The sequence below is a fragment of the Pseudoduganella flava genome (genome assembly GCF_007830495.1).
GTDB classification, from domain to species: domain Bacteria; phylum Pseudomonadota; class Gammaproteobacteria; order Burkholderiales; family Burkholderiaceae_D; genus Rugamonas; species Rugamonas flava.
In genome coordinates this window covers 1-461373 of sequence record NZ_VLKW01000003.1, presented here as the reverse complement: position 1 = coordinate 461373, position 461373 = coordinate 1, and the positions used below count along the sequence as shown (strand labels likewise).

386 protein-coding genes, 4 tRNA genes, 1 other RNA gene and 1 pseudogene (1 of these 392 only partly in view) are annotated in these 461373 nt (G+C 66.5%); 227 read left to right on the top strand and 165 right to left on the bottom strand.

Going from position 1 to position 461373, the window contains the following annotated elements; genetic code table 11:
- The 7 genes in view from paaG to paaZ are tightly spaced (at most 32 nt apart) and all read left to right on the top strand, a layout consistent with a single transcriptional unit that may run on beyond the window.
- Positions 1–735: the 3' portion of a 2-(1,2-epoxy-1,2-dihydrophenyl)acetyl-CoA isomerase PaaG gene (gene paaG / locus IP92_RS10210; RefSeq protein WP_145874436.1), read on the top strand. It extends 72 nt beyond the left edge of the window; 735 of the gene's 807 nt are visible here — the last part of the coding sequence; its start codon lies off the left edge, out of view; it ends in the stop codon at positions 733–735.
- Positions 735–2291, top strand: a complete 1557-nt coding sequence (paaH, locus tag IP92_RS10205; RefSeq protein ID WP_145874853.1) for a 3-hydroxyacyl-CoA dehydrogenase PaaH — start codon at positions 735–737, stop codon at positions 2289–2291. Before paaG ends, paaH begins: the two co-directional genes overlap by 1 nt.
- Positions 2281–2721: a hydroxyphenylacetyl-CoA thioesterase PaaI gene (paaI, locus tag IP92_RS10200; RefSeq protein WP_145874435.1), complete on the top strand. Its 441-nt coding sequence runs from the start codon at positions 2281–2283 to the stop codon at positions 2719–2721. The genes paaH and paaI overlap by 11 nt, the downstream gene beginning before the upstream one ends.
- Positions 2722–2753: 32 nt before the next feature.
- A complete protein-coding gene (gene paaK, locus IP92_RS10195; RefSeq protein ID WP_145874434.1) occupies positions 2754–4076 on the top strand; it encodes a phenylacetate--CoA ligase PaaK in 1323 nt (440 codons plus the stop codon).
- 1 nt (position 4077) lies between these two features.
- Positions 4078–5283, top strand: a complete 1206-nt coding sequence (gene pcaF, locus IP92_RS10190; RefSeq protein ID WP_145874433.1) for a 3-oxoadipyl-CoA thiolase — start codon at positions 4078–4080, stop codon at positions 5281–5283.
- A 6-nt stretch (positions 5284–5289) separates the two neighbouring features.
- Positions 5290–5904, top strand: coding sequence for a phenylacetic acid degradation protein PaaY (gene paaY, locus IP92_RS10185; RefSeq protein ID WP_145874432.1), 615 nt, complete (start codon positions 5290–5292; stop codon positions 5902–5904).
- Positions 5905–5925: 21 nt separating this feature from the next.
- A complete protein-coding gene (paaZ, locus tag IP92_RS10180) occupies positions 5926–7977 on the top strand; it encodes a phenylacetic acid degradation bifunctional protein PaaZ (RefSeq protein ID WP_145874431.1) in 2052 nt (683 codons plus the stop codon).
- On the opposite strand, the gene IP92_RS10175 is transcribed toward paaZ, so the two are convergent.
- Together IP92_RS10175 and IP92_RS10170 are read right to left on the bottom strand one after the other, a co-directional pair.
- Positions 7978–9186, bottom strand: a complete 1209-nt coding sequence (locus tag IP92_RS10175) for a M24 family metallopeptidase (protein WP_145874430.1) — start codon at positions 9184–9186, stop codon at positions 7978–7980.
- A gap of 264 nt (positions 9187–9450) precedes the next feature.
- Positions 9451–11994: a M4 family metallopeptidase gene (locus IP92_RS10170; protein WP_145874429.1), complete on the bottom strand. Its 2544-nt coding sequence runs from the start codon at positions 11992–11994 to the stop codon at positions 9451–9453.
- A gap of 598 nt (positions 11995–12592) precedes the next feature.
- Between IP92_RS10170 and IP92_RS10165 the strand changes: the two genes are divergently transcribed.
- Positions 12593–13249 carry a hypothetical protein gene (locus IP92_RS10165; protein WP_145874428.1) on the top strand — a complete coding sequence of 219 codons (657 nt, stop codon included), beginning with the start codon at positions 12593–12595 and terminating at the stop codon, positions 13247–13249.
- Between the two features lie 139 nt (positions 13250–13388).
- On the opposite strand, the gene IP92_RS10160 is transcribed toward IP92_RS10165, so the two are convergent.
- The 3 genes from IP92_RS10160 to argH all read right to left on the bottom strand — a co-directional run bounded on the left by IP92_RS10160 (position 13389) and on the right by argH (position 17116).
- The gene (locus tag IP92_RS10160; RefSeq protein WP_145874427.1) at positions 13389–15059 is read right to left on the bottom strand and encodes a TRAP transporter large permease; all 1671 of its coding nucleotides are present in this window, start codon (positions 15057–15059) and stop codon (positions 13389–13391) included.
- A gap of 10 nt (positions 15060–15069) precedes the next feature.
- Positions 15070–15642 (bottom strand): TRAP transporter small permease subunit, encoded by a 573-nt coding sequence (locus IP92_RS10155; RefSeq protein ID WP_145874426.1) that lies wholly within the window; start codon positions 15640–15642, stop codon positions 15070–15072.
- 76 nt (positions 15643–15718) lie between these two features.
- Positions 15719–17116: an argininosuccinate lyase gene (argH, locus tag IP92_RS10150; RefSeq protein ID WP_145874425.1), complete on the bottom strand. Its 1398-nt coding sequence runs from the start codon at positions 17114–17116 to the stop codon at positions 15719–15721.
- 115 nt (positions 17117–17231) lie between these two features.
- Between argH and IP92_RS10145 the strand changes: the two genes are divergently transcribed.
- The 4 genes from IP92_RS10145 to IP92_RS10130 all read left to right on the top strand — a co-directional run bounded on the left by IP92_RS10145 (position 17232) and on the right by IP92_RS10130 (position 22341).
- Positions 17232–17762, top strand: a complete 531-nt coding sequence (locus tag IP92_RS10145) for a hypothetical protein (RefSeq protein ID WP_145874424.1) — start codon at positions 17232–17234, stop codon at positions 17760–17762.
- Positions 17759–18187 (top strand): GNAT family N-acetyltransferase, encoded by a 429-nt coding sequence (locus IP92_RS10140; RefSeq protein WP_145874423.1) that lies wholly within the window; start codon positions 17759–17761, stop codon positions 18185–18187. The genes IP92_RS10145 and IP92_RS10140 overlap by 4 nt, the downstream gene beginning before the upstream one ends.
- Positions 18188–18357: 170 nt before the next feature.
- On the top strand, positions 18358–21072 hold the full coding sequence (locus IP92_RS10135) for a TonB-dependent receptor (RefSeq protein WP_145874422.1): 2715 nt from the start codon (positions 18358–18360) through the stop codon (positions 21070–21072).
- Positions 21073–21081: 9 nt separating this feature from the next.
- Positions 21082–22341 (top strand): cyanophycinase, encoded by a 1260-nt coding sequence (locus tag IP92_RS10130; RefSeq protein ID WP_145874421.1) that lies wholly within the window; start codon positions 21082–21084, stop codon positions 22339–22341.
- 28 nt (positions 22342–22369) lie between these two features.
- On the opposite strand, the gene IP92_RS10125 is transcribed toward IP92_RS10130, so the two are convergent.
- Both IP92_RS10125 and IP92_RS10120 read right to left on the bottom strand, forming a co-directional pair.
- Complete coding sequence (locus IP92_RS10125) at positions 22370–23077, bottom strand: anti-sigma factor (RefSeq protein WP_145874420.1); 708 nt, start codon at positions 23075–23077, stop codon at positions 22370–22372.
- Entirely contained in the window at positions 23074–23682 is a 609-nt protein-coding gene (locus IP92_RS10120) for a sigma factor (protein WP_145874419.1), read from the bottom strand. The genes IP92_RS10125 and IP92_RS10120 overlap by 4 nt, the downstream gene beginning before the upstream one ends.
- A gap of 107 nt (positions 23683–23789) precedes the next feature.
- On the opposite strand from IP92_RS10120, the gene IP92_RS10115 reads away from it, so the two are divergent.
- Both IP92_RS10115 and IP92_RS10110 read left to right on the top strand, forming a co-directional pair.
- Positions 23790–25199 (top strand): IgA Peptidase M64, encoded by a 1410-nt coding sequence (locus IP92_RS10115; RefSeq protein ID WP_145874418.1) that lies wholly within the window; start codon positions 23790–23792, stop codon positions 25197–25199.
- A 118-nt stretch (positions 25200–25317) separates the two neighbouring features.
- Complete coding sequence (locus tag IP92_RS10110) at positions 25318–25803, top strand: hypothetical protein (protein WP_145874417.1); 486 nt, start codon at positions 25318–25320, stop codon at positions 25801–25803.
- A 267-nt stretch (positions 25804–26070) separates the two neighbouring features.
- On the opposite strand, the gene parC is transcribed toward IP92_RS10110, so the two are convergent.
- Complete coding sequence (gene parC, locus IP92_RS10105) at positions 26071–28410, bottom strand: DNA topoisomerase IV subunit A (RefSeq protein ID WP_145874416.1); 2340 nt, start codon at positions 28408–28410, stop codon at positions 26071–26073.
- Between the two features lie 12 nt (positions 28411–28422).
- Complete coding sequence (locus IP92_RS10100) at positions 28423–30420, bottom strand: DNA topoisomerase IV subunit B (protein WP_145874415.1); 1998 nt, start codon at positions 30418–30420, stop codon at positions 28423–28425.
- A gap of 304 nt (positions 30421–30724) precedes the next feature.
- On the opposite strand from IP92_RS10100, the gene IP92_RS10095 reads away from it, so the two are divergent.
- From IP92_RS10095 to IP92_RS10065, 7 genes are all read left to right on the top strand, one after another.
- A complete protein-coding gene (locus IP92_RS10095) occupies positions 30725–30814 on the top strand; it encodes a potassium-transporting ATPase subunit F (RefSeq protein ID WP_145874414.1) in 90 nt (29 codons plus the stop codon).
- Entirely contained in the window at positions 30811–32616 is a 1806-nt protein-coding gene (kdpA, locus tag IP92_RS10090; RefSeq protein WP_145874413.1) for a potassium-transporting ATPase subunit KdpA, read from the top strand. Before IP92_RS10095 ends, kdpA begins: the two co-directional genes overlap by 4 nt.
- Before the next feature lie 9 nt (positions 32617–32625).
- On the top strand, positions 32626–34698 hold the full coding sequence (gene kdpB / locus IP92_RS10085; protein ID WP_145874412.1) for a potassium-transporting ATPase subunit KdpB: 2073 nt from the start codon (positions 32626–32628) through the stop codon (positions 34696–34698).
- Positions 34699–34710: 12 nt separating this feature from the next.
- On the top strand, positions 34711–35280 hold the full coding sequence (kdpC, locus tag IP92_RS10080) for a potassium-transporting ATPase subunit KdpC (protein ID WP_145874411.1): 570 nt from the start codon (positions 34711–34713) through the stop codon (positions 35278–35280).
- 18 nt (positions 35281–35298) lie between these two features.
- Positions 35299–37980, top strand: a complete 2682-nt coding sequence (locus IP92_RS10075) for a DUF4118 domain-containing protein (RefSeq protein ID WP_145874410.1) — start codon at positions 35299–35301, stop codon at positions 37978–37980.
- Positions 37973–38674: a two-component system response regulator KdpE gene (gene kdpE / locus IP92_RS10070; RefSeq protein ID WP_145874409.1), complete on the top strand. Its 702-nt coding sequence runs from the start codon at positions 37973–37975 to the stop codon at positions 38672–38674. Before IP92_RS10075 ends, kdpE begins: the two co-directional genes overlap by 8 nt.
- 87 nt (positions 38675–38761) lie before the next feature.
- The gene (locus IP92_RS10065) at positions 38762–39493 is read left to right on the top strand and encodes a TorF family putative porin (RefSeq protein ID WP_145874408.1); all 732 of its coding nucleotides are present in this window, start codon (positions 38762–38764) and stop codon (positions 39491–39493) included.
- A gap of 18 nt (positions 39494–39511) precedes the next feature.
- On the opposite strand, the gene IP92_RS10060 is transcribed toward IP92_RS10065, so the two are convergent.
- The 4 genes from IP92_RS10060 to IP92_RS10045 form a co-directional block, all read right to left on the bottom strand.
- Positions 39512–40567 (bottom strand): acyltransferase family protein, encoded by a 1056-nt coding sequence (locus tag IP92_RS10060; RefSeq protein WP_145874407.1) that lies wholly within the window; start codon positions 40565–40567, stop codon positions 39512–39514.
- A 78-nt stretch (positions 40568–40645) separates the two neighbouring features.
- Positions 40646–41815: a vWA domain-containing protein gene (locus tag IP92_RS10055; RefSeq protein WP_145874406.1), complete on the bottom strand. Its 1170-nt coding sequence runs from the start codon at positions 41813–41815 to the stop codon at positions 40646–40648.
- The gene (locus IP92_RS10050) at positions 41809–42399 is read right to left on the bottom strand and encodes a GNAT family N-acetyltransferase (RefSeq protein ID WP_145874405.1); all 591 of its coding nucleotides are present in this window, start codon (positions 42397–42399) and stop codon (positions 41809–41811) included. The genes IP92_RS10055 and IP92_RS10050 overlap by 7 nt, the downstream gene beginning before the upstream one ends.
- Complete coding sequence (locus tag IP92_RS10045) at positions 42396–43259, bottom strand: AAA family ATPase (protein ID WP_145874404.1); 864 nt, start codon at positions 43257–43259, stop codon at positions 42396–42398. Before IP92_RS10045 ends, IP92_RS10050 begins: the two co-directional genes overlap by 4 nt.
- 225 nt (positions 43260–43484) lie before the next feature.
- On the opposite strand from IP92_RS10045, the gene IP92_RS10040 reads away from it, so the two are divergent.
- Positions 43485–43817: a c-type cytochrome gene (locus tag IP92_RS10040; protein WP_145874403.1), complete on the top strand. Its 333-nt coding sequence runs from the start codon at positions 43485–43487 to the stop codon at positions 43815–43817.
- 11 nt (positions 43818–43828) lie between these two features.
- Positions 43829–44170 (top strand): c-type cytochrome, encoded by a 342-nt coding sequence (locus IP92_RS10035; RefSeq protein ID WP_145874402.1) that lies wholly within the window; start codon positions 43829–43831, stop codon positions 44168–44170.
- 175 nt (positions 44171–44345) lie between these two features.
- On the opposite strand, the gene IP92_RS10025 is transcribed toward IP92_RS10035, so the two are convergent.
- Both IP92_RS10025 and IP92_RS10020 read right to left on the bottom strand, forming a co-directional pair.
- Complete coding sequence (locus IP92_RS10025) at positions 44346–44777, bottom strand: DUF1841 family protein (RefSeq protein ID WP_145874400.1); 432 nt, start codon at positions 44775–44777, stop codon at positions 44346–44348.
- A 107-nt stretch (positions 44778–44884) separates the two neighbouring features.
- Positions 44885–45514 (bottom strand): RNA pyrophosphohydrolase, encoded by a 630-nt coding sequence (locus IP92_RS10020; RefSeq protein ID WP_229418712.1) that lies wholly within the window; start codon positions 45512–45514, stop codon positions 44885–44887.
- 268 nt (positions 45515–45782) lie between these two features.
- On the opposite strand from IP92_RS10020, the gene IP92_RS10015 reads away from it, so the two are divergent.
- Positions 45783–47519 (top strand): proline--tRNA ligase, encoded by a 1737-nt coding sequence (locus IP92_RS10015; protein ID WP_145874399.1) that lies wholly within the window; start codon positions 45783–45785, stop codon positions 47517–47519.
- Positions 47520–47521: 2 nt separating this feature from the next.
- Entirely contained in the window at positions 47522–48169 is a 648-nt protein-coding gene (locus IP92_RS10010) for a lytic transglycosylase domain-containing protein (RefSeq protein WP_145874398.1), read from the top strand.
- Positions 48170–48353: 184 nt separating this feature from the next.
- Here IP92_RS10010 and IP92_RS10005 read toward each other — a convergent pair whose 3' ends face one another.
- From IP92_RS10005 to IP92_RS09995, 3 genes are all read right to left on the bottom strand, one after another.
- Entirely contained in the window at positions 48354–48737 is a 384-nt protein-coding gene (locus tag IP92_RS10005) for an SWIB/MDM2 domain-containing protein (protein WP_145874397.1), read from the bottom strand.
- 352 nt (positions 48738–49089) lie between these two features.
- On the bottom strand, positions 49090–50457 hold the full coding sequence (gene ffh / locus IP92_RS10000; RefSeq protein WP_145874396.1) for a signal recognition particle protein: 1368 nt from the start codon (positions 50455–50457) through the stop codon (positions 49090–49092).
- 123 nt (positions 50458–50580) lie between these two features.
- The gene (locus tag IP92_RS09995; protein ID WP_145874395.1) at positions 50581–52671 is read right to left on the bottom strand and encodes an NHL repeat-containing protein; all 2091 of its coding nucleotides are present in this window, start codon (positions 52669–52671) and stop codon (positions 50581–50583) included.
- 352 nt (positions 52672–53023) lie between these two features.
- On the opposite strand from IP92_RS09995, the gene IP92_RS09990 reads away from it, so the two are divergent.
- The 10 genes from IP92_RS09990 (at position 53024) to IP92_RS09945 (ending at position 66207) form a co-directional block, all read left to right on the top strand.
- Entirely contained in the window at positions 53024–53989 is a 966-nt protein-coding gene (locus tag IP92_RS09990; protein ID WP_145874394.1) for an ABC transporter substrate-binding protein, read from the top strand.
- Positions 53990–53998: 9 nt separating this feature from the next.
- Positions 53999–54820: an ABC transporter permease gene (locus IP92_RS09985; RefSeq protein WP_145874393.1), complete on the top strand. Its 822-nt coding sequence runs from the start codon at positions 53999–54001 to the stop codon at positions 54818–54820.
- Position 54821: 1 nt separating this feature from the next.
- Entirely contained in the window at positions 54822–55619 is a 798-nt protein-coding gene (locus IP92_RS09980) for an ABC transporter ATP-binding protein (protein ID WP_145874392.1), read from the top strand.
- A 41-nt stretch (positions 55620–55660) separates the two neighbouring features.
- Positions 55661–56464 carry a cytochrome C assembly family protein gene (locus IP92_RS09975; RefSeq protein WP_145874391.1) on the top strand — a complete coding sequence of 268 codons (804 nt, stop codon included), beginning with the start codon at positions 55661–55663 and terminating at the stop codon, positions 56462–56464.
- Positions 56461–56721 carry a PP0621 family protein gene (locus tag IP92_RS09970; RefSeq protein ID WP_145874390.1) on the top strand — a complete coding sequence of 87 codons (261 nt, stop codon included), beginning with the start codon at positions 56461–56463 and terminating at the stop codon, positions 56719–56721. Before IP92_RS09975 ends, IP92_RS09970 begins: the two co-directional genes overlap by 4 nt.
- 17 nt (positions 56722–56738) lie before the next feature.
- Entirely contained in the window at positions 56739–58406 is a 1668-nt protein-coding gene (locus IP92_RS09965; protein WP_145874389.1) for a two-component system sensor histidine kinase NtrB, read from the top strand.
- 7 nt (positions 58407–58413) lie between these two features.
- On the top strand, positions 58414–59886 hold the full coding sequence (locus tag IP92_RS09960) for a sigma-54-dependent transcriptional regulator (RefSeq protein WP_145874388.1): 1473 nt from the start codon (positions 58414–58416) through the stop codon (positions 59884–59886).
- Between the two features lie 598 nt (positions 59887–60484).
- A complete protein-coding gene (locus IP92_RS09955; protein WP_145874387.1) occupies positions 60485–63430 on the top strand; it encodes a ribonucleoside-diphosphate reductase subunit alpha in 2946 nt (981 codons plus the stop codon).
- Positions 63431–63560: 130 nt separating this feature from the next.
- The gene (locus IP92_RS09950) at positions 63561–64664 is read left to right on the top strand and encodes a ribonucleotide-diphosphate reductase subunit beta (RefSeq protein WP_145874386.1); all 1104 of its coding nucleotides are present in this window, start codon (positions 63561–63563) and stop codon (positions 64662–64664) included.
- A gap of 235 nt (positions 64665–64899) precedes the next feature.
- Positions 64900–66207 (top strand): S41 family peptidase, encoded by a 1308-nt coding sequence (locus tag IP92_RS09945; RefSeq protein ID WP_158206730.1) that lies wholly within the window; start codon positions 64900–64902, stop codon positions 66205–66207.
- A gap of 9 nt (positions 66208–66216) precedes the next feature.
- Here IP92_RS09945 and IP92_RS09940 read toward each other — a convergent pair whose 3' ends face one another.
- Together IP92_RS09940 and IP92_RS09935 are read right to left on the bottom strand one after the other, a co-directional pair.
- Positions 66217–68283, bottom strand: a complete 2067-nt coding sequence (locus IP92_RS09940) for a glycoside hydrolase family 43 protein (protein ID WP_145874384.1) — start codon at positions 68281–68283, stop codon at positions 66217–66219.
- A gap of 67 nt (positions 68284–68350) precedes the next feature.
- Entirely contained in the window at positions 68351–69157 is an 807-nt protein-coding gene (locus IP92_RS09935) for a nucleotidyltransferase domain-containing protein (protein ID WP_145874383.1), read from the bottom strand.
- Between the two features lie 1074 nt (positions 69158–70231).
- Between IP92_RS09935 and IP92_RS09930 the strand changes: the two genes are divergently transcribed.
- Positions 70232–71323 (top strand): hypothetical protein, encoded by a 1092-nt coding sequence (locus IP92_RS09930; RefSeq protein WP_145874382.1) that lies wholly within the window; start codon positions 70232–70234, stop codon positions 71321–71323.
- Positions 71324–71491: 168 nt separating this feature from the next.
- Positions 71492–72001, top strand: a complete 510-nt coding sequence (locus IP92_RS09925) for a YggT family protein (RefSeq protein WP_371860924.1) — start codon at positions 71492–71494, stop codon at positions 71999–72001.
- A 74-nt stretch (positions 72002–72075) separates the two neighbouring features.
- On the opposite strand, the gene IP92_RS09920 is transcribed toward IP92_RS09925, so the two are convergent.
- The 8 genes from IP92_RS09920 to IP92_RS09885 all read right to left on the bottom strand — a co-directional run bounded on the left by IP92_RS09920 (position 72076) and on the right by IP92_RS09885 (position 78870).
- On the bottom strand, positions 72076–73014 hold the full coding sequence (locus tag IP92_RS09920) for a carbohydrate kinase family protein (RefSeq protein ID WP_145874380.1): 939 nt from the start codon (positions 73012–73014) through the stop codon (positions 72076–72078).
- Positions 73015–73021: 7 nt separating this feature from the next.
- A complete protein-coding gene (locus tag IP92_RS09915) occupies positions 73022–74218 on the bottom strand; it encodes a DUF3426 domain-containing protein (protein ID WP_145874379.1) in 1197 nt (398 codons plus the stop codon).
- 23 nt (positions 74219–74241) lie between these two features.
- Entirely contained in the window at positions 74242–75156 is a 915-nt protein-coding gene (prmA, locus tag IP92_RS09910) for a 50S ribosomal protein L11 methyltransferase (RefSeq protein ID WP_145874378.1), read from the bottom strand.
- Positions 75153–76511: an acetyl-CoA carboxylase biotin carboxylase subunit gene (gene accC, locus IP92_RS09905; RefSeq protein ID WP_145874377.1), complete on the bottom strand. Its 1359-nt coding sequence runs from the start codon at positions 76509–76511 to the stop codon at positions 75153–75155. Before accC ends, prmA begins: the two co-directional genes overlap by 4 nt.
- A gap of 98 nt (positions 76512–76609) precedes the next feature.
- Positions 76610–77080, bottom strand: coding sequence for an acetyl-CoA carboxylase biotin carboxyl carrier protein (gene accB, locus IP92_RS09900; RefSeq protein ID WP_145874376.1), 471 nt, complete (start codon positions 77078–77080; stop codon positions 76610–76612).
- An 86-nt stretch (positions 77081–77166) separates the two neighbouring features.
- Positions 77167–77604, bottom strand: coding sequence for a type II 3-dehydroquinate dehydratase (aroQ, locus tag IP92_RS09895; protein ID WP_145874375.1), 438 nt, complete (start codon positions 77602–77604; stop codon positions 77167–77169).
- An 82-nt stretch (positions 77605–77686) separates the two neighbouring features.
- Complete coding sequence (locus tag IP92_RS09890) at positions 77687–78244, bottom strand: TlpA family protein disulfide reductase (protein ID WP_145874374.1); 558 nt, start codon at positions 78242–78244, stop codon at positions 77687–77689.
- On the bottom strand, positions 78241–78870 hold the full coding sequence (locus tag IP92_RS09885) for a hypothetical protein (RefSeq protein WP_145874373.1): 630 nt from the start codon (positions 78868–78870) through the stop codon (positions 78241–78243). Before IP92_RS09885 ends, IP92_RS09890 begins: the two co-directional genes overlap by 4 nt.
- 73 nt (positions 78871–78943) lie before the next feature.
- Here IP92_RS09885 and mpl point away from each other — a divergent pair, with 73 nt between their 5' ends.
- From mpl to corA, 8 genes are all read left to right on the top strand, one after another.
- Complete coding sequence (mpl, locus tag IP92_RS09880) at positions 78944–80335, top strand: UDP-N-acetylmuramate:L-alanyl-gamma-D-glutamyl-meso-diaminopimelate ligase (RefSeq protein ID WP_145874372.1); 1392 nt, start codon at positions 78944–78946, stop codon at positions 80333–80335.
- A gap of 7 nt (positions 80336–80342) precedes the next feature.
- The gene (locus tag IP92_RS09875) at positions 80343–80933 is read left to right on the top strand and encodes a YqiA/YcfP family alpha/beta fold hydrolase (protein WP_260070834.1); all 591 of its coding nucleotides are present in this window, start codon (positions 80343–80345) and stop codon (positions 80931–80933) included.
- Positions 80930–81520, top strand: a complete 591-nt coding sequence (locus tag IP92_RS09870) for a chorismate--pyruvate lyase family protein (RefSeq protein WP_145874371.1) — start codon at positions 80930–80932, stop codon at positions 81518–81520. Before IP92_RS09875 ends, IP92_RS09870 begins: the two co-directional genes overlap by 4 nt.
- Before the next feature lie 2 nt (positions 81521–81522).
- The gene (locus IP92_RS09865; protein WP_145874370.1) at positions 81523–83577 is read left to right on the top strand and encodes an RNB domain-containing ribonuclease; all 2055 of its coding nucleotides are present in this window, start codon (positions 81523–81525) and stop codon (positions 83575–83577) included.
- 174 nt (positions 83578–83751) lie between these two features.
- Positions 83752–84633 (top strand): TonB family protein, encoded by an 882-nt coding sequence (locus IP92_RS09860; protein ID WP_145874369.1) that lies wholly within the window; start codon positions 83752–83754, stop codon positions 84631–84633.
- Between the two features lie 2 nt (positions 84634–84635).
- On the top strand, positions 84636–85445 hold the full coding sequence (aroE, locus tag IP92_RS09855; RefSeq protein ID WP_145874368.1) for a shikimate dehydrogenase: 810 nt from the start codon (positions 84636–84638) through the stop codon (positions 85443–85445).
- A gap of 12 nt (positions 85446–85457) precedes the next feature.
- A complete protein-coding gene (gene mtgA / locus IP92_RS09850; protein WP_145874367.1) occupies positions 85458–86171 on the top strand; it encodes a monofunctional biosynthetic peptidoglycan transglycosylase in 714 nt (237 codons plus the stop codon).
- 157 nt (positions 86172–86328) lie between these two features.
- A complete protein-coding gene (gene corA / locus IP92_RS09845) occupies positions 86329–87294 on the top strand; it encodes a magnesium/cobalt transporter CorA (RefSeq protein WP_145874366.1) in 966 nt (321 codons plus the stop codon).
- Between the two features lie 23 nt (positions 87295–87317).
- On the opposite strand, the gene IP92_RS09840 is transcribed toward corA, so the two are convergent.
- The 4 genes from IP92_RS09840 to thiD form a co-directional block, all read right to left on the bottom strand.
- Positions 87318–87800 (bottom strand): cbb3-type cytochrome c oxidase subunit I, encoded by a 483-nt coding sequence (locus IP92_RS09840; RefSeq protein WP_145874365.1) that lies wholly within the window; start codon positions 87798–87800, stop codon positions 87318–87320.
- Between the two features lie 84 nt (positions 87801–87884).
- Complete coding sequence (locus IP92_RS09835) at positions 87885–89153, bottom strand: Nramp family divalent metal transporter (RefSeq protein WP_145874364.1); 1269 nt, start codon at positions 89151–89153, stop codon at positions 87885–87887.
- Between the two features lie 224 nt (positions 89154–89377).
- Entirely contained in the window at positions 89378–90664 is a 1287-nt protein-coding gene (gene hemL / locus IP92_RS09830) for a glutamate-1-semialdehyde 2,1-aminomutase (RefSeq protein ID WP_145874363.1), read from the bottom strand.
- Between the two features lie 2 nt (positions 90665–90666).
- On the bottom strand, positions 90667–91530 hold the full coding sequence (gene thiD, locus IP92_RS09825; protein WP_145874362.1) for a bifunctional hydroxymethylpyrimidine kinase/phosphomethylpyrimidine kinase: 864 nt from the start codon (positions 91528–91530) through the stop codon (positions 90667–90669).
- Between the two features lie 91 nt (positions 91531–91621).
- Here thiD and IP92_RS09820 point away from each other — a divergent pair, with 91 nt between their 5' ends.
- The 6 genes from IP92_RS09820 to IP92_RS09795 all read left to right on the top strand — a co-directional run bounded on the left by IP92_RS09820 (position 91622) and on the right by IP92_RS09795 (position 101032).
- Positions 91622–91774: a rubredoxin gene (locus tag IP92_RS09820; protein WP_145874848.1), complete on the top strand. Its 153-nt coding sequence runs from the start codon at positions 91622–91624 to the stop codon at positions 91772–91774.
- A 190-nt stretch (positions 91775–91964) separates the two neighbouring features.
- On the top strand, positions 91965–92360 hold the full coding sequence (locus IP92_RS09815) for a response regulator (RefSeq protein ID WP_145874361.1): 396 nt from the start codon (positions 91965–91967) through the stop codon (positions 92358–92360).
- 4 nt (positions 92361–92364) lie between these two features.
- On the top strand, positions 92365–92730 hold the full coding sequence (locus IP92_RS09810) for a response regulator (RefSeq protein WP_145874360.1): 366 nt from the start codon (positions 92365–92367) through the stop codon (positions 92728–92730).
- Positions 92730–93278 carry a chemotaxis protein CheW gene (locus IP92_RS09805; RefSeq protein ID WP_145874359.1) on the top strand — a complete coding sequence of 183 codons (549 nt, stop codon included), beginning with the start codon at positions 92730–92732 and terminating at the stop codon, positions 93276–93278. The genes IP92_RS09810 and IP92_RS09805 overlap by 1 nt, the downstream gene beginning before the upstream one ends.
- 25 nt (positions 93279–93303) lie before the next feature.
- The gene (locus tag IP92_RS09800) at positions 93304–95583 is read left to right on the top strand and encodes a methyl-accepting chemotaxis protein (protein ID WP_145874358.1); all 2280 of its coding nucleotides are present in this window, start codon (positions 93304–93306) and stop codon (positions 95581–95583) included.
- Between the two features lie 40 nt (positions 95584–95623).
- On the top strand, positions 95624–101032 hold the full coding sequence (locus IP92_RS09795; RefSeq protein ID WP_229418710.1) for a hybrid sensor histidine kinase/response regulator: 5409 nt from the start codon (positions 95624–95626) through the stop codon (positions 101030–101032).
- 4 nt (positions 101033–101036) lie between these two features.
- On the opposite strand, the gene IP92_RS09790 is transcribed toward IP92_RS09795, so the two are convergent.
- Complete coding sequence (locus IP92_RS09790; protein ID WP_145874357.1) at positions 101037–102479, bottom strand: cryptochrome/photolyase family protein; 1443 nt, start codon at positions 102477–102479, stop codon at positions 101037–101039.
- Between the two features lie 211 nt (positions 102480–102690).
- On the opposite strand from IP92_RS09790, the gene IP92_RS09785 reads away from it, so the two are divergent.
- The 6 genes from IP92_RS09785 to IP92_RS09760 are packed head-to-tail and all read left to right on the top strand — an operon-like array spanning position 102691 to position 107398.
- Positions 102691–103356, top strand: a complete 666-nt coding sequence (locus IP92_RS09785) for a YqgE/AlgH family protein (protein WP_145874356.1) — start codon at positions 102691–102693, stop codon at positions 103354–103356.
- Positions 103349–103759: a Holliday junction resolvase RuvX gene (gene ruvX / locus IP92_RS09780; RefSeq protein ID WP_145874355.1), complete on the top strand. Its 411-nt coding sequence runs from the start codon at positions 103349–103351 to the stop codon at positions 103757–103759. The genes IP92_RS09785 and ruvX overlap by 8 nt, the downstream gene beginning before the upstream one ends.
- A gap of 7 nt (positions 103760–103766) precedes the next feature.
- A complete protein-coding gene (gene pyrR / locus IP92_RS09775; protein ID WP_145874354.1) occupies positions 103767–104288 on the top strand; it encodes a bifunctional pyr operon transcriptional regulator/uracil phosphoribosyltransferase PyrR in 522 nt (173 codons plus the stop codon).
- Positions 104289–104296: 8 nt separating this feature from the next.
- Positions 104297–105262, top strand: a complete 966-nt coding sequence (locus IP92_RS09770) for an aspartate carbamoyltransferase catalytic subunit (RefSeq protein WP_145874353.1) — start codon at positions 104297–104299, stop codon at positions 105260–105262.
- Between the two features lie 8 nt (positions 105263–105270).
- Positions 105271–106587: a dihydroorotase gene (locus IP92_RS09765; RefSeq protein ID WP_145874352.1), complete on the top strand. Its 1317-nt coding sequence runs from the start codon at positions 105271–105273 to the stop codon at positions 106585–106587.
- A 4-nt stretch (positions 106588–106591) separates the two neighbouring features.
- Positions 106592–107398, top strand: coding sequence for a lysophospholipid acyltransferase family protein (locus IP92_RS09760; protein ID WP_371860923.1), 807 nt, complete (start codon positions 106592–106594; stop codon positions 107396–107398).
- On the opposite strand, the gene IP92_RS09755 is transcribed toward IP92_RS09760, so the two are convergent.
- Entirely contained in the window at positions 107395–108249 is an 855-nt protein-coding gene (locus IP92_RS09755; protein ID WP_145874350.1) for a symmetrical bis(5'-nucleosyl)-tetraphosphatase, read from the bottom strand. The genes IP92_RS09760 and IP92_RS09755 overlap by 4 nt on opposite strands.
- A gap of 103 nt (positions 108250–108352) precedes the next feature.
- Between IP92_RS09755 and rfbB the strand changes: the two genes are divergently transcribed.
- The 10 genes from rfbB to IP92_RS09705 all read left to right on the top strand — a co-directional run bounded on the left by rfbB (position 108353) and on the right by IP92_RS09705 (position 118286).
- Positions 108353–109423 carry a dTDP-glucose 4,6-dehydratase gene (gene rfbB, locus IP92_RS09750; protein WP_145874349.1) on the top strand — a complete coding sequence of 357 codons (1071 nt, stop codon included), beginning with the start codon at positions 108353–108355 and terminating at the stop codon, positions 109421–109423.
- Entirely contained in the window at positions 109420–110328 is a 909-nt protein-coding gene (rfbA, locus tag IP92_RS09745; RefSeq protein WP_145874348.1) for a glucose-1-phosphate thymidylyltransferase RfbA, read from the top strand. The genes rfbB and rfbA overlap by 4 nt, the downstream gene beginning before the upstream one ends.
- Positions 110325–110870 (top strand): dTDP-4-dehydrorhamnose 3,5-epimerase, encoded by a 546-nt coding sequence (rfbC, locus tag IP92_RS09740; RefSeq protein ID WP_145874347.1) that lies wholly within the window; start codon positions 110325–110327, stop codon positions 110868–110870. The genes rfbA and rfbC overlap by 4 nt, the downstream gene beginning before the upstream one ends.
- Entirely contained in the window at positions 110867–111736 is an 870-nt protein-coding gene (gene rfbD, locus IP92_RS09735) for a dTDP-4-dehydrorhamnose reductase (RefSeq protein ID WP_145874346.1), read from the top strand. The genes rfbC and rfbD overlap by 4 nt, the downstream gene beginning before the upstream one ends.
- A 213-nt stretch (positions 111737–111949) precedes the next feature.
- Positions 111950–113044: an MraY family glycosyltransferase gene (locus IP92_RS09730; RefSeq protein ID WP_145874345.1), complete on the top strand. Its 1095-nt coding sequence runs from the start codon at positions 111950–111952 to the stop codon at positions 113042–113044.
- Between the two features lie 72 nt (positions 113045–113116).
- Positions 113117–113425 carry an H-NS histone family protein gene (locus IP92_RS09725; RefSeq protein WP_145874344.1) on the top strand — a complete coding sequence of 103 codons (309 nt, stop codon included), beginning with the start codon at positions 113117–113119 and terminating at the stop codon, positions 113423–113425.
- Positions 113426–113634: 209 nt separating this feature from the next.
- Positions 113635–115017 (top strand): phosphomannomutase/phosphoglucomutase, encoded by a 1383-nt coding sequence (locus IP92_RS09720; RefSeq protein ID WP_145874343.1) that lies wholly within the window; start codon positions 113635–113637, stop codon positions 115015–115017.
- A 10-nt stretch (positions 115018–115027) separates the two neighbouring features.
- Complete coding sequence (gene waaC, locus IP92_RS09715) at positions 115028–116002, top strand: lipopolysaccharide heptosyltransferase I (protein WP_145874342.1); 975 nt, start codon at positions 115028–115030, stop codon at positions 116000–116002.
- A 55-nt stretch (positions 116003–116057) separates the two neighbouring features.
- Positions 116058–117353 carry a lipid IV(A) 3-deoxy-D-manno-octulosonic acid transferase gene (gene waaA, locus IP92_RS09710; RefSeq protein WP_371860904.1) on the top strand — a complete coding sequence of 432 codons (1296 nt, stop codon included), beginning with the start codon at positions 116058–116060 and terminating at the stop codon, positions 117351–117353.
- A gap of 501 nt (positions 117354–117854) precedes the next feature.
- Positions 117855–118286, top strand: a complete 432-nt coding sequence (locus IP92_RS09705; RefSeq protein WP_145874341.1) for a PIN domain-containing protein — start codon at positions 117855–117857, stop codon at positions 118284–118286.
- Between the two features lie 4 nt (positions 118287–118290).
- Here IP92_RS09705 and IP92_RS09700 read toward each other — a convergent pair whose 3' ends face one another.
- The 7 genes from IP92_RS09700 to IP92_RS09670 all read right to left on the bottom strand — a co-directional run bounded on the left by IP92_RS09700 (position 118291) and on the right by IP92_RS09670 (position 126166).
- Complete coding sequence (locus tag IP92_RS09700) at positions 118291–119226, bottom strand: M48 family metallopeptidase (protein WP_371860922.1); 936 nt, start codon at positions 119224–119226, stop codon at positions 118291–118293.
- Positions 119227–119297: 71 nt separating this feature from the next.
- Positions 119298–120038: a lysophospholipid acyltransferase family protein gene (locus IP92_RS09695; protein WP_145874340.1), complete on the bottom strand. Its 741-nt coding sequence runs from the start codon at positions 120036–120038 to the stop codon at positions 119298–119300.
- 16 nt (positions 120039–120054) lie between these two features.
- On the bottom strand, positions 120055–120624 hold the full coding sequence (gene gmhB, locus IP92_RS09690) for a D-glycero-beta-D-manno-heptose 1,7-bisphosphate 7-phosphatase (protein ID WP_229418709.1): 570 nt from the start codon (positions 120622–120624) through the stop codon (positions 120055–120057).
- A 3-nt stretch (positions 120625–120627) separates the two neighbouring features.
- Positions 120628–122724 (bottom strand): glycine--tRNA ligase subunit beta, encoded by a 2097-nt coding sequence (gene glyS, locus IP92_RS09685; protein WP_145874339.1) that lies wholly within the window; start codon positions 122722–122724, stop codon positions 120628–120630.
- Between the two features lie 8 nt (positions 122725–122732).
- Positions 122733–123632 (bottom strand): glycine--tRNA ligase subunit alpha, encoded by a 900-nt coding sequence (gene glyQ, locus IP92_RS09680; RefSeq protein ID WP_145874338.1) that lies wholly within the window; start codon positions 123630–123632, stop codon positions 122733–122735.
- Between the two features lie 90 nt (positions 123633–123722).
- A complete protein-coding gene (lnt, locus tag IP92_RS09675; protein ID WP_145874337.1) occupies positions 123723–125282 on the bottom strand; it encodes an apolipoprotein N-acyltransferase in 1560 nt (519 codons plus the stop codon).
- Complete coding sequence (locus tag IP92_RS09670) at positions 125282–126166, bottom strand: CorC family transporter (protein ID WP_145874837.1); 885 nt, start codon at positions 126164–126166, stop codon at positions 125282–125284. The genes lnt and IP92_RS09670 overlap by 1 nt, the downstream gene beginning before the upstream one ends.
- Before the next feature lie 139 nt (positions 126167–126305).
- Between IP92_RS09670 and IP92_RS09665 the strand changes: the two genes are divergently transcribed.
- Positions 126306–127325, top strand: coding sequence for a transporter (locus tag IP92_RS09665; protein ID WP_145874336.1), 1020 nt, complete (start codon positions 126306–126308; stop codon positions 127323–127325).
- Positions 127326–127484: 159 nt separating this feature from the next.
- Here IP92_RS09665 and ybeY read toward each other — a convergent pair whose 3' ends face one another.
- Genes ybeY through miaB form a run of 3 tightly spaced genes read right to left on the bottom strand, consistent with a single transcriptional unit; the run spans position 127485 to position 130349 of the window.
- On the bottom strand, positions 127485–127955 hold the full coding sequence (gene ybeY / locus IP92_RS09660) for an rRNA maturation RNase YbeY (RefSeq protein ID WP_145874335.1): 471 nt from the start codon (positions 127953–127955) through the stop codon (positions 127485–127487).
- Positions 127939–128991: a PhoH family protein gene (locus IP92_RS09655; protein ID WP_145874334.1), complete on the bottom strand. Its 1053-nt coding sequence runs from the start codon at positions 128989–128991 to the stop codon at positions 127939–127941. The genes ybeY and IP92_RS09655 overlap by 17 nt, the downstream gene beginning before the upstream one ends.
- Positions 128988–130349: a tRNA (N6-isopentenyl adenosine(37)-C2)-methylthiotransferase MiaB gene (gene miaB / locus IP92_RS09650; RefSeq protein ID WP_145874333.1), complete on the bottom strand. Its 1362-nt coding sequence runs from the start codon at positions 130347–130349 to the stop codon at positions 128988–128990. Before miaB ends, IP92_RS09655 begins: the two co-directional genes overlap by 4 nt.
- 400 nt (positions 130350–130749) lie before the next feature.
- Between miaB and IP92_RS09645 the strand changes: the two genes are divergently transcribed.
- Entirely contained in the window at positions 130750–131118 is a 369-nt protein-coding gene (locus IP92_RS09645) for a hypothetical protein (RefSeq protein ID WP_145874332.1), read from the top strand.
- Between the two features lie 82 nt (positions 131119–131200).
- On the opposite strand, the gene IP92_RS09640 is transcribed toward IP92_RS09645, so the two are convergent.
- A complete protein-coding gene (locus IP92_RS09640; RefSeq protein ID WP_145874331.1) occupies positions 131201–132043 on the bottom strand; it encodes an HDOD domain-containing protein in 843 nt (280 codons plus the stop codon).
- Complete coding sequence (locus IP92_RS09635; protein WP_229418708.1) at positions 132040–132333, bottom strand: hypothetical protein; 294 nt, start codon at positions 132331–132333, stop codon at positions 132040–132042. The genes IP92_RS09640 and IP92_RS09635 overlap by 4 nt, the downstream gene beginning before the upstream one ends.
- A 116-nt stretch (positions 132334–132449) precedes the next feature.
- Between IP92_RS09635 and IP92_RS09630 the strand changes: the two genes are divergently transcribed.
- From IP92_RS09630 to IP92_RS09620, 3 genes and pseudogenes are all read left to right on the top strand, one after another.
- The gene (locus IP92_RS09630) at positions 132450–133988 is read left to right on the top strand and encodes a sensor histidine kinase (RefSeq protein WP_145874330.1); all 1539 of its coding nucleotides are present in this window, start codon (positions 132450–132452) and stop codon (positions 133986–133988) included.
- Positions 133989–134050: 62 nt separating this feature from the next.
- Positions 134051–134596 (top strand): DUF1697 domain-containing protein, encoded by a 546-nt coding sequence (locus tag IP92_RS09625; RefSeq protein ID WP_145874329.1) that lies wholly within the window; start codon positions 134051–134053, stop codon positions 134594–134596.
- Positions 134532–134977 (top strand): annotated as a pseudogene (locus IP92_RS09620) (DUF3224 domain-containing protein). Before IP92_RS09625 ends, IP92_RS09620 begins: the two are co-directional and overlap by 65 nt.
- Before the next feature lie 27 nt (positions 134978–135004).
- Here the strand turns inward: IP92_RS09620 and IP92_RS09615 are convergent.
- Both IP92_RS09615 and IP92_RS09610 read right to left on the bottom strand, forming a co-directional pair.
- On the bottom strand, positions 135005–135220 hold the full coding sequence (locus tag IP92_RS09615) for a 2-hydroxymuconate tautomerase family protein (protein WP_145874328.1): 216 nt from the start codon (positions 135218–135220) through the stop codon (positions 135005–135007).
- A 10-nt stretch (positions 135221–135230) separates the two neighbouring features.
- Positions 135231–135974, bottom strand: a complete 744-nt coding sequence (locus tag IP92_RS09610; protein ID WP_145874327.1) for an SDR family NAD(P)-dependent oxidoreductase — start codon at positions 135972–135974, stop codon at positions 135231–135233.
- A gap of 103 nt (positions 135975–136077) precedes the next feature.
- Between IP92_RS09610 and IP92_RS09605 the strand changes: the two genes are divergently transcribed.
- Together IP92_RS09605 and IP92_RS09600 are read left to right on the top strand one after the other, a co-directional pair.
- Positions 136078–136998, top strand: a complete 921-nt coding sequence (locus IP92_RS09605) for a LysR family transcriptional regulator (RefSeq protein WP_145874326.1) — start codon at positions 136078–136080, stop codon at positions 136996–136998.
- A 61-nt stretch (positions 136999–137059) separates the two neighbouring features.
- Positions 137060–137896 carry a ChaN family lipoprotein gene (locus IP92_RS09600; RefSeq protein ID WP_145874325.1) on the top strand — a complete coding sequence of 279 codons (837 nt, stop codon included), beginning with the start codon at positions 137060–137062 and terminating at the stop codon, positions 137894–137896.
- Positions 137897–138020: 124 nt separating this feature from the next.
- Here the strand turns inward: IP92_RS09600 and IP92_RS09595 are convergent, their stop codons facing one another.
- The gene (locus IP92_RS09595) at positions 138021–138836 is read right to left on the bottom strand and encodes an NAD-dependent epimerase/dehydratase family protein (RefSeq protein ID WP_145874324.1); all 816 of its coding nucleotides are present in this window, start codon (positions 138834–138836) and stop codon (positions 138021–138023) included.
- Positions 138837–138861: 25 nt separating this feature from the next.
- Positions 138862–140421, bottom strand: a complete 1560-nt coding sequence (gene garD / locus IP92_RS09590) for a galactarate dehydratase (RefSeq protein WP_145874323.1) — start codon at positions 140419–140421, stop codon at positions 138862–138864.
- A gap of 205 nt (positions 140422–140626) precedes the next feature.
- Between garD and IP92_RS09585 the strand changes: the two genes are divergently transcribed.
- From IP92_RS09585 to IP92_RS09535, 11 genes are all read left to right on the top strand, one after another.
- Positions 140627–141328 carry a FadR/GntR family transcriptional regulator gene (locus IP92_RS09585; protein WP_145874322.1) on the top strand — a complete coding sequence of 234 codons (702 nt, stop codon included), beginning with the start codon at positions 140627–140629 and terminating at the stop codon, positions 141326–141328.
- 325 nt (positions 141329–141653) lie between these two features.
- Positions 141654–144359, top strand: coding sequence for a TonB-dependent receptor (locus IP92_RS09580; protein ID WP_145874321.1), 2706 nt, complete (start codon positions 141654–141656; stop codon positions 144357–144359).
- A 142-nt stretch (positions 144360–144501) separates the two neighbouring features.
- Complete coding sequence (locus IP92_RS09575) at positions 144502–145275, top strand: rhamnogalacturonan acetylesterase (RefSeq protein ID WP_145874320.1); 774 nt, start codon at positions 144502–144504, stop codon at positions 145273–145275.
- A complete protein-coding gene (locus tag IP92_RS09570) occupies positions 145272–146696 on the top strand; it encodes a pectinesterase family protein (RefSeq protein ID WP_145874319.1) in 1425 nt (474 codons plus the stop codon). Before IP92_RS09575 ends, IP92_RS09570 begins: the two co-directional genes overlap by 4 nt.
- Positions 146697–146713: 17 nt before the next feature.
- Positions 146714–148570 (top strand): glycoside hydrolase family 28 protein, encoded by a 1857-nt coding sequence (locus IP92_RS09565; protein WP_371860921.1) that lies wholly within the window; start codon positions 146714–146716, stop codon positions 148568–148570.
- Between the two features lie 152 nt (positions 148571–148722).
- Positions 148723–149052, top strand: coding sequence for a thioredoxin family protein (locus IP92_RS09560; protein WP_145874317.1), 330 nt, complete (start codon positions 148723–148725; stop codon positions 149050–149052).
- A 142-nt stretch (positions 149053–149194) separates the two neighbouring features.
- Positions 149195–150466: an MFS transporter gene (locus IP92_RS09555; RefSeq protein ID WP_145874316.1), complete on the top strand. Its 1272-nt coding sequence runs from the start codon at positions 149195–149197 to the stop codon at positions 150464–150466.
- A gap of 101 nt (positions 150467–150567) precedes the next feature.
- Positions 150568–152409 (top strand): amidohydrolase, encoded by a 1842-nt coding sequence (locus IP92_RS09550; protein WP_145874315.1) that lies wholly within the window; start codon positions 150568–150570, stop codon positions 152407–152409.
- Positions 152409–152666: a DUF1427 family protein gene (locus IP92_RS09545; protein WP_229418707.1), complete on the top strand. Its 258-nt coding sequence runs from the start codon at positions 152409–152411 to the stop codon at positions 152664–152666. The genes IP92_RS09550 and IP92_RS09545 overlap by 1 nt, the downstream gene beginning before the upstream one ends.
- Positions 152663–152809 (top strand): XapX domain-containing protein, encoded by a 147-nt coding sequence (locus IP92_RS09540; RefSeq protein WP_145874314.1) that lies wholly within the window; start codon positions 152663–152665, stop codon positions 152807–152809. Before IP92_RS09545 ends, IP92_RS09540 begins: the two co-directional genes overlap by 4 nt.
- A 96-nt stretch (positions 152810–152905) precedes the next feature.
- On the top strand, positions 152906–154786 hold the full coding sequence (locus IP92_RS09535; protein WP_145874313.1) for a S8 family serine peptidase: 1881 nt from the start codon (positions 152906–152908) through the stop codon (positions 154784–154786).
- A 9-nt stretch (positions 154787–154795) separates the two neighbouring features.
- On the opposite strand, the gene IP92_RS09530 is transcribed toward IP92_RS09535, so the two are convergent.
- Complete coding sequence (locus IP92_RS09530) at positions 154796–155065, bottom strand: hypothetical protein (protein ID WP_145874312.1); 270 nt, start codon at positions 155063–155065, stop codon at positions 154796–154798.
- 151 nt (positions 155066–155216) lie between these two features.
- Between IP92_RS09530 and IP92_RS09525 the strand changes: the two genes are divergently transcribed.
- Positions 155217–155999 (top strand): hypothetical protein, encoded by a 783-nt coding sequence (locus IP92_RS09525; protein WP_145874311.1) that lies wholly within the window; start codon positions 155217–155219, stop codon positions 155997–155999.
- A 52-nt stretch (positions 156000–156051) separates the two neighbouring features.
- A complete protein-coding gene (locus tag IP92_RS09520; RefSeq protein ID WP_145874310.1) occupies positions 156052–156789 on the top strand; it encodes a hypothetical protein in 738 nt (245 codons plus the stop codon).
- A gap of 5 nt (positions 156790–156794) precedes the next feature.
- Here the strand turns inward: IP92_RS09520 and IP92_RS09515 are convergent, their stop codons facing one another.
- Positions 156795–157406, bottom strand: a complete 612-nt coding sequence (locus IP92_RS09515) for a hypothetical protein (protein WP_145874309.1) — start codon at positions 157404–157406, stop codon at positions 156795–156797.
- Positions 157407–157560: 154 nt separating this feature from the next.
- Between IP92_RS09515 and IP92_RS09510 the strand changes: the two genes are divergently transcribed.
- Positions 157561–158337, top strand: coding sequence for a hypothetical protein (locus tag IP92_RS09510; RefSeq protein WP_145874308.1), 777 nt, complete (start codon positions 157561–157563; stop codon positions 158335–158337).
- Here IP92_RS09510 and IP92_RS09505 read toward each other — a convergent pair.
- The 5 genes from IP92_RS09505 to IP92_RS09485 form a co-directional block, all read right to left on the bottom strand.
- Positions 158316–158392, bottom strand: a tRNA-Met gene (locus IP92_RS09505). The genes IP92_RS09510 and IP92_RS09505 overlap by 22 nt on opposite strands.
- A gap of 83 nt (positions 158393–158475) precedes the next feature.
- A tRNA-Met gene (locus IP92_RS09500) sits at positions 158476–158552 on the bottom strand.
- An 87-nt stretch (positions 158553–158639) separates the two neighbouring features.
- Positions 158640–159578, bottom strand: coding sequence for a tRNA (adenosine(37)-N6)-dimethylallyltransferase MiaA (gene miaA, locus IP92_RS09495; RefSeq protein WP_145874307.1), 939 nt, complete (start codon positions 159576–159578; stop codon positions 158640–158642).
- A gap of 5 nt (positions 159579–159583) precedes the next feature.
- Positions 159584–161488: a DNA mismatch repair endonuclease MutL gene (gene mutL / locus IP92_RS09490; RefSeq protein WP_145874306.1), complete on the bottom strand. Its 1905-nt coding sequence runs from the start codon at positions 161486–161488 to the stop codon at positions 159584–159586.
- A gap of 129 nt (positions 161489–161617) precedes the next feature.
- A complete protein-coding gene (locus IP92_RS09485; protein ID WP_145874305.1) occupies positions 161618–162547 on the bottom strand; it encodes a peptidylprolyl isomerase in 930 nt (309 codons plus the stop codon).
- 138 nt (positions 162548–162685) lie between these two features.
- Between IP92_RS09485 and IP92_RS09480 the strand changes: the two genes are divergently transcribed.
- Both IP92_RS09480 and IP92_RS09475 read left to right on the top strand, forming a co-directional pair.
- On the top strand, positions 162686–163330 hold the full coding sequence (locus tag IP92_RS09480; protein ID WP_145874304.1) for a VTT domain-containing protein: 645 nt from the start codon (positions 162686–162688) through the stop codon (positions 163328–163330).
- Between the two features lie 96 nt (positions 163331–163426).
- On the top strand, positions 163427–164449 hold the full coding sequence (locus IP92_RS09475; RefSeq protein ID WP_145874303.1) for a carbonic anhydrase: 1023 nt from the start codon (positions 163427–163429) through the stop codon (positions 164447–164449).
- A 199-nt stretch (positions 164450–164648) separates the two neighbouring features.
- Here IP92_RS09475 and IP92_RS09470 read toward each other — a convergent pair whose 3' ends face one another.
- From IP92_RS09470 to tsaE, 4 genes are all read right to left on the bottom strand, one after another.
- The gene (locus IP92_RS09470; protein WP_145874302.1) at positions 164649–165098 is read right to left on the bottom strand and encodes a CopD family copper resistance protein; all 450 of its coding nucleotides are present in this window, start codon (positions 165096–165098) and stop codon (positions 164649–164651) included.
- A gap of 92 nt (positions 165099–165190) precedes the next feature.
- Positions 165191–165985, bottom strand: coding sequence for a D-hexose-6-phosphate mutarotase (locus tag IP92_RS09465; RefSeq protein WP_145874301.1), 795 nt, complete (start codon positions 165983–165985; stop codon positions 165191–165193).
- Between the two features lie 13 nt (positions 165986–165998).
- Positions 165999–167441, bottom strand: coding sequence for an N-acetylmuramoyl-L-alanine amidase (locus IP92_RS09460; protein WP_145874300.1), 1443 nt, complete (start codon positions 167439–167441; stop codon positions 165999–166001).
- Positions 167405–167881, bottom strand: coding sequence for a tRNA (adenosine(37)-N6)-threonylcarbamoyltransferase complex ATPase subunit type 1 TsaE (tsaE, locus tag IP92_RS09455; protein ID WP_371860897.1), 477 nt, complete (start codon positions 167879–167881; stop codon positions 167405–167407). Before tsaE ends, IP92_RS09460 begins: the two co-directional genes overlap by 37 nt.
- Positions 167882–167930: 49 nt before the next feature.
- Between tsaE and queG the strand changes: the two genes are divergently transcribed.
- A complete protein-coding gene (queG, locus tag IP92_RS09450) occupies positions 167931–169019 on the top strand; it encodes a tRNA epoxyqueuosine(34) reductase QueG (RefSeq protein WP_145874299.1) in 1089 nt (362 codons plus the stop codon).
- 96 nt (positions 169020–169115) lie between these two features.
- Here the strand turns inward: queG and IP92_RS09445 are convergent, their stop codons facing one another.
- A complete protein-coding gene (locus IP92_RS09445) occupies positions 169116–169493 on the bottom strand; it encodes a DUF3052 family protein (RefSeq protein ID WP_145874298.1) in 378 nt (125 codons plus the stop codon).
- A gap of 219 nt (positions 169494–169712) precedes the next feature.
- On the opposite strand from IP92_RS09445, the gene IP92_RS09440 reads away from it, so the two are divergent.
- Positions 169713–171035: a phenylacetate--CoA ligase family protein gene (locus IP92_RS09440; RefSeq protein WP_145874297.1), complete on the top strand. Its 1323-nt coding sequence runs from the start codon at positions 169713–169715 to the stop codon at positions 171033–171035.
- An 11-nt stretch (positions 171036–171046) separates the two neighbouring features.
- Here the strand turns inward: IP92_RS09440 and IP92_RS09435 are convergent, their stop codons facing one another.
- The 3 genes from IP92_RS09435 to IP92_RS09425 all read right to left on the bottom strand — a co-directional run bounded on the left by IP92_RS09435 (position 171047) and on the right by IP92_RS09425 (position 174471).
- Positions 171047–171757: an AAA family ATPase gene (locus tag IP92_RS09435; protein WP_145874829.1), complete on the bottom strand. Its 711-nt coding sequence runs from the start codon at positions 171755–171757 to the stop codon at positions 171047–171049.
- 32 nt (positions 171758–171789) lie between these two features.
- Positions 171790–172377, bottom strand: coding sequence for a response regulator transcription factor (locus IP92_RS09430; RefSeq protein WP_145874296.1), 588 nt, complete (start codon positions 172375–172377; stop codon positions 171790–171792).
- Positions 172378–172491: 114 nt separating this feature from the next.
- Positions 172492–174471 carry a sensor histidine kinase gene (locus tag IP92_RS09425; protein ID WP_145874295.1) on the bottom strand — a complete coding sequence of 660 codons (1980 nt, stop codon included), beginning with the start codon at positions 174469–174471 and terminating at the stop codon, positions 172492–172494.
- A gap of 127 nt (positions 174472–174598) precedes the next feature.
- On the opposite strand from IP92_RS09425, the gene IP92_RS09420 reads away from it, so the two are divergent.
- The 6 genes from IP92_RS09420 to IP92_RS09395 all read left to right on the top strand — a co-directional run bounded on the left by IP92_RS09420 (position 174599) and on the right by IP92_RS09395 (position 179747).
- Entirely contained in the window at positions 174599–175591 is a 993-nt protein-coding gene (locus IP92_RS09420; protein WP_145874294.1) for a TRAP transporter substrate-binding protein, read from the top strand.
- Positions 175592–175694: 103 nt separating this feature from the next.
- The gene (locus tag IP92_RS09415) at positions 175695–176255 is read left to right on the top strand and encodes a TRAP transporter small permease (RefSeq protein WP_145874293.1); all 561 of its coding nucleotides are present in this window, start codon (positions 175695–175697) and stop codon (positions 176253–176255) included.
- Positions 176252–177544 carry a TRAP transporter large permease gene (locus IP92_RS09410; protein WP_145874292.1) on the top strand — a complete coding sequence of 431 codons (1293 nt, stop codon included), beginning with the start codon at positions 176252–176254 and terminating at the stop codon, positions 177542–177544. The genes IP92_RS09415 and IP92_RS09410 overlap by 4 nt, the downstream gene beginning before the upstream one ends.
- A gap of 504 nt (positions 177545–178048) precedes the next feature.
- Positions 178049–178573, top strand: a complete 525-nt coding sequence (locus IP92_RS09405; protein ID WP_229418706.1) for a methylated-DNA--[protein]-cysteine S-methyltransferase — start codon at positions 178049–178051, stop codon at positions 178571–178573.
- A complete protein-coding gene (xerD, locus tag IP92_RS09400) occupies positions 178549–179493 on the top strand; it encodes a site-specific tyrosine recombinase XerD (protein WP_145874291.1) in 945 nt (314 codons plus the stop codon). The genes IP92_RS09405 and xerD overlap by 25 nt, the downstream gene beginning before the upstream one ends.
- Positions 179494–179543: 50 nt before the next feature.
- Positions 179544–179747: a hypothetical protein gene (locus IP92_RS09395; RefSeq protein WP_145874290.1), complete on the top strand. Its 204-nt coding sequence runs from the start codon at positions 179544–179546 to the stop codon at positions 179745–179747.
- 118 nt (positions 179748–179865) lie between these two features.
- On the opposite strand, the gene IP92_RS09390 is transcribed toward IP92_RS09395, so the two are convergent.
- The gene (locus IP92_RS09390) at positions 179866–182958 is read right to left on the bottom strand and encodes an efflux RND transporter permease subunit (protein ID WP_145874289.1); all 3093 of its coding nucleotides are present in this window, start codon (positions 182956–182958) and stop codon (positions 179866–179868) included.
- 1 nt (position 182959) lies between these two features.
- Positions 182960–184144 (bottom strand): efflux RND transporter periplasmic adaptor subunit, encoded by a 1185-nt coding sequence (locus IP92_RS09385; protein ID WP_145874288.1) that lies wholly within the window; start codon positions 184142–184144, stop codon positions 182960–182962.
- A gap of 228 nt (positions 184145–184372) precedes the next feature.
- Between IP92_RS09385 and IP92_RS09380 the strand changes: the two genes are divergently transcribed.
- Entirely contained in the window at positions 184373–186841 is a 2469-nt protein-coding gene (locus IP92_RS09380) for a sensor domain-containing protein (RefSeq protein WP_145874287.1), read from the top strand.
- 54 nt (positions 186842–186895) lie between these two features.
- Here IP92_RS09380 and IP92_RS09375 read toward each other — a convergent pair whose 3' ends face one another.
- On the bottom strand, positions 186896–187882 hold the full coding sequence (locus tag IP92_RS09375) for an endonuclease/exonuclease/phosphatase family protein (protein ID WP_145874286.1): 987 nt from the start codon (positions 187880–187882) through the stop codon (positions 186896–186898).
- Between the two features lie 37 nt (positions 187883–187919).
- Between IP92_RS09375 and ybaK the strand changes: the two genes are divergently transcribed.
- From ybaK to IP92_RS09330, 9 genes are all read left to right on the top strand, one after another.
- On the top strand, positions 187920–188411 hold the full coding sequence (ybaK, locus tag IP92_RS09370; RefSeq protein ID WP_145874285.1) for a Cys-tRNA(Pro) deacylase: 492 nt from the start codon (positions 187920–187922) through the stop codon (positions 188409–188411).
- 175 nt (positions 188412–188586) lie between these two features.
- A complete protein-coding gene (gene plsY, locus IP92_RS09365) occupies positions 188587–189213 on the top strand; it encodes a glycerol-3-phosphate 1-O-acyltransferase PlsY (protein ID WP_145874284.1) in 627 nt (208 codons plus the stop codon).
- A 71-nt stretch (positions 189214–189284) separates the two neighbouring features.
- Positions 189285–189929: a DsbA family oxidoreductase gene (locus IP92_RS09360; RefSeq protein WP_145874283.1), complete on the top strand. Its 645-nt coding sequence runs from the start codon at positions 189285–189287 to the stop codon at positions 189927–189929.
- Between the two features lie 65 nt (positions 189930–189994).
- Positions 189995–191011, top strand: a complete 1017-nt coding sequence (locus IP92_RS09355) for a sensor domain-containing diguanylate cyclase (RefSeq protein ID WP_145874282.1) — start codon at positions 189995–189997, stop codon at positions 191009–191011.
- Positions 191012–191022: 11 nt separating this feature from the next.
- The gene (locus tag IP92_RS09350; protein ID WP_145874825.1) at positions 191023–191313 is read left to right on the top strand and encodes a DUF427 domain-containing protein; all 291 of its coding nucleotides are present in this window, start codon (positions 191023–191025) and stop codon (positions 191311–191313) included.
- Positions 191314–191331: 18 nt separating this feature from the next.
- The gene (locus IP92_RS09345) at positions 191332–192558 is read left to right on the top strand and encodes a metal-dependent hydrolase (RefSeq protein WP_145874281.1); all 1227 of its coding nucleotides are present in this window, start codon (positions 191332–191334) and stop codon (positions 192556–192558) included.
- Between the two features lie 6 nt (positions 192559–192564).
- Complete coding sequence (locus IP92_RS09340; RefSeq protein ID WP_145874280.1) at positions 192565–193455, top strand: ion transporter; 891 nt, start codon at positions 192565–192567, stop codon at positions 193453–193455.
- Positions 193456–193460: 5 nt separating this feature from the next.
- Positions 193461–194360 (top strand): LysR family transcriptional regulator, encoded by a 900-nt coding sequence (locus IP92_RS09335; protein WP_145874279.1) that lies wholly within the window; start codon positions 193461–193463, stop codon positions 194358–194360.
- A gap of 87 nt (positions 194361–194447) precedes the next feature.
- Positions 194448–194627: a hypothetical protein gene (locus IP92_RS09330; RefSeq protein WP_145874278.1), complete on the top strand. Its 180-nt coding sequence runs from the start codon at positions 194448–194450 to the stop codon at positions 194625–194627.
- On the opposite strand, the gene tsaD is transcribed toward IP92_RS09330, so the two are convergent.
- Positions 194628–195659, bottom strand: a complete 1032-nt coding sequence (gene tsaD / locus IP92_RS09325) for a tRNA (adenosine(37)-N6)-threonylcarbamoyltransferase complex transferase subunit TsaD (RefSeq protein WP_145874277.1) — start codon at positions 195657–195659, stop codon at positions 194628–194630. It abuts the gene before it with no gap.
- Between the two features lie 295 nt (positions 195660–195954).
- Between tsaD and IP92_RS09320 the strand changes: the two genes are divergently transcribed.
- Positions 195955–196365, top strand: a complete 411-nt coding sequence (locus IP92_RS09320) for a nitrite reductase (NAD(P)H) small subunit (protein WP_145874276.1) — start codon at positions 195955–195957, stop codon at positions 196363–196365.
- A 12-nt stretch (positions 196366–196377) separates the two neighbouring features.
- On the opposite strand, the gene IP92_RS09315 is transcribed toward IP92_RS09320, so the two are convergent.
- On the bottom strand, positions 196378–197436 hold the full coding sequence (locus IP92_RS09315) for a 3-deoxy-7-phosphoheptulonate synthase (RefSeq protein ID WP_145874275.1): 1059 nt from the start codon (positions 197434–197436) through the stop codon (positions 196378–196380).
- Between the two features lie 83 nt (positions 197437–197519).
- On the opposite strand from IP92_RS09315, the gene ybiB reads away from it, so the two are divergent.
- The 10 genes from ybiB to IP92_RS09265 all read left to right on the top strand — a co-directional run bounded on the left by ybiB (position 197520) and on the right by IP92_RS09265 (position 208555).
- Positions 197520–198488, top strand: a complete 969-nt coding sequence (gene ybiB / locus IP92_RS09310; RefSeq protein ID WP_145874274.1) for a DNA-binding protein YbiB — start codon at positions 197520–197522, stop codon at positions 198486–198488.
- Between the two features lie 178 nt (positions 198489–198666).
- On the top strand, positions 198667–199875 hold the full coding sequence (locus tag IP92_RS09305) for a BaiN/RdsA family NAD(P)/FAD-dependent oxidoreductase (protein ID WP_145874273.1): 1209 nt from the start codon (positions 198667–198669) through the stop codon (positions 199873–199875).
- A gap of 137 nt (positions 199876–200012) precedes the next feature.
- Positions 200013–200225, top strand: coding sequence for a 30S ribosomal protein S21 (gene rpsU / locus IP92_RS09300; RefSeq protein WP_005665410.1), 213 nt, complete (start codon positions 200013–200015; stop codon positions 200223–200225).
- Positions 200226–200407: 182 nt separating this feature from the next.
- Entirely contained in the window at positions 200408–200857 is a 450-nt protein-coding gene (locus IP92_RS09295) for a GatB/YqeY domain-containing protein (protein WP_145874272.1), read from the top strand.
- 90 nt (positions 200858–200947) lie between these two features.
- Positions 200948–202744, top strand: a complete 1797-nt coding sequence (gene dnaG / locus IP92_RS09290; protein WP_145874271.1) for a DNA primase — start codon at positions 200948–200950, stop codon at positions 202742–202744.
- 455 nt (positions 202745–203199) lie between these two features.
- Entirely contained in the window at positions 203200–205458 is a 2259-nt protein-coding gene (rpoD, locus tag IP92_RS09285; protein WP_145874270.1) for an RNA polymerase sigma factor RpoD, read from the top strand.
- Between the two features lie 185 nt (positions 205459–205643).
- A tRNA-Ile gene (locus IP92_RS09280) sits at positions 205644–205722 on the top strand.
- Between the two features lie 303 nt (positions 205723–206025).
- Positions 206026–206622: an SLATT domain-containing protein gene (locus tag IP92_RS09275; RefSeq protein ID WP_158206729.1), complete on the top strand. Its 597-nt coding sequence runs from the start codon at positions 206026–206028 to the stop codon at positions 206620–206622.
- On the top strand, positions 206619–208013 hold the full coding sequence (locus tag IP92_RS09270; protein WP_145874268.1) for an RNA-directed DNA polymerase: 1395 nt from the start codon (positions 206619–206621) through the stop codon (positions 208011–208013). The genes IP92_RS09275 and IP92_RS09270 overlap by 4 nt, the downstream gene beginning before the upstream one ends.
- 38 nt (positions 208014–208051) lie before the next feature.
- Complete coding sequence (locus IP92_RS09265) at positions 208052–208555, top strand: alpha/beta hydrolase family protein (protein WP_145874267.1); 504 nt, start codon at positions 208052–208054, stop codon at positions 208553–208555.
- A gap of 8 nt (positions 208556–208563) precedes the next feature.
- On the opposite strand, the gene IP92_RS09260 is transcribed toward IP92_RS09265, so the two are convergent.
- Entirely contained in the window at positions 208564–209121 is a 558-nt protein-coding gene (locus tag IP92_RS09260) for a hypothetical protein (protein ID WP_145874266.1), read from the bottom strand.
- Positions 209122–209290: 169 nt separating this feature from the next.
- Between IP92_RS09260 and IP92_RS09255 the strand changes: the two genes are divergently transcribed.
- The 3 genes from IP92_RS09255 (at position 209291) to IP92_RS09245 (ending at position 213673) form a co-directional block, all read left to right on the top strand.
- On the top strand, positions 209291–211681 hold the full coding sequence (locus IP92_RS09255) for a TonB-dependent receptor plug domain-containing protein (RefSeq protein WP_145874265.1): 2391 nt from the start codon (positions 209291–209293) through the stop codon (positions 211679–211681).
- Positions 211678–212967 (top strand): aminotransferase class V-fold PLP-dependent enzyme, encoded by a 1290-nt coding sequence (locus IP92_RS09250; RefSeq protein WP_145874264.1) that lies wholly within the window; start codon positions 211678–211680, stop codon positions 212965–212967. Before IP92_RS09255 ends, IP92_RS09250 begins: the two co-directional genes overlap by 4 nt.
- A gap of 88 nt (positions 212968–213055) precedes the next feature.
- Positions 213056–213673: a hypothetical protein gene (locus IP92_RS09245; protein WP_145874263.1), complete on the top strand. Its 618-nt coding sequence runs from the start codon at positions 213056–213058 to the stop codon at positions 213671–213673.
- Positions 213674–213679: 6 nt separating this feature from the next.
- On the opposite strand, the gene IP92_RS09240 is transcribed toward IP92_RS09245, so the two are convergent.
- The gene (locus IP92_RS09240; RefSeq protein WP_158206728.1) at positions 213680–214162 is read right to left on the bottom strand and encodes a DUF3016 domain-containing protein; all 483 of its coding nucleotides are present in this window, start codon (positions 214160–214162) and stop codon (positions 213680–213682) included.
- A 201-nt stretch (positions 214163–214363) separates the two neighbouring features.
- Between IP92_RS09240 and IP92_RS09235 the strand changes: the two genes are divergently transcribed.
- Positions 214364–215281: a LysR family transcriptional regulator gene (locus tag IP92_RS09235; RefSeq protein ID WP_145874261.1), complete on the top strand. Its 918-nt coding sequence runs from the start codon at positions 214364–214366 to the stop codon at positions 215279–215281.
- Between the two features lie 14 nt (positions 215282–215295).
- Here the strand turns inward: IP92_RS09235 and IP92_RS09230 are convergent, their stop codons facing one another.
- The 3 genes from IP92_RS09230 to IP92_RS09220 all read right to left on the bottom strand — a co-directional run bounded on the left by IP92_RS09230 (position 215296) and on the right by IP92_RS09220 (position 218322).
- The gene (locus IP92_RS09230; RefSeq protein WP_145874260.1) at positions 215296–215682 is read right to left on the bottom strand and encodes a c-type cytochrome; all 387 of its coding nucleotides are present in this window, start codon (positions 215680–215682) and stop codon (positions 215296–215298) included.
- Positions 215679–217316 (bottom strand): NAD(P)/FAD-dependent oxidoreductase, encoded by a 1638-nt coding sequence (locus IP92_RS09225; protein ID WP_145874259.1) that lies wholly within the window; start codon positions 217314–217316, stop codon positions 215679–215681. Before IP92_RS09225 ends, IP92_RS09230 begins: the two co-directional genes overlap by 4 nt.
- A gap of 94 nt (positions 217317–217410) precedes the next feature.
- Positions 217411–218322 carry an NAD(P)-dependent oxidoreductase gene (locus tag IP92_RS09220; RefSeq protein WP_260070947.1) on the bottom strand — a complete coding sequence of 304 codons (912 nt, stop codon included), beginning with the start codon at positions 218320–218322 and terminating at the stop codon, positions 217411–217413.
- Between the two features lie 80 nt (positions 218323–218402).
- On the opposite strand from IP92_RS09220, the gene IP92_RS09215 reads away from it, so the two are divergent.
- From IP92_RS09215 to IP92_RS09205, 3 genes are all read left to right on the top strand, one after another.
- On the top strand, positions 218403–218732 hold the full coding sequence (locus IP92_RS09215) for a winged helix-turn-helix transcriptional regulator (protein ID WP_145874257.1): 330 nt from the start codon (positions 218403–218405) through the stop codon (positions 218730–218732).
- Positions 218733–218799: 67 nt separating this feature from the next.
- Complete coding sequence (locus IP92_RS09210; protein ID WP_158206727.1) at positions 218800–219531, top strand: class I SAM-dependent methyltransferase; 732 nt, start codon at positions 218800–218802, stop codon at positions 219529–219531.
- Positions 219528–220097: a GNAT family N-acetyltransferase gene (locus tag IP92_RS09205; protein WP_199271935.1), complete on the top strand. Its 570-nt coding sequence runs from the start codon at positions 219528–219530 to the stop codon at positions 220095–220097. The genes IP92_RS09210 and IP92_RS09205 overlap by 4 nt, the downstream gene beginning before the upstream one ends.
- On the opposite strand, the gene IP92_RS09200 is transcribed toward IP92_RS09205, so the two are convergent.
- The gene (locus tag IP92_RS09200) at positions 220094–220462 is read right to left on the bottom strand and encodes a YbaN family protein (RefSeq protein WP_145874255.1); all 369 of its coding nucleotides are present in this window, start codon (positions 220460–220462) and stop codon (positions 220094–220096) included. The two genes, IP92_RS09205 and IP92_RS09200, sit on opposite strands and share 4 nt — an antisense overlap.
- Positions 220463–220695: 233 nt before the next feature.
- Here IP92_RS09200 and IP92_RS09195 point away from each other — a divergent pair, with 233 nt between their 5' ends.
- From IP92_RS09195 to IP92_RS09095, 21 genes are all read left to right on the top strand, one after another.
- On the top strand, positions 220696–221190 hold the full coding sequence (locus tag IP92_RS09195; RefSeq protein WP_145874254.1) for a porin family protein: 495 nt from the start codon (positions 220696–220698) through the stop codon (positions 221188–221190).
- 293 nt (positions 221191–221483) lie between these two features.
- Complete coding sequence (gene paoA / locus IP92_RS09190; protein WP_145874253.1) at positions 221484–222125, top strand: aldehyde dehydrogenase iron-sulfur subunit PaoA; 642 nt, start codon at positions 221484–221486, stop codon at positions 222123–222125.
- Positions 222122–223075 (top strand): FAD binding domain-containing protein, encoded by a 954-nt coding sequence (locus IP92_RS09185; protein ID WP_145874252.1) that lies wholly within the window; start codon positions 222122–222124, stop codon positions 223073–223075. The genes paoA and IP92_RS09185 overlap by 4 nt, the downstream gene beginning before the upstream one ends.
- A 4-nt stretch (positions 223076–223079) precedes the next feature.
- Positions 223080–225278 carry an aldehyde oxidoreductase molybdenum-binding subunit PaoC gene (gene paoC / locus IP92_RS09180; protein WP_145874251.1) on the top strand — a complete coding sequence of 733 codons (2199 nt, stop codon included), beginning with the start codon at positions 223080–223082 and terminating at the stop codon, positions 225276–225278.
- A gap of 60 nt (positions 225279–225338) precedes the next feature.
- Positions 225339–225779, top strand: a complete 441-nt coding sequence (locus IP92_RS09175) for a DUF4019 domain-containing protein (RefSeq protein ID WP_145874250.1) — start codon at positions 225339–225341, stop codon at positions 225777–225779.
- Positions 225780–225896: 117 nt separating this feature from the next.
- Positions 225897–227864, top strand: a complete 1968-nt coding sequence (locus IP92_RS09170; protein ID WP_145874249.1) for an alpha/beta hydrolase family protein — start codon at positions 225897–225899, stop codon at positions 227862–227864.
- A gap of 317 nt (positions 227865–228181) precedes the next feature.
- Positions 228182–229825, top strand: coding sequence for a ShlB/FhaC/HecB family hemolysin secretion/activation protein (locus IP92_RS09165; protein ID WP_229418730.1), 1644 nt, complete (start codon positions 228182–228184; stop codon positions 229823–229825).
- Between the two features lie 5 nt (positions 229826–229830).
- A complete protein-coding gene (locus IP92_RS09160) occupies positions 229831–244566 on the top strand; it encodes a hemagglutinin repeat-containing protein (protein ID WP_145874248.1) in 14736 nt (4911 codons plus the stop codon).
- A gap of 9 nt (positions 244567–244575) precedes the next feature.
- Positions 244576–244992, top strand: a complete 417-nt coding sequence (locus IP92_RS09155) for a hypothetical protein (RefSeq protein ID WP_145874247.1) — start codon at positions 244576–244578, stop codon at positions 244990–244992.
- Between the two features lie 198 nt (positions 244993–245190).
- The gene (locus tag IP92_RS30840; RefSeq protein ID WP_503826281.1) at positions 245191–245532 is read left to right on the top strand and encodes an immunity protein CdiI family protein; all 342 of its coding nucleotides are present in this window, start codon (positions 245191–245193) and stop codon (positions 245530–245532) included.
- Positions 245504–246049: a hypothetical protein gene (locus IP92_RS09150; RefSeq protein ID WP_145874246.1), complete on the top strand. Its 546-nt coding sequence runs from the start codon at positions 245504–245506 to the stop codon at positions 246047–246049. The genes IP92_RS30840 and IP92_RS09150 overlap by 29 nt, the downstream gene beginning before the upstream one ends.
- A 118-nt stretch (positions 246050–246167) precedes the next feature.
- Positions 246168–247910: a methanol/ethanol family PQQ-dependent dehydrogenase gene (locus IP92_RS09145; protein ID WP_145874245.1), complete on the top strand. Its 1743-nt coding sequence runs from the start codon at positions 246168–246170 to the stop codon at positions 247908–247910.
- The gene (locus IP92_RS09140; protein ID WP_145874244.1) at positions 247891–248667 is read left to right on the top strand and encodes a substrate-binding domain-containing protein; all 777 of its coding nucleotides are present in this window, start codon (positions 247891–247893) and stop codon (positions 248665–248667) included. Before IP92_RS09145 ends, IP92_RS09140 begins: the two co-directional genes overlap by 20 nt.
- The gene (locus tag IP92_RS09135) at positions 248664–249221 is read left to right on the top strand and encodes a c-type cytochrome (protein WP_145874243.1); all 558 of its coding nucleotides are present in this window, start codon (positions 248664–248666) and stop codon (positions 249219–249221) included. The genes IP92_RS09140 and IP92_RS09135 overlap by 4 nt, the downstream gene beginning before the upstream one ends.
- Complete coding sequence (gene coxB / locus IP92_RS09130; RefSeq protein WP_229418705.1) at positions 249221–250210, top strand: cytochrome c oxidase subunit II; 990 nt, start codon at positions 249221–249223, stop codon at positions 250208–250210. The genes IP92_RS09135 and coxB overlap by 1 nt, the downstream gene beginning before the upstream one ends.
- Positions 250207–252111: a cytochrome c oxidase subunit I gene (gene ctaD / locus IP92_RS09125; protein ID WP_145874242.1), complete on the top strand. Its 1905-nt coding sequence runs from the start codon at positions 250207–250209 to the stop codon at positions 252109–252111. The genes coxB and ctaD overlap by 4 nt, the downstream gene beginning before the upstream one ends.
- Positions 252108–252740 carry a cytochrome c oxidase subunit 3 gene (locus IP92_RS09120; RefSeq protein ID WP_145874241.1) on the top strand — a complete coding sequence of 211 codons (633 nt, stop codon included), beginning with the start codon at positions 252108–252110 and terminating at the stop codon, positions 252738–252740. The genes ctaD and IP92_RS09120 overlap by 4 nt, the downstream gene beginning before the upstream one ends.
- A 1-nt stretch (position 252741) precedes the next feature.
- Complete coding sequence (locus IP92_RS09115) at positions 252742–253074, top strand: hypothetical protein (RefSeq protein ID WP_145874240.1); 333 nt, start codon at positions 252742–252744, stop codon at positions 253072–253074.
- Positions 253075–253121: 47 nt separating this feature from the next.
- A complete protein-coding gene (locus IP92_RS09110; protein ID WP_229418704.1) occupies positions 253122–254042 on the top strand; it encodes a cytochrome c oxidase assembly protein in 921 nt (306 codons plus the stop codon).
- A 273-nt stretch (positions 254043–254315) separates the two neighbouring features.
- A complete protein-coding gene (locus IP92_RS09100) occupies positions 254316–254630 on the top strand; it encodes a hypothetical protein (RefSeq protein ID WP_145874238.1) in 315 nt (104 codons plus the stop codon).
- Positions 254627–254980 carry an immunity protein CdiI family protein gene (locus IP92_RS09095; protein WP_503826280.1) on the top strand — a complete coding sequence of 118 codons (354 nt, stop codon included), beginning with the start codon at positions 254627–254629 and terminating at the stop codon, positions 254978–254980. Before IP92_RS09100 ends, IP92_RS09095 begins: the two co-directional genes overlap by 4 nt.
- 46 nt (positions 254981–255026) lie before the next feature.
- Here the strand turns inward: IP92_RS09095 and IP92_RS09090 are convergent, their stop codons facing one another.
- Positions 255027–255956: a PLP-dependent cysteine synthase family protein gene (locus tag IP92_RS09090; protein ID WP_229418703.1), complete on the bottom strand. Its 930-nt coding sequence runs from the start codon at positions 255954–255956 to the stop codon at positions 255027–255029.
- A gap of 181 nt (positions 255957–256137) precedes the next feature.
- Here IP92_RS09090 and lpxO point away from each other — a divergent pair, with 181 nt between their 5' ends.
- Positions 256138–257037: a lipid A hydroxylase LpxO gene (lpxO, locus tag IP92_RS09085; protein ID WP_145874236.1), complete on the top strand. Its 900-nt coding sequence runs from the start codon at positions 256138–256140 to the stop codon at positions 257035–257037.
- A 202-nt stretch (positions 257038–257239) separates the two neighbouring features.
- Here lpxO and IP92_RS09080 read toward each other — a convergent pair whose 3' ends face one another.
- From IP92_RS09080 to IP92_RS09070, 3 genes are read right to left on the bottom strand one after another with little or no spacing between them, the layout of a single operon-like run.
- Positions 257240–259528: a xanthine dehydrogenase family protein molybdopterin-binding subunit gene (locus IP92_RS09080; RefSeq protein ID WP_145874235.1), complete on the bottom strand. Its 2289-nt coding sequence runs from the start codon at positions 259526–259528 to the stop codon at positions 257240–257242.
- Positions 259525–260577 (bottom strand): FAD binding domain-containing protein, encoded by a 1053-nt coding sequence (locus IP92_RS09075; RefSeq protein WP_145874234.1) that lies wholly within the window; start codon positions 260575–260577, stop codon positions 259525–259527. The genes IP92_RS09080 and IP92_RS09075 overlap by 4 nt, the downstream gene beginning before the upstream one ends.
- A complete protein-coding gene (locus IP92_RS09070) occupies positions 260574–261101 on the bottom strand; it encodes a (2Fe-2S)-binding protein (protein WP_145874233.1) in 528 nt (175 codons plus the stop codon). The genes IP92_RS09075 and IP92_RS09070 overlap by 4 nt, the downstream gene beginning before the upstream one ends.
- Before the next feature lie 192 nt (positions 261102–261293).
- Here IP92_RS09070 and IP92_RS09065 point away from each other — a divergent pair, with 192 nt between their 5' ends.
- On the top strand, positions 261294–262262 hold the full coding sequence (locus IP92_RS09065; protein WP_229418702.1) for an IS1595 family transposase: 969 nt from the start codon (positions 261294–261296) through the stop codon (positions 262260–262262).
- Positions 262263–262369: 107 nt separating this feature from the next.
- Here the strand turns inward: IP92_RS09065 and IP92_RS09060 are convergent, their stop codons facing one another.
- The 4 genes from IP92_RS09060 to IP92_RS09045 all read right to left on the bottom strand — a co-directional run bounded on the left by IP92_RS09060 (position 262370) and on the right by IP92_RS09045 (position 266864).
- Positions 262370–263023: a PEP-CTERM sorting domain-containing protein gene (locus IP92_RS09060; protein ID WP_145874232.1), complete on the bottom strand. Its 654-nt coding sequence runs from the start codon at positions 263021–263023 to the stop codon at positions 262370–262372.
- Positions 263024–263220: 197 nt separating this feature from the next.
- The gene (locus tag IP92_RS09055; protein ID WP_145874231.1) at positions 263221–263550 is read right to left on the bottom strand and encodes a hypothetical protein; all 330 of its coding nucleotides are present in this window, start codon (positions 263548–263550) and stop codon (positions 263221–263223) included.
- 24 nt (positions 263551–263574) lie between these two features.
- Positions 263575–263742, bottom strand: a complete 168-nt coding sequence (locus tag IP92_RS09050) for an oxidoreductase-like domain-containing protein (RefSeq protein WP_145874230.1) — start codon at positions 263740–263742, stop codon at positions 263575–263577.
- Positions 263743–263768: 26 nt separating this feature from the next.
- Positions 263769–266864: a two-component regulator propeller domain-containing protein gene (locus IP92_RS09045; RefSeq protein ID WP_145874229.1), complete on the bottom strand. Its 3096-nt coding sequence runs from the start codon at positions 266862–266864 to the stop codon at positions 263769–263771.
- A 170-nt stretch (positions 266865–267034) separates the two neighbouring features.
- Between IP92_RS09045 and IP92_RS09040 the strand changes: the two genes are divergently transcribed.
- The gene (locus tag IP92_RS09040; RefSeq protein WP_145874228.1) at positions 267035–268504 is read left to right on the top strand and encodes a DEAD/DEAH box helicase; all 1470 of its coding nucleotides are present in this window, start codon (positions 267035–267037) and stop codon (positions 268502–268504) included.
- 63 nt (positions 268505–268567) lie between these two features.
- On the opposite strand, the gene IP92_RS29870 is transcribed toward IP92_RS09040, so the two are convergent.
- From IP92_RS29870 to IP92_RS09010, 6 genes are all read right to left on the bottom strand, one after another.
- Positions 268568–270220 carry a hypothetical protein gene (locus IP92_RS29870; protein WP_158206726.1) on the bottom strand — a complete coding sequence of 551 codons (1653 nt, stop codon included), beginning with the start codon at positions 270218–270220 and terminating at the stop codon, positions 268568–268570.
- 120 nt (positions 270221–270340) lie between these two features.
- A complete protein-coding gene (gene rffA / locus IP92_RS09030; RefSeq protein ID WP_145874227.1) occupies positions 270341–271477 on the bottom strand; it encodes a dTDP-4-amino-4,6-dideoxygalactose transaminase in 1137 nt (378 codons plus the stop codon).
- Complete coding sequence (locus tag IP92_RS09025) at positions 271474–272166, bottom strand: GNAT family N-acetyltransferase (RefSeq protein ID WP_199271934.1); 693 nt, start codon at positions 272164–272166, stop codon at positions 271474–271476. The genes rffA and IP92_RS09025 overlap by 4 nt, the downstream gene beginning before the upstream one ends.
- The gene (locus IP92_RS09020; protein ID WP_145874225.1) at positions 272159–273106 is read right to left on the bottom strand and encodes a glycosyltransferase family 2 protein; all 948 of its coding nucleotides are present in this window, start codon (positions 273104–273106) and stop codon (positions 272159–272161) included. Before IP92_RS09020 ends, IP92_RS09025 begins: the two co-directional genes overlap by 8 nt.
- Before the next feature lie 23 nt (positions 273107–273129).
- Positions 273130–275142, bottom strand: a complete 2013-nt coding sequence (locus IP92_RS09015; protein ID WP_145874224.1) for a hypothetical protein — start codon at positions 275140–275142, stop codon at positions 273130–273132.
- Positions 275143–275332: 190 nt separating this feature from the next.
- Complete coding sequence (locus tag IP92_RS09010) at positions 275333–277354, bottom strand: hypothetical protein (protein WP_145874223.1); 2022 nt, start codon at positions 277352–277354, stop codon at positions 275333–275335.
- Positions 277355–277496: 142 nt separating this feature from the next.
- On the opposite strand from IP92_RS09010, the gene IP92_RS09005 reads away from it, so the two are divergent.
- On the top strand, positions 277497–278726 hold the full coding sequence (locus IP92_RS09005; RefSeq protein ID WP_158206725.1) for an acyltransferase family protein: 1230 nt from the start codon (positions 277497–277499) through the stop codon (positions 278724–278726).
- Here IP92_RS09005 and IP92_RS09000 read toward each other — a convergent pair.
- The 9 genes from IP92_RS09000 to IP92_RS08960 form a co-directional block, all read right to left on the bottom strand.
- Positions 278677–279858 carry a glycosyltransferase family 4 protein gene (locus IP92_RS09000; RefSeq protein WP_145874221.1) on the bottom strand — a complete coding sequence of 394 codons (1182 nt, stop codon included), beginning with the start codon at positions 279856–279858 and terminating at the stop codon, positions 278677–278679. The genes IP92_RS09005 and IP92_RS09000 overlap by 50 nt on opposite strands.
- A complete protein-coding gene (locus IP92_RS08995; RefSeq protein WP_145874220.1) occupies positions 279848–282793 on the bottom strand; it encodes a glycosyltransferase in 2946 nt (981 codons plus the stop codon). The genes IP92_RS09000 and IP92_RS08995 overlap by 11 nt, the downstream gene beginning before the upstream one ends.
- Positions 282794–282804: 11 nt before the next feature.
- On the bottom strand, positions 282805–284100 hold the full coding sequence (locus tag IP92_RS08990; RefSeq protein ID WP_145874219.1) for an FkbM family methyltransferase: 1296 nt from the start codon (positions 284098–284100) through the stop codon (positions 282805–282807).
- A complete protein-coding gene (locus IP92_RS08985; protein WP_229418701.1) occupies positions 284097–285335 on the bottom strand; it encodes an ABC transporter ATP-binding protein in 1239 nt (412 codons plus the stop codon). Before IP92_RS08985 ends, IP92_RS08990 begins: the two co-directional genes overlap by 4 nt.
- Complete coding sequence (locus tag IP92_RS08980) at positions 285332–286132, bottom strand: ABC transporter permease (protein ID WP_145874217.1); 801 nt, start codon at positions 286130–286132, stop codon at positions 285332–285334. The genes IP92_RS08985 and IP92_RS08980 overlap by 4 nt, the downstream gene beginning before the upstream one ends.
- Before the next feature lie 126 nt (positions 286133–286258).
- Positions 286259–287008 carry a Crp/Fnr family transcriptional regulator gene (locus tag IP92_RS08975; RefSeq protein ID WP_145874216.1) on the bottom strand — a complete coding sequence of 250 codons (750 nt, stop codon included), beginning with the start codon at positions 287006–287008 and terminating at the stop codon, positions 286259–286261.
- 4 nt (positions 287009–287012) lie between these two features.
- A complete protein-coding gene (locus IP92_RS08970) occupies positions 287013–287333 on the bottom strand; it encodes a VanZ family protein (RefSeq protein ID WP_229418729.1) in 321 nt (106 codons plus the stop codon).
- A gap of 67 nt (positions 287334–287400) precedes the next feature.
- Positions 287401–288627, bottom strand: a complete 1227-nt coding sequence (locus IP92_RS08965; RefSeq protein WP_145874215.1) for a tetratricopeptide repeat protein — start codon at positions 288625–288627, stop codon at positions 287401–287403.
- 3 nt (positions 288628–288630) lie between these two features.
- Entirely contained in the window at positions 288631–290490 is a 1860-nt protein-coding gene (locus IP92_RS08960) for a CHASE2 domain-containing protein (RefSeq protein ID WP_145874214.1), read from the bottom strand.
- A 260-nt stretch (positions 290491–290750) separates the two neighbouring features.
- On the opposite strand from IP92_RS08960, the gene IP92_RS08955 reads away from it, so the two are divergent.
- The 5 genes from IP92_RS08955 to IP92_RS08935 all read left to right on the top strand — a co-directional run bounded on the left by IP92_RS08955 (position 290751) and on the right by IP92_RS08935 (position 299856).
- Positions 290751–292085: a FecR family protein gene (locus IP92_RS08955; protein WP_158206724.1), complete on the top strand. Its 1335-nt coding sequence runs from the start codon at positions 290751–290753 to the stop codon at positions 292083–292085.
- Positions 292086–292444: 359 nt separating this feature from the next.
- Positions 292445–295144, top strand: a complete 2700-nt coding sequence (locus IP92_RS08950) for a DUF4214 domain-containing protein (RefSeq protein ID WP_145874212.1) — start codon at positions 292445–292447, stop codon at positions 295142–295144.
- A 240-nt stretch (positions 295145–295384) separates the two neighbouring features.
- Entirely contained in the window at positions 295385–297139 is a 1755-nt protein-coding gene (locus IP92_RS08945; RefSeq protein WP_145874211.1) for a type I secretion system permease/ATPase, read from the top strand.
- 2 nt (positions 297140–297141) lie between these two features.
- On the top strand, positions 297142–298503 hold the full coding sequence (locus IP92_RS08940) for an HlyD family type I secretion periplasmic adaptor subunit (RefSeq protein ID WP_145874210.1): 1362 nt from the start codon (positions 297142–297144) through the stop codon (positions 298501–298503).
- Complete coding sequence (locus tag IP92_RS08935) at positions 298504–299856, top strand: TolC family outer membrane protein (protein WP_229418700.1); 1353 nt, start codon at positions 298504–298506, stop codon at positions 299854–299856. It abuts the gene before it with no gap.
- A 31-nt stretch (positions 299857–299887) separates the two neighbouring features.
- On the opposite strand, the gene IP92_RS08930 is transcribed toward IP92_RS08935, so the two are convergent.
- Both IP92_RS08930 and IP92_RS08925 read right to left on the bottom strand, forming a co-directional pair.
- A complete protein-coding gene (locus IP92_RS08930; RefSeq protein WP_229418699.1) occupies positions 299888–300298 on the bottom strand; it encodes a GtrA family protein in 411 nt (136 codons plus the stop codon).
- A complete protein-coding gene (locus IP92_RS08925; protein WP_145874209.1) occupies positions 300295–301182 on the bottom strand; it encodes a sulfurtransferase in 888 nt (295 codons plus the stop codon). The genes IP92_RS08930 and IP92_RS08925 overlap by 4 nt, the downstream gene beginning before the upstream one ends.
- Positions 301183–301308: 126 nt before the next feature.
- On the opposite strand from IP92_RS08925, the gene dnaE reads away from it, so the two are divergent.
- Positions 301309–304869: a DNA polymerase III subunit alpha gene (gene dnaE, locus IP92_RS08920; RefSeq protein ID WP_145874208.1), complete on the top strand. Its 3561-nt coding sequence runs from the start codon at positions 301309–301311 to the stop codon at positions 304867–304869.
- A gap of 134 nt (positions 304870–305003) precedes the next feature.
- Here the strand turns inward: dnaE and IP92_RS08915 are convergent, their stop codons facing one another.
- From IP92_RS08915 to IP92_RS08905, 3 genes are all read right to left on the bottom strand, one after another.
- Complete coding sequence (locus IP92_RS08915; protein WP_145874207.1) at positions 305004–306065, bottom strand: glycosyltransferase family 4 protein; 1062 nt, start codon at positions 306063–306065, stop codon at positions 305004–305006.
- Between the two features lie 102 nt (positions 306066–306167).
- The gene (locus IP92_RS08910) at positions 306168–306398 is read right to left on the bottom strand and encodes a DUF6139 family protein (RefSeq protein WP_145874206.1); all 231 of its coding nucleotides are present in this window, start codon (positions 306396–306398) and stop codon (positions 306168–306170) included.
- 58 nt (positions 306399–306456) lie between these two features.
- The gene (locus IP92_RS08905) at positions 306457–307425 is read right to left on the bottom strand and encodes a DUF535 family protein (protein ID WP_145874205.1); all 969 of its coding nucleotides are present in this window, start codon (positions 307423–307425) and stop codon (positions 306457–306459) included.
- 214 nt (positions 307426–307639) lie between these two features.
- Between IP92_RS08905 and IP92_RS08900 the strand changes: the two genes are divergently transcribed.
- On the top strand, positions 307640–309247 hold the full coding sequence (locus IP92_RS08900) for a sensor histidine kinase (RefSeq protein WP_229418698.1): 1608 nt from the start codon (positions 307640–307642) through the stop codon (positions 309245–309247).
- Positions 309244–309846, top strand: a complete 603-nt coding sequence (locus IP92_RS08895) for a response regulator transcription factor (protein ID WP_145874204.1) — start codon at positions 309244–309246, stop codon at positions 309844–309846. Before IP92_RS08900 ends, IP92_RS08895 begins: the two co-directional genes overlap by 4 nt.
- A gap of 13 nt (positions 309847–309859) precedes the next feature.
- Here the strand turns inward: IP92_RS08895 and IP92_RS08890 are convergent, their stop codons facing one another.
- Together IP92_RS08890 and IP92_RS29865 are read right to left on the bottom strand one after the other, a co-directional pair.
- Positions 309860–310690 (bottom strand): glycosyltransferase family 2 protein, encoded by an 831-nt coding sequence (locus IP92_RS08890; protein ID WP_145874203.1) that lies wholly within the window; start codon positions 310688–310690, stop codon positions 309860–309862.
- A gap of 77 nt (positions 310691–310767) precedes the next feature.
- Complete coding sequence (locus IP92_RS29865; RefSeq protein ID WP_158206723.1) at positions 310768–310932, bottom strand: hypothetical protein; 165 nt, start codon at positions 310930–310932, stop codon at positions 310768–310770.
- Between the two features lie 66 nt (positions 310933–310998).
- Between IP92_RS29865 and IP92_RS08885 the strand changes: the two genes are divergently transcribed.
- The 5 genes from IP92_RS08885 (at position 310999) to IP92_RS08865 (ending at position 316389) form a co-directional block, all read left to right on the top strand.
- Entirely contained in the window at positions 310999–311997 is a 999-nt protein-coding gene (locus tag IP92_RS08885; protein WP_145874202.1) for an O-antigen ligase family protein, read from the top strand.
- Between the two features lie 50 nt (positions 311998–312047).
- Positions 312048–313088, top strand: a complete 1041-nt coding sequence (gene waaF, locus IP92_RS08880; RefSeq protein WP_145874201.1) for a lipopolysaccharide heptosyltransferase II — start codon at positions 312048–312050, stop codon at positions 313086–313088.
- A 16-nt stretch (positions 313089–313104) separates the two neighbouring features.
- Positions 313105–314634 carry a GGDEF domain-containing protein gene (locus IP92_RS08875; RefSeq protein WP_145874200.1) on the top strand — a complete coding sequence of 510 codons (1530 nt, stop codon included), beginning with the start codon at positions 313105–313107 and terminating at the stop codon, positions 314632–314634.
- Positions 314635–314916: 282 nt separating this feature from the next.
- Positions 314917–315450 carry an FxDxF family PEP-CTERM protein gene (locus tag IP92_RS08870; protein WP_158206722.1) on the top strand — a complete coding sequence of 178 codons (534 nt, stop codon included), beginning with the start codon at positions 314917–314919 and terminating at the stop codon, positions 315448–315450.
- A gap of 405 nt (positions 315451–315855) precedes the next feature.
- Entirely contained in the window at positions 315856–316389 is a 534-nt protein-coding gene (locus tag IP92_RS08865; protein ID WP_145874198.1) for an FxDxF family PEP-CTERM protein, read from the top strand.
- 105 nt (positions 316390–316494) lie between these two features.
- Here the strand turns inward: IP92_RS08865 and rng are convergent, their stop codons facing one another.
- From rng to IP92_RS08820, 9 genes are all read right to left on the bottom strand, one after another.
- Entirely contained in the window at positions 316495–317958 is a 1464-nt protein-coding gene (rng, locus tag IP92_RS08860) for a ribonuclease G (RefSeq protein ID WP_145874197.1), read from the bottom strand.
- Entirely contained in the window at positions 317955–318575 is a 621-nt protein-coding gene (locus IP92_RS08855) for a Maf family protein (RefSeq protein WP_145874196.1), read from the bottom strand. The genes rng and IP92_RS08855 overlap by 4 nt, the downstream gene beginning before the upstream one ends.
- A 112-nt stretch (positions 318576–318687) precedes the next feature.
- Entirely contained in the window at positions 318688–319158 is a 471-nt protein-coding gene (gene rlmH, locus IP92_RS08850; protein ID WP_145874195.1) for a 23S rRNA (pseudouridine(1915)-N(3))-methyltransferase RlmH, read from the bottom strand.
- Positions 319159–319164: 6 nt separating this feature from the next.
- Positions 319165–319872: a ribosome silencing factor gene (gene rsfS, locus IP92_RS08845; protein WP_145874194.1), complete on the bottom strand. Its 708-nt coding sequence runs from the start codon at positions 319870–319872 to the stop codon at positions 319165–319167.
- Positions 319873–320526, bottom strand: coding sequence for a nicotinate-nucleotide adenylyltransferase (gene nadD / locus IP92_RS08840; protein ID WP_229418697.1), 654 nt, complete (start codon positions 320524–320526; stop codon positions 319873–319875). It abuts the gene before it with no gap.
- Complete coding sequence (hemF, locus tag IP92_RS08835) at positions 320523–321431, bottom strand: oxygen-dependent coproporphyrinogen oxidase (RefSeq protein WP_145874192.1); 909 nt, start codon at positions 321429–321431, stop codon at positions 320523–320525. Before hemF ends, nadD begins: the two co-directional genes overlap by 4 nt.
- A gap of 132 nt (positions 321432–321563) precedes the next feature.
- Positions 321564–322832 (bottom strand): phosphoribosylamine--glycine ligase, encoded by a 1269-nt coding sequence (gene purD, locus IP92_RS08830; protein ID WP_145874191.1) that lies wholly within the window; start codon positions 322830–322832, stop codon positions 321564–321566.
- 231 nt (positions 322833–323063) lie between these two features.
- The gene (locus tag IP92_RS08825; protein ID WP_145874190.1) at positions 323064–323789 is read right to left on the bottom strand and encodes a YebC/PmpR family DNA-binding transcriptional regulator; all 726 of its coding nucleotides are present in this window, start codon (positions 323787–323789) and stop codon (positions 323064–323066) included.
- 84 nt (positions 323790–323873) lie between these two features.
- Entirely contained in the window at positions 323874–324695 is an 822-nt protein-coding gene (locus tag IP92_RS08820) for a DUF4214 domain-containing protein (RefSeq protein ID WP_145874189.1), read from the bottom strand.
- Positions 324696–324881: 186 nt separating this feature from the next.
- Between IP92_RS08820 and IP92_RS08815 the strand changes: the two genes are divergently transcribed.
- Genes IP92_RS08815 through IP92_RS30635 form a run of 4 tightly spaced genes read left to right on the top strand, consistent with a single transcriptional unit; the run spans position 324882 to position 327322 of the window.
- Complete coding sequence (locus IP92_RS08815) at positions 324882–325808, top strand: DMT family transporter (protein WP_145874188.1); 927 nt, start codon at positions 324882–324884, stop codon at positions 325806–325808.
- 1 nt (position 325809) lies between these two features.
- Positions 325810–326199 (top strand): methylglyoxal synthase, encoded by a 390-nt coding sequence (locus IP92_RS08810; RefSeq protein ID WP_145874187.1) that lies wholly within the window; start codon positions 325810–325812, stop codon positions 326197–326199.
- Between the two features lie 12 nt (positions 326200–326211).
- Positions 326212–327189: a quinone oxidoreductase family protein gene (locus IP92_RS08805; RefSeq protein ID WP_145874186.1), complete on the top strand. Its 978-nt coding sequence runs from the start codon at positions 326212–326214 to the stop codon at positions 327187–327189.
- Between the two features lies 1 nt (position 327190).
- Positions 327191–327322: a hypothetical protein gene (locus IP92_RS30635; RefSeq protein WP_260070782.1), complete on the top strand. Its 132-nt coding sequence runs from the start codon at positions 327191–327193 to the stop codon at positions 327320–327322.
- Positions 327323–327457: 135 nt separating this feature from the next.
- Here IP92_RS30635 and IP92_RS08800 read toward each other — a convergent pair whose 3' ends face one another.
- Positions 327458–328105 carry a DUF4136 domain-containing protein gene (locus tag IP92_RS08800; protein WP_145874185.1) on the bottom strand — a complete coding sequence of 216 codons (648 nt, stop codon included), beginning with the start codon at positions 328103–328105 and terminating at the stop codon, positions 327458–327460.
- Positions 328106–328276: 171 nt separating this feature from the next.
- On the opposite strand from IP92_RS08800, the gene pepN reads away from it, so the two are divergent.
- The 15 genes from pepN to IP92_RS08730 all read left to right on the top strand — a co-directional run bounded on the left by pepN (position 328277) and on the right by IP92_RS08730 (position 344023).
- Complete coding sequence (pepN, locus tag IP92_RS08795) at positions 328277–330925, top strand: aminopeptidase N (RefSeq protein WP_145874184.1); 2649 nt, start codon at positions 328277–328279, stop codon at positions 330923–330925.
- A gap of 162 nt (positions 330926–331087) precedes the next feature.
- Positions 331088–332092, top strand: a complete 1005-nt coding sequence (locus tag IP92_RS08790) for a class 1 fructose-bisphosphatase (RefSeq protein ID WP_145874183.1) — start codon at positions 331088–331090, stop codon at positions 332090–332092.
- A 127-nt stretch (positions 332093–332219) separates the two neighbouring features.
- Positions 332220–332295 (top strand) — tRNA-Thr (locus tag IP92_RS08785).
- Positions 332296–332681: 386 nt separating this feature from the next.
- Positions 332682–333956, top strand: a complete 1275-nt coding sequence (locus tag IP92_RS08780) for an oligogalacturonate lyase family protein (protein WP_145874182.1) — start codon at positions 332682–332684, stop codon at positions 333954–333956.
- Positions 333957–334078: 122 nt separating this feature from the next.
- Positions 334079–334738: a hypothetical protein gene (locus IP92_RS08775; RefSeq protein WP_145874181.1), complete on the top strand. Its 660-nt coding sequence runs from the start codon at positions 334079–334081 to the stop codon at positions 334736–334738.
- A 56-nt stretch (positions 334739–334794) separates the two neighbouring features.
- A complete protein-coding gene (locus IP92_RS08770) occupies positions 334795–335478 on the top strand; it encodes a hypothetical protein (protein ID WP_145874180.1) in 684 nt (227 codons plus the stop codon).
- Entirely contained in the window at positions 335475–336134 is a 660-nt protein-coding gene (locus IP92_RS08765) for a zinc metalloprotease (RefSeq protein WP_145874179.1), read from the top strand. Before IP92_RS08770 ends, IP92_RS08765 begins: the two co-directional genes overlap by 4 nt.
- 418 nt (positions 336135–336552) lie before the next feature.
- Positions 336553–337026: a type II secretion system protein gene (locus tag IP92_RS30700; RefSeq protein ID WP_145874178.1), complete on the top strand. Its 474-nt coding sequence runs from the start codon at positions 336553–336555 to the stop codon at positions 337024–337026.
- A 453-nt stretch (positions 337027–337479) separates the two neighbouring features.
- Entirely contained in the window at positions 337480–338685 is a 1206-nt protein-coding gene (locus IP92_RS08755; RefSeq protein WP_229418696.1) for a GGDEF domain-containing protein, read from the top strand.
- A 102-nt stretch (positions 338686–338787) separates the two neighbouring features.
- Positions 338788–339546, top strand: coding sequence for a c-type cytochrome (locus IP92_RS08750; protein WP_503826279.1), 759 nt, complete (start codon positions 338788–338790; stop codon positions 339544–339546).
- A gap of 2 nt (positions 339547–339548) precedes the next feature.
- Complete coding sequence (locus IP92_RS08745) at positions 339549–340829, top strand: c-type cytochrome (RefSeq protein ID WP_145874177.1); 1281 nt, start codon at positions 339549–339551, stop codon at positions 340827–340829.
- Between the two features lie 8 nt (positions 340830–340837).
- On the top strand, positions 340838–341005 hold the full coding sequence (locus IP92_RS30145) for a hypothetical protein (protein ID WP_199271932.1): 168 nt from the start codon (positions 340838–340840) through the stop codon (positions 341003–341005).
- A gap of 3 nt (positions 341006–341008) precedes the next feature.
- On the top strand, positions 341009–341578 hold the full coding sequence (locus tag IP92_RS08740; protein ID WP_145874176.1) for a cupredoxin domain-containing protein: 570 nt from the start codon (positions 341009–341011) through the stop codon (positions 341576–341578).
- 25 nt (positions 341579–341603) lie between these two features.
- On the top strand, positions 341604–343241 hold the full coding sequence (locus IP92_RS08735; RefSeq protein WP_229418695.1) for a cbb3-type cytochrome c oxidase subunit I: 1638 nt from the start codon (positions 341604–341606) through the stop codon (positions 343239–343241).
- Positions 343238–344023 (top strand): c-type cytochrome, encoded by a 786-nt coding sequence (locus IP92_RS08730; RefSeq protein ID WP_145874175.1) that lies wholly within the window; start codon positions 343238–343240, stop codon positions 344021–344023. The genes IP92_RS08735 and IP92_RS08730 overlap by 4 nt, the downstream gene beginning before the upstream one ends.
- 242 nt (positions 344024–344265) lie before the next feature.
- Here the strand turns inward: IP92_RS08730 and IP92_RS08725 are convergent, their stop codons facing one another.
- Entirely contained in the window at positions 344266–345405 is a 1140-nt protein-coding gene (locus IP92_RS08725) for a branched-chain amino acid ABC transporter substrate-binding protein (RefSeq protein WP_229418694.1), read from the bottom strand.
- A gap of 70 nt (positions 345406–345475) precedes the next feature.
- Positions 345476–347644: a coiled-coil domain-containing protein gene (locus tag IP92_RS08720; protein WP_145874174.1), complete on the bottom strand. Its 2169-nt coding sequence runs from the start codon at positions 347642–347644 to the stop codon at positions 345476–345478.
- Positions 347645–347796: 152 nt separating this feature from the next.
- On the opposite strand from IP92_RS08720, the gene IP92_RS08715 reads away from it, so the two are divergent.
- From IP92_RS08715 to IP92_RS08690, 6 genes are all read left to right on the top strand, one after another.
- Entirely contained in the window at positions 347797–348282 is a 486-nt protein-coding gene (locus tag IP92_RS08715; protein ID WP_145874173.1) for a hypothetical protein, read from the top strand.
- Positions 348283–348546: 264 nt separating this feature from the next.
- Positions 348547–350223 (top strand): MFS transporter, encoded by a 1677-nt coding sequence (locus IP92_RS08710; protein WP_145874172.1) that lies wholly within the window; start codon positions 348547–348549, stop codon positions 350221–350223.
- Positions 350220–351368 carry an HlyD family secretion protein gene (locus IP92_RS08705; protein ID WP_145874171.1) on the top strand — a complete coding sequence of 383 codons (1149 nt, stop codon included), beginning with the start codon at positions 350220–350222 and terminating at the stop codon, positions 351366–351368. The genes IP92_RS08710 and IP92_RS08705 overlap by 4 nt, the downstream gene beginning before the upstream one ends.
- A complete protein-coding gene (locus IP92_RS08700; protein WP_145874170.1) occupies positions 351365–352795 on the top strand; it encodes an efflux transporter outer membrane subunit in 1431 nt (476 codons plus the stop codon). Before IP92_RS08705 ends, IP92_RS08700 begins: the two co-directional genes overlap by 4 nt.
- 157 nt (positions 352796–352952) lie before the next feature.
- Positions 352953–353381 (top strand): hypothetical protein, encoded by a 429-nt coding sequence (locus IP92_RS08695; RefSeq protein ID WP_145874169.1) that lies wholly within the window; start codon positions 352953–352955, stop codon positions 353379–353381.
- A 38-nt stretch (positions 353382–353419) separates the two neighbouring features.
- Positions 353420–353980, top strand: coding sequence for a GNAT family N-acetyltransferase (locus IP92_RS08690; RefSeq protein WP_145874168.1), 561 nt, complete (start codon positions 353420–353422; stop codon positions 353978–353980).
- 39 nt (positions 353981–354019) lie between these two features.
- Here IP92_RS08690 and IP92_RS08685 read toward each other — a convergent pair whose 3' ends face one another.
- Positions 354020–355603 carry a methyl-accepting chemotaxis protein gene (locus IP92_RS08685; RefSeq protein ID WP_158206720.1) on the bottom strand — a complete coding sequence of 528 codons (1584 nt, stop codon included), beginning with the start codon at positions 355601–355603 and terminating at the stop codon, positions 354020–354022.
- A gap of 161 nt (positions 355604–355764) precedes the next feature.
- On the opposite strand from IP92_RS08685, the gene IP92_RS08680 reads away from it, so the two are divergent.
- Positions 355765–356517: a GAF domain-containing protein gene (locus tag IP92_RS08680; RefSeq protein WP_145874167.1), complete on the top strand. Its 753-nt coding sequence runs from the start codon at positions 355765–355767 to the stop codon at positions 356515–356517.
- A gap of 12 nt (positions 356518–356529) precedes the next feature.
- On the opposite strand, the gene IP92_RS08675 is transcribed toward IP92_RS08680, so the two are convergent.
- Together IP92_RS08675 and IP92_RS08670 are read right to left on the bottom strand one after the other, a co-directional pair.
- Positions 356530–356988: a GNAT family N-acetyltransferase gene (locus tag IP92_RS08675; RefSeq protein WP_145874166.1), complete on the bottom strand. Its 459-nt coding sequence runs from the start codon at positions 356986–356988 to the stop codon at positions 356530–356532.
- A gap of 121 nt (positions 356989–357109) precedes the next feature.
- On the bottom strand, positions 357110–357541 hold the full coding sequence (locus tag IP92_RS08670) for a DoxX family protein (protein WP_145874165.1): 432 nt from the start codon (positions 357539–357541) through the stop codon (positions 357110–357112).
- A 123-nt stretch (positions 357542–357664) separates the two neighbouring features.
- Between IP92_RS08670 and IP92_RS08665 the strand changes: the two genes are divergently transcribed.
- Positions 357665–358555, top strand: a complete 891-nt coding sequence (locus tag IP92_RS08665; RefSeq protein ID WP_145874164.1) for a LysR family transcriptional regulator — start codon at positions 357665–357667, stop codon at positions 358553–358555.
- A gap of 31 nt (positions 358556–358586) precedes the next feature.
- Here the strand turns inward: IP92_RS08665 and IP92_RS08660 are convergent, their stop codons facing one another.
- From IP92_RS08660 to IP92_RS08645, 4 genes are read right to left on the bottom strand one after another with little or no spacing between them, the layout of a single operon-like run.
- Positions 358587–361748, bottom strand: coding sequence for an efflux RND transporter permease subunit (locus IP92_RS08660; protein ID WP_145874163.1), 3162 nt, complete (start codon positions 361746–361748; stop codon positions 358587–358589).
- Between the two features lie 9 nt (positions 361749–361757).
- Positions 361758–362954 carry an efflux RND transporter periplasmic adaptor subunit gene (locus IP92_RS08655; RefSeq protein ID WP_145874162.1) on the bottom strand — a complete coding sequence of 399 codons (1197 nt, stop codon included), beginning with the start codon at positions 362952–362954 and terminating at the stop codon, positions 361758–361760.
- 8 nt (positions 362955–362962) lie between these two features.
- Positions 362963–364402, bottom strand: a complete 1440-nt coding sequence (locus IP92_RS08650; protein WP_371860892.1) for an efflux transporter outer membrane subunit — start codon at positions 364400–364402, stop codon at positions 362963–362965.
- Entirely contained in the window at positions 364399–365061 is a 663-nt protein-coding gene (locus IP92_RS08645) for a CerR family C-terminal domain-containing protein (RefSeq protein ID WP_145874161.1), read from the bottom strand. Before IP92_RS08645 ends, IP92_RS08650 begins: the two co-directional genes overlap by 4 nt.
- Before the next feature lie 135 nt (positions 365062–365196).
- Between IP92_RS08645 and IP92_RS08640 the strand changes: the two genes are divergently transcribed.
- Together IP92_RS08640 and IP92_RS08635 are read left to right on the top strand one after the other, a co-directional pair.
- A complete protein-coding gene (locus IP92_RS08640) occupies positions 365197–366579 on the top strand; it encodes a DUF1800 domain-containing protein (RefSeq protein ID WP_145874160.1) in 1383 nt (460 codons plus the stop codon).
- Between the two features lie 10 nt (positions 366580–366589).
- Positions 366590–367822, top strand: coding sequence for a DUF1501 domain-containing protein (locus IP92_RS08635; protein WP_145874159.1), 1233 nt, complete (start codon positions 366590–366592; stop codon positions 367820–367822).
- Positions 367823–368441: 619 nt separating this feature from the next.
- On the opposite strand, the gene IP92_RS08630 is transcribed toward IP92_RS08635, so the two are convergent.
- The 5 genes from IP92_RS08630 to IP92_RS08610 all read right to left on the bottom strand — a co-directional run bounded on the left by IP92_RS08630 (position 368442) and on the right by IP92_RS08610 (position 375794).
- Entirely contained in the window at positions 368442–369791 is a 1350-nt protein-coding gene (locus IP92_RS08630) for a hybrid sensor histidine kinase/response regulator (RefSeq protein WP_145874158.1), read from the bottom strand.
- 83 nt (positions 369792–369874) lie between these two features.
- Positions 369875–370615: a 2OG-Fe dioxygenase family protein gene (locus tag IP92_RS08625; protein WP_145874157.1), complete on the bottom strand. Its 741-nt coding sequence runs from the start codon at positions 370613–370615 to the stop codon at positions 369875–369877.
- 46 nt (positions 370616–370661) lie between these two features.
- Positions 370662–372692: a TonB-dependent receptor gene (locus tag IP92_RS08620; protein WP_145874156.1), complete on the bottom strand. Its 2031-nt coding sequence runs from the start codon at positions 372690–372692 to the stop codon at positions 370662–370664.
- Between the two features lie 109 nt (positions 372693–372801).
- A complete protein-coding gene (locus IP92_RS08615; protein ID WP_145874155.1) occupies positions 372802–373305 on the bottom strand; it encodes a DUF6702 family protein in 504 nt (167 codons plus the stop codon).
- The gene (locus IP92_RS08610; RefSeq protein WP_145874154.1) at positions 373305–375794 is read right to left on the bottom strand and encodes a M1 family metallopeptidase; all 2490 of its coding nucleotides are present in this window, start codon (positions 375792–375794) and stop codon (positions 373305–373307) included. Before IP92_RS08610 ends, IP92_RS08615 begins: the two co-directional genes overlap by 1 nt.
- A gap of 275 nt (positions 375795–376069) precedes the next feature.
- On the opposite strand from IP92_RS08610, the gene IP92_RS08605 reads away from it, so the two are divergent.
- Positions 376070–376360, top strand: a complete 291-nt coding sequence (locus IP92_RS08605) for a DUF6968 family protein (RefSeq protein WP_158206719.1) — start codon at positions 376070–376072, stop codon at positions 376358–376360.
- 45 nt (positions 376361–376405) lie between these two features.
- Here IP92_RS08605 and IP92_RS08600 read toward each other — a convergent pair whose 3' ends face one another.
- Positions 376406–376864 (bottom strand): MarR family winged helix-turn-helix transcriptional regulator, encoded by a 459-nt coding sequence (locus IP92_RS08600; protein ID WP_145874152.1) that lies wholly within the window; start codon positions 376862–376864, stop codon positions 376406–376408.
- Positions 376865–376996: 132 nt separating this feature from the next.
- Here IP92_RS08600 and IP92_RS08595 point away from each other — a divergent pair, with 132 nt between their 5' ends.
- The 5 genes from IP92_RS08595 to IP92_RS08575 all read left to right on the top strand — a co-directional run bounded on the left by IP92_RS08595 (position 376997) and on the right by IP92_RS08575 (position 383464).
- Positions 376997–377311, top strand: coding sequence for a hypothetical protein (locus IP92_RS08595; RefSeq protein ID WP_145874151.1), 315 nt, complete (start codon positions 376997–376999; stop codon positions 377309–377311).
- A gap of 119 nt (positions 377312–377430) precedes the next feature.
- Positions 377431–378540 (top strand): HD-GYP domain-containing protein, encoded by a 1110-nt coding sequence (locus tag IP92_RS08590; RefSeq protein ID WP_145874150.1) that lies wholly within the window; start codon positions 377431–377433, stop codon positions 378538–378540.
- Between the two features lie 69 nt (positions 378541–378609).
- On the top strand, positions 378610–380529 hold the full coding sequence (locus IP92_RS30695) for a CHASE domain-containing sensor histidine kinase (RefSeq protein WP_145874149.1): 1920 nt from the start codon (positions 378610–378612) through the stop codon (positions 380527–380529).
- A 372-nt stretch (positions 380530–380901) separates the two neighbouring features.
- Positions 380902–381714, top strand: coding sequence for a formate/nitrite transporter family protein (locus IP92_RS08580; RefSeq protein WP_145874148.1), 813 nt, complete (start codon positions 380902–380904; stop codon positions 381712–381714).
- 7 nt (positions 381715–381721) lie between these two features.
- Positions 381722–383464, top strand: a complete 1743-nt coding sequence (locus tag IP92_RS08575; RefSeq protein WP_145874147.1) for a bifunctional protein-serine/threonine kinase/phosphatase — start codon at positions 381722–381724, stop codon at positions 383462–383464.
- Between the two features lie 3 nt (positions 383465–383467).
- Here IP92_RS08575 and IP92_RS08570 read toward each other — a convergent pair whose 3' ends face one another.
- The 4 genes from IP92_RS08570 to IP92_RS08555 form a co-directional block, all read right to left on the bottom strand.
- Positions 383468–383686 carry a DUF7661 family protein gene (locus IP92_RS08570; protein WP_145874146.1) on the bottom strand — a complete coding sequence of 73 codons (219 nt, stop codon included), beginning with the start codon at positions 383684–383686 and terminating at the stop codon, positions 383468–383470.
- A 148-nt stretch (positions 383687–383834) separates the two neighbouring features.
- Positions 383835–384602: an REP-associated tyrosine transposase gene (locus IP92_RS08565; protein ID WP_145874145.1), complete on the bottom strand. Its 768-nt coding sequence runs from the start codon at positions 384600–384602 to the stop codon at positions 383835–383837.
- Between the two features lie 240 nt (positions 384603–384842).
- Entirely contained in the window at positions 384843–385673 is an 831-nt protein-coding gene (locus IP92_RS08560) for a sugar phosphate isomerase/epimerase family protein (RefSeq protein ID WP_229418693.1), read from the bottom strand.
- 2 nt (positions 385674–385675) lie between these two features.
- Positions 385676–386515, bottom strand: a complete 840-nt coding sequence (locus IP92_RS08555) for a phytanoyl-CoA dioxygenase family protein (protein WP_145874144.1) — start codon at positions 386513–386515, stop codon at positions 385676–385678.
- A 103-nt stretch (positions 386516–386618) separates the two neighbouring features.
- On the opposite strand from IP92_RS08555, the gene IP92_RS08550 reads away from it, so the two are divergent.
- A complete protein-coding gene (locus IP92_RS08550) occupies positions 386619–387554 on the top strand; it encodes a LysR family transcriptional regulator (RefSeq protein ID WP_229418692.1) in 936 nt (311 codons plus the stop codon).
- Here IP92_RS08550 and IP92_RS08545 read toward each other — a convergent pair.
- Positions 387527–388552: a M29 family metallopeptidase gene (locus IP92_RS08545; RefSeq protein WP_145874143.1), complete on the bottom strand. Its 1026-nt coding sequence runs from the start codon at positions 388550–388552 to the stop codon at positions 387527–387529. The two genes, IP92_RS08550 and IP92_RS08545, sit on opposite strands and share 28 nt — an antisense overlap.
- Before the next feature lie 165 nt (positions 388553–388717).
- Here IP92_RS08545 and IP92_RS08540 point away from each other — a divergent pair, with 165 nt between their 5' ends.
- The 7 genes from IP92_RS08540 to IP92_RS08510 all read left to right on the top strand — a co-directional run bounded on the left by IP92_RS08540 (position 388718) and on the right by IP92_RS08510 (position 398101).
- Positions 388718–389176, top strand: a complete 459-nt coding sequence (locus tag IP92_RS08540; RefSeq protein ID WP_145874142.1) for a hypothetical protein — start codon at positions 388718–388720, stop codon at positions 389174–389176.
- Between the two features lie 157 nt (positions 389177–389333).
- The gene (locus IP92_RS08535) at positions 389334–390857 is read left to right on the top strand and encodes a hypothetical protein (RefSeq protein ID WP_145874141.1); all 1524 of its coding nucleotides are present in this window, start codon (positions 389334–389336) and stop codon (positions 390855–390857) included.
- Positions 390854–392341, top strand: coding sequence for a hypothetical protein (locus tag IP92_RS08530; protein ID WP_229418691.1), 1488 nt, complete (start codon positions 390854–390856; stop codon positions 392339–392341). The genes IP92_RS08535 and IP92_RS08530 overlap by 4 nt, the downstream gene beginning before the upstream one ends.
- A 21-nt stretch (positions 392342–392362) precedes the next feature.
- Positions 392363–392842 (top strand): hypothetical protein, encoded by a 480-nt coding sequence (locus IP92_RS08525; protein ID WP_145874140.1) that lies wholly within the window; start codon positions 392363–392365, stop codon positions 392840–392842.
- 2 nt (positions 392843–392844) lie between these two features.
- Positions 392845–396471 carry a tubulin-like doman-containing protein gene (locus tag IP92_RS08520; RefSeq protein WP_145874139.1) on the top strand — a complete coding sequence of 1209 codons (3627 nt, stop codon included), beginning with the start codon at positions 392845–392847 and terminating at the stop codon, positions 396469–396471.
- Between the two features lie 3 nt (positions 396472–396474).
- Complete coding sequence (locus tag IP92_RS08515; protein WP_145874138.1) at positions 396475–397683, top strand: hypothetical protein; 1209 nt, start codon at positions 396475–396477, stop codon at positions 397681–397683.
- 73 nt (positions 397684–397756) lie between these two features.
- Positions 397757–398101, top strand: a complete 345-nt coding sequence (locus IP92_RS08510; RefSeq protein WP_145874137.1) for an apolipophorin — start codon at positions 397757–397759, stop codon at positions 398099–398101.
- Between the two features lie 22 nt (positions 398102–398123).
- Here the strand turns inward: IP92_RS08510 and IP92_RS08505 are convergent, their stop codons facing one another.
- The 6 genes from IP92_RS08505 to IP92_RS08485 all read right to left on the bottom strand — a co-directional run bounded on the left by IP92_RS08505 (position 398124) and on the right by IP92_RS08485 (position 406302).
- Positions 398124–398735 carry an RES family NAD+ phosphorylase gene (locus IP92_RS08505; RefSeq protein ID WP_158206718.1) on the bottom strand — a complete coding sequence of 204 codons (612 nt, stop codon included), beginning with the start codon at positions 398733–398735 and terminating at the stop codon, positions 398124–398126.
- Positions 398725–399402, bottom strand: a complete 678-nt coding sequence (locus IP92_RS29860; protein ID WP_158206717.1) for a hypothetical protein — start codon at positions 399400–399402, stop codon at positions 398725–398727. Before IP92_RS29860 ends, IP92_RS08505 begins: the two co-directional genes overlap by 11 nt.
- Positions 399403–399493: 91 nt before the next feature.
- Positions 399494–401608 (bottom strand): tetratricopeptide repeat-containing diguanylate cyclase, encoded by a 2115-nt coding sequence (locus IP92_RS08500; protein ID WP_229418690.1) that lies wholly within the window; start codon positions 401606–401608, stop codon positions 399494–399496.
- Positions 401609–401784: 176 nt separating this feature from the next.
- Complete coding sequence (locus IP92_RS08495; RefSeq protein WP_145874135.1) at positions 401785–403584, bottom strand: ABC transporter ATP-binding protein; 1800 nt, start codon at positions 403582–403584, stop codon at positions 401785–401787.
- Complete coding sequence (locus tag IP92_RS08490; protein ID WP_145874134.1) at positions 403574–405325, bottom strand: ABC transporter transmembrane domain-containing protein; 1752 nt, start codon at positions 405323–405325, stop codon at positions 403574–403576. The genes IP92_RS08495 and IP92_RS08490 overlap by 11 nt, the downstream gene beginning before the upstream one ends.
- 137 nt (positions 405326–405462) lie before the next feature.
- Positions 405463–406302, bottom strand: a complete 840-nt coding sequence (locus IP92_RS08485; protein WP_145874133.1) for a phasin family protein — start codon at positions 406300–406302, stop codon at positions 405463–405465.
- Between the two features lie 231 nt (positions 406303–406533).
- On the opposite strand from IP92_RS08485, the gene IP92_RS08480 reads away from it, so the two are divergent.
- Positions 406534–407817, top strand: coding sequence for an amidohydrolase family protein (locus IP92_RS08480; protein ID WP_145874132.1), 1284 nt, complete (start codon positions 406534–406536; stop codon positions 407815–407817).
- A complete protein-coding gene (locus IP92_RS08475) occupies positions 407814–408341 on the top strand; it encodes a GNAT family N-acetyltransferase (protein ID WP_145874131.1) in 528 nt (175 codons plus the stop codon). Before IP92_RS08480 ends, IP92_RS08475 begins: the two co-directional genes overlap by 4 nt.
- 211 nt (positions 408342–408552) lie before the next feature.
- Here IP92_RS08475 and IP92_RS08470 read toward each other — a convergent pair whose 3' ends face one another.
- Both IP92_RS08470 and IP92_RS08465 read right to left on the bottom strand, forming a co-directional pair.
- Positions 408553–411813, bottom strand: coding sequence for an alpha/beta hydrolase-fold protein (locus IP92_RS08470; RefSeq protein WP_145874130.1), 3261 nt, complete (start codon positions 411811–411813; stop codon positions 408553–408555).
- Complete coding sequence (locus tag IP92_RS08465) at positions 411810–413726, bottom strand: glycoside hydrolase family 13 protein (protein WP_145874129.1); 1917 nt, start codon at positions 413724–413726, stop codon at positions 411810–411812. Before IP92_RS08465 ends, IP92_RS08470 begins: the two co-directional genes overlap by 4 nt.
- 425 nt (positions 413727–414151) lie before the next feature.
- Here IP92_RS08465 and IP92_RS08460 point away from each other — a divergent pair, with 425 nt between their 5' ends.
- Entirely contained in the window at positions 414152–416884 is a 2733-nt protein-coding gene (locus IP92_RS08460; protein WP_145874128.1) for a TonB-dependent receptor, read from the top strand.
- Between the two features lie 221 nt (positions 416885–417105).
- On the opposite strand, the gene IP92_RS08455 is transcribed toward IP92_RS08460, so the two are convergent.
- Complete coding sequence (locus IP92_RS08455) at positions 417106–418977, bottom strand: M2 family metallopeptidase (RefSeq protein WP_145874127.1); 1872 nt, start codon at positions 418975–418977, stop codon at positions 417106–417108.
- Positions 418978–419088: 111 nt separating this feature from the next.
- On the opposite strand from IP92_RS08455, the gene IP92_RS08450 reads away from it, so the two are divergent.
- The 4 genes from IP92_RS08450 (at position 419089) to IP92_RS08435 (ending at position 426361) form a co-directional block, all read left to right on the top strand.
- Positions 419089–421473, top strand: a complete 2385-nt coding sequence (locus IP92_RS08450; protein ID WP_145874126.1) for a TIM-barrel domain-containing protein — start codon at positions 419089–419091, stop codon at positions 421471–421473.
- 146 nt (positions 421474–421619) lie between these two features.
- On the top strand, positions 421620–422939 hold the full coding sequence (locus tag IP92_RS08445; RefSeq protein ID WP_145874125.1) for an MFS transporter: 1320 nt from the start codon (positions 421620–421622) through the stop codon (positions 422937–422939).
- Positions 422940–423048: 109 nt separating this feature from the next.
- Complete coding sequence (locus tag IP92_RS08440) at positions 423049–424680, top strand: alpha-D-glucose phosphate-specific phosphoglucomutase (protein ID WP_145874124.1); 1632 nt, start codon at positions 423049–423051, stop codon at positions 424678–424680.
- Positions 424681–424699: 19 nt separating this feature from the next.
- Positions 424700–426361 (top strand): alpha-amylase family glycosyl hydrolase, encoded by a 1662-nt coding sequence (locus tag IP92_RS08435; protein WP_145874123.1) that lies wholly within the window; start codon positions 424700–424702, stop codon positions 426359–426361.
- Between the two features lie 62 nt (positions 426362–426423).
- Here the strand turns inward: IP92_RS08435 and IP92_RS08430 are convergent, their stop codons facing one another.
- From IP92_RS08430 to IP92_RS08395, 8 genes are all read right to left on the bottom strand, one after another.
- Entirely contained in the window at positions 426424–429168 is a 2745-nt protein-coding gene (locus IP92_RS08430) for an alpha-1,6-glucosidase domain-containing protein (protein ID WP_145874122.1), read from the bottom strand.
- 71 nt (positions 429169–429239) lie between these two features.
- Positions 429240–430985 carry a methyl-accepting chemotaxis protein gene (locus IP92_RS30690; protein WP_307724844.1) on the bottom strand — a complete coding sequence of 582 codons (1746 nt, stop codon included), beginning with the start codon at positions 430983–430985 and terminating at the stop codon, positions 429240–429242.
- Positions 430986–431224: 239 nt separating this feature from the next.
- A complete protein-coding gene (locus tag IP92_RS08420) occupies positions 431225–432541 on the bottom strand; it encodes a sigma-54-dependent transcriptional regulator (protein ID WP_145874121.1) in 1317 nt (438 codons plus the stop codon).
- Complete coding sequence (locus tag IP92_RS08415; RefSeq protein ID WP_145874120.1) at positions 432538–434325, bottom strand: sensor histidine kinase; 1788 nt, start codon at positions 434323–434325, stop codon at positions 432538–432540. Before IP92_RS08415 ends, IP92_RS08420 begins: the two co-directional genes overlap by 4 nt.
- Before the next feature lie 87 nt (positions 434326–434412).
- Entirely contained in the window at positions 434413–435225 is an 813-nt protein-coding gene (locus tag IP92_RS08410; RefSeq protein WP_199271931.1) for an ABC transporter ATP-binding protein, read from the bottom strand.
- 1 nt (position 435226) lies between these two features.
- Complete coding sequence (locus tag IP92_RS08405; protein WP_145874119.1) at positions 435227–436048, bottom strand: ABC transporter permease; 822 nt, start codon at positions 436046–436048, stop codon at positions 435227–435229.
- 21 nt (positions 436049–436069) lie between these two features.
- Positions 436070–437041, bottom strand: a complete 972-nt coding sequence (locus IP92_RS08400; protein WP_145874118.1) for an ABC transporter substrate-binding protein — start codon at positions 437039–437041, stop codon at positions 436070–436072.
- Positions 437042–437271: 230 nt separating this feature from the next.
- Entirely contained in the window at positions 437272–438900 is a 1629-nt protein-coding gene (locus IP92_RS08395; protein ID WP_145874117.1) for a POT-type proton-dependent oligopeptide transporter, read from the bottom strand.
- 267 nt (positions 438901–439167) lie between these two features.
- Between IP92_RS08395 and IP92_RS08390 the strand changes: the two genes are divergently transcribed.
- The 4 genes from IP92_RS08390 to IP92_RS08375 all read left to right on the top strand — a co-directional run bounded on the left by IP92_RS08390 (position 439168) and on the right by IP92_RS08375 (position 445013).
- Complete coding sequence (locus IP92_RS08390) at positions 439168–440784, top strand: alpha-glucosidase family protein (RefSeq protein WP_145874116.1); 1617 nt, start codon at positions 439168–439170, stop codon at positions 440782–440784.
- A gap of 108 nt (positions 440785–440892) precedes the next feature.
- Positions 440893–442761, top strand: coding sequence for a glucokinase (locus tag IP92_RS08385; RefSeq protein ID WP_145874115.1), 1869 nt, complete (start codon positions 440893–440895; stop codon positions 442759–442761).
- A 461-nt stretch (positions 442762–443222) separates the two neighbouring features.
- Positions 443223–443759, top strand: a complete 537-nt coding sequence (locus tag IP92_RS08380) for a PadR family transcriptional regulator (RefSeq protein WP_307724843.1) — start codon at positions 443223–443225, stop codon at positions 443757–443759.
- A 24-nt stretch (positions 443760–443783) separates the two neighbouring features.
- On the top strand, positions 443784–445013 hold the full coding sequence (locus IP92_RS08375) for an MFS transporter (RefSeq protein ID WP_145874114.1): 1230 nt from the start codon (positions 443784–443786) through the stop codon (positions 445011–445013).
- Here the strand turns inward: IP92_RS08375 and IP92_RS08370 are convergent.
- The 4 genes from IP92_RS08370 to IP92_RS08355 form a co-directional block, all read right to left on the bottom strand.
- A complete protein-coding gene (locus IP92_RS08370) occupies positions 444997–445638 on the bottom strand; it encodes a hypothetical protein (RefSeq protein ID WP_145874113.1) in 642 nt (213 codons plus the stop codon). The genes IP92_RS08375 and IP92_RS08370 overlap by 17 nt on opposite strands.
- Positions 445639–445713: 75 nt before the next feature.
- Positions 445714–446229: a hypothetical protein gene (locus tag IP92_RS30390; RefSeq protein ID WP_229418689.1), complete on the bottom strand. Its 516-nt coding sequence runs from the start codon at positions 446227–446229 to the stop codon at positions 445714–445716.
- 67 nt (positions 446230–446296) lie between these two features.
- Positions 446297–448087: a thiamine pyrophosphate-requiring protein gene (locus IP92_RS08360; RefSeq protein WP_145874112.1), complete on the bottom strand. Its 1791-nt coding sequence runs from the start codon at positions 448085–448087 to the stop codon at positions 446297–446299.
- A 96-nt stretch (positions 448088–448183) separates the two neighbouring features.
- Positions 448184–448606, bottom strand: a complete 423-nt coding sequence (locus tag IP92_RS08355; protein WP_145874111.1) for a hypothetical protein — start codon at positions 448604–448606, stop codon at positions 448184–448186.
- 193 nt (positions 448607–448799) lie between these two features.
- Here IP92_RS08355 and IP92_RS30140 point away from each other — a divergent pair, with 193 nt between their 5' ends.
- On the top strand, positions 448800–448973 hold the full coding sequence (locus IP92_RS30140; protein ID WP_199272035.1) for a glycine zipper domain-containing protein: 174 nt from the start codon (positions 448800–448802) through the stop codon (positions 448971–448973).
- 89 nt (positions 448974–449062) lie between these two features.
- Here IP92_RS30140 and IP92_RS08350 read toward each other — a convergent pair whose 3' ends face one another.
- The 4 genes from IP92_RS08350 to groES all read right to left on the bottom strand — a co-directional run bounded on the left by IP92_RS08350 (position 449063) and on the right by groES (position 453495).
- Complete coding sequence (locus tag IP92_RS08350) at positions 449063–450043, bottom strand: IS1595 family transposase (RefSeq protein WP_145874110.1); 981 nt, start codon at positions 450041–450043, stop codon at positions 449063–449065.
- Positions 450044–450153: 110 nt separating this feature from the next.
- Positions 450154–451320 carry a tetratricopeptide repeat protein gene (locus IP92_RS08345; protein ID WP_158206715.1) on the bottom strand — a complete coding sequence of 389 codons (1167 nt, stop codon included), beginning with the start codon at positions 451318–451320 and terminating at the stop codon, positions 450154–450156.
- A 200-nt stretch (positions 451321–451520) separates the two neighbouring features.
- Positions 451521–453167, bottom strand: coding sequence for a chaperonin GroEL (groL, locus tag IP92_RS08340; RefSeq protein WP_145874108.1), 1647 nt, complete (start codon positions 453165–453167; stop codon positions 451521–451523).
- Positions 453168–453204: 37 nt separating this feature from the next.
- Positions 453205–453495 (bottom strand): co-chaperone GroES, encoded by a 291-nt coding sequence (groES, locus tag IP92_RS08335; RefSeq protein ID WP_145874107.1) that lies wholly within the window; start codon positions 453493–453495, stop codon positions 453205–453207.
- A 268-nt stretch (positions 453496–453763) separates the two neighbouring features.
- Between groES and IP92_RS30630 the strand changes: the two genes are divergently transcribed.
- The 5 genes from IP92_RS30630 (at position 453764) to IP92_RS08315 (ending at position 455393) form a co-directional block, all read left to right on the top strand.
- Positions 453764–453898 carry a hypothetical protein gene (locus IP92_RS30630; protein WP_260070753.1) on the top strand — a complete coding sequence of 45 codons (135 nt, stop codon included), beginning with the start codon at positions 453764–453766 and terminating at the stop codon, positions 453896–453898.
- A gap of 128 nt (positions 453899–454026) precedes the next feature.
- On the top strand, positions 454027–454287 hold the full coding sequence (locus IP92_RS08330) for a hypothetical protein (protein ID WP_229418688.1): 261 nt from the start codon (positions 454027–454029) through the stop codon (positions 454285–454287).
- A complete protein-coding gene (locus IP92_RS08325; RefSeq protein WP_145874106.1) occupies positions 454284–454592 on the top strand; it encodes a cell division protein ZapA in 309 nt (102 codons plus the stop codon). The genes IP92_RS08330 and IP92_RS08325 overlap by 4 nt, the downstream gene beginning before the upstream one ends.
- A 46-nt stretch (positions 454593–454638) precedes the next feature.
- Positions 454639–454819: non-coding RNA, 6S RNA (gene ssrS, locus IP92_RS08320), on the top strand.
- Positions 454820–454928: 109 nt separating this feature from the next.
- On the top strand, positions 454929–455393 hold the full coding sequence (locus tag IP92_RS08315) for an EVE domain-containing protein (protein ID WP_145874105.1): 465 nt from the start codon (positions 454929–454931) through the stop codon (positions 455391–455393).
- Positions 455394–455412: 19 nt separating this feature from the next.
- On the opposite strand, the gene IP92_RS08310 is transcribed toward IP92_RS08315, so the two are convergent.
- From IP92_RS08310 to IP92_RS08300, 3 genes are all read right to left on the bottom strand, one after another.
- The gene (locus tag IP92_RS08310; protein WP_158206714.1) at positions 455413–456084 is read right to left on the bottom strand and encodes a PEP-CTERM sorting domain-containing protein; all 672 of its coding nucleotides are present in this window, start codon (positions 456082–456084) and stop codon (positions 455413–455415) included.
- A gap of 131 nt (positions 456085–456215) precedes the next feature.
- Positions 456216–457040 carry a prolipoprotein diacylglyceryl transferase gene (gene lgt, locus IP92_RS08305; RefSeq protein ID WP_145874103.1) on the bottom strand — a complete coding sequence of 275 codons (825 nt, stop codon included), beginning with the start codon at positions 457038–457040 and terminating at the stop codon, positions 456216–456218.
- Positions 457040–457936: a LysR family transcriptional regulator gene (locus IP92_RS08300; RefSeq protein WP_145874102.1), complete on the bottom strand. Its 897-nt coding sequence runs from the start codon at positions 457934–457936 to the stop codon at positions 457040–457042. Before IP92_RS08300 ends, lgt begins: the two co-directional genes overlap by 1 nt.
- Positions 457937–458057: 121 nt before the next feature.
- Between IP92_RS08300 and ilvD the strand changes: the two genes are divergently transcribed.
- Positions 458058–459920, top strand: coding sequence for a dihydroxy-acid dehydratase (gene ilvD / locus IP92_RS08295; protein WP_145874101.1), 1863 nt, complete (start codon positions 458058–458060; stop codon positions 459918–459920).
- A gap of 192 nt (positions 459921–460112) precedes the next feature.
- On the opposite strand, the gene IP92_RS08290 is transcribed toward ilvD, so the two are convergent.
- Positions 460113–460343 carry a TIGR04438 family Trp-rich protein gene (locus IP92_RS08290; protein WP_145874100.1) on the bottom strand — a complete coding sequence of 77 codons (231 nt, stop codon included), beginning with the start codon at positions 460341–460343 and terminating at the stop codon, positions 460113–460115.
- A gap of 160 nt (positions 460344–460503) precedes the next feature.
- Between IP92_RS08290 and IP92_RS08285 the strand changes: the two genes are divergently transcribed.
- Positions 460504–460815, top strand: a complete 312-nt coding sequence (locus IP92_RS08285; RefSeq protein ID WP_145874099.1) for a c-type cytochrome — start codon at positions 460504–460506, stop codon at positions 460813–460815.
- A 73-nt stretch (positions 460816–460888) separates the two neighbouring features.
- The coding region (locus IP92_RS08280; protein ID WP_145874098.1) for a helix-turn-helix domain-containing protein at positions 460889–461373 on the top strand (485 nt) is incomplete at its 3' end.

Below are 461373 nucleotides of genomic sequence, written 5' to 3'. Positions count from 1 at the left end.
AACCGCCCCGACAAGCTGAACAGCTTCACCCAGGCGATGCACCTTGAAGTGCGCGACGCATTCGAAAAGATCCGCGCCGACAAATCCGTACGCGTGCTCGTGCTGACGGGCGCCGGCCGCGGTTTCTGCGCGGGCCAGGACTTGTCCGACCGCGCCGTCGCGCCGGGCGGCCAGCCGGTGGACCTGGGCGACTCCGTCGAGAAGTTCTATGCACCGCTGGTCCTGGCGATCAAGGAGCTGCCGATGCCGGTGATCTGCGCCGTCAACGGCGTGGCCGCCGGCGCCGGTGCCAACCTGGCGCTCGCGTGCGACATCGTGCTGGCCGCGAAGTCGGCGACGTTCATCGAAGCGTTCTGCAAGCTGGGCCTGATCCCGGACACGGGCGGCACGTGGCACCTGCCGCGGCTCGTCGGCCCGGCGCGCGCGATGGGGCTGGCGCTGCTCGGCGAGAAGCTGACGGCCGATCGTGCCGAGCAATGGGGCCTGATCTGGAAGGCGCTGCCGGACGATGCGCTGATGACGGAAACGCTGGCGCTGGCCGAGCACTTCGCATGCGCGCCGACGAAAGGGCTGGCCTACACGAAGCACGCGCTGCAGGTCTCGTGGGCGAATACGCTGCCGGACCAGCTGAAGCTCGAGGCGCAGATGATGCGCGAGCTGGGCAACAGCCACGATTACCGCGAAGGCGTCGATGCCTTCATCGGCAAACGCACGCCGCACTTCAAGGGGGAATGATGGCCGCTCTGGGACAAACCAGCATCGTTGCCGTCATCGGCAGTGGCGCAATGGGTGCAGGCATCGCGCAGGTCGCGGCTGCCGCGGGACACACCGTGAAACTGTACGACGCCCGGCCCGACGCCGTGGACAAGGCGCTCGACGGTATCTGTTCGGCCTGGGGCAAGCTGGCCGCCAAGGGCAAGATGAGCGCGGCCGAAGCGGAAGCCGCCGTTGGGCGCCTCGTGCGCGCCCCATCGCTGGCGCAGCTGGCCGACGCCGACCTCGTGATCGAAGCGATCGTCGAGAACCTCGATGCGAAGCGCGCGCTGTTCGCCGAGCTGGAAAGCATCGTCGCGGACGACGCGATCCTGGCCACCAATACATCGTCGCTGTCCGTCACGGCCATCGGGGCGGCGCTGCGCCGGCCGGAGCGCCTGGTCGGCATGCACTTCTTCAATCCGGTGCCGCTGATGGCGCTGGTGGAAGTGGTCAGCGGCCTCGCCACGGATGCCGCCGTCGCGCAAGCCGTGCAAGATACCGCGGCCGCGTGGGGCAAGTCCCCGGTGCACGCGAAGTCGACGCCGGGCTTCATCGTCAACCGCGTGGCACGGCCGTATTACGCGGAAGGCTGGCGGCTGCTGAGCGAACAGGCGGCGGACCCGGCGTCGATCGATGCGGTGATGCGCGAGGCGGGCGGGTTCCGGATGGGGCCCTTCGAGCTGATGGACCTGATCGGCCACGACGTCAACTACGCCGTCACGAAATCCGTGTTCGACGCCTATTACGGCGACCAGCGCTTCACGCCTTCCGTGCTGCAGCTGGAGATGGTCGATGCCGGCTTCCTCGGCCGCAAGGCCGGCCGCGGCTTCTACCGCTATGCGGAGAACGCCGTGCCGCCGCAGCCGAAGAGCGAGCCGGCCTACCCGCGTCCGGAGTACGTAGGCTACAGCCTCGAGGCGGGCGCGAACGGCGGGCTGACGGAGCCGATGCTGGCGCGGCTGGAGGCGCACGGCATCCACGTCACGCGGCGCACCTCGGCCGAAGGCCACCAGCATGCGGAAGCGCCTGCGTTCCACTGCAATGGCGCGGCGATCTACCTGACGGACGGCCGCACGGCCACCGCACGGGCCCGCACCAACCGGCATGACGACACGGTGGTGTTCGACCTCGTGCTCGATGCGGCCAAGGCGACGCGCATCGCGCTGGCCCGTGCCGACCAGTGCGGTGAAGGAGCGTGGCGGGCGGCCGTCGGCCTGTTCCAGTCGGCCGGCTTCACCGTGACGCGGCTGGACGACGTGGCTGGCCTGGCGGTGATGCGCACCGTCGCGATGCTGGCCAACGAGGCGGCCGACGCCGTGCACCAGGGCGTGTGCAGCGCGCGCGCCGTCGACACCGCCATGCAGAAGGGCGTCAACTATCCGAAAGGCCCGCTGGCGTGGGCGGACGCGATCGGCGTCGGCCATGTCGTCCGGGTGCTGGACAACCTGGCGGCCACGTATGGCGAAGACCGCTACCGTGTCTCGCCGCTGCTGCGCCGCCGTCACGCGGCGGGAAAGCGTCTCCATGCCGAATGACACGCATGTGATGGACCCGCAGGCGCTGGCCGAAGCGGCCGGCGCGGCGATGTACGAACGCGACCCGGCCAGCCGCACGTTGGGCATGCGCCTGGACGAGATCCGCCCCGGTTATGCGCGCATGTCGATGCGCGTGCGGCCGGACATGCTGAACGGCCACGCCACGTGCCACGGCGGCTTCATCTTCGCGCTGGCCGACAGCGCCTTTGCCTTTGCGTGCAACAGCCATAACCACGTGACGGTGGGCGCCGGCTGCACGATCGATTATCTGGCGCCAGGACGCCAGGACGACCTGCTCACCGCCACGGCGACAGAGCGGGCGCTTGCCGGCAAGACCGGCATCTACGACGTCGACGTCGTGAACCAGGACGGCCGCCTGATCGCCACGTTCCGGGGCAAGTCGCACCGGATCGGCGGCACGGTCGCCTGACCAGGCTTGCAGTAAACGATAGAGGAGACACCATGGTTGCCCGTATTCCAGGGGCTAGTGAGCTCGAGCCCATCGAGCGCGCCAGCCGCGACGAGCTGCAGGCGCTGCAATTGCAGCGGCTGCGCCACACGCTGAAACACGCTTACGAGAACGTGCCGCACTACCGCGCCGCGTTCGACGCGAAGGGCGTGCATCCGGACGATCTGCACACCCTTGCCGACCTGGCGAAGTTCCCGTTCACGGACAAGAAGGCGCTGCGCGATAACTACCCGTTCGGCATGTTCGCCGTGCCGCGCGAGCAGGTGGTGCGCGTGCATGCATCCAGCGGCACGACGGGCAAGCCCACCGTGGTCGGCTACACGAAGAACGACATCGACGTGTGGGCCGGCGTCGTCGCCCGCTCGATCCGCGCGGCCGGTGGCCGGGCCGGCGACATCGTCCACATCGCCTACGGCTACGGCCTGTTCACGGGCGGCCTGGGCGCCCACTACGGCGCCGAGCGGCTCGGCTGCACGGTGGTGCCGATGTCCGGCGGGCAGACGGAAAAGCAGGTGCAGCTGATCCGCGACTTCGAGCCGTCGATCATCATGGTCACGCCGTCGTACATGCTCAACATCGTCGAGGAATTCCAGCGCCAGGGCGTGGACCCGGCCACGTCGTCGCTGAAGGTGGGCATCTTCGGCGCCGAGCCGTGGACGGATGCGATGCGGCGCGAGATCGAACAGCGCGCCGGCATCGATGCCGTCGATATCTATGGGCTGTCGGAAGTGATGGGCCCAGGTGTCGCTTCCGAGTGCATCGAGAGCAAGGACGGTCCGGTGATCTGGGAAGACCATTTCTACCCCGAGATCATCGACCCGGAAACGGGCGAGGTGCTGCCGGACGGCGCCGAGGGCGAACTGGTGTTCACATCCCTGACGAAAGAGGCGATGCCGGTGATCCGCTACCGCACGCGCGACCTGACGAAGCTGCTGCCGCCGACGTCGCGCGCGATGCGCCGCATCGGTAAGATCACGGGGCGTTCGGACGACATGCTGATCATCCGCGGCGTCAACGTGTTCCCCACGCAAATCGAGGAGCTGATCTTCAAGATGCCGAAACTGGCGCCGCAGTACCAGCTCGTCGTGTCGCGCGACGGGCACCTGGACAAGCTGGACGTCGTGGCGGAGCTGCGCCAGGAAGTGGCTGCGCTGCTGTCGGACAGCGAAGTGGCCGCGCTGGGGCGCGAGCTGGAACACCACATCAAGACGTACGTCGGCGTCACCACCCGCGTCAGCGTGGTGGGACCGGACGGCATCGAACGCACGCTGACGGGCAAGGCCCGCCGCGTGATCGACAAACGACCAAGGAATTGACATGACAGATGCATTCATCATCGACGCGATCCGCACCCCGTTCGGCCGCTACGGCGGCGCGCTCGCCGCGGTGCGCACGGACGACCTGGCCGCGCTGCCAATCCGTGCGCTGATCGAGCGTCACCCATCCATCGACTGGGCGAAGGTGGACGACGTGCTGCTGGGCTGCGCCAACCAGGCGGGCGAGGACAACCGCAACGTGGGCCGCATGGCCGCGCTGCTGGCCGGCCTGCCGGCGGACGTGCCGGGCAATACGATCAACCGCTTGTGCGGCTCGAGCCTGGATGCCGTCGGTACCGCTGCGCGGGCGATCCGCGCCGGCGAGGCGCACCTGATGATCGCCGGCGGCGTCGAGAGCATGACGCGCGCGCCGTTTGTGATGGGCAAGGCGGACAGCGCATTCTCGCGCGCCGCGAAGATCGAGGATACGACGATCGGCTGGCGCTTCGTCAATCCGAAGATGAAGGAGCAGTACGGCATCGACAGCATGCCCGAGACGGCGGAAAACGTGGCCGAGGAATTCGGCGTGAACCGCGCCGACCAGGATGCGTTCGCACTGCGCAGCCAGCAGCGCTGGGCCGCCGCGCAGGCCGCCGGCCTGTTCAAGGACGAGATCGTGCCCGTCACGCTGCATTCGAAGAAGGGCGAGTCGACGGTGTTCGACACGGACGAGCATCCGCGCCCGGACACGACGATCGAGAAACTGGCGCAGCTGAAGGGTGTCGTGAAGCCGGGCGGAACTGTCACAGCCGGTAACGCATCCGGCGTCAACGACGGCGCGTGCGCGCTGCTGCTGGCTTCCCGCCAGGCCGTCGAGCAATACGGCCTGAAGCCCCGTGCGAAAGTGCTGGGCATGGCCGTGGCGGGTCTGCCGCCGCGGATCATGGGCTTCGGCCCGGCCCCGGCGTCGAAGAAGCTGCTGGCGCAGCTGGGCATGACGATCGACCAGATAGACGTGATCGAGTTGAACGAAGCATTCGCCGCGCAGGGCCTTGCCGTGCTGCGCGACCTGGGCGTGCCGGACGATGCGGCGCACGTGAACCCGAACGGCGGTGCGATCGCGCTGGGCCACCCGCTGGGCGCATCCGGCGCGCGGCTCGTCACGGCGGCCGTCAACCAGCTCGAGCGCACGGGCGGGCGCTATGCGCTGTGCACGATGTGCATTGGCGTCGGCCAGGGCATCGCGCTCGTCATCGAACGGGTGTGAGGGACGATGGTCAAAGTCTACGAGATCAACGGCATCAAGCCGGTCGTGCATCCGACCGCCTACGTGCACCCGACGGCCGTGCTGATCGGCGACGTGATCGTCGGCCCGCGTTGTTACGTGGGGCCGTGCGCGTCGCTGCGGGGCGACTTCGGCCGGCTGATCCTGGAAGAGGGCGCGAACGTGCAGGACGGCTGCGTGATGCATGGCTTCCCCGGTTCTGATACGGTCGTCGAGGTCGATGGCCACATCGGCCATGGCGCCGTGCTGCACGGCTGCCGGATCGGCCGCAATGCGCTCGTCGGCATGAATGCCGTGGTGATGGACAACGCCGTCGTCGGCTGCGAGTCGATCGTCGCGGCGATGAGCTTCGTGAAGGCGAACATGGCGATCCCGCCGCGCAGCATGGTGATGGGCACGCCCGCCCGCATCGTGCGGGACGTGACGGATGCGGAGATCGCATGGAAGAACGTCGGCACCGCGCAATACCACGAGCTGGCGGAACGCTCGCTGGCGACGATGCGCGAAGTGGAAGCACTGACGGAAGTGGAACCGGACCGGCAGCGCATGCAATGGGAAAGCTCGGTGCCGCTGCACGTGCACAAGAACGCGAACCAGAACTGATTGGAGACGAAGATGGGACACATGTCCACGCCAGCTACGTTACAGAGCTTCATCGCCGGCCGCTGGCACGGCGGCACGGCGCACCAGCCGCTGCACAGCGCGCTGAACAACAGCCTGATCTACCACACGCATGCGGAGACGATCGATTTCGCCGAAGTGCTGGACTACGGCCGCAAGACTGGCATCCGGAGCCTGATGGCGCTCGACTTCCAGCAGCGTGCCGCGCGCCTGAAAGCGCTGGCGGCCTACCTGATGGAGCGCAAGGAAGAGCTGTACGAGATCTCGCGCTACACGGGCGCGACGCGGCCGGACAGCTGGATCGATGTCGAGGGCGGCATCGGCACGCTGTACGCGTATGCCAGCATCGGCAGCCGCGAGCTGCCGTCGTCGAACGTGCTGCATGAAGGCCCCGCGATGCCGCTCGGGAAGCGCGGCGGGTTCTCCGGCACGCACATTCTCGTGCCGCGCGGCGGCGTGGCCGTGCACATCAACGCGTTCAACTTCCCGATCTGGGGCTTGCTGGAGAAATTCGCACCCAGCTTCCTGGCGGCGATGCCATGCATCGGCAAGCCGGCCACCGCGACGAGCTATGTCACCGAGGCGCTGGTGCGGATGATTCACGCTTCCGGCCTGGTGCCGGACGGCGCGCTGCAACTGGTGATCGGCAGCACGGGCGACCTGCTCGACCGCTTGAGCGGGTTCGACGCCGTCACGTTCACCGGTTCGGCCGACACGGCCGCGAAGCTGCGCGCGAACCGCAACCTGATCGCCAACTCGGTGCCGTTCACGGCGGAAGCTGATTCGCTGAACTGCGCGATCCTGGCACCCGACGTCACGCCGGATGATCCCGAGTTTGACCTGTTCGTCAAGGAAGTGGCGCGTGAGATGACGGCGAAGGCGGGCCAGAAGTGCACGGCGATCCGCCGCATCATCGTGCCGCGCACGCAGGCCGAAGCGGTGGCCGAGCGGCTGCGCGAGCGGCTGGTGAAGGTGACGGTGGGCGACCCGTCGATCGAAGGCGTGCGCATGGGCGCGCTGGCGTCAAAGGACCAGCAGCGCGACGTGGCCGCGCAGGTCGACCGCCTGCTGGCGGGGAACGAACTGATTTACGGCCGGCCGGAAGAATTGAAGCTGGTCGGCGACGGCGTGCACGACGGCGCGTTCTTCGCGCCGACGCTCGTCATGTGCCGCAACGCGATGGAGAACGACGCGGTGCACGACGTCGAAGCATTTGGCCCCGTCAGCACGCTGATGACGTATGACGGCATCGACGAAGCCTTGGCACTGGCCGCGCGCGGCAAGGGCAGCCTCGTGTCGACCCTGGTGACGAAGGATCCGCGGACGGCGGCCTATGCGGTGCCGATCGCCGCCGCGCATCACGGCCGCGTGCTGGTGCTGGAACGCGAAGCCTCGGTCGATTCGACCGGTCACGGCTCGCCGCTGCCGCAGCTGAAGCACGGCGGGCCCGGACGTGCGGGGGGCGGCGAGGAGCTGGGCGGCATCCGCGCCGTCAAGCACTTCCTGCAGCGCACCGCCGTGCAGGGCTCGCCGACGATGCTGTCCGCGATCACGGGCGAGTACGTGCGTGGCGGTGCCGTCGTCGAGTCGGAAGTGCACCCGTTCCGCAAGCACTTCGAGGACCTGCGCGTGGGCGACTCGCTGCTGACGCACCGCCGCACGGTGAGCGAGGCGGACATTGTCAACTTCGGGGGCGTGTCGGGCGACTACTTCTACATGCACTTCGACGACATCGCCGCGAAGGACACGCAGTTCGGCCAGCGCATCGCGCACGGCTACTTCGTGCTGTCGGCGGCGGCAGGGCTGTTCGTGTCGCCGGCACCGGGCCCCGTGCTGGCGAACTACGGCCTCGACAACCTGCGTTTCGTGGCCCCGGTGGCGATCGGCGACACGATCCGCGCGCGCCTCACGTGCAAACGCAAGGTCGACCGCAACCGCACCGACCACCGCGGCGTGGGCCAGGGCGTCGTCGCGTGGGACGTGCAGGTGACGAACCAGCGCGACGAGCTGGTGGCCAGTTACGACATCCTGACCCTGGTGGCGAAGCGGGCCTGATCAGGCCTGGCCGAAGGGATCTTCGATCGAGCGGGCCGGCTGGGTAAACCAGCGCGGCCCGTTTTCCGTCATGTAGAAGTGATCCTCGTGGCGGATGCCGAACTCGCCCGGCACGCAGATCATCGGCTCATTTGAGAAGCACATGCCGACGTCGAGCGGGGTCTTGTCGCCGCCGACGAGGTAGGGCCATTCGTGGATGTCAAGGCCGATGCCGTGGCCCGTGCGGTGCGGCAGGCCGGGCAGCTTGTAGCCGGGGCCGAAGCCGGCGGCCTCCAGCGAACGGCGCGCGGCCGCGTCGACTTCCTCGCATGGCACGCCCAGCTGCGCCGCATCGAACGCGGCCTGCTGCGCCGCCTTCTCCGCATTCCATACTTCACGCTGGCGCGCGGTCGGCGTGCCGAACACGTAGGTGCGGGTGATGTCCGAGATGTAGTCGTGCAGCTTGCAGCCGGTGTCGATCAGCACGACGTCGCCGTCCTTCAGCGTCCGGACGTACGACACGCCGTGCGGGAACGCCGTCGCGGCGCCGAACAGCACGATCTTGAAGTACGACCCGGCGGCGCCGACCTTGCGGTGCGCGCGGTCGATGAACTCCTCCACTTCCTTCGTCGTGATGCCGGCGCGGAGCATGCTTGCGGTGGCGACGTGGACGGCCAGCGTCATGTCCTTGGCGCGCTGCATCAGCGCGATCTCGGCCGGCGACTTGCGCGTGCGGCAGTGCGCCGTCACGCTCTTCGCGTTCTCCAGCGTGTAGCCCTGCGCGAGCTGGCGGATGCCGTCGGCCGTGAAGAACGGCGTGCTCTCGTCGATGCCGATGCGCGCACCGGCATGGATGCCGAGCCGCGCCAGCACGTCAACGAACAGCGCGCACGGGTTTTGGTGCTCGTGCCACGTGTGGACGGGGCCTTGCACGAGCATGAAGTCCTTCAGGGTGTCTTCCTCGAAGGCGGGGGCGAGATAGGCGAGTGGCCCGTCGGCCGGCAGCACGGCGCCGACCATACGCTCGCTGGGGTGCCATTTCGTGCCGGTGAAGTAGAGGAGGTTGGTGCCGGCGTTGAGCCACACGGCCGCGATGCCCTGCGCCCGCATGAAGGCCTGCGCCTTCGCGATGCGGGCAAGATGCTCATCCCGCCCGATCGGCTGCGCGCCGGCCGTCATATCGGCCAGCGCGGCCAGTGCTTCGTCGATCGTCTTCCCACCAATAGCCATGCCCGCTCCTTCCACAAAACGGGCATCTTAGCAATGTTTCCAAAATCTGGGGACTGTCCCTCGTTTTTGGAAATATTTCCCAAATCGAGGGACAGTCCCCATCGGTCGATGTTGCGGGCTTACGACGTTCTGCCTGATGCAGCACGTATCAGCCCTTGTAAATGCCGGATAAACCGTTGCTTTGCCGGGGAGGGACTGTCCCCGAATTTTGGAAATATTTCCAGAATCGAGGGACAGTCCCCAGCGGGTTTGCAACGAAAGGTGTTACTGCGTGACGACACTCACCTTGTCGACGACGAACGAGGTCTGCAGCGAGCTGTCTTCCGTCATTGCGAACGACAGCCGGACCGTCTGGCCTTTGTACGCGGTCAGGTTGAACGTGCGCACCTGGTAGCCGGAGGCGGCGTTGGCGTTCGAGTACGTTGCCAGCGTGCCCAAGGTCGTGCCGGACGTGTTCTTCACTGCCACGACGAGCTTGTCGTATGCGGTGGAGCCCGATTCGGCCGTGTCGATGTGCAGCGCGAACGTCATCGTGGCGGAGGTCGCGGTCGACGGGATCGTGATGTCCTGCGTCAGCGTTTCCGTTGCCGTGCTGCCGTTGCCGCCCAGGTAGGCGTAGCGGGTGCCTTCGTACGCGGTCTGGCCCGTGAACATGCCGATGACGCCCGTCGTGCCGGCCCAGCCGGTCGTGCCGGATTCGAAGCCGCCGTTCGTCACGCGCTCCGTGCTGCCGCCGCCCGTCGTGCTGACGGTCAGCGTCGCGTTACCCGACGTGACGGTCACCGGCGACGATGCCGAGTCGGTCACGGTGGCCTTGAACACGGCGCCGTTGTCGGTCGATTGCGCGGCGAACGAGTAGGTGGCCGACGTGGCGCCGCTGATCAGCGAGCCGTTCTTATACCACTTGTAGCTGTACGGCGAGGTACCGCCGCTTGCACCGACCGTGAACGTCGCGGTGCCGCCCGGCGCGACGGTGATGCTGGCCGGCTGCGTCGTGATCGACAGCGCCGTGCCGCCCGCGGTCTCGGGGACGTCGGTGCCGACGTTGATCGCGGCATAGGCGCGCTTGACGGCGGTTGCTTCCTTGCTGCCGACGCCATACAGTTCCTCGGCCGCGGTGACCATCTTGTTACGCGCGTCGGCGTAGTTGGTCGACGACGTGAACTTCTGCGTGTTGGCGCGGAACCAGATGCGGAACGCCTTGTCGTTGCCGATGCCCGTCATCGCCAGCGGCTGCTGGTTCAGGTACTGGCTGTAGTAGTCGCTGGAGGACGACGAGTTCGAGCCTTGCGACAGGAAGTAGAACATGCGGTTGTTCGGGCCGGAGCTGTAGTGCACGTTCAGGTTCTTCAGCGACGTGCTCCACGCGTTCGGGCTCTGGCCGTCCTTGCTCGGCTTGTACATATAGCGCAGTGGCGAACCGCTGCGGCTGATCTCGCGGCCCATCACCCAGTCGTTGCCGGTGGCCGGGATCACGCTGCCGGTGCCGCCGGCGCGCGCATACGCTTCCGTCATCTCGCCGCCGATGTCCGACGACGATTCGTTCAAGCCGCCCGATTCGCCCGAGTACGTGAGGTTGGACGTCGCATCCGTCACGCCGTGGTGCATCTCGTGGCCGATCACGTCGATCGAGCCCAGGTTGTAGAACGAAGTGCCGCCGTCGCCGATGTACATGCACTTGCAGCCCGGCTCGAAGAACGCGTTGTCGTACTGGTTGTCGACGTGGACGGCGATGTAGGTCGACGTGTTGTTGCCGTCCAGGCTTTGCCAGCCCAGCACGTTCTTCATCGCGTCGTAGGTGTTCATCAGGCCCCACAGCGCGTTGACCGCCGCCGTCTGGCCGTTCGCGTTGGTCGTGCTGCCGCCATTGATGTACTGCTGGCCATCGCCCCAGGTGTTGGTGCTGTTCGTGTAGATCGTGCCGGGGTTCGGGTTCGATTCCGGGCTGTGATTCGCGTTGGTGATCGCCATGCCGCCGTACTTGCCGCCGACGCCGCGGGTGCTGTCCAGCATCTGGTAGGTGCTGCCGACCAGCGTCGTGTTGATCGGCACGGTGCCGTTGTACTGGCTCTTGCCGGAGCCGACGACCGATTGCAGCGCATCCCATTCGGCGATCACGGCGCCCGTGTGGGCATTGACGATCGTGTCGCGGTAGATCAGCCGCTTGCCGCTCGCCATGCGCGTCTTGACGAGGTAGGCCAGCTCGTAATGGTCGACGACTTCCTCGACGTCCAGCGCGTTCAGCGCGCTCTCGGCCTTCTTCTCGGCGCCCGCCACGCGCACCGTCTTCATCACCGGGTAGATCAGCAGTTCCGCTTCCGGCTTCCAGCGATGCACGCCCACCGGTGCGACGCGCTTGACGACGCTGGCGATCGCATCTTCCTTCGCCACGGTCGGCGTCACGTCCGGTGCCGTCTTGCCCGTCGCGGCCGCGGCGCGCGACGCGTCCAGGCCATTGCGGCGCTCCGATGCGGACTCGCTGATGATCTCGCCGTTGTCGTCGGTGACGACGACGGATTCGGAGCCGAACACGCGCAGGCCTTTCCACGTGTGCTGGGCGCGCGTGATGCGGGTGCCGCGTTCGCCCGGCTGCTGCTTGCTGACGATGAAGCCGTGGTCCTCGTCCAGGCCGGCGGCGGCGCGCCGCGCGGCGAGACGGTTCTCCAGGTTCGCCTTGACGGTGGCGCTCATTTCCTGGGCGGGTGCAGCCATCAGGCTTTCAGGAAGCATGGCGCCGGTCTGGGCGCTTGCGCCGGCATACGGCAGTGCCGCGACGACGGCGGCGAGTAAGGTCATGCGAAGGTTCATCTCTTCTCCAATGGTGGAAAGTGAAGTGGCGGGTCCGCTGTTTTCGCGGGTGATCGCGACGTTATGCGTTTCACATTTCCGCTGTCAAAAATCTTCGCAAATGAGTCTGGCTGCGGCGTTTTGTTAAAAATGAGACAGCGCCCCGCGTAAACGGCCCGCGCGCATAGCGTGATCGGCGCGAAAGTGGCGCACGATTGCGCCCTCATGTCGGCTGCCGGCAACGGGCCGGGCTTTTCAGCGCACATGCAACATTTCGGCCGTGCGCAGGTTGCACCAGATGAATCTTGGGCCGTACACTACAGTGGCACCGGACGGCCACGCATGCCCGACGGGCTCATATAAAACAGCGCAGCCGGGTAGGTACAACACGCCAGAAAATCAAGCGCTGAGGCAAACTTCAGGGACGAATCATGATCAAGGAACCAGGCCTGCACGTTCGCTTTTCTCAAGCCCCGCATCACGCGCCACCCATATAGGCAGCGTCTCATCGCACGGCCTTGCCGTGTGCATCCTGACCATCCCAACAGCGCCTGCGCCCGCTGCCCGCGGTGGAGCGGCGTATGACCTATTCATGGAGTGCCCTTGCGGGCAATGAGCTATGCTGTCGATCGCTACCAAAGTGGAACGCATCGTCATGGACTCGCCCTTCCTCAGCGAAGGGCTGCGCCGTGGCCTCATCAACCTTTCCGAACTCGCGCGCCAGTTGCAGCCGCAGCTCGAGAACGACCTGTGGAAGCCGGTCGGCCAGGCCGCCGTCGTGATGGCGCTGCGGCGCGTGTCGGAGCGCCTGCCCGAGCAGGGCACACAGGAGATCGTGCTGGCGCAGAAGACGGGCCAGCTGACGGCGCGCACGGATCTCGTCGAGCTGACCTACCGCGAGTCGGAGCACACCGACGAATGCCACCGCCGCCTGCTGGCGCAGCACGGCCGGCAGCGCAATATGTTCCTCACCGTGACGCGCGGCGTCAACGAGGCAATGGTGATCTGCAGCCGCCCGCTGATCCCGCTGGTGGAAGAGGTGTTCGAAGGCGAGACGTTGTCGGCGCGGCTGGAAAACCTGAACGCGGTCACGCTGCAACTGACGCACGACTCCGTGCGCACGCCCGGCATCTACCACGCGATCCTGAAGAAGCTGGCGTGGGACAAGGTCAATCTCGTCAACCTGATCTCCACGCATTCGGAACTGACGTTGATCCTCGACCGCGACCAGACGGCGGCCGCGTTTTCGGTGCTGGCGACGCTGGTCACGCATTGACCTCCGTTCGCGCGCCGATAGCCCAAGCTAAACCCAACGGCAGATGCCGGGGTCAGACCCGCCGGGTCTGACCCCAGGGGTTGCTTCTGGGTTGAAGTTCGACACGCCTAGCCCGCACGCAGGAACCTGTCACTTTCCGTTATTTCTTCTCCGTCGGCGTCTTCTCGTCCTCGTCGGTCGAGAAGTTCAACTCCGGCGCCTCGTCCTTCGACTCCTGCGCCGGTGCGCCATAGTCGGCCGGGGCCTCGATCTTCAGCTCCACGTCTTCCTTCATGTCGGTGCGCGTCTCGACGGAGACGAGGCGGGGGAAGCCGATGATCAATGCGACCATGACGACCTGGATGCAGACGAACGGGATCGCGCCCCAGTAGATGTCCGACGTCTTCACTTCCTTCGGCGCCACCGAACGCAGGTAGAACAGCGCGAAGCCGAACGGCGGGTGCATGAACGACGTCTGCATGTTCACGCCCAGCAGCACGCCGAACCAGATCAGGTCGATGCCCAGCTTCTCGGCCACGGGGCCCACCAGCGGCACAAGGATGAACGCCAGTTCGAAGAAGTCGAGGAAGAATGCCAGCACGAAGAACAGGATGTTCACGGCGATCAGGAAGCCCGTCTCGCCGCCCGGCAGGCTGGTCAGCAGGTGCTCGACCCACAGGTCGCCGTTCACGCCGCGGAACACGAGCGCGAATACCGTCGAGCCGATCAGGATGAACAGCACGAAGCACGACAGCCGCGTCGTCGACATCAGCGCCTGCGTCAGCAGGTCGCGGTTCAGGCGGCGGTTCAGCACCGCCAGGATCACGGCCCCCAGAGCGCCCATGCCGCCGCCTTCCGTCGGCGTGGCCAGGCCGATGAAGATCGTGCCCAGCACGAGGAAGATCAGCGCCAGCGGCGGAATCAGCACGAACACGACCTTTTCCGCCATGCGCGACAGCAGGCCCAGTTTCGCATAGCGGTTGACCAGCGCGAACGCGAACGCGCCGATGATGGCCAGGCCGGCCGAGAAGATCCCTACCTCGTCCGCATGCGCATCCGGGTGGCCCGCTTCGTACCAGTGCGCGAAGGCGAACGCGGCGCCGGCCGCGGCGACCAGCAGCACGAGCAGCGAGCGCACGCCCGAGTCGCCGTTCGGCTCGCGCAGGTTGCGCGCCTCCGGCGGCAGCGCCGGCACGTGATGGGGCTTGAAGATGGAGACGGACAGCACGTAGCCCGCGTACATGGCGGTCAGCAGCAGGCCCGGGATGAACGCGGCCTTGTACATATCGCCGACGGAGCGGCCCAGCTGGTCGGCCATCACGATCAGCACGAGCGATGGCGGAATGATCTGCGCCAGCGTGCCCGATGCGGCGATGACGCCGGCCGCGAGCCGCTTGTCGTAGCCGTAGCGCAGCATCACGGGCAGCGAGATCAGGCCCATCGAGATCACCGACGCGGCCACCACACCCGTCGTCGCGGCCAGCAGCGCGCCGACGAAGATCACGGCATACGCCACACCGCCCCGAATCGGGCCGAACAGCTGGCCAATCGTGTCGAGCAGGTCCTCGGCCATGCCGGAGCGCTCCAGGATCAGGCCCATGAACGTGAAGAACGGGATGGCCAGCAACGTGTCGTTGGCCATGATACCGAAGATCCGGTTGGGCAGGGCTTGCAGCAGTTCCGGTTTCAGCAAACCCAGTTCGACGCCGACCAAGCCGAAGAACAGCCCGTTGGCGGCCAGCGCGAACGCGACGGGGAACCCGGACAGCAGGAACAGTACGAGCACGCCGAACATGATCGGCGCGATATTGGCAATGATGAAGGCTTCCATGCGTCTCCCGTCAGTCGATGCGGTTCGCCTGCTTGATCGCGGCGATTTCTTCCTGCGGCGAGGCGGCGTGCTTCGCGAAAGCGCTGGCGTCCAGGCGGCCGCGCAGGTATTCGATGCGCTTGATCGCCTCCGACAGGCCCTGCAGGATCATCAGCGCAAAGCCGACGGGCACGAGGAGCTTGGCGGGCCAGACGATCAGGCCGCCAGCGTTGCTGGACATCTCGGCGCTCCGGATCGACACGAGTGCGAACGGAATGCCGTAATACAGGATCACGCCGCAGATCGGCAGCAGGAACACGAAGTAGCCGAACAGGTCGATGATGACCTGCGTGCGGCGGGAGAAGCGGCCGGTGATCACGTCGATGCGCACGTGCTCGTCGCGCCGCAACGTGTGGGGGGAAGCGAGCAGGAACACGGCGGCAAAGAGGTACCACTGCACCTCCAGCCACGCGTTCGAGCTCATATTGAGCGAATAGCGAACGAGCGCGTTGATCGCGCAGATCAGTACCGCGGCGAGCAGGGCCCATGCCACCGTCGCCGCGATCCTGTCGTTCAGTTTGTCGATTGCCCGGGATACTGCCATGAACATCGTTGTCTCCTTACCTTGATAGGTGGCGCTGCGTTGGCGCCGGGGGATGCACGTGACGAAGGGCCCGGGCTTACATCTTCAGCTGCTCCCGTACCAGTTGGATCGCCGCGCGCACCTGGTTCGGCGCCGTGCCGCCCACGTGGTCGCGCGCCGCGACGGAACCTTCGAGTGTCAGCACCGCGAACACGTCTTCCCCAACCAGCGGCGAGAAGGCGCGCAACTGCTCCAGCGACAGGTCGGCCAGGTCGCAATTGGCGTCGACGCAGGTGCGCACCGCATGCGCGACGGCTTCGTGCGCGTCGCGGAACGGCAGGCCCTTCTTGACGAGGTAGTCGGCCAGGTCGGTGGCCGTCGCGTAACCCTGCAGCGCGGCGGCGCGCATCGCTTCCGGCTTCACGGTGATGCCGCCGGCCATGTCGGCGAAGATGCGCAGCGTGTCGACGACGGTATCGACCGTGTCGAACAGCGGTTCCTTGTCTTCCTGGTTGTCCTTGTTGTAGGCGAGCGGCTGGCCCTTCATCAGCGTGAGAAGGCCCATCAGGTGGCCGTACACGCGGCCCGTCTTGCCGCGTGCCAGTTCCGGCACGTCCGGATTTTTCTTCTGCGGCATGATCGACGAGCCCGTGCAGAACCGGTCGGCGATGTCGATGAAGCCCACGCGGGGGCTCATCCAGATCACCAGCTCTTCGGACATGCGCGACACGTGCGTCATGATCAGCGACGCGGCCGCCGTGAATTCGATCGCGAAGTCGCGGTCGGACACGGCGTCCAGCGAGTTGTGGCACACGTCGTCAAAGCCCAGCGTCTTCGCCACGCGCAGGCGGTCGATCGGGAACGTCGTGCCGGCCAGCGCGGCGGCACCCAGCGGCAAGCGGTTGACGCGCTTGCGGCAGTCGGCCATCCGCTCTGCATCGCGGCCGAACATCTCCACATAGGCCAGCATGTGATGGCCGAACGTGATCGGCTGCGCCACCTGCATGTGCGTGAAGCCGGGCAGGATGGTGTCCGCATGCTGCTCGGCCAGGTCGACCAGCGCGCTGCGCAGCTGGTGCAGCAGGCCCGTGATGTCGTCGATCGCCGAGCGCACGTACAGGCGGATGTCGGTGGCCACCTGGTCGTTGCGCGAGCGGCCCGTGTGCAAGCGCTTGCCGGCGTCGCCCACCAGCTCCGTCAGGCGCTTCTCGATATTGAGGTGCACGTCTTCCAGATCCAGCAGCCATTCGAACTTGCCGGATTCGATCTCTTGAGAGATCTGGGCCATGCCGCGGCGGATCGCGTCCAGGTCGGCCGCCGGAATGATGTTCTGCGCCGCCAGCATTTCAGCGTGCGCCAGCGAGCCTTCGATGTCGGCCTTGGCCATGCGGTTGTCGAAGAAGACGGAGGCGGTGTAGCGCTTGACGAGATCGGAGACGGGTTCGGAGAAGCGGGCCGACCAGGCCTCGCCTTTTTTGGAGAGTTGTTCAGTCATGATGAAGGGGTCCCAGTAATTTACCGATTATAAACAACGTTTGCCGCGCGGCGGCCTTTTGCTCGCCCCGTGCAAGCCACGGTGCTATCGTTGTGTTTTATTCATGGGAGGAGCGATGAGGAAGTCCTTGATGCTGTTCGCGCTGCTGGGCGCCTGGGCCGCCGTGTGTCCGAGCGCTGCGCTGGCCCAGGTGAAGCCGGCCGACGTCGCCACCGTCGACGGCGTCATCGCCGCGCTGTACGACACGATCTCCGGCCCGGCCGGCAAGCCGCGCGACTGGGAGCGGCTGCGCGGCCTGTTCCGGTCCGATGGGCGGATGATCGTGCACGGCCAGAACAAGGAAGGCGTGTTCAACACGCGCGTGCTGACGGTGGACGACTACATCGCGCGCGTGACGCCGCTGTTCGAGAAGGAAGGCTTCTTCGAATCGGAGCTGACGAGAAAGAGCGAGCAGTTCGGCCAGATCGCGCACGTGTTCTCCACTTACGAGTCGCGCCACGCACAGGCCGAAGCCAGGCCGTTCCAGCGCGGGATCAACAGCATCCAGCTGATCAAGGACGGCCAGCGCTGGTGGGTGCAATCGCTCGTGTGGCAGGCGGAGACGGACCGCAACCCGCTGCCGCAACGCTATCTGAAGGAGCAATGATGTTTGTCGTCGATACCGATAAAACGCGGCTGGACGTCGCGCGCATCCACCGTTTCCTGGCTGAGGAGTCCACCTGGGCCCTCGGCATTCCGCTGGCCACCGTCGAGCGCTCGATCGCGCATTCGCTGTGCTACGGCGGCTATGTGGACGGCGAACAGGTGGCGTTCGCCCGCGTCATCACGGACCAGGCCACGTTTGCCTACCTGCTCGACGTGTTCGTGCTGCCGGCCCACCAGGGCAAGGGTTACAGCAAGCTGCTGATGGACGTGATCATGGCCGACCAGCGGCTGCAGGGCCTGCGCCGCTTCATGCTCGCGACCAGCACGGCGGCCTGGCTGTATGAGCGCTATGGCTTCGCGGCGCCCGCGAAGCCGGAGGCGCTGATGGAACGGAACTTCCCGGACATCTACAGGAAGGGCGCGTAAGCACATTATTCAGTGAACGATGCCGTGACCGTTGTTCGATTTCGCCGCACCGCGGCGAAATCGTATCCCTGCCGCTACGGTTCTGCCCTCGTTCGATTGAGCTTTGCCGCTGACCTGCGTAGAGTTGCAGGCAGGCCAACTTGGCAATAACTATCAGAACGGGAGCAGGGATGAACAAGCGTCGTAAAATTAACCTGTCGTTGTCCGCCGCCGGCTTGCTGGCGCTCGCGGTGCACGGCGCCTACGCACAGGACACCGCGATCGCGCCGGTCGTGCCGCGCGTGACGATCACGGGTTCCGCGATCAAGCAGATCGAATCGGAAACGCCGCTGCCGGTGCAGGTGATCACGCGGGCGGAAATCGACAAGGCCGGCGTCACGACGGCGGCCGAGCTGATGACCCGCATCGCCGCCAACGTGGGCGGGCTGACCGACGGCGTGTCGATCAACGTGGGCGGTGTCGACCAGCGCGGTCTGAACAGCGCGAACCTGCGCGGCATCGGCACGTCGTCGACGCTGGTGCTGCTGAACGGCCGCCGCATGGCGAACTTCGCGTCGCCGGGCGACGACACGGGCGTCGACCTGAACAACATCCCGGCCGCCGCGATCGCCCGCGTCGAAGTGCTGCTCGATGGCGCGTCGGCGCTGTACGGCACCGACGCGATCGGCGGCGTGATCAACTTCATCACCCGCAAGGACTTCCAGGGCATCGAACTGAATGCCTATGGCGGCGGCACGGACGAAGGCGGCGCGGCCAAGCGGCAGGCCACGCTCAGCGGCGGCATCGGCGACCTGCAGAAGGACGGCTACAACGTGTTCGCCGTATTCGATGCGCAGGAGACGCAGGCGCTGCGCTCGTCGCAACGCAAGTTCATCGGCGAACTGCGCATCCCGGAGCGGCTGGGTCACCTGCTGTCCGGCTATACCAGCCCGGCCAACATCCGCCTGTCCGGCGACCAGCGCGATTACCTCAATTCGATCGGCTTCACGTTGAACGGCCGCGAGCTGACGAACCGCACGATCAACCTGTCGATCCCGCAATGTAATCCGCCGGCCAACCTGTACCTGCCGGCCGGCACGGGCGGGGTCGATGCCTGTACCTACGATTACATGCGCGACACGGAGCTGTACCCGAAGTCGAACAAGCAAAGCTTCCTGTCGCGCGGCGTGCTGGAGCTGGGCGGCGGCCACCAGCTGTACGGCGAAGTGGTGCTGAGCCGGGCGCGCACGAACTACGTGGGTTCGTCGGCCCGCGTCACCGGGGATATCGACTACAGCCTGGTGCCTGCATTGGCCGGCACGGGCCTCGAGAATTCGGAAGACGGCGACCGCATGCTGCAGCTGCGCATGCGCCTGCTGGAAGCGGGCAACCGTACCAGCGAGCTGACGAGCGTCGGCCAGCGCTACGTGGTCGGCGTGACGGGCACGTTCGGCGCGTGGGATTACGACGTGGCCTACAACCACAGCGTGAACACCGTGAAGGACAAGGACACGCATGGCTACATCCTCTACAACGAACTGTTGGAAGGCATCTCGGCCGGCTTGATCAACCCGTTCGGTCCGTCCAGCGCGGAAGGGCGCGCGCTGCTCGAGCGTATCCAGGTCAACGACGTGGTGCGCTACGCGAAGGGCGTGATGGATTCGGTCGACTTCAAGGGTTCGCGCACGTTGATGGCGCTGCCGGGTGGCGACCTGGCCGTGGCGCTGGGCGGCGAATGGCGGCGCGAGAAGACGGACTTCACGCCGTCCGAACTGCTCATGTCCGACAACATCAACGACGACTTCGCACCGGAAGGTGGCCGCGCCACGCACGACAGCCGCAAGGTGGCCGCCGTGTTCGGCGAGGTGCAGGCGCCGTTCGCCAAGGGCTGGCAGGCGCAGCTCTCGGCACGCTACGACCATTACGAAGCGGTGGGCGGGGCGTTCAGCCCGAAGGCGGGCCTGTCGTTCACGCCAGTGAAGTGGGCGATGCTGCGCGCATCGGCGGGACGCGGCTTCCGCGCGCCGTCGATGACTGACCTGTACCGCCCGACCGTGTACAGCTCGACGGCGACGTTGCCCGACCCGGTCTACTGCGCGACCGTCGACTTCAATTACGCAGACTGCGCGAACAACTGGGATACGCGCCGCTACAGCAACCCGAACCTGCGGCCCGAGCGCAGCCGCCAGTATTCGTTCGGTGCCGTGCTGGAGCCGACGCAGCACATCACGACCAGCATCGACTACTGGAAGATCAAGCGTACGAACCTGATCAGCGAGATCGGCGACGACATCATTCTCGCCAACCTGGACAAGTACGGCGACCTCGTGCACCGCAACGAAGACAACGAGATCGACTACATCGAGCTGCACAAGGAAAACCGCGGCGCCCAGGTGGCCAGCGGCATCGACCTGGTGCTCGACGTGCACGGCGTCGACACGCCGGTGGGCCGCTTCGGCGGCCGCCTGACGGGTACCTACGTGCTCGATTCGAAGATCCAGACGGCGCCCGGCGACCCGTTCGTCAGCAACCTCGGGCGCTTCGTCACGGACGGCGTCGTGCAGCGCTGGCGCCACACGATCACGTTCGACTGGGAGAAGGGCCCATTCTCGGCCAGCCTGTCGAACACGTTCTCGTCGTCGTACGAAGACCAGAATTCGGCGATCAACACCGACACCGGCACGGTGGTCGAACCGAATCACGTGTCGTCGTACGCGTTGTGGGACATGTCGGCCGCATGGCAGGCCACCCGTGCGCTGCGCGTGCGCGCCGGCATCCAGAACATGTTCGACCGCAGCCCGCCGTATTCGAACCAGGCGTACCACTTCCTGTCCGGCTACGACCCGACCTACACCGACCCGCGCGGGCGCCGCTACTACGCCAGCGTCAATTACGCATTCAAGTAAGGAGGATCCATGTTGAAGCTTGCCCCGTCCCTGGCCCTGTCGCTGGCGCTGGCCGTGCTGACCGGCGCCGTCCAGGCGCAGACGCCTGATCCGGTCCGCAGCGAGCAGGTGAAGCCGCCGGCGTCCGCGCCGAAAGGTTCGCTGGTCATCATCGGCGGCGGCCTGCGCGGCGACAATGCTGACGTATGGGGCAAGATCGTCAACCTCGCCGGCGGCAAGGGCGCGCGCATCGCCGTGTTCCCGTCCGCCTCCGGCAGCCCGGAGCGGGCCGCGCAAAGCATCATCGGCTACCTGAAGAAGTACGGCGCCGACGCATTCGCCGTGCCGGTGGCGATCCGCCTTGCCGACAGCGACTACCGCAAGGCGGCCGACGACGTGGCGCTGGCGAAGAAAATCCGCGACTCCGACGGCGTGTACTTCGCCGGCGGCGACCAGAGCCGCATCACGCAGGCGCTGGTGCGCGAGGACGGCACCCGCACCGCCGTGCTGGAAGCGGTGTGGGACGTGTACCGCCGCGGCGGTGTCGTGGCCGGGTCAAGCGCCGGCGCCGCCATCATGAGCAGCACGATGTTCTACAACCCGAAGGCGATCCTGGCGATGCTGCGCACCGGCGTCACGGACGGCCAGGAGATCGCGCCGGGCCTGGGCTTCGTCGGCGACGACGTGTTCATCGACCAGCACCTGCTGGTGCGGGGCCGCTTCGCGCGGATGATCCCGGCCATGCTGGCAAAGAACTACAAGCTGGGCCTGGGCGTGGACGAGGACAGCGCGATGGTCATCAACGGCAAGCGCGAGGTCGAAGTGATCGGCTACACGGGCGCGCTGCTGATCGACCTGTCGCACGTGGTGGTGGACAAGACGAAGCCGGACTTCAACGTGTCCAACGTGCGCCTCAGCTACCTGGACCGGGGCGACAAGTTCAACATCATCACGCAGAGCTTCACGCCGTCGCCGGACAAGGCGGGCGGCCGGCTCGACCCGCAACGCCCGGCGCTGCGCGGTCCCGTGTACACCAACGACATCCTCGGCAACAGCGCCGTCGTCAACATCATGGAACGGCTGATCGACAGCGACCAGGAGGAGGCGATCGGCATCGCCGCCGGCAATCCCCGCTCGACCGCGCCGGAAGTCGGCTTCGAGTTCCGCTTCACGAAAACGCCGGAAAGCGTGGGCTACATCTCCAGCGTGGCCGAGGCCTACTCGGTGCTCAACATCCGGCTCGACGTGCGGCCGATCGATATCCCGCGGCCGCTGTACAAGTATCGCTGATCAGTACCGCTGGACAGCACCGCTGACGTCAGAACGGCCGTACCCAGCCGCCCCGGTACAGCACGGGCCCCGCGGGGGCGGCGGGATTCGGCGAACCGCCTTTCGGTTCGAGGCTGACGGCCAGCAGCGCCACGTCGCTGCCGAACGCGCGCTCGTTCAGGGCGAACGTGGCGGTGCCCCGTTCGTCCAGCAGCGCGAGCGAGCGGGGCGTGCCTTGCTGCGTGATCGCCCACAGCTGCAACGTGAGTTCGTCGGGCACCGGGATCTGGTGCAGGCTCCGCACGGTGGCCTGGTGGTTGCCGCGGTCGGCCGTCACCAGCAGCGCGGGCCGGCCCCGCTCGTCCGCCAGCGCGGCAAACGTATCGGCGGGCGGCGTGCGCGCTTGCAGCGCCAATGCGAGAACGAGGGCCAGCACGGCCGCGGCCCCCGCCGCCGTCACCGCCAGCATCTTCCACCACTGCAGCGGGTCGCGCCGCCAGAACTGCCAGCGGCGCCCCGGCGCCTGCAGGCGCAGGCGGCTTTCGATGCCGCGCCAGACGCGCTCGCGCGGCATGCGCGCCGGCGCGAATTCGGCCAGCGGCAGCAGCCGCGCGCGCCATTGGCTGACGCAGGCGCGCAGTGCCGCGTCGCCATGCAGCCAGCCCTCGAAGCGCCGGCGGGCATGGCCGTGCAGCGTGCCGAGCACATAGGCGGCAGCGAGCTGGTCGCGCAGCTGCGGGTCGGTGCGCCGCATCATCGCTCCTGCGCGCGCCCGAGGCAGTGCTTCAGCTGGTCCAGGCCGCGGCGGATCCACGGTTTCACGCTGGCCGTGGGCAGTGCGAGCCGTGTGGCGATGGGGCCGGGCGGCAGTGCATGGAAGAACGCGTGGCCGATCGCCCGGCGCTGGCCGCCTTCCAGCTGCGCCATGCAGAAGGCCAGTTCGCGCGCCGGCGGCGAGTAGCGCGTATCGGACGATGGGATCGGGTCTTCCAGCGCATCAAGGAGGGTATTGAGCCGCGCATCGAGCGGCGCATTGAGACCCGTAGCCATGGCGGGGTCGGGCTGCGCCGGGCCGGCGCGCTGCAGGATGGCCATGGCCCGGTCGCGCACGATGCCGGCCATCCATGCGAACGGCGCGTCCGCTGCGGCCGCACGCAGGTCGGGCGCGTGCCAGATCGTCACGAAGGCATCCTCCAGCGCTTCCTCCGCGAGTGCGTGACGGCCCAGCATGCCGAGTGCGAAGCCGAACAGGCGCGGCGCGGTGGCGTCGTACAGGGCGTGGAAGGCGCGGGTATCGCGGTTGGCCGTGGCGAGCAGCCAGTCGCGCAGCTGTTCGGCATCGGGGCGGTTATCGTCGGGCACGGCGGCGTTCGTTGCAGATTTTGTAATGTACAGATTAACCCGGTTCAGGCGGTGCGGCAAGGCTGCCCTTCGCTACAATAGGCGCTCTTCGTCAGCCTGGAGCGTTCATGCGCCTGTCTTCCACTATCCTCTCCGCCGCGGCGTTGGCCTGGGCCACCGGCGTGCTGGCCGCGCAGCCCGCTACGATGCGCCTCGACTACATCCACAGCGGCAATGCGCTGTCCGAGCAGTATGCGATCGACCGCGTCGTCGTCGAACCGCTGCCGTGGCCGGGCGACATGACCCGCACCCTGGACGATACGAACCGCGGCGTCAACATGGTGGAGGTGGTCGACGCGAAGACGGGCAAGCTGTTGTATTCGCGCGGCTTCTCGACCGTGTTCGGCGAATGGAAGAGCACCGAGGAAGCGGGCAAGCTGACGCGTGCGTTCGGCGAATCCGTGCGCTTCCCGCAACCGGCCGCACCGGTGAAGGTGCGCATCCTCAAGCGCGACGAGCGCAACCAGTTTTCGGTCGTATGGAGCGTGGAGGTGGACCCGGACGCGCTGGACGTCGTGCGCAAGCAGCCGCCGGCGCCGGCGAAGCCGATCCCGCTGCGCGTCTCCGGGCCGTCGCCGCGGAAGGTGGACCTGCTGATCATCGGCGACGGCTACACGCGCGCTGAACTGGGCAAGTTCGAGAAGACGGCGAAGCGCCTGGCCGAGCATCTGTTTGCCGTGTCGCCGTTCAAGGAGCGGGCGCAGGACTTCAACGTGTGGGGCCTGGCGGTGCCAACGGAGGAATCGGGCATCAGCCGGCCGTCGACGCACACGCACCACGCGTCGCCGCTGAACACGCGCTACGACATCTTCGGCAGCGAGCGCTATGTGCTGACGACGGACAATCGCGCGCTGCGCGACATCGCCCAGTACGCGCCGTATGAATTCATCGAGATCCTCGTCAACAACGATACGTATGGCGGGGGCGGCATCTACGGCCAGTTCAGCACCGCGGCGGCCGACAACGACTGGGCCAACTACCTGTTCGTGCATGAATTCGGTCACCACTTCGCCGGGTTGGCGGACGAGTACTACACGTCGCCGGTCGCCTACCAGGCCGCCAGCGGCCGGCCCGAACCGTGGGAACCGAATGCGACGGCGGACCCCGTCCATCCGAAATGGCTGCGCCACGTCACGTCGGGCACGCCGCTGCCCACGCCATGGCCGAAGGCGGAGTACGAGGCGCATTCGCGCGAGTACCAGAAGATCCGTGCGCAGCTGCGCAAGGAAAACCGGCCGGAAGGGGAGATGAGCAAGCTGTTCAAGGAAGACCTGGCGTGGACCAGCGCGCTGTTCGCGCGCGCGCCGCACGCGCATGCGGTCGGCGCGTTCGAAGGCGCGAACTACGAGGCGACGGGCTATTACCGGCCTGCTCAGCAATGCCTGATGTTCGACCGCAGCGATGCGTTCTGCGCCGTGTGCGCGGAAGCGATCGGGCAGACGATCGACCTGTATTCCCGGACGAAGGAACAAAAGTAACGGAGGTAACGGGATGTTTCAAGGTGCGGTAGCGCACGGTGGGTGGCGTTTGGAAACTTTATTCTGGTCACGTGACAAGAACGAAACAGAAACCAAAACCACTTGAAAGGTACCCATCATGAACAAACTGCTCGCAACCCTGATCGCCGCCGCTTTCGCCACCACCGCTTACGCCCAGACCGCCACGACGGCCAACAACAACGACGTCGCGAAGGCCCAGGCCGAAGCCCAGCAGGACATCGCCAAGGCACAGCGCAAGGAAGCGAAGGAAGTCGCCAAGGCTGACGAGGACGTCGCGAAAGCCCAGGCCAAGGCCGACAAGAAGATGACGAAGGCCCACGCCAAGGCCGACAAGGAGCACGCGAAAGCCAACGAGAAAGTGGCCGACGCCGATGCCGAAGACAAGCTGAAGGCTGAAGCCAAGGCCGACAAGAAAATCGCCAAGGCCGACGCAAAAGCCGCCAAGGCCGATGCGAAAGCCAACGAGAAAGTAGCGAAGGAAATGGCGGAAGCCGACAAGGAAAAAGCGCTGGCCTCCGCGAAAACCCAGGAAGCCGTCGCCAAGGCCAATGCCGACGTGAAGAAAGAAGCCGCGAAGCACTAATCCCGCGCACGTGAAAAAGCCGCCGTCCCGGCATGCCGGGCGGCGGCTTTTATACGGCTGAAGCTAGCGAGCCAACGGCGTCAATTCAAACCAGAGGCAGAAGCCGGGGTCAGGAAGGAGTGACGGCTTGCAAGCCGTCACCGCTGCGCAGGCGGGGAGCAGCGCTCCCCGAAACCCCTGCTACGCCCCGGCGGGTCTGACCCCAGGGTTTGCATTGGGGTTAGCTTTGACGATGACGGCCCGCGAACGTCATTCAAACCCAAGTGCTTAGTTCGGCACCAACCCCGTCGGCTTGATGCGCGTTGGCATCGGCTTGCCTTTGCGGGCGCGTTTGCCGAAGTGCTCGCCTTCGGCCAGCGCGTGCGGCGTCATCCGCTCTTCCTTCGCCTTGCCGGCGTTGCCGGTGCCCAGCACGGTGACGCCTTTTTGCGTGATCGCGCACGCCGCCACCAGCTTTTCCTTCGGCTCCAGTTCCATCAGCGTCACGCCGCGGCCGCCGTTCGACAGTACCTTCATCTCGTCCATGCCGAACACCAGCAGGCGCGCCTTTTCGGAGACGACGGCGATTGCCGAAGCATCCGGCACGACGATCGTCGGTGCCAGCGGTTTCGCGTCGCCGTCCAGTGTGATGAACGACTTGCCGCTCTTCTGCCGGCTCACCATGTCCCCGGCCTTGGCGATGAAGCCGAAGCCCGCGTCGGATGCCAGCAGCAATTGCGTCGCCGCCGGCCCCGCGTAGTAGTGCAGCAGGCGCGCGCCGCCGGACAGGTCGACCAAGGTCGTGATGGGCACGCCGTCGCCGCGCGCGTTCGGCAGCGCGGCCACCGGCACCGAGTACACCCGGCCGTTGTCGCCGAAGCCCAGCAAGGTGTCGACGGTGCGGCATTCGATCGCGTCGTGCAGCGCGTCGCCGGCCTTGAACGTGAACTGGCCGCGGTCGTGGCCGATGCCGGTGCGGGCGCGCACCCAGCCCTTCTGCGAAATGATCACGGTGACCGGTTCGTCGACGATCTTCTGTTCGATGTAGGCCTTCTGCGCTTCCTCGATCACCGTGCGGCGCGCATCGCCGTATTGCTTCGCATCCGCTTCGATTTCGCGGATGATCAGGCGCTTCATCGAAGACGGGTTGTCCAGCACGTCCTGCAACGTCTGCTTTTCCTTGCGCAGCTCGGCCAGTTCCTGCTCGATCTTGATCGCTTCCAGCCGGGCCAATTGGCGCAGGCGGATCTCGAGGATGTCCTCGGCCTGGCGGTCGGACAGGTTGAAGCGGGCGATCAGCGCCTGCTTCGGCTCATCCGAATTGCGGATGATGTGAATGACTTCGTCGATGTTCAGCAGGACGGTCTGGCGGCCCTCTAGGATGTGGATGCGGTCGTCCACCTTCGCCAGCCGGTGCTGCGTGCGCCGCGTGACGGTCGCGAAGCGGAACGCGATCCACTCGGACAGCACGTCGAGCACGCCTTTCTGGCGCGGCCGGCCGTCGCCGCCGATCATCACGAGGTTCATCGGTGCCGACGTTTCCAGCGACGTATTCGCCAGCAGCATCAGCATGAACTCGTTCTGGTCCTGGTTCTTCGACTTCGGTTCGAACACGAGGCGCACCGGCGCATTGCGGCCGGATTCGTCGCGGATCGTGTCCAGCGCGCCCAGCACCATCGCCTTCAACGCCAGCTGTTCCGGCGACAGCGTCTTCTTGCCCAGCTTGACCTTCGGATTGGTCAGCTCCTCGATTTCCTCGAGCACCTTCTGCGCCGACGTACCCGGCGGCAGTTCGTAGACGACGGCCTGCCACTGGCCGCGCGCCAGTTCCTCGATCTTCCAGCGCGCCCGCACCTTCATCGAGCCGCGGCCCGATGCGTACATGTCGGCGATCTGCGCGGCCGGCGTGATCAGCTGGCCGCCGCCCGGGAAGTCCGGGCCGGGGATCAACGTCATCAGCTCGGCGTGCGTCAGCTTCGGATTGCGGATCAGCGCGACCGTCGCATCGGCCACTTCGCGCAGGTTGTGCGACGGGATCTCGGTGGCGAGACCCACGGCGATGCCCGATGCGCCGTTCAGCAGCACCATCGGCAGGCGCGCCGGCAGCAGCGCCGGTTCTTCCGTCGAACCGTCGTAGTTCGGGATGAAGTCGACGGTGCCCTGGTCGATCTCGTCCATCAGCAGCCTGGCGATCGGTGTCAGGCGCGCTTCCGTGTACCGCATCGCGGCGGCGCCGTCGCCGTCGCGCGAACCGAAGTTGCCCTGGCCGTCGATCAGCGGGTAGCGCAGCGAGAAGTCCTGTGCCATGCGCACCAGCGCGTCGTACACGGACTGGTCGCCGTGCGGGTGCAATTTACCCAGCACGTCGCCGACCACGGCGGCCGACTTGCGCGGCTTTGCGCTGGAGTTCAGCCCCAACTCGTTCATCGTGTACAGGATGCGGCGCTGCACCGGCTTCTGGCCGTCGCACACGTCCGGCAGCGCGCGGCCCTTCACCACGGAGATCGCGTAGTCGAGATAGGCCCGTTCCGCGAAGGTGGAGAGGGTCAGCGTTTCGCCGCCGTCGCCGCCGTTGCCGTTGCCCGAGTTGTCGGGCTGCGGTTCGTCAAAGAGGTTTGCTTGCGTCATAACGTATTCCGATTAAATGTCTGCTTCGACTTCGTTGCCGTGTTCTTCGATCCATGCGCGGCGGGCGGCGGCTTCGCCTTTCCCCATCAGCATGTTGAAGCGGGCGGCCGCCTCCGTGTGCGCGAAGTCGCCCAGCGACACCGGCAGCAGGCGCCGCGTGTCCGGGTTCATCGTCGTTTCCCACAGCTGCTCGGCATTCATCTCGCCCAGGCCCTTGAAGCGGGAGATCGACCAACTGCCTTCCTTCAGGCCATCCTTGCGCAGCTTGTCCTCGATCGCCGTCAGCTCGCCGTCGTCCAGCGCATACAGCTTCTGGATCGGCTTCTTGCCGCGTGCCGGCGCATCGACGCGGAACAAAGGCGGGCGCGCCACGCAGATATGGCCGTTCTCGATCAGTTTCGGGAAGTGGCGGAAGAACAGCGTCAGCAGCAGCACCTGGATGTGCGAGCCGTCCACGTCCGCGTCCGACAGGATGCAGATCTTGCCGTAGCGGAGATTCGACAGGTCCGGGTTGTCGCCGACGCCGTGCGGGTCGACGCCGATCGCCACGGCGATGTCGTGGATCTCGTTGTTCGCGAACAGGCGGTCGCGGTCCGTCTCCCACGAGTTCAGCACCTTGCCGCGCAGCGGCAGGATCGCCTGGAATTCCTTGTCGCGGCCCATCTTCGCCGAGCCGCCCGCCGAATCGCCCTCGACAAGGAACAGCTCCGTGCGCGATACGTCCGTCGATTCGCAATCGGTCAGCTTGCCCGGCAGGACGGCCACGCCTGACGATTTCTTCTTCTCGACCTTCTGGGCCGAGCGCAGGCGCGACTGGGCCTGCTTGATCACCAGTTCGGCGAGCTTCTTGCCCCAGTCGATGTGCTGGTTCAGCCACAGCTCCAGCGCCGGCTTGGCGAACGTGGCCACCAGGCGCACCGCGTCGCGCGAGTTCAGGCGCTCCTTGATCTGGCCCTGGAACTGCGGGTCTAGCACCTTCGCCGACAGCACGAACGAGGCGCGCGCGAACACGTCCTCCGGCAGCAGCTTGACGCCCTTCGGCAGCAGCGAGTGCAGCTCGACGAAATTCTTCATCGCGCCGAACAAGCCTTCACGCAGGCCCGATTCATGGGTACCGCCGTTCGGCGTGGGAATCAGGTTGACGTAGGACTCGCGCATGATGCCGCCTTCCTCCGTCCACGCGACGACCCACGACGCGCCTTCGCCCTCGGCGAAGCCTTCCGCGTCCGGGCCGGCGAACTGCTCACCCTCGAACAGCGGCACGACGGTCTCGCCGTTGCCGCTCTGCGCCAGCGCCTCGGTGAGGTAGCCGCGCAGGCCGTCGTTGTACTGCCACGTCTGCACGTCGCCCGTCTTCGCGTTCTTCAGCGTGACGGATACGCCCGGCAGCAGCACGGCCTTCGAGCGCAGCAGGCGTTGCAGCTCGACCTGCGAGATCAGCGGCGAGTCGAAATACTTCGGATCGGGCCACGCGGTGACGCGGGTACCGGATTTCTTGCCGTCCTTCGGTGCCGCTTCGGATGTCAGGGGCTGCACCAGGTCGCCGTTCTCGAACGCGATCGTGTGGTAGCCGTTGCCCTTGTCGTCCTTGCGCCACACATTGATTTCGAGGCGCTTCGACAGCGCATTGGTAACGGAGACGCCGACGCCGTGCAGGCCGCCCGAGAACGCATACGCGCCGCCCGAGCCCTTGTCGAATTTGCCGCCCGCGTGGAGGCGGGTGAAGACGATTTCCACCGTCGGCACGTTTTCCTCGGGGTGCAGGCCGACCGGGATGCCGCGGCCGTCGTCCTCGACGGTGATGCTGCCGTCCGCATTCTGCGTGACGACGATGTTCCGGCAATGGCCGCCCAGCGCTTCGTCCGACGCGTTGTCGATCACCTCCTGGATGATGTGCAGCGGGTTCTCGGTGCGGGTGTACATGCCCGGGCGCTGCTTGACGGGTTCCAGCCCTTTCAGGACGCGGATCGATGATTCGCTGTAGTCGGGAACAGGTTTTTTCGTGGCCATACTGTAAATATTGCTGGTGTGGGTTAGTCCGGATGCCTGCGCATTCTATCCGAGCCGACCGGCCCGAAAGCAAGCCTTCAGCGGAACATCTGTATGAATATACAGTGGAAAGGCCGTTTTTATACCTTGTTTACACCCTGCCCACAAGTCTTTACCCCGTTTTTAGGTGCCCATCGATAACCTCATCCCCGTCACAACACACTGAAAGGGAAGCGATGGATATCGTTTTTGTCGCCCTGATCGGCGCCTGCGCGGCACTGGTCTGGGGCATGGCGGCCGCATGCGGGCGGCTGGGGGAGCGGCCATGAGCATCGTCTACCTCGTGAGCGCGTTGACGGCGGCCGGCCTGCTCGTCTACCTGCTCGTCGCCCTGCTGAAAGCGGAGGACCTGTGACCGCCCAATCGCTTTTGCTGCTGGCCGCGTTCCTGCTAACCCTGCTTGCGCTGGCCTGGCCGCTCGGCATGTTCCTCGCCCGCGTCGGCGGCGATGACGCACCCCTGCCGGGCCTGTCCTGGCTGCACCGGCTCGAACAGGGCCTGTACCGCGCGGCCGGCCTGCCCGCGCAGCGCGCCCAGGGCTGGAAAGCCTATGCGTTCGCGCTGATCGCCTTCAACGCGCTCGGCACGCTGTTCGTCTACGGCGTGCAGCGCCTGCAGGCCTGGCTGCCGCTCAATCCCCAGGCACTGCCCAACGTGGGCCCCGATTCGTCGTTCAACACGGCCGTCAGCTTCGTCGCCAACACCAACTGGCAGGGCTATGCGGGCGAGCAGACGATGAGCTACCTGACCCAGATGGTGGCGCTGGCCGGCCAGAACTTCCTGTCCGCCGCCACCGGCATCGCCGTCGCGTTCGCGCTGATCCGCGCGTTCGCGGCCCGCTCCAGTGCCGCGATCGGCAATTTCTGGGTCGACGTCACGCGCGCCACGCTGTACGTGCTGCTGCCGCTGTCGCTGCTGCTGGCCGTGTTCCTGATGGGGCAGGGCGTGATCCAGAACTTCGACGGCTACCGCGAGGTCGCGCTGCGCGAACCCGTCACGTACCAGGTGCCGCGCGTGGATGCCGACGGCCAGCCGGTCAAGGATGGGCAGGGCCAGGGCGTCATGGAGACGCTGACGGCCACCACGCAGACGCTGGCGATGGGCCCGGTCGCTTCCCAGGAGGCGATCAAGATGCTGGGCACGAACGGCGGCGGCTTCTTCAACGCGAACTCCGCGCACCCGTACGAGAACCCGACGGCGCTGACGAACTTCGCGCAGATGATCGCGATCTTCCTGATTCCCGCCGCGCTGTGCTTCGCGTTCGGCCGCATCGTCGGCGACCGGCGCCAGGGCTGGGCCGTGCTGGGCGCGATGACGGTGATCTTCGTGCTGATGACGCTCGTGGTGTTCGCCGCCGAGCAGCAGGCGCATCCCGCACTGCAAGCGCTCGGCGTCGACCAGGCGGCGAGCAGCCTGCAGGCGGGCGGCAATATGGAAGGCAACGAAACGCGCTTCGGCATCGCCGCATCGAGCCTGTTCGCTGCCGTGACGACGGCCGCCTCCTGCGGCGCCGTCAACGCGATGCACGATTCGCTGATGCCGCTGGGCGGCGCCGTGCCGCTGCTGTTGATGCAGTTCGGCGAAGTGATCTTCGGCGGCGTCGGCTCCGGCCTGTACGGCATGCTGGTCTTCGCGATCCTTGCCGTGTTCATCGCCGGCCTGATGATCGGCCGTACTCCCGAATACCTGGGCAAGAAGGTCCAGGCATACGAAATGAAGATGACGTCGATCGCGATCCTCGTCACCCCCGTGCTCGTGTTGACCGGCACCGCCATCGCGGTGGTCAGCGCGGCCGGTACGGCGGGTGTCGCGAACCCCGGCGCGCACGGCTTCTCGGAGATCCTGTACGCATTCAGCTCCGCCGCGAACAACAACGGCAGCGCGTTCGCCGGCCTGTCCGCCAACACGTCGTTCTACAACACGATGCTGGCGATCGCCATGTGGTTCGGCCGTTTTGCCGTGATCGTGCCGGTGCTGGCGATCGCCGGCTCGCTGGCCGCCAAGCAGCGGCTGCCCGTGACCGGCGGCACGCTGCCCACCCACGGCCCGCTGTTCGTCGCGCTGCTGATCGGCGTCGTGCTGCTTGTCGGCGTGCTCAATTACGTCCCCGCGCTGGCACTCGGCCCCGTCATCGAACACCTGCAACTTTTCCAATAAGAGGTTCCCATGTCACGCAACAGCCTGACACTATTCGACCGCCAGCTGCTCGTTCCGGCGCTGCTGGATGCGCTGCGCAAGCTGCACCCGCGCGTGCAGCTGCGAAGCCCGGTCATGTTCGTCGTCTACGTCGGCAGCATCCTGACGACTTTGCTGGCGCTGCAGGCCGTCGGCGGCAACGGCGAGGCCGGCGCCGGCTTCATCGCCGCGATCGCCGTCTGGCTGTGGTTCACGGTGCTGTTCGCGAATTTCGCGGAAGCGCTGGCCGAGGGCCGCAGCAAGGCGCAGGCCGCGTCACTGCGCGCCCTGAAGGCGACCGTCACGGCGAAAAAGCTGGCGACGCCCCGCTACGGCACCACCTGGCTGCCCGTGCCGGCCACCGACCTGCGCAAGGGCATGACGGTGCTGGTCGAGGCGGGCGACGTGATCCCGGCGGACGGCGACGTGATCGAAGGTGTCGCGTCCGTCGACGAATCCGCGATCACCGGCGAATCGGCCCCGGTGATCCGCGAGTCGGGCGGCGACTTCTCCGCCGTGACCGGCGGCACCCGCGTGCTGTCGGACTGGCTCGTGGTGCGCGTGGCCGCCAACCCGGGCGAGGCCTTCATCGACCGCATGATCGCGATGGTGGAGGGCGCGCAGCGGCGCAAGACGCCGAACGAGATCGCGCTGACGATCCTGCTGGTGGCGCTGACGATCGTGTTCCTCGTCGTCACCGTGACCTTGCTGCCGTTCTCGCTGTTCTCCGTGCAGGCGGCCGGCAGCGGCGCGCCGGTGACGGTCACCGTGCTGATCGCGCTGCTCGTGTGCCTGATCCCGACGACGATCGGCGGCCTGCTGTCGGCGATCGGCGTGGCCGGTATGAGCCGCATGATGGGCGCGAACGTGATCGCCACGTCCGGCCGCGCCGTCGAGGCGGCCGGTGACGTCGACGTGCTGTTGCTCGACAAGACGGGCACGATCACGCACGGCAACCGGCAGGCTTCCGCCTTCCTGCCGGCACCGGGCGTGACGGAAGAACAGTTGGCCAATGCCGCCCACCTGGCATCGCGGGCCGACGAAACGCCGGAAGGCCGCAGCATCGTCGCGCTGGCGCGGCAGCGCTGCCGCATCGAGGAGGCCGTACCGGCCGGCGTGGACGAGGAGATCACCTTCGTCGAGTTCACGGCGCAGACGCGGATGAGCGGCGCGGACATCGGCGGGCGCGCCGTGCGCAAGGGCGCCGCGGACACGATCCGCCGCTACGTCGAGACGGCCGGCGGCCGCTATCCCGCCGAGGTGGCGCGGCTGGTGGACGACGTGGCGCGCCGCGGCAGCACGCCGCTCGTCGTCGTCGACGATGGCCGCGTGATGGGCGTGGTCGAGCTGAAGGACATCGTCAAGACGGGCATCCGCGAACGCTTCGCCGAGCTGCGCCGGATGGGCATCCGCACCGTGATGATCACCGGCGACAACCGCCTGACGGCGGCTGCCATCGCCGCCGAGGCAGGCGTCGACGACTTCCTCGCCGAGGCGACGCCGGAGGACAAGCTGAAGCTGATCCGCAGCCAGCAGGCCGAAGGCCGGCTGGTGGCGATGACGGGCGACGGCACCAACGACGCGCCGGCACTGGCGCAGGCCGACGTGGCGGTGGCGATGAACAGCGGCACTCAGGCGGCCAAGGAAGCCGGCAACATGGTCGACCTGGATTCGAACCCCACCAAGCTGCTCGAGATCGTGGAGATCGGCAAGCAGATGCTGATGACGCGGGGCGCGCTGACGACGTTCTCGATCGCCAACGACGTGGCCAAGTACTTCGCGATCATCCCGGCCGCGTTCGTCGGCACGTATCCGCAGCTGAAAAGCCTCGACGTGATGCAGCTGGGCAGCGCGAACTCCGCGATCATGTCGGCGGTGATCTTCAACGCGCTGATCATCGTGTTCCTGATTCCGCTGGCGCTGCAAGGGGTGCGCTACCGCGCGCTGGGCGCGGCCGTGCTGCTGCGCCGGAACCTGCTGGTCTATGGCCTCGGCGGCCTGGTGCTGCCGTTCATCGGCATCAAGCTGATCGACCTGGCGCTCGTCGCGCTCAACCTGGCATAACGGAGCAATCCCATGACCACTCTCATTCGCCCCGCCCTCGTCATCTTCGCCGCGCTGACGCTCGTCTGCGGCATCGTCTACCCGCTGGCCGTGACCGGCATCGGCAAGGCGGCCTTCCCCGCGCAGGTTGCCGGCAGCCTCGTCACCGCCGGCGGCAACGTGGTGGGCTCCCGCCTGATCGGCCAGCCGTTCGCCGCCCCGGGCCATTTCTGGGGCCGGCCATCGGCCACCGCGCCGATGCCGTACAACGGCGCCGGTTCGGGCGGCTCGAACCAGGGCCCCCTCAATCCCGCCCTCGCCGACGCAGTGAAGAGCCGCATCGAGGCGCTGCGCGCCGCCGATCCGGGCAACACGGCGCCCGTGCCGGTCGACCTGGTCACCGCCTCGGCCAGTGGCCTCGATCCGGACATCAGCCTGGCCGCCGCCCAGTACCAGGTCGCCCGCGTGGCGCGCGCGCGCGGCATCGACGCCGCCCGCGTGCGCGAACTGGTAGAGCGCCATGCCGAGCGGCCCCTGTTCGGGTTCCTGGGCGAGCCGCGCGTCAACGTGCTGGCTCTGAATATGGCTCTCGATACACTGTAATCGTCTACACTGCCGCCCATGATCCCCAACGACAGCCAACGTCCCGACCCGGATGCGCTGCTGGCGCAGATGCAGGCCAGCGCCGCGCGTGCCACGCGCGGCCGGCTGCGCATCTACTTCGGCGCGTCCGCCGGCGTCGGCAAGACGTACGCGATGCTGAATGCGGCGCGCCAGCTGCAGGGCGAAGGCGTGCGGCCGCTGGTGGGCATCGTTGAAACGCACGGCCGCGCCGAGACGGCCGCGCTGCTCGACTCGCTCGACGTGCTGCCGCCCCGGCAGATGCCGTGGCGCGGCAAGGCGCTGGCCGAATTCGACCTCGATGCGGCGCTGGCGCGGCGTCCCAACCTGATCCTGGTGGACGAGTTGGCCCACTCGAACGCGCCCGGTTCGCGCCACCCGAAGCGCTGGCAGGATGTCGAGGAACTGCTGGAAGCGGGCATCGACGTGTTCACGACCGTCAACGTGCAGCACCTGGAAAGCCTGAACGACGTCGTCGGCGGCATCACCGGCGTGCGCGTGGCCGAGACGCTGCCGGACACGGTGTTCGACCGCGCCGACGAGGTGGTGCTGGTGGACGTGCCGGCCGACGAGCTGCTGGCGCGGCTGAAGGACGGCAAGGTGTACCAGGCGGCGCAGGCCGAACGGGCGGCGCGCAACTTCTTCCGCAAGGGGAACCTGATCGCGTTGCGCGAGCTGGCGCTGCGCCGCACGGCGGACCGGGTCGGTGGCGACGTGCGCAGCTACCGCATCGAGAAGGTCATCGGCGCGCCGTGGAAGACGGGCGCCGCGCTGCTGGCATGCGTGGGCGACCGCCCCGGCGGCGTGCACGTGGTGCGCAGCGCGGCCCGGCTGGCCGGCCAGCTGAACGCCAGCTGGCATGCGGTGTACATCGAAACGCCCGCCCTGCAACGGCTGCCGGCGGCGCGGCGCGAGCGCATCCTGGAAACGCTGAAGCTGGCCCAGGACCTGGGTGCGACGACGGCGGTGCTGGCCGGCGACGACCTCGGCACTGCGGTCGCCCGCTATGCGGAGCAGCAGAACATCGGCAAGGTCGTGCTGGGCCGGGCAACGTCACGCTGGCGCTGGCACCTGCCGACGCTGCGCCGCATCGCCCGCGCGGCCCCAGCGCTGGATGTGATCGAGGTAGGCAGCGAGAACGTGCAGCGCGACCGCGACGCGAACATGCGTGCCGAGCCGGCGATGCCGTGGCGCTGGCGGCCGCACGCGCTCGGGCTGGCGGCGCCGGTGCTGGTCGCCGCGTTCGGCGCAACGCTGGCGGACCGCCTGGAGACGACCAATATCGCGATGCTGTTCCTGCTGGCCGTGCTGGTCGTCGCGTTCCGGCTGGGCCGCGGACCGGCGCTGACGGCCAGCGTGGCCGGCGTCGCGCTGTTCGACTACCTGTTCGTGCAACCGCGCTTTTCGTTCGCCGTCAGCGACATCCAGTACCTGATCACGTTCGCGGTGATGCTGGCCGTCGGCCTGATCACGAGCCACCTCGCGGCGGGCCTGCGCTTCCAGGCCCGCGTGGCCACGCACCGCGAGGGCAGGGCGCGCGCGCTGTACGAATATGCGCGCGAGCTGACCGGCGTGCTGCAGGCCGAGCAGGTGCTGGAGATCACGCGTCGCACGCTGGCCCAGGCATTCCGCGCCCAGGTGACGCTGCTGCTGCCGGACGAGCAGGGCCGGCTCGTCGAGCCGGAGGCACAGGCGGGCATGAGCGTGCTGGACATGGCGATCGCGCAATGGGCGTTCGACCGTGCCGCGCCGGCAGGGATGGGCACGGGCACGTTGCCGTCGGCGGCGCTGTTTTACCTGCCGCTGGTCGCGCCGATGCGCACCCGCGGCGTGCTGGTGCTGGAGCCGGCCGACCGGCGCTGGCTGCTGGTGCCGGAGCAGCGCCGCCAGCTCGACACGTTCGCCGCGCTGGCCGCGATCGCGCTGGAACGGGTGCACTACATCGACGTGGCGCAGAAGGCGCTGGTGCAGATGGAATCGGAACGGCTGCGCAACTCGCTGCTGGCGGCGCTGTCGCACGACCTGCGCACGCCGCTGACATCGCTCGTCGGCCTGGCCGAATCGCTGGCGCGCTCGCCCCTGTCGCCGGTGCAGAGCGAGCTGGCGGGCGCGCTGCGCGAAGAGGCCGTGCGCATGAGCACCCTGGTGGGCAACCTGCTGGACATGGCGCGCATCGAGAGCGGCGCCGTGCACCTGAACCTGCAATGGCAGGCGCTGGAAGAGACGGTGGGCAGCGCGCTGCGCGCCGCGCGCACCTTGCTCGCCGGGCACCGGGTGGCGACGCGGCTGCCGGCCGACCTGCCGCTGGTGCGCTACGATGCGGTGCTGATCGAGCGGGTGCTGGCGAACCTGCTCGAGAACGCGGCCAAGTACACGCCGGCCGGCAGCACGATCACGCTGTCGGCAAGCGCCGCCGGCGGCAAGCTGGAAGTGACCGTCGCGGACGACGGCCCGGGCCTGCCGACCGGCCAGGAGGAAGCGATCTTCGAAAAATTCACGCGCGGCGAACGCGAGTCGGCCAAGCCGGGTGTCGGCCTGGGGCTGGCGATCTGCCGCGCCATCGTGCAGGCGCATGGCGGCACGATCGCCGCGCGGCGCGCCGCCGAGGGCGGTGCCGCGCTCGTGTTCACGCTGCCGCTGGAAACGCCGCCAGCGCTGCCGGAGGAATCCATTCATGCATGACAAATTGATGCCGACCGCGTTGTTAGTCGAGGACGAACCGCAGATCCGCCGCTTCGTGCGCCTCGCGCTCGAAGAAGAAGGCTGGAACGTGCAGGAATCGGCTACATTGCAGCGCGGCCTGATCGACGCCGGCACGCGCAAGCCCGACCTGGTGATCGTCGACCTGGGCCTGCCCGATGGCGACGGCGTGGACCTGATCGCCGATCTGCGCCAGTGGTCGCCCGTGCCGGTGATCGTGCTGTCGGCCCGCGTGTCGGAAGAGGAGAAGATCCGCGCGCTGGACGCCGGCGCGGACGACTATCTCACCAAGCCGTTCGGCGTGGGCGAGCTGCTGGCCCGCGTGCGCGCGCTGCAGCGCCGCCGCCGCGCGCCCGACCAGGATGCCGGCGGCGTCGTGCGGTTCGGCGACGTCGAAGTGGACCTGCATGCCCGCATGGTCACGCGCGCCGGCCAGATGGTACACCTGACGCCGACCGAATACCGGCTGCTGGCCGTGCTCGTCAACCATGCGAACCGCGTCGTCACGAACCGGCAGCTGCTGCGCGAAGTCTGGGGCCCGGCGCACGCCGACAGCGGCCATTACCTGCGCATCTACATGGGCCACCTGCGCCAGAAGCTGGAGCGCGATCCCGCCCAGCCGGTGCACCTGCTGACGGAAACGGCGGTCGGCTACCGCCTGCTGCTGGCCGGCTAACTTCTTACCAACCCGCGGTTGACCGTTCCGCCACGCACCCGCGTGCGCGGCGTGGCACCGCACATCCCTACCACTTGAAAGCTCGATATGAAACGACTGATTTCAGGCCTTGCCCTGGCCATCGCATTTGCCGCAAGCGCCCAGGCCCAGGACGCCGTGCCCGGCAGCGAGGTGACGTTCAACGCCGCCGCCGTCTCCGACTACCGCTACCGCGGCATCTCGCAGACGCGCCTGCGCCCGGCGCTGCAGGGCGGTGTCGACTGGGTCGACCACGACGGCGGCTGGTATGCGGGCGCCTGGGCGTCGACGATCCGCTGGACGAAGGATGCGGGCGGCGACGGCAGCGTCGAGATCGACCTGTATGCCGGCAAGCGCGGCGCGCTCGGCGGCGGCGTCACCTACGACGTGGGCGTGCTGGGCTACGTCTACCCGTCCAATGGGCTGCATCCGGATGCGGACACGCTGGAACTCTACGGCCAGTTGGCATACGGGCCCGCCACGCTGAAGTACTCGGATGCGACAACGAACCTGTTCGGCTTTGCCGACAGCCGCCACAGTGGCTACCTGGATGCATCGCTCAATCATGAGATCGCCGCCGGCTGGACCGTGAACCTGCACGCCGGCCGCCAGCAGGTGCGCCATCATGCCGCAGCCGATTACACGGACTGGAAGGCGGGCGTGACGAAGGACCTGGGTGCCGCGACCGTGTCGCTCGCGTACGTGGGCACGAATGCGGACAAGGCGGCCTATGCATCGCCCGCGAACGGCAAGTTCACGGGGCGCGATGCGCTGGTGGTGACGGTGTCGAAGGTGTTCTGACTTGCCGGGCTGCGGGGTTCAGGCGCGGGCGCGCGCGGCCGTGGCGCCGGCGAGCCACTTGCGCAGCTGGCTGCGCAGCGGGATGTCGACATGGCGTTCGATGTACACGCACGCCAGCACCAGCAGCAGCGCGGCGAGGAACGCCAGCGGCCGTTCCCACCCGGGGACCAGCGCCACGCCGTTCCTGACGACGCGCGCGATCGGCACGTGCAGCAGATACAGCGGGTAGCTGGCCGCGCCGAGTGCGCACATCAGGCGCAGGCGCCAGCCGGACGGCTCGGCCGTTGCCGCGATCGCCACGGCCATCGGCAGCACGACGAAGACGGCGACCAGCTCTTCGACATGCCCGTAGCCCGGCACGTGCGGCATCGCGAGCACCGCCACGACCAGGCCGATGCCGACGGGTGCCGGCACTTGCCGCGCAAGCGCCAGCCAGCGGGCGCGCTCGCGGTACAGTAGCACGCCCAGCGCGATGCCGAACACGGCCCGCACGAAGCCCACGCCGACGGAGAACAGCGAATAGGAAAAGCCGAAACCGATCGTTCCCTCGGCCGTGCCGAGCGCCACGAGGACCAGTGCGCAGGTGCCGACGATGGCCGCCAGCACGCGGGTGCGCAACATCGGATGGAAGGCGGCGTAGCCGGCATTGACGATCAGTTCGAGCAGCAGCGACCAGTAGCAGACGTTCAGCGGGAACAGCGAAGGCGAATCGGGCAACGGCACGGGGATCAGGAACAGGCTGGCGGCACCCGCCACGAGCACGTCGGGAACGTGCCCGACGTTCCCTTTGCTGAGGGCGCCGGCCAGCCGGGACGCGACGCTGACGATGACCGACAGCGTGAAGACGGGGTAGATCCGCACCAGGCGGAGCAGCATGAACGAGTGGGGCGGCAGGCTGGCGTCGCGTAACCGCGCGTCGTAGCCGTGCGCGATCACGAAGCCGCTCAGGATGAAGAACAGGTCGACGGCCAGGTGGGAAAAATAGAAGTCCAGTCCAAGCAGCCCATGCCAGTGGCGGACGAGGATGAACATCGCCGCGATACCGCGCATTCCATCAAGGTAGGCAAAGCGCATGACAGGACTCTTGTTTAAAAGATCACATGGCGTCCATTGTAGCGCTTTACGTTGACTTTTTGTCAGTATCGGCAGCCGCTATTTCGACAGCACGCGCATCGCCCGCTCCAGCCCGTCCAGCGTGATGGGGTACATGCGCCCGTTCATCAGCTGGCGGATGACGGCGATCGATTGCCGGTACTGCCACAGGCCTTCCGGTTCCGGGTTCAGCCACGCGAACTTCGGGAACGCGTGCGTGAAGCGGGCCAGCCATTCCGCGCCGGCTTCCTCGTTGTTGTACTCGACGGAGCCGCCCGGCTGCAGCACCTCGTAGGGGCTCATCGTCGCATCGCCCACGAAGATCAGCTTCGTATCCGGCGTGTACTTGCGCAGCACGTCCCAGGTGGGGAAGCGTTCCGCGTGGCGGCGCCGGTTGTTTTTCCACAGGTAGTCGTAGACGCAGTTGTGGAAGTAGAAGAACTCCATGTTCTTGAACTCGGACTTGGCGGCCGAGAACAGCTCCTCGGTGCGCTCGATGTGGTCGTCCATCGTGCCGCCCACGTCGAACAGCATCAGCACCTTGACGTTGTTGCGGCGCTCCGGCTGCATCCGGATGTCGAGCCAGCCGGCGTTGTTGGCGGTGGCGCGGATCGTCTGGTCCAGCGCCAGCTCCTCGGCCGCGCCATCGCGCGCGAAGCGGCGCAGGCGGCGCAGCGCGATCTTGATGTTGCGCGTGCCCAGTTCGCGGTCCGAGTCGTAGTCCTTGTAGCTGCGCCGGTCCCACACCTTGACCGCGGTGCGGTTGCGGCCCTGGCCGCCGATCCGCACGCCTTCCGGATTGGTGCCGCCATGGCCGAACGGCGACGTGCCGCCCGTGCCGATCCACTTGCTGCCGCCCTCGTGGCGCTCCTTCTGTTCCTGCAGCAGTTCGCGCAGCCGGTCCATCAGCTTGTCGTAGCCGAATTTTTCCAGCGCGGCCTTCTGTTCGTCCGTCAGCTCGCGTTCCATCCGCTTCACGAGCCAGTCGAGCGGGATCGCGCCCTTGTCGTCGAAGGTCGCGGCGATGCCCTTGAAGTACTGGGCGAAGGCGCGGTCGAAGCGGTCGAAGTGGGCCTCGTCCTTCACGAGCGTCAGGCGCGCCAGCCAGTAGAAATCGTCGAGCGACTGCGTGACGACGTTCTTCTCCATCGCCTCCAGCAAGGTGAGGAATTCCTTGATGGTGACGGGGATCTTCGCGTCCTTCAGCGTGAAGAAGAAGTCGATCAGCATGGCTCGTGGCGCCGCAGCAGGTAGTCCAGGTGGGCCCTGACCTCGGGCCATTCGCCGCGCACGATGCTGTACATGACGGTGTCGCGCACGGTGCCGTCGCGCCGCAGCGCGTGGTGGCGTATGACGCCGTCCTTCTTCGCGCCCAGGCGTTCGATTGCGCGCTGCGACGCGTGGTTGAAGTTATCGGTGCGCAGCCCCACGACGGCGCAGCCCAGCGTGTCGAACGCGTGCGCCAGCAGCATGCGCTTGCAGCTCGTGTTCACGTGGCTGCGCTGGCGGCTCCGCGCATACCACGTGTAGCCGATCTCGACGCGGTCGAGCGCCGGCACGATGTCGTGGTAGCTGGTGGTGCCGATGATTTCCCCGCTGGCGGCGTCGCGCACGGCCCAGGCGCAGCGCCCCGGCGTCTCGAGCGCCGTCGTGATGTAGGCGCCCACGTTCTCCGGCTCCGGCACGGACGTCACGCGCAGCTGCCACAGCGCGCCGTCGCAGGCGGCCGCGCGCAGCCCGTCCGCATGCTCGTGGCCCAGCGGCTCGAGCCGCACGCCGTTGAACTCCAGCGCGACCGGCTGCACGGCGATCATCGGTTCGTCCTCGACATGAACACGAGGCGCTCGAACAGGTGCACGTCCTGCTCGTTTTTCAAGAGCGCGCCGTGCAGCGGCGGCACGATGGCCTTGGCGTCCTTGCTGCGCAGCGCCTCGGGCGGGATGTCCTCGGCCAGCAGCAGTTTCAGCCAGTCGAGGAATTCGGACGTCGACGGCTTCTTCTTCAGGCCTGACACGTCGCGCACCTCGTAGAACGTCTGCAGCGCCTGGGCCAGCAGCTCCTGCTTCAGGTGCGGGAAGTGGACCTTGACGATGGCTTCCATCGTGTCCTTGTCGGGGAACGCGATGTAGTGGAAGAAGCAGCGGCGCAGGAACGCGTCCGGCAGTTCCTTCTCGTTGTTGGACGTGATGATGACCAGCGGGCGGTGCTTCGCGACCACCATCTCGCGCGTCTCGTACACGTAGAACTCCATGCGGTCCAGTTCGCGCAGCAGGTCGTTCGGGAATTCGATGTCGGCCTTGTCGATCTCGTCGATCAGCAGCACGACCGGTTCCGGCGCCGTGAAGGCCTGCCACAGCACGCCCTTGACGATGTAGTTGTGGATGTCGCGCACGCGCTCGTCGCCCAGCTGCGAGTCGCGCAGGCGCGACACGGCGTCGTACTCGTACAGGCCCTGCTGGGCCTTGGTGGTCGACTTCACGTGCCATTGCAGCAGCGGGCGGTCCAGCGCGGCCGCCACTTCCTCGGCCAGCATCGTCTTGCCGGTGCCGGGCTCGCCCTTGACGAGCAGGGGGCGCTGCAACGTCAGCGCGGCGTTGACGGCGAGCTTCAGGTCGGCGGTCGCGACGTAGTGCGCGGAACCTTCGAAACGTGCGTGTTGGTGGTCGGCGTGCATCGGTGAACTTCCCGTTGGTATGGTCGAAAAACGGAGTATATGACAGTTGACGGCCCGTGTTTTCAGGCGCGCCGGCAACTTTGTGGACGACGGTAAATAGCTAGGTTAGAATCGGCGATTGGTAGTATGAAAGTCAAGTATTTGTGTAAGCTGCAAAGGGGGCCGTGGAGACGGCGGTAGCGCAGGACCCCCTCCGATTACCTTTTTTGATTTGACTAGCCACCCATGACAAAACTCCTTGCGGAACTCTCGCTCGCCTTTGCGTTCGCCGGCGTCGCGACCGCCGCTGCCGCGGCGGACATCGTCGGCAATCCCGCCAACGCCCCAGCCAAGATCGAAATGTGCATCGGCTGCCACGGCATCCCCGGTTACAAGGCGACCTTCCCCGAAGTGTTTCCCGTGCCGAAAATCGGCGGCCAGAGCGCGAAGTACATCGAAGCCGCGCTGAAGGCTTACCAGAAGGGGGACCGCAAGCACCCTTCGATGAAGGGGATCGCCGTCAGCCTGTCCGACCAGGACATCGCCGACATCGCTGCCTACTACGCCAAGCAGAAATGAGGGGAGCCACGATGAAGAACACACTGCTCGCCCTGGCGCTCTGCGCCGCCGCCACTGCCGCCGTCGCCTCGGGCAACGTCAACAACGGCAAGGCGCTGGCCGAGAAATACAACTGCGCCAGCTGCCACGGCAAGGATTTCAACTCGCCGATCGCTCCCGACTACCCGAAGCTGGCCGGCCAGCACAAGGACTACCTGGCGCACGCGCTGACGGCCTACAAGCGCGGCGACGGCCCAAACGGCCGCAACAACGCGATCATGACGGGCCAGGTGAAGCCGCTGTCGAACCAGGACATCGCCGACCTGGCAGCCTATCTGCACAGCCTGCCGGGGACGCTCGTCATCCAGCACTAAGGCGCCCGGACACGTTCTTCAAACCCAAGGCAGAAGCCGGGGTCAGACCCGCCGGGGCGAAGCAGGGGTTTCAAGGAGCATCGCTCCTTGCCTGCGCAGCGGTGCTGGCCCGCAGGCCAGCACTCCTTTCTGACCCCAGGTTTTGCATTTTGGTTGAAAGGATGCCGCCGGCCCTTCAGCTACCCACGCGGCGCCTGATCGCCTCGATGTACGCCTCGCCATCCGGCGGGGTGCCGGTGCGCTGCGACTTCCAGATCATCTCGCCCAGGCACTCCATGATTTCATGGTGCGCTTCGTGCGGCGAGTCCAGCTTTTGCGCCAGCGTTTCAAAGGCGGCGCGGATGCCGCGCGGCGAGTCGATCGAGATCTGCTCGGAAATCGACAGGTGCATCGCCAGGTGCAGGAACGGATTGGCCTGGCCTCCCTCGACGGAGTAATCGCGGGCGATCGCGGCCTCGGCGTCGGCCAGCGCGTCGTCGTATTCCGGGTGTTGGCGCACCCAGTCCAGCGCCATCGCTTCGAGCGGCGTCAGGATTTCATGCGCGCGGTCCTTGCGGAACACTTCGCAGAAGAAGCGGCGGACATCGTGGGAAGAGGGCGTGAACATGGGACGACAGCGTAACTGGCCAGGGGGCGGCCATTGTACAAAGAAATGCCCGCCGGCGCAGGACGGGCCCGCGCCGGTTGCATGAAGGACAAGCCGAGGACCTGCGCTCAGCGCTTGTCGCTGGTGGCCAGCGCGGCCCCGTCGCAGCCGACGATTTCCTTGGCCGGCGCGGCGGCGCCCTGTTGCGGCGGGCGCTGCCCCTGCTGGCCGCGGCCGTGCGGCTGGCGCAGGTAGCGCGACGAGTGACGTCGCTCGCCTTGCGGCGGCCAGGTCAGGAAGCGCGACAATTCCTGCAGCGCGCGCTGGTATACCTCGCGCTTGAATTCGATCACCACGTCCAGCGGCACCCAGTACTCGTGCCAGCGCCATGCGTCGAACTCGGGATGATCCGTCAGGCGCAGGTTCACTTCATTGTCGCGCGCACACATGCGCAGCAGGAACCAGATCTGCTTCTGGCCGCGATAGTGCCCGCGGATCTCGCGCTTGATGAAATGGTCCGGTACCTCGTAGCGCAGCCAGTCGCGGGTGCGGCCCACGATCTTCACGTGTTCCGGGCGCAGCCCGATCTCTTCCTGCAGCTCGCGATACATCGCCTGTTCAGGTGTCTCGCCGTACTTGATGCCTCCTTGCGGAAATTGCCATGAGTGCTCGCGCACCCGTTTGCCCCACCAGACCTCGTTGTGCGAGTTCAGCAGGATGATGCCGACGTTGGGGCGGAACCCTTCCCGATCGAGCATAGTGCACCTCAAAACTTTCTGCCGCCGATGCAGTCCCTCTTACATCTATCCTCTTACATTTTTGCCCACAAGTTCGCCTGACGGCCGCGCCCCCGGGATACGGGAGCGGCCGGCAAGCCCGCCGCGGCACCATCAGGCGAGCGCCGCAGTTGAACGCGCAGTCGAACACGAAGTTCAGCACATTGTATAAATGATGGATGCATCAGCCAGCTAATCCTTTAAAATTAGGTTGATTATAACCCTCTCTTTTTGAAAAGAATTCACTGATATGCGTGCGTCACGGTTTTTTATTTCCACACTCAAAGAAGCGCCTTCCGACGCTGAAATCGTCAGCCACAAGCTGATGATGCGGGCAGGCATGATCAAGCGGCTGGGTTCGGGCATCTACACCTACATGCCGATGGGCTTGAAGGTGATCCGCAAGGTCGAGGCGATCGTGCGCGAAGAGATGAACCGCGCCGGCGCGATCGAGCTCTTGATGCCGCTGGTACAGCCGGCCGAGCTGTGGCAGGAAACGGGGCGCTGGGACAAGATGGGGCCGGAACTGATGCGCGTAAAGGACCGGCATGGCCGCGAGTTCGCGATCCAGCCGACCTCCGAGGAAGTGATCACGGACGTGGTGCGCAGCGAGATCAAATCGTACCGCCAGCTGCCGTTGAATTTTTACCACATTCAGACGAAATTCCGCGACGAACGCCGCCCCCGCTTCGGCCTGATGCGCGGCCGCGAGTTCACGATGAAGGATGCGTACTCGTTCGACCGCGACCTGGAAGGCATGCAAAAGTCCTACCAGACGATGTTCGACGCGTACACGAAGATCTTCACGCGCTTCGGCCTGAAGTTCCGCGCCGTGGCCGCAGACAACGGCGCGATCGGCGGCACCGGTTCGCATGAATTCCACGTGATCGCCAGCACGGGCGAAGATGCGCTGGTGTACTGCCCCACGTCCGACTACGCCGCCAACATCGAGGCGGCCGAGGCGCTGGCGACGGGCACGCGCCCGGCACCGTCCGCCGAGCTCGTGAAAACGTCGACGCCGAAGGCCGCCAAGTGCGAGGACGTGGCCAAGCTGCTGGGCATCGACCTGGCGAAGACGGTCAAGACGATCGCGCTGACGGTCGAGAAGGAAACCGACGGCAAACTGGATAAACAGTATTTCATGTTGCTGCTGCGCGGCGACCATGAGCTGAACGAGATCAAGGCGGCGAAGGTGCCGGGCCTGACGGGCGCCTACCGCTTCTCGACCGAGGCGGAGATCGAGGAAGTCTACGGCTGCAAGCCGGGCTACCTGGGCCCGATCGGCACCAAGGCCCCCGTGACCATCGTGGCCGACCGCACGGTCGCGAACATGGCAGATTTCGTCACCGGTGCCAACGAGGTGGATTACCACTACACGGGCGCGAACTGGGGCCGCGACGTGGCCGAGCCGCACATCACGGCCGACCTGCGCAACGTCGTCGAAGGCGATCCTTCGCCGGACGGCAAGGGCGTGCTGGCGATCGAGCGCGGCATCGAAGTGGGCCACGTGTTCCAGCTGGGTACCGCGTACTCGACCGCGATGAACGCCACCTACCTCGACGAGAACGGCAAGCCGGCACCGCTGCAGATGGGCTGCTACGGCATCGGCGTCACGCGCATCCTGGGCGCGGCGATCGAGCAGAACTTCGACGACAAGGGCATCATCTGGCCGACGTCGATCGCGCCGTTCGAACTGGTGCTGTGCCCGATGGGGATGGACCGCAGCGAACTGGTGAAAGAAGAGACGGAGAAGCTGTACGCCGCGGCGCTGGCCGCCGGCATCGACGTGATCGTCGACGACCGTGGCCTGCGCCCGGGCGCGATGTTCGCCGACTGGGAGCTGATCGGTGTGCCGCACCGCGTCGTCATCGGTGAGCGTGGCCTGAAGGAAGGCAACCTGGAATACCAAGGCCGTCGCGACACCGAGGCGACCAGCGTGCCGTTGGCCGACATCCTTGCCTTCATCAAGGGCAAAGTGCAGCAATAACCATGGGGCGCACACACCGCGAAGGCCGGGAACGGCGCCGTTGGTGGGCCCGCCCCTTGCGCTGGTGGCACACGGCGGCATTCGCCACCGGCGTGCTGTGCGCGCCGTTCGGCTTCGCCGGCAACCAGAAGGAAGAGGCGCTGGCGGACTCGGTCCGCCTCGCGTTGTCGAACGCGATCCTCGACGCGCGCCCGCCCAAGCCGGCGTTCACCAACCCCGCCGACCAGCAGCGCTACGACGCCTGGGTGGCGCAGATGTCCGACCGCCTGAAGCGCAAGCTGCCGGACGAACTGCACCGCCGCGAGTTTCTGGAAACCGTGTGGTACGAGTCGCGCCGCGCGGGGCTGGAGCCCTCACTGGTGCTCGGGCTGATCCAGGTGGAGTCGGCGTACCGCAAGTACGCCGTGTCGATGGTGGGCGCGCGCGGCTACATGCAGGTGATGCCGTTCTGGACCAACGTGATCGGCGACAGCGACCGCCGCAAGCTGTTCAACATGCAGACCAACCTGCGCTACGGCTGCGCGATCCTGCGCATGTACGTCGATATGGAAGGGGGCAACCTGTTCCTGGCGCTGGGCCGCTACAACGGCAGCCGCGGGCGGCCGGAGTATCCGAATGCGGTGCTGAAGGCGTGGAATAACTGGCGGTAGGGTCAGACCCGTTGGGTCTGACCCAAGACTTTGGGTTTTGGGTTCGGCCTGTTCCGTCGAGCCACGGACCACATAATCAAACCCCAATCAGATGCTTGGGTCAGACCCGCCGGGTCTGACCCTAAAAAAACGCCCCGGTCGCTTTCACGCCGGGGCTTGTGACGGCAGGTCTTGCCGGCGCGTCTTATTTGAGGTGATCGGAGATCAGTTTCGTCATCTCGAACATGGACACCTGGGCCTTGCCACCGAAGACAGCCTTCAGCTTGTCGTCCGCGTTGATCATGCGGCGGTTGGCGGCATCCTGCAGGTTGTGCTTCTTGATGTAATCCCAGACTTTCTTCGTCACTTCCGTGCGTGGCAGCGGGGAGGCACCAACTACCGGGGACAGGGCGGCGGACGGAGTCATCTCTTTCATGAATGCTGCGTTGGGCTTGCGTGCTGCGGGTGCTGCTTTTTTCGCTGCGGGCTTGGCTGCAGCTTTCGCTGGAGCCGCGGCCTTCTTTGCCGGAGCCGCTTTGGTAGCGGCTTTCTTGGCTGGTGCTGCCGTGGATTTCTTGGCTGTTGCCATATTCGAGCCTCCTTAACAAACACATGGAAAATTGCGCAATACAATCGCACGGCTAATATTGGTGGGCTTTTTACAAGGATGCAAGCGTTTTTCGCGTTTTTTGTGGGAAACGACACGTAAAGAACAGCCAACAATGCAAAAAACCGCCGTTGCGCACGCTGCGCAGGGCGGTTTTTTTATCCTTCGAAGGCCAGAAAGCCTTTAGGTGTAGGCCGTATGGGTAGGTGCAGTCAGCGCTGGCTTTTTGCTGAACCCAGTTGTTCGGGTTGCGTTCAAACGAGTCAGGGCAAGGCGTAGCGACGCAGGCAGTGCTTTAGCACGCCAAGGCGCTACAACGCAGCCATGGCTCGTTTTAACGCAATCCCGGCATCATGCCTTTCATGGAGCGCATCATTTTCATCAATCCGCCGCCCTGCAGCTTCTTCATCATCGACTGCATCTGCTCGAACTGGTTCAGCATGCGGTTCACTTCCTGCACCTGCACGCCGGCGCCTGCCGCGATGCGGCGCTTGCGCGAGGCCTTGATCAACTCCGGCTTGGCGCGTTCGAAAGGCGTCATCGAATCGATGATGCCGACCATGCGGCGCACCTGCTTGTCCGCCTGGTCCATGTTGGCATTGCCGGCCGCCTGCTGGAACTGGGCCGGCAGCTTGTCGATCAGGCTCGACATGCCGCCCATCTTCTTCATCTGGCCCAGCTGCGCCTTGAAGTCGTTCATGTCGAACTTGCCGCCGGCCTTGACCTTCGCGGCCAGGTCCGCGGCCGCCTTCGCGTCGACGCCCTTGCGCGCCTCCTCGACCAGCGCAAGGATGTCGCCCATGCCCAGGATCCGGTTCGCCATCCGCGCCGGATCGAACGCTTCCAGGCCATCGAGCTTTTCGGATACGCCGGCGAACTTGATCGGCTTGCCCGTGATGTGACGCACGGACAGCGCGGCACCGCCACGTGAATCGCCATCGAGTTTCGTCAGCACGATACCGGTCAGCGGCAGCGCGTCGTTGAACGCCTTGGCCGTGTTGATCGCATCCTGGCCCAGCATCGCGTCGACGACGAACAGCGTCTCGATCGGCTTCACGGCGCCATGCACGGCGGTGATCTCGCGCATCATCTCCTCGTCGATGCCGAGGCGGCCCGCCGTGTCGATGATCAGCACGTCGTGATAGTGCTTCCTGGCCCAGTCAAGCGCGGCCAGCGCGATGTCGACCGGCTTGTCCTGCGCGGTGGACGGGAAGAAGTCGGCGCCCACCTGGCTCGTCACCGATTGCAGCTGGGCGATCGCGGCGGGGCGGTACACGTCGGCCGACACGGTCAGCACTTTTTTCTTCTTCTCTTCGCGCAGGTACTTCGCCAGCTTGCCGACGGTGGTCGTCTTGCCGACACCCTGCAGGCCGGCCATCAGGATGATCGCGGGCGGCTGTTGGGCGAACGAGAGTTGCGCGGCTTCCGGGCCCAGATCGGCGCCCATCAGCGCGGCCAGCTCGCGCTGCACGACGCCGACCAGGGCCTGGCCCGGCGTCAGCGACGAGATCACTTCCTCGCCGAGCGCCTTTTCCTTCACCTTCGCGATGAACTCGCGCACGGCGGGCAGCGCCACGTCGGCTTCCAGCAGCGCCAGGCGCACCTCGCGCAGCATCTCGGCGGTGTTGGCTTCGGTGAGGCGGGCCTCGCCGCGCATGGTCTTGACGACCTTGGCGAGGCGTTGAGTCAGATTGTCTAGCATGATGGATCTGTACTGTGGGATAGATGCCCCGGCCAGGACGGCCGGGTGTTGCACGCATTTTACCCGAAGCAGCACGGGCGCCGCGCGAACCGCGGCGCCCGGTGGTGAGTGCTTCGTGTGCGCTCAGTGCGGAACGACGAGCCGCACGACCGTCGACCCCGACAGCAGTGCGAAGCTGAACGGCCCGGTGGCCACCAGCGCCTGCGGATGGTTCAGGTAGCCCGGCAGGCCCGCATACGTGATCGGCTTGCCCGCCACGCCGGCGATCACGCTCTGTACACCGGCCGGTGTGGTGCGGTAGACCACCGACTGTGCTACGTCGGCGGAGTACAGGTTGCCGGCCGCGTCGGCCACGTCACGCAGCCCCGGCGGCAATGCCGCGACCGTCGTCACGACGCCCTGTGGCGTGATCTTGCGCACTGGGATCGGAATACCGACACCGGTGCCGCCCGCGGTCTTGCGGTCCGTCGCGTACAGGTTGCCATCGGCATCGATGCCGACCAGCGTCGGCACGACAAAGCGCGCCGCGCTGCCCGTGCCATCCACCTGGACGTCGGCCTTGTCGCCGGAACCGGCCAGCACGGCCACGGTTCCCCGCGGCGTGATCTTGTAGATCGCGCCACCGCCGGCCGGTGGGTTCGCCGGGCCGGTCACCTGGCGGTCCGACACGTACAGGTTGCCGGTCTTGTCAGCCACGATGCCCGTCGGGACGTGCACGGCGGCGGAGGTGGCGAACGTGGTCGTCACCCCGTCCGGCGTTACCTTGCGCAGCGTGAGGCCGGGAACGTCGGTGCCGCTGCTGTCCTTCGGCTGCGAATCGACGACATACAGGTTGCCCGACGGGTCCGCCGCCATCAGGTAGATGTTCGCATTGAACCGCGCCGCCGTGCCGGTGCCGTTCACCGTGCCAGGCGTGGCGGGCTCCTTGCCGGCAAAGGCGGTGGTGGTGCCGTCGGCATTGAGCACGTCGATCTGGGCCGTTCGCGCCGCTTTCACGCTGACGCCGCCGTTGCCGACGATCTGGCGCAGCCCCGCATCGGCCACGCGGACACTGATGACGACGCCCTCGGGTGTCACCTTGCGCAGCAGCAGGTCGGTGCTGCCGCTCAGGCGGTCGAGCACGAGGACATTGCCCTGCACGTCCACCGCCAGGCTGAACGGCGCAAGGAAGCGCGCTGCGTTGCCCTGGCCATCCTGTGGCAGCGCGGAACTGCCCAGCGCGCCGGCGAGCGTCGTCACGGTGCCGTCCGGTGTCACCTTGCGGATCAGCGTGTCGTCGATCACGTACAGGTTGCCCTGGATGTCGCCGGCGATTGCGGAGATGGCGCGGAAGCGCGCCACGCCGGCCGGCCCGTCCACGGGCAGCGCATTGCTGTCGCCCGTCACCACGCCAGCCAGCGTGGCCGTGCCGCCCGCCGGTTCGAAGATCTGGACGATGCGTTCGTGTTGTGCGCCGTACAACTTGCCGGTCGGGGTGCCATACAGATGGAACGTGTCCGCCTGGGCCAGGGACAGCGTTGCCAGTGTCGGCGGCGTCACGTCGGCATTGAGCTGGCGGACCTTGACGGTGCCCAGCGCGACGTCGCGTTGGGCGTACACGGCATAACCTGCCTGCGAAGGCGCGACGCTGATGGCCCCGGCATCGGGCGTCAACGTCGTCACGGCACCATCGGATGTGACGCGACGCAGCGCTGCATCCTCGGCCACCAGCAAGCCGCCGCTCGAATCCATCGCAATCTCGCGGATGAGGCCGAAGCGCGCCGCGGTGCGGCGGCCGTCGATCAGGCCGATGCCGCCATCGTCGCCGGCGATGATCTGCAGCCGTGCCGGGCCCGGGTCCGGGTACAACGTCAGGTTGACCGATTTGCTGGCGGCGCCGGCGGTCGCAGTGACCGTCACCGGCATGGCGGCGGCGACGCCATCGGCCGGCGGCAGATAGGTGACGCTGGTTCCGGTCGCCCCGGACAAGGTGCCGGGGCTGCCGGCCGCCAGCTGCCAGCTGACGCTTGTGCCGTCCGACACGGCCGCTGTCAGCGTCACGGCGCCACCGCCGGCCAGCGCATATGGGACGCTGGCGCTGGCTGTCAATGCTGTCGAGCCGCCACCGGACGGCGGGGGTCCGCTGCTGTCGCCACCACCACCCCCGCCGCAGGCGGAGAGCGCAAGTGTGATCGCGGCGGACGCGAGCAATCTCTTGAGAGTAAGGCCGTGCATGGGTACCTCTTGTCGTGGTGAGTGATGTGACGTGCATTATTGATTACTTACCGCGCTTTAAATCTCGCGGAAACTCACACCTTGCATGATGTTACAAACTCTTACTTTTGGACGAGAAGAGGGGCTATCAAGCCGAGGCGTCCGCTGTCATGTCGTGCGACCCGCGTCATGCCGGCGCGGCTGGCGCGCCACAGCCCCTGCGGGCTGCGCCGGCAATGGGCATCGATTTGTTATTTCTCATATTCAATATTTAGCGCCTGTTGCATCGTGTGAAGTTCTGGACCTGGCTTCAGGCCGGCACGGTATGATTCCCTAGTCATCCGGGTCGTTTCTTTTTCGTGGAGGAGCTCCAATGAAGTTGAAGTCGATGGCAATGGCGGCGCTGCTGGCGCTGGGCACGGCGGCGCAGGCGCAGGACGTGGTCAGGCTCGGCAACCTGAAGTTCGCCCACTACGGCGCGGTGTCTTATATAAAAGAGATCGCGCCGAAGTGCGGCATCAAGGTCGAGGAGCACATCTTCGCGAAGGGGCTCGACGTGATGCAGGCCATCATCGCCGGCGAACTCGATGTCGGCACCACCGCATCGGAGGCGGCGATCTCGGGCCGGGCCGGCGGCGCGCCGATCTATGTCGTGGCCGGCTTCGCGAAAGGCGGCGCGCGCCTCGTCGGCCGGACGGACCTGAACCTGAAGTCGCTGAAGGACCTGAAGGGCAAGCGGGTCGGCGTGACGCGCGGCGGCATCCAGGAAGTGCTGCTGCTCGCCGAGCTGCACCAGGTCGGCATGACCGCTTCCGACCAGCCGGGCAAGGACGTGCGCCTCGTGTTCCTCGCCTACGCGGACTTGAATCAGGCGCTCCTCGGCAAGAACATCGATGCGATGATGCAGTCCGAACCGCAGTCGTCGCAAGCGATCAACAAGGGTTACGGCAACGAGATCATGAAGCCGTACAACACGCCGATCGGCGAGCCGGTCCGGACGATGGTGATGACGGAGAAGTTCTACAAGGAGCGCCGGCCGGTGGCCGAGAAATTCATGCGCTGCTTCGTCCAGGCGACCCAGTCCTTCATCGACAACCCGGCGCTGGCCGAGAAATACGTGCGCGAAGTCGTGTTCAAGGGCCAGATCACGAAGGACGATTTCGACGACGCGATCGGCAATTCACCCTACACCTACGACATCACGCCGGAACACATCCAGACGACGACGGACGTGATGTTCAAGACGGGCGTCGGCCGCATGAGCCGGCCGCCGCAGGCGAAGGACTGGGTCAAGACGGACCTCCTCAACCAGGCCAAGCAAAGCCTGGGCGTGAAGTAGGAGGGCGCGATGGCAAGGATCGCATGGCGGGAAATCGCGGTGGGCATGGTGGTGCCGGCCGCCGTCATCGTCGCGTGGCAGCTGGCGTCGAGCTATGGCCTGGTCAATCCGGCCGTGCTGCCGTCGCCGCTGGCCGTCGTTACGAAGTGGATCGAATACCTGCTGCCGCTGCAGCCGTATGACCCGGCCACGCAATCGCGGCTGGCGTGGGCGCTGTCCGGCGAGCTGATTCACGATTCGCTCGGCAGCCTGTATCGCGTGGTGGTCGGCTTCGCCATCGGCGCCGGGCTGGCGCTGCCGATCGGGCTGGCGATGGGCGCGAGCCCGCGCGTGTATGCGTGGCTCAATCCCCTGGTGCAGCTGCTGCGGCCGATCCCGCCGATCGCCTACATTCCGCTGTCGATCCTGTGGTTCGGGCTGGGCAATCCGCCTGCCGTGTTCCTGATCGCGCTGGGCGCGTTCTTCCCCGTGCTGATGAACACGATCGCCGGCGTGCGGCAGGTGGACGGCATCTACCTGCGCGCCGCGCGCAACCTGGGCGCCTCCGGCACGACGATGTTCGTGCGCGTGATCCTGCCGGCGGCCGTGCCGTACATCCTGTCCGGCGTGCGGATCGGCATCGGCACGGCGTTCATCGTCGTCATCGTGTCCGAGATGATCGCCGTGAACAACGGGCTGGGTTTCCGCATCCTCGAGGCGCGCGAGTACTTCTGGTCGGACAAGATCATCGCCGGCATGATCACGATCGGCCTGATCGGCCTGGCGATCGACGTGGGCATGAATAGCCTGAACAACCATCTGCTGCGCTGGCACCGCGGCCTGGAGAACTGAGATGAGCGAAGCGCATATCGTCGCGGCCGGCGTCAACAAGGTCTTTGCCACGGGCGGGCGGGAAGTCGTCGCCCTGAAGGAGATCAACCTGAAGGTGCCGCGCGGCCAGTTCGTCTGCCTGCTGGGGCCATCGGGCTGCGGCAAGTCGACGCTGCTGAACGCGATCGCCGGGTTCGCGCTGCCGTCGTCCGGCATCATCACGGCGGACGGCAAGCTGGTCACGGGGCCGGGGCCGGAGCGGGGCATGGTGTTCCAGGAGTATGCGCTGTTCCCGTGGATGACCGTCGAGGACAACATCGCGTTCGGCTTGCAGATCAAGGGCCAGCCGCGCGACACCGTCCGCGCCACCGTCGACAAGCTGCTGGCGATGCTGTCGCTGGCGGACTTCCGGCACCGCTACCCGAAGGACCTGTCCGGCGGCATGCGCCAGCGCGTGGCGATCGCCCGCGTGCTGGCGCTCGATTCGCCGATCATGCTGATGGACGAACCGTTCGGCGCGCTGGACGCGCTGACGCGCCGCAACCTGCAGGACGAGCTGCTGCGTCTGTGGGCCGAGCTGAAAAAGACGATCATCTTCGTGACCCACTCGATCGAGGAAGCGATCTACCTGGCCGACCGGATCGTCGTGATGACGTACCGGCCGGGCACGATCAAGCGCGACCTGATCGTCGAGCTGCCGCGCCTGCGCGACCCGGCCTCGCCCGTCTTCAACGCATTGAAGCGCGAGCTGGGCCAGCTGGTGATGGAAGAACAACAACGGCACCACAACGACGAGCTGCGGCTGGCTGCCGTCGATTAGTTGCTCCGGTTGGCTCGGCTGCCATGGTGTAAACTTAGCCGATGCAGACCATTCTCCTGATCGCAGCCGCGTTGCTGTATACCGTGTGTGCCTTCCTGCCCGCCACCCGGGCGAAACCCATTGCCCTGGTGACCGCACTGGCGTGGCTCGCGCATGGCGCCGGCCTGTGGATGGACGTCGTCGTGCCCGGCTCGCTGCGGCTCGGCTTCGCGGCGATGCTGTCGTCCGCGCTGTGGATCTCCGTGGGCGCCTACTGGATCGAAAACCGCAACTTCGCGCTGGACGGCCTGCGCCGGATGGTGATGCCGAGCGCCGTGCTTGCGTGCGCATTGCAGGCGCTGTTCCCCGGCGCGCTGATCGGGCTGGAAGGGCGCTCGCCGATGTTCGGCTGGCATATTGCCATCGCGACGCTGGCCTACAGCACGCTGACGATCGCCGCGTTCCACGCCGTGCTGATGGCGCTGCAGGAGTCGCGCCTGCACACGCGCAGCGAGCGCGCCACCTTCCTGTCCACCGCGCTGGACCAGCTGCCCGCCTTGCTGACGATGGAAAAACTGCTGTTCCGCCTGATCGGCTTCGGCTTCATGCTGCTGAGCCTTACCGTGTTGTCCGGCATCGTGTTCTCGGAACAGCTGTTCGGCCAGGCGCTGAAATGGGACCACAAGTCCGTCTTCACCTTGCTGTCCTGGCTGCTGTTCGCGGCCTTGCTGGCGGGCCGGCACTTCCGCGGCTGGCGCGGCAAGACGGCGCTGTCGTTCACGCTGGCGGGCTTCGCCACCTTGCTGCTCGCTTACGTCGGCAGCCGTTTTGTTCTCGAAGTAGTGTTACACCGGGGTTTCGCATGACACGTGTCTTATTCTGGCTGGCGCTTGCGCTGCTGATTTATTTCGCCTTCCGTTCCAAGCAAAAGCAGGCGCAGCGCCGCGCCGAGCAAGCCATGCAGCAGCAGCGCCAGCGCGCCGCGCAGCAACAGCAGCAGCAACAAGTCGCGGCTGAAGCGATGCTGTGCTGCGCCCACTGCGGCGTGTATTTCCCCGCCTCCGAAAACGTGCCGGCCGGCGGGCGCGATTACTGCAGCCCGGCGCACGCGCCGGCACACTGATCGCGGCCGGCGGCACGGTGATCCGTCTTCCCGCCCTGTCCGCGGCCGCGCGCGACACCTTCTGGCGGTCGTTGCAGACGCTGAACGGCACCCGGGTCGTCATCGCGCTCGTGCTGCTGGTGTACCTGAGCTTCGACAGCCGCGGCCTGCGTTCCACGGGCGACTTCCTGTACGCGCAAACCTGCGCGTCCTACCTGTTCCTGGCGGTCGTGTTCGCGCTGACGGCGGCATGGTGGCGCCACCGCTTCCTGCTGCAGCTGCTGTCGCAGGTCAGCTGCGACCTCGTCGTGATCTCGCTCTTGTACATGGCGGCCGGCGGCGTGAGGAGCGGCCTGGCGATCCTGTACCTGTTCCCCCTGGCGGGCTGCGCGATCCTGGCGCCGTTGGTGCTGGCATTGCTGTTTGCTTCGCTGGCATCGTTGTTCATGCTGGGCGAAAGCCTGTGGCGCGCGCTGGGCGGCGAGGGCGACATGGCCGTGCTGCAGGCCGGCCTGTATGGCGCCGCGTTCTTTGCCGCCGTGCTGGTGGTGAACCGGATGGCCGCGCGCCTGATCGGCCAGGAGGAACTGGCCGTGCAGCGCGGCATCGAGATCGGCGTGCAGCAAGCCGTCAACCGGCTGGTGATGTCGCAGGCGGGCGACGGCATCGTCGTCGTCGGCCCCGATGGCGAACTCCTGGCCGGCAACCCGGCGGCGCGCCAGATGCTCGGCCTGTCCGGCGCGCTCGGGCTGCGGCTGGGCGCGATGCCGTCGCTGCATCCGATCGCCCAGGCGTATGAGGACTGGCGCGCCGAGCCGGCCCGGCACACGGCCTTCGTCACGATCAAGCCCTATACCGACCCGCTGCTGCGCGAGATGACGGCCGCGTGGAGCGCCCGCGCCGACCTGGCGGCCCACCTGAAGGTGCGCTTCGCGGCGGCCGAGACGGCGGAGGTGGGCGTCGAGCGCAACGTGATCTTCCTGCAGGACGTGACGGCCATCGAGAACCAGGCGCAGCAACTGAAGCTGGCGTCGATGGGCCGCCTGACGGCCAGCATCGCGCACGAAGTGAGGAACCCGCTGTCGGCGATCGGCCACGCGACGTCGCTGCTGGCCGAGGACCTGCACGGCCCTGTGCACGTGCGGCTGCTGAAGATCGTGGCCGACAACGTGGCGCGCGTGAACCGCATGGTCGAGGACATCCTGCAGCTGTCGCGCAAGGCGCAGGGCCATGCCGAGCCGCTGGCGCTGGCGCACTTCGCGGCCGAGCTGAAGGCGGAGTTCGACGAAACCCAGCGGCTCGACCCGCGGGTGCTCGACATCGCCAAGGTGGCCGACGTGACGGTGCATTTCGATCCCGTGCACCTGCGTGCCGTGCTCCTGAACCTGCTCGGCAATGCGATCCGCTACGCCAGCCGCAAGGGCGCGTCGATCCGCCTGTTCGTCGTGCAGGTGGAGGGCCGGCCGCCCGAGCTGCACGTGCAGGACGACGGCCCCGGCATCACGCCCGAGGTGCGCGCCCACCTGTTCGAGCCGTTCTACACGACGTCGTCGAAGGGAACCGGATTGGGCCTGTATCTCGCGCGCGAACTGTGCTTGAATAACGACGCGATGCTGGACTACGAATACCGCTTCGACGCCGGCCCGGTCGCGGGGGCAGAGTCCAGCGGCCGTTTTGTCATCACGTTCGCCCGGCCGTATCAATAAGGTAACCATGAACGCTTCCTCCCGCGGTTCCCCCCGAGTGCTCGTGGTGGACGACGAAGACGACCTGCGCGAGCTGCTCGAGATCACGCTGCTCAAGATGGGCCTGGACGTCGACAGCGCCGCCGACCTGCGCCACGCCAGGGCGCTGCTGGCGGGCGCCGACTACGACCTGGTGCTGACGGACATGCGCCTGCCGGACGGCCTGGGGCTGGAGCTCGTGCGCGAGATCGCGAGCAGCGGCCGCAATACGCCGGTGGCCGTCGTCACCGCGTTCGGCAGCGCGGAAAACGCCGTCGTCGCGCTGAAGGCGGGCGCGTTCGACTACGTGACGAAGCCGCTGCAGCTGGACCAGTTGCGCATGATGGTGCAGTCGGCGCTGAAACTGAACACGGCGCACAGCCCGGCCGCGGCGCCCGAACCGGCCGACAGCCGGCTCAAAGGCAGCTCGACCGCCATGCAGGCGCTGCGCGCGCAGATCGCCCGTCTGGCACGGTCGATGGCGCCGATCGCCATCACCGGCGAATCCGGTTCGGGCAAGGAACTGGCCGCGCGCGAGATCCACGCGCAAAGTTCGCGGGCCGACAAGCCGTTCATCGCCGTCAACTGCGGCGCGATTCCCGAGGCGCTGATGGAGGCCGAGTTCTTCGGCTACCGCAAGGGCGCGTTCACCGGTGCGGCGGACGAGCGGGACGGCTTCTTCCAGGCCGCCAACGGCGGCACGCTGATGCTCGACGAAGTGGCCGACCTGCCGCTGCCGATGCAGGTCAAGCTGCTGCGGGCGATCCAGGAACGCCGGGTGCGCAAGATCGGCGCCACGGCCGAGGAGCCGGTGGACGTGCGCATCGTCAGCGCCACCCACCAGAACCTGGCGCGCTGCGTGGAAGAGGGCAAGTTCCGGCAAGACCTGTTCTACCGGCTGAACGTGATCGAGCTGTCGCTGCCGCCGTTGCGCGACCGGCTCGACGATCTGCCCGTGCTGATCGAAGCGATCCTCGCCCGGCTGTCCGCCGCGGGCGGCCAGAAGGCGGTATTGGGGCCCGGCGTGCTGGATGCGCTGCGCAGCTACAGCTTCCCCGGCAATGTGCGCGAGCTGGAAAACGTGCTGGAACGGGCGCTGGCGTTTTCCAACGATGGCGTGATCGACGTGAACGACCTGTCGCTGAAAGGCGCGAAGCTGGCCGATGCGCCGGCCGGGGCACCCGTCGCGCCCGCGCTGACCGAGGTGCCGGGGTTGTCCACTGCGGCGGTACCCGGTGCCATGCCCGCGCCGCCGGGCGAGCGCATGCCGCCGCTGCCGGACCTCGCGGTGCTGCCGTCGAACCTGCCGGCCTACCTGGAGCGGGTCGAGCGCGAGATCATCGTCCGGGCGCTGCAGGAGACCCAGTACAACCGCACCCAGGCCGCGCAACTGCTCGGCATCAGCTTCCGGCAGCTGCGCTACCAGATGCAGAAGCTGGGCATCCAGGAGCCGGAAGGCTGAGGGTTCCGACCCCGTGTCCAATAAGGAAATGATAAGTCGGCAAATATTTCCTGTTGTCAATTAGTTGATCCTGGCGTCAATGATTGGACAAGGTTAGCGCTCGCTTACGCCAGAACGCCCGCCCTTATCGATACCTTGAAAAGTCAACAGAAATATTGGCGTTTCTAGCAAAAAAAATCGTCCTGTCCCGCTTGTACTAGGGCATCACGCTCACTACAATTAGTGAGATAGATTGTATGGCGCACTAAATCTAGTGCTCCTGTGGGTAACTCGGTGAATAAGCGGGTGTATAAGTCAGGGATAACCGCGTTGATAACCCGTTGATAAACGGGATTGATAAGCGGGATTGATCAGCGGGATTGATAATCGGGTTGATCAGCGGGTTGCCAAGCGGCTTGCTACGTTGGCTTGATCACTTCCTCCGGCACGCTCGTTCCCCCGGCACCCACCGCAGGCACTACCGCGACCATGCAATGCCACGGGCGTCTCCGGCGGCCGGCGTCATCCTTGTCCCAAGGAGGCCGGCGCAGCCATTGCACTTATGTTTTACGGGGCGGACGAATCTTCTCCGCACCACTCAATCGGGAGCTTACATCCAATGCAATCGAACCAAGACATCACCACACTAACGGCACAGCAGCCGCACCATGCAGAGACGGCGCCCGCCACGGGCCTGACCAATGCAGCCGCCCTGGGCGACTACCGCATCATCCGCCGCAACGGTGCCGTCGTCGCGTTCGAACCGTCCAAGATCGCCGTCGCGATGACGAAGGCCTTCATCGCCGTGCAGACGGCGCAGGGCGGCCCGGCCGCCGCATCCGCCCGGATCCGCGACCTGGTCGAACAGCTGACGAATAGTGTGGTCAATGCCTTGGTGCGCCGCCAGCCTTCCGGCGGCACGTTCCATATCGAAGACGTGCAGGACCAGGTCGAACTGGCCCTGATGCGCTCGGGCGAGCACGACGTGGCCAAGGCCTACGTGCTGTACCGTGCCAAGCAGATGGAAGAGCGCCGCGCCAAGAAGGCGGCCTCCGGTTCCGCCGAAGTGGCCGAGCCCGAGCTGCACGTGCTGGACAACGGCGTGCGCCGCCCGCTGGTGGTGCAGGAAGTGCGCGAGCTGATCGACGCCGCCTGCTCCGGCCTGGAAAAGCACGTCGATGCGGACGCGATCCTGTCCGAAACCTTCCGCAACCTGTATGACGGCGTGCCCGTCGAGGAACTGTACAAGTCCGCCATCCTGGCCGCCCGTGCGCTGATGGAAAAGGACCCGGCCTACTCGCAAGTGACGGCCCGCATCCTGCTGCACACGATCCGCAAGGAAGTGTTCGGCAAGGAGACGCCGCAAGCGCGCGCCGCCGCCGAATACGTCGAGTACTTCCCGAAATACATCGCCAAGGGCATCGAAGCGGACCTGCTGGATCCGAAGCTGGCCGAGTTCGACCTGGACAAGCTGTCCAAGGCCCTCGTTGCCGACCGCGACCTGCAGTTCGGCTACATCGGCCTGCAAACCCTGTACGACCGCTACTTCCTGCACGTGCGCGACGTGCGCATCGAGATGCCGCAGGCGTTCTACATGCGCGTCGCAATGGGCCTGGCGCTGAACGAAGCCGACCGTGAAGCCCGCGCGATCGAGTTCTACCACTTGCTGTCGTCGTTCGACTTCATGTCGTCCACGCCGACCTTGTTCAACTCGGGCACGCAGCGCTCGCAGCTCTCTTCCTGCTACCTGACGACCGTGTCGGACGACCTGGAAGGCATCTACGACGCGATCAAGGAAAACGCGCTGCTGGCGAAATTCGCCGGTGGCCTGGGCAACGACTGGACGCCGGTGCGCGCGCTGGGCGCCCACATCAAGGGCACCAACGGCAAATCGCAAGGCGTGGTGCCGTTCCTGAAAGTGGTCAACGACACGGCCGTGGCCGTGAACCAGGGCGGCAAGCGCAAGGGCGCCGTCTGCGCCTACCTGGAAACCTGGCACATGGACATCGAGGAATTCCTCGACCTGCGCAAGAACACGGGCGACGACCGCCGCCGTACCCACGACATGAACACGGCGAACTGGATTCCCGACCTGTTCATGAAGCGGGTGATGGAAAAGGGCGACTGGACGCTGTTCTCGCCGTCCGACGTGCCTGACCTGCACGACAAGGTCGGCAAGGCATTCGAAGAAGCCTACCTGGGCTATGAAGCGAAGGCCGCTTCGGGCGAGCTGCGCCTGTTCAAGAAGATCGCCGCGCTGGACCTGTGGCGCAAGATGCTGTCGATGCTGTTTGAAACGGGCCACCCGTGGATCACGTTCAAGGATCCGTGCAACATCCGTTCGCCGCAGCAGCACGTGGGCGTCGTCCACAGCTCGAACCTGTGCACCGAGATCACGCTGAACACGGGCCCGGACGAGATCGCCGTCTGCAACCTGGGTTCCGTCAACCTGCCGGCCCACATGAAAGAGGGCAAGCTCGATCACGTGAAGCTGCAGAAGACGATCCGCACCGCGATGCGCATGCTGGACAACGTCATCGACATCAACTACTACGCCGTGGACAAGGCCAAGAACGCCAATATGCGTCACCGTCCGGTGGGCATGGGCATCATGGGCTTCCAGGACTGCCTGCACATGATGCGCGTGCCGTTCGCTTCCCAGGAAGCCGTGAGCTTCGCCGATACGTCGATGGAAGCCGTCTGCTACTACGCCTACTACGCGTCGACCGAGCTGGCCGAAGAGCGCGGCCACTACGAGTCGTACAAGGGTTCGCTGTGGGACCGCGGCATCCTGCCGCAGGACTCCGTCAAGCTGCTGGCGGAAGAGCGCGGCGGCTACCTGGAAGTGGACATGTCGTCGTCGATGGACTGGACCCCGCTGCGCGAACGCATCAAGAAGTTCGGCATGCGTAACTCGAACTGCGTGGCGATCGCCCCGACCGCGACGATCTCGAACATCATCGGCGTCTCGGCCTGCATCGAGCCGACGTTCCAGAACCTGTACGTGAAGTCGAACCTGTCCGGCGAATTCACCGAAATCAACTCCTACCTGGTGCGCGACCTGAAGGCACGCGACCTGTGGGACGAGGTGATGATCGCCGACCTGAAGTACTTCGACGGTTCGCTGACGAAGATCGACCGCGTGCCGCAAGACCTGCGCGACATCTACGCGACGGCCTTTGAAGTGTCGCCGAGCTGGCTGGTGGAAGCCGCCTCGCGCCGCCAGAAGTGGATCGACCAGGCGCAGTCGCTGAACATCTACATGGCCGGCGCATCGGGCAAGAAGCTGGACGAGACCTACAAGCTGGCCTGGCTGCGCGGCCTGAAGACGACGTACTACCTGCGCACGATCGCCGCTTCCCACATGGAGAAGTCGACGACGAAGACGGGCGCGCTGAACGCCGTGTCGCCCGCAGCGATGCCGAGCGCCGCCGCAGCTGCCTCCTCGTCCACCGCCGTGCCGACGCACACCGCGCCGACCACGGTCCAGGAAGTGCAGGAAGGCGCCGCATGCTACCTCCGTCCGGGCGACCCGGGCTTCGAGGAATGCGAAGCGTGTCAATAACCAATCCGGCCGACCCGGCGAAGCGTGTTCGCTTGACTGCGCACCGCCGAGTCGCCATCTAATATAAATAGATAAAAAAGGACGAGCCCCTGACGGGGCCGTTCCCATTACCGAACAAAGGAAAAACAATATGCTGAACTGGGAAGATGACGTGGCCAAGCCGGCCGTCCCGCCTACGATGAGTGCCGAACCGGAAGCCACCGCCGAGCAGATCTCGCACCGCGTCAACGCCGACGACAAGCGCATCATCAACGGCAAGACGGACGTAAACCAGCTGGTGCCGTTCAAGTACAAGTGGGCGTGGGACAAATACCTGGCCGGCTGCGCGAACCACTGGATGCCACAGGAAGTGAACATGCAGCGTGACATCGAGCTGTGGAAGAACCCGAACGGCCTGACCGAAGACGAGCGCCGCATCGTCAAGCGCAACCTGGGCTTCTTCGTCACCGCCGACTCGCTGGCAGCCAACAACATCGTGCTGGGCACCTACCGCCACATCACGGCGCCGGAATGCCGCCAGTACCTGCTGCGCCAGGCGTTCGAGGAAGCGATCCACACCCACGCCTACCAGTACATCGTCGAGTCGCTGGGCCTGGACGAGCGCGAGATCTTCAATGCCTACAACGAGATCAAGTCGATCCGCGACAAGGATGAGTTCCTGATCCCGTTCATCGAAACGCTGACCGACCCGGCCTTCACGACCGGCACGATCGAGAACGACCAGAAACTGCTGAAGTCCCTGATCGTGTTCGCCTGCCTGATGGAAGGCCTGTTCTTCTACGTGGGCTTCACGCAGATCCTGGCGCTGGGCCGCCAGAACAAGATGACGGGTGCCGCCGAGCAGTACCAGTACATCCTGCGCGACGAATCGATGCATTGCAACTTCGGCATCGACCTGATCAACACGATCAAGCTGGAAAACCCGCAGCTGTGGACGCCGGAATTCCGCGCCGAGCTGAAGGAACTGTTCATGAAGGCAGTGGAACTGGAATACGCGTATGCGGAAGACACGATGCCGCGCGGCGTGCTGGGCCTGAACGCAGCCATGTTCAAGGGCTACCTGCGCTTCATCGCGAACCGCCGCGCCACGCAGATCGGCCTGGACCAGATGTTCGACCAGGACGAGAACCCGTTCCCATGGATGAGCGAGATGATCGACCTGAAGAAGGAACGCAACTTCTTCGAAACGCGCGTGACCGAGTACCAGACCGGTGGTGCGCTGAGCTGGGATTGATCCCGCGCTCATCGAGCAGACCAGGAAGCCCCGCCAGCGCGGGGCTTTTTTTATGTGTGCAGTGCCGCGCTGCACAGCAGTTACAGTCCTTTACGTCAACTTACCTCCCTTGACCCCATCTCGCATCGCCGCACCGCACAATCGGCTTCACAAAGGAGTCATGATGAAGCGATGGATGATCGGTATTGCAATGGGCTGTTGCGCGGCAAGCATGTCGTGCCGGGCGGATGAAACGGTGAGCCTGCCGAAGGAGGAGTTCGAGCAGATGCTCGAGAGTTACCAGCTCGTGCTGCAGGATTACGTGGGGTCGGCCGACCGCAAGAAGCTGATGACGGCGGCGATCCGCGGCATGATGTCGTCGCTGGACCCGCATTCGCGCTACCTCGACAAGGACGATCTCGAGGACGTGGAGCGGATCAATACGGGCCGCTACGTCGGCATCGGCGTCGGCGTGGAGCTGATGAACGGCCAGATCCTGATCGGCGACGTCGCTGAAAACGGGCCGGCCGACAAGGCCGGCATCCGCGCCGGCGACTCGATCGTGGCGATCGACGGCGCGCCGCTGTTCGGCCTGCGCGACAGCCAGGTGGCCCACCGCATGCACGGCGAGCCGGGAACGACGGTGGAGCTGACCCTGGCCAAGCGGGGCAAGACGCCGCTGCGCACCGTCACGGTCACGCGCGCCACGTTGCAGGAGCACTCCGTCAGCGTGCAGCGCCTGGACGGCAATCTCGCGCGCATCCGCATCAGCGAATTCGCCAGCGGCACGCCGGCCGAATTGTTCGCCGCGCTGCGCCAGCTGGACGGGCCGCGCCGCGTCGACGGCATCGTGCTGGACCTGCGCAACAACCCGGGCGGGCTGGTGCCGGCGGCGGTGGCGGCGGCCGGCGCCTTCCTGCCGCAGGGCGCCGTCGTCTTCTCGGCGACGGGCCGGCTGCCGGCAAGCACCAGCAAGGTGACGGTGTCGCCGCGCTTCTTCGGCAAGGCCGGGGCGCCTGACGCCGCCGATCAGCTGCCCGCGTTTGCCCAGACCGTGCCGCTGGTCGTGCTGGTGAACGGCGCCTCGGCTTCGGCGGCCGAGCTGCTGGCCGGCGCGATCCAGGACAACGGGCGGGGCAAGGTCGTCGGCAGCCGCACGTATGGCAAGGGCTCGATCCAGGCCGTGTTCCCGCTGTCCGACGAGTCGGCGATCAAGCTGACGGTCGCCCGCTACTTCACGCCGAACGGTCGCGAGGTGCAGGAGCACGGCATCCTGCCGGACGTGCCGGTCGACCCGCCGGTGGCGCACGCGGGCGACGACAACCTGCTGTTCCGCGAAGCCGACATGGCGAACCACCTGCCGGCCAGCACGAAGGCGCCGGCGCCCGTTGCGGCGCAGCGGCCCCTCGCCGAGGACAGCAAGAGCTTTGGCTCGTCCAGCGACCGCGTGCTGCAGACGGCGCTGGCGCAACTGCACGCGGTGCCGGCGTCCGGCCAGGCGCTCGGCTCCCTATTGCGTGGCATGCGTGGCATCGCCACGATGTTCAAGGCGCCCGGCGGCTGACCCGCTCCTTCATTGCGACCAGATGAACCGGGTGCCGTCGCCGCTCTCGGTCGTCGGGCCCGCGCTGTCCGCCGCCAGCGTTCCCGCCGCCGCGTCTCGGCGCAGGAAGCGGTTGTTCGCCAGTGCCATCAGCACCAGCTCCCCGGTCGGCGTCTCGATCCACTGGAAGCTCTGGGCGGCTCCCGGCGCGCCATCTTGCAGCGTGACGGCACCATCCGGCGCGACGCTCAGGTAGCGCTTGCCGGCCTGCAGCGCGACCCGGCCCAATCCCATGTCCCGTACCGCGAACGTGGCCGGCACGCCCGCCGCCAGCGCAGCGGCGGCCGCCGGCTGGCCGAAGGGCTTGAGCCGGATCGTCCGGCCGGCCGGGATCGGCCGCAGCAGGCCCCGTGGGTGGGGCTGGTGGACGTCGATGCTGTCGAAGTCCGCCACGCCGCCTTCCCGGCCTTGCTGGTTGTAATTGAACAGCGCGTAGCGTACGCCCTGGAACGTGACGAGCTGGAACACCATCGTGAACGCGTCGCCCAGCGGCACGAAGCGCTTGCCGTCGACGGAGTAACTGAAGCGCGCCTGTTCCGTCAGGAAGTCGCAATCGGCGCGCAGCCAGACGCGTGTCGCCTTGATCGGCACGCGGCGGGTCGTGTTGCGTGCCTGGTCGAACACGGCGATCGACAGGCCCGCGCCGCTCTTCTCGACCGCCAACGTCGCATACGGCAGGTTCAGCAGGCCCAGGCCGGCCACGTCGCCATCCCGCAGGCCCGCCGCGTCCAGCACGACGGTCGGCGTCGACCGCGGCCCGATCGCGCGCTGGGTCAGCGTGTTGCGCGCCAGCCAGAACGACGGCGCCGGCAGCGCGTGCAGGCGCAGGTAGCCGGGCCGCTCGGCCAGCGACCACTTGCCGTCGACCGGCACGTGGTTCCACTGCCAGACGGGTTGCAGCGCGCTGCCCGCGAAGTCGTCGCTGCGCTGGAACGGCACTGTGACCGGTTGTGGCGCCGCCGTCTTCGGCTTGACCCACGTGCGCGGATTGCGGCCCAGGTTGCCGGGCAGGCCGAAGTACGGCCAGCCGTCCTGCCACGTCACCGGTGCAAGCGTCAGCAGCCGGCCCACCGAGTTGGCATCCATCATCGAGAAGCCCCACCATTCGCCGGCCGGCGTCAGCACGATGCCGCCCTGGTGGATCGCGGTGGCCTCGTGCCGCTTCGGATCGCCCGGCACGATGTCGTCAGGTGCGAACGGCGGCGCGTTCTTCCGCAGCCGGTTGCCCTGTGTCAGCCCGAAGCCTTCGTCGGTGCTGATCGAACGGTTCACTTCCCACGGGCCGTCGATGCGGTCGGCGCGCGCGGCCGGCATGCGGAAGCCGCCCGCGTAGTTCGCGCTGAGGATGTAGTACTTGCCGTCGATCTTGTAGAGGTGGGCCCCTTCGCCCATGCCCTGGTCCTTCGTGAACAGCACCTTCTCGCTGCCGGGCACGATATCCGTCAGGTCGTCCGTCAGGCGCGCCAGCTTCATTTCCTGGTGGTCCCATACGACGTAGACCTTGCCGTCGTCGTCGAACAGCACGGACAAGTCGTGCAGGCTGCGCTTCATCTCGCGGTGCGTCCACGGCCCCTTCGGGTCGGTGGCCGAGTAGATCTGCGTGCCGCGGCCGTTGACGTTGGTGAAGATGTAGAACGTGCCGTCGTGATAACGCAGGCTCGGTGCCCAGATGCCGCGGCCGTAGATCGACTTGCCGTCCTCGAGCCGGTAGGCGGGGCCGAAGTCCAGCTTCGGCGCCGCGTAGCTGACGAACTCCCAGTTGACGAGGTCCTGCGAGCGCAGCACCGGCAGGCCGGGCATCGCATGCATCGTCGTGCCGGTCAGGTAGAACCAGTCGCCGACGCGGATGATGTCCGGGTCCGAGAACTCATCGTGGAAGATGGGATTGGTGAAGGTGCCGTTGCCGTTGTCGGGCGTCCAGGTGGCAGTGGACAGGCCTTGCGCGGCGGCCGGTTGGAGGAGCAGGGCGGCCGCTGTGGCCAGCGCGGCCGCGAGCCGATGGGGACGAAAGGATGGATGGAAGGAGGTCTTGTGCATGGGCGGGTGATCGGTGGATGACGGACATCTAACATAACCGTCGCCGCCGCCGATATCCAATCAATTTTTATGACTCATCCATATGGAGTTCAGTATGGGGTGCCGGCGGCGGGAAGGCGATGCCGGCGCTGCGCCATCCGGGCGGCGCATCGAGCCGGTGGCCGGCCAGCAGCGCACCGCCATGCGGCGCCAGCGCGGCCGCGGCGGCGGCCTCGAACAACACCTTGCCGCGCGCAGGATCGGTGCCGATGGCGGCGAGCGCTGCCGCCAGCGTCGCGGCCAGCTCGGGTGCGCGGGCCCGCAGCCGGCGTGCCAGGTGCTTGCCGGTGCCGGTCCATGCACCGCCGGCGCGCAGCGCGAAGTGCGCCAGCGCGTCGTACAGCTTCGCGGCAATGGCCAACGTTTCGTCGGTGGCGGTGCAGTCGACGAGGTCTTCCAGCAAGGTCGTGATCTCGTAGCGCCCGCTGGCCAGCGCGGCGGCCGACAGCGGCGCCGGTCCTTGCGCGAGCAGCGTGCGCGCATGGTCGCGCAGCCACGCGGCGGCGGCGCTGTCCGGCAGCACGTTCACGCCATCGAGCACCATGCACGCCAGCGGCATGCGGCCGTTCGGCCGGTCGGATTCGCGGCAGAACCAGTCGAACGTGGCGGGGTCGTGGACGAACAGCTCGACCGTGCGCGCGGCCTGCGGTGTCGCGATGCGCAGCGTCTCGCGCCACGCGTACTCGACGTGGTCGAACAGGACCAGCAGGTCGATGTCCGAGCTCGCGGTCGCCTCGCCGCGCGCGATCGACCCGCCGATGATGGCCACCCTGGCGTGCGGCCAGCGTGGCATCAGGGTCTGGAGTACCAGCTGCCGTGCAGCGTCGATATGCATGGTTTGCCTTTCGATATGTGAAGGGCGAAGTGTAGCGTGTGCCTTCGATCAAATGGGTGATCATGCTGCCGAGCGAGCCTCGCGATGGCGACTACATGGCTGGCTGCATGAGTGGCCGCATGAGGTCGATGAGTTCGCGGCGCGGCTTCAGCGCAGGCGCGCGCGCCGATCACGGCCGCCGTCGCCTGGTGGTCGTCGACGCGTCGCGCATCGTCGCGGCACATGCATGCGTATCGCACTTTCGGGGGACTTGTGGCCATCGCAGGTGCCATGGCGATCGCTTTCGACGATGTGACGACGCATTCGTGTCACGCCGCTGTCGTTTAATGACGACGACGTGTCGGGCATGCCGAGCGATGCCGGCTCAAGCATGTGACATGGCCGGGTCGCTTCGCATACATCCCTTACCTAAAGGCTGTATGCGAAGCGACGTGTTCGCGCGATGGCACGTGGAGCATGCGTCGCGCATGCCGGATCGGTGCGAAGGGCCCGTTTCTATGTGCGCTACCTCGCTGATCGCGATAAAAAAAGAATGCGAAATTCATTCGTGCCGGTTGCGCATCAACAAGGTTTTCGTGTACTTTACGAACTTGAAAACGCGGGACTTTGCAAGCACTCTTTAATGAGTGTGTTGTTCCCGCCAAAAGCAAAGAACAACAGGACACAAAGTTCGCACAGATATGTATTACGACCGCACGGTTATCTGGTAAGCCGCCTCGCCTGAACGATGTCAGGTCGGGCGGTTTTTTCTTTGAACCGTGACGAGTGCGGCGTGGTCCAAGCCGCGGTCCTGTTGAAGTGTGATGTCGGATCTGAGCTGAACATGCGCCAGGTCCAGGAGACATGAAGAACAGATTTTTGTGGTCGCCGCCAAGCGCATGATGCGCAGCGACGACCCGAATGGCTGAAGTGCTGCAGTCGTGAGGAGCTGCAGCAGTTCAGCCGGGTGCCGAATTCATTAGCGCAAACACCTTGTGCTTGTGCCGATGAATAATTCGCCCGGTCCGCCGACGGGTTGGCCGGACGGGTTTCAACTATGTGAGTATTTTCATCCCGGATGAAGGAGAAATAAAAATGGCTACCGCCGCTAAGAAAACCGAAGTGAAGAAGCCAGCCGCCACCAAGGCCGCTGCAGCACCTGCCAAGAAGGCAGCTCCGAAGGCCGCCGCTAAGCCGGCAGCGAAGAAGACCACCGCAGCCGCCAAGCCGGCAGCGAAGAAGACCGCGGCTGCAAAGCCGGCGGCGAAGAAGACGACGGCAGCTGCGAAGCCGGCCGCGAAGAAGACGACGGCAGCCGCGAAGCCGGCAGCGAAGAAGACGACGGCAGCAGCGAAGCCGGCGGCGAAGAAGACGACGGCAGCGGCAAAGCCGGCAGCGAAGAAGACGACGGCAGCAGCAAAGCCGGCAGCGAAGAAGACGGCAGCGAAATCCGCCGCCAAGCCAGCAGCAAAGAAAGCCGCCGCCAAGCCGGCAGCCAAGTCGGCAGCTAAGCCGGCAGCGAAGAAAGTCGCTGCAAAGTCGGCAGCCAAGCCGGCCGCCAAGAAAGCCGCAGCGAAGCCTGCAGCCAAGCCTGCAGCGAAGAAGGCAGCCGCCAAGCCGGCCGCCAAGAAAGCCGCTGCTAAGCCGGCCGCCAAGCCCGCAGCAAAGAAGGCAGCCGCCAAGCCGGCAGCCAAGGCCGCCGCCAAGCCGGCCGCTAAGAAAGCTGCTGCGAAGCCGGCCGCCAAGCCTGCTGCGAAGAAAGCCGCTGCGAAGCCGGCCGCCAAGTCGGCTGCGAAGCCTGCTGCAAAGTCGGCTGCCAAGCCGGCAGCCAAGCCGGCCGCGAAGAAAGCTGCTGCTGCCAAGGCTCCTGCCAAGACCGCCGCCGCCAAGGTTCCGGCTGCCAAGAAGGCAGCCGCGAAACCGACCGGCCAAAAAAAAGTAGTCGCTAAGGCAGCGCCGGCAGCGGCGCCTGCAGCCGCACCGGCGGCAGCACCGGCAGCCAAGCCGGCGGCAAAGAAAGCCGCCGCGCCGAAGAAGGCTGCTGCCAAGAAGGAAGCGCCGAAGAAGGAAGCCGCTCCGGCAGCCGCTCCGGCTCCGGCACCGGCCGCCGCCGCCGCGCCGGCAGCGAAGACCACGCTGGCACCGGCAGCCGCATGGCCGTTCCCGACCAGCACCCGTCCTTCGTGATGTGATGCGCGCCCGGGCCCGCGCAGCCGCTGCGCAGCCTGCCGCCGGGCAGGCGGCTCCGGGGCGCGCGGATCGCGCGTATTAATGAAGGGCCCGCTGGGCGCGACCGCTGTGTGAGACAATCGCACAGCGGTTTTTTTATGGAGAATGCTCGTGCTTAGTATTGTGATGCTGATCGTCGATACCGCCGCCGTCCTGCTGGGAAGCGTGCTGCTGCTGCGCTTCTGGATGCAGGCGATCCGCGTGCGGCCGCCATCGTCGGTGGCGCAGTTTACGTTTCAGCTGTCCGACTGGCTGGTGCGTCCCATGCGCCGCATCGTGCCTGGCGTCGGCGGTTACGATTGGGCGAGCCTGCTGGGCGCGTTCCTGATCGTGGTGCTGGCCACGTCGGTGCGCTGGTTCGCCGGCTATCCGTTCGAGGCGATCATGCTGATCGCGCTGCATCGCTTCCTGCAGTGGATCCTGTATGGCTTCATGATCCTGCTCATCATCGAGGCCGTGTTCAGCTGGATCAATCCGCACGCGCCGCTGGCGCCGTTCATCCGCGCGCTCAACGAGCCGATCCTGCGCCCCGTGCGCCGTGTCGTGCCGCTGGTGGGCAATCTCGACCTGTCGCTGCTGGTGACCCTGGTGCTGCTGCAGATCGCGCAGATCGTGCTGGAGATGATCTTCCGCTGACCGCCATGCCGGCAACGGCACGGTCATGAAAAAAGGCGCCGCGAGGCGCCTTTGTTGTTTGCGGAGGCCTGCCGTCAGTAGCGGTAGCCGAACGCCTTCTCGAAGCGGTCCGCGATCTCTTCCTGCGTCACGACGTGGTTCTGCGCGCCCTTGTGGGCGATCTTGATGGCGCCCATCAGGCTGGCCAGCCGACCCGTCGTTTCCCAGCCCAGGTCGTGCGTCAGGCCGTACAGCAGGCCGGCGCGGTACGCGTCGCCGCAGCCGGTCGGGTCCAGCACGGCGTCCGCGTGCACGGCCGGGATGTCGATGCTGCTACCCTTCGTGTAGATCTCGGAACCCTTCTCGCCGCGCGTGACGATCAGCGCTTCCAGGCGATGCGCGATGTCGGCCAAGGTCAGGCCCGTGCGGTCGATCAGCAGTTCGATCTCGTAGTCGTTGCAGGTGACGTAGGTGGCCTTGTCGATAAAGCTGATCAGCTGCTCGGGCGTGAACATCGGCATCTGCTGGCCCGGGTCGAAGACGAACGGGATGCCCAGGCGCGCCAGATCATCGGCGTGCTTGAGCATGCCCAGGTGGCCGTCCGGCGAGATGATCGCGAGCCGCGCCGGGCCGGCATCCTCGATATTGTTCTCGTGCGCGAACGACATCGCGCCCGGGTGGAAGGCGTTGATCTGGTTGTTGTCCGAGTCGGCCGTGACGAAGCACTGGGCGTTGTACGCATCCTTCTTGATCAGGATGTTCTGCGTCGAAATGCCGAGCTTTTGCAGGTGCTCCAGGTAGGGCGCGCAATCCTGGCCCATCACGCCGACGATGCGGGGATCGCCGCCGAGCAGCTTCAGGTTGTAGGCGATGTTGCCGGAGCAGCCGCCGAATTCGGTGCGCATCGTCGGCACGAGGAACGACACGTTCACCTTGTGCAGCTGGTCGGCCAGCAGCGTGTCGCCGAAGCGGCCCTCGTATTGCATGATGATGTCGATGGCGAGCGAGCCGCAGATCAGGGAGGTCTGGTTCATGATGTGGTCAGGGATAGAAGATGGCGATGTGATAGCCGGAGGCCTTGATGCGGTCCAGCTCAAAGTATAGTTTGACTGCCTGCTCGCTGCGCGGCCCGAAGCCTTGCGCCGCCGCGGCCGGGTTGGCGAGGTAGTCGCGCGGCGCGAACACGCGGCGCAGCACGGGCTTGTCGGCCGCATCGTTGAGCACCAGTTCGATGTGCGGCCATGCCTGCACGGAGCGCGACTGGTTGCGCAGCACGGTGGCGAAGCTGTACGTGTTCGGCGCCAGCGTCTGCAGCTCGCCCTGTTCGATCGCCAGCGCATCGATCTGGCGCGGCAGCTCGACGGCGCAGCCCAGCGGCGCGCACAGCGCCTGCAGCGCCGGCTTCAGGTCCGGGTGGTCGGCCGCGAGCCGGTTGCGCAGCGCCACGACGCCCTGGGCCAGCAGCACGAACGACAGCAGCGGCACGCCGGCGATCATCGTCAGCCGGGCCACCTGCCCGAAGTGCTCGCGGCTGCGTGCGCGCTTGACGAAGTCTGGTTCGTCCTCACCGATCTCCGCGCTGTCCTCGCCTGCCGCTTCATCCTTGACCTCGGCCGCGGTGCCGCTGCCGGCGGCCAGCAGCGCGCTTTCCGGCGCCGCCATCAACAAATCGGCGGCGGATGCTTCGTCCGCCGCGCGATCGGCCGCCTGGCCGGCGCCGTCGTCCTCGGCTTCGGCGCGCGGTGTCGCCTGCGTGGTGGGAGCGTCGTCGAAGTGGTGCAGGTCATCCAGCGCCACCGCCACGATGTGCTCGGACGGCATGTCGAGTTCGGGTCCGCGGCGCTCGTCTTCCAGCACGGGCGCAGCGTGTTCCATGATCTGCTGCTCCGGCTCCGGCTCGGCTTCCGGCTCAGGTTCAGGTTCCGGCTCAGGTTCAGGTTCAGGTTCAGACGCGGTTTGCGGCACCGGCTCGGTGTTTGCCGCCGTGTCGATTGGCGAAGCTGGGGCGGTGGCCGGTTCGTCGAGATCGAGTTCGAGGTCGAGCGTGGGGCTGGCTTGGGTGTCCGGCACCGGCGCCGGCATCACGGCAGGGGGAAGGGGAGGTTCGACGAGGGCGGCGTTGCCATCGAAGATTTCATTGCAGGCGCCGCAGCGCACGATGCCCCCACGCAGCTTCAACTGGTCCAGGGCGACCCTGAAAACCGTGTGGCAGTGGGGGCATTTGGTGGCGAGCGCCATGCGTTAAGGTTGGAACCCTGGCGTCAGGCGCCGTGGCGGCCGTACAGGGCCACCCAGCCATCGTGTTCCGCCCAGACGGACAGCTTGATGAACGGCGCGTACGCGGCAGCCACTTCGTCGGCCTGGCGTGCCAGCACGCCGGACAGCACCAGCGCGCCGCCGTCGGCCACGCGGCCGGACAGCATCGGCGCCATCAATTTGAGCGGCGAGGACAGGATGTTCGCGACGACGATGTCGAAGCGAGCGTTCGCATGGGCCGACTTGGCGAAGTCTTCCGGCACGTAGTACTCGATGTCGGTGACCTGGTTGCGCACCGCGTTGTCGCGCGCCGATTCGATCGCCTGCGGATCGATGTCGACGCCGGCCACCTTGGCGGCGCCCAGCTTACGCGCGACCATCGCCAGAATGCCGGAGCCGCAGCCGTAGTCGAGCACGGATTTGCCGGGCGCCGGATGGGCTTCCAGCCATTCCATGCACAGCCGCGTGGTCGGGTGGCTGCCGGTGCCGAACGCCAGGCCCGGGTCCAGCTCGAGGATCAGCGCATCGGGATCGGGGGCCTCGTGCCAGCTCGGCACGACCCAGATGTTCTTGCCGATGTGGATCGGCTCGAATTGCGACTGCGTCAGGCGCACCCAGTCCTCGTCCGCGACCTTGCGGGTCGTGTACTTCGGCATCGCCTTCAGGCCGACGGCCTGCGTGGCCGCGGCGACGATGAACGCGTGGTCGACATCGTCGTCGGCCAGCGCGACGACGCGGCTGTGTTCCCAGGCCGCTTCCTTCGGCTCCATGCCCGGCTCGCCGAACAGCGGCTGTTCCTGGTCGGTGCCTTCGTCGGCGTCCTCGACGGAGACGGACAGGGCGCCCGCCTCCATCAGCGCGTCGGACAGCGCCTCGGCGTGGTCGCGGGCGACCTCGATGACGATTTCAGTCCAGCTCATGAACCAGCCTTCGGCATTTCCGCCAGTCGTTGTTCCAGGTAGTGGATGTTGGTGCCGCCTTCGATGAAGCGGGCGTCGACCATCAGCTCGCGGTGCAGCGGGATGTTGGTCTGGATACCCTCGACCACCATCTCGGACAGCGCGATCTGCATGCGGCGGATGGCCTGCTCGCGCGTGGCGCCGTAGGCGATCAGCTTGCCGATCATCGAGTCGTAGTGCGGCGGTACATAATACCCCGCATAGGAATGGGAGTCGACACGAATGCCCGGGCCGCCCGGCGTATGCCATGCGGTGATCCGGCCCGGGGACGGCGTGAACTTGAACGGGTCCTCCGCGTTGATGCGGCACTCGATCGCGTGGCCGGACAGCATCACGTCGCGCTGGCGGAAGCGCAGCTTCTCGCCGCAGGCGATGCGGATCTGTTCCTGCACGATGTCGATGCCGGTGATCATCTCGGTGACGGGGTGCTCGACCTGCACGCGGGTGTTCATTTCGATGAAGTAGAACTCGCCGTTCTCGTACAAGAACTCGAACGTGCCGGCGCCGCGGTAGCCGATCTTGCGGCAGGCTTCGGCGCAGCGGTCGCCGATCTTCTCGATCAGCTTGCGTGGAATGCCCGGTGCGGGCGCTTCCTCGATGACCTTCTGGTGGCGGCGCTGCATCGAGCAGTCGCGCTCACCGAGCCAGACGGCGTTCTTGTGCTCGTCGGCCAGGATCTGGATCTCCACGTGGCGCGGATTCTCCAGGTACTTCTCCATATACACTTCCGGATTGCCGAATGCGGCACCCGCTTCGCTCTTCGTCATCGTAACGGCGTTCAGCAGCGCCGCTTCCGTGTGCACGACGCGCATGCCGCGGCCGCCGCCACCACCGGCCGCCTTGATGATGACCGGGTAGCCGACCTTGCGGGCGATCTGCACGATGGCCTTCGGGTCGTCCGGCAGTGCGCCGTCCGAACCGGGCACGCAGGGCACGCCTGCCTTAATCATCGCCTGCTTGGCCGACACCTTGTCGCCCATCATGCGGATCGAGTCCGAACGGGGGCCGATGAACACGAAGCCGGATTTCTCGACGCGCTCGCAGAAGTCGGCGTTCTCGGACAGGAAGCCGTAGCCGGGGTGGATCGCTTCCGCGTCCGTGACTTCGGCCGCGCTGATAATCGCCGGCATGTTCAGGTAGGACAGCGTGGACGACGCCGGGCCGATGCAGACCGATTCGTCGGCCAGCTTGACGTATTTCGCGTCCTTGTCGGCCTCGGAGTGCACGACGACCGTCTTGATGCCCATCTCGCGGCAGGCGCGCTGGATACGCAGCGCGATTTCACCACGGTTGGCAATGAGGATTTTTTCAAACATGGCTAGTTCTATGTTTGCGAACACCCGGACTTGCCGGGTGTTCTTGTAGGAGAGGAGACTTGCAGGCGCGCGGCGCACGCCGGCGATCAGCGGATCGCTCAGCCGATCACGAACAGCGGCTGGCCGAATTCGACCGGTTGGCCGTTCTCGACCAGGACCTGGGTGATCGTACCGGTCTTGTCGGCATCGATTTCATTGAGCAGCTTCATCGCTTCGATGATGCACAGCGTATCGCCTTCCTTCACGGACTGGCCCACTTCGACGAACGGCGGATTGCCCGGTGCGGACGAGCGGTAGAACGTGCCGACCATCGGCGACTTGACGACGTGGCCCGTCGGCTCGGCAGCGGCCGGCACGGCCGGGGCAGCGGCGGGTGCCGGCGCGGCAGCGGCATGGCTCGGCACATACTGCGCCGGTGCGCCCTGCGGCGGCATCATCACCACCTGGTTTTGCGGCATGGCGGAGGATTTGACGATGCGCACCTTGCTCTCGCCCTCGGTCACTTCGAGTTCTGCAATATCCGATTCGGCAACCAAGTCAATCAACGTCTTGAGCTTGCGTAGATCCATCTGAGACTCCGTTTAATCTTGTTTTGTGAATGTTGCGCCGCGGCTTAGGAGCGACAACGCTGAAAATAGCGCGCAGATCGCGTAGGTTATCCGCATTTTAGCGCAAAGTCGACAGCGAAACGGTACCCCTCGGTGCCGAGTCCGCAAATCGTGCCCTTGGCGATCGCGCTGAGATAAGAGTGGTGGCGAAAGCTTTCGCGCTGATAAATATTCGATATGTGCACTTCGACGAACGGGATCGCCACGCCAGCCAGCGCATCGCGCAGCGCCACGCTCGTGTGGGTATAGCCGCCGGGATTGATGACGATGAAATCCACGCCTTCGCCGCGCGCGGCATGGATCCGGTCGATCAACGCACCTTCGTGATTGCTCTGGAACGCAGTCAGTCGTGCCCCTGCGGCGGCTGCCTGTTCTTCAGCGGCCTGTTCCACCTGCGCCAGCGTCGTGGACCCGTACACAGCGGGCTCGCGCGTGCCCAGCAGGTTCAGATTGGGGCCGTTCAGCAGCAGCAGGTGTTTTGCCATGTTCTGACCTTAGTCCGCGAAAGTTCCGCATTTTGCCGCCAAGCGCGACCATTTGGCAAGAAAAAAGAACTTGCCAAAATGGCTATAAGGATGCCAGATCCTTGTGCAGCAGGTCGAACTTCAGGCGGCCCAGATAGGTCTTTTTCACCTGGCCGTCGGCACCGATCAGCACCGTGAACGGCAGCCCGCCCTGGGCATTGCCGAACTGGCGCGACAGCTCCGTGCCACCCACGCCGTCCACGTAGACGGGGTAGGCGATCTTGAACTTTTGCGTGAATTCGGCGATGTTCGACGGCGAGTCGATGCCGATGCCGATCACCTGCAGGTTCTTGTACTGGCCGCCGGTCTGCAGCGCGGACAGCTCGGGCATCTCCTGCACGCATGGCGCGCACCAGGTGGCCCAGAAGTTGACCAGCAACGGCTTGCCCTTCCATTGCGCGAGGCTCTGCTGGGTGCCTTGTGCGTCCGCCATCGTCTTGCCCAGCAGGGCGGCGACGGCCGCGCCGGCGGCGGGGGCCTGCTCCTGGGGTATCGTGGAAGTGATCGGGGGCGCGGGCTCCTTCTTGTTCAGGCCCACCCAGGCGCCGATGGCGCCAAACAGGACGGCGATGGCGCCGTATGCGAGATATGTTTTTTTCATTCGGTTCCGTGTTCGGTGACCAGCAGCGCGCGCAGGTCGGCGATGTCGGCCCGCACGGGGCGTTCACCGCTCTTCTGTTTTTTGGCGCCACGCAGGTCGTTCGTCTCATACAGTTCCACGTGCACGCCTTCCTGGCGCCACATGAAGCTCACCGTCTCGACCGGGGCGTGGCGCGGCCCCTTGAAGTGGTCGGTTTCGGAGATCTCTATATTGAGGTTCTGGTTCAACAGGTGGATCTGCACTTCCTTCGCGCTGTCGGCGAACAGCTGCAGCCGGATGTCGTCATGCTCGCCGGCCGTGCCGTTCAGGACGGGCCCCGTCAGGTAGGGATGGTAGTCGGCCAGCCGCTCCATCACTTCCAGCGCGACGGTGCGCAGCCGGAACAGCCGGGCCGGCTGGGTATCCGCATTGAACAGCGCGTGATACTGGCGCACCTCTTCCTCGACCTGGGCATCGTCCGGCAGCAGGTCGCGGGTGGCGTTGGCCTGCGCCTCGCCGAGGACCTGCCGCGCGGCCTTGCGCTTCGCGGTGCCGTAGTCGGCGCCGTCCTGCGCGATCATCCGGGCCGCCGCCGCCGCAATCTCGGCACGCAGCAGCATCATGTCGTCATGGTGGTTCGGCATCATGGCGTGATCATACTCTGAACCGGCAAATGCGGCGCGTCGGGTAAAATCGCGTCCTCGACCACGGAGCGGAACCATGCATATTCACATACTCGGCATTTGCGGCACCTTCATGGGCGGCCTCGCGGTGCTCGCGAAAGAAGCGGGCCACAAGGTGACGGGCTGCGACGCCAACGTCTACCCGCCGATGAGCACCCAGCTGGAAAGCCAGGGCATTGAACTGATCCAGGGCTTCGACGCGGACCAGGTGAAGCTGAACCCCGACCTCTATGTGATCGGCAACGTGGTGTCACGGGGGAATCCGCTGGTCGAGGAAATCCTGAACCGCAGCCTGCCCTACGTCTCCGGCCCGCAGTGGATCGGCGAGCATATCCTGCGCAATAAATGGGTGCTGGCCGTCGCCGGCACGCACGGCAAGACGACGACGTCGTCGATGCTGGCGTGGATCCTGGAAGACGCCGGCTATGCGCCGGGCTTCCTGATCGGCGGCGTGCCGATGAACTTCGGCATTTCGGCGCGGCTGCATGGTCAAGGTACTGCGCCGGGCAACGAGTCCGACTTCTTCGTGATCGAGGCGGACGAATACGATACGGCGTTCTTCGACAAGCGCAGCAAGTTCGTGCACTACCACGCGAAGACGGCGATCCTGAACAACCTGGAATACGACCACGCCGACATCTTCCCGGACATCGCCGCCATCGAGACCCAGTTCCACCACCTGGTGCGCACGGTGCCGGGCATCGGCCGCGTGATCGTCAACGGCGACGAGGAGTCGCTGCAGCGCGTGATCCGGCGCGGCATCTGGAGCGAGAAGGAGACGTTCGGCGCCGGCGACACGGTGAACTGGGCGCTGAAGGAACATCCGGACGGCAGCTTCGACGTACTCTTCAACGGCAAGTTCGAGGCGCTGATCAACTGGAAGCTGACGGGCCGGCACAACCGCTACAACGCGCTGGCCGCGATCGCCGCGGCGCGCAACGTGGGCGTGCCGATCGCCCAGGCGGCCAGGGCGCTGGAATCGTTTGAAAGCGTCAAGCGGCGCATGGAAGTGCGCGGCGTCGTCAGCGGCGTTACCGTGTACGACGACTTCGCCCACCACCCGACGGCCATCGCGACGACCGTCGGCGGCCTGCGCCAGAAGCTGGGCGCGCATTCGCGCATCCTCGCCGTGCTGGAGCCCCGCTCGAACACGATGAAGCTGGGCGCGATGAAGGATGCGCTGCCGGCGAGCCTGAAGGACGCCGACCTCGTGTTCGGCTTCGGCAGCGAGAAGGCGCTGGGCTGGAGCCTGGCCGCCACGCTGGCGCCGATGGGCGCGCAGGCCTCCGCTTACGAGGACATCGACCTGATGGTCAAGGCCATCGTCGGCGCGGCGCGCCCGGGCGACCACGTCGTCGTGATGAGCAATGGCGGCTTCGGCGGCGTGCACGGCAAGCTGCTCGACGCGTTGAAGACGCTGCCCGCGTGATCCGGCCGTGAAGATTCTTTACCTTCACGGGTTCCGTTCGTCGCCGCTGTCGATGAAGGGGCGCCTGCTGGGCGAACGGATGGCGCAGCTGGGCCGCGCCGCCGAATACCTGGCACCGCAGCTGCCGGCGTCGCCGCGGCTGGCCATCGAACAGGCGCAGGCCTTGGTGGCGGACGTGCCGGCCAGCGAGATAGCCAATGAGCTGGCGATCGTCGGCTCGTCGCTGGGCGGTTATTACGCCACGTGGCTGGCCGAGCGGCTGGGCTGCCGCGCCGTGCTGCTGAACCCGGCCGTGACGCCGCTTGTCGACCTGGAAAAATACGTCGGCATGACGACGATGTACCACAGCGGCGAGCCGTTCGAGTTCAAGCGCGACTACATCGACGAACTGCAGGACCTGGCCGTGCCGGCGATCAGCCGGCCGGACCGCTACTTCCTCGTCGCGGCCACGGGCGACGAAGTGCTCGACTGGCGCGACATGGTCGCCCACTACCCCGGCGCGCGGCACCGCGTCATCAACGGCTCGGACCACGGCATCAGCGAATTCGCGCAGTACGTGGACGAGGTGCTGGCGTTCTGCGGGGTGCGGGCCGGATGAGGGAACAGTCGCTGCGCCGGGCCAACTGGTACCGGCACGTGCTGGCCGTGAACGCGCCGGCGGCGCTGGCGCGCTGGCTCACGTCCGGCGGCTCGCTGACGGCGCGCCTGAAAGGCCATAGCGACGCGTTCCGCGTGCAGGTGCTGCACCAGCATGCGGCGCCTTGCCTGGCGGACGAGGCGCAGGTGCTGGGCTTTGCCCGCGCCACCCGCTGCTGGGAACGGGAAGTGCTGCTGCGGTGTGATAATACGCCCGTGGTGTTCGCGCACACGGTGGTGCCGATGAGTGCGGACGCGTCGGACTGGCCGCTGTTTTCCGCGCTGGGCGAGCGCTCGCTGGGCACCACGCTGTTCGGCGACCCGATGGTGCTGCGCGGCGCGCTGGAATATGCCCGGCTGCGTGCCAGCCATCCGCTGGCGCGCCGGGCCAGGGCGGCGTGGACGGCCGAGGGCCGGGCCGTGCCTGAAGAACAATTGCTGTATGCGCGGCGCTGCCTGTACCGGCGGCGCCAGGGCACGCTGCTGGTGACCGAGGTGTTCCTGCCGACGGTCCTGAAGCTGGTGCCAAGAACCTCCAACACGAGATGAACATGAATGTCTTTTTTGAAGAATCCGGCGATTTCAAGGTCGGAACCGTGCTGTCCCAGGCTGGCGAGGCCTACCAGGTCGAGATGGCCACCGGCAAGCGCACGAAGGTGAAGGCCAAGGACGTGCTGCTGCAGTACGAGAAGCCGGCACCGGAGGCGTTGATGGAACAGGCGCGGGCCGTCGTGGCCGATGTCGATCTCGACTTCCTGTGGGAGGTGGCCGGCGAAGAGGAATTCGGCTTCGCGGAGCTGGGCGCCGAATACTTCGGCCATGCACCGCTGCCGCACGAGGCGGCGGGCCTGATCCTGGCGCTGCACTCGGCACCGATCTATTTCTACAAGAAGGGCCGCGGGCGCTACAAGGCGGCGCCGGAGCAGGCCCTGAAGGCCGCGCTGGCCGGCATCGAGAAGAAGAAGCAGCAGGCGCTGGTGCAGCAGCAGTACGTGGACGAGCTGAAGACCAACCGCCTGCCGGAGTCGATGGCGCACATCGTCCAGCAGCTGCTGTTCAAGCCGGACAAGAACACCATTGAATACAAGGCGCTGGAAGCGGCATGCAACGAGCTGCATACGACGCCGGCGCGGCTGATGCTGGCCGTCGGCGGCGTGGGCTCGGCGAAGGACCTGCACATGGCGCGCTTCCTGTTCGAGCACTTCCCGCGCGGCCAAGGCTTCCCGGACGTGCCGGTGCCGAAGGCTCCGAATAATCTGCCGGTGGCGGACGTCGAGGCGTTCTCGATCGACGACGTGACGACGACGGAGATCGACGACGCGTTCTCGATCACCCGCCTGGACGACGGCAAGGTGCGCATCGGCATCCACATCGCCGCGCCGGGCCTGGGCATCAAGCCCGAGGATTCGGTCGACAAGATCGCGCGCACGCGCCTGTCGACCGTGTATATGCCGGGCGACAAGATCACGATGCTGCCGGATTCCATCGTCGAGGCGTTCACGCTGGCCGAAGGCAAGACCTGCCCGGCGCTGTCGCTGTATGCGACGCTCGACACGGCCGACTGGAGCGTCGTGTCGACCGAGACGCGCGCCGAGATGGTGCCGATCGCGAACAACCTGCGGCACAACGACCTGGACGACGTCGTCAACGAAGAGACGCTGGCCAGCGGCGCGGGCGATTACCCCCGCAAGGCCGAGCTGACCTTGCTGTGGGCGTGGGCCCAGCACCTGGAGGCGGGGCGGATGGCCAAGCGCGAAGCGTTCGGCCTGAAGCCGGAGCAGAACAACCGCGTCGACTTCAACTTCTACGTCGATGACGATGTCGTGACGATCACGCGCCGCAAGCGCGGTGCGCCGCTGGACAAGATCGTCGCCGAACTGATGATCTTCGCGAACAGCACCTGGGGCAAGCTGATGCACGACCATGGCGTGCCGGGCATCTACCGCAGCCAGGGCCGCGGCGTGGGCGGCTGGAACGCCAAGATGCAGGTGCGCATGCTGACGCACGCGGCGCCGCACGAAGGCCTGGGCGTCGACCAGTACGCCTGGAGCACGTCGCCGCTGCGCCGCTATACGGACCTCGTCAATCAATGGCAGATCCTGGCCGTGGCCGAGAAGGGCGTGATGGCGCCGCTGGTCGCGCCGTTCAAGCACAAGGATGCGAACCTGTTCGCGATCGTCTCCGCGTTCGATGCCGCCTACGCCGCCTATGCCGACTTCCAGTCGAACATGGAGCGCTACTGGTGCCTGCGCTGGCTGGGCCAGGAAAACAAGCAGCAGGTCGACGCCGTCGTGCTGAAGGATGAAGTGCTGCGCCTGACCGAGATCCCGCTGGTGATCCGCTTGCCGGGCATGCCATCGGCACCGCGTGGCGCGGCCGTGAAGCTGGACGTGATCCGCTGGGACGAAGTGGACCTGTCGATCGAAACCCGCCTGCTGGAAATCGAAGCGGCCGCCCCGGCCGCCGAGATCGACTTCGAGGAAGAAGAGGAAGTCGTCGCCGAGACGTTGCCCGAACTGGTACCGGACCCGGACCAGCCGGCCGACGAGAAGGCCGAAGTGGCCGAGCTGGCGGACGAAGCGGCGCAGCAGCAGAACGCCGGCTAGCCGATGTTTACCCGGATGCGGGCCGGCTGCGCTTTTTAAACCCCAAGGCAGAAGCCGGGGTCAGACCCGCCGGGTCTGACCCCAGGGTTTGAATTTGGGGTGGGAATTTCTATCGCGACCCGCATGCAGTGACGGTAGAATGGCAAAATTCTGCCTAGCCTTTTCGTCGCCCGCGTGAAGTATTTACAAGAAAACAGGTTCCTCGCGATCGCCCTGGCCCTCTCGGTGCTCGCTCACGCGGTCTTGCTGGCGGTGCGCTTCGTGGTGCCCGTGGAGCCGAAGATGGCGCCCACCGATCCCGCGCTGGAAGTCATCCTCGTCAATGCCAAGCATGCCAACAAGCCGTTGAAGGCCGAGGCGCTGGCGCAGGCGAACCTGGAGGGCGGCGGCAATGCCGACAAGGGCCGCTCCAAGTCGCCGCTGCCGGACCTGCGCAAGATGGCGTCCGGCGACAGCATCGAGGCATCGCGCCGCCGCATCGCCGAGCTGGAAGAGCAGCAGAAGAAGCTCTTGACGCAGATGAAGACGACGCCGTACCGCGCCGCACCCGTCACCGAAAACAGCAAACCCGATCCGACCCCCACCGGCGCCGACCTGATCGAGAGCAGCCGCGCGATCGCGCGCATGGCGGCCGAGATCACGCAGACGATCGAAGACCAGAACAAGCGCCCGCGCCGCACCTACATCACGCCCAGCACCCAGCAGGTCGGCTATGCGATGTATTACAAGGCATTCCAGCGCAAGGTGGAGGAAGTGGGCACGTTGAACTTCCCGCAAAAGAACGGCCGCAAGCTGTACGGCGAGCTGGTGCTGTCCATTCCGATCTTCCAGGACGGCACGCTGTACATGAAGGAGGGCGGCATCACGGTGCAGAAAAGCTCCGGCAATCCCGCGCTGGACGACGCCGCGATCGCGATCGTCCGCCGCGCCGCGCCGTTCGGCAAGTTCCCGCCGAACATGCTGTCGAACGATCGCGACGACCTGTGGGTCATCATCACCCGCTTCAAATTCACGCGCGAAGAAAAACTCGAAACGAAACTGAGCGGAGGAAACTGAAATTGGATCACTACTGCGTGTTCGGCAACCCGATCGCCCACAGCAAATCGCCCGACATCCACGCCGCGTTCGCGGCCCAGACGGGGCAGCAGCTGACCTATGAAAAACGCCTCGCGCCGCTGGACGGCTTTGCCGCCGCCGTGCACGCGTTCATCGCCGAAGGGGGCAAGGGCGCCAATGTGACGGTGCCGTTCAAGCTGGAGGCCTACCGGCTGGCGAACGCGCTGACGGTGCGGGCGCAGGCCGCCGGCGCCGTCAACACGCTGCTGTTCGACGCGCACGGTATCACCGGCGACAACACGGACGGCGCCGGCCTGGTGGCGGACATCACGGCCAACGCCGGCGTCCCGATCGTCGGCAAGCGCGTGCTGCTGCTGGGGGCGGGCGGTGCCGCGCGCGGCGCCGTGCTGCCGATCCTCGAGCACCGGCCGGCCGCCCTGGTGATCGCGAACCGCACCGTGGCCGCCGCGCAGCAGCTGGTGCAGCAGTTCGCCGCGCTGGGCGGCGCCGGCATCGTGTCGGCCTGCGGCTTCGCGGAGATTACCGGCAGCTTCGATATCGTCATCAACGCCACGTCGGCCAGCCTGCAGGCGGACCTGCCGCCCGTGCCGCCGACGGTTTTCCAGCCAGGCACGCTCGCGTTGGATATGATGTATGGGAAGGAGCCGACCGTCTTCATGCGCTTCGCGCTGGAGCATGGCGCCACCGCGCGCGACGGCCTGGGCATGCTGGTGGAGCAGGCCGCCGAAGCGTTCCACGGCTGGCGCGGCGTGCGCCCGGATACGGCTCCGGTACTGGCGAACCTGCGTTGATCCGATCCTGACATGGCAAAAACTCGCAATGCGCCCGGCCGTTGGCGCTGGGTGAAATGGCTGTTCATCGTTCCCATCGTGCTGTTCCTGGCCGTGCAGGCCTATTTCCTCGTGCAGATCTGGTGGTGGCGCGACCACAACCCGGAGATGACGGCATTCATGCGCCAGCAGCTCTCGGCAATGCGCGAGACGGATCCGAACGCGAAGATCGTGCAGCAGTGGGTGCCGTACGAGCGCATCTCGGTGAAGCTGAAGCGGGCCATCATCGCCTCCGAGGACGCCAATTTCTCGGAGCACGACGGCGTCGACTGGGACGCGCTGGAACAGGCTTACGAGCGCAACGAAAAGCGCAAGAAGGTCACGCACGGCGGCTCGACGATCACGCAGCAGCTGGCCAAGAACCTGTTCCTGTCCGGCTCGCGCAGCTACCTGCGCAAGGGCCAGGAGCTGATCATCGCCTACATGCTCGAAGGGGTGCTGGACAAGCGGCGCATCTTCGAGATCTACCTGAACGTCGTCGAGTTCGGCCGCGGCATCTATGGGGCCGAGGCGGCGGCGCGCCATTATTACAAGATCCCGGCGTCGAAACTGGGGCCGGCGCAGGCGGCCAGGCTGGCCGTGATGCTGCCGAACCCCCGTTATTACGACGCGCACCGCAGCACGCGCTACCTGAACCGGCGCACCGACATCATCCTGCGCCGGATGGGCGCGTCGGACGTGCCGTAAAAATGCCGCACCGGACGATGCCTTGGATAAAAAGTGCTTGTCCGGGGTGGTCTGGCCCATGGCTTTGCCTGTACACTTGCGCTGTTTTATTTTTTGCGCCTGGGGAACCCGTCTCCCCCTTCAAAGTGTCCAGAATCCCTGTCGGCTGAGAGTGCCCATGATTAATGTCTTCGTTCTACAAAATGGCCGGCTGAACCAGGTCCCCATCGAAACGCGCGAAGACCTTGAACAAGTGGCACCCGTGTGGGTGGACCTGACCGACCCGACGGACGACGAGCGGGCGTGGGTCAAGGCCATGTATGGCGTCATCCTGCCGGGTGAGGACGAAGTCAAGGACATCGAAGCGTCGGCCCGCTACTACGAAGCGGAAAATGGCGACCTGCACCTGCGCACCGACTTCCTGCTGGAAGAAGACGACGGCCCGTCGCGCGTCGTCACGGTGGCGTTCATCCTGGCCCGCAAGATGCTGTTCTCCGTCCATACGGACGACCTGCCCGTGTTCCGCCTCGTGCGCATGCGCGCGCGCTCGCGGCCCGGCTCGATCGCCGACTACATGGATGTGCTGCTGGACCTGTACGCGACCGACGCCGAATACTCGGCTGACGCGCTGGAAGGCATCTACCAGAACCTGGAAGAAGTGTCGTTCCGCGTGCTGCAGGAGGAATTCACCGACAAGGACGCCGCCGACGCGCTGTCCGCCATCGCTCACGAGGAAGACTTGAACGGCCGGATCCGCCGCAACATGATGGATACCCGGCGCGCCGTCAGCTTCCTGATGCGCGGCCGCCTGTTGAACTCCGAGCAGTTCGAGGAGGCGCGCCAGATCCTGCGCGACATCGAATCGCTGGACGGCCACACCTCGTTCCTGTTCGACAAGATCAACTTCCTGATGGACGCCACGGTCGGCTTCATCAACATCAACCAGAACAAGATCATCAAGATCTTCTCCGTGGCCAGCGTGGCGTTCCTGCCGCCGACCCTGATCGCCAGCGTGTACGGCATGAACTTCGACTTCATGCCGGAGCTGCACTGGGCGGCCGGTTATCCGTGGGCCTGGGGCCTGATGATCACCAGCGCGATCGCGCCGTTCCTGTACTTCCGGCACCGGGGCTGGCTCAAGTGAAAAAAGCGGCATCGCCGCTTTTTTTATGCCACCCGCGCCGGATCGGCCACTTCCCCCTGGCCGCGCACGTCGCGCTCCGCACCGCCCAGGTTCAGGAACAGGTTCGCGGCAAACGCGACGATCGCCGCCGCCGCGGCCAGTTCCGACACCACCAGCGCCGGCAGCACCTTGACGTCGCCCGTCGTCAGCACATAGGCCAGCGCGCCCATCATCACGGGCAGCGCGAGGTTCATCAGCCAGAAGTGCACGCGCGCCAGCACGCTGTTGCCGGCCTGCGGGAAGATCGAGTAAATGATGCCGGCCAGCGCCAGCGTCGTCCAGCCCAGCAGGTTCACGTGCGCATGCACGGGCCGCAGCGTGAAGTCCTGGCGCATGCCCATCGCCATGCCGAGCGCGACACCGGCGGCCAGGTACAGCACGGCCAGCTTGATCCAGACGACGCCCGCCGACGAGACTGCCGGCTGAGCGGCCGGCTGAGCGGCGGATTGAACTGATTCCAAACGCATGATGACACCCCTGTTGTGATCGTTGAAGCAGGCGATTGTAAAGATCGGGTGTCATCGATTTGTGGGAACATTGTCGTCGCTGCTTCACGCGGATGCGAACATCGCCGTCACCGCGACCACCATCACGGCGACGCCGAGCCAGCCGAACAGCGCATGGCGCCGCGTCAGCGTGAACTTGCCCATCACGTTCTCGTTGCTGGCCAGGAGCATCATCACGATCATGATCGGCACGGCGATCACGCCGTTCAGCTGGGCGGACCAGATCAGCGCCTGCACCGGATCGACCGGCGCGAAGTTCAGCGCCACGCCGCCGATCGTCGCCAGCGAGATGATCGCGTAGAACTCGCGCGCTTCCAGCACGGTGCGATCCAGGCCGCTGCGCCAGCGGAAGCTCTCCGTCACCGCATAGGCGGCCGAACCGGCCAGCACGGGAATGGCCAGCATGCCGGTGCCGATGATGCCCAGCGCGAAGATGATGAAGGCCGCTTCGCCGGCGATCGGGCGCAGCGCCTCGGCCGCTTGCGCGGAACTTTGAATGTCGGTGATGCCGTGGACGGCCAGCGTGCCAGCCGCCGTCAGCATGATGAAGAACGCGACGATGTTCGAGAACGCCATGCCGATGAACGTATCGAGCTTGATGCGGCGCAGGTGCCGCGCCGCGTACGTGGGGGCGCGGCGCAGCGAGCTGGCGGAACTATCGCGCAGTTCCTCCACCTCCTGCGATGCCTGCCAGAAGAACAGGTAGGGCGAGATCGTCGTGCCGAACACGGCGACGATCAGTGCCACCGATTCGCGGTTCCACGCGAAGTGCGGCCCGATGGTGGCGCGCGCGACGTCGGCCCAGTCCAGATGGATCGCGAAGACGGTGGCGACATACGCCAGCAATGCGAGTGTGAGCCACTTCAGGAAGCGCACGTAGGTGCGGTACGGCAGGTACAGCTGCAGGGTCAGGCACAGGAAGCCGAAGCCGAGCGAATACAGGTGGGCCGAGCCGAAGCCGGCGACCAGGTGCAGCGCCTCGCCCATCGCCGCGACGTCCGCCGCGATGTTGATGATGTTCGCCACGAGCAGCAGCAGCACGATCGCATACAGCAGCACGGGCGGATAGGCGCGGCGGATGTTGGCCGCCAGGCCGCGCCCCGTGACGAGGCCGATGCGGGCGGACACGAGCTGGATGCCGACCATCAGCGGATAGGTCAGCACCAGCGTCCACAACATGTTGAAGCCGAACTGCGCGCCGGCCTGGGAGTAGGTGGCGATGCCGGATGGGTCGTCGTCGGCGGCCCCGGTGATCAGGCCGGGGCCCAGTGCCTTGACGGCATCGTTGTCGGTAACTTTGCGCAGGAATTTCATGTTCGGCTCGTACGTGTGCGCACGCCGCCGGACAAGTGCGGCGGCGTTACGGCAAGGTTGCAGGAAGGGGTTTCATAAGGGAACGGAGTGTAACCTGTTTTCCATTAAGAAAATGTTCAGTTGACGCGGCGTTAAGGGCACTCTAAGGGTCTGCGCTGCTGGCTGGCGCGCCGGCCCATGAAAAAAGGACGGTCGCCCGTCCTTTGCTTGTCGCTGCCGCCGGCTTACTTCAGCCGCTTGAACACCCGCCGCGCCGCCTCGATCGTTGCGTCGATCACCGCGTCGTCGTGGGCGGCCGAGACGAAGCCCGCCTCGAACGCGGCCGGGGCGAAGTACACGCCTTCTTCCAGCATCGCGTGGAAGAATTCGTTGAACCTGGCGCGGTCGCCAGCCATCATTTCAGCGTAGTTGCGCGGCGCTTCGGCGGCGAAGTACAGGCCGAACATGCCGCCTTCGTAGTCGGCGCAGAACGTCACGCCTTCCTGGAACGCGGCATCCGTCAGGCCTTCGGCGAGGCGCTTCGCGGTGGCCGTCAGCTTGTCGTAGAAGCCCGGTTGCTGGATCAGCTTCAAGGTCGTCATGCCGGCCGCCACGGCGATCGGGTTGCCGGACAGCGTGCCGGCCTGGTACACGGCGCCGACGGGAGACATCTTGCTCATCAGCTCCACGCTGCCGCCGAACGCGGCGACCGGCAGGCCGCCGCCGATGACCTTGCCCAGCGCCGTCAGGTCCGGCTTGATGCCGTACAGTTCCTGCGCGCCGCCCAGGCCGACGCGGAAGCCGCACATCACTTCGTCGAAGATCAAGAGGGCGCCGTGCTTCGTGCACTGGTCGCGCAGCGCGCGCAGGAACTCGGGAGCGGCCTTGATCAGGTTCATGTTGCCGGCCACGGGTTCGACGATCACGCAGGCGATCTCGCTGCCGAATTCCGCGAACGCTTCTTCCAGTTGTGGCACGTCGTTATAGTCCAGCACCAGCGTGTGCTTGACGAAGTCCTCCGGCACGCCGGCCGACGTGGGGTTGCCGAACGTGAGCAGGCCGCTGCCCGCCTTGACCAGCAGCGAATCGGCATGGCCGTGGTAGCAGCCTTCGAACTTGACGATCTTGTCGCGGCCCGTGGCGCCGCGCGCGAGGCGCAATGCGCTCATCGTGGCTTCGGTGCCGGACGACACGAGGCGCACCTGTTCGATCGAGGGCACCAGCTTGCAGATCTCCTCGGCCATCACGATCTCGGCCTCGGTGGGCGCGCCGAACGACAGGCCGCGGGTGGCAGCTTCCTGTACCGCCTGGACCACTTCCGGGTGGGCGTGGCCGACGATGGCCGGGCCCCAGGAACCGATGTAGTCGATGTAGCGCTTGCCGTCCGCGTCCCAGAAGTACGGGCCTTCGGCGCGCGTGATGAAGCGGGGCGTGCCGCCGACCGAGCGGAAGGCGCGCACCGGCGAGTTGACGCCACCGGGCGTGGTCTTCTGGGCGCGTTCGAACAGCTGGTCGTTCTTGGAAATCGTCATTGCTAATCCTTGGTCTTGCGGCGGCTCTCGGTGGCGGGAGCGGCCATCTGGTAGAAACGGTTCGGCACCAGCTTGCCCATGCCGTAGCGCTGGGCATGCAGCAGCGTGCCGTAGGTGTATTGCTGGGCGAGGTCGACGGCGCGCGGCAGGTCCTCGCCCCGCGCCATGTACGCGGTGATGGCGGCCGACAGCACGCAGCCGCCGCCGATGAACGGCCCGGCCAGGTGTTGCCAGCGGTCGTGCCGGACGATGCCGCCGTCGCCATACAGCGTGTTGGCGCGCAGGCCCGTCTCGGCGCGCGACGTGCCGGCCGGCGTACCCGTCACGAGCACGTATTCGCAGCCCAGGTCGATCAGGTGCTGGGCGTCGTCGGCCATCGTCTCGCCGTTGGCCAGGTCGCGCCACGTCTCGGCCATGCGCCCCAGCTCGACCTGCGACAGCATCAGCAGCGTGGCTTGCGGCACCAGCAGCTGGCGCAGCACCGTCAGCAGCTCTTCCGGGTCGGTCTGTTCGGACAGCGGCGGCAGCTGCGAGCCGAACGGGTCGAGGATCAGCGGGGCGTCGGGATAATCGGAGACCACTTCGGCGATCGACGACACGTGCTCCATGTGATCGACGGCGCCGATCTTGAAGGCGGCCACCTGGGCGTCTTCGAGCACGACGCGGGCCTGGTCGGACACCCAGTCAGGTTCCACGTACTGCTGGTCTTCCACGCGGGCGCTGTCGGCGATCAGGAGAGCGGTTGTGACCGACAGGGCCTGGCACCCGAGGGCGGCAAACACGCCGATGTCGGAATGCACGCCCACCGCGCCGATCGGATCGGCCACACCGAAAGTCAGGATGAGAGGAGTTGTTTGGTTTTGCACGGCCACTAGATTAAGATACCCGATTCAGCATTTTACTTGAGGGTGACGAAACGTGAGCAGCAAAGAGACTACACAGGAATTCAAGAGCTGGATGTGCCTGATTTGCGGCTGGATCTACGACGAAGCGGCCGGCTTGCCTGAAGAAGGCATCGCCCCCGGAACCCGTTGGGAAGACGTGCCGATGAACTGGACGTGCCCTGAATGCGGCGCCCGTAAAGACGACTTCGAGATGGTCGCCATCTGACGTTCGTCTTGTGAGCTGCTGCGTCCAGCCCAGCCAGGCCTGCGCTGCGCAGCGGCGTCGGAACGGCGTCCAACCGGCCGCCGTCCACCCCATCTCTCCTGTGTCTCATCGTCCGCCCCGATAGTTCCCCCTGTGATATCGTAGCGCGATGGGCAACATTGCCCGGTACAGAGCGGGGCAAGCAATTGATATGACGACAACGCCGCAAGCGACCGGCCCGACGATCATGGTGATCGACGACAGCAGCACGATACGCCGGTCGGCCGAGATCTTCCTGTCCCAGGCGGGCTACCGGGTGGTGCTGGCCGAAGACGGCTTCGACGCGCTGGCCAAGATCATCGAACATCACCCGGCGCTGATCTTCTGCGACATCCTGATGCCCCGTCTGGACGGTTACCAGACCTGCGCGCTGATCAAGAAGAGCGCCAGGTTCCACACCACGCCCGTGCTGATGCTGTCGTCCAAGGACGGCCTGTTCGACCGCGCGCGCGGCGCGATGGTCGGCTCGTCCGCTTACCTCACGAAACCCTTCAGTAAAGACAGCCTGCTGGCCGCCGTGCGCGAGCACACCGGCGCGGGCGCATAACGTCATGCCCATACGCAGAATCCTGATCGTCGACGATTCCCCCACCGAGCGCTACTATCTGTCCGACATCCTGACCCGGAACGGCTATGTCGTCTCGACCGCCGAGAACGGCGAAGAGGCGCTGGCCCGGATCCGCGCCGAGAAGCCCGAGCTGATCCTGATGGACGTCGTGATGCCGGGGGCGAACGGCTTCCAGGTCACCCGTTCGATCGCCCGCGACCCCGAGCTGCAGGACGTGCCGGTCATCATCTGCTCGTCGAAGAACCAGGAGACGGACCGCATCTGGGGCTTGCGCCAGGGCGCCAAGGAATACCTCGTGAAGCCGGTCGACGCGGCGCTGCTGCTGTCGAAGATCGAAGCGCTCGGCTGATGGCGGCCCCGGACCAGCACACGACCCAGGAAGGCGAACGCCGCAGCCGCCTGCGCCAGTACCAGGTGCAGCTGCTGGAACGGATGCAGGCGGCCCAGGGCGGCGCCGTCGAGTCCGGGCGCGAGCTGGCCGTGCTGCTGGGCGCCCGCCACTGCCTGCTGGACCTGACGCAGGTCGGCGAGATCGTGCCGCACCAGGCCATCACGCCGGTGCCGCTGACACTGCCGTGGTACCTGGGCCTGGCCAATGTGCGCGGTGGCCTGACGGGCGTCGTCGACCTGGCCGGCTACCTGGGCGACGCGCCGCCGCCGGCCGGGCCGGAAGCGCGGCTGGTGACGTTCGCACCCGGCCTCGGCCTGCCGTGCGCGCTGCTGGCGCAGCGTGTGCTGGGCCTGCGCCGGCTGGCCGAGCTGCGCGACGATGGCGTGGACCTGGCGGCGCCCCCATGGTGCGCACACCACTACGTGGACGATGCGGGGCAGCCGTGGGTACGCCTGGACCTGGCGCAACTGGCGCGCGAACCCCGTTTCCTGCACGTGGGCCGCTAGCGTCACAACGATGCGAAGGGATGCGATGCGATTCAAGTTCTTCACACGCGGCAGCCGGCAGGAGGCACCGGATTCCCAGTTCGCCTATGGCGATTCGCAGTTCGCCTATGGCAGCGAAGCACCGCTGCGCCTGCGCGATGCGCTGCGCCGGCGTGAAGGCGGACCCGGCACCGACCACGCCGCGGTGCAGGCCGAACCGATGCCGATGCGGCTGCCGCTGATCGGCCACCTGCCGCCGCAGCGCCAGCTCAGTTACCTCGTCACCGCGCTGGCTGCGAGCCTGGCGCTGGCCGCCGGCCTCGTCGCATTGAACGTGCACCACAGCGCCGCCGGCGCCGCGGCCACCCAGCTGGCCGGCGACGCGTTGATGCACTCGCAGCGCATCGGCAAGGCGGCGCCGAACGCCGTGCAGGGCAATGCCGAAGCGTTCCGCCAGCTGGACGACAGCCGGCGTGAGCTCGACAGCGACCTGACGTTGCTGGCCGGCGGCGGCAGCTACCGCGGCCGCACCGTCGGCGCCACGCCGGCCGGGCTGCAAGGCGCCGTGGACCAGGCCCGCATGCGCTGGGCGCCGACGGCGCAGGCGGCCGACACGATCCTGCGCCATCGCGCCGACCTGGCCGGCATCGACAAGGCGCTGGGCACGCTGAACGAGCTGGCGCCGCGCTTGCTGGCGCAGGCCGAGGAGATCGCGGCACTGCGCCTGCAGCGCGGTGCCGCCGCCCGCGAAATCGCCGCGCTGGGCCGGCTGACGATGCTGACGCAGCGGATGAGCGCCGGCGTCGCCGAGTTCCTCGCGCCGGGCGGCATCCGCTCCGAGACGGCGTTCCAGCTGGGCCGCGACATCACGACGTTCCGCGCCACCGTCGCGGCGCTGCAGGCGGGCGGCGACGGGATTGCCGCGGTGCGCGATCCCGACGTGCGCGAACGCCTCGATGCGTTGCAGGCCAGCTTCGAGCGTTACCAGGGCGAGGCCACCGCGATCCTCGCGCGGCTGGACCGCTTCGTGGCGGCGAAGAACGCCGAGCGGCTGATCTTCGCGCAGAACGAGGCGCTGCGCGAAAGCCTGGCGGGGCTGCAGGGCGGCTACCGCGCGGCCCAGCAGTCGCTCGACTGGACGTTCTGGCTGATGGTCGGCGGCGGCATGCTGACGTTGCTGACGGGCGCCGCGATCGGCCGCGTGCTGCTGCAGGATTCGTATGCGCGCACGCGCGGCGCCGAACGCCGCCGCCAGCAGGCCGAGGAAATGCGGCTGCTGGCGCAGAAGAAGGAAGAGGAGGCGAAGGCCGCCAACGCGCAGAACCAGGCCGCGATCCTGCGCCTGATGAACGAGCTGCAGGAAGTGGCCGATGGCGACCTGACGGTGCAGGCCACGGTGTCCGAGGACATCACCGGCGCGATCGCCGACTCCGTCAACTACACGGTCGAGGAGCTGCGCGGCCTGGTCGGGCGGGTGACGGCGACGGCCGAGCAGGTGATGGCCGCATCCACCCACGCGCAGGGTATTTCCGGCGACCTGCTGAACGCATCGCAGCAGCAGGCCCGCGAGATCCGCGAAGCCAGTGCGACGGTGCTGCGCATGGCGGCCGAGATCACCGACGTGTCGAAGTCCGCCGCCGAGTCGGCCGACGTGGCGCGCCAGTCCGTGGCGGCCGCGCGGCAGGGCACGACCGCCGTGCAGAACGCGATCACCGGCATGCACGAGATCCGCGAGCAGATCCAGGAAACCTCGAAGCGCATCAAGCGGCTGGGCGAGTCGTCGCAGGAAATCGGCGAGATCACCGAGCTCATTTCCGACATCACCGAACAGACCAATGTGCTGGCGCTGAACGCGGCGATCCAGGCCGCATCGGCCGGCGAGGCGGGGCGCGGCTTTTCCGTCGTCGCCGAGGAAGTGCAGCGGCTGGCGGAACGGTCGGCCGGCGCGGCGAAGCAGATCGGCGCGCTGGTCCGCACGATCCAGGCGGATACGCACGATACCGTGGCCGCGATGGAAAAATCCACCCAGGGCGTCGTCGAAGGCGCCCGCCTGTCCGATGCCGCCGGTGCGGCGCTCGAGGAAATCGAGCGCGTGTCGCAGCGGCTGGCCGAACTGATCGAAGGCATGTCGCGCGCGACCGGCAAGGAAGCCGCGTCGGCCGGCGGCGTGGCCCGCACGATCAGCCACATACTGCAAGTGACGGAACAGACCCGGCAAGGCACGCAGCAGACGGCGCAATCGGTGCGGCAGCTGTCCGCGCTGGCCCAGCAGCTGAAGGATTCCGTGTCGCGCTTCCGCATCGGCGCCGGCGCGGAGCACAAGTGAGCGAGAAGCGAGAGAGACCCACAGCATGATGGAAACCGATATGTCGACCTTTTCTTTCGATCCCGGCCCGCTGTCGTGGGTGATGGGCGAGATCCGCGAGGCCCTGGGCCGCTCGCGCACCGCGCTGTTCGAGGCGGGCGGGCAGGAACCCGAAGACCAGGCCACCGCGCTGCGGCTGGCCAAGTCGCACCTGCACCAGGCCCACGGCGCGCTGCAGATGGTGGACATCGAAGGCGTGGCCGCGATCACCCGTCTGGCCGAGGAAGCGCTGGACCGCTTCCAGGACGGCACCGTCAAGTGCAGCGCGGACCACGTGCAGGCGATCGGCGAGCTGTATGGCGCGCTGGTCGAATACCTGGAGGAGCTGCTGGACGGCGCGCCGCACCAGAGCGTGCGGCTGTTCCCGTACTACGCGGCGGTGCAGAAGATACTGGGCGCGCCGCGCATCCATCCGGCCGACCTGTTCTTCCCCGACCTGACCCGCACGCCGCCGCTGCCGGAGGCTCCGGCCACGGAAAACGTCGACTTCGGCGCGCTGCGGCTGCGCTTCGAGCGCGCGCTGCTGCCTTACCTGAAGTCCGGTGACCCGGCCCAGGCGCAGCCGCTGGCCGATGTGATCGCCGAGGTGGCGGCCGCCCAGGACACGCCGCGCGGCCAGGTGTTCTGGCGCGCGCTGCAGGCCGGCGCGGAACTGGTGGCGCAGGGCCGCGTGGCCGGCGGCGTCTACGTGAAGCAGTTGCTTGGCGCGGCCAACCTGCAGATGCGGCGGCTGGCGCAAGGCGCGCCGGAGTGGCCGGACGCGGTGCTGCGCGATGCGCTGTTCTGCATCGCCGCGGCCGATGCCACCGACCTGCCGCCGCTCGCGCAGGCACTGCGCACCGGCTTCGGCCTGGACGGCATGGTGCCGGCCGACTACGAGGCGAAGCGCTACGGCCAGGTCGATCCGGAGGCGCTGGCGCGCGCCAAGGAAGGCCTGGCGCAGGCCCGCACCGCGTGGCAGCGGCTGGAGCAGGGCGAGGATGGGCAGTCCGAAATCGTGCAGGCGCTGGCGCTGGTCGCGGCGGCCAGCGACAAGCTGGGCGTCACGGCGCTGGCCGTGCTGATGCGCCAGCTCGCTGTCGTGGCGAACACGGCCGCCGCGGCCGGGCGCAGCGAGGCGCTGGGCCTGGAGATGGCGACGGCGCTGCTGTTCGCGGGCCATGGCCTGGACCAGATCCGTCACCTGCCGGACGACTTCGCGGCCAGTGCCGACACGATCGCCGCGCGGCTGCAGGCGCTGGTCGCGGGCGAGGAGCCGCCGGAGCCGGCGCAGTGGCAGCAGGGCCTGGCCCAGCGGCTGCGGCAGGACGATACGGTGGTCGCGCTGGCGCAGGAAATGAAGACGGCGCTGCGCGAGGTCGAGCGCGTGCTGGACGAATTCGATGCCGACCCGAGCCAGCGCGCGCAACTGGCGCCGCTGGCCGGCGTGCTGCACCAGCTGGAAGGCGCGCTGGCGATCGCCGACCAGCCGCACGCCCAGCAGGCGGCCGCGCACGTACGCGGCCAGGTCGCTACGCTTGCCTCCGGCGACACGGGGGCTGACCGCCAGCTGCTCGAACAGATCGCCCAGAACGTGGGCGCGCTGGGCTTCTTCGTCGACATGCTGGCGCAGAACGCCGCCGGTGCGCGCGAGCGCTTCGCGTTCGACGCCGCGCAGGGGACGTTCCGTGCCGTGCCGCTGAAGAAGCTGGCCGCGGCCGAATCGATCCCCGTGCTGGAGGAGCAGGTGCCTCCGCCGGCCGAACCGGCGCCGGCCGACGTGCCGGCAGGCGTGCCGTTCGCCACCGACTCGGCGATCGAGGAAGAGCTGCTGGAGATCTTCATCGGCGAGGCGCAGGAGGTGCTGGCATTCATCGACGCCACGCTGGCCAAGCCCCGCCTCGATGCCGGCACGCCGGAAAGCCTGGCGATGCTGCGCCGCTCGTTCCACACGTTGAAGGGCAGCGGGCGGATGGTGGGGCTGAACCAGTTCGCCGACGCCGCCGGCGCGATCGAAAAGGTGATGAACGCGTGGCTGGCCGAAGCGCGGCCCGTCAGCGAAGCGCTGTTCGGCCTCCTTGAATGGGTGGCTGCGGAACTGAACGCATGGGTCGGCGAGCTGGTGGCGAAGGCCATCTCGCCGCGCGGTGCCGCGCCCGTCGTGCAGGCGGCCGCACGCGTGCAGGAGGGCGGCCCGTTCGTGCTGCCCGAGGCGCCGCGCCCGGTTGCTCCGCCGCCGGCCGAGCCGTACGTGACGGACGAGAACGCGACCGAGGAAAGCGCGGCCGCCGCGCCGGAGATGCAGGCGGAGGTGCAATCCGAGGCGCAGCCCGAGCCGCCGCAGGCACCGGCGGACGACATGCGCTTCGTCGGCAGGCTCGCCGTGCCGGCGCCGCTGTTCGACATCTACGTGAACGAAGCAACCACGCTGACGCAGGCGCTGGCACGCGACTTCGGCGCGTGGCGCGCCCAGGGCGAGCTGGCGGCCGAGACGCAGCACGCTGCCCACACGCTCACGGGCATTTCCGGCACGGTCGGCTTCAAGGCGCTGCGCGAACTGGCCTATGCGCTTGAGACGACGCTGCAGGCGGCACCGCCGGCATTGCCCGACCCGGCCCACCACGACCTGTTCGATTTCGCCGCCGCGCGGGCCGGGCAGATGGTGGCGAGCTTCGCAGCCGGCGACATGCCGCCCGAGCAGCCGGAATTGATCGGCGCACTGGAACAACTGGGCGACGAGCTGGCGCGCACGCAGGCCGGCGGCGCGGAACTGGAAGCGCGGCTCGACAGCCTGCTGGAGCCAACGCCCGCCGCCGTGCCGGCCACGCCGCCGGCGCCGGTCGACGAACTGGCTGCCAAACTGGATGCGCTGTTCACCGATACCTATCACGCGCTGATCGCCGACCCGCCGCCGGTACCGCCGCGCGGCGCACCGCTGCCGCTGCGGCCGAAGCTGGCCGACCAGGACGAGTCGATCGACGACCTGTTTGCCGCCGCGTTCGACGATGCGTTTGCCGAACCGCCGCTGACGCAAGCCGTCCCCACGGCGCTGACGCTGGTGCCGCCGCTGCCGCCGGCCGACGAGGAGCCGCTGGTGGCGGGCACGCCCGCCGAGGCGGGTGAGGAGATGGAAGAAGCCGAGCCGCCCGCGGCCGCGGAAGCCCCCGTGCAGCCGGAAGAATCGCCACCGGCCGAGCCGCCGTTGCCGGTGCTGCCGCTGCCCGAACCGGAACCGGACATCCCCGCCGTCGCGGACGAACTGGACCCGGACCTGCTGCCCGTCTTCCTGGAAGAGGGCGCGGACCTGTTGCCGCAGGTGGGCGCCGCGCTGCGCGCGTGGCAGCATGCGCCGCTGGAGGCCGAGCACGCCGCCACGGTGCAGCGCGTGCTGCATACCTTGAAGGGCAGCGCGCGGATGGCCGGCGCGATGCGGCTGGGCCAGCACGCGCACGAGATGGAAACGCACATCGAGGCGATGGACAACCCGACGCCGCAGGCGTTCGAGGAACTGCTCGCCCATTACGACCACGCGCTGCTGCTGTTCGAGCAGTTGCAGCATCCGCCCCTGCCCGTACCGGCTACCGCGCCGGCGGAAGCGCAAGTGACAGGGGAAGCGGAGCCGCCCGCCCATGCGCCGCTGGTGCGCGTGCGCGCGGACATCCTCGACCGCCTCGTCAATCAGGCCGGCGAGGTGTCGATCAGCCGCTCCCGGCTGGAGAACGAGGTGGGCACCTTGCGCACGGCGCTGGCGGACTTCCAGGAAAACCTGGGACGCTTGCGGCGCCAGTTGCGCGAAGTGGAGATGCAGGCCGAGTCGCAGATCGCGTCGCGGCTGTCGATCGCCGGCGAGCGCGAGTTCGATCCGCTGGAGTTCGACCGCTTCACGCGGCTGCAGGAACTGACGCGGATGATGGCCGAAAGCGTCGACGACGTGGGCTCGTTCCATGAAGGCCTGGTGCGCTCCGTCGACAGCGCCAGCGACGACCTGGTGCAGCAGGCACGCATGACGCGCGAGCTGCAGCGCGACCTGATGCGGGTGCGGATGGTGCCGTTCGCCAGCATCGCCGAGCGGCTGTACCGTGTGGCGCGGCAAAGCGCGAAGGAACTGGACAAGCGCGTCAACCTCGACATCCGCGGCGGCACGGTCGAGATGGACCGGGGCGTGCTGGAACGCATGGCCGGGCCGTTCGAACACCTGCTGCGCAACGCGATCGTGCACGGCATCGAGCCGCGCGACGCACGCGCCGCGGCCGGCAAGGACGAGACGGGCGAAGTGCTGGTGCAGGCCAGCCAGCAGGGCAACGAAGTGGTGCTGGAATTCGCCGACGACGGCGCCGGTCTCGATCTCGAGCGCATCCGCGCGAAGGCGCGCGCGCTGGGGCTGTTGGGTGAAGATGACGAGACCACCGACGCGGAGGTCGCCAACCTGATCTTCGAGCCGGGCTTCTCGACGGCCGACGCGGTGACGGAGCTGGCCGGCCGCGGTGTCGGCATGGACGTCGTGCGCTCCGAGGCGCAGGCACTGGGCGGGCGCATCGCCACCGACACGGCGCCCGGCCAGGGCACGCGCTTCACGATCCACCTGCCGCTGACGCTGGCGGTGACGCAGGTCGTGCTGCTGGCGGCGGGCGGCAAGACGCATGCGGTGCCGGCCGCGCTGGTCGAGCAGGTACTGCAGGTGAAGGAGGCGGCGCTGGACGGCACGTTCGACGTGGCCAGCCAGCCGCTGGCGCTGCACTACCTGCCGGCACTGCTGGGCGACGCGCAGGCCCGGCCGCTGGCGCAGCGCTCGGTGCCCGTGCTGGTGCTGCGCGCCGGCACCGACCGGCTGGCGCTGCGGGTCGACGAGGTGCTGGGCAACCGCGAGGTCGTCGTCAAGAACACGGGGCCGCAGCTGGCCCGGGTGCCCGGCATCGCCGGCGCCACGGTGCTCGGCTCCGGCGAGATCGTGCTGATCCTGAACCCCGTCGTGCTGGCCCAGCACATGGACCAGCACCCGGAACTGCGCGCGCCCGCGCCTGTGCTGCATGCGGCGGCCGGCACCATCATGGTCGTCGACGATTCGCTGACGGTGCGCAAGGTCACGCAGCGGCTGCTGGAGCGGGAAGGCTACACGGTACTGCTGGCGAAGGACGGCGTCGATGCGCTCGAACAGCTCGGCGAACGCAAGCCGGACCTGATGCTGGTCGATATCGAGATGCCGCGCATGGACGGCTTCGACCTGACGCGCCACGTGCGCGCCGATCCGGCCACGCAGGCGATCCCGATCATCATGATCACATCGCGCAGCGCCGACAAGCACCGCAACGTGGCGCTGCAACTGGGCGTGAACGCGTACTTCGGCAAGCCGTTCCAGGAAACGATCCTGCTGGGTGCGATCGCCGGCCTGCTGCCGGTGCAGGGAGGATTGGGCGAATCCGGCGAGCGGTGACGGATCACGCCTTCACGACGGCATAGCGCTCCAGCGTGCGTCCGCGGGCCTCGGCATGGTCGACGATCGGCGCCGGGTAGCCGGGAGCGCCGCCGTGCAGCCACGGCGCATGGATCGCCCGCGCGTCAAGTGCGCCCAGCGCCGGCACCCAGGCGCGGATGAAGGCCCCGTCCGGGTCGAATTTTTCCGACTGCGTCACCGGGTTGAAGATGCGGAAGAACGGCTGCGCATCGCAGCCCGTCGAAGCGGCCCATTGCCAGCCGCCGTTGTTCGATGCCAGCTCGTAATCGACCAGCTTGTCCGCGAAATACGCTTCGCCGCGGCGCCAGTCGATGCCGAGGTCCTTGCACAGGAAGCTGGCCGTCACCATCCGCAGCCGGTTGTGCATGAAGCCCGTGCCGTTCAGTTGCGCCATCGCGGCGTCGACGAGCGGGTAGCCGGTGCGGCCGGCGCACCAGGCCGCGAACAGCGCGTCCGCTTCAGCGCCCGTTTCCCACTGCACCTTGTCGAACGCCGGCTTGAATGACGCGTGCACGACGTGCGGGTTGAAGTACAGGATCATCTGGTAGAACTCGCGCCAGATCAGTTCGGACAGCCACGTGGCGCCGCCGCTGCCGGCCTGGCCGCGGGCGGCCAGCGCGGTCACCGTGCGCACCAGGTGGCGGATCGACACGGTGCCGAAGCGCAGGTGCAGCGACAGGCGCGACGTGCCGTCCTGCGCCGGGAAGTCGCGCGCGGTGTCGTAGGCGGCCATGCGGTCGACGAAGCCGTCGAACTGCGCCGCGCCGCCGCGCATGCCGGCCTCGATGCCCACGGCCGCCAGGTCGACGGATGCGAAGCCGATGTCGGCCAGCGTGGGCAGTTGCGAGCGCCCGGGTGCGAAGGCGGCCCGGTGCGGTTCGACCTGCCACGGCGCCAGCGCGGCCGGTTCCGCGTCCAGCCGGCGCAGCCAGGCCTTCTTGTAGGGCGTGAACACCGTCAGCGGCTTGCCGGCCTGCGACAGCACCTCGTCCCTGGCGAAGATGACCTGATCCTTGTACAGGTGCAGTGCGCGCCCTTCGGCCTGCAATGCCGCGGCCACGGCCCCGTCGCGGGCGATCGCGGCCGGATCGTAGTCCTCGTTCGCGTGGACGGCCGCCACTTGCAGGCGGGCAGCCAGCCGGGGGACCTCGTCGCGCGCATCGCCGTGCAGCACGAGCAGGTGGCCGCCCAGCGCCTCCAGCTCGGCAGCCAGTTCCGCCAGCGACGCATGGATGAAAGCGACGCGGCGGTCGTCGTGCGGCAGGGGCGCCAGGATCGGGGTGTCGAAGACGAATGCGCAATGGACGGGCCCGCCCGCGCGCAGCGCGTGGTGCAGCGCCGCGTGATCGAACACGCGCAGGTCGCGGCGGAACCAGACGAGCGCACCGGTGTTGCCATTGTGGGTGCCGGAATTGCTTTTGGGCATTTGTGTGTCCGAGGTCAAAAGAAAGCCCGATATTATTGCGTACCATCGGCTTGGCTGCCCCCGCCAGCCGTACAAAGCGGGCCTGCGGCCCCGTTTGGGTGGCCGTTCCGGCAATTCATAGTAAACTGTCGATGTGGCGCGTGAATTGCCTTTGGTTACGAACGTGCGCGACCACCGGAATACAACAACAGTCCAGCAAAGAGAGCAGCTTATGAAGAAGAGCAAAGTGAGCAAACCGCTACCTGTGCCCGGGCTGTTACAGGAAAGCGAACCCCCGTTGCACAAGATGGAATCGAAGGAGACCGCGGCCGCGGCCGCGCTGAATCTGGCGAACCACTTCCTGATCGCGATGCCGTCGATGCAGGATCCCGTGTTCGGCGGCACCGTCGTCTATGTGTGCGAGCACAACGAGAACGGCGTGCTGGGTGTCGTCATCAACAAGCCCACCGACATGACGATGGAAGTGCTGTTCGAGCGCATCGACCTGGAAGTGACGGCCGGCAGTGAACAGCTGACCTCCAAGCCGATCATGTTCGGCGGCCCCGTGCAGGACGACCGCGGCTTCGTGCTGCATACGCCCGGCGCGCGCTATTCGTCGTCGCTGAAGGTGACGGACGAGGTGGCGTTCACCACGTCGATCGACGTGCTGGAAGCCGTCGCCAAGGGCGCCGGCCCGCAGCGCATGCTCGTGTCGATCGGCTATTCGGGCTGGAGCCCGGGCCAGCTCGAGGACGAGATCAGCCGCAACGGCTGGCTGACCGTGCATGCCGACCCGGGCATCCTGTTCGACCTGCCGATCGAGGAACGCTACGTGGCGGCCATGAAACTGCTGGGCATCGACCCGCTGATGCTCACGTCCGAAGCAGGTCATGCTTAGTGCGGGCAAGGCGCCGGAAACCGTCTTCGGCTTCGACTTCGGCATCAAACGTATCGGCGTAGCGATGGGCAACACGATGATCGGCCAGGCAAGCCCGCTGGCCGTCATCGCCGCCGTCGACAACCAGACCCGCTTTGCCGAGATCGCCGCGCTGATCGCCAAATGGGGCCCGACCCGCTTCATCGTCGGGCTGCCACTGCATCCCGACGGTAACGAACACGAGATGACGGCGCGCTGCCGCCGCTTCGCCAACCAGCTGCACGGCCGCTTCAATATCCCCGTCGAACTGGTCGACGAACGCTATTCGTCCGCCGTGCTGTCCGCCAAGCGCGGCGAGGTCATCGACGACCGCGCCGCCTCCGTCATCCTGCAACAGTATTTCGACCAGAACCTTACTTACTGACCCATCCATGTCCCATATCGACCCTGACCGCCTGGACGCCGAAGCGCTGTACGCAGCGCTGCTGGACCAGGTGAAGGCCGGCCTGGCCGGCGCGCACGAGCCGGCGATCGTCGGCATCCATTCCGGCGGCGCCTGGATCGCCGAGCGCCTGGCGCGCGACCTCGGCATGACCGAACGCTGCGGCGTGCTCGACGTGTCGTTCTACCGCGACGATTACGCCAAGAAGGGCCTGCCCGCCGAAGTGAAGCCGACCAGCATCAACTTCAACGTCGACGGCGCCACGATCCTGCTCATCGACGACGTGCTGTACACGGGCCGCACGACGCGCGCCGCGATTAACGAGCTGTTCGACTACGGCCGCCCGGCGAAGATCCTGCTGGCCGCGCTGGTCGACCGGGGCGAGCGCCAGCTGCCCGTGGCCGCGAATTTCGTGGCCGCGCACACGGGCGTGCAGCCGGGCCAGGCGCTGCGCCTGCGCCAGAACGGGGACGGCCGCTTCAGCCTGACCATCGAACACGACAATGCTTGATCACGACAATGCTTAATCCGCAACTGAACAAACACGGCGAGCTGCAGCATTTGCTGACTACCGAAGGCCTGCCGAAAGCCATCATCAACCAGATCCTCGATACCGCCGGGTCCTTCGTCAGCGTGTCCGACCGCGAAGTGAAGAAGGTGCCGCTGATGCGCGGCAAGAGCGTGTTCAACCTGTTCTTCGAGAATTCCACGCGTACCCGCACGACGTTCGAGATCGCCAGCAAGCGCCTGTCGGCGGACGTGATCAACCTGAACATCTCGGCCTCGTCGGCCAGCAAGGGCGAGTCGCTGCTGGACACGATCGACAACCTGTCGGCGATGCATGCCGACATGTTCGTCGTGCGTCACGCGCAGTCCGGCGCGCCGTACCTGATCGCCAAGCACCTGTACGACACGAAGCAGAACCACGTCCACGTCGTGAACGCGGGCGACGGGCGCCACGCGCACCCGACCCAGGGCCTGCTGGACATGTACACGATCCGCCATTACAAGAAGGACTTCACGAACCTGACGGTGGCGATCGTCGGCGACATCCTGCACAGCCGCGTCGCGCGCTCGGACATCCACGCGCTGTCGACGCTGGGCGTGCCGGAGATCCGCGCGATCGGCCCGCACACGCTGCTGCCGGGCGGCCTGGAACAGCTGGGCGTGCGCACGTTCACGAACATGGACGAAGGCCTGAAGGACGTCGACGTCATCATCATGCTGCGCCTGCAGAACGAACGGATGAGCGGCGCGCTGCTGCCGTCCGCGCAGGAATACTTCAAGAGCTACGGCCTGACGCCGGAGCGCCTCGCGCTGGCCAAGCCGGATGCGATCGTGATGCACCCGGGGCCGATGAACCGCGGTGTCGAGATCGATTCGGCCGTCGCCGACGGCCCGCAGGCCGTGATCCTGTCGCAGGTCACGTTCGGCATCGCGGTGCGGATGGCCGTGATGAGCATTTTGGCTGGCAATCAAGGGTAATCGCAGCAATGAGCAATCTTCACATCAAGAACGGCCGCGTGATCGATCCGGCCAACGGCGTGGACGCCGTCCAGGACCTGTACATCGTCGACGGCAAGGTGGCCGCGCTGGGCACCGCCCCGGCCGGCTTCACGGCGGCGCGCACGATCGACGCCACCGGCCTCGTCGTCGCGCCCGGCCTCGTCGACCTGTCGGCCCGCCTGCGCGAGCCGGGCTACGAATACAAGGCCACGCTGGAATCGGAAATGCAGGCCGCGATGCAGGGCGGCGTGACGAGCCTTGTCTGCCCGCCGGACACGGACCCCGTGCTGGACGAGCCGGGCCTCGTGGAAATGCTGAAGCACCGCGCGCGCGGCCTGAACCAGGCGCACGTGCATCCGCTGGGTGCGCTGACCGTCGGCCTGAAAGGCGAGGCGCTGACCGAGATGGCCGAGCTGACGGAAGCGGGCTGCATCGGCTTCTCGCAGGCCGAGGTGCCGATGCAGGACACCACCGTGCTGCTGCGCGCGCTGCAGTACGCGAAGACGTTCGGCTACACCGTCTGGCTGCGCCCGCAGGATGCGTGGATCGGCAAGGGCGGCGTCGCCCACAGCGGCCCGCTGGCTTCGCGCCTGGGCCTGTCCGGCGTGCCGGTGATGGCCGAGACGATCGCGCTGCACACCATCTTCGAACTGGTGCGCGCCACCGGCGCGCGGGTGCACCTGTGCCGCCTGTCCTCAAGCGCCGGCCTGGAGCTGGTGCGCGCGGCGAAGGCGGAAGGCCTGCCCGTCACGTGCGACGTCGGCGCCCACCACGTGCACCTGACGGATGCGGACATCAATTTCTTCGACCCGAACGCGCGCCTGACGCCGCCGCTGCGCTCGCAGCGCGACCGCGAAGCGATCCGCGCCGCGCTGGCGGACGGCACGATCGACGCGATCTGCTCGGACCACACGCCGGTCGACGACGATGAAAAGACGCTGCCGTTCGGCGAAGCGTCGCCCGGCGCGACGGGGCTGGAATTGCTGCTGTCGCTGGCGCTGAAGTGGGGCGAAGAGCAGGGCCATGGCCACGACGCGCACCTGTTCAAGGCGCTGCAGCGCGTGACGTCCGACCCGGCCCGCGTGGCGGGGCTCGATGCCGGCCACCTGCGCGTGGGCGGCAAGGCCGACGTCGTGCTGTTCGACCCGGCCGCGCGCTGGCTCGTCGAAGCGCCGGCGCTGGCCAGCCAGGGCAAGCACACGCCTTTCCTCGGCTACGAGATGCTGGGGCAGGTGAAGGCGACGATCGTCGCCGGCCACGTCGCCTATGAGCGCAACGGCGGCAACGACCACACCGGCCGCTGACATGATCCTCGCGTTGCGCATCGCGCGGCTCGTCGTCCACCTGCTGTCCGGGATGCTGATCTGCGCGTTGTTCTTCCCGTGGATCGACCGTGAATCGCGCGAGATCCACATCCGGCGCTGGTCGCGCCACCTGCTGGCCATCTGCAACGTGCACGTGCAGATCACTTCCGGCAGCGCGGTGCCGCGCGCGCAGGCGCTCGTTGTGGCCAACCACGTGTCGTGGCTGGACATCTTCGTGCTGAACGCGCTGTACCCATGCCGTTTCGTCGCGAAGGCCGAGATCCGCGCCTGGCCGCTGGCCGGCTGGCTGGTCGAGCAGGCCGGCACCGTGTTCATCGCACGCGGCAGCCGGCGCGACCTGCGCCGCGCGTTCGAAGGCCTCGTCGGTGCGCTGAAGTCGGGCGAGCGCGTGGCGTTCTTCCCGGAAGGAACGACGGCGCCGCAAGGCACGCTGCTGCCGTTCCATGCGAACCTGTTCGAAGCGGCCGTCGATGCGAAATCGCGCGTGCAGCCATACGCGATCCGCTACATCGACCATCAGCGCAAGCCGCATCCGGCCGTCGACTTCGTCGGCGACATGACGTTCGTGCAGAGCGTGCTGGCGATCCTGTCCGGCAAGGCGATCCATGCGCGCGTGACGATCCTGCGTTCGATGAAGGCGGAAGGGGCGAACCGCCGCGACCTGGCCGAGCGCTCGTACCAGGCGATCCGCGAGGCGCTGGGGATTCCGGCGCCGGCCGCCGAGCCGCAGGCGGACGGCCAGCCGGAAGGGGACGAGGATCCCGACAACGCCCAGGCCCAGCAGGCCTAGCCGGCCTTGCCCTTTGCTTTCCTGAATTCCGGGCACTCGATCTGCAGCAATTGCCGGTCGTCCAGGCAGACGGCCGACAGCTGCCCGCCCCACACGCAGCCGCTGTCGAGTGCGATATAGCCTGGCGTGATGCGCAAGCCCAGCGCGGACCAGTGGCCGAACACGACGGTCACATCCGACGTCGCGCGGCCCGGCACGTCGAACCACGGCATCAGGCCGGAACCCTCCTCGGCCGACGCGCTTTCCTTCAACTTGAAATCCATCGTGCCGTCGGCGCTGCAGAAGCGCATCCGCGTCAGCGCGTTGACGATGCAGCGCAGCCTCGCACTGCCGCGCAGGTCGTCGTCCCAGCGGTCCGGCTGGTTGCCGTACATCTCGGCCAGGAAGCCTTGCCAGTCGGGCCCGCGCAGCGCGGCCGCCACCTCGCCGGCCAGCGCGACCGTCTGCGTGGCCGTCCATTGCGGCAGCACGCCGCCGTGCACCAGCAGGTGGCCTTTCGTCAGCAATGCCAGCGGACGGTGCCGCAGCCAGTGCAGCAGTGCGTCGCGGTCCGGAGCGGCCAGGATCGTGTCGAGCGTGTCGGACCCGGATTCCGGGCGGATGCCGTTCGCCACCGCCAGCAGGTGCAGGTCGTGATTGCCCAGCACCGCGTCGATGCGCCCGCCGCTGCCCTGGGCGAGCGCCTGCACGTAGCGCAGCGTCGCCAGCGAATCGGGGCCGCGATTGATCAGATCGCCGCAAAACAGGATCGCCGGCGGCTCGTTGCCGCGCTCGCGGTCGAGAATGCGCTCGACCAGTGCTATAGTTTCTGAGTGGCAACCTTGCAGGTCGCCGATCGCATAAGTCCGCATGGAATTCCTACAGGCACGATTGCAATTTTTTCATCATCGGCGGGCCGCTTTGGCATTACAATCGAGCTTATTACTAAATCAATTTGCTGGACAGGGATACTAAATGATTTTCGTAACAGGCGGGGCCGGGTTCATCGGCTCGAACTTCGTACTGGACTGGCTGGCCCAATCGGACGAGCCGGTGCTCAATTTCGACAAGCTGACCTATGCCGGCAACCTGAACAACCTGGCCACGCTGAAGGACGATGCGCGCCACCTGTTCGTGCGCGGCGACATCTGCGACGGCGAGCACGTGCTCGAACTGCTGCGCGAACACCAGCCGCGCGCGATCGTGCACTTCGCCGCGGAGAGCCACGTGGACCGCTCGATCCACGGTCCGGCGGAATTCATCAACACGAACATCAACGGCACCTTTGCACTGCTGGAAGCGGCGCGCGCGTACTGGAACGCGCTGCCGGACGGCGAGAAGGCCGCGTTCCGCTTCCTGCACGTCTCCACCGACGAGGTGTACGGCACGCTCGGCCCGAACGATCCACCGTTTTCCGAGACGACGGCCTACGCGCCCAACAGCCCGTACTCCGCGTCGAAGGCGGCATCCGACCACCTGGTGCGTTCCTACCACCACACGTACGGCCTGCCGACGCTGACGACGAACTGCTCGAACAACTACGGCCCGTACCACTTCCCGGAAAAGCTGATCCCGCTGATGATCGCCAACGCGCAGGCGGGCAAGCCGCTGCCGATCTACGGCGACGGCCAGCAGATCCGCGACTGGCTGTACGTGTCGGACCATTGCGCGGCGATCCGCCGCGTGCTCGAAGCGGGCCAGCTGGGTGAGGTGTACAACGTCGGCGGCTGGAACGAGATGGCCAACCTGGACGTCGTGCACACGCTGTGCGACATGCTCGACAGCCTGAAGCCGAAGGCGGACGGCACCAGCTACCGCACCCAAATCACGTATGTGAAGGACCGCCCCGGCCACGACCGCCGCTACGCGATCGACGCGCGCAAGCTCGAACGGGAGCTGGGCTGGAAGCCCGCCGAGACGTTCGAGACGGGCATCCGCAAGACGGTGCAGTGGTACCTCGACCATCCGGACTGGGTGGCCGACGTGCAGTCGGGCGCGTACGCGAAATGGGTGGAAACCAATTACTTCAACAGGGAAGCGCCATGACGCAACTTGACCCCATCAAGGAACGCAAGGGCATCATCCTGGCGGGCGGCTCCGGCACCCGGTTGTACCCGGTCACGACGAGCGTCTCGAAGCAGCTGCTGCCGATCTACGACAAGCCGATGATCTACCATCCGCTGACCACGCTGATGCTGGCGGGGATGCGCGAGATCCTGATCATCTCGACGCCGCAGGACACGCCGCGCTTTCGCGAGCTGCTGGGCGACGGCAGCCAGTGGGGCCTGCAACTGTCGTACGCGGTGCAGCCGTCGCCGGACGGCTTGGCGCAAGCCTTCATCATCGGCCGCGAGTTCGTCGGCGATGCGCCGTCCGCGCTGATCCTCGGCGATAACATCTATTACGGCAACGACCTGGATGCACTGCTGCGCAGCGCCGCCAGCCAGGAGCACGGCGCCACCGTGTTCGCCTACCACGTGCACGATCCGGAGCGCTATGGCGTCGTTGAATTCGATGCCGATCGGCGCGCCGTCAGCATCGAGGAAAAACCGCCGGTACCGAAGTCGAACTACGCGGTGACGGGCCTGTACTTCTACGACAACCAGGTGTGCGACATCGCGGCTGCGATCAAGCCTTCCGCCCGCGGCGAGCTGGAAATCACGGACGTCAACAAGGCCTACCTGGAGAAGGGCGAGCTGCGGGTCGAGCTGATGGGCCGCGGCATGGCCTGGCTCGACACCGGCACGCACGAATCGCTGCTCGACGCATCGCAGTTCATCGCCACCATCGAGAAGCGCCAGGGCCTGAAGGTGGCGTGCCCCGAGGAGATCGCCTACCGCAAGGGCTATATCGATGCCGAGCAGCTGCGCCGCCTCGCGGAACCGCTGAAGAAGAACAACTACGGCCAATACCTGATGCAAATCCTGCAGGACAAAGTGATCCCACGATGAAAGTGATACCGACCCCGATCGAGGGCCTGCTGGTCATCGAGCCGACCGTGTTCGGCGATGACCGCGGCTTCTTCTACGAAAGCTTCAACGCCCAGCGTTTCGCCGACCTGACGGGCGTGCGCCTGCCGTTCGTGCAGGACAACCACTCCCGTTCCGCGCGCGGCGTGCTGCGCGGGATGCATTACCAGGTGCGGCAGGCCCAGGGCAAGCTGGTGCGCGTGACGTCCGGCAGCGTGTTCGACGTGGCCATCGACCTGCGCAAGAGCTCCGCCACGTTCGGCAAATGGTATGGCCTCGAGCTGTCGGCCGAGAACAAGCGCCAGCTGTGGATTCCACCGGGTTTCGGCCATGGTTTCGCCGTGACCAGCGAGTTCGCCGAATTCCTGTACAAGACCACCGATTACTACGCGCCGGAACACGAGCGGTCGATCCTGTGGAACGACCCCGCGGTCGGCATCGAATGGCCGCTCGACGGCGCGCCGCTGCTGTCCGCGAAGGACCAGAAGGGCGTGCTGCTGGCGGACGCGGAAGTGTTCGAATGAAGATCCTGCTTACCGGCAGCTCCGGCCAGGTCGGCTATGAACTGGAGCGCAGCCTGCAGGGGCTGGGGCAGGTCGTCGCCGTCGACCGGTCGCGCATGGACCTGGCGAACCTTGACCAGGTGCGCGAGGTGATCCGCGCCGAGCGGCCGCAACTGATCGTCAACCCGGCCGCCTACACGGCCGTCGACAAGGCCGAGAGCGAGCCGGAGCTGGCGCACCGCGTCAATGCCGAGGCCCCGGCCGTGATGGCCGAGGAAGCGCTGGCGCTGGGCGCCGCGCTGGTGCACTACTCGACCGACTACGTGTTCCCCGGCCAGGACCCGGACCCGCGCGCCGAACACGACGCGACGGGCCCGCTGAACGTCTACGGCGCCAGCAAGCTGGCCGGCGAACAGGCCATTGCCGCATCCGGCGTGCCGCACCTGATCCTGCGCACCAGCTGGGTGTACGGCACGCGCGGCAAGAATTTCCTGCTGACGATGCTGCGGCTGGCGAAGGAGCGCGACGAGCTGCGCATCGTCGACGACCAGCACGGCGCACCAACGTGGAGCCGCACGATCGCCGACACGACGGCGCTGATCCTGGCCCAGGCCGGCAAGCACGGGCAGGACGGCTGGCGCGACTGGTGGCAGGAGAACGGCGGCATCTATCACCTGTCCAGCCAGGGCCGCACCACATGGTTCGGCTTCACCCAGGCCATCCTGGAGGAGGCCGGCATCGACTGCCGGCTGGTGCCGATCACGACGGATCAATACCCGCTGCCGGCGCGCCGGCCGCAGTATTCGGTGCTGTCGTCCGAGCTACTGCAGCAGCGCTTCGTCCGCCTGCCGGACTGGCGCGAGGCCCTGCGCCTGTGCCTTGCCTGACCTGGCACGATTGTTTCGAATCGTAAGCACGCCCCGGCCGCCCGGCCGGGCGCGTTAGAATCCGCCGCCCGGCGTAGTTTCTCTGCGGATAATCGTCCTGCGACCGCGGCACCGGCTTTTTCCATTTTCCTATTATTGATCCGGTACAATCGCGCATTGGCATGCGAATAATGCCCACTGCGACCGTGCGTCGCACGACCTTCTTACACATACATGTTTTCATTCCTGGTTAGCTTCGTCGCTTCAGCCCTGCTGACCCTGCTGGTCATCAAGGAGGCGCGCCTGCATGGCCCGGCGCTCGACGCCGATTTCAACGGGGTCCAGAAAGTGCACGCGCATACTGTGGCCCGGATCGGCGGCCTGTCGATCTTCCTCGCCGTCGCGCTGTCGGCATGTATCTCCGTGTGGCGCGTACCCGCGCTGACGACATGGATGCTGTCGCTGATGGCGTGCAGCGCCTGCGCATTCGTCGGCGGCATCGTCGAGGATTACACGGGCCGGGTGTCGGCCGCGCGACGCCTGCTGCTGACGATGTTTGCCGCGCTGCTCGGTTATTACCTGCTCGATGCACGCATCGATCGGATCGATTGGATCGGTGCCGTCTGGCCATTGCCCTATATCTGGCTGACATTGCCGCTGACTGTTTTATCGGTGGCGGGTATCGCCAATGCCGTCAATATCATCGATGGATTTAACGGGCTGGCCAGCGTGGTTACCATTTGCATGCTGCTGTCGCTCGGTTATGTCGCACTGCAGGTCAACGACATGTTCGTGCTGGTGGCGGCGCTGATGGTCGCGGGGGCCACGGCGGGCTTCCTGATCTGGAATTATCCGGTCGGGCTCATATTCCTTGGCGATGGCGGCGCCTACTTTATCGGTTTTATGCTGGGCGAACTGGCGCTGCTGCTGGTGATGCGCAATCCGCAAGTGTCGACCTGGTATGCCGCGTTGCTCCTGATCTACCCGGCATTTGAAACGCTATTTTCCGTATATCGTCGAATGTTTATCCGTGGCAAATCCCCGGCGATGCCGGACGGGATTCATTTGCACAGCCTGATCTTCCGCCGCGTCGTGCAATGGGCGGTGGGCCACAAGGATGCGCGCGCACTGATGCGGCGTAATTCGTTGACGTCACCATACCTGTGGATGTTTTCGTTGATGGCGGTAATTCCAGCCACCGTATTCTGGCGCTACACATGGGTTCTGATGCTATTCTGCGCCTTGTTCATAATCAGTTATGTCTGGCTATATGTCAGGATAGTCCGATTTAAAGCGCCCCGCTGGATGATCAGGCACAAAAGAAACTAGAAAAATTCTGAAGTTGGTGTATATTTCGCACAGAAACACGTACCCGTAATTTTTTTTACAAAGGAATAGACGATGGATCTGTCGAATATGTCGGCTGCGGATTTGCGCAATCTGCTGGAGCAGGCCAAGCGCGAGCTGAAAAAACGCGAGACGCAGGATCTGCAAAAGGCAAAGGAAGAGATCTTCGCCATCGCCCAGCGCGTGGGTCTGCCGCTGAAGGAATTGATCACCACAAATCCGCGCGGCAAAGGCGGCACGGTGGCGGCGCGTTACCGCAATCCGAGCGACGCCAGCCAGCAATGGACCGGCCGCGGCCGCCAGCCGAAATGGGTCAAGGATTGGCTCGACGCCGGCAAGTCGATCGACGAACTGCGGATCTGATCCGCGCGGCCGGAAGCGCCGGGGCAGGCCGCGCGCTTCCCGCTCAGCCGCAGCCCACCGGCTGCCGGGTTGACTCCTGGTTGGCGCCCGGCCGCTTCACCCGCCGCGCGCTCTCAAGCGCACTTGCCTGCCGCCTGTATCGCCACTACTATACCGTTTGTTTCCAACTAATAAAGCCGGCTGCCCACTCAGCCCGGGCTCCCGAATTCATGGTCTCGCTCTCCAAATCGATCTTCAAAGCTTACGATATCCGCGGCATCATCGGTAACACCCTCGACGCAGGCATCGCCCGTCAGATCGGCCACGCCTTCGGGGCGGCCGCATTGGCGAAGGGCGAGCGCAGCGTCGTGATCGGCCGTGACGGCCGCCTGTCCGGCCCGGAACTGGCCGCCGCCCTGGCGCAAGGCCTGCAAGCGGCCGGTGTCGACGTGATCGATCTGGGCATGGTGGCCACGCCGATGGTGTATTTCGGCACGAATGCGCTGGAAACGAAGTCCGGCATCATGGTCACGGGCAGTCACAATCCGCCCGACTACAACGGCTTCAAGATGGTGCTGGCCGGCGAAGCGATCTATGGCGACGCGATCACCGGCCTGTACGACAGCATCGCCGCGGGCACGCTCCAGTCGGCGGCGCAGCCGGGCGGCTACCGCACGCACGACATCCGCGCCGCCTACCTGGAGCGCATCATCGGCGACGTGAAGATCGCCCGCCCGATCAAGATCGCCGTCGACTGCGGCAACGGCGTGGCCGGCGCATTCGCGGGCGACCTGTACCGCGGCATGGGCTGCGAAGTGATCGAACTGTTCTGCGACGTGGACGGCACGTTCCCGAACCACCACCCGGACCCGGCGCACCCGGAAAACCTGCAGGACCTGATCCGCTGCCTGGAGGAGACGGATGCCGAGATCGGCCTGGCGTTCGACGGCGACGGCGACCGTCTCGGCATCGTCACGAAGGATGGCCAGATCATCTACCCGGACCGCCAGATGATGCTGTTCGCGGCCGACGTGCTCTCGCGTAATCCGGGCGCGCAGATCCTGTACGACGTGAAGTGCACGCGCCACCTGGCGCCGTACATCGAGAAGGCCGGCGGCACGCCGCTGATGTACAAGACCGGTCACTCGCTGGTGAAGGCGAAGCTGAAGGAAACGGGCGCGCCGCTGGGCGGCGAGATGAGCGGCCACATCTTCTTCAAGGACCGCTGGTACGGCTTCGACGACGGCCTGTACGCCGGCGCGCGCATGCTGGAGATCCTCACGAAGCAGCAGGACCCGTCCGCGCTGCTGAACGCGCTGCCGCAATCGGACAGCACGCCGGAACTGCACCTGCACCTGAAGGAAGGCGAGAACTTCGCGCTGATGGACAAGCTGCGCAGCGACGCGAAATTCCCCGGCAACGAACGCATCATCACGATCGACGGCTTGCGCGTCGAGTACGCGGACGGCTTCGGCCTTGCGCGCTCGTCGAACACGACGCCGGTGATCGTGCTGCGCTTCGAAGCGGAGACGCCGGCCGCGCTGGCGCGTATCCAGGGCCAGTTCCGCGACGTGATCCTGACCGCCAAGCCGGACGCGCAGCTGCCTTTCTGATTCCCTGTCGATGAACATCCTGCTGGTGCGCGTCTCCTCGCTGGGAGACGTGCTGCACAACATGCCCATCGTGGCGGACATCCGCCGCCACTTCCCGCAAGCGAACATCGACTGGGTCGTCGAGGAGGGGTATGTCAGCCTCGTCCAGCTGAACCAGGAAGTCCGCCACGTCATCCCGTTCGCGCTGCGGCGCTGGCGCAAGCACCTGGGCGACAAGGCCGTGCGGGCCGAGATCGGCACGTTCTTCCGCCGCCTGCGCGAAGTCGAATACGACTACGTGTTCGACACACAGGGCTTGCTGAAGACGGGCATCATCATGGGCGCGGCGCGTATCCGGCGCGGCGGCCAGAAGGTGGGCCTGGCGAACGGCAGCGAAGGCTCCGGCTACGAAGGCATCTCGCGCATCTTCCATACGAAATCGATTCCGCTCGACCCGCGCACGCACGCGGTGGCGCGTGGGCGGCTCGTGGTCGGCGCGGCGCTGGGCTACGCCGTCGACACCCCGGCCGACTTCGGCCTGCCCGAAGTGGCGCCGAACACGCCGCGCCCCGAGTGGATGCCGGCCGAACCGTATGCCGTGTTCTTCCACGGGACGGCGCGCGACGCGAAGAAGTGGGCCCCCGCCAACTGGATCGCGCTGGGCAAGGAACTGGCGCCGATGGCCGTGCTGCTGCCATGGGGTTCGCCGAAAGAGCAGGCCGAGGCCCAGGCGCTGGCGGCCGGCATGCCGAACGCGCGCGTGCTGCCGAAGCTGTCGATGGCCGACGCCGTGATGCTGGCGCGCCGCGCCGGGCTGGCCGTCGGCGTGGACACGGGCCTGACGCACATCGCCGCCGCATTCAGCCGGCCCGTCGTCGAGATCTATTGCGACTCGCCGCGCTGGAAGACGGAAGGCAACTGGTCGCCAAAGATCATCAACCTGGGCGATGCCGGCGCTCCGCCATCGGTGGCCGAGGTGGTTGCCGCCGCGAAGAGTTTGCTGTGAGGCGGCTTGCTGTGAGGCGGCTTGCCGTGAAGCGGATCGCTGTGAAGGCGTGCGCATGATACGCCGGCTGTACACGCTGCTGTGGTGGCTCGCGCTGCCGCTCGTGCTGGGGCGCCTGTGGTGGCGCGGCCGCAAGGAACCGGGCTACCGCCGCTTCTGGAACGAGCGCCTCGGCATCTATGGACGCCGCGCCGCGAACGACGAGCCGCTGACGATCTGGGTGCATGCCGTGTCCGTCGGCGAGACCCGTGCCGCCGAACCCCTCGTCGAAGCGCTGCTGAAGGAATACCCGCGTGGCCGCATCGTGCTGACGCACATGACGCCGACGGGCCGCGCGACCGGCAAGAGCCTGTTCGGCAAGCACGGCGCGCGCGTCGTGCAATCCTATCTGCCCTACGATACCCCGGGCCTGGTGGGCCGCTTCATCGCGTATTTCCAGCCGCGCGTTTGCCTGCTGATGGAAACGGAAGTGTGGCCCAACCTGATCGAGAGCTGCAACCGGCATGGCGTGCCCGTCGTGCTGGCGAATGCGCGGCTGTCCGAACGCTCGCTGCGCAAGGCGAAGCGGCTCGGCAAGCTGATCACGGACGCCGCCGCCGGCATCTCGCTGGTTGCGGCGCAGACGCAGGACGACGCTGCCCGCGTGCGCCAGCTGGGCGCCGCGAACGTGGCGGTCACCGGCAGCATCAAATTCGACGTCGTCGTGCCGCCGGCCGCGCTGGCGCTCGGTGCGCAACTGCGCACGCAGTTCGATGCCGGCACCCACCGGCCGGTGCTGCTGTGTGCCAGCACGCGCGAAGGCGAGGAGGAGCTGATCCTGGACGCGTTCCAGGCCGCCGCGCTGCCCGCCAATGCCTTGCTGCTGGTGGTGCCGCGTCACCCGCAGCGGTTCGACGCGGTCGAAGCGATGGCGCGTGAGCGGGGACTCACTGTGCAGCGGCGCAGCGGATTGGCGCAGCCGGGTGCACAGGTGGATGCGGCCACGCGCGTCGTGCTGGGCGATTCGATGGGCGAGATGTTCGCCTATTACGCCAGTTGCGACGTCGCGTTCATCGGCGGCAGCCTGCTGCCGCTGGGGGGCCAGAACCTGATCGAGGCCGCCGCACTGGGCAAGCCCGTGCTGATCGGCCAGCATACGTTCAACTTCGCGCAGGTGACCGATGACGCGGTGGCCGCCGGCGGTGCCCAGCGCATTGCGGACGCCGCCGACCTGATGGCGCAGGCGGCGCGGCTGCTGTCCGACGACATCGCGCGCGCCGCGATGGGCCAGGCCGGGCTTGCATTCGCGAACCAGCATCGGGGCGCGACGGCCCGCACGCTGGCGCTGCTGCCGCCGCTGGAAGAGGCGTGAGGTTAGCGCTTACTGTCGAGCTTGGGCCTGATCAGGCGCGCCAAGCCAGCGACAAAGCCCCTGTTTTGGAGTAGACTTTTCTGTAACAGCGCCATGCGGTGCAAGCAGAGGAGAGTCGCCATGAAACCAGGTCGGAAATGGAAAGCGGAGCGACAATCGCCGCGCTCTGCCGTCGCATCCGCTCTCAGGAGCCGGCGGCTTGGCGAGCTCGGCATTGGGGGAGCGCACCGCACGGTGACCGGATCGGACAAGGATACCGTCGTCCCGTCTGCCGGTACCTGCCAAGTGGACCGTGCAACGGAATTACTGGCTGCGCAAAGGCGGGCCGAATATACTTCCCGGTCGCTCTCGCCCCCTGGATCGCCCGCCAGGTACGATGCCGAACGCGAGCAGCGGCGGCAGGTCCTCAGGCGGGTGCGCGGCATGTGGAAGGAACGGGTCGACGCGCCGAGGGACGGCCTGCAGTATCAGCTGGAATCGCGTGCCGAATGGGATCGATGAATGAGCTTGATCCTGTTGGACAGTAACATCCTGATCGACCTGTTCAACGACCTGCCTGCCGCCGAGGATGAGATTTCCTATCACGACAACATCGCGATCAGCGCCATCACCTGGACGGAGGTCGCCGTCAAGTTCACCCCTTCCGAGATGATGCGGTTCGACAGCATCGTCCGGGACTTGCCGATCTACGTGCTGCACACGGACGATGCGATCATCCGCGAGGCGACGCACCTGCGAGCGCGCAGCCTTGTGCCGATGTACGGCCGAAGGAAGCTGAAGACGCCGGACGCGATTATCCTGGCGACAGCGAACGTCACTGGCCGGATCATCGTCACGCGCAACGGCAACGACTTCGCAGAAGCACGCTTACCCGTGCGCGTGCCGTATCAATACTCCGATGGCGTGGTCAGCAGGATCGCGCCAGCGCCGTAACCCGTCACGGGAACAACACCGGCAGCTCCTGCGAGCGTCGCCTGAGCAACTGCTTGGCTTCCTCATACTGCGGATACACGCGCTCCACGTGCGCCCAGAAGCGCGGGCTGTGGTTCATCTCGTGGATGTGCGCCAGCTCGTGCGCGACGACGTAGTCGATCAGCGGCAGCGAGAAGTACATCAGCTTCCAGTTCAGCCGGATCACGCGCTGCACCGTGCAGGAGCCCCAGCGCGAGTCGGCCGACGACAGCGAGAACGATGCGTACTGCACGCCCACGCGGGGCGCATACAGGTCCAGGCGCTGCGCGAACAGGCCCTCGGCCTGCTGCTTGTACCAGTTCTTCACGCGCTCCTTCAACAGCAGTTCCGTGGCGCCCTGCACGAGGCCCATCGCCAGTTCGTTCGTCGCGGGATTGAAGTCGGTGCGATTGCGCGGCGCATGGTACAGCCGCAGCGTGATCTCGCTGCCCAGGTAGGGCAGCTTCGCGCCATCCTTCCATTCGAGCGGCGGTTTGTCGAGACGGGCCGCGCGGCGTTCGCGCCGCTCGTCCAGTTTCGTCAGGATCCAGTTCTGCTTCGCGCGGATCGCGTTCTCGATGTCCGCCAGCGAACAGCGCTTCGGCGCCGTCACGCGCAGGCCGTTGTCGTCGACCATGAAGCCGATCGAACGGCGCGGCGAACGGCGCAACACGTATTCGAGGATGAAGCTGCCGACCAGCACCTGGCGGCGATCCTCGCCATCCTGCGGCGGGGTGACCGGGCTCGGGTCGGGGCGTTTCAGGGGTACCGTAGGGCGCAGCAGGTTGACGGTGGCAGGTGCCGGAATGGGGAAAGCGGATGCGGTGGAAGGGGAGGGAGAGGACGGCGCGGCACTCCGTTCATCAGGGGTGCGGAGAGCACCGCCCTCCGCCTGCAAAGCGGCGTGGGCTTGCAAGCCCACGCTCCTTTCGGCGAACAGGTCGAGCTGGGACTTGCCCTCGTTCGTCCTGTCGCTGGCCTGCGCGCGCTTTTCTAGCCAGCGCTGTAGGCGTGGGGCGAAATGACGCGCATTTCTGATTCTATCCACTGTTCCACCTGTTCCATCATGCTGTCGGGCGTCTGCCCTTCGGACGGTATCGGTTTGCCCACCGAGACCGTGATCTTGCCCGGATACTTGATAAAGGAATTCTTCGGCCAGCATTCGCCGGAGTTGACGGCGATCGGCACGACCGGCACACCCGTCTCGATCGCAAGGCGCGTGCCGCCGCTCTTGTACTTGCCCGCCTGGCCAACCGGAATGCGTGTCCCTTCCGGGAACATGATAATCCATTGGCCGTCTTTCAGGCGGCGTTTGCCGTGCGCGACGACCATCCTGAACGCATTCTTGCCTTGCTTGCGGTCGATGGGGATCATCCGCAACAACGCGATGCCCCAACCGAAGAAGGGAATGTACAGAATCTCCTTCTTGAACACGAAGACGAGGGGCCGCGGCAGGTATGCCAGCAGGAAGATCGTCTCCCATGCCGACTGGTGCTTCGACAGGATCACCGCCGGGCTGTCCGGGAAGTTCTCGTAGCCCTTGAATTCGTAATGGATGCCGCAGATTACCTTGGCCAGCCAGATGACGAACACGTTCCAGCGCGACGTGACCCAATAGCGCTTGTTGTACGGCAGCGGCGCCACCAGCATGCAGACGAACGACCAGATGACGGTGAAGATCGCCATGATCACCGTGAAGAGAAGGGAACGCAGGAACAATACGGCTTTACGCAACGGGGATTCTCCGGTTTTACGATTGGGGCGCGGGGTGCTTCAGGATGTGCTGCACGGTCGCCGCGAGGTCGGGGAACACCAGCGTGCCGGGCGGCAGGCCGCCCGTGACGTGGGTTTTTTCTCCCTTTCCCGTGAGGACAAGATAGGGCACGCAGCCGCTGATGAAGCCCGCCTGCAGGTCGCGCAGCGAGTCGCCCACCGTCGGCACGCCTTTCAGGCTGACCTGGTAGCGCTTCGAAATCTCGGCGAACATGCCCGGCTTGGGCTTGCGGCAGTCGCAGTTGTCGGCTGCCGCGTGCGGACAGAAGAACACGGCGTCGATGTCCGCGCCCACCTGCAGCGCGAGGCGGTGCATCTTCGCGTGGATCGCGTTCAGCGTCGTGATGTCGAAGAACTGGCGGGCGATGCCCGACTGGTTCGACGCGATCACGACCCGGTAGCCCGCCTGGTTCAGGCGCGCGATCGCCTCGAGCGAGCCGGGGATCGGCATCCACTCGTCGGGCGACTTGATGAAGTCCGGCGAGTCGTGGTTGATCACGCCGTCCCGGTCGAGGATGATCAGCTTCAATGGCGGCGTTTGCGGCATGGCTTACGCGGCCAGCTTCGAGATGTCCGCCACGCGGTTCATCATGCCGTGCAGCGACGACAGCAGCGCGAGGCGGTTGTTGCGCAGCGCGATGTCGTCGGCCATCACCATCACGTCGTTGAAGAACGCGTCGACGTCGTCGCGCAGCTGCGCCAGCGTCTTCAACGTGCCGGTGAAGTCGCCGGCGGCGAATGCCGCGTCGACGTCCGGCTGCACGCGCGTGACGGCGGCGGCCAGGTTCTTCTCCGCCGTGTCCTGCAGCAGCGCGGGGTTCACGGAACCTGCCTGCGCCAGCGCTTCCTCGTTCTTCTTCAGGATGTTCGTGATGCGCTTGTTGGCGGCGGCCAGCGAGCTCGATTCCGGCAGGGCGGCGAATGCCTGCACTGCTTCCAGGCGCTGGACGATGTCGTCCAGGCGGTCCGGGTTCTGTGCCACGACCGCCTCGATCTCGTTCGGCGTGAAGCCGCGTTCGCGCAGGATGCCGCGCAGGCGGTCCATCATGAAGGCGGTGACTTCCACGCTCGGGTCCTTGAAGTTCGGTACCGCGACGAATTGCGCGACGGCGTCCTTCAACAGGTCGGAAATGGCCAGCGGCAGGCGCTTCTCGACCAGCATGCGCAGCACGCCCAGCGCATGGCGGCGCAGCGCGAACGGATCCTTGTCGCCGGTCGGCTGCAGGCCGATGGCCCAGATGCCGATCAGCGTTTCGAGCTTGTCGGCCAGCGCGACGGCGGTGCCGGTCGGCGTGGACGGCAGCGCGTCGCCGGCAAAGCGCGGCTGGTAGTGTTCGGAGGCGGCCAGCGCCACTTCCTCGTGCTCGCCGTCGTGGCGGGCGTAGTACGTGCCCATGATGCCTTGCAGCTCGGGGAACTCGCCCACCATGTCCGTCAGCAGGTCGGCCTTCGACAGGCGCGCACCGCGCTCGGCCAGTGCCACGTCGGCACCCATGCGGCGCGCGATGGCGGCGGCCAGCGACGTGACGCGTTCGCTGCGCTCGGCCTGCGTGCCGAGCTTGTTGTGATACACGACGTTCGTCAGCAGCGGCAGGCGCGATTCCAGCGACTTCTTCTTGTCCTGCTCGAAGAAGAACTTGGCGTCGGACAGGCGCGGGCGCACGACGCGCTCGTTGCCGCCGATGATCGCGGCGGGCGTGTCGGTGGCGATGTTCGACACGATCAGGAAGCGCGAACGCAGCTTGCCGTTCGCATCCGTCAGCGCGAAGTATTTCTGGTTCGTCTGCATCGTCAGGATCAGGCATTCCTGCGGCACCGCGAGGAACTCTTCCTCGAAGCGGCATTCGTATACGACCGGCCATTCGACCAGCGACGCCACTTCCTCCAGCAGCGCCTCGGGCATCAGCACCTTGTCGTCGCCGGCCTTGGCCAGCAGCTCGCGGCGAATCTGTTCCTTGCGTGCGTCGAAGCCGGGGATGACTTTCGCCTGCTGCACCAGCGTGTCCGCATAGCTTTCCGCGTGCGGCACGGCGACGTCGCGCTGCGGTGCCAGGAAGCGGTGGCCTTCGGTCTGGTTCGATGCGGTGAGGCCCAGCAGCGACAACGGCAGCACCTTGTCGCCGTACAGCGCGATCAGGCTGTGCGCCGGGCGCACGAACTGCACCGTGTCGCCATCCGGACGCTGGTAGCTCATCACCTTCGGAATCGGCAGCTTCGCGACCGATTCTTCCAGCGCGGCCTGCAGGCCCGTTTCCAGCTGCGAGCCGGCGGCGGTGTACGTGTAGAAGAACGATTCGGCCTTGCCGTCCTGCGCGCGTTCCAGGTCCGCCACTTGCAGGTCGGGGAAGCCGAGGGCCGCAAGCTTCTTCGCCAGCGGCGCGGTCGGGTTGCCGTCCTTGTCCAGCGCCACCGTCACGGGCAGCACCTTTTCGCGGATCGATTTGTCGGGCGATACGGCACGCACTTTCGTGATGGCGACGGCGAGGCGGCGGGGCGTTGCGTACGGGGTGGCCACGCTGTCTTCCTCGAGGAAGTCGCGCGCCTTCAGGCCGGCCACGATGCCGTTCGCAAAAGCGGCGCCCAGCTTGGACAGCGCCTTCGGCGGCAGTTCTTCGGTCAGCAGTTCAATCAGGAGAGTCTGGGTCATAATCATTATCAAGCTTGGTCCAGCATCGGGAAGCCGAGGCGTTCGCGGGAGTCGTAGTAGGCCTGCGCGACCATGCGCGACAGGTTGCGCACGCGGCCGATGTAGGCGGCACGCTCCGTCACCGAGATCGCGCCGCGCGCGTCCAGCATGTTGAAGCTGTGCGAAGCCTTCATGATCTGTTCGTAGGCGGGCAGCGTCAGCTGCAGCTCGATCAGGCGCTTCGCTTCCGATTCGTGGTTCGCGAACTGCGCGAACAGCAGTTCCGTGTTGGCGTGCTCGAAGTTGTAGGTGGACTGCTCCACTTCATTCTGGTGGAACACGTCGCCGTATTTCAGCGTCTTCTTGACCCCGTTCTCTTCCCACTCGGTCCACACCAGGTCATACACGTTTTCGACGCCCTGCAGGTACATCGCCAGGCGCTCGACGCCATAGGTGATCTCGCCCAGCACGGGCTTGCAATCGAGGCCGCCCACTTGCTGGAAGTACGTGAACTGCGTCACTTCCATGCCGTTCAGCCAGACTTCCCAGCCCAGGCCCCAGGCGCCAAGGGTCGGGCTTTCCCAGTCGTCCTCGACGAAGCGCACGTCGTTCTGCTTCAGGTCCAGTCCCAGCGCCGCGAGGGAGCCGAGGTACAGGTCGAGGATGTTTTCCGGTGCCGGCTTCAGTACCACCTGGTACTGGTAGTAGTGCTGCAGGCGGTTCGGGTTCTCGCCGTAGCGGCCATCCTTCGGGCGGCGCGACGGCTGCACGTAGGCGGCACGCCACGGCTCGGGGCCGATCGCCCGCAGGAAGGTACCGGTATGGAAGGTGCCCGCGCCCACTTCCATGTCGTAGGGTTGCAGCAGGGCGCATCCCTGCTTGTCCCAGTAGGTCTGCAGGGTGAGGATGATTTGTTGGAATGTCAGCATCGTGGTCGTTCGGTGGGGCGCGCACGCGCACCTGTTATCGGTTCGCTAAAACGATTCATTTTAGCGGTTTTTGCACGGAACCAGTAGAGATCAAGCAGGGGAGCCCCGGCGGCTGGCGTGGCGGCGCGCGCCCACCCAGGCGCCGAGCAGCGCCGCCGCGGCAATCGCCAGCACCAGGCCATTGCGCAGCAGGATGTACGGCGTGTCGCCCGTCATGCCCTGCACGGTGGCTTTCAGCACGCCTTCGCGGTACCAGGGCAGGCTGGCCGTGACGTTGCCGCGCCCGTCGATGACGACGGTGGCACCCGTGTTGGTGGCCATCAGCATCGGCCGGCCCGTCTCCAGCGTGCGCATGCGCGAGATCTGCAGGTGCTGCGGGATCGCGACGGATTCGCCGTACCACGCCAGCTCGGAGACGTTCAGCAGCACCGTCGCGCGCGAGCCGTTGTCGAGCTGCGCGGCGATCTCCTCGCCGAACACGTTCTCGTAGCAGATGTTCGGCAGCACGCGCTGGTCCTTGACGGCGAACGACGGCTGCAGCGCGGCGCCGCCCGTCTGGTCGCCGAGCGGGATGTGCATCATGTCCGTGAACCAGCGGAAGCCCAGCGGAATGAATTCGCCGAACGGCACCAAGTGGTGCTTGTCGTAGCGATACGGCTTGCCCAGCGTGGGGCCGAGCCCCAGCACGCTGTTGCCGTAGCGGGTCGGGCTGTCCGCCAGCGGAATGCCCAGCACGACGGCGCTGCCGGTCTTGCGGGCGAAGCTGCCGTAGCTGTCCAGGTAGCCGGTCGGCAGCTGCTGCGGGAACAGCGGAATGCCCGTTTCGGGGATCGCGATCAGGTCCGCCGGCTCGGCCATCACGGCCTCCCGATAGCGGCGCAGCGTGTCGCCGACGTGGTTCGGATCGAATTTAAGCGCCAGCGCGACATTGCCCTGCACGAGGCGCACGGACAGCGGCTTGCCGGTCGCCGTCGTCCACGTCACGTACTGCAGTGCGAAGCCGGCCAGCCAGACCAGCGCGATCAGGGCCAGCGCATACTTGCGGGTGCGGTGCATCAGCAACAGCAGGGCGCCGGCCGTCAGCGCCACCAGCCAGCCGATGCCGTACACGCCGAGGATCGGCGCATAGCCCGCCAGCGGCGACACATTGTGCGCATAGCCTGACGAGGCCCACGGGAAGCCCGTGAACAGCCAGCCGCGGGTCCATTCGGAGACGGCCCACAATGCCGGCAGGACGAGCAGGTTGGCGGCCGGCAGCGACAGCGCCCAGCGCCGGCGCAGCCAGGCGCCGAGGCCCATCGCGGCGCCGCAGTGCAGGCCCATGTACAGCGCCAGCAGCGCGATCGCGATCCACGCGAGCGGCAGCGGCAGGCCGCCGAAGCGCGAGATCGCGATCGTCAGCCAGTGCACGCCGGCCAGGCACCAGCCGAAGCCGAAGGCCCAGCCGATGAAGAACGACGCCTTCGGGGTTTGCGCACGCAGCACCTGGTAGAACAGCAGCGCGAGCGTGACGAGCTGCAGCGGCCACCAGCCGAACGGCGCGAACGAGAAGACACTCGCGCCGCCGGCGATGGCGGCGATGATCAGGCGGCTCTGGAGGGTACGGGGCGGGGCGGGCGGTTCGCCGGGAGCGGTACGGCGAAAGCGCATCAGTCCTGCTCGTCGACGGCGGGCGGCAGTTTCTCGACCGTCAGCACGTGGATCTGGCGGGCATCGGCGCGCAGCACTTCGAAGCGCAGGTTGTCGATGTCGAACACATCGCCCTTATGGGGCATGCGCGCCAGGTGCTTGGCGACGAAGCCGCCGATCGTGTCCACCTCGTCGTCTGGCAGGTTGGTATCGAGTTCCTCGTTGAACTGGGCGATCTCGGTCAGCGCCTTGACGCGCCAGCGCGGGCCCAGCTGGCCTTCCTTGATCGACAGGATGTTGTCTTCCTCTTCGTCGAAGTCGTATTCGTCCTCGATGTCGCCGACGATCTGCTCGAGCACGTCCTCGATCGTGATCAGGCCGGCCACGCCGCTGTATTCGTCGACGACGATCGCCATGTGGTTGTGGTTCGCGCGGAAGTCGCGCAGCAGCACGTTCAGGCGCTTCGATTCGGGGATGAAGATCGCCGGACGCAGCATGTCGCGCACGTCGAACGATTCCTCGGCGTAGTAGCGCAGCAGGTCCTTCGCGAGCAGGATGCCGACGACCTTATCGCGTTCGCCCTCGATGGCCGGGAAGCGCGAGTGCGCCGTTTCCAGCACGAGCGGCATCCATTCGTCGATGGGCTTGGTGAGGTCGATGACGTCCATCTGTGAACGCGGGATCATGATGTCGCGCGCGGACAGGTCCGATACCTGGAACACGCCTTCGATCATCGACAGCGCGTCGGCATCGATCAGGTTGCGTTCGTGGGCTTCGTGCAGGACTTCGAGGAGCTCGGAGCGATTTTCCGGCTCCGGAGAGATCAGGGCGGTGAGGCGCTCGAGAAGAGTGCGGTGGGGTTTGGGGTGAGCGTCATTCCTGACGCTACTAGAGTGCTCTTGCATAGCAGGCATGAAAGCCATTTTGTTTCGAAGGGATATAGGATACACCAACGGGACATGACAGGGCGTTTTTATCAAAAAGTCATGCCATGACATCGTCCCGTCACAAACGCTTGCTAAGCTCGCCCCGGGGAGGATGAGCATGCAGGCAAATACGCTGGAATATGGATCGGATCAATGCGGGCTGGTGTGCGGCTACCTGTTCGGGCGCGGGCCACAACCGTTGCCCATTGCCGCCGACGAGGCGGCCCGGTGGCTGCGCCAGCAGGCCGCCCATCCGGACGAATTCCTGTGGCTGCACTTCAATCTTGCCAACACGGCCAGCGAGAAATGGCTGCGCGAGCACGCCCGGCTGGCCGACGAGTTCTACGATTGCCTGCACGAGGGCTCGCGCTCGACCCGCATCGAACAGGCCGACGACACGCTGGTGGCGGTCGTCAACGACGTGCTGCGCGATTTCTCGTTCGAACCGTCCGATATCTCGAGCCTGTACCTGTCCGTCGAAAGCGGGCTGGTCATCAGCGCCCGGCGCAGCCCCCTGCAGGCCGTCGAGCGCTTGCGGCAGGCGGTGCGGCGGGGCGAGCCGATCGCATCGTCCGTCGTGCTGCTGACGCACCTGCTGCGCGACCAGGCGGATGTGCTGACGCGCATCGTGCGCGTCGCGACCGGCAAGGTGGACAACATCGAGGACAACCTGCTGTCCGGCCAGCTGAAGTACAAACGGGCCGACCTGGGCGCACTGCGCCGGGTGCTGGTGCGGCTGCAGCGGCTGCTGGCGCCGGAGCCGGCCGCGATGTTCCGGCTGTTGCAGCGGCCGCCGTCGTGGGTGTCGGTGCAGGACCGGCAGGAATTGCGTGAGGCCAGCGAGGAATTCGCCGTCACGCTGAACGACATCGCGTCGCTGCAGGAACGGATCAAGCTGCTGCAGGAAGAAATCGCCGCGCTCGTCAGCGAAGCCAACAACCGCAGCCTGTACGTGCTGACGATTGTCACGGTGCTGGCGCTGCCGATCAACATCATCGCCGGCCTGCTGGGCATGAACGTGGGCGGCGTGCCGCTGGCCAACGACGCGGCCGGCTTCTGGATCATCGCCGGCATCGTCGCGGCGTTCACGTTCGTCGCGGGATGGGTGGTGCTGCGCAAGCAGCGCGAGCTGGAGTGACCGCCGCGTCACTAAGGCCGAGCCCGTGTCCTTCTGGGGTCAGACCCCGACATCGGACACGGCCTCGGCAGTTTGACCGAGTGCTTGCGGTCGAGCTCGTGTCCTGTCCGGGTCTGACCCCAGAAGTGGAAAAGTGGACACGAGCTGGGCACTAGGTGCTTATTTTTCCGCCGCGTATGGATCGGCGTAGCCGAGCCCGGCGAGGAGCTCCGTCTCGATGCCTTCCATCTCTTCGGCCTCGTCGTCCTCTTCGTGGTCGTAGCCCTGCGCGTGCAGCACGCCGTGGACGATCAGGTGGGCGGTGTGCTCCTCGACCGTTTTCTTTTGCTCGGCCGCTTCGCGCTGCAGCACGTCCGTGCACAGGATGATGTCGGCGCGGGTCGGCTCGTCTTCGGCGATCTCTTCGCCTTCGTTGTAGGCGAACGTCAGCACGTTGGTCGCGTAGTCCTTGCCACGGTAAGCGAGGTTCAGCTGCTGGCCTTCCTCGGCGTCGACGAAGCGGATCGTCAGCTCGGCCGGCGCGAACAGCGCCGCCTTGACCCATTTGCGGATCAGCGGGCGGGTGATGCTGTCCTGCAGGCGGGGATCGGCGTATTGAACGGAGAGCGTCAGTTTATTTTTTTCGGGCATTACGGATCTTGGCGGGTTGCAGCAATGGGGCGATGTCGGCGGTGCTGTGATGCGACGCGTCGTACGCATCGACGATGCGCGCCACCAGCGGATGGCGCACGACGTCCTCGCTGGCGAAGTGGGAGAACGCGATGCCGCGCACATCGCGCAGCACCTGCACGGCGTCCACCAGGCCGCTCTTCTGGTGCTTCTGCAGGTCGACCTGCGTGACGTCCCCCGTCACGACGGCCTTGCTGCCGAAGCCGATACGCGTCAGGAACATCTTCATCTGTTCGACGGTCGTGTTCTGCGCTTCGTCGAGGATCACGAACGCATGGTTCAGCGTGCGGCCGCGCATGTACGCGAGCGGCGCGATCTCGATCACCTGTTTCTCGAACATCTTCTGCGTGCGGTCGAAGCCCAGCAGGTCGTACAGCGCGTCGTACAGCGGGCGCAGGTAAGGGTCGACCTTCTGCGCCATGTCGCCCGGCAGGAAGCCGAGCCGTTCGCCCGCCTCGACGGCGGGGCGGCACAGGATGATGCGCTTGACGGCATCGCGCTCGAGCGCATCGACGGCGCAGGCGACGGCCAGGTACGTCTTGCCGGTACCAGCCGGGCCGATGCCGAAGCTGATGTCGTGCTCGAGGATGTTGCGCATGTAGCGGATCTGGTGCGGCGTGCGGCCGCGCAGGTCGCTGCGGCGCGTCTTCAGCTGCGGGCTCGCGATCTCGGGATCGTTGAACGGCGGCTCTTCGTCGTCCTCGTCGCCATCGGGTACCGCGGCACTGGTGCGCTGCTCGACGAGGCCCAGCTGCACCTCCTCGACGGGCACGGCGCGATCGGCCACGGCATAGAATTTTTGCAGGATCTGCACGGCGCGCTCGGCATTGGTGCCGCTGACGATGAATTTCTCGCCGCGCCGGAAGATCGTCACATCGAGCGCCGCCGAGATCTGGCGCAGGTTCTCATCGAGGGGACCGCACAGGTTGGCCAGCCGCGTGTTGTCCAGCGGTTCCGGCGTGAAGTAGTGCGGTTGTACGGGTGTCTTTGTTTTCAATGGCGTTCCGGGGTAGGCGCGGGAGTGGAGACCAGCTCGCCGCGCAACGAGTAAGACAGGCTTTCGGTAATGGTCACGGTGACCATCTTGCCATGAAGTGCGGCCGCCGCGGCGCCACCGTCGAACAGCACGGTGCGGGTATTGTCGGCCCGGCCCGTCAGTTCCGTGCCGCCTTTCTTCGACGGTCCTTCGACCAGCACGCGCATCGTCTTGCCCACCATCGCGGCGCTGTGCCGTTTCGTGTTCGCGTCGATCAGCGCCTGCAGGCGTTGCAGCCGTGCCAGCTTGACGTCGTGCGGCGTGTCGTCCGCCAGGTTGGCCGCCGGCGTGCCGGGGCGCTTGCTGAAGATGAAGCTGAACGAGTTGTCGAAGTCCACGCTGTCGACGAACTTCATCATTGCCTCGAAATCCTCATCCGTCTCGCCGGGGAAGCCGACGATGAAATCGGATGCCACCGTGATGTCCGGCCGCACCGCGCGCACCTTGCGGATGATCGACTTGTATTCGAGCGCCGTGTAGCCCCGCTTCATCGCGCCGAGGATGCGGTCGGCGCCGTGCTGGGCGGGCAGGTACAGGTGGTCCGCCAGCTGCGGGATGTTGGCGTAGCAGTCGATCAGCCGCTGCGTGAATTCCTTCGGGTGGCTGGTGACGAAGCGGATCCGCTCGATGCCGGGAATGGCCGCCACGTATTCGATCAGCAGCGCGAAGTCGGCCTGGCCGCCGTCGGCCATCTCGCCGCGGAACGCGTTCACGTTCTGGCCCAGCAGCATGACTTCCTTCACGCCCTGCGCCGCCAGGCCCGCCACTTCCGTCAGCACGTCCTCGAAGCGGCGCGACACTTCCTCGCCGCGCGTGTACGGTACCACGCAGTAACTGCAGTACTTGCTGCAGCCTTCCATGATCGATACATACGCAAACGCACCGTCCACGCGCGCAGGCGGCAGGTGGTCAAACTTCTCGATCTCGGGGAAGGCGATGTCGACCTGCGGCTTGCCGCTGTGGCGGCGCAGCTCCATCATCTTCGGCAGCCGGTGCAAGGTCTGCGGGCCGAACACCATGTCGACCTGCGGCGCGCGCTTGACGATCGCCTCGCCTTCCTGCGACGCGACGCAGCCGCCCACGCCGATCAGCAGGTCGGGCTTGGCCTCCTTCAGCTTGCGGAACACGCCCAGGTCGGAAAACACCTTTTCCTGCGCCTTTTCACGCACGGAACAGGTGTTCAGGAGAATCACGTCGGCATCTTCCGGCGTCTCGGTGCGCACCAGGCCGTCCGTGGCACCGAGCAGGTCCGCCATCTTGTCCGAGTCGTACTCGTTCATCTGGCAGCCGAAGGTCTTGATGAATACTTTTTTCTGCATGGCCGGCAGTTTACCGTAATTCCGGCGATGCCAGTGGGCATGCGGGGTTCCGGCTCATCAATATCGTTCTGATAACACTGTAAGTGCTGAGCAAAGTGTTGTAACAATTTCCCACAGGTTCTTTCGTGCGCCGCATGCCGTACGCGTGTGTTGAAATAGCATTGTTGTAAGTTATTTCAGCGAATGATTGATATTTATTAAATGTTCGCTTGGCATCGCTAGGCTGGAGCGTGCTTGTTTGGGACTAGAATTTGCTGAAAGTGCAAGTTTCACCCAATGGTCGCCGGCCCTTGCGCCGTTCTTTTTGGCGTACTCGTTCCGGAACTAATTTGGAAAAAACAAGTCTTTCCTTTTGTTCGGAGCAGCATCTTCTAACCAACTATATAGACGAGGATCAATCATGGCACACCACGCACTGTCATCCCAGGAAAGCTATAACCCGAACCACCTGCTCGATATTCTGTTGGGCAAAATGCAGCTGAAAAACGATGCCGCTTTGTCCCGTCTGCTGGAAGTCGCACCGCCCGTCATCAGCAAGATCCGCCACCACCGCCTGCCGGTCGGCGCCTCGCTGCTGATCCGCATGCACGAAGTGACCGGCATGAGCATCCGTGACTTGCGCGACCTGATGGGCGACCGCCGGACGAAATACCGCCTGTCCGATGCCCAGGGCCGCCCGAAGCCCGAGGAAAAGGCCGCGCAGCAGGCACAAGCTGCCCAGGCTCAGCAAGCGCAGCCAAAGCCGGAAGGCGGCAACTACGCCCACTGAACCAGCGCGCCGGCCGGGGCCATCCGCTCCGGCCGCCGCGTCTTTGCTGTCTCCCTGCCTTTTCCTTCGCTTCCTTCCCCCGTCACGGCAGCAGCACCGCCGCCATTTCCCCGTACTGCCGTTCCGTTTCGTCGAATAAGCGGGCACACGTCGCCTCGTCCAGGTGCAGCGCGTGCCACGCCACGGCCGACAGCGGCGGCACCAGCTCATCATCCACGCCGGCCAGGTCGAGCGCGTGCGCGATCGCGTCCGCCACGTGGATGACCGTGGCCAGGAAGCCCGCGCCCGGCACTTCCGGGCTATGGTGGTGGCCGATCGCCAGCCGCATCGTGTCCGAGAAATGCCAGTGCTCGGCCAGCGCCACGCCCGCGTCGACATGGTCGATGCCGAGCATGGCGCGTTCCGCATCCAGCCACACGGTGTCGTGCGCCGCACGCCAGGCGGCCACGCGGGCATAGCGGTCCGGGAAGCTCGACACGAGCACGAGGCGGCCGATATCGTGCAGCAGCCCCGCCGTGAAGGCGTAATCCTCGTTGAAGCGCAGGTGGCGCGCCAGTGCCTTCGCGCACGCGGCCGTGGCGATCGAATGGCGCCAGAACGCCTGGTGCGAGAAGCCGGGGCAGCGGCCTTCGGGGAAGCACCCCGTCAGCGCGGCGGCCGTGATCAGGTTGCGGGTGGTCTGGAAGCCGAGAAAGGTGATGGCCTGCTGGATCGTCGTCACCTTCACGCGCAGGCCGTACAGCGGCGAGTTCGCCAGCCGCAGTGTCTTCGCCGTCAGCGCCTGGTCGAGCGATACTTTCCTGGCCAGCACGGCGATGTCGACTTCTTCCGCATCGATGCTGTTCAACAGTTCCATCACGACAGCGGGCAGCGACGGCAGGTCGTCCAGGCTGTGCACGACGTCGTCGTAGCGCAACTGCGTCATCGGGCACCGCCATGCCGCCAGGCCGCCAGGTATTGCCGCAGCTCCCGCGTGGCCCAGGCATCCGCACTGTCCGGATCGAGCTTGCGGAACAGGCGGTCGAGCCGGTCGCCAACGGCATCGTGCACGGCCAGCGCGGCGATACCGTGGCGCGCCAGCGACGCCAACTGGTCATCCGTCAGCACGGTGCCGCGCGGCAGCAACACGTTGCCTTGTGCGTCCAGCACCTCGTCGGCCAGGACCATGCCCGGGCGCGCGTCGCCCGCCGGCAGGTGTCGACAGCTGTTTTCCATGACGGCCTCCTCGTTTGCGGAAACGATCTTACCATCGCCGTCCGCAAGACGGCGCTCACGCTTCTTGCCATATGGAATCTATTGGCTTACATTGCTTGCATGATCGGGAGGAAAAGATGTTCGGAATCCAGGGGCGATTGACGTGCCTGTTCGTGGTCATCGTTACCGTCGTGCTGGGCATCTCGGGCAGCTACGCGCAGTATCACCTTGCCCGCGAACTCGAAGCGACCAACGAAACGCTGCGCAACGGCGTGCTGACGCGTTTGCAGACCAGCCTGCCATCGGCGCTGTGGGACCTGGACAAGGCCAAGGTCGACAACATCGTGGCGGCCGAGATGCTGCCGCCGGAGCTGGTGGCGATCCGCGTCTACGACACCTCCATCGGCCTGTTCTCGGGCAAGCGCCGCACGCCGGACGGCCACGTCGCCGACCTCGATGCCGACAGCCCCGTGGGCGGCACGCCCGTCGTTGCCGACCTTGCCTATCGCGAGCCGCGCGCGGAAGGCGTCGCCAAGCCGGCCATCGTGGGCCGTGTCGTCGTCAATTTCAGCCGCGAGCAGATGGAGGCGCGCCTCGATGCGGAAATCCGCCGCAAGGTCAGCGAGGTGCTGCTGCTGGACCTGATCCTCGTCGTCGCGCTGGCGCTGTCCTTGCGCATCGTGTTCGACCCGCTCCGCAAGCTGCGTGACGGCCTGTTCGAACTGGCCACGCGCGACAGCGACGACGTCGTCGAACTGCCGGAAAAACGCCGCGACGAACTGGGCGACGTGATCCGCGGCTTCAACGCGATCCAGCGCCGCGTGCGCACGATCATCCACCGTACCCGCGAGGCCGAGGAGGAGGCCCGCCAGGCGCTCGTCGAACTGCGCGCGACCCAGGAATCGCTGCTGCAGGCCGAACGCCTGGCCTCGCTGGGCGGCCTGGTGGCGGGCGTGGCCCACGAGATCAACACGCCGGTCGGCATCGCGCTGACCAGTGCTTCGGTGCTGAAGGACGCCACGGACGACATCCGCGCGGCCGTCGCCACGGGCGCCGTGAAGAAGTCCGAGATCGTGAAGTACATCGACACGGCGGACGAAAGCGCGCGGCTCATCATGAACAATGCCTACCGGGCCGCGCACCTGATCCACAGCTTCAAGCAGATCGCCGTCGACCAGGTCAGCGAGGCGCGCCGCCGCTTCGAGCTGCATGAGTACATCGGCGAAGTGGTGGCGAGCCTGCAGCCGCGCCTGAAGAAGACGCGGCTGGCGCTGGCGATCGACTGCGCCCCCGGCATCATGCTCGACAGCTACCCGGGCGCGCTGGCGCAGGTGCTGACGAACCTGACGCTCAATTGCGTCGACCATGCGTTCGGGCCGGACGAGCCGGGCGAGATCGCGATCCGCGCGCGCATCGACGGCGACTGGGTCGAAATGGAAGTGGCCGACAACGGCCGCGGCATTCCCGCCACGCTGATCGACAAGGTATTCGACCCGTTCGTGACGACCCGCCGCGGCCAGGGCGGCACGGGCCTGGGCCTCAACATCGTGTACAACCTGATCGTCAAGCAGTTCGCCGGGTCGATCGCCGTCGCCAGCACGGAAGGCGCGGGCGCCTCGTTCGTGTTCCGCATGCCGCGCGTGACGCCGGGCGAGGCCGCACCCGCCGATGCATGAGCTGCGAGCCGGGCGCCCGCTTTGACGCCGCTGACGCATACTGCGGGCTCAAGGAGGATACGATGAGTACACAGCGGCAGATCGCGCTGCTTCGGGGAGTCAACGTGGGCCGCGCCAAGCGCATCGCGATGGCGGACCTGCGCAAGGTGCTGGGCGACCTGGGGTTTGCCGGCGTGCGCACCTTGCTCAACAGCGGCAATGCCGTCTTCGACTGTCCCGCGCACGATGCCGCGCTGTCGGCCGTGCGTATCGAGGAAGCGCTGGTGCTCAAGCTGGGCGTGGCTTCGCGCGTCACGGTGCTGGGTGCCGACCAGCTGGCCGACGTCGTCGCCGAGAATCCGTTGCAGGACGTGGCCGCCGACCCCGCCAAGCTAATGGTCGCGGTACTCAACAATCCCGCCGACCGGGCCCGGCTCGAGCCGCTGGTCCACCAGCCATGGCAGCCGGAAGCCTTTGCCTTGGGCCGCTGGTGCGCCTACATCTGGTGCGCGGACGGCGTGCTGGCCAGCCGCGCCGCCGCGGCGATGGGCAACCTGCTGGGCGATGCCGTCACCACGCGCAACTGGAGTACGATCACCAAATTGCATGCGCTGGCGCAGGAAGCGTAAGGAGCGGGGAATGGCGAAGGCAAGCGGCGAGTTCGACGTGAAGATGGTGCCCGAGGTCCTGGCCGCCGGCAGCGAGGGCACCGGCATCGGCCGGATGACGCTGGACAAGCGCTACCACGGCCCGCTGACGGCCACGGGGCGTGGCGAATTCCTGTCCTACCGCACGGCGGTACCGACGTCCGCCGCCTACGTGGCACGCTGGACGGGCGGCAGGGCAGCTTCGTGCTGCAGCACGCCGGCGTGATGGGCGGCGAGCACGATGGCCTGCGCATCCTCATCGTGCCCGACTCCGGCACCGGCGCGCTGCAAGGCATCGCCGGCACGCTCGCCATCCGGGTCGAGAACGGCAAGCACTACTACGATCTCGACTACCGGCTGTAGTTTCCCGCTGCACGTCACCCGCCGCACTCACTTGCGGCCAGCCGTCTCGCGCCGCCGCCGCGCCGTCACGCTCTCGCGGTCGACGCCCCAGTTGTCCGTCGCCACCTCGTCGATGATGACGAACGTCGTTGCCGGGTCCTTGTCCAGCACGCGGACCAGCAGGTCCGTCGCGCCTTCGATCAATGCCTGCTTCTGCTCGGCCGTCACGCCTTCGTCGGTGACGCGGATGTTCACATAGGGCATGGCGGCCTCCTTACCAGTTGCCGGCGGTGGCGCCGCCGTCGACGGTCAGCACGGTGCCCGTGGTGAAGCGCGCGTCCGTCAGGTAGAGCACCGCGTCGGCCACGTCCTGCGCGGTGCCGACGGTGCCGGTCGGCGACAGCGTCCTCAGGAAGTCCAGCGCCTGCTCGTCGCCGCCGTGCAGCGGCGTGTCGATGATGCCGGGGGCCACCGCGTTCACCTTCACGTTCGAGCCGGCCAGTTCCAGCGCCAGCGCGCGCGTCGCCTGGTTCAGGCCACCCTTGATCAGCACCGGCAGCAGGGCCGGCACTTTCGCCGTGGGCACCATGCCGATGCTGGCCGTGACCGTGACGATGTGGCCGCCGCCGTTGGCCGTCATGTGCCGCGCCGCCTCGCGCGCCGGGTAGAAGAAGCCCTTCAGGTTGGTCGTCACCATCGCTTCCACGTCGTCCTCCGTGTAATCGCTGATCGGCTTGGCGAGGAAGATGCCGGCGTTGTTGACGAGGATGTCCACCTTGCCGAAGCGCTCGATCGCCTGTGCGAACAGGGCGCGGGCCGTGGCCGGCTGGCCGATGTCGCCCGCCACGCCGACGAAGTTGCGCGGATTGCCGAGCCGTTCGGCGGCCGCCTGCAAGCGGCTGGCCGTGCGGGCGTTGCCGACGACGTTGTCGCCGCGCTTCAGGTAGGCCTCGGCGATTGCGAAGCCGAGGCCGGACGAGGCGCCGGTGACGATGACGGTGTTGGGTTTGCGGTTCATGCTGCACTCCTTTCAATGTCTGGTTGGGTGAATCCACTATACTTTTGCGCTGGAGACCTATAAAGCAGGCTGCGAGCAATTGACTTGATACATGGTGTAATCAATGAAGCGGCAATTCGACGACATTCAACTGGGCAGCATTGAGCTGTTCGTCTTGGCGGCGGAGCAGGAAGGCTTCACGCCAGCGGCGCAGATCGCCGGGGTGACGCCGGCCGCGGTCAGCCGTTCGGTGGCGCGGCTGGAGGAAAGGTTGGGTGTGCGCCTGTTCGTGCGCACGACGCGGCGCATCCGGCTGACGGACAGCGGACGCGCCTACTTCGAGCAGTGCCGGCAGGCGCTGGCCCAGCTGGTCGATGCGGAGCGCGAAGTGACGGGCCGGCAGGTGGCACCGGCGGGGCTCTTGCGCATCAGCGCGCCGACGCCGTATGCGCACCACCGGCTGTTGCCGGCGCTGCCGCGCTTTCATGCGCGCTATCCGGACGTGTCCGTCGAGGTCCACATCAGCAACCGCAACATCGACTTCGCCGACGAAGGCTACGACCTGGCGATCCGCGGCCGCGAGCCGGGCGACTCGAACCTCATCGCCCGCAAGCTGGAGGATGCGGAGCTGGTGCTCGTCGCCGCGCCGGACTACCTGCGCCGTGCGGGGCGCCCGCGCACGCTGGACGACCTGGCGCGCCACCCGTGCATCCAGTTCGACCTGCCCAGTACGGGCCGCAGGATTCCATGGCTGTTCCATGTTGACGGCACGCCGCTCGACGTGGCCACCAACGGCCCGTACACCTGTTCGGACGACGTGCTGGGCATCGTCACGTTGGCGCGCCATGGGGCGGGCCTCGTGCAGACGTACCGCTTCATCGTCGAGCAGGACCTGGCGCGCGGCGACCTTGTCGAACTGCTGCCCGCGCACGGCGGCAGGTCGCGGCCGTTCTACCTGCTCTATCCGCACGCGCGCCACCTGTCGCTGCGCGTGCGCACGTTCGTCGATTTCCTGATGGAGCAGGTGCGGCCGGCCGCGGCGTAAAGCCGGCCAGCCCGGACCGGTTGCGGTAGACTGGGCATTTCGCAATGCACACGAAGTCTTCATGAAACACATACCACTTGCCGCCACGCTGGCCGCCACCCTGTTCCTTGCGGGCTGCGGCTTGATCAAGAAAGACACGGCCGCCGGCCGCCTCACCGGCATGCAGGAAGCGGCCAATCCGCAGGTGCTGCTGCTGGGCGAGGTCCACGACAATGCCCAGGGCCACAAACTGCGCTACGAGGAACTGAAGAAGCGCGTCGACGCCGGCTGGCGCCCGGCGATCGCGATGGAGCAGTTCGACCACGAAGACCAGGAAATGCTCGACGCGGCGCTGAAGGGCTGCCTGGATGCCGGCTGCGTGATTCGCGCGATGAACAAGAAGGGCTGGGACTGGCAGCAGTACTACCCCGTCATCCAGCTGGCGTTGGACCGGCAACTGCCGATCGTGGCCGTCAACCTGTCGCGCGCGAACGCGTCGAAGGTTGTGCGCGACGGGATCGCGTCGAGCTTCGATCCGAAGACGGTCACCGAGTACCGGCTGAACGAACCGGTGTCGGCGGACTGGCGCAAGGCGCAGGAGCGCGAGATCCGCGCGGGCCATTGCGACATGCTGCCGGACATGATGGTGCCCGGCATGGTCAACGCCCAGCTGGCGCGCGACATCTGGATGGCCAAGCTGATCCGCGACCAGCAGCCGCGCGACGTGGTCCTGATCGCCGGCAACGGCCACGTGAGGAAGGACATCGGCGTGCCGCGCTGGCTGAACACGGTGGGCACGAAGCTGACGGTGAAGACGATCGGCTACGTCGAGGGCGGGGGCATGAAGGAGCAGTTCGACGAGGTGCGGTCGATCGCTGCCGTGAAGCGGCCGGATCCTTGCGCGAAGTTCAGGAAGTAGTGGGTCAGACCCGTCCCGGGTCTGACCCAAGCCTTTGCCTTTTGGGTTCAGCGCTCGGGGGCATGCAAGAGCAACCCCAAAACCCAACTTCTTGGGTCAGACCCGTCCAGGGTCTGACCCTGCCTTACTTGTACATCGGCCCATCAAAGATGAACTTGCCGCCGTGGTAGTTCGATGCGGCGTCGTCTTCCGGCGGGTATTCGCCCGTTTCCGGCACGTCGGCGCGGAATTGTTCGGACGAGTCCTTCGGGTGGAAGCCCAGGTGGGCCGCCTTGCGGTTGTCCCACCACTGGCGCTTGTTGTTCGATGCGCCGAACAGGATCGTGTGGCCCACACGCGGCGTCAGCAGCGATACGCGCAGCGCCTCGACCAGATCGTCATACGACAGCCACGTGCACATCATGCGGGGGTTGTTCACGGTGGGGAACGACGAGCCGATGCGCAGGCACACGGTCTCGATGCCGGCCCGGTCGAAGTAGTAGCGCGACAGCTGTTCGCCGAACACCTTCGAGATGCCGTACATGCTGTCCGGGCGCGGCGGGTCGTCCGCGTCGATCACCTGCGTTTGCGGGTAGAAGCCGATCGCGTGGTTCGACGACGCGAACACGATGCGCTTCACGCCGTGGCGATGCGCCGCCTCGTAGATGTTGTACGTGCCCTGGATGTTCGCGTGCATGATGTTCTCGAACGTGTTCTCCGTCGAGATGCCGCCGAAGTGCAGGATCGCGTCCACGCCCTCGACCATTTTCAGCACGGCAGCCTTGTCCGCCAGGTCGGCCTGGAAGATTTCCTCGCCTTCGCCGGCAGGGCCCATATCGCCGATGTCGGACAGGCGCACCACGTCCGCCCACGGCTTGATGCGTTCGCGCAGTATTTTACCGAGGCCGCCGGCGGCACCGGTCAGCAGCAGGCGCTTGAAGGGTTTTTTCGTCGTCGTCATAGTCGTCTCGCTTTTCTTGTGGATGTCACGTCACTGGGGCCGGGTTGAACAGCACGAGCGCATTATGCAGCTTCCAGTGCTCGGCCCAGGTCTTCTTGCCGCTGGCGACGTCGAGCAGCAGGTGGAACAGTTCCCAGCCCACGTCTTCGATCGTCGCCTCGCCGGTGGCGATGCGGCCCGCGTTCACGTCCATCAGGTCGTGCCAGCGGCGCGCCAGGTCGTCGCGCGTGGCGACCTTCACCACCGGGCACTCGGCCAGGCCGTACGGCGTGCCGCGGCCCGTCGTGAACACGTGCACGTTCATGCCGGCGGCCAGCTGCAAGGTGCCGCAGATGAAGTCCGAGGCCGGCGTCGCGGTGTAGTTCAAGCCTTTCGTCGTGACGCGGTCGCCCGGCGACACGACGCCGGCGATCGGTACGCTGCCCGACTTGACGATCGAGCCCATCGCCTTCTCGACGATGTTCGACAGGCCGCCCTTCTTGTTGCCCGGCGTGGTGTTCGCGCTGCGGTCCACGCCGCCCCGCTTCAGGTAGTTGTCGTACCAGTCCATCTCGCGGATCATCGCCTGCGCGACTTCCGCGTTGACGGCGCGCGACGTCAGCTGGTCGATGCCGTCACGCACCTCCGTCACTTCGGAGAACATGACGGTGGCGCCGGCGCGCACCAGCAGGTCGGTGGCAAAGCCGACGGCCGGGTTGGCGGTCACGCCGGAGAACGCATCGCTGCCGCCGCACTGCACGCCGACGACGAGGTCCGATGCCGGGCACGTCACGCGCTGGCGCTTGTTCAGTACTTCGAGCTGCTGCTCGGCCGTCTGCATGATCGATTCGATCATCGACATGAAGCCCACGTGGCCCGCATCCTGCAGGCACACCACCGGCGGCTCGGTGGCCACCGTGTCGTCCTTGCGGCGGATCTGGATCGAGTTGGCCGGGAACAGGCGGGTCGGCTGCAGCTTCTCGCAGCCGAGCGACACGACCATCGCCTGGCCGCCGAAGTTCGGGTTCTTGCTGATGTTGTGGATCGTGCGGATCGGGATGTTCGCGCCGGGTGCGTCGATCGCCACGCCGCAGCCATAGGTGTGCTCCAGGCCCACCACGTCGTCGACGTTCGGGTACTTCGGCAGCAGCTCGGCCTTGATGCGCTTGACCGCGAATTCAACGACGCCGGACACGCACTGCACCGTCGTCGTGATCGCCAGGATGTTGCGCGTGCCGACGGAACCGTCCTCGTTGCGGTAACCCTGGAACGTGTAGCCTTCCAGCGGGTCGAATGCCGGCGGTTTCACCGTCGCGATCGGCAGGTTGTCCAGCTCGCGTGCCGGCGGCATTTCCAGCAGCTGTTCGGAGACCCAGCTGCCTTTCGGAATGTCGCGCACGGCGCGGCCGATGGTGACGTTATAACGCAACACCGGTTGGCCTTGCGCGATGTCCGTCAGCGCGACCTTGTGCCCTTGCGGCACGCCTTCGACCAGCGTGAGGCCATCGGGGAATACGGTGCCCGCCGGCAGGCCGCCATCGTTGACGACGATCGCGACGTTGTCGTTGGCGTGCATGAGGATACGGCGCGGAGTGCTCGCTGTCATGTTCAATCCTGGAGGGAGCCGGCGACGTCCATGTTGTTGTTCTGCGACGCTGGGGAACGGCCGGCGAGTTGTCTGATGACTTCAGTATGACAGATGCCAAAAATTTTGGCTAGTCCACATTGCGCATTTGGTCTGACCGCTTTAGAATGGCCTGACCAGATGTAATAACGTAAAGCAATAAACAAAAAAGCACGCGAGCACGATCATGCTGAGACAACGCGCCGTCCAACCGCCCGAAAGTACCGCCGCCGAACCGCGGCTGTACCGCGTGGTGGCTGACCGGATCGCGCAGCTGATCCGCGACGAAGGCATCGCGCCCGGTGCGCGCCTGCCGTCCGAGCGCGACCTGGCCACCAAGCTGGCCGTCAGCCGCGCATCGCTGCGCGAAGCGCTGATCGCGCTGGAGCTGGGCGGCGTCATCGAAGTGCGCGGCGGTTCCGGCGTCTACGTGTGCGAACCGGACGTCGGCGCGGACTTACCGGAAGCGGGGCCCGGACCATTCGAAGTGTTGTCGGCACGCCGCCTGATCGAGGCGGAAGTCGCCGCGATCGCGGCCCGCGTGGCCAGCGACAGCGCGCTCGATGCGATCCTCACCGCCATCGAGGCGATGGAAGCGCATCACGCGAACAAGACAACCAACGAGCAGGCCGACCGCAATTTTCACCTCGCGATCGCCCGCTCCACCGGCAACGGGGCGCTCGTCGGCGTGATGGATTATCTGTGGAACCAGCGCGGCCGGCTGTGGCACAAGCTGAAGGAGCACTTCCAGACGGAAGAGCTGCGGCAGGAAACGCTGAAGGACCACCGGCGCATCTTCGAGGCGATCGCCGCGCACGACCCGGCCGGGGCACGGCGGGCGATGCGCGCGCACCTTGAACGCGTCACCCGCACGTTCTCGCGCGGCTGAAGCGGCAAGCAGTAAAGCGGTAAAGACAATACAAGAGCAGTACGAGTTAAAACAGTACGCAAGCAGCAGATATAGCAGCAGGCCCCCATGACACGGGGCCACAGGAGACAGGATGTACAAGCAAATACCCGCCACGCATGCCGGCAGAGCGCAATCTTGCGCCGCCTTGCCGCGCTCCTGATCTTAGCTGACACCGATTACGACCGCCTGCGACCTCGGCCTGACGGCCCTCGTCCGCAGCGGCACGAAGCACGCGAGGTGCTTCACCTGCGATCGTGCCCGAGGCACGGCGCAACGACCATTGGAAAACACTAGGAGACGAAGTATGAACAAGCACCCGACCGTGCAACCCCGCTTCCAGCCTAAGCTGGCCATGACGTCGATCGCTCTGGCGGTGCTGGCCGTGGCGAACGGGGCGGCCGCACAGGACGCGGCGATGCAGCGCGTGGAAGTGACGGGTTCCTCGATCAAGCGGCTGGCCAATGAAGAAGCGCTGCCCGTTACCAGTATCAAGGCGGAAGAATTCACCCAGCGCGGCATGACCACGCTGGCGGACGTGATGATGGCGCTGCCGCAATCGGCATCGCTGGCACCGTCCAATGCCGGTTCCGGCACCAACATCAACCTGCGCGGCCTGGGCGTGAACCGCACGCTGGTGCTGCTGAACGGCCGCCGCCTGGCCAACGAGGCGATCTCCGCCGGCTATGCGAATCTGGACGTGATTCCGTTCTCCGCGCTGCAGCGCGTCGAGATCCTGCGCGACGGCGCATCGTCGCTGTACGGTTCCGACGCGATCGGCGGCGTCGTCAACTTCATCACGAAGAAGGAATTCGAAGGCGTGCAGGTGACCGGCCAGTACGTCACGCCGGAAAAGAGCGGTGGCGGCGACGAGCGCCGCGCCACGCTGACGTTCGGTAAGGGCAGCCTGAATCGCGACGGCTGGTCCGCCTATGCGACCGTGGACTTCCACGACCGTTCGCGCCTGGCCGCGAAGGACCGCGCCGACCTGTCGTCCGAGGAGGTGCTCAATTCGCTGGGCCGTTCCCGCGTGGTGGGCAGCGGCGGCTACGCGATGCCGGCGAACTTCACCACCGCCACCAACAAGACCGCGCAGAACCCGTACGCAGGCAAGTGCACGCCGCCGTACTCGATGGTCGGCGCCAAGAACACCTGCATCATCGACAGCAACGAATACGGCACCGCGCTGTACGAGAACGAACAGATCAGCTTCTACGCCCGCGCCGCGAAGCAGATCAGCGAAGACCACACGTTCACCGTCGAATACACGCGCGGCCAGTCGCAAATCATCTCGGTGCGCAATCCCACGCAATCGGTGGCCGTGAACGGCGTGTCGGCCTCGTTGCCGTCGTCGTCGAAGTGGTACCCGGGTAACAGCGGCGGCGTGCCGGCGATGGCGGGCATCACCGGCCAGCCTTTGACCGTCACGTGGTCCGTGGCCGACTATGGCCTGGCCGCGCAGAAGGACAAGCAGGTCAACCAGCGCCTGGCGTTCGTCGACGAAGGCAAGTTCGGCGAGTGGGATTACCGCGGCGGCCTCGTGATCGGCCTGTCCGATCGCGAGAACTACTACCAGAACGGTTTCTTCAGGGGCCAGGGCATCCTGGACGGCCTGAAGAGCGGCGCGCTGAACCCGTTCGGGCTGCAGGACCAGGCGGGCCTCGATTACCTGAAGTCGATCTCGGTGGACGGCGAGAAAAACCGCGACTCGCGCACCACGTACAAGGGCCTGGACTTCTCGGCCAGCCGCATGCTGTTCGCGATGGCCGGAGGTGACGCCGCGATCGCCGTGGGTGCCGACATGCACCGCGAAACGACGCGCGACGACAAGCTGGCGATCCAGAACGAAGTGCAGTACCTGAACAGCACCGCATCGCACGGCGAAGGCGGCCGCAATGTGTACGCGCTGTACACGGAGCTGGACCTGCCGGTGACGAAGACGTTGAACGTCAACCTGGCGGTGCGCGACGACTACTTCAGCGACGTCGGCAACACGATCAACCCGAAGGCGAGCTTCCGCTGGCAGCCGACCAAGACCGTGATGTTCCGCGGTTCGGCCAACACCGGCTTCCGCGCGCCGACGCTGTTCGACGCGTACGGCTACCGCCTGCCGGGTGCCACCGGCAAGACGTCGTCGCGCTGGGATGACCCGCTGCAGTGCCCGAGCGCCACGCCGGCCATCGCCGGCACGGGCAAGCCGCTGCCGGGCCTCGTCGAGTCGGAAGTCTGCAACGTCCAGCTGAACAAGCAGGTTGGTTCGAATCCGAACCTGAAGCCGGAAAAATCGCGCGGCTTCACGCTGGGCGTCGTGCTGGAACCGACGAAGTCGCTGACGATGTCGTTCGACTACTGGAACATCCGCATGAAGGACATGCTGGCGAACCTGCCGGAGCAGGTCTACTTCCAGGACCCGGTCAAGTACGCCTACCTGTTCGCGCGCAATGCGGACGGCTCGCTGGCCTACATCAACAACACGACGATGAACCTGGGTGGTCAGAAGGCTGCCGGTATCGACGTATCGGCCACGTACCGCCTGCCGCGTAACGACTACGGCGACTTCAAGGTGGAACTGGACGGCACCTACCTGACGCAGTTCGACAACCAGCTGTTCCCGGGCGAGGAATGGGTCTCGAACGTGGGCCGCTTCGGCAACGCGTCGAACGGCACCACGTCGAGCTTCCCGATCATCACGTACCGCTGGAAGCACGTGCTGAAGCTGGGCTGGGCGAAGGGCGACTGGACCGCGCAGGCGACCCAGAACTACAACTCGAAGTACGAGGACCAGAACCTGGTGGCGCAGCAGTACTGGCGCGACATCAACTCGTACAAGCCATGGAACCTGACGGTGGGCTACAAGGGCTTCAAGAACACGGTGCTGACGTTCGGCGTCACCAACGTGTTCGACTCGAACCCGCCGCGCACGAACCACAGCGGCTACTCGTACGGCTACCTGTCGAGCGCGGCCAGCCCGATCGGCCGCGCGTACAACCTGCGCGCGCAGTACACGTTCTAAGCGATACCCCGGCCGCCCGCCAGCGCAGCTCCGCTGCGCGGCCGGCGGCCGTTTTTGCAGGAGTATTTCCACAAAGCGGGGCAGCCGCGGCGCCGCCCCGTTTTCTGGAAGTGTTTTCTGTCCAACGTCATCGGAGGTTCACATGAAACAGCGACTGTTTGCCGCCGCCGCCCTGCTGGCCGCCGGCATGGCCTGCGCGGCCGACAAGCCCGTGCGCTTCATCCTCGTCGGCGATTCGACGATGGCGTCGAACAGCGGCTATGGCGACGCGTTCTGCGCGCGCGTCAACCGCGCCAACACGTGCATCAACCTGGCCAAGGGCGGCCGCAGCTCGGGCAGCTTCCGGGCCGAGGGCCGCTGGGACGAAGTGCAGGGCCTGTTGAAAGGCAGCGCCGCCTACCGCGCCACGTATGTGCTGATCCAGTTCGGCCATAACGACCAGCCGGGCAAGCCTGGCCGCTCGACGGACCTGAAGACGGAATTCCCCGTCAACATGGCCCGCTACGTGGACGAGGTGAAGGCGCTTGGCGGCGTGCCCGTGCTGGTGACGCCGCTGACCCGGCGCAGCTTCAAGAACGGCGTGCTGGAAAACACGCTGGTGCCGTGGGCGGATGTGATCCGCGCCACCGCGAAGGACAAGCACGTGCCCCTGCTGGACCTGAACGCGGACAGCTATGCCGCCGTGCAGGCGATGGGCGAAGCGGAGGCCGATACGCTGGCCGTGGCGCCCAAGCCGCCGGCCGCGCCGGCGCCCGTTGCCGGCGCCGCCGTCGAGCCGCAGGGCGCCGCCAAGAGCGCGTTCGACTACACCCACGTCGGCACCAAGGGCGCGAAGTATTTCGCGACGATGGTCGAGCGCGAACTGAAGGCCGCCGTCCCGCAGGTTGCCGGCGAATTCAAGCCGGAGGGCGAATGATGCGGGCGGCGCTGGGCGCGGCATTGCTGCTGCTGATGGGTGTCGCGCACGCCCAGCGCCCCCAGCTGACGCCTGAACAGGCCAAGCGCTACACGATCGCCGAAGTGCTCGCGACCACCGGCCAGGCCGGCGCGGAAAGGCGGGAACCGTGGGACCCGCTGGCCGATCCGCTGGCACGCGGCGTGGCGTTCAAGGCCGACTACGTCGTCGATGCGGCGGGGCGCGCCGACGGCGTGAAGAGTTTCGTCAGCGTGCAGCAGGCCGTCAACCGCGCCGTCGTCGATGCGGCCGCCCAGCCGCGCGGCGGGCGCCAGTACATCCTCGTCAAGCCGGGCACTTACCGCGAGCTGGTGTACGTGCCCGCGTCGAACCGCCCGATCACGCTGTACGGCGAAGGCGCCAGCGCGGCGGACACGGTGATCTCCGCCGGGCTGGACGCCGCCGTGCCGGTAGCCGAATACCTCAAGCAGTACGGCGCCCAGTTCGCCCGTGTGGCGCCGGCGATCATGGAGATGCACGCGCAGATCGCGGCGCGTGCGCCGACGATCTCGACGAGCGGTTCGATGACGCTGTGGACCCGCAACAACGGCTTCCAGGCACGCAACCTGACGATCGAGAACGCCTACAACAAGGCCACCGGCAATGCCCGTGACGAATGTAGTGAACGCGGTGGCGAACGCGATTGCGCGAACGTGCCGAAGGTGTCGCACCAGGCCGTCGCGCTGCTCGTCGAAGGGGCCGACAAGGCGCAGTTCGAGAACGTGCGGCTGATCGGCTTCCAGGACACGCTGTACCTGAAGTCCGCCGCGACGCGGGTCACGGCGCGCAGCTTCTTCCACAAGTCGTACATCGAGGGCGACGTCGACTTCATCTTCGGCGATACGACGGCGTACTTCTACCGCAGCGAAGTGAAGTCGCTGGGCGACCGCACGATGTCGTACGTGGGCGCGCCGAACACGAACTGGCGCACGAAATACGGCTTCGTGTTCAACGACGTCGACTTCAAGCATGACGGCTCGGCCAACGCCCGCGCCGGCAAGTTCAACCTGGCGCGCCAGTGGTTCCACAACTCGCGCTGCAGCCCGTATGCGCCGGTGGCCGTGGACGGCTATGCCTGCGTGCTCGGCACCGAGAGCGTCTACCACGCGCCGAAAGGCACGATCACGCCGACGGTGCTGGAGACGGTCGGCAAGATGGTCGTGCTCAATTCGCGCATCGGCGCGCACATCGACAAGGAGCGGCCGTGGTCGGACTGGAACCGGCCCGGCACGCTGGCTTACCGGCCGGCGCAGTTCACGTCGAACGATTACCTGGACAACCTGAAGAAGGCGGGCATCGACCCCGCCCGCGACCTGGGCTACGGGAAGCGGCCCACGCCAGCGGACATCTACCTGGCGGAATTCAACAACGAACAGCAGTAGGAGACAGTATGAACGTCATGAAGGTCAACGAGAAGCGCCGCGCGCTGATGAAGGCACTGCCGGCGTCCAGCCTGGTGTTGGCCGGCGGCGCCCACGCGGCGATCGCCGAGGACCCGTGGGGCCGCGCCAAGGAAATCGCCGACCGCCTCGCGAAACCGCTGAAGTTCCGCGCCCAGGATTACCCGATCACCAAGTTCGGCGCAGCCACTTGCAAGCTGGTGCAGGTGAAGGCATGGGTGTCGCATGACGACCAGGAGATAGTCGGCACGCAGGCACCGGGCGCGCACGATTGCTATCCCGCGATCAAGGCCGCGATCGAAGCGGCGCACAAGGCCGGCGGCGGAAGGGTCGTGATCCCGGCCGGGAACTGGTACGTGGCCGGGCCGATCGTGCTGCTGTCGAATGTGCACGTCCACCTGAAGAAGGGCGCCAACGTGCTGTTCTCGAACAACCCGGCCGACTATGCGAAGTACGGCGAGTTCGATTGCGGGGCCAACGGCAAGCTGGTGATTTCGCGCTGGCAGAGCAACGACTGCCTGAACTTCGCATCGATGGTGTATGCGTACGGCGCCGACAATATCGCGCTGACGGGCGAGGACTGGACCAGCGTGCTCAATGGTCAGGGCGGTGTGCCGTTCGATGGGAAAGGCGGCGATTGCTGGTGGACGTGGAAGGGCCGGAACCGCACGATCAATCCGGCGTCGCAAGCCAACACGCCTGGCTACAAGGAAGGCAAGGTCACGCAGCGCGACCCGAACCCCGTCAACCCGAAGTCGCTCAAGGACGTGGCGCCGCAGCTGACGGAAGAAGAGCGCCTGCTGATCCAGGGCGACGGCGAACGGTGGCGCGCCGATGAACAATACTTGCCGGCGCTGTCCGAGGCCGGCGTGCCGCTGGCCAGGCGCGTGTTCGGCCTGGGCCACTACCTGCGTCCGCCGATGATCCAGCTGATCGGCTGCACCAATGTGCTGCTGGAGGGCTATCACGTGCAGCACACGCCATTCTGGCAGCACCACCCGGTCCATTGCCGCAACCTGGCGATCCGCAACGTACACTGCAACAGCAAGGGCCCGAACAGCGACGGTTTCGACCCGGAAGCGTGCGACATGGTGCTGGTCGAAGGCTGCACGTTCGATACCGGTGACGACTGCATCGCGATCAAGGCGGGCAAGGACCTCGACACGCAATACGGCCCGTCGCAGAACATCGTGATCCAGAAGTGCATCATGCAGAGCGGCCACGGCGCCGTCACGCTGGGCAGCGAGATGGCCGGCGGCATCCAGAACGTGTACGCGCAGGACCTCGTGTTCGAGAACATCCACTGGGCCACCGATCCGCTGAACACGGCGATCCGACTGAAGACGAACATGAACCGCGGCGGCTACCTGCGCAACTTCTACGTGCGCAACGTGAAGATCCCGAACGGCGTGCAGACCAGCCCCTCGTTCTATGCCTCGCTGCCCGGCTCGCCGATCGCGTCGCGCACGGTGGCCACGGCGGCCGGCGCCGTCGTCACGTTCGACTGCGACTACACGCCGACGGCCGACACGGTGCGCACCCGGCCGCCGATGGTGTCGAACGTGCAGATCTCGAACGTCACCGTCGGCGACGTCGACGTGAAGCAGGGGCCGAAGAAAGGGCAGAAGGCGTCGTGCTTCCAGGCGATCGTCATCCTGGGCCCGGTCGCTTCCGACTACAACGGCGCGCAGCCGATGCCGCCCGTGTTCCCCGTCACGGGCGTGACGATCAGCGACTGCGACTTCGGCACGCCCGTCAACAGCGAGCAGCCGTGGTACCTGTATAACGTGAAGGGACTGCAGCTGAACCGCGTGAAGATCGGCGGCAAGGAGTACAACACGACGTTGTCGGCTTAACCTTAAAGGGCCACGGTAAGTGTTTACCCAACGGCCGAACCCTAGGGTCAGACCCGTCGGGTCTGACCCTGGCATCTGGCTGGGGTTTGTGCGCACGCCGCTGGCCCGCACATGGTAATGTTCCCTCAACGAACCACACGATGGAGCGCACGATGGAACACACTTACCAGGAAGCGGCGCCGTCGCGCGCCGACATCGATGCCTTGAGCGGCCCCGCGCTGCTGGAGTTCGGCACGAACTGGTGCGGCTACTGCCGCGCCGCCCAGCCGCTGCTGGCCGAGGCGTATGCGGAGCATCCGGACATCCGGCACTTCAAGGTCGAGGACGGGCCCGGTCGCTTGCTGGGCCGGTCCTTCCGTGTCAAACTGTGGCCGACCATGATCTTCCTGCAAGACGGGAAGGAAGTGGCGCGCGTGGTGCGTCCTGCCAACGCAGGCGAGATCCGCGACGCATTCGCCAAGATCGTCGCCACACCCGGCTGACCGGCCGAGCGCCCGATAAAACCCCCATGGCGGCGTTGCATCGCCTTGCCGTACTAAAGTACTGCCTGCGACGATGCGCCTTGCCCTGAGGGTTTTCTCAGGCGCTCGTAATGATCCATTCAACGCCACTTCCGGAGTATGCATGCATGAGCCTCACCCAGGGGCCGGACGAGTCAACTCGCCCGGCACCGTGCTGTTCGCGAGCCTGATCGGTACGACGATCGAGTTCTTCGACTTCTACATCTACGCGACAGCGGCCGTCCTCGTCTTCCCCAAACTGTTCTTCCCGGCCGGCGATCCCACCGCCGCCACCTTGCAATCGCTGGCCACGTTCGCCATCGCGTTCTTCGCGCGCCCCGTCGGCTCGGCCGTGTTCGGCCACTTCGGCGACCGCATCGGCCGCAAGGCCACGCTCGTGGCGGCGCTGTTGACGATGGGCCTGTCCACCGTCTTGATCGGCCTGTTGCCCACCTATGCGTCGATCGGCGCCGTCGCGCCGCTGCTGCTGGCGCTGTGCCGCTTCGGCCAGGGCCTGGGCCTGGGCGGCGAGTGGGGCGGCGCCGTGCTGCTCGCCACCGAGAACGCACCGCCCGGCAAACGCGCCTGGTACGGCATGTTCCCGCAGCTGGGCGCGCCGATCGGCTTTTTCCTCAGCGGCGGGATCTTCCTGCTGCTGTCCGAACTGCAGACGGACGAGCAGTTCTTCCAGTGGGGCTGGCGCGTGCCGTTCCTGGCCAGCGCCGTGCTGGTGCTGGTCGGCCTGTACGTGCGCCTGAAGATCACCGAGACGCCCGACTTCCAGAAGGTGCTCGACAAGGGCGAGCGCGTCAAGGTGCCGGCGATGACGGTGCTGACCGAGCACACGCGCATGCTGGTGCTGGGCACGCTGATGGCGATGGCCACATTCGTTCTGTTCTACCTGATGACGGTGTTCGCGCTGAACTGGGGCGTTTCCGCGCTGGGCTTCTCGCGCCAGCAGATGCTCGTGCTGCAGCTGATCGCCGTCGTGTTCTTCGGCCTGACGATTCCCGTGGCGGCCGTGCTGGCGGATCGCCACGGCCGGCGCCGCACGCTGATCTGGGTCTCGGCGGCGATCGCCATGTTCGGCCTCGTGCTGGGGCCGTTCTTCGGCTCGTCCAGCGCCGTGCAGGTGACGCTGTTCCTGTGCCTGGGCCTCGCGCTGATGGGCATGACGTATGGGCCGTTGGGCACGATCCTGTCCGAGCTGTTCCCGGCCGCCGTGCGCTACACGGGCGCATCGCTGACGTTCAACCTGGCCGGCATCCTCGGCGCTTCGCTGGCGCCGTATGCGGCCACGAAGCTGGCCACGACGTATGGTTTGCAGTACGTCGGCTACTACCTGTCGGTGGCGGCGCTGCTGAGCCTTGCCGCGCTGGTGCTGGCCAAGCGCTGACCGGGTCTCCCTTTCAGCAGAGGGCATGCGCCCCGTCCTGGGGATGACGGGGCGCGGCAGGTGCGTATGATGGAACCATCCATCGCCTACCCGCCAAGACCATGCTGATCCTCATCAACGGCCGCTTTCACACGGCCGACAAATCGAACCCCGCCGCCACCGCCGTCGCGATCGCCGACGGCAAATTCCTTGCTGTCGGCGATGAAGCCCACGTGATGCGCCACCGCACGCCGGACGCCCAGGTAATCGACCTGAACGGCCGCACCGTGGTTCCCGGCCTGAACGACTCACACCTGCACCTGATCCGCGGCGGCCTCAATTACAACCTCGAGCTGCGCTGGGAAGGCGTGCCGTCGCTGGCCGATGCGCTGCGCATGCTGAAGGAGCAGGCGCTGCGCACGCCCAGCCCGCAATGGGTCCGCGTCGTCGGGGGTTGGACCGAGTTCCAGTTCGCCGAGCGGCGCATGCCGACGCTGGACGAGATCAATGCCGCCGCACCGGATACGCCCGTGTTCGTGCTGCACCTGTACGATCGCGCGCTGCTGAACCGGGCCGCGTTGCGCGCCGTCGGCTACGACAAGGACACGCCGGCGCCGCCCGGCGGCGAGATCCAGCGCGATGCGCACGGCAACCCGACCGGCATGCTGATCGCGCGGCCCAATGCGATGATCCTGTACGCGACCTTGGCGAAGGGCCCGAAGCTGCCGCTGGACCAGCAGGTCAACAGCACGCGCCACTTCATGCGCGAACTGAACCGCCTGGGCCTGACGAGCGCGATCGACGCGGGCGGCGGCTTCCAGAACTACCCGGAGGACTACCAGGTGGTGCATCGCCTGGCGGAAGAAGACCAGCTGACGATCCGCATTGCCTACAACCTGTTCACGCAGAACAAGGGCAGCGAGCTGCGCGACTTCCAGCAGTGGACGGAGATCGTCAAGCCTGGCGACGGCACCGACTGGTATCGCCACAACGGCGCCGGCGAGATGCTGGTGTTCTCGGCGGCGGACTTCGAAGATTTTCTCGAGCCGCGCCCGGACCTGCCGCCCGAGATGGAGGCACAGCTGGAACAGGTGGTGCGCCACCTGGTGCAGCACCGCTGGCCGTTCCGGCTGCATGCAACCTATGACGAATCGATCTCGCGCATGCTTGACGTGTTCGAGAAGGTCAACCGCGAGATCCCGTTCGACGGCCTGCACTGGCTGTTCGACCATGCGGAAACGATCAGCCCACGGAACATCGAGCGCGTGAAGGCGCTGGGTGGCGGCATCGCGATCCAGCACCGGATGGCGTTCCAGGGCGAGTACTTCGTCGAACGCTACGGTGCGGCCGCGGCGGCGCACACGCCGCCGATCAAGCGGATGCTGGAGAGCGGCGTGCCGGTCGGTGCCGGCACCGACGCGACCCGCGTGGCCAGCTACAACCCGTGGACGGCGCTGTACTGGCTCGTGTCCGGCCGCACCGTCGGCGGGCTGCGCCTGTATGACGCCGGCGCCAAACTGGATCGGCACACGGCGATCGAATTGTGGACGGCGGGCAGCGCATGGTTCTCGAACGAGCAGGGCAAGAAAGGCCGCATCCAGGAAGGCATGCTGGCCGACCTGGCCGTGCTGTCGGCCGACTTCTTCAGCGTGGACGAAGAGGCGATCAAGGCGATCGAATCGGTGCTGACGGTCGTCGGCGGCAAGATCGTCTTTGGCCAGGCGGAGTTCGACAAGCTCGGCCCGCCGCCATTGCCCGTGCTGCCCGAATGGTCGCCCGTGGCGAAAGTGCCGGGCCACTATCGCGCCGCGGCACCGAAAGCCGCGGCGATGCTGCCGCACCAGTGCGCCGGTGCCTGCGCGGTGCACAAGCATGCGCATGATGTGGCGCGCAAGTCCACGGTGCCCGTGTCGGACTACGCCGGCTTCTGGGGCGCGTTCGGCTGCAGCTGTTTTGCATTCTGATGAGCGTTCCGACGATGAACTGGCTGAAGATCGTTGCGGGCCTCGTGCTATCGTTCGCTGTGGGCTACGCGTGCCGCAAGTTCGGCATCCCGGCCGCATCGCCACCGGTGCTGTCCGGCGCGCTGCTGGTGTTCATGATGAGCAGCGGCTACTGGCTCGTCGACCGCTACGTGGCCCGCCGCGCGGCGCGCAACAAGCGCCATTGCGGCGGCCACGCGATCGTGCCCGACTCGAAGCAGGCCGGAGGTGGTCGATGAGCGCGCTCGTGGCGGGCGCGGTGCTGGGGCTCGTGATCGGCGCGATCTGCCGTGCCTGCGATATTCCATCGCCGGCGCCGCCAACGCCGATCGGCGCGCTGCTGGTGGTGGCGATGACTGCGGGCTACGTGCTCGCGGGATGACCGGCACTTCATTGCATATTGGAAGCAAGCAATGAATGTTTGACTACTAATTTCTGAAACAATAAGATTGCGGCTCAACAATAACGAGCCGCCATCATGCTGCATACCCTCCACTTCGAACCCTCCACCTCCACGATCAAGTCGGTCAGTACCGCTGGCACGCCGGTCAACATCGAAATCACCAACCACACGGCGGGCACGCTGAAGCTGTTCTGGATCGACAGCAGCGGCAACACCAAGGACTACGGCGACGTGGACCCAGGTGAAACGCAGCGGCAGGGAACCAATAGCGCCCATGCATGGGAACTGCGCAAGGCGGACGGCACGGTCGTCACGAAGTTCATGGCGTCGTATGCGGGGGAGATCACCGTGTCCGCCGCGAACGAACTTACGTTCGAAGACCACACGGAGCGGGTGATCAGGACGCCGGACGGCGACTGGTCCACGGCACAAGGCTACGGCATGGTCAACTACGCGGCCTCGCTGGGCATCGCCGACACGGCGCCGGCGCTGCCGATGAGCGGGCAGACGAACAACCTCGCGCTGAATCTCGTCGGGGCGCCGTCCGCGTGGGCGGCGGGGTACACGGGCAAGGGTGTCAAGATCGCCGTGATCGACAGCGGCATCGCGCAACACACCGAAATCAGTGGCCGCATCGTCGGCGGCTACGACTTCTATGACGGCGATACCGATCCGACTCCGGCGGACGGCAGGTACGAAGATCACGGGTTGTCCATCGCCGGCGCGCTGGTGGGCAGCCATGCGGCACACGGCGGACCCGACACGATGGGCGTGGCGCCGGACGCGACGCTGCTCAACATCCGCGTCGGCTCGACGGCAGGCGGCCCGACGAGCGCCATCGTCCAAGGTATTCGTTACGCGGTCGACCAAGGCGCGAAAGTCATCTCGCTCTCGATGGGGAACGACCGCGCGAAGGCCGATCCCGGGTTCGCGGAGGCGGTGCATTACGCGTTCGAGCACAACGTCGTACTCGTCAATTCGGGCGGCAACGACCTTGCGTACGGCCCGTTGGGCCACGGCCTGACGGGGGCGGCAACCGGTGAAATGCTCCTGGTCGGGAATTACGACCTGATCTCGGGCAGCCCCTTCACCTCGTCCAACCAGCCCGGCACCGCGCCGTTCCCGTGGGTGATGGCCGGGTCCAGCGGCTACCTCCCCAACAGCGATGGCGGCTACAGCAGCCATGACGACGGCGGCACGTCGTACGCGACGCCTTACGTGTCGGGCCTTGCCGCGTTGCTGTTCCAGCAGAACCCGAACGCGACGGCCACCGAGATCATCGACAAGATCATTGCCGGCGCCAGCATCGGTGCGAACGCGGCGACCGGGGCGACGGCGGCGCCGCTCACCGGTTCCGCCGCTGCCGACCGCTTCCGCTCCACGGAGGTGAACGACAGTTTCGACGGCGGCGCCGGCGTCGACAGCGTCGCGTACGCGGGCAAGCATGGCGACTACACGATCACGCGCAACGGCAACGGCTGGATCGTCACGGACGACACGGGGGCGGACGGCAGCGACTTGCTGGCGAACGTCGAGCGCCTGACGTTCGCGGACAGCCATGTCGCGCTGGACATCGACGGCACCGCGGGGCAGGTGTATCGCCTGTACCAGGCCGCCTTCAACCGCGTGCCCGACCTGCCGGGCCTGGGCGCCTGGATCGAATCGATGGATCGCGGCCTCAACCTGGAAGGAGTGGCGAACGGCTTTCTGCATTCGCCCGAGTTCGCGCAGCGCTATGGTGCGCAGCCGACCAATGCGGCGCTGGTGAACGGCATGTACCAGAACGTGCTGCACCGCGCACCGGACGCCGGCGGACAGGCGCACTGGATGAACCTTCTGGAAACCCACACGATCGACGCGGCGGGGCTCCTGATCGGTTTTTCCGAAAGTGCCGAAAACAAGGCGGCACTGATCGGCGTGATCGGCGCCGGCATCGAATACACGCCGGTCGCCTGAGCGGGATTTTCACCCGCCGGCCGCCTGCTGCGGCGGCATGAGCTGCGCGACGATCCGTTCGCGGTTGTTCCTGACGAACGTGCGGAACGCCGGTTCCTTGACGGCCAGCCGCACGAGGCCGGGCAGCAGCTCGTAACAGATGCCGGCCAGTGTGTCGATCGCCTGCTCGTTTTGCAGCGCGGCGACGGTCCACTGGCCGGCCTTGCCATCCATCTTGCGCAGGATGTCTTCACGGTGCTCGCCGATCAGGCGGCATACGGGTTGCATCAGATCGCTCATCGTTCGCTCCTCCGTTGAAAACCACAGTCTGCCGTGCCGCGGCGGCGGACTGATGAGCGCGCGCAACAGTTGCCGCAAGCCATTGCGATTGCGCAACTTGCGACAGCACGCCCGCCAATACAGTCGAACTTGCGACATCACGGAGGCGATCATGAGAGGCAAGGGAGCGTTGGTGCTGCTGTTGTTCGCGGGCGGCGCCCTGGTCTATGCGGCCGGCCACCAGCGGCGCGAGACGGCGCAGGCGCGGCACCTGGAGTCGGACAGCGGGCCGCGCCTGGTCAAGATCGCCGCGCATCGGGACGACGCGTTCGCGTGGATCGGCGCGTTGCCGGCGAGCTTTTCCGAAGAGATGCTGGCGCGCCGGCTGGACGGCGTGTTGACGCGCATGATGCGCGACGTGCCGGCGGAGCAGGACACCGACGCGTTCGTCTGCAAGCGGCCCGCGGAAGTCGGGCCGGTGCCGATGCTGGAAGCCGTTGACGCGTACCTGCGCGCGTTGCCGGATAGCCGCACCGATCCTGTACTGCTGCGTAACCTGCATCGCGCGGCGCAGCGCGGCAACTGGCTGGCGAAGGTGCAGGTCTACCTGCTGCTCAGCGAACGCCCGGCCCCCGACGATGCCAGCGCCTACCGCACGCTGAAGCTGATGGAGTGGATGCAGGAAGAGCGGATCGGCGCGCTGTACGCGGCGGTGGGCGACGTGCTGGCCGCATCCAAGTACCGCGACGAGCGGGGCGGCGGCCGCCTGAGCCGCCTCGACATCTACGCCGCGATGCATCATCACTATCCGTCGCAGTTCAAGGTTGGACGTGAACTGGTGCGCGCCGGCGATCCGCGCCAGGCCGCGATCGGGCGGCGCATGCTGGACTGCGCGGCCGGTGCGTTGCCGGCGTATCGGGCGCTGTATGGGGAGGCGGTGGCGCTGCGCCAGTAGCGGTTGTCCGGGGCGGCTATACTGCCGCATTGCCCGTTCACCACATATCGCCATGCGCCAGCTCGAAACAGACCTGATCCTGCGCTTCCACACGGCGCTGCACGCACAGTTCAGCCGGCGGCAAGGCGGCACGCTGGCCGGCACGGCGCTCGGCGGCCAGGACCGGGCCTTGGCGGACTACCTGCTCGCGGCCAACGCGCGCTTCGCGCTGATCGAGTTCAAGGCGGCCGCAGCGGCGATCGCCACCGAAGACGACAAGCCGCTGCGCCACCGGCTGTGCCGCGCGCTGGGCACATGCCGGCAAAGCGCCGCGCTGGCGCGCGACATCCACTACCTCGCATGGGGTTCGCACGCGGAGCGCAACGTGCCGGGCTTCGGCATGCAGACGGTGGAGGACATCGTCGTGACGCCGTATGCGGGCAAGGTCTGTCCACTGCTGGACGAGGCCTATCCGGCGCCGGCGCAGACCGAGGAGCCGTCCGAGCGGTTCATCCGGCGCTTCCTCGGCAGCCGCACGGCGGGCGGCAGCGCGCGGCGCTTCAAGGCTTACCTGGAGCTGCTGTACGGGATCGCGGGCGGCTGCACCGCCAGCGAACTGAAACGCTTCGAGGGCTTCGTGTACGTGTATGTGGCCGGCGCCGTGCTGCACGAGGTGCGGTTCCACGGCCTGGACCATCTGCTGGAACTGACGCTGGGGCGCAGTCCGGAGCGGGCGCCGGAACGTTTGACGGAACGCGAGCCCGAGCGGAAACAGACGCGCGAACGGGACGGGCCCGAGCTGTCGATGTAAGCGGGCTATTGCGTGGGGGCCGCGTCCTTGCGCAACCGCGCTTCTTCGCGCTGGCGCAGCGTATTGAGCATCGCCAGTTCCTTCTTCGACGCGTTCTCCATCATCCGGCCCAGCAGCACGCCCTGCGTGCGCAAGTACTGGTCCTGTTCCGTCGTGGGGTTGTGCAGCAGCCGGTACGTACCCCAAGCACCGATTGCCACGCCGCACACGGCGACGACGGCGCAGACGATGGCCCACGCCCGCGTGAACGCGGCGGCGCTGCGCAGGTCACCGATGATGCCATCGACCTCCCCGGCGGCGGTGCCGAGGCGATCCACGAGCCGGCCACTGGCTTGTTCCGCCTGCGCCGTCAGGCTCGCGGCGGCGTTGCGTCCGGCGCTGTCGGCAACGTCCTTAGCGGCGTCGAGCCGCTCGGCCAGTTCCGTGCTGCGCTGCGCGAACCGCTCCGCCAGTTCCGTCATCTGCTGGAACATGCGCGCGTTCGACCGGTTCAGCGTCTTGGCATCCTTCACGTCCGCCGCGAGGCGATCGATCTCGTCGGTCAGCCGCTCGCCATGGTCGAAGAACGATTCGTACAGTTCTTCCCAGGTTTCGGTTGCCGCTTGCGCTTGCGTCATTGCGGTCTCCTTTCGCTATTTCGTCAGCCTAGCGCAACGGCGCGCCGAGCGCCACCGGTCGTGTCCATTGACAAGAACCAATAGCTAGCGCCCATGGACCGGCAACAATGACAGACCTCGTGCCGTGCTGGCACATCTTCGACGGGAGAACTCTATGCAGAAATCGATGCTCGCAGCCGCTATTGCACTCGCCATCTTCGGCCAGGCAGCACAAGCTGTGCCGGCGGACCAGTTGTCGCCGGAAGAACTGGCCAGCCTGTCTTGGCTCGGACCGCTACCGGATGAAGTCGACCAGCGGGCGATCGAGGCATTCTTCGACGGCTTGAACGGCGAGCTTCCGGAGAATCCGGAGGAGGCGGTCGAGCAATTCCGGTGCCGGCTTCCGGCCGAGCTGGGCCCTGTACCGATGATGGACGCGGTGATTCGTTTTGCCCAAGACGCTGAAGCTGCACGAGAGGATGAAGTGCTGCGTCGCGGGGTTTTCACGGCCGCGGCTCAGGGCAATTGGATGGCCCGTAGCCTCGTCTTCGAGTTGGTGATGCGAAGCACGAAAACCGGGCCCGTAGAGCGGCGGGCTGCGCAGCTGATGGCCTACGCGCAGCGCAACAAGGTCGGCTCGGCCTACGTGTTCTGGGCAACGGCACTGGCGGCTGGTTACGGCGGCAGCGCCAGATTCGATCACCGCAAGGGACTCCCCGTATATGCCGCTCTGCATGGCAGCTACGCGGCCCAACGCGGCGTGGGCGAGTCACTCATTGCGACCCGGCAGAGCAACCTGATGCGGATCGGGGAGAACATGGTCCGCTGCGCCGAGACGGCGTTGCCCGGGTCGAAGTCCAGCACGGTCGATGCGGTCGGCCCGGATATGAAAAAAGCCGCCCATCTCGCGACGGGCGGCTTTTCCGGTACTGGTGGTGATAGGTGGACTTGAACCACCGACCCTAGCATTATGAATGCTATGCTCTAACCAACTGAGCTATATCACCGCAAACTGTGCTGGCTGATCCGTGGATCGGCCTTGAAACAAAATGACCTGATCCGTCGCCGGTCAGGCCATTGGGGAATTCTGTGGTGGTGATAGGTGGACTTGAACCACCGACCCTAGCATTATGAATGCTATGCTCTAACCAACTGAGCTATATCACCGCAACGGCAAGCATTATGCCGCCTGGCATGTGCGGTGTCAAGGACGCCGCGGTTTTTTGCCGGCTCTGGTCAATCCATCAATATACATCAAGCGGGCAGCCGGGCAAGGATTTGCGCGGTCGCGTCCGGCGCCAGGCAATCGATGACGATCCGCTCCGGCATCGCGCGCAGCCACGTCAGCTGGCGCTTGGCGAGCTGGCGCGTGGCGATGATGCCGGTCTCGCGCATCGTCTTGTAATCGATGTAGCCGTCCAGGTATTCCCACGCCTGCCGGTAACCGACGCAGCGCATCGACGCAAGCCCCGGATGCAGGTCGCCGCGCCGGCGCAGCGTTGCCACTTCGTCGATCAGCGCATCGTCTTCCAGCATGATGTCGAAGCGCCGCGCGATCCGCTCGTGCAGCACGGCGCGATCGTTGGGTTCGAGCGCGAACGACATCAGTTCGAACGGCAGCGGTTCCGGTTCCCGCTGCGCGAGCAGCGCGGACATCGGCTTGCCGGACAGCCGGATGATTTCCAGCGCGCGCTGGATACGCTGCGCGTCGTTCGGCTTCAGGCGCGCGGCCGTTTCCGGATCGAGCGTGGCCAGCCGCGCATGCAGCGCCGGCCAGCCCACTTGCGCCGCTTCGTCTTCCAGCTCCTGGCGCAGCGCGGGATCGGCGCCGGGCAGGTCGTCCAGGCCGTCCACCAGGCCTTTGAAGTACAGCATCGTGCCGCCGACCAGCAACGGCAGCTTGCCGCGCGCGACGATCTCGTCGACGAGCCGCAGCGTATCGGTACGGAACTGCGCCACCGAATACGCGTCGAGCGGGTCGAGGATGTCGATCAGGTGATGGGGCACGGCGGCACGCTCGGCGCGCGTGGGCTTGGCCGTGCCGATGTCCATGCCGCGGTAGACGAGGGCGGAATCGACGGAGATGATCTCGCTGGGGATGCGCTCGGCGATCGCCAGCGCGGCGGCTGTCTTGCCCGACGCGGTCGGGCCCATGATCGCGACCGCGAGCGGGCGCTGGGTGGTACGCTTCATCGGGATTACTGGCCTCGCAGGAAGAGCTTGTCCAGCGCGCCGATCTCGACCTGCACCCACGTCGGGCGGCCGTGGTTGCACTGGTCCGCGCGCTCCGTGCTTTCCATCTGGCGCAGCAGCGCGTTCATCTCGGGCTGCGTCAGGATGCGGTTCGCGCGCACGGCCGTGTGGCAGGCGAGGGTGCCGAGCAGTTCGTTGCGGCGCTCGATCAGCACGCGCGAGCCGCCGAATTCGCGCACGTCGCGCAGCACGTCGCGCGCCAGCGTCTGCGCGTCGGCGTTCTTCAGCAGGGCCGGCACGGCGCGCACCGCCAGCGTCGTCGGCGACAGCACGGCGATGTCGAAGCCCAGCGTGTGCAAGGTATCGCCATGCTCCTGCACGGTGCCCACTTCGACCGGGTCGGCGTAGAACGTCACGGGAATCAGCAGCGACTGCACCTGCATGTCGGTGCCGGCGATCTGCGCATCGAGCGCGTTCTTCAGCTGTTCGTACAGGATGCGCTCGTGCGCGGCGTGCATGTCCACCAGCACCAGGCCCTTGCTGTTCTGCGCCAGGATGTAGATGCCGTGCAGCTGGGCCAGCGCGAAGCCGAGCGGGAATTCCTCGTGCGCCAGCGCGGCGGGCGACGCGGTGTACGTGGTCGGCTGCGGCATCGCGAACGGCGCCGTCCCTTGGGCCGCGCTGTCGGCCGCACGGGGCTCGCCGTCCTGGAACAGGGCGCCGTAGCGCGCGGTGTCCTGCGCGACGCCGCCGCCGTCGCGTGCCCCGAACGGGGAGGGCGAGAACGTCGGCGTGTACGACGGGTTCAGGATCGAGCCGAACGACGCCTGCTGCTGCGGCCTCCAGGTCGGGCCGCCGCCCAGCGTGTCGGCGGCGGGCAGCGGCGAAGGCACGCTGCCGTGCGCGGTGGCCGATGTCTGCGCCAGCGCGCGCTGCACCGCGTGGAATACGAACTGGTGCACGGCGCGGCTGTCGCGGAAGCGTACTTCGATCTTCGACGGGTGCACGTTCACGTCCACCAGCGCCGGGTCCAGCTCCAGCGCCAGCACATAAGACGGGAAGCGGTCGCCATGCAGCACGTCCTCGTAGGCCGCGCGCACGGCGTGCACCAGCAGCTTGTCGCGCACGAAGCGGCCGTTGACGTAGAAGTACTGGCAATCGGCGCGCGCCTTCGATGCGGTCGGCAGGCCGGCATAGCCGGAGAGGCGCAGCACGCCGGACCCTTCGTCGATCGCCAGGCGCGCTTCCGCGAACGACTCGCCGAGGATCTGCGCGCTGCGCTTGGCCATGTCGCTGGCCATCCAGTGATCGACCGTGCGGCCGTTGTGCGTCAGCGTGAACGTCACGTCCGGCCGCGCCAGCGCGATGCGGCGCACGACCTCGGCGCAGTGGCCGAATTCGGTCTGCTCGGACTTCAGGAATTTGCGGCGGGCCGGCGTGTTGTAGTACAGGTCCTGCGCATTGACAGTGGTGCCCGGCGCCCCGGACGACGGCACCACCGTGCCCAGGTGCGAGCCTTCCAGTTCCCACGCATGGGCCGCGTCGGCCGTGCGCGACGTCAGCGTGACGACGGCGACCGAGGCGATCGACGCGAGTGCCTCGCCGCGAAAGCCCAGCGTGTTCACGTTCTCCAGGTCGTCCAGCGATGCGATCTTCGACGTGGCGTGGCGTGCCAGCGCCAGCGGCATCTGGTCCGGCGGGATGCCGCGGCCGTTGTCGGTGATGCAAATGCGCTTGACGCCGCCTTCCTCGAGCCGGATCGTGACCTGCGTGGCGCCCGCGTCCAGCGCGTTCTCCAGCAATTCCTTGACGACGGCCGAGGGCCGCTCGACGACCTCGCCGGCGGCGATCTGGGAGATGAGCTGATCGGGCAGAGCCCGGATCGGGCGGGGAGGATTCGGCGCGTTCATGGTGGCCGACATTATAACGGAGTGGCCAGGCCGGCCGCGGCCTGGATGGCTTTCGTCCCGCAGGTGTTCTGTGGACGAGCCGGTGTCACTGGTGCCTGGCAGCCGTGGCATGCCACGGCGGACACAGGCTCAGCTATTGGGAGGCTGCGAACCCTGCTGGCGCACGGGAATCGGTACGTTGCACAGGTCGACATGTCCGGCGGCGACCTTCGTCCACGGCCCGCCGCGGTTGCGCTGCGCCTCGGCCACCGCCTTGAAGCTGGCCGAGTCGGTGCGCATCACTTCGAGGTGCGCGCGCTGGTCTTCCGGCACGTCGGCGGCCAGCTTCACGGTGCGGATCGGCACCATCTGTTCGGGCTTGTCGTAAAAGCCCATGGCGCCGGCGCCGCGCGGCATCGTCGACAGCAGCGGCATGCCGTCCACGACGCGGCCGACGACGGTGATGTTGCGATCGAGCTGGCGCGGCGCCTGGCCGATCACGGCATACAGCGCGCCGCCATTGCCGCTGCCGGCATCGACGTCGCGCGCCACGCCGACCATGCCGTAGCAGTGCGTCAGCCAGGCGCGCCCCGTCCTGGGATCGCGCGCGGCCGGGAAGCCGTTCGAGTGGCCGACCTGCGGCGCATAGCCGTCGCGATCGGGCAGGGGCACGAAGTCCTTGTCGCTCTTCAGAGGGATCGTGAATTCGGCGGGCAACTTGGGCTTGGCCGTCTTCACGGCGCGCGGCGTCTGCTCGTCCGGGTCGCCCCACTGCACGACGAAGTTGTCCTGCGCGCGCAGGATAGCCAGGCCGTCGAAATACCCTTCGCGCACCAGCGCGCGGATGTTGGCCACGTGCGCCGGTGCGTACGCGGGCGCGAGCTCGATGACGACGCGCCCGGCCGGCAGCTCCAGGTACAGCGTGCTGGCCGGGTCCAGCGCGCGCCATTCGGCCGGCCTGGAAGCCTTGATGACGTCGGCGACCGACGGTTTCGGCGGCAGCTCCGCGGCCAGGGCAGGCAACAATGGCACGAACGGCACGAATGGCAGGAACAGGCACAGCGAAGTCCAGCGCTTCATCGGTCTCCTCGTCGGTTGGCAGAGTGGTGGAACGATTGTAAACTGCAACATGGACGAATTGGAAACTGTGTTGCCGGAATAAGTCGGCGCGGCATACGTCCTGGTGTATGATTCCCGCCGCAACCTTTTGGGACATTTATGGAATTCGTTCAACTGCTGGACATGCTGCTCCACGTCGACAAGGCGCTGGACACGCTGATCGCCCAGTACGGCACGCTGGTCTACGCGATCCTGTTCTTCATCATCTTCGCCGAGACGGGCCTCGTGGTGCTGTTCTTCTTCCCCGGCGATACCCTGCTGTTCATTGCCGGCGCCCTGTGCGCCACGGGCCAGATGCACCTGGGCCTGCTGATCTTCCTGCTCGTGACGGCGGCGGTCCTGGGCAACACGACCAATTACTGGATCGGCGAAGCGATCGGGCAGCGCGTGTTCACGCACGACTACCGCTGGATCAACAAGGACGCGCTGCGCCGCACCCACGACTTCTTCGAACGCCATGGCGGCAAGACGATCATCCTGGCCCGCTTCGTGCCGGTGGTGCGCACGTTCGCACCGTTCGTGGCCGGCGTGTCGGACATGACGTTCGGGCGCTTCCAGTTCTATAACGTCACCGGCGCGCTGGCCTGGGTCGTGTCGCTGTGCGTGGCCGGTTACTTCTTCGGCAACATCCCCATCGTGCGCGACCACCTGACGACGATCGTGCTGTTCGGCGTGGCCGTCGCCGTCGTGCCCGTCGCGCTGGGCGGGCTGTGGAAGATGAGCCGGCGCATGTTCGGCCGCTGATTCCTCACAGGAAAAAAAGCCCTCAAGTTTTTCCGTACGGCATCCGTTAATCGGGACAAGTCATCGATTTTGTCCTCTGTCTCTGTCTCGATTAACATGCGCAAGCTGATCGTCATTACCGTATGCTGGCTGGCCCTCGGCCAGGCTGGTGCGAGCGACGCCCCGTCGATCGCCGGCGTTCGTCCTTCGTCGCCCGCGCGCGAGGATGCGATGGGCATCGGCGATGCGAAGGCGAAGAGCGCCAAGCCTTCCAGGAAACTCAGTGCCCGTGAGCAGGAAGAGCAGGCCGAGGCGGAGCTGTCCGCCAAGATCGCCGCCCGCCTCGCCGAGATGAAGGCCAACCAGGCCGCCCGTATGGCCGCTGCCGCCAAGGCAAGGAAGGAAGCCCAGGCCAAGGCCGCGAAGGCCGCCTACATCGCCTCGCTGCCGCCACCGCCGGCCAACGGCACGTTCTGGACCTATGAAGGCGAGTTCGGCCCCGCCAACTGGAGCAAGATCAACGCCGCCTGGAACAAGTGCAACGGCGGCACCCGCCAGTCGCCGATCGACATCCGCGACGGCATCAAGGTCGAACTGGAGCAGATCGCGTTCGACTACCGTCCTTCCGGCTTCTCCGTCACCGACAACGGCCACACCGTGCAGGTGCAGCTGGGCGGCGGCAATTACCTGTCCGTGGCAGGCCGCACCTACGAGCTGCAGCAGCTGCACTTCCACCGCCCCGCCGAGGAGCGCGTCAACGGCAAGAGCTACGAAATGGGCATCCACCTGGTGCACAAGGACGTCGAGGGCCACACCGCGATCCTCGCGCTGATGCTGCAACGGGGCCGCCCGCAGCCGGCCGTGCAGACCGTCTGGAACAACCTGCCGCTGGAAAAGAAGGACACGTTCACGCCGTCGATCGTGTTCGACCCGAACGACCTGCTGCCGGAGCGGCGCGACTACTACACGTACATGGGCTCGCTGTCGGAACCGCCGTGCACGGAAGGCGTACTGTGGCTGGTGATGAAGGAACCGCTGCAGGCGTCGCCCGAGCAGCTGGCGCTGTTCTCGCGGCTGTACCCGCTGAACGCCCGGCCGGTACAGGCCAGCTCGGGTCGGATGATCAAGGAGTCGCAATAGTGGAGCAGGGTTGATTGGCTGAGCCCGTGTCCTGCTGGGGTCAGACCCGGACACCGGACACGGCCTCGACAGTTGCAGTGCTGAGTCCGTGTCCTGTCGGGGTCTGACCCCAGAAGGAGAAAAGTGGACACGAACTCGGCAGTAAAGGTTTCCAAGTGGGGGAAAGTTAGGGCGCAGCGATGCGCCCTTTTTTTGTGCGTCAGAACCGCACGTGGAACATGCTTTTCGCGATCAGCACGATCAGCACGACGTGACAGAACACCGACAGGTGCAGCAGGCGCGAGCGCCGCGCCGTGAAGCGGCCGCGCAGGCGCCAGTATTGCGATGTCAGGAAGTGGCCGAATACGCTCGCCGCCAGCGCGATCTTCGTCCACAACAGCAGCGCAAATGGGCTGCCGGCCGGCTGGGCCAGCGCTGCGCGATGGTAGTAGGCCAGGCCGATGCCGGCGCCGAACAGCGCGACGAGCACGAACGGCATGATGCGCTGCGCGCGCAGGCCGATCGCGCGTTCGACGGCGCGCATCGCGTCCGGCGGCACCTCCTTGTGCGCCGGATGCAGGATCAGCACTTCAAAGAAGACGGTGCCGGCGAACATCAGCGCGGCGAACAGGTGGATGGCCACGAGGACCGGGTAGCTGAGCGCTTCCATCGCTTTGCTTTCGTGATTGGTGTCAGCGCCAGCATCGCCCGGCGGGCGCCGTCGGCTCAATGACCCATATCAAGCGATTGCGACGGGGCCCGTCAGGGCGCGGCGGTGATCGTGTGCACGCCCGTCCACATGGCACCCGCGGCCAGCGGCTGCTTGTCGACGCGGGCCGGTTCGATGCACACGAAATGGGGCCACTCGTCGTCTTTCAGGTCGGTCAGCTTCGCCGCCGCCTCGGCGCCCGGATTCCATACGACGAATTCCGAGTAGCCTTGCTGGTGCAGCGCCAGCGTGCCGCTGCCGGGATGCAGCGTCAGCGCGGCCGGGGCAGGGTAGATGTTGTCCAGCGGCGGGCCGAAGTGCAGCGGCGACGCGCCGGGCAGGCCGTCGAGCACCGTGCGGCCGAAGTCGTCGACGAGGAAGTACGTGTGCAGCGCGCACGCGAAGTCGAACGCGGTGTCGCCCGTGTTGTCGACGGTGAAGCGCATCTCCAGCGCGTCCGGCCGCAGCGTGAAGCGCAAGGTCAGCGCGAACGCATGCGGCCAGGCTTGTGCCAGCGCGGGCAGCACGTCGTCCTGCGTCAGCGCGAACTCGGCCCACGCGCTGGTCGCGTCGCCGCCATGGTCGGCCAGGCGCCAGTGCGACAGCCGCGCGATGCCGTGGCGCTGGCCCGTGCCGCGCGTGGAGAACTGGGGGAAGATCACCGGCACGCCGCCGCGGATGGCGGCGCTGCCGTCGCGCGGCGACGCCTCGCTCATGAACAGCCGCTCGCGCCCGTCCGCCGTCTTCCACGATGCCAGGTGGGCGCCGTACAGCGCGATCGATGCGGTGGCGCCGTCGGGCGCGGTGATCCTCACGGCCGGCAGCTGGCCGAACGTCTCCATGTGCATGCGTTGTTTTCCTTTATGTCAGCCGGTTCTTGGCGAGCGGCGGGTTCTTGGCGAAATACGCGCGGATGCCCTTCACGATGGCGTCCGCGATCTGGTCCTGGTAGCCGTTGTCGAGCAGGCGCGCCTCCTCGTCCGGGTTCGAGATGAACGCCGTCTCGATCAGGATGGACGGGATGTCCGGTGCCTTCAGCACGGCGAAGCCGGCCCGTTCGACGGCGCCGTTGTGCAGCTTGTTGATGCCGCCGATCTGCTGCAGCACGGCCTTGCCGACCTTCAGGCTGTCGTTGATCTGCGCCGTCGTCGACAGGTCGAACAGCACGCTGGCCAGCTGCGGGTCGTGGCCCTTCGTGTTGGCGCCGCCGATCAGGTCGGCCTGGTTTTCCTTGTTCGCGAGCCAGCGCGCGGCCGACGAGCTGGCGCCTTTCTCGGACAGCACGAACACGGACGATCCCCGTGCCGTCGGCGACACGAACGCGTCGGCGTGAATCGATACGAACAGGTCCGCATCGACCTTGCGCGCCTTCTCCACGCGGATGTTCAGCGGCACGAAGTAGTCGGCATCGCGCGTCAGCATCACGCGCATGTTCGGATGCTGCTCGATCTTCGTCTTCAGGCGCTTGGCGATGGCCAGCACGATGTCCTTCTCGCGGCTGCCCTTCGAGCCGAGCGCGCCGGGGTCCTCGCCGCCATGGCCCGGATCGAGCGCGATCGTCAGCATGCGCACCAGCTTGTCGCCCTTGGGCTCGGGCGTCTTGTCTTCCCTGGCCACGGCCTTGGGTGGCTCGGGCTTGTCCGGTTTCGCGGCGATGTCCGGACGCGGCACCGCCTCGGACGGCACGCCGGGCGCGGGCAGCTTGTTGTCCGGCAGCGGCAGGCCCGGGGCAGGGTGCTGCTCGGCGACGGGCGGCTGGCCCACCGGCTTGCCGTCGCTGGACCATTCGCCCTTCTCGATCATCGCCGCGATCGGGTCCACCTCGTTGACGGGATACAAGTCGAAGATCAGCCGGTGCTTGTAGCCGCCCACGGGTTCGAGCGTGAATACCTGCGGCCGGATCTCCGCCTTCAGGTCGAACACGAGGCGCACGACGTTCGGGCGGTTCTGGCCGACGCGCACCTGCTTGATGTATGGGTCGTTGGACTGGATCTTCGCGACGAGCGTCTTCAACGTCGGATTCAGGTCGAGCCCTTCGATGTCGACAACGAGGCGTTCCGGGTCCTTGATGATGAAGTGCGACGCTTTCAGGTCGCTGTCGTTTTCCAGCGTGACGCGGGTGTAATCCTCGGCGGGCCAGACGCGCACGGCGAGGATTTGCGCGGCGCGCGCGGGAAGCGGCACAAGTGCGGGTGCGAGGACGGACAGCAGCAGCGTGCCGCCGGCCTTCAGGAACGTACGCCGGTTCTTTCCCTGGCGCGGCGCGCTCAGAGGATCGGCGGGAAATGGAGGCGTTGCAGGCATGACGTACCTAATGCGGAGAACGCCTGCAATTCTACATCACGCCCTGTGCCGGCGACCGAGAGAATCACGCGCAAATCCGGTGCCGGCAGCACGCCTGCCGCTTTTTCCGGCCATTCGACGATGCAGATGTTGTGGCCGTCGAAGTCTTCGCGAAAGCCCGCGTCGAGGAATTCCTCCGGGCTGCCCATCCGGTACAGGTCGTAGTGGATGATGTTGACGTCCTCGCCACCCAAGGACACGCGATACGGCTCGGACAGCGTGTAGGTCGGGCTCTTCACATGGCCCGCGTGGCCGGCCGCGTGCAGCAGCGCACGGGTGAGCGCCGTCTTGCCGGCGCCGAGGTCGCCGTGCAGGTGGATCGAGAGGCCCGGCTGCAGCGCGCGGGCCAGCGAGACGCCGAGAGCGGCCGTATGGCTCTCGTCGCGCAAGTGGGCTTTCATGGGTCGTATCGCATAAAATGATGGATTGCTGCCGCCATTGTACCGTCCGATGTCCCTGTCTCCCGAAGTCCTGTCCACGCTGGCCGGCGCCATCAAGGCGTGGGGCCGTGAGCTCGGCTTTGCCGAGGTGCGCATCGCCGACATCGACCTGGCCGCTGCCGAGGCGGGCCTGCAGGCCTGGCTGGACGCCGGTATGCACGGCGAGATGGACTATATGGCAAGCCACGGCATGAAGCGCGCGCGTCCCGCCGAACTGGTGCCGGGCACCGTGCGCGTGATCACGGCGCGGATGAACTATTTGCCCGTGTCGCATGACGAAGGTTGGCGCGAACGCGAGCGCGCCCGGCTGGACGATCCGCAGGCGGCCGTGATCTCCGTCTACGCGCGCGGCCGCGACTACCACAAGGTGCTGCGCGCGCGGCTGCAGCAGCTGGCCGATCGCATCCGCGCGGAGGTGGGCGAATTCGGCTACCGCGTGTTCACCGATTCGGCGCCCGTGATGGAACTGCCGCTGGCGGAAAAGTCCGGCCTCGGCTGGCGCGGCAAGCACACCTTGCTGATCAACCGCGATGCCGGCTCGCTGTTCTTCATGGGCGAGATCCTCGTCGACCTGCCGCTGCCGGTCGATGCGCCGACGACGTCCCATTGCGGCCAGTGCAGCGCCTGCATCGACGTGTGCCCGACCAGCGCGATCCTCGGCCCCGGCCGGCTCGACGCGCGCCGCTGCATCTCCTACCTTACGATCGAGCTGAAGGGCGCAATCCCGCTGGAGCTGCGGCCGCTGATCGGCAACCGCGTGTACGGCTGCGACGATTGCCAGACCGTCTGCCCATGGAACAAGTTCGCCCAGCGCGCGACGCTGCCCGACTTCGACGAGCGCCACGGCCTCGGCACGGCCGGCATGGTCGAGTTGTTCGCCTGGAGCGAGGACGACTTCAACCGCAAGATGGAAGGCAGCCCGATCCGCCGCATCGGCCATGAGCGCTGGCTGCGCAACCTGGCCGTCGGTCTGGGCAACGCCGCCGCCGCAGGCGCGCGGGGCGACAGCGCCATCGTCGCCGCCCTTCAAGCCCGCCAGGCCCACCCATCCGAACTGGTGCGCGAACACGTCGCCTGGGCGCTGGCTCAACACGGCTGAGCCCGTCCACCTTGATGGTGTGGCAGGGAATTCGCGAAGCATGCTCCGCGCCTGCGAAACGCCTCCGACAGGACCGAGGCCGTAACCGCCCGCACCTCACCCAGCCTTGAACCGCAACGCCGACCAATCGTCATCGAGCGCAATCATTGCCACGCTCGTCAAGCCGGCCGTCTCGGCATGTGCTCGCAGCGTGTCGCGGTGTAACCCCGCGTCCGTGCGCAGCTTCGACGTGCCCTTCACGTAGGCGACCCACAGCGCGCCGCCCGGCGCCAACGCCGCCTTGGCCGCCGGCAGTTGCGCTTCGAATTGCGCGAACGTGTCGGCGAACAGCAGCACCAGGTCGGCGGGGCCGGCCGCTACCCGCTTGGCGGCGGGCAACTGGTCCAGCAGGTGGGCATGGCGCGCGTCGGCGTTCAGTACGGCAAACGAAGTGGCGTTCTTCAGATGCAGTTTGTCGGCAATGGTCTTGGTCATCGGCGGGGCGGGGAGCTTGATGGATGGTCCTTGTGCCGATTATAGGCCGCCACAGTCCACGCGCAGCAGTGGCGGCGGCGCCACCGTCGGCATGCTCGGCTGCCTTCCCGCGTGACGATGGCGAGCACGCGCAAAGTGTCGGATCTGCCTCGGCTCTACCATTTTCCCAGTGGGCTGGCTCTCTGTGTTGACTGCAAGAACGGGAGGAGCGCGATGGGCATGATCGACAGGTTCAAGCATTGGTACTATCTGTACCGACAGTACATTCCGTCCGGGCTGTTGTATCACCGCCATCATTTCGCCGTGCGGCGCCTGCCGCGGGACGATGGGGCGGCCGCACGTGCCTGCCGCGAGGCCTGCCTGCGGCGCATCCTGCGCATCGCCTGCACACACGTGCCGTACTACCGGGCAACCGTGCGGTTGAAGCCGACGGAGCTCGCCAACGAACCGCCGTTCGCACTGTTGCGCGCGTTCCCCTACCTGACCAAGGCCGATGTGATGGCGCACCATCGCGACTTCCTGCACGAGCGCCTCGATCCCCGCCTGCTGAACTATGTAACGACGGGGGGCTCCACCGGCGAAGGCATCGGCCTGTGGCGCAGCAAGCGCCTGGCGGACATCGAGAAGGGCTTCCTGCTGAGCGAATGGGGGCAGTTCGGCTTCTCGTTCCACCGCAGCACCTATCTGCGCATCGGTGCCGATGCGCGGCGGCCCGCCCACGAACCGCCGTGCCGGCGCTTCGGGAATATGCTGCTGTTGTCCCCTTACCACATCGCGCTGCGGCACAGGGAAGCGATCGTCGCCGCGTTGAACCGGGTGCGGCCGCGCTTCGTGCATGCCTACCCGAGCGGCGCGGCGGCGTTGGCGGACCTGCTGGCGTCCGGCGACCTGACCTTTCCCGTGCGGGCCGTGTTCCTCGTTTCCGAACCCGCCGCGCGGCCGCAACTGGCGGCCATCGCACGGCTGTTCCATTGCCCCGTGTCGATCAGCTATGGCCAATCCGAACGCGTCAATCTCGCGTTTGCCCGCTACGAGCTGGGCGAACTGTCGCCCTACCGCTTCGATCCGATGTATGGCGAGACGGAAAACCTGGTGCAGCCGGACGGCCGCGCCGAGATCGTCGGCACCTCGCTGTGGAACGACGTGATGCCGCTGATCCGCTATCGCACCGACGATTTCGGCCACGTCGACGAGCACGGCATCTGCCATGCGATCGATGGGCGCGCGCAGGAGTTCCTGATCGACCGGCACGGCAACCGCGTTCCCGGCCTGTCCGTGATGCCGGACCCAGGTTCGTGGGCGTTCGTGCGCCTGTACCAGATCCGCCAGTCCGAGCCGGGCGCGCTCCGGCTTGCCGTCGTCGGCAAGCACGGCTCGTTGACGGCGGAGCAGAAGGCCCATCTGCTGAACGAACAGCAGCGCCGCCTGGTGGGCCTGTTCGACGTGATGCTGGAAGAGGTGCCGGACATCCCGCTGGCCCCGAACGGCAAGCGCAAGCTCATCGACACGGCCGCGCGCGAGCTGCTGACGCCCCAGTGCTGACGGCCTTGGCGTTACGCTTCGTCGTCGGCGAGCAGCGTGTCCAGCATGCGCTGCGGATCGCGCAGGAAGTCGTGCATCACCTGGTAATGCTCGGTGTCCTCGTAGTCGGTGCGGCGCAGGCCGTCCGGCAGGCAGGCGTAGATGCGGGCGTCCGGGTACGCCATCAGGATCGGCGAGTGGGTGGCGATGATGAATTGCGAGCCCGCCTGCACGAGCTCGTGGATGCGCTTCAGCGCGGCCAGCTGGCGCTGCGGCGACAGTGCCGCTTCCGGCTCGTCGAGCACGTACAGCCCGTTGCCGCCAAAGCGGTGCTTCAGCAGCGCCATGAACGATTCCCCATGCGACTGCTCGTGCGGGGTGCGGCCGCCGTAGAACTTGAAATCGTCCCCGATGTGCTCCAGCTCCGAAGCGACGTTGTAGAAACTCTCGGCGCGCAGGAAGTAACCGTCACGCGGCCTGCGGTAGCCCCGGCTGATCGTCAGATACTCGTGCAGTGGCGAGTGCGAGGCGCGCGTGTGGAAATTGAGATTGCGGCTGCCGCCTTCAGCGTTGTAGCCCAGCGCGACGGCGATCGCTTCCAGCAGCGTGGATTTGCCGCTGCCGTTTTCGCCGACGATGAACGTGACGGCCGGGTGGAACGTCAGCACGTCAAGGTGGCGCACGGCCGGCAGGGAAAAGGGATAGCTGTCGAAGTCCGGCACGGTATCGCGCCGCAGCGTCATGCTGAGCGCGAATTTCGTCGACAGCGCCACGGTTATTTCAGCAGGCCGGCCAGCTCGACGGCCGTCTTCACCTGCATCTTGTCGAAGATATGGGCGCGGTGCACTTCGACCGTGCGCATGCTGATACCCAGCTCGTCGGCGACGACCTTGTTCATCTTGCCGGCCAGGATCAGGTCCAGCACTTCGCGCTCGCGCGACGACAACGTCGCCAGCCGCGCATGCACGGCGGCGTGGGCGCTGGCCTGCTGCGATTTCGCCAGGCCTTCCTGGACGCGGTCCATCAGCTCGTTGTCGTTGAACGGCTTCTCGAAGAAGTCGAACGCGCCCCGTTTCAACGTGTCGACCGCCATCGGCACGTCGCCGTGGCCCGTCAGGAAGATCACCGGCAGCCGTTGGGTGAGGCCGCGCGCGTGCAGCTGGTCGAACACCGCCACGCCGTTCATTTCGGGCATCCGTACGTCGAGCAGCACACAGTCGCCGGCCGGGTCGAACTCGCCCGTCTCGACCCAGGCGAGAAATTTCGCTCCACAATCGTAGGTGGCGGCGGGAATGGCGCGCGACGAAGCCAGCCACGACAGCGAGTCGCGCACCACTTCTTCATCATCGACGATATGCAGCATTGTTGTGTTTCCTTTAAATCTCGAAGTGCCTGGCAAAACCGTCAGGGCAAGGCGCAGCGTCGAACACAGTACCCTTGCACGGCAAGACGGTGCAACGCAGCCATGGCGATTTTGTCACGCTACCGGCAGCGTGAACGTGAATATGGTACCGCCTTGCGGGTTGTCCTGGTGGGTCAGCGTGCCGCCGTGGAACTCGATCGCCGTGCGGCAGATGTTCAGGCCCATGCCCATGCCCTCCGCTTTCGTCGAGAAGAACGGCGAAAACAGCCGCTCGGCCACGTCGGCCGGAATGCCGTGGCCGTTGTCGATCACCGACACGACAACCTGGCCGGCCGCCTCGTCGTGCCGGGCCGCCACGCGCAGCACGCGCCGCGATAGCGCCACGTTGGCCATCGCCTCGATGCCGTTGCGCGTCAGGTTCAGCAGCACCTGCTCGATCATCATGCGGTCGGCCCGCACGGCCGGCAGGTCGGCCGGAATGTTGGCCAGGAACGACACCTGGTACTGGCGCGCCTGCATCTCGATCAGCGCGCTGATGCTGTCGACCATCGTGCCCAGCGCCACGTCCTGGCGTTCGGCTTCCCGCTTCCTCACGAATTCATGCACGCTGCGGATGATCTGCCCGGCCCGCCGCGCCTGCGCGCCGGCCTGCTCCAGCGCCGGCTTCAGTGTGTCGGCCGCCACGTTCGGGCGCGACAGCAGGTTCAGCGCCCCCGTCGTGTAACTGGAGATGGCGGCCAGCGGCTGGTTCAGCTCGTGCGCCAGCATCGACGCGATCTCGCCCATCGTGGCCAGCCGGCTCGATGCCTGCAGCTTTTCCTGGTGCTCGCGGTTCAATTCCTCGATGCGCTTGCGGTCGGAAATGTCCAGGATCGAGCCCATCCAGCCGGTGTGCCGGCCTTCGTTGTCGACCAGCGGTGCCTCGAAGATCAGCACGGGAATGCGGGTGCCGTCCGGGCGCTGGAAGATCGTCTCGAACTGCGGCGTCACGGTCCCCTGCAGCACGTTCTGCAGCCGGTGCTGGTATTCGGCCATCACTTCCGGCGCCCAGTACGGCATCGGCGGCGAACGGCCCACCAGTTCTTCCTCCGTATAGCCCACCATCTGGCAGAACGCGGGATTGACGTAGGTGATGCGGCCTTCCAGGTCGCGCGCGCGCAGGCCCGTTACCAGCGAATTTTCCATCGCCGTGCGGAACGCCATCTGCTGGCGCAGCGCTTCCTCGGCGGCGAGGCGGCGCGAGATGTGGCCCCACAGCGCAAGCAGGCTCCACAGCAGCGCCAGCGACAGCGCGATGACGGAGCCCACCAGCAGGTTCGGCAGCAGCCGCGGTTCCGTCTTGACGCTGTCCGTCATCAACGTGATCGTCGCACCGGGCAGGTCGAGTCCGCGCTTGTGCGTGTACACGCCGTGGCCCGGGCCGGCGGCGGCGCGGCGCGCCAGGATGCGGTCGTCGCGGTCCAGCAACGTCACCTGGTTGTCCTGCGCGAACCACCACGGCACCATTTCTTCGAGAATCGCCGAGAGCTGGTAACTGGCCACCAGCGTGCCCAGGTACTGGTCGCCCCGGTACAGCGGCAAGTGATAATCCATCATCATCGCGCCCGGCGTGCCGGCCGGATCCACCTGCTGCGGTTCGGGCTGGCTGTAGACGCCGTTGCGGCTGCGGCGCGCCCGCTCGGCGGCGTCGCGCGACGATGGCGTCAACGTCGCGCGCGGCAGCGGCGCCTCGTCGCTGGATGCCGCCACGCGGCCTTCCGGCGTTACCCACATCACGCGCTTCAGTTCCAGGCCAGTCTTCAGCTCGCTGGCCATGCGGTCGTGCAGCCGCTTCGTGCTGGCGCCGGCAATGATTTCATTGGCGACCGAGCGCAAGTCTTCCTCGTGGCGGCCGAGCTGGAAGCGGATCGTCTGCTCGACCCACAATGTGTCGGCGATCAGTTGTTCCTGGCGTTCGTTGCTTTCCATCTGGCGCGCCTGCCAGGGCAGCCAGATCAGGATGGCGAGGAAGAACAGCACGAGCACCACGGGCAGCAACCAGCGCGCGGAATTCGGGAACGGCAGCCGGGACGCCAGGGTGCGAGGGGAGGTCATTGTCTGAGGGTAACGAATCTGGCTTGCAGGACTATTGTGGTTTTCCACAGTTGTCCCTTGCAAAAGCCTTATACAGAATGGGATCGCAAGAATAATAAATCCGATTTTTACTTATTTGGGGACACACATGAAGCTCAAGACCATCCTGGTCGCACTCACCGCGGCCGCCTGCATCACTTCCAACGCCTTCGCACAAGCACCGATCGTCATCAAGTTCAGCCACGTGGTGGCGACGGACACGCCGAAGGGCCAGGCCGCCGAGCGCTTCAAGCAGCTTGCCGAAAAAGCCACCAACGGCCGCGTCAAGGTCGAGGTGTATCCGAACAGCCAGCTGTACAAGGACAAGGAAGAGCTCGAAGCGCTGCAGCTGGGCGCCGTGCAGATGCTGGCACCGTCGCTGGCCAAGTTCGGTCCGCTGGGCGTGAAGGAATTCGAAGTCTTCGACCTGCCGTACATCTTCCCGACCAAGCAGGCACTGTACAACGTGACCGAAGGTCCGATCGGCAAGGGCCTGCTGAAAAAGCTGGAAACCAAGGGCATCACCGGCCTGGCGTACTGGGATAACGGCTTCAAGATCATGTCGGCCAACAAGCCGCTGAACAGCCCGGCCGACTTCCGCGGCCTGAAGATGCGCATCCAGTCGTCGAAGGTGCTGGACGCGCAGATGCGCGCACTGGGCGCGAACCCGCAAGTGCTGGCGTTCTCCGAGGTGTACCAGGCGCTGCAGACTGGCGTCGTGGACGGCACCGAGAACCCGCCGTCGAACATGTACACGCAGAAGATGCACGAGGTGCAGAAGTACGGCACCCTGTCGAACCATGGCTACCTGGGCTATGCCGTCATCGTCAACAAGAAGTTCTGGGACGGCCTGCCGGCCGACATCCGCACCGCGCTGGAAGGCGCGATGCGTGAAGCGACGACCTATGAAAAGGCGATCGCCCAGCGCGACAACGACATGGCGCTGGACGCGATGAAGAAATCGGGCAAGACCCAGTTCATCACCTTGAACGCCCAGCAGCAGGCCGAGTGGAAGAAAGCGCTGCAGCCCGTGCACAAGCAGATGGAAAGCCGTATCGGCGCCGACCTGATCAACGCGATCAGCAAGGAAGGCACGAAGTAACAGCTGGTGATTTGACGCACCGGTCGCGGGGCGGCGTCCTGCCGCCCCGTGGTTCCCCCGTATCGCCGACCCGCCGTTGGTCGGAGCTCCCGAGAGATACCCCATGAAATTCCTGGACCACCTGGAAGAGTGGCTCATTGCGACCCTGATGGCCGCAGCCACCTTCATCATCTTCGTGGCGGTCGTGCACCGCTACGCGTCCGGCCTGCCCATTCCGTGGCTGCAGGACGAACTCATTCAGATCAACACGAGCTGGGCACAGGAGCTGTGCATCTACATGTTCGTGTGGATGGCCAAGTTCGGCGCCGCGTATGGCGTGCGGACGGGCATCCACGTCGGCGTGGACGTGATGATCAACCGCCTGAACACGTCGTGGCGCAACAAGTTCATCGTGTTCGGCCTGCTGGCCGGCGCGCTGTTCACCGGCACCGTCGGCACCCTGGGCGCATCGTTCGTGTGGGAAATCGCCCACACGGACCAGACGTCGGCCGACCTCGAAGTGCCGATGTGGCTCGTCTACCTGGCCGTGCCGTGCGGCAGCTACCTGATGTGCTTCCGCTTCCTGCAGGTGGCGGTGCAGTTCGTGCGCACCGGCGAGCTGCCGAAGCATGACCACGCCCACGTCGAGGGTCTTGAAGAAGAAACGCAAGGAGCCAAAGCATGAACGCACTGATTATCTTTGGCCTGCTGCTGGTGCTGATGTTGACGGGTATGCCGATCTCCATCTCGCTGGGCCTGACGGTGTTGACGTTCCTGTTCACGATGACGCAGGTGCCGATCGAATCCGTGGCGCTGAAGCTGTTCACGGGTATCGAGAAATTCGAGATCATGGCGATCCCGTTCTTCATCCTGGCCGGTAACTTCCTGACGCACGGCGGCGTGGCGCGGCGCATGATCAACTTCGCGTCGTCGATGGTCGGCCACTGGCACGGCGGCCTTGCGCTGGCCGGCGTGCTGGCCTGCGCGCTGTTCGCGGCCGTCTCGGGCTCGAGCCCGGCCACCGTGGTGGCGATCGGTTCGATCATCCTGCCGGCGATGGTGAAACAAGGCTACCCGAAGCGTTTCGGCGCGGGCGTCATCACGACGTCGGGCGCGCTGGGCATCCTGATTCCGCCGTCGATCGTGATGGTGATGTATTCCGTGACGACCAACACGTCCGTCGGTGCGCTGTTCATGGCCGGCGTCATCCCGGGCGTCATGCTGGCTTTCCTGCTGGGGCTGACGACATGGGTGCTGGCGAAGAAGCACAACTACCCGCGCATGCCGAAGGCGACGTGGGCCGAGCGCTTCGCCGCCTTCCGCAAGAGCGCATGGGGCCTGATCCTGATCGTCATCGTGATGGGCGGTATCTACTCGGGCGTGTTCACGCCGACCGAAGCGGCCGCGATGGCTGCCGTGTATGCGTTCATCATCGCCGTGTTCGTCTACAAGGACCTGAAGCTGAAGCAGGTCGGCAAGGTGCTGCTGGACTCGGCATCGATGTCGGCAATGCTGCTGTACATCATCACGAACGCCGTGCTGTTCTCGTTCCTGATGACGAGCGAAAACATTCCGCAGGAGATGGCCGCGTGGCTGACGGCGCAGGGCCTGGGCAAGATCGCGTTCCTGCTGGTCGTGAACGTGCTGCTGCTGGTCGCCGGCAACTTCATGGAACCGTCGTCAATCGTGCTGATCATGGCGCCGATCCTGTTCCCGGTCGCCGTTGCGCTGGGCATCGATCCGATCCACTTCGGCATCCTGATCGTCGTGAACATGGAAGTGGGCATGTGCCACCCGCCGGTGGGCCTGAACCTGTACGTGGCGTCCGGCATCACGAAGATGGGCATTTCCGAGCTGACCGTGGCCGTGATGCCATGGCTGCTGACGATGTTGGGCTTCCTGGCGCTGATCACCTACGTGCCGCAGATCTCGCTGTGGCTGCCGCACCTGGTGTACGGGGCCCCCGGAGGCTGATGGGCCGGGCCGGCTTACCACAAATTTGCCGGCCGTTGCCACACTTTGTTTAGCCCTAAACCAAATATTTTATTGCTACAAAAAAAGAGAAGAAATCAGGAAAGAGATCGGCTATGATCGCTCTTGTTTGGTGCAACAAATATCGATATGCACCAACGTAGCAAGGAATACGCGAGTTAGTGGGGAGTGGTATATAAGAACGGCAGCCGGAGACGGCGATAAATCGAGGAGACACGCGGTTCACAAAAATGTTGTTGGCATCACTGCCGCAGGCGGCCACAAGCCACGCCACGGCGGGACCAAACAACCGGGACCGTGCCAAAGCACTATTTAAAACGCACCAGCAGGTGCGTTTTTTTTCGCCCCTACCGCACGCGTCATCGGCCGCTCGCGCGCCAACAGAATCCAGCGGCGCCGTCCCTGCGGTGCGACACATTCGCCTGCCATCTGGCCCCGCGACCGCGCTTCGTGTAGCATGTTCGCCACAGTAGTCCGGAGTCAAATGTGACGCAAATACAACATCCCAGCGAGCTGTTCGCTGCCATCGTGCCGACGCCGTTCGGCGCCCTCGGTATCCGCACCGGCGGTGCCGTCGTGACCGAGCTGGTGTACCTGCCGGCCAGCTACGGCGAGAAGGCGCCTGTCGATCCTATCGCCGAGCAAGCCGCGTTCCAGGTCGAGCACTATTGCCGCGACCCCGACTTCGCGTTCGACCTGCCGCTGGCCCAGCTGGGCAGCCCGTTCCAGCGCAAGGTGTGGGATGCGATCAGCGCGATCCCCCGTGGCGAAGTGCGCACCTATGGCGAGGTCGCCAAGTTCGTCGGCTCGATGCCGCGCGCCGTCGGCCAGGCTTGCGGCGCGAATTACTTCCCGCTCGTCATTCCTTGCCATCGCGTCACGGGCGCGCAGGGGCTGGGCGGCTTTGCCGGCAGCGACGACCGCAACGGCTTCACCTTGGACGTGAAGCGCTGGCTGCTGGCCCATGAGGGGCACCGCGAATACGCATGGCAACAGACGACGCTGCTGTAAGCGCAGCGGCGCCCGCCGACGTGCAGCCCATCGACGCGCAGTCGATCGATGATTTCTGCGACACGCTGTGGCTCGAGGACGGCCTGTCGAAGAACACGCTCGACGCCTACCGGCGCGACCTGCGCCTGTTCGCCAACTGGCTGGCAACGAAGCGCCCCGGCATCGGCTTGCTGAAGGCTGGGCATGGCGACATCGCCGCCTACTTCGCCGCACGCCATGACGATACCAAGGCCAGCTCGGCGAACCGCCGGCTGTCCGTGTTGAAGCGTTTTTACCAGCAGGCGCTGCGCCTGCACCGCATCACCGAAGACCCGTGCCTGAAGCTGGCGTCGGCGAAGCAGCCGGCCCGCTTCGTGCACACGCTGTCGGAGGCACAGGTGGAAGCCTTGCTGGCCGCGCCCGACCTGCGCGAGCCGCTCGGCGTGCGCGACCGCACGATGCTCGAGCTGATGTATGCGAGCGGCTTGCGGGTGTCGGAACTGGTCGCCCTGCGCATCGATGAGGTGGGCATGAACGAAGGGATCGTGCGCATCACGGGCAAGGGCGCGAAGACGCGGCTGGTGCCGTTCGGCCAGGAGGCGCGGCAGTGGATCGAACGCTACCTGCGCGACGCGCGCGGCGTGATCCTGAACGGCCAGCAGGACGACGCCCTGTTCGTCACCGGGCGCGGCGGGCCGATGACGCGGCAGATGTTCTGGGTCGTCGTGAAAAAGCATGCAAGCAAGGCCGGCATCACCGCGCCGCTGTCGCCGCACACGTTGCGCCACGCGTTCGCGACGCACCTGCTGAACCATGGCGCCGACCTGCGCGTGGTGCAGCTGCTGCTCGGCCATTCGGACATCTCGACGACGCAAATCTATACGCACGTGGCGCGCGAGCGGTTGAAACATCTGCATGCGATACATCATCCGCGGGGGTAAGAAATCTGCGATGCTGGAGATGTCGCATAATGCAGGCTACGGAGGGTGTGATGGCAAAAACGAATTTCCAGTATGAGAAGCGCCAGCGGGAGCTGGAAAAGAAGCGCAAGGCCGAGGAAAAGGCCCGGCGCAAACAGGAAGCCAAGCACCGGCCGGGCGGCGAGCAGGCGGTTGACGAGGCGGGCTACGACGCCGCCGAAACCGCGACGGAACCGGACAGCGAGGGCGAATCCACGGCCTTGCGCCAGGACTGAACGGCCGCCCGCGTCGGCAGCCGGTGCGAACCGTGGCATTCCCGCCACGGCGCGCCGGCTTTTTATTGCATGTTGGTACGGCATGCCTGTATGCCTGAGGTGACGGGCAAAGCGCCCGTCACGTCGCGGCGGCGACGGTCCGTCCGGCCGTGAACCAGCGGGCGGCGCGCCGGCCCAGGTTGTCCAGGTACGTGTAGGCCACCGGCACCACCACCAGCGTCAGCAAGGTCGACGTGATCACGCCGCCGATGACGGCGCGGCCCATCGGCGCCTGCGTCTCGCCGCCGTCGCCCAGGCCGATCGCCATCGGCAGCATGCCGAACACCATGGCCAGCGTCGTCATCAGGATCGGCCGCAGGCGCACCTGGCCCGCCGCCATCAGCGCGGCGCGCTGGTCCTGGCCGGCGCGCTGGGCGTGGTTCGTGAAGTCCACCAGCAGGATCGCGTTCTTCGTCACGAGGCCCATCAGCATGATGACGCCGATGACGGAGAAGATGTTCAGCGTCGACCCGGTGACGAGCAGCGCGACCAGCACCCCGATCAGCGACAGCGGCAGCGATACCATGATCGCGACCGGTTGCAGGAAGCTGCCGAACTGCGATGCCAGCACGAGGTAGATGAACACGATCGCGATGGCGACGGCGGTCAACGCGCCCGTCATCGTTTCCTGCATTTCCTTCGCATTGCCGCCGACGTCGAAGCGCACGCCCGGCGGCAGCGCGATCGCGTCCATCGCCCGCTTCACGTCCGCATCCACGTCACCGCCCGGCCGGCCCTCGACGGCCGCGAACACGGCCACGCGCCGCATCAGCGCCTGGCGCTTCAGCACCTGCGGGCTGGACGACGGCACGAACTCCACCACCTGCCGCAGCGGCACCATCAATGGCTTGCCGTCCGGCCCCAGCCGGCTCGATGCCAGCGACAGGTCGGCCAGGTCGGCCACACGCTGGCGGCCCGCTTTCGGCAGCTGTACGTTGATCTCGTAGTTCTGGCCGTCCGGCGCCAGCCAGTGGCCCACCGTCTCGCCCGCGACGAACGGCCGCAGCGCGGCGCCGATCTGCTGCACGGTCAGACCGAGGTCGCTGGCCAGCTCGGGGCGGATGCGGATCGACGTCGACGGATTCGCGCCTTCCTGGCTGTACTCCAGGTCGGCCACGCCGCGGATCTTGCGCATGCGGTCCATCAGGTCGTGGGCGACGGCGTCCAGCTTTGCCTCGTCGGTACCGAGGATCGCGATGAAGATCGGCTTCTGGCCGACGGACGGCGTGATGCCGGGGATCGATGCGAGCCGTTCGCGGATCGCCTTCTCCACCTGTTGCTGCGAGCGGCGGTGCGTCTTCTTCGGGTCGGTCAGCTTCACGTTCAGGTAGGAGATGTGACGGCCTTCCGGCGTGCCGATGTTCGCGAACACGTTGTCGATCTCCGGGAACTCCTTCAACGCCGCCTCCACCTGCGCCACCTTGCTCGCGTTGTATTCGAGGCTGGAGCCGACGGGCACCTTGAACACGAGGTTGATCCAGCCCTGGTCCGTTTCCGGGAACATTTCGCCGCCGATCTTCGGCAGCAGCAGGAGGCTGGCCGCGAACAGCGCCACGGTGAGCGCCAGCGTGCTCTTGCGCCACCGCAGCGCCAGCGCCAGCAGCCTGCCGTAGTGGCCGTGCACGGCCTCGATGCCGTGCTCGATGCGCGCCATCAGGCGGCCCAGCATTGGTACATAGCGGAAGCGCCCCTCGACCGGGTCGGGCCAGACGGAGGACAGCATCGGGTCGAGCGTGAAGCTGACGAACAGCGACACCAGCACGGCCACCGTGACGGTGATGCCGAACTGCAGGAAGAAGCGGCCGATCAGGCCATCCATGAACGCGACCGGCACGAACACGGCGACGATCGCGAACGTGGTGGCCATCACCGCCACGCCGATTTCGTTGGTGCCGTCCTCGGCGGCTTCGCGGTGATGCTTGCCGAAGCCGAGGTGCCGCACGATGTTCTCGCGTACGACGATCGCATCGTCGATCAACAGGCCGATGCACAGCGACAGCGCCATCAACGTCAGGAAGTTCAGTGTGAAGCCGAACGCCTTCATCGCGATGAAGCTGGCCAGCACGGAGATCGGCAACGTCAGGCCCGTGATCACCGTCGAGCGCCACGAGTGCAGGAAGAAGAACACGATCACCATCGTCAATACGGCGCCCTCGACGATCGTGCGCTTGACGTTGTCGAGCTGGCTCTGCACGCGGTCCGACTGCGCATCCACGACCTTCAGCACGACGTCCGGCGGCAACACGCCGCGCAGCTCGGCGACGGCCGCCTTGACGCCTTCGCCGACCGCGACGACGTTCGCGTCCTGCACCTTCGTCACTTCCAGCGAAATGCCGCGCTGCCCGTTGACGCGGGCGATCGACGTTTCCTCGGCCTGGCCGTCCGTCACCGTCGCCACCTGTTCCAGGTACACGGGGCCGTTGGCGCGGCGCGCCACGATGATGCGGTTGAATTCGCGCGGGTCCTTCAGTTTGCCCTCGACGCGCACCAGCCGGTCCGCCGCGTCGCGCGTGATGTTCCCGGCCGGGAGATCGGCATTGGTGTCGGCGATCGCCTTCATCACTTCGTTGACGCCGACGCCTTGCGCCGTCATGTCGGCCGGGCGCAGGTTGACAAGCACCTGGCGCTGCGTGGTGCCGAACGTGCGCACCTGGCCGACGCCGGCCACGCCCTGCAGGCGCTTGATGATCAGCTGCTCCGTCAATGTCGACAGCGTGCGCAGGTCGGTGCCGGTGGAGGTCAGCGTCAGGTTCGCGACGGGCTGCGCGTTGTCGCCCTCGATGCGCAGCACCAGCGGGTCCTTGGCTTCCTTCGGAAAGCGCGGGCGCACCTGCGAGACCTTGTCGCGCACGTCCTGCATGGCCCGGTCCATGTTCGTCGCCAGCTGGAATTCCAGGTAGACGCCGGCCTTGCCTTCCCACGAGTTGGCGCGGATCGTCTTCACGCCGCTGACGGTGTTCAGCATGTCCTCCAGCGGGCGCGTGATGTCGTTCTCCACCGCTTCCGGCGCGGCGCCGGGGTAGATCACTTCGACGGCGGCGAACGGCAGCTCGACGTTCGGCATGCTTTCCACGCCCAGGCCCCGGTACGAGAACAGGCCCAGCACCATCAGGCCCACCATCACCATCGCGGCGAACACGGGCTGGCGGATGCTGATCTTTGTGATCCACATGTCAGCCTCCGACCGTGTTGCCGGCGGCGGCGGCGGTGCGCACGGCGGCGGGGAGCTTCACGCGCGCGCCGGGCTTGACGCCGTCCAGCTTCGTCACCAGCACGTTCTCGCCGGCCGCCAGGCCCGCCGTCACGGCGGCGACGCCGTCATCCTCGCTGGTCAGGCCCAGCGTGACGGGTTGCGCGACGACGCGGTCGCCGGCCACCTTGTAGACGACGTCGCGCCCGCCGTCCTTGCGCACGGCGGCGACGGGCACCAGCGGCAGCTCGGCCGTGTTTTCGGTCGTGATGCTGCCCTTGGCGAACATGCCGCCGCGCAGCGCACCGTCCCCGTTCGCCACCGTCACGTAGACGAGCATCGCGCGCGAGCCTTCCTGCGTCGTCGGGTTGATGCGCGCCACCTTGCCGGCGAACGTACGGCCCGCGTAGCCGTCGACGTGGAAGCGCACCTGCTGGCCGACGCGGATGCGCGGGATGTCGCTTGTCGGCACCTGCGCTTCGAGCGTCAGCTCGTCCAGGCTGACGATGGTGCAGACGGGCATGTCCGGCGCCAGCTTCTCGCCCGGCTGCACGTGGCGGCGGCTGACGATGCCGGCGATCGGCGCGCGGATCACGCTGTCCTCGAGCGCGATGCGGGCCAGCTCCAGCTGGGCGCCGGCCGCTTTCACGGCGGCGCGCGCCAGGTCGACGGCATTGGCGTTGGCGTCGTACGCCGTCTGCGAGATGTAGTTCTGCGCCAGCAGCGCACGGCCGTTGCGCTCGTTCTTGTCCGCCATCGCCAGGCGCGCCTGCGCTTCCTCCAGCGCGGCCTGCTGCTGCGTGACGCGGGCACGCAGGTCGGCCTGGTCGACGCGCGCCAGCACCTGGCCGGCTTGCACCTGCGTGCCTTCGCGCAGCGCCGACTCGTGCACGATGCCGGACACCTTCGACTTCACGGTGGCCTGCGCCACCGGCACCAGCGAGCCGGACAGCTGCAGCTGCACGGCCAGCGCACCGCTGCCGACCGTGGCCACGTCGGTGCCGGCCAGTTCGTAGATGGGGGCCGGCTTGGCGGCCGGCGTGGCCGGCGCCGGCGCGGCACCCGTGTGCGCATGCAGAACGGTCCAGCCACCGGCGGCGAGCAGGGCAAGGAGGGCGCCGGCCAGCAGGACGCGGCGGGCGGGAGTGAGGGCGGCAGGAAGTGTCATGGCTCGTTGTTGTAATGGGCGCGATGGTGGCACTGTAGGAAATGCCAAGGGGCGGGACCACCGTCATGCGATGAAGTGCGTTTTGGCGGCTCTGAAACGACCGGAAGGCGGGGTGGACGCCTGCCTAGTTATTTCTTTGATGCAACAAATCGTGTCACATATTCCTCATCGGCAGCCCTTTTTGAGCCAGCGCAAGCGACTGCTGAGCAGCAAGGGAAGAATGGCACGATGGACCAGACAGATACCATCCCGTCCGTCGTCAACCAGGGGCACCCGGCATTCGCGGCGCTCGACCTGATCGCACGCCTCGTCGCGGCACTGGAGCTGACGCCGCTGGTGGCCGTGTTCAGCTTCGACCGCGACGGCATCGTGCGCTTCTGCAACCACGCCTGCGCCCAGTTATGCGGCCTCGCGCCGGAACAGGTGATCGGCCAGCCGCGCAAGCAATTGTTCATGCGCGGCGAGCGGGAGGCGGAGCACGACCGCCTCGTCGACGAAGTGTGGCGCACCGGCCAGCATTCGCCGTCCGGCGACTGGCAAGTGCGCACCGCCAGCGGACGCGAACTGTGGCTGTATTCGACACTGGTGCCGATCTACCACGAGGGCGCGCTGACGCAGGTGTTCTGCATGGACGTGGACGTCACGGCCCGCAAGCGCGAAGAAGATGCGCTGGCGGCCGCCGGCACGAATTTCCGGCAGATGTTCGTCAAGTCGGGCGACGCGATCCTGCTGGTGCGCAACGGCCGCATCGAGGAGGCCAATCCGGCCGCGCTGCAGCTGTTCAAGTGCCCGGACGCGCAGGCGTTGACGGGCCGCCGGCTGGCCGACTTCTCGCCGCAGCAGCAGCCGGGCGGCGGCGTCTCGCTGGACGCTGCCCGCACGCTCGAAGAGCAGGCTTACGCGCAAGGCAATTGCCGCTTCGACTGGCGCTACGTCGACTGCCGGGGCAGCCCGTTCTGGGCCGAAGTGCTGATGACGTCGATCACCCTGGACCACGAATACCTGTTCTACGTCGTCGTGCGCGACATCTCGGCCAGGAAGAGCGCCGAGCGCACGCTGTACCTGGCCGCCCAGGTGTTCGAGAACAGCCGCGACGCGATCCTGCTGACGGACCGCGACCGCCACGTCATCTCGATCAACCGCGCGTATGCGGAGATCACCGGCTACAGCAGCGCGGACATGCTTGGCAAGCCGATCTCGGTCTACCGCTCCGGGGTAGAGGACGAAGCGTTCTTCCGCGAAGTGTGGCAGCAGATCGACGCCACCGACCACTGGCAGGGCGAGATCTGGTCGCGGCGCAAATGCGGCGAGCTGTTTCCCGCCTGGCTGGCGCTGACGGCGATCCGCGACACCCAGGACCGCATCAGCAACTACATGGCGATCCTCTCCGACATCACGGAGCGCAAGCGCAACGAGGAGCACACGCGCCACCTGGCCGAACACGACTTCCTGACGGATTTGCCGAACCGCGTGCTGCTGCTGGACCGGCTGTCGCTGGCGCTGTCGACGGCGCGGCGCAAGGGCAGCATGCTGGCGATCCTGTTCCTCGACCTGGACCGCTTCAAGCAGATCAACGACACGCTGGGCCACCAGGTCGGCGACCTGCTGCTGAAGGAAGTGGCGGTGCGGCTGCTGAAATGCGTGCGCAAGGTCGACACGGTCAGCCGCCAGGGCGGCGACGAGTTCGTCATCATCCTGGCCGACATCGGCGGCATCGACCACGCCGCCCACGTGGCCGCGACGATCCGCCACGCGATCGGCCAGCCCTACCTGATCGGCGGGCACGAGCTGCACGTGTCCACGTCGATCGGCGTGTCGATCTTCCCCAGCGACGGCGAGGACATCGACACGCTGGTGAAGAACGCCGACATCGCGATGTACCACGCGAAGCAGGGCGGGCGCGACAACTTCCAGTTCTTCTCGACCGAGATGAACGAGCGCATCGTCGAACGGGCATCGTTCGAGCACGGGCTGCGCCAGGCGCTGGCCGAGCAGCAGTTCGAACTGGCGTTCGAGCCGGAGCTGGACATCGCCAGCGGCGCGCTGGTGGGCGCCGAGGCGCTGATCCGCTGGCGCCATCCGGAGCTGGGCCTGCTGCGGCCGGATCGCTTCATCGGCGTGGCCGAAGAGGCGGGATTGATGGTGCCGATCGGCGCGTGGGTGCTGCGCGAAGCGTGCCGGCATGCGCGCGGCTGGCACGAGGCCGGCCATGCCGTCACGGTGGCCGTCAACCTGTCGCCGGCGCAGTTCCTGCAGCGCGACCTGCTCGAGCACGTGCGCGCCGCGCTGGACGATGCGGGCCTGGCGCCGCACTACCTGGAACTGGAGCTGACCGAAGCGATCATCATGAAGGGCGGCGCGGCCACGGCCGACACCTTGCGCGCGCTGCGCCGGCTGGGCGTGCGGCTGTCGCTGGACGACTTCGGCACGGGCTGGTCGCGGCTCGACCAGCTGAAGGACTACCCGATCGACAAGCTGAAGATCGCCCAGGCATTCATGCACGACGGCGGCGACACGATCGCGATCCGCACGATCATCGCGATGGCGCGCAGCATGGAGATGACGGTGATCGCCGAAGGCGTCGAGACGGCCGAGCAGCTGGAGTTCCTGCGCGGGCAGGGCTGCGACCAGTACCAGGGCCACCACGCCGACGCGGCCGTGCAGGCCAGCGGGCTGGATGGGCTGCTCAGGAACTGAAGGCGCGGCTGCTCAGTGCAGTGAACTCAGCGCGGTGAACTCAGTACAGGCGCCTCAATACAGCCGCATCCGCACCAGCACTTGCCCGTGGTCGGACGTCTCCGGCCGGTCCAGGCGCAGGTGGTCGTTGAAGTAGCTCACGTCCACCACCTCGCCGATCGCCCGCGGCGAATTGCGGTTGAATTCCTCCGACACGAGCACGTGGTCGATCGTCGAATAGTGACCTTCGTGGATGCTGGTGTAGCCGACGTGGCGCAGCACGTCCTGGCGCTGCTGGATCTGGTTGCTGTCGTACAGGCGGCCGCGGCGCTCCTCGGCGGCGAGGCCATTGGTGCCGGGGATGCCGGTGCTGCGGGTGCCGCCGTTGCCCAGTACGATCGTCGTCGTCACCGCATCGGCCGTGTCGTTGAAATCGCCGAGCACGACGCACGGCCGGCGCGACTCGCGCATCATCTTCGACAGCAGCACGCGCAGCGCCACGGCCTCGGTGCCGCGCCAGACCAGCGAGCGCAGGCTGGCCATCGCATGGTGCAGCGGGTCTTCGCCGCTGTCGCCGCTGCGGTAATCGGGGCGGCGCGATTTCAGGTGCACGACGATCACGTCCACGATGCGCTCGCCGGGCAGCACGACCTGCACGTGCAGCGGCGCGCGCGCGAAGCGGTCCGAGTCGGGGCTGCCGGTGTCGCACGGCACGTCCGCTGGGTAATTGGCATACACGCTGGGCGTGCCCGCCAGCGGCAGGCGCGACACGAGTGCGACGTTCGGGGTCAGGCGGCTCGCATGCGGATCGGGATCGAAGCCGGCGTGCACCGCATCGCGGTAGCGGCGGGTACGCGACAGCACGTCGCGCAAGGCAGATTGCGAAAAGATTTCCTGGAAGCCGATCACGTCGGCATCGAGCTGATCGAGCTGTTGCGCGATCCAGTTCGCCTTGGCCTCGTAGGCCTCGGGCGTCAGCGGCTCGAGGTTGTCGTACAATTTCGCGCCGGGCGGGGCGAGGTTGCAGACATTGAAGGTGGCAAAGCGAATTTCTTCCTGCATAATGAGAAACTCCTTTTCACAACGATCCTAACACGGCATGGCCAGGAAAGAGCACATTTCAGAGACGCCCGCCACGGCGCTGCTGAAGAAGCACAAGATCCCTTACACCGAACATCCCTACGAGTACGAGGAGCATGGCGGCACCGGCGTTTCCTCGCGCGAGCTGGGCGTCGCCGAGCACCACGTCGTCAAGACGCTGGTGATGCAGGACGAAGCCGCCAAACCATTGATTGTGCTGATGCACGGGGATTGCAAGGTCTCGACGAAAAACCTCGCACGCGGCATCGGCTGCAAGTCGGTCGAACCGTGCAAGCCTGAAGTGGCGCAGCGCCACTCCGGCTACATGATCGGCGGCACGTCGCCGTTCGGCACGAAGAAGGCGATGCCGGTGTACGTCGAGGAGTCGATCCTCGCGCTGGAAACGATTTATATCAATGGCGGCCGGCGCGGCTTCCTGGTCGGCATCAAGCCGCAAACCCTGGTCGACGTGTTGAAAGCCAAGCCGGTGCACTGCGCGCTGGCCGATTGAGCGCCGCTGAGGTATAGTCGGCGCCCGTTACACGGGGTCAGACCCGTCGGGTCTGACCCCAGCTTTTCGCCCTTTGGGTGACGCCTTGACGTTACGAAAATAGAAAATGGGGTACGTCCCCATTTTTAAAGCAATTACTTGTCATCAAAATAAAACCACGGGATTCTTGGGGAATATGATTACTGTTCTGCTGGCCATTGCGGCCTACCTGATCGGCTCGATTTCGTTTGCTGTCGTCGTCAGCAAGGCCTATGGCCTGTCCGACCCGCGTACGTATGGCTCGGGCAATCCCGGTGCGACCAACGTGCTGCGCAGCGGGAACAAGGGCGCCGCCATCTGGACGCTGATCGGCGACGCCTTCAAGGGCTGGCTCGCGGTCTGGCTGACGATTCACTTCGCCGACCGCCTCGGCGTCGGCGACGATACCATCGCGCTTGTCGCCATCGCCGTGTTCCTCGGCCACCTGTGGCCACTGTTCTTCCGCTTCCAGGGCGGCAAGGGTGTCGCGACGGCGCTGGGCGTGCTGCTGGCGCTGAACGTATGGCTCGGCCTGGCGACGCTCGCCACGTGGCTGATCGTCGCCTACGCGTTCCGCTACTCGTCGCTGGCCGCGCTGATCGCCTCGCTGTTCGCGCCGTTCTACTACGGCCTGCTGTTCGGCGTCGAGCCGCAGCTGTTTGCCGTGGCGGCGATGAGCGCCCTGCTGATCTGGCGGCACGCGAAGAACATCGGCAACCTGATGGCCGGCAAGGAAAGCCGCATCGGCAGCAAGGGCAAGGGCGCCGACGCGAAGAAAAAGTAAGCTTGCAAAAGTAAGCTTGCAATTCCTGCAGCGGCCCTCATCATGGCGGGATCATCCATTGAAAGAACGCCATGACCACACCGCTGCGTATCGATTTCGTATCCGACGTCTCCTGCCCCTGGTGCGCGATCGGACTGAACGCACTCGAGACGGCGCTGTCCCGGATTCCCGAGGCCGCCGTCGAGTTCCACTTCCAGCCCTTCGAGCTGAACCCGAACATGGGCAAGGAAGGGCAGGACATCACCGAGCACATCACCGAGAAATACGGCAGCACGCCGGAGCAGCAGGAGCAGTCGCGCGAGATGATCCGCCAGCGCGGCGCCGGCGTCGGCTTCACGTTCGCGATGGACAAGCGCGGCCGCATCTACAACACGTTCGACGCGCACCGCCTGCTGCACTGGGCCGAGGAGCAGGGCCGCCAGCGTGAGCTCAAGCACGCGCTGTTCGAGGCCTATTTCACCAACGGCGAAAACCCCAGCGACCACGCCGTGCTGCTGCGTGCCGCGGAAAAGGCCGGCCTGGACCGGGCCGGGGCCGCCGAGGTGCTGGCATCGGATCGCTACGCCGACGACGTGCGCACCTTGGAGCACTACTGGCAGCAGGCGGGCATCCGTTCGGTGCCGGCCGTCGTCGTCAACCAGCGCCACCTGATCTCCGGCGGCCAGCCGCCCGAGGTGTTCGAGCAAGCCCTCCGCCAAATTATGGAAGGTAAATAGGTCTTATCGACGTTACAACAGGGAATGATTTGCGCTACACTGCCGCGACACCGAATGGAGACAGCATGGCAGCGGCCGCAATGACCTTTCCCACATTCCCCCAGCCCGACCGCGAGCAGGACCGCCTCGCGGCGCTGCGCCGCCTGGCCGGCAACGACCTGCCTGCCGGCGACGATTTCACTTTCCTGACCTCGCTCGCGGCCACGCTGTGCGGCACGCCGTATGCCGCGCTGACCCTGGTCGATGCCGAGCGCGTCCACGTGATCGCCCGCGCCGGCCTGGACATCGCGTCGCTGCCGCGCAGCCAATGCTATTCCGCGCTGGCCGTGCTGGACGCCGGCATCACCGAGATTCCCGACCTGGCCCGCGACGCCCGCACCGCCACGATGGCGCTGACCACCGGCGCGCCGGGCATGCGCCGCTACGCCGCCGCGCCGCTGCTGACGGACGACGGCCTGGCGATCGGCACGCTGGCCGTGCTCGATACCCAGCCCGGCACGCTGAGCGCGCCGCAACGCGCGCAGCTGGCCGGCCTGGCTCGCCAGGCGATGGCGCTGCTGGCGGCCCGGGCCGATGCAGCGGCACTGCGCGCCGCCCGCCAGGAGCTCGAGCAGGTCGCGATCCGCGACGAGCTGACGGGCCTGCTCAACCGCCGAGCGCTGCTGCACCGGCTGCAGTTCGAAGCCGCACGGGCGCGCCGCTTCCGCACGCCGCTGTCCGCCGTGCTGCTGGACATCGACGGCATCGATGCCGTCGGCGCCGAATTCGGCCACCCGGCGGGAGAGCGCATCCTGGCCGCCGTGGGGAAGCTCGTCGGTGAAAATATCCGTATGATCGATCTGGCAGGCCGCTACGGCGCCGCGCAACTGTGCCTGCTGCTGCCGAACACGCCGCTGGCGGGTGCGCGGAAACTGGCTGACACACTGGCCGCCCGCATCGCCGCGCAGGAACATGCCGAAGGGGCGCGCCGACTGCACGTCCGCGCCATCTGCGGCGTGGCCGCCTTCGACCACATGGGCGTCGACGACGCCGACACGCTGCTGCAAGCGGCCGAGGCCGCGCTGGCCGCCGCTCACCGATAACAGGAGAAATGATGCCGAAAGCAATCTGGAACGGCGCCGTCATCGCCGAGGCGCCCGACAACGAAGTGGAAATCGTCGAACAGAATGTGTACTTTCCGCCCGAGCGCGTGAAGCGCGAATACCTGCAGGACAGCAGCCACACGACGCTGTGCCCGTGGAAGGGCGTGGCCAGCTACTACGACGTCGTCGTCGACGGCCAGACGAACCGCAACGCCGCGTGGTACTACCCGACGCCGAAGGATGCGGCCAAGGCGATCGCCGGCCGCATCGCGTTCTGGCACGGCGTCGAAGTCAGCCGGTGATGGCGCCCGCGACCGCGCTTGGATAATCTGACCCACACCTTCGTCGGCCTCGGCGTCGGCGAGCTGGTGCAGCGTTCGCTCGCGCCCGAGCCGGACGACGCGTGCCAGCGCACCCGCCACCGGCTGCTGCTGACCGCGTGCGCGGCCGCCAGCAACTTCCCCGACCTCGACCTGTTCCTGACGCACCTGCTGCCCGCGCCGCTGGGCTATCTGCTGCACCACCGCGGCCACACGCACACGCTGTTGTACACGTTGCCGCAGGCGCTATTGCTGCTGGCGATGCTGTGGCTGCTATGGCCGAACGCGCGGCAGCTGCTGCGCACCAGCCGCACCGCGCGGCTCGGATTGGGCCTGGCGATCGGGCTGGGCTTCCTGCTGCACCTGTCGATGGACTTCCTGAATTCGTACGGCATCCATCCGCTGTACCCGTTCGATCCGCGCTGGTTCTACGGCGACCTGGTGTTCATCGTCGAACCGGTCTTCTGGGTCGCGTTCGGCGTGCCGCTGGCGCTGGCGATCCCGCGCCGGGCGTTGCGGCTATTGGCGCTGGCCGTGCTGGGCCTGTTCCTGCTGGGGGCCACGCTGCGCAGCTACCTGGACTGGTTCTCGTTCGGCGGCTTGCTGGTGATCGGCGCTGCGATCGCGGCGCTGCGCATCACGCGCATGCAGAGCCGGCGTGCGCTGGCGCTGGCCGCGCTGGTGTGCGTCGGCTTCATTGCCGTGCAAGGGGGCACATCGTCGCTGGGACGTGCGCGGGTGGAAGCGGCGCTGCGCGGCATCGATCCGTCCGCCCGCGTACTGGACGTGGCGATGACGGGCTTCCCGGCCCAGCCGCTGTGCTGGTCGTTCGTCGCCATCGAGGAAAACGCGGTGCAGGGCACGTATCGCGTGCGGCGCGGGGAACTGAACCTGGCGCCGGGCTTGCTGCCGGCATGCCCGGCAGCGTTCAGCGAGCCGCAGGCGGCCGGCACGGCGGTACCTGGCGTCGCACTGGCCTCCAGCTGGCAGGGCAGCATTGGCACGCTGCGTACGCTGGCGCGCAGCGATTGCCATGTCAATGCGTGGCTGCGCTTTGCGCGCATGCCCGCTGTCGATGCCGACGTGGCCAGCGACCTGCGCTACTCGGCCACGCCGCGTGGCAATTTCACGGCGATGGACGTGCCGGCGCAGCGCAGCGCACCGTGCGAAGGCGTGCCGCGCTGGGGCTATCCACGCGCGGACTTGCTCGGTCCCGCAGTACAATAACAGGCCATGAACGACCGCCCCGTCAAGGCGCCGGCGCCGCCCGAGCGTTCGGCCGATCCGCAGCAGCGCTACGGCAAGCCCGATGGCGGCTGGCGCGCCAGCCTGTACGAGATCATCTTCGAATCGGATACCCGCAAGGGCCAGGTGTTCGACCTGGTGCTGATCGGCGCGATCCTGCTGTCCGTGGTCGTCGTCGTGCTGACGTCGATCGCACCGTTCGCCCGCGACCATGGCGACTGGCTGATGGCGGGCGAATGGGTGTTCACGGTCCTGTTCACGATCGAATACATCGGCCGCCTGCTGTGCGTGAAACGACCCGACCGCTATGCACGCAGCTTCTTCGGCATCATCGACCTGCTGTCCGTGCTGCCCAGCTATGTGTCGCTGTTCATCCCCGGTTCGCACGTGCTGCTGGACGTGCGCATCCTGCGGCTGCTGCGCATCTTCCGGATCTTGAAGCTGACTTTGTACATCCAGGAATACAGCATGCTCGGCGAAGCGTTGCTGGCGAGCCGCCGCAAGATCCTCGTGTTCGTGTCGTTCGTCTGCCTGGTCGTGTTCCTGCTGGGGACGGTGATGTACGTCGTCGAAGGGCCCGGCAACGGCTTCACGAGCATTCCCACGTCGGTCTATTGGGCGATCTCGGCGATGACGACGGTCGGCTTCGGCGACCTGGTGCCGAAGACGGACCTGGGCCGGGCGATCGCCTCCGTGATGATGCTGCTGGGCTGGGGCATCCTGGCTGTCCCGACCGGCATCATCAGTTCCGAGATCACCCACCAGCGCGGCCGCACGCTCACCGGCCGCGTCTGTACGCGCTGCGGCGCCACGGGCCACGAGGCCGGTGCGCGCTTCTGCAACAGCTGCGGGGAAGTGCTGCCGGCGGCGCAGGGCTGAGCCGGATGGACCGCCTGCACCTGATGACCGTGTTTGTCGCCGTGGCCGAGGAAGCGGGCTTCGCCGCGGGCGCGCGCCGGCTCGGCATGTCGCCGGCCGCCGTCACGCGGGCCGTCGCGGCACTGGAGGAACGGCTCGGCGTGCGCCTGCTCGAACGCAGCACGCGGTTGGTGCGTGCGACCGAGGCGGGCCAGCGCTATCTGGACGATGCCCGTCGCATCCTGCAACAGCTTGATGAAGCCGACGAGGCCGCCGCCGGCCTGAACGCGGCGCCGCGCGGCCGCCTGGCGGTGACGGCGCCGGTGCTGTTCGGGCGCATGTACGTGATGCCGGGGATCGTCGATTACCTGCGCCGCTATCCGGGCACCGAAGTCAATGCGATGTTCGTCGATCGGGTCGTCAACCTGCTCGAGGAAGGACAGGACGTGGCGGTGCGGATCGGCGAGCTGGCCGATTCCAGCCTGCGCGCGCTGCCAGTCGGGCGGGTGCGGCGCATCATCTGCGCCGCGCCATCCTACATCGCCGAACACGGCGCGCCGGCCCATCCTTCCCAGCTGGATGCGCACACGATCATCGCCAGTACGAGCGCCAGCATTGCCCCGGAGTGGCGTTTTCGCCACGATGATGCGGTGCATGCCTACCGGGTCCGGCCGCGCCTGGCGGTAACGACGATGGATGCCGCGATCGACGCGGCGCGCCGCGGTCTGGGCCTGGTGCGCCTGCTGTCGTACCAGGCTGCGCCCTGGCTGGCCAGCGGGGAATTGGCGGTGGTGCTGGGCGGCTACGAATTGCCGCACGTGCCGATCCACATCGTGCACCGCGACGGCCGGCACGGCTCGGCACGTATCCACGCCTTCATCGACCTGCTGGCTGAGCGCCTGCGGGGCGATCCGGCTCTTGCATAAGAAGCCACAGCCGTTTCCAACGGGGTGGTAATGGCATGACATTTGCTGGTACATTGCCTCGTATAGACAATTGGGAGGAGATGCACCATGAACGAACGAGCTACAACTCATCCACCCCAGCAGGCCGCGTCGCAGGCGCCGGCCGGCAAGAAATTGCGCAGCGAGCGGGTGGCGGACTTACAGAAGAAGCACGTCAAGGCCGGCGCGGTCGCGGCCGGCGGCTTGCTGGCGCTGGTGGGCCTGGCGGCGGTACTGCTGGGCAGTTGATCAGACGATCTTCAGTTCGTCCAGCGGCCAGCGCGGGCGGACATTGAACGCATAGTCGCGCCGGGCCGCCTGCGGATTGATGGACAACCGCATGGCGCCCGCAAACGCGATCATCGCACCGTTATCGGTGCAGAATTCCAGCTCGGGATAATAGACACGGAAGCGCTTCTTTTCCGCCGCCGCGTTCAGCGCGGCGCGCAGCTGGCTGTTCGCGCCGACACCGCCGGCGATGACGAGGCGCTTCAGCCCGGTCTGCTTCAGCGCGGCGACGCACTTGGCCACCAGCACGTCGACGATCGCATCGACGAAGCCGCGGGCGATATTGGCCTTGTCCTGCTCGCACACATTGGCGGCGCCCTGGTTCTTCACGACGGTCAGCACGGCCGTCTTCAAGCCGGAGAACGAGAAGTTCAGGTCCTTCGAATGCAGCATCGGGCGCGGCAGCTTGTACGCGGCCGGGTCGCCGAACTCGGCCAGCCGCGAAATCGCCGGCCCGCCGGGATAACCCAGGCCCAGCAGCTTGGCCGACTTGTCGAATGCTTCGCCAGCGGCATCGTCCAGCGTCTCGCCCAGCAGCTCGTACTGGCCCACGCCATCGACCCGCATCAGCTGCGTGTGCCCGCCGGAGACGAGCAGCGCGACGAACGGAAACTCGGGCGGATCGGACGCCAGCAGCGGCGACAGCAGGTGGCCTTCCAGGTGGTGCACGCCGAGCACGGGCTTGTCCAGTGCCAGGCCCAGGCTGCACGCGATCGACGACCCGACCAGCAGTGCCCCCGCCAGGCCGGGGCCCTGCGTGTAGGCGATCGCATCGATGTCGGCGGGCGCGACGTCGGCGCGCTTCAGCGTTTCCTGCAGCAGCGGAATGGCGCGGCGGATGTGGTCGCGCGACGCCAGTTCCGGCACCACGCCGCCATATTCCTCATGCATCGCCACCTGCGAATGCAGCGCATGCGCAAGCAACCCGCGCCCCGTGTCATACAGGGCCAGGCCGGTTTCGTCACAGGAAGATTCGACGCCGAGAACGATCATGGCAAGCTACTGAAAAATAAAGGGAATCCGCCATTGTATCGGAAAGCCGGGTTGCTTTCATGGCTGAGGCCGTGTCCCTTGGTGCCAGGCGCGAGGAGACACAAGAATGTCTCTTCGTGCCTGGCACGAGAGGACACGGCCTCAGCCATCACGCCGCGGTCGCGCCACAGGACGGGGCGCCGCCGCACCTCGGCAGTGCGCCCGGCAGGTCCTTGGCGCCTTCTGGCGCCGCTGGCGATGGCATCGCTCTTGCTAATTCTCCCGGGTGCGGCCGGATGCCGTCGAAGGAGGGGCAATGCCCGAACAATGGAAATTGATTTGCAAGGTGAAGGACATCCCGCCCGGCGGCGCGCGTCACGTGCCGCGCGGGCTGGCGTGGCAGGAGCTGCCCGGCGTCGCCGTGTTCCGCACGCTGGAGGACCGCATCTTCGCGCTGCTCGACAGTTGCCCGCACCAGGGCGGCCCGCTGTCGCAAGGCGCGGTGCTGGGCGAGCACGTGCAGTGCCCGCGGCACCAGTGGAACATCGCGCTCGAGACGGGTTGCGCGGTGGCGCCGGAGCAGGGGTGCACGCGGCGCTATACCGTGAAGGTCGAGGACGGCAAGGTCTACCTGGACCTGCTCGAATTGAACGCGCCGGCCAGCCGCGCCGAAGCGGCGCTGGCCGGTACGTATGGGGTGGCGCCCCTCGTCAGGGCGTATCTCTGACGAGGGTGGAGCTTATGGCCGGCGGCGCAGCTCGGCGTCGGCCTGTTTCAGCATCGTGACGGTGGTGTCCCAGTCGATGCAGGCATCGGTGACGGAGCAGCCGTACTTCAGCTCGGAGAGGTCGGCCGGGATCTTCTGGTTGCCCGCCAGGATGTTCGACTCGATCATCACGCCGACCAGCGACTGGTTGCCGTGGACGATCTGGTTGATCACGTCCGTCATCACGAGCGGCTGCAGTTCCGGCTTCTTGTAGCTGTTCGCATGCGAGCAATCGACAACGATATTGGCCGGCAGCTTCGCCTTTGCCAGCGCCTGCTCGGCGATCGTCACGGAGACGGAGTCGTAGTTCGGCCGGCCGTCGCCGCCGCGCAGCACCACGTGGCCATACGCGTTGCCGCGGGTGCGCACGATCGATACATTGCCTTCGCTGTTGATGCCCAGGAAGGCGTGCGGATTCGCGGCGGACAGGATCGCGTTGATTGCGATGCCGATGTCGCCGTCGGTGCCGTTCTTGAAGCCGACCGGCGTCGACAGGCCGGACGACATCTCGCGGTGCGTCTGCGATTCCGTCGTGCGCGCGCCGATCGCGGTCCACGCGATCAGGTCGCCCAGGTATTGCGGCGAGATCGGGTCGAGCGCTTCGGTCGCGGTCGGCAGGCCCAGCTCGCACACGTCCAGCAGGAACTGGCGCGCGCGCTCCATGCCGATATCGACGCGGAACGAATCGTCCATGAACGGATCGTTGATGTAGCCCTTCCAGCCGGTGGTGGTGCGCGGCTTCTCGAAATACACCCGCATCACGAGCAGCATCGTGTCCTTCACTTCTTCCTGCAGCGCCTTCAGGCGGCGCGCATAGTCCAGGCCGGCGACGGGGTCGTGGATCGAGCATGGGCCGACGACGACGAACAGGCGCTTGTCCTTGCGATCGAGGATGTTGCGCAGGTCTTCGCGGCCTTTGGTGACGGTGTCCGAGGCTTTCTCGGTCAGGGGCAGTTTCGCGTGCAGTTCGGCCGGGGTCGGCATGGACGCGAACGAGGTTACGTTGATGTTTTCGAGGTCGAGGGCAATCATGGCTTCACTTCTTCAGGCTCTGTCTGCTTGGTTTTTCATTTGGGTAGCCGAATAGTGTAGCCGAAATGCGGTAAGCTGTTTCCATGAGTATCGAAAACGTATCCTTCCCCGCTGCCGCCTTCATCAAGGAAATCGGCCGCGGCGTCAAAGGCGCGCGCAGCATCAGCCGCGACGATGCCTTCCGTTTGTATGAAGCCATGCTCGATGGCCGGGTGTCCGACCTCGAGGTCGGCGCCATCGTGCTGGCCATGCGCATCAAGGGCGAATCCGTCGACGAACTGGCCGGCTTCCTCGATGCCGCCGAGCGCTCGTTCACGCCGCTGCAGGCACCAGGCGGACCGTTCGCGCCGGTGCTGATCCCGACCTACAACGGCGCCCGCAAGATGGCCAACCTGACAGCCCTGCTGGCGCTGCTGCTGGCGCGCGAAGGCGTGCCGGTGCTGGTGCACGGCGTGCCGCACGACCCGGGGCGCGTCGCCACCGCCGAAGTGCTGGCCGAGCTCGGTATCACCGCCGCGGGTTCGCATGAAGAGGCGGAACGTGCGCTGGCCGCCGGCCACGTCGCGTTCATCACGATCGACACGCTGGCACCGAAGCTGGCGCACCTGCTGTCGCTGCGGCGCATCCTCGGCGTGCGCAACTCCACGCACACGCTCGTCAAGATCATGCAGCCATTCGCCGGCCCGGCGCTGCGGCTAGTGTCGTACACGCACCCGGAATACCTGGAAACGCTGGGCGAGTACTTCACGACGGCCGCCCCACGCGAGCGCGGTGACGCATTCCTGATGCGCGGCACGGAAGGCGAAACGGTCGCCAACGCGATGAAAGCACAGAAGATCGACTGGTTCCACGACGGCGAACGCACGGTGCTCGTCGAGCGCCAGATGATCGCGGAAGCCGAGCCCGTCCTCCCCGAAGACAAGAGCGCCGCCGCCACGGCCGCCTGGATCCAGTCCGTGCTGCGCGGCGACACCCCGATCCCCGACCCGATCGCCCAGCAAGTCGCCCAGTGCATCACCGTCGCCCGCGACCTGCGCAGCCGCCACGGCTGACCTACGGCCGCGTTCGTGTCCCGCTGGGGTCAGACCCCGACAGGACACGGCCTGGGCCGTATCACCGCTGAGCTTGTGTCCCGCTGGGGTCAGACCCCGACAGGACACGGACTGAACCTTGCTGCCGCTGGACCGTGCAACGCAGGTAAAATGCCGGGTTTGATCGGCAGGATGCATGATGGCGGAACAGTTTGACGTGGTGGTGATCGGCGCGGGCGCGGCCGGGATGATGTGCGCGGCGACGGCCGGGCAGCGCGGGCGTAAGGTCGTGCTCGTCGATCACGCCGAGAAGCTGGCCGAGAAGATCCGCATTTCCGGCGGCGGCCGCTGCAATTTCACCAATGTGAACGCGGGGCCGGCCAATTTCCTGTCCGACAATCCCCACTTCGCCAAGAGCGCGCTGTCGCGCTACACGCCGCAGGATTTCCTCGCGCTCGTGAAGAAGTACCGCATCGCGTACCACGAGAAGCACAAGGGCCAGCTGTTCTGCGACGATTCCGCCGAGCAGATCATCGACATGCTGCGCGCCGAGTGCGACCTCGGCAATGTGCACTGGCGCATGCCGGCGAAGGTCGACGGCATCGCGCGCGATGGCGAACAGTTCGCCGTCCACACGCATGCGGGCACGATCCACGCGCAGTCCGTCGTCGTCGCGACGGGCGGCTTGTCGATCCCGAAGATCGGCGCCACCGACCTGGGCTATCGCATCGCCAAACAGTTCGGCCTCGGCCTTGTCGAACCGCGCCCGGCCCTGGTGCCGCTGACGTTCGATGCCCAGCAGTGGCAACCGTTCGTGCCGCTGGCCGGCGTGTCGTTGGAAGTCGATGTCGAGACGGGTACCCTGAAAGGCCGCAACGCCACCGGCGCGCGCTTCCGCGAAGACCTGCTGTTCACGCACCGTGGCCTGTCCGGCCCGGCGATCCTGCAGATCTCCAGCTTCTGGCAGCCCGGCACGCCGATCACGATCAACCTGCTGCCGGAGCTGGACGTGGCCCAGCAGCTCATCGAAGGCAAGGGCACGGTCAAGAAACACCTGGGCAACGTGCTGGCGCAGTGGCTGCCGGCGCGCCTCGCCGACGGCCTGTTGCAGGCACACGCCTTCCACGCCGACGCCCGCCTGGCGGACATGCCCGACGCCCAGCTGCGCCGCCTAGGCCAGGCCATCAATGCGTGGACGATCACGCCGAACGGCTCGGAAGGCTACCGCAAGGCCGAGGTGACGCGCGGCGGCGTCGATACCCGCGAGCTGTCGCAGCAGACGCTGATGGCGAACAAGGTGCCGGGGCTGCATTTCATCGGCGAAACCGTCGACGTCACGGGGTGGCTGGGCGGCTACAACTTCCAGTGGGCGTGGGCGTCCGGCGTGGCGGCGGGGCTGGCGGTCTGATATCATTGCCGTCCCGTTCGCGCAGCAGCGGTGTTGTAAAAGAGGTTAGCGGGTCAGCACCAGCCTCTTGTCCTTGTGGACAAAAGCTGCTATTATCGCTGTCTTCCTAAAAACCCTCTAACGGTTTGAATTTTTACATGACCACTATCCGCCTTAAAGAAAACGAGCCGTTCGAAGTTGCTATGCGCCGCTTCAAGCGCACCATCGAAAAAACCGGTCTGCTGACCGAACTGCGCGCACGCGAGTTCTACGAGAAGCCGACCGCAGAGCGCAAGCGCAAGCTGGCCGCTGCCGTGAAGCGTCACTACAAGCGCATCCGCAGCCAGCAACTGCCGAAGAAGCTGTACTAATTCTCGCCTTCGCTTGACCGGGCCGTTGACGGCGCTTTCGCCTCCGGTCCGTGTGCGTTCGCGTTTCGCCCGCTCCGGCATCGTCCGCAGCGGGTTTTCAGCTTTTACGGCGCAGCTTTTGAAGCGCAGCTTTTTGCAGCGCAGCTTTTACAGCCCGTATTCCACCATTTCCCGAGGACCCCATGAGCCTGAAAGCCCAGATTTCCGATGACATGAAAAACGCGATGCGCGCCAAGGAAGCCGGCAAGCTGGCCACGATCCGCCTGCTGCTCGCCGAAATCAAGCGCCGCGAAGTCGACGAGCAGATCGAGCTGAACGACGACCAGGTCATCGCCGTCGTCGAGAAGATGATCAAGCAGCGCAAGGATTCGATCACGCAGTTCGAAGCGGGCGGCCGGGCCGACCTGGCCGACATCGAGAAGGCCGAACTGGCCGTGCTGTCGGCCTACATGCCGGCCGGCCTGTCGGATGACGAAGTGGCCGCCGAAGTGAAGGCCGCCGTGGCCGAATCCAGCGCCGCCGGCCCGCAGGACATGGGCAAGGTGATGGCCATCCTGAAGCCGAAGCTGGCCGGCCGCGCCGACATGACGGCCGTCTCCGGCCTCGTGAAGAAGGCGCTGTCCGGCGCCTGAGCTCGGCTGTTGCCGCGGTTTGACGGGGCGCAAGCTTCAGCCGACCGCGGCGGTATAGCCTGATCTGTCACAACACGCCGGGTTGCCATAGTGATTCCACAATCTTTCATTTCCGATCTGCTGAACCGCGTCGACATCGTCGACGTGGTGGGCCGCTACGTGCAACTGAAAAAGGGTGGCGCGAACTTCCAGGGCCTGTGCCCGTTCCACAACGAGAAATCCCCCAGCTTCACCGTCAGCCCCACGAAGCAGTTCTACCACTGCTTCGGCTGCGGCGCGCACGGCACCGCGATCGGTTTCCTGATCGAGTATTCCGGCATGGGCTTCGTCGATGCCGTGAAGGACCTGGCCCAGGGCGTGGGCATGGTGGTCCCGGAGCAGGACGACAAGATCCCGCCGGCCCAGCGCGCCCAGATGCAGGCCCAAAGCGTGGCGCTGTCCGATGCGATGACGTTGGCGGCCGACTATTACAAGGGCCAGTTGCGCAAGGCGCCCAGCGCGATCGCCTACCTGAAAGGCCGCGGCCTGACGGGCGAGATCGCGGCCCGCTTCGCGCTCGGCTACGCGCCCGAAGGCTGGGACAACCTGCGCGCCGTGTTTCCGAAATACGATGCGCCCGTGCTGGCCGAAGCCGGCCTCGTCATCGACAAGGTCGACGAGGAAGGCCGCCACATCAAGCGCTACGACCGCTTCCGCGAGCGCGTGATGTTCCCGATCCGCAATACCAAAGGGCAAGTGATCGCCTTTGGCGGCCGGATCATGGAACAGGGCGAGCCAAAGTACTTGAATTCCCCCGAAACGCCTTTATTTTCAAAGGGTTCGGAACTGTATGGCCTGTTCGAGGCACGCCAGGCGATCCGCGATGCGGGGTACGTGCTGGTGACCGAGGGATATATGGACGTTGTCGCGCTCGCCCAGATGGGGTTCCCGCAGGCAGTGGCTACGCTGGGCACCGCCTGTACGACGACGCACGTGCAGAAACTGTTGCGCCAGACCGACAACGTCGTCTTCAGCTTCGACGGCGACCGGGCTGGCCGCAAGGCGGCGCGCCGGGCGCTGGAAGCGTGCCTGCCGCACGTTTCCGACGACAAGACGATCAAGTTCCTGTTCCTGCCGGCCGAGCACGACCCGGACAGCTATATCCGCGAGTTCGGCGCGCCGGCCTTCGAGCAGCAGGTTCAGGAGGCGATGCCGTTGTCGCAGTTCCTGCTGCGCGAAGCGGCAGGCGAGCACGACCTGGATTCACCCGAAGGACGGGCCCGCGTGCAGTTCGACGCGAAGCCGATGCTGCAGGCGATGACGCCGACGGCGCTGCGGCTGCAGATCGTGCGCGGCCTGGCCAATATGACGCAGAGTTCGCCGGCCGAGATCGAAGCGCTGTTCGAGCTGGCGAAACCCGTGGCGGCGAACCGCAAGGCGCCGCCGAAATCGAAGCGGCAGGAGCCGGTGGGGCTGGAGTTGAAGATCATCCGCGCCATCGTCTCGCACCCGTCGCTGGCGTTGCAGCTGGACGAGTCCGCGCAGCAGGCGTTCGCCCAGTTCGGCCCGGAGCAGTGCGAGCACCTGGTGCACCTGGTGCGCCTGGCGCAGGAGCTGGGCGACAACGGCACGTTTGCCGCGCTGGCCCAGCAGTTGAAGGAACAGGGCCCGGAATACGACGCGATCATCGGCGAAATCGCCGCCGCGCCGGAGCCGGAAATCGAGACGGAGCGGATGTGGCTGACGGCCACCGTCCGGCAACTGAAGCTCGACATGCTGAAGGCCGAGTTGAACCAGCTGTTCTCGGCCGGCTTGTCGTCCGAGGAATTGGGCGTGCGCTATCGCGAAATAACGGCCAAGCAGGACATGTTAATGCGCGAAGAGCAATTGGAGCTGAGCAACCGTTAAATAACCGGGGCGCCCACCCTGCCAAGGGGGCGCGTGCCTGGCGTTCGAAATGCCGCGTGCTATAATAAAACGCTAAGTATTTCAATACCTTGGCAAGGTTTTTTCAGTTCAGAATTTGTGTTTGTTTTCAGTTAGTTGGGCTCTTGACCGGCACGTGCCGGCGACCGGGCCGAACGTGGTTGAGACGGCGCGAGTTTCTTGTCGCCGGCAGGCGTAATCAGCCTGCATTCTCACACCAATCGTGCCCCTAGCCCCCACGCGCAGTCATACAGTAGAATTTCTGCCAAACATAGTCATCGGCTAACACCGGTGGCGTTCGGCAGCTTCAGGTATGCCGGGGATAGAGCAAGGAAGTTCGTAGCAGTGCCGGATGGAGGGATCCTGCGGTATGGTTCCCGGTGATTACGGCATCATCCTAAACCGTAAAGCAAGTCGTTGTGACATCGAAAGCGCCTGTGCCAGCAAAGAAACCTGAAACCAAAGCGGCTGCAAAGCCCAGCAAAGTGACCGCCCGCGCGGCCAAGACGGCCGACAAAGCCGAAACGAGCGCGGAGACGCGCGCGCCTGCGGCACCGCCAGCAGTCAGCCAGACAACCGATGCGGCCACCCTGGCCGCCATCGATACGTCCGGTTACGTGCTCCCGAGCGTGAAAGTGCCGGGCCGGCGCGGCCGCAAGCCGAAGGAATTCCAGCCAGAGAACGACGAGGTGGCCGCGCTGAACGCGGTCGAGCGCGCGGAACTGAAGGCCGTGGACAAGGCGAAAGCCAAGGACCGCAAGGCCAAGGAAAAGGCGCTGCTGAAGGATGCGTTCTCGTCCGACACGGAAGCCACCGAGGAAGAGCTGGAGCGCCGCCGCCAGAAGCTGAAGACGCTGATCAAGTTCGGCAAGGAGCGCGGCTTCCTGACGTACGCGGAGATCAACGACCACCTGCCGGACAACATCGTCGATCCGGAAGCGATCGAAGGCATCATCGGCACGTTCAACGACATGGGCATTGCCGTGTACGAGCACGCGCCCGATGCCGAAACCTTGCTGCTGTCCGATAACGTCGCCACCGTCACCAGCGACGACGAAGCGGAAGCCGCCGCCGAGGCCGCGCTGTCCACCGTGGACTCCGATTTCGGCCGCACGACGGACCCAGTGCGCATGTACATGCGCGAAATGGGCTCGGTCGAGCTGCTGACGCGCGAAGGCGAGATCGAGATCGCCAAGCGCATCGAAGACGGCCTGAAGGACATGATCCAGGCGATCTCCGCCTGCCCGGTGACGATCGCCGAGATCATCGCCACGTCCGACCGCATCCGTCACGACGAGATCAAGATCGACGAGATCGTCGACGGCCTCGTCGACGAGAACGAGGATGGCGGCGGCCCCGCCGCGCAGACCGCGCCGTCCGAGGATGACGAAGACGACGAGGACGAGGAAGAAGAGGAAGAGGAAGAAGAGGAAGAAGCCAGCCCGTCCGGCGCGGCGGCCGGCTATTCCGCCGAACAGCTCGAGGCGATGAAGAACGCCGCGCTGGCGAAGTTCGACGAGATCGCCAACCAGTTCGACAAGATGCGCAAGGCCTACGAGAAGGAAGGCTACAACTCGAAGTCGTACGTGAAGGCGCAGGACGCGATCTCGAACGAGCTCCTGGGCATCCGCTTCACGGCGAAGGTCGTCGAAAAGCTGTGCGACACGCTGCGCGGCCAGGTCGACGAAGTGCGCCACATCGAGAAGCAGATCCTCGACGTCGCGGTGAACAAGTGCGGCATGCCGCGCGCCCACTTCATCAAGGTCTTCCCGGGCAATGAAACGAACCTGGAATGGGTCGACGGCGAAGTGGCCGCCGGCCACGCGTACAGCGCGATCCTGGGCCGCAACATCCCCACGATCAAGGAACTGCAGCAACGCCTGATCGACCTGCAGGCGCGCGTCGTGCTGCCGCTGCCGGACCTGCGCAACATCAACCGCCAGATGGCGGCCGGCGAGATGAAGGCCCGCAAGGCCAAGCGCGAGATGACGGAGGCCAACCTGCGTCTCGTGATCTCGATCGCGAAGAAGTACACGAACCGGGGCCTGCAATTCCTCGACCTGATCCAGGAAGGCAACATCGGCCTGATGAAGGCCGTGGACAAGTTCGAGTACCGCCGCGGCTACAAGTTCTCGACGTACGCGACATGGTGGATCCGCCAGGCCATCACCCGCTCGATCGCCGACCAGGCCCGCACGATCCGTATCCCGGTCCACATGATCGAGACGATCAACAAGATGAACCGGATCAGCCGCCAGATCCTGCAGGAAACGGGTGCTGAGCCCGATCCGGCGACGCTGGCGATCAAGATGGAGATGCCGGAAGATAAGATCCGCAAGATCATGAAGATCGCGAAGGAGCCGATCTCGATGGAAACGCCGATCGGCGACGACGACGATTCGCACTTGGGCGACTTCATCGAGGACAACAACACGCTGGCCCCGTCGGACGCCGCGCTGCACGCGTCGATGCGCGGCGTCGTGAAGGACGTGCTCGACTCGCTGACGCCGCGCGAAGCGAAGGTGCTGCGGATGCGCTTCGGCATCGAGATGTCGACGGACCACACGCTGGAAGAGGTGGGCAAGCAGTTCGACGTGACGCGCGAACGCATCCGCCAGATCGAAGCGAAGGCGCTGCGCAAGCTGCGCCACCCGTCGCGGTCGGACAAGCTGAAGAGCTTCCTCGAAGGGAACTGACCTGGAAGCAGTCGACTAGCCAGCTAATCGACCAGTCAGGTCTTGACGGGAGCCGGTGCAGGCCCTATTCTGCCGAGTTCGTTGTAGTTCAGGCTACGGCGAGCTGTGCGGGGAGGGGCGGTACCGGCTCCTGGTACATCCAGCATCGTTTCCGCATCACCTCAGCAGCACATCGCAGTACCTCAGGGCCTCTAGCTCATGCCTGGTTAGAGCAGCGGACTCATAATCCGTTGGTGCCCGGTTCGACTCCGGGGAGGCCTACCAATAAAATCAATAGCTTACATTGCTGTGGGCTCTTGGTCCTCTCAATGCTGAACTGCCGTGTAGGCACTATGTAGGCATTCATAACCGGTCGTTCATGGACAGCCTTGATGGGCTTGCGAGCTGGTTGCGGCAGAGATCAAAGTCCAGTAAGGTAGCGTCTGGGAGCACGCTGGGAAACCAGGGCCCTTCGGGGCGACCCTATTCAATCACGGCTTGCCGTCGGCCTTTGGCAGTCCCTGGTAACAGGGAGATTAATCCTTGCATAATTAACCGTGCTCCCACCTCTTTCTCGGTGGAACTATTTTGACAATCCCTGAACATCTGTTCAACAAAGTATGGTTCACACGCAAGGCCTGGATCAACGCCGAAGAGCGGCTGCTCCTGAATGAACACCACACGCAACTTTTAATGGTAGTCTACGCAGCCTATACCACGTGTGTGTCGGTCGTCATGCTGAAATTTCCTCCTGCGCTAAAGGCAGACGAGGACCTGGCTAACACTGCTATGGCTGTGTTGTCGATCATTCTTCTGGCACTCTCGCTTTACCTCAACAGCAAAACTTTCAAGGACCGTGCGGCACGCTTCAAACAGGGGTATCACGAGCTGCAAGAGATCGAGAACGAACTAGTCGCCTTGAAAAGCGATCCCGCAACAAATGTTGCCGGTCCAGCCTGCACGGAGTTGGCAGCGCGCTATGCAAAAGCGCTTCGTGAGGTTGAAAACCATAATACGTTAGATGACATCCGGGCTCGTATCCTTGCAGGCTCGGGCTTAACCTCGCGCCATCCTCGACGCGGTGAAGTAGTGCGGTACTACTGGTGGCGTATCTGGCGCTTTTGCACGCTGGCTCTGCTTTACGTTGCGCCGGTGGGCGCGGCCCTCTGGTTTCATCTGAAATGAGTGCAGCGAAGCATTTTGCGCAGCAGTTCACAGTCGAGAACTTGCGCAGTGTGTATGAAGACTATATCGCGCTAACGAGTGCGATCGGTGTCGATCGGCTGAGCCGGAACCTGTTCGAGCAAACCGTCCTGCGTGAAATCGAGCTCATCAACAAGAAAGCTGCGGACGGCTCCTACAAGTTCTCGCAATACAAGGAAAAGCTGATCTCCAAGGGAGCCAACAAGTATCCTCGGGTGATTTCTATTCCAACCTATCGTGATAGGATCACCCTACGCGCGCTATGTAATGTTCTCAAAAGCACGTTCAAAGAAGACCTGGACGTTAAGCTCCCGCAGCATACGGTCTCTGAGCTGCGCAAAGCGTTAGCTAGTGGCGAATACACGCACTTTATCAAGCTCGACGTCACTAACTTCTACCCGAGCATTGATCATGATGTCTTGACGAAGATACTCAAGCGTAAGATTCGCAAGGCAGAGATTCACCATCTAATTCGTGTGGCCATAGAGAGCCCGACGGTTGCCTACCCCGACCGTTCCAAGGCTAAGGAAACGAAAGGCGTGCCTCAAGGCTTGTCCATCTCGAATATTCTCGCCGAGATCTATCTATCCAAGTTCGACGCATGGGCTTCAAAAATGGAGCACGTCAAGTACTTTCGCTATGTCGACGACGTTCTCATCTTAACAAATGGCGATCCCGAGGCGCTATTCGATGCCGTCAGCACCTACCTGCTAAACGGCTATCACCTTAATGTGCACCCATTGCATACAGTAGGGAAGTCGATGGTCGGCAAGGTCACGGACCACTTCAATTTTCTTGGATACGATTTCAAGAACACGCTGGCATCGGTAAAGTTGGACTCAGTTCGCCGCTTAGAGTCTTCTCTCGCAAAAATCTTTACTACTTACAAATATAGGCGCGCGACAGCAACGGCTAACCCAGATCCTGTCGCGCGTAAGTTGTTGCTAGAGCGAGCTCGCAAAATTTTCACGTGGCGTTTGAACCTGCGCATCACTGGTTGCCTTTTCGATGAAGTGCGTCGCGGATGGGTTTTTTACTTCTCCCAAATTGACGACAAGGCAGTGTCGCAGTTGCACGGCTTAGACAAAACGATTAACGTCTTATGCAAGCGCTTTGCCTTTGAGCCCATCAAAGGCGAACTGAAATCATTTGTTCGTAGTTTTCACGAAGCCAAGCGTAGTAACCTCACGCATAAGTACATCCCTAACTTCGACACTTCGTCTATCGATGAACAGAGGGCATTGCTCGAACTATACGGAATGGACAATGTCGGGAGCTTGACCGAAGTACAGGTCAACCGAGCCTTCAAACGGCGTATCAGGCGCGAGACTTCCGAACTTGAACAAGATATCGAGGGCGGTTCACGCGGTTGAGCGCCGTAAGGGATTGAGTAGACGGCGCTTTCGAGATCGTGCTGCAGCGCAGCGCGGCGGTGCCAGCGCGTTTATTTCGATCGCCGGCCGCCGAGCCGGCGGGAGCGATCCTGCGCAAGCAGTTGACGGGGAAGCTGCCGCCGGGGCAGGCGGCCGAGAACGAGCGAGTCCTTGTCGCGATGGAGGAAGGCCGCACCGTGGAGCAGGTCAGTCAGGCACTGCACGTGCTGTACCGGCCGAGCGTGCAGCCTTACCTGATCTCCTGGATGAAGCACGTGCCGGCCAAGGTCGTTGCAGCGATGCGCATGCCGGTACTTATCGTGCAGGGCGGCACGGACATCCAGGTCGGTATGGATCAGGCGCAGGCGCTGAAAGCAGCCAAGCCCGACGCGACGTTGGCGATCATCCCGGACATGAACCACGTGCTGAAACAGGTACCCATCGATCCCGCGGTGCAGGCCAGGTCATACGGCGACCCCACGCTGCCGCTGCATCCCGCGCTGATCGGCCACATCAAGGCTTTCCTCGACAAGCGGAAGTAGCGGCGGCGTTATTTCGGCGTGCCGCTCTGGAATTCGATACGGTTGTTCTGGTACGTCCACTTGCTGTAGTGCCCAAACACCCGCAGATTTTCCTTGTCGTTCCACAGGGTTTCCTCGCGCTTCATGCGGCGCACCAGGGCCGGGTCTGTCAAAGGCTCCTGCGTCGGCGCGTAGACGTCGTGCCGCACCGAGCTTTTCGCATCCGCGCCGCGCCAGATGACCGTCAGCCGGCGCGTGGCAGGGTCGAAGTACCAGCGCTGCGAATCCGTGTTCATGTCCTGCATGTACACGCCGCCGTCGCGCTGCTGCGCAAAGTAATGTTCGCGGCATACGGCTTTCGGTTCGCGCTTCCATTCGCAGGCCAGCAGGATCAGCACATGACGCTCGTCGAGCTTACGGATCGAGACGCGACTCTTCGTGAAGCCCCAGCTGCTGGCCGGAACGGTGGTCGAGGACGCCAGCGTATATTCGCCAACGAGATCGGCGACGGAGCTTTGGGCGGAGGCAGTGGTGGCGGCGGCCATCGCGCAGGCCGCGGCCAGGAAGTGCGGAACAAATCGGGTCATCGTTGCCGGGAAAAGAGTGGGAGACGCGGCGCATTATGAAGGATGCAACGCTATCCGCAAACCCGCCGCATATTGCTTTTCATCAGCAAGTAACATTGCATCACTAAAGTATTTCTCGCAATCGCCACGGCAGTCCGTGGCGGTGCTTGTCCATTCACCGCGAGAAATCATGACCTTCAAACGACGCAAGATTGCCGGCGCCACCCTGTGCGCGCTGACCTGCCTGGCCACCGAACGTGGCGCCGCCGCTGCCGAATCCCCCAACAGTGCCGATGTCGATAGCGGCCAATCCGTCATCGTGACCGGCACCCGCGCCAGCAACCGCACCCAGTTCGATACGCTCGCTCCGGTGGACGTGTTCAGCCGCGAAGAGATCGCGGCCGTCGAGTCGTCGGACCTGAACGACGTGCTGGCGCAGCTGGTGCCGTCGTATGTCGTGCAGCGCCTGCCGATGGCCGATGGACAGGTGTTCGTGCGGCCGGCTACGCTGCGCGGGCTGTCGCCGGACCAGACGCTGGTGCTGGTCAACGGCCGGCGCTTCCACCGCAGCGCGCTGCTGGGCGCGCGTGGGGCGCAGGCCGCCGATCTCGCGCAGATTCCAACCAGCGCCATCAAGCGGATCGAGGTGCTGCGCGACGGAGCCTCGGCGCAGTATGGTTCGGACGCGATCGCGGGCGTCATCAACATCATCCTCGACGACGCCGTTGGCGCCGAGATCTCCGCCCACCATTCGCAGTACAGCGAAGCGGATGGCAAGACCAACGAGCTGCGCGCCAAGTACGGCCTCGCGTTTGGTACCGACGGCAAGCTGAATCTCTTCGCCGAGGCGATGCAGTCGGACCCCACGTCGCGCACGCGCCAGCGCGCCGATGCGATCGCGTTCCAGGCCGCCCATCCTCAGTTGACCGTGCCGAATCCCGTCCAGCGCTGGGGCCAGCCGGAGCTGGACAGCCAGCACCTGGGCTACAACGCCAGCGTGGGGCTGGGCGGCGACACGGTCGCCTACAGCTACGCGCTGTTCACGCATTCGAAGGGCACGTCGGACTTCAACTGGCGCAATCCCGATACCAGCACCAGCGTCTTCAAGACCACCACCGTGTTCCCCGGCTGGGACGTGCGCAGCATCTACCCGGTCGGCTTCAGCCCGCAGTACACGAACAAGTCGAACGACGCGCACGTCCTGGCCGGCGTGCGCGGCAACCTGAGCGACGCGCTGGCGTGGGACGTCAGCGCTTCCTATGGCCGCAACGCGATCGACTACGGCTTGCACAATTCGATCAACGCGTCGCTGGGGCCGAACAGTCCGACGTCGTTCTACCTGGGCCGCCTGACGCAGGACGAAAAGCTCGTCAACGCGAACTTCAACTATGCGTGGAACGTGCCGGCGCTGGCGCAGCCGGTCAACGTCGGCTTCGGTGCCGAGTACCGCAACGAGCGCTATGCGGTGCGCGCTGGCGATCCGGCTTCGTATGCCGTCGGCCCTGGCGCGGCGATGGGCCTGGACGCGAACGCCAACGGCGCGCCCGGCTTCAGCAACACGCAGGCCGGCCGCTGGGACCAGAACAGCTATGCCGCGTACGCGGACGTCGAAGCGCCGCTGACTTCGCGCTTCACGGTCGGTGCCGCATTGCGCTACGAAGACTATTCCGAATTCGGCGACACGTGGAACGGCAAGCTGTCCGCCCGCTTCGCTTTGAGCCCGGATGTCGGCCTGCGCGCATCGTATTCGACGGGCTTCCGCGCGCCCACGCCGGGCCAGCTGAACACCAACAGCACGAGCCAGGGGCTGGACACGCGCACCTTGCTGGTGTTCTCCAGCGGCCGCCTGTCGAACAGCGATCCGCTGGCCGTGATGCTGGGCGCGCAGCCGCTGCAGCCGGAGAAATCTAAGAACCTGTCGCTGGGGCTGACGTGGAAGAGCGCACTGGGCTTATCTGGCTCCGTGGACCTGTACGACATCAAAGTGCGCGACCGCTTCAGCACCTCCGCGTCGTTCGCTGTGCCGGCGGGCGTGGCCAATCCGCTGCGCTACACGTCGGTGAACTACTTCACCAACGACTTCGATACGAGCACGCGCGGTATCGACGTCGTCGGCAGCTGGCGCGGGCGCGTCGCCGATGGGACGATGAACCTGACGGCCGCCTACAACTACAACAAGACGGAGGTCGACGGCGGCAGCTCGGCGGTCGCCACCAACACCACGCAGCGGCTGATCTTCGAAGAGCGCCTGCCGCGCCAGAAGGCGACCTTCAGTGCAGCATATGATCGCAGAGTGTGGAGCGCCCTTGCACGCCTGCGCTATTACGGCTCCTGGACGGACAGCACGGGCAATGCCACCGGCGACATCTTCCAGCGCTTCGGCGCGATGCGCTTCCTCGACCTGGCCGCAAGCTGGCGCGTCACGCCGACGCAGACGCTGCGCTTCGGCGTCGACAACGTGCTGGACAAGTACCCGGACGAAGCGGTGTTCCAGGCCAGCCGCGGCCTGATCTACTCGCGCAACGCGCCGTACGACACCGATGGCCGCAACTTGTACGTCGATTACACGGTGAAGTTTTGAAGCCTCCTGTCTTCAGCCGCCGCGCCTTGCTGCGCACCGGCGCGCTGCTGCCGTTCGTGCCGTCGGTCGCCGGCGCGGCGGTTGCTTCGTTGGCGGATGTGCCGGCGCCGCCGGCGCTGGCGCCCGCAGCACTGGCCGCCGACAACGGCTGGTGGAGCAAGGTCGGCGCGCTGTACGACGTCACCGACGAAGTGGCGATGCTCGACAATGGCTACTGGGGCTCGATGGCGCGCCCCGTTGTCGACGCGTATGCGCGCCACGTCGAACGAGTCAACTCCGGCAACGCCTACTACGGCCGGCTGGCGTTCCCGGACGAGTACGGTGCCGCGCATCGCGCCGTTGCGGAAGCGCTGGGCGTGGGCCGCGACGAGATCGTGCTGACGCGTGGTGCGACGGAAGCGCTGCACGCGCTGATCGGCGGCTACAACCGCCTGCGGCCGGGCGACACGGTGCTGTGCGCGGACCTCGACTACGACAACGTCATCACGACGGTGCACTGGCTGCGGCAGCGCCGCGGCGTGAATGTCGTGCGCATCGACCTGCCGGAACCCGCCACCTACCAGGGCCTGATCGATGCGTACGCGCAGGCGATGGCGCAGCACCCGCGGTTGCGCATGATGATCCTCACGCACGTCAGCCACCGGAACGGCGTCGTGCTGCCCGTTGCCGAGATCGCGCGGATGGCGCGCGAACGGGGCATCGACGTCATCGTCGACACCGCGCACGGCTTCGGCCAGCTCGACATGCGCATCCCCGACCTCGGTGCCGATTTCGCCGCGATCAACCTGCACAAGTGGATCGGCGCGCCGGTCGGCGTGGGTGCCGTGTACATCCGCCGCGGGCGAGTGCGCGATATCGATCCGTACATGGGCGAGGCCGATGGCGACAACATCGCCACGCGCGTCCACACGGGCACGATCAACTTCGCCGCCTACCTGACCGTGCCGCTGGCGCTGCAGGTGCACCAGCGCATCGGCGTCGCCAACAAACAGGCCCGCCTGCACCGGCTGCGCAACCGCTGGGTCGACGCGGCGCGCGAGATCGACGGCATCGACGTGCTAGCCTCCAGCGATCCGCGCCTGACCAGCGCCATTGCCGCGTTCCGGCTGCGCGGCAAACGGTCGGTGGCGGACAACGTCGCGCTGGCCAAGCGGCTATTGCAGGAGCACGGCGTGTTCGTCGTGATGAGGGACGGCCTGGCATCGGGCGCCTGCGTGCGCGTCACGCCCGCCATTTTTACGAGCGAAGCGCAAGTGGACCGGCTCGTGACGGCGCTGCGCGGGTAGCTCGGACATCCCGCGAGGAGAGATTTCGATAGATTTCTCGCAGGAACTATCTGGCACAATCCGGCATCGACGAACTGGAGCTGGGCGAATGCCGGAACACGCAACGCAGGATGTGGACGAGGACTATGACCCGGAGCTGGACTGGGCCAGGCAGAAGGCGCGTGTGCTGTCGGGTGTGGCCATCGTGGTCGGCTGGCCGGTCAGCTTAGTGGGCGGATCTGGGGTCACGGACGACGTCGTCAGCGCGCTCGTCGATGGCGTCCCTCTCGACAAAGCTGTCGCTGCGCTCGGCAACCAGGTGCAGCTCCTGAGTTTCTACATCCCCGTCGCTGCCATTTTCCTGGCCTTCCTGGTTTGGCAGATTGCGATCCATCGGAGGCGCGCGGCCTTGCTGTTCGTGCCTGGGCTGCTCGCGGCGCTCATAATCATTGCCCATAACTCGCTCGCGCAAACCATGTTCGTACGTGAATGCGAGTGCGAACCGCCGCCCATATCGGGCTGGTATGTCATGACGATCACCCTGGCCATCATCGCGACCTGCAGCTGGATACTCGGCACGCTCGCTGCCCGCCTGGTGCCGCCACGTCCGCTGCCATGGGAGCGGGTGCGCCTTGCGGCGTTCGCGTGGACCAACGGCGGCCTGATGCTGCTCGCGTCCCAGATGGCCTTCCTGTACTGGCGCTTCGGCAGCGCGGCGTTCGCGTGACGCCGGTCAGCGCTTCTTCTTCAACACTTCCTTCCTGAACCAGTCGTCCAGCATCTCCTTCTCGTACCCGTACATCTCGTTGTTGTAGCGATTCGAGCTCATCAGGTAGTTCGGATCGGCCACCTTGCTGGTGCCGCTGCTGACGACCGTGCCGTCCTGCTCCACGCTCCAGCGCAGTTCCATGCGCGGCCAGTCGGCACGGCCCTTCAGCACGCGCACGTCCTGGATCGCCACGCGGGGGAACTGGTCGCCCGCCAGGTCGATGTCGACGAATTCCACCTTCAGTACCTGGCCGGCCGGCAGTTGCTCGGCGAGTTTTCCCATGTGCTCGCGGAAGTGCGCTTCCATCCCTTCGCGGTCGGACGCGAAGCGGGGCACGTCCGTCATCTTGTCGAGCGGGCCGTAGGTGACGGTCGCGGTGCCGGCCGATGCGAGGCCCGCCGTCAGCAGCAGGGCCGTCAAGCCTGCCGCGCGTAACATCGTTTTCATCGTATTTCCTTTCAACGTATATGCCGAATATACGTCCTTTCGAACGCGCTGCAATCGTCCGATACAAGCCGTTACGCACCAGCCCAGCACAACGCGCACCGCTTTGAAGCGGCCTGGCGGTGCGCGCGGCACGCCGGCGCCCGATACTTGCTGGCACGAAATTCGCATGAGGATCGGTGTCCACGTGATTACGGGAGGAACATGACACTGCAACAGCTGCGCGACTTCGTTGCCGTCATCGAGCAGGGCGGATTCCGGGCGGCGGCGCGGGCATTGTGCGTCTCGCAGGCGGCGCTGACGAAAAGCGTCGCCAAGCTGGAGGCGGCGCATGGCGTCGAGCTGATGCTGCGCACGCCCGCCGGGCTGCTGCTGACGGAACCGGGCCGCCAGCTGCTCACCTATGCCCGCTCGATTCTCGGCGAAGTCGACGAGGCGATGGCGATGCTGGCGGCGAAGCGGCAGGGCGAGCGCGTCACCGTTGTCGTCGGCGCCAGCATCGATCCGGCGCTGACGCTGGTGCCGCGCGTGTCCGAGGACTTCAAGCGGCGCAACATGCATGCGAACGTGCACGTGCAGCATGGCGCGCCGGGCGACCTCGTCGACCTGCTGCGCGAGGGCCGGCTGAACGTCGTCATCTCGGAAGTGCCGCCCGGCCTGAACCGGGGCAACCTCAGCGTGGAGCCGATCTACACGGAGGCGCTGTTCATCGCCAGCCGGCCCGGTGCGCCGGATGCCTTGGTCGACGGCGGTGCGCTGGCCGAAAGGCCGTGGATCGTGTTCAGCGAAGCGAACAGCGCGAAGCAGCCGCAGGACGAGCTGCGCGACGTGTTCGACAAATGGGGCTGGCGCATGCCGCAGACCGTGTATTCGTCCAGCTCGTTGATCGCCGCGATCGACCACGTGTCGAGCACCGACACGTTCTGCCTGCTGCCCGAACGGCTCTTCAGCCATCCGATCGCGGCGCGCCGCATCAAGAAGACGGCCGTCGCGGGCCGCCCCGTGGCCGAGCGCGAAGTCGCCATCATCACGAAGGGCACGCGCCACTGCAGCGGCGGCGTCGCGGAATTCGTGTCGATGACGCGCTCGCTGGCCCGGCTGCGCGACGTGGCGTTTGCCTGACGGCGGCGGCCACTTTATTCGCGCAGCTTGCGCACGTCCTCCGCGGGCATCGGCGGCCCGTCCACGTGGCCGAGGTTCGACCGCACATAGGTGACGACGGCGGCGATCTGCTCGTCGCTCATCATGCCGGCAAATGGCGGCATGCCGCGGTAGCCGCGCACGACGCGGTACGCCACGTAGTCCTGGCTTTGCACGCGCGGGTTGTCCGCCAGCTTCGGATAGAAGCCGGCGCCGCGCGCCCCTTCGCCATGCGCCATGTGGCAGCCCTGGCAGCTGGCCGCGTACAGCGCCTTGCCGTCCTGCTGGGCGAAGCGAAAGCCTTTCGACAGCTGCGGCACATCGGCCGCCGCCGTGCTGCCGCAGGCGAGTGCGAGGATGAGAGGAATGAGGAATGTTTTCATGCCTTGGCCGCCTTGATCTTCGCATGCAGCCGCGTGATGGCATCCTGCGCGGACAGCACGGCGCCTTCCTGCCAGCCGCCGATGAACGATGCGTGCTCGCCGGCCAGCACGAGGCGATTGTCGATGGCGCACAGGTTGTCGTAATGCCGATCGCGCGTCTTGTCGGTCCACGTCGCCATGCAGCCGTTGATCCATGGGACGCGGTGCCAGCCGACCGACACGCCATTGTCGAATTCGCGTTCGTACTGCGGGTGCATCTGGCCACCCTGGCGCACGACTTCGCGCAGCCGGTCGGCCGGGTCCATCGCCGAGAACTCGAACGCGTTCGGCCCGAACATGTAGGCGCCCAGCACGACGGCCGGTCCCTGGGCGTTGAAGCCCGCGTTGGGGTAGCTGATGCGGTTGATCGGCAGCTCCGTGTACGAGATGCCGCCGAAGATGCCGTCGTCCTGCTCCCAGAAGCGGCGCTTGAATTGCAGGCCGGCCTTGAACGCGGCCGCATACGGCACCGCCTCGATGGCGGCCAGCAGTTCGGGGCGCGCCTGCAAGTCGACCTGGCTCAGGATCGACAATGGAATCGTGCACACGCACCAGTCGGCCTTCGCTTGCCGGACGCCCCGGCCCGGCTGGCGCGCATCTTCATACGTCACGGTGACGCCGCGCGCATCCTGGGCGATCGCCGTCACCTTCGCATGGAACTGCACGTGCGGTTTCACCCGTTCGTACAGCGCCAGCGCGATGCGGTCCATGCCGCCCTTCGGCTGGAAGATGCTGGTCTGGAATTCATACTGGTGCGCGACCGCCAGGCTTTGCCACAGCCGCGAGCGCACCAGTTCACTGCGCGCGACCGGCGTCGAATACTGGGCGCGGGCCATCAGGCCCCCGCCGGGCGGCACGTCATAGCCGCGCCGCTCGCTCGACACGAAGCCTTTCGCGTACAGCAGGTCCTTGTCCAGTCCCCCGAACGATGCCAGCGATTCGAGCAGCTTGTCCTTTTCCTCGGCACTGATGTCGCCATCGAGCCCGCCCCGGTTGGCGGCCTTGGCCAGCAGCTCCGCCACGTGACCGTTGTAGTCGGCCTGCACGGCGCGGTAGCGCTGCGGCTTGCCGCCGAATGCGCCGGGGCTGTGCAGGTAAGCGTTGTAATTGACCTGGATGAAGGGTTCGAGCGGCACGTTGAGGCGGCGCGCGTAATCCAGCATGCCGTGATGGTGGTAGGGGATGCGCCACGGCCCCGGGTTCACGTATTCGCCCTGCGCGAAGCGGCACACTTGCGTGGCGCCGCCCAGCTCCGTGTAGCGGTCGCCGCCGCGGATCGTCCAGCTGCGGCCACCGGCGCGCCCGTTATATTCGAGCACCTGCACGTCGTAGCCCGCGTTGCGCAATTCGTACGCCGCCACCAGGCCGGCCATGCCGGCGCCCAGCACCAGCACCTTCGTGCCTTTCGGCGCGCCATCGAGCCGCGGCGGCCCCTGGAACGGCGAAGCCTGCGCAAAGCCCAGCGACGTCATCGCGTGGTACATCGCCGCGCCGCCGAACGTCTTGCCCACCAGCGCCAGCATGCGCCGGCGGCTGAGGCCCGAACTGTCGGCCGGACTGCCGGGCGAACCGAGGGGGGAACCTGTCTGCCGCATCGCGCTCCTTTCCGATCCATCATGACAGCCACATCGTCGCGGGGGACGGCGCCGGCGTCGACAGCAGCGCGGTGTTCGTGATCGCTTGCGGCGATCAGCTCGGCGCAGGTTCCGCTCGCAGCACTTTTACCACGGCCGCGAATTCCTCGCCGCCGAACCCGGCGCGGTCCGCATCGCGCAGCAACTGCGCGATCAGCGCGGGCAAGCCGGCATGCAGGCGTCGCTCCCGCATCGCTTCCTCGATGCGCCGGGTTGCATCGACGGAAATCGACAGCGGGCTTTGTGAAACCGCGTAATCCTCCGCGGCGATCGACCCGGCCTCGTGGCGCAGGAAGGCGCCGAACGATGGCGACATCGCATGCACGATGTCGCCATAGGCGCGCACGTCCAGTCCCTCGCGCCCGGCCAGTGCGGCGCCCTGGAAGAAACCTGCCGCGGCGCCGTACACGTAGGACAGCGTGGCCAGGTCCATCGTGGCGGCCGCGCCAGGGTTCTCGCCAAGGTAAACGACGTTGCCGCCGAAGGCCGCGAGCACGTCGCGGGCGCGGTCATGGTCGGCCGCCGCGCCGGACAGCAGGATCGTCGTATCCGGCTTGCCCATCTGCTCCGGCGCGACCTGGATCGCGCCGGCGAGAAAGCCGGCGCCCAGCGCATGCGCCTCCCCGGCCGCGGCACGCGCTTCCTGCGGGCTCACGGTGGTCAGCTGCAGCAGCACCTTGCCCTGCAAGGCGGCCGCGACGCCATCCATCGCCAGCACGCTGCGGGCCGCGGCGTCGTCGTGCACGCACATGACGACGACCTGCGCATCGCGCACGGCCTGCGCCGGCGTTGGCGCCACGACGGCGCCCGCCGCCGCGAGCGGCGTGCTCCTGCCCGGACTGCGGTTCCAGACGTGCACTTGCATGTCCGCCTGCAGCAGCAGGCGGGCCAGCGTGGAGCCCATCTGGCCCAAGCCGATAACGGCAACCTGTTTCATCGCGTTCTCCTGTGATGTGGGAGGCGCCAGTATCGTGATGTACCATTTGCACCGTCAAGTACGTACTTTTTCATCAGGTACTACCCAATTGGTAAGTTTTGGAGGAAGTTTTGGCGACTAAACCGTTCAACTGCGGCATCGGGCCGGCCTTCGAAGTCATCGGCGGCAAGTGGAAAGCCGTGATCCTGTACGAGCTGCACGCGCAGCCCGTGCGCACGGGCGAATTGCGCCGCCTGCTGGGCGGCATCACGGAAAAGATGCTGATCCAGCAGTTGCGCGAGATGGAGGCGGACGGCCTCGTCACGCGCACCGCGTATCCGGAAGTGCCGCCGCGCGTCGAGTACTCGCTGACGCGCGCCGGGGCTGAGCTCAACAAGGCGCTGGGGCCGGTGGCGGACTGGGGGCGCAAGTATGCCGCGGCACGCGAGTCGCGCCGGTGACCGCCTGTTGCTTGAACATTACGACTTTCCTTTAGAATACCGCGTTCCTCTACCATCCAGGCAGGCCATGGCAACGCAAGGCGAGTACGACTACTTCAAAAACATCGGCGCGGACGGCATGCGGCATGCGGTCCACAAGCCGTGGTCCGACAGCCAGTGCGGCCTGTACCTGATGGAGCTGGGCGCGATGATGGGCCTGATGCCGGAAGGTGGCCGGCTGCTCGACATGGGGTGCGGCACGGGCTGGACCAGCGTGCTGTTCGCGAAGCGGGGCTACGACGTGATCGGCCAGGACCTGGTGCCGGAAGCGATCGAGGCAGGGCGCGGACTGAAGCAGCAGAATGGCCTCGCGAACCTGGACTTCGTCAGCGGCGACTACGAGTCGCTGACCTTCAACGAGGAGTTCGACGTGGTCGTGTTCTTCGATTGCCTGCACCACGCCGTGGACGAAGTCGGCGCACTGCGCAGCGCCTACCGCGCGCTGAAGCCGGGCGGCATCTGCATCACGTCGGAACCTGGGCGCGGCCACGAGCGGCGCTCGCGCGCCGTAATGGAGGAATTCGGCGTCACCGAACGCGACATGCATCCGGCGAAGATCATCCGCGCCGCGAAGAAGGTCGGCTTCCGCTCGTTCAGCGTACATCCCCACGCATCCTACCTGTACATCTCGTTGTACCGGCAAGACCAGCGCGGCCTGCTCGGCAAGCTGTTCCGCATCCCCGGCATGCGCACGCTCGTCGGCCTGTTCACGGTGCTGCTGTCGAAGCACCAGGCAGGCATCACGGTACTGCGCAAGTGACGCAGCCGCCGGCAGCAGCGGGGATCGCGATCGTGCGTGCCAATGCGGCATCGGTCGCCGCGCTGGCGCACTGCGACTTTTCGTTCGAGATCGCCAGCGAGCTGACCGCACCGTTCGACGACGAGTGCGTGGCGCGCGCCACACCCTTGGCGGCGCCGTACCGCAAGCGCTACGACGTCGATTTCGATGAGATCGGGTCCACCCTGGACGATGCCGACTGCGCCGTATTCGTCGCGCAGGCGGCCGGCCACGCGGTGGGCTACCTGATCGTCGGCCGCTGCTGGAGCGGCTATGCGATCGTCGAGGACTTCGCCGTCGATGCAGCGCATCGCGGCCTTGGCCTGGCACGGCAGCTGATGGATGCGGCGGTCGGCTGGGCGCAGGCGCATGGCATGCCGGGCTTGCGGTTGGAGACGCAATCGAACAATGTGGCCGCATGCCGCTTTTACCGGCGCTATGGCTTCACGCTGGGCGGCCATGACCACCATCTGTACCGGGCGCTGCACCCTGGCACGCGGGAGGTGGCGCTGTACTGGTACCTGCCGTTTGCCCTGAAGGAGCGCTAGCGGCGCGCGCGCTGCGTCGGCACGAAGCGCAGCAGGAACACGGTGACGGCCACGCCGATCGCCGCGAGCAGCAGCACCAGGGCCACGTGCGGCACGCGCGTCATCGAATAGCCCATCGATACCCACATCAGCAGCAGGATGGCCAGCTTGCCGCGCAGCGGCAGGCCGCGGCCATCCTCCCAGTCGCGCAGGTATTTGCCGAACAGGCGGTTGGTGCGCAGCCAGTTGTGCATGCGCGTCGAGCCGCGCGCGAAACAGGCCGACGCCAGCAGCAGGAACGGCGTGGTCGGCAGCAGCGGCAGGAATACGCCGAGCACGGCCAGGACCACGGCGATGGCGCCGATCAGATTGAGCAGGAATTTCATCGAGGTATGCATGGGAACAGATCGATCGTACCACCCGCAAGGCTGTGCCGGGCCGCCGTTTTTCACGGCAGGCACCCGGAGTTATTGGATGAACCGCCTGCCGAAAATGCCTAGGTCATTATGCCCACTTGCAGCATAAATTATCAAACTGTATAATTGCCTGTCAGCAATAGAAATAAGATTTCGCTTGCGACGATAAGAACGGAATTCACCACTTAAAATCAGGATATATAATGTTCAAGAAACTCGCCGCCGCCGCCGCTCTGGCCCTGATGGCTTCCTCCTCCTTCGCAGCCGCTCCGACCGGCTTCTACATCGGCGGTGACGTCGGTGGCACGAAGATCGACGATTTCGACAGCACCAAGAAAGCCATCGGCGCGTTCGCAGGCTACGGCATCAACCAGAACGTCGCAGTGGAACTGGGCTACCGCCAGCACGGCGACTTCGAATACTACGGCACGGAAGTCAAGGCCAAGCAGACCCACCTGTCGGTTATCGGCTCGTTCCCGCTGAACAACCAACTGGACGTGTACGGCCGCCTGGGCGCTTCCTACCTGAAAGTCGAAGCCGACTACCGCGGCTACAAGAGCGACGACAGCGACACCAAGGTCCTGTACGGCATCGGCCTGAACATGAGCTTCACGCCGAACATCTTCGGCCGCGTCGAAGTGCAGAAAATGAGCAGCGATTCGACGACCCTGAACGTCGGCGTCGGCTACAAGTTCTGATTCCAGCCGCATAAAATACCCGGCCGCCGGTGAGTTACTCCGGCGCCGATTAAAACCGGCATCCTCGCGTATTTGGCGCGGGGGTGCCGGTTTTTTTATGGGCGTACGGCCGAAAAATCTTTGTTTTGCGGGCCGGCGATTGATGAGCGTCGCTCATAAGCCCATGTGCGCAACCGTGTGCATCCCTTCCGCGTAATGCATTTACCATCACTGATTGGTTCTCATGGGCCCGCCAGAGGCCCTGCATGCAGCGAACCTTCCTGCCACCATCCCACCCGCAAAGGAAGTGAACAATGGAAGATATCGACACGACCCGGCGCGACCTGCTGATCGCGGGCGCGCTGACCGCCACCGCCGCCGCCGTGCCGACCGTCGCCGGTGCGCAGCCGAGCGCCGGCACCCAGGCGCCGCCACCGGCACCCGTCACGTCGCGCGTCACGTTGAAAGTGAACGGCCGCCAGCAGACGATCGCCGTCGACACCCGCACCACGTTGCTGGACCTGCTGCGCGAGCAGCTGCACCTGACCGGCACCAAGAAGGGCTGCGACCAGGGCCAGTGCGGCGCCTGCACGGTGATCGTCGACGGCCGCCGCATCAACTCCTGCCTGTCGCTGGCCGTGATGCACGAAGGTTCCGAGGTGACGACGATCGAAGGCCTCGGCACGCCGGAGAAACTGCATCCGATGCAGGCCGCGTTCGTGAAGCACGACGGCTACCAATGCGGCTACTGTACTCCCGGCCAGATCTGTTCGGCCGTCGCCGTGCTGGACGAGATCCGCCAGGGCATTCCCAGCCACGTGACGGCCGACCTGACGCAGCGCCCGCTGCTGACGGAGACGGAAATCCGCGAGCGCATGAGCGGCAACATTTGCCGCTGCGGTGCCTATTCGAACATCGTCGATGCGATTGTCGAAATATCCGGGAGGCCCGCATGAAAGTCTTCAGCTACGAGAAGGCCCGCACGCCCGCCGAAGCCGCGGCGGCGGTCGCGCGGGTGCCGGGCGCCCGCTTCATCGCCGGCGGCACGAACCTGCTGGACCTGATGAAGCTCGAGATCGAAACGCCGCCGCACCTGGTAGACGTGAACGGCCTGCAGCTCGACAAGATCGAAGCGACGCGCGACGGCGGCCTGCGCGTCGGCGCGCTGGTCCGCAACACGGACCTCGCGGCGGACGAGCGCGTGCGCCGCGATTACGGCGTGCTGTCGCGCGCCTTGCTGGCCGGGGCTTCGGCGCAGCTGCGCAACAAGGCCACCACGGCCGGCAACCTGCTGCAGCGCACGCGCTGCCCGTACTTCTACGACACGAACATGGCCTGCAACAAGCGCCAGCCGGGCAGCGGCTGCTCGGCGATCGGCGGCTTCACGCGCCACAACGCGATCGTCGGCGTCAGCGATGCCTGCATCGCCACCCACCCGAGCGACATGGCCGTGGCGATGGCCGTGCTGGATGCGACCGTCGAGACGGTGCAGCCGAACGGCGCCACGCGCACGATCCCGATCGCCGACTTCCACAAGCTGCCCGGTAACACGCCGCACATCGAGCACGCGCTGGCGCCCGGGGAACTGATCACCGCGGTCACGCTGCCGCGCCCCGCCGGCGGCACGCACATCTACCGCAAGGTGCGCGACCGCGCCTCGTATGCGTTCGCGCTCGTCTCCGTGGCGGCCATCGTGCAGCGCGACGGCACCGGCCGCGTCGCACTCGGTGGTGTCGCCCACAAGCCATGGCGCATGCCGGCCGCGGAGCAGTACCTGCCGCGCGGCGGCAAGGCCGTGGCCGATGCGCTGCTGGCCGATGCGAAGCCCACGCACGACAACGCGTTCAAGATTCCCCTCGTCCAGCGCACGCTTGACGCTGTGCTGGCCGAAGCGAAGAAAGGATGATGCGATGAAGTTCACCACTCCCGCCACCACCAATCCGATCGACCAGTTGAAAGTGGTCGGCAAACCGACGGACCGCATCGACGGCCCGTACAAGACCACCGGCACTGCGCGTTACGCCTATGAGCGCCATGACGTGGCACCGAACGCCGCCTACGGGTACGTGATCGGTGCCGCGATCGCCAAGGGCCGCATCACATCGATCGACACGGCCGAAGCACGGCGCGCACCCGGCGTGCTGGCCATCGTCACGCACGAGAATGCGGGCAAGCTGGGCAAGGGCAAGTACAACACGGCGACACTGCTGGCCGGCCCGGAAGTCGAGCACTATCACCAGGCCGTTGCGGTCGTCGTCGCCGAGACGTTCGAACAGGCGCGCGCCGCCGCATCCCTGGTGCGCGTGCGCTATGCCGAGACGAAGGGCGCATACGACCTGGCCAAGGCCAAGGGCAGCGCCAAGCTGCCGAAGAAGGAAGATGACCCGGAAACGAAGGCCGGCAACTTCCAGTCCGCGTTCGACGCGGCGCCGGTGAAGCTGGATGCCACCTACACGACGCCGGACCAGAGCCACGCGATGATGGAGCCGCACGCATCGGTCGCCGCATGGGATGGCGACAAGCTGACCGTGTGGACGTCGAACCAGATGATCGACTGGGGCAAGGGCGACATGGCGAAGACGCTCGGCATCCCGAAGGAGAACGTGCGCTACGTGTCGCCGTACATCGGCGGCGGTTTCGGCGGCAAGCTGTTCGTGCGGGCCGAGGCACTGCTGGCGGCGCTGGGCGCGAAGGCGGCGCGGCGGCCCGTGAAGGTGGCGCTGCAGCGCGCGCTGGTGATCAACAACACGACGCACCGGCCGGCCACGATCCAGCGCATCCGCTTCGGCGCCACGCGCGAGGGCCGCATCACGGCGATCGCGCACGAGAGCTGGTCGGGCGACCTCCCGGACGGCAAGCCGGAAACGGCAGTGAACCAGACCCGCCTGCTGTACGCGGGCGCGCACCGGCTGACGCGGATGCTGCTGGCCACGCTCGATCTGCCGGAAGGGAACGCGATGCGCGCGCCCGGCGAGGCACCTGGCTTGATGGCGCTGGAGATCGCGGTCGACGAGCTGGCCGAGAAGCTGAAGATGGACCCCGTCACGCTGCGCATCGTCAACGACACGACGGTCGACCCGGAAAAGCGCACCCGCAAGTTCTCGCAGCGCCGCTTCGTCGAGTGCCTGCGCACGGGCGCCGAGCGGTTCGGCTGGAACCGGCGCAACCCGTTGCCCGGCCAGGTGCGCGACGGCCGCTGGCTGGTCGGCCTGGGCGTGGCGGCGGCGTTCCGCAACAACCTCGTGCAGAAGTCCGCGGCGCGCGTGCGGCTCGGCGCCGACGGCGTCGTCACTGTCGAAACGGACATGACGGACATCGGCACCGGCAGCTACACGATCATCGCGCAGACGGCCGCGGAGATGATGGGCGTGGGGCTGGCCAAGGTCGTCGTCAAGTTGGGCGATTCTGACTTCCCCGTCTCCGCCGGCTCGGGCGGCCAGTGGGGCGGCAACAGCTCCACCGCCGGCGTGTATGCCGCGTGCGTGAAGCTGCGCGAAGCCGTCTGCAAGAAGCTCGGCCTGGCAGCGGATGCCGAGTTCACGGACGGCACCGTGCGCGCGGGCGGCAAGTCGGTGCCGCTGCGCGACGCGGCCGCAAGCGGCGAAGTGGTGGCCGAGGACAAGATGGAATACGGGGACCTGGACAAGAAGTTCCAGCAATCGACATTCGGCGCCCATTTCGTCGAAGTGGCGGTCGATGCCTACACGGGCGAGACGCGGATCCGGCGCATGCTGGCCGTGTGCGCGGCCGGCCGCATCCTGAACCCGAAGTCGGCACGCAGCCAGGTGATCGGCGCGATGACGATGGGAGCCGGCGCGGCACTGATGGAGGACCTGGTCGTCGACAAGCGCCTCGGCTTCTTCGTCAACCACGACCTGGCGTCGTACGAGGTGCCCGTGCATGCGGACATCCCGCACCAGGAGGTGATCTTCCTCGACGAGACGGACCCGATGTCGTCGCCGATGAAGGCAAAGGGGGTCGGTGAGCTGGGTATCTGCGGCGTCGCCGCGGCGATCGCGAATGCGATCCACAACGCCACCGGCGTCCGGGTGCGCGAGTACCCGATCACGCTGGACAAGCTGATCGGGAAGTTGCCGCAAGTCGCGTAAGATGACGGCAGGCGCGGGCAACGTGCCCGCGCCGTTACTCCCGAACCGGAAAGGACCGTCATGAAACTGCTTGCCGCCTTGCTGTTCTCCACCGCCTCGCTCAGCCTCGCCCCGTTCGCCCATGCCCAGGGCGTGCAGCCGCCGCAGGACCCGCAGGTGCTTGCCGCGGCCCAGCAGGCCGCGGAACAGTGGCTGGCGGTGGTCGATGAAGGCCGGTACACGGCATCGTGGGAGCAGGGCGCGCAGGTGTTGAAGAACGCCGTCAGCGTTGCGCAGTGGGAGAAGGGCATGCGTGACGCACGCATGCCGGTCGGCACCGTGCAGGGCAGGACGCTGATGTCGTCCGTCTACGCCACGACTTTGCCCGGCGCGCCGCGAGGCCATTACGTGGTGCTGCAATACGCCAGCCGGTTCACCGACCGTGCCAATGCGATCGAGACGGTGACGCCGACGCGGGAGGAAGATGGCACCTGGCGGGTGGCCGGTTATTTCATACGCTGAGCGCGGCGCGATAATCGATGCGATTCATTTAATCTGCAACAACAGCAGGCTCTTTTTTATTTGACATTATTCGGCGCCCTGCCAGATGATCGTTGGTTTTCACAACGGTTAATTCAAATGAATAACTTGCTGTTTGCATCCCTGCTGGTCGCGGCGGCGCCGGCAATGGCCGCGCCGCCCGTCGCGGCATTCTTCGACGAACCGAATATCAGCAAGGTACAGCTGTCCCCGAAAGGGAACTACGTGGCCTTCCTGCGTAATGCCCCGGACGGCAAGCAGATGGTCGTCGTGCGCGAGACGCGCGACCTGGACAAGTACACGGTGCCCGGTTCCACCGACAGCGAAAACGCCGTGATCACGTCGATCCACTGGATCAACGAGAACAGGGTCGGCTTCACCGTCAAGGATCGGCGCGTCGAATTCGAAGGCAATTACGAGGAGTTTGCGGCGGACCGGGATGGCAATAACGTCACCCACCTGATCTCGGGGAACTGGCGGCACCGCGCGGAAAGGACGGGCAGCCACCTGCAAAGCCGCATCCTGACAGCGGATTACGGCTACTGGGGCGCCACGCACGATGGTTCGGACGACATCATCGTCCAGAAATACCTGTGGAATAACGTCGACTACCAGCCCGAATCGTCGCGGCTGTACCGGCTCAATACCCGCACGCGGCAGTTGTCGGACATGTTGCCCGGCTCGATGCCCGCGCGGGTGCAGGAGTGGCTGGTGGATGCCGACTCGGCGCCCCGCATCGCGGTCTCGGTCGACAAGGGCCGCTGCATCGTGTCGTACCGCGACAAGGATGCCGCCAAGTGGAGCGAACTGGCGAACGACCCATGCCTCGGCAGCACGGGTTTCGTGCCGTCGTTCTTCGACAGCCGCAACACGCTGTACGTGACGGCCACGCACAAGGGCCACACGGCGCTGTTCGCGTATGACCTGGCGAAGCGCCAGCGCTCGGCCGAGCCGCTCGTCGCTGTGGATGGCTTCGATTACAGCGGCGAGGCGGCGCTCGACTACGTTGCCAAGAGCACGCTGGGCCTGCACCTGGAGACTGATGCGAAGACCACGGTGTGGTTCGATGCGGCCATGAAGGACGTGCAGCAGAAGGTCGATACGCTGCTGCCCGGCCTCGTCAACCGCATCCGCTGCGGCGACGATTGCCGCAACTCGGCCGCGCTGCTGGTCGAGTCCAGCTCGGACCGGCAGCCGACGCAATACCTGGTCTATACGCCATCCACGGGCAAACTCATCAGCTTGGGCAGCGAACATCCGGACATCGTGGCCGCCCAGATGGGCCGGCGCGACTTCCAGCGCTTCAAGGCGCGCGACGGCATGCAGATTCCTGTCTACGTGACGATGCCGCCGGGCCAGGCGAAAGGGCCGTTACCCACGGTGGTACTGGTGCACGGCGGGCCCTGGCTGCGCGGCGGCTCGTGGGAATTCGATGCGGAGGCCCAGTTCCTGGCGTCGCGCGGCTATCTGGTGCTGCAGCCGGAATTTCGCGGCAGTACCGGCTTCGGCTACCGCCACTTCGAAGCGGGCTGGAAGCAGTGGGGCCGGGCGATGCAGGACGATCTGGCCGACACGGCGCAATGGGCAATCGGCCAAGGTTGGGCCGACCCCGGCCGCATCGCCATCATGGGCGGCAGCTACGGTGGCTATGCATCGCTGATGGGATTGATTCGCCACCCGACCATTTTCCGCTGCGCCGTGGACCTGGCCGGGCCGTCCGACATCGGCCTGGTTTTCACGGTGGCCGAGTCGGATGCGTCGCGCGAGGCGCTGCAGTACGGCATGCGGACATTGCTGGGAGACCCCGAAACGGAAGCGGCGGCGCTGCGGGAAGTATCGCCGCTGGCCCAGGCGGCGAAGCTGACACGGCCCGTGCTGATTGCCCACGGCGCGGAAGATGTGCGGGTGCCGATGGTGCATGCGAGCCGGCTGCGCAGCGCATTGAAGCATAACCCGGGCGTGGAATACGTCGTGTATCCGGAAGAAGGGCATACGCTGCGCCGCGCGGAAGACCGGCGCGATTTCTACAAGCGGGTGGAGGCGTTCCTGGCGGCGAACCTGAAATGATGGCCGTTTCTCAAAGCTGATAAAAGATTAATTCTCACCAAATCTCACATATTATCGATACGCGGGGCCGGGATTAATTCCCGGCCCCGCTTTTTTTAAGCCCCGCCGATTCTCACCAATTCTCACTATTTTCAGCCTTCATGTTGGGATAATCCGACAAAAGCAACAATTTTCTTAATCTGAATATATAAAATCAATCATTTTAGTTTCCATGCGGAAACGATAAAGCTATACTCCATTGCTGAAGTATTTCTGTGCGTCAACATATGGTCTCCACCTTCCTCCCGTCCCGTCTCGCGCCGCCGCTGGCATTCGCCATGCTGGGCAGCGCATTGTTCTCACCCGCGTGCGCGCAGGTCGCGCCCGGTGTCGCCGATCAGCAATTGCAGCGCCAGCAGCAGCGCGAGGAAGCACGGCGCAAGCTCGAAGCCGACGCGCAGCCTGACGTGCGCCTGCAGGCGCCGCCAAGCGCACCCGGCACCTATCCCGAACGCGAGGCGCCGTGCTTCGTGATCCGCGACGTCACGCTCGATGGCGACGCGGCGGACGGCTTCCGCTGGGCGCTGGACGCGGCCCGGCCAGGCCTGGGCCGCTGCCTGGGCAGCACCGGCATCAACGTGATGGTGGGCGCGATCCAGAATGCGCTGATCGCCAAGGGCTATGTCACCACGCGCGTGCTCGCCGCCGCACAAGACCTACAGGGCGGCACCCTGCGCCTGACGCTGGTGCCGGGCCGCATCCGCGCGATCCGGTTCGCCGAGCCGGGCCAGGATGGACATTACGCCAGCGCGCTGCCGGCCCGGCCCGGCGAGCTCTTGAACCTGCGGGCGATCGAACAGGGCCTGGAGAACTTCAAGCGCGTGCCCGGAGCAGATGCCGACATCCAGGTCGTGCCCGGCGAGCAGCCCGGCGACAGCGATCTCGTGATCAAGTGGCAGGGCGGACGCGCGTGGCGGCTGTCGATGTCGCTGGACGACAGCGGCAGCCATTCCACCGGCACCTACCAGGGCGGCGCCACGCTGTCCGTCGATAACCCGACGGGCCTGCACGACCTGTTCTACGTCACGCTGAACCATCACGTGCCGGGCGACAGCCCGGGCGGCAACTACGGCACCGGCGGCAGCGCGCTGCATTACTCGGTGCCGTACGGCTGGTGGCTGCTGACGCTGCAGTTCAACGACTACCGCTATCACCAGACGGTGGCCGGCGCGAACCAGGACTACCTGTACAGCGGCACCAGCACGAACACGGAAGTAAAGCTGGCACGGCTCGTCTATCGCGATGCGGTGCGCAAGACCACGCTGTCGGTCCGCGCGTGGCAGCGCCGCAGCCGCAACTTCATCGACGACACGGAAGTGGAAGTGCAGCGCCGCCGCATGGGCGGCTTCACGTTCGGCGTCGCGCACAAGGAATTCATCGGCAGTGCCACCGTCGATGCCAGCCTGGCGTGGAAGATGGGCACGTCGGCATTCGGCACGCTACCCGCACCGGAGGAACCGTATGGCGAAGGCACGTCGCGCCCGCGCGTGCTGAGTGGGGACGTCAACGCGAACTGGCCGTTGACCCAGGCGCTGACGTACCAGCTGGCCTGGCGCGGCCAATGGAACCGCACGCCACTGGTGCCGCAGGACCGCTTCTCCATCGGCGGGCGCTACACGGTGCGCGGTTACGACGGTGAGGCCAGCCTGATCGCCGAACGGGGCTGGCTGCTGCGCAACGACCTGGTGTGGACCGTGCCGGGCACGCAGCAGCAACTGTACGCGGCACTCGACCACGGCGTCGTCGCCGGCCCCAGTGCCCCGGCACTGCTGGGCACCCGCCTCACCGGCGCGGCCGTCGGCTGGCGCGGCCAGCTGAAAGGGCTGCAGGTCGATGTCTTCGCCGGCAAACCCGTCCACAAACCCGCGGCATTCCGCACCGCCGCTGTCGCCACCGGATTCACCCTGAATTACGAATACTGATCGCCATGAACAAACTTCGCTACCGTCTCGTCTTCAACAAAGCCCGCGGCATCTGCATGGCGGTCCAGGAAACCGCGCGCAGCCAGGGCAAGGGCCCGGGCCAGAGCGGCGCATTGGATGGCGTTGCGCCATCGTCGTGGTCGCACCCGGCACTGCATCGGCTGGTGCTGCTGTTGGGGGCCGCTTTCGGCTCGCTGGCCCTGGTGCCGCTGGCGGCGGCGCAGATCATCGCCGACCCGAAGGCACCGGGCCAGCAGCGTGCCACGGTGCTGAACGCGGCGAACGGCGTGCTGCAGGTGAACGTGCAGACGCCCAGCGCTGCCGGCGTGTCGCGCAACGTGTACTCGCAGTTCGACGTGCCGAAGACTGGTGCGATCCTGAACAACTCGCGCACGAATGTGCAGACGCAGCTGGGCGGCTGGGTGCAAGCGAACCCGTGGATGACGGACGGCACGGCGCGCGTGATCCTGAACGAAGTCAACTCCAGCAATCCCAGCCGGCTGCAAGGCTATATCGAAGTGGCCGGCCAGCGCGCTGAGACGATCATCGCGAACCCGGCCGGCATCGCCGTCGACGGCGGGGGCTTCATCAACGTCAGCCGCGCCACGCTGACGACCGGCAGCCCGATCATGGTGGACGGCGCGCTGAAGGGCTATGCCGTGCAGCGCGGCCAGATAGTCGTCGACGGTGCCGGCCTCGATGCCAGCAGCACCGACTACACGGCGCTGATCGCCCGCTCGGTGCAGGTCAACGCCAGCCTGTGGGCACAGCGGCTGAACGTGATCACCGGCGTCAACGACGTCGACGAGCAGGAGACCGCGCAAGTGGCGCAAGCGCACCAGGGCGCGGCGGACGTTCCCAGCTATGCGATCGACGTCGCGCGGCTGGGCGGCATGTACGCCAACCGCATCTGGCTCGTCGGCACCGAGGCCGGTGTCGGCGTGCGCAATGCGGGCGAGATCGGCGCCGGGGCCGGCGACCTGGTCGTCACGGCGAGCGGCCGGCTGGAAAACGCCGGCAGCCTGGCGGCCAGCGGCGCATTGCAAGCGACGGCCGGCGCGTTCGACAACCACGGCAAGGCGCAGGCCGGCGGCGATCTGGCCGTGACTGCGGCAAGCCTTGTCAACACGGGCAAGCTCACGAGCGGCGGGGCCGCCGTGCTGGGTCTGCAGGGCGATGCGGATAACCGCGGCGGCACGATCGAGGCGCAACGCATCGCGCTGACGGCCGGCGGCGCCGTGCTGAACGCACAGGGCACGATCGCGCAGACGGGCGCCTCGATCCTGGCGGTCGACGCGGCGGAAGTACTGAATGCCGGCGGCACGCTGGGCCTGGCGGCACCCGCTCCCGTGCCTGCCACGTCCACCGGCTCCACCGCAACGAATGGCCCCACTGACGGCACCACCGCATCGACCGGCACTACCGGCACGGGCACCAATGCGACGCCTGTCACGGACGGCACGGCAACCACGGCGCCGACCGACCAGGCGACCACGCCGGCGCCAGTGCTGGCGGACGGCACGCTCGCCGCGCAGCGCATCGACAACGCCGCCGGCACGATCACGTCCACCGGCGGCGTCAGCCTCCATACCGGCAGCTTCGCCAACACCAGCGGCAGCGCGACGCTGCGCGCGCTGGCGATCGACGGCACGCTCGATAACCGCCAGGGCAAGCTGGACGTGCTGGGTGACGCCCAGGTGCGCGGCGCACGCCTGGCCAACGATGGCGGCAAGTTGCTGGTGGGCGGCACGCTGGCCGCTACCGTCGACGCGGTGACCAACGCGGCCGGCCTGGTGCAGGCGGGAATGCTGCACGCGGACGTGGCGCAAGGCTTCGACAACGCCGGCGGCATCGTGCGGCAGACGGGGACCGGCACCGCCAGCGTCACCGTGGGCGGCACACTGGCCCAGCAGCAGGGCACGCTCGACGTGGGTGCCGGACTGACGCTGCGCGCCGGTGCGATCGCCGGCACCGGCAGCACGGTGAACGTGACGGGCGACCTGCGCCTGGACAGCGGCGCCACCAGCGCCGTGGAAGGCAAGTGGACGATCGGCGGCAACGCGACGCTGCACACGGGCGACCTGGATAACGGCCACGGCGCGATCTCGGCCGGCGGCGCGTTGGCGCTCGACGGCGGCGCGATCCACAACGCGAGCGGGCGCATTGCCGCCGGCACGAACGCGGCGATTGCCGCGGCGGGCAACGTCGCGAACGACACGGGCGTGATCCAGGCCGGCGGCAGCCTGTCGCTGCGCACGGTCGGCACGCTGCGCAACGATGCCGGCGCCGTCGAGACGCTGGACGGTACGGGCACGCTGGACGTCACGGCAGCGGCCATCGAAAACGGCAGCGGGCGCATCGCCAATGCCGGCACGGGCGCCATGCACGTGCAGGCCGACACGATCGGCAACGCGGGCCTCGTCGGCGGCAACGGCAGCGTGGCCGTCAACGCCCGCGCGGTGGACAATGCAACGGCCGGTCGCATCGTGTCCGGTGAGGGCATGACGATGACGATCGGCGGCGCGCTGGACAACGGCGGTCGCATCGCCGCCGGCAGCACGCTGGTGGTGGATGCCGCAACGGCCGCCGTGACGAACCGTGGCACCATGCTGGCGCAGCGCGACGCGGCGATCGCTGCCAGGACGATGGACAACGCCGGCGGAACGATCGCCACGGCCGCCGGCGGCGCAGGCAACATCGCATTGGCAACCGATACGCTGGACAACAGCGGTGGCCTGATCCAGGCCGATGCCGCAGGCCGGATCACCGTGCGCGACACCGTGGACAATGCGGACGGCGCGATCCGCACGGGTGCCGACCTGAAACTGAACGCGGGCGGGCGCATCGGCAACGAGCATGGCGCGATCGCCGCCGGCACCGAGCTGGCGCTGGCTGGCCGCACGATCGTCAACGAGGCCGGCACGATCACGGCGGCCGGCATGGGCCAATCGATCGTGGCCGCGCGCGACAGTATCCTGAACAGCGGCACGATCGCCGGCAACGGCGCGCTGGCCGTGCACGCGGACGCGCTGGAGAACGCCGGCAACGGCAACATCAACGCGCTCGAGCACCTCGACCTGGGCGTGCGTACCCGGCTCACCAACGATGGCTCCATCGCCAGTGCCGGCACGCTTGCTTTCGATGAAGCCGGCGCCGCGCTGCGCAATCGCGGCACGATCGCCACGCGTGGCGACGCCGCCATCAACATCGACACGGTGGACAACGACGGCGGCCGCATCAACGTGCTGGCTGGCGGCCTGCAAATGACGGCCAACGACATGCGCAACCGCGCCGGCCAGGTAATGGCCAGCGGCGACGCGACGTTGACCGTCCATGGCAACGTGGACAACGCCGCCGGCATCGTGCAGGCCGGCGGCGCGCTGGGCTTGCGCGCCGATGGCGCGTTGAACAATACCTCCGGTGTCGTCGAAGCCATCGGCGCGGCGAGCACGCTGCGGGTCGATGCCGCGTCGATCGACAACACGGCCGGCCGCATCGCCAACACGGGCAACGGCGCGAGCTCGGTGCGTGCAACCGGCACGATCACGAACAGCGGGGTCATCGCCGGCAACGGCACGCTGGACGTGGCGGCGGCCACGCTGGCGAACAGCGGCACCGTCGCGTCGCAGGGCGCGCTGGGCCTGGCCGTACACGACACGTTGACCAACACGGGCGCGATCAGCAGTGCGAGCACGCTGCACATGAACGAGCCGGGCGCCGCCATCACGAACCGCGGGGCGATCGTGGCGGCCGGCACGCTGGAAGTGACCGCGAAGACGATCGACAACGGCGCCGGCACGATCGCGACGGCGCGCGACTCGCACGCGGACGTGCTGCTGAGCGCACAGAACATCAGCAATCAGGGCGGCGCCATCATGGCCGACCGCAATGCCGCCTTCCTCGTCAAGGATGGCGTGGACAACCGCACCGGCCTGCTGCAGGCGCGCGAAGCGCTGGCGCTGACGGCCGGCGGCACCGTGGACAACGGCGCCGGCACGGTCGAGACGCTGGCGCCAGCGAGCACGCTGGCGGTCACCGCCGGCTCGGTGTTGAACGAGGCGGGGCAGATCGTCAACGCGGGCACGGGCGATACCGCGGTGCGCGCGCACGATAGCGTCGTCAACAGCGGCCGCATCGCCGGCAACGGCGCGCTGGCACTGGAAGCGCAAACGGCCGTGAACCAGGCGGCGGGCACGATCGCCGCGGGCACCGGCCTGGCACTGCAGGTGCACGGCAGCCTGGACAACCTGGGGACGATCAGCAGCCGCGCCGCGCTGGTGATGGATGAAGCGGCCGCCGCGCTGACGAACCGCGGCACGATCGTGGCGGGCGGCGGCGCGGACGTGCGCGCCGGCGCGATCGACAACGACGGCGGCACGATCGCCGCCGCGCGCGATTCCGGCACAAGCATCGCACTGCGGGGCGACAGCCTGTCGAACCGGGGCGGCACGATCGTCGCCGAAAATGGCATGACGGTCGCCATGACGGGCGCGCTCGACAACACGCATGGCCTGATCCAGGGCGTCAACGCGTTGCGCGCCACGGCAGGCGGCACGCTGACGAATGACGGCGGCAACATCGAGGCGACCGGCAGCCAGGCAACGCTCGCGGTGCAGGCCGGTGCGCTGTCGAACGACGCGGCCGGGCGCATCGTCAACGTGGGGCAGGGGGCCGCGTCGGTGACGAGCAGCTCGTCGTTCGTCAATGGCGGCACCGTTGCCGGCAACGGCACGCTGGACGTAGCCGCGCAAGCGCTCGTCAACAAGGCCGGAGCGACCATCGCGTCTGCCGGCGCGATGACGGCGACGATCGGTGCCAGCATGGACAATGCCGGCACCGTGAACGCCGGCGGCACGCTGGCGCTTGCCGCGCAGGAAGCGCAGGTGCGCAACAACGGCCTTGTCGTCGCGGGCGGCGCGCTGACGATGCACAGCGCCGCTTTCGATAACGACGGCGGCCGGTTCGCGACCGCCCAGGGTTCGAATGCCGGCATCGCGATCGACGCCGCGTCGATCAGCAACCGCGCCGGCACGATCCTGTCCGCCCTGGATGCGCACGTGACGAGCGCCGGCCAGTTCGACAACACGCAGGGCACGTTGCAGGCAGCCGGCTCGCTGGCGCTGGACGCGGCAGGCACGATGCGCAATGACGCGGGCGTGGTCGAGGCGCTGGCCAACGCCGGCACGCTCGCCGTGCATGCGGGAGCGCTCGACAACGGCGCCGGCCGCATCGTCAACGTGGGCAGCGGTGCCACCGCCGTGAACGTCGACGGCACGTTGACGAGCCGCGGCCTCATTGCCGGCAATGGCCAGGTCGACATGGCCGCCGCCGATATCGACAACCAGGCCGGCGGCACGATCGCCGCGGGCGGTGTGCTGGCGCTGGCCGCCAGTCACTCGCTCGCGAACGCGGGCGGCATCAGCAGCCATGGCACGCTGACAGTCGATGCGGCGGCGGCTGCGGTGCGCAACAGCGGCCAGATCGTCTCTGGTGCGGATGCCACACTCGACACGGGCACGTTCGACAACAGCGGCGGCCAGCTCGTCACGGTGCAGGGCAGCGGCGGCGATGTGACCTTGCGTTCGGGCGACATCGCCAACGTGGGCGGGACCATCGTCGCGGACGGCGCGGCGACGATTGCCGCATCCGGCGCGCTGGACAGCCGTCAGGGCACGATCCGCAGCGCCGATGCGCTGGCGCTGAGCGCTGCCGGTGCCCTCGGTAACCAGAACGGTGCGATCGAGACGGCAGCGGGCCCGCTGACGGTGGCCGCGCAATCGATCGACAACACGGCCGGCCGCCTCGTCAACGCCGGTACCGGCAGCACCCGCGTGCAGGCGGCGACGAGCATCGTCAACAGCGGCACGCTGGCCGGCAACGGCATGCTCGACGTGCAGGCCGCGACGCTGCGCAACGATGCGGGCGGCACGGTGGCCGCTGGCGCGGCGATGGACCTGCGCGTGACCGACGCGTTCACGAACGCCGGCACCGTCAGCGCGGCCGGCACGCTGACGCTGGACCAGGCGGGCACGCGCATCGCCAACAGCGGCCGCATCGCCGCCGGCGACGACATCCTGCTGCGCGGTGCATCGATCGCCAATGACGGCGGCCAGATCGCGGCGCTCGGCACGGGAGACGTGACGCTGGACAGCGGGTCGACGCTCAGCAACCGCGCCGGCGCCATCGCGGCAAGCGGCGACGCGACGCTGACGGCGCACGGCGCGTTCGACAACAGCCAGGGGCAGGTGCAGACCCCCGGTCGGCTGGCGGTGAGCGCCGACGGCGCGCTGACCAATACGGGCGGCGCGCTGGAGGCGATCGGCGCCGGCAGCATGCTGGCGGTGCAGGCGCAATCGATCACGTCGTCCGGCCGCATCGTCAACGCGGGCACCGGCACCACGACGGTCACCGGCGCCACCAGTATCGTCAACAGCGGCACGCTGGCCGGCAACGGTGCCGTGGATATCACCGCCGCCACGTTGCAGAACAAGGCCGGCGGCACGCTCAGCGCCGGCGGCCCGCTCGAGCTGGCGGTGCGCCAGCAGCTGGACAACCAGGGCACGATCAGCAGCGGCGCCACGCTGCGCTTCCAGCAAGCCGGCGCCGCGTTCAACAACGCCGGCCGGATCGGTACTGGCGGTGCGATCGACATCACGGCCGCCAGCATCAACAACAACGGCGGCCAGCTGTACACGGTGACCAATTCCGCGGCTGCGATCGCCCTGGATGCCGGCAGCCTGTCGAACCAGGGTGGCACGATCGCCGCGGACGGCCGGCTGACGGCCGACATCGGCGGCGCTATCGGCAATGGCGGCGGCACGCTGCACGGCGGCCGCGACGTCGTGGTGGACGCGGGCGGCACGCTGACGAACGGCAGCGGCACGATCGAGTCGGGCGCCGGCACGCTGGATGTGACGGCGCAAGGCATCACGAGCAGCGGCCGCATCGTCAACGCCGGCACCGGCACCACGACCATCGATAGCCGCGGCGCCATCGTCAACAGCGGCACGATCGCCGGCAATGGCGACGTGACCGTGCACGCGCAGACGTTGCAGAACCAGGGGCCGGGCCAACTGGCCTCCGCGCGGGACCTGCTGCTGGACGTGAACCAGCAGCTGGCCAATACGGGCGCGATCAGCAGCGGCGGCACGCTGACGTTCGACGAGGCGGGGGCGTCGTTCACGAACGGCGGGCAGGTCGCGGCGGGCGGCAAGGCGACGTTCACGGCAGCGTCGTTCAACAACGACGGCGGCCGCATCTCGACCGTGAAGGGCTCGGGCAGCGACATCGTCGTGACGGCCCCCGGCATGAGCAACCGCGGCGGCGCGATCCTGGCGGACGGCAATGCGACCTTCACGCTGAACGGCGCAGCCGACAACCGCCAGGGCACGCTGCAGGCGGGCCGCGACCTGGCGTTGACGGCCGCCGGTGCGGTGACCAACGACGCGGGCACGATCGAGACGCTGGGCGCGCTCGCCACGTTGACGGTCGATGGCGCGACGATCGACAACGGCAGCGGGCGCATCTCGAACGCGGGAACAGGCGCCACGAAGGTCGTCAGCAAGGACGCCATCGTCAACAACGGAACGATCGCCGCGATGGGCGACCTGCTGCTGTCCGGCCGCACGTTGCAGAACGGCGCCGCCGGCACGATCGCATCGGGCCGCAACATGGACCTGGCGATCACGCAGCAGCTGACGAACCAGGGCAAGGTGAACAGCAACGGCACGCTGACGTTCAACCAGGCCGGCGCGACGTTTACGAACAGCGGCCAGATCGTCGCCGCGGGCAATGCGCTGATCACGGCGCAGCAGGTCAACAACGACGGCGGCAAGCTGGGTACCGCGGCCGGCTCCGGCGCCGACCTGGCGCTGACGAGCCAGCAGCTGAGCAACCAGGGCGGCCGCGTCGCGACGGACCGCGACCTGACCGTGAGCACGCACACGGTGGCCGGCATGGGCGAACTGTTCGGCGGGCGCGACCTGGCGCTGACGATGGACGGCGACTACGTGCAGGCCAACGGCACCCAGCAATTCCATTCGAACCGCGACCTGAGCCTGACCGTGACGGGCAATATCACGAACACGTCCACGTTCGAGGCGGCACGTAACCTGACGCTGTCCGGCCAGCAGTTTACGAACCAGGCCGGGGCGACCATCGAAGCGCAGGGCGTGACGCTGAAGGCCGCCGGCAACCTCGCCAACGCGGGCGAAATCAACGGCGCCACGCAGCTCGACATCAGCGCCGCGAACGTGACGAACACCAGCGGCATCGTCGGCGGCAACGTGACGGTGACGACGGGGAACCTGGACAACACGGGCGCACAAGCCCTCGTGGGCGCAACCGGCGCGATGACGCTGAACGTGGCCGGCACGTTGAACAACACGGGCGGCGCGACGCTGTACAGCAGCGGCGACATGGCGATCAGCGGCGGCAATGGCGCCGCCTCGGGGCTCGTGAACAACAACTCGTCGACGATCGAAGCGGGCGGCAACCTGTCGCTGGCGGCGGGCACCCTGAACAACGTGCGCGAGAACGTGCAGATCGTGAAGGTGCAGACGGTTGACGAAACCCGGCAAATGGCGCTGCCGAGCTGGTATCACCAAGGCGATAACCACAGCTACTTCGATGCCAATTCTTCCAACTACCAGCCGCACGAAGTGTATTTCGTCAATCCCAACGATATCCTCGAGGAGAAGCAGTATGTGACGCCGGACGGCTATCTGATCTACCGGGCGGTGATCCGTACGCATGCGAACGACTCCGCCTTCCTTGTTGGCGGTAGCAGCTTGTATAGCTCCTACGGCACGCGTCAACGCCTGACGACGCAGGACGGCACGAGGGTGATCTACTACCGGGATAGGGGCGAGATGGCGAATCCCGACCAGGGCGGTCCGTCCAGTAATGCGTATGCCTATACGGACCAGGTGACGAGCTGGAATTCGACGCTGACGTTTTCGAACCAGTACGGCAGCTGCAGTGCGAATTGCATACGCCTCGTGACCCAGCCAGACTACACCGATCCGACGAGCACGATCATTCGCGATTTCGTCAAGGCACTTGCGCCGGCCGCAGGGAAGCTGGAAGTCTCGCGCGTAGCGCACCACACGGTCGTCGAAGACCGCATCGCGCCTGGCTCGGGGGCCGTCGCGCAGATACTCTCCGGCGACGGCATGCACCTGACGGTGAACAACGTGATCGACAACCGCTACGGCGACATCAAGGCACGCGGCGCGTTGACGATCGACGGCGGTGCCGCGATCAGCAACACGGGTGCGACCCTGTACGCCACGCACACCTTCGACGGAACATGGAAAACGGGGGCCGGCGACGTCACGGCATATACGCACCCCAGCATCTCCGTGGAGATCGGTTCGGCGGCCGGCGTGATCGAAGGCGGCCAGGGCGTCAGCATCACGGGCCGCAGCTTCGCCAACATCAATGTAACGGCGGGCAGCGTGGGCAATATCCGTGAATCCGTGACGGTGATCGGCAGCGGCGCGTCCGGGGCATCCTCGGCAGGCGCGCACGCGTCGGCAAGCGGCAGCACGGGTGGCGCGGCCGGCGGCAGCATCTCGGGCAGTGGTTCTGCCAATCATGGCGGCCTGGCCGGCATGATCCAGGCCATGGCCGCCGGCGCCCAGTTGTCGGCAGCGGGACAGGCCGGCGCCAGCGGCATCGGCAACGGCATGCAGGCCGGCGGCACGGCGGGCGGCAGCGGCTATGGCAACGGAGCCGGCGTCGCCGGCGACGCCGCAGCCAGCGGCGTGGCGAACGGCGCGGCAGCCGGCGGCGCGGTTAGTGCCAGCGGCGCCGTCAACGCGGGCCGGATGGGGGCGCAAGTGGCCGCCGGTGCGAACGGCACGCTGCTGGGCGACGTGGGCACGAACGCCGGCCCGTCCGTGCGGCAGGCGGCATTGGGCGTGCAGGGCGCGGCGATAGGCAATGTGCGCCAGGTGTCCGCCAGCGGCCTGTTCATCCGCAATCCGAACGCGAACGGCAACTACGTGTTCGAGGCGCGCCCGCAGTTTGCCAACCAGGGCCAGTGGACCAGCAGCGACTACCTGCTGAACCAGCTGGCGCTCGATCCGGCCACGACGCAGAAGCGCCTGGGCGACGGCTTCTACGAACAGCGACTGGTACGCGAACAGCTGTCGGAACTGACGGGCCGCACGATGCAGAGCGGCGCGAGCGACGACAGCGTGTACAAGCAGTTGCTGACGAACGCCGTCAGCGCGGCGCAGGAATTCAACCTGCGCCCGGGCGTGGCGCTGTCCGCGGACCAGGTGAGCCGGCTGACCAGCGACATCGTGTGGATGGAAAGCGAAACGGTGCAGCTGCCGGACGGCACCACCGAAACGGTGCTGGTGCCGAAGGTCTACCTGGCCCACGTGGGCGACAAGGCCTTGCAGCCGTCCGGCGCGCTGGTGACGGGCGCCGGCGTGTCGATCACGACGACCGAGAGCATCGTCAACAGCGGCGGCATGATCGACGGCGGCAACGGCCGCACGGTGCTGGTGGCGGGGCAGGACATCGTCAACCGCGGCGGCACGATCGCCGGCGGCGACGTGGAACTGCACGCCACGCGCGACGTGAAGAACGAAACGCTGGCGGTGACGCAGAACTACGGATCGTCGAACACGAGCGGCAGCTATACGACCTTGTCGAACCTGGGCACCATCACGGCGACGGGCGCGCTGACGATCGGCGCGAAGGGCGACTTCACCGACCTGGCCGGCAAGATCACGGCCGGCTCGGCGACGATCGGCGCCAACGGCAACGTGAGCTTCGACGCGATCAAGTTGGGCAGCACGTACCAGTCGCAGGTGAGCGGCTACACGGAGAACGACAGCACGATCACGCACCAGCTGAGCCAATTGAGCACCGGTGGCGACTTGACGCTGACGGCGCTGGGTAACCTGAACCTGACGGGGACGCAGGTGTCGGTGGGGACGAGCGGCAAGGGCGCTGCCGTCCTGGGGGCCGGCGGCGCGGTGAACATCGCGGCGGTGACCAACGAGGTCAACACGTCGGTGATGAACGACCCGTCCAGTAAGCAGTACGACAAGCAGGTGCACAGCAACGAGACGGTGGTGGGGGCTGGCGTGGCGGCGGCGGGGGATTTGACGGTGCAGGCGGGGGTGAAGGGTAACGCGGACCTGAACGTCACCGCCAGTGTGCTGGCGGGCGGCGGTTCCGTGTTGCTGAAGGCGTCGAATGACGTCAACATCGCCAGCGCAACGGAAAGTCACCTGTCCGACACGGCGATCCATCGTGAATCGAGCAGCGCGATCAAGAAGAGCAGTTCGAGCGCCACCGATTACAGCGCGAGCACGCTGGCCGTCGGCAGCAGCATCAGCGGCAATAACGTGACGGTCAGCGCCGATAACGACATCGCGATCGGCGGTAGTTCGCTGCGTGCACAGGAGGCACTGATGCTCGGCGCCAAGCGCGACCTGATCGTGACAACCGCCACGTCGACAGGCAGCGAAAAGCACACGAGCGAAGAAAAGAAGAGCGGCTTCTCGCTGGGCTCCGATGGCGCCATCGGCTATAGCAAGGGCCAGCAGAAGCAGAACAGCAGCGGCGACACCGTCACGCAAGTGGGCAGTGTGCTGAACGGCGGCACGGTGACGACTACCAGTGGCCGCGACACGCTGATCAAGGGCAGCACCGTGGTGGCCGACGGCGACGTCGCGATCGCCGCAGGGCGCGACCTGGCTATCGTCAGCGCGGAAAACACGAGCAGCGAGGAGTCGGCAAGCAGCAGCAAGAAGTCCGGCTCGATCGGCACGTTCTTCCAACCCGCCATCGGTAGCGTGAAGACGACGCAGGACGGCACGCGCGACCAGGTAACGCAGGTGGGCAGCCAGGTCGCCAGCCTGGGTGGCAACGTGACGCTGGATGCGGGGAACAAGTACACGCAGACGTCCAGCGCGGTGAATGCCGCCGGTGACATCGGTATCGTCGCGAAGGATGTGCTGATCAACGCGGCGATGGATAGCGGGACGTCGACGGATCACAACACGTTCAGCAAGACGGCGATTGGCGGGTCGGTCAGCATTCCGGTCGTGGAGGCTGTGAAGGGAGTGAAGAGCGCCATTGATGCGGGCAAGGATGCTGGCGACAGCCGGATGAAGGCGTTGGCGGCGATGAATGCTGCCAAGGGCGCGATGGATGCAGTGAATAGCGGACAAGAGCTGATGTCGGGGGATATCACTGGCATCAAGGTCAGTGTGAGTCTGGGCAGCACGAAGAGCGAGAGCAATACCGAGCAGCGGCAGCAGTCGGCAGTGGGCTCCACAGTGACCGCCGACGGCAATGTCAGTATTGTCGCCACCGGCGGTGGTGCGGACAGCAATCTCACTGCGATCGGTGCCGAGATCAAGGCTGGCCAGGAAGTGGCGCTCGCGGCTGACAACGACGTGAACCTGCTTGCAGCGGAGAATATGTCTAGTCAGCACAGCAAGAACAGCTCGAGCGGCAAGAGCGTCGGCATCGGCCTCGCAATTGGTGGGCAGCAAGACGGCTTCACGTTGGATATCGGCGTCAGCAAGGGCCGCGGCAAGGCCGATGGCGAAGATGTGACGTACACAAACACGCACGTCAACGGTAACAGCGTGACGGTCAGCAGCGGCGCCGACACCACCCTGAAAGGCGGTGTGATCACTGCGAATACGGTGAAGGCTGACGTCGGCGGCGACCTGAACATCGAGAGCTTGCAGGACAAGAGCACGTATGACAGCAAGCAGGTCAATGCTGGCGTCAACGTCAGCCTTTGCATTCCACCGTTCTGCTATGGCGTAAGTACTGTTGGGGGCAACTTCAGCAAGGCAAAGGTCGACGGTGATTACCTGAGTGTCGTCGAGCAAAGCGGTATTAGGGCAGGGGACGGCGGGTTCCAGCTGACTGTCGGAGGCAATACGGATTTGAAGGGGGGCGTGATCAGCAGTAGTCAGACAGCCGTCGATCAAGGCATCAACAGCCTGACGACGGGCAGCCTGACGTTCAGCGATCTGGTCAACAAGGACACCTTCAATGCCAGCGGCTTTGCGATGTCCGGAACAGTAGCAGGTCTGCTTGGGGAACAGAGCCAGCCGGGCACTCAAGGATCGGAAGATGAGTCCGAACCAGATACCAGTCCCAGTGCCACGGCGGGCTTCGGGCACGCGAAAGGAAATCAACAGAGCCTGACGCAAAGTGCGATCAGCGGAGGCACGATCACGATCAAGGATCCGGCCAAGCAGAGCCAGACAGGCACCGATGTGGAAGCGGCACTCGCCGGCCTGAATCGCGCTGTCACTACGGAGAACAGCGCGGAGCAAGCTGGGGCCTTGAAACAAGCGTGGGATGGAGCGCAACTGCAGAGCGATGTTCAAAACCAGATTCAGATCACGCAGACGTTCAGTAAGGAAGCTCCAAAGGCAATCGCCAAATATGCGGACGACCGGATAAAGGAGTTGAACAAGACACTTGAGACGGAGGCGGATCCTGCCAAACAGCTGGAGCTCAAGGCGGAAATTGCGAAATGGGACGAGGGTGGGGCTTATCGCGTTGCTCTCCATACTGTCAGCGGCGGGCTGAGTGGAGGGCTTGGCGGTGCGCTTGGAGCAGGAGCCGTGGCGAGCTCTGCGGACTTGCTGGACGAGTTGCAGACGCGGACGTGGCTATCCCTCGTACAGCAGGGTGTCAGTCCTGAGACCGCGTCAATGATGTCGCAGGGAGTGGCTGAGCTGACATCTCTTGCGGTGGGCGCAGCCGCAGGGGGGTATGCAGGAGCCGGTACTGCGCTGACGACAGACACTAACAACCGGCAACTGACCTTCTCAGCGTTCAACCGTCTTCGGGCCGGATGCAAAGAAAGCAGGTCGGCAGAGTGCGCGACAATCAATCGAATGGCGGGCGTACGGTCATCTATGCCAATGTCCGACCCAGCTTTAGTGGAAGGTAAGGTTGTCCTCAACTATGATGGCGAAGGAAAAATCGTCAGCTACGTTGTGCTCGCGAAAGATAATCAGCCGTCTATGATTATGGAGCCTCTCGAGTATGCTGCTTTCCGCAACGCACCGAAGGGCATACAAGCTCTTAGCGTCTTGAGCCCGCAGTATTCGTTAGACTTTGCCTCATCCGGGCTTTACGCGGTGGCAGGGGCTGACGGTAGAGCTTGGGACCAATTTGTCGCTGGGATCACGTCGTTTGATTACGCCAGGGATCTAGCCCTGGGGGCGTTGTCTACTGCAGTGAGCCTTCCCAGAGCCGTACCGGGAACCACGGTTATGCCAGGTTCGGGGAATCCTGTTCCTATCACTGTGATTTCTCCGGAGATCGAGACAAAAATTTTGTACGGACAACAGCAGGTAAAAAATGGAAAGCCTAATTCAACACTGATCGGAGCGCACTCTGGCGAGATAGATAACGCGCATCCCGCCTACGCTGTTGAAGTATTGGCGGAATACCCTGACGGCACCAGTAGCGTTAAGATTGTCACTCAATTCGCCGACGGTACGTTGTCTAAAATAAAAACCAGCACGCTCTTTCCCGAATCTTGGAGTCCTGCAAAGATCATTGATTCCGTGCAACAAGCTGGTAGCACGAAGGCACTAGCCACTCGCGCATCAGATGGTGCTAGTCTTTACCAAGCAACAATTGGCGGTGTAAAAGTTGAGGTCATTAAGGTAGGGAATAAAGTCACCGCTGGGTATCCATGTGGGAAAGCCTGCACCGACCCAGCAAAGTTTTAAGGATTAAGTATGTTCGATGAATATGATCGTTACCTGAGTAATGAGTGGAATATTGATTATTGGTATGATATCGGTGTTATTCAGGCAGCCGATATGTTAGACGAATTTTGTGATAAAGACTGGGAAAGGTTGTTGGAGAGTCTACCTAACAAGCAGGAAGAGTGGAAGTGCCGTTGTGCTGAGACTTTAGGGGAGGTAGAGTGTTCCATTGTATTTTTGGTTTTGGAGAAATTGATCGAGACTTCCTCACGCAATCAGCTCATGGCCGTTATAGACGCGATACGCGCGCAAGCGCTGGGGGGGCGTAAAATGAAGATGACAACCGATCTTCAAGCGGTTTTGGTTATTCTTAGGCAGGGAGCGGGTAAGATCGATAACATGGTTTTAGATGATTTGAACGCAGTACTGTCCAATGATGGCGCTTGAGATATGATGCGCGGAAGACCGCGCCCTGCGAAACTTCGATCCACGGTACAGATATAAGTCTATCTTCTGTCAACTGCCTGATTCAGTGTGATGATTTCTCTTGGCACGGTTGGGCGAGTACCGGGGCTGTCAAGGCAAGAATGGGGAGGCGCATTTACAATGCGAGCTATCGTGGGTACATTGTTCAGGTTGTGAAACGTGCAGAGAGCAAGGCAAACGAAAGTGTTAAGACTTAGTCCGGACTATTTCTGTTCTCCGTTGTGGGATGATGATTACAATGACCCTAATAATAATCCAGAGATAACACCGGAGACCTTGGGTCTTAGCGACGGATTATGCGCAACCTTATGGGCTTGGGCAGAGATATTTGACAGTACACTCAATATGGATTCGCCGATTGACTCGGGTTTTAAAGTGCCTGAGGACGAAGAGAGGTTCTTTCAGAGAGGAATGGAGTTGGCGAAGTTAATTGTTTCCGAGCTAGGTTCGGGCGCTTCAGTCAGGTATCGGTATGGAAGTAGAGAAGCAATTATTCAGTAGTATTCTGCTGGTCACCCTCGTGCTACTCCCCGCGACAGCCCAGGAACCGCAGCCCGGCACCGCAACCCTGCTCTTCAAATCCACCGGCGACGCCAAGGATGTGGTCTTCCACACGAGCACGAGCACGCAGCCGTGCGACGGTCTGACGCGCGCGGCCGGCGTCTATGATGCCGAGCTGCTGAAACAAAAGCTGTTGCCGTTCGTGGCGCGGATGGTCGAGAAGACCCATGCGGCGCTCAAGTTCTATCCCCAGGTCGAAGTGCAGATGAACGCGGACGGCCCCGTTCAGGTGCTGGGGCAGTCGAACTGGCACAGCCCGACGCCGCAAGTCACCACTGCCGGCCAATGCGGCCCGTTCACCCAGCAATTCCAGCCGCAGCCCGAACACAAGTACCTCGTGCAGTTCAAGTTCGCAGGCCATCTGTGCTCGCAATCGATCCAGGACATCACCGATCCGGACGCCCCGGCGCCGGTGGACGCCCGCTCGCTCGAGTGCAAGCGGCCCGATTTCCGGTAGGCGGTCGTCTCGCCCGCAGGCCTTGTCCTGCACAAAAAGCAGCTCCCATACACGCGTGCGTCGCACCGCGAAAAATTCCGGTACAAGTCATCGGTATCGGTGTGACAAGAACGAAAACATGTTCCGCGCATTCGCCACCATCGCCTGGGTGTCCTGCCTGCTGCCGTGCGCCGCCGCGACCGGCGAGTGGACGATGGCGCCCGGCGACTACGCCAATACCCGCTTCGCGGCGCTCGCGCAGATCACGCCGGCCAACGTCAAGTCGCTGAAGCCGGCGTTCACGTTCGACGTCGGCGTGCATCGCGGCCAGGAGGCCGCGCCGCTCGTGGTCGGCGCCACGATGTACGTGCTGTCGCCTTATCCGAACTACCTGTACGCGCTGGATGTCGCCAACAACGGCCGCAAGAAATGGGTCTTCGACCCGCAGCCCGGCGTGGGGGCGGAAGGCGTCGCCTGCTGCGACCTTGTCACGCGCGGCGTCGCCTACGACAACGGCCGCATCTTCATGGTCACGCTGGACGGGCAGGCCATCGCCGTCGATGCGAACAAGGGCACGCAGTTGTGGCGCACGAAGCTGGCCGACATCGCGAAGGGCGAGACCGTGACGATGGCGCCGCTCGTCGTCAAGGGCAAGGTCCTGATCGGCAACAGCGGCGGCGAACTGGGCGTGCGCGGCTGGCTCGTCGCGCTCGATGCCGGCACCGGCAAGGAGGTGTGGCGCGCGTGGAGCACGGGGCCGGACAAGGACGTGCTGATCGGCTCCGGCTTCCAGCCGTTCTATGAGCAGGACCGCGGCCGCGATCTCGGCGTCTCCACGTGGCCGCCGGACGCCTGGAAGATCGGCGGCGGCAATGTGTGGGGCTGGATTTCGTACGATCCCGAGGCGGACCTGATCTATTACGGCACCGCGAATCCCGGCCCATGGAACCCGGAGCAGCGGCCCGGCGACAACAAGTGGACGGCCGGGATCTTTGCCCGCAAACCCGATACGGGCGAGGCTCGCTGGTTCTATCAATGGAGCCCGCACGACCTGCACGATTACGATGGCGTCAACGAGAACGTGCTGGTCGACCTTGCCATCGGCGGCAAGCCACGCAAGGTGCTCGTGCATCCCGACCGTAACGGCTATGTGTACGTGCTGGACCGGATGACGGGGCAGGTGCTGTCGGCCGATGCGTTCGTCGACGTCACGACGAGCCTGGGCGTCGACCTCGCCACCGGCAAGCTGCGTTACAACCCGGCGAAGGCGCCGCGCGTCGGGGAGGTGATCCGCAACTTGTGTCCCGTGTCGCCCGGGGCGAAGGACTGGCAGCCTTCGGCATGGTCGCCGCGCACGAAGCTCCTGTACATTCCGCACCAGAACCTGTGCCAGGACACCGAGACCTATGACGTGGCCTACATCGCCGGCACGCCGTATGTCGGCGTGGACAACAAGATGTACGCGGCACCGGGCCGTACGCGCGGGGCCTTCACCGCGTGGGACCCTGTGGCGCGCAAGGCGCGCTGGTCGATCCAGGAACGCTTTCCCGTCTGGAGCGGCGCGCTCGCCACCGCCGGCGACGTGGTCTTCTACGGCACGATGGACGGCTGGTTCAAGGCCGTCGATGCGCGCGACGGCAAGCCGCTGTGGCAGTTCAAGGTCAGCTCCGGCATCATCGGCCAGCCCGTCTCCTACCTGGGCCCGGACGGCAAGCAGTACGTGGCCGTGCTGGCCGGCGTCGGCGGCTGGGCCGGCGCGATCGTCTCCGGCGACCTCGATCCGCGCGACGGCACCGCGGCCAAGGGCTTCGTCAACGTGATGAAGGACCTGCCGCACTACACGGGCAAGGGAGGCATGCTGTATGTCTTCGCGCTGCCTTAGTCTGGTGCTGCTGACGGTTGCCTGCTGCGCGCAGGCGCGCGAGCTACGCGTGTGCGCCGATCCGGACAACCTGCCATATTCGCACCGCGACGGCAGCGGCTTCGAGAACCGCATTGCCCAGCTGGTGGCGCGCGACCTGCATGCCGAGGTGTCGTACTTCTGGCTGCCGCAGACGCGCGGCTTCGTGCGCAAGACGCTGGGTGCGGGCGAGTGCGACCTGTTCATCGGCGTGCCGGCGGGCTTCGAGCGAGTGCTGACGACGCAGCCGTATTACCGCTCGACCTATGTCGCGGTAACGCGTGCGGGTACGGAGCCGTTCGCGTTCGCCGGCGACTGGCTGCGCACGCGGCGCATCGGCGTCCAGCTGGTCGGCAACGATCTGGCTGCGACGCCGCCCGGGCATGCGCTCGCGCGCGCCGGCGCGACCGGCAACGTGGCCGGCTTCCCGCTGTACGGCAAAGGCCCGGCGGCGCAGCGCATGGTCGACGAACTGGCCGCCGGCCGGCTGGACGCGGTACTGGTCTGGGGCCCGCAGGGCGGCTATTTCGCCCGGCACGCCGCCGTGCCGCTGACCGTGGCGCCGCTGGCCGCGCCGGAAGGGGTGCCCGTGCCGTTCGCGTTCGCGATCGCAATGGGCGTGCGCAAGGGCGACGCGGCGTTGCGCGACGAACTCGATGGCGCGCTCGATCGGCATCGCGACGAGATCGATGCGATCCTTGCCGAGTATGGCGTGCCGCAGGCCGGAGGGCGACCATGAGGGCCGCGGTGGTGTGGCTGGCGCTGGCACTGGTCGCGTGCGATCGGGAGACGCGGCCGCTGGCTCCGCCGGCGCAAGCGTCGCTGTTGCCGGGCGGGGCGCTGCCAGGGCATCGCGACGTGGGGCCGCCGGGTGCCGTGCCGCCCGTCCAAGCCACCTTGCCGTCGACGCAAAACCGCTACGAGGATTTCGCGTACGCGGTCGCGCAAGGCAAGCGGCTGTACCGTGCCTACAACTGCAATGGCTGCCACGCGCAGGGCGGCGGCGACATCGGCCCGGCGCTGATGGACGACAAATGGCGTTACGGATCGGATGCCGCCAGCGTCTTCGCGACGATCGCGCATGGCCGGCCGCGCGGCATGCCGGCCTATGGCAGCCACGTGCCGGCCGAGCAGATCTGGCAGCTGACGGCGTATGTGCGTTCGATGAGCGGCCTGCTGCCCGGCGACGTGGCGCCGTCGCGGAGTGACACGCTGCAGGCGTCGGAGCCGGAAAGCCGCCGCAAGGGCGGCCTGCCGAAGCCTGATGTGCCGCTGCCGCCGGAGAAGCGCTGATGAGCACCCAAACCGCCGCCGGGCAAGCCGTGCTGCAGGACGCGCTGCAGCCGGCCGGCGTGCAGGCCGACACGATCTTCGGCCTGTGGAACTTCACGCTGGCGCTGTGCACGATCGTGTTCGCGGCGATCGTGCTCGCGTTCCTGTATGCGTTGTGGCGGGCACCGCGCGGCACGCCCGAGAGCGCGCCGGACCTGGCGCCGCTGGCCCATCCGGAGAAGCGTGTGCACCGCACGGTGCTGTGGGCTACGGTGATCGCCACCGTCGGCCTCGTGATGCTGCTGGTCGCCGACGTATGGACGGCGCGCGCGCTGGCCCGCCTGCCGCTGAAGGAAGCCGTCAACATCGAACTGATCGGGCATCAGTGGTGGTGGGAGGTGTGCTACCTGGACGAGGACCCGGCCAAGCGCTTCACGACGGCGAACGAGCTGCACCTGCCTGTGGGAAGGCCGGCGATCGTGGCGCTGAAAAGCCGGGACGTGATCCACACGCTGTGGGTGCCGGCGCTGCACGGCAAGCGCGACATGATCCCCGGCCGCAGCACGACGATTGCGCTGCGTGCCGACAAGCAGGGCGTGTACCGCGCGCAGTGCGCCGAGTTCTGCGGCCTGGAGCACGCGCTGATGGCGCTGCCCGTCACGGCCGAGCCGCCCGCGCAATACGAGCGCTGGGTGCAGGGGCAGCGCCAGTTGGCGCCGGCGCCGGACTCCGACAGCCGCAAGCGCGGGCGCGACATCTTCATGGGCACCACGTGCGTGATGTGCCACACGGTCACCGGCACGGCGGCGCGCGGCACGCTGGGGCCGGACCTGACGCACCTGGCCAGCCGCCCGACGCTGGCGGCGGGCATGCTGCCGAACGACCGCGCCAACCTGCAGGCGTGGATCGTCGACCCGCAGCGGTTCAAGCCGGGCGCCAACATGCCGGCACACCCGCTGCCGGGGCCGCAGATGCATGCGCTGCTCGATTACCTGGAGAGCCTGAAATGAGCGAAGAGCGCCCCCGCGACGCGGTGCTGCTGGAACAGGCGTGGCGCGATCCGCCCGGCCTGTGGGGCTGGCTGTGCGCCGTCAACCACAAGGCGGTCGCCGGGCGTTTCATCGTCACGACGTTCGGCTTCTTCGTGGCCGGCGGCATCCTCGCGCTGCTGATGCGGCTGCAGCTGGCGCGGCCTGACAACCGGCTGATTGGGCCGGACCTGTACAACCAGCTGTTCACGATGCACGGCACGACGATGATGTTCCTGTTCGCCGTGCCGGTCATGCAGGCGGTCGCCATCTGGCTGCTACCGCTGATGCTGGGCAACCGCAGCATCGCGTTCCCGCGCATGAACGCCTATGCGTACTGGATCTTCCTGTTCGGCGGGTTGATGCTGTATGCGGCGTTCTTCGTCGACGTCGGGCCGGATGCGGGCTGGTTCGCCTACGTGCCGCTTGCCGGGCCCGACTACTCGCCCGGCAAGCGGGTGGACTTCTGGGCGCAGATGGTCACGTTCACGGAAACGTCGGCACTGATGGAGGCGATCGTCATCATCACGACGATCTTCAAGATGCGCGCGCCGGGCATGACGCTGAACCGCATGCCCCTGTTCGCGTGGACGATGCTGGCCACGTCGTTCATGGTGCTGTTCGCGATGCCGGCGGTGATGCTGGCCAGTACGGCGCTGATCACCGATCGCCTCGTCGGCACGCATTTCTACAACCCGGGCGAGGGCGGCGACGCGCTGCTGTGGCAGCACCTGTTCTGGTTCTTCGGCCACCCCGAGGTGTACCTGATCTTCATCCCGCCGCTGGGTTTCATCTCGTCGATCGTGGCCACGTTCGCACGCCGGCCCGTCGCCGGCTACCCGGCGATGGTGCTGGCGTTGATCGCCACCGCGTTCCTGTCCTTCGGGTTGTGGGTGCACCACATGTTCGCCACCAACCTGCCGGAGCTGGGCAAGGCGTTCTTCACGGCTGCCAGCCTGATGATCGCCATCCCGACGGCGGTGCAGATCTTCTGCTGGATCGCCACGTTGTGGACCGGCCGGCTGAACGTGAAGACGCCGCTGCTGTTCGTGCTGGCGTTCTTCGTGATCCTGCTGCTGGGCGGCCTGACGGGCCTGATGCTCGCTTCCGTGTCGCTCGACACGCAGCTGCACGACACCTACTTCGTCGTCGCCCACCTGCATTACGTGCTGCTGGGCGGCGCCGTGTTCCCGCTGTTCGGCGCGTTCTACTACTGGTACCCGAAGTTCACGGGGCGGATGATGAGCGAGACGCTGGGCAAGTGGCAGTTCTGGCTGTTCTTCATCGGCTTCAATGTGACGTTCTTCCCGATGCACCTGCTGGGCCTCGAAGGCATGCCGCGGCGTATCTGGATCTACCCGGCCGGCATGGGTTGGAGCGGCATGAATTTCGCCGCGACGCTGGGCGCGCTGACGATCGCCACGAGCGTGCTGCTGTTCATCGTGAACGCATGGCGCAGCCGCCGCCACGGCGCGGTGGCAGGGCCCGACCCATGGGGCGCCGGCACGCTGGAGTGGGGGACCGCCTCGCCGCCCCCGGCCGGAAACTTCGAGACGCTGCCCGTCGTGCACGGCCGCTATCCGCTGTGGCAGCCGGCCGGGGAAGGGCAACCGGAGAGCGTCACCGGCATCGATCCCGGCTTGCGCGAAGTGCTGCTGACGAGCGTCACGGCGGCCGAACCGGATCACTGCATGCTGACGCCCGGCCCGACGCCGTGGCCGTTCCTGACGGCGCTCGCGACGACGGTGCTGTTCGTCGGCTCGATCTTCACGCCGTGGGCCGTCGTGTGGGCGGCCGTGCCCGTGGCGATCGCCGCGACGATCTGGTTCTGGCCGCGCGTGGCGGAGAGCCGCACGCGGCGCGAGCGCGAGGTGCGGCCATGAGTCACGGCCCCGAAGACGCGCGCAAGGACGGCCCGCGCACGCTCGACGTGGCGCACCTGCCCACGTTCGCGTTCGGCCACCGCAGCCCGATGTGGTGGGGCACGATGGGGCTGATCGCGATCGAGTCGACCGTGTTCGCGCTGGCGATCATGACGTATTTCTACCTGCGCAGCCATGCCCACGTGTGGCCGATGACGGAGCGGGGCGAGCCGCCGGACCTGCTGTGGGGCACGGTGAACACGTTCATCCTGTTGCTCAGCATGATCCCCAACGAGATCGCGCGGCGCGCCGCCGAAAAGCTCGACCTGTCACGCGTGCGCGTCAGCCTGTTCGCATGCCTGGGGTTCGCGCTGGCGTTCCTGGCCGTGCGTGCGTTCGAGTTCACGGCGCTGCACACGCGCTGGGACAGCGACGCCTACGGCTCGATCGTGTGGATGCTGATGGGGCTGCACACGCTGCACCTGTTGACTGACACGTGGGACTCGGCCGTGCTGGCCGTGCTGATGGTGACGGGGCCGGTGGACGGCAAGCGCTTCGCCGACGTCAGCGAGAACGCCGTGTACTGGTACTTCGTCGTCGCCAGCTGGCTGCCGATCTATGCCACCGTCTACTTCGGCGCGAGGATCTGAGATGAAGCTGCCGAACTGGCCCGCGCTGCTCGTGGCGCCTTCGCTGGCGCTGGGGCACCTGTCGCTCGTCTATGCGCTCGTCACGCCGGCGTGCACGCGGCAGACAGTCATCATGCTGCACGCGGCGGCGGCCGGCACGCTGCTGCTGTGCGTGCTGCTGACGCTGCCGGCGGTGGCGAACTGGCGGCGCGGCCACGCCTATTCCGGCGCGGACGACGCGGCGGCAAGGCAGCGCTTCACGGCGCTCGTCGCATGGTTGTCCGGTGCGCTGTCATGCCTCGTCGTGCTGGCGCAATGGCTGCCAATGTGGGTGCTGTCGCCATGTTTTGGATGACTGCGAGGATGACGGCGCCGGTCAATAAGTTGCCTGGAAAAGGGGAGGTGTCCCCATTTTTCAGGCAACGTTGCGTACTGGTGGCGGCGCTGCTGCCTGCGGCCGCCTCGGCGCACGTGGCCAGCGCCGAGGCTACGCCGCGGCTGGGCTGGGGCGCCGAGCCATGGGTGGTGGCCTGCCTTGCGCTGTCGCTGCTGCTGTACGGGGCCGGCACCGCGCGCCTGTGGCCGCGCCAGGTGCTGGGGCGACGGGCGATGCTGGGCCGCGCCGGCTGGTTCGCGGCAGGGTGGCTGGCGATGGCGGCCGCGCTGGCGTCGCCGCTCGATCCGGCCGGCGGCATGATGTTCGCCGCACACATGGTGCAGCACGAGTTGCTGATGATCGTCGCCGCGCCGCTGCTGGTGCTAGGGCAGCCGTTCGGGCCGTGGATGTGGGCATTGCCGGGGCGCGTGCGCGGCGCGCTGGGCCGGGCCGTCCACTGGCGGCCGTGGCAGGCCGTGTGGCGCACGATCACGGCGCCGCTGCCGGCATGGCTGATCCATTTCGCCGGGCTGTGGGTATGGCACGCGCCGCCGCTGTTCCAGCTGGCGCTGCGCAGCGACACCGTGCACGCATGGCAGCACGCCAGCTTCCTGTTCCCCGCGCTGCTGTTCTGGTGGGCGGTGCTGGGCGCGCGCGGGCCGCGCCTGGGCCCCGCGCTGGTCTACCTGTTCACGACGATGATGCATACGGGAGCACTGGGCGCGCTGTTCGCGATGTCGGACAATGTGTGGTACCCGGCCTATGGCGACGCGCCGCTGGCGTTCGGCCTGACGCCGCTGGAAGACCAGCAGCTGGGCGGCCTGATCATGTGGGTGCCCGGCGGCCTGGCCTACGTGATCGCCGGATTGGTGCTGTGCCTGCGCTGGCTGGGGCCCGTCAAAAATACTTGGACAGGTAGTTCACACCCGAATCCGGGAAGATCGTGACGACACGGCCGGACAGCTTCGGCAGCAGTTGCGCGATGCCGGCCGTGACACACCCGGACGACCCGCCGGCCGCGATGCCTTCTCCCGGGAGACGCACATGCGTACAATGAGAGGATTACCTAGGCTGGGTTCCTCTAGGCGGTCACCAGATGCGCTTCTCTCAGGCGAGACGCCCGCACTATTGCTGCGCCGGTTCTTCTCTGCTTTCGACACGTAGATGCGAAGGCGCTCCCGCTGCGGCCCGACGCACAGGAATTTCGTGGAGATGGTGACGTGCCGGAAAAACGGTTAATAGATGTGGGTGAAGCTAAACAGCTGGTTCTGGAGGATCTAAAATCCTTTGTTAAAGACTATCCGATAGACCAGAACTGTTTGAGGGAGGATTACCTCGAAGCCTCCCGCTGCTGGATGTTCTTCCTGACCCCGGAGGTGTTGAAGCAAGTTGCGGGGCCTCTTATTGCTGACCTTACGTTCGTCGTGAGTAAGCATGGTGAGCTAAGGTGCTTTCCTGGTCTCTCCGGCACTGCGGAATTTCTGAGCGACTACGTCAGGAAGATGTCTGATCATTTCCGTGAGCAAGGCCTGTGATTGCCCGGAAGCCCCCAGATCCAAACACTGTTTTGCAAACAAACCGAATCGAGCCAAAGAGAATTCGCCTGATGGCGGACTACTTCTGCTTCTCTCTCTGGCATGACGACAGCGAGCGCACCGGAGAATTCGGCGACATCGATCCTCGTACGCTGGCGATCACCGCGGCTTTGGCCGCTGACCTGATGGCTTGGTCGGACTGGTACGACCGTGGGCTCGATATGAACGATCCGGCCGCCTCGTGCTGGGCGGAAGGAGAGAAAGATACGTTTGTACAGCAAGGGCAGCGGATGCTCGAGCGGCTGCGGGACGAACTTGGGTCGTCCTTCGTCGTGACCGGGCGCTTCTGAGCGCGGTTGCTAAACCAACGGCGTTACGCTAGGCCGGCCCCGTCGCTCAAAAATACTTGGACAGATAATTCACACCCGAATCCGGGAAGATCGTGACGACACGGCCCGACAGCTTCGGCAACAACTGCGCGATGCCGGCCGTGACGCAGCCGGACGACCCGCCGGCCAGGATACCTTCCTCGCGGGCCAGGCGCTTGCAGTATTGCAGCGCCAATTCATCCTGTACCTGGATCACGTCGTCGACGACGCTGGCGTCGAAGGCGCCGGATGGCTTGCGTTTGCCGACGCCTTCGATCACCGTGCCGTAGTCGCCGTCTTCCTTCTGGCCCGTGACGGCTTCCCGGTAGGCCGAGTGCAGCGGCTCGATGCCGATCACCGTGATGCGCGGGTCGCGGTCTTTCAGGTAGCGGCCGATGCCGGAGATCGTGCCGCCGGAGCCGACGCCACAGACGAAGTAATCGATGCGGCCGTCCAGCTGGAACCACATTTCCGGCGCCGTGTCCGTGTAGTGGGCCTGGCGGTTCAGCTCGGAGCGGTATTGGTCCAGTTGGAAGGCGCCGTGCTCGGCGGCGATGCGCTCGGCCATGCTGTAGTAGCTGCGCTCGTGCGCTTCCGGCACGTCGGCCACGCACATGTGCACTTCGGCGCCGTACGCCTCGATGCGCTTGATCTTCTCGACGCTGGTGCGGTCGGGCAAGGTCACGTCGCAGCGCAGGCCATGCACGGCCGCGGCCATCGCCAGCGAGGCGCCGGTGTTGCCGGAGGAACTCTCGACGACGTGCTCGACGCCATCCGGGCGGTGCCGCAGCATGTAGCGCACCATGCGGTCCTTGATGCTGCCTCCCGGGTTCATGAACTCGAGCTTGGCCACGACGTCGTGCCCCCTGAACAGGCGCTGTAATTGAACGATCGGCGTGTTGCCGATGGCTTCCATCACGGAACCGCGCACCTGGGACAGATGTTGAGAGGCCGACATTGCTACTCCTATGAAAGTTTTCTTCCTAGAAAGCCTACCATGCTTGCCTTTATTGCAGCGTACGATTGTACGCCTGACGCATAAGCTTGGATGAAAACAGCATAACGGCTTTCCCGGCCGGAGCTTGAGGAGAAAAGCTGCGTTAAAATGGCCCGTTTCGAAATACCTGAGGTAATGCGCAATGAAATGGGCCCTGGTCGGTTTTTATATCTTGTCGGTTTTGCACATCCATTTCCGCGGCAAGGTCCGCCTGCCGATCGGCAGGCAACTGTTCGACCATTCGTCGTTCATGGCGCCGATCAACATCTTCATGCACTTCTTCTCGCGGGTGCCGTCGACGCCGTATCTGCCGGTGGCCGACTTCAAGGAGCTCGCGCCGCTGCAGGAAAACTGGCAGGTGATCCGGGCTGAAGCTGAAAATCTCATTCGGCTGCAGAAGATCAAGGCGTCGGAAAAGAATGACGATGCCGGCTTCAACTCGTTCTTCAAGGCCGGCTGGAAGCGCTTTTACCTGAAGTGGTACAACGCCAGCCACCCGTCCGCGGCCGAGCTGTGCCCGAAGACGTATGCGCTGCTGCAGGGCATTCCGTCGGTGAAGGCGGCGATGTTCGCCGAGCTGCCGCCGGGCGGCAAGCTGAACCCGCACCGCGATCCGTTCGCCGGCTCGCTGCGCTACCACCTGGGCCTGGCCACGCCGAACGACGACCGCTGCTTCATCGACGTCGATGGCGTGCGTCACAGCTGGCGCGACGGCGAAGGCGTGATGTTCGACGAGACCTACATCCACTGGGCGATCAACGGCAGCGAGAGCGACCGCATCATCCTGTTCTGCGACGTCGAGCGGCCGATGCGCTTCCGTTGGGCACAGGCGGTCAACCGCTTCCTGGGCCGCACGATGATGACGGCTGCCGCCTCGCCGAACGAGACGGGCGACCAGGTGGGCCTCGTGTCGAAGCTGTTCCGCGTGTCGTACTACGCCGGCATCTACCGCCGCCGCTTCAAGGCTTGGAACAAGACCGTGTACAAGATCACCAAGGTGGCACTGATTGTTGGCCTCGCGGCACTGATTTATTACATTTGATTGATCGGCCTTACCGCTTGGCTGGACCGTCGGCATAATTCCAACCCAAAAGCAAACCCTGGGGTCAGGAAGGAGTGTTGGCCTCCAGGCCAACACCGCTTCGCAGGCAGGGAGCGGTGCTCCCTGAAGCCCCTGCTACGCCCCGGCGGGTCTGACCCCTGCCTCTGCCGTTGGGTTTAATGGCACCTCCGGCACGCAGCCGTCAAGGCCCGCCGCCTAACACCTTATCCGGCGTCATCGGCGTGCTGCGCAGCCGCTTGCCCGTCGCGTGCCAGATCGCGTTGCTGACCGCGGCGGCCACGCCGACGATGCCGATTTCGCCCACGCCTTTCGCGCCCAGCCGGCTGACGATGCGGTCGTCCTCTTCCGCGAAGATCACGTCCACCGCATGGATGTCGGCATTCACCGGCACGTGGTATTCCGCGTAGTTGTGGTTCATGAAGCGGCCCAGCCGGTGGTCGGCATAGGTCTCTTCATGCAGCGCCTGGCTGATGCCCCACACGATGCCGCCCACCACCTGGCTCGTCGCCGTCTTCAGGTTCATGATGCGGCCCGCCGCCACGGCGCTCGTTACCCGCGTCACGCGCACCACGCCCGTCTGCTCGTCCACGCGCACCTCGACGAAGACCGCCGAGTGTACCAGGCGCCGGAACTTGCGCTGCTTGAGCATGTTCGGCAGCATCAGGTACTTCTCTTCGAGGCGCACCACGCCGCTGTCGTTCATGATGGCGGCCAGCGGCAGCGCCACCTGCGGGTCGCGTTTCAGCCGCAGCGCGCCGCCGGTGAATTCCACGTCCTTGAAGCGGGTGTTCGCGAACGGTGAGTGCGACAGCGCCTTGGCGTGCTTGAACAGCGTCTTCTGCAGCTTCTCGCAGACGCCGGCCACGGCCGAGCCCACGGTCGTCACGTGCGACGAGCCCCCCTCGATCGGCGCCACCGGCAACGTCGAGTCGCCCAGCTGGAACGTCACGTCTTCCAGCGGCAGGCCGAGCGCTTCGGCGGCGATCATCGCCATCACGGTGTAGGTGCCGGTGCCGATGTCGGTCGCCGCGCTGGACACCACCAGCTTGCCGTCCGCGTGCAGCACCGCGCTGGCGCGGGCGAACATCTGCATCGCATCCCACACGCCGGTGGCCATGCCCCAGCCGATCAACTCGGTGCCCTCGCGCATCGAGCGGGGATTCAGCGGCCGCTGGTCCCAGCCAAATTTTTTCGCGGCCAGCTCGTAGCAGGCGCGCAGCTCCTTGCTGGAGTAGGGCTTGTCCTCGACGGGTGAACGTTCCGCGTAGTTCTTCAGCCGCAGCGCCAGCGGGTCCATCTTCAGTTCCCACGCCAGTTCGTCCATCGCCACTTCCAGCGCATGCACGCCGTGCGCCGCGCCGGGCGCGCGCATGTCGATCGGCGTGTAGTGATCCAGCTTGACGAGCTTGTAATCGAGCTTGATGTTATCGCACTGATACAGCATGCCCGACCAGTTGACGACGACTTCCACGTAGTCCTCGATCGGCGATGTCTCGGCGATCGCCTGGTGCCAGATCGCGCGCAGCGTGCCGTCGTTGTCGGCGGCCAGCTTCACGCGCTGCACGGTCTCGGGGCGGTGGCCGAACGAGAACATCTGCTGGCGCGTCAGCACCACGCGCACGGAGCGCTTCAGGTGCAGCGCGGCCATCACCGCCAGCGTCAGCTGGTACTGCGGCCGCAGGCCGGAACCGAACGCGCCGCCCACGTACGGGTTGCGCACGGTGACCTTGTTCTTCGACAGGCCAAACACGTGCGACACGTACCAGCGGCTGTTCTGCGAGCTCTGGGTCTTGTCGTAGATCGTCAGGTGGCCGCTTGGGTCGCGGATCACGGTGGATGCGAACAGCTCCATCGGGTTGTGGTGCTCGACGCCGCTGTAGAACTCCGCGTCGATCTTCACCGGCGCCTGCGCATAGGCGGCATCCGTGTTGCCTTTCTCGTCCGGCGGCGGCTCGTAGCCGGCCTTCAGCGGCTTCGGCTTGTAGGCCCGCTCCAGGTTGGCGGAGAGCTTGGTGCCGTGCGGTTCCGTGTCGATCTCGAAGCGCACCAGCGATGCGGCGTAGCGCGCCGCCTCGAACGTTTCCGCCACCACCAGCGCGAGCGGCTGGCCGCTGTACATCACGCGGTCGTCGTACAGCGGGCGGAACGGCGAACCGGCCGGCGCCGTCATGTCCTTGTAGGCGATGTCGAACGAACGGATCTTCGGCCGGTTCAGGTGCGTCAGCACTTCGACGACGCCCGGCACCGCGAGCGCGGCCTGCGTGTCGATCGCCACGATGCGGCCCTTCGCGGCGGGGGAGCTGACGACGACGCCGTACGCCAGGTCCGGCGCCGGCAGCTCCGCCGCATATTTTGCCTGGCCCGTCACCTTGGCGCGGCCGTCCACCCGCGATACCGGCGTGCCGGTGCGTACGCTGCCGGTGCCGCGGTCGGCCACCGGCGGGTTCAATGCTTCGATCAGTTCCGTCATCGTGCTGTCTCCTTGATGCCCTGGTTCGTCACGGTGCCGCGCGTGGCGACGTGCAGCGCGCGCATGATCGCATTGTGCGCGAGCGGAATCTTGAAGTCGTTCGCGCCGCGGCCGACTGCGCCGTGCAGCAGCGCATCCGCGACGGGGGCGAAGGCCGCGTCGCCGGGCTGCGCGCCGACGAGCAGTTGCTCCGCTTCCGGCAGGCGCCATGGCTTGTGCGCCACGCCGCCCAGCGCGATGCGGGCGGCGGCGATGCGGCCGTCCGCGCCGATATCGAGCGCGGCGGCGACGGAGACCAGCGCGAACGCATACGACAGCCGCTCGCGCAGCTTCAGGTAGGCCGAGTGCCGCACGAAGCCCTGCGCCGGCGGCAGGGCGATGCCGGTGATCAGTTCATCGGGCGCCAGGGTGGTGTCGACGTCCGGCCGGTCGCCCGGCAGGCGGTGGAATTCATGGAACGGGATCTCCCGCTTGCCGCGCACGGACTGCACGTGCACGACGGCGTCCAGCGCGGCAAGCGCGACGCACATGTCGGATGGATGCGTGGCGATGCAATGCTCGCTGGTGCCCAGGATCGCGTGCTGGCGCGTGATGCCGCCGTTGGCCGCGCAGCCGCTGCCCGGCGTGCGTTTGTTGCAGGGCGTGGCCACGTCGTAGAAGTACCAGCAGCGGGTGCGTTGCAGCAGGTTGCCGCCGTTGCTGGCCATATTGCGCAGCTGCGGCGACGCGCCGGCCAGGATCGCGGCCGACAGCAGCGGGTAGCGCTCCTCCACCAGCGGGTGGTAGGCCGTGTCGGCATTGCGGGCGAGGGCGCCCAGCAGCAGGCCGCCATCGGGCGTCTCCTCGATCGCGTCGAGCGGCAGGCGGTTGATGTCGACGAGGTGCGGCGCGATCGTCACGCCTTCCTTCATCAGGTCGAGCAGGTTGGTGCCGCCGGCCACGCAGCGGATCTCGTGCTGGTTGGCGGTACCCTGGTGCGCCGCGTTGGCGGCGATGGCTTGCAGCGCGGCGTCCACGCTGGCGGGGCGGTCGTAGGCGAACGGGTTCATGCCGGCACCGTCCCCGAGATGACCGCGTGCTCGGCGTTCTCCGTGTCGGCCGGCACGCCGGCGACCTGGGCGACGGCGCGCAGGATCTGCGGATAGGCGCCGCAGCGGCAGATGTTCCCGCTCATCAGCTCGCGCACTTCGGCCAGGCAGTTCGCGCGGCCTTCGTTGATCAGGCCCACGCCGGAACAGATCTGCCCGGGCGTGCAGTAGCCGCACTGGAAGGCGTCGTGCTCGATGAAGGCCTGCTGCAGCGGGTGCAGCGCGTCGCCGTCGGCCAGGCCTTCGATCGTCGTCACGTCGCGGCCGTCGTTCATCACGGCGAGCGTCAGGCAGGAATTGATGCGGCGGCCGTCGACAAGCACGGTGCAGGCGCCGCATTGGCCGTGGTCGCAGCCCTTTTTCGTGCCGGTCAGGCCCAGGCGTTCGCGCAGCAGGTCGAGCAGCGTGACCCAGGCTTCCACTTCCATTGTGTGCTGTTGCCCGTTGACGGTCAGCGTCAGCGGACAGCGCGCGGGAACTTGCATGGCATGGCCCTTTCGATGTGAGTTCGGTAAAACCCCACGTTAGCGCGCACATGCCGGGCCCTGCCGTGCGTTTCCACACACAGTGCGAAGAACCAGAAAAAAACGCGCTGTCCGCGTAAGGTAGGGGAACTTCCAGGCGTCAACGCGGTCTTAACTTCTGTTGAGGTAACTCATCGATAATCGGAGGCAAGGATGGGCACGATCGGCTTTCAGCACCTGTTCCGTGCGCTGGCGCAGCTGCCACTGTCGGCTGACGAGATCGCTTGCCTGCGTGATTGGCTGGCCGCGCTGGAGGCGCCCGGGCGCTGCCTGGCCCTGATTGAACAAGCGAAAGGGCGATGTGCCTGTCCGCATTGCGGCAATGCGCGTTGCCACCGCAGCGGGCACGCCAATGGCTTGCAGCGGTACCGCTGCATCGCCTGCCGCCACAGCTTCAATGCGTTGACCGGCACACCGCTGGCGCGCCTGCGGCATCGCGACAAATGGCTCACTTATTTTCAGTGCTTGATCGAGTCGCGCACTGTGCGCGCAGCCGCCGAACGCGTCGCGGTCGCGAAGTCGACCAGCTTCCGCTGGCGCCACCGGTTCGTCGCCGCCGTGCGGTGCGAGGAGCCGCCAACATTGAAGGGCATCGTCGAGGCCGACGAAACGTATGTCCTCGAATCGCAGAAGGGCTCGCGCCACCTCGACAGGCCGGCGCGCAAGCGCGGTGGCACTGCCACGTGCCGCGGCATCAGTCAGCAGCATGAGTGCGTGCTCGTCGCGCGCGATCGCGGCAAAACCACGCACGCTTTTCATGCCGGCCAGGGCGAGCCGGATGCCGAACGCCTGCTGCACTATCTGAAACCGGTGCTGGCGCGAGATGCCTTGCTGGTCAGTGACGGCGCAGCCGCTTATCCGCGATTTGCGAAGCTGGCCGGGATCAGCCATCGAGCAATCCACGTGCGCGCCGGCGAGCACGCGCGCGGCGCCATTCACGTCAACGGTGTCAACGGCTGGCACAGCCGGTTCAAGACGTGGCTGCACGGGTTTTGCGGTGTCGCGAGCCGCTACCTGGCCAATTACGCCGGCTGGCAAATGATCCTCGACGCGGCGGCACTGACGATCCCCGAGCATTGGCTGCGGGCGGCCGTTGCGCCGCGGCAGCAAGAGCGACCGTAATGTCTGCGATAAGTTCCGTTCCGGGGTGAAAGCTCAGCTAACGCGAACAGCGCGAAAAAAAACCCGCAGCTTGCGCCGCGGGCCCTAGTTTTCGACGAGGCTTGTTATTAGTTGTTATTCTTGCGGCGCCGCGCGACGGCACCCAGCAGCACGAGGCCGGCGCCCAGCATCGGCAGCGTGGCTGGTTCCGGGACCAGCGTCGGCTGCGCGGCCGTGGTGGTCAGGTCGCGGCCGAACAGCACCAGGTTCGAGAACGACGGCACGTTGCCGCCGTTGTTCAGCCATTCGATGTCCCAGGTGCCGTTCAGCGTCTTGCCGGCGGCAACCGATTGGTTGTCGAACAGGAAGGCCGTGCTGGCGTTGCTGGCGTGGATCGCCAGCGACAGGTCCAGCGTCGCATCCTTGTCCTTGCTGACGTTGGTGATCGTCCACGTGCCGGCCTTGCCGGTGCTGTCCTTCGTGAACGTGAAATTGAACAGTGCCGACGTATCGGTCAGCGTGCCCGTGCTCGTCACGGTTTCCAGCACGCTCCAGCTGCCGGTGCCCGTCTTGCTGAACACGCTGGCGAAGCCGCTGGCATTGCCGCCGAACTGGGCGGGATTGACCTGCGAGAACGCCAGGGCGTCCGCATTGTCCTTGTTGAGCGTAACGTCGTCGACGGTCGCATTGCCGATCGACGGACCACGGGCTGCCTGGGCGCCACTACCGATGACGAGGGCTGCGCACAGCAGCGCGACTTGGGTGGCTACGGATTTATTCATCACTTGTTTGATCCTGATTCATTACCTCGCCGGGAGCGCGGGCAGGCAGATTGTCGGCGGCAGTTGTTGGGCCTGGTAGTGATCTTAATCAATACCATGTGCGATTGCAACATTGAAATGTCAATTGCTTAACGGAAACGTGAGTCCTGCGCAACATGAAGTTACGGCAAGTTTGCCAGGCGGTTAACGTCGTCGGATCAGCGTGCCGGTGCCGCCAAGCGCGCTTCCGCGGCCGTCAGGATCCACACGCGGTCGATGTCGCCATCGGCGTTTTCCGTGTAGTTGACGATGATGTTGGTGCCGCGCAGCGCGGCCGGCACCTCGGCCATGTTGTCGGCGTTGACGATGCGGGCGGCGGGCGCCAGCCGGCGCACCTTGCCGTCGATGACGATCTCGGGGAAGTAGCCGGGCGTCATGCGCCCCCGCTTCGCGTTCGCGGGGAACGGCCGAGTGCCCAGTGCCTGCTGGGCCAGGGCAGGGGCAAGGACAAGCGTCGCCAGGGCGGCGCAAAAGAGTCGGCGTTGCATGCGGACTAGCTTACACGAACGCTGTCAGCCGCGGGCGTCGGGGTGGCGCGCCAGCCACGCCGCCAGCTGCTCCTCGTAACGTTCGAGGGCATCGTTGTACAGGTCGAACACGCAGACTGCGCAGCCGCTGTGGCAGCAGTCGTCCGGCTCCGGCGGGAGCGGGGGAACGGGGCGCGGATCGGGATCGGGCATGCGGCTGCGACGGGGCTCGCCGCTCGTCACGATTGCGCCAGCAAGGCCTGGTTGCGCCCGCGCACCTTGGCGCGGTACAGCGCGTCCTCGACACGCCGCACCAGGTCGGCGGAGCTGTCGGCCGGCGTCGGCGCCAGAGCGGCCACGCCGATGCTGACGGTGAGCTTGCCGAACGGCGAGTCCTCGTGCGGCAGCCCCAGCGCCGCCACTTCCGCGCAAATCGCCTGCGCTTCCTTCAGCGCGGCGGCCGCGTCGGCTCCGGCCCACAGCAGCGCGAATTCCTCGCCGCCGTGGCGGCCCACGGCATCCGTCGGGCGCCGCGCGTGGGCCGACAGGATGCCGGCCACGGCGCGCAGCGCAGCGTCGCCCGCTACCCGACCATGGCGTTCGTTGTACGGTGCGAACCAGTCCAGGTCGACGATCGCCAGCGCCAGCGGCTGGCCGGTGCGGGTGGCGCGGCGCCATTCGGCATCCAGCTCGGCATCGAAGCCGCGGCGGTTGGCCACGCCCGTCATGCCATCCATCGTCGCGAGCGCGCCCAGCTGCTCGTTCGCTTCCGCGAGCGCGGCGGTGCGCTCCGCCACCAGTTGCTCGAGCACGTGCCTGACCCGCATGAGGCGTCGCACGCGCCAGCGGTAGATGGTCCACAGCAGTGCGGCCGTCAGCGCGGCGGCCAGCAGGCGGAACCACCACGTCAGCCAGAACGGCGGCGTGATCGTCACGTCCAGCGTCACCGGCTGTTCGTTCCATTGGCCGCGGTGGTTCGACGCCTTCACGCGGAACACGTAATGGCCGGGATCGAGGTTCGTGTAGGTGGCGGCGCGCAGCGAGGCATCCGTTTCCACCCAGTCGGCGTCGAAGCCTTCCAGCCGGTACGCGTAGCGGTTCAGCGCCGGCTCGGTGTAGTGCAGCGCCGCGAATTCGATCGAGAACGCCGACGCGCCGGAGGACAACGTCAGCGCGCGCGGCGCCGTCACGGGGCCTTCCAGCGTCACCCCGCCGTGCGGGCCGGGTTCCGTCAGCGAGCGGTTGTACACCTTGATGTCGGTGATCGCCACCTGCGGCGGCACGGAGCGGCTGCGCACCTCGCGCGGCGACACCGCCGTCAGGCCGTGCACGCCGCCGAAGTACAGGATGCCATCCGGCCCCGGTGTCGACGAGTTGACGGTGAAGCCGTCCGTCATGCCGTCCGCCGCCGTGTACAGCGTCGACTTGGCCGTGGCGGGATCGACGCGGAACAGCCCGACGATCGTGCTGACCCACAGCTGGTCGTCCAGGTCGCTGCGGATCGCCAGGATCTTGGCACCGTTGGTGGCCTCGACATACGAGCGGAACGCGATGCGCTCGCCCGACTGCACCACCTGCTGCAGGCCCTTCGCCGTGCCGATCCAGATGCGCCCCAGCGAATCCTCGTGCACCGAGGAGACGTTGTCGTCGGCCAGGCTGTCGGCCACGTTCGGCTGGTGCGTGAAGTGGCGGAACTTGCCCGTCTTCGGGTCCAGCAGGTCGAGCCCGCCGCCATTCCACTCGGAGCCCATCCAGACGCGGCCGCGCCGGTCTTCCAGCACGGACGACGTGCCGTTGACGGCGCGGCTGTCCGGGTCGGCCGGATCGTTCTGGTAGATCTTGTAATTGCCCGTGGCCGGTTCGTAGCGGATCAGGCTGTTGCCGGTGGCCAGCCACAGCACGCCGCCGCGGCCCGCTGCGATCGCGTTGATGTAGTCGCTGGCCGGGTTGCCGAAGTGGATCACGCGGAACGGCCCGTCCGGGCTGTCAAGGCGGTTCAGGCCGTTCGACGTGCCGGCCCACAGCGGCCCGTCCGGCCCCTGGTACAGGCTGTAGACGATGTTCTGCGACAGCGTGCCCGGCTTGCCGGGATCGGACGTGTGGCGCCGCACGACGGCATTGGCGGCCGTGTCGAACAGGCTGATGCCGACGTTCCCGCCCAGCCACAGCTTGCCGTCCGGCGCGCGGGCGATCGACAGCACGGCGTTGCTGGCGGCGATGCCGCCGCCGCCGCCGATATCGTAGCGCTGCGGCACGTAGCGGGCGAAGCCGCTGCTGTTCAGGTTGACGAGGCTGATGCCGTCCGTGAACGTGGCGATCCACAGCATGCCGCTGCGGTCCTGCAGCATCGCGCGGGTGCTGTCGCCCGGCAGCGAATACGGGTCGTTCGGGTCATGCCGGTACTGCGTGAAGCGGCCTTCCGGCCCGTTCCAGCGCAGCAGGCCGGCCGACAGCGTCGTGGCCCACAACGTGCCGCTGCGGTCGACGTAAAAACTCGTCACGCGGCTGTTCGGCGCCGGCACCTGGCGGCGCGTTTCCCAGCCGCTCTTGCCGTCCCAGCGCAGCACGCCGCTTTCGGTGCCGATCCACAGCGCGCCGTCGGCATCGAACTGCAGTGCGCGCACGATGTTCGTGCGCGGATCGGAGCCGCCGTCGGGGTCGACGCCGTGGTGCACGAACGACGTGGCACCGGGCGCCAGGTAATCCAGCCCGCCGGGCCAGGTGGCCGCCCACACGCCCCCTTGCGCATCGCGCGCGACGGCATTGACGTCGTTCGCGGCCAGGCTGGCCGGCTGCTTGGGATCGTGCGCGTAGACGGTGAACGTGCCGGTGGCGGGATCGAAGTGCTGCAGGCCGCCCCAGCTGGCGAGCCACATGCCGTCCTTGCCGTCGCCGATGATCGCCTTGATGATGCCGCGGTTCTTCGGCCCCTGCGGCGCGACGAACACGGTGAAGTCGTTGGTGGCCGGGTTGAAGCGCGCCAGCCCGTTTTGCGTGCCGGCCCAGATGCGGCCCTGCCGGTCCTCGAACAACGTCGACACGCGGTCGTGCGGCAGGCTCTTCGGGTTGTTCGGCATGTTCTTGTAGCGGACGGCCTGGTAACCGTTATAGCGGTACAGTCCGTTGACGTGCGTGCCGATCCACATGAAGCCCTGGCGATCCTGCAGCAGCGACAGCATCGACGGCTCGTCGTTGCCGAGCGGCCCCAGCTTCTTGAAGCGCAATGTCGGTGGCGGCCCCGACTCGGCGACGGCCGGGGGCAGGAGGGCCAGCAGCAGCAGCGCCGCCAGGACCGCGCGCAGCCAGCGCGCCGGAAGGGAATGAGTAGCTCGCATCCCCCGATTATAAGAGAACTCCCATTCCATTTATGCAATAACAAAGGGCTGCGGACGGCGATTTTGTGCGTGTCTCGCCCGAAACAGGTATTATCCGGGGTTGGCCGTTCTGGCCGCTGCAGCGTTTTTTATCGGAAAGTATGGTGGCTTCGAGCCCCGACCTCTCATTTATGTCAGACATCGAAACAACCGCCCAGCCTGCGACGCCCGCCCAGGTGCGTTTCTCCGACTTCGGCCTGTCGCCTGCGATCCTGCAGGCGCTGACGGATCAAGGCTACGAACATCCGACCCCGATCCAGGCGCAGGCCATTCCGGTGGTGTTGCAGGGACGCGACGTGATGGGCGCGGCCCAGACGGGCACGGGCAAGACGGCGGGCTTCTCGCTGCCGATCATCCAGCTGCTGCTGGCGCATGCGAACACGAGCATGAGCCCGGCGCGCCATCCGGTGCGCGCGCTGGTGTTGACGCCGACCCGCGAGCTGGCGGTGCAGGTGGCGGAAAACGTCGCCAACTACTGCAAGCACACGCCGCTGCGTTCGACCGTCGTGTACGGCGGTGTCGACATCAAGCCGCAGGCGCAGATCATGCGCGGCGGCGTCGAGATCGTCATCGCCACGCCGGGCCGCCTGCTCGACCACGTGGAGCAGAAGAGCATCTCGCTGTCGCAGGTGCAGATGCTGGTGATGGACGAAGCGGACCGCATGCTGGACATGGGCTTCCTGCCCGACCTGCAGCGCATCATCAACCTGCTGCCGAAGCAGCGCCAGAACCTGATGTTCTCGGCCACGTTCTCACCCGAGATCAAGAAGCTGGCGAACAGCTTCCTGACCAACCCGGTGACGATCGAGGTGGCGCGCAGCAACGCGACGGCCGACAAGGTCACGCAGGTGGTCTACAAGGTTTCGGAAGAGCACAAGCGCGACGCCGTCGCCTACATTCTGCGCCAGCGCGAGATGAAGCAGGTGATCGTGTTTTCGAACACGAAGATCGGCGCCTCGCGCCTGGCCCGCGGCCTGGAACAGGAAGGCATGAAGGCTTCCGCGATCCACGGCGACAAGACGCAGCAGGAGCGCATGGCCGCGCTGGAAGCGTTCAAGCGCGGCGAGATCGACGTGCTGGTGGCGACCGACGTGGCCGCGCGCGGCCTGGACATCTCTGACCTGCCGTGCGTGATCAACTACGACCTGCCGTACAACGCGGAAGACTACGTGCACCGCATCGGCCGCACGGGTCGTGCCGGCGCCTCGGGCGATGCGATCTCGATCTATTCGGACAAGGACGAGCGCCTGCTGGCCGACATCGAGAAGCTGATCAAGCAGACCATCAAGCGCGGCGCGCTGGAAGGCTTCAACCCGTCCGGCCGCGGCGGCGAGCAGCGCCACGGCGAACGGCGCGCGTCGGCACGCCCGGAGCGTGGCGAACGCAGCGAACGGAGCGAGCGCCCCGAACGTGGCGAACGCCCGGACCGCGGCGGCCGCCCGATGGCACCGCGGCGCGACAAGATCGATCCTTGGTTCCTGAAGCCGTATGAGCCGAGCCGTGGGCCCGCGGGTGCGACGGCATCCGTTGCGCCGGCGCCGTCGGCCGCGAAGCCGAAGCAGAAGGTGGCGGCGTTGCTGGGTGGGTTGCGCAAGGAGTAAGGCAGCGGATGAAAAAAAAGCGGACCGGCGGTCCGCTTTTTTTACGCCCGCATCAGCCGGGGCTCAAGGTATGCGCACTGGCCCAAGCGCCGCGGGCCACGCTGGCAGGTTCGCGAGGTTCACGTCGAACACGGCGATCTGCCAGTCCTCGAACGCCAGCACGCGCACCCGCGTACCCAGCCGGGCGGCAAGGGCGGCGGTATCCACGGCCGGATCGCCCTTGCGCAACAGCAGGAAGGTCGGGCCCTGGTAGTAGCCAGGCGTGTACCAGCGGCGCGACGACAGCCAGTGCGACGGCGTCGGCATCCCGTTCACGATCTCCACCGGGCGGATCCGCACGGCGTGGTCGCTCAGCACGGTAATCTTGCCGGCATGCCAGAACGTCGCATAGCCGTAGCGCAGGCCCTGCTGGCGCAGGAAGGCCATCACGCGCGTTTCAGCCGTCGACGCCAGCCGGGTGGTCGGCATGCCGTATGTCTGCACGTACGGGAACAGGTACGAGGTCGGTGCGCTCGTCGCCAGTACCGCCAGCGTCAGCACGCCGGCGCGGCGGCGTACGGCCCACGTATCGGCCGTGTCGACGGTAGCGACGGCAAAGATCACGAGCATCGACAGCAGTGACGGCGTCAGGTAGCGGATCGAGTCCGGATTGTTCGGGTCCGTCAGCGACGTCGTCAGCAGCGGCAGGAGGTTCAGCGCCAGCGCGGTGCCGACGAACGTGGCGCAGAACAGCCGCCCCGGCGCCGCATCGCCCAGCATGCGCAGCAGCGCGCGCGGCACCAGGTACAGCGCGGCGGCGGCGGCCAGCAGCCGCACCATCGCATACAGGCCTTCGGCCGTCGTGACGCGGCTGTCCGGTTGCGGCAGGCCGTCCAGCACCAGCAGCACGCCGCGGAACATCGACAGCAGGTTGCTGCCCATGCCCTGCAGGTCGCGCCACACCACGTGGTTGACGGCCGACGCATTGTGCGCGCCGTGCATCGTGTAGCCATACAGTGCCATGCCGGCCACGGAAGCGAGCAGGAACAGGCGCACCGTGCGACCGTGCCGGAGCGGCGGATGGGCAGCGCCGGATGCGCGGCCGGCATTGCGCAGGGCCCATGCCGCCGCCAGCAACGGCAGCAGGTAGAACACGAGGGCACGCTGCGGATTGCTCCAGCAGACGACGACGGCCATGGCGGCCACCAGCACGCCCGCGCCGTGCCGCGCACCCGGTTGCAGGTGCGCCCAGTAACCGTACAACAGCAGCACGCCGAGCCAGAACATCACCTCGTAGGCGCTCTGGCCATAGATGTGTTCCGCCATGCTGAGCGACAGCCCGGAGCTCAGCACCAGCAGCGCGACCCACGTGGCCGTGCGGGATGCCCCCAGCATGCGCGTCAGCAGCCAGCCGCTCGTCAGCACCAGCGCGGCCGACAGGGCTGTCGCCACGGCGTGCGCGCTATACCCGTTCGGCATGAACGCCAGCAGCGGCAGCACCAGCGCCTGGCCGTACAGCACCCACAGGTCCTTGTTCACATAGGTCCAGTCGGGTGGGAAGAAGCGATGAGTCTCGACGATTTCCTGCGCAAGCAGATTCTTGATCGCCGAATCGGAATGGAAGATCAGCTGGTAGTCGAACGCCAGGAAGAACAGCAGCAGGGCGACGTTGACGGCAAACAGGACCGGCAGGAGGGTGCGCAGCCAGGTCGGGTGGTGGGGATCGTGATGGCGCATTGTTCGTGTGCGTGGAGACATGGCATTATCCCCGACAGCCGGGACAATGGAAAACAGGTTGTGGGCCGCCCAAACGAAAAGCGGGCCGCGGCCCGCTTCTCCTTCGCCACCTCCGGCTCGTTACAGCGCTTCCTTCAGCGCCGTCACGACGCGCGGCAGGTGCTCTTCCAGGCCGACCCACAGCGGCAGCCGCAGCAGCCGCTCGGACAGGCCGTCGGTATGCGGCAGCTCGCCGTGCGCGCGCGCGTGGCGCAGGCCTGCCGGCGCGCTGTGCAGCGGCACATAATGGAACACGCTCGAGATGCCCTGCTGCTTCAGGCTCGCGATCACGCGGGTGCGCTGCTCCAGCGAATCGAGCAGGATGTAGTACATGTGGGCGTTGTGTACGCAGTCGGCCGGCACGCGCGGGCGGCGCAGCAGGCCGCGCTCTTCCAGCGGCGCGAGCAGCTCGTCGTACTGGTGCCACAGGGCCAGGCGGCGCGTCGTGATGCTGTCGGCTTCCTCCATCTGCGCCCACAGGAACGCGGCGATCACTTCGCCGGGCAGGTACGAGGAGCCGATGTCGACCCAGGTGTACTTGTCGACCTGGCCGCGGAAGAACTGGCTGCGGTTGGTGCCTTTCTCGCGGATGATCTCCGCCCGTTCCGCATACACCGGGTCGTTGACCAGCAACGCGCCGCCTTCGCCGGCGATGATGTTCTTCGTCTCGTGGAACGAGTACGCGCCCATGTGGCCGATCGAACCGAGCGCGCGGCCCTTGTAGGTGGACATGATGCCCTGCGCCGCATCCTCGACGACGAGCAGGTTGTGACGGCGCGCGATGTCCATGATCGTGTCCATCTCGCAGGCCACGCCGGCGTAGTGCACCGGCACGATCATCCGCGTGCGCGGCGTGATCGTGGCCTCGATCTTCGTCTCGTCGATGTTCAGCGTATCGGGCCGGATGTCGACGAACACGGGCACAGCGCCGCGCAGCGCGAACGCGTTGGCGGTCGAGACGAACGTGTACGACGGCATGATGACTTCGTCGCCTTCGCGCAGGTCGGCCAGCAGCGCCGCCATCTCCAGCGCGGCGGTGCACGAGTGCGTCAGCAGCGCGCGGCGGCTGCCGGCCTTCTGCTCCAGCCAGCCGTGGCAGCGCTTGGTGAACGCGCCGTCGCCGGACAGGTGGCCGTTGGTATGCGCCTGCGCGATGTACCACAGCTCGCGGCCCGTCATGAACGGTTTGTTGAAGGGAATGTGCGCGGTTGTCGTCATGTCGGCTCCTTTGCCTGTGGCACGATGCGGTGGTAAACGTCCTGTGGGTGGTCGAACGCGAAGCCGAGCGATGCGTACAGGTTCATGATGGCCACGTTCGCGGCCGAGATGGAACTGGTGACCTCGGCATGGCCGGCCGCGAACAATTCGCTCGCGGCCAGGTGCCACCAATGTTTGGCGAGGCCCTGGCCACGGCATTCGGCGGCGACCGCGTGCAGCACGAGGCATGCACCGCTGTGGCCGATGAAGCCGGACAGCAGCCCGTCCGCATACAGACCCCAGACATTGCCGGCTGCGAGCAGCTGGCGCAGCCAGTTGTCGTAGCGCACGTCGGCGCCCGCGCGCGGCAGCTGGTAGTCGCGGTGGAAGCGGCCGTGCGCGAACGCGCCATGGCAGATCGCCAGCGCGGCTGCGGCGTCGGCATGGCCGGCGTCGATACGCGCGATCGTCAGGCCGGCGCGCGGCGCGACGGGGCGCAGCCGCGCCGCGCCGGCGCGGGTGGCCAGCAGCGTGTCGCAGTAATGGAAGCCGTGGCGCTGCAGCAGCGCCTTGTCGGCCAGCGGCTCGACCTTGATCGTCTGCAGGCCGGGCATGCCGTCGGCCGCTGCGAGGGTGGCGGCCGTGTACTCGGCGATCTCCCAGGCCGGCATGCCGAAGGCCGCGCTGTCGTACGGTGCCGATTTAATCATCGCTTGGCCCGCCATTGGGCGTGATGCGCCGCACGATGTACAGCGGCCGCTTCTTCGCCTCGTCGAACGTCTTGCCCAGGTAGATGCCGATGATGCCGAGGATGCCGATGATCAGGCCGCCGATGAAGTACAGCGAGACGATCAGACTGCTCCAGCCCGGCACCGGCGAACCCTGCACCAGCGCGCGGCCCAGGATGAAACTGCCGAACACGAAGGAGACGCCGGCCATCGTCAGGCCCAGGCGCGCGGCCATGCGCAGCGGCTTGTCCGAATACGCGATGATCGTGTCCGCGGCCAGCTTGAACAGCTTGGCGAACGTGTAGCTCGACGTGCCTTCCAGGCGTTCGGCGTGCTGCACGCGGATGCCGGTGGTGGGGAAGCCCATCCACTGCACGTGGCCGCCGAAGAAGCGCAGCTGCTCGCGCATCTTCGTGAAGTTGTTGACGACCTTGCGCGACATGATGCGGAAGTTGCCGCTGTCGCCATCGAAGTCGATGTCGGCCAGGTAGCTGAAGATGCGGTAGAACAGCCACGAGGTGGCGCGCTTGACGAGCGGGTCGCGGCGCTCGCCGCGCAGCGCCAGCACCACGTCGTAGCCTTCCTGCGCCTTCGCGTACAGGCGCGGGATCTCTTCCGGCGCATCCTGCAGGTCGCAGTCCATCACGACGACCCAGTCGCCGCGGCAGCGGTCGAGCCCCGCGGTGATGCCGTAATGCTGGCCGAAGTTGCGCGAGAACTGCAGGCCGATCACGCGCGGGTCGGCGGCGGCGAGGCGTTCGATCACGTCCCACGAGCGGTCCGGGCCGCAGTCCTCGACCAGTACGATCTCGAAGTGGGGGGATACGGTCTCGAGGGCGTTCCTGAGGCGGCGATACAGTTCGTCGAGGATCTTTTCGGCCCGGTAGACAGGGATGACGACGGATATCAGGGGGTGCTCCATGCTTTCTCTCTCTTGGTGATGCTTTATGGTGCGCGGGCGCGTTCGAGGCGCACGTTGCTGATTGCGATGCGGCCCTTGCCGTTGGTGAAGACGCGAAATTCCACCGCGCCCAGTACCGTGGTGGTGTCGACGCGCAGCGCGATGCGGTGCGGTCCGGTTGCAGTGATTTCCTGCCGCGCGAGGGTGCGTGTGCCACCGCTTGCCGTCACATCGACGGTGCCGAAGCCGGCGGCGCCGTCGCCGCTCGTGTCGATATCGAACGTGACGACATAACTGCCGGGGACGAGTACCCGGAAGGGGCCGAAATGCAGCGCGCCCGCCGCACCGGGAGGCGCGACGAGGCGGGTACCGTCGAACGTGCCGAGCTGGTGGGGCGTATGCTCCGTGACGGCATAGTCGATCGGCTGGCGTGCGCCGCGGTCCCATTCGCTTAGCTCGGCGATGTTGCGGCGATAGACGATGACGGTCCAGTCCTCGAAGCGTAGCGTGCGCACGGGTTCGCCCAGGCGCTGCGCGAGCAACGGCAGGTCTGCCGATTGGAGTTCATTGTCCTGCAGCAGAAGGAACGTCTCGCCGTGGAAATAGTCGGGGTCGTACCAGCGATTGGAGGATAGCTTGCGCATCGGCATCGGCAATCCGTGCTCGAAATTGACCTGGCGGATCCGCACGCCATGGGCGCTCAGCACGGTCAGCTTGCCCGCGTTCCAGAACGTCGAATAGCCGTAGCGCAGGCCGTTCTGCTGCAGGAACGCGACCAGGCGCGCCGCCTGGGTCGGCAGCTTGAGCGCCGGCGGCTGGAGGAAGAACAGCCGGTACGGGAAGGTATAGGCGATGGCCGCACTGCTGGCGAGCGCGGTGACGACCGCGAGACAGGCGATGCGCTCGCGCGACGACAGGTGCAAGCCATCCACGGCCAGCGCGGCAAAGATCAGCAGCATGCATAGCAGGGACGGGACGAGGTAGCGGACCGCGCCATCCGGGCTGCCCATGTCGGCCAGCGTCGTAGTGAGCAGGAGCAGCAGCGGCAGGGCTGCTGCCGTCGCGGTGAACACCGCACAGTACAGGCGGGCGGGATGCTCCGAGCGGAGCAGTCGCCCCAGCGCCCGCGGCATCAGCCACAGCAGGGCCAGCGCTGCGAGCAGCCGCAGCAGGCGATACGCACCGAGGGGGCTCGTCACGGTCGAATCCCAGCGGGGCGTGCCGTCGAAGAGCAGCAGCAAGCCCTCGAGGACCACCTTGACACTGTGGAGCATGCCGTCGAAATCCAACCACTGCAGCGGCGGGCTCGGCAAATTCTGTACTGTCTTCAGCGTGACGATATGCAGCAGCACTCCGACGGCGCTGCCGGCGGCGAACGCGAGCGCTGCGCGCCAGTGGCGATAGGCGCGGGCAGCCGGCAGGCGTGCAACGGTGACTGCGGCGGCCAGCAGCGGCAGTGCATACATGACGGCGGCCCGCAACGGATTGGACCAGAACAGCAGCAGCGCGATCAGCAGGGTCGCGCCAGCCCACGCGAGCGGACGGCTGTCCTCATACAGCGTGCGCCAGTAACAGAACAGCAGGAAGGCGCCGGAATAGAACATCGAACCGTACGCGCCCTGGCCGTACACGTGTTCGGCCATCAGGATGGAAATGCCCGCGGTGAGGACGCACAGCGCGGCGAGGCGGGCCGTGCCGGAGACGTCCAGCAGCTTGATGAACAGGCCGCCGCCCGCCACGATCAACGCCGCCGTGATCAGGTCGGACAATATGTGCAGGCCGAAGCCGTTCGGCAGGAGCGGCAGGAACGGCAGCACGAACGTGTGAGTGAACAGTACCCACAGGTCGCCGTTGGCGTAATTCCATTCGGGCGGGAAGTAGCGGCCAGTCTCGATGATTTCCTGCGCCAGCAGGTTACGTACCGCCGTATCGGAATGGAATATCGTCTGGTAGTCAAACACCAGGAAAAAAAGCAGAAGCGCGAGATTTACTGCCAGGAGCCACGGCAAGACCCGTGTGGCCAGTCGTCGCAGGCTCGCAGCTGAGGTGTTCGACATGATAGGTATTCGATTATCCGGCTAATCTGTTCAGGGGATGAGCGCTGCGACCGGCCGGCCGCGGAGGCGTTGCGGAGATACCCGCCGCAGATGACGGGGCAGCGCAAGCGCATGTTTCCGTAAGAAAATGACTAGTATAGCATCCGATTGTGGATTTATTAATTCGAGGTGGGGCGCCAATTACCGGCGCCTACTGGCCGCGGGGCGCCGCCGGCAAGGCGCGGCGCAGTTCCACACCACGTGTGGACATGCGGCTGCGGCCGTTGGTGAAAATTCGGAACTCGACGTTGGACGCGGCTTCATCCAGCGCGAATTGCAGCGTCACGGTACGCCATCCTGCCCCGGAGACCGGTGCGCTGGCATACGTCTTCGCGCCCGCGACGACATCCACGGTGCCCAGCTCGCCGCCGACCGCATCCGAGTCGAGCTCGTAGCTGACGACGTAGGTGCCGCGGTCGAGCGTACGGAACGGCCCGAATTGCAGTGCGCCTGCGACGCCGGCCGGGGCGGTACTGGCGTGCAAGGTGGCATCGAAGGCGCCGGCGGTGCGGGGCGTCTGCGGCGAGGCGGTATACCGGGTCGACCGGCGTGCGCCGTCATCCCATTGCGGCAGCTCAGCCAGGTTGTGTTCAAAGGCGACGATCCGCCAATCCTCGAAACTCAGTGTCTGGATGTCGCCGCCGACGTGTTGCCGCAGCCGCGGCAGGTCGGCCGCCGCCTCGTCCTTGTGCAGCAGCAGGAAGGATGCGCCCCGATGGTAGGCCGGGTCGTACCAGCGGTTGGACGAAAGCCAGCGCAAAGGCATCGGCAAGCCGTCGCGGAATTCGACCGGCCGGATGCGTACGGCGTGCGCGCTTAACACCGTGAGTTTGCCGGCATGCCAGAAGGTCGCGTAGCCATAGCGCAGTTGGTGCTGTTCCAGGAACGCAAGCAGGCGCATGTCGCCCGTCGGCACCAAAGTGGTGCGGGGCAGGGAGTACCGCTGCGCGTAAGGTATCAGGTACGACGTCGGGGCACTGCTGGCGAGGAGCAGCAGGACGGCGAGCGCCACGGGACGTGCGACCGGTCCGGTGTGCAGGCGGTCTGCGCTGGCGGCTGCAAAGATGAGCAGCGCGCACAGCAAGGCCGGAACGAGATACCGCGCCGATCCTTCCGGCGCGTTGACGTCGGTCAGGGACGTCGTAATCATTAACAGCAGATTCAGCGTCAGCGCGGTGCCTGCGAACGCGGCGGCAAACAGGCGGCCCGGGTGGCCGCCGCGCAGCGCACGGATCAGCGCGTGCGGCAGCAGGTACAGCAATGCCAATGCCGCAAGCAGGCGCAGCGCCTGATAGGCGCCGTAGGGCGAGGTAACCTTGCTGTCCAGGCGCGGCAGGCCGTCGAACAGCCCGAGCACCGCGCGCAGCAGACCCTTCGTGTTGTGCAGCATGCCCGCGAAGTCGCGCCACGCCAGTTCGGTGAGGCCAGGCACGGTGCGCACGTGCTGCAAGGTCAGCTTGTTCAGCAGGAACCCCGCGATGCAGCCGCCCAGGAACACCAGCAGCGCCCGCGCGTGCGCGCGGCCTGCCGTCCCGCGGAGCGCGAACGCCAGGGCGAACGCCGCCACGATCAACGGCACTACGTAGAACACCAGCGCGCGCTGCGGATTGCTCCAGCAGACGACGACGGCCGCCGCGGCCGTCAATACCGCTCCGGACTTCGGTCGCGCGTCCTCGCCGCGCACCTGCAACCAGTAGCCGTACGCGAGGAAACAGGCGAAATAGAACATCGATCCATATGCGGCTTGGCCGTACACGTGTTCGGCCATCGACAACGACAGGCCGGCGGTGAGGACGGCGGTTGCGGCGAGCCGTGCCGCCAGGGAAGCGCCGAGCATGCCGGTGAACAGCCAGCCACCGAGGACGATCAGTGTGGCCGAGACGCAGTCGGAGAGAAAATGCGCGGCAAATCCGTTCGGCATCACGGCGAGCAGCGGAATTACAAAGACGTGGCCGTAGAAAACCCACAGGTCCTTGTTTACGTAGTTCCATTCGGTCGGGAAATACTGCCCGGTCTCGACGATTTCCTGGGCGAGAAGATTTTTTACCGCTGAATCAGAATGAAATATCAGCTGGTAATCGAACGCCAGAAAGAATACCAGCAGCGCGAGATTGGCACAGCACGCGGCGGCGAGCAGCGCAATAAGATTGCGGCGGCAAAAGTTAAATGCCATTTATTCTGGCCAAAAATATCGAGTATAACCCGGGGCGGTATTGCTTTCAATTGTCCAACGATATTCCCATGCCGATCGGCCGGCCGGCAGAGGACAACTGCGGGGCCGAAAGCATACAATGCTACTTTTTTCGGATCGTATCGTGACTGACCGCCAGCTCCCCGCCGACCGGCTCCTATTTCTCGATGGCTTGCGGGCGCTTGCCGCGCTGTGGGTCATGCTGGGCCATCTGCGCCTGTTCCCGCTCGGCTGGACGGCGTGGGAAGGCTGGGCCGCGGCGCCCCTCAACGCGCTGATGTACATGCATTACGGCGTCGATGTGTTTCTGGTGTTGTCCGGTTTCTGCCTTGCGCTACCGCTGGTACGCGGCGACGGCACATACCGCGGCGGGTTGAAAGGCTTCTTCGCCGCCCGGGCGGCGCGCATCCTGCCGCCTTACTTCGCCACGCTGGCGCTGATCCTGTTGGTGAACACGTTCGTTCCGATCGTCCGGTGGGCACGGCACGATCTCGGCCTCACCGGCGACATGCCGTGGCAGGTGCTGTGGACCAATCTGCTGCTGATGCAGGACATCTACCCGCAATACAACAACGTGAATGGTCCTTTCTGGAGCGTTGCGACCGAGTGGCACCTGTATGCCGTTTTCCCGTTGCTCATCTGGGTGTGGCGGCGGCATGGCGTGGCGGCACTGCTGGCAGCGGGTACCGTTGCCGCGGTGGCCCTGACGGCGCTGTCGGATGCGTTTCCCCGCATTCCGGTGATCGATGCCTCGGTACCACAGCCGCCGTATTATGTAGTGCTGCTGGTGCAGGGGATCGCCGCAGCTGCGCTGGCGTTCAGTCCACGGTTCGAATCCGTCCGGGCCATGCTGCGCAAAGGGGCGTGGCTCGCCGCGTTGCTGCTTGTCGTGGCCATCGGCGCCGCGTTCCATGCCTATCCGATCGTCGACGTGCCGAGCGTCCTGCGGCACAATGCGATGTTCCGCTGGTTCGATCCGCTGGCCGGCGCGCTGACGGCCGCGCTGCTGGTCGGCCTGGCCGGCGTCGCGCCGACCCAGCCGTTGCGCCGTTTGCTCGAGAGCAGCGCACTGGTGAAGGTGGGAGGGTTCTCCTACTCGCTGTACCTGATTCACATCCCGCTGTTGACGGCCCTGTACGGGGCCACGCTGCTGCTGGTCGAGGAACCGCTGACGCGCTTCCTGCTGTTGCTGGCCGCCGGCGTCCCGGTGTGCCTGATCGGCGCGTGGATGTTCTCGCGGGTCTTCGAGCGGCGCTTCGGTCCGCGCGCCCGTCCCGCTCATCCTGCCGCGCAGGTCCAGCAGGTCAGGGCAGGCGAGCCGGTGCCGTCCGGTCCCAGCAGCCGTCCAGGATGACGCGCAACAGCTGGGCGGTACTTGCGGACCAGTCCAGGTACGGCATGCCCACGGAGGGGATGGCCGCGCCGGTGCGATATGCGGCGAGCCACTGCTGCAGCGCGTCGGCCAACTGGCTGCCGTTGTCGGCGGTGAAGTAGGTCGCGTGGCTGCCGGCCACTTCCCGGAACACCGGCAAGTCGCGCGCCAGTACCGGCAAGCCATGGCGGGCCGCCTCGATCAGCGGCAAGCCGAACCCTTCGGCAGCGGAATTAGCGAGCAGGACGCTGCTGCCCTCGTACAGCCGCAGCAGCGTTTCGTCACTTGCCTGTTCCAGCCAGAACAGCCGGTGGCCGCATTCGGCGTGATTGCGCAGGCGCGCGGCGAGGCGGTCCAGCAGCCAGCCCGCCTTGCCGACAACGACGAAGTTCACGTCTTCGCCGCGGCGCCAGCATTCTTCTAGCGCGTCGAGCGCCTGCCCGTGCATCTTGCGCGGTTCCAGCGTGCCCACCATCAGCACGGTCGGCCGCGCCGCCAGTGCGGCCAGCACGCCGGCCTCGCCGGGTGTTTCGCCACTGCTGGGCTGGCTGGCTGCGACGTCCGCGCCCAAGTGGAAGCAGCCGATCCGCAACAACCCGGTGCGCCGTGGCGGCGCGGCTTCGAGCTGCGCCAGCACGTCGTCGGCCACCGCATGGGAGATGCATACGAAGCCGTCGGCGACGGACGCCGCGGCATCGAACCAGCGGCGGAATGCTTCCGGCAGGCCGGGCGGGAACAGTTCCGGCAGCAGCAGGGGCACCAGGTCGTAGACGACGAAGTGGATGCGCACGCCATGCTGGCGCAGGTCGGCCAGCACGGCCTGGTTGCGCACGATATGTTCCGGTGCCAGGTCGAGGCCGAGGAAGATATCGCCGGCGTCGACGGCGATCGGCGGGTCGTCCCCGGCCGGCGTGCCGTCGGTATGGCTGCGGCTGTACACGTAGTACCCGCCGGCGTCATGCACCGCCGCCACGCGCCAGCCCGGCGGCGGCGCCGCGTGCAACGCGGCGAACACGCTGCGCACGACGCGCTGGATGCCGGAGCGCGCGTCGTGTTGCACCAGCATCGATAGGTCGACAAGCAACTGCCGGCTGCGCATGGGCTCAGTGCGCATGCGCCCTGCCTTCCGGCGGCAGCACGGTGGCGAGCCAGCCGGCGACGTCCTGCGCGGTCAGTTGCGCGGGCAGGCTCAGCACGGTGACGCCCCGCACGAATGGCGCGGCCGGCAACGTTTCCGGCGCAGCGTCGTGCGCCAGCAACAGGGCGTCCGTGCACGACAGCAGCGCCACCGCATCGTCCAGCGGCAGTTCGGGATGCCCGATCAGCGCGAGCGCGAAGCGGCGCGCATAGCGGTACTGGTGGTCCTCGATCCGTACGGGCTCCACCCGCCAGCCGGCCGGAGGGGCGAGCAGCAGCGGCCGGATCAGCGCGGCGGCCGCGTCATCGGCACCGATGCCCGTCACGTCGACCAGCAACTGGCGGGGCCCCAGCACCGGCGTGTTGGCAGCGATGCTGGCCGCCACCTGCAGGCGGTCCTGGTCGGTCGGCGCGATGCCGGTATCGAGCAGCGCCAGCGAATCGATCAGCTCCAGGTAGCGCGACCGTTGGCCGTCCTGCGCGAATGCCTCGATGGCCTCGTGGTACAGGCGGGCAACGCGTGCCGGATGGTGTTCGGCGTACAGGTAGTCGTAGCCGGCGTCGCCGAGCCGGCGCGCGAACTCGCGGTCGCGCCGCAGCCGCAGCAGTGCCATCGTCAGCTCGGCATCGGAAAACTCGTCGGGCAGGCGTAGCGCCACCTGTTCCGGCATCTCGGCGGCGGAGCCGTGCCGGTTGATCACGGTGGGCAGGCGGTAGGCGAGGCAATCGAGGATCGTCGCCGACGTTTCGCCGCGCGTGCGTGCGCGCAGCTGTACCGCGATGTCCGCCGCGGCGAGGTAGGTCTGATAGAGTTCCTGCGACGCGAAACCGGTGATGCGGACGCGCGGATGGCCGGCCATTCGCGCGGCCAGCGCGTTGCCGAACGGGCCGACGTCGTTCTCGCCGACGAACACGAGGTGGCATCGGGCATCGTCGTTCAGCGGCGAATTGAGCCACGCCTCGAGGATCCGTTCGTTGCACTTCGTGATCGAGACGAGGCCGAACGAGCAAAACAGGATGTCGTCGTCGCCCAGCCCGAGGTGCCGGCGTGCGCCGGCGCGGTCGACCTGGCCAGGCAGGGTGCGCAGCAACGGCACGAGGCGCCAGTCGTCCGCGCTGCCCGGGCCGTACCACCGCTCCGCCAGCTCTTTCGAGTGGGCCGAATGCACCACGATGCCGGCGGCGTTTTCCAATACGTGCCGATTGCACGGATAGCGGTAATACGATTCCTCGCGGCCGCGCTCGCGTTCATGAACCAGCGCCGCGTAGCCATGAGAGGCATACAGCGCCTGGCAATAATGATCGCGGTTGCCGCTGGCGGCGGAGATGTAGTTGACCGCGCCGCTCATGTAGAAGTCGTGCAGCGCGACGACGCCGGGATGGCTGGCCAGCAGCTCGAACATGTGGGCGTGGAACGCCGAGTTCCCGAAGTGATAGAACACGCGGTCATAGCGCCATGCGTTCTGCTCGAACCATTCAACCGAACGGCGCGGATAGTTCGCGATCGCCCAGCGATCGGCGAGATCGGGCTGGGCCAGCACCAGTTCGATGTCGTAATACCTGGCCAGTTCGGGCAGCAGCTCGGCACTCTTGTCGGCGATGCCCGAGCGCTCCGGCGGCATCGGCGACACGAAGGCCAGGCGCAGGCGCCGTGGCTGCGCGCCCGCCACGCTGACGGCCGGCCGGCTCAGGCGCCGTTCGTGGGCGTGCTCGAATGCGTCCAGCGCCTTGCGCGCGCTGGCATCCCACGAGAATTCCTTCGCCTGCACGAGGCCGTGGGCGCGCAGGCTCGCGTTGAAGTCACGGTCGGTAAGCGCCTGCTCGATCTTCGCGGCGATATCGGGGACCCGGTTCGGGTCGAACAACGCGTCGGCACGGCCGATCACCTCCGGGATGCTGCTGTTGTTCGAGCCGATCGTCGCGACGCCGCAGGACATCGCTTCCAGCGCGGGCAGGCCGAAGCCTTCCTGCAGCGATGGGAAGACGAACAGGTCGGTCAGGTTGTACAGCGTGACGAGGTCCTGGTCCGGCACGAACCCGGTCAGTACGAGGTCGCCCTCGGGAATGCCGAAGCGGGTAGCCAGGTTTTGCAGTCGCAACCGTTCGGTATCGGGGACGCTGCAGACGACGGCAAGCTGGTACTTCTGGCGCAGCGCGCCCGGCAGCATCGAGTACGCCTCGATCAGCCCCTCGATGTTCTTGCGATAGTCGATGCCGCCGGTGTACATGATGTACGGGCGCGGCAGGCCATAGCGTGCGCGCAGCGCGGCCTCGTCCGCGGGAGCGACCTGCATTGGCAAGAAGATGTCGTCCACCGCCGACGAGATGTTGACGACCTGGTCTTCCGGCAGCTGCAGCGCGTCGATCGCTTCGCGGCGGGAATGGCCCGAGATGGCCAGCAGCACTTGCGCGTTCTTCAGGCTTTGCAGCTTGCGGTAGTACCAGTTCGCCACGTGCGGATCGGTGAGATACGTTTCCTTGCGCACCAGCGGAATCAGGTCGTACAGCGTGATGGCCGTGTTGAAGCGGCTGCGGCTGTGCGCGACGGACACGCAGGCGTCTTCGCCCAGTCCTTCGAACAGGCTCGAAACGTGCACGACATCCGGGTTCAGCGAGGCCAGGTAGTGTTCACGCACCTGCTCCGCCGCCCTCAGCCGCCAGCTGTTGGCTACCTGATGTTCCCAGATCGCCTCCGGCAGTTCGAAGCCGCCGATGTGCGTCTGCGGCAGCAGGCCGTCGAACGTCTTGCGCAGCCTGCGCACGCTGTCCGGGAACCGGTAATTCAGCGCGAGGCGGAATTCGTGGTTGCCGCCCTGGCGCAGCATCGCCAGCGTCAGGGCCATCGAATAGCGGCCGATGCCGCGGTGCGTGCTGGAGCCCTGGCACGCTTGCAGGTCGAGTACGATACGCATAAGGTTTCAGGTCAGGAATGGGGAGGCTGGCGCCGGGGGCGCGACAGGTCCGCGAACACGCGTCGGGCCGCATCCGGAACATGCGTCAGGTCCGTTGCCGTTGCGCCGCCGCCAGGGGCTGCGGTCGTGTGCCGGCTGCGCATCAGGATGGCGCGTGCGCGCGGCACCAGGCCCGGGAAGCGGGCGATCTGGCGCCGCAGGAAGAAGGCCAGGGCGGGGCGCGACACGACGAAGCGGATGGCGCGGCCCAGCAGGCCCTTGGCGACCCGGATAGCTCCGGTACGCGCCGCCTGTGCCGTGCGACGGCCGATGCGCACCGCCGCGCGTGCCACGTTCCTCGCGCCGCGCAGCGGCCGCGTGACCTTCCACGACAGGCTGGCATAGACCGCCGCCAGCGTCGCATCCATTTCATCGGCCTGGCGGGCGCGGTTGGTCAGGTCCGTCAGGCGCGCATTCGCTTCAGCCAGGCGCGCCGTCAGCGCCGCCAGTTCCGCTTCCGCGCGGCGCGCCTTCTGCGCGTTTTCGTTGGACAGATAGTGTTTGTCCTTCCACTCCTTGACGTGCGCCATCGCCCAGTTGCGCGCCTCGTCGGCGGCGGCTTCGGCGGCGGCCGTGCGGCGGCGCCATTCGTCCAGTGGCTGGCTGTAGGGATGGCCTTCGCACAGCACGAAATCGTCGGCCGGGTGCGGCGGCACCGCCAGCGTCGCGGCCAGGTGCGCCTGCTCGGGCGCGACGTAGTAGCAGTTCCGTGCGTCCGTGTACGCGAACCGGTAGCCCGCCGCCAGCAGGTCCTCGCGTCCCGCATCGCCTTCGACGACGACGATCCAGGGCCGCCAACGCGCCAGGTCGAAGCCCGCCAGCACCTGCGCCTCGGCCCCGCCGGTGGCAATGCGCAGGAAGTGGATGGCGCCGACCGCCTGCTCGGCGCAGATCGCGGCGAGCGTGCGGACCGGTGCTTCGCGCTGCAGCACGACGTGGCCGGCGACGCTCAGCCGCTGCGCCTGGTCGGGATCGAACGTCGAGCCCAGTCCGTCCGCTTCCTCGAAAAACGGCAGCGTCGCCGGTGCCGCGCCGGCACCGCACGGCAGGTTCACGTCGGCCGGCCGTTCGATGGCGAGGCGGCGCTGCATGCCGGGCGCCGGTTCGATGTTGATGCCACGCCAGCCGCGCTCGTAGAACGCATGGGTCGCGGAGTCCCGGCGTGGTTCGCCGGCGCCGACATCGATATAGAAGCCGTGCGGCACGTCGCGCAGGGCGCGCCACAGCAGCAGGTCTTCGAAATTGCGCGCGTACGAAGTAAATGTCATGATCGGTTGTCGCTTTTGCTCATGTCGATCCGTGGGTCCAGCCAGGCGCAGCCCTCGAAATAGCCGTGGGCGAAGTTCATCACCTCGAACACCAGGGCGAGGTCGCGCCACTCGTAGTTGTCGATCAGGTGGTTGTCGGCGCTGTGCAGCGCGGTGGCGATCGAATAGCTGCCGGGCCCCAGGTTCAGCGGGAAGTGGAAATCGAATACCAGCTCGTCGCCCGCCCGCACCGGCGGGATCGGCATGCCCTTGTGGTAGGTATTGGTACCGAAGATGTTCTGGCCCAGCCTGTCCTTGATACGGTAGCCCAGCGTCAGGTCAGGCAGGTCGGCATGAACCGCGACCTTGATGCGCAGCGTTACAGGGGTGCCGGTGCCGTGCACTTCCGCCGGCTGGCCCGCCGCGTCGAGCAGCGCAATGTCCGCGACCGTCGCCTCGCCCGTACCCGAGATCGTTTGCAGCTTGCCGTTTTCGGCCGCTTCCTGCCGCACGTTCGTTCCTTCCCGGTCGGCCAGCATCGCGTTGTAGAAATCCATGATTTCCTCGGGCGTGCCCTGCTTGCTGATGCGGCCGGCGTCGAGCAGGATCGCGCGGTCGCAGATCGACTGGATCGCGCCCTTGTCGTGCGAGACGATCAGCAGCGTGGTGCCATCCTTGCGGAACGCGCGGATGCGCTCGAAGCTCTTGTGCTGGAAATACGCGTCGCCCACGGACAGCGCCTCGTCGACGATCAGCACGTCGGGCCGGCGCGCGGTCGCGACGCTGAACGCCAGCCGCATCTGCATGCCGCTGGAGTACACGCGCACCGGCTGGTCGATATAGGCGCCGATCTCGGCGAATGCCTCGATGTCCGGCATCAGCTGCGTGAGCTCGTCCACCGACATGCCCAGCAGCTGCCCGGCCATGTACACGTTCTGGCGGCCGGAGAAATCGGGGTGGAACCCCATGCCCAGTTCCAGCATCGCGGCGACCCGGCCGCCGATGCTGACGCTGCCGGTGGTCGGCGTGGCCGTCCCCGTGATCAGCTTCAGGAGGGTGCTCTTGCCGGCGCCGTTGATGCCGATGATGCCGACGGCTTCCCCGGCGGCGACGTCGAACGAGATGTCCTGCAGCACGTGGATGACCTGGTGGCGCGGCCGGTTGCCCGGCAGTACCCATTCCAGCAGGCGGGCGCGATGGTTGGGATACCGTTTATACGATTTGCCCAGTGCGCGGACGTTGATCTGGCCGTTCACAGCTCGTCCACCATTTCTCCAGCGCGTTTGCGGAACAATTGCATGCCGACGAGGCACAGGAGCAGCGCGAGCACGGCTGCCGGTATCAGGCTGGTCCATTGAGGCAACTGGTGGCTGACGAGGATGTCCTGGTAGGCGCGGATCACCGCGGCCATCGGGTTCCATGCCAGCAGGCCGCGCACATTCTCCGGGAGCGCCGCGACGGGATAGACGACCGGCGTGAACCAGAACCAGAATTGCAGGAAGATCGCAAAGAACTGGCCGACGTCGCGGAAAAACACGTTCAGGACGCCGAGCGTGATGCCCAGCCCGATCGCCAGCAGGATCTGCAGTGCAAGCACGGGGAAGACGGCGAACCATGTCCAGCCGGGGAAATTACCGGTGATGAGAAGGAAGGCGGTAAACAGCCCGAAGATGATGGCGAAGTTCAGGCAGGCATTCAGCACGACGATGACGGGCAGGCAAATGCGCGGGAAATTGATTTTCTTGATCAGCCCGGCATTGTCGATGAATACGCTTTGCGCCTTGGTCGTGATTTCGGCGAACAGGTTCCACGTCAGCACGCCGGCGCACAGGTAGATGCTGTAGGCGAAAGCGGAGCCCGCGCCCGGCAGGCGGTTGTGCATCACCTGGGAGAAAATCACCGTGTAGACGATGATCATCGCCAGCGGATTCAGGATCGTCCAGGCGGCGCCAAGGATGGAATTCCGGTATTTCGACTGGAATTCGCGTTTCACGCTACCGGCAATGAAACCGCGGTAGTTTGCAATATTGTGCAGGCGTCCCAGCAATATCATGGACGCTCTCCGGCTCGAGCGGGGGCGGGGATCAGAATCATGGAGCGTAACGAAAGTCGCCGGCCGGCGGCCGGACAAAAACGGGCGATTATACCTTGCCAACCGGGTAACAAGAGGCCCGGCGGCTCATCCGCCTTCGACCAGCTTTTGCAGGTCGGCGGGCTTCAGGATGATCAGCCGATGCGTGTCCTTCTGCACGATGCCCTGCTGCGTCAGTGTCAGCAGCGCACGGGTCACCGTTTCCCGGCTGGTATTGATCATGTTCGCGATATCCTGGTGCGTCGGCAGGTTTTCGACGACGTCCGGCTGGCCCGGCTGCGTCTTCTTCATTTGCGCCAGATAGGTGTAGATACGGCGTGACGTGTTGTTAATGCTGAGCAGCGAGCGGAATGCCGAGTCACGCTGGATCTTCTCCGCCAGGTGCCGCAGCATCTGGTTGGCGACCGACGGCGAATGGGAGAACAGGTGCAGCGCCGCGGGCGCCGGCAGGAAGGCGACCAGCACCGGCGTCATCGCGACGACGGATGCGGTGCGTTGCGAGCCGGTGATCACGGCGATCTCGCCGAAGAAGTCGCCCGGCGACAGCATGCGCAGGCCGATCGCGCGGCCATCCTCGGTGATGTCGATCACCTGCATCTGGCCGGACAGCAGGAACAGCAGGCCGTCGCCGGCCCCGCCTTTTTGCAGCACGACTTCGCGCTTGCCGTATTGGCGGAAGCGCAATTCCGACTTGATGCTCAGGATCTCCTGGTCGGAAAGCCCGGACAGCAGCGGAATATTGCGCAGATGGACGTGCACATTCTGCGTCGTCGTGGGCTCGCCATCTTTCGGTACGGCGCTCGCGGCGGAACCGGGTTGTTCGGAAGACGTGGTCATCGGGTTATTGTACAAAAATGCGGTAGGCGTCATCGGCCCATGTTTGCCAGGCCAGCAACAGAATACACGCTGCGGCAATGCCGGCCGCGTTGGCCGCCAGATCGCGCCAGCTGAACCCGCGGCCAGGGACGAGCGTCTGCAGGCATTCGATCGCCCAGCCGCCGGCCAGCAGCGCGACAACAGACACGGCGAACGCGACGCCGCTCGCAAGCGGCCACAACATTAACGTCAGGCCGGCGAACGCCAAAAAATGCATGAGTTTGTCGTTCGGTAGCGACGGCAGCCATTCGTTCGGAACGAGACAGCCGAAGCACACCAGTGCCACCAACAGGCAGAACCCTATCATTTCCCACTGAATCACAGCAATAAACGTGCGTAAAGAATTGTAACGGTCAGCGCGGATACCAGCGCCAGCTCAGCTGGATCTGTCGGCTGTCGTATTGGAAGATCGAGATGTTTTCGCGGTTATGGATCTGCCGCCATTCGAGCTGCACGCTGTGTTCCGGCGTTACCGTATAGACCAGTGCGGCGCGGACCGAGCGGGTGGCCTGGCGACGCAAGATGTCGATCAGGCCAGGCGAATACGCGGTGTCGCCGCGCCATTGCTGACGCGCCCAGTCGACTTCCCCGCTCAGCTTCGGCCCGAGCGCCGTGCGCCCGAACAGCCGGGCAGACCAGCCGTCCCGGTCGCCGCCCGGCCGGCTCGTATTGCCTTCGTCGAAGGTGTAGCCGAGCATCGCCTGCAGCCGCGTACCGCCGGTGCCGTAGCCGAGGATCGCGCGCAAATCGGCCGTCGCAGCATCGAAATTGCTCAGCGTCTTGTAGTGCATATACGACGCCGCGCCGACGAAAGTCAGATCGAACCGCTCCGGCAGTTTCCATGGCGGCACGGCGCGTAGTTGCACTTGCAGGTGTTCCTGGTACAGCCGGCCGCCCAGCATCTGCAGCCCGCCCGCGGCGATGCTGCGGAAGCGCCAGTTGGCGCGGCGCCATGGATGCTCGACGCCGCCCAGCACGGAAAAACTGTCGTAGCGCGACTCGTGGTCGTAGCGGCGGCCATAGAATTGGGCGAAGCCGAGATTGCCATTACGGCCGAGGTCGCCCAGGTAATCGCCGACCAGCGTCGTATAGCCGTCGGCCCTCGGCAGGTACTCCGGCAGCAGCTCGAGCGGTACGCCGTTGCCGCCCTCGAACAGTGGATTGCTGGCCCCCTGGTTGACGTTGGTATCGTGCCCGCGGCCCAGCTCCAGCGCCCACAGTCGGTTCTGGCGCGGCATCGCGCAGCCGCGTTCGCGCTGCTGGGCAATCAGCTGCTGGACGCCGGGCGGCGGGTCGAAGCGCGCTTCGATGTCCTTGAACAGCGCTTCGGCCTCCTGCGCATGGCCCAGCGCACAGTGCAGCAGCGCGATGTCGAACCATTCGCCGGCATGGCGCGGCCCCTGCAGGATCATGCGGGCGAGCGTCGAGCCGGCGTCGTCGTAACGCCCCTCGTTGATCATCTGCATGGCCACCAGGTACAGGTCCTCGGACTTCTCGTCCGGCTGTGCATGCACGGGAGATGCCAGGGCCAGTAGTACGGCGAGCACCGCCGGGAACAAGGCGCGGAATGTCGATTTCAAATACTATCCTTCGTTCGCGGTCAGGGCGGTCAAGGTATAAAGCTCCGTGTGCTGTTCGCGGCCGCGCAGCTGGGTGCGCCCGATCCCCGTCAAGGCATGGCGCTGCGCGAGCGCGGCAGTGCCAGGGCCGATGATCAGGTCGTACGGCAGGTCGCGCGCCGCGGACTCGAGCCGGGAGGCGACATTGACGCTGTCGCCGACCGCAGTATAAATGCTGCGGGCCGCCGAGCCGAAGTCGCCGGCCACGGCGATGCCGCTTTCGATGCCGATCCGGACCCGCAGCGGCGCCAGGCCCGCGCCAGCGCGCCTTGCGTTGAAAGCGCGGATCGCCAGGATGATGTCGAGGGCCGCGTCGAGCGCCTGGTCGGCGTGATCGGCCACCGGCAGCGGCGCTCCCCAGAACGCCACCAGGCCGTCGCCGGTAAATTTGTCCAGCGTGCCGCGGTGGTCGAGGACCGGGCCGCTGAGGCAGTTCAGGAAGTCGCGCGTCAGCTGGGCAGCCTGCTCCACGGGGAGGGCTTCGACGTGCGTGGTGTAGCCCTGCATGTCGGCGATCAGCGTGGTGACCTCGCGCCGCACGGGCGTCAGTGGATCGGCCAGGTCGCTGCGCAACAGTTCGTCGACGACGGCGTCCGCGACGTATTGCCGCAGCGTCCCCAGCAGCCGGCGCGAATGGCGCTGGGTGCTCTGCCATGCGACAGGCACGCCCAGTGCGACGAGGGTCAGCGCGCTCAGGAGCGGGCCGATCAGCGAAAACTGCGCGTCGTGCGGCGCGATCACGTACGCGGCGCCCAGCCACAGCAAGCTTGCGCCACCCAGCAGCGCGGCATTGGCGACCGCTGGAAGCGTGGCCAGCGTGACGACTCCGACAATACTGAGCAGCACGACGAACGCGGTGCCGATCGCGCGCCCCGGCCAGGGCGCCGGCGCCAGTCCCTCACGCGCGTCGAGCTGGCCGGTGAGTGCGGCGGCATGGACAAGCAGTCCGCTCGTGTTCGGGTGCAGCGGCGTGGCGACGCGGTCGGCCAGGCCCAGCGCGGATGAGCCGATCAGTACGAGCTTGCCGCGGAACCAGTCCGCCGGCACGGTCTGCTGCAGGACGTCCGCAGCGGGCACGACGAGATAGGCTTCCCAGGCGCGGCTGTAGGGAATACGCTGCAGCCCGTCTCCGCTGGTCAGCCCTGCCGTCGGGCCGCGGATCGCGGCAGCCTTGCCGCCGCAGCATTCGAGCAGCGCGAGACTGAGCGTCGGATACCGTTTCCTCTCGAACCACGTGCGCATCGGCAGGCGCCGCAGCATGCCATCCTGGTCGGGAACGAAACCGATATTGCCGATCTGGCGTGCGCCTGCCAGCCCGGCATGGTTGGCGATGTAGCCGTTGGCGACGACAGCCCCGCCGACGGGGCCGGGCGTGCCGCCGGTGAGCTGGCCGACGCGCAACGGTACATTGCCGTCGAAGACAAACGAATGCGGCAGCACGAGCGGGCCGAAGCGGGCCAGCATCGCCAGGCGTTCGTCGCCGGTCCGGTCGGCCGGTTCGGGCAACACGATGTCGAGGGCCACGCCGCGGGCGCCATACGGGCCGACCAGGTTTTCGATCAGATGGGCTAGCCGATCGCGCGACCAGGGCCAGGCGCCCGAGCGGCGCAGGCTGCTTTCGTCGATATCGACGACGACCAGCCGCTCTTCGGGTACCGGGCTGGCCTGCAACCGGACAACGATATCGCGCAGCCATTCGTCGCCAGGGATCGACGGACCGTTGCGGTATTGGGCCCAGACGCCGATCGACACCGCAAGCAGCCCGATCAGCAAGTGCGCGAGCAGTGCGCTCTGCCGGAATGCTGAGCGGGAGCTGATGTTCATCGGGCGGCGGGCGGGGAGGTAGGCGTCGAATGCATGACCTGTCAGTATACCGTCACCGGAAGAAACTTGGTAAGGATTGCGCCAGAGGCAAGCAGCGTTGCGCGCAGGCTTCAAAAATGGTGAGATTTCGTAACAACGATGGGCACGGCGGGGCGAATTCGATACAGTGCGAAAATATGGGGCAAGCCCGTCATTGTTTTAGCCCGTTTTTGCGTTATTGCTTCAGTTTTACCCTATCTCGAGTTAACCAAGGAGTCTTCATGTCGCAGCTGCTCAATCTGTCCGCATGGCGCCGCGCACGTGGCGTCATCGCCGGCGCCGCCGTGCTTGCGCTGTGCGCCGGCAGCGCCTACGCGGGCGAGGCGGGACGGGTCGTGTTCGTCAGCGGCGATGCGAGCAACGGCCGCGCCCGTGTTTCGCTGAACGACGTGATCAGCGAAGGGGATGAGCTCGCCACCGGGACCGACGGCTATATCTACCTGAAGACGATTGACGACGGGCTGCTGATCCTGCGTCCCGCCACGCGCGCCCGCATCGTGACGTACCACGTCGATACGGTGAATCCCGCCAACACCCAGGTGAAGCTGGAGCTGCTGTCGGGCGTGGCCCGCAGCGTCTCGGGCAAGGCGGTCAAGCAGGCGCGCCAGAACTTCCGCTTCAACACGCCGGTGGCGGCCATCGGCGTGCGCGGCACCGACTTCACCGTGTACACCGACCAGGACGTATCGAACGTGGCCGTACTCTCCGGCGCCATCGTGATGAGCGGCTTCGCCGGGGCCTGCCAGCCGTCCGGCACCGGCCCTTGCGAGCACGATGCGAGCCGCGAGCTGGCGGCAGGGCAGGCGGGCCAGGTGTTGCAGGTTCGCAAAGGCCAGGCGGTGCCGCGCATGATGTCGGGGGTGAGCGTATCGCCCGATACGGCCGCGCCGCCGCGCAACGACGAGCCGGTGAAGGTGTCGGTGGAGACGAGCCTCGATCCGGTAAAATCCAGTGCTCTGTTGCAAGAAGGATTGGTCGTCCGCCCGACGGTGGTTCCACCGGCGACGATCGGCCCGTCCGATCCTGTCGTGGTGGCGCAGCCGCCGCTGCCGCCGGCCGAGCTGACGTGGGGCCGCTGGGCCGATATCGGCACGCGCGCCGCGACGATCGACACGGCCGCCGCAGCAGCCAGCGGCGCGGAGCGCATCGGCAGCAATTCGTATTACGCGCTGTACCGCAGCACCGGTGGCCAGGTGCCGATGCCGCAGGAGGGCACGGCCGGTTTCGCGCTGCGCTCCGCCGAAGCGGTGGTATACAACAGCACGGCGATGACGGAAACCTTTGCCAAGGTGGAAAACGGCCAGCTCTCCGTCGATTTCGGCAAGCGCACTTTCACGACGTCGCTCGATCTCGTACATAAGAATACGACTTACGCATTACAGGCAAACGGAACGGTTACGCCGACCGGCTTATTGAACGGCGGTCCGCAATTCATTAACAACACCAATATGGCGGTCACGGGCGCGCTGGGCGGTGAAAATAACGCCGCATATATCTTCTCCGGCCGTCTCGACAGTAAGCAGACCGTCAACGGCGTCACCCACTGGACCCGCTGAATCCCCTGGCGTGCGTGTTGCGCACGTTATTCAATCGCGCCGCATCATGCGGCGCTTTTATTTTAAAATCCGCGCTGTCGCGCTATGCGCACAAAATACTGGTCATGCCGACAACATTGGTACTGCCACCAGCGCTCTGCTATTGATTTGCGTTGCCTTTACCAACATAATGTGCTCCGGTCAATTTTTGTAAGTTAGCTTATAAGAATAGGAGTGTTTCTGGTGTTTCGTGTGACGGCTGTCACATTGTGCGCCAGGCATCTTCTGCCATTATGGCTGCCGTAGCACTGCACGCAGGTCAGCAGTTCGCTTCACCGTCGAGCAGTTTAAATTTTTTTAGTGCCTATTAGGAGTAATACATGGCTACCACCGCAGCGCAAATTCAACAGCTGTACGTTGCTTACTTCAACCGTCCGGCCGACTACTTCGGTCTGTCCCACTGGCAAGCAATCGCCGACACCCAAGGTCTGGCATACGTCGCAAACGAATTCTCCAAGCAGCCCGAGTACACCAACCTGTACGCCGGCAAGAGCCAGGCTGACGTTGTCGACACGATCTACATGAACCTGTTCGGCCGTCACGCTGAAGCCGCTGGCCTGGTGCACTGGGTAACGCTGCTGAACAACGGCACGTGGAACCTGGGCCAGATCGCTCTGGCGATCGCCCAAGGCGCACAGAACGAAGACCTGACCGCTGTCAACAACAAAGTTGACGCAGCTCGCGTGTTCACCGAAAACCTGGCCAACAGCGCCGAAGGCATCCGCGGCTACGACGGCGCGGCCGCCAACCAAGTCGCTAAAGACTGGCTGTCCACCATCACCGACAACACCAGCCACGACGCAGCGATCACCAGCGCAGCGCTGGCAACGCTGGTCGCCAACGTCGTTGACGCCCACGACGCAGGCACGAACATCGGCCAGACCTTCACGACCTCCGTGGGCCTGGACACGCTGACCGGCACGACCGCTAAAGACACGTTCAACGTCGTGTCGGTCAACCCGACGAACGGCGACAAAGCCGACACGCTGAGCAGCATCGACGTGCTGGACGGCGGCGCTGGCGTTGACACGCTGAACTTCTTCGCTACCGCTGACAACAACAAGACGATCGTCGGCACGATCAAGAACATCGAGATCGTCAACCTGTACGGCGCCGAGAACATCAGCGCTGCCAAGATCGACGCAACGAAGTTCGCTGGCTCGACCACGATCAACGTCGTTGACGCACAAGCCGCTGTCGAAGTCGACGGCCTGGCCGGCAAGACCCTGGGCGTTGGCGCCGCTGTTGCTACCGCAACCAAGATCACCGGTGACTTCGGTTCGACCGCAACGAGCGCTGCTGTTGCTCTGAACGGTGTGGTTGACGGCGCATCCGTTGAAGTCGTTGGCGCGAAAGTCGCCGCACTGAACGTGTCCGGTTCCGTGGCTGCTGCCGCTGCCGGCGGCGCAGGTACCGTCACCCTGGCGAACACCACCGCAACCAAGCTGAACCTGAACGTGTCGTCGAAGGCGATCGTTGAAGTGGCTGGCCTGACCGCGCTGACCACGATCACGCAAACGGGCGCTGGTGGCCTGGACCTGACCGATGCAGGCACGTCCGTGCAGACGATCAACACCGGCGCTGGCGCCGACAAGGTGAAGATCTCCTTCGCCACCGCGAAGGCAACCTCGACCGCTGCTGCCAAGAACGCTACCGTCGCCACCGGCGCGGGCAACGACAAGATCACTGTGGCAACGACCGGCACCGGCCTGACCACCGTTGACGCTGGCCTGGGCGACGACACGATCGACGTGACGATCACCGCCGGCAACGCCCTGAACGTCTCCGGCGGCGCCGGCAACGACACGATCAAGCTGTCCGGCGCAGCCCTGGCCGTGACCGACGTGATCGACGGCGGCGAAGGCACCGACACGATCGCTCTGGCTGGTAAGCTGACCGAGCGTAACACCGACGACTTCATCGTGCTGAACAAAGTGCTGAAGGGCTTCGAGAGCATCGAGTTCACGACCGCTGAAGGTACGGTTGGTGGCGGCGCCACGGCTGAAATCGCCCTGGACGCATCGAAACTGGCTGCTGCCTACACCACGCTGACCTTCGCAGACGGCAGCTTCGTCAAGGGCGTTGGCACGCAGAACCTGATCGCCAACGGCGACCTGACCGCGACCGCGGCTGGCTACATCGCCAAGAACGGCGGCAGCGTCACCACGACGACCTACGCCGGTACGCTGAACGTCTCCACGGAAGCCGCTGGCACGATCGAAGCCCGCGCCGACACCGTGAAGCTGGCCGTGACCGCAGCCGATACCGACGACAAAGGTTCGGCACAAAATGTGGCCGTGACGCTGGCTGGTGACACGAAGACCGCGATTGTGACGCTGGCTGCCGGTGTCGATACCGACGCTGACGGCGTCGCTGCACACGACAACGTTGCTACGCTGACCCTGGTTGCTGACAGCGGTTCCGTATCGGCGATCGGCAAGACGACCCAGTTCACCGAAAACGGTGCACTGACGTCCCTGACGCTGACCGGTGCCGGCTCCGCCGACATCAAGAACGTGGCTGGCAAGCTGACCACCATCGATACGAGCGGCCTGGCTGGTACGTACACCGTGACTGCCGACGGCCACACGAAGGGCGACGCGTTCGCTGGTCTGAAGTACGAGACCTCGAACACGGCTGTTGAAACGATCAAGCTCGGTGCTGGCATCGACGCGCTGACGTTCAACGCCGGTTCGTCGACCTACGGCTCGGTTGACACCGTTTCCGGTCTGAACCTGGTTCTGGACGCAACGGACAACACCAAGCTGGCAGCGAACTCCGACACGATCTCGCTGGGCGTCACTGGTTTCGAGAAGGCCACCAGCTCGCTGACCGACTTCGATCTGGCGCTGAAGCAGGTCATCGAAGGTCACGCTGGCAAGAACGTGGTGTTCGCGTTCGGTGGTGACACCTACATCGTTTCCGATGTTGGCTCGGTTGGCCAAGTTGACGCGGCTGACGCCATCGTCAAACTGGTTGGCACCGTCAACCTGGACACGCTGGTCATCGCTCTGGGCTAATCGCTCTTCAAGGCGCGGCTTCGGCCGCGCCTTGTGCAGCGCAAAGGGCCGGCCTCGCCGGCCCTTTTTCCTTTCCGCGCAACGCTCGTTGCGTAAAAAAGCCTCAGTCGAGGTAAAAATTTGTGACGTACGTCACACAATTCCCCTGAAGTAAGCGATAATGGCATGCTAGCCGGTGCGCGTGCGCTCTCGCTGCTGCCGGTGGTCACCACCACCTCTATCTTTGCCGCGTGCAAATTCATGAACAACAAATTCAACCTGCCCAAGAACGAGATTCAACTGGTGCTGAGCGGTTTCAAGCGCACCTTCGTTACCGTCGGAACGTTCAGCGCCATCAGCAACCTGTTGATGCTGACGCCGTCGCTGTACATGCTCCAGGTGTACGACCGCGTGCTTGCCAGCCGCAACGAAACGACGCTGCTGATGCTGACAGTGATGATGCTGGGCGCTTATCTGCTGATGGCCGGCCTCGAGCTGATCCGCAGCTTCGTGCTGGTGCGCGTCGGCGCCAAGTTCGACCTGATGCTCAACAAGCGGGTGTACACAGCGGCATTCGAACAAAACCTGAAGGGTGCGGGCGCCAATGCCGGGCAGGCATTGCACGACCTGACCAACGTGCGCCAGTTCCTGACCGGGAATGCGCTGTTTGCCTTCTTCGACGCGCCGTGGTTCCCGATCTACCTGATCGTCATTTTCCTGTTCCAGCCTTCGCTGGGCGTGTTCGCGCTGTGCGGCACCGCCGTGCTCGTCGTGCTTGCCTATGTCAACGAACGCGTGACCCGCAAGCCGCTGAGCGACGCGAATGCAATGGCGATCGCGGCGGGCAACGTCGCCACGAACAACCTGCGCAACGCCGAGGTCATCGAATCGATGGGCATGCTGCCGAACCTGCTGGGCCGGTGGTTCAAGATGCACAGCAAGTTCCTGCACCTGCAGGCCGTCGCCAGCGAGAAGGCCGGCATGATCGCTTCCGTGACCAAGTTCGTGCAGACGTCGCTGCAATCGCTGATCCTGGGCTTCGGCGCATTGCTCGTGCTGGAGAACAAGATCACGGCCGGCATGATGATTGCCGCATCGATCCTCGTGGGGCGCGCGCTGGCGCCGGTCCAGCAGGTGATCGGCGTATGGAAGTCGTTCAGCGGCACGCGCAGCGCGTATCAGCGCCTGACCACGCTGCTGGAAGCGAACCCCATCCGGCCGGCCGGCATGCCGTTGCCGGCACCGCAGGGCGCCATCACGGTGGAAGGCGTCACGGCGGCGCCTCCCGGCTCCCAGGTGGCGGTATTGCGGGGCCTGAGCTTCGCGGTCGCGCCGGGCGACGTGGTCGGCGTGATCGGCCCCAGCGGCTCCGGCAAGTCCACGCTGGCACGTCTGCTGGTCGGCGTGTGGCCGGCGGCGGTGGGCAAGGTACGTCTGGACGGCGCCGATATCTTCCAGTGGAACAAAGGCGAACTCGGCCCCTATATCGGCTACCTGCCGCAGGATATCGAGCTGTTCGCCGGCACCGTCAGCGAAAACATCGCCCGCTTTGGCGACGTCGATCCCGACAAGGTCGTGATGGCTGCCAAGCGCGCCGGTGTGCACGATATGATCCTGCACTTCCCGAAAGGCTACGATACCTTGCTGGGCGATGGTGGCGCCGGCCTGTCCGGCGGCCAGAAGCAGCGCATCGGCCTGGCCCGCGCGATGTACGGCGACCCGTCCGTGATCGTGCTCGATGAACCGAATTCGAACCTGGACGACCTGGGCGAGGCAGCACTGGTCACGGCGATCACCGACCTGCGCCAGCGCGGCAAGACCATCGTGCTGGTCACGCACCGCACCAGCATCATCAGTGCGACTTCCAAGCTCCTGCTGCTGCGCGACGGTACGGCGGCGGCGTTTGGTCCCACCAAGGACGTGCTCGCAGCACTGCACGAATCGAACCAGCGACAGCTGCAAGCACAGCAACAGCGCGCCCAGGCCGCCCAGTCGGCAGAGGCGCCACAGGGGTAACTATGACGAATTTGCAATTGAAGAAGGATGCGCCGGCCGAGGTGATCACGCACGACGTGACGCCGCTGACGGTGAACACGGATGCCAGCCGGGTCGCGCGGCTGGGCTGGCTGATCGTATTGCTCGGCTTTGGCGGCTTCCTGCTGTGGGCGTGCCTGGCTCCGCTGGACCGTGGCGTGCCGATGCCCGGCACGGTGGCAAAGGAAGGCAACCGCAAGACCGTGCAGCACCAGACCGGCGGAACGATCCGCGAAATCCTCGTGCGCGATGGCGATGTGGTGAAGGCCGGCCAGGTGCTGGTACGGATGAATAATGTGCAGGCCACGGCGAACGCCGAAACGACCCGCGCGCAGTACTTCGCCACCCGCATGCTCGAGGCGCGCCTGACCGCAGAGCGCGATGGGCTGCAGACGGTACCGTTCCCGCCGGAACTCGAGAAATATCGCGACGATCCGCGCGTCAAGGAAAACTGGTCGTTGCAGAACCAGGTCCTGGCATCCCGCCATGGCGCGTTGCAGAGCGAGTTGGGCGGCATCGACGAGAACATGGCCGGCCTGAAGATCCAGATCAAGGGCCTGCAGGAATCGCGCGACAACAAGAAGACGCAGCTCGACCTGTTGAAGGAGCAGCTGGAAGGCATGCGCGACCTGGCGAAGGAAGGCTATGTGGCGCGCAACCGCTTGCTGGATCTGGAGCGCACTTACGCCCAGCTGAGCGGCGCGATGTCCGAAGACATCGGCAACATCGGCCGCGCGCAGCGCCAGGTCATGGAACTGACGCTGCGGCGCCAGCAACGCGCGCAGGACTACCGCAAGGAAGTCGGGACGCTGCTGACCGATGCGCAGCGCGATGCCGAAGCACTGGGCAGCCGCATCGTCGGCCAGGATTACGAGCTTGCCAATACCGATGTCCGCGCGCCGGTCGACGGTATCGTCGTCAACCTGAACGTGTTCACGGCCGGCGGCGTCGTCGGACCTGGCGCGCACCTGATGGACCTCGTGCCCACCCACGACCCGCTGGTGGTCGAGGGGCAGCTGCCCGTCAACCTGATCGACAAGGTGCACGTCGGACTGCCGGTCGAACTGATCTTCTCCGCGTTCAATACCAACCGCACGCCGCACATTCCCGGCGTCGTGACGCAGGTGTCGGCCGACCGCACGGTGGACGAAAAAACCGGCGCCGCGTTCTACAAGGTGCGCGCCAAGGTTTCCGACGAAGGCGCGGCGATGATCGCCCACAAGAAGCTCGATATCCAGCCTGGCATGCCGGTCGAACTGTTCGTGAAGACGGGCGAGCGCACGCTGATGAGCTACCTGCTCAAGCCGGTCATGGATCGTGCGAAATCTTCGCTGTCGGAGGACTAAGTGAGGAAGCGTACCCATTCCGTCCTGCCACGTCGGCTGGCCGCTGCACTGGCGCTAGCGCTGGGAGCCTGCGCGGCCGGTGGGGCTGCGGCGATGTCGCTGCGCCAGGCCTACGAGGCGGCACTGCAGAACGACCCGCAATTCAAATCCGCGCTGGCTGAAAACGCCCAGGGCCTGGAGTACGGTACGATCGGCCGCTCGGCCTTGCTGCCGACGGTCCAGGCCAGCTGGAGCCGCAGCAAGAACTGGGCGGACCTGATCGTGCACCAGCAGGGCAAGGACTTCCCGAGCGAGCCGCGCTACCTGTCCGGCAGCACGTCGGTGCAGCTGCGCCAGCCGTTGTTCAATATGGAAGCGTGGGCCCGCTACAAACAGGGCAAGGCACAAACGGATGCTTCCGCCGCGCAGTTCTCGGTGCGCACGCAAGAGCTGGTGCTGCGCGTCGTGGGTGCCTATACGGATGCGCTGTTCGCCGCCGAGCACGTGCGGCTGGCCACCGTCCAGCGCGACGTGCTGGCCGAGCAACGCAAGGTCAACGACCGCCTGTTCGAGAAGGGTGAAGGCACGCGCACCGACATGCTCGAGACGCAGGCGCGCCTCGACGTGGCCGAGGCGGCGCTGCTGGAGGCGCAGGACAACCTGGCGACGGCGCGTGCCACGCTGGCCGGCGTGGTAGGCGGCGATGTTGGCGAGCTCGATCAGCTGGCGCCGAATTTCCGTCTCGTTCCGCCCTCCGAAGGCGGCTTCGAGTCGTGGAAGGCCATTGCGCTGGCAAACAACCCCACGCTGCTGATGCGCACGTTCAGTGTCGATGTGGCGCACCAGGAGGTTACCAAAGCGCGCGCGGGCCATGCGCCCCGGCTCGACTTCGTGGCCACGTACAGCAAGGCGCAGGCGGAGACGCTGAACACCTACACGCAGGATTCCACCGCGCGGGTCGTGGGCGTGCAACTGAACATTCCGCTGTACCAAGGCGGCTATGTCAGCGCGGTCTCGCGCCAGGCGGTGGCGGGCGAGGAGAAGGCCCGTGCCGACCTCCAGGCGGAAACCGACAAGGTGCTCGTCGACTTGCGCAAGCAGTACACAGCGGTCGTCAGCGGCGCTTCACGGATCCGGGCGCTGGAAAAGGCGGCGGAATCGGGCCGCTTGCTGATGACGGCGACGGAGCAGAGCATCAAGGGCGGCGTGCGCATCAACCTCGACCTGCTGAACGCGCAACAACAGCTGTTCACCACCGAGCGCGACCTGGCTCAGGCACGCTACAACTACCTGGTGGCGCTGATGCGGCTGCGCGCGGCCGCCGGCACGCTGGGGCCGGACGACGTGCACGAGATCGCGTTGTACTTCCGCTGATGTGACAAGGCCCGCAGTTGCGGGCCTTGTGCTATTCCGCGGCCGGTTTGCTCCGTCCCGCCAGCATCGCCTTGTTCAGCAAGAACGACACGGGAATCATCACGACGCTGACGATCAGCGGCGCGATCGTATCGGCCACGTGCAGCCACTCGACGAGCACCGCCAGCAGCGGCGCGGAAATCAGGTACTGCACCAGGTAGATCGTGGGGTACGCGAAGAAGGTGCGCCAGGCCAGGCGGGTGCGGAACACGAACAGTGTGTTCAGGCAGTACGCACCGACGACGCCCGCGACGAAGGCCAGGAAGTAGGCGACCTGGTAGGGCAGCACCAGCTGCAGCGCCAGGTACAGCAGGTAGCCGCCGATGGTATTGACCGTGCCCGCCACGAGGAACCGCAGCTGTGGCGCGAAGCGGGTGGCCAGGGCGCGCATCGACGTGTTCAAGCCTGCGCTTTGCCGTGGCAATGCGGGCACGACACGCCATACACGTACTCGGGTGCGAGCTGCTGGCGCGGCGTGACGACGGCGCGGCACGCGAAGCATTGCACCGTCTCGGTCGGCTGCAGCTTCGGGTTCAGTGCCGTGCGGTAGTCGAACACGAAGCAGTCGCCCGTATAGTGATCGCCCCCGACTTCCTCGAAGTACTTCAGGATGCCGCCTTCGAGCTGGTAGACGTTGTCGTAGCCGATGTTCTGCATGTGGATCGCCGCCTTCTCGCAGCGGATGCCGCCGGTGCAGAAGGTGACGACGGTCTTGCCTGCGAAGTCGGCCTTGTGTTCCTCGATCACCTGCGGGAACTCGGTGAACTTCTTGATGCGGTAGTCGACCGTGTTCTCGAACGTGCCCACGTCCACCTCGAAGTCGTTGCGCGTGTCGACCATCACGACCGGCTTGCCGTTGTCGTCGTGGCCCTGGTCCAGCCAGCGCTTCAGCGTCTTCGCGTCCACGTTCGGCGCGCGGCCCAGTTCCGGCTTGATCAGCGGCATGCGCATCGTGATGATCTCCGCCTTGATCTTCACCAGCATGCGCTTGTGCGACTGCTCGGTGGACAGGCTTTCCTTCACTTCCAGGTCCGCCAGCCGCGCATCGCTGCGCACCCATGCCAGGTACTCGTCGATGTTCTCGCGCGTACCGGACAGGAACATGTTGATGCCTTCCGGCGTCAGCAGGATCGTGCCCTTCAGGCCCAGGCGCTGGGTGATCTCCTGGTACCGCGGGCGCAGCGCTTCCAGCTCGTCCAGCGTGATGAACTTGTAGGCCGCGATGTTGACAAATAAAGAAGGTGCCACGCCGGCCTGACTGGTGGCGTCTTGAACGCTTGCTTGCATAGGGATCTTGAAGAGGGAATTTCCGGAACAGCCGTCATTATAAGCGAACCCGCGTCGAAAATAGCCGGGATGGAACAGCCCGGCGGCGGTAAAATACACGGTCCCATCAGTACGCCAGGTTAGCAAATGAGCACCGAAACCCTTGTATCGCCCGATGAGCAGCCAGTCATCCAGCCCGACGAACCGGCGGCGCCCCCAGGCCCCGCTTTCGTCCACCTGCGGGTGCACTCGGAATACTCGATCGTCGACGGCCTGGTGCGCATCGACGACCTCGTCAAGGCCGCGGTCAAGGACAAGCAGGCGGCGCTGGCCGTCACCGACCTGTCGAACCTGTTCGGCATGGTCAAGTTCTACAAGGCCGCGCGCGGCAAGGGCGTCAAGCCGATCATCGGCACGGACGTGTGGATCACCAACGACGACAACCGCGACAAGCCGTCGCGCCTGATCCTGCTGGCGAAGAATCGCATGGGCTATCTGCAGCTGTGCGAGCTGCTGTCGCTGGCATGGCTGACGAACCAGTACAAGGGCCGCGCCGAGATCCGCACCGAATGGCTGGCGGAACTGAAGGACAAGCAGTACGACCTGATGCCCGGCGAGAGCGGCGCCGATGGCCTGATCGCGCTGTCCGGCGCGCACTTCGGCGACATCGGCCAGGCGATCGACAACGGCAACCTGGAGCTGGCGGAAAAGCAGGCGGAGAAATGGTCGGCGATCTTCCCCGGCCACTTCTACGTCGAGATCTGCCGCGCCGGCCAGCCGAACCAGGAAGCGCAGGTGCGCCACTCGGTAGCGCTGGCCGCCAAGCTGCGCCTGCCGGTCGTGGCGACGCATCCTGTGCAGTTCATGTCGCAGGAAGAATTCATCGCGCACGAGGCGCGCATCTGTATCGCCGAGGGCGAGATGATCGCGAACGCCAAGCGCGTGAAGCGTTTCAACGAGCAGATGCGCTTCCTGACGCAGGAAGAGATGCAGATCCTGTTCGAGGACCTGCCGGCCGCGCTGGAAAACACCGTCGAGATCGCGAAGCGCTGCAACGTCATCCTCACGCTGGGCAAGCCGCAGCTGCCGAACTTCCCCACGCCGGGCATGACGATCGACGAATTCCTGATCGCCGAAACGAAGAAGGGCCTGGAAGAGCGCCTGGTGCAGCTGTTCCCGGACCCGGTCTACCGCGAGAAGATGCGCCCGCGCTACGAGGAACGGCTCGCGTTCGAGAACCAGACCATCATCAAGATGAAGTTCCCTGGCTACTTCCTGATCGTTGCGGAGTTCATCCAGTGGGGCAAGAACAACGGCGTGCCGATCGGCCCGGGCCGGGGCTCGGGCGCGGGTTCGCTGGTCGCGTACTGCCTGAAGATCACGGACCTTGACCCGCTCAAGTACAACCTGCTGTTCGAACGTTTCCTGAACCCTGAACGGGTATCGATGCCCGACTTCGACATCGACTTTTGCCAGGAAAAGCGCGAACTGGTGATCCAGCACGTGAAGGACCTGTACGGCCGCGACGCCGTGTCGCAGATCGCCACGTTCGGCACGATGGCGGCGAAGGGCGCGATCCGCGACGTGGGCCGCGTGCTGGACTTCGGCTACAACTTCTGCGACGGCATCTCGAAGCTGATCCCGTTCAAGCCCGGCAAGCCCGTGACGATCGCCGAGGCGATCGAGGAAGAGCCGCTCTTGAAGGAACGCCTCGAGAACGAGGAGGAAGTGAAGCAGTTGCTGGACCTGGCGCAGCAGGTGGAAGGCATCACGCGCGGCATCGGCATGCACGCCGGCGGCGTGCTGATCGCGCCGGGCAAGCTGACCGACTTCTGCCCGCTGTACACGCAGTCGGGCGACTCGGGCGTCGTGTCGCAGTACGACAAGGATGACGTGGAAGCCGTCGGCCTCGTGAAGTTCGACTTCCTGGGCCTGACGACGCTGACGATCCTCGACCGCGCGGTGAACTACATCCGCGAACTGGACCCGGCCGACAAGGACTTCGACCTGGCCAAGGTGCCGCTGGACGATCGCGGCTCGTACGACCTGCTGACCAAGGCGAAGACCGTCGCCGTGTTCCAGCTTGAATCGCGCGGCATGCAGGGCATGCTGAAAGACGCGCGGCCCGACCGCTTCGAGGACATCATCGCGCTCGTCGCCTTGTACCGTCCGGGCCCGATGGACCTGATCCCCGACTTCTGCAAACGGAAACACGGCGAGAAGTTCGACTATCCCGATCCGCGTACCGAGGGCATCCTGTCCGAGACCTACGGCATCATGGTCTACCAGGAGCAGGTGATGCAGATGGCGCAGATCATCGGCGGCTACTCGCTGGGCGGCGCCGACATGCTGCGCCGCGCGATGGGCAAGAAGAAGGCCGAGGAGATGGCCGAGCACCGCGAGATCTTCCGCAAGGGTGCCGGCGAGCGCGGGCTGACGGTGGAAAAGGCCGACGAGATCTTCGACTTGATGGAGAAGTTCGCGGGCTACGGCTTCAACAAGTCGCACGCCGCCGCGTACGCGCTGCTGTCGTATCACACCGCCTATCTGAAGCAGCACCACACGGCCGCGTTCATGGCAGCCAACATGTCGCTGACGATGGACGACACCGAGAAGGTCAAGATCCTCGTCGAGGATGCGATCGAGGTGTGCAACCTGACGATCCTGCCGCCGGACATCAACCTGTCCGCATACCGCTTCCGCCCGGACGGCCCGCCGCCTTCCGTGACCGGCAAGAAGGTCAATGCGATCCGCTACGGCCTGGGCGGCGTGAAGGGCGCCGGCCAGAACGCGATCGAGGCGATCATCGCCGCGCGCGAGACGGGCGGACCGTTCACGAGCCTGTTCGACTTCTGCAAGCGCGTCGACAAGAAGCAGATCAACCGCCGCACGATCGAAGCGCTGATCCGCTCCGGCGCGTTCGACTCTTTCGGGGTTGATCGTTCCGTGCTGTTCGCCTCCGTCGGCTTCGCGATGGAATGCGCCGAGCAGGAAGCGCGTGCCGCCAACCAGGTCAGCCTGTTCGGCGGCGACGACAGCGACCTCGTCGCCCCGCCGGAGTACGTGCAGGCCACGCCGTGGACGGACCGCCAGAAGCTCGCCGAGGAAAAGATCGCGCTGGGCTACTACCTGTCCGGCCACATGTTCGACAGCTACGCGGCCGAGGCACGGCGCTTCGCGCGCACCAAGCTCTCCGAGCTGGAGCCGTCGCGCGAGCCGCGCATGATGTGCGGCGTGATCACGGGCATCCGCACGCAGATGACCCAGCGCGGCAAGATCCTGATCGTGTCGCTGGACGACAAGAGCGCCGTCGTCGAAGTCACCGTGTACAACGAGATCTTCGAGGCGAACAAGAAGTGCTTCAAGGAAGACGAGTTCCTGGCCGTCGTCGGCAAGGTGTCGGAAGACCGCTTCACGGGCGGCCTGCGCATCTCGGCCGAGAAGGTGTACGACATCGTGGCGGCGCGCCTGCAGTTCGGCCGCCAGCTGGGCTGGCTGCTGCCGGACGCCGTGCCGCCCGCCAAGCTGCGCGACATCCTGACGCCGCACCGCGACGACTATGGCCTGCCGGTGCAGATGCGCATCCGCCCGCAGGGCATCGACTGCACGGTGCAGCTGGGCGACGACTGGCGCATCGCGCCTTCCGACGAACTGAAACTCGCACTGGAGCAGCTGCTGGGCGCGAAGGATGTGGCGGTGGAGTACTGACGCGTGCGTGTCAGTAACGAGCGCGCCACCCCCAAAGGCAAACCCTGGGGTCAGACCCGCCGGGGCTTTGCCGGGATTTCGGAGAGCGCCGCTCTCCGCCGGCTAAGCAGTGACGGCTTGCAAGCCGTCACTCCTTACTGACCCCGGCTTCCGCCGTTGGGTTTGACAGCGTCCGCATCGATCGCCTGCACCAGGTTGCGCACGAACGCCTTCATGCAGAAGCGGCTGTCGAACGCATCCGTGGCACGGCTGGCCATCTGCGCCAGCAGCGGTGCGTCGTCCAGCAGCCTCACGATCGCTGCGCGCAGCGCCGCCGCGTCGCCCTGCGGCACCAGCAGCGCCTCGACGCCGTCGCTGACGTAATCCTCCACCGTCTTCGTGCGCGTGATCACGGTCGCCTTGTTGAACGCCATCGCTTGCAGCAGCACCATCTGGCCGGCCGAGATGTCGGCCACGCCCAGCGGCACGACGACGAAGCGGGCGTTCTTCAGCTGTTCCACGTAGTCGCCGTCATAGCAGTCGCGCAGCACCGTCACGTTCGGCGGGATGGTCAGGCCCGAAAGCGGCTGGTCGTTGTCGCAGACGACATGCAGCCGGATCGGCAGCGGTGCCACCGCCTCGAACAGGGTGCCGTAGTCGCGCCCGGAGCGGCCAGCCGTCAGGATGTACGGCGAGGCGGCCGCCTGCGTCGTCTCCTCGCGGCCGTGGATGTGCGTGCCGTGGGGGATGTAATGGACCTCCGTGCGGCCGTTCGCGAACAGTTCGCGGTAGCGCTCGCGCTCCGTTTTCGAATGGCAGATCACCTTGTCGACGAACGACATCACGAAGCGGAAGTACGCCAGCCGCAGGCGGTTGGCCAGCGCATTGCGGCGCGGCGTCAGGATGAAGCCCAGCAGCACGATCTGCGTGCGGCGCGAGAACAGCGCGCGCAGCGGCGCGAAGATCAGCACCTCGATGTCCGAACCCAGCACGACGGCCTGCGGGTGCGTGCGGCTCGTGATCAGCGAACGGATGCCGGCGCGCAGCGCGAACCAGGCCAGCTTCGGCCAGCCGACGAACAGCAGTTTTAAACGGGAGTGGTAGCGGAAGCGCACGTCATCGGCGAACAGCCGGTAGTCGACGCCGAGTTCCTTCAGTCCGAGGGCGAACGGAGAGCGGGTCCCGTCCTTCGTATAGGTGGGGAAGAAGTGAATCACCGGCGGGCCTCATGGGATGGACCAATAGGAGTTACCAATTGTACAAGCTTCACGTACAACCTTCACCCCGTGGGCCGGGCCCGCCGTTGCGCTGGCGCAGCGTTACATATCCTTCAGGCCCGTGATCGCATAGCCTTTCAAGCCGATCTGCTCAGGCAGGTGCTCGATGTGGAATTCGGGCAGCATGTCGGCGTCGTCGTCGACTTCCAGCGCTTTCGCTTCCGGTTCCCAGTCGGTATTGATCGCTTCCTGCGGGATGGGTTTCCCTTCCGGCACAGCCAGATAGGAAAAGATGCCATCGTGTTCGGGTCGTCGGTAAATGTCCAGGCGCATCGCGGTTCCTCCTTGTGGATTGCTCAAGTCGCCAGCTTGGCAGTACCCGCATGCAAGCTCAGTTCGGTACCGCACACGCCGCCGTCGCCCGTCCGATTGTACTCCCGGTGGCGGTGGGCAGCGGTTCCGGATGGGTGAGTGCCGCGGCCGGCATGCAGTCCACCAGCGCCGCGCAAGCCTGTTCCAGCAGCGCGTGGCGGCGCCGCGCCTCGGCGCGCTTGCGCGAAGGCACCTGCTCGAGGTCGGGCGCCGCCAGCGGCGTGCACGGATACTCGAAGTCACCGTCGCTGCGCGGCTCGGCGCCCAGCTCGCGCCACATCGTGTCGTAATCCGCCAGCACCTTGCCGCGCCGGCGCGAGCGCACGACGGCCCGGTTGCCGTTGCCGACCAGCCGCAGCCACTGGCAACCGCTGGCATGGCCCAGTTGGGCGATCAGCCGCACCAGCAGGTTCTTCGGGCGCAGGCCGTGCAGGTCGCGTGTCGTCTCGCGGCACAGTTCCAGGCCAGCGCCGCAGGCGGGTCCCTGGATGCAGCCGATGCCGACGACGGCACGGCCGCCGTCGGCCAGGAACGAGAACGCGGCCGAATAAACGAGGACGCCGGCGCGGCGCAGTTCCAGCACCAGCTCGCCGTCGCGCTCCATCGGCACCACGGCACGCAACGCCACGCTGTAGGGCGTGCCGGACTTGCCGTCGAATGCGCACAACGGCACCGGGCCATGGGCGGCGCGCAGCAGCAGCGGGCCCCAGCCCTGGCGCAGCGCGAAGCGGTAGTGCGATCCCAGTGCGGCAAGGCGGGCCTGATCGTCGAAGCAGGTGCTCAGCCACGGCCGGTACACCTTGTGCACGAGGCGCGGCTGGGCATGGACGAGCTGGCGCATCAGTTCGTTGGAATTGAGCAGGTGCAGCCAGTCGCGCGTCAGGCGCGGGCAGGCCAGCGCGCGCACGTGCAGTTTCACGCCGGCCCAGGCACGCGATAATGCACGCTTGCGGTCGACGCCATGGCGCAGGGTGATGAGGGACGGCATCGTATCTCCGATGATCTTTTTTGTTGTGCTGCGTGGAACTTATGCTTGAAGCGTTGAAACAGTACGTTACAATCGCCGGGATCATAGCGAGACGGCATTCCTTGCTGCAATTCGCGGACTGACGTACGGGAAGCGCGTAGATGATGTCTTTAGGAAACATCTATTCGCAAGAGGAAAGCAGTCGATCCGGCCGCCGCCGTACGGGAAACCCTTAGTGACTTTTTTGCCGATGCCCGCCGCCCGCGACCTCCGTTCCACCCTGCCGTTCGTGGCCGCCTACCTGCTGCTGGACTGGCTCACCTACGCCGACCCGCTGTGGGGACTGAACATCACCCCATGGAATCCCGAGCCGGCGCTGGGCCTGCTGTTCTGGCTGCGCCGGGGCAGGGCAGCGGCGCTGCCGTGGTTCGTTGCGCTGCTGCTGGGGGAATGGCTGATCCGCGGCCTGCCTGCCGGGCCGCTGTGGACCTTGGCCGGCTGCGCCTGGCTGACGCTCGGCTATGGCCTGGTCGGCGCCGCGCTGCGCCGTTTCGTCGGTGGCGGGCCGTTCGGCACCGGCACGGCGCTGATGCGCTGGGCCGCCGTGGTGGCGGTGGGCTGCCTGGCGAATGCCGCGGTGTACGTGGCGCTGCTGCAGGCCGCCGGCCTGGTGCCGCCCGCCGCGTGGGCACAGGCGGCGTGGCGCTTCGGCATCGGCGACAGCGTGGGCGTGCTGGTGTCGATGCCGCTGCTGTGGATGGTGGCTGACGCCGCCGGCCGCCGCCAGTTGGCCGAGACGGTCTGGCAGCGTCCCGCCGTGCGCGCGGAAACGGCCGGCTACCTGCTGCTGGCGCTGTGCATGCTGTGGGCCGTGTTCGGCATGCCGGCGGGCGACGAATTCGCCCATTTCTACTTCCTGTTCCTGCCCGCGATCTGGGCCGCGTCGCGCCAGGGCGTGCATGGCGCGGCGGTGATCGTGTTCGCGCTGCAGATGGCCATCGTCGCGCTGCGCAAATGGTATGGCCCGGCGGCGATGAGCGTGGCCGAATGGCAGATGCTCGATGCCGTGCTGGCGCTGGTGGGCTTTTTCATCGGCAGCGCGGTGGATGAGCGGCGCCGCGTGGCGGACGAGTTGAAGCAGACGCTGCGCATGGCCGCGGCCGGCGACATGGCCGCCGCGCTGGCGCACGAACTGAGTCAGCCCGTGACGGCGCTGGGAGCGTATGGCAGGGCGTGCCAGCACCTGCTGGAGCAGGACGATGCGGGGGAGCGCAACGCGCTGCTGCGCACGGCGCTGGGCCGCATGATCGATGAATCGAACCGCGCCGCCGAGGTCGTGCGCCGGCTGCGCGATTTCTTCCGCAGCGGGGCGACGCGGCTGGAACGGGTGCGCGCCGATACGCTCGTGGCGGCGCTGGTGCGGCAGTTTCGCGTGCCGTTCCATGAGCACGACGTGAGCCTGGTGCAGCAGGTGGAGCCCGATGCATGGCTGCAGGCGGACCGCGTGCAGATCGAACTGGTGCTGCGCAACCTGCTGGCCAATGCGCTCGATGCCGTGAAGGCGCAACCGGGCGGGCAGCGCAAGGTGCAGGTGCTGGCGCGGCGTACCGCGCCGCGCGAGTTCTGCGTGTCGGTGATCGACAGCGGTACCGGCATCGATGCGGCGCTGGCCGCGCGCCTGTTCGAACCGTTCGCCACCACGAAGGCGGCCGGCATGGGGCTGGGCCTGGCGCTGTCGCGCGCGATCGTCGCCGCCCATGGCGGCAGGCTGTGGGCCGAGGCAGGAGCCCAGGGCGCTTTCCACTTCACGCTGCCGGCCGACGAGCGCGAGGAGGCGCCATGACCGACCTGACCGTCTTCATTGTCGACGACGATGCCGCCGTGCGCGACGCACTGGGGCTGCTGCTGGCCGTGCGCGGCTACCGCACGGCGATCTTCGCCAGCGGCGAAGCGTTCCTGCAGGCGTGGCGGCCGGAGTGGGCCGGCTGCCTGATCACCGACCTGCGCATGACGGGCATCGACGGCCTCGCGCTGCAACGCCGGCTGCGCGAACTGGACTGCACCCTGCCCGTGATCTTCGTGACGGCGCACGGCGATGTGGAGGCGGCGCGCGAGGCCTTCCGTGCCCGCGCTATCGATTTTCTCGAGAAGCCGTTCGACGACGCCAAGCTGGTCGCGGCGATCGGCGAAGCGTTCGAGCAGGAGCGCAAATGCCGCGGCGAGCGCCACGTCCGGGCGCGCGACCGCGCGGCGCTGGCCGAACTGACGCCGCGCGAACGGCAGGTGATGGCGCTCGTCGTCGCGGGCCTGCACAACCGCGAGATCGCGCCACGCCTGGGCATCAGCGTGCGCACGGTGGAAGTGCACAAGGCGCGGCTGATGGCCAAGCTCGATGTCGACAATGTGGCGGACCTGGTCCGCGTGGCGATCAGGGAGGAGTGAGGGGGAGGGACGCTTACGCGGCGGCAGCCAGCTCGCGCAGGCCGGCGGTGGCCTGCACCGTGCCGTCCGTCTTGCGCTGTTCGACGGTCTTGCGGTTCGACGATTCCTGGTCGCGCTGGTTCTCGCGGTGCCACAGGTGATATACCTCGGTGGCGAACGCGCCGTCCTTGCGCCACACGCCCGCGTTGAACAGGCGCACCACCAGGTCGCTGTCCTCGTGGCCCCAGCCGGTGAAGCTTTCGTCGAAGCCGTTCACCATGTCCAGGTCGCTGCGCCACACGCCCATATTGCAGCTCTTGATGCGGCGCCAGTTGAAGTCGTGCCGCTCGCGGCCCACGTCCGGCAGCACGAGCGCCGTTTGCAGGAACTTGTTGAAGTCGCCCGCCAGGCGCAGGCGCAGGCGAGCGGCGACGCCGAGCGTGTTCAGGTCGATGTGCTGCTCGAGCAGCGTGCGCGTGTAGCGCTCGGACAGCAGCACGCGGCTGCCCGATACAAGGTAGCCGCGCTTGGCCAGCTTGCGGTGCTGCGACACGAAATTGCGTGCCGGGACGCAGTCGCCGTCAAGGAACACGATGTAGTCGCCGCTCGCGGCCAGCGTGCCCAGGTTGCGCACGCGCGCGGCGCGGAAGCCTTCGTCCGGCTGCCACACGTGCAGCAGCGGCACCGGCGAGCGGGCCCGCAGTGCCGCCACGCAGTCTCGCGTGTTGTTCGTCGAGCCGTCATCAGCGATAATGATTTCGAAATTGCGATCGTCCTGCGCGAAGCAGGCTTCGACCACGGCCGTCAGCGCGTCGGGCCGGTTATAGGTCGTGATGACGACGGAAATTGTTGACGCTTGTTGCATGAAGTGTTGTCTGTTGCACGAGCGCTGGCGCGAAGCGGTCGACAGGAATCGCTCGAATAATATTGATGAATAATACTTTAACCAAGAATGCCGACGTAACAACTGTCACCGTCAACTGCCTGGTTTTCCTGCTCCCCTTCCTGACCCTCATCACCAGCGTCGGCGTAGGCTTGTGCAGCTTCGGTTTCCTGCTTGCCGCGTTCTGGTGCCACAAGCAAGGTCTGCCGGAGTTCCGGCGTCATCTTAACGATATCCGCGGTGTTTTGACAGCATTTGGAGCCGCTTTTCTATTTGCCGCCATCGCGGTGTTGCTGCATCCCGACCTGCATCTGCGCCACTGGGAAAAGCCCAGCCGGATGCTGCTTGCCGCGACCGCCCTCTTGACGGTGCTGGCATGCCGGCCCAGCCGCAAGGCGTTCTGGTGGGGGCTGATCGGCGGCGCCATCGGTGGCGCTGTTGTGGCCGGTTACCAACGCTGGATCGTGGGCATCGATCGGCCGGGCGGGCAGATGAACGCGATCACGTTCGGCGACATCGTGCTGTGCCTGGGCCTGATGTCGCTGGCCGGCGTGCTGGACTTTCGTGGCCGGCAGCGGATATGGCCCGCGCTGGGCGTTGTGGCCGGCCTCGTCGGCACGGTGGCGACGGGCACGCGCGGCGGCTGGGTGGCGATCGTCTTTTCGGCGCTGCTGTTCCTGAAATACGGCCATTACCTGCGCGGCAAGTTTGCCAAGGCCGCCGCCGTCCTCGTGGCTGTGCTGATGCTGGGCGCATACTGGGTGCCGCAGACGGGCGTCAGCGAACGGCTGGGGCAGGGCGTCAGCGACGTGCGCACGTATTTCAGCGGCGGCAGCGCGTACACCAATGTCGGCGTGCGGCTCGAGCTGTGGAAGGGCGCCGCGATGCTGGCGGCGAACCACCCGTGGTCGCCGAGCGGCCCGGACCAGGTCAAGATGGAGCTGCGCGCATTGGTCGATGCCGGCGTGCTGCAGCCGTTCGTGCTGGAAGCGGAACATTTTCACAACGATGCGCTGCAGGCGCTCGTGTACGGTGGCGTCATCGGCTTGCTGTGCTGGTTCGGCACGCTGCTGCTGCCGTTCCTGTTCTTCCTGCGCATGCTGGGGACGCATGAATCGGCCCCGCCGGGCTTGATCGCCCCCGCGCTGGCCGGACTGCTGCTCGTGCTGAGCTACTTCAGCTTTGGCCTGACGGAAGTGATCTTCTGGTCCGTGCGCAGCGCGATGTTCTATGCGCTGACGTTGTTCGTACTGATGGGCCTGTGCCTGAACGCCAGGGAAGGAAAGTAGCCATGTCCCGCGATTTGTCCCCGGGTTTGCCCCCGGGTTTGCCCCCGGGTTTGTCCCGTATCCTGATTATCTCGCCCAACTGGATCGGCGATGCCGTGATGGCGCAGCCGCTGCTGCAACGGTTGCGTGCGGCGCACCCGGACGCGCCGATCGACGTGCTGGCGCCGCCGCCCGTCGCCCCGGTGTGGCGCCAGATGCGGGAAGTGGACGAGGTCATCCAGACCACGTTCCGCCACGGCGCGCTGCAGCTGCGCGAACGGTGGCGCCTGGCGCGGGTGCTGCACCGCCGCGGCTATGCGGCCGCCTACGTGCTGCCCAACACGCTGAAGTATGCTTTGATTCCATGGCTCGCGGGCATCCGCCGCCGCGTCGGCTACAAGGGCGAGAGCCGCTATGGCCTGATCAACGTGATGCACCACGACGACGTGCCGCCACGGCCGATGGTGCCGTTCTACGCGGCGCTGGCGCAGGCGCCCGGGGCGCCGCTGCAGAGCGCGCCGCGGCCGGCGCTGCAGGTGACGCCGGAGCAGGTGCAGGCCGCCTGCGCGAAGGCAGGCGTGGCGCCCGACCGTCCGCTCGTCGTGTTTGCGCCGGGCGCCGAGTTCGGCTCCGCGAAGCGCTGGCCGCCTGAACATTTCGCCGCGCTGGCCCGGCACATTGTCGCCCGGTTTCCGCTCGCCCAGGTCGCGCTGCTGGGCTCGCCGAAGGACCGCCCCGCGTGTGACGAGGTCGTGGCCGGCGTGGCCGGCAGCGCGGCCGCACCGGCCGTGCTGAACCTGGCGGGCCAGACCAGCCTTGCCGAGGCAATCGCGCTGATCGGCCACAGCGCCGCCGTCGTCAGCAACGACTCGGGGCTGCTGCACGTGGCGTCGAGCCTGGACCGGCCCGTCGTCGCGATCTACGGCCCGACGGATCCGGACCACGCGCCGCCGTTCTCGACCGTGGCGGCCGCGTTGTCGCTGCGCCTCGACTGTTCGCCGTGCCGCCAGCGCGAGTGCCCACTGGGCCACCACGACTGCATGCGCAAGCTCGATGCCGAGCTGGTGTGGCGCACGCTGCAGCCGATGCTGCCCGCGACCGTAGCGGCCTGACGCCCGGGCCCGCGCAATGCGTCGGCTGCCGATCACGTTCTGGACCACCGTCTTCGTCACCGTTGTTTGCGTGACGCTGGTGGCGCTCGACTTCGAGCGCAGCTGGCATGCGCGCCGCGTACTGCTGGAGCAGACCGAGCGCAATGCAACCAACCTGGCGCGGGCGATGAGCGAGCATGCGGACGACACGCTGCGTACCGCCGAGACGAGCCTCGCCGACCTGCAGGAGCGCATCCAGACCGACGGCACGAGCCCCACGCAGATGGCGCGGCTGCACCGGTTGATGGCCGACCACGTGCACCGGCTGCCGGAGCTCGATGCGCTGTCGGCCTATGACGAAACGGGCAGGCGGCTCGTCACCTCGCAGGCCGACCAGGACCGGGCCGTCAACAACGCCGATCGCGAGTATTTCCAGTACCACCTGCGTAATCCGGGAGCGGGTAGCCGCATCGGCCGCCCCGTCGTCAGCCGGGCCACGGGACGGTGGGTAATCCCCGTGTCGCGCCGGCTCGACAAGCCGGACGGCGCGTTCGACGGTGTCGTGCTGGCGACGATCGCCATCGATTACTTCCGCGAGTTCTACGCCAGCTTCGATATCGGCGCGGACGGCGCGGTGGCACTGCTGTCGGACGACGGCACGATGCTGGTCCGGCGCCCGTTCCGCGAGCAGAGCATCGCCGCGAACATCGGCAACACGCCGCTTTACGACGCCTACACCCGTGTCGCGCGGATCGGCACGGGCATGTTCCGCTCGACGCAGGACGGCAAGGTGCGGCTCAACAGCTACCGGCCGCTGCAGCACTATCCGTTGTTCGTGACGGCCGCGCTGTCGAAGGACGAGGTGCTGGCGCACTGGTGGCGCGATACGTTGACGCATACGGCCGGCGTGATCGTGCTGGCCGCGCTGCTGGCGCTGTTCGGGCAGCGGCTCGTGCGGCAGATGCGCCGCCGCCTGCAGGTGGAGTCGAAACTGCGCGAGGCGCGCGATTCGCTGGCGGGCCTGAACGCGGCGCTGGAAAAGCTGGCGCTGCAGGACGGCTTGACGGGCCTGGCGAACCGGCGCCAGTTCGACGTCTCGCTCGGCAACGAGTTCAGCCGGGCCACCCGGCACGGTGCGCCGCTCGCGCTGGCGATGATCGACGTCGACCACTTCAAGGCCTACAACGACCGCTACGGCCACGGTGCCGGCGACATCTGCCTGCGCGCCGCGGCCCAGGCCATCCGGCGGCAGACGCCGGGCCGCGCCGGCGACCTCGCTGCCCGCTATGGCGGCGAGGAGATGGCGGTGCTGCTGCCGAACACGGATGTGGCGGGGGCACATGCTGTGGCCGAGCGGATGCGCGAGGCGATTGCCGCGCTGGCGCTGCCGCATGCGGGCAGCCCGCACGGGATCGTCACGATCAGCGCGGGCGTTGCCGCCATGGTGCCAAGGCGCGGCGTGGATGCAGCATCGGCTCTGCTCGAGCTGGCCGATCGGGCGTTGTACGCGGCCAAGGCCGCAGGCCGCAATCGCGTTGCGGACGGTCCCGATTCTGCCGCACCTTAAGCCGCGCTTAGAACCGGCACGCCGCTACGTCTGAATCCTGCGCGTCGTGATGTCGGCGCTGTCCGACAGCGTTTGCAACACTTCTTTCACCGTTCAGCAAGTGCTTGATTTTGCTCGCTCAGCAGCGTCTGTTGGCCAGCGGGCGGACCTTGAAATTCAAATAATCAACTTGTAAGCACTTGTATCTAAAAGGTTTTTGCTGAGTTTTTTGCTGCTACCTTGACCACTCCTCAGCGGCCTAACCCCCCTTGTAGTACGTGAATGACCTCTAAGGAGCATGGAATGACCAAAACCAAGAAATTCGCAGCTTCCCTGGCGCTGGCATGCGCCGCTTTCACCACTCAGGCAGTTTACGCCGCCGACGTCAGCAATGGCCCCGCTGCCGTCGAAATCGCGGACGGTGCCGGCTTCTTCGGCCGGCTGATTCAGGACGTGACGGCCGGCGATACCTTCGCCGACCACTACACGTTCACGCTGTCGAGCGCAACGGACTTCACCGCGTCCCTGTTCTCGTACAGCTTCCAGCCGGGCACCGGCCTGGACATCACGGGTCTCGACCTGTATCGCTCGGACGGTACCCTGGTGACCAAGGGCGCCGCGCTGATCGATGACGGCATCCAGCAGTGGCAGCTGACGACCACCGGTCTGTCCGCCGCCAGCTACTACGTGCAGGTAAGCGGCAATGTGCTGTCGCAGCCTGGCATCTATTCGGGCAGCGTCGCGACGGTCAGCGCTGTTCCGGAACCGGCAACCTACGGCATGCTGCTGGGTGGCCTGGCACTGGTGGGTGCGATCGCCCGCCGCCGCAAGTCTTAAGTCCGCAGTAACGCCTGCGGCCGCGCGCGACTGCTCCGCCGCTGAGGAGCGCGCGCCGCAGGCGCTTTGTCCTACACCATCGATTGTCACCACGCCCGGCCGTTTTGGGCAACTTTCGTTCCCCATCTGCCGCAAATTACGGCACGCTTAAAGTCGCTAAACGGCGACGTGTAAGTCGTGCGCGTTTTCATGTAGGCGTGCTCCTACGCGGAAAATAATGATTGTGCATGGGTTGGCTAAGTCATTGAATACAAATCATTTTCTCGCCTTGCGATGCAGGCCGGAAAGGCGCGTTAAACCTTAACAATTTGTAAAAGCCAGGTGCGCGGCTTTTCCTGCATCCGGCTGTCCTGTTACCTTGTCGGCTCCTCGGCGGCCTCAACCGTTTGACATTAGGAGCAAGGAATGACGAAAATCAAGAACATCGCAGCTTCGCTGGCGCTGGCAAGCGCAGCGCTGGCTGGTCAGGCATATGCAGCCGACATCAGCAACCCGGTCGAAGCGATCGAGGTGGTCGATGGCGCCGGCGCGTTTGCCCGCCTGATCACCGGCAACCACCGCGACGACACGTTCACCGACAGCTACTCCTTCGACGTCGCCGTTGGCGGTTCCTTCGTCGCCAACCTGTACTCGTACAGCGGCAACCCGAAGAACGGCCTGGACATCACCAGCTTCGACCTGTTCGCAGCGGACGGCTCGCTGGTCAGCCACGGCACGCAACTGTCCACCGGCCAGACCGACCAGTGGAGCCTGAACCTGGACAACCTGTCCGCCGCCAATGGCTACTACGTCAGCGTCACCGGCAAGGTGCTGTCGCAAGCGGCCGGCACCTACAGCGGCGTCGTCGCCGTGACGGCCGTTCCGGAGCCAGCCACCTACGGCATGCTGCTGGGCGGCATGGCACTGCTGGGCGTCGTCGCACGTCGCCGCAAGCAGTAAGCCTCACGTATCACCGAAACAAAAGAAAGAAAAAAGGAAGCCAGAGTCCTGCCCGCGCGCGCCCGACCCCCACCGGGCCGCTGAGGAAAGCGCCGCGGGCGTTTTCTACATCAGGATGACGTCGTACTGCTCCTGGTGGTACGAGTTCTCCACCTGCAGCGAAATCTTCTTGCCGATGAAGTCCCCCAGCATCGCCAGGTGCTGCGATTCCTCTTCCAGGAACATGTCCACCACTTCCTGCGACGCGAGGATGCGGAATTCGCGCGGGTTGAACTGCTTCGCCTCGCGCAGCAGTTCGCGCAGGATCTCGTAGCAGATCGTGCGCGACGTCTTGACCTGGCCCTTGCCGCCGCAGGCGGGGCAGGGCTCGCACAGGATGTGCGCCAGCGATTCGCGGGTGCGCTTGCGCGTCATCTCGACGAGGCCGAGCGCGGAGAAGCCCGACACCGACACCTTGGTACGGTCGCGTGACAGCGCCTTCTTCAGCTCCGTCAGCACCGCGTTGCGGTGCTCGGTGTTTTCCATGTCGATGAAGTCGAGGATGATGATGCCGCCCAGGTTGCGCAGCCGCAGCTGGCGCGCGATCGCATGGGCCGCCTCGAGGTTCGTCTTGAAGATCGTGTCGGCGAAGTTGCGGCCGCCGACGAAGCCACCCGTATTGACGTCGATCGTCGTCATCGCCTCGGTCTGGTCGACGATCAGGTAGCCGCCCGACTTCAGGTCCACGCGGCGTCCCAACGCGCGCTGGATCTCTTCCTCGACACCATACAGGTCGAACAGCGGGCGCTCGCCCGTGTAGTGCTGCAGCCGGGACAGCACGCTCGGCGTGTACACCTTGCCGAACTCCGTCAGCGACAGGAAGTTCTCGCGCGAGTCCACCTGGATCGTCGCCGTCTCGTCGTGCACGAAGTCGCGCAGCACGCGCTGGGCCAGCGACAGGTCCTGGTGCAACAGGCTGGTGGGCGGCCGCGTGCGTGCGCCGTGCGTGATCGCGGCCCACGTCTTGCGCAGGTATTCGATGTCGGCCGACAGGTCCGCATCGCTGGCATCCTCGGCCTGCGTGCGCACGATGTAGCCGCCTTTTTCTTCCTTCGGCAACAGGCCCTGCATGCGCGTGCGCAGGGCTTCGCGCTCGGCTTCCTTCTCGATCTTCTGCGAGATGCCGATGTGCGAATCCTGCGGCAGGTAGACGAGCATCCGCCCCGCGATCGAGATCTGGGTGGACAGCCGCGCACCCTTCGTGCCGATTGGGTCCTTGATGACCTGGACCGTCAGCACCTGGCCGTCGAACAGCAGTTTCTCGATCGGCGCGGGCGTCGCATTGCTGCCGTCGTGCGGACGGGCTTCCCAGATGTCGGCCACGTGCAGGAACGCGGCGCGCTCCAGGCCGATGTCGATGAAGGCCGACTGCATGCCCGGCAGCACACGCACGACCTTGCCGGAGTAGACGTTGCCTGCCAGCCCGCGCGTCAACGTGCGTTCGATGTGCAGCTCCTGCACAGCGCCTTGCAGGATCAGGGCGACGCGGGTTTCCTGCGGCGTGATGTTGATCAGGATGTCTTCGTTCATGGCAGCTTCAGCCCGGCCTGGCGCAGCAGCTGGGCCGTCTCGAACAGCGGCAGGCCCATGATGCCGGAGTGGCTGCCTTCGATGTGTTCGATGAACACGGCCGCCAGCCCCTGGATGCCGTAGCCGCCGGCCTTGTCGTACGGCTCGGCGGTGGCGCAGTAGGCGTGGATCGCGGCGGGCGTCAGTTCGGCAAAACGCACGTTGGATACCTGCGTCATGCTGCCGGAGAAGTCGAACGTGCGCACGGCCACCGTCGTCAGCACCTGGTGCGTGCGGCCGGACAGCTGGCGCAGCATTGCCTCCGCCTCCTCCTTGCCGGTGGGCTTGCCGAGGATCGCGCCGTCGATCGCCACCGTCGTATCGGCCGACAGCACAGGGCGAGGGCGCAGGTGGCGGCGGCGGCACAGCTCGAACGCGAAGTCGGCCTTCTCGTTGGCGACGCGGCTGACGTAGATCTCGGCCGGCTCGTCCGGCAGCACGTCCTCCGTCACATCGGCGCCCCGCGGCCCGTCGCTGCGCAGCAGCAGCAATTCGAAGTCGACCCCGATCTGGCGCAGCAGTTCGCGGCGGCGGGGGCTCTTGGAGGCGAGATAGATTTTGCGTTCAACCGGTTTCATCGTTGTTGTTGTAATTGTTAGCGTGCAGGTACAGGCGTTTACCCCAACGGCGTAAAGCTAGGGTCAGACCCGGCGGGTCTGACCCTAGTCTTACGCTTGTGGGGTTTAACAACTAAACCCGATGATAAGGGTGATTTTGTGTGATTGTCCACGCGCGGTAGAGCTGCTCGGCCAGCATCACCCGCACGATCCCGTGCGGCAGCGTCATGCTGGAGATGCGGATCAGTCCTTCCGCCTTTGCCTTCAACCCTGGATCGAGGCCATCGGCGCCGCCGATCAGGAAGGCCGTGTCGCGGCCGTCCTGTTGCCACAGCTCGAGCTGCTGCGACAGGCCGACGCTCGTCAGGTCCTTGCCCCGTTCGTCCAGCGCGATGATGCGCACCGACTTCGGCAGCGCCGCCTCGATGCGCTCGCGCTCCAGCGCCATCGCTGTCGCGGCGGTCTTGCTGCCGGAACGCTCGACGGGCTTGATCTCCTTGAGCACGATGCGCAGTTCCGGCGGCATTCGCTTCACGTATTCCGCGAAGCCCGTTTCGATCCACGCGGGCATCTTGTGCCCGACCGCAGCGATGATCAGCTGCATGCGGGATTACTCTTCGGCGGCCGGTTTCTTGATCCGCTTGATGACGGTCTTGGCCGGGGCCTTCGGCTCCTTCGCCTTCGCTTCCTTGGCGGCCTTCGCCGATGCCACGGCGGTCTTCGACGCGGCGACCTTCACCTTCTTGCCTTCCGGTGCTGCGACTGCCGGCGCGACCTTCTTCGCGGCGGCCTTCTTCGCGACGGCACCCGCGGCGGCGGCGGCCTTCACCGTGCCAGGCTTCCGTGCCGGTGCCTTCTTCTCGATGACCGGCTCGGCTGCCTTGGCGGCCTTCGTTGCGGCGAGGTGGCCGGCCTTCTTCTTCGGTGCGGCTTCCTTGTCGTCGATCGCCTTGGCTTCGGCCGTGGACTTGCGCTTCGCGGCGCCCAGTTTCACGGGCTTCTCGCCCCAGATCTCTTCCAGGCGGTAGTAGGCGCGGATCGGCTGCTGCATGATGTGGACGATCATGTCGCCCAGGTCCACCAGCACCCATTCGCCGGTGTCTTCGCCTTCGATGCCGACGACGTCGCCGCCGGCTTCCTTGACCTTGTCACGCACCGATGCGGCCAGCGCGCGGGTCTGGCGGTTCGATGTGCCGGAAGCGATGCAGATGCGGTCGAACAGGCTCGTGAGACCGGTGGTGTCGAACAGGACGATGTCCTGGCCCTTCACGTCCTCCAGGGCGTCCACGACGAGGGCTTGCAGTTTTTTGATATCCATTCAGTTGTACTTCTTATAAAGTTTATGTTGTTCGATATAGTCTAGCACCGGCGCCGGAATCAGCGAGCCGGCGTCAATGCCGTTTTCCAGCGCCGTGCGGATCGCCGTGGACGACACGTCCACCGCCAGGTCCGGCGCGATGCACGTCAATCCCGCCGGCTGGCCGCACAGCCGTTGCGGTGCCGCCAGCCTGGCCGTGAACTCGGCGGCCACGGCCCGCGGTACGTCGGGTCCATCCAGCGTGAAGCCCGGCCGCGTCGCCACGCACAGATGGGCCAGCGTGAACAGGTCGCGCCACGCATGCCACGTGTCCAGCCGCTGCAGCTGGTCCGCCCCCATCAGGAAGCACAGCGGCACGGTTGCACCCAGCTGCGTGCGCAAGGCGCGCAGCGTCTCGACCGTATAGGTGGGGCGGCCCCGGTCGATTTCCTGGCGGTCGACGACGACGCGGTACGGCTCGTCCGCGAACGCCAGCGCCGCCATGTCCGCGCGCTGCTGCGCTGTCGCCACCAGCGCGCTTTTCTGCCAAGGCACGGCCGGGATCACGCGTAGCTCGGCCGCGCCGAGCAGCTGCACGAACGCGCGGCCCAACGCCAGGTGGCCGTTGTGCACGGGATCGAAGCTGCCGCCCAGCAGCAGGACGCAGGCGGTCACGCCAGCCAGTCGCGGTGCGGCAGGAAGTCCGTGTACAGCCGGCTTTCCGCCGAGCCGTCCGCGGGCCGCCAGTCGTAGCGCCATTTGACGATGGGCGGCATGGACATCAGGATCGCTTCCGTGCGCCCGCCCGACTGCAGGCCGAACAGCGTGCCGCGGTCGAACACGAGGTTGAATTCCACGTAGCGGCCGCGCCGGTAAGCCTGGAAGTCCCGTTCGCGCTCGCCGTACGGCGTGTCCTTGCGGGCCTGCAGGATCGGCAGGTAGGCGCCGATGAAGCCGTCGCCCACGCTTTGCATCATCGCGTAGCTGGCGTCGAAGCCCAGCTCGTTGAAGTCGTCGAAGAAGATGCCGCCGACGCCGCGCGCTTCCTTGCGGTGCTTCAGGTAGAAGTACTCGTCGCACCACTTCTTGAAGCGCGGATGCAGTTCGTCTCCGAACGGCGCCAGCATCGCGCGGCAGCTGCGGTGGAAGTGCCGCACGTCCTCCACGTTGCCGTAGTAGGGCGTCAGGTCCATGCCGCCGCCGAACCACCACACCGGCGTGCCGTCTTCCGTGGTCGTCGAGAAGAAGCGCACATTCATGTGCACCGTCGGCGCATACGGGTTGCGCGGATGGAGCACCAGCGAGACGCCCATCGCTTCCCACGCGCGCCCGCCGATGCCCGGGCGGTGCGCTGCCGCGGAAGGAGGCAATTGCGCGCCCGTCACGTGCGAGAAATTACAGCCGCCCCGTTCCAGCACATTGCCTTCCTCGATCAGGCGCGAGATGCCGCCGCCGCCTTCCGGGCGTTGCCACGCGTCGCGCAGGAAAGGCTTGCCGTCGGCCTCTTCGAGGGCGGAGACGATGCGTTGCTGCAGGTCGATCAGGTAGGCCTTGACGGCGGTGGGGTTGGGGGTGGTCATGGGTTTTCTGGTTGATCCGTTGGATGGCTGGCTTGACCCCAAAAGGCAACTTCTAGGGTCAGACCCGGCGGGTCTGACCCTGGCCTCTGCCTTTTGGGGTGAACGCTTGGCGAACGGTACCTTCGCGGCGGCTTAGTGTTTCAGCCCCCGCCAGCCGATGTCGCGACGGTACTGCATGCCGTCGAAGTGGATCTTCTCGACCGTCTCGTAGGCCTGCTTCTGCGCCATCTTGACCGAGTCGCCCAGGCCGACGACGCACAGCACGCGTCCGCCGGAGGTGACGAGGTTGCCGTCCACTTCGGCCGTGCCGGCGTGGAACGTGACCGATTCCGGCGTGTCGGCCGGGATGCCGTCGATGACGGCGCCCTTGGCCGGATTGTCCGGATAGCCGGCCGCGGCGAGCACGACGCCGACGGCGGTGCGGCGGTCCCACTCCAGGCCCACCGCGTCCAGCGTGCCGTTGACCGCGTGTTCCATCACGCCGACGAGATCCGTCTTCAGGCGCGCCATGATCGGCTGGGTTTCCGGGTCGCCCATGCGGCAGTTGAATTCCAGCGTCTTCGGATTGCCGGCCGCGTCGATCATCAGGCCCGCGTACAGGAAGCCGGAGAACGGGATGCCGTCCTTGGCCATGCCCTGGATCGTCGGGTTGATGATCTCGCGCATCACGCGCGCATGCATCGCCGGCGTCACGATCGGCGCGGGCGAGTAGGCGCCCATGCCGCCCGTGTTCGGGCCCTGGTCGTTGTCCAGCAGGCGCTTGTGGTCCTGGCTCGTCGCCAGCGGCAGCACGTTCTTGCCGTCGCACATGACGATGAACGATGCTTCCTCGCCGGCGAGGAATTCCTCGATGACGATGCGGGCGCCGGCGTCGCCGAAGCGGTTATCGGACAGCATGTGGTCAACAGCCTGGTGCGCCTCGTCCAAGGTCATCGCGACGACGACGCCTTTGCCGGCGGCAAGGCCGTCGGCCTTGATGACGATCGGCGCACCCTTCGCATCGACGTAGGCATGCGCGGCGGCCGCATCGCTGAACGTTTCGTATTCGGCCGTCGGAATGCCGTGGCGCTTCATGAACGCCTTCGCGAAGTCCTTCGACGATTCCAGCTGGGCCGCTTCCTTCGTCGGGCCGAAGACCTTCAGGCCGCGCGCGCGGAACAGGTTCACGATGCCGCCGGCGAGCGGCGTCTCGGGACCGACGACGGTCACCGCGATGTGTTCCTTCGTGGCGAAGTCGGCCAGCGCGTGCAGGTCCGTGATCGCCAGGTTCACGAGGCGCGGATCGCGTGCCGTGCCGCCGTTGCCGGGGGCGACGTAGACGACCTGCACCCGTTCCGATTGCGCCAATTTCCAAGCCAGCGCGTGCTCGCGGCCGCCGGAGCCGACTACCAGAATTTTCATAAGGATCTTCGGTTGGTGTTTTGGGGAAGCTGCTTCCGGATGCGTTTCAGGCGCATGCGGAAAAGGCCTCTGGATTACGGTGAGCCCGGTGGGCTGTCGTGGTTCGGACCAGAAACGGCGCAGCGGCCCGCGGGCCGCTGTCGGTTCGCCGGCGCTCGCGCGCCGCGATACAACTGGCCGGCGCACAGGCCGGCCTGCAGTGCTTACTCCGCAGTGCTTATTCCACAGTACTTATTCTTCGATTACCGCGTTCGTATAGACCTCCTGGGTGTCGTCCAGGTTCTCGAGCACGTCGAGGAGCTTTTGCATCTTCGCCGCGTCCTCGCCCGTGAACACCGTCTCGGTCGCCGGCTTCATGATGATCTCGGCCACCTCGGCCTTGAAGCCGGCCTTCTCCAGCGCTTCCTTGACGGCCGCGAAGTCGTTCGGTGCGCACAGCACTTCGAACCCGCCTTCCTCGTCGGCGATCACGTCTTCCGCGCCCGCTTCGAGCGCGGCGTCCATCAGCTTCGCTTCGTCGGTGCCCGGTGCGAACAGGAACTGGCCGCAGTGCTTGAACATGAACGACACGGAATTCTCGGTGCCCATGTTGCCGCCGTATTTGCTGAACGCGTGGCGCACTTCGGCCACGGTGCGTACCCGGTTGTCGGTCATGCAGTCGACGATGATCGCCGCGCCGCCGATGCCGTAGCCTTCGTAGCGGACTTCTTCGTAATTGGTGCCTTCGTCGCCGCCCGTGCCGCGGGTGATCGCGCGTTGCACGTTATCCTTCGGCATGTTGGCGTCCGCCGCCTTGTCGACCGCCAGGCGCAGGCGGGGGTTGGTCGCGATATCGCCGCCGCCCATGCGTGCGGCCACCGTGATCTCCTTGATCAGGCGCGTCCAGATCTTACCGCGTTTCGCGTCCGTTGCAGCCTTTTTGTGCTTGATATTGGCCCATTTGCTGTGTCCAGCCATGTTCAGTCTTCCTTAGACGGTATGCAATCGAGGGCGGTATTCTAGCATACCGCCCCCTGCCGATTGCCGCCAAGGCAGGCTGTTTCAGCCGACCGGATGGTATTCGATGCCGTTCTGGATGCTGCCGATGACCTGCGCCTGATTCTCGGCGCTCTCCGAGAATCCCAGCAGGATTTCTTCCCTTGACAGACCAAGCGAAATCGCCGTGAGCCACGATTGCAGGCCTGGTTGGTCAGGTTCCCGATGCAGTGCATTGCGATACAGCGCGGTCAGGAACTGGGCGTCGTCGGCATTGCCGTACATTCTATTGAACTCGTCGCTGTGCAGGAACGCGGAAGCGATGTCGCGCATCGACCAGCCACGGTCCTCACGTATGCTCAACCAGTGCCCGATGCCCGGCAAGTCGGGCTGGCGGTCGAACACGGCCTGGTACAACCGGTACACCTGGCCGGCATTGCCATCGATGTCGAACGCCAGCGCGGTGTCGGCAAATTGGATGCGTTCGACGCCTATCAGCAGGTCGGTTTCCGAACCGCCGATCGCCGTGAGACCGATCGCGCCGTTGCCCTTGGCAACCGTGTAGACGTCGCGGTTGACGCCATAGACGGCCGTGTCGAGCCCGCCGCCGCCCGACAGCGTGTCGTCGCCGGCGCCGCCGATCAGCGTGTCGTTGCCGGATCCGCCGGCCAGCATGTCGTCGCCGTTCCCGCCGTCGAGCAAGTCGCCGATGCCGTCCAGCACCGGCCCACCGGTTGTGACATATTCGCCACTGTTAAGCTTGTCGTTGCCGTCTCCACCGATGAGGCGGTCCGCGCCGCCTTGGCCCAGCAGCACGTCGTCCGCCGTGCCGCCGGTCAGTACGTCGTTGGCGGAAGTGCCGCCGAGAAGCAAGGGAGTATCTGCCATGATGTGTCCTCTCGTTATCGAATGTTTAATAACATTTTTGTAATGCGAGGCTACGCCTAAAAGGCTGAGTTGTCGATTGCGCTTTCAATCGTGCGGTAGCCCACAGTTGTGTGCGAGCAGCTCGATTTATGCCGTGGAAACGAGGGGCCATCTGCGGCCGCCGTCGTTTCCCCTTACAATGTCCGGATGGACAAAAGCATAACGAGCCCGGCAGCCGATGTGCGCGCGGGTTACCTGGGCGGCCTGATGCTCGCGATCGGCGGCGCGGTGTTGTTTTCTACCAAAGCCGTCATCGCCAAGCTGCTGTATCGGTACCACATCGACGCGGTCACGCTGATCGCGTTCCGCATGATTTTCTCGCTGCCCGTGTTCGCCGCTGTCGCGCTATGGAAGATGCGCACGGAAGCGCCGCTGTCCGCCGCCGACCGCTGGCGCCTGATCGGGCTGGGCCTGGTCGGCTATTACCTGTCCAGCTTCCTCGATTTCCTCGGCCTGCAATACATCACCGTCGGCCTCGAGCGGCTGATCCTGTTCCTGACGCCGACGTTCGTGCTGCTGATCTCGGCCACGTGGCTGCGCCAGCACATCGGCCGCCTGCAATGGCTGGCGCTGGCCGTGTCATATGCCGGCATCGTGCTCGTGTTCGTGCACGACCTGCAGGGCGGCGGGCCGAATGTGCCGCTTGGTTCGCTGCTGGTGCTGGGCTCGGCCGCGGCCTATGCCGCCTACCTGCTGCTGTCCGGCGAGATGGTCAAGCGGATCGGCTCGCTGCGCCTCGTCGCGTATGCGATGTGCGTGTCGAGCGCCGCGTGTATCGGGCAGTATTTCCTGCTGCGGCCGGTGAGCGGCCTGGTGCAGCCGCTGCCCGTGTACGGCCTGTCGCTGATGAATGGCCTGCTGTGCACGGTGGCCCCCGTGTTCATGACGATGACGGCCGTGCAGCGCGTCGGCGCCGGCGTCGCGTCGCAGGCCGGCATGATCGGCCCCGTGTCGACGCTGTTCCTCGGCGCCGTCATCCTGGCCGAGCCGGTGACGAGCTGGCAGCTGGCCGGCACGGCGCTCGTGCTGGCCGGGATCTACCTGTTGTCGAACGCTAAACCCACTGGAAAATGACATGACTGCTCCCCGCATCGCCCTGATCGCCCACGACAAGAAGAAAGACGACATGATCGCCCTGGCCGGGCAGTACGCCGATTTCCTGCGCGGCTGCAAGCTGACCGCGACGGGCACGACGGGCGGGCGGCTCGTCACCGAACTGGGGCTGACGGTGGACCGCAAGCATTCCGGCCCGCTGGGCGGCGACCTGCAGATCGGCGCACTGCTGGTCGAGGACATGATCGACGCGGTGATCTTCCTGCGCGACCCGATGACGCCGCAGCCGCACGAGCCGGACATCAACGCCCTCGTGCGCGCCTGCGACGTGCACGATGTCGCGTGTGCCACCAACGTGGCGACCGCGCACCTGGTGCTGTCGCAGCTGCAGGCGGCCGGCACCCAACCGTAAAGGGAGCAAGCGATGAGCAAGGCGATTCGGATGACCCGGACCGGCGGTCCGGAAGTGATGGAATACGTGGACGTGGACGTCGGCGCGCCGGGACCCGGCGAAGTCACCGTGCGGCACGAGGCGATCGGCGTGAACTTCATCGACGTCTATTTCCGCACCGGCCTGTACCCGCAGCCGCTGCCCAATGGGCTCGGCATGGAGGGCGCGGGCACCGTCGAGGCGGTGGGCGAGGGCGTCACGCACGTGAAGATCGGCGACCGCGTCGCCTATGCGGGCCGGCCGAACGGCGCGTATGCGCAGGTGCGCAACATGGCGGCCGACCTGCTCGTCGTGCTGCCCGACCATATCGCGTTCGACACGGCCGCGGCGATGATGCTGCAGGGGATGACGGTGCAGTACCTGCTGCACCGCACCGCGCACCTGAAGCCGGGCGACACGGTGCTGTGGCATGCGGCCGCCGGCGGCGTCGGCCTGATTGCCTGCCAGTGGGCCCGGGTGCTGGGCGTGAACGTGATCGGCACCGTCGGTTCGGAGGAAAAGGCGGCGCTGGCGATCGAACACGGTGCCACGCACGTGATCAACTACAAGCGCGAGAACTTCACCGAAAGGGTCAAGGAGCTGACGAACGGCGAGGGTGTCGCCGTCGTCTACGATTCGATCGGCAAGGACACGTTCTTCGGTTCACTGGACTGCCTGCGACCGCTGGGCCTGATGGTCAGCTTCGGCAACGCATCCGGCCCGGTGCCGGCGTTCGCGCCGAGCGAATTGCAGTCGCGCGGCTCGCTGTTCCTGACGCGGCCCACGCTGATGCACTACACCGCGAAACGGGAAGACCTGGAAGCGACGGCGCGCTCGCTGTTCGGCGTCGTCGCCAGCGGCGAAGTGAAGATCGCGATCAACCAGCGCTACCACCTGCAGGACGTGGCGCAGGCCCACGCCGACCTCGAAGCCCGCACCACGACGGGTTCCTCGATCCTGATCCCGCACTGACATGCAGCCATCTTCCAACAACAATGACGACGATGACGGCAGCCCGAAGTTCGGACGGTTGCTGATCGTGCTGCTGCTGGCTGTGGCGCTGGTCGGGGTGATCACCTACGCCAGCGAGAGGTATTTGGGGTAGGGTCGGGAAGGAGTGCTGGCCTGCAGGCCAGCACCGCTTTGCCGGGGGACAGCAGGCTCTTCACCGGCCACAGCCTTGCAAGGCTGGGGCGTTCGGCGGGCGCGAAGCGGTGCTTCGCGAAACCCCTGCCTCACCCTACTGCAGCTCCAGGTCCACCCGCTTGTGCTTGCCGCTCTCGCCCGGGAACCCCGTGAACGCGCTCTGCACCAGCAGCGGCATCACAGCCGGCGTCGACTGCTTGCGGCTCGTGTTCTGCACCGTCACGTCGTACAGCTTCTTGCCGCTCCGGTCCGCGATCGACACGTTCAGCTTGCGCTCGTAGTTATGCTGGATCACTTCGCGGTACTCGGTCGGGCCGTACATCCACGGGTCGTAATACGGCCGGAAGCCCCAGTAGCGGTAACGGTAGCGACCCGGGTAGAAGCCGCGGTACGGCCCCCAGTACGGTCCCCAGTACGGTCCCGCCGCCCAGAACGGATCGACGGCCTGGTAATAGCGGGTCGGCCGGTCGATCGTCGAGAAGGCCATGTCGACCCGCAGCTTGGCCTGCTCCGGCGCGCCGGCCTGTGCAAAGCCCAGCTTGGCCAGTTCGTTCGCCACCAGGCCCTGGTAGCTGCGGTATTCCAGCGTGTCCTCGCTCGGTGCGGGCGTGTCGAAGACATACGTCTTGTCCTGCAGTTCCGCCGGCCACTGGTGGAACACCGTGACGTCGCTGCGGATGGTCGTTGCGCACCCGCCCAGCAGCAGCGTGCCTGCCGCGACCAGGATGGCTAAGGATTTCATGATCTGCTCCCAGAAAAAAACATTTCCCACACTCCAGTGTATGTCCGGCGGTTCCGCACCGATCGAATATTACAGAATGTTACGGCCGCTGGATCAACTGAAACGAATCGCCATTCCAGAGCAGCTAAGTTGGTAAAATAACCTTTTGTCCTCATTGAAGGTAACAGCCCCATGAGAACCGACAGCCCGCAGACGATCTTCCGCAAGGATTACACCCCGCCCAGCTACCTCGTCGAAACGGTGGAGCTGGGCTTCGACCTGGACCCCGCGCGCACCATCGTGGCGAACCGCATCACGCTGCGCCACAACCCGGACAGCCCGAGTGCCGGCAAGGGCGGCGCCGACCTGGTGCTGCACGGCGAAGACATCGAGCTGGTCGCCCTGCGCATGAACGGCGTGGCGCTGAACCCCGGCCAGTACATATTGGGGACGAACACGCTGACCATCAAGAAGGCGCCGCTGAACGTGGTGCTGGAGATCGAGACGATCTGCGTGCCGGAAAATAACACGACCCTGTCCGGCCTGTACGTGTCGAACGGCAGCTTCTATACGCAGTGCGAGGCGGAAGGCTTCCGCCGCATCACGTACTTCCCGGACCGCCCGGACGTGATGGCGAAGTACACGGTGATGCTGCGCGCGGATAAGGAAAAGTATCCGGTGCTGCTGTCGAACGGTAACCTGGTCGAAGAGGGTGACCTCGATGACGGGCGCCATTACGCGAAATGGGAAGACCCGTTCAAGAAGCCTTCCTACCTGTTCGCGCTGGTCGCGGCGAAGCTGGTGTGTCAGGAAGAGAAGTTCAAGCTTGCCGACGGCCGCGACGTGCTGCTGCAGGTGTGGGTCGAAGAGGGCAATCTCGACAAGACCGATTACGCGATGCAGTCGCTGAAGAACTCGATACGCTGGGACGAGGAACGCTGGGGCCTGGAGCTGGACCTGGACCGCTTCATGATCGTCGCCGTCGGCGACTTCAACATGGGCGCGATGGAAAACAAGGGCCTGAACATCTTCAACACGAAGTTCGTGCTGGCCAATCCGGCCACCGCCACGGACGTCGACTATGCCGGCATCGAAGCCGTCGTCGGCCACGAGTACTTCCACAACTGGACGGGCAACCGCGTCACGTGCCGCGACTGGTTCCAGCTGTCGCTGAAGGAGGGCCTCACCGTATTCCGCGACCAGGAATTCTCGGCCGACATGATCGGCACCGCGAGCGGCCGCGCGGTCACCCGCATCGACCAGGTGCGCACGCTGCGCCAGGCTCAGTTCCCCGAGGACTCGGGCCCGATGGCGCACCCGGTGCGCCCCGACTCGTTCGTCGAGATCAATAACTTCTACACGGTGACCGTGTACGAGAAGGGCGCCGAAGTGGTGCGCATGTACCAGACCTTGCTGGGCCGCGAGGGCTTCCGCAAAGGGATGGACCTGTACTTCCAGCGCCATGACGGCCAGGCCGTCACGTGCGACGATTTCCGCGCCGCGATGGAATCGGCCAATGGCCGCGACCTGACGCAGTTCGAGCGCTGGTACAGCCAGGCCGGCACGCCCATCTTGACGGCCAAGGGCGAATACGATGCGGACGCGCGGCGCTACGTGCTGACGCTGGCGCAGCGCTGCCCGCCGACGCCGGGCCAGCCGGAGAAGCAGCCGTTCCACATTCCCGTCGCCGTCGGCCTGCTTGGGCCGCTCGGTGCCGACCTGCCGCTGAACCAGGCCGGCGACACGACCGTGGTGCTGGAGTTGACGGAGGCGGAGCAGACCTTCACGTTCGACGGCATCGGTGCCGTGCCGGTGCCGTCGCTGCTGCGCGACTTCTCGGCGCCGGTGATCCTGGAGTACCCTTATTCGGACGAGGACCTGCTGCACCTGTTCCGCCACGACAGCGATCCCGTCAACCGCTGGGAAGCGGGCCAGCGGCTGGCGATGAGCCGCCTGTTGAAGCTGACGGCGGCCGCGCAGCGGGGCGAGGAGCTGGAGCTGGACTACACATTCATCGCGGCGCAGCGCGCGCTGCTGCTGGACGATACGCTCGATGCCGCGTTCCGCGAGCAGGCCCTGATCCTGCCGTCCGAATCGGTGATCGCCGACCAGATGGAAGTGGTGGACCCGCATGCGATCCACACGGCGCGCCAGTTCATGCGCCGCACGATCGCCAGCGTGCTGCGCACCGAGCTGCTGAATGCCTACGCGGCGAACCAGATCACGGGCCCCTACAGCCCGGACGCCGTCTCGGCCGGCAAGCGTGGCCTGAAGAACCTGGCGCTGGCGTACCTGCTGGCCGGGAAGGATGGCCACGCCGTCAACATGGCGCGCCGCCAGTTCGAGGAAGCCACCAACATGACGGACCGCGCGGCCGCGCTGACGGCCCTGATCCACAGCGGCGCCGACGCATCCGAACAGCTGCAGGCGTTCTACGACCAGTTCAAGGGCGAGGCGCTGGTGGTCGACAAGTGGTTCGCGATGCAGGCCAGCGCACCGACGACGGACGTGGCGCATGTGCGCGAGCTGATGGGCCATCCGGCATTCACGCTGAAGACGCCGAACCGCGCGCGCAGCCTGCTGTTCTCGTTCGCCAACGCGAACCCGTCGCAGTTCCATGCCCACGACGGCAGCGGCTACGAGTTCTGGGCCGAGCACGTGATCAAGCTCGACGCGCTGAACCCGCAGGTCGCCAGCCGCTTCGCCCGCAGCATGGACCGCTGGCGCCGTTACCCGCCCGCGCTGCAGGAGCACATGCGCCGCGCGCTCGAGAAAGTGGCCGGCGCAACGAAGCTGTCGAACGACGTGATGGAAGTCGTATCGAAGGCGCTGGCCAACTGAAGGGACCTCGATAAACCTATTGCGCAACGCCAGCCGCTGGTCTGCGGTACTCGCCGTACATCGAGTACGGCTCCGTTCCTCAACCAGGTCTGACGTCGCTCATTACGGTTTCTCGAGGCCCGAGACGACCGTAAGAATTCTATTCAAAACGTAAGGGAATCCATGAAACGTATCAGCCTCACCCAACACCTCGTCGAGGAGCAGCGCCAGCACAACACGATTCCGGCCGAGCTGCGCCTCCTGATCGAGGTGGTCGCTCGCGCGTGCAAGACGATCAGCCATTCGGTCGGCAAGGGCGCCCTCGGCGACGTGCTGGGCGCGCTCGAGACGGAGAACGTGCAGGGCGAAGTCCAGAAGAAGCTCGACGTGATCAGCAACGAGATCCTGCTCGAAGCGAACGAGTGGGGCGGCCACCTGGCCGCGATGGCGTCCGAGGAGATGGAGTCGATCCACCTGATCCCGAACCGCTATCCGAAGGGCGAATACATGCTGGTGTTCGACCCGCTGGACGGCTCGTCGAACATCGACGTCAACGTCTCGATCGGCACGATCTTCTCCGTGCTGAAGGCGCCGGAAGGCATGGCCACGCCAACCGAGCAGGACTTCCTGCAGCCGGGCACGAAGCAGGTCGCCGCCGGCTACGCCGTGTACGGCCCGCAGACGATGCTGGTGCTCACCACCGGCAACGGCGTGAACTGCTTCACGCTGGACCGCGAGATGGGTTCGTGGGTGCTCACGCAGCGCAATATGCAGATCCCCGCGAAGACCAAGGAGTTCGCGATCAACATGTCGAACCAGCGCCACTGGCACCCGCCCGTGCAGCGCTACATCGATGAACTGCTGGCCGGCAGCACGGGCACGCGCGGCACCGACTTCAACATGCGCTGGATCGCGTCGATGGTGGCCGACGTGCACCGCATCCTGAACCGCGGCGGCATCTTCATGTACCCGGCCGACGTGCGCGACCCGAGCAAGCCGGGCAAGCTGCGCCTGATGTACGAGGCGAACCCGATGGCCCTCATCGTCGAACAGGCGGGCGGCATGGCCACCGACGGCAAGCAGCGCATCCTGGACATCGTCCCGACCTCGCTGCACCAGCGCGTGCCCGTGTTCCTGGGCTCGCGCGACGAAGTGGCGGTCGTCACGGGCTACCATCACGAAGGTTGAACGCGGGCCTGAAAAATTTCTTGAAAGAGACCCTAGTCAACCGTAAAAACGGTTGCTATAATGTGGCCTCTTTCGACGCAGCTGTGTTGAAGCAGTAGCGAAAAAGAGAAGGTTAAGCCAAGGTTTAGCCGCTGTAGCTCAGTCGGTAGAGCAGCGCATTCGTAATGCGAAGGTCACCAGTTCGATTCCGGTCAGCGGCACCAGTAGTAGCGAGAAGGGCCACCCAGCAGGGTGGCCCTTTTTGTTTTGGCTGATTGATTTCCCCCGCGTCGTCATTGTGCAGCCCGCACACACGGGCCGGCTCAATCTGATCGAACTGATCGTCGGTATCATCATGCTGACATCCTCGCGACCTCGGTTGCTTTGGGCGGCCGTACTGCCCGGCGTCGGCCGACCGCCGCTTTCCGCTTCTTCCCGACCCTGCTGTATTTCCGCGCTCCGCGAGGCATCGCATTCACTCCTGCCGTAAAACCCGGGCGCTTGCAACGCCTGTGCCGGCAATAATCAGCGCATTGATTGTATCGATGAGTGTGTTTTTTTACTCATCTTTTGTGGATATTATTTTATTCACTTGAATGGAGTTTTAATCATGTGCTATCGGCTGGGCCGGATTATTTTTGCCTTCTTTTTCTTCTCTTTTGAATTGCAAGCTGCGGGAGCTACGGCAAATAACTCCTGGATCGATAGCCAGACAGGCCGGCACGTTATTCGGATTTCGAATGAGGCGTTTGCGACGCTGCCTTATTTCACGGCGAATATTTTCACACCGGACGGGGGCTCGATGGTCTATGTTTCCGGCCGCGGTCTGCACCTCGCCAGCCTTGAAACCTTCAGGACGAGCCTGTTGGTGCCTGTCCGGAACGACGAGTTGCACTGCATCGAAGTGGGCCGCGTCACGGGCCGGGTCTTTTACCTGAGCAAGTCGCCGGGCGGCAGCGAGGTCGCGTTGCGATCGGTCGATCCCCGCAGCGGGGCCGTCGTCCTCCACGCCAGATTGCCCGGGCATTACCGCATAGAGAGCATCAACGCGGATGAAACGCTTGCCGCGGGCATTCGCGAGGAACCGGATCCGCAGCGTAAGCCACCATCGCCGAACGCGACCAAAGGCGAACTGCTGTACGAGCGGGTCAACGCAAAGATCCCGATGGCGCTATTCACTGTGGACCTGAAGAGCGGGGCGGTGCGAGTCATCCACGAATCCACCGACTGGCTTTCCCATCCGCAGTTCTCGCCGGCCGATCCGGAGATGCTGATGTACTCGCACGAAGGGCCGTGGCATCAGGTAGATCGGATCTGGACGATACGGGCGGATGGCAGCGGCAGGCGGCTCGTCCACCATCGAACGGCACCGATGGAGATCGCTGGTCACGAGTTCTGGAGTGCGAATGGCCGCGCCATTCATTACGACTGGCAGCGCCCGAAAGCGGAGTCGTTCTACCTCGCGTCCTTTCGGCTCGCCGAGAGCAGCCGCGATGCAGTAGTGTTGACCCGCCAGCAATGGTCGATCCACTTCAACGCTTCCACCGACCCAGCCCTGTTCGTAGGGGACGGCGCAGACAAGGATCAGGTAGCGCGTTCCGCATCCAGTGCCGGCATCTTCCTGTACCGCCTCCGGGCCGGCGATACGCAGATATTCACGGAAAAACTCGTCGACCTGAGCGCGCACGACTATCGGCTGGAGCCCAATGCCCGGCTCACACCGGATCGGCAATGGGCGGTATTTCGTTCGAACTTGTTCGGCATCCCGGCCGTTTTTGCGGTACGGGTCGACAAAAAAATTCCGGAAGGTATTGCGGTGAGGTCGACCGCGACTTTTGCCAGGGAAATGCAGGCGGAAAGGAGGAAAATTCTGATGATGGAGTGATTATCAGGGATGTTCTCATTAACTTACCGAGGGTAGAAATGATAAAAATATGGAGACACGGTTGTGCGCCAGTGCTCGGCGCCGTCCTGTTTGTGGTTGCGAATGTGGCACATGCGGGGCGAATGGACGAAAGCAGTCCTGCTCAGCCTTATGTGGCCGCTAACTATGGATTTGAAACGCTTCAGTGGGACAAGGGGCAGTACGTGAATCTCTGCGACAACCGCAGGGGGCGTTGCCAGAGCGTGAAGATGCCGAAAACGCTGGGTAAGGTCGAGCGCGTGGTCGCCGGGCCGCTGGTTTCGTCTGTACGGACGAGCTGGCTCGCGATGACGAAATTCGACACCTATGTCTGCGCTGCACTGAAGAGCCGGACGACGGTGGCGTGCGCGAAGGTCGAGCAGGCGGCAATGCCGGCCGACGAAGCCGAAGTCGCGTTCGACGTCACCCCGGAAAACCGTGCGCGTATCGCGTTGAAGTCACCGCGCTCGACGTTGAACGGCGACGTCCTCTCCAAGCAGGGCGCCGCTTTCAGCCGGGCCGTGTGGAAATCCGCGTTCGTGTTGCAGGGCGAGGTCGACCAGGCGGTGGCAGGCATGTCCACGTTCGCCAGCTCGATTGCCATCTGCGACAAAGACCCGCGCTACCCGGGCCCGCCGCCACAGCCCGACTGCGACCTGGTGGAGGAAGGCAACGAGTACATCTGGTCCTGCCCGATACCCGGTACCCCACCGCCCGTCGATCCGCCGCCAATGCCGGACCCGGTCGACCCGCCATGCATGTAACGCGCATGTGGCGAATTCACTCCACTTCCCGACATGGAACGAACATGACACGAACAATGATATGGAACGCCCTGCTGGCGGGCGCGCTTGCACTGCCCGGTGCCGGCGCCCTTGCGGCGGCGAGCGATGAGAAGCAGCAGATCGAAGTCGACGACAAGGACAGGCTGCGAGCCCAACAGGGCATGTCGCGCAAGCTGGCACTGCAAAAGCTGAAGCCAGCCGAGCTGGACGGTGTGAAGAGCTACCGCGTCGTGCGCCAGCCCGAAGGTCCAGGGCTCGACAAGCCGGAGCAGTTGCGGCAGGTCGTGGCCCATATGGCATGCGTCGCAGCCGTGTTTGGACTCGTCGAGCTGGAGGATGCGAAGTCGTTTGTTGGCAAGGACGATGTCGGCATATTCACCAAGTACCGCTTCCGCATCCTCGACGACTGGCGCGCACGGAGCCAGACGAACGGCCGCAAGGTCTTCCTGGTGATGCATGGCGGCGAGGCCGTGCACAACGGCGAACGCTACCGGGCTGAAAACCCTGCGGCGCACTACCGCAAGGGAGAGCAGTACGTGCTGATCGCCGGCACGGTGGACGACGAACAGCGCACTATCCACGACACGCCGCCATTCCTCGAAGTGAGCGAAGGGATTGTTCATCCGGGGCCGGGTTGGACACCCTTTGCCCCCGGCACTGCGCTGGCGCAGGCAAAGGCACAGGTAGCCGATGCCGTCGATCGGGAGGGCTGCAAATGAGCCGCGCCCACTTCTTCAAGGTCCGCAAGACCGTACTGGCTCTGGCCCTTGGGATCGCCACACTCAGCGCGACCGTGTCCGCGCTGACGCCCGGATGCGACGACATCAAGAGGAATATCCAGCCCCGTATCCGGCCCAATTCGACCGTCGACATCGTGTTCGATCCTTCTCGCACCGCGCCGCCGGAATTCGTTGAGGGCATGCGGGCCGCCATCGCGGAGCTGTCACAGAAGATCGACGGCATCACGCTGCGCCTCATGCCAGCCGAGGATGACGCCACGGTTTCGATCATCGTCAACGTCCAGGGCAATCATCCGAAGAACCTCGGCGATTATGCCGGCATCGGGACGACGGGCAACTGGCTGGCGACCGGCGTACTGAACATCTACAAGGACCAGAGCGCCTGTGGCGGCCTGTGCCTGGATCCGGGTAATCAGCAAGAGTACAGAGAGGCCATCAAATGGGTTTTCATGCACGAGCTGTTGCATGCGCTCGGCGCCGACCATTCCAGCAAAGCGAACATCATGTACGACTATTTTGTCGGTGTGAACAACCGCGGCAATCGCAATCCCGACCTGCCTTGTGTTTTACCGAAGGTTCAGTCGCTGCTCGGTGGCGGCTCCACTCCGGTACCTGATCCAGGTACCTGCAGTTGAATCCGTGCGGCCGGGGCCACCCGGCTGTCGTGCGCACTCGCCATCGGACACGGCACCCGAACGTATGGCCTCCCGATGGCGGCGCATCGCCTACCGTTCCGCCGGCATGGCCGCCCGATTCCGTTGAGGTGCATCGTCGCGGCGGACGAAACGTCCCCGTTCGAATCGCGAAAGGCCTCTCGTGGCCCCCTACAAACACCCGCACGCAGGGTCTTTCGATGTGGCGCCTACGAAACAACCCATCGTCCCAAGCGTCCACCTCATCGAAGAAATATGGTGGCAGGTGGAGATGATTGCGTATAATCAACTGAAATTAATAACATCCAATTAGTGCCAGGATGGGCAGATGATGTCCGGTCTTGCCGCGACGCGGTATCCAAACAATCGAGCGTATCACCCTGTCAGTCCATCTTTCGCCATGACCGCACATCTCTCCCGCATCACGCGCACCCAGTCCGGCTTCACGCTGATCGAACTGATTGTCGTCATCGTCATCCTGGGCATCCTGGCCGCGACCGCGCTGCCGCGGTTTGCCGACTTGGGCAGCGATGCGCGCAGGGCTACCGTCCGCGCGGCGAGCGGGGCGCTGGCGACGACCAGCGCGACGGCACACGGCAAGGCCCTGGTGGCCGGCTCGTTGACCGCGGACGTGGATATGGACGGCACCACCGTGGCGATGGTCAACGGCTATCCGTCATCCGCTGCCACCACCGCCACCGCGGCCGGCTTGAGTTCCGATGACTGGACCATCACCGTCAACGGCCGCGACCTGCACGTCTCGCCAAACGGGGCGCCGAACGCGGCAAACTGCAGGGCGACTTATTCCGAAGCGGTGTCCAACGCCGGCGTCCTGACGCCCGCAGCGGTGGCGGTTGTGGATACCGGCTGCTGACCGGCCCGACCTTACCGCCCCGACCTGAGCGGCCCTGGGCGCAACAGCAGGCCGGCATTTTTTCTTGACGTACTCGGTAATTCGATCGACGGCTCCAGCCGCTGTTGATCGGGACGCAGGCCGCTGGTTGCACGCGCAGCAGGCGACGGCCTGTGCCGAAGACGCCTGCCGCTCGACGCAATAAAAGCCCAGCTTTCGGACGCCATCGCCCGCACGGCTGCGACTGCCAGCCCGGGCTGAAAGCCGTCCCCCACCATGCTCGAAGATTAAGGTTGCTCAACGACAACCCTTGTGATCGGCACGACCATATTCCCGCCACCCTTACGGAAAAAACATGCCATTTCGCTACAAATAGCGACCCTTCCGTGACTTTTGGTGAGATAAATAAACAGTAGATACCATTACAATACCCGCTGTTTGCCCGGCTACCGGGCTCATCAGTCAGGAGAAGACGTGTCACCCCCCGTCAACGACGCGGCGTTCGCGATCTGCAGGTTGTCGGCGGAATTCACCGACAAGACGGTCGAGGCGCATTTCAGCCATCACATCCTGCCGCGCACCAAGGCGCAGCTGCGCACCGCATTGCTGTTCTGCGCCGCGTTCTACCTGGTGTTCTGGGTCACGGACGTGCTCGCGCTCGGCCTGGGGACGGTCGCCTGGCTGCTGTTCGCGTGCCGGCTCGCCGTCGGCGTCGTCGCGGTGGCCAGCTGCGTCACGAACCACCTGCATCCGCACTCGGTGGGGCGGGTTTATCTGACCGCCAGCCTGACGGAGATCGTCGGCCTGCTGGCGTTCGCGCCCGTCGTGCTGGCGCGGCCGGCCGAGCTGCCGTGGCATGCGATGGCGATGTCGATCATGGTGCTCGTCGTCTACCTGTACATTCCGAACCGGCTGATCTACTCGATGGCGATCGCGATCGTGTCGACGATCGTGTTCATCGTCGTTGCCGTGCTGCTGAACCGGCTCGCGGCCGAGGAGGTGCTGTCGATGATCATGCTGCTGGCGCTGGCCAATGGCTTCGGCTGCATCGCGGCGCGGCGCTACCACATGATCCGGCGCGAGGAGTTCCGGGTGCAGTCGGTGCTGAAGAACCTGTCCGAGCGCGACCCGCTGACGGGCTGCCACAACCGCCGATACCTGCAACAGGAACTGCTGAACATGGAGCTGTCGCGCGCGCGCCGCTTCCGCCTCAGCCTCGCCGTCGTCGCCTGCGACATCGATCACTTCAAGGCCGTCAACGACACGTATGGCCATGCGGCCGGCGACCAGGTGCTGGTCGCGTTCGCGTCTCTGCTGCGCGGCATGATGCGCGAGAACGTGGACAGCCTGATCCGCTTCGGCGGCGAAGAGTTCCTGATCGTGCTGCCGGAAACGGACCTGGCCGGTGCCACGCACCTGGCAGAACGCATGCGCGCGGCGCTGGCGGTGGCCACCACGCAGATCGCGACGGGCCATCCGGTGGCCGTCACCGCCAGCTTCGGCGTCACGTCCGTGAACTTCGCCCACGTCACCGCGCGCTTCCCGCAGGAGGCGCTGATCGAGCTGGCCGACCAGTTGCTGTACGCGGCGAAGAATGCCGGCCGCAACGCCGTGAAGGCGCTGGAGTTCCAGGGGCGCCCGCCCCTGCAGCTCGCTCGCAAGGCCGGCACTCACGGCTGATGGTCATTCGTACGCCGCTGTAACGCGGCATCGTGCTACCTTAGCGACCAACTATCGCAGCTTCAACAAGGGCTACATACGCCCGTGAAGGAGGTGTCCGCATTGGATCGCGCAATCGAGAACATCGGCAGCACCGCGGCGCGGCCACTGCGCGCCGCCGTCACCGCCGTGCTTGCGCTGTGCGCCGCGCAGGTGCCGCCGCTTGTCCATGCGCAGGCGCAGGCCGATCGCATCCCAGACACGATGGAAGAGCGCGTGCGTGCCTGCATCGGCTGCCATGGCGTGCAGGGCCGCGGTGTCGAGAACGTCTACTTCCCCCGCCTGGCCGGCAAGCCCGCCGGTTACCTGTACAACCAGCTCGTCGCGTTCCGTGACGGGCGGCGCAAGTACCTGCCGATGAACTACATGCTGGCCTACCTGCCCGAACCCTACCTGATGCGGATGGCCCAGTACTTCGCCCAGCAAGACCCGCCGCCATTGCAGCAACCGGCCGTCAACCGTCCGGCGCAGCAGCTGATGGATGGGCGCCGCATCGTCACCGAAGGCATCCCGGCCCGCAAGATCCCCGCCTGCGCCAGCTGCCATGGCGCGGGCCTGAACGGGCGCGAGCCTGGCATTCCGGGCCTACTGGGCCTGCGCGCCGATTATGTCAGCGCGCAGCTTGGCGCGTGGCGCTACGGCGTGCGTACGGCGGTGGCACCGGACTGCATGCAGGTGATCGCGTCGAGCCTGACGGAGCCCGAGGTCGCGGCCGTCGCCGCGTGGCTCGCATCGCTGCCCGTCGATCCAGGCGTGCGGCCTGCGAAACCGGGCGGTCCCCATCTGCCGATGGCCTGCGGCAGCCAGGAAGCGAGGAGGTGACCATGCGCCTGCGTCTGTCCCATCTCGCCTTCCTTGTGCCGCCGGCCGCGCTGTTGGCCGCGCTGCTGGCCGTGCCCAACGCGCTGCCGCAGGGTGTGCGCGCACCGGCGCCGTCGGCAGCGCTGATCGAACGCGGGAAGTATCTCGCGCAAGCGGGCGACTGCATCGCCTGCCACACGGTGCCCGGTGCGAAGATCTTCTCCGGCAACCGGCCGATGCCGACGCCGTTCGGCACGCTGTACTCGCCAAACATCACGCCGGATCCGGAAACGGGCATCGGCCGCTGGAGCGCGGACGAGTTCTACAACATGATGCACACGGGCCGCGGCCGCGACGGCAAGCTGCTGTACCCCGCGATGCCGTTTGCCAGCTACACGAAGGTCACGCGTGCCGATTGCGATGCGATCTTCGCCTACCTGCGGTCGGTGCCGCCGGTGCGCCAGCCTTCGCGCGAACACGACCTGCGCTTCCCGTACAACAACCGCGCGCTGCTGATCGGCTGGCGCACGCTGTACTTCGAGGAAGGCGAGTACCGGCCGGACCGTTCCAGATCGGTCGAGTGGAACCGTGGCGCCTACCTGGTCCAGGGGCTGGGACACTGCGCGATGTGCCATACGCCGATCAACGCGCTGGGCGGCTCGTCGGACGAGCAGGCGTTCCGCGGCGGCCTGATCCCGATGCAGAACTGGTATGCGCCATCGCTCACGTCCAATGCGGAAGCGGGCCTCGGCAACTGGGACATCAAGGACATCATGGACCTGCTGCAGACGGGCGTGTCGCACCGCGGCACCGTGTATGGACCGATGGCCGAGGTGACCTACAACAGCCTGCAGTACATGTCCGACGAAGACATCCGCGCGATGGCGGTCTACCTGAAGACGCTGCCGGGCGACCAGCCGGCGGCGCCCGCGGCCGGCAACGCGCCGCTGCGCGCGGACGCGAACCAGATGTTCGCGGAAGGCCGCCGCGTCTACGCGGACAAATGCGCCACGTGCCACGGCGAGCAGGGCCGCGGCAAGCTGCCGCACTATCCGCCGCTGGCGAACAACCAGTCGATCACGATGACGTCGGCGGTGAACCCCGTGCGGATGGTGCTGAACGGCGGCTACCCGCCCGGCACACGCAAGAACCCGATGCCGTACGGGATGCCGCCGTTCGCGCACGAGCTGTCCGATGCGCAGATCGCCGCCGTCGTCACCTACATCCGCAACGCGTGGGGCAACCGCGCCGGTGCGGTCGGCACGCGCGACGTCAACACGCTGCGTTCCGCCACCCTGGAATAGGAGAGAGCATGTTCGCCGAACCGCAAGAGACCCCGGACCAGCAGCAGCGCGTCGAGGCGATCGTCGCGCGCGGGCCCACCGGCGCGTTCGCCGTGGCCGGCACGGCGGTCGCGATCGTGCTGGCGATCTGGCTGGCGTTCTACCTGTTCGTGTTCCTCGCGCGGGGAGGGGCGTAAGCGATGGCCGCCGCGAACCAAGGGGCGCACGATGCCCACGCCACCGCCGCGCGCGCGGAAGCGCGCTGGGCGTGGATCGTCGGCGCGATCATCCTGTTCCTGACGGGGATGGTGGCGTACATGAGCATCCACTGGGCATTGATGCCGCCGACGCGGATGGAGACGATCGACCCCGCCACGCTGCACCTGTCCGGCGAGTTCGTCGAGTCGAACCTGGGTACGGCGCGCGAGGCGGACGGCTCGGTCACGGTGCGGCTGCTGGCCAGCCAGTATGCGTTCACGCCGCAATGTCTGCTGGTGCCGAAGGATACGCCGGTGCGCATCCGTGCCACCAGTTCCGATGTCGTGCACGGCTTCTCGGTCGCGCACACCAACGTCAACATGATGCTGGCGCCGGGCTACATCTCGAACTTCGCTACCCGTTTCAAGGACAGCGGCGAATTCCTGATGCCGTGCCACGAGTTCTGCGGCATCGGCCACGCGGCGATGTGGGCGCGCGTGAAGGTGGTCGAGCAGAACGAGTTCGCGCGGGCGATGGCCGCCAATGGGAGGGCAAGCTGTGTTGCGCGCTGAGAGCACGGGTGACATGGGGGCCGGCATGGGCACCGGGATGGGTACGGATACGCGCCGCCTCGTGCTGGCGCATTTCTGGATCGCGTTCGTCGCGTTCTTCGTTGCACTGCTGCTGGGCGAGTGGCAGATGTACATCCGGAGCCCGTTGCGCGACTGGATCGGCAATCCGGAGCTGTACTACCGCTCCGTCACCGCGCACGGTTCCGCGATGGGCTATGTGTTCCCGACGCTCGTGGCGATGGGCTTCGGCTATGCGATCGTCGAGCTGGCGCTGAAACAATCGCTGATCGGCAAGCGCTGGGCCTGGACGGGCTTCGGCCTGGTCGTCGTCGGCACGATCACCGCGATGATCCCCGTGTCGATGGGCCTTGCGTCGGTGCTGTACACGTTCTATCCGCCATTGATCGGCAACGCGTTCTACTACATCGGCGTGGTGCTCGTCGTGGTCGGCTCGTGGATCTGGGTTGCGCTGATGTCGGTGAACCTGCATGCGTGGCGCAAGGCTCATCCAGGGCAGACGGTGCCGCTCGCGATGTTCGCCAACACGGCCGGCGCCTATCTGTGGGCGTGGACGTCGCTGGGCGCCGCCATCGAGATCCTGTTCCTCATCATGCCGGTGGCGCTGGGTTTCAAGAGCACGATCGATGCGGGCCTCGCGCGCGTGTTCTTTTCGTGGACGCTGCATGCGATCGTCTACTTCTGGCTGATGCCGGCGTATATCGCGTTCTACACGCTGGTGCCGCGCGCGATCGGCGGGCGGTTGTACAGCGACACGATGGCGCGCCTGTCATTCATCCTGTTCCTCGTGTTCTCGATGCCGATCGGGATCCACCACCTGTTCCAGGACCCGCAGGTGGGCTCGGGCGTGAAGTTCCTGCATGCCGTGTTCACGGGGCTTGTCTCGGTACCGACCTTGCTGACGATCTTCACGATCACCGCGTCCGTCGAGATCGCGGGGCGGCTGCGCGGCGGCACGGGTGCCGTCGGCTGGGTCAAGCGGCTGCCGTGGCATAACCCGATGATGCTGGCGGTGGCGTTCTCGTTCATCCTGCTGGGCTTTGGCGGCGCCGGTGGCCTGATCAACATGAGCTACCAGCTGGACTTCGCCGTCCACAACACGCAATGGATCACGGGGCACTTCCACCTGATCTTCGGCGGCGCGATCGTGATCATGTATTTCGCCGTCGCCTATGACCTGTGGCCGCACCTGACGGGGCGCGAGTTGAAGAACGGCCGCGCGATGCGCTGGCAGCTGTGGCTGTGGTTCGTCGGCATGATCGTGCTGACGTTCCCGTGGCACGTGACGGGCATCCTCGGCATGCCGCGCCGGATGGCCTATTTCGACTACGGCCATCCGGACATCGCGCCGCAAGCGATCACCGTCATCATGACGTTCATCGGCGGCCTGCTGCTGGTGGCCTCCGGCGTGCTGTTCCTGCTGGTGCTGGCGCGCGGCCACCGCAGCACGCTCGTCACGCTGCCAGAATTCACGTTCAGCCAGACGGTGCACACCGAGCGCACGCCGGCCGCGCTGAACGGCTATGCGATCTGGCTGGCGCTGATGATCGGCCTGTCGATCGTCAACTACGGCTATCCGATCAGCCAGCTGATGGCGCTGCCGCAGACGTCCGTGCCGGCCGTGCCGATCGGGAGCCAGCCATGAGCGACGTGAAGACGTTCTCGCTGAAGAATCCGTGGTTCACGCGCAGCGTGCTGGCGCTGGTCGGCATCGCGCTGGTGGCCGCGCTGATCGGCTTCGTGTGGGTGCCGCGCTCGCACGCGCGGGATACGATGCTGTCGCTGTGGGAATCGATCTGCCGGGCCGCCGGCGTACCGGGCGCGTACTTCAGCCCCGGGCTGGGCGAAACGGGCAAGGGCCCCAGCGAAGTGATCGTGATGGCGCAGATGATGGCGCCGGCCGACAACGCATCGATCGGCCGCGGCGCCACGTTGGCGATGCGCTGCACGATGTGCCACGGCGCGCGCGGCATGAGCCCGGCCGGGACGCCGCACCTGGCGGGGCAGGTGGCCGCGGCGACCTACAAGCAGCTGCGCGACTACAAGTCGGGGCACCGGCAAAGCGCGATCATGCGTCCGCTGGTGGAAGAGCTGTCGGACCAGGACATGCGCGACCTCGCCGCGTATTACGCCTACCTGCCGCGCGAACGGCTGTCCGACCCGGTGGACCAGGCCACGCCGCGCCTGGTGCGCAACGGCGACCCGGTGCGCAACGTGGGCGCCTGCGCGTCGTGCCACACGATCGAGGTGAAAAAGCCCGCGTCGCCATGGCTGGACGGCCTGCCCGAATCCTACCTGCGCCAGCAACTGCTGGCATTCCGCGAAGGCAGCCGGCACAACGACGTCAATTCGCAGATGCGCAACGCAGTGCGCAACCTCAGCGACGAGGAAGTAGCGGCGCTGGCGCGGTATTACGCGAGCCGCTGAACCGTCGCCAATACTGCCGAGTTCGTGTCCCTTGGTGCCAGGCACCAGGGGACACAAGCTGAGGCATAAATGTCCCTTCGTGCCAGGCACCAGGGGACACAAGCTGAGCCATAGATGTCCCTTCGTGCCTGGCACCAGGGGACACGAGCCCAGCCATAAAAGGCATGCGTCACGGCTCAGCCCGTGTCCGAAAACGGGGTTGACCCCAAGGTGGACACGGGCTGAGGTGTAGTACGGGTCTCTCAGTAGCTTGTGATTGCGCTCGGCTGCCCGGCCTTGAACGTGAAGATCGTGACCGGCGACGATTTCATGTCGCCCTTCGTATCGAACGCGTAGGTGCCGGCAACGCCCTGGTACGAGCCGCTGGAAATGGCACCGCTGACCTTCGCCGGGTCGACGGAGTTCGCCTGCTGCATCGCGTTGGCGAACAGGTTGACGGCGTCGTAGTACGAGGCCGCGTAGACGTCCGGTTCGGCCAAGAAGCGCTTCTTGAATTTCGCCTTGAACGCGGGGCCGCTGGCGGCCTTGTCGAGCAGGGCGCCGCCCTGCGAGCACAGCACGTTGGCGCCGACGGCGTCGCCGCCCAGCTTGCCCATCTCGGACGTGCAGATCGTGTCGCCGCCCAGCAGCTTCGCCTTGATGCCCAGCTGGCGCATCTGCCGCGCCATCGGGCCGCCCTGCGGCGCGTAGCCGCCGAAGAAGATCGCTTCGACGTTCTTCGAACGCAGCTTGGTCAGGATGGACGTGAAGTCGACCGCCTTGTCCGTCGTGTATTCATGGCCCGCGACCGTCATGCCGGAAGCGCGCGCCTGCTTCTTGAATTCCTCGGCGAGGCCCTGGCCGAACGCGGTGCGGTCGTCGATCACGGCCACCGTCTTCACCTTCAGTTCCTTGGCCGCGTACAGCGCCATCTTCGAACCCAGCTGCGTATCGCTGGCGTTCACGCGGAACAGGTTCTTGTAGCCTTGCTGCGTGAGCTTCGGGTTCGACGCGACGCTGGCCACGACGACGCCGGCGTTCGCATACACGCGCGAGGCGGGAATCGCCACGCCAGAGTTGTACGGCCCGACGACGTAGCGGATGCCGGAATCGGCCAGCTTCTGCGCGACGTTGACGCCCGCCTTCGGATCGCCCTGGTCGTCTTCCGACACCAGTTCGAACTTCACCTTCTTGCCGCCGACCGTGATCGGCTTCGCGTTCAGCTCTTCGATCGCCAGCCGGGCGCCGTTTTCGTTGTCCTTGCCGGAGAACGCCTGGGCGCCGGACAGCGGGCCGCTGTGGCCGATCCTCACCACCGTGTCCTGGGCCAGGGGGGTGCCTGCGAGGCCCGCCAGCGCCAGGGCCAGCGCCAGGCGTGTGTACTGCATCGGCTTGTACTTCATCGTGTCTCCCGTCGTCATTGTCGAGTTGCGTGAATTATCCACGTTCTCGCGACGGGGGCAAGCAAAAGCCTCACACCTGCGGCGCGTTGCCCGTACGCGTGACCGGCCGCACCGGCGGATTGATTTCGTTGCGCACCGGCGCCGGGGCACCCGGACCGCCGCCACCGGCGATGCCGCCCGCCAGCCGCTGCGCGGCGATCGCCGCCGCAACGGACGGATCGGCCGCATTCGGCGGCGCCGCGTTGTTCGCACTGGCGGCCGCACCCGCGGGCGCGGTTCCCGGAGCGGTTCCAGGCGTCGTCCCGGCCGGCGTACCCGTCGCGGTGGCGCCCGCCGCCGTCGGCGTGCCGCCCGCCGTGATGCCGGTGGCGGGATTGGCCGGGGTGGACAGCGAAGCCTGTGCCATTGCCGCCGCATCGGCCGCTGCCTGGGCCCGCGCAGCCGCATCCACCGTGGTCGTGGCAGCCGCGCTGGCGGCGATTTGTGCATCGGCCGCCGCGCCGGCCGCCGCCTGTTCGTTCGCCATGCCGGTACGTGCTGTCGCGCCGGCCGCCGTGCCCGCCCCGGCAGCGGCTGCCGCCTGCTGGGCACGCAGCGCGATGCGTTGCTGCTGCAGGATGTCCTCGGCGCGTGCCGCGCCCTGGTCGCGCAGTGTGCGCAGCGCATCCTGCTGGCGTTCCGTTTCCGCCACCGCCGCTTGCGCGACGGCCTGGCGCGCGGCATCCACCTGCTGCTGGGCGTCGAGCCGGGCCTGGGCCAGGCGGCGGTCCAGCAGCGCATCCTCCTGCGACGCGACACTTTCCCCAGCGGCGGCCCGGCGTGCGGCCAGCAACCGGTCCTGGGCCAGGCGTTCGGCCTGCGTCAGCGTCTGCTGCTGGGCGGCCGTGCGGCGCGCATCGTCGAGCCGGTCCGCCAGCCGTTGGGCGGCCGCGTCCTCCTCGCGCGTGCTGGTCAGCTGGCGCGTCGCCGCGGCGCGCGCTTCCTGCAGGCGCTGATCCTGCGTCGCCGTCTCATCCTGCGCGGCCAGCGCCGCGTTGGCGGCCTGGCGTGTCAGGTCGAGGCGGCTGGCGGCCTGGCGTTCCTGCTGCGTCAGCGCGGCCTGATTCGCTGCGATCTGCCGCTCGGCCAGCAATTGCGCATCGATGCGGGCCTGCTCGTCGCGCTGCGCCTGCAGTAGTCGATCGGCGGCCAGCCGGTCGTCCAGCGCCGTCTGCCGGCGCCGCGCCTCGGCATTCGCGGCAACGGCCGCGCGGTCCTCGGCCAGCCGTTCCGCGGCAAGCTGCCGCGCCAGCGCGGCGGCATTCGCCTGTTCCGGCGACGCGGCCGGTGAGGGCGCCGCGGGCACCGGATTGGCCTGTGCTTCGCCGGTGGCACCGCTGACGCGTTGCGCGGTCGGCTGCACGGTGCGGTCGTCGTCGCGCGCCGGGCCCAACGCGCCGGTGGCGCTGTTGCGGGCCTGCGCTGCCGTCAGCTCGGCGGCCTGGTTGTTTAGGAACGCGGCGGGTGTGCCGGAGCCGGCGGCCAGCGGTGCTTCGGGGCGCTGGCCGGCATCGTCGCCGGTTTGGTTGGGCGGGTTTGGCTGATTCGACTGGACAGTGCTGGTGTCGCGCAATGCATTCTGCAATGCCGCATCGCTGACCGCGGGAGGCGGCAGGTTGGGCGCATTCGCCGGCGCCTGCGCGGGAATCTCCTGCTGTTGCGCGAGGGCGCTGCCTGCTTCCCCGAAGGTGCCGGCGGCGCGCGCCAGCGTGTCCAGCGTGCCCTGGCGATCGGCCTGGAACGCGGCGAGCAGGCGGCCGCTGTCGACGGCCAGCATCTCGCCGTCGTCGCCCAACAGGGATGGCGCGAGGTCGATGCCGATGCGCGCCAGGTCGGCGCGCTGGCCGTCGAAGGCCTGCGTCAGCTGGCCGGCCAGTGCCCGCGCCGGCAATGGCTCGCCGGAGGGCGGCGCCAGCGTATCGACGGCGCGGCCCACGTTAAACGCTTCGACGAGTTCCCCGGCAGCGGTGCCCAGCTCGTCGAGCTCGGCGGCGGGATCGCGCCCGCCGGCCGCGGCGGCCAGTTCGCCCAGCCGTTTCTGCGACAGCGCGAGCGTGCCCATGAACTGGCCAAGCGAGGACACGTCGACGTCGGAACTCGGCGGCGCGCTGGACCGCACCGCGGCGGCATCGGCGGCATTGCCGGTGCCGTACACCTGGGCCATGCCGGAAGCCTCGGTGACAGATGAGAGAGGAAACATGACGCACCCCCATGCGAAAGGGCCAGCATGCCACAAAGCGCCGGAAGGCGGCGTGCCGGACCGCACCGGCACCTCTGTTAGGTGACGCACTGTCACGCGGCAAGGATCGGCCTATCGTTGTCCCTGCAACCACCAACCAGAGGATACCGATCATGGACAACGACAAATCGAACATCAACGCGACCGGCAGCGTAACGCCGATCGGCAACGGTACTCGCGGCGACAGTGCCGACAAGGTGCAGGCAGCCGCCGCCAGCGCGCACGGCGCCGTCGACCGCATCGCCGACAAGGTGCCGGCCGCCACCGAGAAGGTGCAGGGCACCGTCGACAAGCTGGCCGAGCAGGTGCCGGCCGCCACCGAGAAGGTGCAGGGCACCGTCGACAAGCTGGCCGAGCAGGTGCCGGCCGCCACCGACCGCCTGGTCGGCAAGGCGCACGACACCGTGGACCGCATGTCCGGCAAGGCCACCGAAGTGACCGAGCGCCTGAGCCAGAAGGCCGCGGACCTGAACGTGGCCTACAGCCGCCTGGCCGAAACGGGCCGCAGCTATGTGCGCAACAGCCCGGGCGTTTCCGTGCTGGTGGCGATGGCCGCCGGCTTCGCCGTGTCGAAGCTGCTCAGCTCCCGCCGTCACTGATCGTTCATCGATGGCCAGCCGCCCGCCCACCCCTGGCGGGCGGCGCGCCCGGTCGCGCATCGCGGATGTGCGGCCGGGTTTGTTGCGCTGGTCCGCTGCAATGCTGTTCGCCCACCGATGCATTCCGTCCTGCCGCGCCATCCCGCTTCCGGTGGAGCCGGCACCCGCCCTGAAGCAGGGGAGCTGCGCGATCCCGCCGAATCGAACCCAACGATCGGCCTGCCCGGTGCTATGCTCGTACTGTCGCCCTAGGTCTACCATCGCATGGATGTCTACGCCCCGCAAACCTGGAAGCCCCATGAACGGCCCACGTTGCCGGGCTCGCCCTCGACCCCGCTGCATTCGACGCCGCGGCGCATCGCCTATCTCGTCGTCGGCTTCATCGTCGCGCTGACGGGGGGCCTGGGCAACGCGCTCGTCACCGTCAACCTGCTGTATGCGCAGGGATCGCTCGGCGTGTTCCAGTCCGAAATCCAATGGCTGCCGGCCGCGTACGTGATGACGAACGTGTCGGCCAACCTGCTGCTGGTGAAGTTCCGCCAGCAGTTCGGGCTGCGCCTGTTCACCGAACTGTTCCTCGTGCTGTATGCGCTGGCCACGCTGGCCCACCTGTTCGTGCACGGCCTCGCGTCGGCGATCCTCGTGCGCGCGGCCAGCGGCATCTCGGGCGCGGCGCTGACGGTGCTGGGCCTGTACTACACGCTGCAGGGATTCCCGGCCCAGCACCGGCTGAAGGGCGTCGTGCTTGGCGTCGGCTTTGCCCAGCTGGCGCTGCCGATCGCCCGGCTGTTCTCGACGGAGCTGCTGGAAATCGCCGAGTGGCGCGGCCTGTACTCGTTCGAACTGGGCATGTGCCTGCTGTCGCTGGGCTGCGTGCTGCTGTTGAAACTGCCGCCGGGCGACCGTATCCGCGCATTCGAGAAGCTGGACTTCGCCACGTTCGCGCTGTTCGCGCCCGGCGTCGCGCTGCTGTGCGCCGTGCTGGGCCTGGGCCGTACCGTGTGGTGGTTCGAGGCGCCATGGCTGGGCTGGTGCCTGGCCGGCTCGATCGTGCTCGTGACGGCCGCCGTGACGATCGAGCACAATCGCGCCAATCCGCTGTTGAACATCCGCTGGCTGACGACGGCCAACATGCTGCGTCTCGCGCTGTCCGTGCTGCTGATCCGCATCGTGCAATCCGAAGCCACCGGCACGGTCGGCTTCCTGCAGGTGCTCGGGCTGCAGAACGACCAGATGCGCGGGCTGTGGCTCGTCACGCTCGTCGCCAGCATCGCCGGCATGGTAGCCAGCGCGCTGACGATCTCGCCCAGCCGCATCCAGCCTTCGCTGATGTTCGCGCTGCTGCTGATGGCCATCGGCGCGTGGATGGATTCGCATGCGACGAACCTGACGCGGCCGGCGCAGATGTACGTCAGCCAGGCGCTGCTCGCGTTTTCCGGCGTGTTCTTCATCGGCCCCGTGTTCGTGTCCGGCTTCGGCGCGATCATCGCGCAGCCGAAAAACCTGATCAGCTTTTCGCTGATGTTCTCGATGACGCAGAACCTGGGCGGCCTGCTGGGTTCCGCGCTGGTGGGCACGGTGCAGGTGCTGCGCGAAAAATACCATTCCAGCCAGCTGGTCGAGCACCTGACCCTGGTGGACCCGCAGGTGGCCGCGCGCATCCAGGGCAGCGGGGCTGCCCTGGGCGGCACGCTCGCCGACCCCGCGCTGCGCAGCGCGCAAGGCGTCGCCTCGCTGGGCGCGGCCGCCACGCGCGAGGCGAACGTCCTCGCCTACAACGACGTGTTCCTCCTGATTAGCATCGTGGCGTGGGCCACGCTGGCGTGGATGGTGCTGCATTACCTGTGGCAGCTGTGCACCGTCTGCCGCCCGGCCGCCGCCGGCCAGAACGCGCAGACGGGCATGGCGCGCGTCTCCCTCAACAACTCCGGATCGCAATGAGCGCAAACGATACTTCCGTTCCTCCACCCGCCCCGGCCGCGCCACCCGCCGCGGCCGCACACGCGCCCGCTCCCGGCCAGCCGGACCAGCCGCACCAATGGCTGGCGATCGCCGGCTTCGCGCTGGTCGCACTGATCGGCGTGCTGGTCGTGCTGTACGCGTGGCGGCTGCCGCCGTTCACGACCCCCGTCGTGACGACCGAGAACGCGCTGGTGCGCGGCCAGGTGACGGTGATCGGCACCCAGCTGTCCGGCTATGTGACGGACGTGCACGTGCAGGACTTCCAGTTCGTGAAGAAGGGCGACCTGCTGGTCGAGATCGACCGCCGCATCTACGAGCAGCGCTACGAACAGGCCGAGGCCCAGCTGGCGGCGCAGAAGGCGGCGCTGGCGAACTGGGAGCAGTCGAAGCGGAGCGCCGCCGCGACGATCGCGCTGCAGCAGGCCGCGCTGGCCAATGCCCGCGCGCAGGCCGAGCGCGCCAACGCCGACCTGGCGCGCGTCGAGCAGCTGGTGGGCGATGGCTCGCTGTCGCAGCGCGAACGCGATGCCCAGCGTGCCGCGCGGGCGCAGGCCATGGCCGCCGTCGCGCAGGCGCAAGCGAATGTCGAGATCGCGCGGCAGCAGTCGCAGTCAGTGACGGTCAACCGCGCGTCGCTGGAAGCGGCCGTCGCGAACGCGCAAGCGGCGCTGAAGGCTGCGCGGGTGGACCTGGACAACACGCGCATCGTCGCGCCGTCCGACGGCCAGCTGGGCCAGGTCGGCGTGCGCCGCGGCGCCTTCGTCAACTCGGGCGCGCAACTGATGGGCCTCGTGCCGCAGCAGATGTGGGTCATCGCGAACCTGAAGGAAACGCAGATGAGCGGCGTGCGCGTGGGCCAGGGCGTCACGTTCAAGGTGGATGCGCTGGACGGCGCCCAGCTGACGGGCCAGGTCGAACGGATCTCGCCGGCGACGGGTTCCGAATTCTCCGTGCTGCCGGCCGATAACGCGACCGGCAACTACGTCAAGATCGCCCAGCGCATTCCCGTGCGCATCCGCATCGACCCGGGCCAGAAGCTGGCCGACCGGCTGCGGCCCGGCATGTCCGTCATCGTCAGCATCGACACGTCGGCGCACCTGAACGGCGGGGAGGCGCGGCGATGAGGCTGGGCAGCATCGTGCCCGTCTTGCTGGCGACCTTAGTGGCGACCTTGGTGGCGTCATTATTGGCCGGCTGCGCGGCCCGCGTGGCGCAGCCGCCGGCAGCGACGCTGCAGGTGCCGGCGCAGTGGCGCGCGCCGCTGCCGGAAGGCGCCGCCGCCGCGCTGCCGGTCGACACGGCATGGTGGGAGTCGTTCGGCGACCCGGCGCTGACGGCGTTGGTGACTGCCGCGCTGGCGCACAACGGCGACCTGCGCGTGGCCCGCGAACGGGTCGAGGACTTCCGCGCCCGCGTGCGTGCCGCCGCGGCGGGCCAGCGGCCCACGCTGTCGGTCGATGCGTCGCCCACGCGCGCCCGCACGCTGTCGGCCGTCACGGGCAAGCCCTACGACACCAACGTGTTCCAGGCCGAGTTCCAGGCCGCGTACGAGCTGGACGTGTGGGGGCGCCTGGCCAATACCACGGAGGCCGCGGCTGCCACATTGCGCGGCGAGCAGGCCAACCTGGACGCGGTGGCGCTGTCGATCGCCGCGAACGTGGCCACCGGCTACCTGAACCTGCGCGGCCTGGACGCCCAGCTGGAGCTGGCGCGCGCCACCTTGCAGTTGCGCGAACGCTCGCGCGACCTGGCGCGCCGGCAGTTCGAAGTGGGCTACAGCTCGCGGCTCGAATGGTTGCAGGCGCAGGCCGAGTACGACGCGGCGGCCGAACAGATCCCGCAACTGGAACGGCAGGTCTTCGAGCAGGAGAACGCGCTGGCGCTGCTGACGGGCGGCACGCCCGGCCCGATCGCGCGCGGCAAGCCGCTGGCGGAACTGGTGCCGCCGACCGTGCCGGCCGGCCTGCCGTCGGACCTGCTGCGGCGCCGGCCGGACATCGCCCGCGCCGAGCAGGCCGCCGTGGCGGCCAATGCGCAGCTCGCGGCCACCCGCGACCAGCTGCTTCCGACCTTCCGCCTGACGGCCGGCGGCGGCATCCAGTCCAGCGACTTCTCCGACTTCCTGCATTCGCCGGCACTGCTGTGGCGGATCTCCGCCGCGCTGGTGGCACCCGTGTTCGACGGCGGCCGGGTGCAGGCCGCGACCGATTCGGCCGCCGCGCAGCGCAACCAGGCGCTGATCGCGTACGAGAACACGGTGCGGCAGGCATTCGCGGAAACGGAAAACGGCCTCGATGCGATCACCCGGCTGCGCGAGCAGGCGGTGCAGAACGATGCGCGGCGGGCGACCGCGGCCGAAACGCTGCGCATCGCCCACAACCGCTACGCGAACGGTTATGCCGCTTACCTGGAGGAGCTGGACGCGCAGCGCAACCTGTACGCGGCCGACGTGGCGCGGCTGCAGTTGCGCTCACGCTTGCTGACGGCGGCCGTCGACCTGTACCGGGCGATGGGAGGAGGGTGGAGCGCATCCGCCGGCGCAAGGCGGTAATCCCTCCGTCTTGAGATCCGGTCATCGTAGTCGCCCGGGTACCGGCCTTGCAAGCTGTGCGGCCCGTGGTCCTCGTCAGCGAGCTCTGCAACGTGCGCTGCCATTTTGATAATGTCTCTACAATTGGTGCACCGATAACGACAACAAGGAGTGCACCATGCAATCCCGCTACAACAAGTTCACCGCGCTGGCCGCGCTCGCCGCCGCCGCGCTCCTCGCCGGTTGCCAGACCGCTCCCCAGCAAGGCAGCGCCGCCGACAACGAACCGCCGCCGGCCGCCAACCCCGGCTTCGGCGCCGAGATGAACCGCTTCAACGCGCAGTTCCCGAACCCGAAGGCAAGCAAGTACGAGGACGAGTCGCTGGCCTGGAACAACGCCCAGAAGCTCGATGAAAAGGGCAACTGCCACGACAAGTCGAAGTACCCGGTGACGATCGTGCTGACGCTCGATGCGAACGGCAAGGTGACCGACAGCGTGACGGACGTGCAGGGCGCGAAGGCCGAATGCTTCCGCCAGAACTATGCCGGGGCGCAGTTCCCGAAACCGCCGTTCGCGCCGTACCGCAAGCCGATCAAGCTGCGCTGACCCGGCAGGCGCGCGGCGCCGTGCGGTAATATCGGTGGATGGACTATCAGAAGACCCTGACTACCGCGCGGCTGACGCTGCGCCCGCCGCGCCCCGGCGATGAGGACGACCTGCTGGCGATCCACGCCGATCCGGAGGTGATGCGCTACTTCAGCGAAACGCCATGGTCCGATCCCGAACGGCCGGCCCGCCAGATCGCCCAGGATGCGGCGGCATTCGCCGCGCGCGAATACTTCCGCTTTGCGATCGTGCTCAATGAAACGGGCCGGCAGATCGGCAACTGCACGCTGCGCTCGCTGCACTGGCAGAACCGGCGCGCCGAAGTGGGCTACGCGCTGCGCAGGGACTACTGGGGCGGCGGCTACATGAGCGAGGCGTTGCGCGCGCTGCTGGCGTTCGCGTTCGGGGAACTCGATCTGCACCGGCTGGAAGCGGACATCGATCCCCGCAACACGGGGTCCACGCAGTGCCTGGAACGCTTGGGATTCCAGCGCGAAGGCTTGCTGCGCGAGCGGTGGATCGTCGGCGGCGAGGTGCACGACTCGGTGCTGTATGGCCTGCTGCGGCGCGAGTGGGCCGCGCTGACCCGCTCGCAGTGACGTGGCAAGGAGCCGCCAAGGACCGGCTAAGAGCGCCCCTTAGGCGGCCAGCAGCGCCCGTGCCGGCGCGGCGCCGTCCTCCAACTGGAACGTGTTGACGACGCCGGCCAGGTGATCGGCCTGGGTGCGCAGCGATTGCGCCGCCGCTGCCGCTTCCTCCACCAGCGCGGCATTCTGCAGCGTCATGTCGTCCAGCCGCGTGATGGCCTGGTCGACGGATTCGATGTCGGCGCTCTGCGTGCGCGTCACCGTCGAGATGTCCTGCATGATCGCCGACACGCGGGCGATGCCGTCGACGACGCTCTTCATCGTCGCGCCGGCCGCGCCGACGAGCTGCGTGCCGCTGCCCACCTTGCTGACCGAATCCTCGATCAGCGCCTTCACTTCCTTGGCCGCCGCGGCGGAGCGGTGCGCCAGGTTGCGCACTTCCGATGCGACGACGGCGAAACCGCGGCCCTGTTCGCCCGCGCGGGCCGCCTCCACGGCGGCGTTCAAAGCAAGGATATTGGTCTGGAACGCGATGCCGTCGATGACGGCGATGATGTCGACGATCTTCTTCGACGATTCGTTAATCAGGTTCATCGTCGTGACGATGCCGTCCACCGCTGCACCACCCTCCAGCGACACGCTGGCCGCCTGCTGCGACAGCGTGCTGGCCTCCTGAGCGTAGCCGTCGTTCGTCCGCACCGACGTGATCAGCTGCTTCATCGACGCGGCCACCTGCGCCAGCGCCGCGGCTTGCGTTTCGGTGCGGTTCGACAGATCCAGGTTGCCGGACGCGATTTCGGCAGAGGCCGATGCGATCGCATCGGTGCCGGTGCGCACCTGCGTGACGATCCCGGCCAACTCTTCGCGCATCGTGCTCATCGCGCCCAACAGGCTGCCATCGAGCGCCCGGCCCGTGTCGACCGCGCGGTGCAGCTCACCGCGTGAGATGGCGCGTGCCACGTCGGCCGCATAGGCCGGCTCGCCGCCCAGCTGGCGCAGCAGGCCGCGCACGATCAGCGTGCCGATCGTCAGGCACAGCACCGCGCTGCCGATGGCCAGCGCGCCGATCCAGTAGCGTGCATTCGACGCCTGCGCGCTGACGGCCGTTGCTGCGGCGGTGTTGCGGTCTTCCAGGCCGCGCAACAGCACGCCCATGTCGGCGACGATGCGCCGGCGCAGCGGGCTGCATTCGTCGACGAGGAACTTGCCGTAAGCGGCCATGTCGTGCGCGTCGCGATATTTGCGCGGGCGCTCCAGCTCCTTGGCCATCTGCAGCAGGCCGGTGCGCACCTTGTCGAACTGCGCGTCGCCGCCCAGCAGCGGCTCCAGCGTGGCCAGCGCATCGAGATACACGGCCTTTTCACGATCGAGAATGTCGAGCTCGCGCACCGCGGAAGCCTGGTCCTCGAAAATGTAGGCGTTGCGTGCTGCGATGCCGGTCTGCGCCAGCGCTTCGCGTGCATCGAGCAGCGGGTCGAGCTGCGTGCGGCGCAATGTGTTAGCGGCATTCAATGCCGTGTCGATCCTGCCGACTTCCACCAGCGCAAACAGCGCGAGCGCCACGGTGAAGGACAGGGCGAGAGCGAAGGCGGAGTACAGCTTCGTGGCGATCGTGGCATTGCGGAAGGTTCGCATGATGGGCTTTCATTGAATCTGATGGATTTGACGAGATAATGCAACGAAAATTTACAATAATCAACATAAATTGACGAATTCTTTGTTGTGTTGCGGAATTTCCTCAAATCCGTCATATTCGACAGCAGGCAGGATATACTGTGGCCAATGAAAGGTTTCCTATGAGTACTGTTGAAGATCCGATCCTGACCACCACCGCCGCCGCGCGCCTGCTCGGCGTGGCCACCAGCACCGTCCAGATGTGGATGGAAAGCGGCGCGATCGCGTCGTGGAAGACGCCGGGCGGGCACCGCCGCACGCGCCTGTCGCACATCCAGCGGCTGATGGAGCGCGCGCCGGCCCAGCCGAATGCAACGATCGGCCAGGCCGTCGAGGCGGCGATGTCGCCCGTGTCGCCGACCGAATTCCAGGCCCGCGCGGCACCCGACTATCCGGTCGGGAAGGATGAGGCGACGCGGCTCGTGGCGCTGGCGTCGTCCGGCTTGATCGATACCCCGCAGGAGGAGCGCTTCGACCGCATCGTCCGGCTCGCGGCGCTCGTGACGGGCTCGCCGATCGCGCTGGTGTCGCTGCTGACGTCGACGCGCCAGTGGTTCAAGGCGCGCGTGGGACTGGATGCGGAGGAGACGCCGCGCGAGTGGGCGTTCTGCTCGCACGCCGTGCTGGGCGACGAGCCGTTTGTTGTCGAGGATGCGGCGGCCGATCCGCGCTTTCGCGACAACCCGCTGGTACAGGGCGATCCGCGCATCCGCTTCTATGCCGGCGTGCCGGTGCGCGATGCCGATGGCTATGCGCTCGGCACGCTGTGCGTGATCGACCGCGAGCCGCGCCGGCTGCGCGCCACCGAACTGCAGGCGCTGCTGGATCTGGCCGCGATCGCGTCCGAGGAAGTGCAGGAACCGCCGCGGTCCTAGGTTACCGCGCCATCAGGCCGCCGGCAGCGTCAACACGGCCTGCGTTTCGCCATCTTCCTCGTCGAATCCCGTCTCGACGAAACCCAGGCTTGCATACAGCGCCTGGGCCTGCCGGTTATCCGGCTTGTAGCTGATCCAGATCTTGCGGGCGTCCGGCCGGGCGCGCAGCTCATCCAGCACGATGTCCAATGCGGCGCGGCCGTAGCCCTTGCCCTGGTGGCGCCGGTCCACCATCAGCCGCCAGATGCCGTATTCGCCCGGATCGCCGAATTCTTCCAGCGCCACGTCCATCACGAAGCCGACCAGTTCATCGCCCGCGTAGATCGCGCGGGCGCGCATGTTCGGGTAAAAGCTCGCCTGCGCGATCGAGTAGGAATTGCTAGCGACCCAGGCGCGCTGGTGGTCCAGCAGTTCCAGGTCGGTGACGGCGTCGAAGTTCTGGCGGGTGATGGGGCGCAGGGTGATGGGCATGGTCGGCAGCGTGGAAAGGAAGCGCGGGGAGAGCGCATTGTGCCGTGGCGGTTGTTGAAAAAGCAAGCGCGGCGCCCGTGGGCGCCGCGCCGGGGAACTGCATTGGGTTACCCGCGTTGGTTCAAGCGGCTTGGCGGGTGCCGATACGCGCTTGCTGTGCCAGGCGCTGGTCGATGCTGTATGCGCCGGCGCCGAACGCCACCACTTGCAGCAGGCCGCCGGCCATCGCGAAGTTCTTCAGCAGGTGGATCAGCTGGTTCTGGTCGCCGATCGCATGGTGGAAGGCGAGCGCGGTGACGATCGAGAACACGGCCAGGCCGGCGGCGACGAGGCGCGTCTTGATGCCCAGGGCAAGCATCAGGCCGCCGCCCAGTTCGATGGCGATCGCGGCGATCAGGCCGGCGGTGGCGAACGGCAGGCCGACGGACTGGATGTAGCCGATCGTTGCGCTGGGCGCCGCGATCTTGCCGAGGGCGGAGAAGACGAAGATCGTGGCGAGCAGCACGCGGCCGATGGCGGGGATCACGGAGGTGTTGGCGTTGGTGGTGTTCATGATGTTTCCTTTCGAGGGTTTGTTGTCCGCTGCGCTTGCTGCGGGGTTGAGTGAATCTTAGGTCCCGTCGATCCATCCAGGAAGCCTATATAATTCGATGACACCTATCGAAGGAGTAGATGAATGCTTGAAGCGTTGACGCTCGACCAGCTGCGCACGTTCATCGCCGCTGCCGAGGAAGGCAGCTTTTCCGCGGCGGGGCGGCGGCTGCGCCGCGCCCAGTCCGTGGTCAGCCACACGCTGGCGAACCTGGAAACTCAGGTGGGCTTCCCACTGTTCGACCGCTCGGCGCGCTATCCGCGGCTGACCGATGCCGGTGCGGCGCTGCTGGAGCAGGCCCGCGGCGCCGTGGCGGGCATGGATGCGTTCAAGGCCCGCGCCCGCACGCTGGCCGAGGGCCTGGAACCGGAGCTTGCCGTTGCGGTGGACGTGATGTTCCCGATCGACTCGCTGACGGCGGCCGTGCAGGCATTCCAGCAGCGCTATCCCGACACGCCGCTGCGCCTCTTCGTCGAGGCACTCGGCGCCGTCGTGCAGCCGCTGCTGGCGGGCCACTGCAGCATCGCCATCGTCGGCACGTTGCCCGAGCTGCCGCCCGATTGCGTGACGGACTACCTGCTCGACGTGCCGGCCGTCGTCGTCGCGGCACCCGCGCATCCGCTTGCGCAGTTGCAGGGCGTGGTGCCGCGCGCGCAGGCGATGCGCCACGTGCAGCTGGTGCTGACGGACCGCTCGCCGCTGACGACCGGGCGCGATTTCGGCGTGCTGTCGCCGAGCGTGTGGCGGCTCGCCGACCTGGGCGCGAAGCACGCGTTCCTGAAGGCCGGATTGGGCTGGGGCGGCATGCCGCTGCACATGGTGGAGAACGATCTGAAGGAAGGGCGCCTGGTGCGGCTGGCGCTGGAGACGAGCCCCGTGGTGGGGCCGGGTTTTGCGATGCACGCGGTGCACCGCAAGGAGCAGCCGCCGGGGCCGGCGGCGCGCTGGTTCATCGAACAGCTGAAGGGAAGCTAGCGGGCGCCGCGCGGAGGCGACGCCTGTTTCGTCAGTGCTCGCGCGGGCCCTGCACCGCGGCCTCTGCCAGCCGCGCCTCCGGGTGCGGGTGGTCGTGATGGTCGTGGTCCTTGTGGCGCAGCTTGCGCACCATGCGACCGAGCCAGTGCTCGATGTCGTCGACATACGTGAACACGGCCGGCACGACGAGCAGCGACAGCAGCGTGGACGTGATCAGGCCACCGATCACCGTCACCGCCATCGGCGAACGGAAGCTCGGGTCGGCGCCCAGGCCCAGCGCCAGCGGCGTCATGCCGGCGCCCATCGCGATCGTCGTCATCAGGATCGGGCGGCTCCGTTTGTGGCACGCATCCACCAATGCATCGAAGCGGCTCATGCCGGCCTGGCGCGCGAGGATGGCGTAGTCCACCAGCAGGATCGAGTTCTTCGTCACGATCCCCATCAGCATGATCAGGCCGATCATCGACGGCATCGACAGCGCGTTGCGTGTGACGAGCAGCAGCACGATCGCACCGCCGATCGACAGCGGCAGCGCGGCCAGGATCGTCACGGGCTGCATGAAGTCCTTGAACAGCAGCACCAGCACGCCATAGATGCACAGCACGCCGATCGCCATCGCCAGGCCGAAGCTGGCGAACAGCGACGCCATTTCCTGCGCGTCGCCCAGCTCGGCGATGTGCACGTTCGGCGGCAGGTTCTTCAACGCGGGCAGGGCGCGCGCTTCCTCATTGAGTTCGCCGAGCGAGCGGCTGCCCAGCTCCACGTCCAGCGTGACGTTGCGGCTGCGGTTCAGGCGGTCGATCTGCGCCGGGCCGCTTTCCATCGTGATCGCCGCCACGTTGGCCAGCATCACGGGGCCGTTCTTGCCCGGCACCGTCAGGCGGCCGATCGCATCGAGGTCGGCGCGCACATAGTCCGGCAGCTTGACGCGGATCGGCACCTGGCGCTCGGGCAGGTTCATCTTCGTCAGATCGAAGTCGTAGTCGCCGGCCGTGGCCACGCGCACCGTCTCGCCGATCGCGTTCGCCGTCACGCCCAGGTCGGCGGCGCGGGCGAAGTCTGGGCGCACGATGATCTCCGGGCGCACCAGCGAGGCGGACGACGTGACGTTGCCGATGCCGTGCAAGGTGCGCAGTTCGCGCTCGGCGCGCTGGGCGGCCGCCTTCAGCGCGTCCGGGTCTTCCGACTGCAGCACCAGCTGCATCTTCACGCCGCTGTCGGGCGGGCCCACGGTGAAGCGGGCGCCGGCGATGTTGGCCAGGCGGCTGCGCAGCATCGAGTCCAGGTCGGCCATCGATTCCTTGCGGTCGGTACGGTGCACGGTGGTGATCGTCAGCACGGCGCGGCGCGCTTCGGCCGCGGCGCCCGGTGCGAACGCGTCGCCGGACGAGCCGCCGCCGATCGAGCTGAATACGCCCGTGATGCCCGGCACGTCCATCGCGGCCAGGCGCGCCTGTTCCGCCACGGTCTTGGTCTGCTCCAGCGTGGAGCCGGGCGGCAGTTCCAGGTTGACCTGCGTCTGCGCGCGGTCGGCCGGCGGCACGAAGCCCGTCGGCAGCAGGCCCACCAGCATGATCGAGCAGACGAAGAACGCGGCCGAAGCAAGCGCCGTGGTGAGCCGGTGGTTCAGGCACCACTTCATTGTGCGCATATAGCGCCGCATGATCGGGCCATCCTGTTCCGGTTCGTTGCCGTGCGTGCGCTTCAAAGGCTTCAGCAGATAGGCCGCCATCATCGGCGTCAGCAGGCGGGCCACCAGCAGCGAGGCCAGCACGGCCAGCACGGCGGTCCAGCCGAACTGCTTGAAGAACTTGCCGGGAATGCCGCCCATGAATGCCGTCGGCAGGAACACGGCCACCAGCGCGAACGTCGTCGCGATCACGGCCATGCCGATTTCGTCGGCCGCTTCCAGCGCGGCCTGCATCGGCGTCTTGCCCATCTGGAGGTGGCGCTCGATGTTCTCGATCTCGACGATCGCATCGTCGACCAGCACGCCGACGACAAGCGCCAGCGACAGCAACGTCACGGTGTTCAGTGTGTAGCCGAGCCAGTAGATGCCGAGGAAAGCGGGCAGCACGGACAGCGGCAGCGCCGCCGCCGCGACAAGCGTGGCGCGCCAGTCGCGCAGGAACCAGTAGACGACGATCACGGCCAGGATCGCGCCTTCGTACAGCAGCTCCATCGAACCTTCGAAGTTCTCGTCCACGGGGAAGGCGTTGTCGATGACCTGTTTCAGTTCGATGCTGGGGTGATCCTTGCGCAGCTGGTCGACGGCGGCGCGGGTGCCTTCGGCCACCGCCGTTTCGCTGGCGCCCTTGGTGCGGAAGATCTCGAACGCGACGACCGGCTTGCCGTCCTGCGTCGCCACGGCGCGCGGTTCGGCGATCGTGTCCGTCACGGTGGCCACCTGGTCGAGGCGCACGTGGCGGCCGTCGCCCAGCGGGATGTCCATCCGCGCCAGCTCCTGCGCGGACTGCACGGTGCCGATCGTGCGCACCGATTGCTCGGCGCCGGACACGTCGCCACGCCCGCCCGGCGCTTCCTTCTGCACGAGGCGCAGCTGGCGCGACACGTCCAGTGCCGACACCTTCAGCGCGGCCATGCGGTCGTTGTCCAGCTCCACGCGCACTTCGCGGGTGACGCCGCCGACCCGCTTGACGGCGCCCACGCCGGGCACCGTCAGCAGGCGCTTGGCGACCGTGTTATCGACGAACCACGACAGGTCGGCATCGTCCATCTTGGCGCCGTGCGCGCCCTTGCTGGCCGCAACGAACGTCAGCACGACGCGGCCGGCCGTGGAGACCTTGCTCACCACCGGCTCGCGCAGTTCGGACGGCATGTCGGCGCGTACCTGCGAGACGGCGTCGCGCACCTCGTTGACGGCATCCGAGATATTCTTCTCGAGGATGAACTCGACGGTGACCGTGGCCACGCCGTCGAGCACCTTCGTGTAGATGTTCTTCACGCCTTGCAGCGTGGCGACGGAGTCCTCGATCTTGCGCGCGACCTCCGTTTCCAGCTGGGCCGGCGCGGCGCCGGGCAAGGTGGCGCTGACCGTCACGATGGGCAGCTCGATGTCCGGGAAGTCCTGCACCGGATTGGCCTTGTACGCCAGCAGGCCCGCAAGGGTCAGCAGCGCGAACAGCATGATGGCCGGAATGGGATTCCGGATCGACAGGGCGGAAAAATTCATCGCTGCTCCTTATTTCTGCGCTTGGCGCGGTGCGCCCGGCGCCGCTGCCGCCGGTGCGGCGACGGCTTTCACCAGGTCGCCGTCGTTCAGGAAGCCGGCGCCGTTCAGCACCACGGGCATGTCGCCCGTCACGCCCGAGACGATCTCGATCCGGTCGCCCAGGCGCCGGCCCGTCTGCACCTTCAGCTGCGATACGCGCGAGTCCGCGTTCAGGCGGAACACGTAAGGGAAACCATCGCGCACGACGACGGCCTGCTGCGGCAACGTCAGTGCGTTCGATGCGCCCAGGTCGAACTGGCCGCTGGCGAACATGCCGGCCTTGAACGGCGCGTTGCTGCGCAGGTCAGGCGGCAGGTCGACGTAGACGAGCGCGGAACGGGTCTGCGGATCGACGGTCGGCGCGATCGTGCGCACCTTGCCCGTCAGCTCGCTGCCGTTGGCGGCACGTACCGTCGCCTGCGAGCCGACGCGGATGCTTTTCAGTTCGGCGGCCGTGACCTCGGCGCGCCATTCCAGGCGGCCCTGGCGGATCATGCGGAACAGCTCCGTGCCCGCGCCGACGACGGCGCCGACGGTGGCGCTGCGCGCCGAGATCACGCCGGCATCCGGCGCCACGACCTGCGTGTACTTCAGCCGCAGCTGCTGGGCGGCCAGCGCCGCGCGTGCCGATTCGATGCGCGCGTTCGCGGTCTGTTCGGCCGTCAGGTATTGCGTCACCTGCTGTTCGGAGAGGGCACCGGATGCCTGCACGGCGCGGGCCCGCTTCGCATTGGCCTGCGCTTCGGCGGCATTGGCTTGCGCCTCGGCCAGCGCGGCCTTCGCCTGCGCCACGTCGGCGTTCACGGTGTCGGCCGAGAACACGGCCAGCACTTCGCCTTTCTTGACGACGTCGCCGACGTTGACGCGCACCTCGGTCAGGCGCAGGCCGTTCGACTCGCTGCCGATCGACGCTTCCTGCCAGGCCGCCACGTTGCCGTTGGCCGTCAGGCGCAGCGGCAGCGAGGCGCCTTGCGGCCGCGTCGTCGTCACCGTCAGCGCCGGGGTCGGCGCGCTTTTCTTGTCCTTGTCGTCCGCCGCCGTGGAGGGGCCGCTGTAGAGCATGATGCCGCCGGTGGACAGCGCGAACGCGGCCAGCAGGGCCAGCGCGAGGGGCCGCTGTTTCAGCTGGGCCAGGCGAGTGTTCAGTTGGGTCATGAGCTTGTTCATCGTCTTGTTCAGTTGCGGGCGGTTGTAGTCAGGTCGGCGCGGCTCCAGCCGCCGCCGGCGGCGCGGTACAGCGCGATCCAGGCGGCGCTGCGTTCGCGCTGCACGGAGACCATCGCGTTCTCGGCGGCCAGGCGGGTGCGGCGCGCGTCTTCCAGTTCGAACAGGCTGGCCATGCCGTTCTTGTAGCGGTCTTCCACGGCGGCGAACGACGCGCGGTAGCCTTCCAGCGCGGCCTGCGCCTGGGCGGTGCGCAGGTCGGTGCTTTGCAGGTTCACCAGCGCTTCCTCCACTTCGCGCACGGCCTGGCGTACGCTGCCCCGATAGCTCGTCACCGCGGCTTCATAGCGCTCGCGGGCGGCATCGACGGCGGCGGCGCGGCGGCCGGCATCGAACAGCGGCAGCGTCACCTGCACGGGACCGATCGTCCACGTATTTGCCGTGACGCTCTCGCCGGCCGCATGCACCTGGCCCCGGCCCACGGAGCCGGCCAGCGCCAGGCGCGGGAAGCGCTGCGCACGGGCGCCGGCCACTTCGAAGCTGGCGGCGGCCACTTCGCGTTCGGCCGTGAACACGTCCGGCCGCTGCGCCAGCGTCTGCGCCGGCAGCGTGTCGACGGCGATGCCTTGCGCCGGCGTCAGCTCGGCCGGGCCGGCCGCCAGGCGCGTGCGCAGCTCCGGCTCGGCAATCGCCGTCAGCGCCACCAGCGCCTTCACGTCCACGTCGCACAGCGCGCGCTGGGCGATCTCGCGGTTGGCGCCGTCGGCCGCGCTGGCGCGGGCCAGCGCCAGGTTGGCCGGGGACTGGAAGCCAGCCTGCGCGGCCAGCTCCGTCAGGCGTGCCGTGTCGGCGCGCGAGGCGGCGTCCTGGCGTGCCACGTCGAGCAGCCGTTCGCAGGCGCGCAGGTCGTAGTAGGTATTTGCCGTTTCCGCAGCCACCGACACGCGGGCGTCGTGCCAGCCCGCCTGCGCGCCTTCGTAGCGGGCTTGCGCGGCATCGCGCACGGCACGGTTGGCGCCGAACACGTCCACTTCCCAGGACGCCTGCAACAGCGCCTGCGACGTCGTGTTGGCGCCCAGGCCCGCGCTTTGCTGGCTGGCGCGGGTGGAGGTGACGGCGGCGTCCAGTGCCGGCGCCAGCGCGGCGCCGGCCGCGACGCGCTGCTCGCGTGCGGAGGCAATGCGGGTGCGTGCCGACGCGACGGTCGGGCTGACGGTTTGTGCGGCCTCCACCAGTTCCGCCAGCAGCGGGTCGCCCTGGCTGCGCCACCAGCCGGACAGCTCACCGACGGCGCCGTGGTGCGGCAGCGGTGCCTGCCAGGCGACGGGCTGCTGCGCGTCCACGGTGGGGGCGGGGCCGGATATGGCGCACGCGGACAGGGCAAGCGCCAATGCCAGCGCCATGGCGGCGGGCCTGATCGCGCGCAGTGCCACGTTCTCTGCAACTCTCATGCTGCTCCTTTCTTTCTCTTCTTTTGTTCGGCGATGACGATCGCCTCGGCGTAATCGACCAGCCGCGGTATCCAGCGCGCCAGCGCGTCCGGCGTCGAGATCAACTGCGGCGTGACGGCGGCCACGATGTCCTGCGAAATCATCAGGTGCGCGCCCAATGCCGCGACGGCGTGCACGAGGCGGTACACCTCGTCGTCCACCTGCGCGTTCAGGTGGCGCGCCAGCACCTGTGCGAACGCCTCGAACTCGGGGCGGATGCCGTTCTCGATCTCGTTCTGCCAGATGCCGGTGGGTTCCAGCACTTCGCGCAGCCACATGCGCAGCCGCTGCTCCGTCAGTTCGCCTTCCATCATCGGCGCCAGCATCTGCGTGTAGTAGCCGTGCAGCGCCTCGCGCAGCGTGAACTCCGGGTTGTCGAAGTGGGCGATGTTGACTTCCGGCGGCGGCATGAAGTCCGTCAGCGTGGCGCGGTACAGGCCCGCCTTGTCGCCGAAGTAGTAGCTGATCGCGGCGACGTTGGCACCGGCCGCCAGCGCGATCTCGCGGGTGGACGTGTTGCTGAAGCCCTGCGCGGCGAACAGGCGCATCGCCGCCTGCAGCAGGCGTTCGCGCGACTGCTCGCCGTCGGAGCGGATCTTGCGGATGTGTTTTTCGACCATTCGGCGATTAGAACACAAATTTCAAACGATTGATATAAGTAAGTCGATTGTTTGAATACGGTCCGGCAGAGGCGGGCGTTACCGGTGCAGGAAAGTGGCGTATAAAGACGGCTGTGACCGATGGAGAACAATCCCATGCGTATCCTCCTTGCCCTGTGCCTGATGCTGACGCAGCTGTCCCTGGCCGCCGCGCCGCTGGAAGGAGAGGCCGCCGCTGCGCACGTGCTGAACCGCCTGGCCTACGGGCCGCGGCCGGGCGACGTCGCCCGCGTGGCGGGAATGGGCGTGCAGCGGTACGTCGACGAGCAGCTCAATCCGCAGGCGCTGCAGCTGCCGCCCGCGCTGGACGAGCGCTTGCGCGCACTGTCCACGCAGCAGGAAGCGGCCGGGGTCACGCTGGCCCGCTTTCTCGACGCGCGCAAGGCGGGCGGCGAGATGCAGCGCAGCGTCAACGCACAGCTGGGTGCCGAGGCGGCCGAGGCGCGGGTGCTGCGCGCCGTCGACAGCCCGCGCCAGCTGGAAGAGGTGATGACGGAATTCTGGTTCAACCATTTCAACGTCTTCGCCGGCAAGGGCGAGGTGCGGGCGCTGGCGGCGAGCTTCGAGCGCGATGCGATCCGGCCGCACGTGTTCGGCCGCTTTCGCGACCTGCTGGGCGCCACGGCGCACCATCCGGCGATGCTGTTCTACCTCGATAACTGGCTGTCGAAGGCGGGTGGCCTGAACGAGAACTATGCGCGCGAGCTGATGGAGCTGCACACGCTGGGCGTGGACGGCGGCTACACGCAGCGCGACGTGACGGAGCTGGCGCGCATGGTGACCGGCTGGACGTTCCGTCCGCAAAAGCTGGCGCGCGACGGCGAGCTGTTTTACTTCGACCCGAAGCGGCACGACCAGGGCGACAAGACGTGGCTCGGCAAGCCGGTGGAAGGGCGGGGCAAGGCGGACAGCATGCGCGAAGGCGAGATCGCGCTGGACATCCTGGCGATGCATCCGTCGACCGCGCGGCACGTCAGCACGAAGCTGGCGCGCCATTTCGTGCGCGACGTGCCGCCGCCCGCGCTGGTCGAGCGGATGACGCGCACGTGGATGCTGTCGGACGGCGACATCCGCGCCGGGCTGCGCACGCTGTTCGCCAGCCCCGAGTTCCTGGATGCCGGCGTGGCGGGCGCCAAGTTCAAGACGCCGTACCAGTACGTGGTATCGGCCGCGCGCGCCGCGGCCGTGACGCCCGACGTGAAGCGGATGGCGGGCGCGCTGGCCCGGCTTGGCATGCCGGTGTACGGCTGCCAGACGCCGGACGGCTACGACGACACACAGGAAGCGTGGCTGAACCCGGATGCGCTGGGCATCCGCATCGGCATCGCGGCCACGCTGGGCAAGGAGGCCGATGCGCAGGTGCTCGAGCAGGCGCTGGGTACCTTGCTGTCGCCGCGCACCCGTGATCTCGCCGCGGCCGGGCCGCCGAAGCTGCGCGCCGCGCTGCTGCTGGGCAGCCCCGATTTCATGCAGCGTTAGGAGAAAGAGCATGCACCGCCGTACCTTGTTGAACGCACTCGCCGCCGGCCTCGCACTGCCCGTCGGCCGGCATGCCTGGGCCGTGGCCGGCGCGCAGCCGACGCGGCGCAAGCTGATCGTCGTGATGCTGCGTGGCGCGGTGGATGGGCTGAACGTCGTCGCCCCCGTCGGCGATGCGAACTATGCGGCGTTGCGGCCGACGATCGCGCTGGGCACGCCGGGTAGCGCGGGCGGGGCGCTGGACCTGGACGGCTACTTCGGCCTGCATCCCGCGCTGGCGCCGCTGCTGCCGCTGTGGGAAGAGAAGAAGCTGGCGTTCGTCCACGCGAGCGGCTCGCCGGATGCGACGCGCTCGCATTTCGATGCGCAGGACTACATGGAGTCCGCGACGCCCGGCGTGAAGTCGACGCCGGACGGCTGGATGAACCGCCTGGTGCGCGCGCTGCCCGGCACGTCGACGCCGACGCGCGCGCTCGGCATCGGCCCCGTCCTGCCGCGCATCCTGGCCGGCGCGGCGCCTGCCGTCAACCTGCCGAACGGCGCGGCCGCCGTGAAGCCGGGCGCGCTGGAGTCGCCCGCGCTGGCGGCCGCGTTCGACCGGCTGTACGAAGACCATCCCCGCTTCGGTCCCGTGTATGCGGCGGCCCGCGCGGCGCGGCGCGAAGTGCTGGACGCGGCCGCGTCGCCGCTGGCCGCGCAGATGATGGCCGCCGACAATGGGGCACCGCTGCCGAACGGCTTCCCGGACGACGCCGCCCGTCTCGCCACATTGCTGCGCAACGACCCGAACATGCAACTGGCCTTTATCGCGCTGGGCGGCTGGGACACGCATGCGGGGCAGGGCGCCGCGACCGGCCAGCTGGCCAACCGGCTCGCACCGCTGGCGCAGGGCCTGGACGTGCTGGCGCGGCGGCTGGGGCCGATGTTCGAGGACACGGTGGTGGTCGTGATGTCCGAATTCGGCCGCACGGCCCGCGAAAACGGCAACAAGGGTACAGACCACGGCCACGGCAACGTGATGTGGCTGCTGGGCGGCGGCGTCCACGGCGGCAAGGTGCACGGCGACTGGCAGGGCCTGGCCGACACCGCCCTGCACGAAGGCCGCGACCTGCCCGTCACGACCGACTTTCGCACCGTGCTGGCGCAAGTCTGCACCCACCACCTGCGCCTGTCGGACCAGCAACTGACGACGCTGTTCCCCCACCTCCCCCGCCACAGTGCCCCACCCCTGCTGCGCACCTGAAGCCCCAGCAATATTTCCCAAAATCGGGGTCTGACCCCGAATCTGAGCAATATTTCCAAATCCGAGGGACTGTCCCTCGTTTTTGGAAATATTTCCTGTTTCGAGGGACAGTCCCCCTGTGGTTTTCGCGCATCGTTGTAGCGCTTCCGCAACCGGAAACTGAATGGATGGCTTATTGCGACAAGGCAGGCGGGCGCTCAGACTTGTTGCCCAGATCGAGGGACAGTCCCCGAATTTTGGAAATATTTCCTAAAACGAGGGACAGTCCCGCTGTTGTAAAGCGACCAAAGGCAAGCGACCAAAAAAAATGCCCGCGAGCCGGGAGGCTGCGGGCGAGGTCCAATTGTTCGGAGAACGCTTGGAGGAGACAGTTCCACTATAGCGCCGTTTATGTTGCGGTGCAATACCGTAAAATTACGGTGCGCGAACCTCTACTCTTGGGAGGGTGACAGCTGTTGGGTGTGCGCTGCAACAAAATTTGGTCAGGACAAGCGCGCGCCGCAGCGAATGCGATTTGCGAGCTGAAATCCGTGGGAAATTCAGCTGAGTAGATCCGCGCGGTACGGCAGTGCCCGTTGCAAAAAGAGCTTGCCGTTGCGAAAACCCTACTCAGCGGGCGTTATTTTTTCAACTGGAGCGTGAAGACGCTGCCCTTGCCGAACTCGCTGCTGAAGAACAGCGCGCCGCCCAGCAGGTTGGCCAGGTTCTGGCACAGGTACAGCCCGAGTCCGGCGCCTTCCGCGTGGCGGGTCGACGTAGAGTCCAGCTGCGAGAACGCCTGGAACAGCTTGGCCTGGTCTTCCTGCCGGATGCCGGCGCCCGTGTCGGCCACGGAGAATTCGACGACGCTCTTGCCGTCCTCCAGCGTGCGCTGCGCCAAGGTCACGCGCACCATGCCCTTCTCGGTGAACTTGATGGCGTTGTTGGCAAGATTGATCAGGATCTGCTTCAGCGCACGGCGGTCCGTGTCCAGCGCGATCGGCTGCTCGTCGAGCACCACGTCCAGCGCCAGGCCCTTCTGGCCGGCCAGCGGGCGCAGCGTTTCCGCCACTTCCTTGACGAGGTCCTGGCATTGCACGTTCTCGACCGACATCGTGTGCTTGCCCGCCTCGATCTTCGCGACGTCGAGGATGTCGTTGATCAGCGAGAGCAGGTGCCGCGCCGAGCCGCGGATCGTGTTCAGCTGCTTTTCCTGCTCGTCCGTCAGCGGCCCGGGCAGCTTCATCAACAGCGCGCCCGTGAAGCCGATGATCGCGTTCAGCGGCGTGCGCAGCTCGTGCGACATGTTGGCGATGAACGCCGATTTCATCCTGCTGGCCTCGGCCAGTTCCAGGTTCTTCAGCGCGATTTCGCGGTTGATCGTTTCCAGCTGGCCCGCGTGGTGCGCGAGCCGCATGTTCAGCTCGATCACCTGGCGCTCGCGCGCCTGCAGCTCGCTGTTCACCTGCACGGCCTGCTCGTACGTGGAGATCAAAAGGTCGAGGATCTGCTGGCGTTCGGCGTTGATGAAGTGCTTCTGCTCGCCCAGGTACAGGGCGATGCCGACCTCCATGTTCTGGTCCTTGCGCAGCTTCTGGTTGACCAGCATGTGGCCGATGCGGTTCAGCAGGTAGTCTTCCGCATACGGCTTGCGGATGAAGTTGTCCGCACCGCACTCGATGCCGCGGATGATGTCCTTCGGGTCGTTCAGCGACGTGACAAGGATGACGGGAATGTCGCGCAATGCCGCGTCCGCCTTGATCGCACGGCACAGCTCGTAGCCGTCCATTTCCGGCATCACGATGTCCGACAGCACGAGGTGCGGCTTGCGCTCGCGGATCGCCTCCAGCGCCAGGCGGCCGTTGCCGGCCACGCGCGCCCGGTACTGCACGGACTGGATGAGCCGGCGCAACCGTTCGGCCTGGGTCGGGCTGTCCTCGACGATCAGGATCTCGATGCTGCCCGGTTCGATGTCATAGCTGGAATCCACTGCTTTTGCCCCGTTCGGTCTACGATTCGACTATAAAGGAATTGTGCACGCGGTGGCGCTCGCCGCGTCCGCATGCCGCGCTGTCATGTGCCTGCGGGTTCGCTTTCACCCTGGAAGCCACCGGTGCGGTACGTGATCACCAGCGTGTCGCGGTGGCCGTGTTCGCCCAGTGGCTGGATCGGCGTCGACTCGTGGATCACGGTGGCGTCGTCCAGCAGCAGCATCGTCCATGGCTCTGTCATCGTGAAGCGCTTGCCGTTCGGGCCTTCCGCTTCGAAGATGCGCGTCTCGCCGCCCTTGATGCTGTGCCGGCCCACGAGGATCACGGCCACGTAGTCGACGCCGTCGCGGTGCGCGCCCTCCGGCGTTGGGCGGCCGATGCCGTCCGCCGTATCGATGCGGAACTGATGCGCCTCGACGTACCAGCGCTCCTCGCCCCGCACGGCCGTGAACAGGCGGCCCAGCGCCGTCAGCAGGCCTTGCCAGCCCGGCTGCTCCACCGTTTCCGGCAGCACCGGCGCGAACATCCGGTGCATGCCGCCGTGCAGCGCGTTGTATTCCACGCTTTGCCAGTGCGCCCGGTGCGCCGTTTGCGCCAGTTCCGCGCCGCGCTGCACGAAGCAGGAATGGCGGCGGCGCCGGTAACGGCCGCCGTCCTTCAGGTAGTTGTCCAGCTCCAGCTGGTCCCAGCTGGGCGCCAGCGCATCGAGCTGCGCGAGCGGCGTGCCGGACAACGCCGCCACGTCCGCGGGCGCCAGCAGCGCCCAGCCCTGCGTGCGCAGCGCCGGCGCGACCTGGTCGAGGGGAGTGAAGTCCGGGGTCATGGCAGCCTTCTGAAAATTACGATGCCGTATTGTACGACTTCGCCCGTCAGAACGTCTGCGTGAGGGACAGCCGCAGCGAGCGCGATTCGATCGGATGGAAATGCACGTCGTCGACGGCCTGCGCCTCGCCCGCCAGGCGCGACGCGTAGTAATAGGCGATCGCCGCATCGCGCCGGTTCGTCAGGTTGAACGCCTCTAGCTCGATGCGCGTGTTGCGGCCGGCCTGCCAGGCGATGCGTCCGTTGACGGTCATCGTCGCCGCCGAGCGCACGCTGTTGTCCTCGACGAGCGGGCGCGGGCCGAACCAGCGCAGCCGCAGCGCGCCGGACCACGGCCCTTGCGGAGTCACCGTCGCAGCCAACTGCGCCACGCCTTCCACGGCACCGGGAATATGGTCGCCGGCAGGATCGGCATCGCGATAGCGTCCGCGCGCATAGGCGAGATCCGCGTCCAGTGCGAGCCACTTGAACGGCTTGTAGTAGTTCGAGAACTCGATGCCATGGCGCCGGCTCGGCCGGCCCGCTTCCGTCGTGCCCGCGTCGCCGACGAACACCAGCTCGGAATCGAAATCCAGCCGGAACAGCGACAGCGACGTCTGCAAGCCCCGGATCCATTCGCTGCGCACGCCCAGGTCCAGGCCGCGCGAGCGCGCCAGCGGCGTCACGCGGTCGGCCGGCTGGTTCGTCTTCGGATCGACGGTGATGACGGTGCCGCGCGCATCGTTGCTGTGAAAGCCCGTGCCGGCGTTGACGTAGAACTCGGTGCGTGCCCACGGCCCGAACGCGATCGACACGCTGGGCGACAGCAGGCTGTCGCTGGCCTTGCCGGAATTGACGGCGCGGTCGCTCGTCACATCGAAACGATAGCGGTCCGCGCGCAGGCCCGCCGTGGTGCGCAGCACGGGGCTCCAGCGGGTCTGGTTCTCGACGTACACCGCGCCGCTCGTTTCGACGATGTGGTCCTCGCGCGTCACGGCCGTCACCTGCCGCGCCTTGGTCGCGTACAGGCCGTTGTGGATATTGTCGTTCTGCGCCGTCACGCCCACCGTCGTCGTCGATGCCAGCGTGGTGCCGTGGTGGTGCCATGCATGGCTGGCCGCGAAGCCCGTCGTCACGCGCCGGTCCGGCTGGGCGAATTGGTCGCCGATGACGGGATCGTCCAGGTAGTAGGTGAAGTTCGAGAACAGGTCCAGCCGGTTGGCGATCGCATACGCGGACAGCTTGGTGGCCTGGTCGTCGTCGCTGCGCTGCCACGTGCCGGACAGGCTGTAGCGGTACGCGCTGCCGCCGTCGGTCGGGTCCACCGCATCGAAGCGGCCCAGCGTGCCCGCGGCCACGGCGCGCTCCGGAATCTGGTCCGTGGCATTCCACTTGGCCCGGTAGCCCATCGCCGTCACGGACCAGCCGTTGTTGACGTAGCCTTCGCTGTAGCGCAGCATGCCGTTGACCTTGCGGTAGTTGTCGCCCTGCGTGAACGGCCCGTCGTTGTGCATCGTCTCGAGCGCATACAGCAGGTTGCCGCTGCCGGCTTCGGGGGACGCGGCCAGCAGCGCGCGGCCGTAGTCGTGCTGGCCCACCGTCAGGTTGGCGATGCCGCGCGTGAGCCGGTTCGCGTAGGCGATGTCGGTGGCGCCGGCCGATGCGAAGTCGCCATACTGCGCCGAGTACGGGCCCTTGCGGTAGTCGAGCCGCGCGGCCAGTTCGGGGATCACGAAGTTCAGATCCGTCCAGCCCTGGCCATGCGCGTGGCTGCGCTGGTTGACGGGCATGCCGTCCACCGTGGTGGCCAGGTCGGTGCCGTGATCGAGGTTGAAGCCGCGCAGGTAGAACTGGTTCGCCTTGCCTTCGCCACTGTGCTGGCTGACGACGAGGCCCGGCGTGGCTTCGAGCAGTTCGCCGGGCCGGTACGCGGTGCGCGCCTCCAGCTGGCGCTGCGTGACGGTGCCTTCGGCGGCCGAATCGGCGATGCCGAGCTGGCTGATGCGGGAAGCGTCGATCGTCACGCGCGGCATGAACACGTCGTCGGCATGGGCGGCCAGCGCCAGGGTGGCAAGAGAGAAGGGGATCAGTTGTTTCATGCTGGGGCAGGGCTGTGAAAACTGGGTGCGAGCATGCGCGATCCGGCGCCGCATGGCAAGCGGCCCGGCTCGGGCACTCCCGTAAATACAGGTAAAAGCGTGTAAAAACTCAGGGCAGGCGCTGCTCGGCCTGGCCGGCGGTGAACGTCAGCGTGGCGGCGGCCCGGCCGGCGGCCGCGCCCACGTTGACGGTGTTGACCTGGCTGGCGATGAAGTCCGTCAGCACGCCGTCGAACAGCACCGTGCCGGCCGGCAGTGCCGTGTGTTCGATCTGCTGGAACACGGTGATCGTGTCGGCATCGGCCTGTACGCCCACCCACTGCAGCGGTAGGCGCTTCCCGCCGGCGGAGAGCACGAAGCGCTTGTCCAGGTAGCGGCGCAGCGCTTCCTGGCCGTCGTCGGTGCCCAGGTCGACCTGGCCGCCGTACAGGTTCGCCAGCAGCGCCTCCAGGTCGTGCGCCGTGTAGGTATGCACGATCTCCGTGTTGCCCGTGGCGGCGTTGTAGCCGATGTCCGCCATGCCCATGTGGTAGTTGTGGGCCTGTGCAGCGCCGCAGCAAAGCAGCGCCGCACAGAGGACGGCCAGCACGGCACCCTGCAGGCGGCGTGCCATTACTTCCTCGGCTCCCGCTGTTGCTGCTGCTCCGGCTGCGGTTGCGGCTTCAGTTGCTGCGTCTCCGCTTCCTGCTTCGCGGCCGCGCCGGTGGCCGGCGGCTGTGCCGCCTGCGCGGCGGGCTGCGGCTGCTCGTCGGCCTTCAGCGGCGTATGGAAGTCCTTCATCAGGTCGTTCGGCTTGTGCTCCATCTTGAACAGCTCCAGGCGCGACGGTGCCGCCTTGCGGGGCCACGCGTTGTTGCTGGTGTCGATGTCGGCCGTTTCCCAGTACGGGTCCTGCGTCAGCGCGACCATCGGCTCGTCCGTGACCAGCAGCTTGGTCACTTTCTCCGGTGAGTAGCGCCACACTTCCGCCGGCACGCGCTCGATGTATTTTTTACCGGACTTCAGCGTGATCTCCAGGATCAGCGGCATCACGAGCCCGCCCTTGTTGGTGAAATCGACCAGGTACAGGTACTTGCCTTGTTTGAGCAGGTCCTTCTGCCACGGCTCCAGCTCCGCCAGCGCTTCGCGGTACTTGTTGCGGTCCGCGTTCGTCACCGTGTAGTCGTCATGCTCGTTGTAGAAGTCCTTCAGGTCGGGCCGCACGTCGACCTTGCGCACCATGCTCGCGTTGCGCTGGTCGGTGACGGACACCGGTTCCTCGGCATGCCGCGCCTTCTGCCACGCCTTCTCGACCTCCGGGTCCTTCGTGTTGACGTTGAACTCGGTGATGTTGTCCAGGCTGATGTCGACGGCATCCGTCGTGTAGAACCAGCCGCGCCAGAACCAGTCGAGGTCCGTGCCGGACGCGTCTTCCATCGTGCGGAAGAAGTCCGCCGGCGTCGGGCGCTTGAATTTCCAGCGCCGCGCGTATTCGCGGAACGCGTAGTCGAACAGTTCGCGGCCGAGGATCGTTTCGCGCAGGATGTTCAGCGCGGTGGCCGGCTTCGCATACGCGTTATTGCCGAACTGGAGCAGCGACTCGGAATTCGTCATGATCGGCACCTGGTTCGCCGAGCGCATGTAGGTGGTGATGTCGCGCGGGTCGCCGCGGCCGATCGGGAAGTCCTTCTCCCATGCCTGCGCAGCCAGGTATTCGACGAAGGTGTTCAGGCCCTCGTCCATCCACGTCCATTGCCGCTCGTCGGAATTGACGATCATCGGGAAGTAGTTGTGGCCCACCTCGTGGATGATCACGCCGATCAGGCCATACTTGGTGCGCTTGGACCACGTGAGCTGGCCCGTCTTCTTGTCCTTCGTCGGGCGCGGGCCGTTGAACGAGATCATCGGATACTCCATGCCGCCCACCGGGCCGTTCACGGAGATCGCGGTCGGGTAGGGGTAGTCGAAGCTGTACTTGTTGTACTGCTCGATCGTGTGGATGATCGCGGCCGTCGAGTACTTCTCCCACAGCGGGTTGCCTTCCTTCGGGTAGTACGACATCGCCAGTACGTTGGTGCCGTCCTTCTTGTAGCCCTGCGCATCCCAGATGAACTTGCGCGACGACGCCCACGCGAAATCGCGCACGTTCTTCGCCTTGAAGTGCCAGGTCTTCGTTGCTTTCGACACGGACTTCTCCGCCGCCTCGGCTTCGTCCTGCGTGACGATCAGCACCGGCTTGTCCGCCGTGCGCGCCTTCGCCAGCCGATCCCGCTGCGCGGCCGTCAGCACGTCGCCCGGGTTCTGCAGCTCGCCGGTGGAAGCGACGATATGGTCGGCCGGCACGGTGATCTTCACGTCGTAGTCGCCGAATTCCAGCGTGAATTCGCCGGAGCCGAGGAACTGCTTGTTCTGCCAGCCGGCCACGTCGTAGTAGGCGGCCATGCGCGGGAACCATTGGGCGATCTCGAACAGCGCGTTCTTGTCGTCCTCGAAGTATTCGTAGCCGGAGCGCCCACCGAGCACCTTCTGCTCGTTGATCTTGTACGACCAGTCGATGCCGAACGCGATCTTCTCGCCCGGCTTGAGCGGCGACGGCAGGTCGATGCGCATCATGGTGCCGTTGACAACATACTTCAGCGGCGCGCCGCCGGCCGTGCGGATGTTGGCCAGCTTGAAGCCGCCGTCGAACTCGCGGCCCGCCAGCACGTTGCGCAAGCCTTCGAACTTGGCGCCTTCCTCGCCCTGCGGCTTCAGCCACGCCTCGCGCGACGGCGCCGTCTGCACGCGGCGCGCATCCGAGTCGGCCTTGTAGATGTTCTGGTCCAGCTGCAGCCACAGGTAAGTGAGCGTGTCCGGCGAGTTGTTGTGGTACGTGACCTGCTCGGTGCCGCTGATGCTGCGGTTCGCTTCATCGAGCGTCGCGCGGATCGTGTAGTCGGCCCGCTGCTGCCAGTACTGGTGGCCCGGCGCGCCGGACGCGGTGCGGTACTGGGTGGCGGTGGGCAGCAACTCGTCGAGCTGGCGGAACTTGTCGTCGAATCGGCGGGAGGTGGGTTCGGCCGCTGCGGCCGTCGTGGCAAGGCAGAGCGCGGTCACGGCCGCGGTGAGGATTGAGCGCTTCATTGAGACCCCAGGCAAAGATGGCCGCCGCGCCTGGCCGGGTGGGCCGGGTGGACGCCGTCGTGTTTTTTATGGAACAGCCGCGGTATTCTAAAGGGCTCTGCCGTAGTCGGCGGGGGGATGGTTTGTAACAACGCTGAAACATTGCCGCGGGCGGACGTCCGCGGCGGATGGTGGTGCGCGGCAGCGCCCGGTGTTACGGGAAGGCGAGCGGACGTCCGGGTGTCCGGGGCCGGAGGCCCATGTGGCGCCGTGGCGACTTAATTTGCGAGGAGAAGATGGAAGAACTGGAATTATGCTGCCGGCGCGTCTGGCTCACCGACGACGGCCAGGGCGGGCGGCGCGATTTCGTGCTCGAGGTGTTCGCCCCTGAGCCGGACGGAGCGGACGCGCGCTGCCAGGTCGCCGTCGACGGCGAGCGCATGCGCGTCTACGGCGTCGACTCCTGGCAAGCCGTCACGCTGGCGCTGCGCTTCCTGCGCATCCAGGTGGAAGACCTGGAACGCCGTGGCCTGAAACTGTACTGGCAGGACGGCACGCCGGCGACGGCGGCCGACCTCGACCTCTAGGCACGCAGTTGGGGCCAGCTGAGCATGGCCAACGGCGGCCGCCGTTCAGGCCTGCTCCATCAGGTTGCCGCGCAGCGCGTCGAGCTGCCGCTTCAGGTCCACCACCTGGTCCAGGTTGCACTGGGTGGCTTCCATCACGCAGGGCGGAATCTGCTTGGCCTGTTCGCGCATCGTACTGCCCTTGGCGGTCAGCGCGATGATGACCTGCCGCTCATCCTGCGCGGAGCGGTTGCGGGTGATCAGCTCGGCCTGTTCCATCCGCTTCAACAGCGGCGTCAGCGTCGCCGAATCGAGGAACAGCTTCTCGCCCAGCTCGCTCACGGTCTGCTCGTCGCGTTCCCACAGCACCATCATCACGAGGTATTGCGAGTACGTCAGGTCGAGCTGGCGCAGCAGCTTGCGGTACAGCTTGTTCATCGCCAGCGAGGTCGAGTACAGCGCAAAGCACAGTTGCTGATCCAGCACCGGCACGTGGGGAGGAAGGGTGGTTTTGCTCGTGTCCATGTGCACAGTATAGATAGTGCGCGATCTACTTGCAAGCTACTTTTGAGGGGCAGAATGTGCTTGCTACTGGCTGCCGATTTGGCTATCTTGATCAGGCCCGTCTTTCTGGATGGCGGGGCCAGGAGGCTCTCAATGAATCATGCAAGCGATCGTTCCAGCGCGCATTATTCACCGCCGGCCGACCAACGGGTCGACCCTGCGCAGTTGTTCCTGATCCAACTCGACCCGCAAGCCGTGGTCGACGGGGTGCGCTACGACGACACCTATCTCGCAGACGAAATCCGTACCTGCGGCACCATGCGTGAGACATGCCCTGTTTGTGGAGAAGGCCATTTGCAACTGGTGCTGAGGCAGAAGAACGTGCGCGTCGCGCACCTGTTCTGCCTGGAATGCACCCGCTGCTTCGGCGCCTTTCTCGAGGACGGGACGCCCGCGCTGATCGAATGATCCACTGTCGGCGCTTTGCATACGCTCGAAGCGCCGCTCTCCCTGCAACATCTTCCTGCGGCTCAGGTGGCCGATGATCTTGCCGTACGTTATCATCGGGTTGTAACAGGGAGACCACCATGAACGGCCAACACAAGGCCGTCGTCCTGATCGGCGACGGCGCGGCGGAATCGTTGATCCGCACGGGCAGCGCTTTGCAAGATCATCACGACATCCGCCTGGCCGCGGACGGCGCCGCCGTGCTGCGGCTGGCGCGCCAGCTGCCGCGGCCGGACCTGCTGGTGCTGGACGCCAGCCTGCCCGGCGTCTTCGACCTGTGCCGCGAGCTGAAGGGCGATCCCGACACGGCGCGCATCGGCGTGCTGCTGACCTATTCCCCCGACACCGCCGGCCCCGGCTTCGAGGCCGATGCGTTTGCCGCCGGCGTGGCCGATGTGCTGCCGCGGCCGTTCGCCGTCGAGACGCTGCTGGCGCGCGCGGCCCGCGAACTGCGGCTGCGCGAGGCGCAGGCGCTGCTGCGGCACCAGAGCCACCTCGTCGAGCACCTGGTGGCCGAGCGCACCCGCGAGCTGACGCGGATGACCGATGCCGTCATCTGGGCGCTGGCGACCTTGGCCGAGCGGCGCGACAGCGAAACGCCGGGCCACCTGCACCGCATGCAGCATTACGTGGCGGCGCTGGCGCGCCGGCTGCAGCAGCACCCGCGCTTCGCGCACGAGCTGCCGGACGAGCACATCGCGCTGCTGTTCCAGGCCGCGCCGCTGCACGACATTGGCAAGGCGGCGATCCCCGACGCGATCCTGCAAAAGCCCGGCAAGCTGACGGCGGAAGAATTCGACGTCGTCAAGCTGCACACCGTGTATGGCCGCGAGGCGATCGACGGCGTCTGCGCGGCGCTGGGCGGGGACAGCACGTTCCTGCGCTTCGCCCGCGAGATCACGTACAGTCACCAGGAACGCTACGACGGCTCCGGTTATCCGGAAGGGCTGTTGGGCGAGGCGATCCCCGTTTCCGCGCGCCTGCTGGCGGTGGCGGACGTGTACGATGCACTGATCTCGCGGCGCGTGTACAAGCCCGCGTTCACGCACGAGACGGCGGTGGAGCTGATCCGCCAGGGCAGCGGCGAACAGTTCGATCCGGACGTCGTCGATGCGATGCTGGCGATCGAGGAAGAGTTCCAGGCGATCGCGCAGCGTTTCGGCGACGCGCCGGTGCCGCTGCAGGCCTGACCCTGCCGGCGCCCGCAGGGCCCGTGCTATAGTGCCTTGCAAAAGATAAGCAGATGAGCAGGGGATGGCATGCGCGCACACGGTTACCTGGCTTTCATCGTCGGGATCTGCCTGACCGCGTGGGCCTGCCTGTACGTGATGGACGTGCAGGACCAGCACATCGCCGACCGCTTTGGCCGCGATACCGACAAGGTGGCGCGCGACACCGAAGCGCGCCTGAAAACCTACTTCGATACGCTGCTCGCGATCCGCGGCACGTTCACCGTGCAAGGCGTCATCGGCCGGGCCCAGTTCCATCGCTACGTCAGCGAATTGCGGCTGACCGAACGCTATCCCGGCTTCCAGGCGATCCAGTGGGTGCCGCGCGTGCGGGCGTCCGAGCTGCCGCGCCACGTGGCGGCGGTGCGGGCCGATACGGGCCTGGAGCCGGCCGGCTATCCCGCCTATCGCATCCATCCGGCGATCATCGCCGCCGAACACTATCCGGTCGCCTACACGGAGCCGATGCGCGGCAACGAGAACGCGTTCGGCCTGGACCTGGCCGCGCTGCCGGCGCACCTGCGCGCGCTGGAACTGGGGCGCGACACGGGCGACGTGGTGGCGACCGAGCGGATCACGCTGGTGCAGGACGCCAGCGGCCAGCCCGGCTTCATCGCCCGGCTGCCGGTATACCGCGACGGCGCGCCGCTGGAGACGGTGGAGCAGCGCCGTGCCGCGCTGGAAGGCTTCGTGGCGATCGTGTTCCGCGTGACGGACCTGATGCGCGAGGTGATCGACCCGCAGTTGCTGGGCGCGCTGCGCGTGACGATCCACGACACCGGCTACATGCATGACGGCGGCCAGCCCGCGCTGACGATCGATAACCTGCTGTTCGACAGCGCCGGCAAGGTGGGCGCGGCACGCGGCAGCGGCCATGCCGTCGTCCCCGGCCTGGCGGGGAAGGCGATGCTGAACGTTGGCGAGCGGCGCTGGCTGCTGCAGTTCGAAGGCTATGCGGGACCGCGCTACGGGCGCGACGTGAGCACGATCGCGCTGATCGGCGGCGGCGGCTTCCTGATCAGCGCATTGATCGGCACGCTCGTCGTCACGCTGCAGCGGCGCCGCGCGCTGGCGCAGAACCTGCGCGCCGCGCTGGCGGAACAGGCGCAGCAGAAGGCGCAGGTGGAACTGGCGCACCAGGAACTGTCGGCCGTGCTGGACCGGCTGCGCCAGGCGCAGGACAACCTGCTCACGTCGGAAAAAATGGCGTCGCTGGGAGCGCTGGTGGCCGGCGTCGCGCACGAGCTGAATACGCCGATCGGCAACAGCCTGCTGACGGCGACGGCGCTGGCCGACATGGTGGCCGACTTCGAGCGGCAGCTGGCCGGCGGCAGCGTGCGCCGCTCCGTGCTGGAAGCGCACCTGAACGACGCCAGGACGGCATGCACCATCATCGCGGGCGCGCTGGGCAAGGCCGCCGACCTCATTGCATCGTTCAAGCAGGTGGCGGTGGACCAGACGTCCGACCAGCGCCGCCGCTTCGCGCTGGCCGCCGTCGTGCACGACACGCTCGCCACCTACGCGGCGCAGCTGCGGCGGGCCGGCTGCACCGTGCACGTGGACGTGCCGGAAACGCTGGAATGCGATTCGTATCCGGGCAGCGTCAGCCAGGTGCTCAGTAACCTGATCAACAACGCGCTGCTGCATGCGTTCGAGGGGCGACCGGGCGGCACGCTGTCCGTCAGCGCCCGCGCGCTCGACAGCGGCATGGCCGAACTGCGCTTTGCCGATGACGGCGTGGGCATGAACAGCCGCACGTTGCACCAGATCTACGATCCGTTCTTCACGACGAAGATGGGGCAGGGCGGCTCTGGGCTGGGCATGAACATCGTGTACAACATCGTCACCGGCGTGTTGAAGGGCACGATCCGCGTCGAGTCGGCGCCGGGCACCGGCACGACGGTCGTCATCACGCTGCCGCGCACCGTGGCGGGCGTGCAGGCGGCATGACGGCCGCGTGATCGGCCGCGTGACCGGCCGCGTGACCGGCCGCGTGCTCGGTGAATCGCCGCGTCGCACCGGCGACAGGCGCGCGCTCCCTGGCAGGGCCCCAAACCGGGCCGCGGCACCGTCATCGGGCGGCGCCGAACACACTCTATTTGACGGCATGCGCCACGATCGCGCGCGGCGATCCCGGCTGGTGCACGGCCGCACCACCGCGTGGCGGCACTCGCCATCGCCGTGCATGCGATGCCGCCGCCTGCAAGTCGCAAGCCACTGCCGCGCCTGTGCCCGCAAGCTTGGGCCCGCTTTTTGCTTTTCCTTTGTTCACTCATCCACACCGGGCCAGGCCCGGGCCACAAGAACATAGGAGAAACAAGCATGGCGTATCTGGTGCCTTCGGAATTCGTGACGAAGATGGTCGACGCGGGCGAATCGAAAATCTACATGGCGACGCGCGATGCGCTGATCCGCGCCTACATGGCCGGCGCGATCCTGGCGCTGGCCGCCGTGTTCGCGGTCAGCGTGTCGGTGGCGACCGGCGTGCCGCTGATCGGCGCGCTGCTGTTCCCGGTGGGCTTCTGCATGCTGTACCTGATGGGCTTCGACCTGCTGACGGGCGTGTTCGTGCTGACGCCGCTGGCGTGGATCGACAAGCGTCCCGGCGTGACGCTGCCGCGCATCCTGAAGCACTGGGGCATCGTCTTCGTCGGTAACTTCCTCGGCGCGCTGACGGTGGCCGTGCTGATGGCCTACATGTTCACGTACGGCTTCAACACGGACGGAGGCAAGATCGCGCAAACGGTCGCGCACATCGGCGAGAACCGCACCACCGGCTACGCGGCGTATGGCGCGGCCGGCATGCTGACCCTGTTCATCCGCGGCATGCTGTGCAACTGGATGGTGTCGATGGGTGTCGTCGGCGCGATGATCTCGACGACCGTCGGCGGCAAGGTGCTGGCGATGTGGATGCCGGTGATGCTGTTCTTCGCGATGGCGTTCGAGCACTCGGTCGTCAACATGTTCCTGTTCCCGTTCGGCCTCATGATGGGCGGGAACTTCACGATCATGGATTACCTGATCTGGAACGAGATCCCGACGGTGCTGGGCAATATGATCGGCGGCCTCGCGTTCACGGGCCTGACGCTGTACACGACGCACGTGAAGACGGGCGCGAAGCGTTCGCTGCGTTGATCAGGCGATGGCGGACCGGTTGACCGTCGCTGTCGGCCAGCACGCGGAGCGGGGCCGCAAGGCCGTCAACCAGGACTTCCACGGCACCCGCATTCCGCCCGAGCCGCAGCTGTCCTCCAAGGGCATCGCGCTGGCGGTGGCGGACGGCATCGGCAGCAGCGATGTCAGCCACATCGCCAGCGAGACGGCGGTGGCGGTCTTCCTCGAGGATTACTACTGCACGTCGGACGCATGGTCGGTGAAGACGTCCGCCGAGCGCGTGCTTGCCGCCACCAATTCGTGGCTGCACGCGCAGACCATGCAAAGCCAGGGCCGCTACGACAAGGACCGCGGCTATGTGTGCACGCTGTCGGCGCTGGTCATCAAGTCGAACACGGCGCACCTGTTCCACGTCGGCGACACGCGCATCTACAGGATTCACGACAAGGTCCACGACAGCGGCCACGGCGCGAGCCTGGAGCTGCTGACGGCCGACCACCGCGTATGGGTGTCGCCGGAAAAGAGCTACCTGGCGCGTGCGCTGGGCGTGGACGCACACCTGGAGATCGACTATCGCACTGTGCCCGTGGCACCGGGCGATCTGTTCCTGCTGGCCAGCGACGGGCTGTACGAACACGTGTCGGCACAGGACGTGGCCGATGCGCTGGCGTCCTGCGCGGATCTGGATAGTGCCGCGCGACTGCTCGTCGAGCGCGCGCTGGAAAACGGCAGCGCGGACAACCTGACCGTGCAGCTGGTCCGCATCGAGGCCGTGGGCGCGCAGGGCGCCGATGAACTGGTGCGCCAGCTTGCCGGGCTGCCGTTCGCGCCGCAACTCGAGCCGCGCATGGAACTGGACGGCTACCGCGTCCTTCGCGAGCTGCACGCGAGCAGCCGCAGCCACCTGCACCTGGCGCTCGACGTGGCAAGCGGCGCGAGCGTCGTGCTGAAGACGCCATCGATCGACCTGCGCGACGACCCCGCGTACCTGGAGCGCTTCCTGTTGGAGGAGTGGATCGCGCGCCGCATCGACAGTCCGCACGTCGTCAAGGCCGCACCGGTGCAGCGGCCGCGCAGCTGCGTGTACGTGGCCTTCGAATACGTCGAGGGCACGACCTTGGCTCAGTGGCTGCGCGACCATCCGCGGCCCGGCCTCGATGCGGTACGGCGCATCGTCGACCAGGTGGGCAAGGGCTTGCGGGCATTCCACCGGCTGGAGATGCTGCACCAGGACATCCGCCCGGAGAACGTGATGATCGACGCGACCGGCACGGTGAAGATCGTCGACTTCGGCGCGGCCAGCGTGGCGGGCGTGCTGGAGATGACCGGTCCGCCGGCCCATGCGCTGGCCGGCACGGCGGCATACGCGGCGCCCGAGTACTTCCTCGGCGCGGCGGGCACGGTGGCGTCCGACGTGTTCTCGCTGGGCGTGCTGACGTACCACATGCTGACGGGGCAGCTGCCTTACGGCGTGCGCATCGCGGCGGCGCAGAGCCGGCCGGCGCAGCGCAAGCTGGTCTACACGCCGGCGCGCGACCACGACCCGTCGCTCCCGGTATGGATCGACGGCGCGCTGGCGAAGGCGGTGCAGATCGACCCCGCGAAGCGCCATGCCGACGTCGCCGAATTCCTGCACGACCTGCACCAGCCCAACCGCGCGTTCACCGCCCGCGGCCGGGTGCCGCTGATCGAGCGGAATCCTGTCGTGTTCTGGAAAGGGGTGTCGCTGGCGCTGCTGATCGTGTTGCTGATCGTGGTCGCGCTGCGCTGAGGTTCAGGCGAGCCGTTCGACGGTGCTGTGGCGCGGCGTGGCGTCCTCGTGGAACAGGTCGGCGAGGTACTCGGCCAGCTCGTCGTCCGCCACGTCGGCCGGCACGACGAAATCGGCTGGGCGACGCTTGCCTTCCGGGCCGAGGTAGAACGGTTCGCGGTTGGCTTGGGGGCCGGTGATGGCGATCAGTTTGCCGAAGACGTTGAAGCGGTGTTCGTGCATGGAACCTCCTTATCGAGGAGTATAGCGCGACGGCTAATGCTGAGGCCGTGTCCCCTGGTGCCAGGCACGAGGGGACACGTGCTCGACCGTAATTTGTCCCTTGGTGCCTGGCACCAGGGGACACAAGCTCGGCAGTAGGCCGGCTTGGCTATTTGCCTGCGGAAGACGTGATGCGGGTGACCGTCTTGGTCGAGATGCCGAAATGCCGGGCGATCTGTTCGCGTGTAAAGGCGCCGCTGTACCAAGCGGCGAGGATGGCTGCGTTGCGGCTTTGATGCGTTCGTTCGATCTCATCCAAGGTTGGACCGCCGTCGCCCTGGACGACTGCACGGCGCGGACGTTTCTTGCCGCTACCGGCCAACTCCGCGATCGCGGACTCGACGAAGCGGCGATACGCGCCAATGCGCTCGGTACGATCTTCACCCGTGAACAGGCCGAGCACCCAATCCGCATCCAGCCACTTCGGACGGGGCAGGGCGCCGCAGATGCATTGGTGCGTGCTCCACTGCCAACGGTCGGGATGGGTGACCAGCTCGGCAGCCACCGGGTTCAGGACGATGTAGCGCAGCACCTCGAGCAGATGTTCCTGCCGTTCCACGAGTTCGGCGTGGAAGCGGCCCTGCAGCAGATGCCCGGTCAGCCCATGGCGCCAATTGAATTTCTGTGCATACACGCCGTTCAATCGGTGCAGTGCGGCCGAGATGTTCGCCTCCGGTGTCTGAACCAGGAAGTGGACGTGATTCGGCATCAGGCACAGGCTGTAGATGCGCAGATTGAAGTGCGCACAAGTTTCCGTCAGGATGCGGAGCCAGATGTGCCGGTCGCGATCGTCGACGAAGATGTTCGTCCTGCGATTGCCGCGCGTCGTCACGTGATAGAGCGCGTCAGGAAATTGAAGTCGTCTGGGCCTGTTCATGGGAACAAGCTAGCACGCGCTCGTCATGCAGCGCTGAGTTCGCTCAGCGAAATGAATGCAACTTTTCCGCAGTGTGCGGATGAGGCTGTTTTACCGGTGCCATGTCCCCTGGTGCCAGGCACGAGGGGACATGCCGCGATACACATGAGCTCGTGTTCCCTGGTGCCAGGCACCAAGGGACATCGGCGGTGTGGTCGAGCCCGTGTCCCCTCGTGCCTGGCACCAGGGGACACAAGCCCATCAGTTGCAGTACCTCTCCCGCAACACCCTCCCCATCGCCACATTCAACTCCCAGGCATCCGCCACCAGTTCCTGCGTGTACGGCAGCCGGAACGTATACGGCGCCGGCCCGAACTCCGGCGTGATGGTGACCAGCTCGGCCCCCGCGGCGCGGCGCTGCGCGATGATGCGGTCCCACCACGACAGGTGCGCTGACAGCTCGGCCGCGTATTCCGGTGCGCGGAAGTCCGGCACTTGCGGGCCTTGCGCATGGCCGACGCGCGCGTGGATGTGGCGTACGCGCGGCAGTACCGTGTCCAGCGTGTCGGGCTGGTCTTCCAGCAGCGATTCGCAGGCCACACACCAGTGCGACAGGTCGGCCGTCAGCGCCAGCTCCGGATGCCGCTCGAGGTAGGGCAGCAGCAGCGCCGGGTGGCCGGAGAAGCGGCTGCGGTGGATTTCGTGGGCGATCGTCACGCCGTGGGCGCGGGCGATGCTGTCCGCCAGCGCCAGCAGTTCGTCGTTCTGCGCCGGTGTGTAGTAGTCCTTGCCGGTGTGCGAGTTCACCAGCAGCGGGCGGGCGGCGCAGGCTTGCGTCAGCAGGCGTTCCAGCGCCGCGCGGTGCTCGGCGAAGCCCGGGTGGAACACGGTCTGCCATTGCGCCACGACGAGGTCCAGCTTCGCGTCGGCGATGCGGCGCAGCCAGTCGTCCGCCTGGGCGGGATCGTCGGGCAGCGACATCTCGATGCCGTCGAAGCCCGCCGCCAGCACGCGGTCGATGAAGACGTCGGCCGGCAGCTCGTTGCTGCCCCAGTGCGGCGCGAGGATGCGTACGCGCACTGGCGAACGCACCGTCACACGAAGCCCCGCACCGGGAACGATGCGTCGCGCTGGATCCAGTTGCGCGGCGAGTAGCGCGTCTGGCCGTCCGTCACGTGCAGCGTGTACGCATGACGCGACACGGGCGAGCGGTTCGGTGCGCTGTAGTGCGGCAGCAGGCCGTGGAAGCACACCAGCGCACCGGCCTTGCACTCGAGCGGCGCGGCCGTGCTGTCGTTCGGCCACGGCGTGTCGTCCAGCTTCTCGACCTTGATGTCGTCGCCATTGCGTACGAAGCGCTCGCGCAGCGGCGTGCGGTGGCCGCCCGGCTCGGCCCACAGGCAGCCGTTGTCGAGTGTCGCGTCTTCCAGCGCGAACCAGAACGTCGTCACGCTGATCGGGTCCGTGTCGAAGTACGTCGCGTCCTGGTGCCAGCGCACTTCGCCGCCGATGCCCGGCTGCTTGAAGATGTACATCGATTGCCACACCTGCGGTTCGGCCAGGCCCAGCTCGCGCGCCAGTTCCTCCAGGCGGGGATCGGCGGAGAATGCACGGAACACGGGATCGAGGTCGTGCATCGCGTGGCCGATCTTGTTGATCGACAGCGCCTTCGCCTGGCGCAGCTGGCCGTCCGGGCCGAACGCCTCTTCCTCGAAGAAGCAGCGGATCGCGTTGTCGGAACGGAGGAAGTACTCGTCGGCCTTCTTCTCCTGGTCCTTCGTCGTGAAGATGCCGCTGGCCACGGCCGGGTCGAATTCGTCGACGATTTGCGCGGCACGCGCGCGCAGCGCGGCGATCTTCTCGGGCGACTGGAAATCGGGAATGACGATGTATCCGTCGCGTTGGTACTGCTCTTTCTGGGCTGCGCTCAGCATGGCTTGCTCCTGTAGGTGGCTCGGGCCGATTGTACGGAACGGTGCTGTCCACCGAAAGCCGTCAAGTGTTGACACATTGTCGCCCAATTGTTGACAATGCCCCATGGACCAGCTGCGCGCGATGGAGATCTTTGTCGAGGTGGCCCGGCAGCGCAGCTTTTCCGAGGCAGCGCGCCGGCTCGGGTTGTCGCGCGCGCTGGTGTCGAAGCACATCCTGCAGTTGGAAGAAAAGCTCAGCGTGCGCCTGTTGCACCGCTCCACCCGCGAAGTGAGCCTGACCGATGCCGGGCAGGCTTACCTGGAGCCGTGCAGTGCCGCCGTGCGCCAGGCGCAGGAGGCGGCCCGCATCGTCGCGCATGCGGGCGACGATCTTGCCGGGCCGCTGCGCATCCAGGCGCCGTCCAGTTTCGGCGCCACGTGGCTGGCCGATGCGCTGGCCCGTTTCAGCCTGCCGCACCCGCGCCTGCAGCCGCTGCTGCACGTGGACGACGCGCTGCTCGATCCGATCGCGCACGGCTTCGACCTGACGATCCGCGTCGGCGGCATCCCGAACAGCCGCGCGCTGGCGATCCGCCCATTGGCGCCGTGCCGCGCCGTGCTGTGCGCATCGCCGGACTACCTGCGCGCGCATGGCGTGCCGCGCGAGCCGGAAGAGCTGCGCAGCCATCGCTGCCTGCACTTCTCGCACCTCACCGACGGCACCACCTGGCACTTCGCGCGGGACGACGAGCGGCGCATCGTCAACGTGCGCGCCGCGTTCACGTCGAACAACGGCCTGGTGCTGCACCACGCCGCGTTGCGCGGCCTGGGCATCGTCTACAGCACCACGTTCCTCGCGTGGCGCGAACTGAAGGAGGGCAAGCTGGTGCCCGTGCTGACGGATTGGACGCTGCCGCTCAATCACCTGAGCGCGTTGTATCCGGCCAGCCGGCGCCCATCGCCGAAGGTGCGCCAGCTGATCGACTTCCTCGTGGCCGAGTACCAGCCGGTGCCGCCGTGGGATGCCGCGCTTCAGACGGTCCAGCCGCCGTCCGCGTAGATCCGCTCGCCGTCCAGATAGACGCCTTCCGTTACCGCGAACACGTCCACGTGGTAGCGCGCGTCCTTGCGCTTGAATTGCGGCTTCTGGTACTGGCCATGCTTGGCGCCGAGGGACAGGTGCACGCCGCACATCCGCTCATACGTGCCGATGTCGTCCACCATCCGCGTCGCCGAGAACGCGCGGTTCATGCCCAGGCCCAGCTCGCGCATCCACACCTCGCCTTCGTGGGCGCGGATGATGGACAGCATCTCGTCGAACGCCGGCGTCGCATCCAGTGCCCCCGTCACGCGGCCCTGCTCGACGATCATCGTGATCGGCACGGGCGGGCGGTTGACGCGGAACGACGTATCGCCGAACACGAACACGCGTACCTGCCCGTTGACGGCTTCCAGGTCGCGCGCCTCGGTGAACACTTCGCCGATCGGGAACAGGCCTCCCACGTTCTTCATCGCGCTGTAGTCGCCGATATTGAGCTTGGCTTCCTCGAACGGTGACCCGAACGTCAGCAGGGCGCCGTTGCCGCTGTCGACGACGCCGCCCTGCGCCCGGTCCAGCCGCGCCTTCAGCGCATGGCCCACGCCGCGGAAATACGCGGGGTCGTAGGCCAGCGCATCGATGTAGACGAGGCCCTGTTCGCCTGGCATGCGCGACAGGTGCAGGTGCTCGATCACCTTCAGCTTGCGAGCAAACAGCTCCATGCGGATGCGGTAATCGTTCAGGCGAAAGCTCGTCGTCTGGATCAGCACCACGAGGTCGCCCGGCGCCAGTCGTTCGAACGCGGCCAGCACGTCGTCCGGTCCGACGGCATCGAAGTCGACGAATTCACCATCCGGCAGCGCGCGGCGGTAAGCTTGCGTCAACACCGCGTTCAGTTCACTGCGGGTGTCGTACACGACGAGCGCCCGGTGCGCCGGGCCGTGTTCGATCGCATGGGCGAGCAAGTCCGCCACATTGCGGGAAGCGGCGTCGAGCGCGGAAGATGGGAAGGTCGTCATGTTTGCAGCGCAGGCAAGGAAAGTCGGGAAAGTGTTGCGGCCAGCACATTATACGGGCCCAAAGCACCGCGGAATCTTGTAGCCGGCTGGGTGCCAAGGTAGAATCCCCTGAACTTTATGCCGGGCGGCAACAATTATAAAGCCGGCGCAACCACGGAGCAGAGTATGAGCATTACGTTTGGCCAGGACTTGCCGCAGGAACGGCCCGATGCGGATGGCCGCGCGGCACTGTTCGTGCCCAAGGCGGACATCAAGGTTGACGTGCTGGAAACGTTGCGCAAAGGGGCCGCCGTGGTCGGCTTCGGCAATCACGACCGCAGCGTGACGATCTACTACGAAAGCAACCGCTTCAACGAACCGAACCTCGCGAAGTGGGAGCAGAAGGCTCGCAAGGCGTACGAGCGCCTCGTCGAGAACCTGCCGACGACGTCCAAGATGCAGACCAAGCTCGAATATTTCGAGCAGGTAGGCTACATCAGCGGCAAGGGCATCAGCATCCGCCGGATGGAAAGCCTGAAGCGCTGGCTGGAATATTCCGATGCGATGGATACGGCGCCGGCCACCGAGAACGTCACGTGGGCCCCGCCGGCCCCGCCGAAAAAGTCGATCGCCAGCGACGCGTAGGCATCTGCGCCGAATTGCCGGCAACTTCCACGCAAGCGTCCCGAAACAGCGCCCCGCCCTCAGCGGGGCGTTTTGTTTGGCGGTCCTATTTCGCCCTTTGGCACGAGGCATATGCGTTATGATTGACGCAACAGATTGACTTCATGGACAAGGATCGATGACGCATTGGTGGCAGGCCGGGGACAGCGTGTGGCGCGAGGAGACGGAAGCGGCAACGCCCGCGTCCACCCGCTTCGTGCTCGAGGCCGTCAAGGACGTGCCGCGGATCGACTGGCAACTGGCCCGCGCCCGGCTGCCGGACGTGGCCCAGCTGATCGGCGCCGCATTGCCGACGACCTGCGCGCATGCCACGATCTACCCGCAAGGCTTCGCGTTCTGCCCCGAATGCGGCGCCCCGTTGCATCCGGCCCGCGCTGCGCCCCATTCGGCGTGGTGGGGTGCCACCAGCGGCCCGTTACCGGCGGATGCGGCGCCGCTGCCGCGCCACGTGCCGCACGGCCTGCCGCAGACGGCGCTGCCGCTGGCCGCAGCGCTGGAGACGCGGCCCGCCGAACCGTTCGTCGGCCAGGCCGACCTGCGCATGCCGGCGCCGCCGAACGCCGTCTGCGTGTTCGCCGCGGCCGATTTCGGCTTTGCCGCGCAGCGGCTGCTGGCACTGGCCTACACCCGCAATGTACTGCAGTACTGGGACCCGCCGGGCGCGCGCTGGCACGTGTTCACGGCCGAGGAGGGCAGTGCGGACCTGCACTTCGCCGCCTCCGGCTACGCGTGGCTGCCGCCGGGTGTATCCCCGGTGCGCGGCGAATTCGGCATCGTGCCCACGGCGCGCGGCCTGTACCGGCTGATCGTCAATCCGCTGGCGGAAAGCTATCGCACGCAAGCCGTGTTCGAAGCGCCGCTGGCGGCCAGCCCCGGCGCGGTCGGGCGCCGCATCGCCGTGCCGTTCGTCGCGCCGGACGGCTTGCGGCTGTGGACCGCGTCGGCCGACGGCGCCGACCCCGAAGTGCTGGAGATCGGTCCTAGCGCCCCGACGGCCGGCTGGACGACGCCGTTCAGCTACGACGGCCGGCTGCACTGGCTGCACGAGGATGGCCAGTTGCTGTGGCGCCCCGGCCAGCCGCCGCGCTGGCTGCCGTGGCCCTTTCCGTGGACGCCGCGGCTGCAGTTCGGCGGCCCGGTGCGCAGCCGCGACGGCCGCCTGTGGCTGATCGGGAACGACGGTGCCGGCTATGCGTTCCGCGAAGTGGGCACGGAGCTGCCGGGCGGTGCGCCGCAAGTGGAACCGATCGGCGGCGCGCGGCTGGGCTTCGGCACGTTGCTGTTCCGCCGCGGCCACCAGGTCAAGGACGATCCGTGGGCCGTCGAAGACGTCGAGGATCAGAGCCGCGGCGATGCGCTCGTGCTGCCGCTGCTCGAAGCGGTGTCCGTCACGCGCAGCCAGCCCTCCGGCCTCGTGCTGCGCTTCGAGCAGTTCACCGGCCGGGCCGAGGCGGCACTGGCCGGCGAGGTGCTGCCGCGCACCCTGATCGAGTGGATCGGCCAGCGCAACGTGATCCTGGATGAAGTGGCGCGCCTGAAGCACCCGCAAGCCTGCGTGCCGTTCGTGTGGCACGGCAGCCTGTGGCTGCACCATCCCAGCTGGAACGAGATCCGCGGCTGGAAGCTGGAGGGGCTCGCGTGACGGCACCGGTGAAGGTCTCCTCCGCACTGCTGGCGTACGCGCTGTGCGTGCCCGCCGCGCACGCGGCGTCGCACGTGTTCCTGGTGCAGAACTCGGGCTGGATGGAGCCGTTCTACACGGACCCCCGCTCGCCGTACAAGGCGTTGGTGACGGAAGTGGTGCAGGCGGCGATGGCGCCGGACGATGCGCTGGTGCTGGCCGCGTTCAATCAAAGCCTGCCCGGTGCACCGTCGCCGCGCGCGCTGCTGGCGCAGCAGGGCAAGCCGGATCGCACCCGGCTGCGCAATGTATTGAATCCGCTGGAGGTGGCGAGAAAGCCGAACAGCACGGCGCTGGCGGATACCGACCTGGGCGAAGCCGTCGGCGCGGCGATCGACACGGCGCTGGGCGGCAAGCCGGGCCTCGTCTGGCTGTTCACGAACAACCGCAACAGCCCGAACAACGACCAGGCCACAGCGCGCCGCAACCGCGAGTTCTACCAGCTGATCCACGGCGGGAAAGCGATCGGCAAGGCGCTCGCCTTCCCGTTGAAGATGCCGGTCCAGGGCGCGCAATACCGCGCCGGCGGCCTGATGGTCTACGTGTTCGCCGTGCAGCCGCAGGGCGTGCGCGAACTGGATGCGCTGCTGGCCAGCGGCCGGCTGCGGCAGGTGATCACCGAGCCGCCGGCGCGCCTGAAACCGCTGGACCAGGACACCGTGCGGCTCGTGCCCGCCCGCGTCGAGAACACGCCCGGCGTGCGCTATGCCGTGCTGCCCGATGGCCGGCTGCGCGCCGAACTGGATGCGGCCGCGCCGGCGCCGGGCGATGCACGCATCACCTGGCGCATCGAGAACGCTATCTATCCGTACACGATCAGCGCCGCGCACATCGATGCGCAAGCGGCGCTGGCCGGGCATGTCAAGCCCGTGCGGCTGGAACCGGACCACGTGCGTGACCTGGCGCCCGGCAAGCCGCAAACCCTGGCGTCCTCGCTCGGCTTGCCCGTGGCGAACCTGCCCGGCAAGTGGTCGCTGGCTGCATTGCGCTCGGCCGGTTCGGCGCAGGTGCTGCCGGGCCGGATCGAAGTGCGGCTGGCGGACCAGCAGCTGGAGCTGTCGCAGGCGTTCCGCCAGCGGATGGCGGAGCTGTTCCCCGGCGACCCGCTGCCGGACATCTTCACGCCGCCGGAATCGCTGCAGGCCGCGCGCGCCACGCTGCCCGTCGAGGTGCGGCTGCAATACGGTGCCGGCCCGCTGATGGCGCTGATCGGCGGCGCGTTCGCGCTGCTGGGTGCCACCGGCGCGCTGGCGCTGGCCGCCACGCGCGGGCGCAAGGTCGTCGTCACCGTCGACGGCGAGCAGCGCACCGTGCGCACCAAGGCCGGCGCCCGCACCCCCTTGTTCAACGCGGCCGGCGACCAGGTCGCCGAGCTGCACACGACCCTGTTCGGCCACACGCTGGCGAACGTGCGCGAAGGCGCCAACGTTCGCCTCGGCCGATAAATGCCTACCGCAGAGGAATCCATGCAAGCGAACGAACCCCAGCGCGATCCCGGCTTCCGGATCCCGGACGAGAAATCGAACCCGCCGCCCGCCAGCGCCCCCGGCCTGACGACGACGCCGCCCTCCGACACGGCCGCCACCACCGGCACCACCGGTAGCGCGGGCACGCAGGGCATCGAGGTCGCACCGGGTGCGGAAGCGCCGGCCACCGACACGTCCACGCGCGACATCGCGATCGGCGGCGCCGTGTTCGTGTTCCTGTTGATCGTGTTCTTCTTTGCCCGCAACGCGTTCGCGAACCACCTGGTCCGGCGCCGCGTGGCGCCGTCGTCCGCCGACACGGCCGGCTGGCTGCTGTTCTTCGGCCTGTCGTTCCTGTCCGCCGCGTGCGTGCTGGGCTTCGTGAACTCGACCAAGTTCCTCAACGTGGCGATCACGGGCACGCTGCTGGTGTTCGGCATCGCCGCGATCGTCGGCGCATTGATCACGGGGCGGAGGTGACGATGGATCCCGTCGGTAAAAAGACCGAACTGAAGGTTGACCTGCGCCCCACGCTGTTCATCGGCGCGGGCGGCACGGGCATGGAAGTGATGATGCGCATCCGCCGCCGCATCCTGGCGGCCGTGTGGAACCGCCACCATCCGACGCGCGTCGAATCGATCGGCGAATTCCCCGTCGCGCGCTTCCTGCACATCGATCTGGACAGCGGCGCCGTCATCGACGAAGGCAAGTCGCAGCGCACCGACCCATGGTATGAGCTGGTCCGGCTGGGCGAGGAAGAGCGCCTCGTCGAACCGATCGACCTGCCGCAATACCACGAGTCGGACGACAGCCTGGCGCGCTTCCCGCTGATCGAAAGCTGGATGCCGCTGCGGCCGAAGAAGCTGCGCTCGCTGGGCATCGACCCGTCGCTGGGCGCGGGCCAGATCCGCGCCGTCGCGCGCCTGTACCTGTTCGACAAATACGCCAAGCTGCGCGGCCGCATCAAGGGCGCGTTGAACTTCCTCGCGTCGAACGCGGGCATCGAGCGCAAGGACAACTACCAGCGCCTGGGCCTGCAGGTCGATACGTCGAAGTTCCGCATCGTCGTCATCGCGTCGAACGCGGGCGGCACCGGTGCGGGCACGGCGCTGGACCTGGGCTGGCTGGCCAAGGCGATCGCCCGGCAGGAAGTATCGGACAGCCAGGTCGACCTCGTGATGTTCATGCCCACCGGGTATGCGAAGGCCAACAAGGAACGCACCGAGGCCAATGCGTATGCGACCTTGATGGAGCTGGAGACGGCGATGCGCGACATGAACGCGCAGGTGCGCTGGGCCGATCCGGACAGCCTGGTGGGCCGCGGCGCGCCGTTCGACGACGTGTACTTCGTCGACACGGCGAACCTCGCCAACAAGGCCACGCAGGACGTGAAGGACGTCTACCAGATGGTGGCCGATTCGCTGTTCGAGGATTTCGCGTCGGCCGATTTCGCCAACCGCAAGCGCTCGGTGGCCGTCAACCAGCAGCAGCACAAGCTGGGGCCGTTCAACCCGAAGGTGCCGGAGCAGCGCTTCGGCGACATGCGGCTGTCGTACTCGAAGGTGTACTCGGCGTTCGGCCAGGCCGTGCTCGACACGCAGCAGGGCCTGCGCGACGACATCCGCGCCTATGAACTGGCCGCGCTGATGGTCCTGGCCTTCTTCGGTATCATCGGCAAGGATGGAAAGAATGCGGGAGCAGGCCCGCGCCGCGCAGGCGACCAGGAACGCGACGTGTTCATGCGCGAGCACATGTCGATGGCCGAGCGGCCGTTCGACGAATTCCCGGACTTCAAGAAGGGCACCGTCGAGGTGACGGCGTTCCAGGAATACGCGCTGATTGACCAGCTGTTGATGGACAAGGACCAGCGCTCGCTGCTCGAACGGGTGGAATCGAAGGTGCAGTCGGAGATCGACCGCATCACCGGCGGCTACGACCTGAAGGAGTGGCGCGCCAAGATCGCCGAGCTGCTGCCGCACCTGGAGCGCGACGCGATCCGCGAGGCCGGCGCGATCGCCGAGACGAGCGAAGACCGCCTGAAGCGCCACACGCAGGAGCTGACGGTGCGGCTGAAGGGCCGCGTGCGCGAGCGGCTGTACGCGCTGCTGGACGATCGCCGGCAGGGCGGGCTGGAATTCGTGCTGTCGCTGCTGGAGCAGATCAAGGCGCGCATCGCGCAGCGCGACATCCCGCGCATGGAGCACAATGCGCGCCGCTACCGCGAGCTGCGCGATGCGCTGCGCACGCGCCAGGTCGAGGAATCGCTGAACAACCTGACGCAGGCCGCGAACAAGTGGATCAACGCGCAGGCGCAGGCCCGTGAAGTGATCGTGCACGCCAAGCGCGACATCGCCGACTACCTGCGCTTCCACCTGCTGGCGGTGGCGGCCGGCCAGTCGACCGAGGTGCTGCGGCAGATGTCCGCCTGGCTGGGCGACCCGCAATCCGTCGACGAGCATGGCCAGGCCGTCTGGTCCGGCATTGCCGGCGAATTCCAGGAAGGCCGCCGCTGCGTCGAGGCGATGCTGGGCGCCGTGGACCAGCGCGTGGCGCAACTGCGCGCCGATGCGCAGCACGAGCATGCCACGTACATGAAGCTGGCCAACGACGAGCCGCCGCCACCCGTGAAATTGACGGGCGACGTGTCCGCATGGAGCGAGGAAGTGCTGCTCGAATTCGGCGGCTCGGCGCGGCTGTTCCCGCAGCTGTCGGACGAGAAGCTGCGCTCTAGCCTTTTGCTGAAACTGTTCCGCCGCGCGCAGACGCAGCTCTCCACCGAGGAAGTCGCGGCCGGTGGCGCGGAGCCGGCGGACCCATTGCTGGAGCGGCTGCTGGCGCTGTCCGTGCAGGAACGCCAGCGCATCTTCACCGAGTGGCTGAAAAGCGCGATGCCGTGGGTGAATGCGCGCTTCTCGGCCGAGTTCACGCCGTCCGCCGACCAGTTCAAGTGCTTCATCGGCGTCGGCGACGCCAATGCGTGGCGCCGGCTGGAGGGGGAGATCCGCGCGGCGGCGCCCACCGGCTACTTCCACGGCGACCTGGTCAACATCGTCAACACGGGCGTGATGGGGCGGGCCGTGTGCTACATCGAGCTGTCCGGCTATCCGATGACGGTGCTGCGCGGCCTGCCGACGTGGCGCACGTCGTACCAGATCGAGAACCCGAAGATTCCCACGCACCTGCATTTCGATGCGACGCGCTTCCGCCATCCGATCGCGCCCGGCATGGATGAGTTGAACCGCCTGGCCGACGATTACGAGTGGTACCTGCAGGCGGTGGCGACGGGCGTCCTGAAACGCAAGTCCGATCTCGCAGACCGCGAGGCGACGTTCCAGCCGCGTGGCCAATACCTGTTCGAGGTCGAGCAGGGTTCCGGCGAGTGGCTGCAGGTGGGGAACGAGTACGCGATCCGCGCCAACGGCCTGCCGGCGTATTATCGCGAGCAGATCATCGCCACGGTGCAGCAGCGCCTCGCGCGCATGGGGCCGCACCAGATGCTGCTGCTGGCCGCGCTGATGCGGCACTACCAGCTGCGCGTCTACCAGCCCCGCCTGGAGGTGGACGAGACGGGTGCCGAACTGCCGTCGCCGTCGCTGCCGAACATCACGGCCAAGCGCCTGCACGACGAATGGCTGCGCCGCGCACTGGCGGCGGACCCTGCGCTGGCGCAGGCCGAGGACCGTGCGCTGGAGCTGCTGGCGCCATGGAGCGAGGCGGTACCCGGCTCGGCGGCCGACGCCTACCCGTGGGAAGTGCAGCAGAGCGTCGACAAGCGCGTGCCGCGGCCCGAGTACCTGGCCGGCGAAGCGGCTTGCGCGGCGCTGCTGGGCGGTGCGCCTGGCGCGGGTGCCGTGCCATCGGCCGCCGCCCCTGCCGGCGCAGCGTTGTTCAAGGTGTTCGTCAATCGCACGCAGCTGGGCCCGTACACGCTGGCGGAACTGGCGCAGCGCATCGCCCGCGGCGAGGTGACGGCGCAGACGAAAGTGTGGAATATGCGCTGGGTGCCGCACGTCGACCAGTGGCAGGGTGCCGCGGCCGTGCCGGAGCTGGCGCCGCTGTTTGCGCAGGCGGTCCCCGACCCTGTCGACGACATCCCGGACCCGGAGTAAGCGGTGACGGAACAGCATCGCTGCATCAACGAAGGCTGCGCGCGCACGTTCCCGCGCGCCGTCGCGTTCTGCCCGTACTGCGGCATGCCGCAACGGGCCGGGGTGGCACGGCCGGTACCCGTACCTGCCGCGGCACCGGCCGCCGTGCCGGTGCCGCCGGCGCCCATGCCGCCGCCACCACCGCCGGTCGCTTCGCCGTCACCCCGTCCGGAACCGGCCCCGCGCCCTGGTGCGCCGGTACCGCCCCGGTATCGGCAAGCGGAGCCGGCGGCCGGCGTGCCCCGCCCGCCGGCAGGAGCGGCAGCGGGCGGGCGGCCTGCGCAGCCGCCATTGAAAAAGCCCATCGGCAAAGGCACATGGGCGATGGTGGCGTTGCTGCTGCTGGCGATCTGGTTCCTCGTCAAGCCGGGCGACCCGGCGCGCAAGCTGGACAAGCGGGTCGACGATGCGGTGGCGCTGACGGCCGAGTGCCGCATCGCCGACGCGCGCACCGAGCTGGCTGAACTGCGCGGCGCCAAAGCCAGCGCCGCGCAACTGGAGCGGCTGCAGAAGGCGATTGCCGCGACGGCACCGGCGTGCGAGAAGAAGAACCAGCGCAAGAAGGCGTGGGCCGAGGCCCGTCCCGCGCTGGAGACGGCGTTGGCGAGCGGTGCGCTGGAGCGGGCGTCGACCCGGCTGGCCACGTTCACCAAGCGCTGGGGCGACGACGACGAAACGCGCGACTGGCGCGAGCGCATCGACGCACGGCGTGCCACGAAGCTGCTGGACGACGCCAACGCCTGCCTGCAGAAGAAGGACCGCGCCTGCGTGGAAGCGAAGCTGGACGCGGCCGAAAAACTGCGCCGTCCGGAAGCGGAGCCGCGCATCAAGGTGCTGCGCGACGCGCTGTCCCGGCTGCTGGAAAGCACGCTGCTGGAGCAGGGTGGGCAGGGTGGGCAAGCCGCGTACCCGCCGCCGCTGTCGGCCACGCCGCCGCGGCTGCAAACGGCCGCGATCGAACCGGATCCGCGCGAGGCGCGCCGCCTGCAGACCGAGGCCGAGCGCGAACTCGCGCAGGGCAATTACCGCAGTGCGGTGGGCCGCGCGGCCCAGTGCGCGCAACTGGGCGGCCGCGATTGCGCCGCACTGCGCGACCGGGCGGCCCGGCTGGACCGCGAATTCCAGGCCTGCCTGAAGGCTGGTCGCGAATGGATCGAAGGGCGCTGCGAATGAGTGCTGCAGTCCGCACACCAATGCGCGCGCGAATGTTTGCTAAGCTGTATGAGTCGGGTTGAAGGAGGTCACCATGCAATTCACATTACGCTTGATGCCGGCCGCGCTGTTGGCGTTGGCGCTGGCAGGCTGTCACAAGGATGACGACCGCCGCGTCGAAGGACCGGGCGAACGGGCCGGGCGGGAGCTCGACCAGGCGGCGGAAAAGGCCGCCGTGCACCTGGACAAGGCGCGCGACGAATTCCGCGAGGCGGCCAAGGACACGAGCCGCAAGCTGGACGAGGCGGCCGACGTGGCCGGGAAGAAGTTGAACGACGCGGCCGAGGTCGTGGGCGAAAAGCTCGAGCGGGCGGGCGAGAAGGTGCAGGCCAGCGCCCGGGCGGCGCGCGAGGATGACGAGAAGAAGGAGAAGAAGTAGGCGGCAGCAGGCGCCGCGCCGGTCACGTGAACGCGATGCCGAGCTTCTTCTGCGCGCGGGCAAAGCCGGCCGCGTTGACCAGCGGCGCATAGCGCGCCAGCGCCATCTTGCTGCGGGCCCGATCGAACAGGGCCACGGCCCGGCCCGTATTGTAGTGGCGCGACATGAAGCTGAAGCCGTCGAAGCGCGACGGGTTGCTGAACACGGCGCGCGCCCATTGCTGCGGCATCGCGTAGTCCGGCGTTCCCGTCAGTTCGGCCGAACCGCCCAGCCGCTTCAGCTGCGCGCCGGACAGGTCGAGCAGGTGCAGTGGGTCGCCATCGAAGTACAGTGCGTAGCGCCGCTGGAAATGGGCCGCGGTGAGGCGGAACTGCCCTTGCACGGGTACCTCGTCATGCAGGATCGATTCGGCCAGGGCGACTTCGAGCGACGTGCCGAGATAGCAGGCCGCATATTCCGGAAAGCCGTCCTTGCAGCCGGGCGCATCGAACCGGTTGTTTCCCGAAACGCCGAAGAACGGCTCGCCGTCCGTGTACGCGGACACGCGTACCAGGCGCGCCGGGTGAAGATGCTGGATCGGCAGCGCCGTTTCGAACAGGATGGGGGGAGGCGGGCCCAGCGGGCTAGCGCCCAAGGTTACGCTCCCGATATTCCGCCGCCGCACGCAGCGCCTGGGCACAATCGCCGCGTTCGACCGCTTCGAGCGGGGTGCGCTCGCCGAGCGAATACTTGGGGGTGGTAAAGAAGTTCCATTTGACGTCGCCCGGCAGTTCGCCGAGCTGCACGCTGACCTGCTCCAGGTCGCGCCGGTGGCCGGCGCTGGTGGCGAAGAACGCCGGGTACCAATGGGCGCCGCCGGTGCCATCGACGCGGAACAGACGCTTGTCGCGGATGGCCTTACTCAACGCCTGGCGGCTGATGCCGAGGCGGGCGCACAGGTCGGCTGAGTCGAGCAGCTCGCCTTGCGCATGCAGCGTGGCGCGGCGCCGCATGCCTTCATCCTGCAGGCGGGCCATCAAGCCGGTGTTGTCTTCCTCGATCACTTCGGGCGGGGCAATGTCATGCCCCATCAGGCGCTGCAGCAGGCGCTTCACATCGGCTACCGCGACGGGGCCCTGCTCACTGCTGCCGCCGGCGACGGGGCCGTGCAGCTTCACCAGCACATAGCCTTCCTTGCCGAGGTCGATCGCATCCTCGATGGCGGCCGGCGCCAGCGATTCGGGCGATACCCGCCGCAACATCGGCGTGGACTTGCCGGGGTGAGTGGGAAAAACTTGCTTCTTGATCACGTTAGCGGTCACGGCCTGCCTCCAGCGCAGTGGTTTACCGACAGTGTATACCTTTATCGCCCCATGTCAACCATGTCAACCGGGCGGGAAGGATGTGACCTTGTTACCGCCCGCCGCGGGGCATCGCCACCACGTTCGACCAATCCTCGGCGGGCGGTGGCGTTTCCTGTGTGTCGCCCAGCACGACCGTCAGGTCCACGAAGCCCTTGCGCCACGCGCTTTCCAGGTCCTGCTCGATCGCTTCCAGCGTCGTCTGGCCCAGGTTTGCGAAGCCGCGCACGCCGTAGGCGCGGTTGCGGCCATGCGCCTTCGCCAGATACAGCGCCATGTCGATCAGGTTGACGGCGCGCTCCCACGACAGCGGCATGCCGCCCGGCGCCAGCGGATACGGCGCGAAGCCGACCGACACGTTCACCTGCAAGGTCGCGCCCTGGTAGGGCACGGTCGCCGCCGAGATGCTGGACAGGATGCGGCGCGCCACGTCGTCCAGGCCGCCGCGCGACACGGATGGCAGGAACGCCAGGAATTCCTCGCCGCCCCAGCGCACGATCATGTCCGTCTCGCGCAGCGCGATGCGCAGGCGCTCGGCGATCATCTTCAGCACGGCGTCGCCGGCCGCGTGGCCATAGGTATCGTTGATGTGCTTGAAGTGGTCGACGTCGAGCAGGAACAGCGCACCGACCAGGTCTTCGCCGCCGCGGCGTTCCACCTGCGCATGGCCGCGCATGAATTCCTGGAAGTGGCGGCGGTTGTACAGCGACGTCAGCGGATCGAGCGCGCTTTGCTGCTTCAGCTCTAGGTTCTTCACTTCCAGCTGCGCGTAGGCGTGCCGCACCTTGCGGTACAACAGGCCGACCACCGCGGAGGCCAGCGCGAACACGACGGCCAGCAGCCACCAGATGCGCTGCTGCAGCCGGCGGTTGTCCAGCTCCGCGCCCTTGACGCGGTTATCCTGCCGCAGCGCCTCGATCTGGCGCTGCTTCTTTTCGGTGTCGTACTTCTGCTGTAATTCCAGCACGGCCTTCTGGCGCTGTTCGGCGAACATCTCGTTGGAGATGCGGCGTTCCCGATGATAGGCATTCACGGCGCCGGCGAAGTCGCCCGCCCGCTCCAGCGCGGTGCCGTATTCGAGCAGCACGCCCTGCAGTTCGGGCTTGTTGCCGTTCTTCTCGTATTCGTCCAGGCCCGCCTCGAAGTGCCGCTTGCCCTCGGCCACGCGGCCCATGCCGAGATACGCCTGGCCCAGGTTGATGCGCGCGGTGGCCAGGTTGAGCGGGCTGTTGATCTCCTGCGACGCCTTTATCGCCTGCTGTGCGTAGTCGGCCGCGCGGCCGTAGTCGCGATCCTTCAGGTAGCTGTCGGCCAGGTTGACGAGCGTCGTCGCGATCATCTGGCGCGCGCCCAGCCGGCGTTCCACGGCCAGCCCTTCCAGCAGCGCACGGCGCGCGCGCTCGTACTGTTTCGCCTCGATCGCCAGGCCGTATTCGGTGGACAGCGCGATCGCCAGCCGCCCCGGAGACTTCATCCGCTTGGCCACCGTGACCGATTCGCGCTGCACTTCCCAGCCCTTGTCGTACTGGCGCATGTCCGTGTACAGCAGCGCGAGGGCGTTCAAGGCGGAAGCCAGCGGCACCGCGTCGTCCGTCACGGCGCGCGACAGGTCGGTGGCCACCTGCAGCTTCGCCAGCGCGGCGGGGTAGTTGCCCTGTTCCTGGAACGACTGGCCGGCCGTGATCGTGGCCTGCACGCGCAGCGGCATGTCGGCCGTCGCCTGCGCGATGCTTTCCGCCTCGAAGGCCGCCGCGTGCGCCGCCGGCAGCTCGTTCAATTCAGACAGCGCGTAGGTGCGTGTCAGCAGCCCCTTGGCCAAGGCGACGTTGTCGCGCTCGTTGCGGCCGTACGCGACCAGTTCATCGGCCAGCGCGAGCGCGCGTTTCGCATCGCCGGTGCGGCGCACGGCGCTGCTGTACAGCGACAGGAATTCTGCGCGCGTGGCCGGCGCGGCCACCCGTGCCTGCGCCTCGATCCGGCGCAGCCGGGTCAGCGCATCGTCCGGCACGAAGCGCACCGTTTCGCGCGTGGCGGCCAGTTCGGCGTCGAGCGCCGGCTGGCCCCAGGCCAGTGCGGGCGCAATCGCCAGAGCAAGCGCCAGCGCGGCGGCGGAGCGGCGTGCGAACGGCAGGATGCGGAGGAAATGGAGAGGCAGGGCAGGGGCCACGTAAGGTCCTTAAAGCAGCGCGCTGGGGCTGGGCGGCTGTCGGAACATTATAGGCTTGTTGCTTGATAGTACGGTTCAGGCGGCTTGAATTTCCGTGAATTCGTGACTTGTCCGAGCATTTCCGCAACACAGTTATCGGCTTGCCATTGTCGGGGTGACAAAGCAGGCCGGCGGCCTCACGCCGCCAGCTGCTGCAGCAGGTACAGGCGCTGGTACAGCCCGCCCTCGATGCGCATCAGCGCGTCGTGCGAGCCCGATTCCTCGATGCGGCCGTGGTTCAGCACGACGATGCGGTCGGCGTCGCGGATCGTCGACAGCCGGTGCGCGATCGCGATGATCGTCACCTGGCCGCGCAGCTCGTCCAGCGCCTCCTGCACGATCTGCTCGGTGGCGCTGTCGATGCGCGACGTCGCTTCGTCCAGCATCAGGATGCGCGGCTCGCCGGCCAGCGCGCGGGCGATCGCGATCAGCTGCTTCTGGCCGGACGACAGGCGCGAGCCGCCTTCGCCCAGCACCGTGTCGTAGCCGTTTTCCAGCGCCAGGATGAAGTCGTGCGCGTGGGCGGCACGGGCCGCCCGCTCGATGCGCTCGAACGGCAGGTTGCGGCCCATGTCGATGTTCTCGCGGGCCGATGCGGCCAGCAGGAACGGGTCCTGCGGCACCAGGCCCACGCGCGAGCGGAACGTGTCGTGGTCGATCTCGTCGAGCGGCACGCCGCTCATCAGGATGCTGCCGGGGCGCGCCGGGTAGTAGCGCAGCAGCAGCGACAGCAACGTCGACTTGCCCGAGCCGGTATGGCCGACGATGCCGTAGAACGCGCCCTGCGGGATCTGCAGCGTCACGTCATGCAGCACCTTGTTGTCGTCCACGTAGGCGAAGTCGAGGTGGCGGATGTCGATCGCCGGCGCGTTCGCATCGCCCGCTTCGTTGGCCGCGCCGTCGCCACACTTGCCATGCTCCGGCGCGCCCGGTTCGTCCAGCAGCCCGGCCACGCGCGCCGTCGCGACGACGGATTGCTGCAGCTGGCTGAATTGCATCGTGATCTGGATGAGGGGTTCGATCACGCGGGCGATGTAGCTGATGAACGCATACAGCACGCCCACCTCCGCCGCGCCCAGCGCCGCGCCGCCGGCGCGCAGGCCGAACAGCCAGATCACGGAGGCCAGCAGCACCACGTTCAGCATGTCCAGCGCCGGCCGCAGCAGCCACGCGTTGGCGCGGATCTCGGCCACGCGCTGGGTGTAGTGGTCGTCGTTGGTGCGGGCAAAGCGTTCGCCGAAGCGGCGCTGCGCATTGTTCGCCTGCAGCACGCTCATGCCGCCGATCGATTCGGCCATCTGCGCGTTGATGTCGCTGCGCAGCTGGCGCGCCTTTGTCACGGCCGGAGCGGACAGGCGCTGGTACAGCAGCACGATCAGCAGCACGAACGGCATCGTCGCCACGACGATCGACATCAGCCGCCAGTCCAGCCACGCCATCGCGAGGATCATCCCCGTCAGCACGATGGTGCTGTCCAGGATCACGAACAGCACCTGCACGTACAGCTGCTTGACGGCCTCGGTGTCGTTCGTCACGCGCGACACCAGCTGGCCCGTGATGGCGCGGTCGAAGAACGCCATCGGCAGCCGCAGCACGTGGCCGTACACCCGTTCGCGCAGCCGCTGCACGGAGCGCATCGCCAGGCCGGACAGGCGCACCAGCTGCAGGTAGCGCAGCCACGTGGCGATGGCGCCCGTGACGAACACGCCGCCCAGCAGCAGCGCCATCGCCGGCCAGTTCGCCACGCGCGGCAGCAGGTAGTCGTCGATCAGGCGCTTGCCCAGCAGCGGCGCCACCACTTCCAGCCCGGCCGCGCAGGCCAGCCACAGCACCGCCCACCAGAGGTGGTGCAGGTCCGGGCCGGCCGAGTCGCGCAACAGGCCGACGGCCTGCCGCATCTGCTGCGCGTGCGCCCGCTCTTGTCGTTCAGCTTGCATCGAGGCTTGCCTCCAGTTGTTGGTAGCGCCACTGGCTGGCATACCAGCCGTCCTGCGCCAGCAGTTCGTCGTGCGTGCCCCGTTCGACGATGCGGCCGCGTTTCAGCACAACGATCTGGTCGGCGCCGGCGACGGCGGACAGCCGGTGGCTGGCGATGATCGCGCTGCGCACCGGGCGCGCGCGGCGCAGTGCTTCCAGGTGTTCGAGGATGCGCGTCTCGGTGCCCGTATCGACGGCGGACAGCGCGTCGTCCAGCAGCAGCAGGTCGTTATCGGACAGCAGCGCGCGGGCGATCGCCACGCGCTGGCGCTGGCCGCCGGACAGCGTGATGCCCCGTTCGCCCACCTCCGTCTCGTACTTGTGCGGGAACAGCAGGATGTCGTCGTGGATCGCCGCCAGGTCGGCCGCATGCTCGATCTCGCTACGCGTGGCCTCCGGATTGCCGAGCGCGATGTTCTCGGCGATCGACGCGGAGAACAGGAACGATTCCTGCGGCACCCAGCTGATCGCGCCGCGCAGCGCCGCCAGCTGGTAATCCTCCAGCGCGTGGCCGGCCCAGCGCACGGTGCCGGCGCGCGGCGCCAGTTGGCGCAGCAGCACGCGCAGCAGCGTCGTCTTGCCGGCGCCGGTGGGGCCGACGAGGCCCAGCGTCTGGCCCGGCAGCAGGCGCAGCGACACGTCCGTCAGCGCCGGCTCGTCGTGGCCAGGGTAGCAGACCGTCAGGTGCTCGATGGCCAGCTCGCCCGGGCGCAGGTCCTGCACGGTGCCGTGGTCGGCGATCGTCAGCGGCGCATCCAGCATCGGCTGCAGCCGCGTCCAGCCGGCGCGGCCGCGCTCCAGCAGCGACAGCACCCAGCCGGCCGCGAACATCGGCCAGATCAGCTGGCCCAGATACATCGAAAAACTCGTCAGCGCGCCGATCGTCAGCTGATCGGTCCACACGAGGTAGCCGCCCAGGCCCAGCGACAGACCGGTGGCTGCCGCCAGGGTCAGGCCGACGGCCGGCTCGTAGGCCGCTTCCCAGCGCTGCGCCGTCAGCGCGGCATCGGCGGCCTTGCCCGCCAGCTCCGCGAACGTGGCGGCGCTGCGCCGTTCCAGGCCCAGCGTACGCAGCGTGCGCACGCCGGTCAGCGTTTCCTGCACGTGATCGTTCAAGGCGGAGAAGCGCTTCAGCGAATCCGCTTCGGCCGTGTGGATGTGCGACGAGATGCGCCAGAACGCATACGCCATCAGCGGGAACGGCAGCAGCGCGAACAGCGCGAGGCGCCAGTCGACGCCGAGGATCATGACGCCGATGACCATCATCAGCGACAGCGTGCCGTCGAAGCCGGCCAGCATCGCTTCGCCGGCGGCCTGCTCGATCGCATCGATGTCGTTGGTGGCCAGCGCCATCAGGTCGCCGGTGCGCTGCTTCTGGTAGAACGCGGGGCCTTGCAACGTCAGGCGGCGGTAGAAGCGGGTACGCAGTTCCACGCCGAGCCGGTACGCGGCCGAATACAGGCGGATGCGCCAGGCCACGCGCAGGCCGTAGTTGGCCACGCCGACCGCCAGCAGCAGGCCCACGCCCTGCACCAGGTCCGCACGCGTGAGGCGGTGCGCGGCGAGGCCGTCGACCAGTGCGCCGATCTGGCGCGGAATCCAGATGCCGATGACGGCGACCAGCGCGAGCATCACGCCCGCGCCCGCGTAGGCGCGCCAGTGCGCACGCACGAAGCCGACGAGGAGGCTCGATAAACTCATGACATATCCTTCACGAAGCTCGCTAGGATACATCAGGCCGGCGGAACGCGCCGGCCGGGTCCGTGTGGGGCGGCCGGGCGGGAGAGGAGGGGGCCGGCGCCGTTATCCGGCGCCGAATTGTGCGCTGATTTGCGTGCTTATTTACGGGACTTCTGGCCCGGCACCGACTTCAACGTCGTGGCAGGCTTGTCGGCCAGCGCGGCGACGGCTTCGGCCACCGGCTTCGCGGCCGGCTTGCTGCGCACCGTCTTCGGCGCGGGCGCCGCCTCGCCATCGAACAGGGCGGCGGTCGATGCGGCAGGCGTGTTGTCGGCTACGGCTTGCGCCACCTGCTCGACGGCGTCCGTCACCGCATCGGTGGCCGGCTGCGCATTGTGCGCGGCCTGGGCCAGCGTATGGCTGGCAGCTTCGACGGCACTGCCCGCGGCCGCGCTGGCTGCGTGCGTTGCCTGCGCGGCCGTGTCGGCAACGGCGTGCGTGGCCGCCTGCGCCGTATCGGTGGCGCTGCGGGTGACGGCCTGCGCGCTGTCGGTGACCGATTGCGTGACCGCCTGCGCCGTGTCCGTGACGCCATGGATGGCGCTCTGCGCGGCCTGCGCCGGCACTTGCGTCACCGCCGGCGCGGCCAGCACGAGGGTCTTGCTGGGCAGGTCGCTGAAGCGCTCGCGTGCCGACTGCAGCAGTTCGACTTGCGTCTTGCTGGCGATCGTGAACAGCTCGCGGCCATAGGCGAACAAGCCCTCGATGGCGGACAGCGGACGGGCCAGTTCCAGTACCGCCCGCGCATCCTTCGCTTCGAGCAGCTGGCGCGTGGCGGCCGCGCTGCGTTCCGCGGCATTGCGTGCCGTGCTGAGGTTCAGTGCCACCACCTGTTCGGCGCCGTCGACGGTTTTCTTCAACACGTTGTTCAGGAAATTGAGCTGGCTTTCAAACTGGGATTTGCTCGTTGCGGATAGTTGCTCGGTAATCGAAGACATAAGCTCTCCTGGGAACGATGGATGGTGCGATGCAATAAAGGCATTCTAGCGATGAAACAAGGCCTTGGAAAGCGCTTTGTGTGTGAATTCGTCAGTTAATTTATGCACTGCAACATCGCCGCGCAGAGAGAAACAAGGCACCTCACGGACGCGTAACAGGCGCGGCGGCACGCGTTGCATTGTGGCGCGTGCTCTGCCTACAATCGACCACCCCAATGCCGAAAGGTTCCGATGGATATCGTGATCCGCAATGCCACGCTGGCCGATGGCCGCACCGAAGTCGACATCGCCGTGCAGGATGGCCGCATCGCCGCCGTCGCGCCGCGCCTGCCCGTGCAGGGCGCGCGCGAGATCGACGCGCAGGGCGACCTCGTCACGGCGCCGTTCGTCGACGCCCACTTCCACATGGATGCCACGCTGTCGTACGGCCTGCCGCGCGTGAACGCCAGCGGCACGCTGCTCGAAGGGATCGCGCTGTGGGGCGAGCTGAAGCCCGCGCTGACGCAGGAGGCGCTGGTGGAACGGGCGCTGCGCTACTGCGACTGGGCGGTGGCGCGCGGGCTGCTGGCGATCCGCACGCATGTGGACGTGTGCGACGACCGCCTGCTGGCCGTCGAAGCGCTGCTGGACGTGAAGCGCCGCGTCGCGCCGTACCTGGACATGCAGCTGGTCGCGTTCCCGCAGGACGGCCTGCTGCGCAGCGCCACCGCGTTCGCCAACCTGAGGCGGGCGATCGGCATGGGTGTCGACGTCGTCGGCGGCATCCCCCATTTCGAACGCACGATGGCCGACGGTGCCGAATCCGTGCGGCTGCTGTGCGAATACGCGGCGCAGCAGGGCCTGATGGTGGACATGCACTGCGACGAATCGGACGACCCGCTGTCGCGCCACATCGAAACGCTGGCCGCCGAAACGCACCGGCTCGGCTTGCACGGGCGCGTGGCGGGCTCGCACCTGACGTCGATGCATTCGATGGACAACTACTACGTCAGCAAGCTGCTGCCGCTGATCGCCGAGAGCGGCGTGGCGGCGATCGCGAACCCGCTGATCAACATCACCTTGCAGGGCCGGCACGACACGTACCCGAAGCGGCGCGGCATGACGCGCGTGCCGGAGCTGATGGCGGCCGGCGTCACCGTCGCCTTCGGCCACGATTGCGTGATGGACCCGTGGTACGGCATGGGTTCCGGCGACATGCTGGAAGTGGCGCATATGGGCCTGCACGTGGCGCAGATGACGAGCCAGCAGGCGATGCGCGCCTGCTTCGCCGCCGTCACGGAGAACCCGGCGCGCATCCTCGGCCTGGAAGGCTATGGCATCGCTCCCGGCTGCCATGCCGACCTGGTGCTGCTCGATGCGGCCGACCCGGTCGAAGCGATCCGGCTGCGCGCCGCGCGGCGCGTGGTGATGCGGCGCGGGCGCATCGTCGCCGAAGCGCCGCGCGCCGTGGCCCGGCTCGACCTGCCGGGCCGGCCCGCGAGCGTGGACTTCCGTCACACGGGAGGAGCGCGATGAAGATCCTCGAGACATCCCGCCTGCGGCTGCGCACGATGCAGCCGGACGATGCGCCGTTCTACCTGGAGCTCGTCAACGATCCGTCATGGCTGGAGAATATCGGCGACAAGGGCATCCGCACGGTGGAGCAGGCGCGCAGCGCGATCCTGTCCGGCCCGATGATGCTGCAGCGCCGCCTCGGCTACTCGCTGTACCTCGTCGAGCGCAAGGAGGATGGCGCGGCGCTGGGCCTGTGCGGCCTGATCCTGCGCGACACGTTGCCGGGCACCGATATCGGCTACGCGATCGCACCGCGCTACTGGGGCCAGGGCTACGCCTACGAAGCGGCGGCGGCCGTCGTCGACCACGCCCGCACAACGCTGGCGCTGCCGCGGCTGTACGGCATCACGAACCCCGCCAACGCCCCGTCGATCGCGCTGCTGCAAAAACTCGGCCTGCGCTTCCTTCACCGCACCCGCTTCCCGCTGGAAGAACGCGACACGAACGTCTACTGCCTCGAATTCCCCCGTCAAAACATTTCCTGAATTCGGGGACTGTCCCTCGTTTCAGGAAACTTTTTTGCGACCGCACATCACGTTCGCGCGATCGCACGCAAACGCGTGCCGATCCGCTGCGATCCCTCGCGCCTTCGTGACACGCTGACCGCGCGGCGCCACGAAGTTTCCAGAATCGAGGGACAGTCCCCTGTTGTTTTTTTTATCGAGGGACAGTCCCTGTTGTTGTTTAGCGACCAGCTCATCTATTGGCTTGGGGCTTCGCGGGGAAGAACCACGTCAGCGGGCGGTGCACGCGGGCGGCCCATGACAGTTCGTTGTGCACGCCGCCTTCGTCTTCGACGTACAGCAGGTCGGTGCCGGCGCGCCAGCCGTTGGCCAGCAGTGCCTTGTGGAAGGCGCGCGTCGCTTCGATGCCGTCGGCGGCCGTGCCGGCGTCCACGTAAAGGCGCACCGGCAGCGCGGCGCGGCGTGGGGCGGTGGCGATCAGCGTGCCATTGTTCCACCAGAACGAGCCGGAGACGATGCCCGCGTGGCCGAACACGTGCGGGTAGCGCTCGGCGATCGCCAGGGTGGCGAGGCCGCCGAACGAGGAGCCCATCAGCGCCGTGTCGGGCTTGCCGGGCAGCGTGCGGTAGCGGCCGTCGATGTAAGGCTTGACCGTGTCGACGAGGAAGCGGCCGTAGTCGTCCACCTTGCCGCCGCCGATGCGCGGTTCGCAGCATGGCGTGTATTCGTGCGCGCGGTCCGGCGTGTTGTCGATGCCGACTACGATGATCTCGCGCATGCGTCCCTCGGCCGCCAGCCGGTCGGCCACTTCGTCCACGTGCCACTCGGTCGAATACGCCGTCTTGTCGTCGAACAGGTTCTGGCCGTCGTGCATGTACAGCACCGGATAGCGCTTGCCGGGAGTGGCGTCATAACTCGGGGGCAGCCAGATGCGCAGCTTGCGCGTGTTGCCCAGCTGCGGCGACGCGAAGCCGTCGACGATTTCCAGCCGTCCGCGCGGTACTGGTGCCATGGCTGGGGCGCTCGTCGCGAGCAGCCTGATGCCGTGGATGTCGATGCGGTTCATCGGCCCGGCCGCGCCGCCGGCATCCTTGTACGTGGCGTTCGACTGCAGGCTGCTCATGTTGACGAAGTCCGCCAGCTCCACCGCGTACGTGCCGGGCTCCAGACGCGCCGCCAGTGGCGTCGAGTACACGGTCTGCCCGGCCGGGGAGTGCGGCAGCTGCACAACACCTTCGGCGCGCACCTTGCCCGCCGCGTCGCGCAGCACCAGCCACTTCACGCCGCCGCTGACGCCCAGGTTCACCTGATGCGCATTGTTGCGATACGCGACCTGCACCTGGTACGCGCCCGCCGCGCGGACCGCGATGCCGCCGGCACGCAGCGTGTCCGCCGGTGCGCCCCAGCCGCGGATCACGCCATCGGTGGCCGGCACGCTGGAGACGATCCGCGCGTCGCCCGCCGCCAGCGCGATCGTGCCGCCCGTGCATACCGGCTCGCTGTGGTGGCTGCGGTTGCCCGATGCCGTGTACACCGCCTCGGCCGCATAGCACGCCGCCGCGGCAGGCGTCTTGTCCGTCCACGTCGCCCCGCGAACGTCGCGACCGACGAGGCGCCCGTCCCGATACACGTTGTACGTGATGCCCGCTGCCGGCGCGGCGGCGAACGCCAGCCTGCCCTTTGCGGCGCTAGTGATGACGGGCTCGCGCGGCGCGAACACGGCCGGGTCGACGTCCATCGGCTGCGCCGCCACACGCGTGATCTTCTGCCGGCCCGGCAGCATGTCGCCCAGCTGCACGACGATCGTATTGGTGTCCGCCAGCTCGCTCCACTTGATGTCGCCGCCGACCGGCTTGCCGTTCAACAGCACCTGCTGCACCGGGTAGTAGCCGGTCTCGAAGCGGGGCGCCGGCAACACTACCTGCACGTCGATCCTGTGCCCGCGCAGCACCAGGCCGGAAAGCGAGGCCGTGGCGCTGCCCTGGAACGCCTCGTTGCGCAGCTTCGACGTGATGAACGGCTTGACGGCGATGCCGTCGTGCGTCGTCGCGATGCCGAACACGCCGCCGACGATCGCGCCGACATAGCCGCCCACGGACCACAGCTGCCGGCGCGAATTGACGACGGGCCCGGACAGGTCCTTGCCATCCTGCCGGAGCGCCAGCATCGGCCGCCCCGTCAGCCACTCGAAGTTTTCCATGTTCGATGCGTTGACGGCCGCCGCGCGCAGCAGCGTGTCGTATGCCGCATCGGCCACCGCCACGTTGTGCATCCGCGCCGCCGCCTTCAGGCCATAGGCCGTCACGAACGGCCAGATCGCGCGGTTGTGGTACACCGCGCGGCCCGGCTGCTGCGGCCAGATCACCGGCGCGCCCATCGGCCCGTGCGGATAGTGTGCGAGGATGCTGTCGGCCTGCTCCGCATCGGCGACGCCGGTGACGATCGCCAGCGCCTGCCCCAGCCAGTCGAACTGGTACTGCGGCGCCCCATCGAAATGGCCGGCCGTGACGCTGCTGTACATGCCCGCGTCGGGCAGCCATAGCCGCGCATTGATCGCGTCCTTCAGCGCGGTGGCCCAGCCGGCATAGCGCTGCGCCGTCGCGGCATCGCCCTGCTCAAGGGCCAGGCTGGACGCCAGCGTCAACGCCTTGTAGTGCGCCACATTGGTCGACAGCGCCTTCGACGTGGCCATGCTCGCCAGGCGGTCCGGGATCCAGCTCGCGTAGCTCTGCTCGCGCCAGTCGAGGAACGATTCCTCGCCGTTGTACAGGCCCGCCGCCGCATCGAACGCCGCCACGCGATCGATCTCGATCGTGTTCTTCAGCGCTTGCAACGCCACCGGAACGAGCGCGGCGCGCTCGGCGGCCGGCAGCGCCTTCAGCGTCTCCTCGGCGCCAAAGGCCCACGTGACGCGGTCCGTGCTGACAGGCCAGCTGCCGCCGCTGCCCGTGTCCTGCACGATCTGCAGGCCGTCGGCGGTGCCGGGCACGCGCTCCGGTTTCGTCACGCCGGCGCGGTAGCCGGACAGCTTGAATTGCAGCGAGTTGCGTACCCGTTGCGGGTCCAGCAGCGCCAGGCCCAGGTGCGCCGCATAGGACAGGTCGCGCGTCCACACGTAATGCCATTTCTCGCCCGTCTCGAAGCAGTCGCACGGGATCGGCTGGCCGCCGTTGTAGCTGTCGTCGCGGATCGCCGCCACGCTGTCCTGCCGCATCTCGGCCAGTGCCATCGCGAACAGCGCGTCGAACGCCACGTTCCCGCTGCGCACGCGCGGCAGGTTGGCATGCTCGGCGTAGGTGACGGATTGCGGATCGCCGTCGCGCAGCCGCATCGTCGTGCTGTGCGTGTAGGTGCGTAGCGGCGCGTTGTCGTCCGGCGTGGCGAAGCGCACCGCCTCCTGATGGCCCCAGCTGCCGAAGGACACCGGCAGTTCCGTCGCATGGGCGCCGGCGGCGATCAGTGCGCCCAGCAGGGCGAGATGGGGTCGGTTCATTGCAGCTCCAGGATGAGGGCGGTGCGTGCCGGCAGCGCGATGCTGCCCGCGAGTGGATAGGTTTGTCCGGTGATCACGTCGCGCCCTTGCGTGACGCCGTGCAGCATCTCGCCGAAGCGCGCCGCATCGAGCGTGACGGCTTGCCGGTTCTTGTTCAGCGCGACCATCACCTTTGCCTTGTCGTCGTAGCGGAAGAACACATAGGTGTCCTGTTGCGGGCCGAAGTGCATCGTGCGGCCAGCGTGGATCACGGTGGCGCCCTTGCGCCAGTTCAGCAGCTTCTTCACGAACGCCTGCGCTTCGCGCTGCTGGCGCGTCAGGCCCGCGCCGGTGAACGCATTGACCTTGTCGCCGGCCCAGCCGCCGGGGAAGTCGCGGCGGTACGACGCGTCGTCGCGGCCTTCCTTCGTGCTCGGCATCAGGATCTCGGTGCCGTAGTACAGCTGCGGGATGCGCGGCGCCGTCAGCACATAGGCCAGCGCCATGCGGTACAGGCCCATGTCCTCGTTCAATACCGTCCACGTGCGCGGCAGGTCATGGTTCCCTTCGAACAGCACGAGGTTGCCGGCGTCCGGATACAGGTAGTCGAGGGCCAGCGTTTCGTACAGGTCGTTCAGGCTGAAGGTGCCGAAGTTGCTGTCCGCCGCCGCGCTGGCCAGGCCGCGGCGCAGCGCATCGTTCAGCGGGAAGTCCATCAGCGACGGCAGCTGCGACGGCGGCGCGGCACCGACACCGTTGCTGCCGCGCTGCCAGCGCGCGACGACGGGCACGCGCGTGCTCCACTCCTCGCCGACGAGGTTCAGTTGCGGGTACTCGTCCATCACGCGGCGCGACCATTCGGCCAGGAAGGCCGTGTTCGAATAGCCGTACGTGTCCACCCGCAGGCCTGACAGCCCCGCATACTCGACCCACCAGATCGTGTTCTGGATCAGGTAGTTGGCGACGAACGGGTTGGCCTGGTTCAGGTCCGGCATGCCGCGCGAGAACCAGCCTTCCGTGAAGTTGCGCGCGTCCGCGCGGCTGCCGTACGGATCGTTCAACGCGACGCGGTGGTGCTCCGTCATCACCGGCTGGCCGCCATGGCTGATCCAGTCCGGCATCGGCATGTCGCGCATCCACCAGTGGCGGCTGCCGATGTGGTTCAGCACCACGTCCTGGATCACGCCGATACCTTTGTCGCGGGCGCGGGCGACGAACGTGCGGAAGTCCTCGTTGCTGCCGTAGCGCGGGTCGATCCGGTAGAAGTCCGTTGCCGCGTAGCCGTGATACGAGTAGGCGGGCATGTCGTTTTCCACCAGCGGCGTCGGCCAGACCTGCGTGTAGCCCATGTCCGCCACGTAGTCGAGGTGCGCCGTCATGCCGGCCAGGTCGCCGCCATGGCGCCCGCCGCCGCTGCCGCGCTTGGCCTGCTCCAGCAGGCCTGGCACGCTGTCGTTGGACGGATCGCCGTTCGCGTACCGGTCCGGCATCACCTGGTAGATCGTGTCGCGCGGGCCGAAGCCGCGCCGTTCCCGCGAGCCGGGCGCACGGGGCAGCAACTGGTAGCGGTGGCGCAGCACCGGCGCGGCGGCAGCGCCGGCGGCGGGACGGAACACGATATCGAAGGCGCCCGGCTGCGCATCGTCGCCCAGCGCCAGGTCGATGAACAGGTAGTTCGGATTGGCCGCGCGCGTGACGGCCGCGATACGTACACCCCGGGCGCCCGGCTGGTCGATGGCCGGCACCAGTTCCGCGATCGCGGTGCCGTGCACCATCAGCTGGACCGTCTTGTGGTGCATGCCGGTCCACCAGAACGCGGGCTCGACGCGGTCGATGCGATAGTCGGCGGCGTGAGCGCACATACCGATGAGCAGAGCGGGGAACAGCGCGGCGCGTACGAGCGCGTGTGGGAAAGGGCTGCGCGGCAGTCTCATGAGTCTCCTCTGTAAGTAGCGGAACTACAGGCTCTTGGGCGGCCGTTTTGATGGCAGAATACTATGTCTGCTGCGAGAATTCAAACCGGCGAGTCCGTCGACCTAGTTTTAATACAGCGCGGCGCTCGACGATCCCGTTTCGTTACAGAATTTCAGTGGAAACGGTTGTTTTCCATCATTTTCTGTAGTCCCACTACATATGTGTCTGTGACTCCCTGTAGCCTGCGTACAACGAAGGGCCTAGAGCGCCCCGGAAAACGGCCTATTTCCACGTAGTCGGACTGAACTTTAATTGACACTGCATCTAGTTTTAATACAAAATTCTTGCAGGACGTCTAAAAGAGCGGCCGCATTCCTTGGATTCCCGTGTAGTTCAGTTAAGTGTGCAGACGGGAAATATTCGTTTTGATTGTGAGGGGACTTCGATGAAATTCTTCGCGCCTGAGCGCAGCACGCGCACGGCCCTGCAACTGAGCCCGGTGGCCGCTGGCTGCGCACTCTTCATCGCCGCACTGGCCAATCCGGCCGCGGCGCAAGCACAGAACACTCCGGCGGCCGAGGCGCCGATGACCACCGTGACCGTGACCGGTATCCGGCGCGGCATCGAGGACGCCATCTCCGTCAAGAAGGATTCGACGTCGATCGTTGAAGCCATTTCCGCTGAAGACATCGGCAAGCTGCCGGACGTCTCCATCGCCGAATCCATTGCCCGCCTGCCGGGCCTGGCCGCGCAGCGCGTGGCCGGCCGTGCGCAAGTGATCTCCGTGCGCGGTCTGTCCCCCGACTTCGCCACGACCTTGCTGAACGGCCGCGAACAAGTCTCCACCGGCGACAACCGCAGCGTCGAATTCGACCAGTACCCGTCCGAGCTGCTGTCCGGCGTGACGATCTACAAGACCCCGGATGCGGGCCTGATCGGCCAGGGCCTGTCGGGCACGATCGACCTGCAGACCGTGCGTCCGCTGAACTTCGGCAAGCGCACCGTCGCGATGAACGTGCGCGGCGAAGGCAACTCGCTGGGCAGCATGGCCAACACGAAGTCGCTGGGCAACCGCTTCTCCGTCAGCTACATCGACCAGTTCCTGAACCGCACGCTGGGCGTGGCCGTCGGCTTCGCCCACCTGGAGTCGCCGGTGCTGGCGCAGGAAACCGGCATCTACGAACCGTGGAAGACGGAATCGCGCCCCGGCCTGCCGACCGGCACCACGACCACCGACGGCATCAAGGCACTGGCCCGCACCGGCTACAACCGCCGCGACGGCCTGATGGGCGTGATCGAATACCGTCCGAACAAGCAGTGGACCAGCACGATCGACATGTACGCGTCGATCTTCAAGCATGAGGACACGGCGAACCAGTTCGAGATCCCGCTGGGCGGCTGGAACGGCAACCTGCAACCGGGCCTGCTGTTCACGGACGTGACGAAGAACGGCAATGCGATCGGCACCGCCACCGCGAACAACGTTTACCCGCTGGTGCGCGGCATGTACACCAAGCGCCGCGACGATATCCGCGCGCTGGGCTGGAACAACGAATTCCGCATGACGGGCTGGAAGCTGGTGGCCGACGCGAGCTGGTCGAAGGCCAAGCGCGACGAACTCTCGCTGGAGAACAACCTGCAGCTGGGCGCCGTCAACGCATCGCAGTACCTGGACAGCGTGCGCCTCGGCTTCAACACGGGCGCGTTCCCGACGATGACGCCAGCGCGCAGCGATTACGCCAGCCCCGCCAACCTGTACCTGAAGGACACGATCTACGGCCCCGGCTACGGCAAGATCCCGTTCGTCGAGGATGAACTGAAGAGCGTGAAAGTGGCGGCCAACTTCCAGGCCCCGGCCGCGCTGGAAAACTGGTTCTCCGGCTTCGACATCGGCGTCAACTACAGCGACCGTTCGAAGGACAAGAGCCAGCCGGAAGGCAGCACGACGCTGAACGGCAGCCCGACGACGCTCGACCCGTCGCTGATCTACGGCACCGTCGACCTGGGCTTCGCCGGCGTCGGCAACGTGCCCGCATGGAACGTGCCGGGCGTGGTATCGAAGTACATGACGTTCAACCCGAGCGCAACGTCGGGCAACGTGATCCTGAAGACGTGGTCGGTGGAAGAGAAGATCTCGACCGCGTTCGCGAAGGCGAACATCGAGCACGAATTCGGCGACATCTCGCTGCGTGGTAACGTGGGCGTGCAGATCCAGCACACCAAGCAGGGTTCGGACTCGAACTACTTCAACGGCGCGCTGCCGGCGGGGAACCAGGTGCAGCCTATCCACGACGGCAAGTCGTACACCGACTACCTGCCGAGCATGAACCTGAACTTCGGCCTGCCGAACGACCAAACGCTGCGCGTGGCGCTGGCCAAGCAGCTCGCCCGTCCGCGCGTGGACCAGCTGCGTGCCGCGGTGGACTTCGGTGTGTCGGACACGACGCTCAAACCAGGTGCATCGGGCGGCAATGCGAAGCTGGACCCGTGGCGTGCCAAGGCGTTCGACGTCTCGTATGAAAAATACTTCGGCAAGAAGGCTTACCTGGCCGGCGCGTTCTTCTTCAAGAAGCTCGACACGTACATCTTCACGCAGACGAAGACCTACGACTTCTCGGCCTTCGTGCCGGGCACGAAAGCGAACACGGTGTTCGGCGACTTCAAGGCACCGTACAACGGCAACGGCGGCACGATGCGCGGCGTCGAACTGTCCGGCTCCCTGCCGCTGAACATGCTGACGCCGGTGCTGGACGGCTTCGGCATCGTGGCTTCCGGTACCTACACGGACAGCAATATCGCGATCCAGGAACCGGACGGCTCGATCGGCCAGAACATCCCGCTGCCGGGCCTGTCCAAGCGCGTGACGAACCTGACCGTGTACTACGAGAAGGCCGGCTTCGAAGCCCGCGTCAGCCAGCGCAAGCGTTCGGACTTCGTCGGCGAGATCGGCAACTTCGCCGCCGAACGTTCGCTGCGCTACGTGGTGGGCGAGAAGGTCATCGACCTGCAGCTGGGCTACACGTTCCAGAACGGCCCGCTGAAGGACCTGGGCATCGTCCTGCAGGCGAACAACCTGCGCAACGCCGCCTACGAAACCTACAACGGCTCGACGAACCAGCAGCTGGAGTACCAGAAGTATGGCCGTACCATCCTGCTGGGCGTGAACTACAAGTTCTGATCCGGCTGCATCAAAAGGCGCTGGTCGAGCACGGAAGTCAGCGAGCCCGATCGCGTCATTAACCCCAAGGCAGATGCCGGGGTCAGACCCGCCGGGTCTGACCCCAGGTCTTGCACTTGGGGTTTTGTTTTTTGCGCGGCACGCTGCCCATGTCGGCGCCACCGCGCTGAGCATAAAAAAAACCCGGCCGCAGCCGGGTCTCACACGCTGGCGCAAGCAAATCACCCCTTCTGCTGCGCCGCCAGCATCCGGTTCTGCTCATCGAGCCACGCCTTCAACGGCGCGAAGTATTCGAGCAGCGCATTGCCGTCGATACGGTCCTCGCCGCTGATCGCCTTCAGCGCTTCCGGCCACGGCTTCGATATCCCCAGCTCCAGCATGGCCTGCAGCTTCTTGCCTGCGGCGGCATTGCCGTAGATCGAGCACTGGTGCAGCGGGCCCGTGTAGCCGGCCTCGCGGCACAGCGCGCGGTGGAACTGGAACTGCAGCAGGTCGGCCAGGAAGTAGCGTGCATACGGCACGTCCGCCGGCACGTGGTACTTGGCCCCGGCGTCGAAGCCATTGGCCAGCATCGGCAGCGGGCGCTTCACGCCCATGTACTGTTCGCGCAGCTGCCACCAAGTGCGGTCGTAGTCGGCCGGCTGGGTCTTGCCGGCATAAACGTCCCAGCGCCATTTGTCGACGGAGTACGCGAACGGCAGGATCGCCACCTTCGACAGCGCGCGGCGCAGCAGTTCGCCGATGTCCGCCTTCGGGTCCGGGTCCTCCTTCATCAGGCCGATCTTCTTCAGGTAGCCCGGCGTGATCGACAGCGCGATCGTGTCGCCGATCGCTTCGTGGAAGCCGTCGTTGGCGCCGGCGCGGAACAGGTTCGGCTGGTCCTGGTAGGCGAGGAAGTAGTACACGTGGCCCAGCTCGTGGTGGATCACCGTGAAGTCCTCGGCCGTCGGGTTGATGCACATCTTGATGCGCACGTCGTCCTTGGCGTCGATCGACCATGCCGACGCATGGCACACCACGTCGCGGTCGCGCGGCTTGGTCAGCAGCGAGCGTTCCCAGAACGTGGCCGGCAGCTTCTGCATGCCCAGCGACGTGTAGAAGCCTTCGGCGTACTGCGTCATCTGCTTCGCCGTGGTCTTGCGGTCCTCGAGCACCTTGGTCAGGTCGAAGCTGCTGGCGCCCTGCGCGGGTTTCAGCAGCGGGTAGATGTTGTCCCACGTCTGGCTCCACATATTGCCGAACAGGTGCGCGGGGATCGGGCCCGTCAGCGGCACCACGTTCGGGCCGTAGGCGGCGCGCAGCTTGTAGCGGGTGTATTCATGCAGAGAGTCGTACAGCGGCTTCACCTGCAGCCACAGGCGCTCCATCTCGAACGCGAAGTCTTCCGGCGGCATGTCGTAGCCGGAGCGCCACAGCGCGCCCGTATCCGCATAGCCCATCTCGCGGGCGCCCTTGTTCGACAGCTGCACGAAATCCGCGTAGCGCTGCTTGTAGGCAGGCGCCTGCGCGTGCCAGCCGGCCCACGCGTCCTGCAGCTTGGCCGGATCGCGGCTCGTCGCCAGGATCTTTTCCAGCTCGCCCAGCGGCATGCACGGGCGGCCGTCGGTTGGGCAGTATTTCGCCTTGCCGTAGGCGCCCGACAGCGCGGCACGCGCGGCCGCGTAGTCGGCGCGCTCCTTCGGATCGGACAGCATCAGCGTCAGTTGCAGGAGCTTCAGCTTGCGCGCTTCCGCGGCACCCAGCGGCAGGCCGTTGAAGCGGCGTGCGCCCAGCGCGGCCTGGCCAGCCGCGTCCAGCTGCAGCTCGCCGAAATAGGCGGCGATCGCCTCGGTGTCGTCCGTGATGAAGTTCGCGCCGACCCATTCGGCGCGCGCCTGGTCCATGTTCAGCTTGTCGAACTTCGTCTCCGTCGTCGCAAGGAAGCGCTTCGCTTCGGCCGCCGTGGCCTTCGGCGCACCTTGCGCCGCCTTGGCCTTCGCTGGCTTCTCCTTTGCCGGCGTGGCCGGCTTGTTTTTCTCCTTCGCCTGCACGTGCGCCGTGCCCAGCGCGAGTAGCAGTGCGACTACAAGCGGTTTGTAGTTGGTCGTCCGCATTTCCATCTCTCCCCGTATCGAAAAATAGGCCGTCAATATACCCCATCGGCCCTTGTCTTCACGCGGTGCTTTTGTCATGCTCTCGGCTCCACACCAAACCCATCGAGACCAATGAAAACCAAGAACACCGCGGCGCTTGCGCTGATCCTCGCGTGTCAAACGGCCTTTGCGCAGAACGCCGCGCGGCACGTGCAGAGCTGGACCGAGAAGGACGGCGTACTCGACATCGTCACCAACGACGGGCGTTACCTGATCAAGCCGTATTCCCCGGCGATCGTCGAGACCACGTTCATTCCGAACGGCGAGCGCCAGGAACCGGTGTCGCACGCGGTCGTGCTGGCACCCGGCGGCGTGCACCCGACGGTGCGCGAGGTGGACGGCGCGATCGAATACGCGACCGGCGGCATCACGGTGACGGTGCAGCGCCAGCCGCTGCGCATCGCCTACGCGTACAAGGGCAAGCCGCTGGTGGCGGAGAAGCTGGGCTATACCCGCAAGGACGGCATGGAGGCGCTCGAGTTCGCGCTCGACGGCGACGAGGCGCTGTACGGTGCCGGTGCGCGCGCCGTCGGCATGAACCGCCGCGGCCATCGCTTCCAGCTGTACAACAAGGCGCACTACGGCTACGGCAATCGCTCCGAGCTGCTGAACTTCACGATTCCCGTGGCGCTGTCGTCGAAGAAGTACGCGCTGCACTTCGATAACCCGCAGACGGGCTGGCTCGATTTCGACAGCCGCCGCGACGGCACGCTGACGTATGAAACGAGCGGCGGCCGCAAGACCTACCAGGTGGTGGCCGGCGATGCGTGGGCCGACATCATGGCCAACTACACGAGCCTGACGGGCCGCCAGCCGCTGCCGCCGCGCTGGGCGTTCGGTAATTTCGCCAGCCGCTTCGGCTATCACACGGAAGCCGAGGTGCGCGACACGGTCAAGCGCTTCCAGGACGACAAGATCCCGCTCGACGCCGTCGTGCTGGACCTGTACTGGTTCGGCAAGGAAGTGAAGGGCACGATGGGCAACCTGGCTTGGGACAAGCAGAGCTTCCCGAACCCGGAAGGCATGCTGCGCGACTTGAAGCAGCAGGGCGTCAACACAGTCGTCATCACCGAACCGTTCGTCGTGACGACGTCGCAGCGCTGGCAGGAGGCGGTGGCCGCCAAGGCGCTCGCCACCAAAGCCGACGGCGCGCCGTACACGTACGACTTCTTCTTCGGGAACACGGGCCTGATCGACCTCTACAGCCCGGCGGGCCGCGGCTGGTTCTGGAACATCTACAAGGACCTGAAGCGGCAGGGCGTGGCGGGATGGTGGGGCGACCTGGGCGAGCCAGAAGTGCATCCGGCCGACCTGCGCCACGTCGGCGCCAGCGCGGACGAGGTCCACAACATCTACGGCCACGACTGGGCGCGGCTGATCGCCGAAGGCTATGCGCGCGAGTTCCCCGACGAGCGGCCCTTCATCCTGATGCGGGCCGGCTATTCGGGCTCGCAGCGCTTCGGCATGATCCCATGGTCCGGCGACGTCTCGCGCAGCTGGGGCGGCCTGCAGTCGCAGATGGAGATCGCGCTGCAGATGGGCATGCAGGGCCTGGCGTACATGCACTCGGACCTGGGCGGCTTCGCCGGCCCCGTGCTGGACGACGAGCTGTACGTGCGCTGGCTGCAGTACGGCGTGTTCCAGCCCGTGTTCCGCCCCCATGCGCAGGAAGAGGTGCCGTCCGAACCCGTGTTCCGCACGCCGCGCACGAAGCAGCTGGCGGCGGACGCGATCCGGCTGCGTTACGCGCTGCTGCCTTACCACTACACGATGGCCTTCGAGAACAGCACCACCGGCATGCCGCTGATGCGCCCCGTGCTGTTCGAGGACGACCAGAACGACGCGAACATGCTGGCCGCGACCTATCTGTGGGGCGACAGCTTCCTCGTCGCACCCATCACGGAAGCCGGCGCCACGCGCAAGGAAGTGTACTTCCCCACCAAGGGCAGCGCGTGGTTCGACTTCCACACGGGCGAGCGGCACAAGGGCGGCATCCTCGAGACGGTGCCGGTGACGGCGGAGCGCATTCCCGTCTACGTGCGGGCCGGCGCCTTCGTGCCGATGACGCCCGTCGTGCAGTCGACGCGCGACTACACGGGCCGCGCGATCAACCTGCATTACTGGCACGACGCCGGCGTGACGGCGTCGCAGGGCATGCTGTACGACGACGACGGCGCCACCGCGGACGCCTGGCGCAAGGGGCGCTACGAGATCGCCCGCTTCACGTCCGCCGCGCACCCAGCGGCGCTGGAGATCGCGATCGCTACCGAGACGGGCAGCGCGATGGCGCCGGTAGTGCGTGCTTACACGGTGCATGTGCACGGCGTCGCCAAGCCGAAGCGCGTGCTGCTCGACGGCCGCGCGGTGCCCTCGTCATGGGATGGGAAACAGCGCGTGCTGAAGGTGGCGCTGCCGGGCCGCGCGAAGCTTGCGGCCAGGCTTGTGATGGAGCTGTAACCAGATCGCGTCGAACTCTGTTGTTTGACTACAAAACCCGCTGTAACCGGCGGGTTTTCTGGGCTCCTCCTTCGTTGACAGGCTGAGCGGTGCATGTTATTTTGCTACAAATTTGGCTGGTGCCACGTATAACATCGGAGACTCGGATGCATTCTTCTTCCACCAAGCCCAGGCTGTCGTTCTGGCAGCTCTGGAACATGAGCTTCGGCTTCTTCGGCATCCAGTTCGGCTTCGCGCTGCAGAACGCGAACATCAGCCGCATCTATTCGACGTTGGGCGCCAATCCAGACCAGCTGCCGTTCCTGTGGCTTGCGGCACCCGTCACGGGCCTGCTGGTGCAGCCCATCATCGGCTACCTGTCCGACAACACGTGGCATCCGAAATGGGGCCGGCGCCGGCCGTTCTTCTTCCTGGGCGCCGTGTTCGCATCGCTGGCGCTGTTCGCGATGCCGAACTCGCATGCGATCTGGATGGCGGCCGTGCTGCTGTGGATGCTCGATGCGGCGATCAACGTGTCGATGGAACCGTTCCGCGCCTTCGTCGGCGACAAGCTCGATGCGTCGCAACAGACGGCCGGCTTCGCGATGCAGACATTCTTCATCGGCTGCGGCGCCGTCATCGCGTCGTTGCTGCCGACGATCCTGACGGACTACGCGGGCGTGTCCAACGTGCCGGTGGACGGCAGCGTGCCGGACTCCGTGCGCTACGCGTTCTACCTGGGCGGCGCCGTGTTCTTCTGCGCCGTGCTGTGGACCGTGCTGGCCAGCGACGAGCTGCCGCCGGAAAACCTGGAAGAGTTCCGCCGCGACCGCAAGCGCGGCATGGGCCACGCGCTGGCCGAGATCTTCGGCGGCGTGCTGCGCATGCCGAAGACGATGGTGCAGCTGGCGTTCGTGCAGTTCTTCACGTGGATCGCGCTGTTCGCGATGTGGATCTACTCGACGGCAAGCGTGGCCGAGAACGTGTTCGGCACGGCCGATGCGCAGTCGGCGCTGTACCAGGAGGCGGGCAACTACGTGGGCCTGATGTTCGCCGTGTACAACGGCGTGTCGGCACTCGCAGCGTTCGTGCTGCCCGTGCTGGCGCGGGCGACGAGCCGCAAGGCAGTGCACATGATCTGCCTCGTCATCGGCGGCATCAGCCTGGCCAGCGTGTACGCGATCCACGACAAGCAGACGCTGATCCTGCCGATGATCGGCATCGGCCTGGCCTGGGCCAGCATCCTGACGATGCCGTACGCGATCCTGGCCGGCGCGCTGCCCGCCAAGCGGATGGGCTACTACATGGGCGTGTTCAATTTCTTCGTCGTGATTCCGCAGATCGTCAGCGCCGTGCTGCTGGGCTTCGTCACGCGCCACTTCTTCGCCGGCCATACGGCCAGCACGCTGGCGCTGGGCGGCGCATCGATGGCGCTGGCCGGCGTGCTGACGCTGTTCGTGCGCGATACCGCCCGCCGCGCCGAGTGAACGCCCGCTGAGCCGCCGGGCCGCCTAGGGACTCATCCGCGCGCCGCCGCACGATAGTTCGCGGTACGCTGGGATGTTAATCTTTCGGTAACACTAGAGCGGAGCGAACATGGCAATCCAGACGATACAGACCACGCCCATTCCAGGCCAGCGCCCGGGCACTTCCGGCCTGCGCAAGAAGGTCGGCGTGTTCCGGCAGCCCCATTATCTCGAGAACTTCGTGCAGAGCGTGTTCGACACGCTCGGCGACCTGTCCGGCAAGACGCTGGTGCTCGGCGGCGATGGCCGCTTCCACAACCGCGCGGCGATCCGCACGATCCTGAAGATGGCGGCGGCCAACGGCGTCGCGCGCGTGCTGGTGGGGCGCGGCGGCATCCTGTCGACGCCGGCCGTCTCTTGCGTGATCCGCAAGCACGAGGCGATGGGCGGCATCATCCTGTCGGCCAGCCACAACCCGGGCGGGCCGGACGGCGACTTCGGCATCAAGTACAACATCGGCAACGGCGGCCCGGCACCGGAAGCGGTGACGGAAGCGATCTACCAGCGCACGACGGCCATCACGTCGTACCGCATCAGCGACGCGCCGGACATCGACATCGACCATACGGGCCGCGGCTACCTGGAGCAGATGCAGGTCGAAGTGATCGACCCGGTGGCGGACTACGCGGAGCTGATGGAGCAGCTGTTCGATTTCGATGCGATCCGCAAGCTGTTCGCGGGCGGCTTCACGATGCGCTTCGACGCGATGCACGCCGTCTCCGGCCCGTATGCGCAGGCGATCATCGAAGGCATGCTGGGCGCGCCTGCGGGCACCGTGATCAACTGCGTGCCGCGCGAGGACTTCGGCGGCCTGCACCCGGACCCGAACCCCGTCAACGCGGCGGAGCTGATCGAGCTGATGGCGGGGCCGGATGCCCCGGACTTCGGCGCCGCTTCCGATGGCGACGCGGACCGCAACATGATCGTCGGCCGCAAATTCGACGTGACGCCGTCCGACAGCCTGGCGATCCTGGCCGCCAACGCGCAGGTGGCGCCGGGCTACCGCGGCGGCATCGCCGGCATCGCCCGCTCGATGCCCACGTCGCGCGCGGCCGACCGCGTGGCCGAGGCGCTGGGCATTCCCTGCTATGAGACGCCGACGGGATGGAAGTACTTCGGCACACTGCTGGATGCGGGCCTGGCCACGCTGTGCGGCGAGGAGAGCTACGGCACCGGCTCGAACCACGTGCGCGAGAAGGATGGCGTGTGGGCCGTGCTGTTCTGGCTGAATCTGCTGGCCGTGAAGGGCCAGTCCGTGCAGCAGATCGTCGAAGAGCACTGGCAGCAATTCGGCCGCAACTACTACTCGCGCCACGACTACGAAGGCATCGAGACGCATGCGGCCAACGTGCTGATGGACGACCTGCGCGTGAAGCTGGCCAATATGCAGGGCCAGCAGATGAACCACTACACGGTCGAGTATGCGGACGACTTCGCGTACACCGATCCCGTCGACGGTTCGCAGGCCACGCAGCAGGGCGTGCGCATCGTGATGACGGACGGCTCGCGGATCGTCTATCGCCTGTCCGGCACGGGCACGGAAGGGGCGACCTTGCGCGTCTACCTGGAGCGCTACGAGCCCGATCCGGCGCAGCACCACATTCCCACCCAGCAGGCGCTGGCCGCGCTGATCGCGATCGCCGACAGCGTCGCGAGCATCGCCTACAACACGGGGCGGAGCAATCCGTCGGTCATCACTTAACCATCCAAAGAAAGGTCGCATGAAACTCACTTCTCTCGCACTGTCCGTCCTGCTCGCCGCCGGCACGACCGCCCAGGCGGCACCTTCGACCAAGCCGTTCATGTGGGAGAACGCGACCATTTATTTCCTCGTCACGGACCGCTTCGCCAACGGCGACCGGTCCAACGACCTTGCCTACGGCCGCAAGGCGGATGCGGCGCCGCTGCGCGGCTACCTGGGCGGCGACCTGAAAGGCCTCACCGCCAAGGTCAAGGAAGGCTACTTCGACAGCCTGGGCGTCGACGCGATCTGGCTGACGCCGCCTGTGGAGCAGATCCATGCGGGCACCGACGAAGGCACCGGCAAGTCGTACGGCTTCCACGGCTACTGGGCGCGCGACTGGACGGCCGTCGACGCGAACCTGGGCACGGAGCAGGACTTCCGCGACTTCGTCGACGCGGCCCATGCGCGCGGCATCCGCGTGCTGCTGGACGTGGTGATGAACCACACGGGTCCCGTGACGGCGGAAGACCCGGTATGGCCGTCGGACTGGGTGCGCACGGGGCCGACGTGCCAGCACAAGGACGCGCCCACGACGATCACCTGCACCCTTGTGCAAAACCTGCCGGACGTGCGCACCGAAAGCGACACCCCGGTCGCGCTGCCGCCGCAGCTGGTGGAAAAGTGGAAGAAGGAAGGGCGCTTCGAGCGTGAAGTGCAGGAGCTGGATGCGTTCTTCGCGCGCACCGGCTACCCGCGCGCGCCGCGCTACTACCTGATGAAGTGGCACGCGGACTGGATCCGCAAGTTCGGCCTGGACGGCTACAGGGGTGACACCGTCAAGCACACGGAAGCCGGCGTGTGGAAGGAGCTGCGCACCGTGACCGAAGCGGCGCACGACGAGTGGAAGAAGGCCAATCCGGCCAAGGTGCTGGGCGACGGTCGCTTCTACACGGTGGCCGAGGTGTACAACTACGCGATCGGCCATGGCCGCGAGTTCGACATGGGCGGCGGCACGAAGACGGACTTCTACGCCAACGGCTTCGACGCGCTGATCAACTTCAGCCTGCCGGCCGATGCGCAAGGCTCGTATGACAGCGTCTTCGCGAAGTACGCGGCGCAGCTGCAAGGCCCGCTGCGCGGCAAGTCCGTGCTGAACTACCTCGATTCGCACGACGACGGCAACCCGTTCGACGCGGCCCGCACCAAGCCGTTCGAATCGGCCAACAAGCTGCTGCTGGCTCCCGGCGCCGCGCAGATCTACTACGGCGACGAGACGGCGCGCCGGCTGGACCCGGCGGACGCCGTCGGCGACGCGAAACTGCGCTCGCCGATGAACTGGGACGACCTGGCGAACAACGCCACGCGCGACGGCTACCGCATCGCCGACGTGCGCGCCCACTGGAGCAAGCTTGGCCTGTTCCGCCACCATCACGTGTCGATCGGCGCCGGCACCCACCGCAAACTGGCCGATGCGCCGTACACGTTCGCCCGTACCTACAGTGGCAATGGCAGCGCCGACAAGGTCGTGGTGGCACTGGACGTCCCCGTCGGCAAGCGCATCGCGATCACCGTCGGCGGCGTGTTCGCCAACGGCAGCAAGGTGCGCGACGCTTACGCCAACACCACATACACGGTGAAGAACGGCGCGGTGCTCACGTCCGGCAAGTTCAACACGGTGCTGCTCGAAGCGGCCCGGTAACCGCCGGAAAAATATTTCCAAAAATCGGGGTCTGACCCCGATTTTGAGCAATTTTTTTTGGGTTATTCCACGAACACGACGGCGGTGCGTGCCGGTACCGTGAAGCGGCCGGTCGATGCGTCGTAGTGCGCTTCGCGTACGCGGCGGTCGGCTGCCGTCGGCGACGTGTGGACGGGGTGGAGCCGCAGGCGCTTGTTCTGTTCTTCCGGGATCACGATCGTGCGGTCGGCGTTGTCGACGTTGATCAAGTACAGCACCGTCTTGAAGTTCGCGCCCGCGTAGCCGTTGCCGTCCAGGCGGCCGGCCAGCAAGGTCGGTACCTGGGCCGGGCTCGTGTTGTAGAAGCGCAGGCGCTGCTTGACGTCGTCCGCCGTGCGCAGCCGGAACAGCGTGCTGCTGGCGCGGATCTTCAACAGGTCGCGGAATGCGTCGCGCGCGAACGCGATGTCGGCCGGTGCCGGCTTCAACGCGGGGTTCGCGAGCAAGGGCTTCAGCATCTCGTAATCCTTGCCGTTGTCCGCCGCCGGCGGCAGACCCGTGCCGAAGTAGTTGTCCTGATAGGTCCAGTCGAGGCGGTTGAACCAGTCGCCCGAGTCGAAGCTGTTGCGGTCCAGCGATTTGGAGCGGAGGATGTCGAAGCCGGCGTGGAAGTAGGCCACGCCCTGGCTGAACGCGTTGATCGCGGCGGCCAGCATCTGCACGCGGGCGCGGTCGGCCGTCGACGTCGTCGCCGGCAGGCGCAGCACGTTCAGGTCGTACAGCGTCTGGTTGTCGTGGTTCTCCACGTAGTTGACCACTTCGCCCGGCGCGCTCGCGTAACCGGCCGGCTGGCCCGCGTAGTCGACGTCACGCAGCGCGCGCACGTCGCCCGTGCGCGTCTCGAACGCATAGCCGCGCAGCGTGCCCGCGAGGCCCACGCGCACCATGTCCGCCGCCTTCAGGATCTCGTCCGCCGTGTGCTCGGCGCTGCCGTTCGGGTCGTACACAAGGCCATTCACGTAGCCCTGCCGCGTGACCATGTCGCGCCCCGCATCGCCGGCACCGCCGCCGCGCACGGCGTCGCGCCCACGGTCGCTGAACGTGCCGATGCCGCTGCCGTTCAGGGACAGCTGCGATGCCTGCACGAAGCGCTTGCCGTCCGCGACCTCGCCGAAGTTCCAGCCTTCGCCGATCAGGTTCACGTGCCTGCCCGTGTCGCGGTCGACGCGCCGCTGCAGCGCTTCCATCGTCGCGCGCGGCTGGTGGCCCATCAGGTCGAAGCGGAACGAATCGATGTGGTACTGGCGCGCCCACAGCGCGGCCGAGTCGATCATCAGCTTGCCCATCATGCGGTGCTCGGTGGCCGTGTTGCCGCATTCCCCGCACGTGGAGCTTTCGATCGCCCCCTTCGCATCGAGACGGTGGTAATAGCCCGGCACCACGCGGTCCAGCACGGACTTCTCGTCCTGGCCGGCACGGTAGGTGTGGTTGTAGACGACGTCCATGCCCACGCGCAGGCCGGCGCGGTGCAGCGCCATCACCATCTTGCGGAACTCGAGCACGCGCTTCGCACCATCCGCCGGGTCGGTGCTGTAGCTGCCTTCCGGTGCGTTGTAGTGATACGGGTCGTAGCCCCAGTTGTAGCAGTCGGTGGCCTTCGAATGGCCGACCATGCGCTGCTGTTCGTCGCTGTCCGGCGCGCCGGCCGGGCGCTGCGTGACGCAGCCTTGCTCGGGCACGCTGCCGAAGTCGTAGACGGGCAGCAGGTGCAGGTCCGTCAGGCCCGCGCCGGCCAGCGCGCGCAGGTGCTTCATGCCGTTCGAGCCGGCTTCCGTGAAGGCCAGGTACTTGCCGCGATTGGCCGCGCTCACCGTCGCGTCGCCGATCGAGAAGTCGCGCACGTGCAGCTCGTAGATCGACATGTCCGGTTGCGCCTTCACTTTGGCCGGTGCCGCGTCGCGGTCCCAGCCGGCGGGTTTGAGGCGCGGCGAGGCCAGGTCGGCGATGTAGGCGCGGCGTGAGTCGGTGGTCAGGCTGACCGCGTACGGATCGGTGACGAGGTTGCGCACCACGCCCACGCTCGGCGCCAGCACGTCGACGGCATAGCGGTAGTACTTGCCGTCCAGGTTTGCGGACACGGTGGTGGACCAGATGCCCGTGGCGGCATCGAAGCGCATCGGCACCGCCGCGCGCAGCGGGCCGTTGCCCTTGTCGTAGGTGCAGACGGCCACCGCCTGCGCCGTCGGCGCCCACAGCTTGAAGACGGTGGTGCGTCCGCGCGGTGTCGCGCCCAGGTCCGGCACGCTTTCCGCGGCCGCGTACAGGTCGTCCAGCGCGCCGGCCGCCTGGATGCGGGTCGCGTCCAGCACGGTGCCATCCTCCGCTTCGTTCACGAGCAGCAGCTGGCCGCGATGCAGCGCGCCGATGGCGGCGGCGTCAGCGTCGCGCACGGCCAGCTGCATGCCGTCGCCCAGGTAGCGCCAAGGTTCGGCCAACTGCACGGGTACCGGTGCCGTGACGGTGTCCAGCGGCAGGAAGCCGTCCGCCCCGGCCACCTTGCCGCCGCGCGGTGCGGTCAGCGTGGCCTGGGCGGCGTGGTACAGGCGGATGCGCGCACCGGTGCGGGTGCCGGGCCACAGCAACGTGCGGCGGTCGAGCCATGCGGCGCGGGCGTCGAACGTCGCGGCGGCGGGGGAGAGGATGGTCTGGAATGCGTCGCCGTCGCACGGCGCGGCGGTTTGCCCGGCATGTGCGGCGCCGGAAAGTGCAATCGCCGCGGCTGCGGCGATCGAGGTGCGCAGCGCGCGGCTGCCGATGTGATGGTCCATACGTCCCCCTGTTGCGATGGGGACGTATGGTAAAGGAAGCTTGCGACTACAGCCATGCTGTAGTCATGCGATCAGAACTCTTCCCAGTCCGAATCGCCGCCGACGGTGGCCTTGCGCGGCGCGGTCTTCTGCGCCGGTGCCTTCATCGCGGGCGCCGGGGCGGCGGCGAGTGCCGGACGTGCGGGCTTGGACACTGCGACCGGCTTCTTCGCCGCGGTGTGCACCCGTGCCGCCGGCGCGGCGGCCTGGCCTTGCGCCAGCGTGAACATGCCCACCAGCTCGGCCAGCTTGCGGGCCTGCTCCTGCATCGCTTCGGACGCGGCCGAAGCCTCCTCGACCAGCGCGGCATTCTGCTGCGTCACTTCGTCCATCGACGTGATGGCCTGGTTCACCTGCTCGATGCCGCTGCTTTGCTCGCGGCTGGCGGCCGAGATCTCGGACATGATGTCCGTGACGCGCTGCACGCTGCCGACGACTTCCGTCATCGTCGCACCGGCCTGGCCCACCAGCTGGGTACCCACGCCGACCTTCTCGACGGAGTCGTCGATCAGCGCCTTGATCTCCTTCGCGGCGGAACCGGCACGGTGCGCCAGGTTGCGCACCTCGCCCGCCACCACGGCGAAGCCGCGGCCCTGTTCGCCGGCCCGTGCCGCCTCGACGGCCGCGTTCAGCGCCAGGATGTTGGTCTGGAACGCGATGCCGTCGATGACGGAGATGATGTCCACGATCTTCTTCGCGGAGGCATCGATCGCGCTCATCGTGTCCACCACCTGGGCGACGACAGCGCCACCCTGGCTGGCCACATCCGACGCGGAAGCGGCCATCGCGCTGGCCTGCTGCGCGTTGTCGGCATTCTGGCGCACGGTCGACGTCAGTTCTTCCATCGACGACGCGGTTTCTTCCAGCGAGCTGGCCTGCTCCTCGGTGCGCGACGACAGGTCATGGTTGCCGGCCGAGACCTGTGCGGCCGCGGTGGCGATCGTGTCGGTACCGCTGCGCACTTCGGCGACGATCGCCGCCAGCTTGTCGCGCATGTGGCGCATCGCGGCCATCATGCTCGTTTCGTCGCCGGCCTGCACCGGCACGTCCACGGTCAGGTCGCCGTCGGCGATGCGCGTGGCGATCGATACGGCGTAGTCAGGCTCGCCGCCCAGCTGCTTCAGCAACGTGCGCGTGACGATCGTCGCGGCGCCGATGCCGACGGCGACGGCGATCGCGCCCAGGATCAGCATCAGGCGCACTGCCGAGTCATACGCGTTGCGCGCCTCGGCGGCCGACTGGTCGTTCAGTTTCACTTCGAAGCGGATCAGCTCATTGAGCGTATCGATCCAGGCCGTCTGCAACGGGTTCATTTCCTTCAGCAGCGCGTCGTTGGTCGCATCGACTTCGTTGGCCAGGCCCAGCTTCTTGATCTTCTCGATCACCGGCGCGGCCGTCTTGTCGTGCTCGGCCAGCTTGGCATAGAACGCCTTTTCCGCCGCAGTGGTGCTGGGGTCTTCGAACGTCTTGCCAAGCTTGACGTACATGTCGGCGTACAGGTCTTCCTGCTTCTTCATGCGTGCCAGTTCGGCCTGCATGTCGGACTGCTCGCGTTGCAGGCCGATGTTGCGCAGCGACATCATCCGGTCCGTCACGCTGTCCTGCATCTGCGACGCGTAGTTGATCTGCACATTGTTCACGTCCGTGATCACGCGCATGCGTTCCTGGATCTCGCGCATTTTCAGCAGGCCGAAGCCCACAATAATGGCAAGCAGCAGCAGCACCAGTGCATAGCCCACCGCAAGCCGGGTACCGACTTTCATGTTCTTGAAGTTCATCGTCAATCCGTGTGTGGCCGCATATCCGCGGCTGGATTAGGGCATGTGCCCGGTTGATAGGAGAATGCGACCGCGACGGGGAGGGCGGACAATGACCGGCGGAGCGAGGATTGGGCAGCGCCGGCAAGCACTTTCAGTGCTGTACGGCAATTATAGGGAAGTGTGCGGCGGAAGGACCGCGATTTGTTGCGCGTGCGCCGCACCAGCGACACATTTTTTTTCGCCGCGTGGACGTTCCGTCAACGCAGCTGAAACTTCTTCAACTTGTCGTACAAAGTCTTGCGGGGCACGCCCAGCCGGTCGGCCGCCAGCGACACGTTGCCGTCCGCGGCGGACAGTTCCGCCTCGATCAGGCGGCGCTCGTAGGCGTCCAGGCGCTCCGGCAGCGATGCGCCTTGCGGCGGCGCTTCCGTTCCCATGGCGGGGGCCGGGGCCGGGACGACGCCCAGCACGAGCCGCTCGGCGAAATTGCGCAGCTCGCGCACATTGCCGGGCCAGTCGTTCGCCTGCCACTGTGCCATCCGCTCTCCCGTCCAGGTGGGCAGCGGCCGGCCGTAGCGCAGCGCCGCTTCCTGGACGAAGTGGGCCAGCAGCGGCGGGATATCGTCGCGCCGCTCGCGCAGCGGCGGCAGGTCGAGCGTCACGACGCCGATGCGATAGTACAGGTCCGCGCGGAACTTGCCTTCGGCCGCCAGCGCGAGCAGGTCCGCCTTGCTCGCGGCCACGATGCGGCAATCGAGCGGCACGGGCTCGTTCGCGCCCAGCCGTTCCAGGCGGCGCTCCTGCAGCACGCGCAACAACTTCACTTGCAGGTGCAGCGGCATCGTCTCGATCTCGTCGAGGAACACGGTGCCGCCGTTGGCGTATTCCAGCTTGCCGATGCGGCGCTTCTGCGCACCGGTGAACGCGCCCGGCTCGTGGCCGAAGATCTCGCTCTCGAACACGGTTTCCGGCAGGGCGCCGCAATTGATGGCGACGAAGTTGCCCTTGCGTCCACTTGCCGCATGCAGCAGCCTCGCGACGACTTCCTTGCCGCTGCCCGTTTCGCCGTTGATCAGGATGTCCACGCCGGCCGGGCCCACGTTGCGGATCAGCGTGCGCACGTGCGCGATCGCGGCGGACTGGCCGATCAGGTCCGGCGTATCCGGGTGCAGCGCCCGCGCGGTGCGCAGCTGGCGGTTTTCCAGCACCAGCCGGCGGCGCTCCTGGGCACGGTGCACGGCATCCATCAGCCGGTCGGACGAGAAGGGCTTTTCGATGAAGTCGTAGGCGCCGCCGCGCATCGCCTGCACGGCCATCGCCACGTCGCCATGGCCGGTGACGACGATGACGGGCAGCTCGGCGTCGAGCGCCGTCACTTGCGCCAGCAGGTCGAGGCCGGAGCGGCCGGGCAGGCGCACGTCGGTGACGACAACGCCGGCGAAATCGGCGCGCAGCAGTGCCAGCGCTTCCTCCGCGCTGGCGCAGGCCTGCACGGCATAGCCGCCCAGCTCCAGCGTCTGCGTGGTGGCAAGGCGCAGCGTGGCTTCGTCTTCGATGAGGATCGCCTGGTTCAAATGGTGTCTCCAAGGTGTTGGGCGGTGCCCGGCAACGGCAGGCGCACGTCGAACTGCGCGCCGCCCTCGGGCCGATTATGCGCCGTCAGCCGGCCGTTCATCGCCTGCACGATCGACGACGAAATGGCCAGCCCGAGGCCCAGCCCCTGGCCGGACGGTTTGGTGGTGAAGAACGGCTCGAACAGGTGCGGTGCCACGTCGGCCGGAATGCCGGCACCCGTGTCGGCGATGCGCACGACGGCGTCGTCGCCCTCGCGCAGCAGGCGCACCGACACGCGGCGCACGGGCGCGCCTTCGACGGCGTCGAGCGCATTGCGCAGCAGGTTGATCAGCACCTGCTCGATGCGCACCGCGTCGCCCGTGACGACGAGCGGTGCTGCAGCTTCGATGTCCAGCACCGCGTCGCGGCGGCGGAACTCGCTCTCCAGCAGGAAGCTGGACGCCCGCACGGAGCGTTCCAGGTCCACGCTGTCCACCGTCTCGCCCTTGCGCGCGAAGCCCTTCAGCTGGGCGATGATGGCGCCCATGCGCGCGCTGGCGTCGCCGATGTGGGTGAGATTGTTGGCGGCCTGTTCGACCTGGCCGCGCTGCAGGAACGTGCGGGCGTTGTCGGCGAACGCGCGGATCGCGGCCAGCGGCTGGTTCAGCTCATGGGTGACGCCCGCCGCCATCTGGCCCAGCATCGCCAGCTTGCCCGCCTGGACCAGTTCATTCTGCGTGGTGCGCAGCAACTGCGACGTCTCCTGCAGCTTGGCGTACTTCTGTTCGAGGTGGCGGTTGGTCTCGGAGAGTTGTTCGGTGCGCTCGGCGATGCGGTGCTCCAGTTCGAGTTCGGCCTGGCGCAGCGCGGCGCGCGATGCGACCCGCTCCTCGAAGCGCCGGCGGCGCTGGTGCAGCGCCCACGCCGAGACGGCGGCGCAGGCAAGCAGCAGTGCCGCGCCGACGGCCCAGGCGGCACCGGCACGCAGCACCCGCGCTTCGTTCGGGAACAGCATCAGCTGCCAGCCGAGGCGGCCGACGGGCAGCGTCACGTGCGCGCCCACGGGACCATCGAGCGGCGTGACGTCCTTGCCGCGGTATTGCTGCGTTTGCGCGAGCGTAGTGCGCGTCGCGTCGTCCAGCTTGCCGAGGCTGCGATACTTCCATTCCGGGCGGTTGGACAGGAATACGACGCCGTGGCGGTCCGCCAGCAGGATTGCCTCCTCGCTGTTGCGCCAGTGCGCCTCGAACTCGGCAAGGCTGATCTTGACGGCGATGACGCCGGTGATCGGCCCGCCGGCGCTGCCGTCGCGGAACACGGGTTGGGCGATGAAATAACCGGGTTCGCCGGTGCTGGTGCCGATGCCGTAGAAACGCCCGGCGCGGCCGCGGATCGCTTCGCGGAAGTACGGACGGTACGAGAAATTCTGCCCGACGAAGCCGAGCGGCTGGTCCCAGTTGCTGGCGCCGAGCGTCAGGCCGCGGGTGTCCATCAGGTACAGCGCGCCGACCCTGGCCTGGCGCTGGATCGTCTGCAGCGTGCGGTTCAGGCGCGCGATGATGGCGGGATCGTCCGGGTGGGCGAGGGCGGCGGTGAGATCGGGCTGCTGGCCCAGCACGAACGGCAGCGTCTCGAAGCGTTCGAGCACAAATTGCAGGTCCGGCGCCATCAGCTGCAGCTGGCGCTGGCCCTGGTCCAGCAAGTCGCTGCGGGCGCGGTGCGTGCCGAACGCGAATGCCGCGGCAACCAGCACCGCGGCAGCGGCGACGGCCAGGGTCAGCAGCAGGGATTTATGGAGGCGCATGGCCAATTGTAGGGCAGGTCATGGCCGAGTTCGTGTCACTGGTGCCAGGCACCAGTGACACGAGCTCGGCCGTTGCGGCCGTTGGCGTCAGTCGACCGCCGCCATCCGCATCTCGTCGTTGTGATGGCGCTGCTGCTCTTCCATCACGAGCATGCCCAGCTCCCGCTTCAGCGCGTTGAACTCGGCGGCGGCCGGGTCGCGCAGGCGCGGCAGGTCGACCATCATGTCGCGCTTGATCGTGCCGGGCCGATACGTCATCACGACGATGCGGTCAGCGAGATAGATCGCTTCCTCGATCGAGTGCGTGACGAAGATGATCGTCTTCTTCAGCTCCGCCCAGATGCGCAGCAGCTCGTCCTGCAGGTTGCGGCGGGTGAGGGCGTCCAGTGCGCCGAACGGCTCGTCCATCAGCATGATCGGCGAGTCGAGGGCCAGCACGCGGGCGATCGCCACGCGCTGGCGCATGCCGCCCGACAGGTCCTTCGGGTAGCGGTGGCGGAAGTCCGTCAGCGACAGCATCGCCAGCAGCTTCTCGACCGTCGCATCGATCTGTGCCTTCGACTGGCCCTTGATCTCCAGGCCGAAGGCGACGTTCTTCTCGACCGTCATCCACGGGAACAGCGCATATTCCTGGAACACCATGCCGCGGTCGGGGCCGGGCGCGGTGACGCGCTGGCCGTCCGCCGTGATCGTGCCGGACGACGGCAGCGCGAAGCCGGCCACCGCGTTCAGCAGCGTCGACTTGCCGCAGCCCGATGGGCCCAGCAGGCAGACGAACTGGCCCTGCGGGATCTGCAGGTTGATGTCCTTCAGCGCGACCACTTCGCGGCCGCTGGTGGCGAACACCTTGTTGACACCCCGGATGTCGATGTGAGTCTGGTCGATATGGGTTGCGCTCATGTCAGTTCTCCAGTCCGCGGTGCCAGCGCAGCAGGTGGTTGTTCAATTTGTTCATGCCGATGTCGATCAACAGACCGAGGATGCCGATCGAGATCATGCCGGCGATGATCTTGTCCGACCAGAAGTACTCGCGTGCTTCGAGGATGCGGAAGCCCAGGCCGTTGTTCACGGCGATCATCTCCGAGACGATGACGACGATGAACGCGGTGCCGATACCGATCCGCACGCCGGACAGGATGTACGGCACGGCGGCCGGCAGCATCACGCGCACGAACATCGTGCTCTGCGAGACGCCCAGGTTGCGCGCGGCACGGATGTAGATACCGTCGACCTGGCGCACGCCGGCGATCGTGTTCATCAGCACGGGGAAGAAGGCGCCCAGCGCGATCAGGAACACGGCCGGCGCGTTACCGAGGCCGAACCACAAGATCGACAGCGGGATGTAGGCGATCGGAGGAATCGGCCGCAGCACCTGCATCAGCGGGTTGATCCACGCGTACACACGCGGGCTCGCGCCCATCAGGAGGCCCAGCGGCAGCGCCAGGCCGGCACCGACGGCAAAGCCCACCAGCACGCGGTACATGCTGCCCACGGTATCCATCCACAGTTCGCCGGACAGCGCCCACGCCAGCCACGATTGCGTGGCCGGATCGTACGCCTGCAGCGGCAGCGCGTACTCGACGAACTTCTGCGCCACCGCCAGCGGCGAGGGCAGTACCTGCGGGTTGATCCAGCCGAACATGGCCGAAGCCTGCCACAGCGCGATCACGATTACGGGGACGATGGCGCCGACGCCGATCTCCCGCCAGTTCAACTTGCTCATATGCGTTCTCTGGTCAGGTGCTTACTTGATGCCGAGGTTCTTCTTGGCTTCGTCCAGCAGGTCGGTCTTGACCCACTCGGCGGCCACCGGCGGCTTGCGCATCTTGCCCACGCCCGTCTTGTTCATCACGTCCGTCGTCACCTGGATGTGCTGGGCCGTGATGTCGTAGGTGTACGGCGAGTTCTCGATCGCGTCGTTGAAGTCGTCCGCCGTGATCTGGTTCTTGAAGATCGTTTCGCGCACGTACTTCTCGGCGACGGACTTGTTGTCGATGAAGGTCTTCGTCGCGGTGACGAAGCACTGCATGAACTTGGCGGCCGTGGCGCGGCGCTCCTTGTAGAACTTCTCGCTCATCACCATCGTGCGCACCGGTGCGCCGATCGGCGTGTCGTACGGCTTCATCACCTCGACGCCGAAGCCCTTGTTGATCGCCTGCGACGACTGCGGCTCCGATTGCATGATGGCGTCCAGGTTCTTGCCGAGCAGCGCCTGGTTCAGGTCCGCGAACGCCAGCAGCACCAGTTGCACGTCCTTGCCGGGTTGCTCGGACCACGTCAGGCCCGCCTGCGACAGCTCGGCCGCCAGCAGCACCTCGTGGATGCCGCCACGCGTGACGCCGACCTTCTTGCCCTTCAGGTCCTTGATCGATTTGATGCCGGCATCCGGCCGCGCCACGAGGCGTGCACCGCCCTTCGCGAAGCCGGCAACGACATAGATCGGCGCACCGTTGGCACGGCCCTGGATCGCCGCTTCGGATGCCGTCGCACCGACGTCGAGCTCACCGGCCAGGATCGCCTGCATCACGTCGGGACCCTTGGCGAACACGTGCTCCTCGACCTTGATGCCGCACTTCGGTGCGATCTCCTTGATGTACGAGACGGCGCCGTAATGCGCGAACTTCAGGTTGCCGAGGCGGACGACTTCCTGCGCCTGCGCGCTGGATGCGGCGAACACGGCGGCGATGGCGAGGGATGCGGGAAGGAATTTGGTCATGCTGGTCTCCAGGTTGAGTATTGTGCCTACCGGAAGAGCAGCTTTCGTGCCAGCAACTGCCGGTTGAGGCAAGTGATTGATTCGTTTCGTTTGGTGCACCGCCGCAGAGCGGGCCCCGCGGCGGATTTCCGCCATCGCCTGCGCGGTGGCTGTGCGGTTTTCCGCCTGCGGCCGAGCCCGTGTCCCTCTGGGGTCAGACCCCAGAGGGACACGGGCTCGACTATGCGGCATCACACCTTCGCAGGCTCCTTCGGAATCGTGCCGTGGCAGCCGGCATCCATCTCGACCCGATAGTTGTCGACCATCTTGTAGCGCAGCGCGTACAGGCCGAACGCCAGCGCGGTCAGCAGCGCGAAGCCGGCGAAGAAGAACATCTGGAACGCGATCACGGAAAGCCCCGTGCTGCCGATGTGCGACAGCACGGCGTCGTTCTTCACGCTCGAGTTCACGATCAGTACCCACAGGTTGCCGACGGTGACGGCCAGCGTCCAGAAGCTCATGATCGAACCCTTCATCGATGCCGGGGCCTGGCTGTACGCGAATTCCAGGCCCGTCGCGGAGACGAGCACCTCGCCCATCGTCAGCAGCGCGTACGGCGCCAGCTGCCACAGGATCGACATCGGCGTGCCCGCATCCATCGACACCTGGATCCAGCCGATCACCAGCCACGCGGCGCCGGACAGCGCGATGCCCGCCGTCATGCGCCGCAGCGCCGTCGGTTCGATGCCGATCGCGCGCAGCAGCGGGAAGATGGCGAAGTTGTTGAACGGGATCAGCAGCATCACGAGCAGTGGATTCAACGCCTGCATCTGCGCCGGCAGCACCTGGAATTCCCAGCCCAGCAGGTTGATGACGGGGCTCGTCATCGCGTTGGCCTGCACGATCCACGTCGATGCCTTCTGATCGAACAGCGACCAGAATGGCGTCACCAGCGCGAACACGATCAGGATGCGCAGCACCGATCGCACGCCTTCCACCGCTTCGTCCGGATGATGGCCGCGGGCGCGTTCCAGTTGCATCGACGTGCCGATGCTCCACGAGGCCAGCACCAGCACCAGCGCTGTGCACGCGCCGATGACGAAGCCCCACGAATACGACATGACCAGCGACACCGCGGCCAGCGCCAGGCCGGCAACGAAGACGACGAGGCCGGGCCGGCCCTGGCCCGGCACCTTCGTCAGCAGGGCGGTACGCGCCACACGCGTCAACGAATCGGGATTCGGCGGCGCCGGCGGCACGTGCACGTACTTGCGGTTGCCGAGCCAGAAGATCAGCACGGCGAAGCCCATCAGCAGGCCGGGAATGCCGAAGGCGACGGACGGGCCATAGTTCTTCAGCAGCAGCGGCATCAAGAGCGACGCGAAGAACGAGCCGAAGTTGATGCACCAGTAGAAGGCGTCGTAGACAACCTTCGCGCGGTTCTTGTTGGTCTGGTCGAACTGGTCGCCGACGAAAGCGGAAACGAGCGGCTTGATGCCGCCGGCGCCCAGCGCGATCAGGAACAGGCCGAAGTAGAAGCCTTTCAGGTTGTCCTCGAAGATCGCCAGGCACGCGTGGCCGGCCACGTACAGAAGGCTGAGCCAGAAGATCGTGTTGTACTTGCCGAAGAAGCGGTCGGCCAGGAAGCCGCCCAGCAGCGGCGTGAAGTAGGCGCCGATGACGAACGTGTGGAACACGTGCTTCGCCTCGCTGGTGCGGTCCTCCAGCGGCACGAACAGCAGCAGGGTACTGATCAGGAACGGCGTCAGGATGTTGCGCATGCCGTAGAAGGAGAAGCGTTCGGCTGCCTCGTTGGCGATGATGAACGGTATCTGGCGCGGCAGCGGGCCGTTGCCCGCTTCGTGGGTGGCGTTTGCCATGGATAGCCTCATGAATTTGGGATGGACGCGATGCTATGCCGAACCGTGTATCGCTGGCAATGGCCAATTGCCGGGCGGTGGCGTCGCGTAAACCCATCATTACTGTAGTTTGACTACGGCCGTGCAACCGTAATATTTAGTGGGTATCAAATAACTCATTGTTTTATATGAGATATTGCCGACTACGGCGGCCCATGGGATGCGTTGAACTATTCATACGCTTGCTGTATATTCTCTACAATTCCCTTCAACTCACTTGGACGAGACATGACCCGCCCATCTTCGCTCTGGTGGCAGGAAGCCATCATCTATCAGGTGTACCCGCGCAGCTACCTCGACACGAACGGCGACGGCGTGGGCGATTTGAACGGCATTACCGACCGCCTCGACTACATCGCGCAGCTGGGCGTGGACATCGTCTGGATCTCCCCGTTCTTCAAGTCGCCGATGAAGGACTTCGGCTACGACATCGCCGACTACTGCGACGTCGACCCGATGTTCGGCACGCTGGACGACTTCGACCGCCTGATCGCCAAGGCCCATTCGGTGGGCGTGAAGATCATGATCGACCAGGTGATGAGCCACTGCTCCGAGCGGCACCCGTGGTTCGTCGAAAGCCGTTCGAGCCGCGACAACCCAAAGGCCGACTGGTTCGTGTGGGCCGATCCGAAGCCGGACGGGAACCCGCCGAACAACTGGCTGTCCGTGTTCGGCGGCTCGGCATGGCAGTGGGATGCGCGCCGCAAGCAGTACTACATGCACAACTTCCTCACGAGCCAGCCGGACCTGAACTTCCACAATCCGGAAGTGCAGCAGGCGATGCTGGACAGCCTGCGCTTCTGGCTGCGGCGCGGCGTCGACGGCGTGCGCCTCGATGCCGTCACGTTCCACTTCCACGACAAGGCGCTGCGCGACAACCCGGTGGCGACGGTGCGCGACACGTCCACCGTCACGGACGCGAACCCGTACGGCATGCAGGCCCACGTCTATGACAAGTGCCGCCCGGAGAACGTGCCTTTCCTGCGCCGCGTGCGCGAGGTGCTGGACGAATTCAACGCCGTCTCGATCGGCGAAGTGGGGGCGGACGACGCGCTGGCGTTCATGGCCGAATACACGGCCGGCGGCGACAAGCTGCACATGGCCTACAGCTTCAACCTGCTGACGGAAGACAGCTCGGCGCGCCACATCCGCACGCAGGTCGAGGACTTCAAGCGCCGCGTCAAGGATGGCTGGGCCTCCTGGTCGGTTGGCAACCACGACGTGCCGCGCGTCGCCACCCGCTGGGGCAAGGGCAAGGACCCGCGCGCGTTTGGCAAGGTGGCGCTGGCGATGCAGCTGTCGCTGAAAGGCACGCCGACGCTGTACCAGGGCGACGAGCTGGCGTTCACCGAGGCGGACGTGCCGTATGAACTGATCCAGGACCCGTACGGCATCACGTTCTGGCCCGAGTTCAAGGGTCGCGACGGCTGCCGTACGCCGATCGCGTGGACGGATGGTCCGAACGGCGGCTTCACCACCGGCACGCCATGGCTGCCCGTGGCGCCCGAGCACATCGCGGCCGCCGCATCGGTGCAGGAGACCGACGTCGACTCGCCGCTGAACTTCGCGCGCCGCATGATCGCCTGGCGCCGCACGATGCCGCAGCTGACCCGCGGCGACATCGAGTTCCTCGACGCACCGGAACCCGTGCTGGCATTCCGCCGTACGCTGGCGGGCGAGCGCAGCGTGCTGTGCCTGTTCAACCTGGGCGGCAGCGACGTGACGTTCACGTTGCCCCAGGCGCGCGGCGCGGCGAAGCTGCCGCAACCCGGGCTGCCGGGCGATGTCGTCGACGGCGTCGTCACGCTGCCGGCATGCGGCGGCTGGCTCGGCTACGAGGCATAAGCATTACGCTGAACACCGCCTGGCGCGGGCCCGGCGCTTCTTTGTCGGGCCCATTTCAGGTATGCTGCGGCCTCGCCCGCATCGACGGATGACCAATAAGAGAGCGAGATGAGACAAGTGGAAGTTGAGCAAAAACTGGGGCGCGCCGCCTTCGCCGACGGCCCACGCCTGCTGGCCGACATCGGCGCCACGCATGCCCGCTTCGCGCTGCAGACGGCGCCCGGCGAATACCAGGCCGTGCGCGTGCTGCAGTGCGACGACTTCACCGGCATCGTGCCGCTCCTGCGCGAATATCTCAGCGACCATCCGGGCATCAACCTGAATCACGGCGCGCTGGCGCTGGCCAATCCGGTGCACGGCGACTACATCCGGATGACGAACCGCGACTGGCAGTTCTCGACGGACGAAGTGCGCCGCGAACTGGGCCTGCACACGCTGCTCGTCGTGAACGACTTCACGGCGCTGGCGATGGCGATCCCCGGCTTCAAGCCGGCGGACCTGATGCAGGTGGGCGGCGGCACGCCGGCCGCCAATTCCGTCATCGGCGTCCTCGGTCCGGGCACGGGCCTGGGCTGCTCCGGCGTGATTCCCACCGTCGACGGCTTCGTCACGCTCGGCTCCGAAGGGGGCCACATGAACTTCGCGCCGGCCGACGAGCGCGAATACGCGATCCTCGAATACGCGTGGCAGACGTGGTCGCACGTGTCGAACGAGCGCCTGATCTCCGGCCCCGGCATGGAGATCATCTACCGCGCGATCGCGCGGCGCAACGGCCGCCAGGTGCGCGACCTGACGTCGCAGCAGATCATCGCCGGCGCATTGAAGGACAACGATGCGCTGTGCCTGGAAGTGCTCGAATGCTTTTCCGCGATGCTGGGCGGCGCGGCCGCCAACCTGGCCGTCACGCTGGGTTCCTTCGGCGGCATCTTCATCGGCGGCGGCATCGTGCCGCGGATGGGCGAATGGTTCCGCAGCTCGCCGTTCCGCGCCCGCTTCGAGGCGAAGGGCCGCTTCTCGTCGTACCTGGCCGAGATCCCGACGTACGTGATCACGACGCCGAACCCGGCGTTCTATGGCGTCGCGACGATCCTGTCCGAACACCTGCGCGGCCGCAGCGGTGCGAACACGCTGATGGAGCGCGTGCAGAACCTGCAGCACGAACTGACGCCGGCCGAGCAGCGCGTCGCCCAGCTGGTGCTGGAACAGCCGCGCCTCGTGCTGAACGAACCGATCGCCGACATCGCCCGGCTGGCCGAGGTGTCGCAGCCGACCGTGATCCGCTTCTGCCGCTCGCTGGGCTTCACGGGCCTGGCGGACTTCAAGCTGAAGTTCGCCAGCAGCCTGACGGGCGCGATCCCCGTGCGCCACAGCCAGGTGCGCAACAGCGACAGCACGCACGACCTGTCGGCCAAGGTGATCGACAACACGGTGTCCGCGATCCTGAAGTTCCGCGACCAGCTGGACGTGCGCGCGCTGGACCGCGCCATCGCCCTCGTCGCGAAGGCCAAGAAGGTCGAGTTCTACGCAATGGGCAATTCGCGCGTCGTGGGGCTGGACGGCCAGCACAAATTCTTCCGCTTCCGCATTCCGACGGCATCGTATGGCGACTCGCACTTGCTGACGTTGGCCGCGGGGCTGCTGCAGCCGGGCGATGTCGTCATCGCGATCTCGAACTCGGGCCGCCTGCCGGAGCTGCTGGAAGCCGTCGACACGGCCCGCGCGGCGGGCGCCGACGTCATCGCGATCACGACGAGCCAGTCGCCGCTGGCGAAGAAGGCGACCGTGTGCCTGGCGGTGGACCATACGGAAGACAGCACGTCGTTCCTGTCGATGATCTCGCGGATCCTGCAACTGCTGCTGATCGACATTCTGACGGTCGGCATCTCGCTCGACGAACAGAACAAGGCGCTGGTCCTGGAGCGCAAGGGCGCGTCGCAGGACAGCCCGCGCCTGTTGATCTCCCACCTCGACACGTGACCGTCGTCGGGACGTAAAAAAACGCCGGGCCGCGCAAGCGCCCCGGCGTTTTTCATCGGCGTGCCATCAATACCGCCGCCACGTCTTGCCGGCCGGGGCGCGGTTGAACACGCGAGCCTGCACCTGCTTCCAGATGAAACCGGCGAGTGCCATCAAGATCATCTTGCGCATCGTTTCCTCCATCGCTTGCTTCGGTTGAGCCAACGATACCCGAACCCCACCCGCCGCGGCGCCGCCGTGCCCGCCACCAACAGCCGAGCCCACCACCAACAGCCGAGCTCGTGTCCACCATGGGGTCAACCCTGTTTTCGGACACGAGCTCATCAATACTATGGTCGAGGTCGTGTCCGTTTTTGGGGGTGACCCCATGGTGGACACAAACTCAGCCGTAAAAAAAGCTTGCGAATTCTTCAGGAACGTTTACGATATATCTCATTGCGATATATCTTAAGGAGTAAGTCATGTTCCATATGTTCCGCCGCCACGGCATGCAGATGCGCGGTCATCACCATCATCATCACGGCGGCCACGGCGGCCATGGCGGACGCGGGCCGCGCATGTTCGATGCGGGCGCGATGCGCTATGTCGTGCTGCAGCTGATCGCCGAGAAGCCCCGGCACGGCTATGAGATCATCAAGGAGCTCGAGCAGCGCGTCGGTGGCGGTTATGCGCCGAGCCCGGGGGCGATCTATCCGCTGATGGCCATGCTGTATGACATGGGCCACGTGTCGATCGCCTTCGAGGGCAACAAGAAGCTGCATTCGATCACGCCGGAAGGCCAGGCGTTCCTGGACGAGAACCGGGCGATGGTCGATGCGCTGATGGCGCGCCTGGCCGAGACGGGCGGGGGCGGCCGCGACGACCTGCGCGCGGTCATGCACGAGCTGAAGGCCGTCGTCATCGAGCGGGGCCGCGATCCCGCCGCCAGTCCCGGGCGGGTCGAGCGGATCATGGCGATCCTGCGCGCAGCCGCCGAAGAGATCCGCCAGCTCCCATAACCCGTCCAGCCCAACAAGAACAAGATGACGCTACCCCTGACTCCCGCCCGCGAAAAACTCGTCCTGTGGCTGCTGGCGCTGATCCAGTTCACCGTGATCATGGATTTCATGGTGATGATGCCGCTGTCGCCGCAGCTGATGCAGGCCTTTTCGATCAGTGCGGCGCAGTTCTCCGGCGCCGTGTCGGCCTATGCCTGGTGCGCCGGTTTTTCCGGCCTGCTGGCGGCAACCTACGTCGACCGCTTCGACCGCAAGCGCCTGCTGCTGACGGTCTTCCTGCTGTTTAACCTGTCCAATCTCGCCTGCGCCGTCGCGCCGAATTTCCACGTGCTCGTGCTGTCGCGTGCCTTCGCCGGCTTGACGGGCGGCGTGCTGGGCGCGATCGGCATGGCGATCATCGGCGACCTGATCGCACCGGAGCGGCGCGGCTACGCGACCGGCATCGTGATGACGTCGTTCTCGATGGCCGCGATCCTCGGCGTACCGCTGGGCATCAGCCTGGCCGCGCGCTTCGGCTGGCAGTCGCCGTTCTACCTGCTGGTGCTGTTCTCGATGGTGATCTGGTGCGGCGCGGCGTTCGTGCTGCCGGCGCTGACGGCGCACATGGGCCAGCGCACGCCGCTGGCGCGCGCGCTGCCCGACCTGGCAGGGCTGTTCGCCGTGCCGGCGCACTTGCGCGCATTCCTGCTGACGTTCCTGACGGTGCTGAACGCGATGCTGGTGATCCCGTTCATCTCGCCAGTCCTGGTGGGGAATCTCGGCGTGCGGCCGGGCGACATCACGTGGATCTACATGGCCGGCGGCGTCGCGGCGTTCTTCAGTTCGCGCTTCGTCGGCAGCTGGTCGGACCGGGCGGGCAAGCACAAGGTCTACAGGCTGTTCGTGCTGTTCTCGGTCGTTCCGATCCTCGGCGTCACACACCTGCCGCCGCTGCCGCTGGCCGCGCTGATCTGCCTGTTCCCGTTCTTCATGGTCACGATGAACGGCCGCACCGTCCCGCTGCAGGCGTTGATGACGACGGTGCCTGAGCCGCGCCGCCGCGGCGCCTTCCTCAGCGCGAACGCGGCCGTGCAGCAGATCGGTACGGGCCTCGGTGCGCTGTTGGGCGGGCTGTGGCTGCGGACGGATGCGGCCGGCCACATCTCCGGTTACGGCATCAACGGCTGGATCGCCGCGGCGCTGTCGCTGTTCACGTTCTGGTGGGCGGGCAGGGTGGGAGCGGCCAGTCCGCGCCCCGTCAGCTCCGCTGCCTGACGACGGCGTCCAGCAAGCGCTGCGCTTCCTGCAGCACGGGCGCGGCGAGCTTGTCGCGCTCGATGTCGCCAAAGCTGCCTTCGCGCACGTGCATGCCGTCCGCCGCCAGCAGCGACAGCCGGACATTGCCCGGCACCGGCGGCGCCGTGCGGCCCTTCGTCGTGCCTTTCACGGCGAGAGGCAGGGCCGTTTGCACGAGCAGCCTGGCCTGGCGCGCGACGTCGTCCGGCGCGCCTTCGAACACGGCCACGCGGCCCGTGTGGTTGATGTAGCGTACGCTGCCGTCGGCATACGCGGCCAGCACGTCGAGCCCCTGGTCCAGCGGCACCTCGACGACGACGCCCAGCAGTTCGCGCGACGCGACCGGCTGCCCGGCCGCCCGCAGCCAGTGCCAGGCCAGCAGCCGCACGCGGCTTTCCTCCGCCGGGTCCTCGCCGATCGTCTGCACGACGCGCGGGTCGGGCGCGCTGCCGAACAGCGACGCCGGCGTGCCGCTGGCCTTCACCAGCTGCGGGTCGTCGCAGAACAGCAGCTGGTAGACGAGATTGAGCTCGTCCTGTCGGTACGGCAGCGGCGGGGCGGCATGGCGGCGCCCGGACAGCGCTGCGAAGAGTTTCTTGAACATGGCGTCATGATACGCCAACGAAGGGATGGCCTGAGCGCCTGTGCGTCGCGGCCGTGCGACGCCCGATGGTCACCGTCAGCGCGCGCCGCGCTCCATCGGGCGTTTCGTGCGCCGCCACTGGTCCAGCGGCATGGCGTTGCCCGTCTCGGCATCGTCGACGAGGATCTCGCCGTCGGCCGCGCCGACGAGGAAACTCTCCCACGTGATGGCCGCGTCGGGCCGGTTCTCGACGAAGCTGAGCTGGTGATAGCGCTTGCCGTGCAGCTCGCGCAGCGCCGGATCGAACGGGATGACGGCGCCATGCACGGCGCCGTGCGATGCCGTCTCGATGCTGCGCGCCCAGGCCTGCAGCTCCGGCAGCGCCATCAGCCGCTCGACGGCCTGGTCGCGCGTCAGCTGCTGCCGCGCGCCCTCCGCCCCCCTTGTGGCCGGTGCCGTAGCGGGTGCCGCTGCAGGTGCGGCAACTGGAGCGCGGGCCGGCGCGGGAGCAGGCCCCACATGCTGCGGATACAGGTACCACGCTCCCAGCGCGGCGGCCAGCAGGCCGGCCAGCGTGCCGGCGATGGCGGGGAGACGGGAGGGTTTGCTCATGCGGCGTGCCTTCGTTCGGTCGATGTTGCGGCCATGTTAGCCGATCGGCCGCCCCGCTGGCTATCGCTCAATCCTTCTTCGGCGGGAACCACGATTCCCACGTCTCCTTGATGCTGGCGCGCACGGTCGCCAGCGCATCCGGATCGCCCTTCAGCAGCGCCTTGAAGTAGGCGGCGGCCTGCTTGACCGGCACGTCCGGCGGTAGCGGCGGCACGTTCGGATCGGTCACCATCTCCAGCACGCATGGCACATCCGACGCCAGGGCGGCTTCCCATCCGGCCGCCACCGCATCCGGGCTGTCGACGCGGATGCCCTTCAGGCCCACCAGCTCCGCGTAGCGCGCATACGGGAAGTCCGGCATCGTCTGCGACGCCTCGTACTTCGGATTCCCGCCCATCACGCGCTCCTCCCACGTGACGAGGTTCAGGTCGCGGTTGTTGAGCACCATCACCACGAGCTTGCCGTTGCCCCAGCGCGGCCAGTATTTCGCGATCGTGATCAGGCCGTTGATGCCGTTCATCTGCATTGCGCCGTCGCCGACGAGGGCGATCACGTGCCGGTCCGGGTGCGCGAACTTGGCGGCGATCGCATACGGCACCGCGCAGCCCATCGTCGCCAGGCCTCCGGAGACGCTCGTCATCATGCCGCGGCGGATCTTCACGTCGCGCGCATACCAGTTCGTCGCCGAGCCGGAGTCGCCGACGATGATGCAATCGTCCGGCAGCCGCGGCGACAGTTCCCAGAACACGCGTTGCGGATTGATCGGGTGCGCGTCGTTCATCGCGCGGCCCTCGAGCACGCGCCACCAGCGCTCGACGCCTTCGCGGATCTGCTCCTGCCAGCGGCGGTCGCTCTTGCGCTGCAAGAGAGGGATCAGTGCGCGCAACGTCTCCCTGGCATCGCCGATCAGGTTGAATTCCATCGGATAGCGCATGCTGGCGCGGCGTGCGTCGATGTCGATCTGCACGCCACGCGCCTGGCCTTCCTTCGGCAGGTATTCGCTGTACGGGAAGCTCGAGCCCACCATCAACAGCGTGTCGCACTCGTTCATCATGTCGTGGCTGGGCTTCGTGCCCAACAGGCCGATCGCGCCGGTGACGAACGGCAGGTCGTCCGGCACGGCGGCCTTGCCCAGCAGGGCCTTGGCGATGCCGGCGCCGAGGATATCGGCCACCTCGATCAGTTCATCCGTCGCATGCAGCGCACCCGCGCCGGCCAGGATCGCCACCTTGCCGCCGTCGTTGAGGATGCGCGCGGCCTGCTGCAGCGCGTCCAGCGGCGGCACGTGGCTGCGCGTCAGCGCGCCGATGCCCGAGTGGACGGTGCCATGCTCGCGGGGCGGCTTCGGCACGGCGTCCAGGTCCTGCACGTCGTTCGGGAAGATCAGGCACGTCACGGTGCGCTCTTCCTTCGCGATGCGCAGCGCGCGGTCGATCAGGTGGCGCACCTGCGTCGCATCGGTGGCCATGTGCACGTATTCGTGCGCCACGTCCTTGAACAGCGCGGGCAGGTCCACTTCCTGTTGATAGTCGCCGCCGATCGACGCGCGCTTCTGCTGGCCGACGATCGCCACCACCGGCTGGTGGTCCAGCTTCGCGTCGTACAAGCCGTTCAGCAGGTGCACGGCGCCCGGGCCGGACGTGGCGACGCACACGCCCACTTCGCCCGTGAACTTGGCGTGGGCGGTGGCCATGAACGCGGCCATCTCTTCGTGCCGAGTCTGGATGAATTCGATCTGCTCCTGCCGGCCGAAGGCGCCCATGATGCCGTTGATGCCGTCGCCGGGATAGCCGTACACGCGCCGCACGCCCCACGCGTGCAGCCGCTGCAAGAGGAAGTCGCCTACGGTGTCTGCCATCGGGGTCTCCACCGGGTTATCAAAAAAATATGATAAGTCCGCTGGGAGATGGCTGGCGCACGGGTCTGCGCCGGCGGGGCGGTGTCGCGGGTTGCGTCAGCTGGGATCGAACGGACCCTGGCCGCGCTTGCCCCGTCCCGCCAGCGCCACCGCGAGCAGCGCGACGGCCAGCACGCCCCAGGTTCCCGGTTCGGCCGGGTCGTGCTGCGGCGCGTCAGGAACGGCGGCCGGCAGCGGCGTGGCGGCATCGACAGCGATGCCGTACGGAGCCGGCGCAGGTGAGCTCCACGGCGCCGCCAGCGCGACCGTATCGAAGACGAAGATCGCCTCGGCCGGTGTCTCCGGCAGCGCGTCGATACCATCCGCTTCCATGGCGGGGGCACGCCAGTCGGCATATTCCGCCACCGTGCTGTCGAGACGCCCGGCAAGCTCGATATGGGAGGCAGCCGCGCCGCCGTGCGGCAGCAAGCCGGCCGTGGTGGCAAGAAGGACGGCAAGCATGCGCGGGGAGAAGGGCATCGAAAGGAGTTACTTCTAAAAAACAAGTATTGTAACGATATCTACAGCAGAAGTCTGTTGTTGCGGTGCAAAACTGTGTAAAAGCGACGCGTTGAAAACGTTGTTCAAGCGGGACAGCTCGCCTAAAAAAACAGCAGCGCACCAAAAATCCGGTGTTATATTGAATGCACAACAACCACACAGGAGACACAGGATGGATATGGAACCGGACGACCGCACCGGGCGCTATGTTGGCTTCGGTATCAGCCTGGGTGCAGCGATCGGCTGCGCGATCGGTGTTGCAATGGGCAACTTTGCGATGGGGATCGGACTGGGCGTCGGCGTCGGCAGTGCCGTCGGTGCCGGGCTGGCCCGGCGCAAGCACTGACCCGCACCGACACGTTGGATACGGCTGCCGCGGCAGCCGTTTTTGTTCGCGCTGTTCGCGTTAGCTGAGCTTTCACTCCCGAACGGAACTTATCGCAGATATTGCGGTCGCTCCTGCTGCCGGGGTGCAACCGCCGCCCGCAGCCAATGCTCGGGGATGATGAGTGCCGCTGCATCGAGCACCATTTGCCAGCCGGCGTAATTGGCCAGGTAGCGGCTCGCGACACCGCAGAAAACGCGCAGCCACGTCTTGAAGCGGCTATGCCAGCCGTTGACACCGTTGACGTGGATGGCGCCGCGTGCATGCTCGCCGCCGCGCACGTTGATTGCCCGATGGCTGATCCCGGCCAGCTTCGCAAATCGCGGATAAGCGGCAGCGCCGTCGCTGACCAGCAAGGCGTCGCACGCCAGCACTGGTTTCAAGTAGTGCAGCAGACGCTCGGCGTCCGGCTCGCCCTGGCCGGCATGAAAAGCGTGCGTGGTCTTGCCGCGATCGCGCGCGACGAGCACGCACTCATGCTGCTGACTGATGCCCCGGCACGTGGCAGTGCCACCGCGCTTGCGCGCCGGCCTGTCGAGATGGCGCGAGCCCTTCTGCGATTCAAGAACGTAGGTTTCGTCAGCTTCGACGATGCCCTTCAGCGTTGGTGGTTCTTCGCGCCGCACGGCGGCGACGAACCGGTGGCGCCAGCGAAAGCTGGTCGACTTCGCGACCGCGACGCGTTCGGCGGCCGCGCGCACCGTGCGCGACTCGATCAAGCACTGGAAATAAGAGAGCCATTTGTCGCGATGCCGCAGACGCGCCAACGGCGTGCCGGTCAGCGCATTGAAGCTGTGGTGGCAGGCGATGCAGCGATATCGCTGCAAGCCATTGGCGTGCCCGCTGCGATGACAGCGCGCATTGCCGCAATGCGGGCACGGACATCGCCCTTTCGCTTGTTCGATCAGGGCGAGGCAGCGCCCGGGCGCCTCCAGCGCGGCCAGCCAATCGCGCAGGCAAGCGATCTCGTCAGCCGACAGCGGCAGCTGCGCCAGCGCACGGAACAGGTGCTGAAAGCCGCTCGTGCCCATCGTTGCCTCCTGTTATCGATGAGGTATCTCAACAGAAGGTAAGACAGCGTTGACGCCTGGAAGTTCCCCAACCTTACGCGAACAGCGCCTTTTTGTTGGTGGGCCCGGCCTCAGGGCCGCATGTTCCAGTTGACGACGAACTCGCGCAGCGCATGCGGGTGCGACGCGAGCCACGCGTCCAGGTCCGGCCGGTACGCCTCGCGGTAGCGCAGCAACAGCAATGCGGCATCGAGCTGGTTGCGGTGATAGAACTCCTGCAGCCTGACGAGCGCCGGATCCTGCACTGTCTTGCCGTTGTTGGCCGCGATCTCGTCGGCGGCCCGCAGCGCCTGGGTCCAGCTGTGCAGCTCGAGCTGGAACGGTGTCAATGACGGCTGCACGAGACGGCGGTTGTGGAAGGCCATGCCCTGCGTGAGCCACACGGCGAGGTCCGGGCTGTCCTTGTCCTGCGCCAGCGCCTGATCGATGTCGATGTGGGGCTTGCCGTTCTGTTCGGACAGGCGGGTTTTCGGCACCAGTCCCAGTGAGACCAGCGGGGCGCTGCCGCGGTGCTGGCGCAGTGCGGCGAGCTTGTCCCAGTTCGGGCGTTGGGATGGATGCGCGGCGATCGCCGCCAGCAGCGCGTCTTCCGCTTCATCGAGCTTGCCCTGCTGCCCCAACGCGTCGGAGAGGAAGCGCCAGGCCTGCGAATTGCGCGGCTCGATGACGGTGGCCTGGCGGAACAGTTCGGCCGCCCGCGGCCATTGCTGCTGCGCGAAATGGCAGTCGCCGGCGCCGACCCACGCGCCCGAATAGTGCGGATCGGCGGCCATCGCCGCCTCGTAATGCTGCAACGCGACTTGCCAATCCTGCCGGGCGAACGCGACTTCGGCCAAGGCCTGCTCCTTTGCCGCCGCGGGCAGCGGTACGTGGAGCGGCTCGTCCTTCTCGTCGTCGAGCTTGCGCAGCACTTCCTGCGCAACGGGATCCTGCGGTGCCTGCCGCAGCGCTGCGTTGGCCGCGGCGGATGCGTTCTCGCGGAATTTCTCCTTATCCGCCCCGGCGGCATTGCTGGCCAGATCGAGCAGCAGGCTGGCCATCGACGACAGCGGCACCGATGCGCCAGGGTCAGCCTTGGCCGCTTCCCGGTACTTCTCGAACGCCTCGCGCATCTGGCCCTGCATTTTCAGCACATGACCTTCCTGCACCAGCTTGCGCGACAGCTCGTTGCCCTCCAGCGCAGCCCAGGCGGGCACGCAGGCCGCCAGCAGCAGGCCGGCAATGAATTTTCTCAGCATCGTTTCTCCTCGTGACAGACGATCGATGCTAACCCAACAGCAGGGGCGAAAAGCTCTCGAAATGTCACGCCGCGCCAGCGGAAAATCGGGACAGCCCCCCATTTTTCAGGCAACAGATCGCATCGTAAGCCGCGCGGCAAAAAAAAATGGCCGCTTCCGAAGAAGCAGCCATTTCATGAAGGCTGACAGTCAGCCGGCAATTACATCATGCCGTCCATACCGCCCATGCCACCCATACCGCCCATGCCGCCCATACCGCCGGCCGGCTTGTCTTCCACGACTTCAGCCACCATGCAGTCGGTCGTCAGCATCAGGCCGGCGATCGAAGCAGCGTTCTGCAGTGCGGAGCGGGTGACCTTGGCTGGGTCCAGCACGCCCATTTCCACCATGTCGCCGTAGGTGCCGTTGGCGGCGTTGTAGCCGTAGTTGCCGGTGCCCGACAGCACGGAGTTGACGACGACGGACGATTCTTCGCCGGCGTTCTGCACGATCATGCGCAGCGGCTCTTCCATCGCGCGCAGCACGATCTTGATGCCTGCGTCCTGGTCCGGGTTGTCGCCTTTCAGGTTCAGGGCAGCGCGGGCACGCAGCAGGGCAACGCCACCGCCAGGAACGATGCCTTCTTCAACGGCGGCACGGGTTGCGTGCAGCGCGTCTTCCACGCGGGCCTTCTTCTCTTTCATTTCGACTTCGGTCGCAGCGCCAACCTTGATCACTGCCACGCCGCCGGCCAGCTTGGCCACGCGTTCCTGCAGCTTCTCACGGTCGTAGTCCGAGGTGGCTTCTTCGATCTGCACGCGGATCTGCTTGACGCGGCCTTCGATCGATGCGGCATCGCCGGCACCGTCGATGACGATCGTGTTTTCCTTGCCCACTTCGATGCGCTTGGCTTGACCCAGCTCTTGCAGCGAGATCTTTTCCAGGGTCAGGCCGACTTCTTCCGCCACCACCTGGCCGCCGGTCAGGATCGCGATGTCTTCCAGCATCGCCTTGCGACGGTCGCCGAAGCCAGGAGCCTTGACGGCGCAGGTCTTCAGGATGCCGCGGATGTTGTTGACCACCAGCGTTGCCAGTGCTTCGCCTTCGATGTCTTCAGCGATGATCAGCAGCGGACGGCCAGCCTTGGCCACTTGCTCCAGTACCGGCAGCAGGTCGCGGATGTTCGAGATCTTCTTGTCGCACAGCAGAACGAACGGGTTCTCCAGCACGGCGACTTGCTTGTCCTGGTTGTTGATGAAGTACGGGGACAGGTAGCCGCGGTCGAACTGCATGCCTTCCACGATGTCCAGCTCGTCGTTCAGCGACTTGCCGTCTTCGACGGTGATGACGCCTTCCTTGCCCACTTTTTCCATCGCTTCAGCGATGCGCTCGCCGATCGATGCGTCCGAGTTCGCGGAGATCGCGCCGACCTGGGCGATTTCCTTCGACGTCGTGCACGGCTTGGCGATTTTCTTCAGTTCGTCGACGGTCGCGGCGACGGCCTTGTCGATGCCGCGCTTCAGGTCCATCGGGTTCATGCCGGCGGCCACGAACTTCATGCCTTCGCGAACGATGGCTTGTGCCAGCACGGTCGCGGTGGTGGTGCCGTCACCGGCGTTGTCGGAGGTCTTCGATGCGACTTCCTTCACCATCTGCGCGCCCATGTTCATGAGCTTGTCTTTCAGTTCGATTTCCTTGGCGACCGACACACCGTCCTTGGTCACGGTCGGGGCGCCGAACGAGCGCTCCAGCACGACGTTGCGGCCTTTCGGGCCCAGGGTCACCTTGACGGCGTTCGCCAGGATGTTGACGCCTTCAACCATTTTGGCGCGCGCTGCGTCGCCGAAAATCACTTCTTTAGCTGCCATGTTTGAGTTCTCCAGATTCTGTTAGGGGTACGGCCGATTACTTGTTGACGATCGCCATGATGTCTTCTTCGCGCATCACCAGCAGCTCTTCGCCGTCAACCTTGACAGCCTGGCCGGAGTATTTGCCGAACAGAACGCGGTCGCCGACTTTCACTTCCAGTGCACGGACGGTACCGTTGTCTGCAACTTTGCCGTTGCCCACTGCCAGTACTTCACCCTGATCAGGCTTCTCGGCCGCTGCATCAGGAATGATCAGGCCGGACGCAGTTTTGGTTTCCTGGTCCAGACGTTTGACGATGACGCGATCGTGCAAAGGGCGAAGGTTCATACAAAACTCCTTATGTACAGTGAGGTTAAATCGTTGTTAGCACTCTCGACTAACGAGTGCCAACAATTATAGGGATGGTCATATTTGATTTCAAGAGAATTCACGTTAGGAAATTCATATGGGCTCGCGCGTTGCCGCGGAGCCGCGTCCAGCCTGGGTTTGCGCGCAGGCAATGTTGCAAATAAGTTTGTGTTTTGACAAAAAGGCCGCGCTGGCGCACACTGTCCATTCATCATCCGGAAGCATTCATGGACCTGGGGAGGCTGCGATGTTCCAGACGAAACTGCCGAGAGACTTCCATGCACCCGAATGGCTGCGGGTTGCCGTCAACGTGGCCGCCGGCGCCGCGCTGGGCGTACTGGCCGGCGCTGTGCTGCTGCTGACGCTGGGTGCCGTCACCTAGTCTTGCCACCATGCCGCTCCGGGCGCATGCGCCCGGAGGCCGGCGTTCCCATACCGTTAAGATGTATTTAAGTGTAGAACGGCGCCGATTCGGTTGACCACGGTTCTGCACGCCCCTATAGTGGCGGGATGATTTCAGAAATCCAAGAACTCTCCGACAAGATCGAGCAGTTGGCCGAGCTGACGCACACGCTGCGCCGCGAGAACGCGCAGCTGCGCCAGGCCAATGCCGCGCTGGTCGCGGAGAACGTCGGCTACCAGCGCCGCCTGGCCGAGGCGCACCAGCGCGTGTCCGCACTGCTCGAACAGATCCCGCCGCTTGAAACCGCCGTCGACGCGGACACCGACATCAACGCCGACATCAACGCCGAGAAAGAGGACGTGCAATGAACGTCGACGTCAACATCATGGGCGCCCAGTACCGGCTCGTGTGCAAGGAAGGCGAGGAGCGCGCGCTGCGCGAGGCGGCCAGCCTGCTGGACAAGAGGATGTGCGGCATCCGCGATGCCGGCAAGGTGAAGGGCAACGACCGCATCGCCGTGATGGCCGCGCTGTCGATGGCCGCCGAGTTCCTGACGGCGAAAGCGCCTGCGGGCCCGCTGTCCGACATGTCCCTGCTCGAAGTGCAGCAGAAGATCGCCACGATGCAGCGGGTGCTCGACAGTGCGCTGACCCCGCAGGAAAATCTGTTCTGACGCACGATAGGACTTTCCCTCGCCGCGTTTGAGGAGTAAACTGCGGGTCACCCTGCGGTGTTCGAGAAATGCCATATATTCCTTGAACCATTAACACGCATAGGTCGCGGAACATTGTTTGGCGGGAGTGAGCGTCGCTAGTCCGATGAACCCGAAGTTGAACTGACTGTGACCGCCTTGAACCGTTAGGTTCAGGATGCCGGCATGACGGCACAGGCGGGGCCTTATTCAAAGCTGGAGCAAGTACGCTTCAACTAAGCGAGAGCGGTTGCCCGCATCGAAAGATGCGCAACCGTTTTTTTACGTCCGCAGTTTTTGCAGTCGAAAGGAGCGCGCATGCCGAAGCAGTACTGGCTGATGAAGTCCGAGCCCGATGACGTCAGCTTCGACGACGTCCTCGCCGCGAAGAACCGGACCACGTCGTGGTACGGCGTGCGCAACTACCAGGCCCGCAACTTCATCCGCGACGGCATGCAGGTCGGCGACGGCGTGCTGTTCTACCACTCCAGCTGCGCCGTGCCGGGCATCGCCGGCATCGCCGAAATCGTCAGCGCGCCGTATCCGGATGCGACGCAGTTCGACCCCAAGAGCCCTTACTATGACCCGAAGGCGACGCAGGAAAACCCACGCTGGATCGGCATCGACGTGAAGGCCGTGAAGCAGGGGCGCTACGTGGACCTGAAGGAGTTGCGCAGCCACCCGGAGCTGGAGAACATGCGCCTGCTGGCCAAGGGCAGCAGGCTGTCCGTGATGCCCGTCGAACCGGACGAGTGGCGCTTCATCCTGAAGCTGATCGGCTGAAGGCCACTGCCGCGCATGCTCAGGTGCGCTGCCGGCGCCGCGCGACGACCGTGGCGGCGACCAGGCCGGCAGCCATCATCGCCCATTGCGACGGTTCGGGGACGGAGCTCACCACCGTGACGGAGGCGTTGGTCGCATAATCGCCCATCATCCATAGGCCGTTCGCATCGGGATTGGCGTTATAGGCATCCATCCCCATCGAGCCCACGCGCTCGCCGCTGGCGCTCGCGTCCCGCTCCGCCAGCGGATCGCCCGCTGCGGCGTTTTGCGGCGCCATTACATAGTTTGTAAAGTCAACGAGCTTGCCGTTGCCGAGGGAATCGTAGAAGCTCACCTGCTGGTAATAGCTGTCCGATCCGGAGCCCAGCATCGCCTGCCCCTTACCTTGCTTGTGGAAGGTTTCGTCCCCGATGCGGAAGGTCACCGTAAGATCGGCGCCGAAGATCCACAGCTTGTCGCCCCACCAGAAATTGGTGTTCACGTCGGTATCGAACGTCGATTGCAGCGTCAGTTCGAAAGGCTGATCACGGTAGTCGTAGTTGGTGATGCCCAGTGCATCGACGACGACCCAGTCGCCGTACGCGCTGGTGCCGCTGGTATGCGTGGTGACCGAAACCGGAGCGGCGAGAGTGGAGAGCGGGAGCGCCGCAAGGAGCGACAGTGCCAGTGAACGAGCAAGCCGTTTGAGCATGGTGTAATCCTCGAGATGTGGTAGGGCCAGCGCACAGTGCGCAGGTCGCATTGCATTATTTGCAATGCGCGCTCATCCTAGCACCGCGAGGGCGCGCACATTCTCACCGATTTCCACCCATGCGCGGGCAATCACGCCGTGGCCGGCGCCGTCCCCTGGATATTGCGCCGGTACGACCACACGAGCATCGCGATCGCCGCGACGATCATCGGCAGCGACAGCACCTGGCCGGACGTGATCGGCATGCCCAGCACGTGGGTCTCCCAGTCCGGCGTGCGGAAGTATTCGGTGAAGAAGCGCGCGCACCCATACAGCAGCGTGTACATCGCGCCGACCGCGAGGCGCGGGCGGGCGTGGCGCGCGAACAGCCACAGGATCACGAACACGAGGATGCCGTCGACCAGCATCTGGTAGATCGGCGACGGATGGCGCGGCAGCGCATCGACGTTCGGCCAGATCATCGCCCACGGCAGCGTAGGATCGGCCACGACGCGGCCCGGCAGCTCGGCGTTGATGAAGTTGCCCAGGCGGCCGCACGCATAGCCCAGCGGTACCATCGGCGCGATGAAGTCGTACACGTCCAGCAGGTTGCGGCGCGCCTTGCGCGACCAGAACCACATCGCGATCAGCACGCCGAGGAAGCCGCCATGGAAGCTCATGCCGCCGTGCCAGACCTGGAAGATCTCGAGCGGGTTCGCGAAGAAGTAGGCGGGCCGGTAGAACAGCACTTCGCCCAGCCGGCCGCCGATGACGACGCCCAGCATGCCATAGAACAGCATGTCGTCCAGGTCCTGGTTCTTCCAGCCCAGCGCGGCGATGTGCGGCTGCTTGATGCGCACGCGGCCGAGCAGGATGAACAGCGCGAACGCCAGAACGTACATCAGGCCATACCAGTGGATCGCGACGGGGCCCAGCTGCAGCGCGACGGGGTTGGGCATCGGGTGAACTAGCGGCATTACAGTCTCTTTCTCATCAAATCCAAAAAGCCCTTCAACACCGGCGAGGGATTGTCGCGGCGCCACGCCAGGCCCGTTTCGACGAGCGGCGTGGTGTGCGCCAGCGGCCGGTATTCTACTCCCGGGCGCCGCAGGTTGGAGACCGATTGTGGCACAAGTGCGATGCCCATGCCGGCCGACACCAGGCTGACGATCGTCTGCATCTGGATCGCTTCCTGGCCGATCACGGGCGTGATGCCGGCCGTGCGGAACACGGCGAGGATCGCGTCGTACAGGCCGGGCGAGATCGCGCGCGGGAAGATGATCAGCGGCAGAGGCGCCAGCGCCGCGAGGCTGGCCTGGTGCTTGCCGCGCAGCTCGGGCAGGTTCGCCGGCGACGCGAGGATCAGCGGCTCGGTCAGCACGGGCAGATAATCCAGCTCGGCCCTGGCCTTGTCCGGCAGCGGCGGGATCAACAGGCCCGCGTCGACACGGCCGTGCAGCAGCTCTTCCAGCTGCAGGTCGGACGTGGCCTCCAGCAGCGTGATGCGCACCTGCGGGTACGCGGCGCGATAGGCGCGCAGCGACGGCGGCAGCACGCTGTAGTCGGCCGACGAGACGAACGCCAATGTCAGCTTGCCCGTCGCGCCCGTGGCCGCCCGCTTCACGATGCCGGGCAGCTCGCCCGCTTGCGCCAGCAGGCGGCGCGCCTCCGGCAGCAGCGCTTCCCCGGCGGACGTCAGCGCGACACCGCGGCGGTTGCGGTCGAACAGCGTGGCGCCCAGCATATCCTCCAGCGCCAGGATCGTTTGCGACAGCGGCGGCTGCGTCATGTGCAGGCGCTTGGCGGCACGGCCGAAGTGGAGTTCCTCGGCGACGGTGACGAAATAACGCAGCTGCCGCAGTTCGATGTTCATGATGTGACCGGTCGTTGGTGGCGTTGATATGTTTTGTGACTCACAGCGTATTAAATCATATATTTGACAACTAGTCGCCTCCCGGGCAAGCTGGTATTTTTGCCGTTCCGAGGAGACACCCATGCCGACTTATCGTTCCCGTACCACGACCCAGGGCCGCAACATGGCCGGGGCCAGAGCGCTGTGGCGCGCCACCGGCATGAAGGATGGCGACTTCGAAAAACCGATCATTGCCGTCGTCAACTCGTTCACCCAGTTCGTGCCCGGCCACGTGCACCTGAAGGACCTGGGCCAGCTCGTCGCGCGCGAGATCGAAGCGGCGGGCGGCGTCGCCAAGGAATTCAACACGATCGCCGTCGACGACGGTATCGCGATGGGCCACGGCGGCATGCTGTACTCGCTGCCGTCGCGCGACCTGATCGCCGACTCCGTCGAATACATGGTCAACGCGCACTGCGCCGATGCGATGGTGTGCATCTCGAACTGCGACAAGATCACGCCTGGCATGCTGATGGCCGCGATGCGCATCAACATCCCGACGGTGTTCGTGTCCGGCGGGCCGATGGAGGCGGGCAAGGTGCTCAAGGTCGTCAACAACGACAAGAAAATCATCAAGCTGGACCTCGTCGATGCGATGATCCAGGCCGGCGACGCGCGCATCTCGGATGCGGACGTGGCGGAAGTGGAGCGCTCGGCCTGCCCGACGTGCGGCTCGTGCTCCGGCATGTTCACGGCGAACTCGATGAACTGCCTGACCGAGGCGCTGGGCCTGTCCCTGCCGGGCAACGGCACGATCGTCGCGACGCACGCGGACCGCAAGGAGCTGTTCCTGCGCGCCGGCCGCCTGATCGTCGAGATCACCAAGCGCCACTACGAAGAGGACGATTACTCGGTCCTGCCGCGCAACATCGCCACCAAGGAAGCGTTCGAGAACGCCATGGCGCTGGACGTGTCGATGGGCGGCTCGACGAACACCGTGCTGCACCTGCTGGCCGCCGCGCATGAAGCGGGCGTTCCGTTCACGATGGCCGACATCGACCGCATCTCGCGCAACGTGCCGTGCCTGTGCAAGGTGGCGCCAATGACGGACAAATACCACATCGAGGACGTGCACCGTGCCGGCGGCATCGTCTCGATCCTGGGCGAGCTGGCCCGCGCCGGCCTGCTCGACACGGCGCAGTCGACGGTGCACTCGAAGAACCTGGGCGAGGCGATCGCCAAGTACGACATCCGCGTCAGCGACGACCAGGCGGTGCACCGGCTGTTCCGCGCGGCGCCGGGCGGCGTGCCGACGCAGGTGGCGTTCTCGCAAGCGGAGCGCTACGACGACAACGACCTCGATCGCACGACCGGCTGCATCCGCGACCGCGCGCACGCGTACTCGCAGGATGGCGGCCTGGCGGTCCTGTACGGGAACATCGCCGAGAAGGGCTGCATCGTGAAGACGGCCGGCGTGGACGAGAGCATCCTGAAGTTCACGGGCCGGGCACGCGTGTTCGAGAGCCAGGACGACGCGGTGGCCGGCATCCTCGGCGACACGGTGCACGAGGGCGACGTCGTCATCATCCGCTACGAAGGACCGAAGGGCGGGCCGGGCATGCAGGAGATGCTGTACCCGACGTCGTACATCAAGTCGAAGGGCCTCGGCAAGGCATGCGCGCTGTTCACGGACGGCCGCTTCTCCGGCGGCTCGTCGGGCCTCGTGATCGGTCACGCCTCGCCGGAAGCGGCGGAAGGCGGCGCGATCGGCCTGGTGGAAGAGGGCGACACGATCGACATCGACATCCCGAACCGCACGATCAACCTGCGCGTGACGGCCGAGGAACTGGCGCATCGCCGCGCCCGGATGGAAGAGCGCGGCGCCGACGCGTGGCAACCGGTCAACCGCGACCGCTACGTCTCGCAGGCGCTGCAGGCCTACGCGGCGCTGACGACCTCCGCCGACCGCGGCGCGGTGCGCGACCTGTCCCAGCTGAAGCGCTGAGCCACTACGGTTCAGCTCGTGTCCCCTGGTGCCAGGCACGAGGGGACACAGGCTCATCCGTAATATGTCCCTTGGTGCCTGGCACCAAGGGACACGGGCTCGGCCGTCGAGCTTCGCCGAATTACCGACGAGCCCGTGTCCTGTCCGGGTCTGACCCCAGGGTGTCGAAAGTGGACACGGTCTCGGCCGTTGTTACTTTTTCTTCGGCCCGCCGAAGTTCTTCTCGACGCGGGCCTGGCGGCGCTTTTCGTCGGTGACGTGGGCCTTGCGCTTGTCCAGGCCCAGCATCGGTTCGAGGAATTCGAACCAGACGAATGCGAACACCATCAGGCCGACGATCCACCACCATGAGATGTCGGCGAAGCGCCAGACTTCGAACCAGCGCAGCGCGCACAGTGCAACGATGACAAGGATGATGGGCATGTTAACTCCGGGAAGCGTTCATCTTACAATCGCTCACACTTTACGCTGCCGGCGGGGGTCAACGGAATACCCAAGTGCTTCGTTGTGGCAATAACCGCTACGCGTGCCGAAATGTTCGAAACGCGGTAGACTCACCGGCGGATTTACTTTGGAGAAATCGATGAAACGTTTCGTGATGGGTGCTCTGGTTGTCGTCGGCGCGGTCGCGTCTCAGGCGGCGATGGCGAACGCGGACCTGGCGAAGGCCAAGAATTGCATGGCTTGCCACGCTGTTGCGAACAAGCTGGTGGGTCCTGCGTACAAGGATGTGGCCGCGAAATACGCCGGCCAGAAGGATGCTGAAGCAAAGCTGGTCGCGAAGGTCATGAAGGGCGGCTCCGGCGTGTGGGGCGCGATCCCGATGCCCGCGAATCCGCAGGTGAGCGAGGCTGAAGCGCATACCCTCGTCAAATGGGTGCTGTCGCAGAAGTGATTCTGCAGACGTAAAAAACCGGGCAAGCTGAACTGAACCCCAAAAGTTGGACACCAACTTTTGGGGTTTTTTCATGACGAAGCACGACGAGCACTTTAAGTTAAGGGTCGTTCAGCAGTACCTTGCCGGGGCATCAGGATACAAGACCGTAAGCAAGCAGCACGGCCTGGATGACAGCATGGTCAGACGCTGGGTCAAGTGGTTTGAGGCTCATGGAGTTAATGGGCTGAAGAAAAAGTTCACGCACTACCCCGCCGAGGTCAAGCTGTCGGTGCTGCAGCACATGTGGGACAATGAGCTTTCTGGTGGCCAGACGGCCGCACTGTTCAATATCCGCAATCCAGGCGTCATACGAGTCTGGGAGCGCGAATATCAGCGAGCTGGGTTTGATGCCTTGATCGCACGCCCACGAGGAAGACCCAAAAGCATGCCGGCAGCCCCGCCTAAGCCTGAAACGAAGCGCGACGATAGCAATCGGTCGAAGGAAGATCTACAAGCTGAGGTAGAGCATCTGCGCATGGAGAATGCCTACCTAAAAAAGTTGCAAGCCTTAGTTCA

Coding starts and splice junctions, on each gene's coding strand:
- IP92_RS08875 (WP_145874200.1), top strand. CDS start 313,105: ATGCGTCGGCTGCCGATCACGTTCTGGACCACCGTCTTCGTCACCGTT.
- IP92_RS09990 (WP_145874394.1), top strand. CDS start 53,024: ATGAAGTTGAAGTCGATGGCAATGGCGGCGCTGCTGGCGCTGGGCACG.
- pcaF (WP_145874433.1), top strand. CDS start 4,078: ATGACAGATGCATTCATCATCGACGCGATCCGCACCCCGTTCGGCCGC.
- IP92_RS09610 (WP_145874327.1), bottom strand. CDS start 135,974: ATGAACCGCAAACCCAACACCGTCATCGTCACCGGCGCCTCGTCCGGC.
- IP92_RS09295 (WP_145874272.1), top strand. CDS start 200,408: ATGAGCCTGAAAGCCCAGATTTCCGATGACATGAAAAACGCGATGCGC.
- IP92_RS09970 (WP_145874390.1), top strand. CDS start 56,461: ATGACACGTGTCTTATTCTGGCTGGCGCTTGCGCTGCTGATTTATTTC.
- IP92_RS08375 (WP_145874114.1), top strand. CDS start 443,784: ATGACGCTACCCCTGACTCCCGCCCGCGAAAAACTCGTCCTGTGGCTG.
- IP92_RS08660 (WP_145874163.1), bottom strand. CDS start 361,748: ATGAATTTTTCCGCCCTGTCGATCCGGAATCCCATTCCGGCCATCATG.
- IP92_RS09725 (WP_145874344.1), top strand. CDS start 113,117: ATGGATCTGTCGAATATGTCGGCTGCGGATTTGCGCAATCTGCTGGAG.
- IP92_RS08300 (WP_145874102.1), bottom strand. CDS start 457,936: ATGAACATCGAACTGCGGCAGCTGCGTTATTTCGTCACCGTCGCCGAG.
- IP92_RS08495 (WP_145874135.1), bottom strand. CDS start 403,584: ATGCAAGCTGAACGACAAGAGCGGGCGCACGCGCAGCAGATGCGGCAG.
- IP92_RS09540 (WP_145874314.1), top strand. CDS start 152,663: ATGAGCGCGCTCGTGGCGGGCGCGGTGCTGGGGCTCGTGATCGGCGCG.
- IP92_RS09560 (WP_145874317.1), top strand. CDS start 148,723: ATGGAACACACTTACCAGGAAGCGGCGCCGTCGCGCGCCGACATCGAT.
- IP92_RS09520 (WP_145874310.1), top strand. CDS start 156,052: ATGCGCCAGCTCGAAACAGACCTGATCCTGCGCTTCCACACGGCGCTG.
- IP92_RS08995 (WP_145874220.1), bottom strand. CDS start 282,793: ATGCGTATCGTACTCGACCTGCAAGCGTGCCAGGGCTCCAGCACGCAC.
- IP92_RS09565 (WP_371860921.1), top strand. CDS start 146,714: ATGAAGGTCAACGAGAAGCGCCGCGCGCTGATGAAGGCACTGCCGGCG.
- IP92_RS09615 (WP_145874328.1), bottom strand. CDS start 135,220: ATGCCCTATGTGAACATCCGCGTCACCGACGAAGGCGTGACGGCCGAG.
- IP92_RS10145 (WP_145874424.1), top strand. CDS start 17,232: ATGAGGAAGTCCTTGATGCTGTTCGCGCTGCTGGGCGCCTGGGCCGCC.
- IP92_RS10130 (WP_145874421.1), top strand. CDS start 21,082: ATGTTGAAGCTTGCCCCGTCCCTGGCCCTGTCGCTGGCGCTGGCCGTG.
- mpl (WP_145874372.1), top strand. CDS start 78,944: ATGCATATTCACATACTCGGCATTTGCGGCACCTTCATGGGCGGCCTC.
- IP92_RS09260 (WP_145874266.1), bottom strand. CDS start 209,121: ATGACCCGATTTGTTCCGCACTTCCTGGCCGCGGCCTGCGCGATGGCC.
- coxB (WP_229418705.1), top strand. CDS start 249,221: ATGAGCACCCAAACCGCCGCCGGGCAAGCCGTGCTGCAGGACGCGCTG.
- IP92_RS09420 (WP_145874294.1), top strand. CDS start 174,599: ATGAAGCTCAAGACCATCCTGGTCGCACTCACCGCGGCCGCCTGCATC.
- IP92_RS08575 (WP_145874147.1), top strand. CDS start 381,722: ATGGCGGACCGGTTGACCGTCGCTGTCGGCCAGCACGCGGAGCGGGGC.
- IP92_RS09140 (WP_145874244.1), top strand. CDS start 247,891: ATGTCTTCGCGCTGCCTTAGTCTGGTGCTGCTGACGGTTGCCTGCTGC.
- glyS (WP_145874339.1), bottom strand. CDS start 122,724: ATGACCCAGACTCTCCTGATTGAACTGCTGACCGAAGAACTGCCGCCG.
- ffh (WP_145874396.1), bottom strand. CDS start 50,457: ATGCTAGACAATCTGACTCAACGCCTCGCCAAGGTCGTCAAGACCATG.
- IP92_RS09120 (WP_145874241.1), top strand. CDS start 252,108: ATGAGTCACGGCCCCGAAGACGCGCGCAAGGACGGCCCGCGCACGCTC.
- IP92_RS08790 (WP_145874183.1), top strand. CDS start 331,088: ATGAAACGTATCAGCCTCACCCAACACCTCGTCGAGGAGCAGCGCCAG.
- IP92_RS09340 (WP_145874280.1), top strand. CDS start 192,565: ATGAACGACCGCCCCGTCAAGGCGCCGGCGCCGCCCGAGCGTTCGGCC.
- mtgA (WP_145874367.1), top strand. CDS start 85,458: ATGGCAAAAACTCGCAATGCGCCCGGCCGTTGGCGCTGGGTGAAATGG.
- IP92_RS08600 (WP_145874152.1), bottom strand. CDS start 376,864: ATGGACACGAGCAAAACCACCCTTCCTCCCCACGTGCCGGTGCTGGAT.
- IP92_RS09840 (WP_145874365.1), bottom strand. CDS start 87,800: ATGCGTTTGGAATCAGTTCAATCCGCCGCTCAGCCGGCCGCTCAGCCG.
- IP92_RS09015 (WP_145874224.1), bottom strand. CDS start 275,142: ATGTCGAACACCTCAGCTGCGAGCCTGCGACGACTGGCCACACGGGTC.
- IP92_RS09510 (WP_145874308.1), top strand. CDS start 157,561: ATGCAGAAATCGATGCTCGCAGCCGCTATTGCACTCGCCATCTTCGGC.
- IP92_RS09255 (WP_145874265.1), top strand. CDS start 209,291: ATGACCTTCAAACGACGCAAGATTGCCGGCGCCACCCTGTGCGCGCTG.
- xerD (WP_145874291.1), top strand. CDS start 178,549: ATGGCAACAGACGACGCTGCTGTAAGCGCAGCGGCGCCCGCCGACGTG.
- IP92_RS30700 (WP_145874178.1), top strand. CDS start 336,553: ATGACCGCACATCTCTCCCGCATCACGCGCACCCAGTCCGGCTTCACG.
- IP92_RS09270 (WP_145874268.1), top strand. CDS start 206,619: ATGAGTGCAGCGAAGCATTTTGCGCAGCAGTTCACAGTCGAGAACTTG.
- rsfS (WP_145874194.1), bottom strand. CDS start 319,872: ATGGATATCAAAAAACTGCAAGCCCTCGTCGTGGACGCCCTGGAGGAC.
- IP92_RS08290 (WP_145874100.1), bottom strand. CDS start 460,343: ATGCCCATCATCCTTGTCATCGTTGCACTGTGCGCGCTGCGCTGGTTC.
- IP92_RS09795 (WP_229418710.1), top strand. CDS start 95,624: ATGTCGACCTTTTCTTTCGATCCCGGCCCGCTGTCGTGGGTGATGGGC.
- argH (WP_145874425.1), bottom strand. CDS start 17,116: ATGACTGAACAACTCTCCAAAAAAGGCGAGGCCTGGTCGGCCCGCTTC.
- IP92_RS09705 (WP_145874341.1), top strand. CDS start 117,855: ATGAGCTTGATCCTGTTGGACAGTAACATCCTGATCGACCTGTTCAAC.
- IP92_RS09225 (WP_145874259.1), bottom strand. CDS start 217,316: ATGCGGCAGACAGGTTCCCCCCTCGGTTCGCCCGGCAGTCCGGCCGAC.
- lpxO (WP_145874236.1), top strand. CDS start 256,138: ATGAAATGGGCCCTGGTCGGTTTTTATATCTTGTCGGTTTTGCACATC.
- ybiB (WP_145874274.1), top strand. CDS start 197,520: ATGAGTATCGAAAACGTATCCTTCCCCGCTGCCGCCTTCATCAAGGAA.
- IP92_RS08540 (WP_145874142.1), top strand. CDS start 388,718: ATGAGCATTACGTTTGGCCAGGACTTGCCGCAGGAACGGCCCGATGCG.
- IP92_RS09665 (WP_145874336.1), top strand. CDS start 126,306: ATGCAGGCAAATACGCTGGAATATGGATCGGATCAATGCGGGCTGGTG.
- IP92_RS10155 (WP_145874426.1), bottom strand. CDS start 15,642: ATGGCAGTATCCCGGGCAATCGACAAACTGAACGACAGGATCGCGGCG.
- prmA (WP_145874378.1), bottom strand. CDS start 75,156: ATGAGCTGGACTGAAATCGTCATCGAGGTCGCCCGCGACCACGCCGAG.
- IP92_RS09050 (WP_145874230.1), bottom strand. CDS start 263,742: ATGCCCGATCCCGATCCGCGCCCCGTTCCCCCGCTCCCGCCGGAGCCG.
- IP92_RS08570 (WP_145874146.1), bottom strand. CDS start 383,686: ATGCACGAACACCGCTTCAACGTCTTCGGCAAACTGATCGCCATCACC.
- IP92_RS09525 (WP_145874311.1), top strand. CDS start 155,217: ATGAGAGGCAAGGGAGCGTTGGTGCTGCTGTTGTTCGCGGGCGGCGCC.
- IP92_RS09040 (WP_145874228.1), top strand. CDS start 267,035: ATGTCAGACATCGAAACAACCGCCCAGCCTGCGACGCCCGCCCAGGTG.
- IP92_RS08975 (WP_145874216.1), bottom strand. CDS start 287,008: ATGACCACGTCTTCCGAACAACCCGGTTCCGCCGCGAGCGCCGTACCG.
- IP92_RS09350 (WP_145874825.1), top strand. CDS start 191,023: ATGCCGAAAGCAATCTGGAACGGCGCCGTCATCGCCGAGGCGCCCGAC.
- IP92_RS08670 (WP_145874165.1), bottom strand. CDS start 357,541: ATGAACACCACCAACGCCAACACCTCCGTGATCCCCGCCATCGGCCGC.
- IP92_RS09010 (WP_145874223.1), bottom strand. CDS start 277,354: ATGGCATTTAACTTTTGCCGCCGCAATCTTATTGCGCTGCTCGCCGCC.
- rfbC (WP_145874347.1), top strand. CDS start 110,325: ATGAAAGTGATACCGACCCCGATCGAGGGCCTGCTGGTCATCGAGCCG.
- IP92_RS30630 (WP_260070753.1), top strand. CDS start 453,764: ATGTTCCAGACGAAACTGCCGAGAGACTTCCATGCACCCGAATGGCTG.
- IP92_RS09980 (WP_145874392.1), top strand. CDS start 54,822: ATGAGCGAAGCGCATATCGTCGCGGCCGGCGTCAACAAGGTCTTTGCC.
- IP92_RS08390 (WP_145874116.1), top strand. CDS start 439,168: ATGACCCGCCCATCTTCGCTCTGGTGGCAGGAAGCCATCATCTATCAG.
- IP92_RS10165 (WP_145874428.1), top strand. CDS start 12,593: ATGCTGTCGATCGCTACCAAAGTGGAACGCATCGTCATGGACTCGCCC.
- IP92_RS29870 (WP_158206726.1), bottom strand. CDS start 270,220: ATGCGCCATCACGATCCCCACCACCCGACCTGGCTGCGCACCCTCCTG.
- IP92_RS08870 (WP_158206722.1), top strand. CDS start 314,917: ATGACCAAAACCAAGAAATTCGCAGCTTCCCTGGCGCTGGCATGCGCC.
- IP92_RS09730 (WP_145874345.1), top strand. CDS start 111,950: ATGTTTTCATTCCTGGTTAGCTTCGTCGCTTCAGCCCTGCTGACCCTG.
- IP92_RS08800 (WP_145874185.1), bottom strand. CDS start 328,105: ATGAAATCCTTAGCCATCCTGGTCGCGGCAGGCACGCTGCTGCTGGGC.
- paaY (WP_145874432.1), top strand. CDS start 5,290: ATGGTCAAAGTCTACGAGATCAACGGCATCAAGCCGGTCGTGCATCCG.
- IP92_RS09930 (WP_145874382.1), top strand. CDS start 70,232: ATGGCTACCGCCGCTAAGAAAACCGAAGTGAAGAAGCCAGCCGCCACC.
- paaZ (WP_145874431.1), top strand. CDS start 5,926: ATGTCCACGCCAGCTACGTTACAGAGCTTCATCGCCGGCCGCTGGCAC.
- IP92_RS10095 (WP_145874414.1), top strand. CDS start 30,725: ATGAGCATCGTCTACCTCGTGAGCGCGTTGACGGCGGCCGGCCTGCTC.
- IP92_RS08470 (WP_145874130.1), bottom strand. CDS start 411,813: ATGAACCGACCCCATCTCGCCCTGCTGGGCGCACTGATCGCCGCCGGC.
- IP92_RS08705 (WP_145874171.1), top strand. CDS start 350,220: ATGAGCGCAAACGATACTTCCGTTCCTCCACCCGCCCCGGCCGCGCCA.
- IP92_RS09175 (WP_145874250.1), top strand. CDS start 225,339: ATGAAACTGCTTGCCGCCTTGCTGTTCTCCACCGCCTCGCTCAGCCTC.
- IP92_RS09885 (WP_145874373.1), bottom strand. CDS start 78,870: ATGATGCCGAACCACCATGACGACATGATGCTGCTGCGTGCCGAGATT.
- lnt (WP_145874337.1), bottom strand. CDS start 125,282: ATGCGCTTTCGCCGTACCGCTCCCGGCGAACCGCCCGCCCCGCCCCGT.
- tsaD (WP_145874277.1), bottom strand. CDS start 195,659: ATGATCGTTCTCGGCGTCGAATCTTCCTGTGACGAAACCGGCCTGGCC.
- IP92_RS09165 (WP_229418730.1), top strand. CDS start 228,182: ATGCTGGGCAGCGCATTGTTCTCACCCGCGTGCGCGCAGGTCGCGCCC.
- accC (WP_145874377.1), bottom strand. CDS start 76,511: ATGTTTGAAAAAATCCTCATTGCCAACCGTGGTGAAATCGCGCTGCGT.
- ybeY (WP_145874335.1), bottom strand. CDS start 127,955: ATGCCCGAAAAAAATAAACTGACGCTCTCCGTTCAATACGCCGATCCC.
- IP92_RS30140 (WP_199272035.1), top strand. CDS start 448,800: ATGGATATGGAACCGGACGACCGCACCGGGCGCTATGTTGGCTTCGGT.
- IP92_RS10135 (WP_145874422.1), top strand. CDS start 18,358: ATGAACAAGCGTCGTAAAATTAACCTGTCGTTGTCCGCCGCCGGCTTG.
- IP92_RS08700 (WP_145874170.1), top strand. CDS start 351,365: ATGAGGCTGGGCAGCATCGTGCCCGTCTTGCTGGCGACCTTAGTGGCG.
- IP92_RS09625 (WP_145874329.1), top strand. CDS start 134,051: ATGAGTACACAGCGGCAGATCGCGCTGCTTCGGGGAGTCAACGTGGGC.
- IP92_RS09765 (WP_145874352.1), top strand. CDS start 105,271: ATGAGCAATCTTCACATCAAGAACGGCCGCGTGATCGATCCGGCCAAC.
- IP92_RS08455 (WP_145874127.1), bottom strand. CDS start 418,977: ATGCGGACGACCAACTACAAACCGCTTGTAGTCGCACTGCTACTCGCG.
- IP92_RS09065 (WP_229418702.1), top strand. CDS start 261,294: ATGGGCACGATCGGCTTTCAGCACCTGTTCCGTGCGCTGGCGCAGCTG.
- IP92_RS08440 (WP_145874124.1), top strand. CDS start 423,049: ATGGCAATCCAGACGATACAGACCACGCCCATTCCAGGCCAGCGCCCG.
- miaB (WP_145874333.1), bottom strand. CDS start 130,349: ATGCAGAAAAAAGTATTCATCAAGACCTTCGGCTGCCAGATGAACGAG.
- rfbD (WP_145874346.1), top strand. CDS start 110,867: ATGAAGATCCTGCTTACCGGCAGCTCCGGCCAGGTCGGCTATGAACTG.
- kdpC (WP_145874411.1), top strand. CDS start 34,711: ATGACCACTCTCATTCGCCCCGCCCTCGTCATCTTCGCCGCGCTGACG.
- IP92_RS08510 (WP_145874137.1), top strand. CDS start 397,757: ATGCAATTCACATTACGCTTGATGCCGGCCGCGCTGTTGGCGTTGGCG.
- IP92_RS10110 (WP_145874417.1), top strand. CDS start 25,318: ATGAACAAACTGCTCGCAACCCTGATCGCCGCCGCTTTCGCCACCACC.
- IP92_RS08945 (WP_145874211.1), top strand. CDS start 295,385: ATGAACAACAAATTCAACCTGCCCAAGAACGAGATTCAACTGGTGCTG.
- IP92_RS09355 (WP_145874282.1), top strand. CDS start 189,995: ATGGCAGCGGCCGCAATGACCTTTCCCACATTCCCCCAGCCCGACCGC.
- IP92_RS10035 (WP_145874402.1), top strand. CDS start 43,829: ATGAAGAACACACTGCTCGCCCTGGCGCTCTGCGCCGCCGCCACTGCC.
- IP92_RS08620 (WP_145874156.1), bottom strand. CDS start 372,692: ATGAAACAACTGATCCCCTTCTCTCTTGCCACCCTGGCGCTGGCCGCC.
- queG (WP_145874299.1), top strand. CDS start 167,931: ATGTCCCTGTCTCCCGAAGTCCTGTCCACGCTGGCCGGCGCCATCAAG.
- IP92_RS08775 (WP_145874181.1), top strand. CDS start 334,079: ATGGACGAAAGCAGTCCTGCTCAGCCTTATGTGGCCGCTAACTATGGA.
- IP92_RS09145 (WP_145874245.1), top strand. CDS start 246,168: ATGTTCCGCGCATTCGCCACCATCGCCTGGGTGTCCTGCCTGCTGCCG.
- IP92_RS30390 (WP_229418689.1), bottom strand. CDS start 446,229: ATGAGCAAACCCTCCCGTCTCCCCGCCATCGCCGGCACGCTGGCCGGC.
- IP92_RS08730 (WP_145874175.1), top strand. CDS start 343,238: ATGAGCGACGTGAAGACGTTCTCGCTGAAGAATCCGTGGTTCACGCGC.
- IP92_RS09000 (WP_145874221.1), bottom strand. CDS start 279,858: ATGCGCACTGAGCCCATGCGCAGCCGGCAGTTGCTTGTCGACCTATCG.
- IP92_RS08345 (WP_158206715.1), bottom strand. CDS start 451,320: ATGCTGAGAAAATTCATTGCCGGCCTGCTGCTGGCGGCCTGCGTGCCC.
- IP92_RS08545 (WP_145874143.1), bottom strand. CDS start 388,552: ATGACGACCTTCCCATCTTCCGCGCTCGACGCCGCTTCCCGCAATGTG.
- IP92_RS09080 (WP_145874235.1), bottom strand. CDS start 259,528: ATGACGGAACTGATCGAAGCATTGAACCCGCCGGTGGCCGACCGCGGC.
- IP92_RS09185 (WP_145874252.1), top strand. CDS start 222,122: ATGAAAGTCTTCAGCTACGAGAAGGCCCGCACGCCCGCCGAAGCCGCG.
- rpsU (WP_005665410.1), top strand. CDS start 200,013: ATGACCACTATCCGCCTTAAAGAAAACGAGCCGTTCGAAGTTGCTATG.
- IP92_RS08890 (WP_145874203.1), bottom strand. CDS start 310,690: ATGCAACAAGCGTCAACAATTTCCGTCGTCATCACGACCTATAACCGG.
- IP92_RS09470 (WP_145874302.1), bottom strand. CDS start 165,098: ATGGAAGCGCTCAGCTACCCGGTCCTCGTGGCCATCCACCTGTTCGCC.
- IP92_RS08805 (WP_145874186.1), top strand. CDS start 326,212: ATGAGCAAGGCGATTCGGATGACCCGGACCGGCGGTCCGGAAGTGATG.
- IP92_RS10055 (WP_145874406.1), bottom strand. CDS start 41,815: ATGCTGATCGACTTCTTCTTCACGCTGAAGGACGCGAAGATCCCCGTC.
- IP92_RS09920 (WP_145874380.1), bottom strand. CDS start 73,014: ATGAACCAGACCTCCCTGATCTGCGGCTCGCTCGCCATCGACATCATC.
- IP92_RS09805 (WP_145874359.1), top strand. CDS start 92,730: ATGGCGGCCCCGGACCAGCACACGACCCAGGAAGGCGAACGCCGCAGC.
- IP92_RS10175 (WP_145874430.1), bottom strand. CDS start 9,186: ATGGCTATTGGTGGGAAGACGATCGACGAAGCACTGGCCGCGCTGGCC.
- IP92_RS09090 (WP_229418703.1), bottom strand. CDS start 255,956: ATGTCGGCCTCTCAACATCTGTCCCAGGTGCGCGGTTCCGTGATGGAA.
- paaI (WP_145874435.1), top strand. CDS start 2,281: ATGCCGAATGACACGCATGTGATGGACCCGCAGGCGCTGGCCGAAGCG.
- IP92_RS09785 (WP_145874356.1), top strand. CDS start 102,691: ATGAAGAAGAGCAAAGTGAGCAAACCGCTACCTGTGCCCGGGCTGTTA.
- IP92_RS08445 (WP_145874125.1), top strand. CDS start 421,620: ATGCATTCTTCTTCCACCAAGCCCAGGCTGTCGTTCTGGCAGCTCTGG.
- IP92_RS08690 (WP_145874168.1), top strand. CDS start 353,420: ATGGACTATCAGAAGACCCTGACTACCGCGCGGCTGACGCTGCGCCCG.
- IP92_RS08580 (WP_145874148.1), top strand. CDS start 380,902: ATGGCGTATCTGGTGCCTTCGGAATTCGTGACGAAGATGGTCGACGCG.
- IP92_RS08655 (WP_145874162.1), bottom strand. CDS start 362,954: ATGAACAAGCTCATGACCCAACTGAACACTCGCCTGGCCCAGCTGAAA.
- IP92_RS09940 (WP_145874384.1), bottom strand. CDS start 68,283: ATGCACAAGACCTCCTTCCATCCATCCTTTCGTCCCCATCGGCTCGCG.
- IP92_RS09380 (WP_145874287.1), top strand. CDS start 184,373: ATGGACCAGACAGATACCATCCCGTCCGTCGTCAACCAGGGGCACCCG.
- IP92_RS09570 (WP_145874319.1), top strand. CDS start 145,272: ATGATGCGGGCGGCGCTGGGCGCGGCATTGCTGCTGCTGATGGGTGTC.
- paoC (WP_145874251.1), top strand. CDS start 223,080: ATGAAGTTCACCACTCCCGCCACCACCAATCCGATCGACCAGTTGAAA.
- IP92_RS29865 (WP_158206723.1), bottom strand. CDS start 310,932: ATGACGCCGGAACTCCGGCAGACCTTGCTTGTGGCACCAGAACGCGGC.
- ybaK (WP_145874285.1), top strand. CDS start 187,920: ATGGCCAGGAAAGAGCACATTTCAGAGACGCCCGCCACGGCGCTGCTG.
- IP92_RS09385 (WP_145874288.1), bottom strand. CDS start 184,144: ATGACACTTCCTGCCGCCCTCACTCCCGCCCGCCGCGTCCTGCTGGCC.
- IP92_RS09415 (WP_145874293.1), top strand. CDS start 175,695: ATGAAATTCCTGGACCACCTGGAAGAGTGGCTCATTGCGACCCTGATG.
- paaH (WP_145874853.1), top strand. CDS start 735: ATGGCCGCTCTGGGACAAACCAGCATCGTTGCCGTCATCGGCAGTGGC.
- IP92_RS09390 (WP_145874289.1), bottom strand. CDS start 182,958: ATGTGGATCACAAAGATCAGCATCCGCCAGCCCGTGTTCGCCGCGATG.
- IP92_RS08925 (WP_145874209.1), bottom strand. CDS start 301,182: ATGCAAGCAAGCGTTCAAGACGCCACCAGTCAGGCCGGCGTGGCACCT.
- miaA (WP_145874307.1), bottom strand. CDS start 159,578: ATGAAGCGTACCACCCAGCGCCCGCTCGCGGTCGCGATCATGGGCCCG.
- IP92_RS08955 (WP_158206724.1), top strand. CDS start 290,751: ATGTCGCAGCTGCTCAATCTGTCCGCATGGCGCCGCGCACGTGGCGTC.
- IP92_RS09535 (WP_145874313.1), top strand. CDS start 152,906: ATGCTGCATACCCTCCACTTCGAACCCTCCACCTCCACGATCAAGTCG.
- IP92_RS10020 (WP_229418712.1), bottom strand. CDS start 45,514: ATGCTCGATCGGGAAGGGTTCCGCCCCAACGTCGGCATCATCCTGCTG.
- IP92_RS09530 (WP_145874312.1), bottom strand. CDS start 155,065: ATGAGCGATCTGATGCAACCCGTATGCCGCCTGATCGGCGAGCACCGT.
- IP92_RS09595 (WP_145874324.1), bottom strand. CDS start 138,836: ATGACGACGACGAAAAAACCCTTCAAGCGCCTGCTGCTGACCGGTGCC.
- IP92_RS08960 (WP_145874214.1), bottom strand. CDS start 290,490: ATGAACATCAGCTCCCGCTCAGCATTCCGGCAGAGCGCACTGCTCGCG.
- IP92_RS30690 (WP_307724844.1), bottom strand. CDS start 430,985: ATGAACTTCAAGAACATGAAAGTCGGTACCCGGCTTGCGGTGGGCTAT.
- IP92_RS08685 (WP_158206720.1), bottom strand. CDS start 355,603: ATGCGAACCTTCCGCAATGCCACGATCGCCACGAAGCTGTACTCCGCC.
- IP92_RS09070 (WP_145874233.1), bottom strand. CDS start 261,101: ATGCAAGTTCCCGCGCGCTGTCCGCTGACGCTGACCGTCAACGGGCAA.
- IP92_RS09925 (WP_371860924.1), top strand. CDS start 71,492: ATGCTGATCGTCGATACCGCCGCCGTCCTGCTGGGAAGCGTGCTGCTG.
- IP92_RS08820 (WP_145874189.1), bottom strand. CDS start 324,695: ATGGCAGATACTCCCTTGCTTCTCGGCGGCACTTCCGCCAACGACGTA.
- IP92_RS09810 (WP_145874360.1), top strand. CDS start 92,365: ATGCCCATACGCAGAATCCTGATCGTCGACGATTCCCCCACCGAGCGC.
- rng (WP_145874197.1), bottom strand. CDS start 317,958: ATGAACGAAGACATCCTGATCAACATCACGCCGCAGGAAACCCGCGTC.
- IP92_RS08415 (WP_145874120.1), bottom strand. CDS start 434,325: ATGCGCCTCCATAAATCCCTGCTGCTGACCCTGGCCGTCGCCGCTGCC.
- IP92_RS09060 (WP_145874232.1), bottom strand. CDS start 263,023: ATGAATAAATCCGTAGCCACCCAAGTCGCGCTGCTGTGCGCAGCCCTC.
- IP92_RS08435 (WP_145874123.1), top strand. CDS start 424,700: ATGAAACTCACTTCTCTCGCACTGTCCGTCCTGCTCGCCGCCGGCACG.
- IP92_RS09820 (WP_145874848.1), top strand. CDS start 91,622: ATGTGCCTGATTTGCGGCTGGATCTACGACGAAGCGGCCGGCTTGCCT.
- IP92_RS09545 (WP_229418707.1), top strand. CDS start 152,409: ATGAGCGTTCCGACGATGAACTGGCTGAAGATCGTTGCGGGCCTCGTG.
- IP92_RS09790 (WP_145874357.1), bottom strand. CDS start 102,479: ATGCCCAAAAGCAATTCCGGCACCCACAATGGCAACACCGGTGCGCTC.
- rffA (WP_145874227.1), bottom strand. CDS start 271,477: ATGACGACAACCGCGCACATTCCCTTCAACAAACCGTTCATGACGGGC.
- IP92_RS08815 (WP_145874188.1), top strand. CDS start 324,882: ATGGACAAAAGCATAACGAGCCCGGCAGCCGATGTGCGCGCGGGTTAC.
- IP92_RS09330 (WP_145874278.1), top strand. CDS start 194,448: ATGAACGAACGAGCTACAACTCATCCACCCCAGCAGGCCGCGTCGCAG.
- IP92_RS08350 (WP_145874110.1), bottom strand. CDS start 450,043: ATGGGCACGAGCGGCTTTCAGCACCTGTTCCGTGCGCTGGCGCAGCTG.
- IP92_RS08565 (WP_145874145.1), bottom strand. CDS start 384,602: ATGAACAGGCCCAGACGACTTCAATTTCCTGACGCGCTCTATCACGTG.
- IP92_RS09465 (WP_145874301.1), bottom strand. CDS start 165,985: ATGCACATGGAGACGTTCGGCCAGCTGCCGGCCGTGAGGATCACCGCG.
- IP92_RS09055 (WP_145874231.1), bottom strand. CDS start 263,550: ATGCAACGCCGACTCTTTTGCGCCGCCCTGGCGACGCTTGTCCTTGCC.
- IP92_RS09315 (WP_145874275.1), bottom strand. CDS start 197,436: ATGATTGCCCTCGACCTCGAAAACATCAACGTAACCTCGTTCGCGTCC.
- IP92_RS10170 (WP_145874429.1), bottom strand. CDS start 11,994: ATGAACCTTCGCATGACCTTACTCGCCGCCGTCGTCGCGGCACTGCCG.
- IP92_RS09640 (WP_145874331.1), bottom strand. CDS start 132,043: ATGACGCAGTTGCGCTACGACGACGTCGTGCACAGCCTGGACGACCTG.
- IP92_RS08400 (WP_145874118.1), bottom strand. CDS start 437,041: ATGACCAAATTCCTTCCCGCATCCCTCGCCATCGCCGCCGTGTTCGCC.
- corA (WP_145874366.1), top strand. CDS start 86,329: ATGATTAATGTCTTCGTTCTACAAAATGGCCGGCTGAACCAGGTCCCC.
- IP92_RS09170 (WP_145874249.1), top strand. CDS start 225,897: ATGAATAACTTGCTGTTTGCATCCCTGCTGGTCGCGGCGGCGCCGGCA.
- IP92_RS09320 (WP_145874276.1), top strand. CDS start 195,955: ATGCCCGAACAATGGAAATTGATTTGCAAGGTGAAGGACATCCCGCCC.
- IP92_RS08725 (WP_229418694.1), bottom strand. CDS start 345,405: ATGAAGTACAAGCCGATGCAGTACACACGCCTGGCGCTGGCCCTGGCG.
- mutL (WP_145874306.1), bottom strand. CDS start 161,488: ATGAACGCGCCGAATCCTCCCCGCCCGATCCGGGCTCTGCCCGATCAG.
- pepN (WP_145874184.1), top strand. CDS start 328,277: ATGAGAACCGACAGCCCGCAGACGATCTTCCGCAAGGATTACACCCCG.
- IP92_RS09150 (WP_145874246.1), top strand. CDS start 245,504: ATGGAAGTAGAGAAGCAATTATTCAGTAGTATTCTGCTGGTCACCCTC.
- IP92_RS09955 (WP_145874387.1), top strand. CDS start 60,485: ATGCAATCGAACCAAGACATCACCACACTAACGGCACAGCAGCCGCAC.
- IP92_RS08465 (WP_145874129.1), bottom strand. CDS start 413,726: ATGAGACTGCCGCGCAGCCCTTTCCCACACGCGCTCGTACGCGCCGCG.
- IP92_RS08635 (WP_145874159.1), top strand. CDS start 366,590: ATGCACCGCCGTACCTTGTTGAACGCACTCGCCGCCGGCCTCGCACTG.
- IP92_RS10140 (WP_145874423.1), top strand. CDS start 17,759: ATGATGTTTGTCGTCGATACCGATAAAACGCGGCTGGACGTCGCGCGC.
- IP92_RS08355 (WP_145874111.1), bottom strand. CDS start 448,606: ATGCCCTTCTCCCCGCGCATGCTTGCCGTCCTTCTTGCCACCACGGCC.
- ruvX (WP_145874355.1), top strand. CDS start 103,349: ATGCTTAGTGCGGGCAAGGCGCCGGAAACCGTCTTCGGCTTCGACTTC.
- IP92_RS09935 (WP_145874383.1), bottom strand. CDS start 69,157: ATGCATATCGACGCTGCACGGCAGCTGGTACTCCAGACCCTGATGCCA.
- IP92_RS09305 (WP_145874273.1), top strand. CDS start 198,667: ATGGCGGAACAGTTTGACGTGGTGGTGATCGGCGCGGGCGCGGCCGGG.
- IP92_RS08475 (WP_145874131.1), top strand. CDS start 407,814: ATGAAGATCCTCGAGACATCCCGCCTGCGGCTGCGCACGATGCAGCCG.
- IP92_RS09115 (WP_145874240.1), top strand. CDS start 252,742: ATGAAGCTGCCGAACTGGCCCGCGCTGCTCGTGGCGCCTTCGCTGGCG.
- IP92_RS09020 (WP_145874225.1), bottom strand. CDS start 273,106: ATGGAGCACCCCCTGATATCCGTCGTCATCCCTGTCTACCGGGCCGAA.
- IP92_RS10040 (WP_145874403.1), top strand. CDS start 43,485: ATGACAAAACTCCTTGCGGAACTCTCGCTCGCCTTTGCGTTCGCCGGC.
- IP92_RS09375 (WP_145874286.1), bottom strand. CDS start 187,882: ATGCAGGAAGAAATTCGCTTTGCCACCTTCAATGTCTGCAACCTCGCC.
- waaC (WP_145874342.1), top strand. CDS start 115,028: ATGAACATCCTGCTGGTGCGCGTCTCCTCGCTGGGAGACGTGCTGCAC.
- IP92_RS09630 (WP_145874330.1), top strand. CDS start 132,450: ATGTTCGGAATCCAGGGGCGATTGACGTGCCTGTTCGTGGTCATCGTT.
- IP92_RS30635 (WP_260070782.1), top strand. CDS start 327,191: ATGCAGCCATCTTCCAACAACAATGACGACGATGACGGCAGCCCGAAG.
- IP92_RS10060 (WP_145874407.1), bottom strand. CDS start 40,567: ATGCGCTTTGCCTACCTTGATGGAATGCGCGGTATCGCGGCGATGTTC.
- IP92_RS08905 (WP_145874205.1), bottom strand. CDS start 307,425: ATGCCGTCCCTCATCACCCTGCGCCATGGCGTCGACCGCAAGCGTGCA.
- IP92_RS09515 (WP_145874309.1), bottom strand. CDS start 157,406: ATGACGCAAGCGCAAGCGGCAACCGAAACCTGGGAAGAACTGTACGAA.
- IP92_RS09975 (WP_145874391.1), top strand. CDS start 55,661: ATGCAGACCATTCTCCTGATCGCAGCCGCGTTGCTGTATACCGTGTGT.
- IP92_RS09210 (WP_158206727.1), top strand. CDS start 218,800: ATGGCAACGCAAGGCGAGTACGACTACTTCAAAAACATCGGCGCGGAC.
- IP92_RS09755 (WP_145874350.1), bottom strand. CDS start 108,249: ATGCGGACTTATGCGATCGGCGACCTGCAAGGTTGCCACTCAGAAACT.
- IP92_RS08825 (WP_145874190.1), bottom strand. CDS start 323,789: ATGGCTGGACACAGCAAATGGGCCAATATCAAGCACAAAAAGGCTGCA.
- IP92_RS08395 (WP_145874117.1), bottom strand. CDS start 438,900: ATGGCAAACGCCACCCACGAAGCGGGCAACGGCCCGCTGCCGCGCCAG.
- plsY (WP_145874284.1), top strand. CDS start 188,587: ATGATTACTGTTCTGCTGGCCATTGCGGCCTACCTGATCGGCTCGATT.
- IP92_RS09865 (WP_145874370.1), top strand. CDS start 81,523: ATGAATGTCTTTTTTGAAGAATCCGGCGATTTCAAGGTCGGAACCGTG.
- IP92_RS08555 (WP_145874144.1), bottom strand. CDS start 386,515: ATGCTGAGCGCAGCCCAGAAAGAGCAGTACCAACGCGACGGATACATC.
- IP92_RS09815 (WP_145874361.1), top strand. CDS start 91,965: ATGACGACAACGCCGCAAGCGACCGGCCCGACGATCATGGTGATCGAC.
- IP92_RS09475 (WP_145874303.1), top strand. CDS start 163,427: ATGCGCAAGCTGATCGTCATTACCGTATGCTGGCTGGCCCTCGGCCAG.
- rlmH (WP_145874195.1), bottom strand. CDS start 319,158: ATGCAGCTGATCATCGCTGCGGTCGGGCACAAGATGCCCGCGTGGATC.
- IP92_RS30145 (WP_199271932.1), top strand. CDS start 340,838: ATGTTCGCCGAACCGCAAGAGACCCCGGACCAGCAGCAGCGCGTCGAG.
- IP92_RS08520 (WP_145874139.1), top strand. CDS start 392,845: ATGGATCCCGTCGGTAAAAAGACCGAACTGAAGGTTGACCTGCGCCCC.
- IP92_RS08615 (WP_145874155.1), bottom strand. CDS start 373,305: ATGGCACGCCGCCTGCAGGGTGCCGTGCTGGCCGTCCTCTGTGCGGCG.
- IP92_RS08720 (WP_145874174.1), bottom strand. CDS start 347,644: ATGTTTCCTCTCTCATCTGTCACCGAGGCTTCCGGCATGGCCCAGGTG.
- IP92_RS10050 (WP_145874405.1), bottom strand. CDS start 42,399: ATGATCGCCGTGCAGCCGGTCGCGCTGGAGTTCAACGGCGTGCGGCTC.
- IP92_RS08810 (WP_145874187.1), top strand. CDS start 325,810: ATGACTGCTCCCCGCATCGCCCTGATCGCCCACGACAAGAAGAAAGAC.
- IP92_RS10125 (WP_145874420.1), bottom strand. CDS start 23,077: ATGATGCGGCGCACCGACCCGCAGCTGCGCGACCAGCTCGCTGCCGCC.
- IP92_RS08950 (WP_145874212.1), top strand. CDS start 292,445: ATGGCTACCACCGCAGCGCAAATTCAACAGCTGTACGTTGCTTACTTC.
- IP92_RS09395 (WP_145874290.1), top strand. CDS start 179,544: ATGGCAAAAACGAATTTCCAGTATGAGAAGCGCCAGCGGGAGCTGGAA.
- IP92_RS09635 (WP_229418708.1), bottom strand. CDS start 132,333: ATGGAAAACAGCTGTCGACACCTGCCGGCGGGCGACGCGCGCCCGGGC.
- waaA (WP_371860904.1), top strand. CDS start 116,058: ATGATACGCCGGCTGTACACGCTGCTGTGGTGGCTCGCGCTGCCGCTC.
- IP92_RS09645 (WP_145874332.1), top strand. CDS start 130,750: ATGGCACACCACGCACTGTCATCCCAGGAAAGCTATAACCCGAACCAC.
- tsaE (WP_371860897.1), bottom strand. CDS start 167,881: ATGAAAGCCCACTTGCGCGACGAGAGCCATACGGCCGCTCTCGGCGTC.
- IP92_RS09480 (WP_145874304.1), top strand. CDS start 162,686: ATGGAATTCGTTCAACTGCTGGACATGCTGCTCCACGTCGACAAGGCG.
- IP92_RS10015 (WP_145874399.1), top strand. CDS start 45,783: ATGCGTGCGTCACGGTTTTTTATTTCCACACTCAAAGAAGCGCCTTCC.
- lgt (WP_145874103.1), bottom strand. CDS start 457,040: ATGCCGCTAGTTCACCCGATGCCCAACCCCGTCGCGCTGCAGCTGGGC.
- IP92_RS08405 (WP_145874119.1), bottom strand. CDS start 436,048: ATGAGCAAGTTGAACTGGCGGGAGATCGGCGTCGGCGCCATCGTCCCC.
- IP92_RS09160 (WP_145874248.1), top strand. CDS start 229,831: ATGAACAAACTTCGCTACCGTCTCGTCTTCAACAAAGCCCGCGGCATC.
- IP92_RS08940 (WP_145874210.1), top strand. CDS start 297,142: ATGACGAATTTGCAATTGAAGAAGGATGCGCCGGCCGAGGTGATCACG.
- IP92_RS08595 (WP_145874151.1), top strand. CDS start 376,997: ATGAATCATGCAAGCGATCGTTCCAGCGCGCATTATTCACCGCCGGCC.
- glyQ (WP_145874338.1), bottom strand. CDS start 123,632: ATGCTGACATTCCAACAAATCATCCTCACCCTGCAGACCTACTGGGAC.
- groES (WP_145874107.1), bottom strand. CDS start 453,495: ATGAACCTTCGCCCTTTGCACGATCGCGTCATCGTCAAACGTCTGGAC.
- IP92_RS08990 (WP_145874219.1), bottom strand. CDS start 284,100: ATGACATTTACTTCGTACGCGCGCAATTTCGAAGACCTGCTGCTGTGG.
- paoA (WP_145874253.1), top strand. CDS start 221,484: ATGGAAGATATCGACACGACCCGGCGCGACCTGCTGATCGCGGGCGCG.
- kdpB (WP_145874412.1), top strand. CDS start 32,626: ATGTCACGCAACAGCCTGACACTATTCGACCGCCAGCTGCTCGTTCCG.
- IP92_RS08865 (WP_145874198.1), top strand. CDS start 315,856: ATGACGAAAATCAAGAACATCGCAGCTTCGCTGGCGCTGGCAAGCGCA.
- IP92_RS08410 (WP_199271931.1), bottom strand. CDS start 435,225: ATGAGCGCAACCCATATCGACCAGACTCACATCGACATCCGGGGTGTC.
- IP92_RS08710 (WP_145874172.1), top strand. CDS start 348,547: ATGGATGTCTACGCCCCGCAAACCTGGAAGCCCCATGAACGGCCCACG.
- IP92_RS09155 (WP_145874247.1), top strand. CDS start 244,576: ATGTTCGATGAATATGATCGTTACCTGAGTAATGAGTGGAATATTGAT.
- IP92_RS08695 (WP_145874169.1), top strand. CDS start 352,953: ATGCAATCCCGCTACAACAAGTTCACCGCGCTGGCCGCGCTCGCCGCC.
- IP92_RS09800 (WP_145874358.1), top strand. CDS start 93,304: ATGCGATTCAAGTTCTTCACACGCGGCAGCCGGCAGGAGGCACCGGAT.
- paaK (WP_145874434.1), top strand. CDS start 2,754: ATGGTTGCCCGTATTCCAGGGGCTAGTGAGCTCGAGCCCATCGAGCGC.
- IP92_RS08745 (WP_145874177.1), top strand. CDS start 339,549: ATGCGCCTGCGTCTGTCCCATCTCGCCTTCCTTGTGCCGCCGGCCGCG.
- IP92_RS09445 (WP_145874298.1), bottom strand. CDS start 169,493: ATGACCAAGACCATTGCCGACAAACTGCATCTGAAGAACGCCACTTCG.
- garD (WP_145874323.1), bottom strand. CDS start 140,421: ATGACAGCGAGCACTCCGCGCCGTATCCTCATGCACGCCAACGACAAC.
- IP92_RS09835 (WP_145874364.1), bottom strand. CDS start 89,153: ATGAAATTCCTGCGCAAAGTTACCGACAACGATGCCGTCAAGGCACTG.
- IP92_RS09440 (WP_145874297.1), top strand. CDS start 169,713: ATGATCGACAGGTTCAAGCATTGGTACTATCTGTACCGACAGTACATT.
- IP92_RS08735 (WP_229418695.1), top strand. CDS start 341,604: ATGGGCACCGGGATGGGTACGGATACGCGCCGCCTCGTGCTGGCGCAT.
- IP92_RS09555 (WP_145874316.1), top strand. CDS start 149,195: ATGCATGAGCCTCACCCAGGGGCCGGACGAGTCAACTCGCCCGGCACC.
- IP92_RS08680 (WP_145874167.1), top strand. CDS start 355,765: ATGAGTACTGTTGAAGATCCGATCCTGACCACCACCGCCGCCGCGCGC.
- IP92_RS09240 (WP_158206728.1), bottom strand. CDS start 214,162: ATGAAAACGATGTTACGCGCGGCAGGCTTGACGGCCCTGCTGCTGACG.
- IP92_RS08650 (WP_371860892.1), bottom strand. CDS start 364,402: ATGAGAGTTGCAGAGAACGTGGCACTGCGCGCGATCAGGCCCGCCGCC.
- accB (WP_145874376.1), bottom strand. CDS start 77,080: ATGGATCTACGCAAGCTCAAGACGTTGATTGACTTGGTTGCCGAATCG.
- IP92_RS09230 (WP_145874260.1), bottom strand. CDS start 215,682: ATGAAAACATTCCTCATTCCTCTCATCCTCGCACTCGCCTGCGGCAGC.
- IP92_RS08605 (WP_158206719.1), top strand. CDS start 376,070: ATGGAAGAACTGGAATTATGCTGCCGGCGCGTCTGGCTCACCGACGAC.
- IP92_RS09075 (WP_145874234.1), bottom strand. CDS start 260,577: ATGAACCCGTTCGCCTACGACCGCCCCGCCAGCGTGGACGCCGCGCTG.
- IP92_RS09025 (WP_199271934.1), bottom strand. CDS start 272,166: ATGATTAAATCGGCACCGTACGACAGCGCGGCCTTCGGCATGCCGGCC.
- IP92_RS10065 (WP_145874408.1), top strand. CDS start 38,762: ATGAAACGACTGATTTCAGGCCTTGCCCTGGCCATCGCATTTGCCGCA.
- IP92_RS08330 (WP_229418688.1), top strand. CDS start 454,027: ATGATTTCAGAAATCCAAGAACTCTCCGACAAGATCGAGCAGTTGGCC.
- IP92_RS08780 (WP_145874182.1), top strand. CDS start 332,682: ATGTGCTATCGGCTGGGCCGGATTATTTTTGCCTTCTTTTTCTTCTCT.
- IP92_RS10005 (WP_145874397.1), bottom strand. CDS start 48,737: ATGGCAACAGCCAAGAAATCCACGGCAGCACCAGCCAAGAAAGCCGCT.
- IP92_RS09430 (WP_145874296.1), bottom strand. CDS start 172,377: ATGCTGCATATCGTCGATGATGAAGAAGTGGTGCGCGACTCGCTGTCG.
- IP92_RS09045 (WP_145874229.1), bottom strand. CDS start 266,864: ATGCGAGCTACTCATTCCCTTCCGGCGCGCTGGCTGCGCGCGGTCCTG.
- IP92_RS08625 (WP_145874157.1), bottom strand. CDS start 370,615: ATGACCCCGGACTTCACTCCCCTCGACCAGGTCGCGCCGGCGCTGCGC.
- IP92_RS09550 (WP_145874315.1), top strand. CDS start 150,568: ATGCTGATCCTCATCAACGGCCGCTTTCACACGGCCGACAAATCGAAC.
- IP92_RS08385 (WP_145874115.1), top strand. CDS start 440,893: ATGAGACAAGTGGAAGTTGAGCAAAAACTGGGGCGCGCCGCCTTCGCC.
- IP92_RS08610 (WP_145874154.1), bottom strand. CDS start 375,794: ATGAAGCGCTCAATCCTCACCGCGGCCGTGACCGCGCTCTGCCTTGCC.
- IP92_RS10160 (WP_145874427.1), bottom strand. CDS start 15,059: ATGGAAGCCTTCATCATTGCCAATATCGCGCCGATCATGTTCGGCGTG.
- IP92_RS09360 (WP_145874283.1), top strand. CDS start 189,285: ATGACCACACCGCTGCGTATCGATTTCGTATCCGACGTCTCCTGCCCC.
- IP92_RS08765 (WP_145874179.1), top strand. CDS start 335,475: ATGAGCCGCGCCCACTTCTTCAAGGTCCGCAAGACCGTACTGGCTCTG.
- IP92_RS09575 (WP_145874320.1), top strand. CDS start 144,502: ATGAAACAGCGACTGTTTGCCGCCGCCGCCCTGCTGGCCGCCGGCATG.
- IP92_RS08895 (WP_145874204.1), top strand. CDS start 309,244: ATGACCGACCTGACCGTCTTCATTGTCGACGACGATGCCGCCGTGCGC.
- IP92_RS08980 (WP_145874217.1), bottom strand. CDS start 286,132: ATGATATTGCTGGGACGCCTGCACAATATTGCAAACTACCGCGGTTTC.
- IP92_RS08310 (WP_158206714.1), bottom strand. CDS start 456,084: ATGCTCAAACGGCTTGCTCGTTCACTGGCACTGTCGCTCCTTGCGGCG.
- IP92_RS08665 (WP_145874164.1), top strand. CDS start 357,665: ATGCTTGAAGCGTTGACGCTCGACCAGCTGCGCACGTTCATCGCCGCT.
- IP92_RS09235 (WP_145874261.1), top strand. CDS start 214,364: ATGACACTGCAACAGCTGCGCGACTTCGTTGCCGTCATCGAGCAGGGC.
- IP92_RS08640 (WP_145874160.1), top strand. CDS start 365,197: ATGCGTATCCTCCTTGCCCTGTGCCTGATGCTGACGCAGCTGTCCCTG.
- ilvD (WP_145874101.1), top strand. CDS start 458,058: ATGCCGACTTATCGTTCCCGTACCACGACCCAGGGCCGCAACATGGCC.
- IP92_RS08715 (WP_145874173.1), top strand. CDS start 347,797: ATGGACAACGACAAATCGAACATCAACGCGACCGGCAGCGTAACGCCG.
- groL (WP_145874108.1), bottom strand. CDS start 453,167: ATGGCAGCTAAAGAAGTGATTTTCGGCGACGCAGCGCGCGCCAAAATG.
- IP92_RS09585 (WP_145874322.1), top strand. CDS start 140,627: ATGCTGAGACAACGCGCCGTCCAACCGCCCGAAAGTACCGCCGCCGAA.
- IP92_RS08740 (WP_145874176.1), top strand. CDS start 341,009: ATGGCCGCCGCGAACCAAGGGGCGCACGATGCCCACGCCACCGCCGCG.
- IP92_RS09410 (WP_145874292.1), top strand. CDS start 176,252: ATGAACGCACTGATTATCTTTGGCCTGCTGCTGGTGCTGATGTTGACG.
- IP92_RS09950 (WP_145874386.1), top strand. CDS start 63,561: ATGCTGAACTGGGAAGATGACGTGGCCAAGCCGGCCGTCCCGCCTACG.
- IP92_RS09200 (WP_145874255.1), bottom strand. CDS start 220,462: ATGAAATTCCTGCTCAATCTGATCGGCGCCATCGCCGTGGTCCTGGCC.
- IP92_RS09580 (WP_145874321.1), top strand. CDS start 141,654: ATGAACAAGCACCCGACCGTGCAACCCCGCTTCCAGCCTAAGCTGGCC.
- IP92_RS09890 (WP_145874374.1), bottom strand. CDS start 78,244: ATGAAAAAAACATATCTCGCATACGGCGCCATCGCCGTCCTGTTTGGC.
- IP92_RS08380 (WP_307724843.1), top strand. CDS start 443,223: ATGTTCCATATGTTCCGCCGCCACGGCATGCAGATGCGCGGTCATCAC.
- IP92_RS08480 (WP_145874132.1), top strand. CDS start 406,534: ATGGATATCGTGATCCGCAATGCCACGCTGGCCGATGGCCGCACCGAA.
- IP92_RS08590 (WP_145874150.1), top strand. CDS start 377,431: ATGAACGGCCAACACAAGGCCGTCGTCCTGATCGGCGACGGCGCGGCG.
- IP92_RS10115 (WP_145874418.1), top strand. CDS start 23,790: ATGCGCCTGTCTTCCACTATCCTCTCCGCCGCGGCGTTGGCCTGGGCC.
- IP92_RS08490 (WP_145874134.1), bottom strand. CDS start 405,325: ATGAGTTTATCGAGCCTCCTCGTCGGCTTCGTGCGTGCGCACTGGCGC.
- IP92_RS09335 (WP_145874279.1), top strand. CDS start 193,461: ATGGACCGCCTGCACCTGATGACCGTGTTTGTCGCCGTGGCCGAGGAA.
- kdpE (WP_145874409.1), top strand. CDS start 37,973: ATGCATGACAAATTGATGCCGACCGCGTTGTTAGTCGAGGACGAACCG.
- IP92_RS09195 (WP_145874254.1), top strand. CDS start 220,696: ATGTTCAAGAAACTCGCCGCCGCCGCCGCTCTGGCCCTGATGGCTTCC.
- IP92_RS09600 (WP_145874325.1), top strand. CDS start 137,060: ATGAAACACATACCACTTGCCGCCACGCTGGCCGCCACCCTGTTCCTT.
- IP92_RS09720 (WP_145874343.1), top strand. CDS start 113,635: ATGGTCTCGCTCTCCAAATCGATCTTCAAAGCTTACGATATCCGCGGC.
- ctaD (WP_145874242.1), top strand. CDS start 250,207: ATGAGCGAAGAGCGCCCCCGCGACGCGGTGCTGCTGGAACAGGCGTGG.
- IP92_RS08360 (WP_145874112.1), bottom strand. CDS start 448,087: ATGGCAGACACCGTAGGCGACTTCCTCTTGCAGCGGCTGCACGCGTGG.
- IP92_RS08325 (WP_145874106.1), top strand. CDS start 454,284: ATGAACGTCGACGTCAACATCATGGGCGCCCAGTACCGGCTCGTGTGC.
- IP92_RS09995 (WP_145874395.1), bottom strand. CDS start 52,671: ATGCACGGCCTTACTCTCAAGAGATTGCTCGCGTCCGCCGCGATCACA.
- IP92_RS09435 (WP_145874829.1), bottom strand. CDS start 171,757: ATGACGCTGCGGCGCGATACCGTGCCGGACTTCGACAGCTATCCCTTT.
- IP92_RS09670 (WP_145874837.1), bottom strand. CDS start 126,166: ATGCAAGAGCACTCTAGTAGCGTCAGGAATGACGCTCACCCCAAACCC.
- IP92_RS08645 (WP_145874161.1), bottom strand. CDS start 365,061: ATGGTCGAAAAACACATCCGCAAGATCCGCTCCGACGGCGAGCAGTCG.
- IP92_RS08855 (WP_145874196.1), bottom strand. CDS start 318,575: ATGAAACCGGTTGAACGCAAAATCTATCTCGCCTCCAAGAGCCCCCGC.
- IP92_RS09985 (WP_145874393.1), top strand. CDS start 53,999: ATGGCAAGGATCGCATGGCGGGAAATCGCGGTGGGCATGGTGGTGCCG.
- dnaE (WP_145874208.1), top strand. CDS start 301,309: ATGAGCACCGAAACCCTTGTATCGCCCGATGAGCAGCCAGTCATCCAG.
- IP92_RS09960 (WP_145874388.1), top strand. CDS start 58,414: ATGAACGCTTCCTCCCGCGGTTCCCCCCGAGTGCTCGTGGTGGACGAC.
- IP92_RS10025 (WP_145874400.1), bottom strand. CDS start 44,777: ATGTTCACGCCCTCTTCCCACGATGTCCGCCGCTTCTTCTGCGAAGTG.
- IP92_RS08450 (WP_145874126.1), top strand. CDS start 419,089: ATGAAAACCAAGAACACCGCGGCGCTTGCGCTGATCCTCGCGTGTCAA.
- IP92_RS10045 (WP_145874404.1), bottom strand. CDS start 43,259: ATGCACGCCGACCACCAACACGCACGTTTCGAAGGTTCCGCGCACTAC.
- IP92_RS09870 (WP_145874371.1), top strand. CDS start 80,930: ATGAGGGAACAGTCGCTGCGCCGGGCCAACTGGTACCGGCACGTGCTG.
- IP92_RS08315 (WP_145874105.1), top strand. CDS start 454,929: ATGCCGAAGCAGTACTGGCTGATGAAGTCCGAGCCCGATGACGTCAGC.
- IP92_RS09770 (WP_145874353.1), top strand. CDS start 104,297: ATGCTTAATCCGCAACTGAACAAACACGGCGAGCTGCAGCATTTGCTG.
- IP92_RS08460 (WP_145874128.1), top strand. CDS start 414,152: ATGAAATTCTTCGCGCCTGAGCGCAGCACGCGCACGGCCCTGCAACTG.
- parC (WP_145874416.1), bottom strand. CDS start 28,410: ATGACGCAAGCAAACCTCTTTGACGAACCGCAGCCCGACAACTCGGGC.
- IP92_RS09605 (WP_145874326.1), top strand. CDS start 136,078: ATGAAGCGGCAATTCGACGACATTCAACTGGGCAGCATTGAGCTGTTC.
- IP92_RS10075 (WP_145874410.1), top strand. CDS start 35,299: ATGATCCCCAACGACAGCCAACGTCCCGACCCGGATGCGCTGCTGGCG.
- IP92_RS09915 (WP_145874379.1), bottom strand. CDS start 74,218: ATGGCGCTCGCCACCAAATGCCCCCACTGCCACACGGTTTTCAGGGTC.
- IP92_RS08770 (WP_145874180.1), top strand. CDS start 334,795: ATGATATGGAACGCCCTGCTGGCGGGCGCGCTTGCACTGCCCGGTGCC.
- IP92_RS08430 (WP_145874122.1), bottom strand. CDS start 429,168: ATGGACCATCACATCGGCAGCCGCGCGCTGCGCACCTCGATCGCCGCA.
- IP92_RS09425 (WP_145874295.1), bottom strand. CDS start 174,471: ATGACCTCCCCTCGCACCCTGGCGTCCCGGCTGCCGTTCCCGAATTCC.
- IP92_RS08285 (WP_145874099.1), top strand. CDS start 460,504: ATGAAACGTTTCGTGATGGGTGCTCTGGTTGTCGTCGGCGCGGTCGCG.
- IP92_RS08910 (WP_145874206.1), bottom strand. CDS start 306,398: ATGCGCCTGGACATTTACCGACGACCCGAACACGATGGCATCTTTTCC.
- aroQ (WP_145874375.1), bottom strand. CDS start 77,604: ATGGCAAAACACCTGCTGCTGCTGAACGGCCCCAATCTGAACCTGCTG.
- purD (WP_145874191.1), bottom strand. CDS start 322,832: ATGAAAATTCTGGTAGTCGGCTCCGGCGGCCGCGAGCACGCGCTGGCT.
- IP92_RS09460 (WP_145874300.1), bottom strand. CDS start 167,441: ATGCCTGCAACGCCTCCATTTCCCGCCGATCCTCTGAGCGCGCCGCGC.
- rfbA (WP_145874348.1), top strand. CDS start 109,420: ATGACGCAACTTGACCCCATCAAGGAACGCAAGGGCATCATCCTGGCG.
- IP92_RS30695 (WP_145874149.1), top strand. CDS start 378,610: ATGCGCGCACACGGTTACCTGGCTTTCATCGTCGGGATCTGCCTGACC.
- IP92_RS08675 (WP_145874166.1), bottom strand. CDS start 356,988: ATGCCCATCACCCTGCGCCCCATCACCCGCCAGAACTTCGACGCCGTC.
- IP92_RS10100 (WP_145874415.1), bottom strand. CDS start 30,420: ATGGCCACGAAAAAACCTGTTCCCGACTACAGCGAATCATCGATCCGC.
- IP92_RS09135 (WP_145874243.1), top strand. CDS start 248,664: ATGAGGGCCGCGGTGGTGTGGCTGGCGCTGGCACTGGTCGCGTGCGAT.
- IP92_RS10010 (WP_145874398.1), top strand. CDS start 47,522: ATGGGGCGCACACACCGCGAAGGCCGGGAACGGCGCCGTTGGTGGGCC.
- rfbB (WP_145874349.1), top strand. CDS start 108,353: ATGATTTTCGTAACAGGCGGGGCCGGGTTCATCGGCTCGAACTTCGTA.
- IP92_RS08485 (WP_145874133.1), bottom strand. CDS start 406,302: ATGTCTTCGATTACCGAGCAACTATCCGCAACGAGCAAATCCCAGTTT.
- hemF (WP_145874192.1), bottom strand. CDS start 321,431: ATGACCACCCCCAACCCCACCGCCGTCAAGGCCTACCTGATCGACCTG.
- IP92_RS08550 (WP_229418692.1), top strand. CDS start 386,619: ATGGACCAGCTGCGCGCGATGGAGATCTTTGTCGAGGTGGCCCGGCAG.
- hemL (WP_145874363.1), bottom strand. CDS start 90,664: ATGACGATTTCCAAGAACGACCAGCTGTTCGAACGCGCCCAGAAGACC.
- IP92_RS09485 (WP_145874305.1), bottom strand. CDS start 162,547: ATGAAGCGCTGGACTTCGCTGTGCCTGTTCCTGCCATTCGTGCCGTTC.
- IP92_RS09245 (WP_145874263.1), top strand. CDS start 213,056: ATGCCGGAACACGCAACGCAGGATGTGGACGAGGACTATGACCCGGAG.
- gmhB (WP_229418709.1), bottom strand. CDS start 120,624: ATGCCGCAAACGCCGCCATTGAAGCTGATCATCCTCGACCGGGACGGC.
- IP92_RS08525 (WP_145874140.1), top strand. CDS start 392,363: ATGCAAGCGAACGAACCCCAGCGCGATCCCGGCTTCCGGATCCCGGAC.
- pyrR (WP_145874354.1), top strand. CDS start 103,767: ATGTCCCATATCGACCCTGACCGCCTGGACGCCGAAGCGCTGTACGCA.
- IP92_RS08535 (WP_145874141.1), top strand. CDS start 389,334: ATGACGCATTGGTGGCAGGCCGGGGACAGCGTGTGGCGCGAGGAGACG.
- IP92_RS08370 (WP_145874113.1), bottom strand. CDS start 445,638: ATGTTCAAGAAACTCTTCGCAGCGCTGTCCGGGCGCCGCCATGCCGCC.